Below are 453,867 nucleotides of genomic sequence, written 5' to 3'. Positions count from 1 at the left end.
CGCTTGGCCGCGACCCGTGCGCGGCGGATCATGTGGGGATGACTGACGACGTGATTCCCGCGGCGCCGATCGTCGAGCGGCTGGCGCGGTACGAGAGGGCCGATCAGGACGAGATCCTCGGCGACGGCGCCGACCCCTTCGGTGTCGCGGACGCCGGGTTGACATGGCTGCCCAAGGAAGAGCACTTCGGCATCAGGCTGGCCGGCCGCCTCGTGGCCCACACCGGACTGCTGAGGATCCCTCTGTCGATCGGGGGAACACGCCGGGACGTCATGGGCGTCGGGGGCGTGGCCGTGGCCCCCGACCTGCGGGGGCGGCGACTGGCCCGCCTCGTCGTGACGGCGGCGGTGGACCACGCGCGGACCCTGGGCCCCGATCATGGACTTCTCTTCTGCCGGCCGCCTCTGGTCCCGCTGTACGAGCGGCTCGGCTGGCACGCGTTGATGGAAGTGGTGCACGTCGAACAGCCCGCGGGGCCGGTGGTCATGCCCTTGCGGACCATGTGGACGCCTCTCAAGGAGGGAGCGTCCTGGCCGAGCGGCGAGGTCCGCCTGCTGTCGCTGCCGATGTGACGGAGCGCGCGGTCCGCCGGAGCGCGCGTCGGCGGCCCGGCCACTGTCAGAAGAATCCGAAGAACCGGTCCCACCAGCTGGGGCGTTGAACGTGCGAAGGCAGCCGCGTGGGCCCGTCGTAGTCGAGCGCGAGGACTTCTTCGGGCACCACCACGTACTCCAGGTCGTTCAACGCCCGGACCACCGTGGCGAGGTCCCCGGCGTCCAGGTCCCCTTCGTCCCGGGCGTCGTCCGTACCGAAGTAGGCGCCCGGGTTGTCGGCCGTCACCAGCGCCAGCGACCCGAACCTGCTCACGCAGACGACGATCCGCGTCCCGCACACGGTCGCTTCCCCCGGTACGGTCACGCGGCCGTACTCGCTGGAGTCCTGGGTGTCCTGCTCGGTCGTGCACCGGACGGCGAAGTCGTCCGACAACCGGGCCGCGAGGCGTTCGAAGAGCACCGACACCCGGGTGCGGTCGTAGTCGCGCGGCCACTCCGGCCACTGGGGATCATCGAGGGCGCGCAGCAGGGGCAGCAGGTGCGTGCCGTACGACGGCCCTTCGGCAGCTCCTCGCAGCCATTTCTCGAGCACGTCGTAGTCCGCGTCGACGAGGCCCCGACGGTGGTCGACGCGATGGAGCAGGGCGCGGCCCGGATGGTGGGCCGACACCCAGGCCCGATCGGTGTCACCGATTTCGTCGTCGACCCAGGCGAACGGGCGCCCCGCGGCCCAGTCGACGAGGACGCGGGTCTTCCAGTGCAGCCCGATCCGTGCGTCCCGCTCGTCGAGGTCGGACGGCTCCGGCCAGTCGACGACGGGCAGTGGGGGCAGTCCCAGCCGTGGTGCGAGGCACTCGTTCGCCTCGTCCCGCCAGGTCGTGGCCCAGACCAGATCACACGGCAGGGCGGCCAGCCGGTCACCGTGACGGGGGTCGAGCCTCGTCAGCAGTGGATGCGCCGCCGCGCCCTCGGGATCGCGGTCCACTGGGTACGTGGCGTACTCGTCCGACGCCCCGCCGAAGGGAATCAGTGGTCCGTCGACGTCGAGGAAGAGCAGTGCACGCTGCCCGGAACCGGTCACCGCCGCACGATAGCCGCTCCCGGCGTCCCGCCCGGAGGCCCCGGCACAGGGCGTCGGGACCTCCGGGCCGCGTACCCGGCGGGCGAGGCGGGTCAGGCCAGGTAGTCGGCGACGAGAACGGCGAAGTCCTCGGGGGAGGAGAGCCGTATGCCGAGCTGTTCGGCCTTCGCGCGCTTGGAGCCCGCGTTCTCCCCCGCGACGACGAGGCTGGTCTTCTTGGAGACGCTGGACGAGGACCGGCCACCGGCACGCTCGATGAGTTCGTTCATCTCGTTGCGGGTGAGCTTCTCCAGCGGACCGGTCATCGCGCCGGTGACCACCACGGCCATGCCGGCCAGCGGACCACCCTCCTCGGTGAATTCGGCGACGGCCTCGTCGCTCGGGTCCGTGGGGGCGGGCGCGGTGGCACCGGGCTCGGTCATGTTGACCCCGGCCGCGGCGAGCTTGTCGAGGAGAGGGGCGAGCCCGGCGAGCTCGGCGACGATCGACGGGGCCTTCTCGGCACCGATGCCCTCCACGCGCTGCATCGCCTCGGCGTCGGCGGCGCGGACCTGGTCCATGGTCGCGAAGTACCGGGCGATGCGCCGGGACATGGACCGTCCGGTGCCGCGGACACCCAGCGCGCAGAGCACCCTGGACAACGGCTGTCCCTTGGCCTTCTCGATCGCGGCGAGCAGATTGTCGGTGCTCGTCTCGCCCATCCGATCCAGGCCGAGCAGCTGCTCCCGGGTCAGGGCGAAGAGGTCGCCGAGGTCGGTGACCAGACCGGCCGCGACGAGCTGGACGACCCGGGTGCCGCCGAGCCCCTCGATGTCGAGCTGGTCGCGGCCCGCCGCGTACGAGAGGGAGGCCACCAGGTGGCAGTCGCGTCCGCGTTCGCAGCGCCAGCGCTCCTCGCTCGTGTCGATCGCCGACCCGCAGCGCGGGCACTCCTCGGGGAACTCGATGGGCTGTTCCTCCCCGGTGCGCAGATGCGCCACGGGGGCCTCGATGCGGGGGATGACGTCACCTGCGCGGTGGACCATCACATGGTCGCCCAGCCGCAGGTCGCGGCGGGTGATGTCGGCCGGGTTGTGGAGGGTCGCGTACGTGATCGTGGAGCCCTCGATCCGCACCGGCTCCAGTACGGCGCGCGGGGCGATGATGCCGGTCCGCCCGACGTTCCACTCCACCGCCAGCAGCCGGGTGATCTTCTCGACGGCCGGCAGCTTGTAGGCGACGGCCCAGCGCGGCGCCCGTGAACCCGCTCCGGCGGCCCGTCGGTCGGCCGCCAGGTCGGCCTTGACGACGATCCCGTCGATCCCGAAGGGCAGCTCGGCGCGCAGGCCGGCGATCTCCGTCACCCGCTCCAGGACCTGCTCCGCCGTGTCGACGGCCGTGCCCGGCACGGCCGTTCGCGCCGTGGTGTGCACGCCGAGTCCGGCGGCCAGGGTCATCAGGTCGCTGTGCGCGAGCTCGTCGAGCCGCCCGGAGAGCTCGGAGTCGGTGTCGGGCAGGGCCAGCAGGCCGTAGCCGAAGAAGGTCATCGGCACCGTGTAGGCGCGCTCCTTCGCCCGCAGGGTGCCGGCGGCCGCATTGCGCGGGTTGGCGAACGGCTGCCCGCCGTGCGCGGTGCGCACCTCGTTCGCGTGCTCGAACTGGGCGGTCGTCATGAGGACTTCGCCCCGCACCTCCACGCTGACCGGCTCTGCAAGCTCTCGCGGCAGGCCCTCGATGGTGCCGATCGCGTGCGAGACGTCCTCCCCGGCCGTCCCGTCGCCCCGGGTGATCAGCCGAGTGAGCCGGCCGCCGGTGTAGCGCGCGGCGATCGCGAGACCGTCCAGCTTCGCCTCGACGCTGAAGCGGGTGACGTCATGGCCGATGCGCCGGGCCAGGGACGCCGTCCACGCCGTGAACTCCTCGGCGGAGAACACGTTGTCCAGGCTGAGCATCGCCACGGTGTGCGGGACGTCGCCCTCGACCGATCCGCCGGCGACCTTTCCCGTCGGCGAGTCGGGCAGCACCTCGTCGGGGTGCTCGGACTCCCACTCGGCTATGGCGCGCACCAGGCGGTCGTAGGTGTCGTCGTCGATCGGCGAAGTGCCACCCTCGTAGTAGGCGTTCGCCGCCCGTACGGCGTCCTCGACCGCCTGGGCGTAGGCGACGGCGTCCACGATCACTGCTGCGGCTGTAGTCATGAGGGGCATCTTGCCGTCCACCACTGACAACGCCCCTCACGCACGTCGCGCGAAGGCCTTCGCCGGTCTCGTGGCCGGGCCCCGCGACCGGCCGGTGGGGCGGTGCAGCAGCACTTCACTGTCAGTGGCGCTCTGTACGTTTCGGTCATGACGGCAAGGCCCGGCACGAAGCGGACGCGTACTCACGGTCTCGCGGTCCGGCTGCTCTCCTCGTCCTTCGCCGCTTCCTTCGGCGCTTCCTTCCTGACGTCCTTCGCCGCTTCCTTCGGCGCTTCCTTCCTGACGTCCTGCTCCGCTTCCTTCGGCCCCTCCTTCCTGACGTCCTGCTCCACCTCCGTCACCTCGCACACGCCCGTGTTCTCTCCGTCGGAGAGAACCGGGCGGTGGCTGCTGGCCGCGATCTTGGCCACCATCTCGGCGAGCTGTCTGCAGGCTCGCGCGATCTCCACCTGGGTCTGGTTGCGCTCGCTGACGGCCGCGCTCAGCAGGAGTGCGGTCAGCGAGGCGGAACCGTTGAACGCCTGCAGCGTGATCATGCTGGTGAGCAGGTCGCGATCCGCGAACGGGCCCGTTCCCTGGACGGCGCCGACGATGGCGAACGTCGACACCGCCAGGGCGCAGGGCGCTGCGCCCGCCAACTGGAAGCGGAAGGCCGCCCAGATCAGCAGGGGGAAGCCGAGGAAGAGCAGTGGCGTGTCGGTCCTCTGGAGGGATCCGACCGCGACGGTGGCCGCCACCAGCAACAGCGCCTCCACCCAGCGCGCCGCCGAGATGCCCCTCGGCGGACGCACCGAGGGGAGCAGCAGAAGGAACGGAGTGACCAGCAGGACGCCCATCGCGTCCCCGGTCCACCACACCGACCACGTCGGCCAGAAGGCGCTGGGGCCGAGCCCACCGGCGGCGACCAGCGTGCCGCTACCGATCGTCGAGCTGATCAGCATGCCGAGGAACGCACCGAGGAAGATCAGGGCGAGTGCGTCCCGCAATCGGTCGATCTCGTTGTGGAACCCCGTCCGGCGGAGCAGCAGGTACGAGCAGACGGGTGCCAGCGTGTTCCCGGCGGTGATCGCGAGGACGGCCGGCATCGACGGGCCGAGCGAGAAGTTGGCCAGGAAGGCACCGAGCATGATTCCCGGCCAGACGAGAGGGCCGCGCAGGAGCAGGCTCGCCAGCGCGATACCGGTGGGCGGCCAGAGCGGTGTGACCTGGCTGCGTACGAGCTGCTGGGCCAGTCCGAGCCGGGCCGAGCCGTAGTACAGCGCGGCGACGACGCAGATTTCCAGGGCGAGCACCCCGCGTCGCCGGAGCCGTTCATGCGGCGCGACAGCCATCGGGCGACCTCCGCATCGACACCGCCCCGAGATCCATCATCCGTCGGATCTCGCGGATCCTCCACGGCACCGGCGGGCCGACGGCCGGGTCTTCCAGGGCGTCCACGGCACCGCCCGGCCGACGCCGGTCTGCGGGCGAAGGACCAGGTCAGACGTGCGGGGTGCGCAGCGCGAGGATGGCCATGTCGTCGTGGCCGTCACTGGGGTGGTGATCGGCCAGTGCCTGCACGAAGTCGTCCAGGGGAAGACCGCTGTACGTCGCCGCGAGACCGGCGAGCCTGTCGAGGCTCTCGTCGATCGGCCGTGCCGGATCTTCGATGAGTCCGTCGGTGAAGAACACCACGGTGGCGTCCGGGGGCACGTAGCGGGAGTGGTCGGGGCGCGGCTGGTCGGGATCGACGCCGAGCGGCAGTCCGGGCTCGGCGAACAGGTATTCCGCGCGGTGCCGGGGGCTGATCACCAGCGGTGGCACATGGCCCGCCGTGCTCCAGTGGAGGCGCCACCCCGGCCCCTCCGGTTCGAGCCGCGCCAGCGTGATGGTGGTGACGGGATTGCTGGTGACGGCCTGCAGGGTGCGGTCGAGCTGGGCGAGGACCGCGCCGGGCGGGTTCAGCCGGTCGAACAGGAGGGCGCGCAGCATGTTGCGGGTGGAGGCCATGGAGGCGGCGGCGTGCAGATCGTGGCCGATCACGTCACCGATGACGATCGCCACCACGTGGTCGGGCAGCAGTACCGCGTCGTACCAGTCACCGCCGAGCTGGCTCGGCTCCGTGGCGGGCCGGTAGATGGCGGCGGCCGAAAAGGGCCGCAGGTCGGGCAGCCTCGGCAGCAGGAGTCGCTGGAACTGCTCGGCCCCGACGCGCACCCGTTCGAACAGGCGGACGTTGTCGATCGCGATGCCCGCGGCGCTGGCCAGCGCGATGACGATGTTCTCGTCGTGCACGTCGAAGGGCCGGCCGTCCTTCCTCTCCGACAGGTAGAGGTCACCGTAGATCTCGCCGCGCACGCTGATGGCGACGCCGAGCAGGGTGCCCAGGTGCGGGTGGCCGGCCGGGAACCCCGAGGAGGACGGATGGGCCGAGATGTCGTCGACCCGCAGCGGCTCGGGGTGGTGGATCAGGTGGCCGAGGACACCCAGCCCGCGCGGCATGCCGGTGTCGGCCAGATCGCTTCGTTCCTTCTCGGACAGTCCGACCGAGATGAACTGCTCCAGGTGCTCCCCGGACTCGCTGAGGACGCCCAGGGCGCCGTAGCGGGCGCCCACCAGGTCCATGGCGGTGCTGACGATGCGGTGCAGCACGGCGGACAGCTCCACCTCCCTGCTGATGGCCACCACCGCGTCCAGCAGCCCCTGCAGCCGGTCCATGGCGTCCAGCAGGGCCCGCAACTGCTCGTCGATCTGGCTCACCTCGGCGCGCAGACGCACATTCAGATCGGGCAGGTGCGGCTGCCTCGGGCGGCGCCCCTCGTGTCCGGCCATCACGAGCGCCCGACGGCCTGATGCCGGTACCGCGGCATTCTCCAGGGGCAGCGGCCGGTCTCGGCCGAGCCGGACGGAGCGCCGTCGGCTGCCGGGCCGGCTCCACGCGGCCGACTGGGTGCATCGGCCGCGGACGGGTCGCCGGACAGGAGGGCTGTCCCGGTGCTCGTCCGCCGGTCCGGGCGGGGCGCGGGCGGTGTCCGCACCGACACGGCCGCGCCCGCGCGTCGGCCGCGACGGCGCCGCTCCCGCAGGCCCTCACCTGAGCGGTACACACCGGCCTCCTGACACGACCCTGATCAATCGGGACCACAGCCTGGCACGGCCCAACAGGGCACATGGTCATTGCTCCAACAGCAGCATGCCACTTCCGTCGTTGCCTGACTTCCCGGACCGATCCACCCTCGTCCCGTCGTCCCGTCGTCCCGTCGTCTCGGCGGCACGGACGTTCCCCCTCGGTCCGCCCGACGCCGTCAGGTCTCGTATTCGTCGGGGAGGCGCATCGCGGGGCCCCCGACGTGCAGGCCGAGCGGGGTCGCGCGCCCCTTCGGCTCCTCCCACGGCTCCTGGCGGCCGAGCACGGTGAGGTCCAGGTAGTTGTTGCCGTTGTGGAACTCCTCGATCCCGCGGCCGAACGCGGAGTACGTGTGGAAGACCTCGTCGCCGACACGGAGGAACGTGCTGATGCCCGGCCAGTCGCCGCGCATGTCCTCGTTCCACGGCTTGCCCGCTGCGGCGAGCTCGTCCTCGGTGCGGAAGCCGAGCAGCACCGGAGCGACCCGGTCGTCGACGGTGGCGTGGAAGTCGTAGTTGAACGCGCTGCCCTCCGAGGAGTACCAAGGGAACGTCCAGCCCATACGGTCGCGGAACGCGGTGATCGTGTCGTACGGCGCCCGGGACACCGCGGCCAGGCTGGTGTTCCGCACGTGCAGCTGCCGGAGGTCGGCGGGGATCTGGTCGGCGGCGGAGGAGCAGCTGGAGCACCCGTAGTCACGGGGGTGCTCGCGACCGTCGGCATCGATGTCGAACATCCACATGAAGTGGTGCACGACGAGCTGTGGCCGTCCTTCGAACAGGTCGAGCAGGTCGACCGTCCCGTCCGGGCCCTGGAACGTGTACGGCCCGTCGACCCGGACCATCGGAAGCCGCCGCCGGTCGGCGTTGACCCGGTCGCGTGCCCGGGTGAGCTCCTTCTCTTTCCTCAGCAGCTCTCTGCGGGCGGTCAGCCACTCCTCGCGCGACACCACCGGCGGCAGGTCTCCCATGCCCATGGTCGTCATCCCGGCTCTCCCAACTGCGGCCCTCACGGCTCTGCCGCTCTTCATGCTGGCCCGTCCCGCCCCTGCCCACCACCGGGTGCCGCACGGCCCGCGTCGCAGCGCCGTGTGCTCCTCGACCGCCGTATTCGTCCGCCGTATTCGTCCGCCCTCTCGCGCAGGTCCGTGGCGAACTGCTCGTGCGGGGCGAGAAGTTCCGCGGCCTGTCGGCCCCGGGGCGGGGCGAGGAGGGGTCCAGGGAGTGTCCGAGGCCCGTGCCGTCACCGTCGCGTCATTGCGGCGAGGCGAGTCGTTCGGCGTGCTCGGTCTCGTCCGGGCGGACGGGGCTGGGCCGTGTACCGCGCAGCCGCCACCGAGTGGTGACGCCGTCCGGGCCCCGGAAGGTGCTCTGCGACAGGGCGGACTCGATCCGGGTGCGGGCCTCGGCCTCGTCGGCCGGATCGGCCGCGAACAGCACGCGGAGCCTGACCTCGTCCCCGGAACGCTCCGCGGACGTGTGGTGCGGCGCCAGCGGGCACGGGGGCTCGTGCTCCCAGTCCCCGCACAGTGCGACCGTGACGGCGGCACCGGGCGCTCGCACGTCGCCGTCGGCCGCCATGACGAGGACCGCCTCTTGAGCGAAGGGTGTGCGCACGCATTCAGTATGGGCTCCGCTTCCCGCGGGCGTGGGCGCCGGGCAGACACACCGAGCAGGGTGCCGGTGCCGGAGTGGGGGTCGGAGCCGGTGTTCACGCCGCGTCGTGGAAGACGAGGCCGAGCGTGTGGCGAGAGCCCGTGCGCACCGTGCTCACACCGTGTCGCATCGGCGCGTTGGACCAGCCCCGCTTGCCGGCCACCGGCCGGTCCCGGGTGGTGAACACCAGGCCGTGGCCCTGCGGCAGGGTGGCGGAGTAGCCACGTGACTGCGCGCGGGCCCGCTGCTCGGTCATGAGGAACTCGCCGCCGGTGTAGTCGGTGTCGGGGGCGTTCAGGCCGATGACGACCTGGAGCGGGAAGAGCATGTCGCCGAAGACGTCGCGGTGCAGGGCGTTCCAGTCGCCGGGGCCGTAACGCAGCAGGATCTGCGCGGACTTGGCCTGCCCGGCCCCATGGCAGAGCGTGAGCCACTCCTCCAGGGTGTCGGGCCAGGGGGCGGGCTGTCCCAGTCTGGCGGCCCAGTCCCGGGCGACGGGAAGGAGCCGGGGGTAGAACGCCTCGCGCAGCTCGCCGACCAGGTGGGGCAGGTCGTGGGTGAAGTAGCGGTACTGGCCGGAGCCGAAGCGGTGGCGGGTCATGTCGACGGTCGTACGGAAACGGTCGGTCTCGTCGTACAGGGCCGCGATCTCGCGGCACTGGGCGGGGGTGAGGACCGGGCCGGTCGGTGCATGGCCGTGCGCGTCGAGTTCGTCGGCCAGGGCTGCCCAATCGGCCCGGGCGACCCGGTCGGAGACCGGGGTGGGGGTCCGGGCGGCGGTCTGGGTGGTCGTGCTCACGGTGTGGATTCCTTGGATCGGAGGTCGTGCCCCGGACGCACGCGGTGCGTGTGCACGTCCGGCGCCGTTCTGTCTCCACCCTCGTCGTCCCCGGGGCCGAGTGCCGGCGGGATCCGGACGTCATGCTGCGGGGCTGCTTCACGGGCCTGCCAGGGGACGGAACGCGAGCGGCCGTTCGCGGAGCGCCGGGAAAGCGAGCGCAGGGTGTCGCCACGACAAGCCGTGCCGTGGCGACACCTCCGCGTCACTTCCGCCGGAGCCCGCGGACGCCCTCGGCGGCACGTACCCGAGCCCGGCTCGTCCCGCTTCACGCTCCCGGCCGTGTGACACGCCGTGATCGCGCTACGGCTCAGTAGGCTGGTGCGCCGAGCAAAGGAGCATTGCGCATGAGTTATCGCCTGAAGGCGATCAGCCGTGACGAGCACTTGGGCTTCGTCTCGGCCCGTTCCTCGGTGAGTCATATGCAGGTTCCCTCGTGGGGGGACGTGAAGCCGGACTGGCGGGCCGAGAGCCTGGGCTGGTTCGACCAGCACGACCGGCTCGTCGGGGCCGGACTGGTGCTGATGCGGCCGTTTCCCAAGCTGAAGCGGTACCTCGCCTATCTGCCCGAGGGCCCGGTCCTCGACTGGGCGGCCCCGGATCTGGAGCGTCTGCTGGAGCCGATGCTCGCGTATCTGAAGGACCGGGGTGCGTTCTCGGTGAAGATGGGCCCGCCGGTCGTCGCCAGGCGCTGGAGCGCCGAGGCGGTCAAGGACGCGATCGCCGACCCGCAGGCCCGGTGGCTGCGGGAGGTGGAGCCCACCGCGCACGAGCCCGCAGCCTCGGACATCGCGGACCGGCTGCGGCGGATGGGCTGGCAGCAGACCGAACCGGGGGGCGAGGACGGCTTCGCCGCGGGCCAGCCGCGCTACGTGTTCCAGGTGCCCTTCGCCGGACGGTCACTCGAGGAGATCCGGCAGGGCCTCAACCAGCAGTGGCGCCGCAACATCAAGAAGGCGGAGAAGGCCGGCGTCAAGGTCGTCCAGGGAGGCCACGACGACCTGCCCGTCTTCTACGACCTCTACGTCGAGACGGCCGAACGGGACCGGTTCATCCCCCGCCCGCTGCCCTACTTCCAGCGGATGTGGACCGCCCTGACGTCCGAGGACCCCGACCGCATGCGCCTCTACCTCGCCCATCACGAGGGCGAGGTGCTCGCGGCCGCCACGATGCTCACCGTCGGCGATCACGTCTGGTACTCCTACGGCGCCTCGACCAGCCGCAGGCGCGAGGTCCAGCCGAACAACGCCGTCCAGTGGCGCATGATGTCCGACGCCCATGAACTCGGAGCCCGGATCTACGACTTCCGCGGCATCACCGACACTCTGGACGAGGGCAACCATCTGCTCGGCCTGCTCCGGTTCAAGGCCGGCACGGGCGGCGATGCGGTCGAGTACCTCGGCGAGTGGGACTACCCGCTCAACAAGGTCCTCCACAAGGCCCTGAACCTCTACATGTCCAGGCGCTGAGGGCACGTACGTATCCCGGCGCGGGGACGAGCGCCACACCAAGGACCGACCCGGCGGGACGCGCTCCTGCAGTGGGCGCGGCCCGCGCGCCGGGGTGACCCGCGGGGCCAAGTGGCCGCTCCCGCCTCGCTTTCGAGGGATCCCCCGGCCGGTCGGCGCGTGCCCGACGAGAGCGGCCCACAGGATCACAGGCGGCCTGGCATCATCGCAGACACCGTCGCCCGCCGGGGGAGTTCGCCGTGCACATCCTGCTCATCGCCAGCGGCTTCAACAGCCTCACCCAACGCGTCCACGCCGAACTGCGGGACCGCGGCCACACGGTCCCCGTGGAACTCGCCCTCCCGGGCTGCTCCTTGTCGGACGCCGTCCACCGGCACGCACCCCGGATCGTCATCGCCCCGATGCTCAGAACGGCCATCCCGCGCGAAGTGTGGGCCGCCTACCCCTGCTTCGTCGTCCACCCGGGTCCTCTCGGCGACAGGGGACCCTCCTCCCTCGACTGGGCCATCCAAGAGGGCGCCGAGGACTGGGGTGTGACGGTCCTTCAGGCCGTGGAGGAGATGGACGCCGGTGACGTCTGGGCGACCGCGGCCTGCACGCTGTCACCGCTGGCCAAGAGCGACCTGTACCGCAACGAGATCGCCGACGCCGCCCTCCGTGCCGTCCTGCTGGCCGTGGAACGCTTCGCCTCGGGCACCCACACCCCCCGACCGCAGAGCAGCGCCCGCACCCGCCCCTACCTCGACCAGAGCGCCCGGCGGATCGACTGGCACGAGGACGACACGCCGACCGTCCTGCGCAAGCTGCGTGCCGCCGACTCCCAACCCGGCGTCCTGGACGTGCTGTTCGGCGAGGAGTGGTACCTGCACGGCGGCCACCCCGAGGACACCCTGCGCGGCGTCCCCGGCGAGCCGCTCGCCACCAGGAACGGAGCGCTCTGCCGGGCGACGAAGGACGGCGCCGTGTGGATCCCCGAGCTGCGGCGGCGGCGCGTGCCCGGGCAGCCGCCCACCTTCAAGCTTCCGGCCGTGGCGGCACTCGGCTCCCGGCTGCCCCCGCTGCCCGAGCTCGGCGCACCGCTGTCCCCGGCGGACGGCCGGCGCACCTGGTCGGACATCGAGTACCGCGAGGAGGACGGCGTCGGCCATCTGTCCTTCTCCTTCCCGGGCGGAGCCATGAGCACCTCCCAGTGCCGTCGGCTCCTGGACGCGTACGAACAGGTACGCGCCCGCCCCACCGCCGTCCTGGTCCTCGGCGGACGGCGGGACTTCTTCTCCAACGGCATCCATCTCAACGTCATCGAGGCCGCCGACGACCCCGCCGCGGAGTCCTGGGCGAACATCAACGCCATCGACGACCTGGTCGAGGCGGTGATGACCACCGACGACAAGCTCGTCGTCGCCGCGGTCCCGGGCAACGCGGCGGCGGGCGGCGTGATGCTCGCCCTGGCCGCCGACGAGGTGTGGTGCCGCGACGGCGCCGTGCTGAACCCGCACTACCGTCTGATGGGCCTGTACGGCTCGGAGTACTGGACGTGCACACTGCCTCGCCGGGTGGGAGCCGCCACCGCGGCGCGGCTCATGCACGAAGCCTTCCCGGTCAGCGCCACCGGCGCCTTGCGCCTCGGCCTCGTCGACCGTGTCCTGGAGTGCGGCGCGAACGACTTCGCCGACGAGGTCCGTCTCCTGGCGGCCGGGCTGGCCGCGGCACCGGCCACGCGCGCACGGATCGAGAGGAAGAAGGCCGACCAGGCGAACACCGGACCGCTGGAGGTCTTCCGGGAAGGCGAGCTGGCCCGGATGCGCCGGACCTTCGACGACCCGGACAGCTCGTACCACGCGCTGCGGCGCGCCTTCGTCCACAAGGAGAAGCCGCCCCGGACGCCGCTCCATCTGACCGGCCTGGCGGCCGTCCCGGCGGCGGAAGACATCTCGTGAGGGTGCTTTGGCCGGGCCCGCGTCATGTAGGCGGGCCCGTGGTTCCAGTAGGCCCGAGCCGGTGCCCGGTGTCACGGCACTGGATCTCGTGACTTGACACGGCCGGGCCGGGCCGGACCGGGACACGGGACCGCCGCTCCGGCGGGACAGCCGTACCGGCGTGCCGACTGCCCTGGCCCCGGCGCGGTCCGAAGAGGACCATGGGAGGTGAGCGAGCAAGGGAGGCCACCATGAAGACCGGAGCCTCGGAGTACGACCGCTGGCTGTACTCCCACACGCCCTCCCAGGCCGAGGGCGAGCGAGACGAGCCCGCCGAGCGCGCGAGCGCGGCCATGGAGCGGCACCCGGACGTTCCCAGGACCGAACCGTCCCAGGCGGAGGGCGAGCGGTCGGACGACCTGGGAATCCAGTGATCGCAGGCCGGCGGGTCGCCGGGCGCGACCGGCCGGCGCTTCGACGAAGGTGATCGTCGACGAACGGATGAATGACCGGAGCAGTATGCGTGTGTGGACGGCTCGGGCCCGGCCCCCGCCGTCCACACGCGCGTCCAGCCGGTCGAAGGCGCGCGGCCGATGTCCGGAATCCGTGATCGGCGGGATCCGCGCGGGGGCGCACTCCGGCCCCGGTGCCGCCCGGATGCGACCGTGTCTCCCCGTCGGCATGATGAGGAAAGCGGTGTGCCCGCCCGCTCGCTCGTGACAAGCGATGGGAGCCGTTCCATGGGACAGATGACGGAGACGAAGGCACCGCCGAAGAGATCCGTCAGCGCCGGTGGCGTCTTCCTCGGGTTCGCTCCCTGGATCATCTTCACGATCGTGGCCGGCCCCAGCACCTGGGAGTACGCGGCGCTGGCCGCACTCGCCGCGTCCCTCGTGCTCTCCGGCCGGGACATCCTTCAGGGCCACCTGAACCTGCTCGACATGACCGGCATCGTGTTCTTCGCCGTGGTCTCCGTCCTCGCCCTGGCCCTGGACCACCACGAGCTGATCTGGCTGGAGACCTACGCGCAGGTGCTCGCCAACGCGGTCGTGGCCCTCGTGGCACTGGGCTCGCTGTTCTTCGATCCGTTCACCGCCCAGTACGCGCGGCGGTCGACACCGCCCGACGTCTGGGACTCGCCGGTCTTCAAGCACATCAACATGGTCCTGACCGCCGTATGGGGCGGGGTCTTCGTCGTCATCGCCGTGCTGGGCCTGCTCGCGATCCTGGTGCCGTCCCTGGACGACTGGTTCAACTGGGTCGTCCCGATCGTCCTGTTGGCGTGCGCGGTCAAGTTCACGGAGCGCTACCCGGAGTCCTACAAGGCCAAGGTCGTGGCCTAGCGGCGCCAGGTGGTTCAGCGCGCGGACTCCGCGTCGGCGGCGAGGAACTGCTCGGCCCAGACCGTCTTTCCGGTGGGCAGGTGGCGGGTGCCCCAGCGCTGTGCGAGCTGTCCGACCAGCAGCAGGCCCCGGCCGCCCTCGTCGAAGGTACGGGCCCGGCGCATGTGCGGTGCGGTGCTGCTCGAGTCGAAGACCTCGCAGATCAGGGTGCTGTTCTGGTGGATGAGGCGGAGCTGGGCGGGCGGGCGGCCGTACCGGATGGCGTTCGTGACCAGTTCGCTGACGACGAGTTCGGTGATGAAGGCGGCGTCGTCGAGTCCCCAGGCGGCGAGCTGCTCGGTGGCGTGCTGGCGGGCCCGCCCGACGACCGCCGGATCGAAGTCGAGCTCCCAGGCGGCGACATGGTCGGTCTGCAGGGCGCGGGTGCGGGCGATGAGCAGGGCGATGTCGTCGTCGGGGCGGTGCGACACCATCGAGGTCAGCACCCGGTCGCAGACCGTGTCGAGGCTCTGGGCCGGGCGGGCGAGGGCGGCGAACATGGTGTCGAGGGCTTCGTCGATGTCGTGCTCGCGCGTCTCGAGGAGCCCGTCGGTGTAGAGGACGAGGAGGCTGCCCTCGGGCAGCTCGGTCTCGAGGGCCTCGAAGGGCAGTCCGCCGAGGCCGAGCGGTGGGCCGGCGGGGACGTCGAGGAAGCGGACGGTGTGGTCGGGGGTGACCACGGCGGGCGGGGGATGGCCGGCACGGGCGAGGGTGCACCGGCGGGAGATGGGGTCGTAGACGGCGTAGAGGCAGGTGGTGCCGATGCCTCCGGCGGTCTCGGGCGTCGCGTCGTCGGCGCCGGTCTCCTCGGCGGACAGGTGGAGGACGAGGTCGTCGAGGTGGGTCAGGAGTTCGTCGGGCGGCAGGTCGACGTCGGCGAGGGTGCGCACGGCGGTGCGTACGCGGCCCATGGTGGCCGAGGCGCGGATGCCGTGCCCTACGACGTCGCCGACGACCAGGGCCACACGGGCGCCCGACAGGGGGATGACGTCGAACCAGTCGCCGCCGACGCCGGCCTTGGCGACGGCGGGCAGGTAGCGGGTGGCGATGTCGAGGGCGTGCTGGTCGGGCAGCGTCTGCGGGAGCAGGCTCCGCTGCAGGGTCATGGTGGTGGTGTGGTCGCGCGCCGGACGGCGGGAGTGGTGGATGCTCATGGCGGCCTGGGCGGTGAGCTCCTCGGCGAGCCACAGGTCGTCCTGTTCGAAAGGAGCGGGGTGCTGGTGACGGACGAAGAGGGCGACGCCGAGGGTGGAGCCGTTCGCGCGCAGCGGCACGATCATCAAGGAGTGGACGCCGGGCTCGTGGAGCCGGGCGGCCTCGGGGTCGTGTGCGACCCACTCGGCGAGCGCCGGGGACCCCGCCTCGAACAGGGCGCCGTGGCCCTGGGCCAGGCACTGCGCCACCGGTGACGCCTCCAGGTGCCGGACCTTCGGACCGGAGTCACCGGGAGGTGGGGGGCCGCTGTCCGGCGCCGGGCTCACGGCGGCACGGGACATGGTGAAGTCCCTGACCTGCGGCGCGTGGGAGGTGTCGGCGGGCTGGGGGGTCTCGAACAGGTCGACGACGGCACGGTCGGCGAGGCGCGGGACGACGGCGTCGGCGAGTTCCTGGGCCGTGCGCCGGCTGTCGGGGGTGGTGCCGATACGTCCGGCGGCGTCGTGCAGCAGCTGCATGCGCTGCCGGGCGGGTTCCTCGTGCGGCATGTCGTGGGCGGCCAGGCACACGGCACGTACTCGGCCCGAGGGATCCTTGAGCGGGGTGAGCGAGGCCGGCCAGCCGTGCTCGCTGCTGACGCCCGAGTGGTGCAGGAAGGCGTCCATGTGCTGCGGCTCGCCGCTGTCCAGGACCAGGCGCATCTTCGCGTCGGCCTCGTCGCTCGCGGCGTGCGGGGCGAGGTCGGACAGTCGCAGACCGCGCATGTCGTCCTCGCTCAGGAGCAGGGCGTGCTCCATGCCGACGTTGGCCCGTACGAGCCGCAGATCCGTGTCGAAGACGGCGAGGATGCACGGCGTCTGGCGGAAGGTCCACTCCCTCAGGACGTCGCCCTCCTGGGCGGGCTTGCCGACCGGGCGCGCCGGGGGGTGGGGGCGGTCCCGTACGGCGGAGACGACGAGCCACTCGGCTGCCCTCTCGGTCCGGTGGTGCGCGAGCAGCCGCTGGGTGACCTGGTGCCCGTCGCGGTGCCGCAGCGGCACGGCGCCGTTCCACCGCTCCCGCCCGGCTGTGTCCCGGCGGAGCGCCGCGGCGGTGTCGGCGGCGTCGACCAGGCCGCCCGTGCCGTCGACGTCCTCGGCGAGCAGGCGTACGGCGGGCTGTCCGACGATCTGCGAGGCCGTGTAGCCGAGCAGGCGCTCGGCGCCTTCGCTCCATCCGGTCACGATGCCCTGGTCGCTGATGGTCGCCGTGGCGGTGGTGGTCGTGACGGCCGGGTCGGGCAGGGCATTTGCCTGCGTCTGCTCACCGGGAGGGGTGGGAAGTCGCTCCATCGCCGCTCATCTCGCCCTTCGGGAACCTGGACGGCTGGGCCTGGGGCAGGGGCCCTCCTGTCCAGCATGATCCTGGGGAGCGCGGAGCACCAACCCGGCGCTGCCCTCCGGGGGCATACGCCCGGTCGGCGCGTCGCCGCCGTCCCCCGCGCCCTCGCGGCAGGCACCCGGGTGCGCCGTCCCGGCCGTGTCCGGTGGGGTGCGGCAGATGGAGCACGGCGGATGGCGGGTGCCGCTCTTGATCATGGCGCCTCGGGCCCTGCCGGTGGTCGTACGCGTCGGGATGTGGCCTGTGACACGCCCGTGACAGTCGGCGGACGTGGTGATGACGTCGCCGGGTCAGTCTTTTTGAACCAGGACAAAACGCCTCAATCGGGCATTTGCCTACTGCTTCCGAGGGTGTGGGCAGTGACGACCCGACCGACCCGTCGACAGAGAAGGAAGACCTCATGAGCCCCGCCCTCACCGCCCCGATCTCCACCCCGACCGCCCCGGCCGCCTCGGTCTCCAGCTCGTCCGCCCCGGTCTCTGCCCCGGTCTCCGCTCCGGCCGCCGAGACGTCCGCCCCTGGCGCCCAGGCCGACGCCGCGACCTCCGAGGCCGGCGCGCCCGCGCTGGCCCCGCGGGAACGCGAGACCCTGCGACATATCGCCGCCGGCTGCACCTACCTGCAGGCGGCACGCCAGATGGGACTGTCCAAGCACACGGTCGACGCCTACCTGCGCCGCATCCGTGCCAAGCTCAACATCACCACCACCGCCGAGATGACCCGACTGGCCGTCTCCCTCGGCCTGTGACGCAGCGCCGTTCGAGTGCCGGTCCGACCGGCGGGCGGGACGACTCCGGGCCTCTCGTCCGGCGCGTGCCGGAACCCGGCGGGTGAGTCGCCTCGGGTCCCCAACTACCTGTCAGGCGGCGGACTTTGGGTCAGTCGACGCTTTCTATACTTGCTGGATGATCACCGTACCGCTCAGTGCACTCGAAGTGGCCATGGTCCAGGCAGGTGCCCGAGCCGCAGACACGTTGAAGGACACCACCGAGTTCGCCAGGCGCCTCGACGACCTCGGATATCTGCGGCTCTGGTACGCCGAGCATCATCACTCCCCGGCCATCGGGGCCTTTCCGCCCGTCGTCCTGGCTGCCCACGCGGCCGCGCTGACCTCGTCCATCCGTCTCGGCTCCGGCGGTGTGCTCGCCCCGAACCACGCCCCGCTCATGCTGGCCGAGCAGTTCGGCACGCTGGCCGCACTGCACGACGGGCGGATCGACATGGGCATCGGCCGCGGCCCGGGCACCTTCGACGAGCCGACGGCGCGGGCGCTGCGGCGCGGAGCCGGGCCGGCGACGGACGACGAGTACCGCAGCGACGTGTCCGAGAGCCTGCGCCATCTGGTCGACGAGGTCGCCCTCGGCCCGCTCCCGGAGCCGTGGCTGCTGTCGTCCAGCACGGCCGGTGCCGCACTCGCGGCCGAGCTCGGACTTCCGATCGCCTTCGCCCACCACATTCGTCCCGACAACACCCTCGCCGCGCTCCGCCACTACCGCGAGCACTTCGCGCCCTCCCGCTGGTGCGAGCGCCCCCGCGTGCTGGTCTGCGTGGAGACGGTCTGCGCCGGGACGGCCGAGGAGGCGGCCCGCCTCGCGGGCCCGATGGACGTCGTCAAGGCCGGCCTCCTCAAGGGGCGCAGCGACTTCCCCTTCCCGACGCCCGACGAGGCGGCCGGCCACTCGTTCGCCGCGGACGAGCTGCCGGCGCTGGCGGGCTTCCGCGCCCAGCAGGCACACGGCACGCCCGAGACCGTCGCGAAGCACCTGGCGAACCTCGTGGACACGACCGGCGCGGACGAACTCATGCTGGTCACACCCGTCCACGCGCTGGCCGACCGCCTGAGGTCCTTCGAACTCGTCCGGGCTCTGAGCGAGGCGTGATGCGGGCCGGGCCGGCGGCGGTCCGCCGCGCCGGTCAGTGGTTCGTGTTCTTGGCGCGGCGATGGGAGACCTGTTCCCGTGCCGAGCGCCACCGGGACCGGGCCTGTTCGACCACGCTGTCCCACTGCCGCCGGACCTCGTGGTCCGACGGGCGGTGGCCGTCGCGGATGCGGACGAGCTCGTCCCGTACCTCTCGTCCCAGCGCGGACGAGGCGACGACGACGAGCATCACCGAGAAGAGGGACGAGATCATCGCGAAGACGGCGCCGACGACGCCGTAGCGCGTGGCGTACGTGTTGAACAGGTGCGGCAGGTAGAGCGTCGCGGCCACGGAGTAGGCCGCCGTCAGGACGGCCGCGGTGACGCCGAAGGGGATCAGGTCGCGCCAGGCGATCCGCTTGGCCGACAGGCTCCAGCCGCTCCAGACGAGGAAGACGGCGGTCAGCGGAGCGTGGCACACGGCGGTCACCAGTCCCAGACCGCCTCGGTAGAGCACGGCCGTGAGCCATCCGGTGAGAACCGCGTAGACACCGAGGGTGAGGATCCACCACAGGCCGTTGCGCGTGTTGCGCACGCTGAGGGGCTTCAGCTCCCAGGTCTGCTCGAAGAGCCGCTGAGCCGCTCGCGCGAAGCTGAGCACCGAGATGGTCAGGAAGAGCACTCCGAAGACGCCCACGCTCGCGTCCGTGTTCTCGGCGGGGGAGAACAGGGAGTCGACCGCCTCGGCGCCGGCGCCGGTGAGGCCGTAACGCTTGATGATCCGCTGTGCGGAGTCCTCCTGGACGACATTGCTCAGAACGGCGCTGCTGAGGATCGCGAGCGGAATCAGTGTGGTCAGAGCGCTGGAGGCCAGGGCCATCGAGCGGTCGAAGCCGACGATCTTCTGGAACCGGCCGACGACGCGCAACGCGAAGGCGGGGCGCAGCCAGAACGTCAGCGTTCTGACGAGACGCTCGCGATTGATCTTCGCCGTCCTGCCCTCCGTGAAGATCGAAACCTGTGTGGCGGCGCGAGCCTAACGGACATTTCCGGCGATCTCGGAGGGTGACACGCGAGGCCACAGGCTCAGCACGGCACAGGTTCCGACGGGCCACACGGTCGGACGGCCGCGCCGTGCGTCCTCGCAGCGACATCCGTCCGTCAGGCATCGGCCGCCCACGCGGTCGCCTGAGGCATGAATCCGTGCGCTGCCGCGTACGCCGCCATGCGGGCGTTCCGCGCCTCCGCCTCGGGTCCGTCCGGCAGGTGGAAGTCCTCGCCCGCCTGTGCGGACCTGGTCTGCATGCTCGTGGCGGTCGGCAGCCGCAGGCGCACATAGTGGCCGAGCGCCTCGGCCGCCTCGGACGGCGTCGCATCCGTGAGCGCGTCACCGAGCGCGGCGGCGTCCAGGATCGCCTGCGCCGCACCCTGCGCCTGGAAGGGCACCATCGCGTGGGCGCTGTCGCCCAGCAGAGCCACCCGCCCGACGTTCCATCGCGTGATCGGGGCACGGGTGTGGATGCCGTAGCGGAACACCCGCCCCGCACGCTCCAGGACCTTGAGCACCCGGGAGTCCCAACCGTCGAACTCGCGCATCTGCTCCCCGGGCTCCGCCCGTGCGGTCCACGACTCCTGAGCGGCCTTTGCCCGGAACACTCCCACCACGTTGAGCAGTTCCCCGCCACGCACCCAGTAGTGGACGAAGTGCCGGTCCGGTCCGAGCCAGATCCCCGTGGCCGGCAGGTCCAGATCCTTCACCTCGTCGGCCGGCAGCAGGGCACGGTAGGCAGCGGTCTTCGAGAAGACCGCGTCGTCCGCGCCGAAGAGCCACAGGCGGGCCGCGGACCGCACACCGTCCGCGGCCACGACCAGGTCCGCCGCCAGTCGTTCGCCGCCCGCCGTCGTCACGCGGGCGGTCTCGTCGTCCTGCTCGATGCCCACGACGACGGTGCCGAGGCGCAACGACCCGGGCGGCACCTGCGCGGCCAACACCCGGTGCAGGTCGGCCCGGTGGACCTGAAGGTACGGCGCGCCGAACGCGTCCTCGACCTCGCGTCCCAGCGCGTACCGGCAGATCTCGCTCCCGTCGGACCAGGTGCGAAAGCTCACGTGGGACGGACGCGCGGCCCGCGCGGCGACCGCGTCGAGCACGCCCAGCCGGCGGAGCACGCGCGTGGCGTTGGGCGCCAGCTGGAGCCCCGCACCGACCTCGGCGAACCGCGACGCCTGCTCGACCACGGTGACCTCGTGACCGGCGCGACGCAGGCTCAGCGCCGCCGCCAGTCCCCCGATGCCCGCGCCCACGACGATCGCCCTCATGCCACGCCCCCCACTCCAGCACTCCCAGACGGTGTCCCTCAGTGATGTGACCCCGCCGCGGCCGATGAGCGCCACCCCCGTGAGGAGTCGTTCCGGGACGGGTCCGCACGGCTCCCGAGTGGCCCTGCGGGCACCTCGGTGTGGTCCACTGGCCTGCGGCAACGGATCAAGGCGAGTGGAAGAGAACGTCGATGGCGACGACAGCGCAGGCGAGCGTGCAGTACGAGGACGACCAGGTCCGGGTCACCCGCTGGGACTTCCGGCCCGGAGAGCGCACCGGTCGGCACGTGCACGCGCACGACTACGTGGTCGTGCCGGTGACCGACGGGCGCACCGGTGCGGTCGCCCCCGACGGCTCGGTGACCGAGTCCGACCTGCGCGCGGGGCAGTCCTACGCCCGCCCGGCCGGCGGCGAGCACGACGTCGTGAACGTCGGCGAGGCGCACCTGGCCTTCGTCGAGATCGAGCTCAAGCACACCGACCCGGCCTCCTGACCGTCCTCCGCCGCGAGACGGTCGTGACATCCGCAGGCAGGCCCGGGGGGTCCCGTCCGGGCCCGTCGGCTGCCCTGCGGACCCGGCTCAGGCGGCGGCGGTACCGGTGACGTCGGCCTCGTGCAGCACGGCGACGAGCGTGCTCACCGCGTGGTAGATCTGCTCGGGGGTGTGGTCGCACGTGACGAAGAAGCGCAGCCGGGACTCCTGCTCGGGCACCGCCGGGTGGAGGATGGGATTGACACTTATCCCTCGCCGGAAGAGCAGATCGGCGACGCGCAGCGTCTTCGTCGAGTCCCCGACGATGCACGGGACGACCGGAGTGCCGCGGCTGCCGCCGGTGTCGACGCCCCCTTGGCGAGCCAGGCGGAGGAAGAGCCGGGCGTTGGACGCCAGGCGGGCGACGCGCTCCGGCTCGGCGCGCAGGACGCGCAGAGCGGCGAGGGCCGCGGCGGTGTTGGCGGGTGTCATCCCGGCGCTGAAGACGAAGCCGGGAACGGTGTAGCGCAGGTACTCCACGACCGTACGACTCGCGGCGACATAACCGCCGCAGCTCGCCAGCGCCTTGGACAGGGTGCCCGACCACAGGTCGACGGCGTCCGGGGCGGTGCCGAAGTGCTCCCCGATGCCGCGGCCGTGCTCGCCGAGCACCCCGATGCTGTGCGCCTCGTCGATCATCAGCAGCGCGCCGTGGCGGCGCTTGACCTCGATCAGCGCGGGCAGGTCGGCGATGTCGCCGTCCATGCTGTACACGCCCTCGACGACGACGAGGACCCGGCGGTGGTGCGGGCGCACCTCGGCGAGCAGGGCGTCGAGCGCGGCCGCGTCATTGTGCGGGAAGGGCCGCCGCGTGGCGCCGGAGAGCCGGCATCCCTGGAGGATGCTGTCGTGCGCGAGGGCGTCGTGGACGACGAGGTCTCCTTCGCCGACGAGGTGCCCGATCAGGGTGACGTTCGCGGCGTGTCCGCTGACCAGGGTGAGCGCGGCCTCGCACCCGAGCGCGGAGGCCAGTTCCGTCTCCAGGTCGAGGTGGAGCCGGCGGTTGCCGGACAGCAGCCGGCTGGCGGACACCGAGGTGCCGTGGCGTTCGATGGCCTGCGCGGCCGCCTCGCGGACGTGCGGGTGGGTGGCCAGGCCCAGGTAGTTGTAACTGGAGAACGACAGCAGTTCGCGGCCCTCGACGACGGTCGTGTCCGTCATGCCGCCGTCGTGGACGAGGAAGTACGGGTTCGGCAGGCCGGCTTGAGTGAAAGCGGCCACTCGCGCGCCGTGCGCGGCGACCTCCGGGAAGCGGTCGATCCGGCTCTGCCGCCCGCCCCGCCCGTCGGCGGCGGGATCCGTCGCGTCCGCGCGGGCGGGCGGCCGCTCCGGACCGGTGCCGTCGTGACTGCCGTCCGTACCCGGTTCGGTATCCGAGCCGTTGTGGCTGATGTGCGCCCTCCGTTCGGTATCCGAGCCGTTGTGGCTGATGTCCGTCCCCGGTTCGGCATCCGTGACGTTGTGGCTGATGTGCGCCCTCGGTTCGGCATCCGTGACGTTGTGGCCGTCGACTTCCGGTCGGGCACCCGTGTCGTGGCTGCCGTCGACTGTCGGTTCGGTCTCCGGGGCAGGTACGACGGTGAGCACACCGGGTGCCTCCTGGCCGGGGCTCGGTCGTGCGGGCCGAGCGGCGCCCGGTGCGTCGCCCGCGGGGATCGCGGCGGGCCCGGACGCGGGCGGTGTCGCGGCCGATGTGCACACCTCCGTGCCGCCCGCACTTTCCGTGATCATGGAGATGAGGGCGGCGACGGTCGGCAGGTCGTGCCGCTTCTCGTCGGCCGACAACCGCGGCCACTGCCGTGCGAGGGCTGTGAACAGGTCGGTCAGCATGAGCGAGTCGAACCCGAGATCCTCGACCAGCCGTTGATCCGCGCGCAGATGGCCGACCGGGAACGCGCTGATCCTGGCCACGTGCGCGAACACGGTCCCGGCGATCTCCGCGGCTGCCGCGGCCTCGACGGTGCCTGCGGCCGTGGCGCCTTCGACGGTGCCCGCGGCCGTGGCGCCTTCGACGGTGCCCGCGGCTGTCGTGGCTTCGACGGTCCCCGTGGCTGTCGTGGCTTCCACGGCTTCAGCGACCGCTGCGGCTTCGTCGGTCTCAGAGGCTCCCGCGCCCTCGGTGGCCTCAGCGGCTCCTTCGCCCTCGGTGGCCTCCGTGTCTCCCGCAGCCTCGACGGCTTCCGTGCTGTCCCGCGGTGCCGAGCAGGCGTCGTCCGTCCCGGCCGCGTCGGGCAGTTCGCACCGCGCCGCCGGGAGCGTCACAACCTCCGTCACGGCAGGGCTCGTCGAGCCGTCCGCACCGTCACTCGGCCCGGTGCCCCGCGGCACGGGCGGTTCTGCGGCCTGGGCGGGGCGGGTGGCGGCGTAGGCATCCAGCGCCGTTTCGAGGCGGGTCAGGGTGACGGCCTGTTCCCGCAGCAGGGCGAGCGCCTCGGTCAGCAAGTCCCGTACGTCGGTTTGCTGTTGCTCCCCGTCCGGCCTTGTCGCGTGGTCCGCCACACCGGCGTCGGCGGCGGCGCCCACGGGGACGGCGGAGTTCTCGGGGGCAGCGTCGCTCACAGAGGCAGCGTCGCTCGCGGTGACGGCCGACTCCTCGGGGATGTCCTCGGGGACGGCGGAGTCCTCGGGGACGGCGGAGTCCTCGGGGACGGCGGAGTCCACGGGGAAACCCGCCTCCGTGTGCGCCGACGGCCGCCGCGTCCCCCGTATCCAGTAGGACCGGGTGTCGAGCCGGGCCACCGGCAGGTCCAGGAGCCGGCGTTCGTCGTGGGGGACGAGGGCGCGGGGGTCGGTTCCGGCACCGAGGACCGCGAGGCGGGCGAGCGCGTCGAGGAAGGTGTGACCGTTGTCCGGTGCCGGCCCGTCGGCGGACACGAGGTGGACGTCGTCGTGGCCGGTGAGTGTGCGGCGGATGCACGACAGCAGTGAACGGTGTCCGGTCACCTGGACGAAGACGCGGGCACCGTGGGCATGGGCGCTGCGGACGGCGTCCTCGAAGCGGACCGGCGCGGAGGCGTGCCGGGCCCACAGCTCGCGGAGCTCGGTGGGCTCGGTGCACAGGGCGCCGTTCACGCAGGAGACGAACGCCACGGAGGGGCGGGCGAGGTCGCGGCGGGCGAGATCGCTGCGGATGGCCTTCTCGGCGCCGGCCACGCGCGGCGAGTGGAAGGCGCCCGACACCTCCAGCCGCCGGGTGGCGACCTTCGCGGCCGCGCAGGCGCGTTCCAGGGTGGCGAGACCTTCCAGGGTTCCGCTCACCACGACGTGCCGGGGGTGGTTGAAGCAGGCGAGCCACACGTCGTCGACGCCGTCGGCCAGCTGCCGGAAGGTCGCCTTGTCGGCGTGCAGGGCCAGCATCCCGCCGGCGGATCCGGCCTGCCCCCGCCGGCCGGACTCGGTGCGGGCGAGGACGGTGCCGCGGTTCGCGAGCAGCCGGACGGTGTCCTCACCGGTGAGCACGTCCGCCGCCGCGGCGGCGGCGAACTCCCCGGCGCTGTGCCCCAGTACGACGTCGGGGCGGATGCCGCAGGCGGCCAGCAGACGGGTCGCGGCGATCTGGACGGTGCCGAGCAGCGGCTGGCACACCTCGGTGGCGGCCAGCCTCCGACGCAGCTCCGCGTCGTCCGGTCGTGCCGTCGCCCGTGGCCCGTACAGCACCTCGGCCGGATCGAGGTGGGTGTGCTCGCGGGCGACGCGGGCGAGCTCGTCGAACGCCGACCGGAACGGGGCGAACCGCCGGTAGAGGTCGTGCATCAGGGCGAGCCGCTGGCTGCCCTGCCCGGGGAAGACGAACGCGACACGGCGGCGATCGGGCGGCAGGGGAGCGTCCGCGGCGAACGCGCCGTCGCCCAGATCACCCCGCGCACCCTCGGCGAGCCGCCGCCGGGCCAGGCGCAGCCGCCTCACGTACTCGTCGAGGCTGGTGGCCGTGACGGCCAGGCGGGAGGTGAGGGGCTCGCGGCAGCCCAGGGTGTGGGCCAGGGCCGCGAGCGGTGTCCCGGGCGCCCGGTCCAGGACGTCGAGCAGCTCGCCGATGTGGGCGTCCAGCAGACGGGGGCTGCCGGCCGAGACGAGGACGAGGTGCGGAGCGCGTTCCGGCCGCTGCGGGCGGCGGGGCACGTCCGGCCCGGCCGGCGCTGCGGCGTGCTGCGCATGAGCCCGTCCGACCGGAGCGGGCGACGGGGCGGGCGCGGGCGCTTCTTCGAGGATCGCGTGCACGTTGGTGCCGCCGAAGCCGAACGAGCTGACGGCGGCCCGCACCGGCGCCGCTCCCTGCGGCCAGGGCCGCACGGTGTCGGCGAACCGCAGACCGGCGGTGCCGACGGCGAGATCCGGGTGCGGGGTGACGTCCGGCTGCGGCGGGACGGTCCGTCGGTGGACGGCCAGAGCCGCTTTCACCAGCCCCGCGAGCCCCGAGGCGGCCAGGGCGTGCCCGATGAGGGCCTTCGTCGAGCCGAGGTAGCACAGGCCGGGATCGTCGTCGGGAAACTCCGTACGCAGCCGGCGCAGCGCTTCCACCTCGGCGCGGTCGCCGGCACGGGTGGCGGTGCCGTGCGCCTCGATGTAGCCCATCGAGGACGGGGCCACGCCGGCGTCGTGGTAGGCACGGCGCATGGCACGCAGCTGGCCTTCGGCCGTGGGAGCCAGCGGTCCGGGGCAGGCGCCGTCGTTGGCGGAGCCGATGCCCTTGATCACGGCGTAGATCCGGTCGCCGGCGGCGAGTGCGTCCGCGAGCGGTCGCAGGACGGCGCTCGCCGCGCCCTCACCGAGGACGAAACCGTCGGCGCGCCGGTCGAACGGGCGGCACACTCCGGTGGCGGACAGCGCGCCCAGCTGGGAGAAGCCGATCAGGCCGTCGGGGGTGAGGCTGATGTAGACACCGCCGACGACCGCGATGCGGCATGTGTTCCGGCGCAGGTGGGAGACGGCCGTCTCCAGCGCGATCAGGGAACCGGAGCAGGCGGCGTCCACGGCGAAGCTGGGACCGCCGAGGCCGTACTGCCGGCTGATGGTGGCCGGTGCCATGTTGAGCAGGCTGCCGGGCAGGGTGAAGGCGCGGATCTCGCACAGCTGCCGGGCCCACTGCCGCACGGCGTCGGCGGCACGGGCGTCGGACGCACGGGTGCGGGTCCTCCGGGCCTCCGCGGCGCATGCGTGACCGGCGGCTGCGGCGTCACCCGAGAGGGCCGCGACGGCGCGGGCGCCGGACCCGGGGCAGTCGGGAGGCAGGCCGGGTGGTCCCTCGGCGAGGGTGAGAGCCCTGATTTGGGCGGACAGGAGGTCCTTGTAGTCCGACACCGACATCCCGACGAAGACCCCGGTGTTGTCCTTGTCGAACCCGCCGCGGCCCCAGCCCGCGTCGTCGAGGGCTTCGCGGGTCACGTCGAGCATGAGCCGGTGCTGCGGGTCCATGGCCTCGACGCGGGCGGGCGGCAGCCCGTAGTGCAGGGCGGCGAAGCGGTCGACATCGTCGAGGAAGGCGACCTGGTCGGTGTAGGCGGCGGACGCGGTGCGCCGGCCCGGTGTGTGAAAGGGCGCGTGGTTCCAGCGCTCCGCGGGCACGGCGGCGAACTGCCGCTCGGCGGCGAGCAGGAGCTTCCAGTACGCCTGGAGGTCACGGGCGCCGGGGAAACGGCAGCCGAGGCCGATGACGGCGATGTCGGCGGGGGAGACGATGACGGTCATGACAGGTCTTCCTTCGTGGGGGAGGGCGGGGGCGTCGATGGACCGGGGAGCGGGCCGGGGGGTGGGGCGGTCGGGGGGAGCGCGGCGGGCGGCGCGGCCCCGGACGCCGGCGGCGACCGATGTTCCGGCACCGGTGGTGGTGGCGGAGGCGGCGGTGGCCGATGCCCCGGCGCCGGGGACGGTGGCGGGGGAGGAGGCCACCGGCGTACCGACACCGGTGGCGGGGGCGGAGCCGATCCGCGTCCCGGGCCCGGAGGCGGTGGGCACGCCGGGCCCGGCAGCGGTGTGCACGTCCGGTCGGGCGGATGCTCCGGGCCGTGCGCCGCCGAGGTGCGCGCGGCAAGCGGCTCACGCCGCAGTGGACGCGGCGTCCACCAGTTCCAGCGGCCCGCAAGCCGCATGAGCGCGGGCACCAGGACACCGCGTACGAGGGTGGCGTCGAGGAGGACGCCGAGGCCCGCGCCGATTCCGAAGAACTGGAGCAGCCCGACCCGCGAGGTGCCGAAGCTGAGCAGGGTGAACGCGAGCAGAGCACCCGCGGCCGTGACGATGGGGCCCGTGCGGGCGATGCCCGTGACGATCGCGTCGGCGGTGCCCTGCCCGGCGTCGTGGGCCTCCTTGATGCGGGCCAGGACGAAGACCTCGTAGTCGACCGACAGCCCGAAGACGATGCACAGCAGCAGGACCGGCATGGTGGTGGTGAGCGGTCCGGGTGTGAAGCCGAGCAGGTTCTGCAGGTGGCCGTTCTGGAAGACCCACACCATCGCGCCGAGGACGGCCGCGAGGCTCAGCGCGTTGAGCACGATGGCCTTGAACGGCAGGATCACGCTGCGGGTGAAGCCCAGCAGGAGCACGAACGTGGTGACGGTGATGATCGCCAGCGCGGCCGGGAGCCGGTGCGCGACCGTGTCCTTGGCGTCGACGAGCACCGCGCTCGGCCCGCCGACGTGAACCGAGGTGCCCGCGGGGACGGGCATGGCGCGAATGGCACGCACCAGCTGCTGAGCAGCCCCCGACCGGGGGTCGGCCGAGGGCACGACGACCAGGAACGCGGGACCGTCGGTGTCGGTCGCGGTACCGGCCGCCCGTGGGTCGATCCCGCCGACCTGCCGACCGTCACGGTAGACGCCCGACGGACCGACGACCTCGGCCACGTCGGGCAGCGCGGACAGCCGGGGACCGTAGTCCTGGGCGACCTGCGGTGTCGTGCTCGTGGTGAACACCGTCAGCGGCGTGGCGCCCTTCCCGCCGAACTCGTCGCGCAACGCGTCCCCGGCCTGGCGGCTGGTCGCGCTCACCGGCAGCGTCCGGTCGTCGGGGGTGGCGAACGACGCGTGCGCGAACGGCCAGGCGAGGACCGCCAGCAGGCCGATCACCGGCAGCGCGGCGAGTACCGGGCGGCGTACGACACGCCGCGCCAGCGACTCCCAGCCGCGCGACGCGCCGCCCGCTCGCGCCCGACGGCGCCACGGCACGGGCCACGCGTTCACCCGCCGGCCCAGCAGCGCCAGCAGAGCCGGCATGACGGTCAGGGCGCCCAGGGCCGCGATCGCCACCACGGCGATGCCCGCGTAGGCGAAGGACCGCAGGAAGTACGGCGGGAACACCAGCAGCGTCGCCAGCGCGGCGCAGACGGTCGCGGCGCTGAAGACGATCGTGTGGCCCGCGGTGCGCACGGTGGCCACGGCGGCTTCGCGCGATGGCCGTCCGGCGGCGATCTCCTCACGGAAGCGGGAGACGACCAGCAGGCCGTAGTCGATTCCCAGGCCCAGCCCGAGCGCCGTCGTCAGGTTCAGCGCGAACACCGACACGTCCGTGACCGCTCCCAGGACGTTCAGCACCAGGAGCGTCCCGGCGACGGCCAGCCCGCCGATCAGCAGGGGGAGCAGCGCGGCCATCACGCTGCCGAACACCAGGACCAGCAGGATCAGCGTGCCGGGCACGACGACGGCCTCCGCCCGTTTCAGGTCGGAGTCCGAGAGGTCCTGGATCTCGGCCTCGACGAGCGCGGGTCCGCCCACGCGTACGTGCAGGGCGGCCGTCCCGCCCGGCGCCGACGGGCCGGGGGCCTCACCGGAGGGAGCCGTGCGGGCGGACGCCCCGCGCGCGGAGGACTCGCCCGGGGATGTCCGGGCGCCGGATGATCCGTCGGCGGACGCCCCCGCGGCCACGGACGTACCGGGACCGGACCCACCGGCACCGGGTCCGGACCCGCCGGAACCGGGATCGGACCCGCCGGTACCGGGATCGGACCCGCCGGCACGGGCCGTGGCGGCACCAGAAGCGGACCCGGCCGTGACGACGGCGGACCCGGACCCGGCCGCGGCGGCACCGGAACCCGACCCGGACCCGGCCAGCACGGCGCGCAGCTCCCGTACCCGCTCCGCGAGCTGTTCTCCGTCCCCGTCCACGTGTGCGAGCACCAGGCCCGCCCGGCCGTCCTGGCCGCGCAGCCGGTCCGCATGAGTCGTCCAGTACGAGACGACGGCGCTCACGTGCGGTTGCGCCGCCAGTCGCCGGGTCAGCTCCTCACCGGCCCGACGGGCGGCGGGGTCGTCCACGGACCCCCGCGGCACCTGTGCGACGACGACCACGTTCGGAGATCCGCCGAATCGGTCGGCCGTCACCCGGGCCGCGAAACTGGAGTCGGAACGGGGATCGTCGTATCCCTGGGTCTTCAGACGGCCGCCGGCCCCGGCGCCGAACACCACGCACAGCACGAGGAAGACGAGCCCGGCGAACAGCACCAGCCGAGGACGACGGGTCGCCGCCTCACCGATCCAGCACAGCATCCGAGCCTCCAGGGGCGTTCCGCGCCCGCTCCGGGGTGTGCGGCAGGCGCGTCCTGCCACCGTGCCCGGGCGGGTCGGCGCGCCGTAGTCCCGGCTGTTCGTCACTTGACGCGACCGAGCGGAGGAGGTACCCGCACCCTGAACCGGGTGGATGCCAGAGGCGTTGCACGACCAGCGTGCCGCCGTGCGCGACGGGCTCTCGGCTGCCCGGCAGTTCGAGGCGCGCCCGCGCTCGAAACGTGCGGACGGCAGCGACTCGCTAGCCTGTATGTGCGGGGGAGCGGCTCGGGCAACGCCCAAGGAGGCCGACGTGGCAGACACGGCTGACATGGCTGACGCAACGACCGGCGCCGGGACACGGGGACGACCCCACGGCATGCCCGGCCCGTCCGCCGGCGCCGATTCCCCCCGCTACCTGCCGATCGCCGATCACGGTCTGATCGGCGACCTGCGCAGTGCCGCTCTCGTCGGCACCAACGGCACGATCGACTGGTACTGCTGTCCACGCTTCGACGCACCCAGCGTCTTCGCCTCGATCCTCGACGCCGATCGGGGCGGCTGCTTCGAACTCGCCGCCGACGTGCCCTGCCGCACGAAGCAGTTCTACTTCCCCGACACCAACGTGCTCATCACGCGGTTCTTCGCGGAGGACGGAGTCGGTGAGATCCAGGACTTCATGCCCGTGGTCGACGACTCGCGCGAGGCGGACCGGCACCGTCTCATCCGCCGCGTGATCTGTGTGCGCGGAACCCTTCCCTTCCGCGCCCGCATCGCCCCTCGCTTCGCCTACGGCACCCTGCCGCACACCGTGCACAAGCGGCCGGGCCAAGCCCTCTTCGAGTGCTCCACACTCAAGCTCGCCCTGACCTCCACGGTCCCCATGGAGGTCGACGGACAGGACGTGTGGTCGCTGTTCAAACTGCACGAGGGCGAGGCCGCCGTCTTCACCCTCGACCGGGTCGGCGGCGACGTCGCCCCGCGCTTCTGCGCCGTGGCCGAGGCCGAGGAGTCGTTCGACGCGACCGTGCGCTACTGGCGGCGCTGGCTGTCGCGTTCCCGCTACCGCGGCCGCTGGCGGGAGATGGTCCACCGCTCCGCCCTCACGCTGAAGCTGCTGACCTACGTACCGACCGGCGCGATCATCGCCGCCCCCACCACCAGCCTGCCCGAACAGATCGGCGGGGAGCGCAACTGGGACTATCGGTACGTGTGGATCCGCGACGCCGCGTTCTGCGTGTACGCGCTGCTCCGCCTCGGATTCACCGACGAGGCCGAGGCCTTCATGGGCTTCCTGACGGACCACGCGGGTCTCACCACGGAGCAGGAGCCCGGCCCCACCGGCCCGCTGCAGATCATGTACGGCATCGACGGCCGCCGTGAACTGCCCGAAGAGACGCTGCCCCACCTGGAGGGCTACCGCAACTCCGCACCCGTACGCGTCGGCAACGAAGCCGTCGGACAGCTCCAGCTCGACATCTACGGCGCGCTGATCGACTCCCTCTACCTCTACGACAAGTGGGGCAAGCCGATCTCCAGCGCGCACTGGGAGAGCATCGGCGAACTGGTGGACTGGGTCTGCGAGAACTGGGACCAGCCCGACGAAGGCGTGTGGGAGACCCGCGGCGGGCGCAAGCCGTTCCTGTACTCACGGCTCATGTGCTGGGTGGCGATCGAGCGCGGCATACGTCTCGCCCAGCACCGCGGCCTGCCCGCGGACATCGTCCGCTGGGCGAAGGTCCGCGACGACATCTACCGTCGCATCATGCGCCACGGCTGGTCCGACGAACGGCGGGCCTTCACCCAGTACGAGGACAGCAACATCCTCGACGCGTCCCTCCTGATGATGCCGCTGGCGAAGTTCATCGCCCCGACCGACCCCAAGTGGCTGACGACGCTCGACGCCCTGGGCGAGGACCTCGTGTCGGACTCCCTCGTGTACCGCTACGACCCGCAGGCGAGCCCCGACGGACTCCAGGGCGAGGAAGGGACCTTCTCCATCTGCTCGTTCTGGTACGTCGAGGCGCTCACCCGTGCGGGCCGGCTCGACGAGGCCCGCCTCGCCTTCGAGAAGATGCTCACCTACGCCAATCACCTCGGTCTCTACGCCGAGGAGATCGGCCACACCGGCGAACAGCACGGGAACTTCCCCCAGGCCTTCACCCATCTCGCCCTCATCAGCGCCGCGTTCAACCTGGACCGCAGACTCGGCTGACCCCCCCGTGCTCCCCCCGCGAGCGGCCGGAACGCGGCCCGGTCGCGGGGGAGTTGGCATCCGTGTGTCATCCCCTGCCTTCGTCAGCGGCCGGCAGGGGGCCGATCACCGGGTTGGTGAGGTGCTGGAAGATGATCGACGTCCGGAAGCTGACGATCTCGCGCCGGTCGGTGAACTGGTCCAGCAGGAAGGCGTGCAGGTGGTCGATGTCCTGCGCGGTGACATGGACGAGGAAGTCGTCGCTGCCGGCCATCGTGTAGACGGAGAGCACCTCCGGCAACCGGGTCACCGAGCGCTCGAAGGCGGCGACCACGTCGCGGCGCAGCGGCCGGACCTGTGTGAACACCATGGCCTGTACGGCGCGGTTGAGCGCCGGCAGGGACACCTGGGCGCGGTAGCCCTGGATGATGCCGCGTTGCCGCAGGAGCCGGGTGCGTTCGAGGCACGTCGAGGGGGCGATGCCGAGTTTCTCGGCGAGCGCCCGGTTGGACTGGCGTGCGTCCGACTGCAGCTGCCGCAGGATCTCTGTATCAAGTTCGTCCACGATCGCCCCCAGGCCTCGCGTGCCGAATTTCGTTCGGCAGAACGGTTTCGGTCCTGCACATCAGCCTAGCTTCGACGTCATGAGCGAATCATTTGCGCATGAGGAAGTCGTGGTCCGACAGGGCCGTCGTTCCCGTCTGCCGCTGATCGTGGCCGTGCACTCCCGGGCGCTGGGCCCGGCCGTCGGCGGCTGCCGGCTGCGCCGCTACGACAGCTGGCGCGACGGACTGACCGACGCGCTGCGCCTGTCCGAGGCGATGACCTACAAGGCGGCCGTGGCCGGCCTCGACTTCGGCGGCGGCAAGAGCGTCATCGCAGTCGACCGGCACACCGAACTGACGCCGGATCTGCGCGAGGCCGCGCTGTCGGACCTGGGCGAACTGATCGCGTCCTTCGAGGGTTCCTACCGGACGGGTCCCGACATCGGCACCGGCCCCGACGACATGGTGGTCCTGCGGCGATTCTCTCCGTACGCCTACTGCGCTCCCGAGGAGCAGGGAGGCACCGGCGACTCCAGCGGCCCCACCGCGGCGGGCGTCCTCGCCGCGCTGCACGCCGGTGCGCGGCACGTCTTCGGCGACGCGTCCTGTGCGGGCCGAGCGGTCGTCGTCAGCGGCTTCGGGGCCGTCGGCAGCGCCGTCGCAGCCGGTCTGGCGGCCGAAGGGGCGCACGTCGTCGTGTCGGACGTGGAGCAGTCCAGGAAGGACGCGGCGCTTGCGGCGGGCTTCGGATGGGTCGAGCCCGAACAGGCGCTCTCCGCACCGGCCGACATCCTGGTGCCCGCCGCGACGGGCGGGGTGCTGAGCGAGGAGACCGTCCCGGGGCTCGACGCCCGGCTGGTCGTCGGTCCGGCGAACAATCAGCTCACCGAGGAATCCGTCGCGGACGCCCTCGCCCACCGGGGGATCGTCTGGATTCCCGACTACGTCGCCGGCGCGGGCGGCATCGCCTACACGCTCAGCCGGGAGTCGGACCACCACAGCCACGACGCCGCGATGAAGCGGGTGGACGCCATCGGGGACACCGTGAGCCGCGTCCTCGACCTCGCTCACGAGAAGGGCTGCACTCCGCTGCGCGCGGCAGGGGAGCTCGCGGGGCGCCGACTTGCCTCCGCGGTGTCAGGAGCACCGGCCGGCTGACGCTCCTGCGCGCCGGTCCCGTGCCCCTTCGACGCTCCGCCGCGTCCGACGGCGGCGGAACGCGGAGCGCCGGGTCCACATGTTCGACGGGAGGCGTTCCAGACGCGGGGTGTCGCAGGTTAAGGTCTCGTCCGAGAGATCTTGTACGGAGGTGCCCGGAATGGACAACAGCGAGCCCGCCCGGCGGGGCCGCCCCCCGGGCATTCGGGCTGTCAAGGGTGAGCTGACCGCCCGCCAGCAGGCCATCGTCGACTTCATCACGACGACGGTCCAGCAGCAGGGCTACCCGCCGTCGATGCGGGAGATCGGCAAGGCCGTACGGCTCGCCAGCACCTCGTCCGTCGCTCACCAGCTGATGACGCTGGAGCGCAAGGGCCTCCTGTACCGCGACCCGCACCGTCCGCGCGCCTACCGGGTGCGTTCCCCGTGGTCGCCCGACCTCGGCGAACGGGGCGAACCGCCGGTGGAGGTGCCGCTCGTCGGACGGATCGCCGCCGGTGCGCCCCTGCTCGCCGAGGAATCCGTGGAGGACGTCTACTCACTGCCTCGCCAGATCGTCGGTGACGGCGACCTGTTCGCGCTGACGGTGTCCGGCGACAGCATGATCGAGGCGGCGATCTGCGACGGCGACATCGTGACCGTACGGCGGCAGGACAGCGCCGACCACGGTGACATCGTCGCCGCGCTCCTGGAGGACGAGGCGACGGTCAAGCAGCTGCGCCGCCAGGACGGCGAGGTCTGGCTGATGCCGCGCAACCCCGCCTACGCCCCGATCCCGGGCGACGGGGTGCAGATCCTGGGCAAGGTCGTCGGAGTCCTGCGCCTGCTCTGAGACGTCCGGCCCCGGTTCCGGAGCCGGACGTCGTTCCGTCCGGACCGCCTAGACGGCCCGGACGAGGAGGAGCGCGACGTCGTCGTGGTCGTCGGGGTGGCGCAGGCCGTACAGCAGACGGTCGCAGGTCTCCTCCAGAGGCCGGTCGGGGTCGTCGAGGAAGCTCAGCATGGTGTTGAGCCGGTCGTCGATGGAGTGGTGCCGGGTCTCCACGAGGCCGTCGGTGTACAGGACGAGCAGATCACCGGGTTTGAGTTCGGCCGTGGTCGTCTCGAAGGGGATGCCGCCGACGCCCAGCGGGGTCCCGGCGGGCAGGTCGAGCAACTCGGGCGGGTGGCCGGGGCGGGCTATCGCAGGCGGCATGTGTCCGGCGTTGGAGATGTGGCACTGGCCGCTCCGCGGGTCGTAGACCGCGTACAGGCACGTGACGATGTAGTGCTCCAGATCGCAGGTGATCTTGTCCATGTGCTGGAGCACCGTCTCGGGTGCCAGGTCGAGGTCCGCGTAGGCGCAGGTGGCGGTGCGCAGCCGGCCCATGGTGGCGGCGGCGTCGATGCCGTTGCCCATGACGTCGCCGACGACGAGCGCGGTCTTGTCGTCGGTCAGCGGGATGACGTCGTACCAGTCCCCGCCGACCTCGCTGGTGGCCTGGGCCGGGTGGTAACGGGAGGCGAGTTCCAGGCCGGTCCGGTTCGGCGGGTGGTCGGGCAGCAGGCTGCGCTGGAGTGTGAGAGCCGTGTTGCGCACGCTCTGGAACCAACGCGCGTTGTCGATGGCCACGGCGGCGCGGCTCGCGAGTTCACCGGCCAGGACGACGTCGTCCTGGTCGAACGGCACCGGGTTGCGCGTCCGTTTCAGGTCGAGAGCACCGAGTACTTCGCCGTGGGCGATCAACGGCACCGCGAGATACGAGTGGACGCCGGCGTGCGCCAGGATCGCGGTGGCCTCCGGGGAGCGGGCGATCCGCCGCAGGTCGTGTTCGCCCACATGGCGCACCAGGACGGGGCGGCCGGTGTGCACGCACAGGGTGACGAGACGGTCGCCGTCGTAGGCGGCGAGGTCGCCGGGCGGGTCGGCGGCGCGCAGGGCCGCCGTCGGGTGCGCCGCCTTGAGGGCCAGGGCCCGGAAGAGCTCCGGGCCGTTGTCCGGTGCGCGGGTACGACGGCAGGCGAGGGCGGAGTCGAGGATGTCCACGGCGACGACGTCGGCGAGTTCGGGCGTGACGACCTCGGCCAGTTCGTGGGCCGTCTGCTCGACGTCCAGTGTGGTGCCGACGCGCGTGGACGCGGCGGCGATGAGGGCCAGGCGTCTACGGGCCCGGTCGGCCTCGGTGGCCGCACGGTGCCGTTCGGTGACGTCGACGACCGAGGCGGCCGCGCCCAGGATCCGGCCTCCGGGGTCCTCCAGCCGGTAGAACGAGAGGGACCAGGCCCGGTCGTGCTCGGGATCGGAAGGCGGACGGCCCACGTGGTACTGGTCGAGCAGCGGTGTGCCGGTGGTCAGCACCTGCTGCAGGGCCGACTCGATGGTGTCGACATCGGGGAAGGGAAGCGTCTCCCTCAGATGCCGGCCGATGTGTTCCTCCGCGGGTATGCCGTCGATGCGCTCCAGCGCGGGGTTGACGAGGAGGTAGCGCAGCTCGGGATCCATGAGGGCCAGACCGATGGGGGACTGGTTGATCAGCCGCTCGCACAGCGCCAGGTCGGTCTCGACGCGCTGGAGCAGGGTGTGGTCGGCCGCGATGCCCAGCGCGTACACGTCCCCCAGATCGTCCAGGAGCCGCATGTTGCGGAACTCCATCACGCGGGTGCTGCCGTCCTTGTGCAGGATGGGGAAGGCTCCGGCCCAGCTCCGGCCGGTCTCCAGCACCTCCGCGAAGAGGCCGAGGACGGCGTCCAGATGCTCCGGGCCGATCATCAACCGGGCCGCGTACTCACCCAGGGCCTCCTCCGCGGTGTAGCCGAAGAGCTCCTCGGCCTGCGGGGTCCAGAACACGATGCGCCCGCTCGCGTCGAGCACCACGGCGGCCACGCTGAGCACGTCCAGCAAACCGGTCGGCCGGGGCGGCACGGGGCCGGCGCCGTCGCCGAGGATCGGTTGGCGGGATTCGGCTGTCATCGCAGATCCTCCTCCGCTGGCCAGGAGGACATGCCTCCCGAGCGGGTACCGCTCCACGCCTGGGGTCCGAGGACCCGCACTCCCATCATGACCGCCCTGCCTCGGCCTGCCCAACCCGGCGCATGCCCTGGGCCGGCCGGAACGGCTCCCTGCCGACCGGGTACCCCCGAATGCCGCGGCGACCCTCGGGCTCCGGTGGCGCCGCCCGTCCCGCGCGGCGGGCGGCGTGGCGTCCGGTCCCGGCGAGGCCGGTTCGCGGAGTATGGCTTCTGCGCCGGGCCATTCGTCGACAGCGCCGTCGCATCGCGTACAGCGGACCGCAGGCTACAGACAGTGGACTGGAGGCAGACGTGACGGTGAGCCGTATCGGCCTGGTCGTGCACGGAGGGCGCGAGGAAGCCGTACGGGCGGCGGACTCGGTCCGGACCTGGTGCGCCGCGCAGGCAGTGCAGTGCACGGACATCGACGTGTGGAACGACGGCGAACGGCACAGCGCGTGCGAGGAGGTCGAATCGGCGGGCGATCCCGACCTCATCGTGACCCTCGGCGGCGACGGGACGTTCCTGCGAGGTGCCCGGCTGGCCGCCGAGCACGACGCCCTGGTCCTCGGCGTCGACTTCGGCCGGGTCGGCTTCCTGACGGAGGTGCCCGTGACGATGATGCACTCGGCCCTGGACGCCGTGCGCGAGGACCGCATCACCGTCGAGCACCGCATGATGCTCACCATGCGGTCCTCGTGTCCCCTGAAAGTGCCCGAGGACATGGAGGCGCTGGTCCGCTACGGCCGCGGTCCGCTGCTGCCGCCGCCACGGGTGCGCGCCGACTGCATGTCCGGCGGCGAGTGGGGCATCGCGCTGCACGTCACCGCACTCAACGACGTGGTCCTGGAGAAGCTGTCCAGAGACCGGCAGGTGTCCGTGGGCGTGTACCTGGCCGGGCGGCTTCTGGCGGCCTACTCCGCCGACGCCCTGCTCGTCGCCACCCCGACGGGATCGACCGCGTACAGCTTCGCCGCCGGGGGGCCCGTCGTGTCGCCCCGGGCGGAGGGCCTCGTCTTCACACCGGTCGCCCCGCACATGGCCTTCAACAGGTCGGTGGTCGCCGCACCGGACGAGCCCATCGGCCTGCGGGTGCTCGAACGGTCGGGTCAGGCCGCCGTCAGCATCGACGGTCAACTGCGCGGAGTGCTCGATCCGGGCGACTGGATCGGCGTGTACGCGGCCCCCCGCCGCCTGCGGGCGGTCCGCCTCGGGCCCATGGACTTCTACGGCCGGCTGCGCGAACGCATGAGGCTCACCGACGCGCCGGCGGCGGTGGCCGACGGATGCGCGGTCCCTCTCTGGCCCGCCACGACCCCTCCGCCGCAAGATCTGGCCCACCTGGCGCTCCCGGCGACACCCGGCAGCGGAGCCGCGCCCAGTGATGCAGGCACGACTCGACCGGCCTGAGGGACGCGGCCCCCGTACCCGCTGTCGGATCCGGGGGCCGGGCAGGGGAGTTCGCGACGTCAGCTGTCGTGCAGTGCTTTGCGCAGCGCGTCGACGGCGAGGTGCCGGGCGACGTTGGTGGCACGCGTGTCCCGCAGGCTGTCCAGCAGCATGAAGTCGTGCACCATGCCCGCCACACGGACGGCGGTGACGTCGACGCCGGCCTCGCGGAGCTTGTTGGCGTACTGCTCGCCCTCGTCGCGCAGGACGTCCGCCTCGTCGGTGATGACGAGCGTCGTGGGCAGGCCCCTGAGCTGGTCCAGGCCGGCCTGCAGCGGCGAGGCGTACACCTCCGTCCGCTGCGAGGGCTCGGAGTACTGGTCCCAGAACCACTTCATGCCGTCGCGGGTCAGGTAGTAGCCCTCGGCGAACTGATGGTAGGACGGCGTGTCGAAGTCGGCGTTGGTGACGGGGTAGAGCAGGACCTGGGCCTTCAGGTCGAGTCCGCCGCGCTCCTTGTTCATGAGGGCGAAGACGGCCGACATGCAGCCGCCGACCGACTCGCCGGTCACGACCATGCGGCTGGTGTCCAGGCCGTGTTCGGCGCCGTGTTCGGCGACCCACTGGCCGACCGCGTAGTTCTGTTCGACCTGGGTCGGGTACTTCGCCTCGGGAGCGCGGTCGTAGACGGGGAAGACGCCCGCGGCCCCGGCTCCGACGGCCAGTTCGCGGAAGAGGCGGTCGTGCGTCTTGTCGTCACCGAAGACCCAGCCGGCGCCGTGGATGTAGAACATCACGGGAAGCGGGCCGGTGGCACCCTTCGGCCTGATGATCCGGGTGCGGACCTGCCCCCACTTCCCGGCGTCGACGGTCACCCACTCCTCGTCGACCTCCGGCCGTTCGACGCCCTCGCCGCTCTGCAGGCTCACCAGGATGTCGCGGCCCTTCTCCGGCGGCACCTCGTAGATGCGCGGATGCGGGTCGGTGGCCTCGGTCAGCTCCTTCGCCGCGGGTTCGAGGTAGGGCGTGATGGGAGGCGGAAAGTCGGACATGGATCCTCCGGTTCGGACGGGTACCGGCCTGTGCGTGTGCCTGCGCCTGTGGCCCCGAGCGCGCTGTGTCCGACTCAACGCGTAACCGTCGGGTGCGGCAACCGGGCGACCTGTCCCGGCCCGGCCTCGTGGGGGCACCCATCCGCCCTTCGGGTGAATCCTGTCCGTTCTTGATGCGTCGCCGTCCGATGTGGTGTCGTGCGATGCGCTGCGGTGCGATGCCCTGACCGACGGGCGCGGGATCCTCCGGTCAGGGACGCCGTCGAGTCGTCGGCGAGGGCCTCGCCACGCCACCGGAACCGCGTGGTGGCGGCGTCAGGGGAGGATCGAGTCGACGTAGCCGCCGTCGGCCCGCAACGCGCCGCCGGTGGTCGCGGAGGCCTGCGGAGAGCTGAGGTAGACCACCATGTTGGCGATCTCCTCGGGCTCGATGAGCCGCTGGACCAGCGACTGGGGACGGTGCTTGATCATGAACTCGTGCTGGGCCTCGTCCCACGGCAGGTCGGGTGACACCAGCTGGTACACGAATTTCTCGACACCCGCGGTGTGCGTGGGACCGGCGATGACGGTATTGACGGTGACACCCGTCCCGGCGGCGTCCTTCGCGAAGCCGCGGGTGAGCGCGAGCAGCGACGTCTTCGTCATCCCGTAGTGGATCATCTCCGCGGGGATCGCGATGGCGGAGTCGCTGGCGATGGACTGGATCCGCCCCCAGCCGCGCTCCTTCATGCCGGGCAGGTAGGAGCGGATGAGCCGGGCGGCGGAGAGCACGTTCACCTCGAAGTAGCGCCGCCACTCGGCGTCCTCGATCTCCAGGGGCGGGGTGGCACCGAAGATGCCCAGATTGTTGACCAGGATGTCCACCGCCGGCAGGACGTCCAGGACTGCCCTTGTCCCGTTCTCGCTCGCCAGGTCGCCCGGGGCGGCGACGAGCCCGTCGCTGCCGGTCTCCCCGCGCAGCCGCTCCACCGCCTCGTCGACCGACTCGCTGCGCCTGCCGTTCACGGCCACCCGGGCTCCGGCCCGGGCGAGGCCGGCGGCGATGGCGTAGCCGATGCCCTGCGTGGAACCGGTGACGAGCGCGGTGCGGCCCGAAAGATCGATGTGCACGGTGCGATGTCCTCCTCGGGGACGGGCGGTGGCGGCTGCCGATCCGACGGACCCGGCGCTACGTGACGCGACCTTGTCCTCGCGTCGCGCCCCGGGGGCCCGCAGGGATCATCCTGAGCGACGGCGCCGGGGTCCCGGACGATGCACGCGTCGGGGCGTGTCGCGCCGCGGCGGGCGATTGCGGCCGCCAGGCTCTGCCGTCTGCCGTCTGCCGTCTGCCGTCTGCCGTCTCCGGTCTGCGATCCGCGATCCGCGACTCGCGACTCGCGGCCTGCGGCACGACCGGGACTCGTCCATCACGATTGGGCTGCGGAGGGATCACAGGCTGGTGCCCGGCAGTGGTCTGTCGGCGTGGTCCGTCGTTGGCCCGGCGTGAGCGCTGTGAGGGACGACGGAGCAGGGGCGGTCTACGCCGAACTGACGGGTGCCTACTGGCTGGAGGACGCGGGCGACGACTGTCGCTGGTGCCGCGAACTGCTCCGGTTGCAGGGCGGGAAGCGGCAACCAGCGGCGGACGAGGGCCCTGATGCCGCCGACTGGCTGACGCGATTGCGTAGGGCGGTGCTGCCGGTCGCCGTGCTCACGGTCGCGGCGGCGCTGCTGGTGGGCACGCTCACCTGACGCCCTCCCCGCCTCCCGGCGCGCCTCTGCCGTACGGACGTGTCCCCGACCGTCGCGTTCCGTGGGTCGATCGGTCGAACGTGTGATGTTCGAGCGCGCGCCCGTTGGACACTATGAGACGCGTGGGCCGCGCTGGGATGCGGCGGGGCGGGACGACCCGGCAACGCGGGGTGCGCGCCTCCGACCGAAGTGATGGGGGCAGGGCAATGGGGGGTCCGGTGGGCGTGGGCACGACCGGTCAGGGGGACGAGGACAGACCGCCGGGCGATCCCGGTGCCCTCCTCGACGCGCTCGGCTCGGGTGCCTACGTGGTCGACGAGCAAGGACGCTTCGTGGCCGTCAACGCGCGCGCCGAGGAACTGCTGAGGCGCGCCGCCGCGGACCTGGTCGGCCGCGACGCGCACGACCTGCTGCACCGCACCGGCAAGGGTGAGGAACTGCCCCGGACCCGGTGCGGCATGCGCCAGGCGTTCCTGGCCGGCCGGACGGCCCAGGCGGACCTGGACTGGTTCGAGCGCGGAGACGGCTCCCTGCTGCCGGTGTCGTGGCTCATCACGCGGTACGACCTCGGCGGACCGGCACCGGCGACGCTGGTGCTCTTCCACCCCCCGGCGGAGCCCGGTGCGCCGGAGGCGGTGCCCCCCAAGCCGGCGCTCGAGCCCCTCACGGACCTGGACCGGCTGACCCTGCTGGCCAGGGCCACCACCGAACTGACGTCCACGTTGGACGTCGACGAGGGCCTGCGGCGGCTGGTGGCCCTGGTGGTGCCACGGCTGGCGGACTGGGCGGTCGTCGACCTGATCACCGACCGGAACGGGGTGTGGCGCACGGCGGTGGTGCACGCGGTGGACGGAGTCCTCGTGAACCGGCGAGACCTGGAGGGCGCCATGCCGCAGGTCTCCGAGGACTCCTCCATGCCCCTGTCGCGGGCGCTGCGGGGCGTCGCGTCCGCCCTGGTGGGCCCGCAGACCTATCACGGCCCGCCCGACTCCGGCATCGCCGTCGAGCAGCGCCGGCTGTTCGAGGCGACCGGCATGCACTCGGCGGTCATCGCCCCGATCCGGGGCCTGCGCGAGGTGCTGGGCGCCCTGACGCTGGGCCGTTCCCACCGTCCCGACCCGTTCACCGTGGCCGATCTGCCGCTGCTGGAGGACATCACACGCAGGGCGGGCCTGGCCCTGGACAACGCGCGCCTGTACGAGCAGCAGCGCAAGGTCGCCGAGACCATGCAGCGGCATCTGCTGCCCCAACTGCCGCGGGTGCCACAGTTGGAGATGGCCGCCAGATACCTGCCCTCCTCCGACGCGGCACAGGTCGGCGGGGACTGGTACGACGCCTTCGCGCTGACGGACGGGGTGCTGGCGCTGGCCATCGGGGACGTCGTGGGGCACGACCTGGAGGCCGCGGCGGGCATGGCGCAGCTGCGCAGCATGCTGCGTGCCTACGCGTGGTCCCAGCAGGAACCGCCGAGCAGAGTCGTCGAGCGGCTCGACCGGGCGGCCGTCCATGTCGCCGAGGTCCCGGTCGCCACCATGCTCTTCGGCCGGATGACGGTCGACGGCGACGGCGGCTGGCGGCTGACCTGGACCAACGCGGGGCATCCGCCCCCGCTGCTGGTCACGCCCGACGGCGTCGCGCGCTATCTCACCGACGGGCACGGCATCCTGCTGGGCACCGCCGCCGATCGGCCGCGCACCGACGCCACGGAGCCGCTCCCGCCGGGATCCACGCTCGTGCTGTACACCGACGGTCTGATCGAGTCTCCGGGCCGCTCGCTCGACGAGGGGCTGGACCGGCTGCACCGCCACGCGGCCGACCTGGTCCACCGCGACCTGGAGTCCTTCACGGACCAGCTGCTGGAGCGCGCCCGGCCGGCGGACAACGAGGACGACGTCGCGCTGCTCGCCCTGCGGACGCCTCCGCGCCGCTGATCCACCGCACCGCGCCCGTGGGGCGGAACGCGGTCGAGGACCACGACGCCGCCACCGGACGAGGGCACGTACGGGCCCGGGGTCCGTCACGTACGGGCGCGGAGTCCGTGCATGTCCCATCCAAGTGCCTGCGCCGGAGGAGTATGACGTGTCTCACGGGGTAAGCGCGCGCGTATGAACGGGGTATTGAAGACCATCAGCAGGGAACCTGTCCCGCCCGAGGAGGGGTCCCGGATGCCGGATGCACCTGCCGAGGTGACCGTGGCCCTCGACGGCGCGGACGGCTGCATCGCCATGGCGCGCCACCAGGTGTCCGAGTTCCTGACGCGGGCGCAGTCCGAGTACGGGCTGCCGGTGTCGGCCCGCGCCCTCGACTTCGCGCAGTTGGTGGTCAGTGAACTGGTCACCAACTCGCTGAAGTACGCGCCCGGACCGGTCCTGGTGCAGCTGCGCGTCGTCGGGAGCGCGGTGGAGATCTCGGTCTGGGACACCGACCCGGTGCTGCCGGTGGCGCGGGCGGCGGACGCCGGGCGGGTCGGGCAGCACGGCCTGGAGATCGTGATGGCGGTGGTGCAGGGGTTCGAGGCGCGGCGGGAGCCGGTCGGCAAGTGCATCACCGCCCGTGTCGCGCTGTTCGACGGGCTGCTGATCGAGGGCCTCGACGGGTGAGTCGCGCGAAGGCCGCACCGACCCGCTCGTACTGACCGGTCCCAGTACGGGGACGGACGTCCGAGCGCCGGCCGCCGTGACGGGGGGGAACCCGGGCGGCGGAATTCCGCTGCCCGGCGCCGGCACGCCGTGGGACCGCCGCGGGACCACCATCGGCCGCCCGGCGTAGCCGCGCGCGGCCGTCCTGCTCAGCCGTCGTACCCGGGGCATGGACGCGCCTGCCCGCCGTGCAGTGCCGCGGCAGCGGGGGAGCGTGTGTGCTCGTGGCCGCTCGGCCGTGACGGTACCGGGAGCGTGCACGCGCGGTCGCCCGGCCGTGCCGCGGTACCGGGAACGTCGTAGCGTCTGAGGCAGGCACCCATCAGGTACGACGGCGCAGATCGGGTACGACGGCGCAGAGGGGAGCGGGCCGATGTCAGGCGCGGTCGACACCCTCGTGCGGTTCGGGGCCGATGCAGACGCGGCGCGGAACGGACAGCGGCGGGGCGCCGATCTCTGCGACGGCGCCGGAACCTCACGTCGAGCCGGTGCGCCCGCCCTTCCGCGCCCGTGCTCGGGCTCGGTCGCCGGGACGGCCACGGCGCCGTGACCGACAAGCCCGACGCGGCGTACATGGTCTCCGTCGAGTTCTACGACCTGCTGCAGGCCGAGAGGGACCGCCGCCAGGCGAAACGGCGCTTCACCCAGGCCGCCCGCCGGGCCGGTCGCGGCATCCTGGACATCGGGGCCGGCACGGGCATCGTCACCGAAGTCCTGCTCGCCGAGTCCGCGGCCCCCGTCCACGTGGTCGAACCGGCGCCCGCGATGCGGGCGGCGCTGCTGACCCGGCTGGCGAACCTCGGCGCGGACCGGCGCGCTCGCGTCACCGTGTACACCGAACCTGTGCAGGAAGCGGGCCTGGACGACGTGGTGGACCTGGCGGTCGCGTCCAACGTCGTCGCCTGCCTCGATCCCGTCACCCGACGCAACGCCTGGAAGGCCGTCGCCTCGGCGCTCGTCCCCGGCGGCCTGCTGCTCTTCGACCCTCCTCCCGCCGCCATGCCCGCCGGACCCCGGACGGTCGGGCGGCTGGGTCCGGCACGTGTCGGGCCCGACACCTACAGTGCCGAACTCACGAGCACGCCCTGCCACGAGACCTTGCGCGTCACGTTCACCTACCGCGTGGAGCGGGACGGCCGCCTCCTGCGCGAGGAGCGCGAGGCGTTCGACACCTGGCCCGCCCCACCGTCGGTGATCGTCGCCGAACTCCGGGAAGCGGGACTGGATGTCGTGCGGGCCCCGTCCGCGGACCTCATGGCCGCCCGCCGGCCCGGCGCCTGAGCGCCTCTCGCTCGCGCCGACCGAGGGGACCCGGTCGTGATCCAACCTGCGGAGCCCCTGCACAGGGCGTTTAATGGTTGGCCTGAAGGGGACCCGACGGTCTCGCGACAGTGGAAGTGGAAGGAAGTTGTTTGCAGTGGCCGTCTACGGCACGGAGCGAAGTGTCCGCCGAGCCGAAACGGGCTGGTCGAAGGCCCGTCGGCTGAACGGGAAGCGCATACGTACCTGTGAGCCCGCCGTAGTGGAGCGCCAAGCCCCCGGCGGTACGCACTCGGGTACGGAATCGAACATTGTGCGGGGTGAGGACTGACCGGTCGGCCTGCCGATCGCGGGCGTGGACCGTCAGCGGAACGGGGAAGAGGCTCGGGGACCGTACAGCGGCTCGGATGGGAGTCGCCCTCGTCGGGGCCATGACGCCACCCATGAGTGGCTCGCCGGCGACGGCTCCGCCCCGGTGAGATCCACCTGTTGAGCCGTGAGGATGCGTGCGCCCACGCTGAGCCGCGTCGACTCAGGCGCGGCGTCGGCGAGTTCGAGCTGCACGGAAGCGATGGCATGCCCTTTGGCGGCGTACCCAGAGCCGTGGCCCGTCCGCGCTACGGTCCGTCCGTCCGCTCCTGGCTGATGACCGTCGTCAAATGCGTGACCAGGGGGTTCCGGTCGGCGCTCCGCCAGGCGACGGCGACGCGTGTACGGGCGGTACCCGGTTCCGTCCTGCGGAAGGCGACCCCCTTGAGGCGGATGCGCCGGATGCTCGCCGGGGCCAGGGAGACACCCAGGCCCGCTTCCACCAGTGCGCACACGGTCTGCCACTCCACGGCGTGCTGCGCGATCCTGGGTGTGAATCCCGCATCGGCGCAGAGTCCGGTGATCCGGTCGTAGAGCCGCGGCCCGACCGCACGGGGGAGCAGCACGAAGGGGTCGTCCGCCAACTGTGCGAGATCCACGGTCCGTTGGGCGGCCAGCGGATGAGCGGACGGCAGTACGGCCACGAAGGGTTCGCTGAGTACGGTCCGGAAGCTGAGCTCCGTCTCGTCGGCCGGGGGTTCGCGCAGCAGGCCGATGTCGAGGACCTTGTCGTGCAGGGCGGTGATCTGCGGCGCGGTGGTCATCTCCCGGATGTCCAGGTGTACGTCCGGGAACTGCTGCCGGAACGTGCGCAGCAGGCCCGGCAGCACGGTCAGGGCCAGCGACGCCGCGAACCCGATTCGCAGGCGGCCGGCCCGGCCGCTGCCGACGGCCCGCGCCGCGGCCAGTCCGTCGGAGAGTTCGGTGAGGGCTCCTCGTGCGGCCGGCAGCAGTTCCCGGCCTGCCGGTGTGAGGGCGACGCGTCCGGGAGTTCGGCTGAACAGCGCGTGGCCGACCTTGTCCTCCAGCCGGCGGATCTGCTGGCTCAGCGGCGGCTGGGCGATGCCGAGGCGGGCGGCCGCGTGGCCGAAGTGGAGCTCCTCCGCGAGCACGACGAACGCGTGCAGCTGCGGCAAGGGGATTTCGGGGCGATCCATACGCCTAGAGATATCAGCTCATCTCTCCAGCTGTATTGGACGTATCGGAGCCGGGTGCTTAGCGTTCGGCGCATGACACAGCGACACGCGATCCTCAGTGGCTCGACGTTCGAGGAGCAGATCGGCTATGCCCGCGCCGTGGTCGACGGCGACCGGGTTCATGTGTCCGGGACGACCGGGTTCGACTACGCCACCATGACGATCTCCGGCGACGTGGTGGAACAGGCCGAGCAGTGCCTGCGGAACATCGAAGCCGCACTGGCCGAGGCGACGTGCACGTTCGCCGACGTGGTGAGGGTGCGTTACCTGCTGCCCGACCGCGAGGACTTCGAGCCCTGCTGGCCGGTCCTGCGACGCCGCTTCGGTGCGGTCAGGCCGGCCGCGACGATGCTCGTGTGCGGCCTCGCCGACCCCCGTATGAAGATCGAGATCGAGGTGTACGCCCGACGGCCCTCCTAGCGGCCGCACGGTCCGCTTCGAGGTACGCGGCTCGCGCCCGACGGTCGGCGGAACGTGGTCACCGGACCTTCACATCCACCGGTAGTTGGCCGGTGGAGAAGGGGGCACCCGATGGATCCGCCGTCGGTCGGGAGGGGGCTGTGTGGTGATAGCCGTAGCGCTTCTGGTGCTTCCGGTGCTGGGACTTCTGCTGTACGGGATGGACCGCGTCGAGGACCGCATGCTCAGTGGTCCGCCGACGCCGCGGCATGCCAGGCGCCGTCACCTGCGGGTGGTCCCTGACGCGGACGATTCCGTATCGGTCCACGGTCGGCACCGGGGCCGCGAACAACACCGTGGAGCCGCCTGACCCTCCCGAACTGCCGTTCCCCCTGCGTGTCTTGTGAGTGGAGGGGCGGAACGGGCGGGCAGTCGGGGCCGGTTCGGCGCTCACGTGTGGCGCACCGGAGAGGGCGGCCTCAGGACTCCTCTTCTTCGTCCTCGTACTCGACCTCGTCCTCCGGGTATGCGTCCTCGCCCACCTCGTCCTCGTCCTCTTCCTCCTCTTCCTCGGGCTCCTCCTCGTACTCGCCTTCCGCTCCCTCCTGTTCCTCCTCGGGCTCTTCCTCGTCGTACTCCGCTTCTTCCTCCTCGACGGCCTCCTCGTGGCTGCGCACCACCTCGCCGTCGCGGATCTCGCCGCGCCAGCCGTCCGGCTCCTCGTCGGAGAGAGTGACGTAGCGCTGGAAGTGCTTGGCGTCCAGCCTCAGTCGACGGCCCTGGGCGCGCCAGATGTTGCCCGTCTTCTCGAAGAAGCCGGAGGGGTAGTACTCGACGACGATCACGATGTGGGTGAGCGTGGGCGTCACTTCGTGGAAGGTGACGCAGCCGCGCGTGCTGCCCTTCGCACCCTCGGAGGTCCACATGATCCGCTCGTCCGGGATCTGTTCCTGGACGGTGGCCTTCCAGGACCGGGTGGAGGGCCCGACCTTGACCTTCCAGTCGCTGCTCGTCTCGTCCCCCTTGGACGCGCTGCGCACGCCCTTGGTGAAGGAGCTGAACTTCTCGAACTGGGTCCAGTGGTCGTAGGCGACACGTATCGGGACGCCGACGTCCAAGTGCTCGATGATCGTGGTGACTTTGGTGGTGCCGGACTTCTTGCCCTTGCCCCCGCCGAACAGGCCGGAGACCTTCTCGGTCACGGATCCCTTGATGCTCTTCGCCTTCTCGCCGATCAGGGCCTTGATGGGCGAATCGCCCTGGAGGACCCGCATGCCGACCTTGGGAAGGGTCCCACCGCTGTCGGCCACGTCCATCAACTGGTCGGTGATGTCACCTACTTTGTCGCCCGCCACATCCGCGAGATGCTCCACCTGGGCGCCTAGGTAGTCCTTGAGCTCGTCGCGCAACCGGTCGAGGCCGGAAGGCTCGTCCCGCTCGGTGTCCTGCGCCGTTCTGGCCATGGCCTACCTCCGCCGTGATGGAGCCTTCTTGGCGGTCTTCTTCGCCGCGCTCTTCCTGGGGGCGGTCCTCTTCGCCGTCGTCTTCTTCGCCGCGGTCTTCTTGGCTGCCGTCTTCTTCGCCGCGGTCTTCTTCGCCGCGGTCTTCTTGGCCGGCTGCGCCTTCTTGGCGGGCTGCGCCTTCTTGGCCGCCGGCCGCTTCGTGGCGGTCTTGCGGGCCGGCGCCTTGCGTGGCGCGGGCCGCTTGGCGGTGCGGCGACGTGTGGGCCTCTCGGACTCCCGCTTCTCCTCTGCCGGTTCGGAACGGCGGGTGGGGCGCTTGCGCTTCGGCGCGGCCTTCTTGGCCGTCGGCGGTTCCTCCTCGGGCTCTTCTTCCTCCTCCTCTTCCTCCTCTTCCTCCTCTTCGTACTCGGGCTCCTCCGCTTCTTCCTCCGCTTCTTCTTCCTCTTCCTCTTCCTCCTCCGGCTCCTCCTCTTCCTCCTCTTCGTACTCCTCTTCCTCCGCTCGGCCGTCGTCGGTCCCGATGCGCGCGGTACGTTCGTGCAGGACGTCCGCCAGGTCCGCGAGTTTGCGGTCGGCCGCTGCGGCCAGCGCCTGACGTCCCGCGTCCTTGAGTTCGCCGCGCATCTGCTCGTTCAGGTCGGCGACTTGTGGCAGTTCCTGGAGCCTGCGCAGGCCTTCCGTGAGCAGTTGTTGCGGTTCGAGTCCGAAACGACGGCCTGCGATGAAGGTGGCCATCGCGAAGGCGAGTCGCCCCTTCTTGGCTCGGCCGAGGACGTAGCCGCCGGCGACGGCGGCAGCGAGAGCGATCTTCGTGGAATCGTTCATCGGTCATTCCCTCCGGAGAGCCGCCGCGTGGGCGCACGCCGACGCACGGCCTCAAGCGGCCCATCGCAGCTCACCTTTTTGGGGCTATATACTCAAATAGTACGTTTTGTATGCCGGGAAGTGCCGCCCCAGTGACGGAGTACCGAAGATGGCCGCGTCGGAGAAGGACGGCACCGGGAACGGGCGACGACCCTCCCGCGGTGGCGCCACGCGTCGCACGAGCGGCGGTGGCGCCCGGAAGCGTGGCAAGCGCACGGCGGCTTGGGCGATGCGATCCGCGGCGGGCCAACTGGCAGAACTGCTCGGGCGCGTTCCCGAATCGGTGTCGGCGATCAAACGGACCGAGGACGGGTGGGAGGCGGATGTCGAGGTACTCGAACTGGAGCGGGTCCCCGAGACCACCAGCGTGATCGGCACGTACCACGTGACACTCGATGACGAGGGAGACCTGGTGGCCTACGAGCGGACCCGCCGTTATACGCGTGGGCAGATCGACCGGCGCGGCTGATTCGCACGAAGGGGAGGCGAAGGGAGGCGCCATGACCGTGGTGCCGCAAGGCGGAGGCAGTGTCTCGCGGGGAAGTACCGGGACCCTGTACGACGTCCTGGAGCTGATTCTCGACCGCGGCCTCGTCATCGACGTCTTCGTACGCGTGTCCCTGGTCGGCATCGAGATTCTCAAGATCGATGCGCGCATCGTCGTCGCCAGCGTCGACACCTATCTGCGCTTCGCCGAGGCCTGCAACCGCCTGGACCTGGAGTCCGGCAACAAGCAGCCCTCCCAGCTCACGGACCTGGTCGGTGAGGTCACCGAGGGTGGGGCGAAAGGCAAGTCCAAGGGTGCGCTGACCGGTGCCGTCGAAGCCGTGCGGGAGTCCCTGACCGGCCGCGACGACGAAGGTGACGAAGAGGAGTACGAGGAGGACGGCGAAGGCGAGGAGGAGGAGGAAGCGGAGTACGAGGAGGAGCCCCGGCAGAAGCGGCGCCGGCCGGCTCGGCGCACCGCGCGGCGGGAGAGGGAGTGAGCATGGGCGTCTACGTCTACTCCATCACCTCGAAGGACCATCCCCTGCCTGTCGACGACGTCTCGGGCGTCGGCGATCCCCCGTGTCGGCTGCGCACGGTGATGGCGGGAGAGCTGTGCGCGGTCGTGAGCGACGCCCCCGAGGACCTGCGTCCCCGGCGGCGCGACGTCATGGCGCACCAGGGGGTCCAGGAGCGGCTGATGGCCGACGGGGCGATCCTGCCCCTGCGGTTCGGCTTCACGGCCGACGACGATCAGGTGGTGCGGGACGTCCTGGAGGAACGGGCGGGGGAGTACCGGGAACGGCTCAGCCGCCTGGACGGCGGAAGCGAGTACCACCTGAGGGCCTCCTGGGACGAAGACGCTCTGCTGCGCCGGATCCTCGCGGAGTCGGAGGAAGCCCGGACCTTGAACCAGCAGATCCGTGACGGTGCCGGCACCCCCGCCATGTCCATCGCGCTCGGTGAACTGATCGCGCAGGACGTCCAGACGCAGCAGGAGGCGCTCGCCGCGGGCATCGTCGAGGCGTTGCGCCCGTACGCGCGCGAAGAAAGTGTGTCACCCCCCGGTGGCCAGGACTTCCTGAACGTCTCCTTCCTGGTGGCCGAGGACAAGGAGGAGATGTTCCTGGCCACGGAGATCAGTCTGGCCAACCAATTGGGCGAGGAGTGTGAGTTCCGACTGCACGGACCGCTGCCGCCCTACAGCTTCGTCTGAACCGAAAGGTGCTGCTCATGGGCCTGCTGAGCCAGATCGTCACCCTCCCGTTGGCGCCTGTGCGGGGCGTGGGCTGGGTCGTCGACCGCGTCCTGGAGGCGGCCGAGCAGGAGTACTACGACCCGGAGCCCGTGCAGCGTGCACTCGCCGACCTGGAGAAGGACCTGCTCGAAGGCCGCATCGACCAGAAGACCTTCGAGGAGCGGGAGGACGAGCTCCTCGACCGGCTGGACGAGATCGCGGCCTACCGGCGGGGCGAGACAGCCCCCTGAACGGGAAACGAGGTGACCGCATGTCGGAGTCCCCTGCCGGCCGACTGAGCTCGTACCCGTCCCGGGCAGGGGCGCCGTACGGCTACGGCCAGGGCTCCTCCGCGAACCTGGCCGACATCCTCGAACGCGTCCTCGACAAGGGGATCGTCATCGCGGGCGACATACGGATCAATCTGCTCGACATCGAGCTGCTCACCATCAAGCTCCGGCTGATCGTCGCCTCCGTCGACAAAGCCCGGGAAATGGGCATCGACTGGTGGGAACACGATCCGTCCCTGTCCTCCCGTGCGCACGACGAAAGGTCGCTGGCGGAGGAGAACCGGCGACTGCGGGCGGAGATCGAGGCGCTCAAGGAGAAGCGGGAGCTGCCCCTCGACGAGGACACGACGACCGCTCCCGAGCGCCGTCGTTCCAAGCCGTCCACCGTACGGCGCGGGAGGGCGGACGATGGCTGAGCAGGTCACCTACGCCTACGCCGTGCTGCGCGACGCCACCGGGCTCGCGTCGGTTCTGACGGAGGTGGAGGGCGTCGCGCGGGCCCCGGTCCGCCTCGTGACCGCGGGCACCGGAGCGGAGGACCTCGCGGCCGCGGTGAGCCCGGTGCCGGCCCCCGACTTCCAGGAGAGCGCCCTCAGGCGCCACCTGGAGGACCTGGAGTGGCTCGAAGCGGTCGCGCGCGCCCACCACACCGTCATCGAGGTGCTGGCCGCGCACACCACCGTGCTGCCCCTCCGCCTGGCCACGGTGTACCTCGACGACGAACGCGTACGCGCGATGCTGCGGCAGGACGCGGTGGTGTTCTCCCAGGCCCTCGACCGGTTGTCGGGGCATCTGGAGTGGGGCGTCAAGATCTACGTCGAGGCGCCGTCCGACACCGCGGTACCCGACGCCGCGGGCGTGCCCGACGCGGCCGAGGGCCTCAGCCCGGGGCGGGCGTACCTGCGCGCCCGTCGTGCCCAGCGGCACTCGATGGACGAGCGCTACGAAGCCGCCCGGCAGGCTGCCGAGCGCGTCGAGGCGATCGGCCGCGCCGTGGCCGCCGGTCACGCCCGGCACCGCGTGCAGCAGGGCGAACTCGCCGCGAGCGCCGGGGAGAACGTCGTGAACGACGCCTATCTCGTCGCGCGTGGGACGGCGGAGGACTTCCGGAAGCAGATCCTCGATGCCGCGGAGGGACTGTCCGGCATACGCATCGAAGTCACCGGGCCCTGGGCCCCGTACTCCTTCGCCGCCCCTGAGCGCGAGGAGAACCCCGCACCGGACCGGGCGCCGTGAACCCGGTCGAGCGGGCTCCTTCGGACGAGCCCCTGGCGCAGCGCCAGGTGGCCCTCATCGACCTGCTCGACCGCCTGCTGAGCGGCGGCGTGGTGCTCACCGGTGACGTGGTGCTGTCCATCGCCGACATCGACCTCGTCCGCATCTCGTTGCGCGCGCTGATCGTCTCCGTGAGCGACCGGAACCCGTCGCCGTGGGACGTGGCAGCACGTCCCGAGGCCGGGCCGTGACGGGCGCGGAGGGCGGGCGTCCGCCCGACCGTCTCGGGGAGATCACCGACGCGGCCGAGCGGGCCTTCCGCCTGCTGCCCGCGGTACCGGACGACATCGCACGGACCCGTCGGCAGGGGCCTCCCCGCCCGGCCCGCCGGATCAGCGCCGATCCCGACACCGTCGAGCGCGATCTGGTCAGGCTCGTCCTCACCCTGGTCGAGCTGCTGCGCCAGCTCATGGAGCGGCAGGCGCTGCACCGGGTCGACCGCGGGGACCTCACCGAGGAGGAGGAGGAACGGCTGGGGGCCACCCTCATGATCCTCCACGACCGCATGAACGAGCTGTGCGCCAGTTACGGCTTGACCATGGACGATCTCAATCTGGACCTCGGCCCCCTCGGCACGCTCCTGCCGCCGGGCCCCTCCGACTGAGCCCCGGCAGGGCCGGGAGGGCCGTGGCGGCGTCGGTCGCGGCCGTCGCGCGCGCCGATGGTAAGAGTGCCTTCGGGTAAGGCGGTCTGCGCAGGGAAGGACCCAATTCATCCGTTGCCGCGAGCAGTTCGGATTGGCCCGGAGGAAACATTCATCCGATCGGGGAGTCCACCAATCCGCTTGCGGCCCCGGACCGGATTCCCCACGTGAGGGACGAGAAGAAGACACGCAGCCGACACCGGCGGACAAGGACGGCGCTGGGCGCACTGAGTGGCGCACTGGCCGGCTTCGCCTCGCTGGGTGTCGCCGAATTGGTCTCGGCCGCGGTGCGTCCCCAGGCGTCCCCCGTCGTCGCTGTCGGCGGTGCGGCCATCGACCGCACACCCGCTGCCGTCAAGGACTGGGCCGTCCGCCACTTCGGCACCGGCGACAAAGTCGTCCTCCAGGCCGGCATTCTCGCGATCCTGGCACTGTTCGCCCTGACACTGGGCGTTCTCGCCGTGCATCGCCGGCGCACCGGCGCCGCCGGCGTACTGGTCTTCGGCGGGGTCGGTGCGGTCGCGGCGACCGGCCGTCCGGACTCGACCGGTCTAGGCGACGCCCTTCCGTCACTCACCGGCGCGGCCGCCGGCGCCCTGCTCCTGTACCTGCTCGCCGGCCGTCTCGGGCGGGCGGACCGGGCCACCGACGACGTCGGCCGTACCGGTGCCGCCGGCTCACCGGCCGGAGGCGAGCCCTCGGGTGAGGACTGGGACCGCCGCGGCTTCGTCGTCGCCGCGACCGCTGCCGCCGCCGCGTCCACCGGCGCGGGTGTCCTCGGACGCACCCTGAACGGACGGCGTGGCCGCGATGCCGTGGCGTCCCGGCAGCGGGTGGTCCTTCCCGCCCCCGGATCCCCGGCCTCGGCGGTGCCCAAGGGCTCCCAGGTACGCGTGGCGGGCGTGAGCCCCTTCGTGACGCCGAACCGGGACTTCTACCGGGTGGACACCGCGCTGGTGGTGCCGAAGGTGGACGCGCGGGCCTGGCGGCTCCGCATCCACGGCCGCGGCGTACGACGGCCCGTCACGCTCTCCTTCGAGGACCTGCTGCGCCGTGAACTGGTTGAGCGGCACATCACGTTGACCTGTGTGTCCAACGAGGTCGGCGGACCGTACGTGGGCAACGCCCGCTGGACCGGGGTGCGTCTGGCCGGCCTGCTGGCGGAGTGCGGGGTGCGGGCACCGTCCGACGGCGGTCCCGCGGACCAGTTGGTGGCCCGTTCCGTGGACGGCATGACGATCGGCAGCCCCGTCGAGGACGTGATGGACGGCCGGGACGCCCTGCTCGCTCTCGGCATGAACGGCGAGCCACTGCCCTTCGAACACGGCTTCCCCGTCCGGATGGTGGTGCCCGGCCTGTACGGCTACGTGTCGGCGTGCAAGTGGATCGAGGACATCGAGCTCACCACGTTCGACGCGTACGACCCGTACTGGGTCCGGCGCGACTGGGCGCGGCAGGCGCCGGTCAAGACGCAGTCGCGCATCGACACACCGAAGCCGTTCGCCCGGCCCGAGGCGGGCACGGTGATGGTCGCCGGGGTCGCCTGGGCACAGCACCGCGGCATCGCCGAGGTCGAGGTCCGCGTCGACGACGGGCCCTGGCAGACCGCCACGCTAGCGGCCGAGGACTCCCGCGACACGTGGCGGCAGTGGTCGTTCGCCTGGACGGCCACCAAGGGCGGCCACACCCTCACGGTGCGCGCCACCGACCGCACCGGTGCGGTGCAGACCGACGAGCGCACCCGCACCGCTCCCGACGGCGCCAGTGGATGGCACTCCACGGTGGTGACCGTCGAATGACCCACCCATGACCCTTTTCCGCACGGTTCGAGCGGCAGTCGCCGCGTCCATCAACAGGAGAGATCTGATGAACACCCGTATCCGTCGTACCGTTGTCACCCTGGCCGCAGCCGCTGTGCTGCCTCTGGCCCTTTCCGCCTGTTCCGACAACGACAGCGACTCCGCCAAGTCGGACTCCGCCGCCAAGTCCTCCGCGCCCGCCTCGGACGACGGCATGTCCGACGCCGCGAGCAGCCCCGCGGCGATGAACGAGCCGTTCGGACCGGCGTGTTCGTCGGTGCCGAAGAGCGGTGCGGGATCCTTCGACGGAATGGCGAAGGATCCGGTGGCCACGGCGGCGTCCAACAACCCGGCACTGTCCACCCTCGTGTCCGCCGTGAAGAAGGCGGGTCTGGTCGACACGCTCAACAACGCGGAGAACATCACGGTGTTCGCACCGACGAACGACGCGTTCGCCAAGATCCCGAAGGCCACGCTCGACAAGGTCCTCGGCGACAAGGCTCAGTTGACGAAGATCCTCACCTACCACGTCGTCGGCCGGAAGCTGGCTCCGAAGGACCTGGAGAACGGCTCCTTCGACACGCTGGAGAAGTCCAAGCTCATGACGTCCGGCTCGGGAGAGTCCTACACGGTGAACGACTCCGCCAAGGTCGTCTGCGGCAACGTCAGGACGGCCAACGCCGATGTGTACATCATCGACACCGTCCTGATGCCCAAGAGCTGACGTGTGAGGGCCGACGCCGGCCCACAGCGGGGGACATGTGACGGGACGGGGCGGCCGGGACGAACCGGCCGCCCCACGACCGTCCTGAGCCGGGGCCTGCGACCGTCCTGCCGGCGCCGTGCTCACGACGTCGACGTCTGTCCGTATGGCCGGAGTCCGGGGCAGGGGCGCGGCGCGGGGCCGGGCGGGTTCCAGGAACGGAGCTTGTCCGGGTTGAGGGTGACCCACACCTGCACGACATGACGGCCGGTCACGTCGAGGCCGATGACCGCGGCCACCTGGTGGCCGTAGCGCACCACCAGTCCGCTCCTGCCGTTGACAGTGTGGTGGGCGCGTGTCCGGAGAGCAGTGTCAGCAGGGTGCGGGCGACCTGATCACTGCCGTGCACCGGCTCGACCAGGGCACGGATCTTGCCGCCGCCGTCGAAGAACGCCGTGACATCGCACGCCAGCAAGGACGCCAGACCGACCGCGTCCCGGGCCGCACACGCCTGCCGGACGGCACGGACGACGGCATCGTGCTGCTGCGGCGTCGTGGGCTCCAGGCGCCGCCTCCGAAGACTGCGGCGCGCGGGGCCGACCGGCTCGGCGGGCCCCGCCTCGGCCCGCCACACGATGCCCCTTCCGGCAGGGGCCTTCCCCGGGACGGGCAGTGCCAGCCGGGCCAGGCAGATGCCGCCGGCGACCTTGGTGAGCCAGGAGCCGGGCGCCGCGATCTGTGCCCGCACCGGACCGGACAGCTCGTACCACCGTCGATAGGTCTCGTCGACGACGCTGTCGAGCTCGCCGCCGCTGCCCAGCATCCCGCGGACGAGAGCCAGCAGGTCTCTCCGCTCGTCGAGCAGCTCCGTGATCGGCGTCGCCTCATCGGAATGCCGCATACGGCATCCCTCCCTTCGCGCAGCACCATGCGGCACAGCCGCGCGTCGATCGCCCCGGTGCGGTTCACGAGGGCCGGAGCGGGCCCGGCGCCTCGTCGGTGGGATGCGTCCTGGAGGACGGCCTCCCTGCTCCCTCAGTGCGTTCAACCATTCAGACCGGACAGCCACGCCGTTTGTGACATCGGCCGATCCCGAGTCGGGGCGCCCTCGGGCCGGTGACTGCCGGGCGAGGCGACAGTCCCGCTGCCGAGGCTCTTCCATCGAGATGTCACACATCGAGGAGGCGGCACGGGCGGCCCATCGACCGACCGACGAAGAGGGCGGGTGACTCCATGTCACCCGCCCTCTCGCATGGGTCATCGGACGGAGCCGACCCGCCGACTACTTCCGCTGCGCGAGCCAGTCGGTGAAGCGGGTCTCAGCGATGTGCGCGCCGGGGCCGGGGAGGAGGCTGTTCTCCTCGAGCTCGGAACCGAAGTACTCGGCGTGCGGATCCACGACCACGGTCCGGGGGTCGTTCCCGGCGGCGAGGCCCGTACGGATGAACTCGTCGAACGAGAACGCTTCGGGGCCGGCGATCTCCACCACACCGTCGAGGGGCGCGTCCATGGCCGCGCCGGCCACGGCGGCGGCCACGTCGTCGGAGTACATGGGCTGGATCTTCGCGTCGGGGACCCGCACCGTGTCGCCCTCGGTCGCCGAGTCGGCGATGCCCGTCACGAACTCGAAGAACTGCGTGGCGTGGACGATGGAGAACGGAATGCCCGACGCCTTGATGAGCTCCTCCTGCGCGACCTTGGCACGGAAGTAGCCGTTCTCCGGGAGCCGGTCGGTGCCGACGATGGAGAGCGCGACATGGTGGGTCACGCCGGCCTCCGCCTCCGCACGGAGGAGGTTGGTCGTCGAGGTGCGGAAGAACTCCATGACGGCGTCGTCCGCGAACGACGGGGAGTTCGACACGTCGACCACGGTCGAAGCATCCTTCAGGACTTCCGCCAGACCCTCACCCGTGAGGGTGTTGACGCCCGTGTTGGGAGCGGCGGGCACCGCCTCGTGTCCATGCTCCTTGAGCTTGGCGACCACCTTCGAGCCGATGAGTCCGGTTCCGCCGATGACTACGACCTTCATGACGAGGATCCTTTCGATGAGTCTTCATGTGTTGCGAGTGCGACATACGTGTCGCGTCACGCTCCGTGCGCGGGCGTGAGCAAGGGGGCAGGCCGGCGGCGCACTGCGCCGCATCCGGACCCGCGCGGGCTACTCGACGAGCTTTCCTCGGGTCGAGACCTCTTCCATCAGCGCGGAGATCTCGTCCGGGACGGCGGGGACGGGCTCGCGGGTGACGCCGGTCGCCGGGGACCACACGAGGTTGACCTGCATCGCCGGGTCCATGTCCGGGTAGTCGCTTCGATTGTGGCAGCCGCGGGTCTCACGACGCTCGACCGCTGCTTCCAGTGTGGCTCGCGCGGCCAGGGCCGCCGACTTGAGGTCGAAGGCATGGGCGAGGTCCTGATAGCCGGCGATGTCGGGATGGATTCCGACGTCCTGCATCCGCTTCTCGATCACCGCGAGCTCCGCCAGTCCGGCGCGCAGGCCTTCCTCGTCACGCACCACTCCGGCGTGCTCCGTCATGGTGTTGCGGATGGCGCGCTGCAGCGCACGCACGTTCTCCGGGCCGTCCGCGGCGAGCAGGTCGTCGATCTCCGCACGGGCCTCGGCCACCGCCGACGCCGACCGCGGCTGCGCGGTCAGCGACTCCGAGTAGGCGGCCGCCGCCTGTCCGGTGATCCGGCCGTAGACGAGCAGCTCGATGAGACTGTTGCCGCCGAGACGGTTGGCGCCGTGCAGCCCGCTCGCCGCCTCACCGATGGCGTACAGGCCGCGGACGTCGGTGCTGTGGTCCTCGGGCCGGACCCAGACGCCGCCCATCGAGTAGTGCGCCGTGGGGGCGATCTCGATCGGCTCCCGCGTGATGTCCAGCATCTGCAGGTCCAGGAGCGTCTGGTAGACGCGGGGGAGCCGCGTCATGATCGTCTGCCGCGGCAGGTGCGAGACGTCGAGCCACACTCCGCCGTTGGCCGTCCCCCGCCCTTCCTTGATCTCCGTGTAGGAGGCGAGGGCCACCCGGTCGCGGGTGGAGAGTTCCATGCGCTCGGGGTCGTAGCGGGTCATGTACCGCTCGCCGAGCGCGTTGCGCAGGATGCCGCCCTCACCGCGCGCCGCTTCGCTGACCAGGGTGCCCGCCGCGTTCTCCGGTTCGATGATGCCCGACGGGTGGAACTGCACCAGCTCGGGGTCGCGCAGCCGGGCCCCGGCCTCGACGGCCAGCCGGAACGAGTCGCCGGTGTTCTCGTCGCGTCGGGAGGAGGTGCGCCGCCAGATACGTGTGTGGCCTCCGGCCGCGAGGATGACGGCGTCCGCGTGGATGAGGTAGCGCGTCCCCTTGGCGAGGTCGAAGCCGTAGGCCCCGAACACGGCGCCGTCGTGGACCAGCAGCCGGGTGATGTAGACGCTGTCCAGCATCGGAATGTCGAGCTGGCTCGCGCGCCTGATGAGCGTCCGCTGGATCTCCAGTCCGGTGTAGTCACCGGCGAAAGCGGTGCGGCGGAACTTGTGCGCGCCGAAGAACCGCTGGGAGATACGGCCGTCCGTCTCCCGGGCGAACGCCATGCCGTAGCGCTCCAGGTCGTCGATGCCCAGGGCGGCGCCCCGGGTGACGATCTCGGCGGTACGGGGGTCGCCGAGCAGGTAGCTCTCCTTGAGGGTGTCCGCGGCGTGCTGCTGCCAGCTGTCCTCGGGGTCCATCGTGGCCAGCGCCGCGTTGATACCCCCGGCGGCGAGCGCCGTGTGGGCGTCCTCCTTGGGGCGCTTGCCGACGGCGAGGACGTCGACACCGGCCTCGGCCAGCTCGATCGCCGCCCGCAGGCCCGCTCCGCCGGTACCGATCACCAGCACCATGGTGGACATACGTTGTTCGGTGATAGCCACGATTACTCCGATCGACTTGGTCGTCATCGAGTACGACCGGGCGGCGGAGGTATTTGTGACAGCGGCGTCCGAGGTTTCCCGTTCCCGGGGCGAGGGGACGACCGGCGGTGTCGTCCCCTCGCCCCGGTACGGAAGGCCGGCCTCAGGGGAGAAGGCCGTCCAGGGGGACTCCGGGATCGGCGAGGCGGGCGTCGTCGACGTCGGCCCCGGACCGGATCAGGGAGCGGATCGGATCGATGACGTCCCACACATTGACGCTCATTCCCGCGAGCACACGGTTCCCGGACATCCAGAAGGCGATGAACTGCCGCTCGGCGGCCTCGCCGCGCAGGACGACACGGTCGTAGCCGCCGGGTGGCACGTAACCCGTGTACTCCATCCCGAGGTCGTACTGATCCGTGTAGAAGTACGGCAGCCGGTCGTAGACGGCGTCCTGGCCGAGCATGCCGAGCGCGGCCGTGCCGGGCTGGTTGAGGGCGTTGGCCCAGTGCTCGACGCGCAGGTGCAGTCCGAGCAGCGGGTGGTAGGCGTTGGCGACGTCGCCCGCGGCGTAGACGTCGGGCGCGGACGTCCGCAGATGCTCGTCGGTGACGATGCCGTTCCGCACCTCCAGGCCCGCCTCCTGGGCGAGCTGGACGTTGGGCGCGGCACCGATGCCGACGACCACGGCGTCCGCGGGCAGCCGGGTGCCGTCGGCGAGCAGTACGCCGTCCACTCGGCCGCCGCTCCCGGTGATGCTCTCGACCTGGGCGCGGGGGAGCAGGGTGACGCCGTGGTCCGTGTGCAGGCGGGCGAAGACCTCAGCCGCTTCACGCCCCAGCACCTTCAGCAGCGGCAGGTCCCCGTGTTCGAGCACCGTGACCTCCGCCCCCTCGGTCCGGGCGGCCGCGGCGGTCTCCAGGCCGATCCAGCCGCCGCCGATCACGACGATCCTGGCACCCGCGGTGAAGGCTTCCTTCAGCCGTTCGCTGTCTCCCACGCGCCGCAGATACAGGACGTTGTCGAGGTCCGCCCCGGGAACCGACAGCCGGCGCGGGGACGAACCGGTGGCCAGGAGCAGCTTGGCGTAGGGCACACGACGCCCGTCCCCCAGTTCCACCTCCTTCGCCCCGGCGTCGACGGCGCGCACGCTCGTACCCAGGAGCAGGTCGACCTCGTGCTGCGCGTACCAGTCCTCGGGGTGCACGAAGATCGAGTCGCGCTTCTCCTTGCCCAGCAGATAGCCCTTGGAAAGCGGCGGCCGGATGTACGGGCGCTCCTGCTCGTCGCCGATGACGAGGAGCGGGCCGTTGTGGCCGTGCTCCCGGAGTGCCTCCGCCGCCTTGCCCGCGGCCAGACCGCCTCCGACGATCACGAAGGTGTTCACAGGGGACGTCATGTTCCTCTTCTCGGATTCCGCATGCTGTGAGCCATGGTGGGAGGGGCACCCGCGTGACGGCGTGACGGCGCGCCCTGTGACAGGGGTCCGTTCATCCATTGGGGGACGGGCAGCGGTGCGAGACCGGTGGAACAGCGGTGACCGCGCCGAGCCCTGTGCCAGAGCGGCGCTCAGCCGTTCAGCGAGGCCATGTAGGGCGCGAGCTTGTCCGGGTTCAGCACCCACATGAGACGGTCGATCCCGTCCGCCGACACATCGATGGACAGCAGGGCCATGGGGTTCCCGCCGGACGTGACGAGAGCGGCCGGCCGGCCGTTGGCCTCGACCCACCGGACGTCCGCCTGGGGCCAGAAGCGCGGCGCGAAGGCAACGAGGTACTTGGAGACGTGCGGGCGTCCGACGACCGGAACCCTCGACGCGCCGCGCATTCCGTTGCCGTCGGCGTAACTGACGACATCGGCGGCGAGCACATCCTCCAGCTCCGTCAGATTGCCCGTCTGAGCCGCGGTGACGAACACCTCCAGCAGGCGTCGGTGGTCGGCCCGGCTGACCTGCTCCTTGCGCTCGGCGGCCAGGTGTTTGCGCGCACGGCTCACGAGCTGGCGGGTGTTCGCCTCGCTCGTGTCCAGCATGTCCGCGACCTGCTTGTAGGGATAGTCGAAGGCTTCCCGCAGGACGTAAGCGGCGCGTTCGACCGGGTTCAGCTTCTCGAGCAGCACGAGAACGGCCAGTTCGAGCGCCTCGGCCCGCTCCGCGCCCAGCTGCGGATCCTGACTGGTGTCGACCGGCTCGGGAAGCCACGGGCCGGTGTACGACTCGCGCCGCACCCGGGCGGACTGGGCATGGTTGATGGCCAGACGCGTGGTGACGGTCGTCAGGAAGGCCGCCGGTTCGTGGATGTCCGTGCGGTCGGCGTTCTGCCACCGCACCCACACTTCCTGAACGATGTCCTCGGCCTCCACGGAGCTGCCCAGCATGCGGTACGCGATACCGAAGAGCTGCGGGCGCGCCGCCAGGAAATCCTTCGTCGCCCGGTCGAGGGAGTCGGCGTCGTCCCCAGCGTGCATGGTCGTCCCTTCAGACCCCGAGATCACCATGCTACAAGTCGCCACAGCCGAGCGCCCACGGCACTGGATGGCCTGTGCAACGACCGCGAATGGCGGGCTGACGAGGTCACTCGTCGAGTGCCCGGGGTCCCTTGATTCCTCTGTTTCCTTGCGGCGGGCGCGTCCGGCCGCCGGCCCGCCGCATGGTCCGTGGGACCGGCCCACACCTGAAGTCCGCCTTCTCGTCGTGGGCCGGGGCGACGAGAAGACGGACCGTGGGTGTCCGGCCGGGCCGGAATCGCTCAGCCGAACTGTCCGGGACGGTAGCCGCCCGCCGGCTGCTGGTTGATCACGTTGATGCGGTTGTACGCGTTGATGACGGCGATCTGGGAGATGAGCGCGACGAGCTGGTCCTCGTCGTAGTACTTGGCGGCGTTGGCCCAGGCCTCGTCACTGACGCCGCCGGCCGCGTCCGCGACCCGGGTGCCCTGCTCGGCCAGCTCCAGCGCGGCGCGCTCGGCGTCGGTGAAGACCGTCGCCTCCCGCCAGGCGGCGATCAGGTTGAGCCGCACCGCGGTCTCCCCGGCGAGCGTGGCTTCCTTGGTGTGCATGTCGGTGCAGAAGCCACACCCGTTGATCTGGCTGGCGCGGATCTTCACCAGCTCCTGGGTGGCGGCCGGCAGCCCCGACTCCGACAGCACCTTGGCGGCCGAGTTGATGTGCTTCAGAACCTTCCCCGCGAGGGCATTGCCGAAGTAGTTGAGACGCGATTCCATGACGATCTCCTGGCTGAGTTGCAGTGACGCATTGCTGACCGGGCAACTCGGCTGAATGTGACAGGCAGACGGGTGTGACGTGCGTCTCCCACGTCGTGGCACCGTCGGCCCGCGCAGGGGAACGACCGATGCCGGGCCGGTCGTGGGTGATCCGGCGAGGTGCCTCGCCCCGCCCGGAGCCGGAAGCGGGTGTGCCCGCCTCCGGCTCCGCGGGTCGTGCCGGACGGCCCGGGCGGGGTCAGGAGTCCGCGCGGACCAGACGGATGACGTTCCAGGAGACCGGCGCGAGTTCGGCCTCCAGCACCCCGTCGGGGGTGACATGAGCACCGGTTGCCGGGCGCGGGACCACCCGGTTCGGCTCCGCCTCGGTGTTCACGGCGTCGTGGTCGTCGTCGGTGAGGACCAGATGCCGTTCCAGGCGGTAGGCGTCCGGGAGGCCCCGCAACGCCGCTTCCAGCCTCAACGGCCGGTCCTGCGCGCGGTTGACGGCGAGCACCGTGAGGGAACCGTCCGTCTCGTCGTGGGTGACGACGGCGTCCAGGGCGGTGACGTCCCCGTGCCGGTCCGTGTCGATCCGGGTGCCGTTGATCTCCGTACGCAGCACACGGCCCGTGGCGAAGCGGGCGGCCTGCGCGAACGGGTGGAAGATGGTCTGACGCCAGGAGGCCCCGCCCGGTTCGGTGCGGATCGGAGCGATGACGTTGACCAGTTGGGCCAGGCACGCGACGGCGACGCGGTCGGCGTGGCGGAGCAGCGTGATGAGCAACGAGCCCACGACCACGGCGTCCGTGACGCTGTAGGTGTCCTCGATCAGCCGCGGTGTCTCGGCGGTCTCCAGGTTCCGCTCCCCGGGGAAGCGGGCCGCGTACCAGACGTTCCACTCGTCGAAGGACAGGCGGATGCGCTTCTTGGCGTGACGCACCGCGCGTACGTGGTCCGCCGTGGACACGACGTCCGAGATGTAGCGGTCCATGTGCGCGCCCGACGCGAGGAAGCTGGCCCGGTCGCCGTCCAGTTCCTCGTAATAGGCGTGCAGGGAGAGGTAGTCGACCTCGTCGTACGTCTGCTCCAGGACCTCGCGCTCCCAGGTGCCGAAGGTGGGCATCGTCGAGTTCGAACTGCCGCAGGCGACCAGTTCGATGCTCGGATCCACCTGGCGCATGGCCTTGCCGGCCTCGGCGGCCAGGCGTCCGTACTCGGTCGCCGTCTTGTGCCCGGTCTGCCAGGGGCCGTCCATCTCGTTGCCCAGGCACCACAGCTTCACGCCGTGCGGATCGGCGACGCCGTGCTTGATCCGCAGGTCGGACCAGGCCGTCCCGCCGGGGTGGTTGCAGTACTCGACGAGGGCGCGGGCGGCGTCGATGCCACGGGTGCCGAGGTTGACGGCCATCATGGGCTCCAGGCCGAGGCCCTTGGCCCAGCCGAGGAACTCGTTCGTGCCGACCTGGTTCGTCTCGATCGAGCGCCAGGCGAGGTCCAGGCGTCGCGGCCGCTCGGCGAGCGGTCCGACACCGTCCTCCCAGTGGTACCCCGAGACGAAGTTGCCGCCGGGGTAGCGCACCAGACCGGTGCCGAGTTCCCGCACCAGGTCGGCCACGTCGCCGCGGAAGCCGGCCCCGTCCGCGGTGGGGTGCTCCGGGTCGTGGATGCCCGTGTACACACAGCGTCCCATGTGTTCCACGAACGACCCGTACAGACGCCGGTCGACATCGGCGATGGAGAACTCCGGGTCGATGATGAACCGGGCGGTGTGCATGGGGTGCCTTTCTTTCGGGTGTGCGGGGCGATGAACGGCTGGGGACCGGTGCGGTGCAGCGGTCACTTGAGTCCCGTGCCTTGGATGCCTTCGACGATGTGCCGCTGGAAGAGCGTGAACACGGCGATCAGCGGGATGGCGCCGAGCACGCAGGACGCCATGAGTTGTGCGTAGGGGACGCCGAACACGTCCTGGACGGAGGTGAGTCCGACGGGGAGCGTCATCATCTCCGGATCGGTCACGACCAGCAGGGGCCACAGGAAGTTGTTCCAGACACCGACGAAGACGAAGATCGACACCGCGGACACCACGGGCTTCGACACCGGCATCACGATCTGCCAGTAGGTGCGCAGGTATCCGGCACCGTCCGCGCGGGCGGCGTCGATGAGTTCGCGGGGAATGCCGTCGAAGAACTGCTTGAAGACGAACACGGCCACCACGTTGGGGACTTGGGGCAGGACCACGCCCCAGTAGGTGTTCAGGAGCCCCGCCTCCTGGAGCGTCAGGAACTGAGGGATCATCAGCACCTGTCCGGGGACCATGAGTCCGGCGAGGAGCAGCAGGTACATGGTGCGGCGTCCGCGGAACCTCGTCTGGGACAGGGCGAACGCGGCCAGTGAACCGGCGACGATGGTGAGGACGGTCGTCAGCGCGGACGTGATGAAGCTGTTGGCGTACCAGTAGGGCAGCTTGCCCTTGGCGAAGAGATCGCCGTACGCGCTCAGGGTGGGGTGGGCGGTGAACCAGCCCGTCGGGTCGGTGATGACCTCCTGGGCGGGCCGGACGGAGGTGGCCAGCGCCCAGAGCAGCGGGACGAGCCACAGCACGGCCAGGGCGATCACCACGCCCAGTTCGATGCGGTTGAAGAGCTTCTCGGAGTCACGGGTGCGGCCCGTGACGGCGGATGTGGCGGGCTGCTGTGTCGCCGCGGGCTGCTCGGTGAGTATCGCGGTCATATCACTGGTCCCTCTCGGCGCGGCGGACGAGGGCGAACCAGACCGCGGAGACGATCAGGATCACCACGAAGAGGAGCATGGACAGCGTGGACGCGTAGCCGACCCGGCCCTCGGTGAAGCCGGTGTCGTAGATGAGTTCCAGGGTCGGCTTCGTGGCACCGTCGGGCCCGCCGCCGGTCATCATGTAGATCTGGTCGAACACCTTCAGCGAGGCGATGACCTGAAGCACCGTCACCAGCACCGTGGTGCGGCCCAGCAGCGGGACGACGATGTGCCGGATGCGCTGCCAGGGTCCGGCACCGTCGATGGCCGAGGCCTCGTGCACCTCGCGCGGGATGTCCTGGAGGCCGGCGAGGTACAGCACGAAGTTGAAGCCGATCGTCCACCACACCGTCGCGGCTGCGATGGACACCATGGTCCAGTCCGGGTCGCCGAGCCAGGACGGGGGAGTGTCCACCCCGACGGCCTTGACCGCGTCCTGGGCGAGGCCGACCTGGTCCGCGTAGATGTACATGAACAGCAGGGACACCACGGCGGACGGGATCAGGAAGGGCGCGAAGAACGCGAACCGCAGGAACCACCGGCCGCGCACGAACCGGTCGACGAGGACCGCGAGGACGAGGCTGAGCAGCACCAGGGGAACCGTGGTCAGCACGGTGAACCAGAGGATGTGCTTGAGCGTGCGCCAGAACTCCGGATCGCTCAGCGCGTCCCCGTAGTTGGCGAACCCGACCCAGTGCCCCAGTCCGCCCTTGAGGAGGGAGGTGTCGAAGAAGCTCGCCACGAGCATGTAGAGGAGCGGGCCGACGAGGAAGAGGGCGTAGAGGACCGCGAAGGGGGCCATCATGGCGGGACCGGCCCAGCGGATCGTTCGTGTCGGTGGAGAGGCGGCGGAAGCTGACAGTGCGGTGGCAGCCACGGGCAGACCTTTCTTGCGAAGTCCAGGGGTGTCGGGGAGCGGTGCCGTGCGGTGCCGCTCAGACGGGGGACGCCGTGTCCGCCTGCTTGCGCAGCCGCGCACGCATCGCGGCGGCTGCCGCCCGGGGGCTCTTGGCGCCGGTGAACACGGAGGTGACGGCGTCGCCCACCACGATCTGCAGGGTGCTGCCCGCTCCGCCGTACCAGGCGACCGGGTCGTAGACGGCTCCGTCGGCGGCAGCGGCGTAGTGCGACTGCGGGACCAGCTTCTTGTAGGCGGCCGAGCGCTGCGTGGGCAGCCAGGCCGGCACATGGCCGCCCTCCGCCCAGAGCTGACTCGACCCGAGCATCGCGCGCACGAACTCCAAGGAAGTGTCGAGGCGTTGCGCCTTCGCGGACGGCGCCTTGGGCAGCACCAGGGCGTGCGAATCGGCGAAGCACGCGTAGGGGCGCTCGGTGAAGATGCGGGGGAAGGGCCGCATGTCGAAGGCGACCTTCGCGTCCTGCACGGCCACCACCTGCCACACGCCGTCCATGAGGAAGCCGGCCTTGCCGGTCGTCAGGAGCGTGATGGCGCCGGGGCCGTCGACGCCGGTGGGCAGGACCTTCTCCTCGACGGTCATGCGCCGGATGTAGGCGAGCGCCTCCTCGGCCGCGCCGGTGTCGATGCCGACGCGCCTGCCCTGGTCGGTGACCAGGGGAGAGCTGGTCAGCTGGTGGTACAGGGAGAGGAAGAGCCGGTACTGGGTGGAGGCGTCCTTGATGGCCGCCACCGAGCCGCCCCAGTTCTTGGTGACCTCCTTGGCCGCCTTCATCGCGTCGATGAACTGGTCGGGACCGTCGATGGCGGTCAACTGCCCGCTGCCGTCGAGCAGTCCAGCCTTCTTCGCGATGTCCGTGCGGAAGTACAGGACGAAGGGATGCGTGTCGAGCGGCACCGCGTAGAGCGAGCCGTCGAGATGCGCCTTGGCCCAGGGCTTGGCGTCGAACCGCTCGGCCGTCATGCCGTGCCGGGCCAGCGCCTCGGGGGCGAGCTCGGTGAGCAGGCCGGCCTCGGCGAGTGTCGGCACCTTGGACAGGTGGGCGACGGCGACCTGGGGAGGGCGGTCGCCGAGCGTGGCCAGCGTGAGCTTGGTGTAGTACGGGTTGCCCCACACGAAGGTGGAGGACTTCAGGGTCGTGCCGGGGTGCTCGGCACCGTAGGCCTTCTCCATGGCGACCATGCGTGCTCCGTCGCCACCGGTGAACGGATTCCAGAAGTTCAGCCGGGCCGACGCGGGCGCGCCGCCGGTGAATCCCTGGGCGAGCGTGTTGCCGCAGCCGGTCAGGGTGGCGCCGGCGGCGGTCGTCCCCAGCGCGAGCGCCGACCGCAGGAGGAGACGCCGTGACGGCGCCGAGGGTGGGACGTGCCCGGTTCGCTCCGGCATGAGTGTGCGTCCTTCCACAGCGGCTGGCCCGGGGGCATTGGGTTCTACGTTGTAATCGTTGATTTGAAGCGGCTCCGAATGGATCGGGCCGAGAAGTTTCCAACGTTGTACTTAGTTCAGCTGCGGTCGTCAATAGGTCGCGTCGACACTGGTGAATTGGTCGCCGCGGCTGGGTGGGTGCTCGGAGCGCCTCGATGGATGCTTCTGTTCCAACGTTGGAATCAGGGGGTAAGGTGACACCGGAACCATGCAGGCGGCACAAAGGGCGGGGACGTGGCCGGAGCACGCATGAAGGACGTCGCCGCGCGCGCGGGTGTGTCCATCAAGACGGTGTCGAACGTGGTGCGGGGCGCCGCGAAGGTCGCCGAACCGACCCGGCTGCGCGTCGAGCGGGCGATCGCGGAACTGGACTACCGTCCGCACGCCTCCGCGCGCCACCTGCGGACCGGCCGCAGCGGCATCATCGCCCTGGCGTTCCCCGAACTCGTCGCCCCCTACTTCGCGGAACTCGCCGCCGAAGTGGTCGTGGCGGCCAAGGAACACGGTTACACGGTGCTCATCGAGGACACCGGCGGCGACCCCGACGAGGAACTGCGCATCGCCAGCGGACTCACCGACTCGCTGATCGACGGCGTCCTGCTCAGCCCCCTCCGACTCGACCAGGCACGGCTGGCGGCTCTCGAACAGACGGTGCCCCTCGTCCTGCTGGGCGAGCGCTCGTACGACATCGCCGCCGATCACGTCCTGATCGACAATGCCGCCGCGGCCTGCGAGGCCACCGAGCACCTGCTGGCACTCGGCCGTCGGCGGATCGCCGTGATCGGGCATCAGACCGACCCGCCGTTCGCCACCTCCGCCCAGCGCATGCATGGCTACTTCACCGCCCTGCATGCCGCCGGCGTCCCTTACGACCCCCGCCTCGCGCCCCCGGTGCGCAGCTTCGGACGGGCCGAGGGGGCCGAGGCGATGAGCCGCCTGCTCGACCTGGACCACCCTCCGGACGCGGTCTTCTGCTTCTCCGACCTCCTCGCGTCGGGCGCACTGCGCGTGGCCCACGAGCGGCACGTCGACGTCCCGCACGACATGGCCGTCGTCGGCTTCGACGACCTGGAGGAGTCCCGCTACGCCGTGCCCTCACTCACCACCGTCTCGCCGGACAAGCGGGCGATCGCGCGCATGGCCGTGGCGGCGCTGCTCGACCGGATGTCGGACGCACCGGTCAACCGGCCGTCCACGCTGACGGCCGGTCACCGGCTGGTGGTCCGCGAGAGCAGCGCCGGACGTCCCTCCACGGCGACGGGGCCCGGCACCGGCGACGCGTGACGCCGTATCCGTCCGACCGGTCTCCGAGTCCGGTGCCGTCGCCCTGCGCCGATCGCGGCGCGGGCCGTGGAGCGGGTGTTAGCTTCGGGCGCATGGACGACAGCGTGTACGTGGGCAACGCCGGCAAGGACGCGGCACTGGACCGGGGCTGGCTGCTCGGGCATTTCAAGGAGCCCGGCGATCCCCGCCGGAGTGAGGCCGTGGAGATCAAGTGGGGCGTCCACCCACGCGGCGAGCGGCGCGAGCAGTGGGTGCGGGGAGAGACGCGCACGGCTCTCCAGGTCCTCGTCAGCGGCCGTTTCCGCGTCGAGCTGCCCGGTCGCAGCGTCGTGCTGGCGGAGCAGGGCGACTACGTCGTGTGGGGCCGGGGAGTGGACCATTCCTGGGTCGCCGAGGAGGAGTCGGTGGTGCTGACCGTGCGATGGCCCTCCGTCCCCGGATACGCCGTGCCGCAGGAGGACGACGGGCGGACGGGGCGGGCGGACGTAAGCACGTGACGGGGGAGTGGCCGGCCGTGGGGCGCGGCGCCTGCATGGCCCATCATCGTGCTTGCGCCCGACCGCGGCCGGGCCGACGGCCGATCCCGCACTACCGCGCCGCCCCGGCTGGTCACCGTGCTGGTACGTGATCGCGCCCTCGCTGGTCGGCCATCCCGCACGTGACCGCACCCTCGCTGGTCGGCGAGCCCGTAAGTGACCGCGCCCCGGCTGGTCGTCGCCCTCGCAAGGGACCGTGCACGTGCTGGTCGCCGTGCTCCTGTGCGCACGCGCCCGTGCCGGTCGCCGTCCTCGTACGAAATCGCGCCAGTACCGGTCGCCGCGCGGCTGCGGGACTTCGCGGGGCGTGTTAGTTTCCGGGCGGCGGCGCGCCGGTGCCTGCCCCGGACGAGAAGTGCGCCGTACCCGGTCCGCAAAGACGACGCACGAGGGGAGGCGTCGTGGACGCAGACAAGCGCTCGTTCGGCCCGGCACCCGCGGTGCACGGGTCCCGCCCGCTGGACGTCGCGTGGGACCACGGATCACCGTCGGCGAAGCACAACACGGATGCCGACATCCAGATCCACGCGTACGACGAGGACACCTTCATCCTCCGGCAGAACATGGCGATCAACTACGAGGCGCCGTTCATGTTCCTGCTCTTCGGACGCGAGCGGGCGGTGCTGCTGGACACCGGGGCCACCGCGTCCGCGGAGTACTTCCCGCTGCGCCGCGTCGTCGACGGTCTGATCGCCGATCGACTCCGCCGCGATCCGCACGACGGGTACGGGCTGCTCGTGCTGCACACCCATCCGCACGGCGACCACATCGCCGCGGACGCGCAGTTCACGGACCGCCCGGACACCCAGGTCGTGGGAGCCCGACTCGACACGGCATGGGACTACTTCGGGTTCCGCGGCGATCCCGACCGGGTGGCACGGATCGACCTCGGGGGCCGTGTCCTGGAATGCTTCTCCACGCCGGGGCACCACGAGGCGGCGGTCACCTACTACGACCCCTGGACGGGATTCCTGCTCACCGGCGACACGGTCTACCCCGGCCGGCTGTACGTGGCGGACTGGCCGGCGTTCACGCGATCCGTCGACCGCCTGATCGAGTTCGCGGACAGCCGTCCGGTGACCCACGTGCTCGGGTGCCACATCGAGATGACGCGCGAGCCCGGTGTGGACTACCCGATCCGGACCACCTACCAGCCCGACGAGCCACCCTTGGAGATGGCCCCGAGCCGGCTCCGCGACATCAGGGCGGCGATCGACGAGGTCGGCGACCGGCCCGGCAGGCACCCGTTCCCCGCCTTCGTCATCTGCCGCGACGCCTGAGAGCCTCGTCATGCCTCGCGACGCAGTCATCGGTGTGGACATCGGCACGTCGAGCAGCAAGGGCGTGCTCGTCGGCCTCGACGGTGCCCCGATCCGTTCCGCCGTCCGGGAACACACCCCCACGAGGCCCGGTCCCGGCCGTTTCGAGATGGACGCCTCGGTGTGGTGGCGCGAGTTCACCGAACTCGCCCAGGAGCTCATCGCGCCCGGAGACACCAGCGTGGTCGCCGTCGGGGTCAGCGGCATGGGGCCCTGCGTCCTGCTGACCGACGAGCACGACGCGCCGTTGCGCCCCGCCGTCCTCTACGGAGTGGACACGCGCTCCGTCCGCCAGATCCGGCACATCGAGGAACGGCTCGGCGCGGAGGAGATCATCCGCCGCGGCGGATCCGCCCTCTCGACCCAGGCCGCGGGGCCGAAGATCGCCTGGATCGCCGACGAGGAGCCCGAGCTCTACGCCCGGGCCCGACGCCTGTACATGCCGAGTTCCTGGCTGGTCAGGAACCTCACGGGGAGCTACGTCCTCGACCACCACTCGGCGAGCCAGTGCACCCCGCTCTACGACACGATCGCCTGCGAGTGGTACGCCCCCTGGGCCGCCGAAGTGGCACCCGGCATCGACCTGCCGCCGCTGCGCTGGTCCGGTGAGTCCGCCGGCACACTCACCGCCCGGGCCGCCCGGGACACCGGACTGCCCTCCGGCATCCCCGTCACCACCGGGACCATCGACGCCTGGGCTGAGGCGCTGAGTGTGGGCGCGCAGAACACCGGCGACCTGATGCTCATGTACGGCACCACCATGTTCCTCATCCACACAGTGCCCGAGCCGCTGACGAGTCCGTCCCTGTGGGGCACGGTCGGCGCGCTCCGGGGCACCCGCAACCTGGCCGGCGGCATGGCCACCTCCGGCGCCGTCACCAACTGGCTGCGCGACCTGTTCACCGGCACCGACCACGCCGAACTCACCCGTCTGGCAGCCGAGTCGGGCCCCGGCGCCAACGGCCTGCTGATGCTCCCGTACTTCTCCGGCGAGCGCACCCCGGTCATGGACCCGGACGCCCGCGGAGTGATCGCCGGACTCACCCTGTCCCACACCCGAGGCGACCTCTACCGGGCCGCTCTGGAGGCCACCGGGTTCGGTGTCCGCCACAACATCGAGGTCATCGAGGCGGCCGGCGGGGACATCCGACGTGTGGTCGCGGTCGGGGGCGGCACCCAGGGCTCCCTGTGGACGCAGATCGTCTCCGACATCACCGGCCGCCCGCAGGAACTGCGGACCACGACCATCGGCGCCGGCTACGGCAGCGCGCTGCTGGCCGCACAACTCGTCGCGGACGTCACCGTCGAGGACTGGAACCCGGTGCGCGAGGTGGTGACGCCCCGCGCGCAGAACACCGGGCGCTACGACGAGTTGTACGCCCTCTACCGGCGGCTGTACCCGCAGACCTCGTCGACCGTCCATGCCCTGGCGGCACTTCAGGAGCGCTGACCCCGTCCGCCCCCGTGCGCCAGGTCCGCGCACAGTATGAACACAACTGCCTCCTTGATGGTGTGCGGGCCGGTGCGCTCCTAGCATCGCCACGCTCGGCGCGACGGCGCGCCACCGAGTGGAGGAGCGTTGCCTTGCGCAGCTCACGTCGAAACCAGCCCTCGCCACCCCGGACACCGCGGACGCGGCACCGCATGGCACTGGCCATGGGCGTCGCGGGCCTGCTCGCCGGAGTGGTGAGCGGCACCGTCCCGGCGCAGGCCGCCCCGTCGGGACCCGGGATCACCACCTGCCCGGCAGGCGTCGGCGACAAGGCGACCTGCTACACGGGCCGGGACTCCGACGGCGCGTACTACGCGATCGCCGTCCCCAAGCAGTGGAACGGTTCGCTGGTCGTCCACGCGCACGGCGGGCCCGACCTCGGCGACGAGTCCGATCCCCAGCGCAGCGTCGGCGACCTGGACCGCTGGGCGGTGATGGTCGACGAAGGGTACGCCTGGGCGGGCTCGTCCTACCGCAGGGGCGGCTACGGAACCAGGATGGCGGCGGCCGACACGGAGCACCTGCGGCGCCTGTTCGTGGACGAGTTCGGCAGGCCGGAGCGGACCTACGTCCACGGACAGTCCTGGGGCGGCGACGTCGCGGCCAAGGTCGTCGAGGAGTACGGCAAGAAGGGCGGCCCCTACGACGGAGCCCTGCTCACCAGCGGCGTCCTGGCAGGCGGTTCCCGGGGATACGACTACCGCGTCGATCTGCGCGTGGTCTACCAGTACTACTGCCGGAACCTGCCGCGCCCCGACGAGCCGCAGTACCCGCTGTGGCAGGGCCTGCGCCCCTCCTCCACGCTCACGACGGCAGGGCTGCGTGCGCGTCTCCAGGAGTGCACGGGATACGCGTCCGCTCCCCAGGACCGCACCGCGCTCCAGCAGCGCAACCTCGACGACATCCTCGCGGTGACGCGCATCCCCGAGCGGACGCTGGAGTCGCATCTGCGCTTCTCCGTGTTCACCTTCCGCGACATCGTGCACAACCGGCTCGGCGACCGGAATCCCTTCGACAACGCGAGCGTGCGGTATTCCGGTTCGCACGACGACGCAGCGCTGAACAAGGGTCTCGAGCGTTTCTCCGCGGACCCCGCCGCCCGCCGCGATCTGTCCTACGACAGCGACCTGACCGGGCGGATCTCCCTCCCGGTGCTCACGATGCACGCCATCGACGACCCCACCGCGTTCGTCGAGCACGAGGCCGCCTACCGTGCGAGCGTCGAGGCCGCACACCGTGGGAAGCACCTCGTGCAGACCTTCACGGAGGAGAGCGAGCACAGCGAGCTCAGCGACTCGGAGTACGCCAACTCGATCGCCGCGCTCGACGCCTGGGTGCGGACGGGGAAGAAGCCGACACCGCGGTCCGTCGCGTCGTCGTGTGCCCGGTTCGACCGCGTCTACGGCACCGGGTGCTTCTACGACCCGGACTTCCGCCCCGCTCCCTACGCGTCCCGGGTCCGGCCGCGGCCGGGCGGGCTGTCGTGGCCGGCCATGACCGCCGCGCAGGAGAGGTCGTGGAGCCGTATCGACGGAGTGGGCATCGCCCCTTGATCCCGGCCCTGCCCGGGACTCTTTGTCGTGATCCTGCCTGGCACTGCGTGTCGTGACGCAGGGCCACCGTGTGCACACGTCGAGGCCGTCTGCCGGCTTTGTTGATCGTGTCCCGGTCAGGCCTGCGGCCCGGCCGCAGGCCTCCGGTTGCGGGTTGTCCGCGCAGTTGTTTGAGTGGAATTTGGTCTATGGACACCTCAACCGCGACAGCAGCTGCCGCCACGGGCGGCGCCGGCCGGATGACAGGCGGCCCCAGCAGAGCGGCGGCAGCGGGCAACACAGGTCGCGATGCCCGCGAGGGAGGGACTGACGGTGGCTCACCATCACAAGTCCAACAAACAAGTCGAAGGCGACCCGGACACGGGCCACGGGCGGGGCCTGCCGCTGCGCCCCGACGACGACGAGCTGGAGCGACGGACGGAAATGGACCGGGCGGAACTCCGCGCCCAGCAGGCTGAGGAAGTCTGACGAGCAGGCTGATGAGGTTCCGGCCGCGCGTGGGCGCCGTCGGATCTCGGATCCCCGGCCGAAGCGAAGGAGGTGTTCCCATGTCCTCGAAGCGACGCCGTAAGAAGAAGGGCAGGCGCAAGCACGCGGCGAACCATGGGCGTCGGCCTCAGTGCTGACGGGCGCGGCGCGGCGGTGCCGCGCCGAGCTCTTCCACGGTGAGCCCAGGTGCCGGGTCCCCCGGGGCAGGTCCATTCCCCCCGGGGGTGTGCCGTTTCTGCGCGATCAGGATGGCCGGGCGGTGGGCGATCTAGAACCCGAGGTCGCTCAGTCCCGGGTGGTCGTCGGGGCGGCGCCCGAGCGGCCAGTGGTACCTGCGCTCCTCCTCCGTGATGGGGAGGTCGTTGATGCATGCCAGACGGACCCGCATCAGGCCTTCGTCGTCGAACTCCCAGTTCTCGTTCCCGTAGGAGCGGAACCAGTTGCCCGAGTCGTCGTGGCACTCGTAGGCGAACCGCACCGCGATCCGGTTCTCGGTGAACGCCCACAGCTCCTTGATGAGCCGGTAGTCCAGCTCCCTGGTCCACTTGCGGGTGAGGAAGGCGACGATCTCCGCACGCCCGTCGACGAACTCGGCACGGTTGCGCCAGCGGCTGTCGACGGTGTAAGCGAGCGAGACCTGTTCAGGGTTCCGGGTGTTCCACGCGTCCTCGGCGAGGCGCACCTTGGTGATCGCGCTCTCCCGGGTGAACGGGGGCACCGGAGGCTTTGCGGCCATGATGTCTCCCAGAGCCGGTCCGGTGGGCGGACGGTTCCGTTGCTGCCAGGTGTGTTCCACCGTTCATTCGATACCTGGGCCATGGTGATCGCAACAGCGGCCGCCCCGCCGGAGCAGCACACCGGCCGGCCCGCGCGGGCGTCGTGTCCATGGCCTCGGTGCCGTCCGGCGTCCCCGTCCCGGCGGCCTCATGTCCGCGGCCGGGACGGGGAGATGGCCCCCGCGCGGGCCGGAGTCAGGAGGCCGGGACCTCGTCCACGAAGGCCGTCCCCGCGCCGCGGTACGCGGCCACCTTGGCGGCCACCTGTGCCGGGGTGAGGACCTGGTCCTTGACGTGCAGGACGTAGTCGACCTGCTCGTCGTAGGCGCGGGCCGTGGTGGAGGTCTGGCCGTTGAGGTCGATGAGCCACTGGTTGAAGTTGATCGACATCGGCCGCTCGGGCAGGTACTGGGCGTCGTGGGTGCCGAAGAGCTGCCCGTCGATGTAGTACTTGATGCTGCCGCTGTCGATGGTGACGATCAGGTCGTGCCAGCCGGCGTAGCTCTGGCGGGCCTCGGTGTGCTGGTTCACGGCCTGCCAGGGGTCCGGGTTGTAGGTCTCCCAGGACGTCGTGTAGAGGATGTTGCCGGTCTCGCCCCAGCCGCCGTTGGGCAGGTACTCGAAGTCGTACTCGGAGTAGTCGTCGGCCATCGGGGCCTTGAGGTCGTTGATGGTGAAGAAGGTCTGCACCAGGTGATCGCCGTCGGGTCCGGACGCCGGGGCGTCGGTGAACTTCACCCGGGCCGCGTACGTGCCGTTCTTGAACTTCGTGCTCTTGGAGACGACTTCGGTCTGCCTGGTGGACTCGGCGGTGCCCGCGGTCGACGTCTGGAGGTTCATCACCGAGTTGCCGGAGACGGTGGGGAAGGTGACCTTGGACGGGTCCCAGGTGGCGCCGGGCACGCCGGGGCCGCCGGAGTTGGAGCGTACGTTCCAGCCGTGGGCGGAGAGGGCCGGGTCGGTGTGCGACGTGTAGGCGAAGTCGTCGAACAGCGTCTGGCCGCCACCGGGCGGGTCGGTCGGATCCGTGGGGTCGGTCGGATCGGTCGGGTCGTTGCCCTCCGGCGCCGTGCCCCAGACCGTGCTGCCCGCGAGCTGCGCGGTGACCTTGTTCCAGTCCGCGTACGAGGTCAGGGACGAGTTGAAGGAGTAGTCGTCCGCCTGGTTCAGGGTCTGCCAGTTGGACTGGTAGAAGCGCAGTTGCATGTCCCCGGTGTCGGCGCCCGGCGCGAGCGTTCCGGCGCCCGAGGTGAAGGCGATCTCCAGGTAGCGGTCCGCGGTCGCGGTGGGGTGGCTCAGCGTGCCGAACGTGCCGGTGATGTTGGCGCACCCCTTGACCGCCCAGGAGCAGGCGAACCGGTAGGAGGCGTTCGCCGAGTCCGCCTTGAAGTAGTAGCGGATCTTCACCTGGCTCAACTGCACCGTGGAGGCTCCGGTGTTGCGCACCTTGAGCCAGGGTTCGCTCTGGTCGGCGGTGGCCCCGCCGGAGCTGGTGCGGTACTGGACGGCGAGGCCGTCGGCAGCGGCGGCGGTCGCGTTCATCGGGACGGCGGCCAGGGCGGTGCTGCCCAGGAGCGCCGACAGGGCCAGGGCCACCCGGCGGCGGCCGGTGGCGGGACGGGTTCTCATCCGGGTTCCTTTCGGGGAGTCTCCCGCATCCGGCGGGAGGATCGGGGGGTATCCGGAGCGTTTTCGGGCGCGCCGCGCCGCTGGGCGTGGAACACGTCGGCGGACGTGACGCGTGGGCCTCGGCCCAGGGAGGGGCGGGCCGATCGGGGGGCCTTCAAGGAGTGGCAGGGCCCAGGGGGATCCGTGTGAGGGCAGTGGAGCGCGGCGCGGCGGGCACGGCGCTCAGCACACGGCGGTCGGTGGCCACGGGCCGCCGAGCCCGCGGTCCCACGAGCCGGCCGAGTTCACCGGGACGTCGCCGCTCCCGGCCGTTCGGGCACACCATGGGCGGGCGAGCGGTATCGCATGGTTCACCTCTGGGGGGCTGGAGGGAAACTACACACCACACTTGACCAGTTGACCGGCCGACGGTTTACCAGTCGGCCTCGGACGAAGGTGGCATAGACCAATGTGACCGTCAAGTACCCCTCAGGCAAAGGAAATTGGCGCGTGCTCGACCGGCTGACGGGCTGGTTCGCGTGCGCCGAGCCCGACTAAAGTCGGTTTACCAGCAGACCAGTTATGGTCAGGGCCGCACCGGCACCCCGTCCCGACGACGAACGAGAGTCCTGCATGGAGATCGACCCCGCAGCCTCCCGCGCGGTACTCAAGCGCGAGAAGGTGCGCGACGCCGTCCTCGCACTCGTCGAGGAACGCAGGCCGGGCGACGCGATTCCCTCCGAGCGCGCCCTCTGTGCCGAGCTGGGGGTGTCGCGGCCCACGCTGCGGGCGGCGGTGGACCAACTCGTCGTCGCCGGGCTGCTGGTGCGCGAGCACGGCCGTGGCGTGTTCGTGGCCAGCGAGAAGATCACTCAGGAACTGGTGCAGGACAGCCGGACCTTCAGTCTGCCGCAGGCCGTGGGGGAGTGGACCAGCAGGCTCCTCGAAGTGAGCACGCAGTCCGCCGGCGCCAGGGTGGGCCGCAAACTGCGCGTCTCCCCGGCGGCCAGGATCCGGTACGTGGCACGTCTGCGCCTGGTCGACGGGTCTCCGATGGCGATCGAGTACCTGTACATCCCCGCGGATCTGGTCCCGGACCTGACCAGTGACGAACTGGAGAACGGCGACCTGTACGAGCACCTCGGCCGACGCCACGGCATCCAGGTCAGCGAGGCGGTGCAGGCGATCGAGCCCACCGTGGTGACCCGCGGCGAGGCGGACCTGCTCGACGTACCCGAACTCTCGCCGGCCCTCCTCTTCGAACGCCTCACCTCCGACGCTCGGGGCCGGCCGGTGGAGTACGTGCACTCGCTCTACCGCGGGGACCGCTATCGCATCGTCTCCCGGCTGACGCTGGGCCCGCGCACCGAGCACCCGTCACCGAGCGACGGCCACCACCCCGGAATACCGCCGGGCGACATCTTGCCGGGAGAACCCGTCACGTTCTCCACCCGTGGCGAAGTGCAGAACGCCCCTTGACCTGTACGTAGTTCACGCCGACGGCGCAGCGGGACGACCGGCCCCGCGGTGTCGCCCTGACGCGCGCGGGCCGCCGTCGCCGCACCGTCCGCCGTGCGTGCGGCCCGCACGCAGCCGTCCTCCCGGCATCCGGCCTGCCGATCGCCGCCACCGTGGCGTTCGGCCCGTCGGCATGCCCTCGACCCGAGCGGCTTCTATTAAATTAGTAATTAATCTTGACAGGGTTTCGGCTCCGGGCCACAGTCGTCGCCGTGATGCCGCCGGCCCCGCGCGGCCCGCATCGCGCCCCCCTCTGCTTCCCAACCTCCGGGAGAGGCACGTGGCTCCACGCGCACCCGCACTCAGACCGACCCGATCCCGCACCGCCCGCCTGGCCTCCGCGACGGCCGTCGTCACGGCCCTGGCCGCCTCCGGGGCGCCGGCGGCGGCAGTCCCCGACTCCGCAGCCCCCGTGGCCGCGGAGGACACCCAGTTCAAATAAATTAGTAATTAATCTTGACGTGGCGGGAGAGCCACGCGAACCTGGATCCGCCGCGAGCGGGGCACCGGCCGTCAGGAGGGCCGCCCCCGGCGCGGGGATCCGCAGGGAGACCTCATGACGAACCACCAGCCAAGCCGACGGCACGTGCTCGCCGGACTCGGCGCCACCGGGACGGCGGCGCTGCTCAGCGGCTGTGTCACCTCCAGCTCCTCCTCCAAGACCTCCTCGAAGGGTGCGGTCACCCTCCAGTCCAACCTGTCGGCACCGCAGGCCAAGGCCGCCATGCAGGACGTGGTCGCCGCCTACGGCAAGAAGGGTTCCGGACAGGTCACACTGAACACCGTCGCCGCCGAGACCTTTCGCACCCAGCTGCCGACCTACCTGACCTCCGCCAACCCGCCGGACGTGTACACCTGGTACCCCGGCTCGGTCGCCGACGCCTACGCCAAGAAGAACCTGCTCCTCGGCCTCGACGACGTCTGGAACTCCTCACCCGACCTCAAGCGCTACTCCAAGGCGCTGCACACGCTGTGCACCGCGACGTCGGGCAAGAAGGTCTTCGTGCCCACCACCTACTACTGGTGGGGCATGTTCTACCGGAAGTCGAACTTCGCCAAGTGGGGCGTCAGCGAACCCTCGACCTGGGACGAGTTCCTCGACCTGTGCGACAAGCTCAAGTCCAAGGGCGTGGACCCCATCGGGCTCGGCGCCGGCGGCAACACCGCGTGGGTCGCGTCCGCCTGGTTCGACTACCTCGACATACGGATCAACGGCGCCGAGTACCACCGCCGGCTGCTCGCCGGAGAGCACCGCTTCGACGACCCCGAGGTGCGCAAGGTCTTCGACCGCTGGCAGGAGGTGCTGCCCTTCTTCGACCCGAACGGCACCGCCGTCGCCTTCCAGGACGCCACGACCTCCCTGCTCAACGGCCGCAGCGGCATGATGCTGATCGGCACGTTCTTCGCCGACGCCGCCCCCAAGGACGCGCTCGACGACATCGACTTCTTCCGCTTCCCCGTCATCGACCCGAAGGTGCCGCTCGCCGAGGAGGCGCCCACCGACGGCTACTTCGCCAGCGCCCGCACCGGACGCCACGAGCAGGTCTCCGGCCTGCTCGAATTCCTCGCCACACCGCAGGCGCAGGAGCTCTACATCAAGGGCTCCTCCGGCACCGTCCTGCCGTGCCACCCCGACGCGAAGGACGCCGGCACCCCCCTGGTCAAGAAGGGCCGCAAGCACATCGAGGCGGCCGCGGAGATCACCCAGTTCTTCAACCGCGACTCCAGCGACGCCCTCCAGCCCACCGCCGACACCGCGCTGACCAAGTTCCTCGCCAAGCCCAAGGAGGTCGGGAGCATCCTCACCACCTGGCAGCGCGACGCCCAGAAGATCTGGAACGCCTGACATGGCCGTCCTGACCGCCACCCGACGCAAGACCCCGGCCCCGACCCCGCCCAGCGGCGGTCGGGGCCGGGGCCCCCGGCGCACACCCCCGCTCGTGCTCGCCTTCGTCCTCATCCCCCTCCTCGCCGAGGCCGTGTGGGTGTTCTGGCCCGCGCTTCAGGGCTTCTACCTCGCGCTGACCAGCTGGGACGGCGTATCACCGCCGAAGTTCGTCGGTCTCGACAACTTCCGCGAGATGGCCGGAGACGACATCTTCCGCAGTGCCGTCGGTCACACCGTCCTGTGGCTGGTGCTGTTCGGCGGACTGTCCGCACTCCTCGGCCTCGGCGCCGCGCTCCTGCTCCAGCAGGAACGCCGCGGCATCGGCTTCTACCGCGCGGCCCTGTTCCTGCCCGTCGTCTTCTCCCTCGTCGCCACCGCCCTCGTCTGGCAGGCCATCTACCAGCCCGACGGCGTGCTCAACCAACTCCTCGACGGGATCGGCCTCGGCAGCCTGCGCCACGCCTGGCTCGCCGACCAGGACACCGCCCTGTACGCGGTGATCGTGCCCGCGCTCTGGCGCCAGATCGGCTACGTGATGGTCCTCTACCTCGCCGGCCTCAAAGGCATCGACCCGGCACTCTACGAGGCGGCCAAGGTCGACGGCGCCGGACGTCTCCAGCGCTTCCGTCATGTGACGCTCCCTCAACTGCGCGGCGTCAACGCCGTCGTGCTGTCCGTGATCATCATCGACTCGCTGCGCTCCTTCGACGTGGTGTGGTCACTGACCCGGGGCGGCCCCTACCACTCGTCCGAACTGCTGAGCACCTACATGTACTCCACCGCGTTCCAGTCCCTGCGCCTCGGATACGGCTCCGCCCTGGCCGTCGTCATCTTCCTGCTGGCCTTCGGCGTCATCGCCTCCTACCTCGTCCGCGCCTTCCGGGAGGCCGACTGATGTCCGCCACCCAGCCCCGCACGTCCGCCACCGCACTGCGCCGCCGGAGGGCCGCCACGGCCGGCTTCCACCTCGGCGCCGGGACGCTGGCCGTGCTGTGGCTGCTGCCCATCGCCCTGGTCCTGGTGACCAGCCTGCGGTCCTTCGACGACATCGCCGCACACGGTCTGGGCAGCCGGCCCCACTCCTTCACCCTGGACAACTTCCACCAGGCCTGGTCCGACGGCGGCCAGCAGCGCGCCCTGATCAACAGTCTGGTCGTCACCGTCCCCTGCGTCGCGGTGACCCTCGCACTCGCCGCCATGGCGGCGTTCGCCCTCAGCCGCTACGAAATGCCCTTCCGCCGCTCCCTGTTGCTGCTGATGCTCGGCGGCAATCTGCTGCCCCCGCAGATCCTGCTCATCCCGGTGTCGAAGCTCAGCGAGCTGATGGGCGTGTACGACACCCTGCCCGCCCTGATCGGCGTGCAGATCGGATTCGGCGTCGGCTTCTACGTCTTCGTCCTGCACGGCTTCATGCGGGCGATCCCCGCCGAGATCCAGCAGGCCGCCGTCGTCGACGGCGCCGGACCCTGGCAGATCTTCTGGCGCATCATCCTCCCGCTCACCCGGCCCGCGCTCGCCGCGCTCAGCGCCCTGTCCTTCACCTGGATCTTCAACGACCTGCTGTGGGCCATCACGGTGCTGCGCAGCGACACCAAGATGCCGATCACCGCGGCCCTCATCGGACTTCAGGGACAGTACGTGTCCATGTGGAACGTGATCGCCGCCGGATCCGTCATCGCCGCCGCCCCCACCGTGGCCGTGTTCCTCCGTTTCCAGCGCCACTTCGTGGCCGGCCTCAACCTCGGAGCAGTGAAGTGACGACATCCCGGCGCTGGACGCTGCGCACCGAGCACACCGGCTACACCGTGCGGCTCTCCCCGGACGGCCCGTGGGCCGAACTGGAGGCATGGGGGCCGCACGGCGCCGAGCACGGGCCGTCGGCGCTGGACTGGTCGCACCGCACCCACTTCATCACCCCCGCCGACGCCGCCCCCGCCGAATACCTGCCGCAGGGACTGCGGCCCTTCACCGGCGCCGACCTCGTCGCCTCGCGACCGGGCGGGGAACGGGGCGTGTGGTGGACCTTCGACGGCGCCGTGGAGGAACCGGGCACACTGCGGCTGGCGTTCACCGACGACGTCCTGGGCCTGCGCACGACCCTGTGCTACGCCACCGTGCCGGGAACCGACGTCATCCACCGGTGGACCGAACTGACCTGCACGGGCGAGGAAGAACTGCGCCTGGAACGGCTGGACTCGGCCGCCGTGACCGTCCCCGTCACCGAAGGCGCCCGGCTGACGTACCTCACCGGCCAGTGGTCACAGGAATTCCAGCACACCCAACTCGACCTCACTCGCGGCACGTTCACCATGGGCAGCACCCAGGGCGTACCGGGACACGCGTACGCGCCCTGGCTCGCCGTCCAGGACGCGGCCGCACCGCACGACGCACCCGCCCCCACGTACGGCATCGCCCTGGAATGGGCGGGCAACTGGCACATCGCCGCGGAGGCGGAACCCGGCGGCACGGTACGGGTGCGGGCCGGCCGCGTACCGCACGAAGGCGCGGTACGGCTCGCCCCCGGGGACACCCTGACCACCCCCCGCCTCGCCTGCGCTTTCAGCCCGGACGGTCTCGACGGCCTGTCCCGTGTCTGGCACCGCTACGAACGACGGCTCGCGGGCGGACGACTGCGCCGCCCCCGCAAGGTCCTCTACAACTCCTGGGAGGCCACCGGCTTCGACGTGGACGCCGCCAGCCAGCTGGAACTGGCCAAGGTGGCCGCGGACATCGGGGCCGAGCTGTTCGTCGTGGACGACGGCTGGTTCACCGGCCGCGCCGACGACACCGGAGGACTGGGCGACTGGTCGCCCGACCCGGCGGCCTTTCCCGACGGATTCGACCGCTTCGTCGACGACGTGCGGGCCCTGGGCCTCGACTTCGGACTGTGGATCGAACCGGAAGCCGTCAGCCCGGCCAGCCGTCTGTACGCGGAGCACCCCGAGTGGGTCTACCGCATCGACGACCGCCCCGCCCGCCGGGTGCGCAATCAGCTCCTGCTCGACCTCGGCCGCACCGACGTCCAGGAGTTCGTCCTCGGGACCCTCGACGAGCTGCTGACCGGCCATCACATCAGCTATCTGAAGTGGGACATGAACCGCCCGCCGACCGAACGCGGCCGGCCGGGAGCCGGCCCCGCGGACCACCTGGACCTCGACGCCGAACACGTCCGCGGATACCTGCGCGTACTGGACCATCTGCGCACCGCCCACCCCGACGTCACCGTCGAGGGCTGCGCGGGCGGCGGCGGCCGCGTCGACCACACCACCCTCGCCCGCACCGACGTCGTCTGGCCCAGCGACAACACCGCACCGCTGGACCGCCTGGCCATCCAGTACGGCTTCCTGCACGCGCACGCACCGCACGTGATGAGCTCCTGGGTCACCGACGCCCGCGGCGTGTTCGACCCGCGCCCGCGCAGCCTCGCCTTCCGGTTCGTCACCGCCATGTGCGGAGTGCTCGGCATCGGCGCCGACCTGCGCCACTGGACTCCGGACCAACTCGCCGAGGCGGCCGGCTGGATCAGCCGGTACAAGGAGGTCCGCGACGTCGTGCACCACGGCGAGGCCCGCCTGCTCGGCACGGTACGGGACGCCACCTGCGGAGTGCAGTACGACGCCGAGGACGGCCACCGCGTCGTCGTCGCCGCCTTCAGCACCGGACGGCTGGACGGCGCCCCGCTCGTGCCCGGCCGCCCCGCCCGGCTGCGGCTGCGCGGGCTCGACCCCACCGCCACCTACACGGACGCCGCGTCCTCGACCGCGTACAGCGGCGCACACCTGCTGCACTACGGACTGCCCCTGGCGTGGAGCGCCGACCACGACGCCGAACTGGTGGTGCTGACCCGGCACTAGACCACCGGCACACGCCACCCGCCATCATTGCCACCACCTCCGACGAAGGAGCCGAACCACACCATGGACCCGTCACGACGGCACGGCGCCCGCTTCACCGGCCGAACGGCCGTGATCACCGGCGCCGCCTCCGGCATCGGTGCCGCCACCGCCGAACGCCTGGCACAGGAGGGCGCCGCCGTGGTCCTCGCCGACATCGCCGAGGAGCGCGGCCGGGCGGCGGCCGAGCGCATCACCAAGCACGGCGGCACGGCGACCTTCGTGACCGCCGACGTCTCGGCCGAGGAGGACTGGCAGCGGATCGCGGACGCCGCCCACACCCACGGACCCGTCGGCGTGCTGGTCAGCAACGCGTTCACCGTCGACGTCACCCCGGCCGACCGGATGTCCCTCGCTTCCTGGGAGCGGCAGCTCGCCGTCAATCTCACCGCGTCCTTCATCGGCTTCAAGACAGTCCTGCCCGACCTGCGCTCCGTCGGCGGATCGGTCGTCCTCACCTCGTCGGTCCACGCGCACAGAGGTCTGCCCGGACACCCCGCGTACGCGGCATCCAAGGGCGCCCTGCTCTCCCTGTGCGGCCAGCTCGCCGTCGAGTACGGGCCCGAGGTGCGGGTCAACGCCGTCCTGCCCGGCCCCGTGCTCACCGGCGCCTGGGACCGGGTGCCGCCCGAGGACCGGCAGCGCAGCGTCGCCGAGACGGCGGCCCGAAGATTCGGCACTCCCGAGGAGGTGGCCGCCGCCATCGCGTTCCTCGGTGCCGACGAGGCCTCCTTCATCACCGGAGCGCACCTCGTCGTCGACGGAGGGTGGAGCGTCGTCAAGGCATCCGCGTGATCATTGCAGCGTTCACATCCGAGGAGAAAGGCACTACGCCATGACGCCCTACGCCCGCCGCGGACTGCACGGCCAGACCGTGGAAGCGCTCGCCCGCCGCATCCTGGGAGGCGACATCCCGGAGGGGGCCACGCTCGACCTCGTCGCGCTGCAGAGCGAACTGGACGTCAGCCTCACCGCACTGCGCGAATCCCTGAAGGTGCTGGCCGCCAAGGGAATGGTCGACGCACGTCAGAAACGCGGCACGTTCGTGCGCGCCCGCGCCGACTGGAACCTGCTCGACGCCGACGTGCTGCGCTGGCAGTTCGAGGGCGGCGGCACCACCGGCGCCGACCACGCGCTGCTGCGCAACCTCGCCGAGGTCCGTTCCATCATCGAGCCGGCCGCCGTACGCCTGGCCGCCGAGCGCCGCACCGACGCCGACCTCGCCGCCCTGGACGAAGCCCTCGCGGCGATGGGGGAGCACGACGCCGACGCCGCGCACGCCGTCGACGCCGACCTCGCCTTCCATCGGGCGCTGCTCACCGCCACCCACAACGAACTCCTCGAACGCATGGAAATGGTCATCGAGTCCGGCCTCGCGCAGCGCGACCGGCTCGTGCACAGCTCTCCGCACAGTGAGGATCCGGTACCGGCCCACCGCGCGGTCCTGGACGCCGTACGCGACCAGGATCCCCGGGCCGCCGAGGCCGCCATGCACGCCCTCCTCGAACAGGCCGGACGCGATCTGGACCGGATCGACGGCTCCGATGACACGAAAGGCACCGGCGGCAAGTGAAGATCGCCCGCATAGAAACCTTCCTGGTCCCGCCGCGCTGGCTGTTCTGCCGGATCGAGACCGACGACGGAGTCGTCGGCTGGGGCGAACCCGTCGTCGAGGGACGCGCCGAGGTCGTCCGGGCCGCCGTCGACGTCCTCGCCGAGCATCTGATCGGCGAGGACCCGCTGCGCATCCAGGACCACTGGCAGGTCCTCACCAAGGGCGGCTTCTACCGGGGCGGCCCGGTGCTGTCCAGCGCGGTCGCCGGCCTCGACCAGGCCCTGTGGGACATCGCGGGCAAGACCTACGGCGCACCCGTGCACGCCCTGCTGGGCGGCCCCGTACGCGAACGCGTCCGGGTCTACGCGTGGGTCGGCGGCGACGAACCCACCGAACTGAGCGAGCAGATAGCGGCCCAGGTGGAAGCCGGCTTCACCGCGGTCAAGATGAACGGCGCCGGAGCCACGTCCCCGATCGCCACCGCGGCCGAGACGGCCGCCGTCGTCGCGCGGGTGGCAGCCGCCCGCGACGTGCTCGGCCCCGACCGGGACGTGGCCGTCGACTTCCACGGCCGCTTCACCGCCGCGAGCGCCCGCCGCGTGCTGACCGAGATCGAGCCCCTGCACCCGCTGTTCGTCGAGGAACCGGTCCTCCCCGAGCAGAGCCACCTGCTGGCCGGTCTCGTCGCCACGAGCTCCGTACCGCTGGCCACCGGCGAACGCCTCTACTCCCGCAGCGAGTTCCTGCCCGCTCTCACCGCCGGCGTCGCGGTCGTCCAACCCGATCTCTCCCACGCGGGTGGCATCTCCGAGGTCCACCGCATCGCCTCGCTCGCCGACACCTACGGCGCCCAACTGGCCCCGCACTGCCCCCTCGGGCCGATCGCACTGGCCGCGAGCCTCCAAGTCGCCTTCGCCACACCGAACTTCCTGATCCAGGAGCAGAGCCGCGGCATCCACTACAACAAGGACGCGGACCTGCTCTCCTACGTCGCCGACCCCGAACCCTTCCGCTTCGTCGACGGTCACGCCCACCGCGGTGACACACCGGGCCTCGGCATCACCGTCGACGAGGCCGCCGTGCGGGCCGCCGACCGCTCGGGACACGCCTGGCGCAATCCGGTCTGGCGGCACGCCGACGGCTCCTTCGCGGAGTGGTGACGACGCCGTGGACGTGCTCACCGACCTTGCGCACGGCGGCCGTTGGACCTCCTTGCGCGCACACGGCCGTGAATGGCTGTGGCGACGCGGCGCACCGGAACGCCACGAGGTCTCGCCCGGCGACGCGTTCGTCGACGCGGGCGGCCTGGAGGAATGCATCCCCACGGTCCGCGGCGACCCCGACCACGGAGACGCCTGGTCGCGCCCCTGGACCCAGGACGGAGACACACACCACGTGCGCTGCGCGGACTTCGCCCTCGGCCGCACCATCCGCTCCACACCCGAAGGTGTCACCGCCGACTACCACCTGACCGCGGAGCCGGGCTACCGCTTCGTCTGGGCGGCGCACGCCCTGCTCGACCTGTCCCCGGACGCGACACTCCACCTGAACTCCGGTGCGAACACCCGCCTGTTCCCCGAAGCCGGTCCGCTGCTGCACCGGCCCTGGCCCGACGGCGCGCCGTGGGTCGAGGGCCCGTGGCCGGCACCGCACGGACTGCCGCTCGACCGACTCGGCCCCGACGACGGCACCGCTGTCGGCGCCGTGGTGGACGCCCCGTGGTGCTGCGTCCACGACGGCCGTGACCGGCTGAGCTTCGCCGTGCGGGCCGAGGGGCACCCGGTGTCGATCGCGCTGTGGCGCAACCTCGGCGGCTTCCCCCGGCCGGGTCCCTATCGCAGTACGGGTGTCGAGCCGATGCTCGGCCGCACCTTCGACCTCGCCGACGCCGGGCCCACGGACGCCGTCCGCGTCCCGGCGACCGGTGAGGTGCGCTGGCGGCTCATCGTCGACTCCGCCTGCCACTGCCCCTGAACCACCGTACCGAGGAGCTTCGTCCGTGGAACTACCCGCTGCCCTGGCCGCTCAGCGCCTGGTCGCCATCGTGCGCGGCGGCGACGCCGACGCCGCACTGCACACCGTGCTCGCCCTGGCCGAGGAAGGCGTCGAGCTCGTCGAGGTGTCGCTGAGCGGAGCCGACGCCCTGAAGGTCATCGCCCGCGCCCGTGAAGTGCTGGGCCCCGAGCGGCCGTTGGGCGCCGGTACGGTCCTGACCGCCGACGACGCACGCGCTGCCCACCGCGCGGGCGCGAACTTCGTCGTCACCCCCGGCCTGGGGGACGGCGTTCGCGCGGCACAGGACCTCGGCCTGCCCGTCCTCGCGGGCGTGTTCACCCCGACCGAGATCATCGCCGCCCGGGCGATGGGCGCGGACGCACTGAAGGTCTTCCCGGTGGCCCAGGCCGGAGGAGCGGCCTATCTCAAGGCGCTGCGCGGTCCGTTCCCCGACACGCCGTTCGTCCCGGTGGGCGGAGTCGACGAGGCGGCCGCCCGCGCCTGTCTCGCGGCGGGCGCGACCGCGGTCGGCGTCGGGTCCCCCCTCGTCGGCGACGCCGCCGACGGCGGCAGCCTCACCGCGCTGAGGGACCGGGCCCGCGCCTTCCGCGCCGTCGTAGGGGAGGTGACACCGTGACCGGCGACGTCACCGAGGGCCTGCGTGCCACCCGGCCGGACCGGCTGGAGCTCGGCGAAGGCATCCGCTGGACCGGCACCGGCGTCGTGCTGGTGGACATCCTCGCCGGCCGTCTGCTCGCGGCGCCCGACGATCCGGCGGCCGGTCTGCGGACCTTGATCCAGCTCCCCGTGCCGCTGGGCGCGGTCGCCCCCGTCGCCAGCCGGCCGGGCACCTGGATCGCGGCCGCCGGCACCGGCATCTGCCTGATCGGTCCGGAGGGCACCGTCAGCTGGCTCGCCCGCCCTGAGGAGAACACCGTTCCGCGCATGCGCATGAACGACGCCGCGGCCGACCCCGCGGGCCGCTTCTGGGCGGGCAGCATGTCCCACGACGCCGACGAGGGCGCCGGCGCCCTGTACCGGGTCGGCCACGACGGCACGACCGTACGCGTCCTGGACGGCATCACCGTGCCCAACGGCCCGGCCTTCACCCCCGACGGCGGCGCCATGTATCTGGCCGACAGCGCCCGCGGCATCGTCCGGCGCTTCCCGGTCTCCCCGGAGACGGCCGACCTCGGAACACCGGAGACCTTCGTCACCGTCGACGAAGGCAGTCCGGACGGCATGGCGGTCGACGTCGAGGGCGGGGTGTGGATCGCGGTCTGGGGGACCGGCACGGTGCGCCGGTATCTGCCGGACGGCACACCCGACCGCGTCCTGAGGCTGCCCGCGAGCTGCCCCGCGGGTGTGTGCCTGGTCGGCGACGTCCTCCATGTCACCACCGCCCGCGTCGGCCTGACCGCACCCGGCTCTCACGACGGAGCGGTGTTCACCCTCCGCGTCGACGTGCCGGGAACGCCGGCGGCCGCCTATCGACCCCACGCACCGCGCACCCCCTCGGACCCGCAGGAGCCGTCATGACCCGCTGGCGCCCCGCCCCGGGGCCCGTCGTCTGCGTCGGCGAGACCATGGCGGCCCTGGTCCCCGACCCGGTCCGCCCCCTGCACGACGCCACCCACCTGAGTCTGTCGGTGGCCGGAGCCGAGTCCAACGTCGCCATGTACCTGGCCGACCACGGCATCCCCAGCATCTGGCTCTCGGCGCTCGGCGACGACCCGCTGGGCAGCCGGGTCCGCGCCACGGTCGCCGCGGCGGGCGTCGACGTGTCCCATGTGCGCACCGACGCCGACCGTCCCACCGGCCTCCTGCTGAAGGACCCCGGACACGACGGCACACGCGTGCGGTACTACCGGAACGGCTCCGCCGCGTCCGCCCTCGGACCCGACCTGCTGGACCGTCACCCCGTCAGCGGGGCCGCGCTGTTGCACCTCACCGGCATCACTCCGGCCCTGTCGCCGTCCTGCCGCGAACTCGTCACCCGGGCGCTCACCTGCCCGCCCGCGGCGCGGCCGTACGCCGTCAGCTTCGACGTCAACCATCGCGCCGCCCTGTGGCCCGACGGGTCGGCCCCCACCGTGCTCCGCGAACTCGCCGACCGTGCCGACATCGTCTTCGTCGGCCTCGACGAGGCACAGGACCTCTGGGGCGCACGCCTCACCGCGGCGGACGTACGGGCCCTGCTTCCGCAGCCACGCGTCGTCGTCGTCAAGGACGGCGCCCACGCCGCCAGTGCCTTCACCGACGCGGCGGAGCACACAGTGCCCGCGCTACGGACGACGGTCGTGGAGTCGGTCGGCGCCGGTGACGCCTTCGCGGCCGGTTTCCTCGCGGGCCTGCTCCACGGCGAACCCCTGTCGCGCGCGCTCCGGTTGGGCCACGTCACGGCGTCCTCCGCCCTCACGGTGACGGCGGACCGGGGGCCACTGCCAGAGCGCGCGGAGACGGAGCGACTGCTGGGACTGTCGAACGAGGAGTGGTCCGCGCACGTCGTCCAGCCGGCGCCTGCCGGTCCCGGCGACCGTCCGCTTCCCGCCCGGGGCGGTCAGCCCAGGTAGCCCTCGACCTCCGAGGAAGGGCGGACCTGCGCCTCGTCCGGGTTCTCACCGAACTCGGCCTTGGCGCGTCGTTGGCGCAGCAGGTCCCAGCACTGGTCGAGCTGGCGCTCCAGCTCACCGAGCCGTTCCTGTTCGGTGCGGCTGTCGATCCGACCGGCCTCGATGGCCTCCCGCAGCCGCCGCTCGTCGTCCACCATGGCCGTGATCCTGCTGAGGATCTGCTCTTGATCCATGTCGGTACGCCTCCTAGGACACTTCCTCACTGTACGGAGAAGTCGGCGGTCCGGCTCACCCGTGGACCGCGGGCCGGCACGACCGCCAGGAGCGCGGGGGCGTCCGGACACGGGTTGTCCCCGCCGGCACACGGAGCGGCGTCCCAGTCCGGGGCGCGTTGTCAGTGCCGGATGCGATGCTGCAGATCATGGACGAGCTGGAGTTCATGCGAGGACGGGTCTACGGGGCGGACCACGACGATCCCGGTCCCCGGAGCGGTCGGGCGTACGTCGAGCTGGTGGGCGGCCCGCTGGACGGTCTGCTGCTCGACGTCACCGACCGGGCGGACCACGAGGCCGGGCGCGCCGTCGTCCTGCCCACGGAGATAGGGCGGTACGGCCCCGGCGGTCACGCCACGTACGCGCCCAGGTCGTCGGGCAGCCGCACGTACGAGTGGCGGGGCGACGCCCCCTGACGCGGGCCCAGCCCGCGTCCGCCGCGTGACCCTGGGGCGCGGGCTCCCGCCCGAAGTGGCCGGCGCCGTCGGGAGGGCCACGGGGGCTCGGCGGGCGCATCGGGGGGCCGGTGTGCGAGCGCGCGGCGGACGGTGCCGACGTAGTCTGTCAATGAGCTGACGCCCGCCGCTGCCTGCCCGCGCGGCCGGTCCCGAGTCCGCCGTCCCGCCCGAATCTCCGCCCTGGAACCGCCACGGACTCCGGCCCCCTCACGTACGCCAGAGCCGGCGCCGGTACCAGAGCGAGAGCCGGAACCGGAGTCCGAGCCAGAGACGAGGCACAGACCATGACCACTGACGGCTACGACAGCTCCCGCACCGCTCTCCTGGTGGTCGACCCCTACAACGACTTCCTGTCCGAGGGCGGAAAACTGTGGCCGCGCGCGAAAGAGGTGGCCGAGAGCGTCCGGCTGCTCGACCACATGCGCCAGGTCCTCGCCGCCACCCGTACGGCCGGTATCCGCACCTTCTTCGTCCCGCACCGCCGCACCGCCCCGGGCGACTACGACGGCTGGGCCCACCTCTCCTTCTCGCAGGCCCGTGCCGCGGAGACGAAGATCTTCGAGAAGGGCTCATGGGGCGGGACGTTCCACCCCGACTTCGAGCCGCGGGAGGGCGAGGTCGTCGTGCACGAGCACTGGTCCTCCAGCGGCTTCGCCAACACCGATCTCGACCTCCGGCTGAAGCAGCACGGCATCTCGCACATCGCGCTGATCGGCATGCGGGCCAACACCTGCATCGACACCACCGCCCGCTTCGGTCAGGAACTCGGCTATCACGTCACCCTCGTCAAGGACGCCATCGCCGCCTTCCGCCCCGAGGAGATGCAGGCGACCTTCGAACTGAACGCCCCTGCCTACGCCCACGCCATCCTCACCACCGACACGTTCGTCGAGGCCGTACGGGACGCCTCCTGACGGCCCATCCGCTCGCGCCGGAACCCGGACGTGCCCGGGGCGCGGCCTACAGTCGCAGCGACGACATGAGCGAGGAACGGGAGGAACCACGATGGCCGAGCTGGACGAGCGTTTCGACGTGGTGGTACTCGGAGCCGGCCCCGGTGGTTACGTCGCCGCGATCCGCGCGGCCCAGTTGGGCAAACGCGTCGCCGTCGTGGAGGAGAAGTACTGGGGCGGCGTCTGTCTGAACGTGGGCTGCATCCCCACGAAGGCCCTGCTGCGCAACGCCGAGCTCGCCCACATCTTCACCCGTGAGGCAAAGACGTTCGGCATCCGGGTCGACGGGCAGGTGTCCTTCGACTACGGCGAGGCGTACCGCCGCAGCCGCAAGGTCGCCGACGGACGCGTCCGGGGCGTCCACTACCTGATGAAGAAGAACGAGATCACCGAGATCGACGGCCGCGGCACCTTCCTCGACCCGCACACCCTCCAGGTCGCGGGCTACGACGGCGAGACCCTCACCATCGGGTTCGACCACTGCGTCATCGCCACCGGCGCCACGCCGAAGCTGCTGCCCGGCACCCGCCGTACGTCCCGGGTGGTGACCTACGAGGAACAGATCCTCGCCGAGGACCTGCCGGAGTCGATCGTCATCGCGGGCGCGGGAGCGATCGGCATCGAGTTCGCGTACGTGCTGCACAACTACGGCGTGAAGGTCACCGTGGTCGAGTTCCTGGACCGTCTCGCCCCGCTGGAGGACGCCGAGGTCTCCGCCGAACTCGCCCGTCAGTACCGCAAGCTGGGCATCACCACGCTCACCTCGACACGCGTCGACGCCATCGACGAGTCCGGTCCCCAGGTCCGTGTGACGGTCACCGGCAAGGACGGCGCCCCACAGGTGCTGGAGGCGGACAAGGTCCTCCAGGCCATCGGCTTCGCACCGAACGTGACCGGATACGGCCTGGAGAACACCGGCGTGACGGTCACCGAACGGGGTGCGATCGACGTCGACGGCCGCTGCCGCACATCCGTCCCGCATCTGTACGCCATCGGCGACGTCACCGCGAAACTCATGCTCGCGCACGCCGCCGAAGCGATGGGCGTGATCGCCGCGGAGACGCTGGCCGAGGCGGAGACCATGGAACTCGACTACGTGATGATCCCGCGAGCCACGTACTGCCAGCCGCAGATCGCCAGCTTCGGATACACCGAGGCCCAGGCCCGCGACCTCGGCTACGACGTCAAAGTGGCGAAGTTCCCCTTCACGGCCAACGGCAAGGCCCACGGCCTCGGGGACACCACGGGCTTCGTGAAGCTGATCAGCGACACCACGCACGGCGAGCTCGTCGGCGGCCACCTCATCGGGCCGGACGTCACGGAACTGCTCCCGGAGCTGACCCTCGCTCAGCAGTGGGACCTCACCGTCCACGAGGTCGCCCGCAACGTCCACGCCCACCCGACCCTCGGCGAGGCGGTCAAGGAAGCGGTCCACGGGCTTGCCGGCCACATGATCAACATGTGAGCGGCCGCTGCTCACGCCCCCGTACGCCGTGCTCCGCCCCGCCCGGGAAGCCGGTGAGGGATGGGTGTCGCACGTGGTGGTGAATGGGTGTCGGCACGGATGGTGAGGGGGACCGGCGGCGTGCGAGGGTGGCGGTGACGTCGGGTTGCCGCCCGGCGTGAGGTCCCTGGCGCCCTTGCGCGTTCGGCCGTGGGGCGCTCGAAGAGCGGCTGAACCGGTGATCAGGTCCGGGTCGCCCGTGCCCGCGCGGTGGGGAGCGACCGTCCGTCGTCCTACGGCGTTCTCTTTGGTCCCGCCGCCGTGGAGGGTGGTGACCCGTGGGCCATGCCGACACCTTGCTCGCCATGGGGGGAGCCTTCCTGGCCGCGGCGTTCTTCGCCCGGCTCGGGGGACGGATCGGACTGCCGACCATCCCCCTGTTCATGCTCGCCGGCGTCCTGCTCGGCCCGCACACACCCGGTGTGGTCCTCGTCGAGGACGCCCGCGACTTCGAGATGCTGTCCGCGCTCGGGCTGGTCCTTCTTCTCTTCTACCTGGGGCTGGAGTTCCACCTCGACGACCTCAGGAGCGGAGGACGGCGGTTGCCGGCCGCCGGAGGGATCTATCTGCTGCTGAACGTGGGCGCGGGTCTGGGGTTCGGCTTCGCCCTCGGCTGGGGACTGCGCGAGGCGCTGGTGCTGGCCGGTGTCCTGGGCATCTCGTCGTCCGCCATCGTGACCAAGACCCTGATCGACCTGGGGCGCATCGGCCGCCCGGAAACACGTCTGATCCTCGGTGTGATCGTGGTGGAGGACGTCTTCCTCGCCCTGTACCTGGCCGTGCTGCAGCCGGTCATAGGCGGCGCCCAGGGGTTCGGGGACATGGTCTGGCAGGGGAGCAAGGCGTTCGGATTCCTGCTGGTGCTGGCCGCCACCGCCCGCTACGGCACCCGTCTGGTCGGCCGTCTGATGGCGATCCGGGACGGCGAACTGCTGGTCGTCAGTTTCCTCGGGGCCGCGGTGCTCGTGGCCGGAGTGTCGGAAGCCCTCGGAGTCGCGGACGCCATCGGCGCGTTCATGGTGGGACTGATTCTGGCCGGGACGCCTTCCGCGCCTCGGATCCGCCGGCTCGTGCACCCGCTGCGCGACGCCTTCGCGGCCATCTTCTTCTTCGCCTTCGGGCTCGCCATCGACCCCGGTGACGTCGCGTCCGTCGCCGCTCCGGTGGCGCTCGCGGCGGCGCTGACCGTCGTCGTGAACGTGGCCGCCGGGCTTCTGGTGGCCCGCCTGTACCGCTACGGTCTCCAGGCCGCCGCGGACCTCGCCACCATCCTCGTGGCCCGCGGGGAATTCGCGCTGATCCTGGCGGCGATGGCCGCGGCGGCCGGACTGGACGGCCGTCTCCCCGCGTTCATCGCCGGCTACGTCCTCGTCCTCGCGGTGCTCGGCCCCGTCGTCGCGGGGCATGCGGACCTGCTGGCCCGTGCTCTGCGTGCCGTCGACGCCGTGCGCGGCCGGGCGGCGTGCACGGTCGAACCGGACCCGGCGCCCCCTCACGGACCGGCCCGTGAAGGGGAGTCCCGGCAGACCGGCGAGGACGCCCCGGAGGCCCTGACCGCCGACGTCGAGCGGTAGGCCCGATGACGCCGGCCCGGCCTGTCCGTCGTCGTGGGTCAGGGCTCGATGAGGCCGACGCGGATGGCGTACCGGGTGAGTTCCAGGCGGTCCTTGAGGCCGAGTTTCTGCAGCAGGTTGGCGCGGTGCCGCTCCACGGTCTTGGCGCTGATGACGAGCAGGTCGGCGATCTGCTGCGAGGTGTGCCCCTCGGCCACGAGCTTGAGAATCTCCTCCTCGCGGTCGGTGATGGCCCTCGTGGGCAGCGCGCGGCCCTCCCGGGCCAGGTCCAGGTACTTGCGGACGAGCGCGTTCACCGCGCCGGGGTAGAGGAAGGGCTCACCGCGCATGGTGGCGCGGCAGGCTTCGACCAGGTCGCGGTCCGCCACGGATTTGAGGACGTAGCCCGAGGCGCCGGCCGCGAGGGCCTCGAAGAAGAACTGCTCGTTGTCGTACATCGTCAGGATCAGGATCCGCAGGTCCGGCTCGCTGCGGGACAGGTCACGGGCCGCCTGGAGGCCGGTGAGCCGGGGCATGGAGATGTCGAGGATCGCCAGATCGGGCTGGTGGGCGTGGGCCTGCTCGACCGCCTCGGCACCGTCCTCGGCCTCCGCGACGACGGTGAGGTCGGGTTCGCCGTCGAGGATGAGACGGACTCCGCGGCGGACCAGCGCGTGGTCGTCGGCGAGGAGGATGCGCACGGGGGAGGGGGCAGTCATGGTCGGCCGCTCCTGTCGGGGACGGGGACGGGGACGGTGAGGCGCAGTTCGGTGCCGCCGTCCGGACCGGCACCCAGCGCGAGATCGGCGCCGATGAGCACGGCTCGTTCACGCATGCCGCGGATGCCCGCCCCCTCGGGCGCGCCGCCGAGACCGCGGCCGTCGTCGCGCAGGAGCAACTCCACGCCGGTCGCGGTGGTCCGCAGGGTGAGTTCGGCGTGGTGGGCGTCCGCGTGGCGCGCGGTGTTGGTGAGTCCCTCCTGGGCGACGCGGTAGAGGACCAGTTCCGTCTCGTGGCCGAGGGCCGGGAGTTCGGTGTCGAGCCGGTGCCCGACGGTCAGTCCGGGACCGGCGAACTCGGTGGTGAGGGACCGGAGGGCGCTGGCCAGGCCGAGTTCGTCGAGGACCCCGGGGCGCAGCCGGCGCGCGATACGGCGGATCTCGTCCAGGCTGCCCCGCGTCGTCTCCTGCACCTGGCGCAGTTCCGCACGTACGTCGGACGGGGCGTGGTCGGCGACGCGCTTGAGTTCGAGGAGGACGGCGGTCAGGGTCTGCCCGACCTCGTCGTGCAGTTCCTGGGCGATGCGGCGGCGCTCGGCCTCCTGCGCGGACAGGGCACGGGCAGTGCTGGTGGCCCGCTCGTCCTCCAGGCGGTCGAGCATCGTGTTGAAGGTCGTGATCAGCTCGGCGATCTCCCCGTGCCCGCTCACCGCGGGACGGCGCCCCGGGCGCAGCAGATCGGTCGTGGTCATGGCCCGGGTGAGACGTCGTAGCGGAGCCAGGGCCAGGCGGAGCAGGAACGCGTTGGCGACGAGCATGGCCGCCAGGCCGCCGGTGAGGATCGCGGCCTCGACGAGCAGGATCGGAGTGGAGACGGTGACCGGGCCCAGCAGCAGAGCGGCCGCGGCGACGAGCACGACGGCGTTCCACAGGAAGATCCGCCAGAACAGGGGCACCGCGTCTCTCCTCCCGGCCGTGAGCCGCCGTGCCGCCGGTCCCTTCCGCACCGGAGAGACGCGGCGACGCCAAGCGTTGGGCTCCTGGCGCACTGCGACGGACGTCCAGGACCAGCGTGTGCCCTGCTCAGAACGACCGCCATCCGTGGCGGCACCCATTTCCGAGGCCGGGGGTCCCCATCGCCGAGCCGAAGTACTGGGGGTCAGAAGCCGGAAAAGATGGGGGCCGGGCCTACTGGCGGCGGCCCGAGAGGGGAAGAAATCCTGGATGTGGGTCGTGGCGCAGAGGCGGCAGGCCGAGCGGTGACCATCGGCCCGGCCGGCCCGCGGACTTGAGCCGTTCTGCGCTTCCAGGTGCTGTCGGTTCCGGGGAGGAAGAGCCGTGTCCCAGTACGACGAAGAAGGTCTGGCCGGTCTCGAGGCGCAGCTGGGGCGGGACGGTCCGCGGCCGGCACGAGTGCCGGGGAACGGGCGCACCGCGCGTTCCGGGGGAGGGCGGCGGGCCGGCGCCTGGTGGGTGCTGGCGACCGCCGTGGTCGCGTTGCCCACGGGGCTGGTCCTCCCGCACGGACTGCTCGTCGCCACAGGGCTGGTCCTCCTCGGGATCGCCGCGTCCCTGCTCGATCCGTACCGGGCACCCGGAGGACGAGGGCGGTCCCCGGGCCGTTGATGCCCGGGGCGCCCCGGTCCTCAGGGCCGGTCTGCCCGTCGGCGCGGGTGCCGCCCCCGCCGCGGGGGCGCGGGCGGCGCCGGTCAGGACCGGCCGATCGCGTCCTGTTCGTCGACCTCGCCGCGCGGGGCCGGGACGGACGTCTTCACCGGCGCCTCGGTGGTGGGCGCGGGCGTCCGCAGCCGGCTCGTCAGGCGCAGGGCGATGGGCTCCGTCCAGCGGGCGGTGAGCGGGCCGAGGATCACCAGGATCAGCACGTACGCGGTGGCCAGGGGGCCGATGCGGGGTTCGACGCCGACGGCGAGACCGGCGATGACGATGGAGAACTCGCCGCGGGCGACGAGGGTGCCGCCGGCCCGCCAGCGGCCCTTGGCCGAGATCCCGGCACGGCGGGCCGCCCAGTACCCGGTGGCGATCTTCGTCGCGGTGGTGACGGCGGCCAGCGCGAGTGCCGAGAGGAACACGGGCGGGATGTCGGCGGGGTCGGTGTGCAGTCCGAAGAAGACGAAGAAGACCGCGGCGAACAGATCCCGCAGGGGAGCGAGCAGATGGTGCGCCCCTTCGGCGACCTCGCCGGACAGCGCGATGCCGACCAGGAAGGCGCCCACGGCCGCCGAGACCTGCAACTGCTGGGCGAGACCGGCGACCAGCAGGGTCAGTCCCAGCACCACGAGCAGCAGCTTCTCGGGATCATCGCTGGAGACGAACCGCGAGATGTGCCGTCCGTAGCGCACCGCCACCAGCAGCACCAGGGCGGCCACTCCGAGCGCGATGGCGAGGGTGGCGCTTCCGGCGGCGAGACCGGTGCCGGCGAGCAGGGCGGTGATGATCGGCAGGTAGACCGCCATGGACAGGTCCTCGAGGACCAGGATGCTGAGGACGACCGGTGTTTCACGGTTGCCCAGCCGCCCCAGGTCACCGAGCACCTTGGCGATCACCCCGGAGGAGCTGACCCAGGTGACCCCGGCCAGGACGACCGCGGCCACGGGGCCCCAGCCGAGCAGCAGCGCCATCACCGCGCCGGGCAGCGCGTTGAGGGTGGCGTCCACGAGGCCGGCCGGGTACTGGGTCTTGAGGTTGGAGACCAGATCGCTGGCCGTGTACTCCAGGCCGAGCATCAGGAGCAGCAGGATGACGCCGATCTCGGCGCCGATGGCCACGAACTCCTCACTGGCACCGAGGGGAAGGATTCCGCCTTCCCCGAACGCCAGCCCGGCCAGCAGGTAGAGGGGGATGGGCGAGAACTGCAACCGTCCCGCGAACCGCCCCAGCAGCCCGAGACCGAGGATGATCGCGCCGAATTCGATCAGGAAAACCGCAGAGGAGTGCACAGGCGATCACTCCCGCCCGAGTATCGTCGCGGCTGCCTCCACGCCCTCGCGGGTGCCGATCACGATCAACGTGTCGCCGCCCGCCAGACGGAAGTCCGGGCCGGGTGACGGTGTCGCCTCGGCCCGGCGCAGCACGGCCACGATCGACACACCGGTCTCCGTCCGCATGCGGGTCTCGCCGAGCAGTCGGCCGTTCCAGTGCGAGGTCGCCGAGAGTTCGATCCGCTCCGCCACCAGCCCCAACTCTGTCGTCGACAGAAGACTCGGACTGTGGTGGGTGGGCATCAGCGCGTCGATGAGGCTCTCCGCCTCACCCGACGCCAGCCGCACGGAGAGTGCGCAGGCGTCAGGATCGTCCTCCTGGTACGCGCTGAGTGTCCGTGAACCGTCCCGGTGGGCCACCACCGACAGACGCCGCTGCTCACGCGTCGTCAGGTCGTAGCGAACTCCGATGCCCGGCAACGGCGTACTGCTCATTCGTGCAGCCGCCACGACTGCCCCCTGTCTGTTGGTGTCTTGACTATTTCTTTTACAACTATTGAAGACACCCTAACGAAGAGCTCGTCCTGATCCACAGGCCCCCAGGACACCGGGCCTGTGAAACAATCCGTGCCCAGGGCGTGCCGGACGCCCGGCCGCCGGGGGGTCGCGCAGCCCGTTCTGCCGACGCCGGACACGACGGGAAGGGAACGTCAGCATGACGGCGTGGGTGCGACTCGGGACAGAAGCCAGGCCCGTGCCCCAGCCCGTCGCCACCCCGCTGGTCTGGGCCGCGGCCTCCGGCGGAGCGCTGGTACTGGTCGCTCTCCTGAACGCGGCCGTGGGCACGGACCGTCCCGCATGGGCCCTGGCCGGCCTTTCCGTCCTGGCGGCCGTCCTCGGCGTCTGCGCGCGCTTCACCGCGGCTCCGGGCACGGCCCTGCTCTGCTGGCTCTTCCTCAACGGCTTCGCCATTCCGCCGGCGGGCACGCTGACCTGGGCCGCGCACCGCGACGCCTTCTGGCTCGCCTGCCTGCTGACGGCCGCCGTGCTGGGCACCACGCTCGCCCGCGTGATGAACGCCCATGCCGCCTACCGGCGCCTGACCACCGACAGCGCCTTCGCGCCGGCGACCCCGGAGGACGGCCCTCCGGAAGTCTGAGCACCTCCCCTCGGACGGGCGGATCTCCTGCGCCGCACTCATGCGTGGCGTCTTCCGTCGGTGCGCCCCCTGAGCCATCATGATCCGCCGTCAGCCGTTTGCCGTTGGTGGAGAGGTGAGGCGTATGGCCAGGCTCCGAATGGGCGAAGGCATTCTCCGGCGCAAACCCATTGAGCACATCGAGGACACCGAGATCGCCGAGGGCCCCGGGCTGGAGCGGTCGCTCGGCCTGGTGCAGCTGACCGCGATCGGCGTGGGCGGCATCATCGGCGCGGGCATCTTCACCCTCGCCGGCACGGTGGCCAACGGCACGGCCGGACCAGCGGTGCTGGTGTCGTTCCTCATCGCCGGTGTCGCGAGCGCCGCCGCGGCACTGTCGTACGCCGAGTTCGCGGGACTCATCCCGAAGGCGGGCTCGGCCTACACCTACGGCTACGCCGTGCTCGGCGAGTTCGCGGGCTGGTTCATCGGCTGGGACCTGCTGCTGGAGTACACGGCGATCGTGGCGGTGGTCGCGATCGGCATCTCCGGCTACTTCAGCTTCCTCGTCGAGGACATGGGGGCCGACCTGCCCAACTGGATGCTGGGCGCCCCCGGCACCGGCTCCGGACACCGCGTCGACCTGTTCGCCGCGATCCTGTGCCTGCTGATCGCCTGGTTGCTGACGCAGGGCATCCGCAGCGCGGCCCGCTTCGAGACCGTGGTCGTGGCGCTGAAGGTCATCGTGGTGCTGGTGGTGATCGTCGTGGGCTTCTTCCACATCGACACCGCCAACTACCACCCGTTCTTCCCCTACGGGATCAGCGGGGCGTTCACCGGCGCGGCGACGGTGTTCTTCGCGGTGTTCGGGTACGACGCCATGTCGACGGCCGCCGAGGAGTCCAAGGACGCGCAGCGGCACATGCCGAAGGCGATCATCTACTCGCTGGTCATCGCGATGGTGCTGTACGTGCTGGCCTGTCTGGTGCTGACCGGCATGCAGAACTACAAGGAGATCGACAAGGAGAGCGGCTTCTCCTCGGCGTTCCAGTCGGTGGGCCTGAACCGGCTGGCGGACGTCATCGCGGTCGGCGCGATCATCGGCATCCTCACGGTGATGTTCACCTTCATGCTGGGCGTGACCAGGGTCTGGTTCGCCATGTCCCGGGACGGCCTGCTGCCCAAGTGGTTCGCGAAGACCCATCCGACGCGGCACGTGCCGACCCGTGTGACCTGGATCGTCGGGGCGGCGTCTGCGGCCATCGCCGGGTTCCTGCCGATCAACGAGGCGGCCGAACTGACCAACATCGGCATCCTGCTGGCGTTCGTGGTGGTCTGCGCGGCGGTGATCGTGCTCCGCTACCGGCAGCCGGACCTCCCGCGCAGCTTCCGCACACCGTGGATGCCGTTCGTGCCGGCGCTGGGCATCGTCTTCTCGATCTGGCTGATCACGTTCCTGCAGTGGCAGACCTGGGTGCGGTTCGCCGTCTGGTTCGTCATCGGCGTCGCCGTCTACGCCGGCTACTCGTACAAGCGGTCGGCGCTGGCCGGTCGCTAGGGAAGGCGCCTGCGGGCCGGGGCGGAGGACGAACCGCGAACCTCCGCCCCGGGGCGGCAGGTTCAGGAGCCCTTGATCATCTTCTTGATCTCCGGCAGTTCCTTGCCGGAGGCGGTGTTGACGTAGACGATGCCGTCGGACTGCTCCAGCGCCACGGCGACCGCGGGGTCCACGCCCTCGATCGCGTAGGCCGTGGTCGGGGTCGGCGTCGCGTGGTCGAGATCGCCGGTGTCGGCGCACGGAGGAAGCGTGGCGGCACCGAGTGCGTCCCCGATCCTGAAGTGCGGGACCTCCGCGCCCGTGTACGTGCGGCCCCGGTACTCGACCAGAGCCGCGCACGACGCCGCTCCTTCGGCGTCGTCGTCCCCGCTCGACGACGTGCAGGCGACACACAGGGCGGTGAGAACCGCTGCGGGCAGCGTCCACACCGTTGCGGTCCGGGCGGTCGGGAGCAGGAATGTCATGATGCGCCTCCTTGTGGAGCGTCGGCTCCGGCTTCTCGGGCCTGCACGGAGGGCGACGGGATCACCCTCCTCATGGACTCCGACGCCGCGGGGGCCGTTTCTGTTCGACCGCACCGCCGCCTCCCGGCGGCGAAGCCCTGCCCGTGAGGCGGCCGTCACGGGTGCAGGCGACGGCCGCCGGAGCTGTCAGGAGGTCATCGTCCGCAGCAGCGAGGAGAGTCCGTCCGTGTAGATGCCGTGGAAGAGCTCCTCGGCCTCGGCGTCGCTGACGCCGGCCGGAGTGAACGAGCCCGACCATTCCACCCGTGAGGTGCCGGCCGTCGGCCCCTCGTGGACGGTCAGGGTGGAGAGGTATCCGGTGACGGGGAAGGGCGCCTGCTCGATCGCGTACGAGTAGCTGCGCGCCACCTGGTCGAAGGCCTGGAGCCGTTCGACGATGACACCGCCGTCCTCGTTGGTCAGGCTCCGGACACGACCGCCCTCGCCGAGATCGCTCTGGGGGATGTAGGGGAGCCAGTCGGGCAGCGAGCCGAAGCCTCCGATCAGGTCCCAGACACGGTCGGCGCTGCGGGGGATGTCGATGGATGCACGGGTGGTGGCCATGCTGATGCCTCCGGGGGAAGGGGCGGGTGGGATCAGAGTGCGGGGACGGGGGCGGTGGGCGCGATGAGCTTCTCCTCGCGCAGTGCCGCCCAGAAGGCGGCCGGCACGGTCTCGCGGAGAGCGGCGACGTCCTCGGCGATACGGCTCGGACGGGTGGCTCCCGGGACGGCGGCGGCGGTCGCCGCGTGGGCGAGGGCGAACTGGAGGGCGGCCGCCTTGATGCCGACACCGTGCTCGGCCGCCAGGGCCTTGAGACGCTCGACCTTCGCGACGATGGCCGCCGGGGCCTCCTGGTACTCGAAGTGGCGGCCGCCCGCGAGGATGCCGGAGCTGTACGGTCCGCCGACCACGATGTCGACGTCCTGCGCGGCCGCGGCGGGCAGCAGCCGCTCCAGCGCCCGGTCGTGGTCGAGGAGGGTGTAGCGGCCGGCGAGCAGGAACGCGTCGGGGCGCGGCTCGTCCAGGTCCAGCGTCAGTTCCAGCGGCTCGACGCGGTTGACGCCCAGGCCCCAGCCCCGGATCACGCCCTCGTCGCGGAGCCGCTGCAGGACGCGGAACGCGCCGGTGCGGGCCGTCTCGTACTGGGCGAGCCACTCGTCGCCGTAGAAGTCCTGGGCGACGTCGTGCACCCAGACGATGTCCAGCCGGTCCGTCCGCAGACGCCGCAGGCTGTCCTCGATGGAGCGCAGCGTCGCGTCCGCCGAGTAGTCGTTGATCATCTTGTTCGGGCGGCCGTGCTCGAACAGGCCGCCCTTCTCGCCCAGCTCGCGGGAGGCGGGGTCCTCCAGCTCGTCGAGGATGACGCGGCCCACCTTGGTGCTGAGCACGTACTCGTCGCGCGGCCGGTCCGCCAGTGCCTCGCCGAGCCGGATCTCCGACAGGCCCGCGCCGTAGAAGGGGGCGGTGTCGAAGTAGCGGATGCCGTGGTCCCAGGCGGCGTGGACGGTGGCCGAGGCCTCGTCGTCGGGGATGTCGCGGAACATGTTGCCCAGCGGCGCGGTACCGAAGCCGAGAGAGCCCGGAAGGAAGGACTTGATGCCCATGAGGTGGATCCATTTCTGTACGGCTTTTGCGCGGTTTCTGCTGGTCCGCGGCTCTTGCTCTGTCGAGGTTAGGATCGGAAATTGAGACTGTCCAAGACTTGCTTGGACACACTTGAGTCCTGAGAGGTCTTACATGCTTGACCTGCGGCAACTCCGCTATTTCGTGGCCGTCGCGGAGGCGGAGCACGTCGGCCGCGCCGCCGAGCGGCTGCACATGTCCCAGTCGCCACTGAGCCGGCAGATCGCCCAGCTGGAGAAGAACCTGGGCCTGACCCTGTTCGAGCGCAGCCAGCAGCGGATCCGGCTCACGTCTGACGGACGGGTCTTCCTGTCCGAGGCCGAGGCCCTGCTGCGGCACGCGGACCGCCTGGAGAACCTCGGCAGACGCCTCGGCCGGGGCGAGGAGGGAGGCCTCTGCGTCGGTTACGTGGGGGACGCCATGCACACCGGCGTCCTGCCGCGCGCGTTGCGCGATCTGCACGACGACCGCCCCGGCATCCATGTCGCGCTCTACGACCTGACCGCGGCGCAGCAGTTCGAGGGCCTCAGGCAGCGCAGCCTCGACATCGCCCTCGTCCCGGAGGCACCGGCCGACGACGATCCCGACCTGGAGTCCGCGCCCCTGCTGGTGGACCCCCTGCTGCTGGCCCTGCCGACCGGCCACCCCCTCACCGGGCAGGCGGAGATCCGGCCCGAGGATCTGGACGGGCAGCCCTGGATCGCGGTCGAGAACAGCCAGGACGTGACCTGGCGGGACGGCTTCATAGCCTCCTGCGCGGCGGCCGGCTTCACCCCCGACATCCGGCTCGCGGCCCCGGATCCCCTCACCGCGATCGGCCTGGTCGCCTCCGGACTGGGCGTCGCCCTGGTGCAGGAGAGCATGACGCGCGGCCAGACCCAGGGGGTGGTCGTGCGCGAACTCCCCTGGTTCGACGCCTCCGTCCGCCTGTGGGCCGCATGGCACCGTATCGACCTGCGCCCCGTGGTCGCCTCCTTCCGCACGACCGTCCTGCGGGCCCGCGAGGACGGGGAGGGGGACGCGGCCGAGGCGTGACGAGCCGCCGCGCGGTGCCACCGCGGTCTACGGCCCCGCATGCACCTGGCAGGCCCACAGGCTCGGGGTCCGGGGGTAGGCGCTGCGCAGCGCGCTCACCGCGGAGTGCAGGGCCTGCGCCGTCCGGGTGACGTCCAGCGTGCCGTCACCCGTGCTCAGGGCCTCGTACACGCTCTGGGCGACACCGGCTCCGATCGTGTCGTCGACGTGCCAGAGGGATCCGACGACATGGGGGAAGCCCGCGATCTGGAGGGCGCTGACGATGTGGACCGCCTCGTCGGCGAGTTCCGGGCTGGTGCGCAGCGTGTTGCACGCGGAGAGATACGCGAGCCGCACCGACGGCAGCCGCAGCCGGGCCAAGTCGCGTACGGTCAGCGGGCGTTCGGTGTCGTCGTGCAGGACGAGTCTGCTGCCGGACGGGCGTTGCAGATCGCCCAGGGCGTGACAGGCGAAGTGCGCGTACGCGTGCCGGGGCAGGGCGGAGAGCACGGCCGTACGCGTGGCGGACGCGCCGGTCAGCACCTCGGGGGCGGACAGCAGCCGGGCGAGGTGCTCGGCCTCACGGCGTGCGGCGGGCAGCGGTGTCAGCCCGGCGACCTCGTCGACGGCCACGACGAGCGCCCCGGTGCCGGCCGGGCGGGCCGTGCGTTGTCGGGCGTGGTGCAGCGCCCGCAGCGTCGGCGTGTACGAGGAGACGACCCGGTCCAGCGCACCCGGCGACGGCCCTTCGGGGGCGGCGGCGTGCAGCGGCAGGGTGCCCAGCACTCCACCGGGCGACCACCACATGCGGGGCAACGGTCCGGCGGGTGCGGCCGGGACGCCCAGGTGGTCGAGTACGGGGCCGGTGACCGCCCGCCACAGCCAGGCGAGCGTGTCGCGTACGACGTGCTGTGCGCGTCGGGACGCGGCGAGGGAGATTCCGGGCGTCTCCAGACGCACCAGCGCCTCCTGCAAGGTCTGCCTGCGGTTCGCCGCCTTCTCGGGGTTCAGCCCGGGGAGCGGCACGGCGTCCACCGCGTGCTCGCCGACGATCAGCGCGTCGCTGCCGTACGGGGAGACGTTGACCAGGACCACCGGGCCCGCCGCGGCCGTGGCGCGAAGCTCCCGCTCGTCCCATTCCCGCACCGGGCGCAGCAGCCCGAGCTCCGGATGCTCGACACGGATGCGCCGGGTCAGCTCCCGCCATTCGGCGGCCAGCCGCTGCCGCAGGTCCGCCTGTGCGTCGGCGTCCCGCGCGTGGTTCAGGGGGCCTTCCGCGAGGAACGCCTGGGCCCGGCTGTCGGTGGCCGTGTCCAAGGCCTCGCGGAGTCGCTCGAAACGGTCGGCGAGGCCCGGGGCCGTCTCCCGGAGCCGGGTCAGATCGCTGTCGGCGTCGAAGGCGTGGGAGAGCAGCACGCCTCTGGCCTGTTCGAGCAGACCGACCGCGAGTCCCGGCCGGCCGCAGCGCACCGCGCAGGCCGCCGCCGCGGCACCCAGCCCGACGGTGCGGCTCAGCAGGAACTCCTGGTCGTCGCGGGCCAGATGGCGTGGAGCGACCGAGTGCAGCAGGTCCACGGCCAGCGCATAGCCGTCCACGGCTCCGGCCCAGTCACCGAGCTCGGCCCGGACGTCGCCCCAGGCGCGCGCCGCGTCCAGGCGGAGGGACGGCGCGCACTGCTCTTCACGGGCCGCTTCCTGGAACACCGCGGCCGCCGCGGCCAGATCGGCTCGACGGCGACGCCGTCCGGGCCCCCGGTCGCGCAGGACGTTGCCGAGATTCATCAGACGCGGCGTGCGCTGGGTGTGGCCGGGCGGGGTGAGTTCGACCGCCCGGCGGAACAGGGCGACGGCCTCGTCGCGGGCGGCCGACGACCACAGGGCGCGAGGACTCAGCAGTTGCGAACTCGCGGCGACCGTCAGGGCACCCGGCAGGTCGGGCGAGGCCGGCGGCAGCGCCGCGATGACCGCGTCGGCCAGTTCGCGCGCCTCGCGGGCATCGCTGAGCAGCGGTCTCTGACCGCATCGGGACATGAGGGCCGCCGCGAGGTTGTGGCGCCGGCGCGGCAATCGCGGGTCGCCCTCCGGGGTGAGGGCGACCGCCTGCCTCAACCGGTCGATCGCCCGGTCGAGTTGGGCGACCGGATCGTCGGCGCGAGCGAAGCCCGTCATGAGGCTGATCCCCTGCGAACCCCGCAGCATCGCCTCGTGCGCGGGGCCCAGACCGGGCAGCGTGGCGGCCCGGTCGCGGAACTCACGGGCCTCCCGCAGGTCCTCACCGTCCTCGGTGAGCAGGTGCCGCACCCCCAGTGCCATGCCCAGGTTGAGCAGGCGGACGCCGAGCATCTCGTGGCCCCCGGGGGTGAGCGCCACCGCCTCCCGGTGCACCCGTACGGCCTCGTGCAACTCCTGCGGATCGCCCGTGCGCGCGTAGCTGCTGACCAGTACGAGACCGAGATCGTCGAGCGCGACGGGCCGGTCCGGGTGGTCCCGCGGCAGCACGGCCACGGCGGACCGCAGGAGCCGCAGCGCCTCGGTCAGGTCCGCCTCGTTCTCCTCCGGGTCGCGCTCGTAGCGGTTGTACAGGGCCATGGCGGGACCGAGCAGCCGCGGCGCGGTCTGCGGGGTCACCTCCCCGGCGGCGCCGGCCGTGTCGGAGAACTGCGCGATCGCTCCGTCCAGTTCCGCCGGATCGCCGCCGGCCATGGTGAAGCGGGCGCGCCGCGCGTTGCCCAGGGCCCGGCGCAGCGCGGCTCCCTGCTGCGGATCGCGGGACACCGCGAGCGCCTCGGTCAGCACCCGGACCGCTTCGTCCAGGTCGTCCACGTGGCCGCTGCGCTGGGCGCGCAGGACGAGCGCGAGCCCGAGGTTGAGGCCCGCGGCCGCCGGTCCTTTCGGGTCGTGGGGAGTGGCCCGCCGGAACAGGTCGACCACCTCGTCGTACTCCTCGCGCGTGCCACCCTCCCGCTGACGCAGCATCATCAGCGCGCTCCCCGCTGTGCTGAAGCAGTGCGGGAAATGCGGGCTCCCCGGCGGCAGTTGGGCCAGTACGTCGCGGGCGATCCCGGCCGCTTCGTACAGGTCCTCCGGGTCGTACGATCGGCGGTAGCGCTCCATCAGTGTGATGCCCAGGTTGCTCAGGGCGAGCAGCCGGTCGGGGGAGTCGGACGGGGTGCCCTTGAGGACACGGTGACCGGACCGGACCGGATCGACGCTCAAGTCCCCGAACGGCCAGGACATCCCGGCGAGGGCCAACACCTCCGACAGGCTCTCGACGCGGGACAGGTGCACGGGATCCTGTTCCGGCGTCGCGAGGACGGCGAGGGTGCCGCACCCGATCGCGGTGGCCACCTGCACTTCGCGCGAGGTCGTCATGGCACCGAACTGCGTGGCCAACTCGTAGAGCCTGCGGGTGTCATCGGAGGCGTCGGGCGGCGGATCGTGCGGCGTGCCCTCGGCGGCGATCGAGAACGCGGCGCAACTGGCCGCCCATTCGCCGGGTCCGTCGGCGTTCGCCGGATCCGGGCGCACAGCGGGATCGAGGGCTGCGTAGTTCGCGGCCAACTCGGGCGGCACGAGCCCGGGATCGGCCACCCACACCGGGAAGAGCAGCGTCCCGGCCATGCACCCGTGGACCCGGCCGTGTTCCCCGGGGTCGGCCGCGGCACGGGCGACGCAGAGCCAGCCGGCCGCGTGCCGGGCCTGCAGGTCCGTCCGCGGGTCGGCGGCTCTCAGCAGTGCGCGGAGTTCGGCATCCGCCTCGTCGCCGAACACGGTGTCCCGGTCCACCCGCCCGTCCGCGGTGCCGGACCGCAGGACACGGTCATGGACCGCCCGGACCAGCCGGTCCCGATCGTCCCGCACGTTGCCGAACACCCCCATGCCGACTCCGTCATCACCATGACCATCCTCAACTTCCCACATTCTGCGGCAGACTTGGCCCATGACCGAGCCGCCCGACCGCAGCCAACTCGCCCACCGGACCGCAGCGTTCTGCGCTCTGCTCGGCTCGTCCGGGACCGTGCGGAGACTGCCCGAGGTCCGGGCGGCGGCCGAGCGCGCACTCACCCTGCTGCGGTCGGGTGCCGACACCGCCGCGCTGGCGGCCGGCTACGACGACGTGGACCACGCGCTGCGCCGGGCCGGGCACGCCGGCGGACTCGCGGGCGATTCGAGGGGCGCCACGGCCCCGGGCGTCGCGGCGCACATCAAGGTGGCCGTGTGCCCGTCCTCCGCGCCCTGCCCCCGGCTCGAACGGGCGCGCGACCTGCTGCCCGCGCCGCCCTGCGCCGTCCATGGCGCGCGCATGCGCAAGGCCCGGCTGGAACCCGAGCGGTGACCGCCCGCGGTCTCCCGATCCCATGAATCCCCTCCTCGCCACCCTGGGCGGCAAGCTCACCGAGCGCTGGCTGAACCTGCTGGTGCTGCCGGGCGCCCTGTTCCTCGCAGCCACCGCCGTCGGCACCAGCCTGGGCCACCGCCACTGGCACGACCTCGACCGGCTGCGCTCCACGCTCGACGACCTCGCGGCCCGGCCCGCCCTGGAGCGGACCGGCACGGCCGCGCTCCTGGTGGCACTCGTCCTGCTCACCGCGACCGCGGCCTCGCTGGTCGCGCAGTTCCTCGGCGGCGCCGTCGAGCAGTACTGGCTGCGGTTCGGCCGGGACCCGCTCTCGCGTGCCCGCACCGCACGGCGCGAACGTCGGTGGAAGGCACGGGACGCCCAGGTCGAGGCGGCGGTCGCGCACGCGGGGCCTGCCGGTGCCGCGGCGCACGGCGCGGTGGCGGTCCCGCGGCGGACGTGGGAACGGATCCGGGCGCTCACCGAGGCCCGCGACCGCATCGCGCCGCGCGAGCCGACCCGGCCGACCTGGTACGGCGACCGCATGCAGGCGACGGCGGACCGTGTCGAGGCCGCCTACGGTGTGGATCTCGCCGCCCTGTGGCCTCGGCTGTGGCTGATCCTTCCCGAGCCCGCGGTACGGCAGATCCAGGCGGCCCGTGACTCCTTCAGCGCCGCGGCGCGCCTCGCGGCCTGGGCCGCGGGCTACGCCCTGCTCGCCTGCTGGTGGTGGCCGGCCGCACTGATCGCCGCCGGGTGCGCGGCGGTGGCCCGCTCGCGCGCCCGCACCGCGCTGGACGCGCTGGCGGGGCTGGTCGAGGCGGCGGTCGACGTGCACGGCCGGGAACTGGCGACACGCGTGGGCCTGATCGCGCCGGACGCGACGGGACTGCTCGACCGTGACACGGGGGACGGGATGTCGGAGGTGTTCAGGAAGGCCGAGTGACGCGCACGCACGTCGCCGTGGACCTGGCCCGGGGCGGACGAGCGGCGCGACGGCCGTGGAGCGCTGCGGCGGCGGCCGCCTCGGGCACCGGTCCGTCCTGCCTTTCGGCCCCGTGCCGGGCCGCCGCTGTTCGCCGGGGGACAACTCGTCTGGTGGCGAGGAGAGTTGAGTACCGCCATTCGGACCGCAGACCGGCCCCTTCCGGTGATTGCCGGACGATCCGCGGGCGCGGCCCCTGCTCCGCGGGTACGGCGTCTGGGCAGCAGACTGCCCGAACCGTGAGGAGACCAGCCGTGTACGCAGCCGTCAGACGCTACTCAGGAGTGACCGACCCCGTCGAGGCGGCGCGTCGGGTGAACGAGGGGTTCGTCCCCCTCCTCCGCGAGATCCCTGGGCTCCTGGCCTACTACTGGGTCGACGCCGGGAACGGGGTGATGGTCTCGACGAGCGTCTTCGAGAGCGAGGCGGGGGCCAGTGAGTCGATCAAGAAGGCGGCGGTCTTCGTGCGGGACAATCTCGCGCCGCTGCTTCCCAACCCTCCGGAGGTCATGTCCGGTGAGGTCGTGGCCTCCGTGTAGCGGAAGACTGCCGGTCGCCGAGCCGGTGCGGCGCCGTCCCGCGGGGCGTCCCGCCCGGCGGCGCACCCACCGGGCGGCGGCACAGAGGCAGGGCATGCGCCGCCGGATTCAGGTGCGCCCGCGCGTTTCCTCGTCGGCGGTGAGTCCGCCCGCGCGCAGGGCGACCGCCCTGCCCGCGTCCTGATCCGCCACCAGGCCGCGCAGGAAGGCGAGAACCGAGTCGAGATCGTGCCCCTGCGCCGCGGCACTGATGCCAGCGTGCAGTTCCGCTTCCACCGCGGCCACTGAGCGGGCCGTCTCGTGTCCCGAGGGCGTGAGCGTGAGCTCCACGTGCCGTCGGTCGCGACTGCCCTCCTCGCGGCGTACGAGTCCGGCGGTCACCAGCCGGTCCACCAGACGGCTGGGATTGCCGCCGCTCTCGCACACCAGGAGCGCCCCGAGCCCCGACATGCTGAGCGGCTGGCGCTCGGCCAGCAGGCGCAGTACTTCTGCCTGGGCGGGAGTGACCCCCAGCGGGCGCAGTCCGTGCGCGAGCCGGCGGTTGCCCTCGCGCTGCGCGGCCAGGATGAGGAAACGGGCTTCTTCGGCCGGCTCCATCGCGACGCTCCCCGGGATCGACGGACGAGACAACTACGTTACACGACATTCATCCTGTCTCGATCTCCCATGCGAGCTGGTCACCTCAATATGTGTCGTGTAACTTAATGACACGACACGGAAAGTGGTGAGGTTCATGAGCGAGATCGCGTACCGGAAGATCGTCGTGGAACGGTTCGGCGGCCCGGAGGCCCTGCGGACCGTCGAGGCCACGCTGCCGGAGCCGTCGGCGGGGCATGCCCGCCTCAAGGTGCTCGCCTCCGGAGTGGGCTTCACCGACCTGATGGCACGGTCGGGCGACTACCTGCTGCAGCGGCGGCCGCCGTTCAGTCCCGGATACGAACTCGTGGGCGAGATAGTGGACTTCGCGGCCGACGGGCCGCGGCCCGCCTGGCTCACCACCGGAACGCGCGTCGCGGCCTCCCTGACGAAGATGGGCGCGTACGCCGAGTACGTGACCCTGCCGCTGTGGCAGCTCGTCCCGCTGCCCGACGGCCTCGACCCGGTGACGGCCGCCGCGATTCCCCTGGACCACCTGACGGCGCTGAGCGTCCTGGAGACCCATGGCCGTGTCCGGGCCGGCGACACCGTCCTGATCCAGGGCGCGAGCGGGGGAGTCGGCCAGGCACTGAGCCGCCTCGGCGCCCTCCTCGGGCTGCGCATGTACGGCACCGCCTCGGCACCCGGCGCAAAAGCGCTGCTCGCCCGTCACGGCGTGACCCACATCGACTACCGCCGCCAGGACTTCGGCGAGGTGCTGCGGGAGCGGGAACCGGAGGGCGTCCAGGCGGTGTTCGACCACATCGGCGGACCGGGACTGCGCAAGGGGTACCGCGCGCTGGCGCCCGGGGGAGTACTGGTCAGCTACGCGTTCGCGGGCCGCCCCGGACACATGGTGGCGGACACGGTCCGCGGAGCCGTGCGGGTGAAGGCGATGAACCTGCGGCCGGGCCGCCGCACCGCGCTGAGCATGGTCCCCCACGAGATCAAGGCCGACCACGACTGGTACCGCACCGCTCTGGAGCGGCTCCTCGGCATGGCCCGCAGCGGTCGGACGGTGCCACGGATCGGAGCCGTCGAGCCGTTGCTGAAGGCCGCCGACGTCCACGCGGCGCTCGAGCGCCGCGAGATCGCGGGGAAGGTGGTCCTGACGACGGAAGGATGAGCGCGGACGGTTCACGTCGCGGGATGCGCGGCGCACGGCTTGCCCGCGTGAGCCCTGGATGCGCCCCCGCAGGAACGGCGAAAATGCGCCGTGCCGACGGAAAGGCAGCCGATGCGCGGCCTGCCCGTCGCTCAACTTCAAGGAAGGCAGGTCGGTTGCGGTGCTGGTGCGATTCCCCACGTCCCTCTCCGAAGCGCAGGAGTGCCTGGCCGAAGGAGCGGTCCCGATCGGCGGGGCGACGCTGATATGGGCCATGTGGCAGCGGGACGGCTTCCCCGCACAGGCCATGTCGCTGCGGGACCTGCCCACGGCCAATGCCATCGGCCGAGAGGAGCTGGGCAGTGCCGTGGTGCTGAACCGGATCGACGACCGGGTGCCGGACGCGCTGCGTCTGGCCGCCGGGACCGTCGGCACCGGGGCCGTGCGCAGGACGGCGACGGTCGGCGGCAACCTCGTCGGCAGCAGCCTGCGCTGTCTGCTGCCGGCGGCCCTGGTGCTCGACGCCCGGGCCACGGTGCTGGAATCCGACGGCGTGCACGAGACCGATCTGAACGAGGTGGTGGCCAAGCGTCCGCTGCTGCTCGGCCTCCGCTGGCGCGAGCCGGTCGCCAGCTCCAGTCACAAGGCGCAGGCAGCCGCGGGCGGTCCGCCGCCCCTCGTCGTCGCCGCGGCACTGCACGCCGACGGCGGCGCGGGCACCAGCCTCCATGTGGCCGTCCGCCACGGCTACGACGTGCTCAGCGGCAGCACGGCCTGTGACGGCGGCGCCGAGCGGGCTTTGAACGCGCTGCGCGGTACGGCCCTCGGCGAGCTCGACAGCGCCACGTGGGAGGTGGTCGGCCGGCAGGCCACGGCTCTCCTCGACCGGCTCTGAGCTCTCCTCGAGCGCGGCACATGTGCGAGGGGCGCCACCCGACTCCCGGGTGGCGCCCCTCGCACACGTGCCGTGGGGTCGCTCTCAGCCGACCACGATCACCACGACGCCGCTGCCGAAACCGTTGTTGTAGCCGTTGTACCAACCGTTGTTGTAGCCGTACCAGCCGTTGTTGTAGCCGTAGCCGGTGTTGTAGAAGTTGTTGTAGCCGCCGTAGCCGTAGCCGTTGTCGCAACGGTTCCACCAGCCGCCGTGTCCGCAGTAGTTGCTGACGTTGGTCGTGCTCTGGGCCGGGGTCGCGGCCGAGGCCGTACCGGCTGCGCCCACTGCGGCGCCTCCGGCCAGCAGAACTCCGACGGCGGACATCGCGGCCAGGCGCCTCGCGCGGTGTGCATTCATGGACTTACCTTCCTTCCCACCCAACGTGCGGATCCAGGCACGGGACGGATGGCAGCGGCAGCCGGGCGAGGGGTCCGGCGCCGCTGTGGATGGTGCCGCCCGAGTACGGGATGCAGGTCAGGCGGTCCCTGGCGACCAAGGACTACGTCGTTCGGCCTAACCCGCAGAGCGGCTCTCGTCCTTTGATGCTAGTCGCCCATCGACCACACAGCATCCTGGGTGGAATGCGGCAAGTCGGCGGGGGCGCCCCGTGTGCCGCGGCCCTACGAGGCGCTCTTCACGGGGCGCAATGCGGCGGCTCCGGCGCGGAGGAGCGCGGCGACGGGTGGTCTCACCCATCGGGTCAGGTCGCGCGGCAGGTCGGGATCGAGCTCGATGGTCACCCGGACGTACCGGGTGCGGAACTCGGTGACCTTCGTGTGCCGGGGCGGTGCGATGATCTCCGGCCCGCGCTGCAAGGCGGCTCGGTAGGTGTCCCTGCGCTGGTTCATGCCTTGTCCTGACGTTTGATGAGCTCGTCCGCGAGATCCATGTACGCCGAGCCCTTGACCTCGACGGGGCCGCCGAACGACTGGGCGTAGAGGTCGAGCCGTGGGATGTGGGTGGACAGCACGTCGAAGCCGCGCTCGGTGAGGGCCTCGCGCGCGTCGGCATCGGGGCCGGTGCGTGTGGCGTCGGGACGATTGGTGCGGTTCAGCAGGACGGCGGCGCGGGCCGGATGGGCGCGCAACGACTGCATGTCGCCCATCTCGCCGCCGATCGGTGCCATGCGGTCCAGTTCGATGGGGGCCGGTGTGACCGGCACGATCCATTCGCCCGCGTACCTCATGATGCTCCGGGTGATGTGGGCGTGATCCTCCATCTGCGGCGCGTCGAACACGACGGCCTGCCGGTTTCCGAGGAAGTCGTTCACACGCCGGTGCACGTCGCCCACGGGAAGGGCGACGACGGGGAAGGGGAAGCCGCCCGCCAGTTCGCTCCAGCGCAGGGCGGAGGAGGCGGGATCGCTGTCCACGAGCAACGGTGAGATGCCCGACTCGTGAAGCGCGTGAGCCAACCAGACCGCGCTGGTCGTCTTTCCCACTCCGGGTTTCAGGTTCACGAATGCATGACTCATCGACACGAGGAGTGACGCTAATGGTCGCGGACAGCCGCGCGGCAGTGTCGCGGGGTGCACGGCCCCACCGTTCATCCTGGCGCGCGGGCGAACCAGTCGTCTGGACTAAAGCGCAAGCCCGTACCGCGCGCCGGCGGCCACCGGAGGGGAGGACGGTCCGGGCCACGGGTCCCGGCGGGAACCCGGCGCGCGGCCCGGCCGTCGCACCGCTCGCGTGCGGCCCGGACCCCGGGTGTCACCCCGTGGCGGCCGGGTCGAGCAGCACCCCCGGGTTCAGGATCCCGGCCGGATCGAGTGCCTCCTTCGCGGCGCGCAGGGCCAGGGCGAACGGCTCCGGGCGCTGGCGGTCGTATCCCGGGCGGTGGTCGCGTCCGACCGCGTGGTGGTGGGTGACGGTCGCCCCGTGGTCGTGGAGGATCTGCATCGACGCGGCCTTGATCTCGTCCCACATGGCGACCTCGTCCCCGCGACGCCCGGGCGCGATGACCGTGAAGTACGGCGCGGCCCCGTCCGGATACACATGGGTGAACCGGCAGTTGACGGTGCCGGCGGTGCCCGTCACCTCCTTGACGACGTCGGCCAGCCGCTCCCGCACCGCCTCGTACAGCTCTCGCGTGCGGTCCCAGGTGCAGGACGTCTCGAAGGTCTCCGAGATCACGCTCATGCGGGCGAGCGCGTCGCGCAGGTACGGCATGGTGAGGAAGGCCGAGCGCCAGGTGTCTGCCGCGGTGTCGGCGGTGCCGGGCTCCGTGGCCGCCGCACTGCCGCCGTGGTCGCGGGCCAGGGTGACGAGTTCGGCGAGGCGGCCGTCGACGGGGGCATGGGCCGATTCCACGCCGAGGACGAGCACGCTCTCCCCGTCGTGCGCGACGCCCGCCAGGTCGGCCTCTCCGGGGTCGAGCAGCCGGCAGTTGGCCGGGTGCAGACCGGACTGCGCGACGGCCCGTACGGCGTCCATCGCGGCGTGGACGTCGTCGAACAGCACGGTGGCCGACGCCTTGTGGCGCGGTCGGTCCTGGAGCCGCATCCAGGCCTCGGTGATCACTCCGAGGGTCCCCTCGGAGCCCAGGAACAGACGGTCGGGGGAGGGGCCCGCGCCCGAACCGGGCAGTCGCAGCGACTCGTTGACCCCGACGGGCGTCACCACGCGGAGCGACTCCACGAGGTCGTCGATGTGGGTGTACAGCGTGGCGTAGTGGCCGCCGGCCCGGGTGGCGAGCCAGCCGCCCAGGGTGGAGAACTCGAAGCTCTGCGGGAAGTGGCGCAGGGCCAGCCCGTGCGGTCGCAGCTGCGCCTCCAGGGCCGGGCCGAGGGCGCCGGCCTGGATCCGGGCGGACCTGCTGACGCGGTCGATCTCCAGGACCCGATCCAGGCAGGAGAGGTCGAGGGACACCACTCCGCGGTGCGCACCGGCCCGGTATTCGACCCCGCCGACGACGGAACTGCCCGCGCCGTACGGCACCACGGCCACATCGGCGCCCGCCGCCCAGTCGAGGACGTCGACCACCTCCTGTTCCGTACGGGGACGCGCGACCTGGTCCGGGGCCGCCGCGAGGTCGCCGTGGAGGGCGCGCATCACGTCCCGGAACGCCTTGCCGTAGGTGTGCGAGGCCCGGTCGAGGGGTGCGGCCGACATCACGGGGGCGAGCGCGGGGGGAGGATCGACCCGGACCTTGGGCAGGGCGAGGGCGGAGATCGCGGGCACGGGCAGCGGTGTGTCCGCCGCGCCGGGGACCAGCGCCGCGAGTGCCGTGCAGTCGGCGTCGGACAGGGCCTGGTCGGCGTTCCCCCAGCCCCACCAGGAGCGCTGGGCCGGGGAGGACGTGCTGCGATCGGAGTCGTCGGACACGAGAATTGACCTTTCGGTAATTTACCTCTTGGTAAGTTACCGCAACGTATAGTCTGCGCATGACGACGACAAGGGCCTCGGACTCACGGGATCCGGCCAGAGGCGATTCCGGGGCCGGGCGAGACCGCCCGCGCGGCACCGGGACCAAGGGTGTCCCGCGCGCCCGCCGGGAGGAGCAGATCCTCGACGCGGCCCTGGAGGAGTTCGGCAGGCGCGGATACGCCGCGGCATCGATGGCCGAGATCGCCCGGCGCGTCGGTGTCACCAAGCCGATGCTCTACACGTACTTCGGCTCCAAGGACGGACTCCACACCGCCTGCGTCGACCACCTCGGCCCGCGCCTGCTCGCGGCGATCGACGCGGCCATGGCGTCGGACCCACCGGAGGAGCAGTTGCCCCACGTGGTGCTCACCGCTGTCTTCCGGACCATCGAGGAGCGGCGTCAGGCCTGGTTCGTGCTGTACGACCGGACCCTGCCGCACGGCTCCGAGCCGTGGCGCGCGGCGCAGCGGCATCGCGAGGCCATCGACGGGCTGGCGGCCTCCGGCACCGCCGCGCTCCTGCACGGAAAGGGCAACGACGACCCTCTCGACGCGGACGCCCTCAAACACGTGTGGACGGGCACCGTCGGCGCACTGGTCGGCTGGTGGGTCTCCCACCCCGAACTGTCGGCGCAGGACATGAGCGCACGCTGCGCCCGGCTGTTCGCGGCCGTCCGAGAGGGCGCTTGAGACGCCTGTCCGCGACCGGGCGAGGCCGGTCCGTGACGGCGATCGAGGCAAGGCGCCGGCCGGGTCACGGTGGCGTCCGCGGGCGGAAGCGGAAGGTTGGGGAACTCTTTGCCGGTGGCCGATATCCGCCGCGATCACCGGGCGCCGCACGGCCCGTTGGTTCTCGCGAGTGCAAAGGACGGCCGAAAGTGCGAGGCGCATCGGTCGTTCAGGTTACGGCCGCGTTGACTGCGCACGGTCCCGGGAACAGGCTGGAATGTAGATGCCTGATGCAACTGGTTTGGCGGCGTGATGCCACGGTCCCGAGGAATCCGCAGGTCGTGGCCTCTTCTGTCGTCACCGTGAGAAGGGACGACGCATATGTGCGGCATCACCGGCTGGGTGTCCTTCGACCGTGATCTGCGGACCCGGACCGCGGAATTGGATGCAATGACGGAAACGATGGCCTGCCGCGGCCCGGACGACCGCGGTGTCTGGGCCGAGGGACCCGCGGCGCTCGGACACCGCCGGCTCGCGATCATCGACCTGCCCGGTGGCCGCCAGCCGATGACCGCGACCACCCCTGAGGGCACGGTCGCGCTGGTCTACTCGGGGGAGACCTACAACTTCACGGAACTGCGCCGCGAGCTCGAAGCGCAGGGGCACCACTTCACCACCGATTCCGACACCGAGGTCGTCCTGCGCGGATATCTCGCCTGGGGCGAGGCCCTGGCCGAGCGGCTCAACGGCATGTACGCCTTCGCCGTCTGGGACGGCCGTCACGACAAGCTCGTGATGATCCGCGACCGCATGGGCATCAAGCCCTTCTACTACTACCCGACGTCGGACGGCGTCCTGTTCGGCTCCGAACCGAAGGCGATCCTCGCCAACCCCCTGGCCCCCGCCCGGGTGACGCTGGACGGCCTGCGCGAGCTGTTCACCATGATCAAGACGCCCGGGCACGCGGTCTGGGACGGCATGCGCGAGGTCGAGCCGGGGACCGTCGTCACCGTCGACCGCACCGGCACCCGCAGCCGCTCCTACTGGCGGCTGGAGACCCGCGAGCACACCGACGACCGGGACACCACCATCGCCACGGTCCGCTCGCTGCTCGACGACATCGTGCGTCGCCAGCTCGTCGCCGACGTGCCACGCTGCACCCTGCTCTCCGGAGGCCTCGACTCCTCCGCGATGACGGCCATCGCCGCACGGCAACTGCGTGCCGACGGCGAACGCGTACGCAGCTTCGCCGTCGACTTCGTGGGCCAGGCCGAGAACTTCGTCGCCGACGAACTGCGCGGCACCCCGGACACCCCGTACGTCCACGACGTGGCCCGTGCCGCGGGCACCGATCACCAGGACATCGTGCTCGACACGCAGGCACTCGCCGATCCCGCGGTCCGCGCCAAGGTGATCGGAGCGCGCGACCTGCCCGTCGGCTTCGGCGACATGGACGCCTCCCTCTACCTGCTGTTCCGGGCCATCCGCGCGCACTCCACGGTCGCCCTGTCCGGCGAGTCCGCCGACGAGGTCTTCGGCGGCTACCTCCAGTTCTTCGACGAGGAGGCGCGGAGCGCCGACGCCTTCCCCTGGCTGGTGAGCTTCGGCCGGCACTTCGGGGACGACGCCGACGTCCTGCGGCCCGACCTGACCAAGGCCCTGGACATCGAGACCTATGTCGCCGACGGATACCGCTCCGCCGTGTCCGGCATCCGGCGGCTGGAGGGCGAGAGCGACTTCGAATACCGGATGCGGCGCATCTGCCATCTCCACCTGACGCGTTTCGTGCGGATCCTCCTCGACCGCAAGGACCGCATGAGCATGGCCGTCGGCCTGGAGGTGCGGGTGCCGTTCTGCGACCACCGGCTCGTGGAGTACGTCTACAACACGCCCTGGGCGCTCAAGTCCTTCGACGGCCGGGAGAAGAGCCTGCTGAGGGAGGCGACCGCGGACGTCATCCCCACGTCGGTGTACGACCGCGTCAAGAGCCCCTACCCGTCCACACAGGACCCGGCCTACGCGACCGCGCTCCAGGAACAGGCCCGCGAGCTGCTGACCCGGCCGTCGCACCCGGTCTTCGACCTCGTCGACGAGGAACGGGTGAAGCTGGCGGCACACCGTGACACACCCGTCAGCCACCAGGCGGCCCGGCGCGGTCTGGAGCGGACCCTCGACCTCGCCGTGTGGCTGGACATGTACGCACCGGAGATCCTGCTCGACTGAGGCGCTGATGTGGGATTCGACCGCTTCGCGGACACGTCGGTCCTGCTCTCCCTGGCGAGCAAGGTCGAAGGGCTGCGGTCCGCCGGCTTCGACCGCAAGGTCGCGGACGACACGTACGCGACGTGGGCGGCGCGGGCGGTCGGCGACTTCGCCTCGTTCGGCGTGGTGGGAACCCCGGTCGTCTGGTGGGACGACCAGGTGATTCCCGTCGTGCCGAGCGAGGACGGACCAGCCGTCACCGCGCAGGAGTTCCTGGCCCGGCTGCCGAGGTGAGCAGCGGCCCGAGCGGCCCGTGTCAGGCCGTCATGTCGTCCCGCGGGACCGGCCCGGGTCCGGTGCCGCGGCGAGGAACCGCTCCCGGTCGACGACCGCCCGGTCGATCTCGCCCGACGCGATCAGCGTGCCCGAACCGTCGACCGCCCGGACCCGGAACGTGAGGCGACGGCCGGTGGCGGCGGGAGGATCGGCGAAGACGTCCACACACCCTCCGACCCGCGTCGCGCACAGGTGCTCGATACGGAGCGCCGTTCCGACCGTCGTCTGACCCGGCGCGGTGAACGGCGCGGCGGCCCGTATCGTCGCCGCTTCCATCCAGGCGACCAGCCGTGGCGTGGACAGCACGGGCACGTCCCCGCTGCCCACCGTCGCCGCCGTGTCGGCGTCGGTCACTTCATGGCGCATCGCATCACGCTAGCTCGTCGTGGAGCGGACGGCGGGCAGCCGCCGCCCCGATGGCGCGGCACACCGGCGCCTCAGTACCTATGGCGGTGGAACCGGGCGAGCAGTGAGTAGGCACGTTGCTCGGTGGCGGCGAGCTCGGCCGGGTCGATCCCGGCCGGCCACAGCTCGCCGGCCGCCGCGTCGTCGGCCTCACGCAGTTCCACGACCGCCATGGCCAGCCGGACCTGCACGAACGCGGGCGGTGGCCCCGCGAGGCGCGCCAGTGCGTGTTCGGCCCGGTCGGCGGCTTCCACGCAGCCCTCCAGTGCTCGCTCCACCCGGACCGCGGCCCGGTCGTGGACCACGAGCAGCGCGCACAGCAGCGCCACGACGATCCCCACCACGCTGCCCAGCACCCGGTCGAGGACCAGCTCCCCCGGCGGCGCGGGGGCCGCGAGGTCGCTCATCAGCAGGGCCAGCGGCGTGAGGAACACGACGCCCAAGGCGTAGTTGCGGGCCACGACGTACTCCAGCAGGAACTCCAGGAGCACGATCAGCAGCGTGAGCGCCACGGGTTCCAGGTGCGCCGCGAGGGCCCCGAACGCGAGCAGCAGCCCGACGACCGTGCCCAGGATCCGCTGGGCGGCCCGCTGCGCCGTGGTGCGGAGGTTGACCGAATGCAGCACCGCCGCCGCGGAGATCGCCGCCCAGTAGCCCCGCTCGAGACCGAGCACGGCGGCGACCCCGCCGGCCACACCCGTCCCGATCGCCACCCGCAGGGCGGGAACGGCCAGGACGGCGTAGTGGTCGATACCGCCGCGCGCCCCCATCAGCAGCTCGGTGGCCCGCCGCGCGGCCGGCCCCTCCTGCGCCGGGCCCGCGCGCTCCGCGTCCCCGGCCCGGTCGGGAACGGCCGCGGACACACAGGTGCGGGACGTCAGTTCCTCCAGCACGAAGGGATCCCGCAGCCGCCGGTCGGTCAGCACGCGCGCCTGCCCGCGCAGCAGTTCCGCCGTGGCGGCCGGGTCGGTGGTGCGATGCCGGGCCGAGTCGATCAGCAGCGACCAGGACAGATCCGTCAGCCGTACGAAGACGGTGTCGCGCCCGGCTGTGGCCCGCGGGACGCCGGCGGGCGGCGCGACTCCGAGGCACTGGTAGGCGTGGAGGACGGCGACGGTCGCTCCGTGCCGGGTCTGCCGGGGCGCGTCCCCGGCGTCCGAGGCCTCCAGCAGATCGGCGAGCTTGCGCAGCGCGGTGGCCACGGCCACGCGTTGCGGCCGGTCCGGATGCACGAAGCGGCCCAGCACGCCCAGCAGCCAGGCCAGCGCCGCCCCCGCAGCCGCGAGCGCGGTGTACGGGAGCACGTCGGCCCGTGTCGTCGCGTTGTTGGCCGCCACCGCGAACGAGAACAGCAGCAGTACGGCACCCAGCCCGCTGAGCCGCGCCGCGTCGCAGACGAACTTCGAGACGCCCGCGACCAGGGCCGTGGCCGCGACCACCACGGCGACGCCGGCTCCACCGGTCGCCCCTCGCGCCCACACGGCGAGGACCGCGCCGCAGCCCACCAGGCCCGTCATGGCCACGGCAGCGACGGCCAGGACGCGGGCGCGGCGCGCATAGGGCAGATTCCGGCCGAACGTCGTGGTGAGGGAGCCCAGCATGGCGTAGACCGCGAGGTCTGGACGGCCCGCCAGCGCCATCGGCACCGCCACCAGCCCCATGGCCAGAGCCGCCCGCAGGGCGAACAGAAACGCTCCGTCCACCTCGTGCACCTTCAGCGCACCGCGCGGCGAGAGCGCGTGCCGTGCTCCGGCGAGCGCGGGCCGCCGGCCCTGCCGAGACCCGGTGGGGACGAATCGGCGCGAAATCGGCATGTCTGGTGTATACCCCTGGTCTTGTCCCGTGAGCGATCGCGGAGCCGGGCCGTGCCGGACCCCGCACGCTCGCTCCGGGGCGTTCCTGCCCGTTGTCTTCTCGGGGCCGCCCCGCTTCCGCGTCCCCGTCGCCGGGACTCCGGCTCCGCCGGGCTGATCGGCGGCAACCCGATTACCGTGGTGGTGCATGAGGACCTGGTTGCCCCTGGACGCGGTGCCCCGACTCGCCGGCGCGGTGGTCCTCGGAGCCGTGGTCGGCCTGGTCGTCGCACTCTCGACCGATCCGGCACTCGGTGCCCTGGCCGGCATCGCCGCGACGCAGCTGTTCTTCGTTCTCGCGGGATGGCTCGTGCTCTGGCCGATGGACGCGACGGCCACCCACGGCAACGCCCGGCGCGAGGACTTCCAGCCCCTCACCGAGGAACTCGTGGTCGTCGCCGTCGCGCTCTGCGGACTGGCCGCCATCGTGCTGCTGCTCCTGCGGGGGCAGTCCGACACCGGCCATGCCGCGGCCGCGCTCGCGCTGTGCGGGGTCTTCATGGCCTGGGCCGCGCTGCACCTGATGTACGCCACCCGCTACGCCTACGTGTACTACGAGACCGGCGACGGGATCGACTTCAACTCGAAGCGGCCTCCGGCGTACCGCGACTTCTTCTACTTCAGCTACAACCTCGGCATGACGTACCAGGTGTCCGACACCAACGTCTCCAGTTCGACGATCCGTTCGATCGTGCTGCGGCACTGTCTGCTGTCCTACGTCTTCGGCACCGGCATCCTCGCCACCGCCATCAACCTCGTCGTGGGACTCGTCAGCGGCTGATCCGATCACGTCCGCTTCCCTGCGTGTGCGCTGGTCCGTTCGTCCCCGTGTCCCGGCGCGCGGAGGCGGGCGGTCACCGGCCCGGCAGCCCGAGGATCTCCACGGCGGTGCCGGCCGCGACGCCGCCCGGCGGGACGACGCCGAGACCGTCGGCGAGAGCCAGCCCGCGCAGCATCGCGGGCCCGCCGAACGGGAGCGGCGCCACCTCGTGCCCCGTGCGCAGCACCGGCAGCAGACGGGTGTCGTGCGGATGGCCCGGCAGGTCGGCCGTGGCGGGCAGCAGAAGCGGCTCCTGGTCGGTGTGCCCGCCGAGACGCCTCAGCAGGGGAAGGGCCAGGGTCACCCACCCGGCGGTCGCCGCCAAGGGATTGCCGGGCAGTCCGACGAGCCGGCGGCTGCGGCCGTCCGCGCTGTCCGGCAGTTCGGCGAGGAGCATCGGATGGCCGGGCCGGACGGCGACGGAGTCGACCGGCAGCGCGGCGCCGATCCGGTGCAGGACGTCGTGCAGGAAGTCCACCGGACCGGCGGCGGTGCTGCCGGTGGTGACGACGACGTCGGCGGGGGAGCGGTCGACGGCCTCCCGGAGCAGCCCGGGGTCGTCACCGACCATGCGGACCCCGATCGGCTCGGCGCCGCACGAGCTCAGCCAGGGTGTGAACAGAGGCCCCAGCGCGTCGCGGACCCGACCACCCCTCGGCACTCCGTGCGGCAGCAACTCGTCGCCGAGGAGCAGGAGTTCGACGCTGGGACGGCGGTGCACCGACAGCCGGTCGCAACCGGCCGCGGCGGCGAGTCCGAGGACGGCCGGGGTGACGGTGGTGCCGGCCGGGAGCAGCGGCTCCCCGGAACGGCACTCCTGACCGCGCGGCCGGATGTCGCGGCCCGCGGGCAGGTCGCCGGGTGCGGAGGAGCACCGGCGCAGCACGCCGTCACGGGCCTCCGCGTGCTCCCGGCGCAGTACGGCGGTGGCCCCGGAAGGCATTCGGGCACCCGTGGCGATGGGCACGGCCGTACCCGTCGCCATCGGCTCCGGCTCCTCGCCCGCGAGTACCAGGCCGCCGAACGGCTGCCAGGGACCCGGCCCCGCCACGGCCCAGCCGTCCATCGCGGAGGTGTCGAACGGGGGCAGGTCGCAGAGCGCGCGGAGCGGCACGGCGAGGGCGTGGCCGAGGGCGTCGTCGGGCGTCCGGGTGACGGCGGGCAGCGGGCCCCCGGCACTGCGGCGCGCGGTGGAACGGGCCTGCGCCCAGCTCGTGGTGGGTCCCGGGGCATGCCCGGGTGCCGTGGCCGCGGGCGGCTTCGTACCCCGGGCGGTGGGCGCGTGTGCCGAGGCCATGCGGTCCCCGCACCCTTCGTGCGCCCGGCCCGACGGCGCGTCCGCGCGGCCGGCCGGTGCCGTGGTCCCTTCATGCATGCGGTTCACCTTGTCTGCGAGGGGTCCGGTGCCGCGGGCGTCGCCCGGAGCGCGGAGGCCGGCCGTCATCCGCCGATGGCCGACATGGGGCGTTCCGGGCGGCGGAATCCGGCGCTGCCGACGGCGTGACCGGCCGCCTTGCCCGCGACACAGGTGCGCCAGGCCTTCTCCAGGGTGTCGTCGTCGGCGCCGTCGCGCATGGGGGTGCGCAGGTCGGACTCCTCGGTGGCGAAGAGGCAGTTGCGCAACTGGCCGTCCGCGGTGAGCCGCACCCGGTCGCAACCGCCGCAGAACGGACGGGTGACACTGGCGATGACGCCGACGACCGCGTCCGTCCCGGCGATCCGCCACTCCTCCGCGGGAGCGTTGTCTTCGCGGCCCACCGGCGTCAGTTCGAAGCGCTCGCCCAGCCGGCGCAGGATCTCCTCGGCCGTGACCATGCGGTCGCGCTGCCAGGCGCCCTGCGCGTCCAGCGGCATCGACTCGATGAACCGCATGCGGTAGCCGTGCTCGACGGCGAAGGCGGCCAGATCGGCGATCTCGTCGTCGTTGACGCCCCGGACCGGGACCGCGTTGACCTTCACGGGAGTCAGGCCCGCGGCCCGCGCGGCCCGCAGTCCGTCGAGCACGTCGGCGACCCGGTCGCGCCGGGTGATCTCGGCGTAGCGTTCGGGGCGCAGGGTGTCCAGGCTGACGTTGACCCGGTCCAGCCCCGCCTCGCGCAGGGCGGCGGCGCCGCGGGCCAGGCCGATGCCGTTGGTGGTGAGGGACAGCTCGGGAGCGGGGGCGAGAGCGGAGAGGCGGGCGACGAGACCCGGGAGGCCGCGGCGGAGCAACGGCTCACCGCCGGTCAGTCTGATCCTCGTGATGCCGAGGCGCCGGGTCGCCAGGCGCACCAGGCGCACGACCTCGTCGTCGGTGAGCACGTCGGCCCGGGGCAGCCAGTCCAGCCCCTCGGCCGGCATGCAGTAGCCGCAGCGCAGATTGCACCGGTCGGTGAGGGACAGGCGGAGGTCGGTGTGGACCCTGCCGAAACGGTCCCCCAGCGGGGCGCGGGTGCGGCCGTACGCCGCCGGTGCCGGAGTACGCCCGCCCGTCGACGGATCCGGGGAGCGACCGTCCGGCAGCGGTACCGGCGTCTGGCCTGGATGCGGTCGGGGCACGGATCTGCCTTCTTCCTCTGGTCGTCGGCGGTCGAAGGCTGTCGCTCCCCCGACGTCGCGTACGGATGTTTCCGTGACCGTCCGGTGAATGCCGAAACATCACCTCATTGCTTCCCGATCATCGTCTGCGTATTTTCCGAACAAGTCAAACAAGGATTTCCGATTGCTTGATAGGCGGCGGTTATTCCGGTGTTCATGCAGGTGAGGGGTGCGATACAAGAGATGAGGGGTCAAAGATAGGCGAGCCCTATTCACTCATCGGTGTCACCTCTTTGACAGATTCCCGGGAATTACCGGAGGCTGCATCCGCCGCGTGTGACGAGCCATTTCCCGGCTCCTCGGCGGGCCCGCGACCACCCCGCGCGGAACGTGCCGGCAGCGGCAGAGAAGAGGCAGACGATGAGCGGCATCGAGGACCCGAGCGACGACCTGTCGGTCACCCCGCCCAAGCAGTGGGCGACAGGCGTGCCCGCGGTGACGCACGCACTGGAGTACTCCCTGGAGCAGACGTCCGTACGGCGCACCGCCCTGACGCTGCTGAACATCAACCAGGTCAAGGGCTTCGACTGCCCGGGCTGCGCCTGGCCCGAGCCCGCGCCCGGCAAGCGGCACCGGAACGAGTACTGCGAGAACGGCGCCAAGCACATCAACGACGAGGCGACCTCGCGACGCGTCACCGCCGACTTCTTCCGCCGGTACTCGATCGACGAACTGGACACCAAGTCCGACTACTGGCTCAACCAGCAGGGCCGGCTGACCGAGCCCATGGTCAAGCGCCCCGGCGCGCAGTACTACGAGCCCATCGGCTGGGACGAGGCACTGGACCTCCTCGCCGGGGAACTGTGCCGCCTGGACTCGCCCGACGAGGCCCTCTTCTACACCTCGGGCCGGCTCAACAACGAGGCGGCCTTCCTCCTCCAGCTCTTCGCGCGCGCCTACGGCACCAACAACCTGCCCGACTGCTCCAACCTGTGCCACGAGTCCAGCGGATGCGCGCTGAACGAGACCCTGGGCATCGGCAAGGGCAGTGTCTCCCTGGACGACATCCACCACTCCGACCTGATCTTCGTGGTGGGGCAGAACCCCGGCACCAACCACCCGCGGATGCTCTCCGCACTGGAGGAGACCAAGCGCAACGGCGGGCGCGTCGTGGCGGTGAACCCGCTGCCCGAGGCCGGACTGATGCGCTTCAAGCACCCGCAGAAGGCACGTGGGGTGATCGGCCGCGGTACGCAGATCGCCGACGAGTTCCTCCAGATCCGCCCCGGCGGCGACCTCGCGCTCTTCCAGGCGCTCAACCGGCTGCTGCTGGAGGCCGAGGACGACGCACCGGGCTCCGTGCTCGACCACGACTTCATCGACGCCTCCACCACCGGCTTCACCGAGTTCGCCGAGCACGCCCGGAAGGCCTCCTGGGACGACGCGCTGGAGGCTACGGGGCTGACCCGTGAGGAGATCGAACGCGTCCACGCCATGGTCCTGGAGAGCAGGAGCGTCATCGTGTGCTGGGCCATGGGACTGACCCAGCACAAGCACGGCGTCCCCACGATCCGAGAGGTCGTCAACTTCCTGCTGCTGCGCGGCAACATCGGCAGGCCCGGCGCCGGCGTGTGCCCCGTCCGCGGGCACAGCAACGTCCAGGGCGACCGCACCATGGGCGTGTGGGAGCGGATGCCCCAGGCGTTCCTCGACGCGCTGGGCGGCGAGTTCGGCTTCACCCCGCCCACCCGGCACGGACTGGACTCGGTGAACGGGATCCGGGCCATGCGCGACGGCGACGCCAAGGTCTTCGTCGGCGTGGCCGGCAACTTCGTACGGGCCACCCCCGACAGCCGGGTCACCGAGGAGGCGATGCGGCGGTGTCGGCTCACGGCGCACATCTCCACCAAGCTCAACCGCTCCCACACGGTGTGCGGTGACACGGCCCTGATCCTGCCCACGCTCGGCCGCAGCGACCGGGACATCCAGGCCGCGGGCGAGCAGTTCATCACGGTCGAGGACTCCATGAGCGAGGTGCACGCCTCCCGCGGACGTCTGGCGCCCGCGTCCCCGCACCTGCTCAGCGAGGTCGCCATCATCAGCCGGCTGGCCAGCCGGACCCTGGGCGGTTCGCCGTCCGTGCCGTGGGAGGACTTCGAGGCCGACTACGACACCATCCGCGACCGGATCGCCCGAGTCGTGCCCGGATTCGAGGACTTCAACGCCCGGGTGGCGAAACCCGGCGGCTTCAAGCTGCCCAACCCCGTCAATGAGGGCGTGTTCCCCACCCCGAGCGGCAAGGCCGTCTTCACCTGCAACGACTTCACGATGCCGCATGTGCCCGAGGGGCATCTGCTGCTGCAGACGCTGCGCTCCCACGACCAGTGGAACACCGTCCCCTACGCGATGAACGACCGCTACCGGGGCATCCACAACGCCCGCCGGGTGGTGCTGGTCCACCCGTCCGACCTGGACGCGCTCGGACTCGCCGACCGGGACCGGGTGGACCTCGTGAGCACGTGGCACGACGGGATCGTGCGGCGCGCGGAGGACTTCCGGGTGGTCGCCTACCCCACCACGCCCGGTTCCGCAGCCTCGTACTACCCCGAGACCAACGTCCTGGTGCCGCTGGACAGCGTCGCCGACATCAGCAACACCCCGACGTCCAAGAGCGTCCTGGTCCGTCTGGAGCGCACCGGCTCGGCCGGCTAGCCGGACCGGAGAACGCATCGAGGCCGATCGAGGCCGGTCGAGGCCGGTCGAGGAGAGGAGAGGGACCATGGGACGAGTCACCGCGCGACGGCGCGTACTGCGCCTGCGGGACGGGGCCGAGTCGTACCGCCCGGACACACTGGCCGTCGAGGAGCCGATGGAGATCCGTGTCGGCGGGCGCCCGCTGACCGTCACGATGCGCACTCCGGGCGACGACTTCGACCTCGCGGCGGGATTCCTGGTGAGCGAGGGAGTGGTGCACGCCGCCGACCACGTGGCCGGCATCCGCTACTGCGCGGGCGCCACGGCGGACGGCGGCAACACGTACAACGTCGTCGATGTCGCCCTGGCCCCGGGCGTGCCCGCTCCGGACACGTCCCTGGAACGGAACTTCTACACCACCTCCTCGTGCGGGCTGTGCGGCAAGGCCAGCCTGGACGCGGTGCGCACGTCGGCGGCCTGGTCCGTGGCCGAGGACCCGCTGCGCATCTCCCCGGAGCGACTCACGACGCTCCCCGACCGGCTGCGCGCGGCCCAGAAGGTGTTCGACAGCACCGGGGGCCTGCACGCGGCCGGACTCTTCACCGCCGACGGGGAACCGCTGTGCCTGCGTGAGGACGTGGGCCGGCACAACGCCGTGGACAAGGTCGTCGGACACGCCCTGCGATCAGGGCTGCTGCCGCTGCGCGAGACGGTGCTGATGGTGAGCGGCCGGGCCTCATTCGAGCTGGTGCAGAAGGCGGTGACGGCCGGCATCCCGGTGCTGGCGGCCGTCTCCGCGCCGTCCTCGCTGGCCGTGGACCTGGCGACGGAGAGCGGACTGACCCTCGTCGGATTCCTGCGCGGAGCCTCGATGAACGTCTACGCGGGCGCCGAGCGTCTGCAGCCGCTGCCCGCGGGCCGGTCCTGAGACACCCTCACCGCACGCCGGGCACACGCTCCAGAGCGGAGGCGACGTCCGTCCGCCGGGCGAGGTCCGTCAGAGCGCGGGCCATGACGGAACCGGGCTCCCGGGCCGAGGTCACGAGCCCGACCGGCACCGTGCGTGAGGGCTCCACCAGCGGCACGGCCCGCATGCCGGGCGGCACGCCGAAGACGTGCAGCCACGCGTGCGGTACGACGCTCGCCCAGTGGCCGGTCCTGACATGGGCGAACAGCGTGCCGACCGAATCGGTCTCGACACGCGGGGACGGCTGGAGCCCCGCCTCCGCGAACAGGCCGTCCACCGTCCTGCGGCCCTGCATGGTCCCGGTCAGCAGGCACAGGGGCAACTGCGCGGCGTCCGCCCACGTGGCCGTGGGCCGGTGCCCGAGGCCGTTGCCCGCCGTCGTCAGCAGCACATACCGCTCCTCGTACAGCGGGACCGTCTGGAAGCCCTCAGGGAGGTCGTCGCGCAGATAGGTGATGCCGGCGTCGATCTCGAAGCGCTGCACCTGCCGGAGTATGTCCTCCGACTTCAGATCCGCCATGACCTCCACCGTGACCAGCGGGTGCGTCGCGCAGAACGGCCCCGTCAGCAGGGAGACGGCACCGGAGGCGGTGGGCACCGAGCCGATCCGCATCCGGCCGCTCAGTCCGGTGCGCAGGGCACCGACCTCGTCCTTGAGCGCGTCGCGGTCGGCCAGGATCCGCTGCGCCCACACCACGATGCGCTCGCCCTCCTGCGTGAGCCCCTCGTACTTGCGGCCCCGTCTGACCAGTGGCACGTCGAGTTCGTCCTCCAGTTTCCGGATCGCCTCGGACAGGGCGGGCTGGGAGACGTGGCAGGTCTGGGCGGCACGGGCGAAGTGGCGCTCCCGGGACAGGGCCACCAGATACTCAAGTTGGCGAAACAGCACGCCACGGGTGTACCCGACCGTCCCGCGGAATGCCAGTCGGCCCGGCCCCGCCGCTCGCCGGCCGCTGTCGTGCTCGCGCGGATTTCCCCGGCACGCAGCAGGATGGAAAGGGAGCGGCGCGGACCGAGGGACCGCCGTTCCGAACACGACAGACCGTCCCCGACTCGTGAGGAGGCCGGCTCGTGCCTGAGTCGCAGCCCGTTCTCGTGCCGCCGGCCCGGGCCACCGTCTTCCTCGTGGTCACCGTCCTCCCGGGCCGTGAGGAAACCGTCCGGGACCTGCTGGAGGACGTCTCGGGCCTGCGTCGCTCCGTCGCGTTCCGCGCACCGTACGAGGAACTCACCTGTGTCGTCGGCATCGGATCGGCGGCCTGGGACCGGCTGTTCGACGGACCGCGCCCGCAGGGACTCCATCCGTTCGTGGAGTTGGCGGGGGAACGCCACCGGGCGCCGTCCACGCCGGGAGACCTGCTGTTCCACGTGCGGGCCCGCCGCATGGACCTGTGCTTCGAACTCGCCCGGCTGCTCGGGGAACGCCTGCGCGGCGCGGCCACCGTCGTCGACGAGGTGCATGCCTTCAAGTACTTCGACGAGCGCGACCTGCTCGGCTTCGTCGACGGCAGCGAGAACCCCGAGGGCGGCATCGCGGCCGAAGCCGCCTTCGTCGGCGACGAGGACCCGGAGTTCGCCGGCGGCAGCTATGTGATCGTGCAGAAGTACCTGCACGATCTGACGGCGTGGAACGCCCTGCCCGTGGACGAGCAGGACAAGGTCATCGGGCGGACCAAGCTGGCCAACGTCGAACTCCCCGACGACGTCAAGCCCGCGGACTCCCACGTGGCGCTCAACACCATCACCGACGAGGACGGCAACGAGCGCAAGATCGTGCGCGAGAACATGCCCTTCGGCACCATCGGTGACGGTGAGTTCGGGACGTACTTCATCGGCTACGCCCGCACCCCCGACGTGACCGAGCAGATGCTCCGGAACATGTTCCTCGGCGACGGCCCGGCCCGGCACGACCGCATCCTCGACTTCTCGACCGCGGTGACCGGATGCCTGTTCCACGTGCCCACCGCCACCTTCCTCGACGACCTTCCCCCGGCTCCCGGCAGGAAGACCGCGGCAGACGGCTCACTGGGGATCGGCAGCCTCAAAGGAGTCCGAACATGACGACGCCCGACGGCATCACCAACCTGCATCGCGAACTCGCCCCCGTCACGCCCGCGGCCTGGGCCGAGATCGAGGACGAGGCCCGCCGCACCTTCCGCCGCAACCTCGCCGGCCGCCGGGTCGTGGACGTCACCGGCCCCGACGGACCCGAACTCGCGGCGGTGGGGACGGGACACCTCTGCGACATCGACGGCCCGGCGCCAGGCGTGGGCGCGCGGCTGCGCCAGGCACGGCCCCTCACCGAGCTGACCGTGCCCTTCACGGTGAGCCGGGCCGCCGTCGACGACGTCGACCGCGGCTCCCAGGACTCCGACTGGCAGCCCGTCAAGGACGCCGCGCGCACCATGGCGTTCGCCGAGGACCGGGCGGCCTTCGACGGATACCCGGCCGCGCGGATCGAGGGCCTGCGCGGGCGCACCTCACATCCCGTGCTGCGCCTGCCCGCAGAGCCCCGCGACTACCCGGACGCCGTCAGCCACGCCCTGAGCACGCTGCGCCTGGCCGGCGTCCAGGGCCCGTACTCCCTGCTGCTGGGCGCCGAGGCGTACACGGCGGTCAGCGAGACCTCGGACCACGGCTACCCGATCGCCGCCCATCTCGGCCGGATCCTCGACGGGAAGCTGATCTGGGCGCCCGCGATCGAGGGAGCCTTTCTCCTCACCACCCGGGGCGGCGACTACGAACTGAGGCTCGGTGAGGACCTCGCCATCGGCTACACGTCGCACGACGCCACCGACATCGAACTGTACTTCCGCCAGACCCTGACGTTCCTGGTCTACACCGACGAGGCCGTGGTGGCACTCGATCCCGCGACGGACGGGGGCTGATCCCGGGAGCCGGGGCACGGGGCGAGTGCGCGCGATCGCGCGCTCAGTTCGAGCGCAGCGTGATCGTGCGGCGGGTCTGGGCCTCCGTCTTCGGCAGCCGCACGGTCAGGACCCCGTCGGACAGATCCGCCTCGACCGCCTCGACATCGGCGTCTCCCGGAATACGGACACCGTAGGAGAACGAGCCCGACCGGCGGCGCAGCGCATTGCCGTGCGTCGTCTCGTCGAGCGTGCCGTGGATGTGCAGCTCCCGCCCGTCGACCTCGACGGTCACGCTGTCCCGCGGGACTCCGGGAAGCTCCGCCCGCACCACGTACGCGTCGCCCGAGTCCTCTTCCTCGGCCAGCGGCATCCAGTGGCGCGAGACCTCAGTGACCTGCGACGACCGTTCGAACAGACGGCTGAGTTCGCCCCACAGTTGCTGCAGCTCGGTGGCCGGGTCACGGCCGGGCCACCATGCCGCCCTCACCGACCGGGCGGCGTCCGCTCGTTCACTCATCACGATGTCTCCGATCTCGCGGGAACTCCGCGGCCTGGTGGCACAACGAACGCCGGGGGAGGGGGCGTTCGGGCGTCCGGCACGAACCGGTCACGCGCCGGCGCCGGGCGAGCGCCCCAGGGACACGACCACCGCGGTCGACCGGCCACCCGGTGCGTTGTAGGTCACCGTGTCGCCGGGGCGGTGCCCGAGGAGGGCGCGGCCGAGGGGGCTGTCGGCCGTGACCAGGGAGGGGTCCAGTTCCTCGGCCGTCTCGCCGACCTGGAAGGTCTCCTCCGTGCCGTCGGCGAAGCGCACCGTGACCGTGCTGCCCACGCCGACCTGGTCGGTGGGCGGCGGGCCTGCCGTGTCCGCACCGCGGAGCCGCGTGGTGATCTCCGAGATACGTGTGTCCAGGCGCTGGAGGTCGTCGGCGCGCTGCAACTCGTCGGCTTCGTCGGCGCGGTCGCCCACGGCCGAGTCGGAGTCCTGAAGCGTCGCGGCGACCGCCCGGCGTTCGGTGCGGAGGTCGGCGAGTTCCTGTTCGAGGGCGTGTCGGGCAGCGTCGCTGATCGGTGCGGGTTCGCTGGGCATGCCTGGTCCTCGGGGTGCAACGAGACGATGTGGGGCGGGACATTCCGGATCTTAGGTGCGATTCCTGGATGCGGCATCCGGCCGGTGGCCCTCCGTGCCCCCGCGGGTACGCCCCTTTCCGGCGGCGCGCGCCCCCGGGAAGGGCTCTGGCGGACGTACCGGTCGCATGGCATCGCCCGATCCAGCGGCATAGCCTGAACAGAAGTCCCGGGGGGATCGGGCCACGCCCGGACGGTGAAAGGGTGAGACTCTTGAACGCCTCCCATGACGACCAGGACGGGCTGGAGCCCCGGGTGGGGCCCGCCCCCAAGGACGACCCGGACTTCCACCCGTACCACCACCCCGCTGCGGGCTGGGGCGCGGCCAAGAGTGTGACCCGGGTGCTGGTGCGTGAGCGTGCCCTCGTGGACGGACCGCGGGCGATCATGCGGATGAACCACGAGAACGTCGGATTCGACTGCCCGGGATGCGCCTGGCCCGACGACACCAAGGGCCTGCACCTGGACATCTGCGAGAACGGCATCAAGCACGTCACCTGGGAGATGACCGGCAAGAGAGTCGGCCCGGAGTTCTTCGCCGCCCACTCGGTGACCGAGCTCTCCGGCTGGAGCGACTTCGACCTGGAGGACCAGGGCAGGCTCACCGAGCCGATGGTCTACGACCCCGAGTCCGACCACTACGTACCGATCAGCTGGCACGACGCCTTCGAGCTCGCCGGACGCGTCCTGCGCGAACTCGACAGCCCCCACCAGGCGTCGTACTACACCTCCGGCCGCCTGGGCAACGAGGCCACGTTCCTCTATCAGTTGATGGCCCGTGAGCTGGGCACGAACAACCTGCCCGACTGTTCCAACATGTGCCACGAGGCGAGCGGACGCGCACTCCAGGCGTCCCTGGGCACCGGCAAGGGGACCGTCGACCTCAAGGACTGGGAGACGACCGACGCCCTGTTCATCATGGGCGTCAACGCCGCTTCCAACGCGCCCAGAATGCTCACCGCGCTCGCCGAGGCCCACCGTCGTGGCGCGCAGATCGTGCACATCAATCCGCTGGTCGAGGCCGCCGCGACCCGCACGATCGTCCCGCACGACTTCCTGGACATGGCCACGTTCCACTCGACGCGGACCAGCACCCTGAACCTCCAGCCCCGCATCGGCGGAGACATGGCGCTCCTGCGCGGCATGGCCAAGGCCGTCCTGGAACAGGCCAAGACCGACCCCAGGGCACTGGACAAGATCTTCATCGACCGCCACACCGCGAACTTCGAGGAGTACAAGGCGCTCTGCGAGGCCACCTCCTGGGAGGAGATCGAGCGCCAGTCCGGGGTGGAACGCGACGACATCCTCAAGGTGGCCCGCGTCTACCGGGACGCCGACCGGAGCATCGTCAGCTGGTGCCTGGGCGTCAGCCAGCACGAGCACGGCGTCGACACCGTCCGGGAGATCGTCAACGTCCTTCTGCTGCGCGGCAATCTGGGCCGGGAGGGGGCGGGTCCCTCACCCGTGCGCGGGCACAGCAACGTCCAGGGCAACCGCACCTGCGGCATCGACCACCGGCCCACCGAGGAGTTCCTGGACCGTCTCGCCGCGGTCTGCAAGATCGACCCTCCCCGGGAGCACGGCCTCGACACCGTCGGCACCATCGAGGCGATGCACCGCGGCGACGTGAAGGTGTTCGTCGGCATGGGCGGCAACTTCGCCCTGGCCGCGCCCGACACGCCGTACACGTACGAGGCGCTGCGCTCCTGCGAGCTGACCGTCCAGGTGAGCACCAAGCTCAATCGCAGCCATCTGGTCCACGGCCGGCAGGCTCTCATCCTGCCGTGTCTGGGGCGTACCGAGAAGGACCACCAACGGCAGGGCATCCAGAGCACGTCCGTCGAGGACTCGATGAGCATGGTCCACCTGTCCGTCGGCATGAAGCGCCCGGCGTCGCGCCACCTGCTCTCCGAGCCGGCCATCATCGCCGGTATCGCCCGCGCCGCCCTGCCGGAGAGCCAGACGCCCTGGGAGTGGTACATCGAGGACTACGACCGCATCCGCGACACGATGGAAGAGGCACTCGACGGATTCGAGGACTTCAACCGCCGGGTCCGTCTTCCGCTCGGCTTCCGCATCAAGCAGCCGGCCCGCGAACTGGTCTTCCTCACCCCGTCCGGACGCGCCGAGTTCTCCACCGCTCCGCTGCCCGACGTCGTCCCCGCCCCCGGCACGCTGGCGCTCGGCACCATGCGGTCGCACGACCAGTGGAACACGACCATCTACTCCGACAACGACCGCTACCGCGGCATCAAGAACCTGCGCACCCTCGTGTTCATGAACAAGGACGACATGCGCGAGCGCGGCCTGTCGGAGTTCGATCCCGTCGACATCGTCAGTACCGCCAAGGACGGCAGCACCCGCTCCCTGAACGGCTACCTGGCGATCCCGTACGACATCCCCCGGGGCAGCGCCGCCGGTTACATGCCGGAGATGAACGTGCTGTGCGCGATCTGCGACTACAGCACGCAGAGCGACCAGCCGCTGATGAAGCACGTCAAGGTCACCATCACCGCGGCCGCCTGACCCCTCGGTGGGGTCGTACGAGCGACCGTCAGGCACGGGCGGTGCCTGACGGTCGCTCGTCGTGCTCGGGGAGATCCGGGCCGGTCGCGGCCGGGGTCAGAGCTCGGAGTCCGCCTCGCGGAGGTCCTTCACCATGTGTTCCATCACCGCGCCCATGTCGCCGACCGTGGCGTCGAGTTCCTCGGCACGCGGCGCGGCCTGCTCGACACATGTCGCCGTGGCGAGAGCGAGGTCGACGGATTTGGTCACCTCACCGTCGCCCAGGAGCTCCTCGATCCGGAAAGCCAGGCCGGCGAGCGTCGAGTCGTCGGTCTGCGGCACCAGATACCCCTGCAAGCCCGGGGGATAGGGCGTACGCTCCCGGAACTCCCGGAAGGCCTGCACGACCGCATGCTCCTCGCTGTACTGGTCCAGGAGCCCCATGAGGACGTACAGCCGGGCCGTCAGCCTGGGCAGACCGGGGAAGCGGTCGAGCCAGGCCATCAGTTCGCGGTGGCCGCCGAGATGGTCGACGATCTCGGTCATCGTGACGGCGAGCGTGTTGGACTGGGCCCAGTGGAACGGCAGCAGCTGGGCGACCTGCTTGGCGAGCGTGGCCTCGTCCTGCGGACTCAGGCTGTCGGCGACCAGCCCGCTGACCAGCGCGCGGTCGAGGCCGAAGCCCTCCGGTGCGGACCGGCGCGCGGTGGTGTGCGACACCTCGTGGCGCAGACGCGTCAGCTCCTCGCCGATCTTGCTCAGGGGTTTCTCCCGCATGGGGCCTCCAGCCGGCCTGCCGTGGTCTTCGGTCGCTCTGGGAGGTGCTCCTTGAGCGCCGCACACGGGGGCACGGGGGGCGGAACGGAGAGCAGCTGCCCGGAGCCTGCACGCAACACCCTGCCGCCGGGCGTGACGACGCGCGCGCCGTGTGGCCCATGCGGGCTATTCCGCGCACCGGATTGCCGCGAGTCCTCCACCCCGTCGACACGCTTCGGCGGAGGCGCCGCGGGCGGCCGGACACGCCGTCGGCCCAGAGGTCCGGCGTAGGTGCGGGGCTCCGCGGGCCACGGCGTACGGCGGAAAAGATCCGCCGTGACGGGGTGGGGAAGCCGGACGATGTGGCCGTTACGGGGTAGAACGGATATCGGGTGTTCCCGATGTGTGGGGGACCCGTTTTCACTGAGCCGGGCTCGTCCCGGCATGAACGAAGGACACAGAATGGCCAGCGGCACCGTGAAGTGGTTCAACGCCGAGAAGGGCTTCGGATTCATCGCCCAGGACGGCGGTGGGCCGGACGTCTTCGCGCACTACAGCAACATCTCCGGGAACGGCTTCCGGGAACTGGTGGAGGGGGAGACCGTCACCTTCGACGTGACCCAAGGTCAGAAGGGGCCCCAGGCGGAGAACATCGTCCGCGCCTGACGCCCGTACCCGTCCCCGCCCTTCCGTCCGAGGAGGGCGGGGACGCCCCTGTGCGGCGCCCTGAGGGACGGATGCCCGGGCGTCACCGGTCGTGGCCCGGTCGACGGTCGTGGTGACGTCACCGCGGCGGATGAGGGCCTTGCCGGCGCGGGTCTCGCGCTCCACGGGCCGGGAGCCGGGGGCCGGCGAGCAGCCGCGCTCTACCTGTCGGTCGTCGCGTGGCGCAGCGTGCGGTCGAAGACGGTCAGCAGCAGGTACAGGACGCCGGCCGCGAGCATGACCCAGGCCAGCGTGTGCAGACCGTGGGTGTCGGCCCGCTGCCCGTAGGAGGCCGCGGTCGTGGCGGTGGCGACCAACGAGCCCAGGTAGGAGAAGGTGCGCAGCAGGCCGGAGGAGGATCCGGTCCGCTCGGGGTCGGCCTGGTGGTAGACGGAGTTCTGCAGGCCCAGGCTGTTCGACCCCTGGGGCACGCCGAAGGCCAGCGCCACGACGAGCAGCATCCACAGCGGGCTGTCCGCGCCGAGGGTGAGCATCAGCAGGCAGGCGACGATCTGGCCGACGGCGCCGGTGAGCAGCTTGCCGCGCACACTGCTGCGCTTCCCGGTGGTCACGGAGACGGTGATGGCCATGAGGGCCGTGGGGATCTGGACCAGGCCCGCGTGAAAGGGCGTCAGTCCGTAGCCGTCCTCGGTCCACTGGGCGAAGCCGTAGAGGAAGCCGTACGCGACCACGTAGGCCACCAGCGCGCGTCCGTAGGTGGCCAGCAGGGGCACGTTGCCACCGAGCACCCGCAGGTCGATGAACGGTGTCGCGGCCCGCAACTCCCGTCGGGCGAACGCGACTCCCGCGACGAAGGTGACGCCCAGCAGGTACCAGTGGTCCGGGCGCAGGTCCATCAGGAACAGCAGCAGCGCGATCAGCATGGCCGCGAACAGGGCCATGCCGGGCAGGTCGAGCCGTCCGGCGATCCGCTCGTGCCGCGGGGCCGGACCGGGACCGGCCCGCTCGGGCAGGCGGAGCAGGCCCAGCAGCAGCGCGACCGCCGCCAGCGGCACGTTGAGCGCGAAGGTGGCGCGCCATCCGCCCACGCCGATCAGCAGGCCGCCCAGCAGGGGGCCGACGACCATGACGGTCTGCCCGGCCACGGCGAGAGCGGTGAGCACGGAGGCGGGGCTGTCGTGTCCGGTGCGGCGGGCCTCGCTGCGCACCAGTGCCATGGAGGCCGGGTACCCGGCGCAGGTGCCGAATCCGAGGATGATCCGGGCGACGATCAGTACGCCCAGATTCGGTGCGAGGGTGCCGACGAGGCCGCCGGTGCCGACGAGGCCGGTGCCGACGAGGAAGACCCGGCGAGGGCCGAAGAGGTCGATCAGGCGGCCCATGACGGGCTGTCCGAGCGCGGTGGCCAGGTAGAGCGCGGAGACCAGCCACGCCGTCTGTGCGGGCGGTGCGCCCAACGCCACGCCGATGGGCACGAGCGCGACCGAGACGATCGTGGAATTGATCGGGTTCAGGACCGAGCCCAGCAGCATCGGAGGCAGCAGCCGCCGGTCGAATCGTGACTGCGCCGACGGTATCGGCCCGGCCTTCGTCCCTTCAGTCACGTGTCAGGCGCTCCAGGACGATCATGGCCTCGATCACGATTCGCCGCTCTTCTTCCGTGCACTTCTCGTCGAGTTGGCCGGCGAGCCACTCCCGCCGGGCCTGCCGCCCCTCCTCGACCCTCCGCCGTCCGGCGGGCGTGAGCACGAGCAGCAGGCGTCGCCCGTCATGGGGGTCCCGGCGCCGCTCGACCAGCCCCGCGGCGAGCAGCGGAGCGACGGTCGCGGTCATCGACTGGTGCCGCATCCCCTCCGAGGCCGCCAGGTCGCTCACCGTCACACCGGCCCGGTCGGCCAGCCGCGTCAGGACCGAAACCTGTCCCAAGGTGATGTCGTCGGCCTCGGAGGCACCGAGAATGCGGCGCCGCAGCCGGCCGATGACGGCCCGCACCTGCCGCGACGCCTCCACTGCCGAAGGTGACGCGTGAGGGTTCTCGTTCATGTCGTCCACCTTAAACAGTACAGTTTGATCTGTACAGGTTATCTGTATGAATGGTGGGTCGGAGGCGTCGCGACTCCGAGCGGAACCGGTGCGGCCCGGCGCCGTGTCCCGCCGAGTGCGTGGGTGGCCCCGGCAGGGCGGCCGGTGCGGGGCGCAGGTGTCAGGACTCCCGCGACGCCTGCTCACCTCGGCGTGCGGCGGGCTCCAAGTACCCGGCCTGTTCCACCGCTTGGCGGAGTGCCGCGAGGAACGCGGCCGTGGCGGGCGGATCGGGCGGATCGCCGTAGGTCGCCACGTGGACCCGCCGACGGAAGCCGGGGACCTCGGCGGCCTCGATCCCCGGTGCGCGGTGGGCGCGCAGGGCCAGCCCGGGGATGGTGGTCACGCCCAGCCCGGCGGCGACGAGCGACTGCTCCACGATCACGTCGTCGCTGGTGTACGCGATGCGCGGGGTGAAGCCCGCTCGCTCGCAGGCGTCGACGAACTCGCGGCGGCAGTGCTCGCAGCCGGCGATCCAGGCCGCGTCCCGGCAGTCGCTCAGAGTCCTGGTCGTGGCGTCGAGGCTGAGCAGGTACATGGGGTCGTCGAAGAGGTGGGTGGCGCGGACGTCGCCGGGTGTCGCGTCGTCGTAGCGGAAGACGACGGCCACGTCGATGTCCCCGGCTCGGAGCATCCGCAAGGCGTTCTCCGGGTGCGCGTCGAGCAGACTCAGTTCGATGCCGGGATGGGAGGCGCGCACGGCGGCCGCGGCCCGGGGGACCAACGTGCTGAGCACGGACTGGAAACCGGCGACACGGACCCGGCCGCTGCGCAGGCCCACCATCGCGGACAGTTCGGCGGCGGCCGCGTCGACGCGGCCGACGATCTCGGCGGCCCGGCGGGCCAGTTGCTCGCCCTCGGGCGTGAGACGGATGCCGCGGCCCACCCGCTGGACCAGCCGGGCACCGGTCTCGGCCTCCAGACGTGCGAGGTGGTGGCTGACCGACGGCTGTGAATAGTGCAGGTGCTCCGCGGCCCTGGTGACGGAGCCGTGCGCGGCGATCGCCGCGATGACCCGAAGCCGCACGATGTCCAGCATTCATCAAGGCTATCTATGAGTGAGCGCGAATACTGGCATTGGACGAATTAATCCGGTCGGCAGCACGCTGAGGGGACAGGCCTCCGACCGCAAAGGAACGAACCATGACGGCCTCAGTTGTCTGGCACACCACGATGTCCCTGGACGGCTTCGTCGCCGGTCCCGACGACGCCATGGACTGGGTCTTCGACCTCACGGACCGTTCCCCGGCCGGCGACGAGACGATCCGTACGACCGGAGCCGTCCTCGCGGGCCGCCGCACCTACGAGACGGGCCGCAAGGCGAACCACCGGCCCTACGGCGGCGCCTGGTCCGGGCCGGTCTTCGTGCTCACTCACAGGACCGCCGACGACCCGGACGTCACCTTCCTGTCCACGGACCTCCCCGAAGCCGTCGACACGGCACGCGCGGCCGCCGACGGGAAGAACCTCGTGCTGCTCGGGGCCCGCCTCGGCAGCCAGTGCCTCCGGCAGGGACTGGTGGACGAGATCCTCGTCCACCTGGCACCCGTCCTGCTCGGCGACGGCATCCGGCTCTACCACGCCCCCGGCGGCGAACGGGTCCGGCTGCGGCGTACGGAATGCTCCGCGGCCGGACAGATCACCAACCTCCGCTTCCGCCCCGCCGACGTCGAGAGGCAGCCATGACCACGAGTCCGGCCATGCAGACCACGGCGACGCCCCTGCCGGCCGAACTCCTCGCCGGCATACGTGCGGTCGTCCGCACGCACGAAGACTGGGACCGCACCGCCGGTCTCGTCGCCGACCGGCTGCGCCGGCACCTGCCCGGCGCCGACGTCCTGACCGCCGCACAACGTCGCGGCGCGCCGGACCGGCCCGCGGGGCACGTCCTGCACGTCGAACCCGACGGCACGTTCTCCGTCGTCGCCCTGGTCTGGCGGCCCGGCCAGACCACCCGCATCCACGACCACATCACCTGGTGCGTCGTCGGCGTCCTCCAGGGCGTCGAACACGAAGAGCTGTACGACGAGCGGCTCGACCTGATCGGCGTCCGCGACAACCACGTCGGCGAGGTCAGCGGCTTCGCCCCACCCGGCGACATCCACCGCATCCGCAACACCCACGCCGAGACGGCCGTGAGCCTGCACGTCTACGGCACCGACATCACCCGCATCGGCTCCAGCGCCCGCCGCTCCTACGACTGACGGACACCTGCGCGGATGCGGCGCAGCCCTGTGCGGCGAAGTCCGACGCGCCGGGCGGAATGCACGTCACGGCTCCCGCGCCACCTCGCGGGCGAGGTCGGCGAGTTCGGTGACGGCCGGATGCGTGGGGGGCTCCGCCCAGGCGAGCAGGACCGGCACGTCGGGTGCGTCGGTGAGCGGGCGGTACACGACGCCGGGGTAGGCGTGGAGGGTCGCGGTCGCGGCGGTGGTCACACCCACGGCCTGCCCGGCGGCGATGGCGGCCAGCCAGTCGTCGGTGTTGCCCACTTCCAGGACCCGGGAGGGTCTGACGGCTGCGGGCCACAGGTCGAGCGTGGTCGTGCCGGAGACGGTGTTCAGGGTGATGGCCTGGTCGGTGAGGTCGGCCAGGGCCAGCCGGGGGCGCTCGGCCAGGTCGCTGGTGATGGGGACGGCCGCGACGCGCGGCTCGCTGAGGAGCGGCACGCTGCGCACACCGGGAGCGGTGAACGTGCCGCGCACCAGGGCGACATCGACCGCGCCTCGGGTGAGTCCGGCGGTGCGGTCGTCGATGCGCAGGAGTTCCAGCGGGGTGTCGGGGTGGGTCTCGTTCCAGCGGCGCAGCAGTGGCGCGGTGAGGTCGCCGAGGGCGGACCAGGCGTGGCCCAGGCGCAGCGGCCAGGTGCCCAGGCGGCGCGGGTCGAACGCGGCGTCGGCGGCCCGCAGCGCGGTGGCCGCCCGGATGCGGAACGCGGCTCCGGCGTCGGTCAGGTGCAGGTGGTGGGTGGAGCGGTCGACCAGCCGGACACCGAGGTGGGCCTCCAACTGGTGCAAGGTCCGTGACACAGCGGGCTGGCTCATGTGGAGCCGGGACGCGGCGCGCGTGATGGTGCCTTCCTCGGCGATGGCGAGGAAAGCGCGCAGATGGCGCAGCTCCATGGTCATGTCCGTCAAGCATAACCACGGACGAATGGGCATTTCACAGGCCGCGCGGCGGCTCCTAGCGTCGGAGACATGACCGACACGCGTCTTCGTACGTCCCCGTCCACGCCGCTCCGCACGCCCGGTGCCGCTCATGCATCGGGCCCTCGCGGGCAGGCGGGTGCGGCCGTCGGTCTGGTGATCGGCGGCATCTTCTCGCAACAGTTCGGCGCCGCCGTCGCGAGCCTGCTCTTTCCGCGGGTCGGCGCCCTGGGGGTGGTGTCGTTGCGGCTGACCCTGTCGGCGGTGATGCTGCTGGCCGTGTGCCGCCCCGCGACACGCGGGTACCGGCGGGCGGACTGGGCGGTCGTCGTGGCCTTCGGGACGGCGCTGGCCGGCATGAACACCTTGTTCTACCTGGCCATTGCCCGTATCCCGCTGGGGGCCGCGGTCACCCTGGAGGTACTGGGGCCGCTGGCACTGTCCGTCGTGGCCGCACGCCGGGCGAGCAGCTGGGTGTGGGCGGCCCTGGCGCTGACCGGCGTGACACTGCTGGGCCGCGGTGGTCTCCACGGGCTCGACCTCGCGGGCGCCGGATGCGCCCTGGGTGCGGGGGCCACATGGGCCGCGTACATCCTGCTGTCCGCGCGGACGGGCAGCCGGTTCCCGAAGGCCGACGGTCTCGCGCTGGCCATGGCCGTCGGCGCCCTGCTCAGCCTGCCGGCGGGGCTGGCCGAGCAGGGCGGCGCCCTCTTCCACCCGCTGACCCTGGCGCTGGGCGCGGTCGTGGCCCTGCTGTCGTCCGTCCTGCCCTACACCCTGGAGCTGTTGGCCCTGCGGCGGCTACGGCCTTCGACGTTCGCGGTGCTCATGAGCCTCGCCCCGGCGATCGCGGCGCTCGCGGGTTATCTCGTCCTGGACGAGAGCCTCGGCGCGACCGAGGTCCTGGCCGTCGCCCTCGTCGTCGCCGCCGGCGCCGGCGCCGTACGCGCGTCGGCCCACCGGCCGCACGCCCCGCTCGCCGACTGACGTCGGTGTGAAGCAGCCGCGAAGCGGACCCCGACCGCGCGCCGGGACAGGCGCGCGACCGCCGACTCCGTTGTCGGCCGGGCGAGTCGGCGGCGGCCTGCGCAACCGTCCGGACCGCTCGGCGGGCAGCGGGACGGTTCGTCTCTGCCCCCGCTGTGGGACACGGAAATACGGTCACCCCTGAGCGGAAGTCTGCTTCTCGTGCGGAGTATGACCGTGCGCGAGGTCCGGCGCGAACGAGTCCGCCGGCCCGGGTGACCGGGAGCCCACGACCCTCGTCACGCCGGCAGGCAGCCGGTGTCGGCCGAGCAGGCGGTCGAGACGGGCGCCGAGCGCCGCTCCCAGCACCGGCGCCACCAGGTAGATCCACAGATCCTCGGTCCGACCCGCAAGTACGGCGGGTCCGAGCTGACGGGCGGGGTTGACCGAGCCCCCGCTGCGGGTGCCGAGCAGGGCGATCACCAGCGCGACGGACAGCCCGATGGCGTACGGCAGCAGGCGGGTCCCGCGGGAACGGGCCAGGAGGAACCCGACGACGAGGACGATGGCCGCCATGCCTCCTGCCTCGGCGAGAAAGACGGACACCGGCTGCCAGCTCGGCGCGGGCCTGATCGCGGCGTAGCCGACCGACGGCAGGGCGACGGGACGTCCCCACACCAGACGTGCCAGGCCCGCCCCCGCCGCGGAACCCGCGAGTTGGGCCAGCACGTAGGGCAGTACCCTGCGCCTCGGGAAGGTGCCCATCAGCCACAGCGAGACCGTCACGGCGGGATTCATGTGCCCTCCGCTCCGCCTCCCCGGCGCGGTGAGGATCAGAGCGGTGAGGACGGCCCCGCTGAAGGCGCCGAGGACCGCGATGGCGACGTCGAGGTCGGCGACGTAGAGGGCGGAGCCCGGATCGCGCAGCCATCGGACGGCCGTCACCGCGATGAACAGCATGACGGTGGCGAGCACGAACTCATCGGCGGCACGGGCCAGGGACGGCCGGCGTGCAAGGGAAGGAACGGTACTCACCGTGATCTCCTGGAGGTGGCGTGCCGGACGAAGAGCCGGTGGGTCACGTCGTGGGCGTGTAGTGACCGGGGACGAGGCGGGTCGACACCCCGAAGCGGTTCCACGCGTTGATCGTCGTGATCGCCACGATCAGGCGGGCGAGCTCGGTCTCGTCGAACTCGGCCGCGGCCCGCGCGTACACCTCGTCCGGCACGAAGCCGTCCGTGAGCACGGTGATCGTCTCGGTCAGCTCGATCGCCGCGATCTCCTTGGCCGTGTAGAAGTGCTTCGACTCCCGCCAGGCGTCGAGCTGGAGGATCCGCTCCGCCGACTCGCCCGCGCCCAGCGCGTCCTTGCTGTGCATGTCGAGGCAGTAGGCGCAGTGATTGATCTGGGACGCGCGGATCTTGACCAGGTCCAGCAGGACGGGCTCCACGCCGTGCTTCGCCACCGTGTCCAGGCGGACCATGGCCTTGAAGGCCTCCGGGGCGAGCGTCGCCCAGTCCAGGCGGGGTGTGTGTGCGGAGAGGCGCTTCGGGCTTTCGTGTGCTTCGTTCGTGTTCATGACGGCAACGCTACGCAGGCAGTGGCACTGAAGTAGGGTCCATCTCCGTGACAAATTCCCAGACCAATTCGGAGGGCGGTCCGGCCGCTGAACCCGGCACCGACCTCCATCTGGATCTGCGCGGGCCCGGGCTGCGCGCCGGGCTCACCGACGCGCTGCGGGACGCCGTGCGCACGGGGCGGCTCGCGCCCGGCACGAGGCTGCCACCGTCCCGCACACTCGCCGCCGATCTCGGTGTCTCCCGCAACACCGTCACCGACGCCTACGGCGAACTCGTCGCCGAGGGCTGGCTCAGCGCCCAGCAGGGATCCGGGACCCGAGTGGCCGCACGGCCCGCGCGACACGGCGCCGCACCCGCCGTCCCTCGTGCGCAGACGACCCCGAAACGCCCTCTGTATGTCATGCAGCCGGGTGCGCCGGACCTCGCTAGGTTCCCCCGCGCCCAGTGGCTCACCGCCGCCCGTCGCGCCATGAATGCGGCACCCTACGATGCCTTCGGCTACGGGGACGGTCTCGGTCAGCTCCGCCTGCGCACCGCCCTCGCGGACTATCTGGCGAGGGCTCGCGGTGTGTACGCGGAGCCGGACCGCATCGCCGTATGCTCCGGCTTCCACCACGGGCTCGCGCTGATGGCACAGGTGCTGAGGGAGCGTGAAGTACAGGCGGTGGCCGTCGAGTCGTACGGACTCGACCTCTATCGCGACCTGCTGACCGGCGCGGGCCTGCGCACCCCGCCCGTCCAGGTCGACGAACACGGGGCCCGGACCCAGGACTTGGCGCGGACGGACGACATCGGCGCGGTGCTGATGACACCCGCCCACCAGTACCCCACGGGCGTCGCGCTGCGCCCGGACCGGCGTACGGCGGCTGTCGAGTGGGCGCGCAGCACCGGCGGATTCGTCCTGGAGGACGACTACGACGGGGAGTTCAGATACGACCGACAGCCGGTGGGCGCCCTGCAGGGCCTCGACCCCGACCGGGTGGTGTACTTCGGCTCCGCGAGCAAGTCACTGGCGCCCGGCATCCGGCTCGGCTGGATGGTCCTGCCGCAGGAACTGGTCCCGGACATCGTGGCGGCCAAAGGCTTCGGCGACTACATGTCGAGCGCGCTGGAACAGCTGACGCTCGCCGAGTTCCTGACGTCGGGCGCGTACGACCGTCATGTGCGCGCGATGCGGCTGCACTACCGCCGCCGCCGCGACCAACTGGTCACGGCCCTGGCTCTGAGAGCCCCGCACGTCCGTGTGGCCGGGATGGCCGCCGGACTGCAGGCCGTCCTCGAACTCCCGCAAGGAACGGAGCGATCGGTCGTCCAGGAGGCCGCGCGGCAGGGCCTCGCCGTCAGCGGGCTCGCCGAGTTCCGCCACGAAGCGTCCGACCCCGCCCGTCAACTGCCCGGACAGGACGCGCTCGTGGTGAACTACGCGGCTCCCTCGGACAGTGCGTGGACAGGTGCGCTGAACACCTTGTGCACGGTGATGCCCTAACTTGATCTTTAACCTGTGCGGCGGGGTCGTGGGGTGGTGGACGTCTTCGTCCGTGGCTTCGGCGCCGGTGTTTTGCGGGGTGTGTGCACGTCGTGGCGGGGTGTGGGCCGGGTGTTCTTTCTGCCTGGAGGTCGTCCGGGGCCGGGGCGGGAGGGTTTCGGTGCTTGGGCCGGGCAGCTGGCCTTGGGGCGGATGTGCCGAAAATCGCGGCGGACTCGGGCGGGGGTGAGCCTGTCCGGCGGGGTCGGCTGCTCCCACGGCCGACGCAGGTCGGCTGCCAGCGTTCGGGCGAGCCGCAGTTGGGTGTAGCCGGCGAGGATCAGCCAGGTCCATCGGTCGGCCGCCTCGGGGCTGCGGATCTTCGGGGAGGTCCAGCCGAGGGTCTGCTTGAACAGGCGGAAGGTGTGCTCGATGTCGAAGCGTCGCAGGTATGCCTGCCAGAGACGGTCGGCGTCCGCCGGGGTGGCGTCGGTGCCGGACCACCACAGCCAGACCGGCTTCGGGGTTGCTCCGCTGGGCAGGTGGCCGATGTCCAAGCGGATCACCGTCCCTTCGACGATGGGGAGGGTGCCGTCGGCGGCTGCCCAGGAAGAGCGGTGGGTCAGTCTGGGGTGCAGTCGGTCCCAGGAACGGGCCCTGGCGGTGCCGTAGAGACGTGTGTCGGTAACCGTTTCGGTGTCCGCGGTGCCCCAGGTGTCAGGCTGCCCGAAGACGAACTCGCCGCCGTGCCGCGGCGGTCGGCCCTGGGTGTGCGGGAGGCGCGGTGGGACAGCCCTGCGCAGGACGCGGTCGGAGCGCATCCTGGCCAGCACCTTCACCGGCAGGTCACTCAGGAGGAAGCCGAGGCGGGGTGCGTCGTATCCGGCGTCCGCGACGATGAGGATGTCCGGGTCGCCCGTCTGCCACTGCCCTGCGGTGATCAGTCGCTGAAGCAGATCGCGCAACTGCCGGGCGGTGACCGTGGCGGTGTCGTCCCCGGGCCTCAGACGCAGTGCGTCCAGCGGTGCGGTCCATGAGCTGCGGCCCGGCTCGAGCGCGCAGATGATCGAATAGGGCCAGCCGGGGACCGGGATGTGTTGGTCCTTGCCCCGACCGTAGGTGTGGCACAGGATCCGTTCCGGTGAGGTGTGGGCGTCGGGCCGCAGCCAGCAGGTGACATCGACAGCCAGGACCAGCCGGCCGTCGGCAGCCCGCGGCAGTGGCACTGCGGCCAGTGCCCGTCGCAGCCCGCCGGCATCGATGCGTCCACGGGCCACTGCCGCGTAGAGCCCTCCATGGCCGCGGCGGTGTTCACCCACCAGTGACAGCTCGGCCAGCGATCTCACCGGGCCGTCGTCGCGCAGAACGGCATCAGCCAGCTCGAACAACGTGTCCGAACGAGCGGTCAGACAGGCGTAGAACTCGCCCCGGAAGCATGACAGTTGTGCCAATGCCTCCGATCGGGCGTTGTGATGCAGCAGACTCATCCTCACGGCCTTCGTGCTGGACGTGTGTGTTCCTTGGTCGGAACACATGTTCAGCCGAAGGCCGCTTCTGCGTAGGGCGGATACCGAACCGAGTGATCAAGTTCGACGCACCATTCGACATCGAGCGTTAAAGATCAAGCTAAGGGCTGTCCCGTAATCCCTGGTGGATCAGCGCGCGGCGTCAGATGCGGTGCATCGCGGGGCGGAGGGTCGTCCTCATACTGGGTGTATTCGGGCGATCCGACAACGCGGCGAGGTGCCGTAGCTGTCGTCGTGCGCCCGCCAGGGATTACGGGACAGCCCTTAGACACACGGGCATGGCCGGATGCCCGCACGGGGGCCGATCACCGCGGCACGACGCACTCCTGCAGGTATGCGAAGGCGTCGGCAGCGGTGTCCGCCGGGAAGAACAGCTCGTTCAGACGCACAGGCAGGAAGCCCTCCTCCTCCATGCGGCGGAGCTGGAGCGTCAGCCCGTCGTAGAAACCGGCCGAGTTCAGCAGCACCACCGGCTTGTCGTGCAGGCCGTGCTTCCTGAGCTCCAGGACCTCGGTCACCTCGTCCAGGGTGCCCAGGCCGCCCGCCAGCACGACCACCGCGTCCGCACGGGCCAGCAGCAGGGCCTTCCGTTCGGCGAGGTCATCGGCGACCACCATCTCGTCGGCGTCCTGCCGGGCCCACTCCCGCAGGAAGGAGACCGACACCCCCTCCAGCCGCCCTCCGGTCTCCCGCACCCCATCGGCGACGACCTTCATCAGCCCGGTGTCGGATCCACCCCAGACCAAGGTATGGCCGCCCTTGCCGAGCAACTCCGCGAGTTCGCGGGCGGGCCGGGTGTAGCGCTCGTCGAGGTCGGCGGCGGAGAGAAAGACACAGATCCTCATCGTGAGGGGCGTTGCTACTGTCATGATCCCGACCGTACGTACGGGACCTCGCGGTCGCAGGGACCAATTCCCGGATGACGGAGGGGACCAATAGGCCGCCGCGTCGGGTGCCGGCACGCGAGCGGGCCGTGCGCGCACGGGAACGGGAACTCGAATCGGGCCATCGGCGAACAGCAGGTGACCATGCCCGCGTCTTCGAGGGAAAAACATGAGCCTAAGAGGCGACCGATGACCGTTTCACCGAGCGTCGGAGTCCATCGTGCCGAGGGCACGGACGAACGGCCGGACTCCGACGCCTCGGTGATCGAACGGTCCTGGGACGAGCCCGATGCCTTCGCCGTGCTGTTCGACCGCTACGCCGACGACATCCACCGGTACGCGGCCCGGCGGCTGGGTGCCGACGCGGCGGACGACCTGATGGCGGAGACCTTCGTGATCGCCTTCCAGCGACGGCGCCGCTACGACCTGGCGAGGGCCCAGGCGCGCCCGTGGCTGTACGGGATCGTCACCCATCTCGTCGGTGAGCACCGGAGGGCCGAGGCGCGCCATCTCCGGGCAATGGCGCGGGTCGCCGCCGGCGTCCCCGACGAGGGAGGCGGCGAGCCGATGGCCGAGCGGGTGGCCGACCGGGTCACCGCCGAGAGCGCCCGCGGTGCGCTGGCGGGCTGCATCGCCAAGCTGCCGGCCCGCTACCGGGACGTACTGCTGGTGATCGCCTGGGGTGATCTCGACTACGCGGAGGCCGCGGAGGCCCTGGGGGTACCGGTGGGCACCGTCCGCTCACGGCTGCACCGGGCTCGAAGGAGACTGCGCGACGCGTTGGGCGGGTCCGATCCCACAGCCCTGCAAGAGTTCCAGGAGGAGCCCGACCATGGATGACCTCACCTCCGTGAAGGAGTTGGAGGCGGACACGCCTCCCCTGACCGCCGAGGCGCGTGCCGCCGCCCGCACCCGGCTGATGACCGCCATCGGACGGGAGAGCCGCGGGGGAGTCGCTCTCGCTCTGCCCAGGCGGACGGTGTTCCGTGTCGCGGTGGCGGCGACGGTCGCCGCGGCAGCGGCGGGAACCGTGCTGGTGGCCTCGGCGGACGGCGGGGACCCCCGGTCCCCGAGGATGACCACGCTCAGCGCGGCGCAGGTGCTGCACAAGGCCGCGGACAGGACGCGGTCCACCGGCGCCGGCCTGCCGGTCCCGCGCAACGACCAGTACTTCTACACGAAGACCTACACCACGCGAACGCCCTTGAAGGGCGGCAGGACCAGGACGTGGACGGACGAGAGCTGGATGTCCGTGGACGGCTCCAAGCCTTCGCGCCGGCAGGAGTACGGCAAGATCCACAACGACCCGCCGCTGGGGGAGCACGAGGTGCAGTGGCCGCCCAATGAGTACGCGAAGCTGCAGAAGTGGCCGACCGACCCCGGCGAACTGCTCAAGTGGCTCGGCCGAGGGCGGATCCAGGTCGTCGAGCCGTCCAGCACGAAGGCCGGCGGGCCCGCGCCCGACCCCGACAGGATGGTGTTCACGGAGGCATGTCTGCTCATGCAGGGGCCGCGGGTCATGCCGCCCGGCCTGCAGGCCGCCGCTTTCGAGGCCCTGGCGAAACTGCCGCGCATCAAGGTGGACGAGGACGAGGTCGACGCGCTGGGCCGGCACGGGGTCGGGGTGTCGTACCCCCACCTGACCTTCACGTTCGTCTTCGACCGTGAGACCTACGACTACCTGGGCATTCGTCTCAAGGGCAGCACCGACAAGCGCGTCGACGGCGAGTGGCGACAGACGGACAGGTACGTCGAGATGCGCAGCCGTCAGGCGGTGGGTGTGGTCGATCGGATCGGCCGGCGTCCCTAGGCCCTCGAAGGGCCTGTGGCGACGGGAGCTGGGGCCGGGGCGTGTTGACGCGCGCCCCGGCGCGGCCGAGGCCGAGGAGGCAGCCGACGGCCGCCTGGGAGGGGCCTTGAGGGCCCGCCCAGGGGGCGCCCACCGGACCCGCCGAGGGGTGCAGGGGAATGGCGGACGGACGGCCACGTGTTGGTTGGGGCAGGACGACCAGTTCTGGAGCACCATGTGAGCCCTGCGAGCATCACCATCTCCGTGGCCGAGACCGTGCGGTCCTCGCTCCGCGCGGCGCCGCACTGGCTGTGGCTGGCAGGCCCCCTCCTGCTGATCGTCGCGATCCCCGTGGCGGACGCGTTCCTGCCGCCGGACATCCATCTCGCGCACCTGCTGGTCGTCGCCGTGGCGGTCACCGCCGTCGCCTTCGGCCCCTGGCTCACCGCGCTCGTCGGCGCGCTGGCCGTACTCGCGTTGGTCGCCGCCGGAACGGTACGGCACACCCTGACCACCGAGAGTGTCGTCGTCGAGATCGCCGCCCTCGTCGCCGTCTGCGCCTTCCTGGTCTTCTTCACCTACCTGCGGGGCCGGCGCGATCAGGAGCTGGTGCATGTGCGCTCGGTCTCCGACGCGACACAGCGTGTGGTGCTGCGCCCGCTCCCGGAGCACGCCGGGCCGATCTCCTTCGCCTCGGAGTACCACAGCGCCGAGGCCGACACGGGCATCGGCGGTGACCTCTACGCGGCGGCCCGCGTCCCGGGCTCCACACGCGTGCTCATCGGGGACGTCCGCGGCAAGGGCCTCGCCTCGATCAGCGACACGGCGATCGTGCTGGGCGCCTTCCGCGCCGCCGCCCACCGTCCGGTCCCGCTGCCGGAGCTGGTCGCGTACATCGAGGACGCCGTCGGCTGGGGGCTGGCGGAGTTCTCCGGGCTGGAGGAGGACGCCGCCGAGCGCTTCGTGACCGCGGCGGTGCTGGACATCCCGGACGACGAGCCGGTGGTCCACGTGGTCAGCTGCGGCCACCCGCCGCCCCTCCTGCTGCGCCACCTGAACGGGACGGCCACCGCGCTGACGGTGCCCGAGCCGTCACCGCCGCTCGGGCTCGGCGTGGCGATCGACACCACCTATGCGGCGGCCACCTTCCCGTTCGAGCACGGTGATCGCCTGGTGCTCTACACCGACGGCGTCAGCGAGGCCCGCAACGAGCGGGGCGTCTTCTATCCGCTCGCCGAACGTGTCGCGGCCTGGGCGGACCAGCCGCCCGTGCCGCTGGTCGAAAGCCTCACCGCGGACCTGCGGGACTACGTGGGGGGCCGACTGCACGACGACATGGCCGTGATCGTCATCCAGCGGGACGGGGCACCTTCGGAGCAGTCGCCGTCCGAGGCCGCCTGAGCACAGTCGCCGTCCGAGGCCGCCTGAGCGCGGTCCCCGGCGCTGCCGCGGCAGCCCGCGTCAGAGCAGATCCTCGATCGTGATCGGCATCTTGTGGATGCGACGGCCGGTCGCGTGCCAGACGGCGTTCGCGATCGCGGCGGCGGCACCGACCTGACCGACCTCGCCGACACCCTTCACACCGAGCGGGTTGACGACGCTGTCCTCGACCTCGATCAGCTCGACATCGACGTCGGGCGCGTCCGCGTTCACCGCGACCAGGTACTCACCCAGGCTCGTGTTGGCCCAGCGGCCCGTACGCGGGTCCGTGTGGTTGGCCTCCAGCAGCGCCTGGCCCAGGCCCCAGAGCATGCCGCCCATGAGCTGGCTGCGGGCCGTCTTCGGGTTGAGGATCCGGCCGGGGGCGAAAGCGCCGGTCATGCGTCGTACCCGGACCACACCGAGTTCGGGATCCACGGCCACCTCGGCGAACTGGGCACCGAACGTCATCATCGCGTACTCGGAGTCGCCGCCCGGCGGCTTCCACGCGCCGGACGCCTCGGCGTCCGGCTGGAAGTTGCGCTGCAACAGATCGACGTAGGAATCCGAGGCGGTTCCGGCCGTCATGACTCCGTCCTGGACGACCACGTCGACCGGGTTCGCGCCGTACAGCGGCCCGTTGGGGTCCGCCACGGCCTTCGCGATCAGTTGGTTGCGCAGGGCGGTCGCTGCACTGTGCACGGCGGCGCTGATCATCCCCGCGCCCGCCGAACCCACTGCGGCCGCGATGTTGGGGAGGTCGGTGTCGCCGCCCTCGAACCGGCAGCGGTCCACCGCCATGCCGAGCCCGTCGGCGGCGACCTGCGTCATCGCGGTGGCGACCCCCGTGCCGAAGTCGGGGGTGGCGGCCTGGACGACCGCGGTTCCGTCGGCGTAGAACCGGGCGCGGGCGCGCTGCGGATTGGCGGGCGGAGCGACCGGGTAACCCGCGCTGGCCATGCCCGTTCCGATCAGCCAGTTCCCGTCGCGGCGCATGCCGGGCCGCGGGTCGCGGCCCTCCCAGCCGAATCGCGCGGCACCCCGCTGATAGCACTCGCGCAGGCCGCTGCTGGACCAGGGATTGCCCGTCATGGGGCTCACGTCGGTGTAGTTGCGCAGCCGCAGCTCGATCGGCTCCACACCGAGTTCGTGCGCCAGCTCGTCCATGGCGCATTCCAGCGCGAACATGCCGCTGGCCTCGCCGGGCGCCCGCATGAACGTCGGGGTCATGGTGTTGGCGCGGAAGATCCGGTAGACGCCCTGGAAGTTCGGGCACGCGTAGATCTCCGACGAGACGCCGATCGAGGGCTCTGCCCAGTCGTCGAAGTGCGAGGTGGGGGAGAGCTTGAGATGCCGGATCGCGGTCAGCCGCCCCTCGCGCGTCGCGCCGAGGACGATCTGCTGTTCCTGCTCCTCGCGGTGTCCCACCGAGGTGAACATCTGCTCGCGGGTCAGCGCCAGTCTGACCGGCCTGCCGACCTCCCGGGCGGCCAGCGCCGCCAGCGCCACATGGTCGTGGATCATGGCCTTGGAGCCGAAGCTGCCCCCGACGAAGTGGCTGATGACGCGGATCTTCGACAGCGGGATGCCCAGCTGCCGGGCGACGGTGATCTGGGTGGCGTTGACGCCCTGGGTGGAGTCGTACAGCACCAGTTCGTCGCCCTGCCACTCGGCGGTCGTGCACGCGGGCTCGATGGGGTTGTGGTTGTTCGCGGCGTACGTGAACGTGGCCTCCACCCGCACGTCCGCCTGCGCGAGCCCCGCGTCGACGTCTCCACGCTCGACCCGTCCCGGCAGCCAGCCGCCGAAGATGCGCTCGGGCACATAGGCGTCGCCGCGGCCCTGGTTGAGGGTGGTGAGCGGGGCGGTCCCCTCGTACGAGACACGCAGCAGACTCGCGGCGTGCTGGGCCCGCTCCCAGGTGTCGGCGATGACGATCGCGATGTGCTGACCCACGTAGTGGACGGTGTCGTCCTGCATCGGGAAGAAGGTCTGCCCCGGTGCGGCGGTGCCCGCCAGTGACGGGATCAGCGGCGGCTGTTCGGCGATCCGCGGCAGGTTCCGGTGGGTGAGGACGGCGATGACGCCCTCCTCGGCCAGGGCGCGTTCCGTCTCGATCCCGGTCACCCGGCCACTGGCGATCCGGGATCCGACGAGGCAGGCGTAGGTCATGCCGGGGATCGGGATCTCGGCGGAGTAGCGGGCGGCGCCGGTGACCTTGGGGCGGCCGTCGACGCGGGACAGCGGCTGTCCGATTGCGGCTGCGGTGGTCATTCCGGGCTCTCGCTTCCGTTGCCGATGAGGGTGTCGAGGGCGCGCACGATCGCGCGCTGGGCGAGTTCGACCTTGAAGGCGTTCATGGTGGTCGGCTGCGCCTCGATCAGTTCCACCCGTGCCGCCTGGGCGAAGTTGTTCCGCTGTGCCGCCGCGCCGATCAGGAAGTCCTCGACCCGCCGGGCCCGCCACGGCTTGGTGGCCACGCCTCCGAGGGCCACGCGCACGTCCGCGATCGTGCCGTCCACGACGGACACCGCGGCCGCCACGGAGGCCAGCGCGAACTCGTAGCTCTCGCGGTCCCGGACCTTCAGGTAGAGCGAGTGGCGGGCCACGGGCGCCGCGGGCACCTCGATGGACGTGATGAGTTCGCCGTGCTCCATCGGGTGTTCACGGTGCGGGGAGTCACCGGGCAGCAGGAAGAAGTCGTCGAAGGCGTACGTGCGTTCGCGGTCGTCGGGGCCCAGCGTGTGCACCTGTGCGTCGAGGGCCATCAGCGCCACGGCCGCGTCGGAGGGGTGCGTGGCGATGCAGTGGGAACTCGTGCCGAGGACGGCGTGCCCGCGGCTGAACCCGTCGACGGCCGAGCACCCCGTGCCCGGTTCACGCTTGTTGCACGGTGACTCGGCATCCCGGTAGTACGAACACCGCACCTTTTGCAGGAGGTTGCCGCCCATGGAGGCCATGTGCCGCAGCTGCGCCGAGGCGCCGAGCTCCAGCGCCTGACTGAGCATGGGGAACCGCTCGCGCACCACGGGGGCCGCGGCGACCTCGCTCATCCGGGCCAGGGAGCCGATGCGCAGGCCCCCCTCGGGGGTGGTCTCGATCCGGTTCAGGGGAAGGCTGTTGATGTCGACGAGCCGCCGAGGATGCAGCACGTTCTGCCGCAGCAGATCGATCTCGGTGGTGCCGCCGGCGAGGAAGTCGCTGGTCGGGTCGGCGCTGACCGCGGCGATCGCCGCCGCGGTGTCGGTGGCGCGCGCGTAGGTGATGGGCCGCACGGCAAGGCTCCCTAGGCTCCGTCGCGGACTGCGCGGATCGCGGCCCGGATGTGGGGGTAGGCGGCGCAGCGGCAGATGTTGCCGCTCATCCACTCCTTGATCTCGGCGTCGTCGCCCGCGTGGCCCTCTTTGAGCAGCGCCGTCGCCGACATGATCTGGCCAGGAGTGCAGAAGCCGCATTGAAAGGCGTCCTCGGCGATGAACGCGTCCTGCATGGCGTGCAGTTCGTCGCCCTCCGCCAGCCCCTCGATGGTGGTCACCTCGCGTCCTTCGCAGGTCATGGCGAGCGTGAGGCAGGACAGTACGCGATTGCCATCGACCCAGACGGTGCAGGCGCCGCACGTGCCCTGGTCGCAGCCCTTCTTCGCACCGGTCAGGTCCAGGTGTTCGCGCAGCGCGTCGAGCAGGCTGACCCGCGGCTCGATCTCCACGGAGCGCTGCACGCCGTTGACCGTCAAGGTGACCGCGACCGGGCCCGGCCCTCGCTCTTCGAGGCCTTGCCCACGTTCGGTGAGGGGGGCCGGACTGTGTGCAGACATGGCAGACCTCCAGAAGGGGACGCATTCATCCTGATACAGGCGGATATGTGCTGCAACCGTACGATTTTGCCATGAGTGAGAGTGCGCACGAGGCCCGTGAGTCGGTGACCGTGGTCTTCACCTGGGAGGCGAAGCCCGGCATGGAGGCGGAGTTCGAGCGGTGGGCCCACGGGATCGAGACGGAGGCCGCCGCGTTCCTGGGCCATCAGGGGGTCACCTGGCTGCGCCCGGAGGAGGAGGACGGGCCCCGGCGGTACCACGCGGTGGTCAGGTTCGCCGGCACCGCGGACCTGGACCGCTGGATGGCCTCGCCGCAGCGGGCTGCCTGGCAGGACCGCGTCAGGCCCTACGCGCGGTCGGTACGGCCCAAGCTGACCACGACCGGCCTGGAGACCTGGTTCGACGTCCCCGGACTGCCGGTGCGGCCTCCGGCCCGCTGGAAGATGTCCTTGATGACGATCGTCGCCGTCTACCCGTTCGCCCTGCTGTACGACGGTCTGGTCGCCGAGTACTTCCGCGGCTGGCCGTTGCCCTGGCGGACGCTGGTCTTCCCGATCGTCCTCGCGCCCCTCCTCACCTATGCGGTGATGCCCTTCCTCAGCAGGGCGCTGCGGCGATGGCTCTATCCCGAGAGCTAGGGGGTTTCGTTTGGTTCAGCCCGGGTCCGCGACGCCCGGCACGGCACCTCGCCGCGTTGTCGGACCACCCGAGTACGCCCGGTACGCGGGTGATCCTCCGCCTTGCGATGCACCGCACCGGACGCCGCGGCCTGATCCGACCTGATCCAAACGAAACCCCCCAGGCCGCACGGGGTCCCGCGCCAGACGTTCGGCCGTCCTCCAGGGCCCGGACCCCGGGGCCGGCCGAGCGTGTCACCGTGGTCTGCGGGCCACGCTCCAGGCCGCGAGTACGGCGAGCAGCATGGTCAGCAGACCGGACAGGACCAGGCTGGTGCGCAGACCCGCGAGGGCGATCAGCGGACCGCCGGCCAGCAGGCCGAGCGGGGCGGCGACCGTCGAGCCCGTCGTCCACAGGGTGACGACCGGTTGCTGTTCGTCGTCACGGAGCCCGGACTGCAGGAAGCTGTAGGCGATCGGCGTGAAAGGCGCCCAGACCAGGCCGCCGAGACCGAAGACCACCATGGCCGCGGTCCGGTCTCCGATCCCGGCCAGCGCGATCGGGCAGAGTGCCCACAGTGCGATGACGGCTACGAGCAAAGGGCGTTGAGGGAGGCCGCGGAGACGGTCGACCAGAGCGGCACCCGCCAGTGCCCCGACGCCCAGCGCGGTCCAGAGCAGCCCGAGCCCGGACGCGCCGCTGTGCAGCGTGTCCCGCACGTACAGCGGCAGGGCGACCTCGATCGGCATGTAGAGGAAGTTGAAGAAGAAGACGACCACGAGCAGGTGTCCGGCCACCGGTCGGCGTCGCAGGACGCGCCACCCCGACTCGCGCCGCGGCTCACGTTCCGGTGTCTGCTCCCACGGTGCTTCGGGCGTCTGTTTCGACGGTGCGGGCGACGTCGACTCCGACGGTGCTTCCGGTGTCTGCTTCGATGGTGCTTCCGGTGTCTGCTCCGACGGCACTCGCGACGCCTTCTCCGACGGCGTTCTCTGCGGCTGCTGGGGCCCGTGTTCCGGCCCCTGCTCGGTCTCGTACGTCGGCCTGCCTTCCGGGGCGTGCTCCGGTTCCCGTCCGTCTGCCGCGCCGGCCACCGGTGCCCGCGGCACGCACCGCAGCACCGACACCAGCAGGATCAACGCCCCGCACGCGTCGGCGAACAGCGCCCGGCCCGCGCCGGCCCAGGCCACGAGCAGCCCGCCGGCCACCGGTCCGACGACCAGCAGCGCGAAGTTGCTGCCCAGTCCGAGCAGCCCGTTGACGGCGAACCGGTCCACGTCGTCCACCATCGAGGTGGCCAGGAGCCGGCGGCTGCTGGAGCCCGCCATCCGGCAGGTGCTGCCCAGCAGCAGCCCGCCGACCAGGACCGGCAGCGTGAGCCGGTCCGCCACCGCGAGCACGCCGAGTCCGGTGAACGCGACGGCGCGCAGGACACAGTCCGCGAGCAGCAGCCGACGCGGAGGTGCGGAGAACCGCCCCAGGCTGATGGCCAGGGCCAGCACCGTGGAGAGCAGGAACGGCGCCGCCTCCACCATCGCGATCGCGAGCGCCGCATCCAGTGACCCGTGAACGGCCAGTGTCTGCACGGGCATTGCGACGATCAGCATGCCCGTGCCGGCGTTCGCCAGCAGATCGCCCAGCAGCAGACCGGCCATCCGCCGGTTGCGCAGCAGGACGTCGCGGTACGAGCTGTTCGCCGGGACGAGCTCGGTGTCGGCTGCGGAGGGCACGGCGGGCTCCTTCGATGACCACCAGGCGTTCGGGCCGTTGGCGAGTCGGCTGAGTCGGGCTGTCGGTGACCGAGGCTGTCAGTGACCGACGCTGTCGGTGAAGATGCAGCCTGTCAGGGCGTGGCCCTGGAGGGACAGTGGTGGTGGAGTCCGGCTGTCCTGGTCGGGCGGTGGCGGTGAACCGGCAGACCCTGATGGGATCGTGGCGTGGAGGAAGCCGGTCCTGGCTGGACGGTGGCGGTGGCGGCCGGTCCGGGCCGGACAGCGGCCGTGATCCGGGCGTCCCGGGCGGCGGATGCGTGTCCGCCGCCCGGGTCCGGGCCGGTTCATCCCCAGGCGCCGGCGATCTGGCGGGTGGTGGCGTTGAGCCGGTTGAAGAGGTTGGTGACGCCGATCATCAGGATGATCGAGGCGAGTTGCTTCTCGTCGAAGTAGCTCGCCGCCGCGTCCCAGATCTCGTCGCCGACCGCGTCGGGGCGGTCCGCCAGCCGCGTCGCGGCCTCCGCCAGTGCGAGCGCCGCCCGCTCCTCCTCGCTGAAGTACGGGGTCTCGCGCCAGGCCACGACCGTGGCCAGCCGCTCGTCGCTCACCCCCGCCTTGCGGGCCGTCTTCGCACCGCCGTCCACACAGGCACTGCACCCGTTGATCTGGCTGACCCGCAGATGCACCAGCTCCAGCGTCTGCGCGTCCACCCCGCCGCTGTGCGCGGCCTTCAGGAGCGCCTGGATCGGCTGCATCGCGTCGGACAGGACGACGGCCGGGTTCTGCATACGAGACTGCATCTCAACTCTCCCTCTGGCGGTGGCGCCCCGTTCCCTCGGGGCGTGACTCCATGACAGCCGTTCGGGCTTGCCATGACGACGCCGGTGGGACACCGTGGGACAGCCGAAACGGCTTTCAACAGCGACGACTTGGCCCGGGAATTTCTGCCGGGCCGGGACAGTGAGGCGGGGGAACGGTGGTTGTGGAACAGCGGACGGCGAAGGCCGACGCGCCGGACGAGTTGGCGGCCAGACTGCGGCTGCTCCAGGAGCTGTCCGGGCGCGGCGTACGGGCTCTCGCGCGGGACACGGGCCTCAGCTCGTCGTCACTGTCGCGCTACCTCGGCGGGCAGACGGTGCCGCCGTGGCCCGCGGTGATCGCGCTCTGCCGGCTCGTCAAGCGCGACCCCCGCCCGCTGCGCCCGCTGTGGGAGCGGGCCTCGAACCCCCTGCCGGCGCCCCCGAAGTCCAGCCGTCAGGTCCAGCCCCCGTCCCCGCCCGCCGGCGCCCCGCGCCCGCCGCGCAACGATCTGCCGCGCGACATGCCGGACTTCACGGGGCGGGAGACCGAACTGACCGCCGTGCTCGCGGGTGTGCGCAGCAGTCGGGTGGTCGCCGTCGACGGCATGGCGGGCGTCGGCAAGACCTGTCTGGCGGTGCACGCCGCGCACCGGCTCGCCGACGACTACCCGGACGCCCAGCTCTATGTGGACCTGCACGGGTTCACCGACGGGCGCAGGCCGCTCGATCCGGACCCCGCGCTGCGCACACTGCTGGCCGCGCTCGACGTCCCCTCCGAGAAGGTCCCGCAGGAGGGCGGTGTCGAGCAGCTGGCCGCCTGCTGGCGCTCGGAACTGGCCCACCGCCGGGCCGTCGTGGTCCTCGACAACGCGGCCGACGCCGACCAGGTCCGCCCGCTGCTGCCCGGTGCCGGTCCCTCCGTCGCCCTGATCACCAGCCGCAACCGGCTGCTGGGCCTCGACGAGGTCCCCCCGGTGTCGCTGGACGTGCTGACCCCGGAGGAGAGCGCTGAGCTGCTGGCCCGTGCCAGCGGCGACCCCCAGGGGCCCGACGGGCGGCTGGCCCGCGACCCCGAGTCCGCGGCGGAGGTGCTCCGGCTGTGCGGTCATCTGCCGCTGGCCCTGCGGCTGGCCGCGGCCCGGCTGCGGCACCGGCCGGGCTGGACCGTGGGCATCCTCGTGGAGCGGATGGCGGAGGGAGTGGACGAGTTCGACACCGCGTTCGCCATGTCCGTACGGCAGTTGGACCGGAACCAGCGGCGCCTGTTCCGGCTGCTCGGTCTGCTGCCGGGGTCGTCCTTCGACGAGTACGTCGCGGCGGCCCTCGCGGACATTCCGCTGCGCAGCGCCCGCACCATGCTGGAGGACCTGCTCGACGCGCATCTCGTCCAGCAGCCGGCGGCCGGCCGTTACCGGCTGCACGACCTGGTCCATCAGCACGCGCGCCGTGCCTGCGTGGAGCAGGACTCACCCGCGGAACAGGAACGGGCACTCGGCCGGGTGCTCGACTACTACGTGCACGCGGCGGCCGCCGCGGACGCCGCGATGCCGTTCGTGTCGCCCGGCCGGGCGGCCTCCGCGGGCCGGCCTCCGGCGGAACTGCCGCGGTTCACCGACAAGAACGCCGCCCTCGGCTGGTTCGTCACGGAGTACACGAACCTGATGGCCGTCTTCGAGGCCGCGGTCGCCGCGGGGGCCGACGCGCACGTGTGCGAACTGCCGCGCTTCATGCGGGCCTTCTTTGCTCGGCGCTGCGGCACGACACATCTGAACGCCCTCTTCGAGAGGTCCCTCGCGGCGGCGGAGCGTCTGGGGGATCCGCTGCAATTGGCCGAGGCGCACAGCGACTTGGGCTTCGCGCGCTACAACGCGGGACGGATGCCGGAGGCAGGCGCGGCCTACGAGGCGGCGGCACCGCTGGTGTCCCGGGCGGGGGACACCCGGTCGGAGGCCGAACTGACCATGCGGCGCGGCTACCTGAGGTGGGACGAGGGATACGTCGAGGAGCCGCTGGAGTTCTTCCGGCTGGCCGGGAAGCTCTACGAGAAGGCCGACTGCCCGATGGGCGCGGCCCACGCGGTCGGCTACGAGGCCTGGGCGATGCTGCAACTGGGACACCGCGAGGAGGCGGCGCGACTGGCCCGTCAGGCGCTGGACGTCCCGCACGCCGACCCCGCGTGGCCGCCCACCCTGACGGCCCGGATCACGCTCGGTGTGGCCATCGCCGGGGAGGAACCCGACGAGGCCGCCGAGCATCTGCGGCAGGCGCTGGAGCTGGCCCGCGAGGACGGCCACAAGCACAACGAGGCGTGGTGCCTCAACTGCCTGGGGGTCGCGCTGCGGACGATGGGCCGGTACGAGGAGGCCCTGGACAGCCACCGGCAGGCCTTCGCTCTGCTGGACGAACTGTTCGAGGAGCACTGGAAGATCCATTTCCTCAACGGCTACGCGGAGACCTGCCGGCTGGCGGGTCTGCCCGAGGAGGCCCTGCGGCTGCACCGTGAGGCACTGGAGCTGGCGCCGCGGCTGGGGTACCGGTACGCGGAGGTGCTGGCCCACGAGGGCATCGCTGCCGTGCTCGACCAGACGGATCCGCCGGCGGCGGCCGAGCACCGCGCGGCGGGACAGGCCGTGCTGGAGGAACTCAGGCCGGGGGCCTGACCGGGCGGCACGTCCCGGCACGGCCCGCGCCGACGGCCCCACGCGTGGGACGGCGCTCGACCGAGGCACCCTCGGGTGTGCGGCCGGCAGGGGCATCCACGGGAGCGCTCCCGACAGCGAAAGCTGCGGGAGCGCCCCGACGGGCCCTGTCCCGCGCGGTGGTGACCGTACGTCAGGTGACCGTGCCGAGATTCACGTCGAGGTCCTCGGTCTCGTTCCAGAATCTGTCGTCCGCGTCCTGGAGACGGGACGCCGCGTGCTTCATGTGGCGGCGCGCGGCGGTGTGGGCCGCCTCGCCGTCGCCCGCCTCGATGGCCGCCAGGATGGCGTGGTGCTCCTGGCGCACCGCCTCGATGAAGTCGCCGCGACGGGCTTCGTTGGCCCGGGTGACGCGGATGCCGCTGCGTGCCACCTCGCCGAGATACCCGACGGTCGAGACCAGCACGGCGTTCCCGGTCGACTCGGCGATCGACCGGTGGAAGGCGAGATCCTCCTCCACACCGTCGCCGCCGGACGCGACCGCCGCGTCGATCGCGTCCAGGGCCTGACGCATCCGGGCGAGGGCGGCGGGCGTGGCGCGGGTGGCCGCGAGGGCGGCCGCCTCGCCCTCCAGGGCGGAGCGGACCTCCACGATCTGCAGCACCTTGGCCTTGGTGCGGGCGGACTCGGCCTCCAGGTCGAGCGGTCGCGTGCGCCTCGGGAGGACGAACACGCCGCGGCCCTGGCGTGGTTCGACCAGGCCCGCGTTGCGGAGGCGTGACACGGCCTCGCGCACGACGGTGCGGCTCACCCCGAGCTGCTTGACCAGCTCCACCTCGGTCGGAAGCTTGTCGCCCTCGGCCAGCCGCCCGGACTCGATCTCCTCCGCGAGAATCGCGGCGACCCGGTCCGCGAGCCGCACGGGACCGCTCACCTTGGAAAACATGTTCTTCAGTCTATCGGCCCGAGTCCGGCCGTCCCGCTGCGAGCGGGGTGCCGGCGGCGGCCCCTTCGGCATGATCGCCGAGGAAGTCGCGTACCACCGATGCGAAGGTCGGGTCGGGTTCCAGACCGAGGGCGGCGGCGCGCGCGTTGTCGAAGGTCGCGGGCCAGGAGCCCACGATGGCCTCGACGGCGGGATCCGGCGCGATCCTCACCAGGTCGGCGACGGCGTCCCCGGCCAGCTGCCGCAGGGTGTCCAGCATCTCGGCGACCGAGACCGTGAGGGCCGGGAGGTTGACCGGGATCAGGCCGTCGAGGCGGCCCGGTCCGGTGCCCCGGTCGAGCTCCGCGACGCGGAGGATGCCCTCGACCGTGCGCCGCGGCGAGGCCAGCGCCACCCGGAGGCCGGGGTCGACCGGGCAGACGGCCGGCAGGCCGGCCAGCGGCTCGCGGACGATGCCGGACAGGAAGCCGGACGCGGCGGCGTTCGGCTTGCCCGGCCGGACCGACACCGTCATCAGACGGGCCACGCGCCCGTCGACGAAGCCTCGGCGGGTGTACTCCGCGACGAGCTGTTCGCAGACGAACTTCTCGGCGCCGTAGCTCGACCGGGGCGTGGGCAGAGTCGCCTCGCTCACCACGGCCGGCAGCGGCAGCGCCGGGTCGGAGCCGTAGACCGCGACACTGCTGGAGAAGAGCAGCCGCGCCGTGGGACCGCCTGCGGCGGACTGGGCCCGGGCCGCTTCGAGCAGCGCGCGGGTGGTGTCCACGTTGGCGCTCATGCCGAGGTCGAAGTCGGCCTCGCACTCGGCCGAGACCGCCGAGGCGAGGTGGATCACCGCGTCCACCGGCTCCGCGAACAGCTCGTCGAGCCGTTCGGTCAGGTCACCGCGCACGATGTCCACGAGCGGGTCGCGCGCCACCTCCGGCTCGTCGGGCACGAACCGGTCGGCGAGCACCAGCCGGCCGATCGGCGCCCCACGGAACGTCCGCGTCGTCAGCAGCCGGTCGGCGACCTGCCGGCCCAGGAAGCCGAAGCCACCGGTGATGACGATCCTCATGCGTGTACTCCTCGATAGTCGTTCAGCCAGCCGAGACCTTCGCTCGTGCCGGCGCGCGGGTGGTATTCGCAGCCGATCCATCCGTCGAAGCCGAGTTCGTCGACGACGTCGAACAGGTGCCGGACGTGGAGCTCGCCCTCGTCCGGTTCGTGGCGGTCGGGCACGCCCGCGATCTGCAGATGACCGACCCGCCCGGTCGGCAGGTCGCGGCGCAGGGTGGTGGTGAGGTCGCCCTCGACGATCTGGCAGTGGTAGAGGTCGAGCTGGACCTTGAGGTTCGCGGCGCCCACCTCCTCGACGACCTCGTGCGCTTCGGCCTGCCGGCTCAGGAAGTAGCCCGGCATGTCGCGGTGGTTGATGGGTTCGACCAGGATGTCGACGCCCGCCGCGGCGGCCCGTTCGGCGGCCCAGGAGAGGTTGGCGAGGTAGGTGTCGCGGTACCGGGCCCGGTCGGCGGGCGTGGTGGCCGAAGGCGTCAGCCCGGCCATCACATGGACCCGTGGACAGCCCAGCGCCGCGGCGTACTCCAGCGCCCGGTCGACGCCCGTGCGGGTCTCCGTCTCGCGTCCGGGCAGCGCGGCGATCCCGCGCTCGCCCGAGTCCCACGCCCCGGGAGGCGCGTTGAACAGCACCTGTCGCAGGCCGTGGTCGTCGAGCCGGCGACGCAGCCCGGAGGCGTCGTGGTCGTAGGGGAAGAGGTACTCGACGGCTTCGAAGCCGTCCGCCGAGGCCGCGGCGAAGCGGTCGAGGAAGTCGTGTTCCGTGTACATCATGGACAGGTTCGCTGCGAACCTCGGCATGGTGGCTCCTGTGATTCCTGTGTTCGGGCCGGGCCGGGCCCGGATCCGGCGGATCCGGTCAGCGGTTGACGACGCTCTTCTTCGTGGTGAGCACCGCGGCGGCGCCGACGACGAGGCTGAGCGCGAGGACGTACATCGGTATGGCCGTCGAGCCCGTGGCGTCCTTGAGCGCGCCGATCATGTACGGGCTGACGAAGCCCGCGAGGTTGCCCACGGAGTTGATCGCGGCGAGGCCCGCCGCGGCTGCGGTGCCGCCGAGGAACGCGGTGGGCAGCGACCAGAACAGCGGTGCGCAGGTCAGCACGCCGGCCGCGGCGATGGACAGCGCGATCAGGGACAGGGCGGTCGAGCCGGACCAGGCGGCGGCCAGCGAGAAGCCGACGGCGCCCATGAGGCTCGGGACGACCAGGTGCCAGCGGCGCTCACGGCGCTTGTCCGCCGAGCGTCCGAACAGGTTCATCGCGACGAGGGCGGCGACGAACGGCACGGCGCTGAGCACCCCGATCGCGAGGTTGCCCTTGATGCCGGTGGACTCGACGAACGTGGGCATCCAGAAGGTCAGCGCGTACTGGCCCATCACGAAGCAGAAGTAGACGAGGCACATCAGCCACACCTTCGGGTCGCGGAAGGCGTCCCAGACCCGGCCGTGCACCGTCTGGTGCACGGTGTCCTCGGCGACGGCCCGCTCGACGACGGTCTTCTCCTCGTCGGTGAGCCACTTCGCGTCGCGCACGCCGTTGTCGAGGTAGAACAGGGTGGCCACGCCCACGGCGAGGGCGGGGATCGCCTCCAGCAGGAACATCCACTGCCAGCCCTGCCAGCCGCTCACTCCGTGGAACCGGTCCAGGATCCAGCCGGAGAGCGGGTTGCCGAAGATGCCGGCGACGGGGATGGCCGACATGAACAGGGCGATGACGCGGGCACGGCGGTGCGACGGGAACCAGTACGTGCAGTAGAGGATCACCCCGGGGTAGAAGCCGGCTTCCGCGGCGCCGAGGAGGAAGCGGAGCACGTAGAACGTCGTCTCGTTGGTGACGAAGACGAACGCGGCCGAGACCAGGCCCCAGCTGATCATGATCCGGGCGATCCAGGTGCGGGCTCCGACCCGCTGCAGCATCAGGTTCGAGGGGACCTCGAAGAGGAAGTAGCCGATGAAGAACAGACCGGCGCCGAGGCCGTACGCGGCCTCACTGAACCCGAGGTCCTCGGACATCTGCAGCTTGGCGAAGCCGACGTTGACCCGGTCGAGGTAGGAGACGATGTAGCACAGGACGAGGAAGGGCACGATGCGGCGTACGACCTTGCGGAAGACGGCGTTCTCGCGGGCGAGGCCGTGGACCTCGGGGGTGACTACAGGCGTGGGCATGACGAATCCTTTGAGCGGCTCAGGGGGATTCTCTGACAGGGACGAGCGGGGACGTGCAGGTCACCACGCCGCGCCGAACGCGGACCGCAGTTCGGCGAGGGCGGGAGCGGGAAGCGGCTCGGGACGACGGTCGGTCAGGAGCCAGAGACGTGCCGTCTCCTCGAGTTCTTCGAGGACGGCGAGGGCGGAGGCCGCGTCGGGCCCCCAGACCACGGGGCCGAGCCGGTCGAGCAGGACGGCCCTGATCGGTGTGCCGCCCGCCGCGCGGTCGGCGATGCGGGCGGTCACCAGGTCGGCCACGAGCGGGTCGCCGGGCCGGTGGTAGGGGATGAGCGGGACGTGCCCCACCTTCATCACGTAGTACGGCGTGATGGGCGGCAGCACGTCGTCAGGGCTCCACACGCCGGCCAGGGTCAGGCCGACCAGGTGTGTGGAGTGGGTGTGCACGACGAACCGGGCCGTGGGGTCGGCCTCGTAGATACGCCGGTGGAGGGTGAGGGTCTTGCTGGCGCGGTCGCCCGCGCGCTGCTCGCCGCGGGCGTCGACGAGCGCGAGCCGTTCGGGGTCGAGGAAGCCGAGGGCGGCGTCGGTGGGCGTGATCAGATGGCGGTCGCCGATCCGGGCGCTGATGTTGCCGGCGCTGGCGTGCACGTAGCCCCGGGCGAACAGACTCGTGCCCACCCGGACGATCTCCCGGCGTGCCGCGTCGACGGCCTCGTCGCGCTCCGCGCCGGGCGCGGCGTCCGTGTGGCCGGTCATGCGGTCTCATCGTCGAGCAGGGCGAACGAGGTGGCGAAGAAGTCGGGGCCGCCGAAGTTGCCGGACTTCAGCGTGATGTGCAGGGTCTCCCCGTCGGGGAGGACCGCCGCGCACCACGGCACACCGGGGTCGATCTGCGGTCCGATCCGCAGTCCGGTGATGCCGAGCGCCTGGACGACCGCGCCGGAGGTCTCGCCACCCGCGACGACGAGTTGCCGCACACCGCGTGCCACGAGTCCCCGCGCGACGCGGGCCAGGGTCCGCTCCACGAGTTCACCGGCCTCGGCGGCGCCGAGCCGGCCCTGGACGGTCCGGACGGTGTCGGACGATTCGGTGGAGTAGACGAGGACCGGCCCGTCGTCCAGGTGCGCCTCGGCGAAGGCCAGTGCCTCGGCGGCCACGTCCGTGCCGTCCGCGATGCGCAGCGGATCCACGCTGAACGCCGGCCGCCCGCTGCGCAGGAACTCCCGCACCTGGCCGTTCGTGGCGACGGACACCGACCCGGACACGACGGCCCGATGTCCGGCGGGCGACGGCAGCCGGGCGGCGGCCGGGGACGGCTCGAACCCCCAGTTCGCGGGCAGGCCGATCGCCAGACCGGATCCGGCGGTCACCAGCGGGAGCCCGCTGACCGCGTCGCCCAGGCGCACCAGATCGTCGTTCGAGACCGCGTCGGCGACGGCGGTCCCGAAGCCCTGCGCGCGCAACTCGTCGATACGGGCGCGGACGGCGTCGGCACCGGCGGCGACGACCCGGTGGTCGATGAGCCCGACCGGGCGCTTGCTCTGCGCGCCGAGGACGGAGACCAGGTCGGAATCGGTCATCGGCGTGAGCGGATGATGGCGCATGCCGCTCTCGCTCAGCAGTACGTCGCCGACGAAGAGGTGTCCCTTGAAGACCGTGCGTCCGTTGTCGGGGAAAGCCGGGGTCGCGATCGTGAAGTCGGTGCCCAGCGCGTCCATCAGGGCCTCGGCGACCGGGCCGATGTTGCCGGCGGGCGTGGAGTCGAAGGTCGAGCAGTACTTGAAGTAGATCTGCTCGGCGCCCATGGACCTCAGCCAGGCCAGCGCCCGCAGCGACACCTCGACGGCCTCGGCGGCCGGCACGGTACGCGACTTGAGCGCGATCACCACGGCGTCCGCGTCGGCGGCCTGCTCGGCCGCCTGCCGGTCGTCGTGCGCGGGGACGTCGATGAGCTGGACCACGCGCATGCCGGCGCGCACCAGGTTGTTCGCCAGGTCCGTGGCGCCGGTGAAGTCGTCGGCGATGCAGCCGAGTCGGATGCCCATGTCAGCCCTCCACCGGCTTCGGAAGGTCGATCCCCGGGAAGATCTTGATGACCGCGCTGTCGTCCTCGGCGCCCAGGCCGGACGCCGACGCCTGAAGGAACATCTGGTGCGCGGTCGCGGCGAGAGGCAGCGGGAACCTCTCCGGCCGGGCGGAGTCGAGCACGAGTCCCAGGTCCTTGACGAAGATGTCGACCGCGGACAGCGGGGTGTAGTCACCGGCCAGCACATGCGCCATACGGTTCTCGAACATCCACGAATTGCCCGCGCTGTGCGTGATCACCTCGTAGAGCGCCTCGGCCGGCACGCCGGCCCTGATGCCCAGGGCCATCGCCTCGGCCGCCGCGGCGATGTGCACGCCCGCGAGCAGCTGGTTGACGATCTTGACCTTGGAGCCCAGTCCGGCCTTCTCGCCCAGGCGGTAGACCGTGCTGCTCATGGCGTCGAGCACCGGGTCGGCGAGGGCGTACGCGGCGGCCGGGCCCGAGGTCATCATGGTGAGCTCGCCTGCCGCCGCACGTGCGGCGCCGCCGGAGATGGGGGCGTCGAGGTACAGCACACCCCGCTCGGCCAGCCGCTCCTCCAGCCGGGCCGACCAACTCGGGTCGACGGTGGAGCACATGACGAAGACGGCACCGGGGCGGAGCCCTTCGGCGGCGCCGTCGGCGTCGAACAGTACGGACTCGACCTGGGCCGCGTTGACCACCACGCACACCAGAACGTCCGCGTCGGCAGCCAGTTCGCCGGGGGAGGCGAAGGCGGTGCCGCCGTCACGGGCGAAGCCGGCGGCCACGTCCGGCCGCAGGTCGTGCACCCCCACGTCGTACCCCGCGGCCCGCAGACTGCGGGCCATGCCGAGACCCATGGCTCCAAGTCCCACCACGCCCACGCGGGGCAGGGCGGACCGGTCCTGGTCGTTCATGCGCAACATCCTTGTCTCGCTGTGCTGTTCGGGGGGCAAGCGCGGCTCGGGTCGCACGCCTTCCCGTCAGTGGTCAGGTCATATGATGACCTGAGGATCCCGCATCGTTCACTGTGATGTCGGTCACGTTGCGTCCGCGTGAATTCTCGTGCCGGGTCCGCGTCGGCGGACGGCCGCGATGCGAGTCGCCGGCCGTGGTGGCGCGGCCGAGGTTGCATGGACTCCAACACCCCCACGCCTGCGGCGACTTGGGGGTAGTCCCCGATGGGGGAAGTGCCGTGCGGCCCTGACCGCCCAGGAGGGCTGCGGCGTCGACGGCCGATGTGTGCGTGCGGGTCGGCAGGGGGTGGTCGGCGTGATCGGGCCGCCGGTGGGGCCCGCTTGCCCTCTGCGCACAGTCAGCACATAAGGTAAGGCTCACCTAATGGTTCAAAGGTAAAACACAGCTAGGAGCCGTCCTATGTCCATTCGGCGCCGCGGCACGGCCGCAGTCGCTCTCGCCGTCGCCGCTGCACTGTCCCTCGCGGCGTGCGGCAGCGACTCCTCCGGGAACGGCAAGGAGGGCACAGGAGTCTCCGCCGACAGCGGGTCGGGCGCGAAGGACTCCAAGTCGGTCGCGAAGGGCGGCGCGGGATTCGCGGACGCCGCGAAGAAGACGGCCGCGCTCGGCACGGACGCCGAGCCGGGCCAGTGGCCGCGCACGATCAAGCACGCGATGGGCAGCACCGAGATCACGTCCCAGCCCAAGCGCGTGGTCGTGCTCGACGTCGGCGAGCTCGATAACGTTGTCTCCCTCGGAGTGAAGCCGGTCGGCCTGGCCCCGACCGAGGGCTCGCCGGAGCTGCCGTCCTACCTGAAGAAGGACGCGGGCAAGCCGAAGAACGTCGGCACCATCAACAGCCTCAACCTGGAGGCGATCGCGGCCCTCAAGCCGGACCTGATCCTGGGCAGCCAGCTGCGCGCCGCCGCCTCGTACGACGAGCTGTCGCAGATCGCGCCGACCGTCTTCTCGATCCGCCCCGGCTTCACGTGGAAGGAGAACTACCTCCTCAACGCGGCCGCACTGGACAAGACCGCGCAGGCCAAGGCGAACCTCGCCGCGTACGAGAAGCGGGCGAAGGACCTCGGCGCGAAGCTCGGCGACCACAAGCCGACCGTGTCCATGGTCCGTTACCTGCCCGACGGCCTCATCCGGCTCTACGCCAACGACTCCTTCATCGGCACGATCCTCAAGGACGTCGGCATCCCGCGCCCGAAGAACCAGGACATCGCGGACCTGGCCGCCGAGATCAGCGCCGAGAACATCGACCAGGCGGACGCCGACTGGATCTTCACCGGCGTCTACGGCGACCCGAAGGCCACGGACAAGAGCAAGGCCCAGAGCAACCCGCTGTGGAAGAACCTCAAGGCGGTCAAGGACGGCCACGCCTACGACGTGCCGGACGAGACCTGGTACCTGGGGCTCGGGGTCACCGCCGCCGGCGCGGTGCTGGACGACCTCCAGAAGCACCTGACCGCCTGAGAAGAGGGAGTGAGTGCGGCACATGTCGCCACCCACCCGCCGACGGGCCGGCTGGTTGCTGGCCGGCGCGGCGATGCTGCTGATCGCCGTCCTGCTGAGCCTCGCCGTGGGCAGCCGCCAGATCGCGCCGGGCGAGGTGATCCAGGCGCTGGTGCACGGCGGCACCGGTGACGACGCCCAGGTGGTGCGGGCGTTGCGGGTCCCCCGCACCGTCATCGGTGTGCTGGCCGGCGCCGCCCTGGCACTCGCCGGGACCGTGATGCAGGGCATCACCCGCAACCCCATCGCGGAGCCGGGGATCCTCGGTGTCAGCCAGGGCGCGTCGGTGGGCGTGGTGTGCGCGATCGCGTTCTGCGGCGTGCACACGCTGAACGGCTACGTGTGGTTCGCGTTCGCGGGCGCGGCGCTGGCCGCGGTCGGCGTGTACGCCGTCGCCAGTGGCGGCCGCGGCGGGGCGTCGCCGGTCAAGCTCGCGCTCGCGGGCGCCGCCACCAACGCCTTCCTGGCCTCGCTCGTCTCCGGCATCACCACCGTCAACGCCCGTGCCCTGGACGAGTTCCGCTTCTGGCAGGTCGGCTCGATCAGCGGGCGCGACAGCGAGATCATCGGTGAGATCGCACCGTTCCTGCTGGCCGGCCTGGTGCTGGTCGCGGCGATGGCGCGAGGGCTGGACGCGCTCGCGCTCGGCGACGACGCGGCCAGGGGGCTCGGGCACAACGTCGGCCTGCTGCGGGTGATCGGCGCACTCGGCGCGACCGTGCTGACGGGTGCGGCGGTGGCCGCGGTCGGCCCGATCGCCTTCACCGGCCTCGCCGTCCCGCACATCGCCCGCGCCCTGGTCGGCACCGCGCACCGCTGGGTCCTGCCGCTGGCCGCGCTCCTCGGGCCGGTGATGATCCTCGGCTCCGACGTGCTCGGCCGCATCGTCTTCCCGCCCTCGGAGGTGCCGGTGGCCATCATGACCGCCCTGATCGGTGTGCCGTTCCTGATCGCACTCGTCCGGCGCCGGTCGGTGGTGGCCGCATGAGCCGCACCACGGCCGACGTCCCCCGGCGGGCCCTCCGCCCGGCCGGTCACACCGTCCTGCGCGGGGGCCGCGCCAGCGTCCTGGTGCACCGGAGAGCCGTCGTCGTGGCGGCGGTGCTCGCGGTGCTGCTGGCGTGCGCGGTGGTGGCGTACCTGTGTGTCGGCGAGTCCTTCGTCCCGCCGACGGAGGTCGTCCGCGTGCTGCTGGGCCGCCCCAGCGCCGACGAACTGGTGGTGGGCACGCTGCGCCTGCCCCGGCTGGTCGTCGGGCTCCTGGCAGGTGCCGCGTTCGGCGTCGCCGGCGCGCTGGTGCAGACCGTCGCCCGCAACCCGCTGGCCAGCCCCGACGTCATCGGCGTCACACATGGCGCGGGCGCGGCCACGGTCGCCGCGCTCAGCTTCAACGCCGTAGCCCAGGACACGCTGCCGTACGTGTCCGTCGCCGGAGGTCTCGCCGCGGCCCTGCTGGTCTACCTCTTCGCATGGCGGGGCAGGCTGCGGTCCTCCCGCTTCGTGCTGGTCGGCATCGGCGTGTCCGTCGCGCTCGGGTCGCTGACCCAGCTGCTCCTCACCAAGGGCGACTACCTGGTGGCCCAGCAGGCTAAGGTCTGGCTGACCGGCTCCCTCAACGGCCGCGGCTACGAGGAGGCCGGCCCCCTCGCGCTCGTACTGCTGCTCGGCGTCCCGGCGGCCCTGTGGGCAGCACGGGCCCAGCGCAGCGCCTCCTTCGACGACGACACCGCGACCGCTCTCGGCGTGCCCCTGGACCGGGTCCGGCTCGGTCTGACCGTACTGGGCGTGGTGCTGGCGTCGGTGGCGACCGGCGCCGCCGGCCCCGTCGACTTCGTGGCGCTGCTCGCGCCACAGATCGCGCGCCGGCTCACGCGCACCGCGCAGACCCCGCTGCTGTCCTCGGCGTTGACCGGCGCGCTGGTCGTCGTGGTCGCGGACCTGCTGGCCCGCCGCCTGTTCTCCCCGATCGAGCTGCCGGTCGGCGTCCTCACCGCCGCGGTGGGCGCCCCGTACCTGATGTGGCTCATCGTCCGCACCCGCAGCCGCTCCGGAGGAACCTCCTCATGAACCGTCCGCCCACCGGTCGCCTCTCGGCGCGGGACCTCACCCTGGCGTACGAGGACCGCACCATCGTCGAGGGCCTGGACCTGGAGATCCCCGACGGGCAGGTCACCGTCGTCGTCGGCCCCAACGCCTGTGGCAAGTCGACCCTCCTGCGGGCGCTGGGGCGCCTCCTCAAGCCGCGCCGTGGCGCGGTACTTCTGGACGGCACCGAACTCGCCCGCGTCCCGGGCCGGCAGATCGCCCGGACCATCGGCGTCCTGCCGCAGTCACCCACCCCGCCGGACGGGATCACCGTCGCCGACCTCGTCGCCCGTGGCCGTCAGCCGCACCAGAAGTGGTGGCAGCAGTGGTCCGAGGCCGACGAACGGGCCGTCACCGAGGCGCTGGAGCACACCGACACCGCCGATCTCGCCGACCGGCCGGTGGACGAGCTGTCCGGCGGCCAGCGCCAGCGCGTGTGGATCGCCATGGCGCTGGCCCAGGACACGGACCTGCTGCTTCTCGACGAACCCACGACCTACCTGGACATCGCCCACCAGGTGGAGGTCCTGGACCTGGTCCGCCGGCTCAACCACGAACGGGGCCGCACGGTCGTCGCCGTCCTCCACGACCTCAACCAGGCCGCCCGCTACGGCGATCACCTGGTCGCCATGAAGGCCGGCCGCATCGTCGCCCAGGGTCCGCCGCAGCGGATCGTCACCGCCGAACTGGTCCAGGACGTGTTCGGCCTCTCCGCCGTGGTCGTCCCCGACCCCGTCACCGGTGGCCCTCTCGTCGTCCCCGCGGGCGCCTGGCGGCCGGCTCCCGTGGAGGAGGACCGGCTCGGCCGGGCGCCCTCGCCCAGGCCGTGACGGGCGGGGCGATCCGCGCCCGGTTCAGCTCGCCGGTGTCCGACCCGACGTCCGGTCGACGGCGGTACCGGCAGGGGGTGTCCCGCCCTCGGCCTGCTCCAGCCAGTCGCGGTACCAGCGCCCGAAGGTCACCGGCTGCCCGTCGCCGTCGAGCAGCGGCGTCAGGTCCTGCTCATCGGCCCGGTCGTCGGACCAGATCCGTCCCCGCTCCGGTCCGCTGATGATCAGCCACTGCCGCAGCGCGCAGCCGAGGTGATTGATCACGACCGCGCCGACCGTGCGCTCGGGCGCCCACATCAGGGCCTCCCACCGTGTGTCCCAGGCCTCCATGGCGTCGTCGAAGTCGTCGATCTCCTCGAAGTCCTCCTCCTCCGGCTGTTCGGACAGGAGGGAGTCGACGTCCTCCGGGTCGGGGCCCCGCCGGGGGAACGGCTCGGCGAGCCGGGAGAGTTCGGCGAGGTCGGCCCCGTCCCCCTCCCAACGCCAGAGGCCCTCGACGCGCCGGACGGGAAAGACACCGTAGGCCGGGCCCGCGCCGCCCGCTCCCACCTGGAGCAGGAAGTCGCGGTACTCCTCCGGCAGTTCCACCCCTATCTGGGCCTGGAGTTCCGACAGGTCCTCCGGGGTGAGGGGCGCGTCGAGGAGGAAGCGATGTCCGAGCGCGCCGAACACCTGCGTGCTGTCCGGCCGCGCGGCAAGTGCCTCCACGCGCTGCCGAATCCCTGTCCACGTCTGATCGTTCATGCAGCGACACTACGTGGAGGGTCTGACAGCGCGGACCGTCGGCCGGTGAGGCGGACGGTCGGCCGGTGAGCGCGGACGGCCGGCGGTGGCGGTCCGGTCGGGCAGGCCCGCCGACCGCTTCCCGTACCCGGTTCGGTGACGTGTGACGCGTCAACGGATCGACGCGAAAATCCACGACGCGAAGATATTGAGAGTGACATCAAACCGTCCCGTCCCTGTCGTCGGCGCCGGGGTCAGGTCGCTTTCGCCGGGGGGCCGAGGTTGTTCGTGGGGTGGCCGATGTGCGAGTCAGCTCATGTTGCGGAAGTATCGTTATGGGTGGTATGTGCCTTGTGTCGAAGCGAGGCATCCTGACGCCCACTGGCCCCGGCCCTTCGCGGGCAGGGGTCGGTGCACCAACTGGTGCACCCTGCCGGACCGTTCGGATGGCGCAGCACACCATGCATTCCTCTCAGACCTCCACGCGACCGGAGACGAGACAGTCCCCCTGGACGGTGGTGACCGCCGGGGACGCGGGACTCCTGCTGGTCAGGCTGACCTTCGGGCTGTTCATGGCCGGGCACGGTGCACAGAAACTCTTCGGGCTGTTCGGCGGAGGGGGCCTGACGGCCACCAGCAGGGGCTTCGAGTCCCTGGGCTACCGCCCGGGAAAGGTCTTCGCCGTGATCGGCGGTCTCTCCGAGTTCCTCGGCGGCCTCGGACTCGCCGCCGGACTGCTCACGCCCCTCGCAGCCGCCGCCGTGATCGGCGTGATGATCAACGCCATGGCGACCGTCACCGGAGCCCACGGGCTGTGGGAGTCGGACGGCGGCGTGGAGTACAGCGTCGCCATCACCGTCGTCGCCATCGCCGTGGCCGCCCTCGGTCCGGGCCGGCTGGCCCTCGACCGGTTCTTCCCCTGGGGCAACGGCGGCTGGGCGGAAGCCGCCGTCGCCCTCGGCCTGGGCGGCATCGGCGCCGCGATCGCACTGACCTTGTGAGGGGCACTCCGCCCTGGCGCAGGGACCCTTGGTGACCGGGCCCTCACCTCCTGTGCGCGGGCGTACGCACCGTGGTTCCACGTGTCCGCCGGATGCCCCGTAGAGCCGGGCTGTCAGTGGCGCCTCCTACGCTGCCCCACATCGATCGGACAGCCGAGGGAGAGGCGTACACATGGGCGGCAACGGCTGGATGCACACGGGCCCTTACCAGCGGGATCTGGCGGCCGCGTTCCGCCGGGCCCAGGAGGAGCAACTGGCCGAGGACGACCACGGTTTCCCCGGCCGGACGATCGACGACCTGTGGGAGGACCCCGCCTGGCACGAGTACATCTTCACCGGCGGTACGGGGACGGTCCTGGACCAGCCCACGCTGATCGAGGCCACCGACCCCGACGACGGCCCCTACATGCGCCCGCTGACGGACGCGGAGGTCAAGGCGTGGGCCCCCGACGGCCGCCCCACCTACGACGACTGGGACACGGCCCTGCACTCGGAGCAACTGGACTTCCCCCACCGCGCACAGGGCAGATGCACCGTGCTCTACACCGACGGACGGCCGACACGGATCGGCTACTGGGGCGTCACCGCCGACTGACGACCGGACCGGCGCGTCAGTGACCAACAGGCAGGCGGCAGGCTCCGGATGAGCCGGCGGCAGGGACCGCACCGCGTCACCGGTGGCCCTCCGCCGTCGTCGCCCGGTCACCGACAGCACGAGAAGAGCGAACGAAGATCGCGAGCGGGCGCGGCGCGCTACATTGCCGGCATGACCGATCAGCTCCAGCCCATGCCCGGCGACTGGCAGCGAGCCCTCGCCGTCGTCGCCCATCCCGACGACCTGGAATACGGGTGCGCGGCCGCCGTCGCCGACTGGACCGACGGCGGCCGGGACGTGGCGTACCTTCTCGTGACCCGGGGCGAAGCGGGTATGGACACGCTCGACCCCGCCACCTGCGGTCCGTTGCGCGAACAGGAGCAGCGCGACGGCGCCGCTGTCGTCGGCGTCTCCACCGTGGACTTCCTCGACCACAAGGACGGCGTCATCGAGTACGGCGTCGCCCTGCGCCGAGACATCGCCGCGGCCATCCGCAGGCACCGGCCGGAACTGCTCATCACGCTCAACCACCGTGACACCTGGGGCAGCGGTGACGACAGGTACTGGAACACCCCGGACCATGTCGCGGTCGGCCGGGCGACGCTCGACGCCGCGGCCGACGCGGGCAATCGCTGGATCTTCCCCGAACTCGTCGAGCAGGGCCTTCAGCCGTGGGGAGGAGTCCGCTGGGTAGCGGTCGCCGGGTCACCCGAGCCCACGCACGCCGCCGACGCCTCGGCGGGCCTGGAACGCTCGGTGCGCTCGCTGCTCGCCCACCGCACTTACATCGAGGCGCTCACCGACGAGGACCCCGAGACGTACTGCCGAACCTTCCTCACCGGCGACGCCCAGGCGCTCGCACCACGTTTCGGCGGCAGGCCCGCGGTCGGATTCGAACTCTTCACCCGCTGAGACACGGCGGGCACCCCACTCACCCGGCGGTCGCGCCGCGACGGCGGAACATCGCCCGGTACTCCCTCGGCCGACGGCCGGTGTGTCTGGCGAAGATGCCGCTGAACGTCCCGGGATCGCGGTACCCGACCTCGGCGGCGATGCTCGCGACGGTCCTGTCGGTGGTCTCCAGCAGGTGTCCGGCGCGACGCACCCGGGCCGTCTGCAGATACGCGAGCGGCGTCTCGCCGGTCTCGTCTCCGAAACGGCGCAGCAGGGTGCGCGTGCTGACGTGGAACTCCCGGGCGAGGGCGGGCAGTTCGTAGCGCGACGTGAGGTTCTGGTCGAGCCATCGCTTGACGGCGAGCGAGAACTCCCGGCCCACGGTGGGGACGAGCCGTGAGTCCACATAGGGGGCCTGGGTGGAACGCGCGTCGTCGACGAGTGCGACCCGGGCCGTGCTCCGGGCGACCCGAGGGCCGTCGTGCTGCCGGATGAACTGCAGCGCGAAGTCGTACATGGCGCTGAAGGCCGCGGTGGTCGTGACCCCTCGGTCGGTCACGACCAGGCTGTCCGGGCGCAGGCGTACGTCGGCGTACCGGCGGGCGAACCGATCCGCGAACAACCAGGACGTGGTGGCCTCGCGTCCGGCGAGCAGCCCGGCCTCGGCGACCAGGAAGGCGCCCACGCAGATCGACACGACGGCGGTCCCATCCGCGGACTGCGACCGGATCGTCGCGACTTCCGGGCCGAGGCCCGTGAGGGTCGCGTCGAGATCGAGGGTGGGGGAGAGTTCGAAACCCGGCACGATCAGGACGTCCACCGGGCGCACGGCCGAGACGTCGAGGGCCGAGCCGCCGGACGCGATCACGCGCCGGCGGGGAGAGACGACCGAGGTCTCGTAGGCCGGCGGGCCGGACCCCTGCGCCGCGGCGACGTGCGTGGACATCGCCAGGAGGTCGGGGACTCCGTACACCTCCGACGCGAAGCACCCGGGATAGGCCAGCACACCGATGCGCAGCGCACTCATGCGGCCCCCTCCGGCGGCTCTCGACGGGTGGCGATATTACCGGGATTCATGGCGATGTCGCCGCTTCCCGGGAGGGCGGGCCACTCGGCATCATCCCGGTCATGACCATCGAGCGAGGACAGGGCGACCCCCTGGACGACTTCTCACGCAGAACCGTCGGCGTCGACGACGTCCACAAGACCGTCCATGTCACCGGGTCGGGACCCGCCGTCGTCCTGATGCCGGAGATGCCGGGCATCAGCCCCGACGTGGCGCGGTTCGCGCGGTGGGTGCGGGACGCCGGCTTCTCCGTGTACCTGCCTTCCCTCTTCGGCGTCGACGGCGCCTATCCGCTCGCCGAGGCACGGGAGACCGTCGTCCGACGCGCCTGCGTCAGCGCCGAGTTCAGGGCGTTCGCCGGGGGCGGCACCAGCCCCGTCGTCACCTGGCTGCGCGGCCTCGCCCGCCTGGCGCACGCCGAGTGCGGCGGACCCGGCGTCGGCGCCGTCGGCCTGTGTTTCACCGGCAACTTCGCCCTGACCATGGCGCTGGAACCCGCTGTCGTCGCACCCGTGGTCAACCATCCGTCACTTCCGCTGGACGACCCCGCAGGTCTGGAGATCAGCGACGAGGACGCCGCCGCCGTGGCCGAACGCGTGGCGCGCGACGGCCTGAAGGTGCTGGCCTACCGCTTCGAGAACGACACGTGGTGCACCGGCCGACGGTTCGCGGCCTACCGGGCCTTGCTCGGCGACGCGTTCGACGGCCGTGTCCTCGAAGCGGAGTCGGCGAACACGAACCCTCCGCCCTTCTTCCGTGACGTCGTCGGATGCGCGCACAGCGTCGTCACGGCGCACCTCGTCGACCAGGAAGGCCACCCCACCGTGCGGGCACGGGACGAGATCATCGCCTTCCTGAGCGAGCGGCTCGGGACGGGGTCCGTGTGAGCCGGGGATTCCCGTCGCGGCGGCAGCGGGGCGTGCGCCGAAGCCGGTGGACAAGGACCGCGCCGGCGGCAGACTGATCCCATGACCGAAGAGGATCTGAAGGCCGATCTCCACCGCTACCTGCAGTCCGCCCGCGACGCCGTGCTGTGGAAGCTCGAAGGCCTGTCCGAGTACGACGCCCGCCGCCCGATGACGCCGACCGGCACCAACCTCCTGGGCCTGGTCAAGCATCTGGCCGGAGTCGAACTGGGCTACCTCGGCGACACGTTCGGACGTCCGTCCGGCGAGGACCTGCCCTGGTTCGAAGAGGCCGCCGAGACCAACGGGGACATGTGGGCGACCGCGGAGGAGTCACGCGCGTACGTCACCGGGCTCTATCGCCGGGCGTGGGCGCACTCGGACGCGACGATCGACGCGCTGGCGCTGGGCACCGTCGGGAAGGTGCCGTGGTGGCCCGACGGCAAGGACGAGGTGACGTTGCATCACGCCGTCGTGCGCGTGACCGCGGACACGCAGCGCCATGCCGGGCAGGCCGACATCCTCCGGGAACTCATGGACGGTGCCGTCGGCATGACCAAGGACAACGACAGCATGATGCCCGGCGACGCGACCTGGTGGGAGGACTACCGCGGGCGGCTGGAGCGCGCGGCCCGGGAAGCCGACTCAGGCGTGTGACCTCGGCTCCCCGGGCACGGGTCACGGTGACGGGGGGATTCTGCGCGGCACGTCCTGCGAACCGGAGGAGCAGGACCTGCGGGCGCCGCGCCTGCCCGCTCGCGCGACCGGCTCCCGTCGGCACATCGAGGCGGTGCCAGGTGTGGCATTTCGTGACGGTCGGTGTGAGGCGGATCACTCTCCGGGCGCAGCGAGTCGGGCATGCGCCATCATGATCGGAATGGACGCTCGTTTTCTCGGCATCGCCGAGCTGGTCGAAACCCCGTCCGTGGCGGTCGTCGTCGACGTCATGCGCGCTTTCACCGTGGCCGCCCGGGCGTTCGCCCAGGGAGCGGAAAAGATCGTTCTCGCCGAGTCGCTGGACGAAGCCCGGGCGCTCAAGGCTCGTCACCCGGACTGGGTGGCGATCAAGGACGGTCCGCCCGCGCCCGGTTTCGACGCCGTCAACTCGCCGGGCCTGCTGAGGTCCGTCGACCTCGGCGGACGGACCGTCGTGCAGAAGACCACGGCAGGAACGGTCGGCGCCCTGGCGGTCAAGGAGGCGTCGCTGGTGCTGTGCGCCGGCTTCGTGGTGGCGGAGGCGACGGCTCGCGTCTTGCGGACATGCCGGAGCGACAGCGTCACCTTCGTGGTCACGGGCGAGGACGGGCAGGCCGATGAGGATCTGGCCTGTGCCCAGTACATCGCTCGGAGGGTCACCGAGGCCGGTGCGGATGCCGCCGAGTTCCTCCGCCGCGCCGCCGAGTCCCGCGCCGCTGCCGAGCTGACGGAGGGTGTGCGTCAAGGAGTCCATCCCGATGACGTCGCACTCTGTCTTGAGGTGGACCGGTTTCCCTTCGCCATGGTGGCGGCCTTGGAGGGTTCGCTCATGGTCCTCCGTCCGCGTGCCATGTCTTCGCTGACCGACGATGCCCCGATCTGATCGCCGGCGGGTCCCTCACTCGTCGCAAGCGCCGGGCGGGTGGACGGGGCCGGGCGCGGCAGCGCAGGCCGTGGCTCGCCGGTCGTGAGGGGTACTCGACGAGTTGTCCGGTCGACGAACCACTCGACGACCCGAAGGAAGGCGGCGCGCCATGCCCGCAGGATCGAACAGGAAGCGTGAGCGGCAGTACGAGCACATCAAGCAGAGCGCGGAGGAGCGCGGCGAGTCGACCGGCCGGGCCAAGGAGATCGCGGCTCGCACGGTGAACAAGGAGCGGGCCCGGGCCGGCGAGTCGAAGACGGCGAGCCGGACGTCCACCCACGACCCCAAGTCCGCACCGGAACGTGGTGGACAGCGGTCGCACTCCGGCGCGCAGGGGCCGACCAAGGACCAGCTGTACGAGGAGGCCAGGAAGCGCGACGTCCACGGCCGGTCGTCGATGAGCAAGCAGCAGCTGAAGAACGCACTGGGGCGCTGACGGGAGCCGTCCGCGGTGGGGGCCGAGCGGGCCGACGCGCCCTGTGACCTGGTGAGCGCGGATCTCGCTCGTCAACGCGCCGATGAGCCGGTCGAATTCGGGACAGTCCGCGTCGTGGCTCCAGCGTGCGGGCCCACCCGCGACGACGGTTCCGTGCGCCCCGGGCCACCTCAGCCCTCCGGTACGTCGCCTCGACCCCGCTCGCCCCGGCTGCGCTCCTCCCGGCCGGGCTCGTCCCGGCGGATGCGGCTGACGGCAGGGATGACGAACCACCACAGGACGTACAGCGCCGCGACGCCGGCCACGATCCACGGGACGTAGCTCTCGTCCTGCGTGGCGACGCGCAGCACGAGCAGAAGCGACGCGGCCATGGTGACCAGCAGGAGGAAGAGGCCCAGCACGGTCAGCCGGGAGGCCCACACGACGGCCCGGGGCTTGATGAAGCGGCCGGAGACGACGCGGTGGATCGACACCGGTGCCACCAGCGCGCCGGTGGCGGTGGCGCCCAGGACGATGATGACCACGTAGAGCGTCCGATCGGTATCCGAAAGCTGCCGGAACGTCGGCTGGAACACCACCGTGAGCAGGAATCCGAAGAGGATCTGAACTCCGGTCTGGGCAACCCGGATCTCCTGGAGGAGGTCGTTCCACATACGGTCGGCGCGCTCCGAGGGGGACTCGTCGCGTCCGGTCACGTCTGCCTGGGTGTCGCGCTCCATCGAAACGCTTTCCCTCCTGGGTGTGCGATCTCGAAAGCCGGTCGGCGCTTCGAAGGCCGATCCGTGACAGGACGTGTACCCGGTGGCGTCGTCCCCTCACGCAAGCGTGGTCCTCGTAGGTGATCCGGACGTATGCGGACCCGGCCCCTGACGGAAGGCGCGCTGCCGCGGCACGTCCGCCGTGCCCCGCAGGTCCGGGACGGGACCGGCGTGCGGGGCGTCGCACTCGTCGGCGCGCGGGACGGTGGGGCACGAACGGTCGCCGCCGAGCCTCGTACGGGCCACGACGAGAGGCCCGTACGAGGCTCTGACGCGAGGCGCACGCACCCCCGACGCGAGGCGCAACTCGGCGCGGAGCGACCGCTCGCAGCGCCCCGAAGACCCAGGAGCCGTCCGTGCCCGGCGCGGCGGCCGGCGCTGCGAATACTCCTGTCCGAACCCTGTACGGGCCGCGGGTGTTCGGGATAACTTCTCCTCGCCGTCGCGAGTTGAAACGATTCAATCCACTGTTGCCCAGGGAGGCACCATGACGTCGAGCGACACACCGGACAGCGGCACACCGCACAAGGGCATCGGCATTCCCAGGCGGACCGTCGTCACCACGGCAGGCGCTCTCGGACTCGCGGCGGTGTCTCTCTCCGCCGGACTCCCCGCGGCGGCGGCACCCGCGGCCCGGGAGACGGGCGCCGCCGCCCCGGCGCGTCGCGCCAACGGGTGGCAGCACTACGTCCAGGCGCCCTCCTCGCGCACGGTCCGCCCCGTGCGCGTCGTCGGGACGAGCGGGGACGTCCGGCGTCCCGACGCGCTGCTCGAGCCCGGCGGTGCCAGAACGCTCCTGCGGCGCCCGCGCCCCGAGGCGGCGCCCCGCTGGCCCGACGGCACGAAGGCCGAGGCCTCGTCGACGCATGCCGGCAACAACGGCAACGACGGGCGCCCGCGCACCTATGACGCCGCCAACGCCATCGACGGCGACCCGGACACCTTCTGGAACGACGACACCCAGGGGGCGTTCCCCGACGTCCTCACCGTCACCCTGCCGCAGGCCGCGCGACTGCCCGGCGTCACGGTGATCTCCAACAGCGACGGCGTACCGACCGATCTCACCGTCGACGTGTGGCGCGACGGTGCGTGGACCACGGCCGCCACGATCTCCGACAACGATGTCATCCAGAAGGCGGTCCCCTTCCCGGAAGACATCACCACCGATCGCGTACGCATCACCGTGACCGGCGTGCAGGACACCCCGCACGGTGCCTTCACGCGCGTCAACGAAGTGTGGCCCGCGCCGGTCGAACCCGTCCCCGCGCCGAGCGTCACCGTGGACTTCGGCAAGGTCGTCGTCGGATACCCGCAGATCCGGTTCACCTCCGCCTCGGACAACGCTCCGGGCGTCCGTCTCGCGTTCTCCGAGACCCGCCAATTCCTCACGAACCGCTCGGACTTCACCCGCTCGGACCAGGCGGGCGGTGCCGGGCAGGGCACGGACCAGTTCGCTGTGCCGGCGCGCGGTGCCGACTGGACCGACCGCAAGGGTTTCCAGTCGGGCGACAAGGTGTTCGCCGACGGACTGCACGGATTCCGCTACCTCACGATCACACTGGACGCGCTGTCCTCGGACGCGCCCGCCGCCCAGCCCTGGGGAGAGGTGGAAATCGACTCCGTCGCCCTGAGCTTCACCGGCTATCTCGGCACGCCGGGCACCTACCGGGGCTGGTTCCTGTGCTCCGACGACGAGTTGAACCGCTACTGGTACGGCGCCTCGTACACCAACGAGATCGTCACCGACACCTTCCGTCAGGAAGACGTGGATCCCCGCGGCGCGTGGTCCGCCTCCCTGGAAGGGAAGTTGGTCCTGCACGACGGAGCCAAGCGGGACCGGGACCCGTACGTGGGCGACCTGGCCGTCTCCGCGCGCACCTTGTACCTGACGCACGACGACACGGCCGAGGCGGCCCGCAACGTGCTGGCCGACCTGGCGGAGCACCAGCGCGCCGACGGCTGGATCCCGCCGGCCTCCATCTCGGGCTACACCCTGCCTCTCTTCGACTATCCGCTCTACTGGGTCACCTGCAGCTGGGACTACGTCCTGTACACCGGCGACCGCGCCTACGCCGCCCGGTACCACCCCCATCTGGTCAAGGTGCTCGACACCTGGTACCCCAGCGTCACCGACGACGCGGGGCTGCTCAGCAAGGGCCTCAACGGCACCGGCGGATACGGCGACTACGCGTTCCTGGGCCGTACGGGCCGGGTCACCTACTACAACGCCCTGTACGTCCAGGCGCTGCGCGACGGAGCCCGGCTCGCCCGCCTGCTGGGCCGTGACGCCGACGCCACACGCTGGCAGGCCAGGGCGGACGAGGTCGCCCAGGCCGTCAACTCGCTGCTGTGGGACGCCGATGCCGGCGCCTACCTGGATTCCGCGACCGGCCCCGTGCGTCACGCCCAGGACGGCAACGCCCTCGCCGTCGTCACCGGCATCGCCGACGCGGACCGCGCGGCATCGGCGCTCACCCATCTCGACACGACGACGAAGCGGGCGTACGGCAACGCCTTCATGGACAACGACACCCTCTTCGACCAGGCCTCCCAGCGGGTCTACGCCTTCACGTCCTACCCGGAGATCCAGGCCCGCTTCCTGACGGGCAGGGCCGCGTCGGCGCTCGACCAGATCCGGCGCACCTACGGTTGGATGGACCGGCACGACCCCGGCACCACCCACTGGGAGGGCATCGGCCCCGACGGGTCCCTGTACGAGGGCGCCTACACGAGCATGGCGCACGGCTGGTCCACCGGTGTGCTGCCGGCGCTGACCCACCACCTGCTGGGTGCCCGGCCGACCTCGCCCGGGTACGCCACCTGGGAGGTGGCTCCGCAACCCGGCGACGTCGACTGGGCGATGGGCCAACTGCCCACACCGCACGGGCCGTTGCGCGTCGAATGGGAGAACGGCGATCATGAATTCCGGGTCACCGTCCACGTCCCGGACGGCACCCGGGGCTCGGTCGCCGTCCCCGGTGACGCGCGGCGACTGCGCGTGCGCGCGGGCAGCCGGACGCTCTGGGACGGCAGGCGCGCGGCCACTCGTGACGTGACCGTGGCCGATGGGACCGTCACCGTGTCGAACCTGGGGCCCGGCGGCCACAGTCTCGTCTGCGAGCGACAGGCATGAGGCGCGCACCTGCGTGACCGGCAGGCCGGCACATGGTTCCGTGTGAAAGCGGGGTGCGGGCGGGCAGCGCAGGCGTACCCGCCCGCACCCTTCACCCCTCGGGCGTCCCCAGCCGGGCCAAGGCGGCCGTCACCAGGGCGGCCGTGCCGGTCTCCAGGGTGAGGCGGACACTGGGCAGGTAGCGGGACGAGTGGTTGGCGGGCAGGACGCGGAGCTTCTCGGCGGCCCCGCCGCCGGGCGCCGCCGCCCACTGGGCGGGACCGGTCGCGCCGAGCATCCAGTAACCCCCGCGAATGCCGGGCCGGCCGTGCAGAGCGGCGCCCGCACCGGTGAGGAGGGGGAAGTCCTCGGTGGCCGTGGCGCCCGGCCAGCCCGTGACACGAGCGGCACCGAACTGCCTCTGGTGGGCGGCACGGACGGTCGCGGTGACCTCCGGGTCGGCGAGAGTGACACCGGAACGGGACAGGGCCGCCACGGTCACACGGGGCGGACGCGCTGCGGCGGCGGCCTCGGCGCGGACGACGCGCTCCACGGCGGCGACGGCGCGATCGAGAGCGGGCTCGGAGAAGGCGCGGACGGTGACATGGAGCACCGCCGTCGAGGCGATCACGTTCCCGGTGCTCCCCGAGTCGCCGGCCCGCAGGGAGGACGCGGTGACGACGACCCGCTCGGCCGGATCGGACTCGCGGGCCGCGACCGCGGAGAGCCGCACGACGCAACCCGCGGCCGCCAACAGGGGGTCGGCGGTCAGATGAGGCGTGGCGGCATGACCCCCCTCGCCTTCGAAGCGCGCCTCCAGGAGGGCACTGCCGGCCATCACCGGCCCGTCCGCGTGCGCCACCATGCCCGCGGGGAACGGCGCTGTGTGCTGCGCGAGGACGTCGTCCGGCGGGGTGATCCGCTCGTACAGACCGTCCTCCAGCATGGCGCGAGCACCGCTGAGGGTCTCCTCGGCCGGCTGGCCCACGACGAGGAGCGTGCCGCGCCACTGTTCGCGACGGCCGGCGAGCCACCGTGCGGCCGCCGCCGCGCAGGCCAGATGGGCGTCGTGACCACAGGCGTGCATCACCGGCACGGGCCGTCCGTCCGGCCCCGGAGCGGTGGCCGTGCTGGCGTAGGGCGCGCCGGTGTCCTCGGCCACCGGCAGGGCGTCGAGTTCGGCGCGCAGGAGGACGGCGGGACCGTCGCCGTTGCGGAGTTCGGCGGCCACGCCGTGGCCGCCGATCCCGCGCAGCACACGGAAGCCGTCGGCGTCGAGCCAGTCGGCGAACCGGGCTGCGGTACGGCGTTCGTCGCCGGAGAGCTCGGGATGGCGGTGCAGGTCCAGATACAGCTCGGCGGTGGGCACCGACAGGGCGTCCAGACCGGGCAGGGCGGGAGCGGGCCGGTCGTGGCGCGTGGTGGTGCCCGGTCTGCGGCTACGGGTGCTCAAGGGCGGGACTCCTGGGGGCGGGTGTCAGTGAGGTGACAGCGGACGGCAAGGGCGGTGACAAAGGCACCGCGTAGAAAGGGAGGTGCCGAAGGCCCGGAACACTTCGGCAGGTTCAGCACACGCACCACCGGACGGGACTGTGCTGTCCCGGCCGGGTTCATGTCCTCGGACCAGAAGGAGTCGTCATGGCCGACAGCCCCCTTGCCTCTCTCGCCCAGGAGATCCTGGACCTGGAGTCGGAGACCTTCGAGATCACCGACTACTCGGACGCCAGCGAGGTCATGCTCGGCTCGTCCACGAGCTGTTCGTCGACCAGCACGTGTTCCAGCACCACCAGCACCACCTCCTGCACCGCCTGACGCCCGTCGTCGGTATCGAAGGCCTCCGGCACGCGAGCGCGCGCCGGGGGCCTTCGGCACGTACGGGCCGGACGCGCGGGGTCTGCGGGGTGCGCCCCGCGCGTTCGGGCGGGACCCGTCGCCGGTCACGGGAACGGATGGGGCACGCGTCGCAGGTCCTCCTCCCGCAGCGGCGCCGGGACCAGCCCCGCACGGTGCGGAGCGGTCCGCAACCGCCCCATGGTCAGGGCGCGTTGCCGAGACCAGCCGAAGTCGATCGGCAGCATCCCGGGCGCGAGCGTGGCCACCGTGCGCAGCCCCATCCGGCGCTGTTCCGGGGTGGTCTGGTCGACGGCGATGACATCGCATCCCGCGCCGGTGATCAGGTCGCGCAGCAGCGTCACGTCGTCGCGGAGGTCCCCGGTACGGGGCCGGAGTTCCTCCCATCCGGCGAACAGTTCGGCCGACGGGGCGACTCGGGAGGGGGTGAGATAGCCGTGCGCGTGGCGGCGCATCGCGGGCAGGCCGAACAGTGCCGCGTGGTCCGGCAGCCGCTTGACCAGTCCGAAGTCCTCGACCATGGCGGTGAGTTCGGCGGGACGTTCGGCGACCTGACGGGGCAGGTGCGGAATGTAGGTGAGGATCTCGGAGATCGCGGACTCCACCGCCGTCTCCGGGTCGAAGGACGCGCCCGCCGCGAACGCCAGCGTGCCGGGCCCGTCGTCGCGGCGCACGGCGAGACCGGTGACGATGGGCAGGGGCAGGTCCACCCGGTTGTCGAAGACATGGACGTCGTAGCCCTGGAGGGCGGCGCGGGCCACCATCGCCCGCACCTGTGGTGCGCGCACCGAGTCCAGGTCGATCTCCGGCAGGGTCAGACCGCCGTACCAGCCCAGCAGGAAGGCGTCCCGCTCGACGAGTTCCATCAGGCCGAACAGGACGGCCTCCTCCGGACTGCCCCCGGTGGCACAGCCGTTGGAGCATTCGAAGACGAAGTTGTCCTCCCGGGTGCCCGCGCTGTAGTACACGAGCCGGGCCGGGACGAGGACCGGGCGCTCGTCGCGCAGCGACCAGCCGGTGACCCACGGGATGGGCCTGGCCGGATCGAACGGCGCGACCATCGGGTCCTCCGCGTACGTACGTGGCGCGTAGAGCCCGCAGTCGCGCGGGTCCAGGGCCCGGTCGCCCAGTTCGTCGAAGGAGGCCGTGACGACGGGAGCGCGATGACGGCGGTGCGTGCCCGCATAGCGTTCCAGCCCCTCCAGGAACGCCAGATCGCGGCTCCGGGCGAAGGAGTTGGCCTGACCGCTCCACGTGACGTCGGTCAGCCCGGCGTATCCGCGCATGAAGACGCTGCCCGCGACCGGCGCGGTGGTGGGCGAGGTGACATCGATCCAGGTGCCGCCGCCCAGCACCCCGCACACCGGATTGGCGAGACCCTTGACCGGCAGCGGGTAGTCGGCGGGGCCGGACAGCCGGTAGGTGTCGGGACGCGGCTTGGGCCGGGACACCGGTGCCGTCAGGGCGGACTCCACGGCGGCCCGGCGCGTGGCCTCCTCCGTGAACGGCCGGCAGTGCGGGCACATCGGCTCCGGCACCAGCGGGAAGGTGCGCACCCGCAGCGATTCCAGGTCGAGTTCCGTGACCTGGGGCAGGGCGGCGTCGGCGCCCTGAGCCGCGTGTCGGGCGGCCCCCGAGGCGATGAGGCGGTGCAGGGACCACACGGCGTCCACCGCATGGTCGGGCAGCACCGGCCAGCGGCCCGCCGCGGTGGTCTCGACGCCCGTCTCCAGCGCCTCGCGCTCGGTGCGGGTACGCAGCCGCTGGCGTCGCATGGCCAGACAGGTGCCGCACACGGGCCCGGCACCGAGCGAGCCGCCCCACGGGCCCAACAGCACGGCCTGGGCGGTGAGATGGACGGTCGCCTCGTGCGGGGACACGGTCTGCGGGGGCGTCTCGCCGAGGACGTTGACGTCGCCGATCCGGGAGACGGCCGGTGCGCTGGAGCGGGTCGCGGCGGCCCGGACCGCCAAGCGGTCCTGGAGATCCGCGCGGGCCGCCTCCAGGGGCGACGTGGCCGGTGCGGGCGCGGTGACGGTGGTCATGGCCGGTTGCTCCAGCGGAAGTTCCGGATGGCGACGAGTCCGAAGACCAGGGCGAACACGACGAGCCCCACGCAGTCCACGGCGATGTCGCCGAGGTCCCCGCGGCCGCCCATGGCGTCGGTCAGCCCGTCGTTGAGGTAGTGCAGCGGCAGCACCTTGGCGACCGTGCGCAGCCAGCCCGGCATGAGGTCGTCGGGGAAGAACGAACCGGAGAGGAAGGCCATCGGCACCATGACGATGTTGGCGATGGCCGCGACCGCCTCCGGGGTGTCGGCGACACTGCCGACGACCAGGCCCATGGCGAGGAACGCGGTGACGCCCAGCGCCAGCAGCGGCAATGCCGCCCAGAACGGCCCGTCCAGGCGCAGGCCGAAGAACGGCAGCAGCGCGACGGCCGTGAACAGCACCGTCTGCACACCGGCGACGCCCACCGCCACGGTCCAGCGGGAGGCGAGCAAGGTGCGCAGCGGGGTCGGCGTACGCCAGATGAGACGCAGCAGGTCGTCCCGGCGCCACTGCATGAGGGCGAAGCCGACGGAGAACACAGCGGCGTTGCCGACACCCCACGAGAGCACACCCGGGGCGATGTAGTTGATGGACGACAGCCCGCCCACGACCTCCTGGTCGTGGAAGATGAGGCCGAAGAGGACGAGGAAGGCCAGCGGAAAGGCGAAGGTGAAGAACAGGGTCGTCTTGTCGCGCACGCTCGCGACGTAGGTGGCCCTGGTCAGTGCCGAGTAGGCGCTCAACGGAGGTGCTCCTTTCCGGTACCGGTCAGGGACAGGTAGGCGTCCTCCAGCGTCGCGGTGCGCACGGTGACCGACTCGATGTCGACGAGGTCGCCGAGCGCGGTGAGGACCCGGTTCGCGGCGGTCGTCTCGATGACGAGTTCGTCGCCCTCGACCGTGGCCCGGTCCACTCCCTCCAGGGCGAGGGCGGCCTTGGGGGAGAGCCCGGCGGCGGGGAGCAGCAGCCGGGCAGGGGCGGCGAGGGAGCGGATGAGATTGCGGGGCGTGTCGAGTGCGACGACGCGTCCGCGGGCGATGATCGCCACCCGGTCGCAGAGGGCTTCGGCCTCGTCCAGGTAGTGGGTGGTGCAGATGATGGTGCGGCCTTCGGAGCGCAAGGAGCGCAACAGCCCCCACAGTTCGCGCCGAGCCTCGGGATCGAGCGCGGCGGTCGGTTCGTCGAGGAAGATCAGTTCGGGCTCGTGGAGCAGGGCGGTGGCGACGGCGAGTCGCTGGCATTGGCCACCGGACAGGTGGTCGACGCGGGCGTTCTCCTTGTCCGTCAGGCCGACGCGTTCCAGGGCCGTGCGCGCCGTGGCCTCGTCCATGCCGTAGAGCGCGGCGACGGTGCGCAGGTGTTCGCCGGCGGTGAGGCGGGCGAAGAAGGCCGAGGCCTGAGTCTGTACGCCGATCCGTGCCAGCAGCGCGGTGTCGCGCGGCCACGGGCTCCTGCCGAGGACGGTGACCGTCCCGGAATCGGCCTCGCGCAGGCCCTCGACGATCTCCACGAGGGTGGTCTTGCCGGCGCCGTTGGGGCCGAGGATGCCGAAGAACTCGCCCCGGCGTACGTCGAGGCCGACGCCGTCGAGGGCCGTCACCTCCCCGTACCGTTTCGTCACGCCGGCCAGGGCGACGACCGTCTCGGAGGTGGTGTGGCCCCGGGCCACATCTGTCTCGCTGTCTGGTGCGCTCATCTCGCCTTTCCTTGCGTGAGCCGACGGGTCCGGGATCCGCCCGGGTCCCGTCCCCGCGCGGGAGAGGTGCCCCGCCGGGTCGATGGGGGGTGTGACCGGCGGGCGTTCCGGGGCGATGGCCGACGGCGTCGCGGGGGCCGGCTCCTGGCGTCGCGCGCGCAGGGAGCGGCCGAGCAGGCCGAGCGCCCACAGCAGCAGGACGGCGGCCAGGGCCGCGGGCGGCAGCCACCAGGACAGGGCCGCCAGGTCGTCCGGCAGCGCAGCGTGCAGCGCCGCGCCCGCCGCCACGAGCACGGCGACGCTCTGCACGGCGATCAGGAGGGCGAAACCGCCGTACACGAGTCGCAGCCGGGGCGGGTACGCGGCGAGGCCCGGGCCGCGGCGGAAGGCCGCCCGGGCGGCGAGCGCCACGAACGTACGGCTGCCGTCGGCGAGGCCCGTGACGCCGGCGGCGTGGCCGAGTGCCTTGTACCCGTCCAGGGGCGGCATCGGCAGGAGGTTGGCGATCGCGCAGACGGTGCCGAGGAACAGCAGCGCGCCGAGTGCGGGGCGGGCCTGGGCGTCGGATGGGAGCAGCGCCCACACCGGGTAGAAGGGCACCAGGAACAGGAGGTTGGCGAAGGCCCCGGCGCAGGCGGTGGCGACCTTGCGAGCCCGGCTGCCCAGGAACTGGACGTCCTCGACCCGGCAGTAGAGATAGGTGGCGCCGAGCAGCCAGCGCAGCCCGATCTCCGTGACCCGGCCGCCCCAGGCACGCGCGAACAGGCCGTGGGCCAGTTCGTGGAGCGCGAGACTGCACCACAGGACGCAGCCGACGGCGAGCAGCACCACGGGCCGCCCGGTGGTCTCCCCGGTCTGCCGCCACAGCGTGCCCGCCTGCACGGCGACGGCGGCGAGCAGCGCGACGGCCAGTGCGGTGAGGACCGTCAGCGCGGCGGGCCGGCGGACGGGGGCGGTCGCGCGGTGCAGCCGGTCCATCAGGGCCGGCGCGTCGGCGACCAGCCTGGTCCGGCCGGCGAGGATGCCGTTGGGCCGGTCCAGCGGCGCGGCAGCGGGCGGTGCGGCGGGTACGGGGCCGCCGTCGAGGAGGCTGCGACGGTGCAGCAGCCCGAGCATCTGCCCCCACTGGGCCTCTCCGAGGCGGGTGCCGAACTCACCCGTGTACTCCCTGCCGATCTCGGCGAGGGTGCGGGTGCCGTCCAGCCGCGTGATCAGGAAGTGCTCCTTGGGACCGACCTCCAGTCGGCTCCCGGTGCGCGGATCCTTGAGCAGGTGGATGCGGGCCGCGCCCCGTACGAGGCTCGGGCCGACGACGACGTCGGCCCGCACACGCGGCCGGGCGGCGAGGAAGGCGTCCACGGTCACTCCGCCTCCCGCGGTGCGCCGTCGCGGAGGGCGCGGGCGAGGACGTAGGAGAGGAAGGCCTCGTCGCGGATCGTCATGCTCAGCCGGTTGTTGGTCATGTGCATGTACGGGGAGAGCAGCATGGGCAGGGCGTGTGCGGGGTCGGTGGCGTGGATGTCGCGGGTGCCGTCCCAGGCACGGAAGGTGAGTTCGCCGCGGCGGGCCAGGTCCCGGGCCCGGTCGCGGAGTTCGGCGCAGTGGGCCGCCCAGCCGCGCAGGAAGGCGGGCAGCCGTTCCGGCTCGCCCTCGGCCACCGCGTCCCGGATGTGCCGGAAACGTGCGGGGAGACTGGCGCCCATGGCGTCGTAGGCGCGTTCGTAGCCCCTGTCGGCGGTGTAGTCGGTGCCGCTGAACGCCCTGTCCCAGAAGGTGTGGTAGCGGTCGAGGAAGGCGAGCAGTGCCTCGTCGTCGGAGAGGAAGGTGCCGGACATCACCATCATCAGCTGCGCGGACAGGCCGAGGAGCACCGTGCGCAGGTGCAGGTTCATGCTCCGGTTCGCCTCGACCACCAGGTCGCTGGAGTGCTGGAAGTGCCACTCGGCGAGTTCGATCCCGGCGGGCCCGCCGTACTTGCCGTACTCGGGTTCGTAAGGGCGGTCCTCGAAGGTGTTGTTGGGGCGCAGCCTCATGCGTCCGTCGGGGCCGAGGAGCCGGGCACGCTCCTCTTCCGAGTACTCCAGGGTGAAGAGGGTCTCGTAGAGGTCGGCGAGAAAGCCCTCCTTGACCTCGTAGAGCGCGGGGCGTTCGCGCAGGAACGCGGTGAGCGCCGCGTGCGTCCGCTCGCGGACGGCCGGTGCGTCCGCGGCCCGGGCGGGTTTGAGGCGCAGCCGCAGATGAGGGCCCTCCAGCCAGTAGTTGATGAAGAAGTACCCGGCGAGCAGGCCTTCTTCGGTCAGTGCGTCCACCAGCGGTTCGACGCACTGGAGGAGCAGTGGGCGGGGGCTGGCCGCGTAGAAGACGTGGACGGCCTGCCACGTGCCGGCGGCGTCGTCGGGCGGCTCTCCGGGGACCGCGGAGGGCGCGGTGGGTGCGGTCACTGTGTTCCGTCCTCTTCGGGCAGGCGGGCCTGGGGCAGCGCGGTCTCGGACAGGGGTGGATCGAGCAGGCCGGCCCCGGGCGTGCGGGCCTCGGCGCGGTCGGCATCGGGGTGCTCGGCTGCGGGCTCGCTCACCGGACCGGGCAGCATCTCGACGGCCAGTTCGGCGACGTGCCGGCCGCGCGGCGAGGTGACGTGGAGTTCCTCCTCGCCCGGGAGCATCTCCTCGAAGACCGTGCGGGCGCGGGCACCGGCGAGGAGTCCTTCGAGGGCCATGAGCGACAGGGGGCTGTCGAAGTCGACGTACTGAGGCTTGGAGCCGCCGAACAGGCCGCTGTCCTCGCCGTCCGCGGTCTGCTGATGGACGGTGGCGAAGACCCGTGCGGGCAGGCCGTGCCGGGTGCGCCAGCGCTGCCAGCCGAGGTACCAGTCGCCGTCGCCGGTGCCGGCGGCGCGCAGCGGGAGGCTGCCGTCGGCGGCCGTCCAGGAGCGCCGCTGCAGGACGAGGGCGTGATGGCGGACACGGGGCCGGGCGGTGACGCCCTGGTCCTCGGGCCCCGCGGGGACGCCACGCCACACGTCCAGCACGGAGCGGGCGGTGGGGGAGAACAGCAGGAGGGTCCGCGGGATCTCGGGCAGCACCATGGGGACGAGGTAGCCGAGGTAGAGCGGGACGATCTCGCGGTCGAGGCGGGTGGAACGCAGGACGAGCCGGTCCGTGTCGACGTCGTGCACGGCGTGCAGGTCGTCGAGGTGGATCCGGGCCTCCTCGGGGGCGGTGCTGTGCTCGCCGGGGCAGACGATCTCGTAGTCCGTGAGCCGGCCGTGGAGATTGAGGTTGGTGGTGGCGGCACCGGCGGTGATCTCGGCGAACACCGCGCCGGGCGGCAGCAGTTCGCGCAGGTCCTCGCGCAGCGCGGTGGTGAGGTCGGTCCCGTCCCCGCCGTCGAAACAGTGGGTGAAGCGGGTGAAGGGGAAGCAGAGGCCGCCGAAGGAGTTGTTGAGGACGACGAGGGGGTCGCCGTCGCGGCGGGCCAGTTGGAGGAAGTGGCTCTGCGGCTGGAAGGCGGGTGCGGCACCGGCGAGCGCGTCGGCCACCTCGTCGACGGTGGCGTCGTCGAGGACGAACTCGTCGGCGCCGGACGGCAGTACGGACCAGTCGGCGCGGACCCGGGCGGTGAGGGCGGCGCGGGCCCGGTCGACGGCGGAGATCTCCGGCATGCCGAGCCAGTTCTCCTCGGGGGCGTGGCTGCCGTCCGGGAGGAAGTCGTCCTTGGTGGCGGTGAACTGGACGTACTGCCGGAAGATGTCCTCGTGGAAGTCGTGGACAAGCCGCAGCACGTCCGCGCAGCGCCCGCCGTGTCCGAAGCGGGCGAGGAAGAAGCCCTTGAGCGTGAGCCGTTGGGGCAGGGCCACGTCGAAGGCGGGCAGGATGCGCCCGATGGAGCGGAGCGGACCGGCGGCGAGCGTGGTCCACTCCGTGAGGCCGGCCGTGGTGGTGCCGGCGGACACGTCCTCGTAGACCAGGGTCTGTGGCAGCGTGGGGTGTTCGGCACCCAGCTCGGCCTGGAGGGCGAGGAGATCGGTGCGCAGGCCGGCGAGCAGTGCGCGGCGGGCCGGCAGGTCGGCGTGCGGGTAACGCGCGAGGGCGTCGGCCGGGCCGTCCAGCCGGGCAGCCAGCGCAGCGGCCCAGGGACGCCGGAGGGCGCGCAGCGAACGCTGGAAGGCGGCCAGCGGGTCTCCGCCGTGCACGCCCGTGTCCAGACCGGGGAGTTGGAGCATCCCGAGGTCACGCAGGGCGGTGAGGTACCGCTCGGCCTCCTCGTCACCGGCTCCGGTGGTGGTGGCCAGCCAGCGCGCCAGATCGCCGTGGCGCAGGGTGCCGTCCTCGTCCCGCAACAGGGCGAGCATGCCGTCGAGGGCGCCTTGGCGGCGCAGGAAGAAGAGGCGGTCCTGGGCGGCGTCGAAGCTGATGGGCGCGCTGTCGTCGCCGGCCGTGACGGCCCGCTGGACATAGCGGACGCGGCCCTCGTCCAGCTTCCAGCCGGAGGCCAGGGTCACCGGGAGGTCGGCGCGGCGTCGCGGATCGGCGGTGACGAGTTCGGCGAGGCGGGTGAGGACGACGACGTTGAGCCGGGGATGGCCCGTCCAGTCGTCGTGGACACGGGTGGCGGCCGCGCCGTTCGCCGCGGCGGTGTCGAATGCTCCGAGGGCGACGCCGGTGAGGGTGCTGAAGGGACTCGTCTTGCAGGCGGTGCGGTACAGGTAGGAGAGCAGTGAACGCTCCATCTTGCGGGCCCGCTTGCCCGGTACGGGCGCGGGGTCCGCGGCGAAGCCGTCGAGCCGTTCCTCCAGGGTGGGGGAGGCGAGGAGCAGGCCGCGCCGCAGCCGCTCGTCGCGGGCCAGTTCGCGCAGCGCGGCGCGGGTGCGGACGAGCCCGGCGGCCAGGACGGTGTCGCCCTCACGGCGCAGTCGCTCCCAGCGGACGCGTGCGTCGAGCCAGGTCGCGAGGTCGGTTCCGGTGGTCCCGCCGAGGTCCGCGGCGAGAGCGCGGGCGGCGTCGGGATCGGCGGGCAGCCGGTTGTTGAAGACCTGCCTGCGCAGGGCGAGCAGGCGGCGGCGCAGCCCGGCGTCCTCGGTCCCGCCGACCGCTTCGGACAGCGGGTCGCTGAGGCGGGCGCCCAGCTCGGCGAGCCGGTCCTCCTCGGCGGCGGTCCGGCCGGCCCAGTCGGCTGCCTCGGGAGCGCGCAGCGCGAGGACGGTGTCGGCCGGCAGGCCCGCGACGCGGAGCATGAACCGGCTGTGCAGGCCCACTGGTTCGCCGGCGAGGGCGGTGTCCTGGGCCGGGGTGGTGGCGGTCGGGCTCACGCCCTCCCCCTTTCGTGTGGGGTGTGCTGCCGCTCGGGAACAGGCCGTCGGGCGCCCCGTCGGTCCGGGGCGGGGCTCGCGGTCACGGGGCGACGATGTCGTAGCGGTAGTCGGCGGGGTGCGGCCGCTCATGGCCGATCATCATGATCAGCAAGGGGATCTCCCCCCGTTCGGCCAGCCCGAGTTCCTCCCCGAACGAGACGCTGTCGAAGCCGAGCGCGACGCCGCAGGCGGTGCCCGCCGCGGAGGCGGCGGTGTAGACGGCCTGGGCGGTGGCGCCGACGGTGGCGTTGACGAGGCGGTAGCCGCGGTCGCCCACGGCGTCCAGCACGGCGTGGGTACGGGCGACGGGCACCAGGACGGCGGCGGCCTGCTCCATGTTGTAGTTGGCGAGGAAGTAGTTCTCCTGGAGGAAGGATCCGAAGTCCCCGGCCTTCATCAGCACCAGTCCGCCGGTGTCCCGGTCGTACTCGTAGAGCCCGGCGGGCACGTCGCGCACGTGGTTGACGAAGACGTACAGCCGGATCAGGGGTGCGCCGCCGGGCGTCTCGGTGTCGCTGTCCAGGGTGCCCGCGGCGACGGCGGCGGCGAGCGCGGCGGCGAGCCGGTCCGGGGCGAGCGGCTCGGCGGCGGCGAACCGGCCGAAGCTGCTGCGGCGTTCGCGCAGCGCACGGCGCACGGGTGTGTCCAGCGGCACGGGCGCGGGCAGCGCACTGCGCTCGCCGGGGCCGGCGGGCGCGGCGAGCGCGGTGTCCAGGGTGCCGGGGGCGGGCCGGTCGGCTGCGCCCTCCAGCGTGGCGGCGTGGACGCGCTGCACGGTCGGGAAGGACAGCACGCGGCGGGACTTCTCGTCGGGTGTGCGGCGCACGCGCGCCCCGGGCGCCGGCGGCGCGGGTGTCGCCGGGCCGGTGCCCGCCCACCGCAGCGGGACCACGGCGAACACGCCGTCCTCGTCGGCGTCGAGTCCGAGCAGCCCGCCCACCCTGGGTTCGTCGAACCAGAGGGCGCTGCCCAGCTGCAGGCCGTGGGCGCGGGCCCACATCCGCCAGGTCTGGAGGAGCGCTCCGACGTCCATCGTGACGGCGTGGTAGCAGAAGCTGTTGTACTTGAACGCGTTCTGCCAGAACGTCACCCCGAGGACGAGGAACTGGTCGGTTCCGGCGGCCTCCTCCCAGTCGCCGAGAGCCGCGCGGACCTCGCCGGCGACGTCGCCCGCGAGGAGCCGGGTGACGCGGTGGCGCGGAGTGTCGTAGTAGTACACGCCCGGTGTGAGTGGGCCGCTCGCGCCGGTGACCCAGTGGATGCCGACGGGGTAGAGGCCGCCCCCGGAGGCGGTGCCGCGCGACCAGTTGGCGTGGGAGTGGAAGGGCAGCGAGCCCAGATCGGTGTTGGCCTGGACGGCGAGCCGGCGCCCGGAAAGACCGTAGGAGTCGCGGAGCATCGCGCCGAGCAGGGGCAGGGTGAACTCCCCTGTGCCGCGCTGCCCGAACAGGCCCCGGTCGAGGGTGGCGTCGTCCGCGCAGCCGCCGTCGGGCAGCGGGAAGGACGAGGCGCCGGGGAAGAACTTGCCCTTGCGCGGGCGGTCGGACCAGTCGGGGACGAAGTCGGCCGGCTCCATGGGGATCCGGCCCCGCCGCATCACCGCGGTCGCGTACTCGTGGGCGTATCCCATGCTCACTCCCTGTTCTGCTCGTCTGTACGGGGCGTCGGCGGTGGCCGCCGCGGGCTCGTGCGGGTGCGCCGGACGGCGCTGCGCGGGCACTTCCTCGAACGGATGCCGGCGGCGGGCCGGAGACCGGGTGCCGCGGGCGGGTGGTGCGGGACGACCGGTCAAGGGAAGGGATGCGGAGCGGGGTTGAGGTCCTGCGGCGCCAGATCGGCGTCACGGAGACCGGCTTCCCGGAGCGCGGAACGGACCCGGGGCATCGTGGGCCCGCGCTGCCTGCGCCATCCGAAGTCGATCGGGACGAGACCGGGCACCAGGACCTTGACCGTGCGGAAGCCGAGGTCGCGCTGTTCGGCCGAGGTCTGGTCGACCACCACCACGTCGAAACCCCGCGCCGTCACGGCGGCGACGCAGGACTCCACGTCCTCCCGCAGGTCCGCCGACGGGCGCGGCGCAGCGGGCCCGGAGGCCAGCGAGTCGAGCGGCACCCGGTCGGCGTCCTTGCGCCCCTTCAGCAGGAAGTCGGTGTACGGGCCCATCTCGGGCAGCCCGTACAGCAGCGGGTGGTCGTGCAGGACGCGCACCTCGTCGAAGTCGTGCGTCATGCGCCGCAGCCGGTTCACCTCGCGGGCCACCCGGCGACGGAGGTTGACGGAGTCGGTGGCGATCTCGCAGAGTCCGGCGGCGAGCGCCGCCTCGGGGTCGAGGGAGGCCCCCGCGCCGAAGCAGAGCAACCCCGGTCCTCCGTCGAGGCGTTCGGCGACGGCGGTCACCACCGGCACCGGGAAGGTGATGCGGGTGTCGAAGAACCGGGCCCGGTAGCCGTACATTGCCAGCCGGTCGACCATGGCGCGGCTCGCGGCCCGGGTACTGGTCGACGGGTCGATCTCCGGCAGCCGCGCCCGGCCGAACCAGGCCAGCAGGAACGCGTCGCGTTCCAGTGTCTCCAGCAGCCCGTGGTGGACGGCCTCCGTGAGCGAGCCGCCCGACGCGCAGCCGTTGGAGCTCTCCTGCACGAAGCGCCGCCGGACGCCGCCGGGCGCGTGGTAGTACGCCACCACCTCCGGTACGAGGACGGGGCGGGCGTCGCGCAGCGACCAGCCCCACACCCAGTCCACCGGGCGGTCGGGCGCGAAGCGCGGTGCGTCCGGCTCCGCGGCGTGGAAGGCGTCGGAGTACAGGCCCGTGACGCGCGGGTCGACCGCGGTGTCGCCGAGCTCGTCGAGGGCGGCGGTGACGGCGGTCTTCCTCGCGCGGGCCCGCATCCCGGCGTAGCGTTCCAGGCCCTCCAGCAGGCCGACGCGGACACTCGTCGCGTAGGCGTCGGTGTGACCGCCCCAGTAGCAGTCGCGCAGGTAGGCACCCGAGCGGGTGGTGAACGCGCCGACCGCCGAGGAGGTCGAGGCGGACGTCAGGTCGGGGGCGACGGACGGGCCCAGCATCCCGGTGACGGGGTTGGCGAACGCCGCCGGCGCGAGGTCGTAGGCGTCCAGGGGGCGCAGCCGGAAGCGGTCCGGGGCGTGCTTCGGGGTGGGTCCGAGCGTGATCCGGGCGGCTTCGGCGGTGTCGTCGGGGCGTGTCGCGCAGGACGGGCACTCGCCGTCGGGCACCAGCGGGAACCGGGACACGTGCAGGGTTTCGAGGTCCAGCAGCCAGACCCAGGGGTGACGGTCCGAGGGCGTCCGCCGGGCCGCCGACGCGACGAGCGCGGCGAGGGCGTCCGCCACGAAGGCGGCCTGCCACGGCGGGGTCCCGGTGGCACGGGGATCCCCACCGCACTCCAGGGCGTCGCGGAGGAACCCGGCGCGCACCGCCTGCCAGCGGCGGGCCAGGCACTGCGGGCAGCCCGTGGCTCCGGCCGTGGCGAGGGGGCCGACCACGGCGTGATGCCCGTACAGGCCGACCGGTACGGTCCCGGGCGTGAACTCGCCCGGTCCGACGGCCAGTTCATCGCGCACACCGAGGGACGTCACGCGTGTCGGCGGCATGCCGGGGTGACACCCCGCGCGGTCCGCGAGGGCGGCCGTGAGCGCGTCGCACAGTGCGCTCCACGGCCCGGTGGCCCCGCCGGACCCGGGATGCGCCACCGCCTCGGGACACTGCGCGGGCGCGGTCTCAGTGGGCACGGTGCTCCCCGCGGGTCAGCAGGACGCGCACCGCGTGGACCTGGCCGGCGGCCAGGTCGGGTGCGGCCACGGGCACCGCGTAGGCGTCCCGTCCGGCGGCGGCGAGGCCGTCCAGCACGGCCGCCCAGGTGGTGGTCGTCCCGGGGAGCGGCACGGGGTCCTCGGCGACGAGGGTGGCGCCGTCCAGATCGGCCCAGAGCGGGTCTCCGGCGTCGGGCCGCCCCGCGGCGCCGGCCGTCTGTTCGGCCCCGAGCAGGTCGCGCAGCGCTTCCAGCACGGCGTCGCGCAGCCGCAGGCCGCAGCCGGTGGTCCAGCGCACCGCACCGGTATCCGCATCGGTGAGGCGGGCCATGGCGACGGGCAGTGTGTTCCCGCCGGCGGCGGTGAGGTCGAGGACCTCCGCGGTGATCCCGAGGTTCTCCGCCGAGCGGAGCAGGAACACCAGCTCCGGGTCGTCGGCGCGAGCGGCCGGGTCCACGGCACGCAGCGGCGCGATGCGGTGAACGGCGCCGCGCAGCGCGTCGTGGGCGAGCGCGGTGCCCAGCGCGCGGACGAGCGCGGCGCGCGGGCTGCCGGCGGCGCCGGTGCCGGCCGACGAGCGTTCGAAGAGGCCCTGGTCGTTCCAGCCACCGAAGGTGCGCGCCGCGCCGGCGGGCACCAGGACGGTCCGGCCGTCGAGCAGCGAAGTGGCCTCGGTCCAGTGGGCGATCGCGTCGGCGGGCACGTCGAGGCCGCTGGAGACGGTGAGTTCGGCGGGCGTCACGCGTGCCCACTTTCCGACCGCGGCCTCCAGAGCGGCGGCGTCCAGGACCCGGGGCGGGACGACGTGCTCGGCGTACACCTCGGCGGCGCGGAACAGAGCGGTGAGGCGGGCGCCGGCGACGTGGTGGACGTCGACCGCGGAGATCCGGCGCACGCGGCCGGGTGCGAGGCCCAGGCGGACGGTGCTGACCTTGAGCGGGGTCTGCTCCCAGTCGTCGTCGGCGTAACCGGTGAAGACACCGGCTCTCTCGTGGACGAGGACGTTCCGCTGCTCCAGGGCGGTGAGGGCGGCGCGGGCCGCGTCCTCGTCGGCGGCGCCGTCGGTGGGCAGGGCGGCCGGTTCGTCGTCCGCGTGCGGTGTGCGCAGTGCGTCGCCGGTGACGGGGAGCGGATCGTCCGCTCCGCCGCAGAACCGGCAGCGCGGGTGCGGCAACAGCGGTTCGGTCAGCACGTCGAGGGAGTCGAGGTCCTGCACGACGACCTGGTTGCGTGTCTCGGCCGGCAGCGCCTCGGTGACGAGCCGGAACACCTCGAAGGCGAGGAGGTTGCCGAGCATGCCGGCGAGCGGGCCGCCGAGGGCGGCCGGGGGAGTGCCGAGAGGTGCGGCGGGGCCGACCGAGGCCCACAGATCGGCACTGTCCGCGGGGTCGGCGCCCGCCCCGAGCCGCAGGGCGGCGCAGGACCAGCAGCCGGGAGCGTCGCCGGTCATCACCGGGCCGATGACGGCGCGGTCGCCGAAGGTCCAGGCACCGAGCAGCCGACGGCCCGCCGGTACGCCCTCGGTGAGCAGACGGATCAGCTGGCGAGGTCCGGCCGCGCCGGTGACCAGGACGGTGTCCCAGCCGTCGAGTTCGTCCCAGCCGTACGTCCGCGCGGTCGGGGCGGGCAGCACGGTGACGCGTGGGGCGCAGCCCGCGCCGTCCAGTTCGGCGGCCTCGGCGTCGAGGTCGGCGGTGCCCTCCACGCCGTGCAGTTCACGGCGCAGGACGCCGTGCGAGGAGTCCGGCTCGGTGACGGCGACGGCGGCGCAGCCGTTGCGCAGCAGACCGAGTGCGGCCCAGCGGGCCAGAGCGTCGTCACCGAGGACGGCGACGGGGGCCGAACGGAATCTCAGGAACCGTCCGGACGCGCCGTCGGCGTAGTGGTCGAGATAGTCGAGCTGGTGCGCGAAACGCGCCGCGACCTGCGGCGGAAGGACGTCCGACGGTGGTTCGGGCGCGGCGTCCCGGGCGAAACCACGCGCGTAGAGTGCGCGCACGAGTTGGACCACCATGTCGCGCTGCTTGTCCCCCAGGCCGTCGCACAGCTCCTCGACACGTCGTCTGCCGTCGAGGTGAGGCACGATCAGCGCGGCGAACCGGTAGGCGGACCGGGTGACGACGTTGAACCCGCCGTGGGCGTTGTGGAAGAGCACACCGGACGGGGTGCGGGTGAACAGCACGTCCCTGCGGATGCGGGGCCGCGACCGCGCGATCTCCTCGTACGAGGTGGGAGTGTGAGCCATGAGTTCCGGAACCTCCGATGGGGGCGGGGGCTGTCAGTCGGCCGGTGGCGGGGGCACGTCCGCCGGGCTGTGCGGGGCGGCGACCGGGGGAGCGGTGCTGGCCGCCTGGACGAACAGGCGTAACAGGTCGTGGACGCGGTACCGGCCGGGCGGACCCTCCTCCAGCAGTCCGGCGTCGACCAGGGAGCGCAGTACGGCGGTTCCGGGAGCCGCGGGGGAGGCCCGCCCGCGGGCCGCGGGCGCCTCGGCGAGCGCCGCTGCGGGCGGGGTGCCGGCCGGAGGCAGCGCGGGGTGTCCGTCGGGCGGTTCGCCGCGCAGTACGGCGAGTTGGAGGCGGCGCAGCGCCGGACCGGGTTCCACGCCGAGTTCCGTGTCGAGGTGGGTGCGGATCCTGCGGTACTCGGCGAGCGCCTCGGCGCGCATCCCGGAGCGGTACAACGCCTCGATCAGCAGGACGGAGAGACCTTCGTGCCCCGGATGGGCCTCGACGGCCCTGCGGGCCTCGCCGATCATCTCGCGGTGCCGTCCGAGGCGCAGTTCGCCGTCGAAGACCCGCTCGACGGCGAGCAGACGCTCCTCGGACAGACGCGCGACATGGTCGCGGTGCAGCTCGTCGGAGTGGACGTTGCCGAGGAGCGGGTCCTTCCAGAGGCTCAGCGCGGCCCGTGCCAGGCGCAGCGCGGTCTCCGGGTCCTCACAGGTCTGCGCCCGGGAGAGCAGGTCGCGGAAGTGGAGGAGGTCGAGGGTGTCGGCGTCGGCGTGTAATCGGTAGCCGCCGGCGACGGCCTCGATGGTCTGGTTCGCGACGCCGTACTTGGCGAACAGCCGGCGCAGCCGAAGCACGCAAGTGTGCAGAGCGGCCTTGCCTCCCGCCGGCGGTGCGCTGCCCCAGACCACGCGCTGGAGGAAGCCCGAGGAGACGACGGCGCCGGGGTGGAGCAGCAGCGCGGCGAGCAGCGACGCGGGGCGTGAGGGCTGCAGAACGACCGTCTCGCACCCGTCGGTTATGGCTAACAGACCCAGTACCAGGAACCGGGGGCGGCCTTGGGACGGCGCGGCGACGAGCCGCTCGGGGAGCGCGCCCTCGGGCACGCGGGCATCGGTCTTCTCCACAGCCCCTCACATCGCACGGTGGGTGATGTATCAACGGCCTTGCGTGGAAGGGCCGTTGCGCACGTTCGGGGTGCCGATCGTGGACATGACCGCTGCCGAGAGGCGAACTTAGATTGCGTATCGGACGCCCGTCCAGTGGTTGACGTCAAACATCTGGTAACACGTTAGGTAGGCAACGCCCCACCGGGCACGCCCCGTTGGCGAGCGGGCCGAGAGGGCATACCCTGCGACGGGCGTTCCACGACAGCCCCCGGAACACCGCACTCAGGGGAGGACCCATGCCGTGGTGGGCGCTGATCCCGGTCGTCTCGATGATCACCGGGCCCGTGGCGCTGTACGTCATGACCCGCAACAAACGCCGGGCCGACGACACCGACGAGCGGTACGACGAGCTCTCGCAGAAGTACACCGCGCTGCTGGAGGAGACCACGTCCGGCGAACTCCCGAACGGCCGGGGGCGCTCCCCGGACACCCACTGAACCCCGTCGGAGAACGGGAACCGAGGGAGCCGTCCGCCGGCCGACGACGGCCACGGACGGCGGGGCGGCGGCCATGAACGTCCGGCCCGATCACCCGCCCGTCGACCGGTCCTGGCTGGGCAGACCGATCGACGCCCGCCCACTGTTCGGCCCGGAACTGGCCGCCCTGCTCGACCTGCTCCGCTCCCTGCGCCCGGGCGACTGGCACGGTACTCCGGTCCCGGGCTGGACCGTGCACGACCTCGCCGCCCACATCCTGGGCGACTACCAAGGACGCCTCGGCCGGCGCACGGGCGAGAACCGGCCGACCTTCGCGCCCGGCGAGACGCTCGAAGCGTTCATCCACCGCACCAACCAGGAATGGGTCGACCTCCACACCGGCCACAGCCCAGCCGCGCTCATCGACGCCCTCGAACAGGCCGGGACCGAGGTCACGGACCGATTCGCGGCCGCCGACCTGGATGCCACGGGCCTGGGCGTGTCCTGGGCCGGGGCCGACCCGGCGCCCAACTGGCTCGATCTCGCACGGGAGTTCACCGAGTACTGGACCCACCGTCAGCAGATCCGCCACGCCACCGGCCGCGCGACGGACCCGGAACCCCGGTCCCTCGCCCTGGTCCTGGACACGTTCATGCGCGCCCTGCCGCACACCCTGCGCGACAGCCCCGCGCCCGTCGGGACGCAGGTCCAGGTGATCGTCGACGGGCGGGCCGGCGGCGCCTGGACGGTGACCGCCACCCCGGACCGCTGGTCACTGGCCGAATCGCCGCTCGGCCCGCCGGCCGCTTCGCTGGTCATGGACGCGGAGACCGCCTGGCGCCTGTGCACACGCGGCATCGATCCCGGCACCGCGCTCGACCGCTCCCGTACGCGAGGAGACCGGCGGCTCACCGAAGCCCTCTCCCGGATCGTGTCCATCGTCCGCTGAACGCGGCCTGCCGGTCGCCCTCGGCATCCCGCGTCGGGACGGACGCGTACGCGACGGAGACGTCACCGCCCCTTGCGCGGTCCGGACCGTCCCTTGCGCGCTCCAGACCGTCCCTTGCGCGCTCCGGACCGTCCTTTGCACAGTCCGGACCGCCCCTTAGGCCGGATGCCCGCGCCCGGATGCACCGTATGTCCCGGGCCCCACAAAATCCTGATCATGTGGAGATCATCGAGAACTCGATCCGCTCATCGTGCCATGCGCCGCGGCAGTGCCCGCCATGCCATAGCCTCGACCGCTGCCTGTGGCCTTCTCCTGACGATCGCCACGGCATGCGGTGACACGACCGCCGGGAGGAGCCCCGGTGGTGCGCCGGGCACCAACGGTCCGGCGTCCGCCTCGCCCCGCTCCGCGAAGCCCGACCGGGTTCCCGGCATCGGGGACCGGATGTGGCGGCAGGTCCCCGCAGACACCCGCCAGGTGGTGGCCGTCTACGGGGACGACAGGGACTCACCCGACGGCGTCGTCGCTCTTTACGAGAAGAAGGGCGAGACCTGGAAGCAGACCGGCAGCTGGCCCGCCCACAACGGCAAGCTGGGCTGGACGACCGACCATCAGATGGACGACGAGCGCAGCCCCGTGGGCGTGTTCACCCTGACCGACGCGGGCGGCGTGCTGGCCGACCCGGGCAGCCGGCTGAAGTACCGGCAGGACGACCACGCCTTCGCGTCCACGATCTACTGGGACGAAGCCCACGAGCACGACTTCGACTACGTCATAGCCATCGACTACAACCGGATCAAGGGCACCCCTCCCTACGACTGGTCCCGGCCCCTGGGTGTGGAGAAGGGCGGGGGTATCTGGCTGCATCTGGACCACGGTGACGGCACGTCGGGCTGTGTCACCGTCCCGGAGTCCGGGATGAGGTCCCTGCTGCGCACCCTCGACCCCGCACGTCACCCCGTCGTGGTGATGGGCGACAAGGAGCGCCTGAAGCGCTGAGGGCCCCTCGGACCGTCGGTGGGCCAGTGAACCTCGGGGGCTCGTTCCACCGCTTCGAGACCGGGCGGGACCGCACCGCGCCGGACCCCACCGCGCGGGACCGGACCGCACCGCGCCGGACCGCGCCGACCGTACGGCGACGACGGACCGGGGCCCGACCGGCGCCGACGCCATCGGTCCTGCGCAGATCGGCGCGTCGCGGGACCGGTCGCGCGCAGGCCGCCCCACACCAAGGGCGAACAGGCGTTCTGGTTAAGGTGCGGCCATGCACCGCAGTCACGTCGACGGCGTACTCGTCCTCCGGTACTCCGAGCCCGGGCCCCTCCACGCCACGCTGCGTTTCGGCGTCGGCACCCGCGACGAGACCTACCGCACGCTCGGTGTCAGCCGCCTGGTCGCCGCCCAGGCCGTGCGCACGACGCGACAGCACCGCCCGGAGCGGGACCGGCTCGTCGCGTCCGGCGGACCCGAAGAGACCCGGTTCACCGTCTCGGGTACCCCTGAGGAGGTCTCCGACTGCCTGGAGGCTCTTTGCCGGGCATTGTCCGACCCGCGGGTCGGCGAACCGGGCGACGTGGGGGACCTGTTCGACGGGGAGGACACCGGGTCGCTCGATCCCCGGGCCGCCGGTGCGCTGAACGGCCGGTTCGGCTCGCAGGCCGTCGGCCTGGAGGGTCACAAGGACAGCCGGAGTGGGCCGCCGACCGCGGACATGCTCCTCACGCACGCCTCGCGCTGGTTCACCCGTACCAACGCCGTCCTGACCCTGACCGGACCGGATCCCGTCGGCCTGCGGCTCCCGCTGCCTTCCGGCGAACGACCGCGTCGCACCGCACCGCAGGCCCGCTACCCGCGTGCGTCCTGGACCCACCGCGACATCGAAGGTGTGGCACTGTCCGTCGAAGCTCCGATCGGATCTGCCGCGGTGGAACTCGCCCACCTGATCCTGCGGGAACGGGTGACCGCCGCACTCGCCGCCCGGTCCACGCCCGCAGGGTCCGCCGCTCCGGCCGAGTCCGCCGAGGCGCTGCACGACTCGGTCACGGTCGTCCGGCTTCTCCTCGTGCCGGCTGCCGCCGACGCTGTCGAGTCAGTGGCCGCGACGGTGTGGTCGGAGGCGGTGCGCGTGTCGAAAGAAGACCCCACGCCGGACGAGGTCGCCCGGCACACCGCCTCGCGGGGCGGCGCCACCGGCCGTTCGCGCACCCTCGAAGACGCTGCTCGTGGCGAGTTGTTCGGGACCCCGTGCCTCGACGACGGCAGCCGGCGCCGCGCCCTGGAGTGCGTCACCCCGCAGGGCGTGCGCGAGTCCTGGCAACGGGTCATGGGGCACGCCCAGTTGGTCGTCCCGACCGGCACGCTCCTCCACTTGGCCGGCCAGGACGGCCGTCGGCTCTGGTGCACGTCGTGCTGGACCTGGGACGAAATCCCCCCGCACGGAGAGGTGTTCCGCGCATCCCTGCCGAAGCGCGCGTTCGGACGGTCCGCCGAGCGGCACTGGATGGTCCTGACCACCGACTCGTTGGTGTTGTGCACACCCGGCGCCTGTCACAGGCTCCGCCTGGACGACGTCATCGCCGTCGAACGGTGGGGCCCCGAAAGGAACTTGATCGGACGCTGCGGCTGCTCCATCGGCGTCGACCCCGCCTGGTACCGCGGAGGCCATCGGCTGGTCCGTGCGCTCGACGAGGCCGTCCCGGCGGAGCTCGCCTTCGACGGCGTCGAACATCCGGAGCGGGACGAGCCGTAGCCGAGGAGGACACCGGCCTCCCCGGTTCAGGCATCCGTCAGCTCCTTCAGAGGTCGAGGACCACTTCGGTCGTCGGTTCGCTGCAGCAGACGAGGACGGTGCCGGGTTCCGGCGGTTCGAGGGGCTGTGTGGTGTACCTGGTGTCGCCCGACACGACGTGGGTGACGCAGGTGTGGCAGACGCCGGTGCGGCACGACCAGCGGGTGGGGACCTCGCAGGCCTCCGCGAGGTCGAGGAGCGAGGCGTGGGCCGGTGACCACGGTGTGGTGACGCCACTGCGGGCGAAGGTGACGAGCGGGCCGGTGCCTTCGGGGCCGGGTGGTTGGTGCGGTCGGACCGTGGCGGTGGGCGTGACGCCCGGATTGATGGCGGGCAGGGCGCTGAACTGCTCCACGTGGATCCGCGCCGAGTCCAGGCCGAGTTCGCGCAGGAAGCCGCCGACGTCGTCCATGAAGGAGGTCGGTCCGCAGAGATAGGCGTCGGCGTCGGCGGGGATGCCCAGGGCCGCGAGCGAGCGTGCGCTGGGGCGGCCCTGGCCGATGTGGGCCTCGTCGGGACGGAGGGAGGCCTCGGCCGTGTAGGAGATGTGCTCGTGGGCCCGGGGGAGTTGGGCCAGGAGCGCGTGGACCTCGTCCGCGAACGCGTGGTGGGCGCGGTCGCGTGCGGTGTGGATCCACCAGACGGGACGTGGGTCGCGTACGGCGGCGAGCCTGTGGAGCATGGCGAGTACGGGGGTGACGCCGATGCCCGCCGACAGCAGGACGACGGGCCCGGTGCCGTCCTCGAGGACGAAGGTCCCGCGGGGACAGGCGATCTCCACGAGGTCGTCGGCGTGCAGACGCGTGTGGAGGTAGCCGCTGACCAGCCCGTGCGGCTCGTGCTTCACGCTGATGCGGTACGAGCGGGCCGTGGGCGTGGAGGACAGGGAGTAGCTGCGCACCGCGGGGGCGCCGTCGCCGGCGGGGACGCGGATCGAGAGGTACTGTCCCGGGCGGGAGTCCGGCAGTGGTGTGTCGTCGGTGGCGTCGAGGTGGATGGACGCCACGGCGGGGGTCTCGGGGACGATCCGGGCGACACGCATGGTCTTGAATCCCGGCCATCCCGGCATCTCTCTGGTCTGCTGCGGCTCGGCGCGCCCGCCGGGCCACCCCGGTTCCTGCTTGGGCTGTTGAGCGGCCGCCAGTTCACGGAAGGACTGCTGCCATCCGGGGCTCAGGGCGGGGATGCGGAGAGCTCTGCGCAGCTTGGCGGGGTCGCGGTCGGGGAGGTAGAGCAGTGCGTCGGTGTCGGCGACGCTGAGCTCTTCCGGGCCTCTGCGGGTGAGGGTGATCTCGTCGCCGGCCTGGACGTGGCCTTCGGAGATGACGCGCATGTAGAAGCCGGGGCGGTGGTGGGCGACCAGCAACGAGGCCATGGTCGGTTCGCCCAGGCGCATGCCGACCCGGTAGCAGGTGACGCGGGGCTGGCTGACCTCGAATTCGGCGTCGCCGATGCGGTACCGGTCGCCGATGCACACCTCGTCGTCGGGCAGGCCGGCGACGGTGAGGTTCTCGCCGAAGCTCCCGTACGACAGGTCGTCGCGGCCGAGATGTTTCTGCCAGTACTGGTAGGACTCCTGCTGGTAGACGAGGACGGCGCGCATCTCGCCGCCGTGTCCGGCGAGGTCGCCCTGTCCGTCTCCCGCGATGTTCAGCCGCCGCACCATCCGGGGCCCGCGGACAGGAGATTTCCAGGCGCCGGTGTGGACGGTCCTTCCCTGCCAGGAGACGTCCTTGGGCATTCCTACGTTGACGGACAGCAGCGTCGCCATCGCGGACCTCCTGCGGGGGCGGCAGGGCCGGCAGCCCCTCATGGCGTGGTGATCTGGGCGCTCGGGCCGATCCTAATTCTTGTGCGGGTGCCCCCGCGATTCCGCGCCGACGGCGCGCGCGGTCGTCTCGGGTGCCGGAGGCTGGGGCGATGGGAGAGGCTGCTCACGGAGCACGCGGGTCAGGAAGCGGCGGACCATGCGGGTCAGGTGCCGACGGACGGGACGGACCGCGTGAGCCCGGAGCCGGTGGACCGGGCGCGCCCGGAGGCGAGGGACCACACGGGTCACGTACCGACGGGCCGTACGAGCCGGGAGGCGACAGTCAGCACGGGCCGGGAGGCGACGGTCCGGACGGGCTGGGAGGGGACGGTCCGGACGGGCCGGGAGGGGACGGTCCGGACGGGCCGGGGGGAGGAGCCACGTCGTTCGGCGTGGAACGCGATCCCGCCCGCGTGGTCGCGTTCAGCGACGGCGTCATCGCCATCGCCATCACGCTGCTCGTCCTGGAGATCCATCCGCCGCGGGACACCGATCACCTGCTGCACGACCTCGTCGCGCTGTGGCCGTCCTACCTGGTGTACGTCGTCACCTTCATGCTGATCGGGCAGGTGTGGGTCAACCACCACATCATGTTCGACCACGTCCGCAGCGCCGACCGGGTGGTGCTGTTCTTCAACACCGTGTTGCTGATGGACGTGGCCTTCCTGCCCTTCGCCGCCTCCGTACTGGCCGAGGCCTTCCGCGACGGACACGGTCAGCGCACCGCCGTGGTCCTCCACGGCGTGGCCTTCGCATTCCTGGCCGTGCTGTTCAACGTCATCTGGTGGCACGTCCGCCGTCGACGCCTGCTTGCCGCCTCCCTCGAACCGGCCGGCGTGGCGGCGATCGGCCGACGCTTCCGGCTCGCCGTCGCGTGGCTGGCCACCGGAACCCTGATCGGCGGGGTGCTGCCCGTACTCGGCGTGGCCGTGATCGCCGCCTTCATCCCTTACTACTGGCTGCCCATCGCGGGCGAGATCGCCAGGGTGAAGCGCCGGTGCGGCCGCGGGAATCGGGCGTGACCCCCCGCCGGCCTCGCCCGCCGTCGTGGGGTCACTCGGCGGCGGCGTCGCGCGTGCGCCGGTAGTGGCGCCGAGCCTTCATCCGGTTGCCGCACAGGGCCATCGAGCACCATCGGGCCTTGTCGGTCTTGCTGCGGTCGAGGAGGAAGCGCCGGCACTCGGGGTTGGAGCAGGGCCGCAGCCGACCGGGCATCGTCTCCTGCAGCGCGCTCCACGTCATGACCGCTTCCACCGCCATCCGGCGCTCCGCGGGGGCGTCCAGCTCCCAGGTGACGCCCGCGGGCGTCAGGTGCGGGCGGGAGATCACGTCTTCGAGGAGCGGCGCGAGAGAGGTGGCGGGCCGGCTCCCGCGCACCACGTCCTGAAGGGCGTCGCGTGCTTGCAGAAGGCAGCGCTGCTCTCCAGGGCCGCCGGTGCCGCCGTGGGCCCGCTGCCAGGTCCTGGCCGCCTCCGGATCCGCCAGCTGGTCCTGGACCTCGTCGCGCACCACCGGAGTGCTGTTGAGGAGCTCAAGCAGGGCGTCCTGCCGTTCTCGGTCGGCCACTCCCGCACCTCCTAACCTGCTCGATCTAGTTGAGAGGTTACATGAATTCCTTCGTGCTAACCAGAGAAAATTATTTGGAGGGTTAGTCGCACCCGCGGGTCGCCGTGTCGGTGTCCGCGGGTGACGGGTGCTCGTCGGCCTGCGGGCCGAGAGGGCCCGCCTTGCCGCCCGGGCGGGCCCCGTATGGGTGCCCGCGATGGGCCGGCCTCCTGCTGCGGCCGGAGGCTTGTGGTGGGTCGACGTGGGGGTTCCCGGGTCAGGCGAAGTGCGTCGATCTAACCAGTAAAAAAGCATTGACAGGTTAGAGGCGGTGTGCTCGACTGGATATGTAACCACTGAAACTCGATGGAGAGGTTATGGACATGACTGCCGAAGTCCACCACCGCACCGCCACCGTCGACGGTCTCGACGTCTTCTACCGGGAGGCGGGGGACCCCGAGGCGCCCGCCGTCGTCCTCCTGCACGGCTTCCCGACCAGCTCGCACATGTTCCGCCACCTCATCCCCGCGCTCGCCGACCGGTACCACGTCATCGCGCCCGACCACATCGGGTTCGGCCAGTCGGCCATGCCGGGCCTGCGGGACTTCCCGTACACCTTCGAGGCCCTGACCGACATCACCTCCGGACTGCTCCGGCAGCTCGGCGTCGACCGGTTCGCCCTGTACGTGCAGGACTACGGCGCGCCCATCGGCTGGCGGCTCGCCCTCCAGGCGCCCGACCGCATCACCGCGATCATCAGCCAGAACGGCAACGCCTACGAGGAAGGCTTCGTGAAGGCCTTCTGGGACGGGCTCTTCGCCTACGCCCAGGCCCCCGGACCCGGCACCGAGGCGCCCGTGCGAGGCGCCCTCACCCCCGAGATCACCCGCTGGCAGTACGTGAATGGAGTCCCCGACCCCACCTTGGTCAGCCCGGACAACTGGGTCCACGACCAGGCACTGCTGGACCGGCCCGGCAACGACGAGATCCAGCTCAAGCTGTTCCGCGACTACCCGACCAACGTGGACCTCTACCCGCAGGTCCACCAGTACTTCCGCGATTCCCGGGTTCCGCTGCTGGCGGTCTGGGGCGCCAACGACGAGATCTTCGGTCCCGCAGGCGCGGAGGCGTTCGCCCAGGACCTGCCCGATGCCGAGATCCACCTGATCGACTCCGGGCACTTCGCCCTGGAAAGCCACCTCGGAACCATCACCGGCCACATCCGCGACTTCCTCGCCCGCGTCCTCGCCTGACGCGCACGGAGGCGGTTGCCGCGAAGCGGAGCCCTGTCCGCCGCGGCGGGCAAGGGGCCCTGACGGCGTGCCCCGTCCAGCCCGGCACACCTTCGGCGCCACCCCGCGGCCCGTGCGCACCGCCCGCGACGTCGGCGATGCGAGCCCTCGACACCTGAGGCGGCCTCCGACGCCGGGACGGCATCCGCCCCCGCTTCGGCAGGCCCGCGTCCCCCAAGTCTCGCTGCTCCTGCACTCCTTGCACCTCGCCGACATCCAACTCATCCCGGGGCGCGGCCATTCGCCCACCCCCCCTCCCCGGAAGGAACCGCCATGGGACTGTCCTGGCAACAAGGCCCCCTCGCCGAGCGAGCGATCGGCCACTTCCTGACCCCGCACCCCATGCCGGAGCGCCTGCTGTACGCCGAGCGACTGCGCCGCCGCATGCGCGTGAAGTTCAACGGCGCCTGGATCGCCGACAGCGAGAACGTCGTCCTGCTCCACGAGCCGGGCCGCTACCCCGTGGCCTACTTCCCCCGCGCGGACGTCGACGCGCAGGTCCTGGTCGCGAGCGGCAAGGTCACCCGGCACAAGGACCTCGGCGACACCTCCTGGTACGCGGTGCGCGCCGGCGACCGGACCACCGAGCGCGCCGCCTGGGAGTTCACCGCACTGCCCGGGCACGCCACCGAACTCCAGGACCGCATCGCCTTCGCCTGGCGCGCGATGGACGCCTTCTACGAGGAGGACGAACGCATTCTGGGGCACGCCGCGGACCCGTACCACCGCATCGACATCCGCAACACCTCCCGCACGCTGGAAGTCCGCCTCGGCGACACCGTGGTCGCCCGGTCCGAACACCCCGTCGTGCTCTTCGAGTCCGGGTTCGCGCCACGCTGGTACGTCCCGCGCGCCGACGTCGACGAGAGCCGCCTGCGGCCTGTCGAGGGGCAGACCTTCTGCCCCTACAAGGGCCTGTGCGACTACTACGACATCGGTGACGCGCGCCGCGCCGCCTGGTCGTACCGCAACGCCTACCGGGAGGTCGACCGGATCGACGACCTGGTGTCCTTCGAACCGGATCAGGTCGAGGTCCGCCTCGACGGCACACGCCTGCATCTCGAACCCGGGCAGAAGGTCGTCCCCCACGGCATCGACCGCGGCCTGGAGGTCGACGAGGCCGAGGGGCACTGACCCGACGGCCGGCCGGCCGCACATCCACTGCGCCGTCGTCCCTCGGCGCATCGGCAGAAGGAGGAGGGATCCCCATGACAACAGGCCTGAAGGAACGGACGGTTCTGGTGGTGGGCCGCGGCAGCGGCATCGCCCGGGCGGTCGGCGACGCTGCCCTCGAGGCAGGTGCCCGTGTCGTCGCGGCCGGGCGTGACCGGACCGCGCTCCAGGAGAGCTACCGGCGGACCGACGTCACCGTCGCCACGGTCGACCTGACCGACGAAGGGTCGATCGAGGCCCTGGTCTCGGAAGTCGGAAGCGTCGACCACGTGGTCTCGACAGCCTCCGCCCGGGCCCGGGGCACCGTGGCCGAGCTGGAACCGGACGCGATCCTGCGGTCGTTCCACACGAAGGTCGTCGGCCCGATCATGCTCGCCAAGCACTTCGCGCCCACCATGCCCCCGGACGGCTCCCTCGTCCTGCTCTCCGGTGTGGCCGCCCTCGAACCCGACCCCGGGTTCCTCGCGGTCGCCGCGACCAACGGCGCCGTCAACACCGTCGTGCGGTCCCTGGCCGTGGAACTGGCGCCGATCCGCGTCAACGCCGTCTCACCCGGCACGGTCGACACCGGCGCCTGGGACGCACTCGGCGAGCAGAGGAAAGCCGAACTGTTCGGCCGGCTGTCCGCCGCCAACCCGGCGCGCCGTATCGGCACCCCCGAGGACGTGGCCCACGCCGTCCTCTTCGCGCTGACCAACACCTTCATGACCGGTGTGTGCCTGCCCGTCGACGGCGGCCAGCCTCTCGTCTGACCCGTCCCTCATCGCGGGCTCATGGCGAGGGTCCGGTCGGCCCCGTACCACCCGGGCAGCAGGGCACCGCGCCGTCTCACGGTCGCTGCGCCCACACCTCCGGGCCCCCGCCGTGCCACTCGATGAACGGCGAGTCCGCCACGTCGATCTCGTCCAGCCCGGGCCACCCCGCCGATCGCAGGAACGTGGCGAGGTCACGCAGGCCGTAGGCAATGCCCAGGGACTCCCCGTCGACGACGACCTCACGGCCGCGGGGGTCAGCAGGAGGGCGGACGATCACGGAGCGCTCAACCATGAGCATCACCTTCACGTCGCGTCGCGGCCGCCGCAACAGGAGGGGGCCTCGCGAGCGACGCGCCGGGAGCCGCCCCGGGGCCCGCTCAGGGATGTGCCCCAGGATGCATTCCGGGGAAAGCGCTGCAGGGCGCGGCAGCTCAGGCAACAGAGCGAGCGGGTTGGCGACACCCCCGGCCGGGACGAGAATCCGACGGCGTAGTGAGGGCGGTGCGCCGTCGGAGTGTCCGTCACCCGTGAGTGGTGGACGGACGGACGAGATCGGCAGGGATGTGCTGACGGCAGGCTCCGCCGTGGTGTGCGGCGCCGCGCGAGCACCCTCGAAGATTCGCCGGAACCGATGGGTGACCTCCCTGGTCGGGGGAACTCGGCAGCTTGGAAGGCAGGACAACCGCAGGAGGCACGCCATGATCGCCCTCGGCATCATTCTGCTCATCATCGGTCTCATCACAGGGTTCTCGATCCTGTGGACCATCGGGCTCATCCTGGCCGTGGTGGGCGTCGTCCTGTGGATCGCGGGATCCATGGGGCACGCCGTCGCCGGCCGCCGCCACTATTGGTGAGCCGACGACCGTTCCCACTCCGTCGCCGGGGCCGGCCAGGACCCGGCCCGGACCGCGTCGCCGACGACGTCGCGGCGAACGGAGCGACGACGCTGCGGACGACGGAGTGGGACACGAGAGCAGTGCCGCGTGCGGCTGCGGCGCCGACCGGACCCGGAGTTCGCGCAGCGCGGGCAACAACGTCTTCTGCGCCCGGTCCAGGAACGGCAGCGGTGACGCACCGCCGACCCGGACGAGGGCGATCTCGGTGAACCCCGCCTCGACGTACGGCCGTACCGCCTCGACGAAGACCTCCGGGGGCCGGGTGGTCGCGCATCGTCGGACAGATCGCGTACGTCATCAGGGGAATCCGTGAGGTGGCCCGCGCCGCCGCGCCCAGCACGCTCCATGCGTAGGGGGCGTGGCCCTGCTCGTCCAGCCATGGAAAGCAGTGGTCCGACGGCACTGAGAAATCGAAGCCGGCCTCGTCGGCCCGGACGACATGCGCCACCAGGTCTTTGGGAGCGGCTTGCCCGGTCGTCATCGTGTATCCGAGAAGAGCCATACGCGCCGAGTACTCGGGCTGTCCCGAGGCACGGGTTGCCGCTCGGTGCGGGCAAGCGCAGGGTGAAAGCATGGTGCGGGAGTGTGTCGTCCTTCCCGCGCCGCACCGAAGTCCGAGAGGTCGCGATCGAAGTGAGCAAGGGGAACGCGAAGGCGAAGCAGGTCAAGGGCAAGATGAAGGAGACCATCGGCAAGGCCGTGGGGAACAGGTCCCTGAAACGGGAGGGCCGGGCCGAGATGCTGGGCGGCAAGGCGCAGGAAATGGCCGAGAAAGCAGCGCACCGGGCCCGCAGGGCGATGGGGCACTGACCCCGGCCGCCGATATCCACGCGCCACGGGACACTGCCGGCCGCTCACCGCGTGTGCGGCGGGCGCATGGCGTCGGGAACGCGCCTCGGCATCACTGCCGCTACCAGGCCCGAGCCACCTCGCGCAGGCGAGCGCGGACACGGGCGACGTCCGGGTTGGTGTCGGCGCCGGGGCGCTGGACCAGGAAGAGCGTGTTCAAGGGAGGCTCCTCCGGAGCGTGGAGCAGAACCAGGCGACCGGAGTCCAGGTATTCCTGGCACAGCGACCGGGGCAGCACGCTGCAGCCGGCGCCCGCGTTGACCGCCGACAGCACCGCGTACAGATTCGGCACCGTGACCGCGGCGCCGGCGGTGAGCTGTCTGCCGAGGACCGTGCGCCAGTAGCGGCGGACGATGGGCAGATCCTCGGCGTACGTCACCATCGGGACGTCGCGCAGCGCCGCGCACACGTCGTCGGCCTCGGAGCGGCCGGCAACGCGCTCGGCCCACGCCGGGTTCGCGACCAGCGCGTACTCCTCGTCCGCGAGCGGCACCGACTCCAGCGCACGGCCGCGCGGGCGCCGCGTGACGATGACCAGGTCGTGTCGTCCGGCGCGCATCTCCTCCAGCAGCGGCTCGGGAAGGCCTTGGGCGACCCGCAGTCGCACGCCATCGACCACGAGCGGGGCGAGGGCGGGCAGGACGCGTACGCAGAGCAGCTCGGACGGCCCGGCCAGGTGCACGGGCGCGGCCACCGCCCCGGTGTCCTCCAGCGAGGCCAGGGCGTCGAGCGGGTCCGCGACCCGCGCGGCGAGGTCGTGCGCGTGCGGCGTGGGGTCCACGCCGCGAGGCAGCCGGGTGAACAGTTCCCGCCCGGTCTGCTGCTCCAGGGTGCGGATCTGCGCGGTCACGGTCGGCTGGGACACTCCGAGGCGCGGCGCCGCCGCCGTGAAGGACCCCGAGCGGTAGACCGCGAGGAACGTGCGCAGCAGGTTCAGGTCCGCCTGCGGCGGCAGCCGCTGACCGGCGGCCCCTGAAGCCCCACCCCTGACGACCATCCGGTCCCGCGCGCTTTCCGGCTTGTCCATGCCTCCAGCGTAGCCACTGTTCCCATCGGAGTGCTGATATCGAGAATCGCATTGTCTATTGGAAAGCGGATCGATGTACGTCCTACGGTCGTCGTGGTCACCGACCGGAACCAGTCTCGTCGGGGCCCTCGCGCACGGGCTGCCCTCCCAGCCCGTCCGACACCGTGCTCGATGAAGGGACACACCGTGACCACGCAGAACGCGATCAACTGGCCCGAGAAGTACCTGCCGGGAACCGGCGACAACTTCGTCTCCAACGAGGTGATCGTCCAAGGCCTCACGGCCGCCCACGTGTGGCAGTACTTGACCGACACCTCGACCTGGGAGTCGTACTACGACAACGTCGCCGACATCTCCTTCCCGCAGGGGGGTGGACCGGTGCTGAAGGACGACCTCGCCTTCAGCTTCGGCACCTTCGGCTTCCCGCCGCTGGACGCCCACGTCGTGGAGTTCGAGGCACCTGCCGAGGGTGTGCCGGGCCGTCTGTCCTGGGTGGCCGGGCAGGACGGCCCGCCCGCGAGGCGGCTCGACGTGCTGCACGCCTGGCTGGTGGAGGACCTGCCCGACGGCCGGGTCCGCATTCTGACCCAGGAGACGCAGATCGGAGAGCCCGCCGCGGAGCTGGCGAAGCAGGTGCCGAATCCGATGCTCAACGGTCACCAGGCATGGCTCGACGGGCTGGTCCGCGCGAGCTCCGGCCGGGCCCGCGTCTGAGGGCAACCGACGTCGCGCGGAACTCCCGCTGTCCGGTGAGGCCGTGGGTGGGACGGGCCCGCGCCAGTTCGACCCAGCGCGCGACCTCCCCCTGGTGCGAGCCGTCCTTCGTCGCCGCGGCGACAGCGGCTGCCCCCGCTTCATCTGCCGAGCCCCCGCGCGTCAACAGTGCGAGCGGCCACCGTGGTTCATGAGGCTCGTCGCCGTCGAAGGGGTGCCAGTCCCACGGGCCGTCGAAGCGCCACGCACGTCCCGCGGCGTCGGCCACCTCGTCACCGGCGACGAGGCAGGCGTAAGGGCGGAACACCAGCTCGAAACCGATCGGGATGCCGTCGTCGGGACAGACGTCGTAACCCTGTTCCTCCGACTCGGGATCGAGTGACCGGCCTGCGCGGAGCACCACCACGCGACGCCCGGGCCGGGGCAGGCGTCCGGTCTCCAGCGGCGGATCGAAATGTTCGACGGCCACCACGTGGACGAGCGACGCAGGAATGCCGACGCGGCAGACGGCTCCGACCGTGAGCTGTTCGGCGGCAGGGTCGGTGCGGAACAACTCCTTGTCCCACGCGTACGATGCCGGATCGCCGACGAGCGCCACGTCCCCGTTCCACTCGACCCAGTCGCAGTCCGGATCGGCCGACCACCACGGCCACTTCAGCACCACATGTTCCAGGGTCTTCCGGATGACCCGCGCCGGGGTGTAGGGACAGGAGACGCTGACGACGTCACCCACCCGCAGATCCACTGTCACCTTCAGCCTCCACGAACGACACGACCCGTCGAGACGGTACGGCCGTCGGTGCGGCAGGATGCGGGCGGGTCCGGGCCGACAGGAATCGGGCGGGTGCGGTGCCGGCCACGCGGGAGAATGTGTCTCCCCGGCGGCTCCAGGCCGGGGGAGGGTCCCAACCCTCCGCTCGTCGTGGGAGGGTGAGGGCTGCTCAAGCAGGGGACGTCGAAGGGAGAGTGGGACGTGGCCGTCGGGAACGGTGCGCCATTGCGACTGACGCGGATGCACCGGGTTCTCATCGGCGTGGTCGTCGCGGGTGCGGTGATCATCGCCGGTATCGGCTTCGCCGGTTCGTACGCCGCCGTCCGCGAGCTCGCGATCAAGAAGGGCTTCGGGAACTTCTCCTACGTCTTCCCGATCGGCATCGACGCCGGCATCTGTGTCCTGCTCGCCCTGGACCTGCTGCTGACCTGGATCAGGATCCCCTTCCCGCTGCTGCGCCAGACGGCATGGCTGCTGACGGCCGCCACCATCGCCTTCAACGGCGCGGCGGCCTGGCCCGACCCGCTCGGCGTCGGCATGCACGCCGTCATCCCGATCCTCTTCGTCGTCGCCGTCGAAGCCGCCCGGCACGCGATCGGCCGGATCGCCGACATCACCGCCGACAAGCACATGGAAGGCGTTCGCCTCACCCGCTGGCTGCTGTCGCCGGTGCCCACCTTCCTGCTGTGGCGCCGCATGAAGCTGTGGGAACTGCGCTCCTACGAAGCGGTCATCAAGCTCGAACAGGAACGCCTCGTCTACCAGGCCCGGCTGCGCTCCCGCTTCGGCCGCGCCTGGCGCCGCAAGGCACCCGTCGAATCCCTGATGCCCCTGCGCCTCGCCCGCTACGGCGTCCCCCTCGCCGAGACCGCCCCGGCAGGACTGGCAGCCGCGGGCATCGATGAGCCGTCCGTCCAGATCACCGGCGAACGCACCCCGGTGCCGGCGCAGCGGCGCCACAGCCCCGCACTGGATCCAGCCCCGGTCCCCGTGGCCGCCGTTCTGCCGCCCGCCGCCGCGCAGCCGTCGTCTTCGGCACCCGCTGTCCCCGCGCCGTCGTACGCCCCGCTTCCGGACCCGGAGCCGGACCACGAGAGGCGGGCCGGTGCCCTCGCCGGCGCCTATGGAGCCTGGCTGTCCGCTTTCGGCACCGAGCCCACGCCCACGCAGTTCTCGATCTGGCTCCGCGACGAGTACGGCATCTCGACCGGGGCCGGAGACCCGCTCTCCGAGGAGCAGTTGGAGCCCCTCCTGCGTGTTCTGAAGGAGCGCCACACGTCACGCGACGCGGTGAGCGGCGTCGAGGAGTCGGAGAACGTGGACGGCGAACTCTCCTGGAGCGACTACTTCCACAACGCCTGGCTCAGCTTCGCGCGAGAGCACGGCACATATCCCGACGCCGACGCCCTCGCCGAGTACGTGTACCGGCTCGACGGCATCACCGGCGCCACGGGGCAGCCCGTGACCGGCGCCGATGTGCAGGCCTACGTCATGGAGTTCCAGGAGCGCGAGTACGACGCGAGCGGCCCCGCGCCGATCAGGGGCGAGCCGGGTGGCTCCGTCCGCTCGGATCATGCCACGGCACCCGAGGACAGCCCTGCCGGGGACAAGGCCGCCGTGGCCGCGCCACGCGGCGCGGAGGCCGACGGGGACATCGACGGACAGCGTCCACGTGAAGGTGCGGCGCAGGCCCCCGAACTCACCGCCGTCGACCGGTACTACCTCGCCTGGACGGAATACCAGGCCCGGCACGGAGCGGAACCCGACCCCGGCGAGCTGTCCGACTTCCTCGCCGCCAAGGGAATGCTCGGCCGCGGAGGAAAGGCGGTCAGCCCGTCCACGTTGCGCCGCTACCCGCTCTGGTTCCGGATCTACGGAGTGTGGGCCGAGCACCGCATGCGTCACGACCGGGCCCCCTCACCGGACGCCGTCGCCCAGGACTGCGCACGCCGCGGCATCACCGGCCAGCACAACAAGCCGATCACCGTCGTGCAGATAGCGGAGCAGTCGCAGGACTTCGAGCGCCGCTGGCAGACCCTGACGCACCTGCACGCCGACACTCCCTAGGCGAGGACGTCTTCCACGCCGGAACCTGGAGGACGAGGCATCGGGTTCCGCTTCCCGGCCGGAATCACGACGCCCATCCCATGTGGGTGTACGTGTCACCGCGGGCGATGCCGGTGAGTGCGGCGCGGGTGTACTCGACGAGTTGGCCGGGCAGCGCGTCGAGCGGCCACCAACGCCACTGCGTGCACCGGTCGGGTTCGAGGAGCTGGGGCTCACCCTGCCAGCGGGACGCGGCGAAGAACAGTTGCAGGCGCGGGACCGGGCTGCCGGGATCCCGCACATCGACGACGTGCACGAGGGTGAGGTCGCTCGCGTGCACGGTGATGCCGGTTTCCTCGGCCGTTTCCCGGATCAGGCCGGTCAGCGCCGACTCGCCCGCCTCGCGATGGCCGGCGGGCACGTGCCAGATCAAGGGGGCGAAGGCACTCTCGGGGGCGCGTTCGCCGAGCAGGACGGTTCCGTCGCGTTCGAGGTAGAGGTGCACGCCGACGATGCTGCGCTCACGTTGAGCGGCGGTCTCCTGGATGCGCAGCGTGGGCGGCCTTCCCGCGTCGTCGAGCCGGGGGTGAGGGTGCTTCCGGTGCTCCTGGACGACGGCCGTGGTGCCGGGATCCAGGACCATGTGCACGATGTCGGCGGCGTCGGTCCAGCGCAGTTGGATGCCTTCGTGGAGGGGGATCTCGTGGGCGGGCCGGTTGAGGGTGCCGAGGTACACGACGACGCGGTACTTCAGCCGGCCGTCCGTGTCGACCGTCTCCACGGTGACGAACGGGGTGAGGCCGGGGACGGTGAGGCCGGTCTCCTCGCGCAGTTCACGGACCATGGCCTCGGCGCAGGTTTCGCCGGGCTCGGTGTTCCCGCCGAGCAGGGCCCAGCGGCCGGGCTGCCAGATGGGTTTGTTCGCGTCGCGGAGGTGGAGAAGATACCGGCCGTCGTCGTCGACCAGGAGGGCGGCGGTGCCCGGGACCTCCGTGGTGAGGAGCGGCTGCGGCGCTGCGGATTCGATGCTGGTCACGTGGGGTGTCCTCTCGTGCGGTCGATGACGGTGAGAGGTGGGAAGCCGGCTTCGGCGTTCAGCGTTCCTGGGACAGGCGCAGCAGGTCGGCGAAGGTGCCGCCGGCGTGGACGAGGTCGTCGTAGGTTCCTTGCTCGGTGAGGCGGCCCTGCTCCATGACGACGATGTGGTCGGCGATCCTCGTGTTCTCCAGCCGGTGCGTGACGACGATGGTGATCCGGTCCGCGGCGATGGCCTTGATCTTCCCGAAGATGCCGTGCTCGCCGCGGGGGTCCATCTGCGAGGTGGGCTCGTCGAGGATCAGCAGCGGGGGCCGCCGGTACAGGGCTCGGGAGCAGGCGAGGCGCTGCCATTGGCCCCCGGACAGTTCCGAGCCGCCGAAGATCTCGCGGGCGAGCAGGGTGTCGAGGCCGGCGGGCAGTTCCTCGATCGCCTCGCGCATGCCCACCGCCTCGACCGCGTCCCACACCTGGCGGTCGTCGGTGCTCCTGGGCTGGCCCAAGGTGACGTTCTCCCGTGCCCGCAGGGGCCATTGGGCGAAGATCTGGGGGACGAGACCGGTGCAGTCCCAGACCGTCGCGGGGTCGGCGTCGGCCAGGTCGACGCCGTTCCACGTGACCTGTCCCTTGTCGGCGAGATAGATGCCCGTGATGAGCCGGGTCAGCGTGCTCTTGCCCGAGCCGTTCACGCCGACGACGGCGAGGATCTCGCCGCGCCGCAGTGTCAGGGAGACACCGTCGACGGCCGGCTTGCTCTTGCCGGGGTACTGGTAGGTGACCTCGTGCAGGCGGATCTCCTCCACCGGAGCGGTGACGCCTGTCGTGCCGCGCTTCGGCGCCCGCTCGGCGGCGTCGTCGAAGAACGCCTGCATGTCGCCGAGATACAGGCTGGTGTGGAACAAGGCGGCGCCGTTGATGACGACTTGGGAGAGCGCGGCCAGGGTGGTCTGCACGGCGACGACCGCCGTGGCGGCGATGGCGGGCGCGATCCGACCGGTGACGGCCAGCCAGGCGAGCACACCCCAGGTGGCGGCGAGGAACAGCCCGCCGGCGAGGGAGGAGAGCACCGCGATCCGCAGGGTCCGTGGCGCGGCGGCCAGGGTGCGCTCGTCGACGCGCTCGGAGAGGGCGCGGTACCAGTAGAGGAGGTACTCGACCATCCCATTGGCGCGGACCTCGTCGCCGTACTTGGGTGTCGTCGCCCACCAGCGGGTCATTCCCCGGACGTTGCGGTCCGCGACGTTGGCGTAGTGGATCTCGTAGTCGACGCGTGCGGTGAGGACCGCGCCGACGCCGGCCGGGGCGACGGCGAGGAGCAGCAGGGGAAGCATGACCGGGTTGAGCACGGACAGGACTCCACCCGCGGTGACCATCTTGATCAGGGCGGCCATGAAGCGCTGGGCGTCCATGAGCATGACGTGCGTGCGGATGACGCCCATCTCCGCGGCTTCTTGCCGGTCGGAGAATCCGTCCACCGCGTACGCCGACGCCTCGACCCGGCAGACCGCCTCGACCAGAGCCGAGTCCGTCATCGTCGTCAGCCGTGGGGTGATGCGCCGTTCCGCGTACGCGGCCAGTGCCACGGCGAGCCGCGCCACGGCGGTCGCGCCGGCGACGACGGCCAGCGCCGGAAGCGCCTCGCGCAGGCGGTCCGCCATCGCGCCACTGCCGAGGACGGGCGCCATGGCTTTCGCCGTGGCGGCCAGCAGCACGGCGGCGGCGATCCCGGTGGCGAGCTGGCAGGCAAGGACGAGGAGCACCGCGTTGCGGTCGATGCGCCAGGCCATGGCGGCGATACGCCCGAGGACACGGGGGAGTTGGGCGCACAGGGCGCGGAAGCCGACCTCGCCGAGCGGGTTCACGGAGTAGTGCCCGGAGTAGGTGATCTCGGCGGGAGGCGGGGGCGGGACGAGACGGGAAGAAGCGGTCAACTGCACATCTCCCTGCGGGATCGGACGGGGTGAACGCGGCGCCACGGGATTCAACGACAGGGGCGTCGGGTTCGAACACACGTATTTCGGCCGCAACGGATTCCGTGCGCGGCGCGGTCACGGCGTGGGCCGCTCATGGAGGCACGGGGCAGGGGTGAGTGCGCTCTTGGCCGAATCGCCGTGGTCGATACGCCTGTGGCGGTTGAGGTTCGATCGGGCCGCCGGGCGGGACTGAGTTGTACCGGTAAGCGCTTCACATTCGCTCTCGCCGTCCATGCGGGCGGCGCTGAGGGCCGAGCCCGCCGGATCGGCGCCGGCGGGCACAATCACCATGTAGTGCCGGGTCGGCGTCGGCCAGACCCTTGCCAGTATGTCGAGTGACCCTTATTGTCTGCCGACGGAAAGCGCTTTCTCGCTTCGTTCGGGGGCCTCACCCACGGAGCGATCGTCGCGAGGGCCGTCGCGACGTGTGCACGAGCCGCCAGTGATCAAGCACGGGACGTCCCGCGATGGCCGCGTGTCGTGGAACGAGGGCGCGGCGACCCGGTACTTCACGCCCTGACGGAAACCGGCAGCCGTCACCGGAAGCTCCGCGTCGGACCACGCCGATGCCCACCCGGCAGTCGCCGGGCGGAGGCCCGACGGTCGCGAGCGCGAGGCGGACGCACAGCAGCAGATGCAAGTGCTCGAACCCAACGACGAGTCAGGAGACGAGTATGAGAAGACCAGTGGCACTGCGACTCTTAGCGGCGTCGGCCGCGATGGCCTTCGCGGCCGCGGTCGGTGTGACCCTGTCGGTGCCCGAGGCGTCGGCGGCCACCGCCGGCGCCACCGGATACGCGACCCAGAACGGCGGGACCACCGGCGGGGCCGGCGGCCAGACCGTCCGGGCCACCACGGGAACCGCGATCCACGCGGCCCTGTGCGCACGGGCCGGCAGCAGCACCCCGATCACCATCCAGGTCGAGGGGACCATCAACCACGGCAACACCGCCAAGGTCTCGGGCGACAGTTGCAACACGGCTGCCGGCGTCATCGAGCTGAAGCAGATCAGCAACGTCACGATCGTCGGGGTCGGCAGCGGTGCCGTCTTCGACCAACTCGGCATCCACATCCGCGAGTCCAGCAACATCATCATCCAGAACGTGACCGTCCGGAACGTGAAGAAGTCGGGATCGCCCACGTCCAACGGCGGCGACGCCATCGGCATGGAGAGCGACGTCCGCAACGTCTGGGTCGATCACGCCACCCTGGAGGCGTCGGGCGGGGAGTCGGAGGGATTCGACGGCCTCTTCGACATGAAGGACAACACGCAGTACGTGACGCTGTCGTACAGCATCCTGCGCAACTCCGGCCGGGGCGGCCTCATCGGGTCCAGCGAGAGCGACCTGACGAACGGCTTCGTCACCTTCCACCACAACCTCTACGAGAACATCGACTCCCGTACGCCTCTGCTGCGCGGCGGCACGGCCCACATCTACGACAACCACTACGTGAGCCTCAACGAGTCGGGCATCAACTCCCGTGCGGGCGCCCGCGCCAAGGTGGAGAACAACTACTTCGAGGACTCCAAGGACGTCCTGGGCACCTTCTACACCGACGCCGCGGGCTACTGGCAGGTCAGCGGCAACGTCTTCGACAACGTGACCTGGTCCAGCCGCGGCAGTGAGAACAACCCCGCGGGCCCCGACCCCCAGTCCAACACCACGATCGGCATCCCCTACTCCTACGCGCTCGACGCCGCGAGCTGCGTGCCGGAGATCGTGAGCCGGACGGCCGGTGCCGGTACCGGGCTCCAGGTGTCGAACGGCGACTGCACCGCGCAGACCCCGACCCCGACCCCCACGCCGACCCCCACGCCGACTCCCACCCCGACCGAGGAGCCGACCCAGCCCGCCGGGACCAACCTCAGCATCGGGGCCGGCTCCGACGGCTCCAGCAAGGCCGACGGCACGAGTTACGGCAATGTCCGCGACGGTGACCTGAGCACGTACTGGTCGCCGGCCGGCTCGACGGGCTCCGTCTCGATCAAGTGGGGTTCCTCCACAGCGGTGTCCGGCATCACCATCCGGGAGGCGTCGGGATCCGCGGGCGCCATCACGTCCTGGAGGGTCCTCGACGCCGACACGGGTGCCGTCCTCACCTCCGGCAGCGGCGCGGGCGCCATCACCTTCGCGCAGACCTCGCTCAAGAAGATCACCTTCGAGATCACCGGGTCCACGGGCACCCCCAAGGTCGCCGAGTTCGAGACGTACCGGTAACACCTGTGCGGTCCAGGGCCCTTGGGTCCCGGAACACCGGCAGGCAGGCTCCGTGAGGACGCACCGGTGCCACGGCGCCGGGGACGCCCCGACGTCCGGAGGCGAGCGGTGCCCCACCGCCCGCCTCCGGACGTGTCACGAGATGGCCCGGAGCCGGCCGTGGGAGCGGTGGCGGAGGCCGTCGACGGCCCGGGCCGTCCGTTCGTCCGCGGGAAGGAAGACGACCAACTGCTGCGCGTCGGAGGAGAGGTCGAGCGTCTCGCGGTTCAGCCGCAGCTCGGGCCCGTCCGGGTGGTTGAGCCTGAGCACCCCACGCCGCGGAACGAGGTGACGGTTCAGACGGCGCGTGAACTCGGGTCCGGCGAGCGGGGCGAGCTCCGCGGTGAGCCACTCGGCGTTCTCGACGGAGGGCCCGAGCCACAGGTCGAAGGCCTGCTCGTCCGCGATGTCGCTCCAGTCGGCGAAGAACGACCGGGCGCGCGGATCGGTGAAGACATAGCGGGTGAGGTTGGGCGGGTCGGCGTCGAGCAGTCCGGTGCCGCTCGTCAGCGACTCGTAGCCACTGGTGTGGGCGAGGACGTCGCCCAGCCTGTTGGTCACCACGGCGATGGCCGGTTCGAGGAGACGGAGCGTCTCCAGCACGGACGGCCGCACGTCGCGGCGTGCCGGTGCGGGCCTGGTCCCGGCGGTGCACGCGCCGCCGGTGATCTTCGCCAGGTAGCGCAGGTGGTCGCGCTCCGAGGGGTCGAGCCCGAGCGCGTCGGCGAGCGCGTTCAGGACCGGCACCGAGGGATTGCGGTCGCGGCCCTGTTCCATACGGGTCAGGTACTCGACGCTGATGCCGGCCCGAGCGGCGAGATCCAGGCGCCGCAGCCCGGGTGAACGGCGGCGACCGCGGTCCGGCAGCCCCAGCGACTCCGGCTGGATGCTGTCGCGCTTGGCCCGGATGAAATCCCCCAGTGGCGTACCCATGCTGCGAGCTTAGGACGCTGCCCGCCGTGCGCGGAGTGCTCAGAGTGGCCCTGCGGGGGCCAGCCTGAGCACGGTCTGGCTGCGGCCGGGGCCCGGCGTGATCGTGGTGGTCATGGAGAACAGGCACAAGCTGCTGATCATCGTCGGAAGCGTCCGGGAAGGCCGGTTCGGGCCGGTGGTGGCCTCATGGGTCGCCGAACAGGCCGCGACGCACGGTGGTTTCGACGTGGACGTCATCGATCTGGCCACGATCGACATCCCGTTGGAGCTGCCCGCGGCATCGCCGAAGTACGCAGCGGACGACTACCCCCGTCCGGCCGGGATGGCGGCCCTGACGTCGGCACTCGAAGGCGCCGACGCGTTCATCGTGGTCACGCCGGAGTACAACCACAGCTATCCCGCTTCGTTGAAGGCGGCCATCGACTGGCACTTCACCCAGTGGACGGCCAAGCCTGTCGCGTTCGTCAGCTACGGCGGCGCGGCAGGTGGCCGGCACGCGGTGCTGCACCTGGAGAACGTGCTGACCGAGCTGCACGCCGTGACGGTGCGCGACGGTCTCGCCTTCCCGAACTACTTCACCGCGTGGCGGGACGGCCGTCCCCTCGACCCCGACGCCCCGGCGTACGCCAAGACGCTGCTCGACCAGCTGGCCTGGTGGACCGGCGCGCTCCGGTCGGCACGGGACGCCGCCCCTTACCCGGCATGACGAGGATCGAGCGGTTCCCCCCGACCGGCGAACCGCGCCGTCCCCTCCGCCCGGTGTCGCGCGGACGTGCGCGTCAGTAGCCGTATCCGCCGGAAGTCGACGCGCGGGGGCCGGACATGCTCGGTGCGGCCCCCGCCGCGCCGCTGTGCACCGCATGCCAGGTGAAGTCATGACCGGCGAAACCGTCCTTGAATCCGTCGCCCTTCGCGTCACCGGGCTTCTCGTCCTCGGCAAAGGTGTAGACGGGCTTGTGGTCGTACGTGATCTGGATCTTCCCGTCGTCCGGACGCGTGATCGTCCCGAAGTGCTCGTCGCCGCTGGGCGGTTGTGACACATGAGCGGAGTCGAGCATCACGGGGTGCCAGAACTGCAGGCACGCTCCGGTGCAGGTGACCTTGCCGTCCTCCTCGTCGGCGCTGTACACGGTGCGGCCCGAGGCGTCGGCGAAGACCTCACCGACGGCATCGGTGTCGTGCGTGGACAACACGGACCGTCCCCCGGTCCCGGGAGATTCGTTCGATGCGGCCGACGAGCCACCGTCGGAGCAGGCGGCTGCCGAGAGCATGGTCACCCCGGTCAGTGCGATGGCGGTGAGCAGTCGTGCGGCGTGGCGATCAGTCATGGTCTCTTCCCTCCGCGGGCGGTTCCTCGCACGCTCGCCGTGCACTCGGACTACGCCGCGGGGCCCGCGGGGGTTCACCCGCCTTCGTTGTGAACCTTTCCCGGCACGCGCGCGTAGGGAGGGGAGTGGAGCGTGTATCCGCTCAGCAGGACTGCTGGGGCAGTGAATTCCTGCGCGCACTGTATGCGCGGCAGGGACCACCGCTGTTCCGCCACGTGCTGCGGCTGCTCAACGGGGACCATCAACGCGCGGAGGACATTGTGCAGGAGACGTTCCTGCGCGCCTGGCAGCACCGTGAGGAACTGACCGCGGAGAGCGCCGCGCCGTGGCTGCACACGGTGGCTCACCATCTGGTGGTCTCGGCGTACCGACGCCGTGCGGCGCGCCCGCAGGAGTCCCTTCTCGGTGATGAACTGCCCACGGACGAAGGGCAGGACGACATCGAGCGGGCTCTGGAGAGCTGGCACATGATCGACGCCCTGCGCGCACTGAGCCCCGAGCACCGCGCGGTCCTGGTGCACGTCTACTACCTCAGACGCTCGGTGGCGGAGGCCGCCGAGCACCTGGGTGTGCCGCGGGGAACGGTCAAATCGCGTTGCTACTACGCGCTGCGCGCCTTGCGCGCGGTCCTGGAGGAACGAGGGGTGACGGCGCCATGACCTGCCGGGAGAACATGGACCTGGGCGCGTACGTGCTGGGCGCGCTCTCACCCGGCGAGCGTTCCGCGCTGGAGCGCCATCTCGCCGACTGCGCCGACTGCAAGGAGGAGTTGGTGCTGCTCGCGCCCCTTCCCGGTCTGCTGCGGCACACGTCGCTCGAGGAGATGCACGACGCGGACCGGTCGGGCGTCGGTGGCTCCGCTCCGCCCCCGCCCCGGACCCGGCCAGGGTCCGTGCGCCGGCGTGCCGTCCTGGTCGTGACGGCGCTGGTGGCTGCCGTCGTGTGCGTGCTGGTCGTCGTGCTGCTGCCGGGCAACGCGGCACACTCTGGCAACCCGCCCCACGCCGTCACCCTGTCGAACACCGACCCCGAGACCCACGTGCGGGCCAGCGTCGCCCTCGAGGCGGAGACCTGGGGAACGTCCATGGACGTCACCCTGTCCCATCTGCCGCCCGGACGAATCTGCCGACTGGTCGTCCACTCGAGCCAGGGCGTCACGGAGACCGGCGGTACGTGGTCCACGGACTACGGCGGCAGCAGCGGAAACATCCCGGCCGCGACGTCGATCAGCCCGCAGGACATCGACACGATGGAAGTCGTCACGGACACGAACCAGGTGCTGGTCCGCATCCCGTGACGGTTCACGACTCATGACGTTCTGCTGGAAGGGAGCCGCGTGCGGTGGAAAGCCCTGCGACCGGCCTGACCGGTGGGTGAGGATGACGGTCATGGGATTGTCGACGGCGTTCACGGAACTGTTCGGTGTGCAGCACCCGATCGCCCTGGCTCCGATGGGCGGTTCGGCCGGTGGCGCGCTGGCGGGAGCGGTCTCGCGCGGCGGTGGGCTCGGCCTGCTGGGCAGCGGGAACGGGGACCAGGACTGGCTGGCCCGCGAACTGCCCGTCCTGGCCGAGGAGAGCGCCGGGAAGCCGTGGGGCATCGGCTTCCAGACGTGGGCGATCGACGCCTCGGTGGTGGCGCGGGCACTGGAACACCGGCCGGCGGCCGTGATGTTGTCCTTCGGCGACCCGACTCCGTTCGCCGAGCGCGTCCGTGACGCGGGCACGGCGCTGATCCTCCAGGTCACCGACCTGGAGGAGGCCCGCAGAGCGGTGGATCTGGGCGCCGACGTGATCGTGGCGCAGGGCACCGAGGGCGGCGGGCACGGAGCCCGGCACGGGCGGTCCACGCTGCCGTTCGTGCCCGTGGTGGTGGACCTGGCGGCTCCGGTTCCGGTGCTGGCGGCCGGGGGGATCGCCGACGGGCGTGGCGTGGCGGCGGCACTGGCTCTGGGGGCGTCCGGGGCGCTGCTCGGAACGCGCTTCCAGGCCACGACCGAGTCCCTGGTCGACCCCGCGACGGCCGAAGCGATCGTCGAGGGCCGCGGCGAGGACACCGAGCGCAACAGAGTGCTGGACATCGCGCGCGGCTCGCGGTGGCCGGCGCGCTACACGGCGCGTACCCTTTCCCACCCTTTCCTCGACCGCTGGCGGGGCATGGAGGAGGAACTCGCCGCGGATCCCGGAGCCCGGCAGGCGTACGAGGACGCCGCGGCGCACGGTGAGATCCCGGCGCTGCCGCAGTGGGCGAGCGAGGCCGTCGACCTCATCGAGGACCTGCCGTCCGCGGCCGATCTGGTCGGCACCCTGGCCCGTCAGGCCGAGGACGCGCTGGCCCGCGCCGGCAGGCACTGACCGAGCCGGCAGCGAGCCGGCCCGGACGAGCCGGCCCGGACGAGCCGGGCTCACCGAGGCATCCTCAGGCCCACGACACGAGACTCACCTGATGCAGCATCAGCAAGCCACGCCGACCGGAGAGTTACCTGTCCTGCCCTGTCCGGGGCGGGGATCGGTGCTCCCCGTGGTCCGTCCGCACAGGTGGGGGGCCGTCCGCGCACTGGCGCGGCGGCCCCCCTTCTGTCGCTTCGTGACGTTCCCGACCTGTGCCGAGGAAGCGTCAGCTGACGATGATCACCACGGGTGTCGAGTTGAAGCCGTACCCGCCGAAGCCGGCGAAGCCGCCGAAGCCGCCGTACCCGAACGAGTTGCCGAAGCCGAAGCCGCCGCAGTTCGAGTTGAAGCCCCGGTTGAAGCCGACGCCGAATCCGCACCCGCTGCCTGTCGGGGTGTTGGGCGACAGTGAGACGGCGCCGTTCGTGGTCGCCGCCGAGGCCGGGCTTGCGGCCACTCCCATACCCGCGATCACGCCGCCTGTGAGGAGGGCAGCGGCGAGGGTTCGCATGACCGGTTTCCTGCGCATCATTCGGTCTCCTTTCCCCCGAATACCTGCCCCCCTCCGGTTTCTCCCCTCGCACTAGGTAACACCTGTTCGGCGGAACGTACCACCCGAGCGCCGCACGGCCCCGCAGTTCCGGGCCTGAGCGCCCGCGCGAACAGCGCTTGAGATCCGTGCTCCTGGCCGTACGGCGAGGGCCCGCCGACCGGGCGACGCACTCCCCGCCGGTCGTACCGCGCGGTTCACCGCAGCGAGGCGGCGGGCGGACGCTCACGCAGGGCGCCGTAGCCGATGAAGTACGCCGGTACGCGCTTGAACCATTGCGAGCCGGTGAGGAGGCCGCTCACCCGTTTGGCCCGCCTGGAGTTGCCGAAGGGCGGATCGCCCGCGAGCACGGGCGCGATGACCCGGGCGTGCGCGAGGCGTTGCAGGGCCTGCGTCAGCGCCGTGGTCGGCCACCGGCGCCGCTGGATGCCGCGTACGTCCCGCAGGCCGACGGCTCCCGTGCGCAGCGGCTCGACGAGGTGGCGGGCGGCGGCCACCGCGTCCTCGACCGCGAGGTTGATGCCGATGCCGAAGACCGGCGACATGGCGTGCGCGGCGTCGCCGATGCACAGCAGTCCGGGGCGGTGCCAGCGCCGCAGTCGGTCGAGCCGTACGTCGAGCATCTTCACCTCGTCCCACGACCGCAGTTCGTGCGTCCGGTCCGCGAGCCAGGGCACGGCGTCCGAGAAGTCGGCCATGAACCGTTCGAGACCGGCCGCTCGGCGCTCGGCGTCGGTGCCCTTGGGAATCAGCCCGGCGCACTGCCAGTACTGCCCACGGTCGATGAGCGCGGTCAGCAGGCGGTCGCCGGCGGCGCCCACGAGGCCGTGCGGGTCTCCGTCCCGCCGGGGCAGCCGGAACCACCAGGCGTCCATGGGGCAGCTGTACCTCCGCAGGCCCAGTTCGGGCCGTGACCGGGCCAGTGAGCCCCGGCCGTCGCAGGCGACCGTGAGGGTGGCCCGCAGTTCGCCGGTACGGCCGTCGGAGGTGCGGTAGCGGACCCCGGCGACCCGCCCGCGCTCCATCAGGAAGGACGTCGCCTCGGTGCTCATCCGCACCGAGAAGGACGGCTCTTTGCGGGCCTCGTCGGCGAGGAGGTCGAGCAGGTCCCACTGCGGCACCATCGCCACGTAGTTGTAGGGGCCCGGCAAGGTGCTGATGTCGGAGACGGTGACGAGTGAGCCGTCGGAGCTGAGCGGCAGCTGCACCCTGGTCACCCGGCGCTGCGGCAGCCGGGCGAAGCGCTCGGCAAGGCCGAGGTCGTCCAGCAGCGCCAGGGTCGAGGGATGGACGGTGTCACCGCGGAAGTCGCGCAGGAAGTCTCCGTGCTTCTCCAGCACCGTGACGTCCACGCCCGCACGGGCCAGCAGCAGGCCCAGGACCATTCCCGCGGGGCCGCCGCCCACCACGCAGCATGTCGTCCGCTCCATCGCAGGCCTTCCCTTCGGTGACAACCGCAACCTGAGCCAATGGAACATATACCCCTAAACATGGCCCCTCTGGTGCCACGACGCCTGGACCTCCCTGCCGGCCTCCGGCCTCGGTACGACACGTGCCGGGGCCGGAGGCCGTAGGGGCGGGACCACGTCGCCCTGGGGGCTTTCCCCGTCACCTCATGCGGCCGCGACGCCGTCCGGGTCCTCGGAGCGACGCGCGAGCAGCGTCGTGCCGGCTCCGGCGAGGGCGCACACCGCGCACAGCAGCCAGACGAGGACGTACGCGCCCTCGGCGGGTGTCTCCCGCGCAGCCCCGGGCCGGTGGGCCGACGCGGCCAGGATCGCGGCCATGACACCTCCCGCCACCGAACCGCCGAACGACTTCACGTTGTTGTACAGCGCGGTCGCCACACCACCGCGGTCCCGGTCCGCCGCCTCGACGACCACCGTGGGCATGGCGCTCAGGGCGATGCCCAGCCCGAGCCCCGCCACGACCTTGGTCGCCACGATCTCCCCCAGGGACACGTGCCGTACCGCGAGAACCGCGAAACCGGCCGCGACGAGAGCGAAAGACCAGGCCAGCACACGCCGGTAGCCGATCCGCCGGGCGAGCGGCACGGTGAGCGCCGAGCCCACGACGGCCGCCACGATCCCCGGCAGCAGCACCAGGGAGATGCGCGCGGAGGAGAGCGCGAACCCGTAACCGGCCGAGTCCGGATCGGCGGCCAGGAACGTGGTGTCCGGCGCCTGGGCGGCGAAGAACACCACACCGAAGCAGCAGGCCGCGGCATAGAACGGACCGGTCCGGCGGCCGGTCAGTGCCCGTACGTCGACCAGGGGATCGCGGCTGCGCAGCTCGGCCCGCACCCACCACACGAGCAACAGCACGCCCGACACCGCACCCAGCAGCACCCGTGGGCCGACGCCCCCGTCGTGTTCGAGAGCTGAGACGCCCAGCAGCAACGCCGTGGCGCCGAGGGCGAGCAGGGCGAAACCCGACCAGTCCATGGCACCGGCCCCGCGCGCCTCCGACTCGGGGACCGCCACGAAGGACAACGGCACGCACACCGCGGCGAGCAGCGCCGGTACGAGCAGCGCGGCCCGGACCCCGCCGAGCGCCCCGGCCGCCGCGCCCATCGAGGCCGCGCCGAGCAGGCCGCCCACCGTGAGGGCCCCGACCAGCCGGGCGATCGCGCGACGTGCGTCGGGGACCGACAGGCGGCTGCGCACCAGGGCGATCTCCAGCGGCAGCAGGGCCGCGAGGGGTCCCTGAAGCGCCCGTCCGCCCCACAGCAGCGCGGGTGTGGGCGCCACCGCGACCAGGAGCGACCCGGCCGCCACACACATCAGGGCGACACGCAGCATGCGGCGGTGGCCGTACAGGTCTCCGAGCCTGCCGAACAGCGGTACGCACACGGTCGCGGCGAGCAGCTGCACCGATCCCACCCAGTTCGCCGCGGAGTCGCCGAGACCGTAGGCGTCGGCGAGGTCGGGCAGCAGGGGTGTGATGCCCATCTGCGTGAAGCCGCTCATCATCTCGAACAGGACGAGCAGCCCCACCACCGCTGTGACGGAGGCGTCGCGGCGGACCGGGGCGACGCCCGGCGCGGCGGTTCCGGTCACGGCGTCACCGCCCCGGCCGCGGCCGGCAGGTCCCCGGCTGCCGCCGCCTGCTCCAGGCGTCGGGCGGCGAGGCCGGCGAGGAGCACCGCGGCGGCGGGCAGGACGCCGTCGTCGAACGCGGCGCTGGGAGAGTGGTTCATCGGCGCCGTACCGGGGTCGCGCCCGGCGGGACACGCGCCGATGCCCAGGAACACGCCGGGCACCTCCTGAAGGACGAAGGAGAAGTCCTCCGACCCGGAGATGGGTCGTGGCGCGACCAACACCCGTTCCGGACCGAGGAGTTCTCCGGCCACGGCCGTGGCGAACGACGTCTCCGCGCCGTCGTTGACCGTCACCGGGTAGCCGTCCTGGTAGTCGATCTCGGCCGTGACGCCGTGCGCGTCGGCGATGCCACGGACCGTGCGCGCGACGGCGCCACGCACGAGGGTCCGCGTGGGTTCGGACACGGTGCGCACGGTCGCCCGGAACGTCGCGGTCTCGGGGATCACGTTGCGCGCCTCACCGGCGTGCAGGAATCCGACGGTGAGGACGGCGGGGTCGAAGACGTCGACGGTGCGGGTCACCATGGTCTGCAGCGCGGTGACCATCTCGCAGACGACGGTGATCGGGTCCTGAGCGGTGTGCGGGGAGGAGCCGTGGCCGCCGCGGCCGGTGACGGTCACGTCGAAGCCGTCGGACGCAGCAAGCACGGTGCCCGGCCGGGTGGCGACGACGCCGACGGGCAGGGTGTTGGCGAGGACGTGCAGCCCGTAGGCGGCGACGACCCGTTCACCGGCCGCGTCGAGAACACCCTCGTCGATCATGAGACGGGCGCCGCCGTGCCCCTCCTCTCCCGGCTGGAACATGAAGACCACGTCTCCGGCGAGTTCCTCCCGCCGGGCCGCGAGCAGTCGCGCCGCACCGACCAGGGCGCTGGTGTGCAGATCGTGACCGCAGGCGTGCATGACACCGGTGCGGCGGGAGGCGTAGGGCAGTCCGGTGGTCTCCTGCACCGGCAGCGCGTCCATGTCGGCGCGCAGCAGGACGGCGGGTCCGGGCCGCCCACCGCGCAGGACGGCGGTCACGGAGCTGAGCGCCGTACCGGTGCTGATCTCCAGGGGGAGTCCGCCGAGCGCGGCGAGCACGGTCTGCTGCGTCTGCGGCAGATGCAGGCCGAGTTCGGGGTCGCGGTGCAGGGTGCGGCGCAGGTCCCGCAGGCCGTCGGCGAGGGCGGTGGCATCACTGAGCTGGAACATGGCCGGTATCCTGCGGCCGAGAAGCATTCCTGCCGCCGCGATGCCTGGATCCGCCGATGTTCGACGATCGTATGCCGGAAAACGCCACACTGGACGAGCTGGACTTGCGACTGGTCACGGTGCTGCAGGGCAGTCCACGCGCCGACTGGCAGCAGATCGGGGCGGCCCTCGGCGTGGATCCCTCCACGGCGGCACGCCGGTGGGCCCGGCTGTCGGCGGCGGGCCACGCATGGTTCAGCTGCTATCCGGTCAGCATCGAGGGCATGCCGCTCATCGTCGCGTTCGTCGAGGTGGACTGCGTTCCCGGGCGGCTGTACGAGGTGGCCGCCGAACTCGCCCGGGACCCGCACGTGTTCACCGTCGAGCATGTGACCGGCGGCCGCGACCTGATGCTGACCTGCGTCTTCGGCAGCCTGGCCGAGGTCGCCCGGTACACCGGGATGCGCATCGGCGCGCTGCCCGGCGTCGCCGCCAGCCGTACGCAGATCGCCACCGCACTGCACACCGAGGGCAGCCGCTGGCGCCTGGACAAGCCGGCCGGGGCCGCCCGGCGGAGCACGGTACGCGTCGCGGCCGGACCCGAGCCCGGCCGTTCGGCGGTGCGACGCGAGGACCAGGTACTGGTGCAGGCCCTGGCCGACGACGCGCGGCAAGGCGTGGCCGAACTGTCCCGCCGCACGGGCCTCAGCGCGACCACGGTCCGCCGGCGACTGCGCCGCCTGGAGGCGTCCCGCGCGCTGGTGTTCCGGTGCGAGGTGGCACGTGGCCTGTCCGGATGGCCGGTCAGTGTGAGCCTGTGGTGCGCGGCGCCACCGGGTGAGACGGCACGGATCACGGCCCACGTGTCGGCGATGCGGGAGATCCGCCTGTGCGCCTCGCTCTCCGGGCCGCACAACCTGCTCTTCGCCGCGTGGCTGCGCTCGCTCGACGACATCCACGCCTTCGAGTCCCGCCTGGTGGCAGGATTCCCCGAACTCACGGTCGCCGACCGCGCGGTGACCCTGTGGCCGGTGAAACTCGCCGGACACGTGCTCGACCCCTCGGGCCGCCGCCTGGGCTCCGTACCGCTCGGCCCCTGGGACCAGACCACGGTGGCGACGACGGAGTCCGCGTTGCTCGCGGGGTTGCCTGTTCGGGGCGGGTGACGGGCAGCGCGCGAGGACGCTCCCGCGCCCGCGGCTCGGGTGGCCCATTCGCTGTCGATGCGACCCGACCCGGCCCCTCGGCCGGCTCGTGCAAACGTGTCCCGGACGCCGCGCTCTGCCATGGCTGGGCCAGGAGAGTCCCTGGCTCTGGGACGACCCAGCCCCCGTCAGGATCCCTGGGACGATCCGGCAGGTGTCAGGATCCCTGGGACGATCCGGCAGGCGTCAGGGCGCGATCGGCAGCCGGCGCTTGTGGTCGGTGAGGCGGTAGCGGCGGACGATCGTGTCGAAGTCCCTCTCGTCCACCGGCTTCCCCTCCAGGAAGTCGTCGATGACGTCGTAGGTGACGCCGAGCGCGTCCTCGTCGGCCTTGCCCGGGTCGAGGGTCTCCAGGTCGGCCGTCGGCGTCTTCCACACCAGCTCGGCGGGCGCGCCCAGCGCGTCGGCGACGGCGCGGACCCGGCGCTTGGTCAGGCCGGTCAGCGGGACCAGGTCGGCGGCTCCGTCGCCGAACTTGGTGAAGAAGCCCGACACGGCCTCGGCGGCGTGGTCGGTACCGACGACCAGTCCGTTGTGCGCGCCGGCCACCGCGTACTGGGCGATCATCCGCTGCCGCGCCTTGACGTTGCCGTGCACGAAGTCCTGGTGGTGGGTGTCGCGGAAGCCGACGCCCGCCGCCAGCGCGGCCTCTAGCGCGGCGTCGCTCGCGGGCTTGATGTCCACGGTCAGCACGTGGTCGGCCTGGATGAAGGAGAGCGCGAGCTGGGCGTCGTGCTCGTCGGCCTGGACGCCGTAGGGCAGCCGCATGGCGTAGAACCGGGCCTCGTGCCCCGCGGCCCGCGCCCGCTCCACCGCGAGCTGGCACAGCCGGCCGGTGGTGGTGGAGTCGACGCCTCCGCTGATGCCGAGCACGAGGGAGCGCAGACCGGTGGAGGTGAGCCGCTCGGCGAGGAAGGCCACGCGGCGTTCGATCTCCCGCTCGGCATCGAAGGTCTCGGAGACCTCGAGTTCCCGGGCGATCTCCTGCTGCAGGGCGATGGACGCCGACTCGCTCACGTCTGCTCCTTGATCCGGTGCGCGAAGTTCTGTCGCGCCCACCCTATCCGGGGACCCGCACGGGGATCCGCCCACGTCGGACCGTGTGGAACCGGGCGAAGCCCGACAGTCGCGCGCCCTCGGCGGCATGCCCCGGGTGACGAGGGGGACGGGCAGGGGCGCCGAGCCGTCCTGCGCCCCGCCGGGCGGACGGCGGCCGGGAAAACACGCGCCGGCCGCCGTCCGACAGTCCTGCCCGGAGCGGGGTCAGGCGGCGTGCTCGATCCAGCGGCGCACCGCGATGTTGATGTCGGCGGGCAGGGCACTGAGCCGGTCGATGGCCTCCCTGTCCTCGGGCAGGGGCGGGATTCCGGCGGCCGTAAGGGCCGCGTGCAGGTCCAGACGCCTGCGGTCACGTGGGTCGATGGTGATGTCGAGCCGTTCGGAGGGGTTGGGCGGCGGCAACAAGTGGTCGCCCTGCTCCTCCTCATCGGGCTGTGCGGCCCGGTCCCACCACGAGAAGCCGGGCTCGTCGCAGGCGTAGGGGTCGAAGGAGGACTGCGCCGCACCGGACGCGAAAGCGGGGGTGGTCACGGGAATCTCCCTTGCAGCGGTATCGGTTCTGCATGCCAGGAGGTCCGGCGCCCCGGTGCCGGTTGCGGCATTCGCCACGCTTCATGCGAACGGCGCCTTTGGCGGCTCATCGGCCCGTCACACCACCATCCCGCGTCGGTTCGACTCCGCGTACGACTGCCGTGGACGTCGTGGGCCGCACCACTGGTCGTCATCCCTCGTCCGGTACCTCGTACTGATCATTCACCCACCCGGCCTCGGGGGCGGCGAGTGCCGCCGTCCCGGCCGGCGGCTCCTGTCCTGCTCTCGACCTGTGTCCGCAGGTCAGTGCAGGTCCACCTGGAACGCGTGCCGGTGGTCGGCGGGGCAGGTGAAGACGCGCAAGTCTCCCGATCGGCCGACGACCACCTCCGTCTCGGCGTCGCTGGCCACGGTGAACAGGAGTGTCATGGCCGTGCCGCAGTCATCGCAGGTGAAGACTTGAGGGTACGTAAGGTGCCAGGTGGGCCAGCCGCCGAGTTTCCAGCCGGCGAGGCGGGTGATGACGTCACTGCCGTCGCCGGTCTCGCGGACCAACTCCTGGAGCCGCGGACGGAGTTCTTCCGGCAGTTCCTCGCGGAACGGGAAGTCGGTCACGTGCTCGGCGGCGATGGTGCATGCCTGTGGCAGGTAGCCGTCCTCCTCATGCCGTGAGGGCGGCGGCGGAGTCGTCAACCGGTCGGTCACGTCGGCGGCCCGACGCCAACGCATCTCGACCACAGGGCTCACATCGGCCTGCTGGGCCGGAGGGTCCCAGTGCTCATTGGGACACCACAGGATCTGCAAGAGGTCCATGTCGGCGGGCCACCAGGGCCCCGGTGCGTCGCGACGGAAGATCTGCGCGACCGGCACCATGGCCGTGGCAGGCTCGCCGTCAGGGCTGATCACGTCGGGCAACGAGCATGCGGGCCACGGTTCGTCACTGGGCCACAGCAGCGGTCCGCCGAGAGAACTGACCTCGGAGTCGGGCTCGGCGCGCGTGGGATGGAACAGGACCGCGTCGCGCGCGTGGGGAGCGAGTTCGGGCAGCACGGCGAGTATCGCCTCGGGCGTCGGACGGGGGGCGTGGGTCATCGTGCCTTCCGATCAGCTGGTTCCAGATCGTGCGCAGCGTATAGGCCCGCTGTGACAGTCGGTCCCCCTGGCGGATCAAGCCGTTCCGCGGAGCTCGACCAGCTGCCGGGCCGTGCCGGCGGGATCGACGATCTGGTGCAGATGTGCGCCCGGCAGGTGTGCCACACGCCAGCCGCGTTCCCGCGCGTCGGCGGCGACGTCGTCGTACGGAGGACCGAACAGCAAGTAGGAGCAGGGGTGATCGTCCCAGCCGCCGGGGACCGGGATGCGCTGCTCGTAGTAGGACAGCGGCAGGGTCGGCTGCTCCTCGACGACGGTCTGCCGGACGGTCGGATCGGTGAACATGGGGGCGACGTCCGCCTCGTCCCACCAGTCGGTCCAGCGCGGAAGCCTGCCGTTCACAGCCAATGGACGGAGGAACTCCAGCAGTTCGGGCGGGGCGACGGGCGTGGGACCGGTCAGGGCCGGCAGCGCGGCGTCGACGAAGACCGAGCCGGTCACCGGATGGTCGAGCCCCGAGCGCATCACCGGGAGGAACAGGCCCGCGTTGCTGTGCGCCACCAGCGTGACGGGGCTGTCCACCGGCACCTGGCGCAGATCGTCACGTACGGCCTCCACGACCCGCGGCCAGAACGGCGGGGCTCCGGCGCCCACGTCCAGCAGGGACGGCACACGCACCTGATGTCCTGCCGCCCTCAGCCGGTCGGCCACGGGCTGCCAGGTCGAGGGACCCACGGACGGACTGTGCACGAGAACGAAGATCGGCTGCATGGGACGATGCTCGCGCCCCTGCCACCGGACGCGCGACCCGCTCGGCTGAGAGCAGAGCAGTCGGGCGGCACCCCCTCAAGCCGTGCCGCCCGGTGCCGTCGGTCCGGTGAGGGGCGTCCGCCGGTCCTCACCGCCGAGCAGCAGGCGACCGCTCGCACCGGCCGTCAGCAGCCCGGCGACCATGGCGATCAGGCTCAGGCCGGGCCCCGACGACCAGTTCACGTCGGGCGTACGGACGGCCAGGACCAGCGTCATCGTGGCCGCGGTGCCGGTCAGGGCGAGGAGCGCCGGGCGGGTGCGCTCGACGTCGTCCTCGGCGAGAGCGCCCAGCACCCCCGCGCCGAGCGAGAGGGCCCAGACCCCGAGCGCCTGCGCGTCGAGCCTTCCGGTGCGCCAGGGGACGAAGTCCGACCAGAAGGCGGGGCGGATCAGCAGTCCCGTACCGATGCCCAGCCAGGAGGACCCCAGCACGGCGAGCGCCGGTTTCGACCAGGCCGGGAGCGGAAGCCTGCGTGGTGCGGGCGGGCCGGCCGGCGTGAGGAACTGCCAGGCCAGGGCGATGACCGCCCACACGCACAGCAGACCGAGGACGAGGATCCAGCCGACGCTGAACAGGACCGGGACGATCGGGCCGCCCTCGGCGACGTACAGCCGGCCGGCGTTCAGGAGGGTCACGGCGAACAGCCCGACGAGCACCACGGCGGTGGGCAGTACCAGGGTCCGGGTCTGCTGCCAGGAGCGGGCGCGGCCCACGGAGAACAGGGCCGGCGCGGTCCCCAGCATGCCCGCGCCGATCAGTCCCGGACTCAGCGACCTGGGGGAGGGCCAGGCGCCGAGGACGTGACCGGTGAGCGCGACGGCCGTCAGGAGCCCACCCACCAGGAGGTTGATCACGGCCACGGCGATCGCGAGCATCGCCAGGCCGGCCGTCAGCGGACGTCCCTGCGCGGCACCGGCTTCGGGCGCGGGCACGGGCGGTGTGCTGCCGACGGGTTCGGACGGGTCGGTCGGGTTCGGCATGGCGGTTCGGCCTCCAGAGGGGTCGGCCGGACGACGGCCGGGGCGTGAACTGACAGGGGCGGCGCGGTGTCGGGGCGGGGCCCCGACGGCGCTGGGGACGACGCGACGATCGCCGACGCCCTAGGCGGCCGGCGCCGACACACGGGTCGTGGGCGCGGCGGCCGGGACGGCACGCTTGAGCACCTCGCGGGCGTGGACCACGCGCAGGCTCGTCACGAGGGTCGCGGTGAAGGCGAGCATGCCGCAGCCGATGGCCACGGCGGCGGTCAGCGCCGTCAACCGGTCCAGCCCGAGGCTGCGTTCGAACAGCACCACGGAGCCCACCGAGAGCACCGGCGCCAGGCAGAGCGCCGTCAGGTGGATCCGCCATTCCTCCCGCGCCCAGAGGCGTCCGTCCCGCCCGGCTCGGCGCGCGCCGACGGCCATGACCCCGTAGGCCACCGCGCCGGGCAGCAGGAAGCCGGCCAGCAGGCGCTGCCCGGCAACGCCGAAGTCGAGGAAGGAGCGCACGATCCACACCAGCGCGGCCGCCCCGGCGAGGTGTGCCGCGACGGTCACCGGCAGCGGCGCCCACGACCCGTGCATTCCGGCGACCGTGCGCCGCCGGTCCCGCGCCCGGGAGGCGAGCAGCGCGCCGAACACGACCACCGAGCCCAGGTGCATGATGGCCACGCGGTTGATCTCCGTCATCGGCAGGCCGGGCATCACCCACGGCAGGGCACCCCACTCCAGGCGCAGCAGCGGAGCGGTCAGCAGGAAGCCGTAACAGACCAGCATCCACCGCTGGTGCAGGTCGGGGAAGCCGGCGACGGCCGCGAGGATGCCGAAGGTCACGCTCAGCACCGTGCCCACGAGGATGGTGGCGAGGACGATCCAGAAGGCCGGGCCGCTGAAGGCGTCCTCGGGCGCTGTGCGGGCCAGGTACACCGCGGCGCCGGCCATCGACGCGTACACCGTGACCGCGAAGACGACTCCGAGGACACGGTGCGGCCGACGTCGACGGCGTGCGGCCGTGAGCAGCTGCGCGGGCCCGAGCAGCATGAGCAGACCACCCAGCACCGAGTGGACGATCATCGGTACGAGGCTGTGCCGGTAGGGGGCGATACGGGTGGCCAGCGCGTCGGCGACGTAGCGGGGCGAGACCGTGTGGCCCAGCAGCCATTCGCCGAACGCCGGGGCGCCGGGTCGCGCGTACGGCCACAGCTCGGTCATCGCGATCGGCGCGTAGGCCACGCACAGGACCGACACGGTGACCGCGGCGACACGGCGCCAAGTGGTGGTCGTTGGAGGACGCACGGCGACTCCCTGCTCACGGGCCTCGGTTCCACGGCATCGCGATAGTCTCTTCTGGACTATCGCGGGTTACCGACGGTAGAGGCGGCCGGGGCCGAGGTCAACGGTCCGTCGTACGTTCGTCCCTGTCGCGCACCCAGTGCCAGAAGTCGACCATCATCCGTTCGTAGCGGATGCCGAACTCCAACGCCTCGCGCTGACCCGGCGTCAGCAACTCGCCTACGTCTCCCGCGAGTTCCTCGTACTCGCTCAGCGTCTTCTCGTGCTCGGAGACCTGAGCCGGCGCGAGCACGTCGGGGCGACCGCCGAACCAGAGCTTGAGGATGCCGCGTTCGCGGGCCTCGACCGGCACGAACGCGGGATCGTCAAGCCAGGTCCGCAGGGCCGTACGCCCGTCCTCGGTCAGCGCCAGCACGCGCCGGTTGCGTCCGGCCTCCTGTCGCACCTGCGCCAACAGTCCCGCTTCCAGGAGCCGTTCGCACTGCGCGTAGACCTGCGCGTGCGGCACGGACCAGAACGGGGCGACGGTGCGGGCCGCCTCCCCCTTCACGTCGTAGGCGCTGGCCTCGCCCAGTTTGTCGATGATGCCGAGGACGAGGTACGAGGAGGTGGTCAACCGAGCGTCAGCCATGGGGCGACCGTATCCTCCCCGCGGGGCGCGGGGCGCGGGGCGCGGGGCGCGGGGCGCGGGGCGCGGGGCGTCGGCCGGGGCGAGAGGCCCGATGGCGGCTTCGCCCGGGGCACACCCGGCGCGCGTCGCCGCAGCCGTCCGGGCCGGGGAGGGGCTGTGCGGTGGGGGGAGGGGCTGTGCGAGCGGGGCCCGGGCGGCCCGGCGTTCTTTTCGGGGCGGTCCGTGGCGTCGAGCCGGGGCGGTCCGTGGCGTCGCGTCGAGGTGGTCCGTGGCGGTCGAGCGCCCGGACAGGCGAGGGGGCCCGCCCTGGACGGGCAGACCCCCTCTCCGCGCACGCTCAGGTGTGGTCGCGCTTGATCGCGCGCCCGGTCTCCTGGATCCGCTCGCCGGCCTTGGCCTTGGTCTTCTTGGCCTCGCCGCGCGCCTGGTCCAGCTCACCCTCGGCCTGCATCTCGCGGTCGCCGGTGACCTTGCCGGTCATCTCCTTGGCCTTGCCCTTTATCTTGTCCTGACGGCCCTTACCGGCCATGGCTCCTCCTTCAGAGGTGGTGTGGCTTGCCCGCCCAACGTAAGTGGGGTCCTGCGCGATCGCGCGTTGAAGCGTCACGTTGAGTAGCCAAGACCCCGCGGACCGCCAAGGCCACATCGAGCGGCAGGACGACTCGGCGTTCGAACTCCGCGCACTGGCACCGGCGTTGGAATCCGCAGGCCTTGGACCGCGATGGCCGCGCTCCGGGCCGGCCCTCTTCGCCACCTCCGTACGCTCACCCCTGACGGCGGCGGTACAGGAGCCACGCCGCGACGGCGGCGCCGACGCCGGCGAACAGCAGACCGCGGTTGTCGCGGGCGATCTGCGCGCCCTGGGCCGTCCTGGCCTGCAACGGTTCGGGCGCCTTCTCCTCCCACAGCCGGCCGGCCTGGACCGCCTTCGTGTGCGCCTGCTCGGTGGCCTGGGCGGCCTTGTCCTTGACGGGGTCGGGCAGCTTGTCCTGGACCCGGGACGCGGCCTCGGTCGCTTTGGCCTTCAGGGCACCCGCCTTGGCGGCGGCCTGGTCCTTGACCTCGGCGACCTTGTCCTGGGTGCGGGCCTTGACGTCCGCCTTCGCCGCGAGTGCCTCTACGGTCTCCCCGAGGTCGTGGCGGGTCTGCTCGACCTGTTCGCGCAGCTCCGCCGGGGTTTCGGCCGTCTTCTTGTCGTGGGACTGCTCGGTCATCGGTGCGCACTCTCCTTGATCTCGGCGATGTCCGCCTTCACGTTCTCGATCGACTGCGTCGGCGCCGGCGGTGCGGCCGAAGTGACCTGCCTCTTCCCGGACATCGCCATGACCGCGGCGATCACGCCGAGCACGGCGGTCACCGCGAGGGCGGCGGCCCACACCGGCAGTACGAGCGCCAGTGCGGCGATCACGGTGGCCGCCAGCGCCTGAAGCATCAGGATGCCGACGACACCGGCGCCGCCGAAGAGACCGCCACCCTTGCCGTACCGCTTGCCCTTCTCCTTCATCTCCGCCTGTGTCAGGCGGAGTTCGGTTCGCACGAGTTCCGTCAGCTGCTGTGTGGCGCGCTGCACCAGCTCGCCCACCGGTTCCGAACCGGGCGTCTGCTGCCCCGGTCCGTGGCGCGGCTGCGTACTCGACACGACACTCACCTCCCGTCACGTGACTTCCTTCGGACCCGAGGCGCCGCGGCGCGCCGGGTGTCCGGTGACCCCGCGAGTACCCACAAACACGCCGTCCACCTGTCCCTTCAACTCCGCCAACTCTGCGGGGAGATGAGCACGGTGACGGCAGTGGCGGGCCGGGCCGGCCGGGCCCGTGGGGCGGGACTCCCGGGACCGGGGTGGGCGAGTGTCGTCCGCGAGGTCGGTTCCGCCGGTCATGTCCCGACGGAGCGGCGGGTCATTCCTCCACGGGAGGGTGCGGATGATCCATGCGAGCGAGCCAGGTCCTGAGCAGCGTTTCGAGGGCCTCGCCCTCGTTCGGGGCGAGCTGGTCCAGTAGGCGGCGTTCGTTGCGCATGTGGTCGGTGAACGCCTGGTCGATCAGATGACGTCCGGGTTCGGTGAGGGCGACGATCCGGCCCCGCTGGTCGTCGTCGGAACGGCGGCGCGTGACGAGTCCGGCCCGCTCCAGGCGGTCGATCCGCTTCGTCATGGCGCCGGTGGTGACCATCGTGTGCGCGGCGAGTTCGCCGGGCGCCCGTTCGTAGGGCTCGCCGGCGCGGCGCAGGGCGCACAGGACGTCGAACTCTCCCTCGGTCAGGCCGTAGCGGCCGTACACGAGGCAGAGCTCTTCCGTGAGGCGGTCGGCGAGACGGTGGAGTCGGCCGATCACCCCCTGCGGGGAGATGTCGACGTCGGGCCGCTCGCGGCGCCAGTCGGCTTGGATGCGGTCCACGCGGTCCAGGGGTTGCCGGTCTTCCATGGAGACAGGATAGCTTCCCGGGAAGCTATATTATCTTCCATGGAAGCTAATCTGCGCTGGGTGGCCCTGACCGCGGTCGCCCCGGTGGCGTGGGGGACCAACTACTTCGTCACGCACGAGTTCCTCCCCGCGGACCGCCCGCTGTCGGGGGCCGCCCTGCGGGCGCTGCCCGCCGGTCTCGTCCTGCTGGCCGTGCGCAGGCAACGGCCACGGGGCGCCTGGTGGTGGCGGTCCGCCGTACTGGGTGTCCTCAACGTGAGCGTCTTCTTCGTCCTCGTCTACGCCGCCTCCCAGCTGCTTCCGGCGAGCGTCGCCTCGACCGTCATGGCGGTGTCCCCGCTGACGATGATGCTCATGGCCTGGCCCCTGGTGGCCGAGCGGCCGCGGCCCGCCCATCTGGCCGGAGCCGCCGTCGGGCTCCCCGGGGTGTGCCTGATGCTGCTGACGGGGGCGGGCGGAGTGGGCGTGCCGGGGATCCTCGCCTCGGCCGCGGCCGTGCTGGTGTCGTCCTTCGGCCACATCCTCACCAAGCGGTGGACCGCCGATGCCGACGTACTCGCTTCGACCGCATGGCAGCTCACCGCCGGAGGCCTGTTCCTGATCCCGGTCGCCGCCGCCGTGGAGGGCCCCCCTCGCGAACTGTCCGCGTCGGCGCTCCTCGCGTTCGGCTATGTGGCCCTGGTCGCCACCGCGCTGGCGTTCGTCGCCTGGTTCACCGGGCTGCGGCACCTGCCCTCGGGCACGGTCGGGCTGATCGGACTGCTCAATCCCGTGACGGGCGTGCTGCTCGGCACGGCGGTCGCGGGGGAGACCCTGGCGGTCCAGCAGGTCTGGGGGCTGGTACTGGTCCTGGCCGGGGTCGTGCTGGGCCGGCCCACGCGGGCGGGCCGGCGCGGCACCCGACGTGCGGTCCCCCGCCCCGCGGCCGGCGGATCCTTTGCGGGAGAGCCCGCCGACTGCTCTTCTGGAGGAGACGTCTCCGCACGGTGAAGGTGGTCTTCACCGTGAGCCGGCCGGTCCGGGGACCCGTCCGGCGGATCACTTTTCAGTGAAAGAGTTCGCGGGCCCGGCGGGCCACCTCGTCCGGCGTCAGGTCCTCCAGGCGTGTGAGGAAGACCCAGACGTGGCCGAAGGGGTCCCTCAGGATCGTCGTGCGATCGCCGTGGAACTGGTCGGCCGGCGGTTGTACGAGTTCCGCACCGGCCGCGGCGGCCCGGTGCGCGAGTGTGTCGACGTCGTCGACGAAGACGTGCAGGCCCACGGTGGTACCGCCGACGGCGGTCGGCGCGCGGAAGAGCGGCCCCTCGGCGTCGCCCAGCATGATGGTGGAGCCCTGGATCCTGACCTCGGCATGCACGATGCGCCCGTCCGGGCCGTCGAGGCGGAACAGCTCTTCGGCGCCGAACGCCCGGGTGTAGAAGTCGATCGCGGCGGCGGCGCCGTCGATCATGAGGTGGGAGATCACGGCGTTGCGGTAGGTCTCGGGAACGGCGCTCACGGACATGGGAACTGCCTCCTCCTGGCTGGCTGCTGCCGATGACCCCGAAGGTAGGAGCTGAACCGGAGTTGAGGTCAAGCGTGAGTCGGCGGGCCGCGGGCACGATGGAGGAGGAGATCCGCCGGACAGGCGGAAGCTAGCCCGCCGTCGGTGAGACGGACGGCTTCCGGCCGGCCGTGGTGACGGCCTTGAGCTCGTCCAGTGATTCCCGCATCAACTGCGCCAGATCGCCTTCCTTGGCCGCCGAGATCCAGCACTCGAAGGCGATCTTGAAGACGGCCATCCCCGCTTCGGCCGTCAGGCTCGCGGCCGGCTCCGTGACACCGCGGCCTCGCAGGGTGTCGGCGAGGGTGGCCGACATCGAAGCGAGCTTGATCAGCTCACGCTCCTGGAGTTCGGCGTTCGCCGTGATCACGGCGTGCCGCTTCCTCGCCTGCTCGTGCCGGTCCACGAACGCCTGCGAGGCGGCGTCAAGTCCCAGCGCCAGCGCGTCGATCGGTGCCGCGGACTCCGGAGCCTGGGCGACCGCCCGCACCAAAAGCTCCTGCAGCTCGCCGGATCCGGCGAAGAGCACCTCCCGCTTGTCGGCGTAGTGCCGGAAGAAGGTCCGCTCGGTGAGTCCGGCCCGTTTGGCGATCTCCGCCACGGTCGTCTGCTCGTATCCGCGCTCGCTGTAGAGCTCCAACGCCGCTTCCGCGAGGCGTCCACGCGCGTTCGGCTCCCATCTACCCATGGGCAGATCCTACGTGATGACAGTCCCTGACATCAGATGTTAGGGTCGATGACAGTCACTGACATCACTCGTCTGGAGTTCTTCCCATGCGCTTCTTCGTGACCGGCGCGTCCGGCTGGATCGGATCGGCCGTCGTGCCCGAACTCATCGATGCGGGCCACCAGGTCGTCGGGCTCGCCCGCTCCGACGCCTCCGCCGAGGCACTCACCGAGGCAGGGGCGGAGGTGGTCCGCGGCACGGTCGACGATCTCGACGTGCTGCGGGACGCTGCCGTCGCGTCGGACGGGGTGATCCATCTCGCCTTCAAGCACGACATCGCGTTCACCGGCGACTTCCAAGGGGCGGCCCAGGCCGATCGACGCGCCGTCGACGCCTTCGGTGAGGCGCTCGCCGGCACCGGCCGGCCCTTCGTCCTCGCCTCCGGCGTGGCCGGACTGGCACCCGGACGTGTGGCGACGGAGCGTTCGACGCCCGTGATCGACGGATCGCCGGTGTCGATGCGGCAGGCCACGGCGCAGAAGGTGCTCGACCTCGCCTCGCGTGGCGTGCGCTCGTCCGTGGTGCGGCTGTCGCCCACCTGCCACGGCGAGGGGGACCAGGGCTTCATGGCGACCTTGGTCGACATCGCCCGGGCCAAGGGCGTGTCCGGTTACATCGGTGACGGCGCCAACCGCTGGCCCGCCGTCCACCGCCTCGACGCGGCACGCCTGTTCCGCCTGGCCGCCGAGCAGGCCCCCGCGGGAACGGTGCTGCACGGCGTCGCCGAGGAGGGTGTCGCGATCCGCGACGTCGCCGAAGTGATCGGCCGTCACCTCGACGTGCCGATGGTCTCCGTGGCCCCGGACCGGGCGGCCGAGCACTTCACCTGGCTGGGCGCGTTCCTCGGCCTCGACTCTCCGGCGTCGAACACCCTGACCCGTGAGCAGCTCGGCTGGGAGCCGACCCGGCCCGGCCTCCTGGAGGACCTCGGCAAGGGCCACTACTTCCACATCGCCGACACCGTCGCCTGACCGTTCGCGCGGCGCGAGGGGACCCGGCGAGGCGCGCCACCTTGCGCTACGCGCTCCCGAGCGGGTGCGACTCCTAGCCTCGGTCCGTGGAGAGGCTCGCCTGCCACCCGGGTTGCAGGCGGTCCATGAGGAGGCGGAAGGTCGCGTCGGAGCGGTCCCAGTCGCCGTCCGCCAAGGGCGCCATGAGAAGGCCGAGAGTCGCGTCGACCACGAGGGCGGCCTCCGTCCTGGCTCGGCTCTCGGTCATGCCCATGTCGCGGAAGATCGAGACGAACAGGTCCGTCCACTCGGTGACCAGGTCACGCATGAAAGGCCCGTACCGCTCGGGGTGGATCAGACTGGCGGCCATGATCTCCAGGTAGAGGGGGAGCGCGCCGCGCAGGCCGGGGGTGTTGAACCGACGCCAGAGTTCTTCCAGGAGGCGGCGCAGCGAGGCCGGGTCCTTGGGTGAGGCATCGGTGCCGAACAGCGCCCGGGAGCGCAGGAGCGGTCGCTGCTTGTCGAGGGCGATCGCCTCGCTGACCATGCGTTCCTTGCTGCCGAAGTAGTACAGGAGCATGCGGTCGCTGGTCCCCAGGGCCTGGGCCAGCGGGCGCAGGGACAGATCGGCCAGGCCGTTGCGGATCAGGTACGCGCGGACCTGGTCCAGCAGGGCGCTCCGTTTGGCCGGGTCGGGCGGGCGCGGCATGAAAGCTCCCGGTGTGATCGCGCGGCGGCGAGAGCGCGTTCGCGCAGGTCAGGCGGTGACCTCAGCGCGATGCCGCGACCTGACCGTTAAGTCCGTTTCGTGTGGCTATTTACTGTAGCAACCGTTACGTGTATATTGTAAGTGTAGCGAGTGCTACGTGTATATGTCCGTCACTGAGAAGGGAGTGGTTCGCATGGCCCCCCAGGCCATCACACTTACCCCGACCGCGCGCCGGGGCCGTCTCGCCCGGTTGTGGCGGCGCTGCCTGGGAGGCCTGTGCCACGCGATCGCCCCGGTCCGTGGCCAGGGCGAGGTGAGCTCTCCAGGGGAGGTCACCGTGTCGCGGGCCGACAAGCGCCGCGCCATGTGGTCGCGCACCCTCGAACCCCTGCGCCCCCTCGACGCGCCCCGTGCCTGCCCCACCGCGTGGGACGCTTCCTGGCCCCTTCAGAGAGATCCGACGTCTGTCCGCCGGGCCCGGAAACTGGTGCTCGCGCAGCTGGAGGCCTGGAGTCTGACGGAGCCGGCCGACACCGCCGAACTCCTGGTGAGCGAAGTGGTCACCAACGCCCTGTGCCACACGCGCGGCCCACTGCGGCTCAACCTCCAGGTGCGCGGTTCCCGTCTGCGGTGCGAGGTCGAGGACACCGACCCGGCCGGCCCCGTACGCCGCTTCGTCGACGTCGACGACGAGGGCGGACGCGGGATCGAGCTGCTCGACCTGCTCACCGACGCCTGGGGGACGAGCGACACGGCCACCGGCAAGACCATGTGGTTCGAGCTGCGGACGCACGCCGAAGCCTCGACGAGTATGCCCTCGGAAGAAGGTCCCTCGGCATCCGGTTGAGTTCCGGGTGGCGCCGGGGATTTCGGTACGGAAGCGGACGGATCTCCGGTCCACACGGTCCGGAGGCTGCGCGGTCGGCGGTCGGCGGCCGAAGGCCCGCGGTCAGTCCGTGGCCGGCGGCCGGTCGGCCGGTCGGCCGGTCGGCCGGTCGGCGGTCGGGCGGTCGACGGCATGCGCGCGCCGTCCGTTCCACGCGCGGTCCGTTCCGCGCCGCCGCCCCTGAGCCGTCGTCAGGCTCAGGGGCGGCACGGCCGCGCGCCGCGTATCAGGCGTGCGGTGCGCTTCCGCGTGTCGTCAGACCGGTCGTACGCCCGTCAGCGCGCCGCTGGGGTTGAGCACGTACTTGCGTGCCGCGCCCTGGTCGAACTCGGCATAGCCGCGTGGTGCGTCCTCGAGGTCGATGACGGTGGCGTTGACCGCCTTGGCGATGTGCACCCGCTCGTGCAGGATCGCCATCATCAGGCCCCGGTGGTAGCGCATCACCGGGCACTGGCCCGTGGTGAAACTGAGGCTCTTGGCCCAGCCGAGACCGAGCCGCACCTTCAGGGTGCCGCTGCGGGCGTCGTCGTCGACCCCGCCGGGGTCGTCGGTGACGTACAGGCCCGGGATGCCCAGGGCCCCGCCCGCGCGCGTCAGGCCCATCACGGAGTTGAGCACGGTCGCCGGCGCCTCCCCGGCGTCCGGGCCGTGCGCCCGTGCCTCGAAGCCGACCGCGTCGACCGCGGCGTCCACCTCCGGCACTCCGAGGATCTCCGCGATCTGGTCCTCGACAAGACCGCGCGACACGTCGACGGTCTCGCAGCCGAAGGCGCGTGCCTGGGCGAGGCGTTCGGCGTTCAGGTCGCCGACGATCACCACGGCCGCGCCGAGCAGTTGCGCCGATGCCGCCGCGGCCAGACCCACCGGGCCGGCCCCGGCCACGTAGACGGTCGAGCCGACGCCCGCGCCCGCGGTGACCGCGCCGTGGAAACCGGTCGGGAAGATGTCCGACAGCATGGTCAGATCGAGCAGCTTCTCCCGCGCCTGATCCGCGTCCGGGAACCTCAGCAGGTTGAAGTCCGCGTAGGGGATCATGACGTACTCGGCCTGACCGCCGACCCAGCCGCCCATGTCGACATAGCCGTAGGCCGCCCCCGGACGGGCCGGGTTCACGTTCAGGCAGATGCCCGTGTTGCGCTGCTTGCAGTTGCGGCACCGCCCGCAGGCGATGTTGAACGGTACGGAGACGACGTCACCGACGTCGATGAACTCGACGTCCGGCCCCCGTTCGACGACCTCTCCGGTGATCTCGTGGCCGAGCACCAGCCCCTCCGGCGCGGTCGTCCGCCCGCGCACCATGTGCTGGTCGCTCCCACAGATGTTGGTGGCGAGCACCTTGAGGATCACCCCGTGCCGGCATGTGCGGCCGACGTTCTGCGGTGCGACCCCAGGCCCGTCCTGGAGTTCGAGCGTCGGGAAGTCGGTGTTCCTGACCTCCACCATGCCCGGTTTGATGTACGCGACTGCCCTGTTCGAGCTCATGCGTGATCGCCGTCCCTTCGGCTCCACGGTTGTGGATGCCAGTGGCTGTGCGCGGGGCAGAGTCTGCTCTCCGCACCGCCCTCTGGCCACCCTCCGCGCGATGAATCGACCCGCGACCCGGTGTGGGCGGGCGGTCACAGCGGCGCCCCGCGCATCCACGGCGGGGCACGTGGCTGCAGCGCACCCTTCACCCCTGTCCGTCAAGTCCCGAACACCCGTGTCACGCACATCAGGGGCATGACGGGATTCCGCGCGGCGGGCGTAATGGAGACGTGGTTCACGAACCCCGAAGGTCACGACATGAAGACCGGTAGGGGTGACGACAGAATTTCCGCCCTTTCTCCTTCCTCCTTTCTCGATGGACGTGATTTCAGTGACTCACCGTTCCGTATCGCAGCGCCTTCTGATGCTCACCGCCCCGACCGCCTTGGTGGCGGGTGCGGTACTGCTGCCCACCAGCGCTCTCGCGGCGCCGGCGACCCCGCACTCCGTGAGCGTCACCATGAACGATCAGGGGGCCGGTCACAACGGCCGCGATCTCGGCACCGCTGTTTCCCCCGCAAAATGGAAGGAGGCCACCGACGACCCCAGCGGCATCGCGATCAAGCTGCCCGGAAAGCCCAGGATCCAGAACCTGAAAACCTACGGAATTCAGGCACGTCACTATTCCGTGCGCACATCGGACGGTGTCATGTATTTCATGGTCGTCGATGTGAAGTCGACGGGGCCGGGGGACCTCAAGGAACTTGTCGAGGGCACCCGGCAGGGAATGGCCGAGAGGTTGGGCGGTGTCGCCATCACCAGCCAGAAGCCCGTCACGATGGATGGTCACACCGCCGTCGACGCGCACATGAACTCCCTGACGGGCAAGCGCATGGTCATCACCACGCGTGTCGTGGCCGTCGACGACCGCGTCGTCCAGGTCGTGACCGTCGGTCCCAAGGCGCACGAGAAAGCGGTCGACAAGGCGCAGGCGCAGGCCGTCGCCAGCCTCCGTTTCCCTTGATCCCACCCCGAACCGTCGACCTGGCTCGCGAGACGCGGCCAGGTCACGGTCGTCGTCACCCCGGCGGCCGGACCGTACGGGACGGGCCGCCAGGATGCCGAGTGCCGCTGATCGAAAAGCCGCTGGACTAGTCGAAGAGCTTCTTGACGACCCGCGCGGCCGCCTCGCTCTCGGCGGCCGCGGGTGACAACTCGCTCAGCGTGTCGAGGTCGGTGTCGGCCTTCAGTTCCTCTTCCCAGGCGGCGGCGAGCTTCTCCTGCTCCTCGCGTGGCTGCTTCTGGACGTATTCCCGGGCCTGTGGGGTCAGAGCGTCGAGGAATCGTTCGACGGTGTCGATGGCCATGCTGTCCTCCTTGATCACGGGATGTGCCGGTCCTGCTGACACTGTCCAAGAGTGATCGCCACGGACGCCGCGCGGTCGGCGCCCTGGCGCAGTTGGACCCGAACGGACGCAGCCCGGGCGGAGCTCGGCTGCTCGTCCGCCGTCGCCTTCAAGGGTGCGGCGCCTGGTGCGGCGCCTCGGATCACAGGCTGTAGCCGCCCGACACCTCGATGTTCTGGGCGGTCACCCAGCTGCTCTCCTCGGACAGCAGAGTGGCGATCATCTTGCCGATGTCGTCCGGTTCACCGACCCGGCCGAGTGCCGTCTTCGCCGCGAGAGCCGAGGCGACCTCGGGGAACCGGGCGAACGCGTCGTCGGCGATCCGGGTACGGGTCGAGCCCGGAGACACGGCGTTGACGCGGATTCCGCGCGTGCTGAACTCCTTGGCCATGTAGCGGGTCAGGACGTTCAGGCCGCCCTTCATCGAGGCGTAGGCCGAGTAGCCCGGCTCCGGACCCGACATCGTCGCCGAACTGCTGCTCGTGTTGACGATCGCTCCGCCGTTCTCCATGAGCGGGAGCAGCTTCTGCGTGAGGAAATACGGCCCCTTGAACAGAACCCGCATCAGCCGGTCGAACACGTCCTCCGTGGTGTCCTCGAACAGCGCCGTGTGGGCGATGCCGGCGTTGTTGACCAGAAAGTCGAATGTGGTGCGGTGCCAGGTGTCCTGGAGTACCTCGACCACGCGTTCGTGAAAGGCCGGGAAGGTGCCGGTGTCCCCGACGTCCAGCGGGAGCGCGACGGCCGTTCCGCCCTCCTTCTCGATCGCGGCCGCCGTCTCCAGCCCTCCTTGCGCGTTGTTTCCGTAGGTCAGAATCACTCCGGTTCCGCGCTCGGCGATCTGTATGGCCGCGCTCTGCCCGATACCCGAGCTGGCGCCGGTGACGATGGCCACCTTCATGATGTTCTCCTTTGCGGCAGGAAGCTCTTGGATGCCCGGAATTCCTTCCCGTGGATTCCGGTGATTCCATTCAAGCGGCCTGACCTGCGGAATCGGTAGAACAAAGCTCGCGACCCCTTGCACGATCCTCTCGCCCACAAGAGACCGCGCCGGGCCCTGTGCTGCAATGGGGGCATGCATCTCGACGAGCTCTGCACCCTGCTGGACCGGCATGCGCGGCCCGACTGGACCACCGCCATCGACGGTGTCCTCATCTCCAAGGTGGAGCGGCCCGATCCACCGTCGCCGTCGATGTCCGGCACGGTGCTGGCGGTCATCGCCCAGGGCGCCAAGCGCCTCGCGCTGGGCGAACGGGTCCACGAGTACGGCGCCGGGCAGTATCTCGTCGCCTCTGTCGACCTGCCCGTCACCGGACACTTCACCGAGGCCGGCCCAGGACATCCGGCGCTGGGGTTCGGGCTCACCCTCGACCCCTCCACCATCGCCGAACTGCTGCTCCAGGCCGGGCCGGGCGACGCCCCCCGCGCCGGCCAGGGCGCGCTGCCGGCCATCGCCGTCAGCGACGCTCCGCGAGAACTGCTCGACGCGGTCGTCCGACTGCTGCGCCTGCTCGATCGGCCCCGCGACAGAACGGTGCTCGCCCCACTGATCAAACGCGAGATCGTCTGGCGGCTGATCACCGGCGAACAGGGCGGCATCGTGCGCCAACTCGGCCTGGCCGACAGCAGTCTGAGCCATGTGGCGCGAGCGGTGCGATGGATCCGCGACCACTACGCGGAGGCGATCCGGGTCGAGGACGTGGCACGGCTGTCCGGGATGAGCGTCTCCGCGTTCTACCGCAACTTCCAGGCGGTGACCGCCATGAGCCCCATCCAGTTCCAGAAGCAGATCCGGCTCCAGGAGGCCCGCCTCCTGCTGGCCACCCACTCCGACGACATCACGGGAGTCGGGCACCGCGTCGGGTACGACAGCCCCTCACAGTTCAGCCGCGAGTACCGCCGCCAGTTCGGCGCGCCCCCCAGCCAGGACGCCGCCAACCTGCGCCACACCCCGCCGGTCGCCGCGGGCGCCCTTCCGTAGCGCATCGGGAGCTCCACTCCGTGCGCAGGGATGAGGAAAAAGAAAAGGCAAGGAGAACTCCGCTCCTTGCCACTCTCAACTTATAGCGCACCGGGGGGCTTGCGGCAAGGCCCCCGTCGTCCTGCAGAATCGCTGACCTCAGCGAGAACCTGCAGAAAATGGAGATTCACGAATTGCGTGAGCTTTTGTCAGTTGGTGAGGCATACGGCCGCGAAGAGCGGGCGGCGGAATTCACGCCGCGGCCGCGCGCACTCGACACCGTCGTCCCCGAGTGCGCCTCGGCGTACGCCGCGGGCGCCACCACGGAACGGGGCTGATGACGTGAACCCTCTGACCACCAGTGCGTTCGACCTCCCCGAACGTCTCTCCCCGAAGGCCGACCCGACGCTGATCGACGGCGACGAACAGCACTTCGCGGCCATCGCGGAGACCCTCGAGCAGACGATCGCCGAACTGTCCGACCGCCTCGACGCCGAGCTCAGGGCGCCCGGCGGCATGGGACGGCAGGCGATGGACCGGGACGCGGAGATCCACCGGCTGACCGGTCGGCTGCGCACCCTGCGCCGCTTCGGTCTGGACCTCTGCCTCGGACACGTGGTCCGCGCGGACGACCCCGAGCCCGTGTACATCGGACGGCTCGGTCTCACCGACAGCACCGGCCGCCGACTGCTGCTCGACTGGCGCTCACCTGCCGCAGCACCCTTCTTCGCGGCCACCCACGCCAACCCGGCCGGGCTGACGAGCCGCCGCAGGTACCGCTGGACCGACGGCCGGATCAGCGACTACTGGGACGAAGTGTTCACCGCCGAAGGGCTCGATGGGCATGCCGCCCTCGACGACCAGTCCGCCTTCATCGCCAGTCTGGGCGGCAACCGGTCGTCACGGATGCGGGACGTGCTCGCCACCATCCAGGCCGACCAGGACGCCATCATCCGGGCCGGATCCCGCGGCGCGCTCGTCGTCGACGGCGGTCCGGGCACCGGAAAGACCGTCGTCGCCCTGCACCGCACCGCCCACCTCCTCTACTCCGACCCGCGCCTCGGCCACCGTCGGGGCGGCGTGCTGTTCGTCGGCCCGCACCGGCCCTACCTGGCGTACGTCGCCGACGTACTCCCGAGCCTCGGCGAGGAGGGCGTGCAGACCTGCACCCTGCGCGATCTCGTCGCCGAAGGGGCGACAGCCACGGTGGAGACCGACCCGGAGGTGGCTCGCCTGAAGTCGTCCGCGGACATGGTGAAGGCGATCGAAGCCGCCGTCAGGTTCTACGAGGAGCCGCCCGCCGAGGGGATGACGGTCACGACCGACTGGGCCGACATCCCGCTCGGCGCCGACGACTGGGCCGAGGCGTTCCGGGCCGCAGGATCGGGCACGCCGCACAACGAAGCACGCGACCAGATCTGGGAGGAACTGGTCACCATCCTGCTGGACAAGTTCGACGGCGACGTCCCGCCCGACCGGTTCAGCAGATCGCTGCGGAACGACAAGGACCTGGTCGACACCCTCAACCGCGCCTGGCCACTGCTCGAAGCGGCCGACCTCGTCGGAGACCTGTGGTCGGTACCCGCCTACCTGCGGATGTGCGCTCCCTGGCTCGGCCCCGAGGACGTACGCGCACTGCGCCGCAAGGAAGCCCCCCAGGCCTGGACCGTGTCCGACCTGCCGCTCCTGGACGCGGCGCGGCAGCGGCTCGGCGACCCGCAGGCGGCACTGCGCAAGCGCCGGCACGAGGCCGCCATGGCCGCCCAGCGCGAACGCATGACACAGGTCGTCGACAACCTGATCGAGGCCGCGGCCTCCTCCGGCGCCGACGGTGACGACGGCGAAGGCCTGGTGAGGATGTTGCGCGGCCAGGACGCCGAGGTCAGCCTCGTCGACGAGTCCGAACTGCCCACCGCCGACCGGGATCTGCTCGCCGGCCCCTTCGCGCACATCGTCGTGGACGAGGCTCAGGAACTGACCGACGCGGAGTGGCAGATGCTGTTGCTGCGCTGCCCGTCCCGGAGCTTCACCATCGTCGGGGACCGCGCCCAGGCGAGGCACGGGTTCACGGAGTCGTGGCGGGAACGGCTGGAGCGGGCCGGGCTCGAACGGATCACCATGGCCTCCCTCGGCATCAACTACCGCACGCCGGAAGAGATCATGGCGGAAGCCGAACCGGTCATCCGTGCCGTGCTCCCGGACGCCAATGTGCCTACGTCCATCCGCAGCGGTGGCGTCCCCGTCGTCCACGGATCCGTTTCGGAGCTGGACGCGGTCCTCGACACCTGGCTCTCCGCGCACGCCGAAGGGATCGCCTGCGTCATCGGCGATCCCACGTTCCGTGCGACGCCCCGCGTCCAGTCGCTGACCCCCGAGCTGTCGAAGGGACTCGAGTTCGACCTGGTCGTCCTCATCGATCCGGAGGACTTCGGCGAGGGCATCGAAGGAGCGGTCGACCACTATGTCGCGATGACCCGAGCGACGCAGCAGCTCGTGATACTCACGAGCTCCTGACGCCGATCGCATCCCCATGATCGCGGTTCGGCGCTCATGGGGACGGGGGACCGCTCACGAGGAAGGAGGCGGTCCCCCGTCCCTCGGCCAGGCGTCTCCTGCCCCGAGCCGTCAAGCGCCCTCCGCGCTCTGCCGGCCGGGGCCCTTCCGCCCCTCGTGCCCCGCCGGTTGCTCCCAGGCGCCACCCGCCGCGCCGCTCTCCTCTCCTCCGGAGCCCGTCAAGCGCCGCTCCAGCGGCCGGACCGCCACGCTCGCCGTCAGCGCCAGACCGCCCACGACCACCCAGGGCAGTACCCGGTCGACGCCGTACAGGACACCGAACAGGCCGGGCGTCACCATGTCCGCCGTCGCGAACGAGTACTGGAACGCGGCGAGATACGTCCCTCGCGCCCCCTCGGGCGCCGCCTCCGCCGAGAGCGCGTTCGAAGCCGGTCCGTGCAGCATCTCGGCCGTCGCCCACAGCAGCATCACCAGCGCCAGACAGCCGACCAGCGGCGCGCCGCGCGGCAGCAGCACCGCCAGGGCGGCGGCCCCGCACCAGACCGCCCACAGCCGGCCGGCCCAGGCCATCGCCCCGCCCCGGGAGGTGCGCCGCCGGACACGGCGGGTGACCTCGGCCGTGCACGTCGCCACGACCGCCGTGGTGATCGTGAGGAAGACGCCGACGGTCCATCCGGGGGCGTGCAGCCCGCGGACCACGTACACCGGTGTCGCCACGGCGAGGAAGACCGTGCAGATGTTGAACAGGACGTTCACGCCGATCAGTTCCAGATACGGACGGTTGCGCAGCAACTGGCGCACCCCGTCCGGGGATTCAGCGACGACCTCGGGAGCCGGCCGCCGCGCACCGCGCACGAACAGCCCGACGGTGACCGCCGCGACGACGAAGGAGACCGCATCCGCGAGCACCATCCCCCGGTACACGTGCCGCGAGTCGGTCGCGAGCAGGACGCCCGCGAGCACCGTGCCGATTCCGGTGCCGGCCGCCCGGATCATGCCGGCCCGGGCGAACCACTGGTCCTTGGCCTCCCCGTCGGCCTGTTCGGCGATCAGGGCGAAGACCGACGACCAGTACACGCGCAGGCCTGCCGACTCGACCAGCGCGGCGAGGAACAGCGACACCGGACCGGTCACCCCGAGGTACAGGAAGAACCCGACGGCCTGCGACAACTGCCCCGCGATCACCACCGGGCGCGGCCCGATGCGGTCGACGATCCGCCCGACGAGCAGCGGCAACAGGAGCGAGCAGGCCGTGGCCGCGGTCAACAGCAGACCGACGTCGGCCTCCGACAGGTCCGTGACGGCGAGGAAGTAGACCATGGACAGCGGGAGAAAGAGCCCGGTGCCGACGGCGTCCACGGCCAACGCCATCGGTATCGCCCAGGCAGCTCCGTCGCGGACGGTGCTCGTGCGCACTGGGCGGGCCTCCTCGTGTCGAGTCACCGGGATCCGCCGGAAGCGGCGGCTCCCGCCCGGCGGGGCAGGGGACCGCATGGCCCCGCGCCGAGGTCCCCGCACCGTGCGATCCGCGAGTTCAACGTTGTAACCGCAGGCGCGCGCCGACGTCAACGGAGTTTCGCCCAGCCCTTGTCGGAGCCCGACGACAGCACGTCGCGGAGCGCGCCCGCCTGCGGAGCGCCGGCTTCCGAGCGGCAGGTGCCGAGCGGCGGTGTGGTCCGGGCGATCGGAGTCGCCCGGACCACCCTCACGACGCCGGAGCAGCCGGGGCTACCTGGCGAGTTCGGCCGGCTCGTCCAACCGCGTCAGCTTGCGGGGATTTCGCACCACGTAGATCCGGGTGATCCGACCGTCCTCCACCGCGAGGCTCACCGCGGACGGCTCGCCGTCGAACTCGATACGCCCCGCCGGAGCGCCGTTGAGCCATACGGCCGTCGTCGTGAGCGCGTCGACCACCTGGTTCGCGCGGGCCAGCAGCTCGGCGACCGCCGCGACCCCGTGGATCGGATCGAGGGCGGCGGCCACCACCCCACCTCCGTCGGCGATCATGACCACGTCCGGCGCCATGACCTCCATCAGCTCCTGCAACTGCCCGGTGCGCAAGGCCGCCAGGAACCGATCCACGACGGCCTGCTGCTCCGAACGGTCCACCTGGACCCGGGGCCGCCGGGCCGCCACGTGTTCGCGGGCCCGCCGGGCGATCTGCCGCACGGTGGCGGCGGACTTGCCGATGGCCTGCGCGATCTCGCCGTACGGCATGTCGAAGACCTCGCGGAGCACGAACACCGCACGCTCAGCCGGACCGAGCGTTTCGAGGACGGTCAGCAGCGCGATCGAGACGCTCTCCGCGAGTTCGACGTCCTCGGCGACATCAGGGCTGGTCAGCAGCGGTTCCGGCAGCCACTCGCCGACGTAGTCCTCGCGGCTGCGTGACAGCGCCCGGAGCCGGTTGAGCGCCTGCCGGGTGACGATCCGGACCAGGTAGGCCCGCGGGTCACGCACCTGCGCGCGGTCGATGTCCGCCCACCGCAGCCACGAGTCCTGCAGCACGTCCTCCGCGTCGGCAGCGGAGCCCAGCATCTCGTAGGCGACCGTGAACAGCAGGCTGCGATGGGTGACGTACGGGTCCTCGGTCATGCGGGCGACGCCACGCCGGACTTCGCCGGGCGTGCCGCCAGCGGGATCTCGCAGGCGGCGGAGAAGCCCTGCGACTGGACGCCGTTCGCCACATTGGCCCTCGTCGCCAGGTTGACGAAGGCGATGTGCGCGGTGAGCTCGACCATCGCCGCCGGTCCGAGCCGGTCGAGCAGGCTCGCGTACATCTCGTCGGTGACGGTCGGCGGCGTGTTCGTCATGGCCTCGGCGTACTCCATCACGTCCCGCTCCAGCGGGGCGAACACGTCGGACTCACGCCAGCGCGGCACCTGGCTCGCCTTGGTGAGGTCCAGGTCCTCGTTCCGTGCCTGGAAGTAGCCGACGTCGAGGCACCAACTGCAGCCGACCTGCGCCGCGACGGCCATGTGCGCGAACGACTTGAGGCTCGCGTCGGCCGAGTCCCAGGCGCCCACCTTGCCACCGAACTCCAAGTTGGCCTGGGCGACCTCGGGGGTGTGCCACAGCACCTCGACGTTCTCGGGCACGGCACCGAACTGCTTGATCATGTTCTCCTTGAGCTCGGCGGGGAGCTCGGCCTTCGGGACGCGCAGCGTCATGGTGTTCTCCTTGTCCGTGTGCCTGTACGCCTGTGTGGCGGTTCGGCATGAAGACACCGCCCGGCCCGCGAATGTGACATCGCACAGCCACGCGCGACCGTGTCCCGCGGGGAGGTGCTCGCCCCGCGGTCGGCCCGACGCACGCTCGTGCGGCGTGCGCCCGGCGGCGGTGGCGGTGGCGCACCTGGCGCACGCCCCGTGCGCGGGGCCTCCCTGGAATGCCGCCGACCAGCCGTTCAGGAGGGGGACTGATCAGGAACACGCGGCTCGCGGGAGTCCTGGCGGCGCTCGGTCTGGCGGTGGGCTGCGCCTGTCCATACTCCCGACCGACATGGACGCGCCCGCCCGACCGGTGCGCCGGAACGGCCAGTGGGCCGAGTTCGACTCCGCTGACAAGAGCCTTGAGAGCGAACGGTGTTGTCGAGCACCGCCCGCTCCCACGCTGCCGGTCGGTCGTGGAGCGCGTGAGGGAGCTATCCCCGTCGGCCCGACGAAGGAGGCTGCGACTCGTGGCGTGCGGTCAACTCGTAGCTCCCGTCCCGGGCGGTCGGCCGCCGACGGTCTCGCAGGCCTGATTCCTTGCGGTCCCTCCTGCCCGCTGCCTCGACTTCCCGCTGTTGTGCGGCCGTGGTGAGAAGCCGATCGGGATCGGGTACCCCCGGCACCGACACCCAGGCGCGTATCCCTTCGTCGGGTGGGCCGTCGACGGTTACTTGGGCGTAGTCGACGGCGGTGGCCGGCTGGAGGACGGATCGGAAGGTGGCGTCCGAGATCAGGAGGGCCAACGGGAACCCGGGCTCGGCACCGAGCGCGTCCCTGAGCACCGGCGCGTCGATCATTCTGGCGACCTGGTGCAGCGCGGCCCCGGTCCATCCCCGGTCGTCCCGCGCCACCGGGCCCGTGTGCACCGCTGCCCGGAGCCGCAACTGTCCCTGGGGCGAGGCCATTCGATTGTGGTGGCGCAGTTCCTCCTGCAAGGCGCGAGGCAGGGTGTCCAGCACTTTTGCCAGGGCGACGGACGGCGGGAAGAGCGCGATCAGGCCGTCGCCGCGGTCCTCGATGCCGACGTCGTCGGACGGAACGCCGTACGAGCGGACGGCGTTGTCGAAGATCTCGTGCAGCCTTCTCCGCAGGTAGTGCTGCACAGGTGTGCTGGAGCGGGCGAACTGCTCGATGTCCAGCGCCAGGAGCGTGCACCACGTCGGGGGTTCGAGGCCTGGCGCGAGGAGCAGCCCGGCGCGCGTCCGACCGCGCGACGGCGGGCGGAATTCACCTATGGCCCAGGAGTGCCGGCCCGGCGGGGCAGCGCTCTCGAACGCGAGGGCGGGGGTCGCGTCGCCGCCTTCGGCCGCCGCCTGGGCGTCGGCCTCGCGGGACTTGATGACCTGCGCCTGGTGCTGCTCGAAGCGCTGCTGCGCCTCGGCGTACTGGCGCTCCCACTCCTCGCGCTGCTTCTCGTAGCCCTCGAGCCAGTCGTTGGTCTCGGGGTCGAAGCCCTCGGGGTAGATGTAGTTGCCCTGGTCGTCGTAGGACGCGGCCATGCCGTACAGGGTCGGGTCGAACTCGACCGAGGCCGGGTCGGCACCGAAGGACTCGTTGGCCTGCTTCAGCGAGAGGCTGATGCGACGACGCTCGAGGTCGATGTCGATGACCTTGACGAAGATCTCGTCGTTGACCTGGACGACCTGCTCCGGGATCTCCACGTGGCGCTCGGCCAGCTCGGAGATGTGCACCAGACCCTCGATGCCCTCGTCCACGCGGACGAACGCACCGAACGGAACCAGCTTCGTGACCTTGCCGGGCACGACCTGGCCGATCTGGTGGGTGCGGGCGAACTGCTGCCACGGGTCTTCCTGCGTCGCCTTCAGCGACAGGGAGACACGCTCGCGGTCCATGTCGACGTCGAGGACCTCGACCGTGACCTCCTGGCCGACCTCGACGACCTCGGAGGGGTGGTCGATGTGCTTCCAGGACAGCTCGGAGACGTGGACCAGACCGTCGACGCCACCCAGGTCCACGAAGGCACCGAAGTTGACGATCGAGGACACGACGCCGGAACGGACCTGACCCTTCTGAAGGGTCGTGAGGAACGTCTGGCGGACCTCGGACTGGGTCTGCTCCAGCCAGGCACGGCGGGACAGGACCACGTTGTTGCGGTTCTTGTCCAGCTCGATGATCTTCGCCTCGAGCTCCTTGCCCACGTAGGGCTGGAGGTCGCGGACACGACGCATCTCGACGAGAGAAGCCGGCAGGAAGCCACGGAGGCCGATGTCGAGGATGAGACCACCCTTGACGACCTCGATGACGGTACCGGTGACGATGCCGTCCTCTTCCTTGATCTTCTCGATGGTGCCCCAGGCACGCTCGTACTGGGCGCGCTTCTTCGAGAGGATCAGGCGGCCTTCCTTGTCCTCCTTCTGGAGGACAAGGGCCTCGATCTCGTCGCCGACGGCCACGACCTCGTTCGGGTCGACGTCGTGCTTGATCGAGAGCTCACGGCTCGGGATGACACCTTCGGTCTTGTAACCGATGTCGAGCAGGACCTCGTCCCGGTCGACCTTCACGATGACGCCGTCGACGATGTCGCCGTCGTTGAAGTACTTGATCGTCTCGTCGATCGCGGCGAGGAAGGCTTCCTCGTCACCGACGTCGTTGACCGCGACGGCCGGCGCGGTGGCCTGCGTCGGCCGCACGGTCGCCGTCGTGGCGGGCCGCGCCGCCCCCGGACGGATGTGCGCGGCCGCCTGCCAGGATGCGGAAGCGTGTACGGACAGGGCGCCGGACGCGCCGTGCCGGCGGTGCGGCCGGTAGGACGACGGGACGCCGTGCCAGCTGTCACCGCCTCGGTCGAGGAGGTTTCTGCACACCGTGTAGGAGGCCGTGACCAGGCGGGCGACGGGATGGTCGGCGCCGACCAGGTCGGTGACGGTGCGGCATTGCCAACCCAGGTCCTGGAAGATCTGTGCCGACCGGGTGTGTTCGGTGGTCGTGCGCACGCATTCGAGGCGGGCCACCGCGAGGTTCCCGGTCGCGGCGAGGGACTGTGGGTGGCAGGCGCCGAGGCGGCGGGACAGGCGCGTGCTGATGAAGGCCAGCTGTGTGGTCGCCCGGTCCAGGCGTGCCGTCGAGCGCGCGGCCCGCGCGCATTCGACCTGCACGGCGGCCAGCTTGCCCTGCACCACCAGGGCGCGGGGATGGTCGGCACCGAGCATGGCGGACAGACGCTGGCTCGCCGCTTCGAGGACTCCCGCGGCATGTTCGAGCCGGTCGCTGGACTGCGCGTCACGGGCCGATTCGAAGTAGGCGAGGGCGAGTTGGGCCACGATCAGATAGCCCTGCGGGTCGCGGCTGTCGAGGGCCGCGAGGGCCGCCAGGGACGCGTCGCGCAGCTCGGTCATGGGTGCGTCGTAGACGTCCTGGGGCTTCTCACGGCGGGCGAGGCTGACCCGTACTCCCGCCAGGAGCTGGCGGATCTCGGCCGGTGGCGTGCCGGACGCGGCGTCGAGGTGGCCCTCGGCCTGGGTCAGCCAGTGGGCCGCCTGCGTCGGCTGGGTACGGGCGCTTATGGCGGCGAGGTTGACCAGAGCCCGGATCCGGGACCAGCCCGGCCGGCCGGCGCCGCCGGATCGCGGAGCCGGTGGCCTCGCGGGCCGGGCGCCGTCCTCCTCCGCCGTGGGAGGGCTTTCGGCGCCGGTCGTGCCGTCCTGCTCGATTCCGCGAGGGGGCAGGACCGCCTCCGTCTGATCGCCTGCCAGGAGTTGCTGCGCCTCGTCCGGGCGGCCGAGACAGGTGAGCAGCACCGCGCACCGGTTGGGGTCTCCGCCCGGTGGACGTCCCTGGGGCGGGTGGGACACGAGCTGCTTCACCAGGGCGTACGAGGCGTCGGTCACCCCCATCTGGTACAGCAGCCAGGCCAACCGCATCACGGACGCCAGGTCGTCGTCGCCGTAGGCGGGGAACTTCCCCTCGGCCCACCGGGCCGTGAACGTCCTCAGCGCGTCGGGCACCGTGACTCGGCGGGCATCACGCAGTGCCGCCTCAGCACACGCGACAGCCTCTTCATACGAGTCGATCATGCCTCCTCACCCCCCTTGTCGCCGCCGAGTGACCCGTGTGCGCCCAACGCCTCCGTGAGGTCGTCGAGCAACCGTAGACGGAACGCGTCCAGGTCCAGTGGGTCGACCAGCCCGCTGTCGCCCAGGTGGTCGAGAAATTTGAGTGAGTCCTCCGTCCGGGCACAGAGCTGGGCCACCACCGGGTCCCTGATGTCCTGAGGAGACCACGAGGCGACCTCTGCCTTGGGGGATATGTCCAAAGTGGCAGTACTGGAACCCCCATCGGTGCAAACTGGAGGGGATTGAGGGTGTGTTCCAGCGCGCGTCTGCGCGCCGTGCGCCTGCCCGGAGCCGGGGACCACGACCGCTTCCTCGGACGGGGCAGCCGTGGTCGGGTGGGCCGGCGGGAGACCGGTGCCGGTCAGCCATTGCGCCAGACTCAGGGCGGACAGACCGGGGAACGCCTCCATCGCGCTGTCGATCGCCGTGGCGATCATTCCGTCCGGCGCGCTGGGAGCGGCCGAGCGCGGGGAACTGGACCCCATGAGCACGCCGACCAGCGTCTGCTCGGTGTCCTCGGTCGCTCTCTCGACGGGCCCGCCGCCGAACGCGCTGTAGTCCTTGGCCGGTCCGTCCAGCACCAGTTGAAGAGTCGTACGGCACGGGGCGTCCTGCGCGTGGTCGTGCACGACGCCGTCCACCGTGCCGTGCAACGGCCGCCGCACGCGCGGGGGAGTGTAGGGAGCCAGCCAGTCGTCACCCTTGACGACATGATCCATACGCGGGGTGGGCAGAACCTGGCTCGGCGGGGCCACCACCAGGATCAGGGCGAGGCCGGCCTCCGGCTGGAGGTCGACGACGCGCCCCTCCAGCTCCACCGGTTCTTCGCCGGCCAGCTCCAGGACCAGCGTGGAGCCGCCGTCGAGCGACTGCACGCATTCGAGGAGTGTCATGACGAAGAAACGGGTGATGAAGAAGCCGCCGCCCAGCACGGCATCGTGCTGACACAGATCGACCCAGTACTCGTCTTCGTTCATGAGTCCCTCAGGTCCGTTCGCGTACGGTCGGCCGTGGGCCGGAAACCTCAACTGTTCGTGCACCCGCTTTCCGTAGGCGCCTTGGATGTATGCCACCCACAACGCTGCCTCGTGCCCCACTGGTTCCGCTCCGACCCGCGCAGAAGGAGTGAAGGCGCATGGTGGCGAGGCAGGCGCACAACGGGGCGTGAACGTCTTTCACGCACGCCTCCTGCCGCTCACACGCGCCCCAGGGCGCGGCTGGCGCCCGAGATCACGGCGGTCGCCAGCAGCCACCCGGACACGATCAGGAAGACGGCCACGGCCTTGTCCCAGCCCGCGGGGTCGAAGGCGGAGCGGTAGCCCAGCGAGACGACGGGTACCAGGAGATCCACGCAGTACAGCACCGGATCGAAGGCCCGCTGGCCCGATCCGCCCACCGGGGCGGGCGTGCGCACCGAGAACCAGGACGAGCCCGCCGCCACCAGGGCCAGCAGCCACAGCAGCGCCCGCCGCGGGGCGTATCCGTAGCCGAACAGGACGTCCTGCACGGTGCCCCAGATCCGGCCGGTGAGCCGGTCCCCGCGCCGCAGGTGCCGCTCCCGCGCATGCCGTACGGTCCGCGCCGCCCGCTCGTCCCCGGAGGACTGGTAGGAGAGCGCCAGCTGTTCGAAGACACTGACCCCCGCCTCCTGGTCGAGGGCGAGCCAGCCGAGCCGGCCCTTCACGTCCAAGGGCGAGGTGGACCCGAGGCGCTTGTACACCAGCCCCTCGATGTCGAGGTTGCCCGCGCGGGGCCAGGCGGACGGATCGTCGACGAGGGCGCCCACGTGGGCGTCGCGCAGGACGATCCGTCCCTCGGGGGCGCCGCGCAGATCGAGGCGCAGCCGCGGAGTCGTCAGCCGGCCGAGGACGAGCCCCGCGTGCGGACCGGCCAGGGTGGCGTCGTGGAAGGTGACCACCGACTCGACGGTCGCTCCGCGCAGCAGGACCTGACCGCTCGTGTGGAAGCCCCAGTCCGCGTAGAACCCCCGGCCGCAGGCCAGTCCGGTGGCGTCCAGGCCACCGACCCGCGCGCCGTTCAGGCCGAGCGCGTGACCGACCCTGGCGTCGCGCAGATACAGCGCTCCGGTGGCCGTCAGCGCCTGCCCCTGCACGGCACCGTCGACCCGCAGCCGCGGCGCGAAACAGGACCAGGGGCCGGTGGAGAACAGTGCCAGCTCCTCGGCCACCAGATTGCCGGCGATCCTCGCGTCCGCGAGCCGCAGCGGCGCCTCGGCGGACGCCTCCGCGACCCGGCGCGGTGCCCGCACGCCGTCGCGGACGGGGCGTGCCTCGGCACCCAGCGGGACGGGACTGCCGGGCTCCGCGCCGATGCGGCAGCCGGCCAGCCGTACGTCGCCCTCGACCGCGAGTCCGTCCGCGACCAGTGCCGGAAGGTGCGAGGCGCCGAGATCCAGTGACCCCGCCGAAAGACCACGCAGGTCAAGCGAGTCGGTGAAGCGACACTCCACGAACTCCAGTGCGAAGGCGAGCTGCCGGTGTGTCAGATCCACCGGTCCGACCACGCGCGCACCCCGCAGCCGGAACGGACCCGACGCCGGGTCGTGGCCGACCACCGCGGCCTCCAGCCTGCTTGCCCCGATGGGCCTTCCGCCCGCCGCCGCCCGCTGCAGCCGGGCCATGTCGTCACGCCGCGCCATTGCCAGTTCCCCCGATTTGTTCCGCAGGCATATCACCACAACCCGCGTCGGCGCGGGACCGGTTCGGACAGACTGGGCCGATGAGCGCATGCACCTGCTTCGGTGAGGACGCGGCGGCCGCACTGGAGCAGTGGCAGCGCGGCGGGCCCACGCTGGACTTCGTGGAAGCGCTGCCGGACGGCGGCAGCGGAGCCCGGCTGGCCGTCTTCCACCACGACGGGGACGCGGACCACCCGGAACACAAGCTGCTGATCAAACTCTGTGCTCCGGACGAAGGCGCCGTCACCGAACCGCGCGACCTGGACATCGCCTGGAAGTCGGGCCCGTCGTTCGACAAGGGAGCGCGTACGTTCGACTTCCCGGAACGTCGGCTCGTCCGGCAGGTCTACCCGCCGCTGGCGGTGGCGGACACCTGGCTGATGTTCCTCGGCATCGCCCTCGACGACCGCGGTGATCACGAACTGACCCCGCTCAGCCGGCTCACCTCCTCCACGGAGCGTGCCGGCGTGGCCGCCGCCGTCATCCGGTCGGTGCTCGGCGAATGGAACCCGGATCCCGGTGCCGACCACTCCATGACGGCCCTGGAGTTCCTGCGGCGGGCACTCGGCCACCGGGCGTCCCCCGACAGCCGACTGGAGCGCACGGTGACCGGCCTCCTGGGTGCCGACGCGCAGCGCCCGCGCATCATGCTGCCGGGCCGTTCCGCATCCCTGCCGAACCCCCTTTGGTTCGCGGGCTCGCCGCTGGCCGGGCTGAAGCCGCCCACCGTCGCCCTGGGGCGCGCCCACTACGACCTGCACCCCGGCAACGTCATGGTGGAGACGATCCCCGCACTCGTCCCCGACGCCCATCGCTTCGTCGACCTGTCACGCTTCCAGCAACAGGGCCTGCTGGCACGGGATCCCGCCCACCTGACGCTGTGCCTGGTCTGCGACTACCTCCCCGAGCTGGGCGACCGTGCCCTCGACGACCTGATCGAACTCCTCGTCGCGGACGTGCCACCCGACCCGAACGAGGACCTGCTGCCCGCAGGCCTGCACACGATGGTGCGGCAGACCCGCTCCGCCCCGGACGAGTGGCGCCTCCGCAGGCGCTACTCCCTGACCGACTGGCGCCCCCAGTACCTGCTGGCCCTTCAGGCCTGCGCCCTGATGTTCGTCACACGTCGCACCAGCGAGCGCGAACGACGCTGGTTCCTGGAACTGGCCGCCCGCGCCTGCGCCGCCTTCGAAGGTGTGGCCAAGCCGGTCCCCTCGCCGCCGCAGCCGTCTCCCGCGCCCCCGGCCGAAGACGCCACGCCATCCCGCCCCGCGACGGAAGTTCCGCGGCCGACCGCCGTACGGACCGAACTCGAACGCCTGCGACCACAGTTGACCCATGCCCTGGGCCGGCTCTCCGACGTGCGCTTCGACCGCGTCCTCGACGAGAACCTGCGGACGGTCGTCCACCGGTGCGAACAACTGGAACGACTCGCCGCCCCAAGCACCGCGGCACGTGCCGACGACGCGGACGACCCACCGTGGCGACCCGTGCTGGCGACGGCCCGCGCGCTGCAGGAGCTCCGAAACCGTGGCGACGCCCGCCAGGATGATGTCGAGCGCGCCAGGGAGCGGTTTCTCGTGGCTCTGAGCGCCCTGCTGGACGACGGGACCGAACATCGGAACGCCTCGACCGGGCCTTCGATAGGGTCCCGATCATGAGCGTTGAGGTGCAGGTCGTCCGTGAGGCGACCGACGAGGTGGTCGGGGCGGTCGCTCGCCTGTTGCCGCAGCTTTCGGGCACGGCGAAGGAACCCGACCGTGAGTCGGTGACAGGGCTGCTGCGCAGTGACGCCAGCACGCTGCTGACGGCCCGGATCCAGGGCCAGGTGGTCGGCATGCTCACCCTGATCACGTTTCCGTTGCCGTCCGGCCTGCGGTGCCGGATCGAGGATGTCGTGGTCGACGAGACGGCCCGAGGGCACGGCGTCGGAGCGGCCCTGACGGCGGAGGCACTGCGCCTGGCCGAGGAGGCCGGGGCGCGGACGGTCGACCTGACCTCGCGTCCGTCCCGCGAGGCGGCGAACCGACTGTACGAGCGTCTGGGATTTCGGGGGCGCGACTCCAAGGTCTATCGCTTCGTCGTGCCGTCGTAGGCGGCGCAGAGGACACGGTGCGAGGCGCGTTGGAACAGAGCCTCCGACAGCCCTGCTCCAACGGCGCGCGGGGGAGCGGCGGGTGAGGCTCCGAGGCCTGTAATGAGCGAGTAACGGCCTCCTCCTAGCGTCCGTGCTCCCCCGTACCGTCCCTGGAGGAGCACCCCCGATGCACCTGTCCCGATCGCCCCGGCGCACAGTCGCCGTGTGGGCGGCGGCCGCGCTCACCGCGGCGGCCCTCATGACGGGGCTGCCGAGCGCGGCAGCCGACTCGTCGCCACCGGCCGAGAGCCCGAAGGTCGACTCCGCGTTGCGCGACGCCGTCGCCCACGGGCGAGAAGCGTCCTTCTTCGTCGTCCTGAAGGCACAGGCCGATCTCTCCGCGGCCCGCGGCAAGCTCACGCACGAGGCCAAGGCGAGGGCCGCGTTCAAGGAACTGCGCGCCCAGGCCACGGACAGCCAACGCTCGCTCACCGCCTACCTGGACAAGAAGAAGGTGGGTCACAAGGACTTCTGGATAGCCGACGCAGTCCACGTCACCGGCGACGAGAAGCTCGTCGACGAGCTCGCGAAGAGGTCGGACGTCGCCCGCATCGTCAAGGAGCAGCACTACAAGCTCGACGACATCGAGACCGCCGACGACAAGGTCACCACGTCGCGCACGGAGTCGGCAGCCGGCGGCGACGACACCCCGGAGTGGGGCGTCGCCGACATCAACGCCGACGACGTCTGGAACCAGTACGACGACCGCGGCGAGGGCATCGTCATCGCCAGTGTCGACTCGGGCGTGCAGTACAACCACCCGGACCTCGTCGCCCAGTACCGCGGCAACAACGGCGACGGCACCTTCACCCACGACTACAACTTCTACGACCCGACCGGCCAGTGCGGCACCAGCGGCGTCCCGTGCGACAACAACGGCCACGGCACCCACACGATGGGCACGATGGTCGGCAAGCACGGCATCGGTGTCGCCCCGAACGCCACATGGATCGCCGCCAAGGGCTGCGAGTCGTCCTCCTGCTCGGACGAGTCCCTGCTCGCGGCCGGACAGTGGATCCTCGCGCCGACCGACCACAACGGTCAGAACCCACGCCCGGACCTCGCGCCGAACATCGTCAACAACTCCTGGGGCGGCGGCGACACGACGTTCTACCAGGACATCGTCGAGGCCTGGAACGCCGCCGGCATCTTCGAGGCGTTCGCGGCCGGCAACGACGGTGACGGCACGACCTGCTCCACCGCCCACGCCCCCGGCTCACAGGCCCCGTCCTACGGCGTCGGCGCCTACGACTCCACAGGCAAGATCGCGTCCTTCTCCGGCTTCGGCCCGTCCCTGGTCGACGGCTCGATGAAGCCGAACGTCTCGGCACCGGGCGTCGACGTCGAGTCCACATGGCCGGGTTCGACGTACAAAGCCGAGTCCGGTACGTCGATGGCCACGCCGCACGTCGCCGGTGCCGTGGCCCTGCTGTGGTCGGCAGCCCCTTCGCTCATCGGCGACATCGACGAGACCCGCAAGCTCCTCGACGAGGGTGCGCGCAACGTCGACGACACCCACTGCGGTGGTACCGCCGACATGAACAACGTGTGGGGCGAGGGCAAGCTTGACATCCTCGCCTCCGTCGACAAGGCGCCGCACACCGCCGCCACCGTCACCGGCAGGCTCACCGACAAGGCGACCGGCGCCGCGCTGCCGAACGTCACCGTGAAGGCCACCGGCGCCGGCACCACACGCACGGTCACCACCGGCACCGACGGCTCGTACCGTCTGCCGCTGCCCGCCGGCACGTACTCCTTCACGTTCAGCGGCTACGGCTACGCCGTCGGCTCGACGACGGGTGTCACCCTCGCCGACAGCCAGGCCCTCACCCAGGACATCGCGCTGACCGCGGTGCCCTCGCACAAGGTCTCCGGCACCGTCCTCGACGTCACCGGCAAGGCACTCGCGGGCGCCACGGTCGAGCTGAACGGCGCACCGCTGGACGCCGTCACCACGGACGCCAAGGGCCAGTACTCCTTCGCCAAGGTCGCCGAGGGGTCCTACAGCCTGGCCGTCAAGCCGGCCACCCCGGTCCTGTGCAACGGCGTGTACACCGGTACCGCCACTGTCGGCCCGGCCGACCTGAGCAAGAACGTCCAGGTCCCCGACCGCACCGACAACTCGGGCAACTCCTGCGCCCCGGCCACCTACTCGTGGATCTCGGGTTCCAAGAAGGTCGCCCTGTCCGGTGACGAGGACGCCGCGAACGTCACGCTGCCCTTCCCGGTGAGCCTGTACGGCGTCCCGTACTCCTCCGCCTCCGTCACCACCGACGGCCTGGTGAACTTCCTGTCCTCGCGCGTCGGCGACTACAGCAACACCACGCTGCCGACCACCGGCGCCAACGGCGTGAAGGGCATCGTCGCCCCGCTCTGGGACGACCTGACGCTGGACGGCAAGTCCTCCGTGCAGACGGCCACCACCGGCTCCACGGGCAGCCGCAGGTTCGCCATCGTCTGGAACAACGCCGCCTACGCGAACGGCGTTTCGGGCCGTGCCACCTTCGAGGCCGTCTTCGACGAGGCCACCGGCGCCGTGACGCTCCAGTACAAGTCCGTCGCCGACAAGGGCGCGGGTGCCACCGTCGGCATCGCGAACCAGTCCGGCACCGACGCCCTGCAGTACTCCTTCAACCAGTCCGTGCTCGCCGACGGCACCGCCGTCCGCTTCACGCAGGGAGCCAAGTGATGAGCGCCCACCACTCGCGGCGGGCCCTGCGGCTCGCCTCCGCCCTGGTCGCGGCGGGCCTGTGCCTGACCGCCGCCCCGCAGGCGCTGGCCGCCGACGACAGTGGCTCGGCAAGGAAGCTGACCAGCGCCGAGGCCAGGACGCTGGCCGACCACGTGGCCATCGACCCGTACGACAAGGCCGAGGACACCACCGACCCGAAGACGGACGACGGTTCCGCGGCGACGGAGGACGGCTCCGCCAGCGGCTCGAAGCCGGACGACTCGGCCACCGACGTCGACCCGGCCACCAAGGTCACGACGACCGCGAAGTCCACGCTGGAAGGCGTGCGCGGCATGGGCGCCACGGTCCCGGTCGGCAAGAACGGCGACTACTACTCCGTCAACAGCATGGGCTATGTGCAGCTCCACGCCGCCGACGGCAGCGAGAAGTGGGCCCGTACCAGCAGCTCGTTCTTCACGGACTGGCAGGTCAAGCCGCTCCAGGTGTGGCGGGTCGAGCCGTATCCGGCGCAGATCCTCATGGGCTACAACGCGGTCTCGCCGTTCGCGGCGAACTCGGACTCCGGTTACTCGAGCGGTGACCTGACCGGCGACGGCGTCCCGGACCTGGTGTTCTCGGCACAGGTCGGCACGAACCCGTACCCGCGGGCGTTCACCTCGCCCGGCTCGGACCTCACCACCGGCACCTTCGTGACGGTCCTCGACGGCAGGACCGGCACCACGGTGTGGTCGAAGTTGTACAACCACGCCTCCATGGTGAAGATCGTCGACGGCACCCTGCTGATCGCCGACGCTCCCCGCATGAGCAGCGACGCGAAGGTCCCGGCGGCCTCGACGGTCACCCTGACCGGCATCCGCTTCACGGCCGCGGACGGCAAGCTGACGCCGGCCACGACGTGGACGTACGACACCAAGGAAGCCCGCAAGGCGAACTGGGGCGACATCGAGGACCTCGGTGGTGGCACGATCGCCGCCTCCTGGAACCTGGGCAAGGCCACCGGCGTCGACTCGCACAGCCGCACCGTCGTGCTCGACGCCGCCGACGGCTCGGTCACCTGGGAGTCCGACAGCTCGCTGTACAACCGCAAGCTGCGCCTGGACGCCGGCCGCAAGCGGATCGTCGCCCTCGAGCAGGCGGACGCCACGGACGCGGTGCGCTACGAGGTCGCCGCGTACGACCTGAAGACCGGTGAGCGCACCACGCTGGACGCCCGTGACAACGTGGTGCCCACCGCCCTGACGGTCGGCGACCTCGGCGGCAGGTCCGGCGCCGAGTACGCGGTCGCGGAGTCGTCGCTCGACGAGAACCTGTTCGTGAACGCGAGCACCGTCCGTGTGGTCGACGGCAGCGAGGGGAACTCGCTGCTCTGGTCGGACACGGTCAAGCGGGACGCCGCCAACAGCCACGACGGGCCCAGCATCTGGGGCCTCGACGTCGCCGACGGCTCGCTGGTCACCTCCGCCCAGGACGACCGCAAGCTCAACGATCCGGACAACCGCGGCGGTACGCGCTACGCGTCCCTGACCGTGTTCTCCGGCAAGGGCTCGGTCAAGTGGCGGCAGAAGGGCGTCGCCGCCGCCCCGATGTACCAGGACCTCTACCACGACGCCCAGGGCACGCATGTGCGCGTCGTCGACCAGTCGGAGAACATCCGTACTTTCAAGCTGGGCAACGGCAAGGCGGAGAACGTCACACCGCTGCAGGGCGACATCGCCTACGCCAAGGGCGCCGACCTGAACAAGGACGGCAAGACCGACCTGATCATGGGCGGTTCGTCCAACGGGGTGTGGGCCTACTCGGGCCCGTCGCTGACCGACGGCGGCAAGCCACAGAAGCTGTGGCGGGCCACCGTGCCCGGTGGGGTCCACGACATCGAGACCGGTGACGTCAACGGCGACGGCAGGACCGAGATCGTGGTCGCGGCCGACACGGCGACGGTCGTCCTCGACGGGAGGACCGGCAGGACGCTCACCACGATCGAGGCCGGCGAGGGCCAGTACGTCCGCTCGGCGCAGCTGGCCGACCTCGACGGGGACGGCGGACTGGACATCCTCGTCCCGACCGACGCCGTGCGCGCGTACAACGGCTCCGGCCATGCGCTGTGGACGTACAGTGCTCCCGCGGACGCGGGCGACGTACGCTTCGCCGACACCTCGGTCGACGACGGCAAGGTGTACGCCTCGTACGCCAGCGTCGACGCGTACGACCTGGACACTCCGGTGACGAACGCGGTCGCGCTCGACGCCAAGAGCGGCAGGGTCGGCTGGTCCGTCGCGCCGAAGGCCCCGGACACCGCGGTCGGCGGCATCCGTACCGTCATCCCCAACGAGGGCGTCTTCGCCTCCAAGGAGATCCCCTACGCCGACGGGCACGCGGTGATCTACCTGTGGGCCGTCAACGCGCCCATCAAATGGGGCTCCGACGCGCTGAGTCCGCAGAACTACTTCGAGATCCGCGACGGCCGCACCGGCGAGGTGCTGCACTCCGGTCTCGCGGGTGGCCTGTGGACGCACAACAGCTACTTCGTCAAGGACGGAGCACTGTACGAGGGCGGCACGGCGTCGTTCCGGCGGTACCGGGCGAACGGTGACGACACGACGCAGTTCGTCACGCCGCAGTCGTACGGCGGCGGCTTCATGACCGGTCCCGGCGGGCGTGAGCTCCTGGTCGCCGGTGTCGAGGGCGGACTGTACCTCTGGGACCCGAGCATCCTCGACTCCGAGGACAGCTGGGCACCGTCCGTCGGCACCATCGGCGCCCTCAACGGCGCCCGCAACTACTTCGCGGGCGACCTCGACGGGGACGGTGTCGACGAGGTGCTGTCGCTCAACAGCGACGACTCCGGCCGGGACCGCACCGTCGGCGAGTTCGGCGGCGGCTACTACCTGACCGACAACGGCATCCACCAGGTGACCGCGTACAAGCTCTCCTGATCCGAGCCGCTCCCACGGACCCCCCGGGCCGCGCCCGGGGGGTCCTCAGCTCGCTCGGTTAGAGTTGCGCTCTCATGAACGCGCAGCATACGGACAGTACGAATTCGGCCACTCCGCTGCTCCGGCTGCACCTTTTCGGCGGTTTCACCGCGACTCGTGACAGCGGTCCGGCACCTGCCGAGCGCTGGCCTCGCCCCAGCGCCCAGACCCTGGTGAAGCTGCTCGCCGTCGCTCCCGAGCACCAGCTCCACCGTGAGCAGGCCATGGACGTCTGCTGGCCCGACGCCGACCGGCAGTCCGCGACCGGCAGTCTGCGCGTCGCCCTGCACGCCGCGCGCCGCGCCCTCGAACCCGAACTCCCGCCGCGCGCAGCCTCCTCGTACCTGATATCCGACGGCACCCTGCTGCGGCTGCACCCGGCGACCGTACGGATCGACGCGGACGACGCCGAGACGTCGGCGCGGACCGCGCTCGCCTCCCGGGACCCCGGCGCGCTCGCCGCCGCCCTGGGCCTGTTCGCCGGGGAACTGCTCCCCGAGGATCGCTACGCGAGCTGGGTGCAGTCCCGCCGCGACCACCTCGTCGCCCTCCGGGAGGAGGTGCTGCTCGCGCTCGCCGCCGCACACCTGGCACAAGGCTCCCTCAGCGAGGCGGTCGCCGTGGCCGAGCGGGTGCTCGCCGCCAGCCCGGCCGAGGAACTCGCCCACCGCGTCGTCATCGACGCCTCGCTGCGCCAGGGACTGCGCCGCCGAGCCGTGCACCAGTACCACGTCTGCCGGGCCGCCCTCGACGCCGAACTCGGCGTGCGTCCCGGCCCCGAGACCGAGCGACTGCACCAGGCGGCCCTGGACGCGGCCCCCGCCGCCGCGCCCGGCGCGCCGACGCTGCCCGCGCTGCTGCGGACCCCAGCGACGGCGCCGCTGCGCGGCCGGGACGAACTTCTGGCCCGGCTGCTGGCCGAGGGCGGGCCGCCGGTGACCTTGCTCACCGGCGAGGCAGGTGTCGGCAAGACCCGGCTGGCCGGTGAGACGGCGCGGCGGGCCGCCGGGGCGGGGGCCGCCGTGCTGTGGGGAGGCGGGCACGACGCGGAGGGACACACGCCGTACGGGGCGTTCGCCGAGGCGCTGGAGGGCTGGCTCGCCGACCGGGACGCCGGGGAGCGGGCCCGGGTCGGCGCCGAATACCCCGAACTGGCCGCGTTCCTGCCGTCGCTGGGCCGCGTGCGCGACGGCTACCGGCGCAGCCCCGAGGAGGAGCGCGACCGGCTGTTCCGGGCCGCGTCGGCGCTGCTCGGCGAACTCGCCGCGGCCCGGCCGGTGCTGGTGGTCCTGGACGATCTGCACGCCGCCGACGAGGGCTCGTACCAGCTGCTGAGCCATCTCGCGCGACGGGCCGCCGGCACGGGGACGGCACTGCGCTTCCTGGTGACGTACCGGGAGGAGGAAGTGCCCGAGGGCGATGGACGGCGCCTCGCACTCGCCCAGCTGATCCGTCAACGGCTGCTCGTACGGGAGGTGTTGGCACGGCTCGACCGGGATGCCTGCCTGGCCGTGGTGCGCGACGCCGCGCCGCAGCCGGGCCCGGAGGACCGGCTCGGCCGGGTGTGGGAGCTCTCTCTCGGCAACCCACTGTTCGCCCTGGAGCTGGCCCGCGGCCTGGCTGACGGTCCGCCGGGTGCCGAATCCCCCGACGGAGTACGGCAGTTGGTGGGGGAGCGGCTGGGCAGGCTCGGGCCGCGGACCCGCCGGGTCGTCGAGGCGCTGTCCGCCGCGGGCGGCGAGGCCGCGCTGACCGAGCTGCTGGACGTCGCCGCACACGGGCTGCGTCCCGCCGTCGACGCCGCGGCCGCCGCCGACGCGATCGAGGACGCCATCGGCGCCGCGATCATCGAGGAGCGCAAGGTCGTCGTGGCCGGACGGGCCGAGGCCGGGCTCGCGTTCCGGCACCCACTCGTCCGCCTCACCTGCTATGAACAGCTCTCCACGATCCGGCGCCGGCAGCTGCACGGCGCGTTTGCCCACGCGGTGCTCCGTCGCCGGCCCGACGCAGTCGACGCGCTCGCCTCGCACTTCGAACGTGCCGACGACCCGCGCGCGGCCGAGTACCTGCGCCGCGCCGCCGAGCGGGCGGCGGCCGTGTACGCCAACGACAGCGCCGACCGCTACTACCGTGATCTCGTGGCGCGCATCGACGTGGACGCCGCCCGCGCCCGGCTCGCGCACAGTGAAGTACTGCGCAGAATGGGCCACTTCAGCCGGGCGGCCGACGCGCTGGGGCTCGCGCTCGCCGAGTTCGTGCGGCGCGGTGACCACCACGACGCGGTGCTCGCGGCGGCGCGGCTCGCCGAGACACTCGTCAAGACGGGCGCCCTCGAAACCGGCCTCGAGGTCCTGGACGCCCATCCGGTGGCCGAGGCCACCGCGCCCGAGCCGGCCGCCACCCACTACCTCGCCCTGTCCGTCATCCGCTGCGTGCAAGGGCGGTACGAAGACGGGGACACGGCCGCGCGCCACGCCCTCGCGGCCGCACGGCGGGTGCCCGGAGCCTCGGGACAGGGGCTCACCGCCCGCGCCTACGCCCTGCGGGCCGGCAACCTGGGCCTGGCCGGCCGCTTCGACCAGGCCCGCGAGGAGGGCGATCGGGCGCTGGCGCCGGCCGAGGCGTACGGCGATCCGACGCTGCTCGGTTCGGTCCTGTCGACCCTGCGGGAGAACGCGCGACGCGCCGGCCGGCTGCGCGAAGCCGTCGGCACCGGAGAGCGCGCGCTCGACCTCGCCGAGCAGTCCGGAGATCCCACGGCCGCCGCGTTCGAGCGGGCGAACCTCGCCGAACTGCACCTGCTGCTGGAGGAGCCCGAGACGGCCCGCACCCTCGCCGAGGCGGCGGTGGCCGGTGCCGACCCGGACGGTGCCTGGTGTCTGCCGTACGCGCTGGCGACGCTGGCCCGGGTGCGGATGCGGGAGGGTGCGACGGCGGACGCCGACGCGCTCCTGGACCGTGCCGAGGCGTCCGCAGGCGAACGCGGCGACCGGCAGGCCGGTCACGAGGTGCGTACGGCACGTGCCGAACTCGCCCTGTGCACGCACCGCCCGCACGAGGCGCTGCGGACCCTCGACGGCTTCGCGGACGACGCGCCGGTCCTGGTGGCCTGGGGCGAACTCTTCTCGGGGCGGGCGGAGTCCGCACGACGGATCGCGCTCGCGGAGGTCCGGCGAGCGGGTCGGACGGGCGAGCGTCTGGCCGAGGCGGAGGCAAGGGTCGCCCTCGCCGTCTCCCTGGCCGGGCTCCGGCGGACGGAGGAGGCCGACGAGGCGCTCACGCGGGCCGAGTCGCTGGCATCGACGCTGCCGTATCCGGCCGGGAGCCGACGCGCGGCCGCCGCGCGCGGTCTGATGTATGACGGCGGTGCGGTGGACGGCGAAGGAGCGAGGGTCTTCCTGTAGTTCGGGCTCGTCGCAGCATGACCAGCCCGATTCGGGGGGGCGCGCTCGGCACGGTGCGGGTGCCCGGCGGACACCCGCACCGTGCCGAGAGCGGGGCGCGGCCGACGGCCCCCCACCGGATTCCGTCAGACGGGGAGCCGCTCCAGCAGTCCCGTGAAATCCGTGCCGGGCGGCAGCGTTCCGAAGGCGAGGCCCCGGTCCCCGGAGAGACGCGACGCGCAGAACGCGTCGGCGACCGCGGCCGGCGCGTGCCGGACCAGCAGCGAGCCCTGGAGCACCAGGGCCGCCCGCTCGATGACACGGCGGGCGCGCAGCGGAGCGTCCTCGGTCAGCACGAGTTCGCCCTGCAACTCCCGCCAGGCGGTGTCGAGTCGGTGATCGGCACCGGCCGCCGCCTCGATCTCGGCACGGAACGCCTCCAGCGACTCGGGCTCCCGCGCCAGGGCGCGCAGCATGTCGAGGGCGTTGACGTTGCCGGAGCCTTCCCAGATGCCGTTGAGCGGGGCCTCGCGGTAGAGGCGCGGCATGCCTGAGGCCTCGTCATATCCGTTGCCGCCGAGGCATTCCAGGGCCTCGGCGACGGCGGCGGGCTGACGCTTGCACACCCAGTACTTGCCGACCGCCGTGGCTAGACGCAGGAACGCACGCTCCTGGGCGTCGCCGCGCTGGGCCCGGTCGGTGGCCCCGGCCAGCCGCAGCGCGAGCGTGGTCGCGGCCTCCGACTCCAGGCCCAGGTCGGCCAGTACATTGCGCATCAGGGGCTGGTCCACGAGCCTGGCGCCGAACACCGTGCGGTGGCGTGCGTGGTGGGCGGCCTGGGCGAGTGCGGCGCGGGTCCCGGAGGCGGAGCCGAGCACGCAGTCGAGCCGGGTCATGGTGACCATGTCGATGATGGTGCGCACACCCTTGCCCTCGTCCCCGACGAGCCAGGCCACGGTGTCGTCGAACTCGGGCTCGCTGCTCGCGTTGGAGCGGTTGCCCAGCTTGTCCTTGAGCCGCTGGATGCGGAAGGTGTTGCGGCTGCCGTCGGGCAGGACACGCGGCACGAGGAAGCAGGACAGTCCGCCCGGTGCCTGCGCGAGGACGAGGAACAGATCGTTCATCGGCGCGCTGGTGAACCACTTGTGCCCGCGCAACCGCCAGGTCCCGTCGGGCTGTTCGGCGGCCGTGGTCGTGTTGGCGCGCACATCGGTGCCGCCCTGCTTCTCCGTCATGCCCATTCCCGCGAGCAGGCCGCGCTTGCCGGCGGGGGCACGCAGACCGGGGTCGTAGACACGGCTGGTGAGCAACGGCTCGTACGTCTTGGCGAGGTCGGGGGTGTGGCGCAGCGCCGGGACCACCGCGTACGTCATGGACACGGGGCAGCCGTGTCCGGCCTCGGCGCTGCTCCACACCATGAACCCGGCGGCGCGCGCCACGTGCGCGCCCTCGCGCGCGTCGGCCCAGGCGCTGCCGCCGAGGCCCTCGCCGATCGCCACGTCCATCAGCGCGTGGTACGAGGGGTGGAAGTCGACCTCGTCGACGCGGTGGCCGTAGCGGTCGTGGGTGCGCAGCACCGGCTCGTACCGGTTCGCCTCCTCCGCCCAGCGCTGCACCTGCTCGCTGCCCGTGCGGCGGCCGAGCCGGTGCAGGTCGTCCAGGTACCAGGCGGCACCCTCGCGGCGCACGCCCTCGATCAGCACCGGGTCCTCGGCGACGTCGTGCCCGGCCAACGGCGGCGGCTGGTTGGTCACTTCGTGCGTCACGGCGGCAGGGTGGCTGCGTGGTGCGGGCGTGGACATCGGGCCTCCTGGGAGCGGGGTCGGGTCAGACGGACGGGGCGCCCGCGCAGCGCAGGGCCATGGCCCTGAGCTCTGCGAGGAGCTCGTCGGTGGCGTCTTCGTCGGGTGCGCCGAGCGGGTCGACGAGCACCTCGCCGATCGCGCCGGTGAGCGCGGCGGCGGTGATCTCGCCGTTCTGGGCGGGCAGCAGTCCCGCCGTCATGCCTTCGTGGACCACTTCCGCGAACAGGGCGCGGTACCGGCGGCGGAAGTCGAGACGCTCGGCGCCGACCGCGGGTTCGGCCGGCGCGGCGAGCAGGGCGTAGGCAAGTCCGCGGTTCTCCAGCGCGCGACGGGCGAAGACCTCCACGCCATGGGCGAGCCGTTCCACGGCGGTGCCGGGTCCGTCGAGTACTTGCCCCAGCACCTCCACCTCGCGTCCGGCCGCGCGCCGGAACACCTCGACGGCGAGGGCCGACTTGGACGGGAAGTGCTGGTAGACCGAGCCTGCCGCGATCCCCGCCGAGTCGGCGACAGCGGTCACCGACGCCTGCGACCAGCCCACCTCGGCGACGACCGCGGTGGCGCAGGCCACGAGGTGGTCCCGGGCGGCTTCGAGCCGTCGGACTTCGGCGGGGGTCTTGCGATAGGGCATGCAAGAAGTGAACCATCATTCAGAGTTTCCCGCTACGGTCGTGAACCCGGCCCGACTCGTCCGGGGAGCTGACGCCGCCGGGCCGACGCGCGAGCACGTATCTGTCCGAGCCGCGGGGCAGTACGGCGGGAGGGGCGTCCACGGACGGGGATACGTCGTGGGCCCGGCCCGCACCGCCGATCAGGCGGTGCGGGCCGGGCCGACAAGTGGCGATGTCCCGTCAGGCTCGGGTCGACACCGGTGCCGGCGCGGCCACGGAGGCAGGTCCGGTTCCCGGAGCGGACTCGGCGGCGATGCGCCGCAGGTGGTACGTCCGCAGCCGCAGGGTGCACCAGATGCCGATGACGGAGACCGCCATGAGCGCGACCGCCGGGGGCCAGTAGGCGCCTCCGGCCAGGGACGACAGCCAGACCGCGGTGACCGGTGCGAAGCCGGCGAAGACCAGGTTGCAGATCTGGTAGGAGAGCGAGATACCGGTGTAGCGGACGTGCGGGGCGAACCCGTCGGCCAGGATGGCGGCGATCGGCCCGTACAGCGCGGACATCACCAGGCGCATGGCGAGCATCATCAGGTAGGTCAGTACGACGCTTCCGCCGTCCATGACCATGAACTGCGGGATCGCGAGCAGTACGACTCCCACGAGGCCCGCGACGACGACCTTGTGGGCGCCGATCCGGTCGCCCAGAAGCGACAGGAACGGGGTGACCACGAGTTCCAGGAACGCGGCCAGGGTGAGGCCGTTGAGGAGCATGGACTCGGACAGGTGCAGGTCGTCGGTGCCGTAGGAGAGCAGGTAGCTGGTCACGACGTAGTAGCCGCCGGTCGCGGTGGCCAGCGCGAACACGCCCGTGAGGACCGTCTTCCAGCTCTTGTGCAGCACCTCGGCGACGGGCAGCCTGCGATCGCCCTGCTCGGCCCGCTCGGCGTGGACGTCGTCCATCACCGGGGAGTCCTCCAGCTTGGTGCGCACCACCAGGCCGATGACGACGAGGACCGCGGAGGCGAGGAAGGGCACACGCCATCCCCAGCTGTCGAACGCCTGGTCCCCGAAGAGGTTCATCAGACTGAAGGCGCCGGTGGAGAGCAGGGCGCCGACGGAGGAGCCGAGCTGCGCGAAGGAGCCGAAGAACGTGGCTTTGCCCTCGGGCGCGTTCTCGACGGCGATGAGCACAGCGCCGCCCCATTCGCCACCGATCGCGATTCCCTGGACGAGGCGGAGCGTGATCAGCAGGACGGGGGACAGGACGCCGACCTGTTCGTAGGTGGGCAGCAGACCGATCGCGAACGACGCGATGCCCATCATCAGGAGCGTGATGACCAGGGTCTTCTTGCGGCCGACGCGGTCGCCGATGTGGCCGAAGACGATGCCGCCGAGCGGGCGCAGCAGGAAGCCGACGGCGAAGGTCGCGAAGGAGGAGATGGTCTTCAGGGCCGTCGGCATGTCGGCGGGGAAGAAGACGTCGTCGAACACGATCGCCGCTGCGGTGGCGAAGGCGTAGAAGTCGTACCACTCGATGGACGTGCCGGCCAGGGCGGCGAGGGCCGATCTGAACGGGCTCTGCGGTGTGCGTGGGGTGGTGCGGTCCGACATGGGGACCTCCGGCGGGAAGCGGACTGGGGACAGGAGAAGGGGCCGGACCCGGTGACGGGGCCGGGCACCCGAGGCGGAGCGACGGGGCGCCGGACCGGGAACCGAGGTCCGGAACACCCGTGGTGAAGCGACGGGACACGCGGGCGGGGGAGCGGACCACGGGTGGTGTCCACCCGCGCGTGTCCGGTCGGGCGGCGCCGACGCGCTCGCCGGCCGGATCGCGGACGGGAGCGTCGGGCGCCGCGCCGGAGGTCAGCGGCCCGGGGCGGTCCAGGCCAGGCTGCCGCCGACCCAGGTCTCGCGGACGCGGACACCGGTCAGTTCCTCGGCGGGAACGGTCAGCGGGTCGGTGTCGAGGACGGTGAAGTCGGCGAGCAGGCCCGGCGCGAGGGCCCCGACCGCCTTCTCGCGGTGCAGCGCGCTCGCCGCCGCAGCGGTGTGGGCGTGCAGTCCGGCGCCGACCGGCAGCCGCAGGGACTCCTCGCCCAGGACGGTGCCGAGCACGGTGCGGCGGGTCGCGGCGGCGGCGACCGCCTCCAGCGGGGCGGGCGGCGCGACGGGCGCGTCGGAGGAGAAGACGACCGGGACGCCCACCTCGGCGCAGCGGCCGGCCGGGTTGTAGCGGTGGCCCAGGTCGCCGACGGCGGTCAGCGTGCCGTCGCCGGTGCGCAGATGGTGCTGCGGCTGCATGACCGGGACGACACCGAGCGCTCCCATGCGGTCGATCTGCTCGTCGGTGGGCAGTCCGCAGTGCTCGATGCGGTGACGCATGCCGGGGCGCGGCCGGTCGGCCTGCGCCTTCTCGATCGCGTCGAGCACCATGCCGATGGCGTACGGGGACTGGGCGTGGGTGGCGGTCTGCAGGCCGGCCGCGTGGGCGCGGCGCACGATGTCCGCGTACTCCTCGACCGAGTGGTACAGCTGGCCGTGGTGACAGCAGTCGGCGGCGTACCCCTCCGGGAAGTAGGCGGTCCAGCCGCCGAGCGTGCCGTCGGCGTAGAACTTCACGCCCTGCACACGGAATCGGTCGTCGCCGAAGCCTCGTACGGCGCCCAGTTCCAGCGCGGTGTCGAGCAGCGCGGAGGTCAGATAGGCGGACACCCGCATGCGCAGGCTGCCGTCGGCGTGGGCGCGCAGGTACGTCTCCATCTCCCGGCGTGAGACCTGGGCGTCGCCGATCGTGGTGACGCCCGCGGCGAGGAAGACCTCCTGGGCGCGCAGCAGGTGGTCCGCCATGATCTCGTCGGGCTCGGAGAGATGGAAGTTCGGTCCGTGGTTGCCGATCTTCACCCCCGCCGGGCCGGTGAGGAGGTCGCAGGCCGCGTCCCACAGCTGGCCGTCGGGCTCGCCGCCGGGGAAGCGGCCGATGCTGCCGCCCTCGGGGGACGGGGTGCCCGCGGTGATGCCGCAGGTGCGCAGGGTACGGGAGTTGACGACGCCGCCGTGGCCGGAGGCGTTCATCACGTAGACCTCACGGTCGTCGGCCACGCGGTCCAGGTCGTGGCAGGTGGGATGGCGGCGTTCGGCGAGTCGGCGGTGTTCGTAACCGAAGCCGCGGACCGGAACACCGGCGGGCAGGGTGCGGGCGGCCTCACGCAGCACGTCGACCATCGTGTCGATGTTCGGTACGCGCTCGGGACGGAGGTCGACCCAGGCGAGAGCCTGCCCGTACATCACCGGGTGGCAGTGCGCGTCGACGAATCCGGGGTGCACGAGGCCGCCGTCCAGGGCGAGTTCCTCGTCGACCCGGCCGAGCGAGGCGCGGGCGTCCTCGACGGTGCCGACGTGGACGATGCGATCGCCGCGCACGGCCAGCGCCTCGGCACGTACCGGCGTGCCGGCGGCGGCGACGGCGGCACCGGTGACGAGCAGGGTGCGCTCGGAGGACTCGGGGGGACGGGGCATGGCAGGCCTGCTTTCGACCGGGGAGGTACAGGAGAGCGTCGACAGACGATTCGACTCGCTGAACCATAAAGAGCGAACGACTGATTGACCATAGGGTCAGTGGAAGAAGTTTCGTAAGGTCGAATCGCCTTTTGACTTACGTATCGACTGTCGATGCTCTGGCGCTGGTGCCGATCGGTCTCCTCGCGTTGTCGCGCTCGCCCTTCGTGCGCCGCCCCGGTGGCCCTCGTGCGCCGCCCCGGTCACCCTTCGTGCGTCGCCCCGCTCGCCCCTCAGGCGGTCCGCGGTCCGAGGTCGTACCGCTCCTTGACCAGCTCCAGGTGCAGCCAGCTCTCCAGCTCGCGCACCTCGGGCAGAGCGCGCATGTCCTCCAGCGTGGCGCGCACCGCGCCGAACGACTCCGCCGTGATGGTGCCGACCAGCTCCGCGCGGCCCAGGCAGGTCGACAGGAACGTGACCCGCTCGAACTTCGCCACCTGCTCGGCCACGGGTGCGGCCTGTCCGGCCACCCGCAGGCTGAACCCGCAGAGGTAGCCCATGCCCAGCACGTCGGGCCGGACCAGCGCGACCACCTTGGCCACGCCGCCGTCCAGCAGCCGCAGGGTCCGCGAACGGGTCGCGCCGGCGGACAGTCCGACGCGTCCCGCCAGTTCCGCGAAGGGCAGCCGCCCGTCCTCCTCCAGCTCGGCGAGGATGCGGTCGTCCAGCGCGTCCTGCAGGGCGACCGTGGGCTCCTCGGGCAACAGGTACGGATCCTTCACGTGCCGGGTCGCCACCAGTGGATCCACGCTGCGGACCCCGGGCAGGGCGCGGATGCGCTCGATGGTCCGCTCCAGTTCGGCGAAGCCGGCCGTGCGCAGTTCCGTCATGATCGACCGTCGTCCGCTGGTCAGCGTCACGAACGGGGCCTCGGGGAGTGTGGCGATCTCCCGTGCGACCGGGGCGGCTGGGCCGTCGGTGTCGATGGCCAGATGGGCCGAGGCGGTCAGTCGCCGCACGGCCGGATGCACGATGGCCACGACGCGCACGGCCCCCGACTCCTGGAGCCGCTGGACCCGCATGCGGGTCGCCGGACGGGACAGGCCGACCCGCTGGGCGAGCGTCTCGTATGTCAGACGGCCGTCCGTCTGCAGCTCCCGCACGATCGACAGATCGGTCTCGTCGAGATCCACGTGAAGGTCCCCTCCGTTGGCTCGTTCTCCGCCCGGCCCCGGGGGCCGGCGGTTGTTCGCTCATTGTCGGTCAGTCGGCAGGGCGCCCCGGCATCGCCGGACGAGGCCGTCGGGTTGCCGCCAGGACCACCATCTCATCCGGGCTGGACAATGCCTGCAGCCGAAACGTAGGTTCAGTGCGGCATTGACGATCGAATCATTGATGGAGGATGGTGTGACGCGACCCGTCGCCGTGATCACCGACACGGGGGAGCTCGATCCCGAACCCGGAGCCGGACTCCTGGACGAGGCCGGATTCGAGGTGCGCGTCGTGGGCAGCCCCGACGCGGACGCCATCGCCGCCGCCGCTCACGACGCCGACGCCGTCATCGTCGGCTACGCCCGGATCGACGGCGCTCTGCTGGACCGGATGCCCAAGGTGCGGATACTCGCCACCATGTCCGCCGGCCACGACATGATCGACATCGTCGAGGCCTCCAACCGGGGCGTGTGGGTGGCCAACCTGCCGCACTCGGCCACCGAGGACGTCGCCGTCCACGCCCTCGCCCAGGCCCTCTCGCTGACCCGGCGCCTGCCGCAGGCCGACCAGGTCGTCCGGGCGGGCGGCTGGAGCACCGACTTCGGCGAAGTGCCGCGCCGGGCGGGCGAGATGACGCTCGGGCTCCTCGGCATGGGCCGCATCGCCCGTACCCTGGCCCGTCTCGCCGCCCCGGTCTTCGGCCGGGTCGCCGCGCACGACCCGCACGCCGCGGACTGGCCCGACGCGGTCGAGCGGCTCGACCTGGACACCCTCATCGAGAACGCCGACGTCCTGTCGCTGCACATCCCCTCCACCCCGCGGACCCGCGGCATGGTGAACGCCGACCTGCTCGCACGGATGCCCCAGGGCAGCGTGCTCGTCAACGTGGCCCGCGGCGACCTCGTCGACCCCGAGGCCCTCCTCGCGGCCCTCGACACGGGGCATCTCGCGGGAGCGGCCCTCGACGTCTTCCCCGTCGAACCCCCCAACGCCACCGACCGCCTGCGCACCCACCCGCGACTGCTGCTCTCGCCGCACAGTGCCTTCCTCACCGACGCCTCACTGCGCGCCTACGCGACAGAGCCTGCCCGCAACGTCATCGCCTGGTGGACCACCGGGCGCCCCCACACGCCCGTGACCGTCCCGGCCGGCGTGGCCGCGCCCGCCTCCGACCTCACCGCCCGCACGCCCCGTACACAAGGAGCCCCCGCGTGACCGACACCCTCACGACCCCTGCCGCAGTCGACGCCACCGCGGAGGAAGAACTGCGGCTCCGACGCGAACTGGCCGCCGTCTACCGGCTCGTGGCCCACTTCCGCATGACCGACCTGATCTTCACCCACATCTCGCAGCGACTGCCGGGCCCCGACAACCACTTCCTCATCAACCCCTACGGACTCCTCTTCGAGGAGATCACCGCCTCCAACCTGGTGAAGATCGACCTGGACGGCAACCCCGTCGAACCCACCCCGCACCCGGTCAACCCGGCCGGATTCGTGATCCACAGCGCGATCCACAAGGCCCGCCCCGACGCGCACTGCGTACTGCACACCCACACCAGGGCCGGCTGCGCCGTGGCCGCCCAGCGCGACGGGCTCCTGCCCGTCAATCAGATGTCGATGGAGTTCCACAACCGCGTCGGCTACCACGACTACGAAGGCGTCGCCCTCAACCTCGACGAGCAGCAGCGCCTGATCGCCGACCTCGGCCACCACCCGGCGCTCATCCTGCGCAACCACGGACTGCTCACCGTCGGTGAGAGCGCCGCCCAGGCGTTCCTGCGCATGTACTACCTGGAGAAGGCCTGCGAGATCCAGGTCACCGCCCAGGCCGGCGGCGCGCCGCTGGTCCTGCCTCCCGCCCAGGTCTGCGAGTACACCGCCCAGCAGCTGGCCGGCGAGGCGGACGCCGACTTCCAGGACGACATCGCCTACGACCTGGCGTGGGCGGCACTGCTGCGCCTCGTGGAGCGGATCGCTCCCGACTACAAGGACTGATCGAGGCAGGAGTGGTGGTGAGCCGGCCGGCCGGGGTGACCGTGGAGCGTCGGCCCGGCCCACCGCCGGCCATCGGGCCGCCCGACCTGGGGATTCGAAAGCAGTTCGACGGAGTTGCCGCACCCTCTCTTGTCAGGGCCATGCCCTACTCCTACAGTCTCGTTCAAACCGGGATGATGGGAGCGCTCCCATACTCCGAATGGTGGGAGCGCTCCCGCGATCGTCCTCGACTCCCGGTACCCCCCATTAGAGAGGACCACCATGAGATCGCTCCGGCATCAAGCGCGCACGGCTCGCGCCCTGAGTGCGGCGCTCCTCATGACCCTGGGCGCCTTCGCGGGGCTCGCGATCGGCGCGGGTTCCGCGCAGGCCGACACCTCGATCTGCGAGGCGTTCGGCACGACCACGATCCAGGGCCGCTACGTCGTCCAGAACAACCGGTGGGGCACCAGCGCCCCGCAGTGCATCGACGTCACCGGCACCGGCTTCCGGATCAGCCGGGCGGACGGATCGGTTCCCACCAACGGCGCGCCGAAGTCCTACCCGTCGGTCTACAACGGCTGCCACTACACGAACTGTTCGCCCGGAACCAACCTCCCCGCCCGGCTGGACAGCATCTCCAGCGCCCCGACCTCCATCTCGTACACCTATGTGGGCGATGCGACCTACGACGCCGCCTACGACATCTGGCTCGACCCGACCCCGCGGAAGGACGGTGTGAACAAGACCGAGATCATGGTCTGGTTCAACCATGTGGGGCCGGTCCAGCCGGTGGGATCCCCGGTGGGCAGCGCGGCGGTCGCCGGACGCGACTGGCAGGTGTGGTCGGGCAACAACGGTTCGAACGACGTGCTGTCCTTCGTCGCTCCCTCGGCGATCGGCGGCTGGAGCTTCGACGTGATGGACTTCGTCCGCCAGGCGATGTCCCGCGGACTGGCCCAGCCCTCCTGGTATCTGACGAGTGTTCAGGCCGGCTTCGAGCCGTGGGAGAACGGGACGGGGCTCGCCGTCGACACCTTCTCCGCGAGCGTCGACACCGCCTCGGGACCGGCCGGCCCGGGTGACCCGCAGCCGTCCGGCGCCTGCACCGTCACGTACGGCACCAATGTCTGGCCCGGCGGCTTCACGGCGAACGTCACCGTGACCAACACCGGTTCGACCGCCGTCCAGGGATGGAACCTCGCGTTCGCCCTGCCGTCGGGTCAGCGGATCACCAACGCCTGGGACGCCACGCTCTCTTCGGCCGCGGGACCGGTCACGGCATCGGGCCTCGCGTACAACTCGGGCATCCCGGCGGGTGGCAGCCGGACCTTCGGGTTCCAGGGCACCTACGGCGGATCGTTCGCCAAGCCAGGGCAGTTCAGCCTGAACGGCTCCGCCTGCACCGCCGAGTAGCAAGCCCGACGGGCTGATCGCCCGTCCGGGTGTCCCGGTGCCGGGGTCCGTCCGACTTCCTCGCCCCGCGCGGGCGGGCCCCTCCCGGCACCGGCGTCTCAGGGTCAGGGGAGCGCCGCCGTCACCGGCGTGTCAGGCGCAGGGCGACGAAGTGCCAATGTGTCTCGACCGCCTCGGGGTCCGCCGCCACACGGTCCCGCAGTCCTGTGGCGAACGCCGCCGCCAGCGCGTCGGCCTCGGCGTCGCTGCGGCCGGGCGCCAGCGAGCTGAACAAGGAGGGCTGGAAGGCGGCTTGGAAGAACGCCGTCACCTCGTCCGCGAACTCCTGGGCGTCACCGCTTTGCTCGAACCGCTCCAGCAGGTCGTCGGGGAGCGCGACGAGGGTGTGCTCCTCGACCCGGAAGACGTCCGACACGGGCCCCGTGCGCAGCGGAGCGAGGAACTCCTCCTCGGTGCGGTTCCAGGTGGGGACGGTCATCCGCGCGTACTCGTCCGGCGTGATCTCCTTCTGCCGCACCAGGTCGCCGAGCACGGCGTCGGCTGCGTCCATCAGCCCCTCGGCGCCACTCGACCCGTCGTCCGCGGACGCGCCGCCGAGGACCACGAGCTGACCGCCGGCGCGCAGCTCCCGCGCCCGCAGTTCGAGGAAGGTCTCCCAGTCCCGCCGGGACTGCGCCCGCAGCGCCTCGCGCACGTCGCCGGTCGCCCGGGAGCTGAAGATGTGGTCGGGCACGGCCCGGGGGAGCCGGGACAGCCAGTGCACGGCGATCGCGCTCCAGACCACGTGCAGCTCGGCGGGCGGGAACAGCGGCTCGTAGAAGGAGCGGGCCTCGGCGCAGGCGAAGACCTCAGGCTCGTGCGCGTAGGACTGGGGGGAGCCGGTGACGGTGGAGAACATCGCGTTGAAGTCGTTCGCCGGGATGTCGGTGTGGACCACCATGACGGGCGTGACGGCACTGGTGCGTTTGCGGATGTCCTCGACGAGAGCGCGCATGGGTTCGAGCGAGTTGGTTCCGGCGGCGGCCCCGAGATCGGCGACGCGGAACACCTCGTCGCCCTCCGGGAGCGGAACCATTTCCAGCGCCCGGTGCAGCAGGGGCATCCCGTAGTCGGCGGCGTGGTGTTGGGCCCCGGAGTGCAACGCGTACCCCTGGCCCATGGCGCCCTCGGCGGGCCGGGGAGCGACTCGTCTGCTCATGACGACCTCGCCTCGCCGGCAGTCACATCCCCCACGTCATCGTATCCACGATGGGGAGGGCGGGCGACAGCACGGAGCGGGGGCCGGACGGTGCACGACGCTGCGAGTTCTTACGCAATGCTGACGGCTCGGGAGAGCGGGTCCGACGGGCCCGGTCCGTACGGCAGCCTGGGCTCGCCCGTCATCGGGCGGCATGCCGGCACCGGCCTCGGACACGCAAGGCGCAGGATGGCGCCGCGGAGGTGGGACGGCGTCGCCGCGGAGGTCGGCGGAGCAGGGCTGCCCACACGCCGGGTCGGGCGTGGCGGGCATCGTCGCGGTGTAAGGAAAGCGGCCGCCGCGGCGCCGGTGCCCCGGTCGCCGGACCGGGGCACCGGAGGGCCGCGCGAGCCCCGGACACCGGAGAGCCCTGCGCGACCCGCTCGCGCGGACCGGAACCCGTGGTCCCGACAGTGCGGGCCGGGGCGACCGGCCGCCGGCGGGCATGCTTGCGCGATCTTGACGTCTCCGAGGCAGTCGGCCTGGCCGTCCGGTCCTACAATCGTGCTCGCATGCGTGTGCGGGGGTGCGCGAGACAGCGGAGGAGACACGGTGGGAGCGGGGGACAACAGCCCGATACGGAACGTGATGTGGCTCTTGATCGCAGTGGTCGCTCTCGCCGGAGGGGTGGGGATGGCCCTGCAGATCCGCGGAGCGCTGGAGCGGGAACGGGAGTTCCGTGCCGCGCCTGCCTGCACCTCCGTGCCGGTACACGCGTCGGGATGCCTGTGGAAGCAGAAGTTCACCGTTCGGACGGCCGACATGCACCGTGGCAAACGTGTCGCACCGGAGGCGCAGTTGGTGCTGCCTTCCGGCAAGCCGTGGCACGTGACCTTCGGGCGGACCGAACCAGTGGTGTCGGAGATGAAACCGGGCGACAAGGTCGTCGGCCTCATCTGGCACGGTCAGGTAGTCGAGGTACGGGACGCGGCCGGACGGCGGCAGCAGACGTCCGAAGGGCCCGTGGGGTGGCCCGAAGACCGCCTCGGCGGTGCGCTCGCCTGTTTCGCGTTCGGCCTGACCGCCCTGGTCGGAGCGGTGTGGGGCCTCTTCGCGCGGGACGACAAGCGTCAGGCGACAGCGGCGAGGATCGTGCGGTGGCACGGTGTGGGCATGGGCGGCGCAGCCATCCTGACGCTCTGGGCCCAGGCGGCCAACGACTGGCCCATGTGGGCGATTCCGGTGATCTGGGGGTCGGTCGCCCTGCTCCTCTGCGTCTCCATGCTGGCCTTCGCGATCGGTGCGGTCCGCGGCGACCTGGACGACGAGACTCCGTCCTCCCCGGGACCGTCGTCACCGCCCCCGCCCCCACCACCGGCCTTGCCTGTGGGCGGACCGGGCGGGCCACGGGCGTCGCGCTGATCGGCTTCGGCCTCGCGGTCGCCACCGCCGTCCACTGACCGCGTACCGAGTCGGACGCCGTCACGGCGCGTTCCGGCCGCGGGGTCACGTGCCGGCGTTCGACTCGTGACCGTTCCTCGGCCTGGACGGGCGTTCGCGCACGGCCCGACAGGCACGTCCCCAGTTGGTGATCATGTACCAGCCCGAGCAGAGGCTCAGGAGCGCACAGCTGACGAAGGTCTTACGGTCGTCGCTGAGAGCCGTCCGGTAGACGGCGTAAGCGGTGAAGCAGGTGAGGAGGCCGGCGAGCAGGGTCCAGAAGGCGATTCTCATGGCGGCTCCCAGGATCACGCGGCGAGGAGCCAACGTAGCTTCGGCATTCGCTTTGCGGGCCCTTTGGTCTTTGTTGGCGAAATCCTGGCCTGGCGTGGCCACTTGAGACGTGGGAATGATCCGCGACCTGCCGCGCCAGGCGTCTTGACCGCACCCCTGTCCGACGACGTCACGGGACGACGGTGCGCCTCCTCGTCAGGACGCGGACCTCGTGGGCGAAGCGCTGGACGTGGCGTTCTTCGGCGGTGCGGAGCGCAGACCGAACTGGGCCGCTTCGAGAGTCCCTGTTCCCGTGCCCGCGGCGTGGAGGTCGGCGAGGGAGAGGGTGAGATCGTTGCGAGCGCCGTAGCGGGTGTACCAGATCTCGTCGATGCCGAGCTTCTTGAGGGCGGTCCTCTGCGCCTGGGTGGGATCGGTGACGTACTGCCGGGCGACGATGAGCTGATCGGTGTCGGTGAAGGTGAAGTCGGCCTGGTCCTTGCCGTTCCGGTAGGTCCAGTGGACCGTGCTGAAGTAGTCGTCGGGGTAGGCGGAGTCGGGGTGCGCCACGGGGTCGGACTCCTGGGCCGTGACCGTCTGCGGGTCGAAGGCGCCGACCAGGCGCTCGCCGGACTTGGTGTCGTCGACGAGGAAGACGGGGACGACGGCGGAACCGTACTCCTTGCGGAGATGGAGATCGGCGCCGATCACCGCGTACGGGCCGACGGTTCCACGGCCCCAGCGCCAGTGCTCGACGGAGTAGGGGAAGGGCCGGTTGCCCCAATTGTGGTCGTGGTAGCCGAGCCCGGTGAACGACCGCTTCTCTCCGTTGACGGTGACCGTGCCGGTGGCGGTCCCGGAGGGCACCACGCACAGCCAGCCGAAGTAGTCGTCCGTGTCGCCGAAGTAGATGATGCCCGTGCCGGGGCGGAAGGGGGCCACCGTACTGGTCAGGGTCAGGTCGACGCCCACGTCGCCCGACTTGCCCTTCATGTGGTACGTCTTCTGGTCGCCGGTGAAGGTGAACGGGCCCAGGTGCACGTTGCAGTGGTCCTTCGAGCTGCTGAACTCGTCCCACCCGTAGGTGTGGACTCCTCCGTGGCTGGTGCCGTCGGGGTCGGTGACGATGACGCTGGACTTGGGTTTGCGGCCGGCCTCGCCCGGCTCGGGTACGAAGCCGTCGTCGACGCGGGTGCTGAGGGTGAAGGACACGACGGTTCCGTCGTCTCCGGTGAAGTCGGAGTACCACCACTCGAAGACGTTCGGGTCGTCGTTGTCCGCGGAGGTGCGGAAACCGTCCTCCCAGTTCTGGACGCTGTCGCGCTTGAGTCCTGAACGTGCGAAGTCGGCATCGGTGTGTCCGTATCCGTTGGACGTCAGCACACCTTCCGGCCCGGTGCCGCTCGGTGTGGCCGCCGCGGCCTGCGTCTGCCGGTCACGGGTGCACGCCGACGCGGCCAGACCCGGCACGGCAGCGAGCGCCCCCGCGGTCGCCGCCCTCGCCAGGAAGGTGCGACGGGACGGACGGGCGGTCTCATGAGCCATGGGATCTTCCTCGCATTCCGGCGCACGCGGCGCTGTCGTACAGGCCGCTCCCCGGCACGCTCTCGACCGACGGCCTGCCTTCAGTCGACGCCGCCGGGGAGGCGCGGGCATCCAGGGGGGACCCGAACGGGTGAGGGCCGTCGCCGAACCCGCGGCATGCGAGGAAGCCGCTCTTCGCGCCGCGGGTGACGAGCGGCCTCAGGGCGACGGGAGCGCGTCGTGGTGGCCGACCGTGATGTGGCGTTCGCGACCCGGTGTCTCGAGTTCGTCGACCACGGCGACGGCGAGGTCCTCGGCGCTGATCCACGACCGGCCGTCGGCGCCGGTGAGCAGGGTGTCGATGCCCCGTCGGTAGCGGCCGGTCCTCTCACCGGGTTCGAGCAGGGCCGGCGGGCTCAAGTACACCCAGTCGCCCGTGTCATGGGCCTCGCAGACCCGCAGTTGAGCGATGCCGGCCACGGCGACGGCCCTGAACTCGGCCGGCACATGGGCGGTGTTGTCGGCGACCGGAAGCTCACGGTCGCCGGGGCTGCGCAACGCACCGGCCCCGCCGACCACGAGGACGCGAATCCCCAGCTCCGCGGCGATGTCCAGCACCATCCGGGTGGTGCCGACCAGGAACTCCTGGTCGACCGGGTCGGTCCGCACCGCCAGCACAAGGGCGTCCGGCGCACCCTTCGAGGAGGAGCCCGCAAGGACCTCGCGGACGGCGTGCGCGTCGCTCGCGTCGACCGCGATCGCCGTCACGTTCACGGACTGACGCGCCGGCCCACGCGCCGACTCACGCGCCTGCTCACGCGCCTGCTCACGCGCCGACTCACGCGCCGACTCAGGCACAGGCTTCCGGGACAGGGCGAGCACCTGGTGTCCTCGTGCGCCGGCCTCGGCGGTCACCCGGCTGCCGACCATTCCGGTGGCACCGAGCACCGCGATCGTCATCCGTGTCCCCGTCGGATCCGCCCGCACCGCACTCGTGGCCACCGAACCGTCCCTCACTGAACTCGCCGACACCGAACTCTCCTTCACCGAACCTGTCTTCACCGAACCTGTCTTCATCGAATCCGTCCTCCTCCGGTCCGGCCCTCATCGCGATTCCGGCTCTCATCGCGGTTCCGGTTGTCGTCCTGATTCCGGTTCTCGTCCCGAATCCGGCCTTGTGCTCGGATCCGCTGCTCTCCCTTGTGCGGGCCCGGGGATGCGTGGCGCGTGACGCGGCCGTACGGGACGTTCAGGCCCGGGGGATCGAGCTGTGCGGCGAGCATCGCGGCCAGGGCGAGGACGAAGCCGAAGGCCTGCGGCAGGCTGAGCGATTCACCGGACACGGTCCCTATGACGGTCGCGACCAGCGGTGACAGCAGCACCAGCGGTGCGGACGCACCGACCGGCAGCTTCCCGATCCCGCGGAACCACAGTGCGTACGCGATCAGCCCACCCATGCTGCCGAGCCACAGGTAGCCGCCGGCCGCCCCGGCGTCGATCCGCTCCGGTACGCCCTCGATCGCGAAGGTGAGGGGAAGGAGCAGCAGCCCGCCGGCCGTCAGTTGCCAGCCGGCCAGGGCCAGCGGACCGACCCCGGTGGGACGGCCCCACCGCTTGGTCAGGACGACCCCGCCGGCCATGGTGGCCGTACCGCTGAGCCCGGCGAGCACCCCGACGACGTCCAGCCCCGCCTCAGGGCCGAGCACGACGAGCCCGACGCCCACGACCCCGAGCACCCCCCAGGTCAGTCGCCAGACCGTCGGCCGGTCGTGCAGCACCGCGACGGCCAGCCCGGCGACCAGCAGCGGCTGGGTGGCGCTGAGCGTGGCGGCGACACCGCCGGGGAGCCGTTCGGCCGCCAGGAACAGGAGCGGGAACAGGGCACCGATGTTGAGCGCGCCGAGAACGGTGGCCTTCCACCACCAGTCCCCGCGCGGCAGCACGCGGGTGATCGCCAGCGCGACCAGTCCCGCGGGCAGGGCGCGCATCAGCCCGGCGAACAGCGGATGCCCGGGCGGCAGCAGTTCCGTGGTCACGACGTACGTGGTGCCCCAGGACGCGGGGGCGAGCGCGGTCAGTGCGACGGTGGCCGCCCGCCCCGCGTACGCGGTGTGCGGAGGGCCCACTGACGGCCGGGTGGATGGATGCATGGGGGGAAGTCTCGACGGCACTTGTCATGAGTCCAAAGCATGCTTGTCATCCCAGCCATGAACCACAACGATGGTTGCGTGGATCTCCAGCAGATGCGATACGTCGTCGCCGTGGCCGAAACCCGCAACTTCACGCGCGCCGCGGAGCGTTGCTCCGTGGTCCAGTCGTCCTTGAGTCACCGGATCGCCGGCCTGGAACGGGAGCTCGGGGTCAAGCTGTTCGCCCGCTCCAGCCGACGCGTCGAACCGACCAGCGCGGGCGCCGCGTTCGTCGTCCGCGCCCGTGAATGCCTGGCCGCCGCGGACCGCGCGGTCGCCGACGCGGCCGCCGCGACCGGCGTGGTACGGGGGCGGCTGGCGGTCGGCGTCATCGTGACCGCGGCCGCCGTCGACGTACCCGAACTGCTTCAGCGGTACCGCGCCCAGCACCCGGACGTCCACGTCGCCCTGCGCTCCGGACGCAGCGACGAACTGGTGGCGGCGATCCGCAAGGGCGAACTGGACATCGCCTTCCTCGGCCTGCCGGAGGACGAGCGGCCGTCAGGTGTGGAAGCCCTTGTCCTAGACCACGACGAACACGTACTCGTGGTCCCCGCCGGGCACCGGCTCGCGGGAGCCGCCCGGGTCACACTGCCGGAGATCGCCGGGGAGACGTTCGTGGACTTCGTGGCCGGGACACCCGCCCGCGCCCAGTCCGACCAGGCGTTCGCCGCGGCGGGCCTGGTCCGCGAAGTCGCCTACGAAGCGGGCGTCGTCGAACTGATCACCCGGCTGATAGCGCGCGGACTGGGCATGGCGCTGCTGCCGTCGGCCTTCATCCGGCCACTCGCCGCCGACAACCCCGAACTTGCGCTGGTCCCGGTGGTCGACGGACCGCACCGCATCGAGTATCTGGCGTGGAGCCGGTTCAACCCCAGCCCGGCCACCCGGGCGATGCTCGACGTCCTCGGCGTCGGAGCGCGGCCGGCGGCGTCCTGACCAGTGTCCGGACACACAACGGCACGCCTGTCGCGTACGGGTGGGGCGTTCGACGCCCAGTGTTCCGGGCCGCCGAACTCGCCGTCCAGGAAGGGCGGTTGGCCTAGGAGTTGTCGTCAAATGTCACGCCCACATCAGGAGCGATGCGAGGGTGACGGCTGCCTGGTATGACTCGGCGGTCTTGTCGTAGCGGGTCGCGATGCCGCGCCACTGTTTGAGTCGGTTGAAGCAGCGTTCCACGACGTTGCGACGCTTGTAGAGCTGCTTGTCGAAGGCCGGCGGGCGCCCGCCACGGCTGCCGCGCTTGAGCCTGTTGCGGACCTGGTCGGCCCGCTCGGGGATCGTGTGGGCGATGCCGTGCCGCCTGAGCCAGGTGCGGATGGCCCGGGAGCTGTAGCCCTTGTCGCCCAGGACATGGGCGGGTCGCACGCGGGGTCGTCCCGGGCCGATGCGGGGCACCCGGATCGCTTCCATCACGGCGGTGAACTGGGTGCAGTCGTTGGTGTTGCCGCCTGTGAGGGTGAAAGCGAGCGGGCGGCCGACGCTGTCGCAGGCGAGGTGGATTTTGCTGGTCAGGCCGCCGCGGGAGCGTCCGAGGGCGGGGCTGCGGAGCCCCCTTTTCGAGCTCCGGCGGCGTGCTGGTGGGCGCGGACGACGGTCGAGTCGACCGACACCAGCCAATCGATGTCCCCGGCCGCGTCGGCCCGCGCCTGGGCGCTACGGAGCATCCGCTCGAAGGTGCCGTCCGCCGCCCACCGCCGGAAACGGGTGTGCAGCGTGGCCCACGGCCCGTACCGCTCGGGCACATCACGCCAGGCCGTCCCGGTACGGAACTTCCACACGATCCCGTTGAGGACCCGTCGGTCGTCCAACCGCTTCCGCCCCCGCAAGGATGCAGGCAGCAGCGGCCGGACGAACTCCCACTCAGCATCGGACAGTTCATGGCGGCGTATCACCCAACCATGATCCACCATCCAAGATCATTTGAAGACACGTCCTAGGCGGCGCGGCGCGCTGCCGCGGACCTGTCCATCGTCAGCAGAGCCGTGTTCGCCAGGACCACCAGGGCGAACGTGACGGCCCAGACCTGCCCTCGGACCACCCAGAGCGCTGCGGTCGCCGAGCCGAACACCATGGCCTTGACCAACAGTACGGCGGTCGCAGGCACCTTGAAGCGTGCCCGAGGGGCGGCGAACATTCCCCAGAGCAGCGCAGCCGCGCCGGGAGCGGCGACAGCCGGCAGGATCCGCCAGATCTCGCCCGTGCTCCGCCATCCCCACCATGCGAGAGCCCCGAGCGCCAGAAGCTCAAGCAGGAAAGCAAGTCCTTCGTTCACCACGCGCAGGGAAACGGGAAGGGTCACCGACTGCCCACCTTCGTCAGGGAATGAGGGCGTCATTAGAACAGATATGCGCACGTTCCGTCCGGCCCTGTCCGAAGCCGACGGCGCCAGCCGGTGCGACCCGGATCGTGGCGACGGCACGGGGGCCGTCAACTGCCGGACAGCTTGCCCTCCAGCCAGTCGAAGACGACCTCGCAGTGCTGCTGCGGGGCCATCGGGGAGCAGTGCAACTGCGCACCGGTGGCGGCGGTCAGCTTCACGTAGTCCTTGGGTGCCGTCAGCTTCTCGAACATTCGGCGCGGCTGGCCGGGATAGAACTGCTCGTCCTCGTAGTCGAGGACCAGCGTGGGCGTCGTGATGCGGGCGACGACGTCGGTGATGTCGAGCGACTCGATGAGCTTGGCCGGGGTGTAGAAGTCCGTGAACATCCTGCCCGCGCGGGCGTCGAGCATCGCCGGTACGGAGAAGGGCTCCATGCGCTTCTTCAACGTCGCGGCATCCGACGGCGACAGCGCGGGGACGACGTCCTTGTTCCAGGTGTTGTTGGTCTTCGCCTTGTCAGGCGTGAGGATCTCCCGGATCTCGGAGGGAAAGCCCAGCCAGGGCGTGAGGACTCCGGGCATCGCGACCAGGGCGGCGATCCTCTTCTCGAAGGCGGCGGCCCGCGGCGCCAGATCACCGGCCATGCTCAGCCCGGTGAGGGCGATCTTGCTCGCCTCCACGTCCGGGCGGGCCGTCAGCCAGTCGACGAGCGGGGTCACCACCGTCTCCCAGCGCGGTGTGAACACCACGCGGTCCTCGAAGAGCAGCTGTCCCTGACCGGGCCCGTCGTACACCAGCGCGTTCCAGTCCCGCTCCAGCGCGGCGGCGACACCGTAGGTCCACATGTCGACGTTCTGCCCGTCGCTGCCGTTGGTGAGGATCACGGTTGGGCGCCGTTCGCCGGATGCGTCCGGCCGGAAGAACCACACCGGTAGCGGGGTCCTTCCGTACGGGACGTTCGCTGTCACCGGTGCCGGGTCGGACAGCCTGCAGAACGTGTCCCAGGCCTTGCGCCCGGCCCGGTACAGCTGTTCCTCGCTGCCGGGATCGTCGGAGCCGAGGATGAAGAACAGTGCCTGACCGTAGTACTGGGAGGCCCGCAGGGCGCGGAAGCGGGTGGTCTCCCTTCCCGGCTTGCCGCCCTGGGGTGCCTTCATCAGCTGATCGCCGAGTTTCCTGAAGGCCTGCGTGTAGGACTGCGCCGAGAGGACCGACTTGTTGATCGTGTTCACGGCCGTCAGCACCTCGCCCACCTCGGCGGCACCGTAGCCGGAGGCGCCGAGCGCGAGGAGCCCGTTGAAATTGAACGAGGGGTCCTTGAAGAGGGTCATCGCGCCGGGCGTGGGGCCGACCGTCAGGACGGCGGGGGCCGATCCGGTGCGGTCGGGAGTGGGTGCGGAGGCGAGCGACGTTCCCGACGAGGTGCAGCCGGCGGCCGTCAGCGCGGCCCCCGCCCCGCCGACGATCCCGGCCAGAGCGGTACGGCGGGTGGGGCCGGATGCGCGATCACTCGACAGGTAGGTCACGGCAGTCGAAGCTACGAGCCGATTCCGCCGACCTCGCTCCGCGACATGCGCCGTTCCCTCGAACGTCGCAGCGTAGGTGCGCCGCCTGCCGCGGGGGCGGACCTGCCGCCCCCGCGGTGTTGATCAGCAGTACAGGTTGGCGCCCGCGGAGGTGCCCAGGATCTGCACGAACCGCTGGTAGGCGTCCACCCGGCTCTGCACCTGCGCCGGGTTCTTGCCGTCGCACTCCAGGGAGCCGTTGATGCTGCGGATCGTCTGCCCGAAGCCGGCGCTGTTGACCATCGCGTTGTGCGGCGTCATCGTGCCGGGGCCCGACTGCGTGTTCCAGTACCAGAGCCCGGTCTTCCAGGCGACGGAGGCGTCCGTCTGCACGAGGTTGGGGTTGTGGAGAAGGTCGATGCCCAGGGCGTCGCCCGCGGCCTTGTAGTTGAAGTTCCAGCTGAGCTGGATGGGGCCGCGTCCGTAGTAGGCGGACTGGCCCGCGGGGCAGCCGTAGGGCTGGCTCCAGTCGCAGTAGTGCGGGTAGTTGGCGGTGTTCTGCTCCACCACGTACACCAACCCGCCGGTCTCGTGGCTGACGTTGGCGAGGAAGGCCGCGGCCTCCTGCTTCTTGACCGTGTCGCTGCCGGTGTTGGCGAAGCCGGGGTACGAACTCAGGGCGGCCTTGAGGCCGCTGTAGGTGTAGAACGAATTCCGGTTCGGGAACATCTGGTTGAACTGCGCTTCGCTGACGACGAAGCCGTCGGACGGGTTCGTGGGGCCGCTGTCGCAGGCGTAGGGCTCCCAGTACCAGGTGCTGATGGTGGGGTCGTATCCCGGGTTGTCGTGCTCGGCTATGTAGGCCTTGCCGTCGGTGTACCGGACGATGTTGCCGGTGACGTACGACTTGCCGGCCACCCAGTTCGGGTAGCTGGAACAGGACGCGGCGGAAGCGCCTGCGGCCGGCAGCAGCACCGGCGCGGCGGTTCCGACAACGAGGGCGGCCATGAGCGCGGAGAGGCGTCGCTTCGACACGGAATCAGATCCTTTGCGGCCAGGCCGCACCGGACGCAAGGCAGAGCCTTGTGCGCACGTGCCGAAGGACCGGTCACGGCGTCCGGGGCGGCCGCGGTGGGGGGTGTGGAGCCACACTCAACCGCTTTGGTCTGTACCAGTCAAGGGTGTAGACCAGTCAGATCTGACAACGTTGGCAGGGAACTGCCGTGAGCTGGGCGGGTGTTGACGAAGTCGCACATGTGCCGCGGACGTTGCCGTGGCGACACCGAAGGCCAAGGCGCGGTGGGACCGGCTTCGGCAGCTCCGCCGCCGACATACACGACAGTTCCCCGCCAGACGGTTGGACCGCTGAACTTCGGGGTCGATCGACATGAAAGCGGTCACGATCACGGCGGGGCACGGCTTTGCTGCCGAGGACTGCGAGAACGAGCGCTGGAACCCGCAGTGTGCTCAGTGGCGAGTCGAGTTCCGCAGAGGCGAGTCGGGCGAGCCTCGACCTGCCGTGAGTTGCTACTTCATCGAAGGCGTGGTCCGGCGCCAGGGGTAGTCCGCCCCTGGTACAGGTGTGCGCCGGGGCCGGGACGCAGTCGGAGGGGCGGGCGTCAAGCGGAGCGGGCGGGCGTCACGCTGCCCGGGACGTGGTCGTCGGCACCTGCGTGTCCAAGGCGTCCTCACCGTACAGGTGCCGGACCCAGTCGGTCCGGTAGACGGTCTCCAGGTACCGCTCACCCAGATCGGGGGCGATGGCCACCGCGGTCAGCTTCCGCCCCTCCTGCCGGGCGAGCCACTCCGTCGCGCCACTGACCACCGTGCCGGTGGAACCCCCGAACAGGAAACCGCGCCCGGCCAGTCGGTGACAGGCCCGGATGGTGTCGGGCTCCGACACGTGCACCACGTCGTCGACGAAGGACTCGTCGAGCAGTTCGGGGCGCCGGCTCGTGCCCAGGCCCGGGATCAGCCGCCGGGCCGGGGTGTCTCCGAAGGTCACCGAGCCGACGCTGTCGACGGCCACGATGCGCACGGGCCGGTGCCACTCGCGGAAGTAGCGCGCGCAGCCCATCAGCGTGCCGGTCGTTCCGGCCCCGACGAACAGCACGTCCAGGTCGGGGAACTGCCGGGCGATGGCGGGGGCGGTCCGGCGGTAGTGGGCCAGACCGTTGGCGGGATTGACGTACTGGTTGAGCCAGACGTGGCGTTCGTCGGAGGCGCACAGCGCGCGCACGTGGTCGATGCGGGCGCCGAGAAAGCCGGTGACGGGGTCGGGCTCGGTGATGACATGGACCTCTGCCCCCAGCGCCTCCATCGTCAGCCTGGTCGACAGGTTGCAGCGGGAGTCGGTCACGCAGAGGAACCGGTAGCCCTTGCTGGCCGCGATCATGCTCAGCGCCACGCCGAGATTGCCCGAGGAGGACTCGACCAGGACGGAGTCCGGCGTCAGCAGACCGTCGCGTTCGGCGGCCTCGACCATTTCGGTGGCGGCCTTGAGTTTGATCGAGCCGGCGAAGTTGAAGCCCTCGCACTTGAGGAACAGCGGGTGCCCGACCAGTCCCTCAAGATCGACGTAGAGGTCGTCCTCGTTGAAATCCTGGGGAACGGATATGACGGGCATGGTCATCTCCTCGGCTGTGGGGGGAGCCCCCTCCTGGCCATTGATTGCGCCTCGGCCGGCGAAGAATCCGGTGGCGAGTTTCGGCTCAGTGGGGCCCCTCCAGTACGCCTGAGCGCGGCCCTCCGGTCATGTCACAGAAATTCGGGGCTTGACGTCCGACTCGTCCAGGCGTAGGGAAACCGACTGGTCACCGGTGAAACGCGGAGGGGGACGCCGTTCGGGCGGCTGGAGCCCGTGCCCGAAGCCGCGTCGGCATCCATGCGGCGGGATTCACCTCATTCGACGACGGGCGCCTCTCGGTGGAGAAGCCCCTGCCTGTGGTGTGCGGCGGCGATTGGGCACCGCGTGCACGGAGAATCGCGCCGCGTGTACGGAGCGTAGGGCATGTGCAAAAAATGGCGGCCGAATACCTCGCAATATCAAGGTCAATATTTCCTGTCAAGATCCGACATTCAGGGGCGGGACAGAAATGGCCTGGCCGGGCCTACTGGAAAGGCGGGCGTGACGAATTCGCGCCAACCGATCGGCATTCGCCGAAACATCCCCAGGGAGCTCATGTGTCAGGGAAATCCGTCGAGGTCTTGACGGCCGATCCGGCCGGTGTCGCGACCGTCCAGGGCAGAGGGGACACCGGCCCGGTCGCCGCCACCGCGGGGCTGTTGGCCGAGGTGCTCGCGGGCGTCCTGCGCGTCGAGCAGGTGCCGGCCGACAGCCACTTCTTCCACGACCTGGGAGCCGACTCCCTGGTCATGGCCCAGTTCTGCGCACGGGTCCGGAAACGGGCGGACCTGCCGACGGTGTCGATGAAGGACATCTACCGGCACCCCACCCTCCGGAGCCTGGCCGGCGCGTCGGCCGACATCACGCCTGCGCCCGTCCCTGCCCCGGTCCCACCCGCACAGACGTCACCCGCGGATCCCGCGCAGACGTCACCCGCGGATCCGGCACACGCGTCGCCCGTGGATACGGTGACGTCGGCCACGGATACCGAGGCGCCGACACCGCCGCGGACGCCGACCGCCGCCCCCGCGCTGCCCGAGACGAGGGGAGCGGCCGCCACACGGCGCTATGTCCTCTGCGGAGCACTCCAGTTCCTGTTCTTCCTGGGCCACTCCTGCCTCGCCGCGCTCGTCGCCGCGGAGGGATACGAGTGGATCTCCGCGGGGTCGGGTCTGCCCGACATCTATCTGCGGTCGGTGCTCTTCGCCGTGCTGACCTTCCTGGGCCTGTGCGCCGTCCCGATCGCGGCCAAATGGACGCTCGTCGGCCGTTGGCGATCCGGCGCATTCCCCCTGTGGGGCACCGCCTATCTGCGCTTCTGGATCGTCAAGACCCTGATCCGCACCAGCCCCCTGCGCCTCTTCGTCGGCTCGCCGCTCTACGTGCTCTACCTCAGGGCCCTCGGCGCGCGCATCGGCAAGGGCGTCACGATCCTCACCCGGTCGACACCCGTCTGCACCGACCTGCTCACCGTCGGGGACGGCACCGTCGTCCGCAAGGACGTGCTCCTGTCCTGCTACCGCGCTCACGCCGGCGTGATCCAGACCGGCCCGGTCAGCCTCGGCAGCGACGTGCTCGTCAGCGAGCACACCGTGCTCGACATCGAGACCTCGATGGGCGACGGCACTCAGCTGGGCCACGCCTCCTCCCTGCACTCCGGCCAGGTCGTGCCCCCCGGTGAGCGTTGGCACGGTTCGCCCGCGCAGCCCACCGACGTGGACTACCGGACGGTCGATCCCGCCGACCGCCCCGCGACGAAGAGGACCACCTACGGAGTCGTGCAGCTCCTGACTCTGCTGACGGTGTACCTGCCCCTCGCGCTCGGCGGCCTGAGCCTCCTGTTCGCCGGCGCCCCGCAACTGCGTGAACTCCTCGCCGCTCAGCAAGTCGGCTTCACCAGCCCGGAGTTCTACACCTACGCCCTGGCCGTGTCCCTGATCGTGTTCTTCAGCTCCCTGCTGGCCGGCCTCGTCGCCGTGGGCATCGTGCCGCGCCTGCTCAACCGTGCCATCAGGCCGGGCACGGTCTATCCGTTGTACGGATTCCACTACGGCATCCAGCGGGCGATCGAGCTGATCACCAACAGGAAGCTCTTCACCACGCTCTTCGGCGACAGTTCCGCCATCGTCCACTACCTGCGCTACCTCGGATACGACCTCTCCCACGTGGAGCAGACCGGGTCGAACTTCGGCACCGAAGTGCGGCACGACAACCCCTATCTGAGCTCCGTCGGCACCGGCACCATGATCGCCGACGGGCTGTCGATCATGAACGTCGATCTGTCGAACACGTCCTTCCGCGTGTCCCGCACATCCATCGGACCCCGCAACTTCCTCGGAAACCGCATCACCTACCCGTCGCAGGGCAGGACCGGCGACAACTGTCTGCTCGCCACGAAGGTCATGGTCCCCATCGACGGACCGGTCCGCGAAGGCGTGGGCCTGCTGGGCTCGCCCAGCTTCGAGATCCCGCGCACGGTGGTGCGGGACAACCAGTTCGGCCACCTGCAGACCGGCGACGAGCTGCGCCGCCGCCTGGCCGCCAAGAACAGGCACAACGCCGCTACCGCCGGCCTGTATCTGCTGGCGCGTTTCCTGCACTTCTTCGTGATCACGCTCATCACCATGGGTGCGGCCGACCTCTACCCCGTGCTCGGTGCGCCGGTCGTCGGGCTGGCCGGCGTCGTCATCCTCGCGTTCACCGTCGTCCACTTCGCTCTGATCGAACGGGCTTCCACCGGATTCAAGGACCAGAAGCCGCTGTACTGCTCGATCTACGAGCCCTCCTTCTGGCGCCATGAACGCTTCTGGAAGATGGCCTCGGTCCACTACATCGAAGCCTTCAACGGCACCCCCTTCAAGAACGTGATCTGGCGGCTGCTGGGTGCCCGGATCGGCAAGCGGGTCTTCGACGACGGCTGTTTCTTCCCGGAGCGCACCCTCGTCACCGTCGGCGACGACAGCACGCTGAACGCCGGGACCGTGATCCAGTGCCACTCGCAGGAGGACGGCGCCTTCAAGTCCGATCGCAGCGCCCTCGGCAGCGGCTGCACCTTGGGGGTCGGAGCCTTCGTCCACTACGGCGTGAGCGTCGACGACGGCGCCGTACTCGCTCCCGACTCCTTCCTCATGAAGGGCGAGGAAGTCCCAGCCCACGCTCGGTGGGGAGGCAATCCGGCCCGGGAGATGCCAGACGGCCACCCCCGTCCCGAGGGCCGCCGACGAGCCGATACCCCCCATGCCATCCCGGGCCGCGGCGTCTGAACCCGCCCCCGCCGTAACCGAACTGACGGAGACTCCGATGACAACGCAGGTGAACCGCACCCAGGCCGACCGCGACTACTGGCGCAGGGTTCTGACGTCCGGCAACCTCACCCCCCTGCCTCGCGGGGCCCTCGAGCCGCGGACCGGAGTGGGGGAGTACGAGACACCGGTACCCGACGCCACCATGAGCGGACTGCGGAAGCTGGCGAGCGATTCGGCGGTGCCGCTCAGCGCGCTCCTGCTGGCAGCGCACGCCAAGGTGCTCACGGCACTGTCCGGTGAGCGGGAGATCACCACCGGCTATGTGGCCGCGGGAAGCGGTCCGGTGCCTTGCCGGCTCACCGCCGGTCTCGCGAGCTGGCGCGAACTGCTGCACCACGCCCAGGACATCGTCGCGGACGTGCTGTCCCACCAGCAGGACGCAGCCGAGTGCCTCGATGCTCTGCGGGACGAACTGGGCCTGACCGGAACGCTGTTCGAGACCATTCTCGATCCGACCGCGATCGACGGCGACCTCACCGAGGGCACCGTCCTGCGGGTGGGGGTCGGCCACCACGACGGTGGCCACGTCCTGCGTCTGCGCTACCGCACCGACGCGCTCGACGCCGCCTGCGCCGCCCGCATCGCCGGCTATCACCTGACCGCGCTCGCGCTTCTGGTCGCCGACCCCGACGCCCGACACGCACACCAGTGCCTGCTGTCCGGCCAGGAACTGCGCTACCAGCTCGACGGACTGGCAGGACCGGAGCGGGAGTTGCCCGATGCGGCGGTGCACGAGCTGTTCGAGCAGCGGGTGCGCGAGCATCCGGATGCCGTCGCAGCCGTGCACGGCGACCGTCAGTGGACCTACCTGGAGCTCAACACGCGCGCGAACCGGCTGGCACGCGCCCTGCTGGCCCGCGGACTGACCCGGGAAGGCGTCGTCGCGGTGGTGACCGAACGCAACCTGGACTGGCTCGCCGCGGTGATCGCCGTCTTCAAGGCCGGAGGCGTCTACCTTCCGGTCGAGCCGCACTTCCCCGCCGAACGCATCGCCGCCATGCTCTCCCGCGCCGAATGCCGCCTCGTGCTGACCGAACCCGGAAGCACCACCATGCTCGACCGGGCACTCGACACCTTGCCCGGGGCCGAGCGGGTCCTCGTTGCCACCGCTTACGAAGAGGACCACGGCGACAACGATCCAGGCCTCCCCGTACGGCCCGACCAACTCGCCTACATCTACTTCACCTCCGGCTCGACCGGCGAGCCGAAAGGCGCGATGTGCGAACACGCGGGCATGCTCAACCACCTCTACGCCAAGATCGACGACCTCGAGATCGGCGAAGGGCAGGTGGTGGCCCAGACCGCACCGCAGTGTTTCGACATCTCCCTGTGGCAGTTGATCTCGGCGCTGCTCGTCGGCGGCCGGACCCTGCTGGTCGAACAGGACGCCGTTCTCGACGTCCCCCGCTTCCTCGACACCGTCGCCGGCGGCGAGGTCACCGTCCTCCAGGTCGTACCGTCCTACCTCGAAGCGGTTCTGACCGAGCTCGAACAGCGCCCCCGTACGCTGCCCGGCCTTCGGTACGTGTCGGTCACCGGAGAGGCGTTGAAGCAGGATCTCGCCGCACGCTGGTTCACCGCCCAGCCCGGCATCGCACTGGTCAACGCGTACGGGCTCACCGAGACCTCGGACGACACGAACCACGAGGTCATGCGTGAGGCGCCGGACCGCATCCTGCTCGGTCCCCCGGTGAACAACGTACGCGTCCACATCGTCGACGAACACCTGATTCCGGTGCCGCTGGGCGCCCCGGGCCTGATCGCGTTCTCCGGGGTCTGTGTCGGCCGCGGCTACATCAACGACCCCGAACGCACCCGGGCGGCCTACCTCGCCGACCCGTATCGTGCGGACACCCGGCTCTACCTCGGCGGCGACCACGGCCGCTGGCACCCTTCGGGGAAGCTGGAGTTCCTCGGCCGCCGCGACGCCCAGGTCAAGATCCGCGGATTCCGGATCGAGATCGGCGAGATCGAGAACGCACTGCTCCGCGTCCCCGGCGTGCGCGACGGCGCGGTGGTGGTGACCGAACGCGCCGACCGGAGCACGCACTTGGTCGCCTTCTACTCCGGCCCGAAGCCCCTCGACACCAGGACCGTGGTCGACCGGATGGGCGACTCGCTGCCCGCCTACATGGTCCCCTCGGCCTTTCACTGGTGCCAGGCCCTTCCCCTGACACCCAACAGCAAGATCGACAAGAAGGCGCTCGTGGCGCTCGCCGCGGACCTCGCCGCCATCGACGAGGACCGGGAGTCACCTGCCACACCGACCGAGCGGCGGCTGGCGGCAGCCTGGGCCGAGGTCCTGCGCGTCCCGCGCGAGCGGATCGGACGCCGCGACCACTTCTTCGACCGCGGCGGCACCTCCCTCTCCGCGGTGAAGCTGGCCATCGCCCTGGACCGCGTGGTGTCCCACAAGGACGTCACCGCAGACCCCGTCCTCACGGACCTCGCCGCCGTGGTGGACGAGCGCAGCACACGCCGGGCATCCGAAGCCGTGGCCTCGGCCTGATCAGGCTGCGGTGCCCGGGAGTCCGTGACCGCGTCCGACTCGCCGCCGTCCGCTGGTGAACCTCTCCGGCGGCAACGCCCGACGGAACCGGAGCCGTGCGCGCGACGTCTGTCCGGCTACAAGATCGCCGGCAGGACGAGGAGCATTCGATGAGCGGCACGGCCACCCGGTACCTCTACCTCGTCCGTCACGGCGAGGCGGCCTCGGAGGAGAGCGGGCTGACGGAAGCGGGCCGCAAACAGGCCACCCTGCTCGGCCGGCGGCTGCGCGACGTTCCGCTCGCCGCGGTTCATCATGGCCCCCTGGCGCGGGCGGAGGAGACGGCACGGCTCATCGGCGACGAGCTGAGCGACGTCCCGCTCCATTCCTCCGAGATCGCCGGCGACTACGTCCCCTACATGCCCGGCAGGGACGAACTCCCGCCGGATCACGCCGACTTCTTCCTCCGTTTCCTCGAAGGTGCCACCGCCGAGGAGCGTGAGCGTGGGCCTGTTCTGGCTCGTCAGGCGCTCGACCGGTTCACCGGGCCGGTGGACGGCGACGAGCCCCGGCACGAACTGGTCGTGACCCACAACTTCCTCGTCGCCTGGCTCGTGAGGGAGGCCATGTATGCGCCCAAGTGGCGCTGGCTCGGCCTCAACCACGCCAACGCCGCCCTGACCGTCATCCGCTACGCGGCGGACCGGCCCGCCTCCCTGCTCGTCTCCAACGACATGCGTCATCTGCCCGCCGAGCTCAGGTGGACCGGTTTCCCCGCCGAGTCGCACGTCTGACGCGACGAGCCCGCGTGGCGCGTACGGGGTCGACGGCGACCGTGCGACCTCGGACGTGCGGTTCGTGTCGCTCGATCCGTCCCCGTAAGAGGGATCCGTGCCTCACACCCGTCCGTCCAGCGTGGCCAGCACCTCGGCGCAGACGGCCAGAGCCGTCTCGGCCGGGGTGCGGGCGCCCAGGTCGAGACCGATCGGCCCGTGGATGCGGTCGAGGTGCTCCGTGCCGAGACCGGCCTTGGTCAGCTCCGCTGCACGGCGGGCCTGGGTGCGGCGCGAGCCCAGCGCACCGACGTACGGGACGCCCGTGGTGAGCGCCGCGGACAGGACCGGGACATCGACATCCGGTTCATGGCTGAGGACGACCAGGCAGGCGGCGGCCGGGCGCTCGGCAAGCAGGACGACGGTCTCCCGCGCTCCGGCCTCCACCGTGACGTCCCAGCCCAGCAGGCGCGCCTGCGCGACCAGCAGGTCGGCGAGCTCGCCCCCTCCGACGATGACGAGATGGGGCACGGCAGGGAAGGTCTCGATGAGGACGAGCCCTTCCTCGGCGTCATGCGTGTCACGGCCGGCCCTGCGGCGGGCGAGGAGCTCCCGTGCGCGAACCACCGCCTGCGCGGGGCCGTCCGTGTCGGGCGTGCCCGGGGCCCCGGGTGTGGTCACCGTGCTGGCGGCCATGGTCCGGCTGTCGTCCACCCGGGTGATGAGCGCCGCGTCGGCACCCTCGGCCAGCAGGTCCCACCATCGGGCGGGAACGGAGTCGAGGGGTTGCAGCAGGATCTCGGCCTGTCCGCCGCACGTCAGACCGGCTCGCTTCACACCGTCGCCGTGGACGGACACCGCACGTACAGCCGCGGTGTGCCCCGTGGGAAGGGCAGCGGCTTCCGCCGCCAAGTACGCGTCGAACGCGCCGCGGTACAGCGTGCCGTGGCACCGGCCGTCCTCGTCGATCAGGAGCGCGTCCGCGGGGTGCCGGGGGCCGAAGCCCTGCTCGGCGAGGGGACGGGCAAGGACGCCTGTCCGGCCTTGGGTCGCCCACTGACGTGCAGTGTCGGCCAGTTCACGCATGGTCGCGGCCTTCCTCGTGCCGGGCGTCGGCGCCGCGGGATCGCCTGGTGGGTGTGGGCGCCATGCCCCGGATTCTAGTGAGGCCCCTGGCGTCGCAGCGAGCACTGGTGCCACGAGCCTCCGCTTCGGCCCGGCCTCGCGGCAGGTGGACGCCTGTGCCGCAGCGACGGCCGGCGGCACGACGGACGGGGAGTGAAGGCCGGGTGGCCGGGCCGCACCTGAAGCCGGTCACTCGCCGTGCAGCCAGATCCGCAGCGGACCGATCGGTTCGAAGCCGTGTCGCTCGGCGGACGCCAGGTCGTCGCCGTGCTCGTAGCCGACCACCGGCAGGGTGGGAAACAGGTGGTGCACCGCGTCCAGAACGCCCGGCCAGGCCCTGTCAGGGCCGCCGTCCAGCGCGAAGACGTTGGAGACGCCGACGACCTGGGCGCTGCGGCTCGCGACGGCTCCGGCGAGCACGTGGCCGTCGGCCGAGCGTCCGGCGAGTACGAACGTGGCCGGATCGGCGAGCAGTTCGGGCCGGAAGAGGTCGGCGTCGCCCTCGTCGCGGTCCCATGCCGACGCCCAGGCGCGCAGCGTGTCCGGGGCGTCCACCGCATCCCATACGAGATCCGACGCGACCACGGGTGCACCCGCCGGGCGGTGGATCCACTGCGCCTCGAACAGGACGTGGAATCCGGCCCCTGTCAGATCGAGGCAGGCGAAGCTGTCCTTGACGGAGGCGCCGGGCGCGTCGGTGTCGATCCGGCCCGTCAACGCGGCCTGATCGGCGTCCGGAAGCAGCGTCACCGCATCGGGGTGGTACAGCGGCGTGCGGGCCGGAGCGGTCCAGGCGCACTGCCCGAACTCGCTTGTCAGACCGTGCGATCGGCTCACCACCGCGCACCACTCGGCGTTGTTGCGGGCGGCCGCCCGGACCAGCAGCTGCTTCGCTGTCGTCTGCTTCGATGTCGTCACGAAGGGTGAATCATGGACCGCCTGGAGGTCCTGCTCAAGTGGTCTGCGCCCTCCGCCGGGCGCTCCGCCCCGTCACGACGCGGCGAGCGCGTCTCGCCAGGCAGGGCTGTCGACGTAGTGGTTGTCGTAACGCTCCGAGGACTCCGCGATCTCCTTCGGGTCGCTCTCGCCACGCATCACGCTGCCGAGCAGCCGCAGGTAGTCGAAGCGGGCCATGCCGGGCGTGAAGGTGAACAGCACGTCGGCGGTGCAGCCGGGAGCCGCGGCGAACGCGTGCGGGGTGTGCGGGGGCACGGCGAGGAAGTCGCCGGCGCCGAGGATCGTGATGTCGTCGCCCACCAGGACCTGAAGGGATCCACTGATCACGAAGAAGAGCTCCGTGGCCTTGGTGTGGAAGTGGGCGGGAGCGCCGACGGCTCCCTCGGTGAACGTGGAGCGGTACGTCGTGAAACCGCCGCCCGGCCCGTCGGCGTCGGCCAGCAGGGTCATCACGCTGCTGGGGTCGGCGGAGGTCTCGGCCTGTGCGGCGCGGGTGAGAAGGGCCGGGAATTCGACGTTCTTGCTGGTCATGGTGGTGTTCCCTTCGGCTGTGCAGCGGGTGCGCCGTCGTTGTGATCACCACTGTATGAAGCCGAAAGACCCGCCGGAGCGTGCAATTCGGCACGGGAAACGCCGGTCAATTTCCCGCCCTCGGGCAGCGACGTTCCACCCGTCGGGCCCACCGCCTGTCAGTCCGTATCCGGGCGCGGCCCGAAGGCCGTGCGGCGTCGCGTCGCGGAGCGGTTCGTGACGTGGACCGGCCCCGCCACCCGGTCAGGACCGGGTGGCGGGGCCGAGGCGGCTGTGTCCGTCGCGGCCCACGATGGGGCCGCGGACGCCGACGTCAGGAGGCACAGGGGCGCGACGGCCCCGCTGCCTGCCTCACCAGGGCAGCAGGTCCTCAGACGGTGCCGCAGTCGGAGATGACGATCTTCTTGGAGGTGTTGCCGGAACGGCTGCCGAGCGCCTCGATCGCCTTCACCACGTCCATGCCCTCGACGACCTCGCCGAACACGACGTGCTTGCCGTCCAGCCAGCTGGTGACGATGGTGGTGACGAAGAACTGCGAGCCGTTGGTGTTCGGGCCGGCGTTGGCCATGGACAGCAGGCCCGGCTTGGTGTGCTTGAGCTTGAAGTTCTCGTCGGCGAACTTCTCACCGTAGATGCTCTTGCCGCCGGTGCCGTTCTGGTTGGTGAAGTCACCGCCCTGCAGCATGAAGTCCGGGATGACCCGGTGGAACGGGGAGCCCTTGTAGCCGTAGCCGTGCTTGCCGGTGGCCAGCTCACGGAAGTTCTGCGCGGTCTTCGGGACGACGTCGTCGAAGAGCTTGAACTCGATGCGGCCGAGCGGCTCGCCGTCAGCGGTGACCTCGAAAAAGACGTTCTGGCTCATTGCTCTGCTCCTGTGGAATCGAATGGATGCCCCGAGCATATGAGGCCGGGGCGCCGGGTGCGTAAGCGGCACGATCGCGCGCCACTCAGGTCACCCGGGCTGAGACCCGGCCGGTCGGCACCGAGTGCCGGAATCGGCCGTGCCTCGGGTACCGTCGCTGCGGGCCCGCGGATCGCACTTCGCCTCGGGGAATGTCAGTCGACGGCCATCTCGCCGAGCAGCGACCAGTCGTCCTGCGGGATGTTCATGTTCACAATGCGCGGTGTCGCGGCCAGGTGGGGCGGCAGGGTCTGCTGCGCGGCCTTGAAATGGTCGGACTGGACGTGGGCCGCACCGGCCTCGTCGTCGCGGAACGCCTCGACCAGCACGTACTCCGTCGGATCCTCGACACTCCTGGACCAGTCGAAGAACTGGCAGCCGGGCTCGGCGCGGGTGGCTGCCGTGAAGTCCGCGACGATCTCCGGCCACCGGTCCGCGTCTTCGGGGCGGACACGGAATTTAGCGGTGATGAAGATCATAAGAGCTCCTTGTGTACGTGATGAGTCGTCCTCCGGCACCGGCCGCCGGTGAACGCCGGGGAAAACGTACGCCGAGTGCGGGGCACCGTGCAGTCGACCCGGCCGTGGAGTCGGCGACCGGGTTCCTCCTGCCGCGGGGAAAAGGCTCGTCTGCTGCTGTTCCTGAAGGGCAAGCGGATTTCCGTACTCTCTGTGCACGGGCCAGCCGGTGCAGGATGATGGCAGTCGTCAACTCCTCCCATGGACAGGAGATTTGGTCGCTCATGTCGCGCCAGCCCGACGACAGCCCGCCCATCGACCTGGTCTCCGCCGTGCGAGCGCTGCGCACCCAGATCACCGAAGCGGCCGGTGCCGACCCCGATTCCGACATCCGTTTCCGGATCGGGCCGATCGAGCTCGAATTCACCGTCGCATTGACCCGGGACCAGAGCGTCAAGGGCGGTGTCAAAGCGTGGGTCGTCACCGCGGACACCGAGGGCCGGTGGTCGACGGCACACACGCATCGGGTCACGCTCAACCTCGAACCCCTGTCCGCGTCCACCGGTACCAGCCCGGAGATCGGCACCGCCGACGCCGGCCATCGCATCGTGCGGTGACCGTGGCGCGGCATCCCCGGCGCGCGCATCTCGTGGCCGTCACCACGGCGGACGACAGGGTGCTCGGCAGCGGGTATCTCCTGAACAGCCGGGTCGTCCTGACAGCGGGGCATGTCGTCGAGGACGTCGCGGGCGACGACCTGCGCGTGTGCCGCATGGTCGGCCTGCGGACGGTCCGGGCGGAAGTGGTCCGTGTCGAACGCGACATCGCCCTGCTGCTGACCGCCGAGGAGATCGCCGAACCAGGAGATCTGTCCGAGGTCGAGATGAGCGAGCTGGCGGCGGACGCGCACTTCGACGACTGCTCGGCCCTCGGCCTGCCCACGGTGATGACGCGGCCGGCCGCCGGAGTGGCTCCGCTGGAGGCGGACTTCCGGATCGCCCCGAACAGCGCCGAAGGACACGGGTACCTCTCCTTGCAACTCGTCGGTCACCCGCCGCAGGGCGTACACCCCTGGGGCGGGATGTCGGGGGCTCCCGTCTTCCACGCCGGTCGCTGGCTGGTCGGCGTCATCGTGCGTGATGCCGCGGGCTGGGGGCACGCCAGGCTGGAAGCCGCTCCGATCGGAGGCTTCTTCGAGGCCGTGCCGTTCGCGGACCGGGTGTTCCGTGTCACACGAGCCATCACCGAGACGGACGCCCGTGACGCCGCCTACCTCGACGTCTACCGGCGCGAGGTGGTGCGCCGCTACGGGCACATCGAGCTGTTCGGCCTGGGCCTGCGCGGACTGGCGGACGACATCGGCATCGAGCACGCCTACGTCAGTCTGCACGCGGGGCTGCGCTCCCTCGGGCTGTCGTCGACCGATCAGTCCAGGCCGGTGGAACACCTCATACCCAAGAACGCCCGGATGCTGCTGCGGGGCGATCCGGGCGCGGGCAAGTCCACCCTCCTCGAATGGCTGGCCGTGTCGATGGCACGCCAGTCGTGCAGAGGCCCCCTCGAATCGTTCAACGCCCGGGTCCCGTTCCTCATCAGGCTGCGCGACATGTACGCGCCGCGCTGGAAGCAGGAGGAGGGCCTCGACGGGATTCCCCCGGAGCCCGACCGCTTCCTGGACTTCAACCGCATCGCCACCGGAACCCGGCCGCCGGACGGCTGGGTCCGCAGGCTCCTGGACGACGACCGTGCCCTGCTGCTCGTCGACGGTCTGGACGAGGTGCTGGAAGCCCACCGTGACGGCGTACTCCGCTGGATCGTGGGCCTGTTGAGGGAATTCCCCTCCGTACGCATCATCGTCACCGGCAGGCCCGAAGCCCTCGTCCAGTGGAGCCCGCCGAAGGAACTCGGATTCGTCGAGCTGAGGCTTCTCGAACTCAACGAGACCCAGCGTGCCGAGCTCATCCGCAAGTGGCACCAGGCGGCCAAGCTCGGCGCGAGGTCGTCCTGGCTGGGCGACGAGGAACGGGAGCGGCGCACCACGCGTCTGTCGGTCCTGGAGACGGGACTGAACAAACTCATCAACGCGTCACCCGACCTGGCCGCACTCGCCGCGACACCCCTGCTGTGCGCCGTGCTGTGCAAGCTGCACGAAGTCCACGGATCCCGACTTCCGCGATTCCGCCAGGAGTTGTACGCCCGCACCATCGACATGATGCTGGGCCTGCGTGACGCGGATCGCGAGGTGCCCGACCCGCTGCCGCACCTGGACGTGGACCAGCGACGTGCGATCCTCTCCTGGGTGGCCGGCTACCTCACGACGGAGGGGGAGCGGGAGATCACCCAGGACCGCTTCGACGAGAAGGTCGGGCAACGACTGGGCAGCCTCGGCCGCGAGGCCGGCGCGCACAGTCCCGAAGAGATCCGCAGGGCCCTGCAGCAACGCAGCGGACTCCTCGTCGCGCCGGCCGAGGAAAGCCTGCGCTTCAGCCACCGCACCTTCCAGGACTATCTCGCCGCGACCGACATGGTGGCGCAGCGCGCGTTCGGGCAATTGGCCGGGCATGCCGGGGAGGAGACCTGGGACGACGTCCTGCACTTCGCGATGAGTCAGTGCAACCTCGCGGACACCCGTGAATTCGTCGCGCAGTTCCGCCGAAAGCTCCGAGTGGTCGCCGGCGGGCGGCAGCGGGCCCGGATGCGCATGGCGGCAGCGGCCTGCATCCCCTACGCCGTGCAGATGGACGAGGACGACCGGCGATCCCTCATCAGCGGAGTGGCCAAGTCCTTTCGGACCGTGGCCAAGAAGTCCGGGACCAAGACCTTCGACTTCAGCCCGTACACGGCCGTGGGCCCCGATCTGCTGGCGGCTCTGCAACGCGACTTCGACTGGCAGGACGGCCTGCTGTGCCTGCACGCCGTCTACCTGGCCAGCGAGGTCGCGGGCCCGGAGTCGCTCCAGTTCCTGAAACACATTCCGCGGGACCAGCGGCAAGTGCTGTCCGCACAACTGGCCGCCGCCTGGGACCAGTTTCCCGGCGCGGAGTTCGCGGACGACGTACTCGCCGGCCTGGACGTCGAAGCCCTGGCGATCGACACGGCCGAACGGCTCACCCACGCACGGGTGGTGGGACAGGTCGACAGGCTTACCGTTTCGCGGGCCGACTCCGTGGAGGACATCGCCGGATTCGCCCTCGGCCACCGGGTCCAGCACCTCCGGGTCACGGGAAACGTGCTGGGCGACGACGTCTCCCTGGCGCCGCTGTCCCGCGCGACGGCGCTGTCCACGCTGAGCCTCGGTACGTCGCTGCCCACATTGCATCAGGTCTTCCGCACACCCGGCTTCTGGATCAGAACGGGCCGGAGCCGGGACAAGATGCGCTACGCCCTGCCCGCCATCCCGCACGTGACGGAACTGGCCCTCGCGGCCCTGCCCACCGACTGGGCGGAACACACGGCGGGCTGGACAGGACTGACCTGGCTGGGGCTCTTCGCCGGCGCGGTGGAGGCACTCACCGAACTGACGAGCCTGCCCGCCCTGACCCACCTCATCGTCCAGTCGGAACGCTCCTACACGATCCCGGCCACACTGGTGCACGACGGAGTGACTCACCTGGCGCTCCAACTGCCCGAGGGGCCGGAGTACTTCGACCTGCACACCCTGCCGAAGGCGTTCCCCGCCCTGACCGAACTCGTCCTCACCGCCCCCTCGGTGGCCTGTCCGGCGGTGGACCTCTCGAGCGTGGCACGCCTGCCGGGACTCGTCGTCCGCCTGGGAGGCTTCTCACGCAACGACGCACGGATACGGGGCATCGACGCCTTCGCGAAAGAGCGAGTCAGCTGGGAGTGAGCGGAAGCCGGGTACGACCGGCCGAGGGCACCGCTGATCTATGCTGCTTCCCTGAATGAGCGGGGGAGACGCGCAGTGAGTCAGTACTTCGAACTCGACGGCCGGACGCTGTGGAACCCTTCCAACGGTGCGGCCCGGCTGTTCCTGCGGCAGGTGGCCGTATTCGAAGCCGAACTGGAACTGCCGTCCGGCATCGGCCCGATGGAAGCCGACGAGTCCTTGATCGACCCCGTCGCCTTCCGGATGTTCGCCGCCGCCCTGCTGGCGCAGCATCGCAGGACCAGCCACGGCGTCATGATCGCACTGTCCGAAGGGTTCGTCGCCACAGTGGTGGTCCTCGCCGAGCGCGCACATCTCGAGATCGACTGGAAGAGCGTCGACCTGGCCATGGGCAACGGCCGGACCGACGTCCAAGTCCCGTCACCGTCCACGCCGGTCTCCGACGAGGTGTGGGCCGCCGCTCTTCAGGACCGGTCGCGCGAGCTGAGCCGATTCATGGCGTACTGATCACCGGCAGGCGCGATGGGGCCCGCTCGGTGTCCTGGGCCTGGTCGCGTTCTCTAATCGACCGGCGTCGTCGACAGATGCTGGTCGGCGGCCCACGAGGCGAGGATGCGCAGCCCGTCGTGCGTGGGCGTGCCGACTTCGGCGGTCCAGATGATCAGTTGCTGGTCGGGGTCGGTGCTGGCCGTCAACGTGTCCCAGTCCAGCGCGAGTTCCCCGGCGACCGGGTGGTGGAGGATCTTCGTGCCGACGCCGAGGGTGGCGACGTGGTGGGCGGCCCACCACGTGCGGAAGTCAGGATCCCGTACGGACAGTTCACCGACGAGTGCGGTCAGCCGGGGATCGTCCGGGTATTTCACGGCCTCCATGCGCAATTGGGCGACGCAGGTACGGGCCACGGTCTCCCAGTCCGCGTAGAGCGACCGCATCGCCGGGTCCACGAAAAGCAGCCGCAGGTAATTCCGGTGCTTTTCCGGGATCCTTCCGAAGTCCGTGACGAGTGCCGCGGCCAGCGAATTCCACGCGATGACGTCCATACGGCGGCCCATGACGATGGCAGGCGTCGCACTGAGGTCGTCCAGGAGGCGCCGCAGTTGCGGCTGGACCTTCTGGCGAGCCCTGCGCCGAGGACGGGCGCTCGCTCTTCCGGCCAGTCCGAAGAGGTAGTCCCGCTGGTCGTCGTCGAGGCGCAGGGCCTGGGCCAGAGCGTCCAGGACGCCGCCGGGCGCGGAGAGACGGCCCTGTTCCAGGCGGGTGTAGTAGTCGGTGGAGATCGATGCGAGCTGTGCCACCTCCTCCCGGCGCAGGCCCGGCACTCGGCGCGTCCCGGCGCCGTCGGGCAGTCCGACGGCGCGAGGGCTGAGCTCGGCGCGCCGGGTCTTCAGGAAGTCGCCCAGCTCGGTGAGGCGTGCGTCGGAGCTCATACCTCCAGTGTGTCACCGCTCGTGCCGCCTCTGAGGGGGAGAGTTTCTTCCCAGGATGTTTCCTGCCCAGGAAGGAACTCTCCTCTTTGCGGCACCCATGCGGTGGTGCGAGCCTGAAGATCGCGGCGCCGAGATTCCTTCGCATCAAATGCGGATCGATCACCGGAGCCGAGAGAAAAGGAAGGGAAGTGGGTTGTGCCGGACAATGAATCGGCAGCGCAGAAGGCCCTCGGCGGCCTCGCGCCGAAAATGGTGGAGCTCACCGACGACGTCCTGTTCGGCGACGTGTGGGAGCGGCCGGAGCTGTCGCCCCGGGACCGCAGCCTCATCACGGTGACGACCCTGGCGGCGCTGTATCGCACCGAGCAGATCGGCTTCCACCTGAAGCTGGCGCTGGACAACGGTCTGAGCCGCGAGGAACTCGCCGAGGCGCTGACCCACCTCGCGTTCTACGCCGGATGGCCCAGCGCCATGAGCGCGCTCGGCCGGCTGAAGGACATCACCGGCAGCTCGGACGGGCCGACCGCCTGACTCCTGCTGCGCCGCCCCGGCAGGTGCGTGAGGCGCCCGTGACCGCGCCCGGCACCACTTCGGAGCCGCCCGACCGCGCCCGGCACCACGCGGCAGCCGCCCGCGATCGCACGCGAGCGCCCCATGCCAGGCACCAAGTACCAAGTACCAAGTACCAAGAAGGACAAGGAAACCGATGGAGTTCGTCAAGCCCAAGCCGACCACGAAGGCTCCGGGGGAGTGGTTCACCGGAGACGTGTGGTTCGACGTGATCCACGCCGGTCAGGAGCCGTCGAGGCTGCGCGCCAACATGGTGCGGTTCTCCCCGGGAGCGCGCACGGCGTGGCACCACCACGCCGTGGGGCAGACCCTGCACGTCGTCGAGGGCGTCGCCCTGATCGGCACGCGCGACGGAACCGTGTTCGAAGCGCACCCCGGCGAGACGGTGACCTGCCCGCCCGGTGAGGAGCACTGGCACGGCGCGACACCGGACCGCTTCATGCAGCACCTGGCCATGTGGGAGGGACCGGGCGACGACCGGCCTGAGACCACATGGCTGGAGATGGTCACCGGCGAGCAGTACAGCAGGCCGCGCACCCGCAGCCACTGAACCCCGGGTGGTCCGGCGGGCCCACTTCTTGATCACCATCCCCACCACGAAAGCGAGACGTCCCCATGAGGGCAACGTTCATGCACAAGGCCGGCGACGTCCGCGTCGAGGACGCGCCGGACCCGGTCGTCGAGCACCCCACCGACGCGGTGGTGCGCATCGTCCGCTCCTGCGTGTGCGGCAGCGACCTGCACCCGTACCACTCCCTGTCGGCCGCCGACGGGCCCGCGCCGATGGGCCACGAGTTCCTCGGCGTCGTCGAGGAACTCGGCTCGGAGGTGTCCGGCCTCAGCCGCGGCGATCTGGTGCTCTCCCCGTTCGCCTTCGCGGACAACACCTGCGTGTACTGCCGTGAGGGCCTGCACACCTCCTGCCCGAAGGGCGGCTTCTACGGCGTGGGCGGTGTCGGCGGCGCCCAGGCCGAGGCCATTCGTGTGCCGCAGGCGCAGGGCACGCTGGTGAAGCTGCCCGCGGGCGTCGACGCGTCGCTGCTGCCGTCGCTGCTGACGCTGGCCGACGTCTACGGAACCGGCTACCACGCCGCCCACCAGGCCCGCGTCGAGCCGGGTGACTCGGTCACCGTCATCGGTGACGGCGCGGTCGGTCTGCTCGCGGTCCTCTCCGCCAGGCAGCGGGGCGCGGAGCGGATCATCCTGATGGGCCGCCACCAGGCCCGTACCGATCTGGGCCGCGCGTTCGGCGCCACCGACGTGATCGCCGAACGCGGAGAGGAAGGCATCGCCAAGGTCCGCGACCTCACCGGCGGGCACGGCACACGTGCCGTGCTGGAGGCGGTGGGGCACATGCCGGCCTACGAAATGGCCGTCGGCGTGGTGCGCCCCGGTGGTGTGATCAGCCGGGTCGGAGTCCCGCAGTACGAGGACGCCCCCGTCGGGTTCGGCAGCCTCTTCGGCCCGAACGTCACCCTGAACGGTGGCCCGGCACCCGTGCGCGCCTACATGGACGCACTGCTGCCGGCCGTCCTGGACGGCACCGTCGATCCAGGCCGGGTCTTCGACCGCGCCGTCTCCCTGGAGCAGACGCCGGAGGGCTACCGGGCGATGGACCAGCGCGAGGCACTGAAGGTCATGATCACGTTCTGAGGCGCCGTCAGGTCCGAGGGGTGGACAGGGACGCAGCGGCCTGTCCGCCCCTCAGCGGGCGATGCGGTGCTTTCGTCCGCCGCGCCGGATGCGCAGGGCGGCGTAGACGAGGTCGGCGAGCAGGACGACGGCGCCGATGATCAGCAGGTAGAAGAGGCCGTGCACGGCGAATCCGATGATGCCGAGGACGAGGGCCACGAGAATCAGGAAAAGAAACCAGCTCATCAGCTCTCCTGGCGGGTTCCGGCGGCTCAGCGGCGGGCGAGACGGCGTTCGCCGCCGGTGCCCGATGCGTAGTCGAGTTCGTAGTGCGCGAAGACCTTCGGCTCGTCGGGTGCGGGCAACTCGCCGTCGGTGTCGATCGCGGGGGCTTTCCTGACCAGGTCCTTGGCGTAGATGACTGTCAGATAGCCCGGACCGACGGTCGCGCCGGGGAGCGGCACGAACACCAGCCGGCGGCGTGTGGGCAGGCCGACGGTCACCGTGGCGAAGAACGGCTTGTCCGTCGCGGTGTCGACGTACACCGATTCCAGGACCCCGATCTTGTGACCGTCGGGATCCCTCACGTCATGACCGCGCCACTCGCGGATGTCGGCTGCCTCGAACATCGTGAACCTCCGCAGACTGGAGTACCCCTGAACGCTTTTCTGAAGCGCTCCGTGGCTATGGTTGCTCAAAAACGATCAAATGCCGCCAACAACTCACCGGGGCGCCGGATCGAGCGGCGTTGGTGTCGGCATGTCGGCGGAGGCGTACATCACCCGCAGGGTCATCGAACGTGCCGGGCCGCGGCACACCGGGTTTCCGGCCGGGCCCCGCATCGAGGAGCCTCAAGCGCGGACGTACGAGGCTCTGTTCGGCCTGATCGATCCGCCGCGCGACTGCAGCGTGCACGACACGTCCCGGGTGGGTCCGGCGGCCGCGCTCGTGTCGGCCGTGGCTGATCTCAACCATTTCTACGGGCAGTTGCTCGGTGGCGCGATGGTCAGCAGGTCGTCGCCGGCGCATCGGGAGACACCGGACGCGGGGCCCCTGGCCCGGTAGCCGGAGCCCGGAGCAGCCCGGCCGTTCGGCTCGGGCGCGGCCGGGACAGCGCGAGACGGCCGGCGGTCACTCGCCGCCCGCGTCCCCCTTGGCCGGCACGCACCGCCAGGCGAGAGCGGCGGCCGTCAGGTAGGCGAGGGCTCCGATGCTCATGCTGACGCGCAGTCCGGTCCCGTAGTCGCTGCTGGTGGCCAGCAGGCTGCCTCCGAGTGCCACGCCGGTGGCGCTGCCGATCTGGCGGGTGGTGTTGAACAGCCCGGAGGCGGCTCCCGCGTACGCGGCGGGCGCCGACCCCATCACGGTGGCGGTGGATCCGGTGAGTGCGAAGGACGTGCCGAACCCGGCGGCCATCATCGGGGCCACCAGCAGCGCGTAGGCGGGATCGACCCCGGCCGCGGCCCAGCCGGCCAGGCCCAGGGCGCCCAGGAGCATGCCGGTGATCACCAGCGGGCGATCGCCGGTACGGCGGGACAGGTGGCCGGACAGGACGGAGGCGAACATGGTCATCGCCACCGCCGGGAACAGCGCCAGTCCGGTTTCCAGTGCGCTGAAGCCGCGCTGGTGCTGGAAGTACAGGCTGGCGGTGAACACCATGCCGTAGAAGCCGAAGTTGAACAGCAGACCGATGGCGGCGGCACCGCTCATGGTGCGTGAGCGCAGCAGGCGCAGGGGAAGGGCGGGGCGTCGTGCGAGCCACTCGCGCGCCACGAACGTGGCCCCGGCTGCCACGGACAGTCCGAGCGCGGTGAGGACGGCGGGATCCGACCAGCCGCGCCGCCCGGCCTCGTTCAGTGCGGTGGTCAGCAGGGCCACCGCAGCCACCACGGCACACTGGGCCGGCCAGTCCAGGGCCCGGTCGGCGCGCCGGGGGGACGGCGCGACGTGACGCAGCGTCAGGATCAGGCAGATCACGCCGACGGGCAGGTTGATGAGGAAGACCCACCGCCAGCCCACGGTGGACACCAGCAGACCGCCCAGCAGTGGTCCGGCGGAGGCTGCGACACCTGCCATCGATCCCCACAGCCCGAAGGCGCGCGAGCGTGTCGCCGGTGCCGGGTAGGACTGCTGGAGCAGGGCGAGGGAGCCGGGGACGATCAGTGCCGCGCCGAGGCCCTCCACGAGACGCGCCACGACGAGGAAGGCGGTGCCCGGCGCGAAGGCGCACGCGGCCGAGGCCAGCGTGAAGACCACCACGCCCGCACAGAAGACGCGCCGGTTGCCCAGCCGGTCGCCGAGCGCGCCGCCGGTCATCAGGAACCCGGCGAAGACCAGGGTGTACCCGTCCGTGATCCACTGGATGCCGGTGAGCGAGGCCGACAGTTCCCGGCCCACCACGGGCACCGCCACATTGATGATGGTGACGTCCAGGATGACCATGAAGTACCCGGCGCACACCGCCAGCAGCGGTGCCGTGGAGCGCTGTGCGGCCGTGGCGTCGGGTCCAGGGGGTCCGGGCTCGCCGCTGCTGACCGATGCCGCGAAGGGCACGTCGCCGACTCCGTCCTGTCCGCGGGCATCTGACCAGGTCAGCATGCTAGGGCGAGCATGACAGCGAGTCGACGACCTACGGCTCTTCCGTCACCTCGGTGTCGGAGGTGCTCTCGGCGGGCGCCGCCCGTCGACCGCTGTCGCGGCGGGCTCCGCCCTGTCTCGACGTTCCGCCGGTTGTCCGGACGACGTTCTGCCGGCCGTCCGGACAAGGGGACAGCACCGCCTGCGGACCGGCGACGGCGATGAACAGCCGGACCACGGCCGCTCCCCTTCGGTACCGTGGCCGGGCTACGGCTCGACGAACGTGACGGTCTCGTCGAGCGGTGCCCGGCCGGTACGGGTGGAGCCCACCGTGCCGTCCTCGTACCCGATGGACATGCCGCAGAAGAGCATGAGGTCGTCGGGGGGTGACAGGACCTCCGCGACGGTCTTGCGGTACACCGACCACGCCATCTGCGGGCAGCTGTGCAGCCCCTCGGCGCGGAGCAGCAGCATGACGGTCTGCAGATACATGCCGACGTCGGACCACTGGGGCCGCCCCAGGTCACGGTCGATGTAGCAGAACAGAGCGGCGGGCGCGCCGAAGCACTCCCAGTTCGCGGAAGCGGCCCGCTGACGCGCCTCCCAGTCCTCGTGCGCGATTCCGAGTGCGCTGTAGCGCTCATGGCCGAAGGCGGATCGCCGCTCGCGGTAGGGGGACTTCAGCGCGGCCGGGTACATCTCGTACTCCCGCTCGTCCCATGGGTCGCCCGCGGCCACGCGCTCGCTCGCACGCCGCTTCAGCTCGGCCAGCGGCTCGCCGGTCAGCACGTATGCGTGCCAGGGCTGGAGGTTCGATCCGGACGGCGCCCAGGCCGCGGCGGACAGCACGCGCTCCAGCACGTCCCTCGGGACATGCCGGTCGGTGAATCCGCGTACCGCCCGTCGGCTCGTGACCGCCTCATAGACGTCCAAGGCCGTCTGCCTCCCGTCCGCTCGCCGTGTCCGCGGGCCTGTGTGGGAGCCGGCCGTTCAGGAAAGCCAGTCGGTGTAGCGGGTGGGGGCAATGTGGGCGTCCTTGTCGGTGAGGACGTCGCCCTCGACGGCAGCGAACATGCCGGCGGTGGGGTCGGTGACGACGGTGCGCTTGTCGCCCTTGTGGGACAGGGTGATCCGGCCCAGTTCGTCGAGGTGGAAGATCTCGGGGCCACCGATGTTGCGGATGCCGTTCAGCGGGGCGCCTGCGGCGACCTCCGCCACCGCCTCGGCCACATCCTTGGCGGCGATGGGCTGGATGGGTGTGGCGGGCAGCCGGACGGTGTCGTCGTCGGAGGTCCAGGACAGGACGGCGTCCATGAACTCCATGAACTGGGTCGCGCGGACGATCGAGTAGGGGACCGGTCCGGCCGCGAGGATCTGCTCCTGGAGCGTCTTGGCCCGGTAGTAGTCCAGCGCCGGCACCTGGTCCACGCCGACGATCGAGAGGATGACGAAGTGGCCGACGCCGGCCTTGCGGGCCGCGGCCAGGAGGTTGTCCATCGAGGTCTGGAAGAAGGCCGGGGAGGCTTCGTCGAACGTCGGGGAGTTCGTCAGGTTGACGACGACGTCGGCTCCGGCGACCGCCTCGTCCAGCCCCTGGCCGGTGAGGACGTCGATTCCGGTGGACTTCGAGTGCGGTACCGCCTCGTGTCCGGCGGCGTTCAGATCCTTGACGACCTGCGACCCGATGAGCCCCGTACCGCCGATGACCGCGACCTTCATGACACACCTTTCGTCGGAGGATATGCCTGCAATATGGCATATGGGGTGACGTGTGGGCGCGGCAAGAAGCGGCGTCCTGATCGGTGAGGGGTGCGCCGTCTCCGACGCCTTGCTTCAGGTGGGGCTGTTGCGGCGGCGTTCACGCTCCGACTGTGCTGCGCGGCGGGGTGGGTGCCGATTTAAGCAAAACGAATGTTCGTCTTGACGTTCGATGATCGATGTCGCAGGATGGGCAGCGCAAAAACGAATGAGCGTTCTCGGAAAGGGAGGAGGCGACATGGGTCCGGGACAGACCGGGGGGTCGGCGATGACCGCGTACCGGGTTCCACGGGACGCCGAGGCGCCGGCCGTGCCCGGCCCGGTGCCGTCCGGCACCGTGGCGTTCGTGCTCCAGGGCGGAGGCAGCCTGTGCGCAGCGCAGATCGGTATGTTGCGGGCGCTCACGCGGGCGGGGATCAGGCCCGATCTCGTGGTCGGCTCCTCGGCCGGCGCACTCAACGGCGTCGCCTTCGCCACCGATCCGAGCGTCGAGGGCATCGACCGGCTGGAAGCGCTGTGGCTGGGCCTCCGGCGACGGCATGTCGCACCGATATCGCTTCGGACCCTTGTGAGGGCCGTGGCGGGCCGGGGAGAGGCGGCGGTCTCCAGTACGTCTCTGCGGCAGATGTTGCTGGCCGTCATCGGCGTCCGCCGGCTCGAGGAGGCCGCCGTGCCGGTGCACGTCGTGGCGACGGACTTCGAGACCGGCGCCCCGGTCGTGCTGTCCCGGGGCGACGCCGTTCCGGCGCTGCTCGCCTCGGCCGCCTTCCCGGGCCTGTACCCGCCGGTGCGCGTGGGGGAGCGCCGGCTCATCGACGGCGGCGTGTCGGCGGACCTGCCCGTGCTGCAGGCCGAAGCGCTCGGCGCGACCACCATCTACGTACTGCCGGCGGCGGTGACGCGACAGGCCGGTGGCCGTGGGCCCGGGGCGCTGTGCGCCGCCTTCCGGGCGCTGGAGCAGATCCTGGTCGAGCGGGAGCGGCGGGACCTCGCCGCCGTCAGCGGGTCGGTTCTTCGGCTGCCCGCGGCCACCACCCGCGTGGGGAGCGTCATCGACTTCCGCGACACCCCGCGGCTGGTCGAGGCCGGCTGCCGGCTGACCGAGGGCTGGCTCACCCGGCGGCCCGCGGCCGCGGTGTGAGGACCCCTGATGGTCGAACTGGCCTCCCCCGCGCCCTCGGTGGCCCCGAACCCCTCACGAACACCGGACGGGCGTGCGCTGCCCCGGTGGTGGGCGGAGTTGCTGCTCCTGGGACTGCTGTACGCGGTCTACGAGATCACGCGGGGGCTGCAGCGGAGCTGGACCGCCACCGCGGACCGCAACGGCCGGAGCATCCAGCGCTGGGAAGACGCCGTGCATCTGGCGCCGGAGCAGTCACTCAACGAGGTACTGCACCACCTTCCCGTCCTTGCCGTGCTCGCCGCGTACTTCTACGCCACCCTGCACTACATCGTCACGCCCGCCGTTCTGATCTGGCTCTACCGCAGGCATCCCGGGCACTACCGCAGCGCCCGCACCTGGCTCGCCGCGGTCACCTTGAGCGCGCTCGTCGGATTCTGGCGCTTCCCGGCCACACCGCCCCGGCTGCTTCCCCAGGCGGGGATCCACGACACCGTGGCCGACGTCGAGCAGTGGGGGTGGTGGAGCGGGCAGACCAGCGCGCCGGACGGGCTGGGCGGCCTCGTCAACCAATACGCGGCCATGCCGTCCCTCCATGTCGGCTGGGCCGTGTGGTCGGGCTGGCTCCTCTTCCGGCACGCCCGCCGCAGGACTCTGAGGCAGTTCGGCCTCGCCTACCCCTTCCTCACGACGCTGGTCGTCGTCGCGACGGGCAACCACTACCTCGCGGACGCCGTCGCGGGAGCCCTCCTCATCGTCCTCTTCGGTGCGCTCGCAGGCCGCATCCGCCCCTTCTCCGGACACGCCGTCGGCCGGGCTTCCCAGGCCCGCCCGGCCGCGAGTGTCCCGCGCGACACCGACGCCCTTTCCAGAGCACACCGCCCAAGTCCCCACGCGAAGCGTCCCCCAGGTGACTCACCATGACCCATTTCGTTCCACCCCAGTCGCCACCGCCGGACGACGGGGACACCCCGAGCATCGGGTCGCGGCCGCCCGGCATGCGACCCGGCAACGGCAACCGGGTGCCCGGCAGTTGGCTGCGCAGTCAGCGCCGCGGCCAGGGCCCCACGCATCTGCCCCTGCAACTGGTGGAGGCCTTCCTCATCGGTCATGACTCCGGAGGGCCGACCGGAGGGCTCCTGCGCTTTCGGACGGCCGACGCCGACGGGCCCGGCCGCGCGCGGCCGTCCTGGTGGCGCCGCCCGGACCTGGGGCACCAACTCGCCGGATCCAGAGGGGAATTGCGGCTCTTCCGCAACGACCGCTCCGACGCGACCGGTACCCGACCCGCACCGATCGCCATCCTCACCCTCAACGGCATCACCGACGCCGCCACCCTGGTCCGGCTGAACATCGGTGGCACGTTCCTCTCCATCACGGGGAAGGGAGCCGGACGAGTCGCGGACGTCGACGTCGACGTACGGTTCTCGGCCGGCCTGTGGGGGCTGCTCCTCCCGGAGCACACGCGATGCCGTGTGCACCTGGAAGGTCCGGCCCGCCTGATACCCGACTGGCCGATGCAGCGATGAGCGACTCGCGACAGGCCGAGATGGAGGGCCAACAGGATTCAGGCGGGGAAACGGGCGTCCTGGACGGACATGCCTGCCGGACGGACGAGTTCATCCCTCCGGTGCGCTTGCGCCGACGGACCGTCCTGACCGCGGGCGTCATGGTGATCGTGCTCGGTACGGAATCGGTGCTGGTGGCGCCCTACGCGCGCCGTGCGGCGGGCCAGTTGGCCCATGTCCGGCCGATGTGGCTCCTGTTGGCCCTCGGCGCCGAGATGGCTTCCATGATGGCGTTCGCCCGCCTGCAACGACTGGCACTGGGAACCGGCGGTCTGCGCGTCGAGCTCGGCTCCGCCGTCGCCACGGTGTTCGGCGGGAACGCCCTCGGCGCCACCCTGCCCGGCGGAAGCCTGGTGTCGATCACCTACCGGACGCGCCGCATGCGCTCCTGGGGCGCCAGCGTGCCGCAGATCGGCTTCACTCATGCGGCCACCGGCGTTCTGAGCACGATCGCACTCGTCGTGCTCGCCGGGGCGGGCAAGACCCTCGCGGGGGACGGCTCGCAACTCGCCCGGGTCGCCGTCCACATCGGGGTCATCTGCGCGCTCACGAGCGCCGCACTGATTCTGATCCACCACGCGGCGGTGCTGCGCCGACCCGCCAACGCCCTTCTCCGGCTGTGGCGAAGACTGCGGCGCGGCTCGGCGGGCAAGGCGACGGCCGACCGTCTGCTCGACGAACTGGCCGCGATGCACCCGCCGGCCCGATTCTGGCTGCGGGGTTTCGGTTTCGCCCTGCTCAACTGGACCGCCGACTGCCTGTGTCTGCTCGCCGTGTGTCACGCGGTGGGCGCGCGCCCCGCGTTGGGGACGGTCCTGCTGGCGTACACCGCCGGGGTCGCCGCCGCGTCGGCCATGCCGCTGCTGCCCGCAGGGATCGGTGCCCTCGACGCGGCCCTGGTCCTCGCTCTGCACCACGGCGGGGTGGCCAGCAGTACCGCCACGGCCGCCGATCTCCTCTACCGGACGATCACTCCCGGGCTGGTCGCCGTCGCGGGATGGGTGCTTCTGCTGCGGCAGCGCCGACGGACGGCCCGCGGCCAGGGGCCGTGCGACGGCGCCTGCGCCGTGCCGACGGCCCCGTCCACGAGCCCGGCAGCGAGCCTGGCCGGCTGGAGGAGATAGCCGGGCCGGAATCCGCCCAGGTCGGCATGAGTGGGCATGGGTGGGCATATAGAAAAACGAACATTCGTCTTGACGTTCCCTCGATCGCCGAGCCATGCTGGCTCCGCAAAAAAAGAATGACTATTCCCCTTTGGAGGCGTGACCGTGAAGAACCCGTTGGTGCGATTGCTGTCCTTGCGGCGAGCCGTGATGGTGATCGTGGCGCTGCCGCTGGTGGTCTCGTTGGCCGTGATGGCGTACGCGTGGCCCGCGTCGCGCATCGAGCCACGTGATCTGCCGGTAGGGATCGTGGGTACGAGCGCGGCCAGCCAGAACGTGGTCGAAGGCCTCGCCCGCAGCAAGCCGGGCGCATTCGACTTCCATCTCTACGCCGACGAGGCGTCTGCGCGCTCCGCGATCAAGAGCCGGGAGGTCTACGGCGCATTCGTCATCACCCCGGGCAGTCTCACCGTGCTGGAGGCCTCCGCCGCGAGCACTTCCGTGGCCCAGCTGATCCACACGTCCGGCCAGCAACTTGCCGCGCAGGCAGCCAAGTCGGCCGCGAAGGAAGCGCCGGCGGCCGACGAGACGTCCGTCAGGTCCAAAGCCGGAAGGTCCAAGGTCGGGAGGTCCAAAGCCGACAGGACTGCTGCCGAATCGTCGGCCAAGATCGTCGTGACGGAGGTGGACGTCGTCCCGAGTTCCGCGGACGACCCCCGGGGAGTGGTGTTCAACTCGGCGGTTCTGCCGCTCACCATATGCAGCATTCTCATCGCGTCGTTCCTCACGATGTCCGGCCTCCGGATGCCCCGTTGGCGCCGCGTCCTCGAACTGGTCCTCGCGTGCGCCGCGGCCGGTTTCACCGCCTACTTGGTCGCCCAGGGCATGCTCGGGGCGCTGCCGCACGAGCAGGTGGCCACCTGGGCGGCCGTCTCTCTCACCATGCTCGCCGTCAGCGCGACCAGCGCGGGCCTGATCACGCTGGTCGGTCCCGCGGGGCTCGGGCTCACCGCGGTGCTCATGGTCTTCGTCGGGAACCCGTTCTCCGGTGTCACGTCCGCACCCGAAATGCTGCCCAAGGCGGTGAACACCATCGGCCAATGGCTGCCTCCGGGTGCCGGCGCGAATCTTCTGCGCAGCACGGCGTACTTCGACGGCAACGGCTCCGAGGGCCACATCACCGTGCTCGCCCTGTGGTGCGTCCTCGGCCTGACGGCCGTCGCCCTCGGCCGTCGGACTCGCGCCGTCGCGGACGGATCGCCGGTGCAACACCCCGACGGGGTCGACGGCGCGGGGACTGAAGCCCCGGTCGCGAGCGACACCACGACGCCCGACTCGCGGCCGACCCCCGAAGGGCACTCCGAGTCGCCCGCACTGATGCTGGAAGCGAGCCCCGCACGCTCGCACGCCCGGCACGCGGCCGACCACTGAGACGGGCCGCCACGGGAGCCGCCTGATGCCGGGCCGCGCCGGCAGCGGACAGGCGTCGGCGCTGCCTGCGGAAGGAGCCTCGCCCAGTCGCACAACGCGGCATCGGGCTTCTGGTGCACCACGACACACTCGGGTTGTCGTGGTGCACCAGAAGCCCGTATCCGCGTGCCGCCGTCACGGGCGCGACGGTGCCGTCAAGACAGCGGAGGCGCGTCGAACAGCTGCCCCGAACAGCTTGGTCTGACGGGGCAGCTTCCTGCTAGAACCTGCGGCCGATCAGCGGCGACCGCCCGGTGTCAGGACGCGGCCGTGTCGGGCCACAGTGCCCGCAAGGCGTCGGGCACTCCCTCCACGTCCTTGGACCCGCCGATGGCCAACTGGAGAAGGTAGCCGGGCAGAGCGCACATGAGAGTGGCCGCGATCGCTTCGGCAGTCGCCTCGCGCGGGAAGGCTCCGTCGTCCTGGTGCTCTCGGACGACCTCGGCGAGATCGGAACGCATCCGGGCCAGCAGATCGTTGAACTGCCTGGCCAGCGCGGGGTTCCGCAGGGACTCGGACCAGGCCAGCACGGCCAGTCCGGCGACGTTCTGCTCGACCGTCTTGGTCTTCACCATCTCGAAGACATCGGCCATCATCGCGCCGACGGAACTGCTGGACCGATCCGTGGCGACGCCGTGGACCATGGCCACGACCTCACGCATGTTCTCCTCGGCGATCGCCGTGATCATCTCTTCCTTGCTGGCGAAGTGCCGGTACACCGCGCCCGCCGAGAGACCGGACTCCGCGAACAGGTCCTGCATGGACGTCGAGTGGAACCCGTCCCGCAGGAAGCAACGGCGAGCCGCGGCCAGGATCTGCGCGCGGCGGGCCTCCATGTACTGCGGGGTCACCTTTGGCATGGATCCATCCTAAGTGATAAAAAACGAATGGTCGTGTTAGCTTAGCGTGCCTGGGTCCGGCGCGGGACGATCGAAGCACCCTGATCCCTGAGGGAAGGGATGCGTACGGGTTTGAGCTTCGCGAATACGCCAACGCGATCCATATGGCCCATTCGACACGAGAAACCGAACGCAAATACGTGGCGCCGGCGGCCGACGACCTCGGATGGCTGTCCGACCTGACCCGTGTGGCCGGGGTCGCCTCCCTCGCGGAGCGCGGCGTGCAGGAGCTGGACGCCGTCTACTACGACACCGACGATCTGCGAATCGTCCGCTCCCGAGCGTCCCTGCGGCGCCGGACGGGCGGTACGGATGCCGGGTGGCACCTGAAACTTCCCCTCCCGGGCGACAGCCGCGAGGAGATCCGGGCCCCACTGTCGTCGCCGGAGGTCCCCGACGAACTGCGGCAGCTCACTCTCTCCCGCACCCGTGGCGCGGCCCTGCGGCCGGTGGTGCGCATCCGATCCACCCGCTCCCTGAGCCACCTCCTCGATGCCGAGGGCGACGTCCTGGCGGAACTGAGCATGGACACGGTCAATGCCGACTCGCTGCTCGACGAGGACAGGCATGCGACGTGGAACGAGATGGAGATCGAACTCGCCGAGGACGGCGACCCCGCATTCCTGGACGACGTAGAGAAGGTGCTGCGCGAGAACGGCGTCGACCGTGCCCCGAGCCCGTCCAAGGTGCTCCGGGCGATCGAGGAGACCACACCCCTCCTGCGACGCAAGCCGGACCCACGCGCCCGCATCACCCCGGGGTCCGCCGGCGACCACGTGCTCACCTACGTGGACGGACTGGTCCGCGCCTTCACGGACCTGGACCCCGCGGTCCGCCGCGAAGCACCCGACGCGGTGCACCAGATGCGCACCACGGCCCGTCGCCTGCGCGGATGCCTGCGTACCTACCGGTCCGTGCTCGACCGCCAGGTCACCGACCCGATCCGGAAGGATCTGCGATGGCTCGCGCGCGAGCTCGGCGCGGAACGCGACCAGGAGGTACTCCGCGAGCGGCTGACCTCCGGGATCCAGGAGCTGCCGGTGGAACTGGTCCTCGGCCCCGTCGGCGCGCGCCTGCAGGCCTGGGATGCCGCACGGCGTGCCGAGGGCCGTCGACGCACCCTCGACGTGCTCGGTTCGGCCCGCTACCTGAAGTTGCTGGAGCGGCTGATGCTCCTGGCCGACGCCCCGCCGCTGCGCGCCAGGGCGGCAGGCAAGCCCGAGAAGGTCCTGGTCAAGGCGCTCCTGAAGGAGTACGACCGGCTCACCCGGCGCATGGAGCGTGCGCTCGACATGTCCGCCGGGTCGGAGCGTGACGCATCGATCCATCACGCCCGCAAGGCCGCCAAGAGGCTCCGCTACGCCGCGGAGGCGGCACACCCGGCCCTGGGGAAGCCGGTGCGGCGCCTCGGCAAGCGCGCCAAGGCCGTACAGCAGGTGAGCGGCGCTCAGCACGACGGCGTCGTGGCCTGTGGCACCCTGCGCGCTCTGGCCATCTCGGCGCACGCGGCGGGCGAGGCCGGCTTCACCTGGGGCCTGCTGTACGGCCAGGAGAGGGCCGCGGCCGGCGCCCGGGAGCGTGAGCTTCCCGAGGTGTGGGCTCGTGTCCCTGCGGCGGCCCGGCACAAGAGCCTGCGCGGCTGAGTCGCAAAGGCATCGCGTGCGGCTGGGGCGCAAGAACATCCCTGGGGCCAGGGGATGTTGGGCTCGCCCGCCGTCCGCTGGTCGCAGCGGCGGGCTGCCCGGTCGTCGACGGCGCTTCCATGATGCGAACCGATGACCGTGGCGCCCGCGCGCTCCGGTCCGGGCCTGTAGTTGCTCGGACAGGCAAACACCGGCGGGCGTGGCGCGGACCGCCCACATGGAGGGACCCTTGTCGGTGGGGTGGGTGCGGGAGCAGGCGGCACTCGCACCCACCTCTGGGTCAGGCGAGCGTCGGGTAGTCGGTGTAGCCGCGGTGGTCGCCGCCGAAGGACGTGGCGCGGTCGGGGGTGTTGAAGGGGCCGCCGACGGCGAGTCGGGCGGGCAGGTCGGGGTTGGCCAAGAAGAGGGCGCCGTAGGCGATCAGGTCCGCGGTGCCGTCCTCGATGAGGTTCAGCGCGTCGGCGCCCGTGGGCTCCGTCCCGGTGAAGGGGTTGAGCACGAAGGCGCCCGGCCAGGCCTTGCGCAGCCGTACGAGCAGGTCGCGGGTGCCGGCGATCTCCAGCTGGTGGAGGTAGGCGAGGCCGAGGGGAGCGAGGGCGTCGACGAGGGCGGTGTAGGTGGCGTCGAGGTCCGTACGGTCGCTCTCGTCGATGTCGTTGTGCGGGTTGCCGGGGGAGATGCGGAAGCCGACACGGTCCGCGCCGATGGCCTCGGCGACCGCCTTCGCGGTCTCGACGGCGAACCGGATCCGTCGTTCGGGGCTGCCGCCCCAGGCGTCGGTGCGCCGGTTCGTGTTCGGGGCGAGGAACTGGTGGATCAGGTAGCCGTTGGCGCCGTGCAGTTCCACGCCGTCGAAGCCCGCCTCGATCGCGTTCCGCGCCGCGGAGGCGAAGTCGGCGATGGTCTCCTGTGTCTCTGTATCGGTCAGCTCGCGCGGGGTGACGAAGTCCTGCGGTCCGTCGTGCGTGTAGACCTGCCCCTTCGCGGTGACTGCGGAGGGGCCGACGGGGGTGAGGCCCATCAGGCTCGGGTGGCCGACCCGGCCGGTGTGCATGAGCTGGAGGAAGATCACACCGCCCTCGGCGTGCACGGCGTCGGTGACCTTGCGCCAGCCCGCGATCTGCTCGGCGGAGTGGATCCCGGGGGTGTCCGGATAGCCCTGCCCGACCACCGACGGCTGCGTGCCCTCGGTGACGATCAGGCCGGCGCTCGCGCGCTGTGCGTAGTAGGTCGCCATCAGGTCGGTCGGGCTCTGCGCGGCGCCGTAGGCGCGGCTGCGCGTCATCGGTGCCATCACGATGCGGTTCGGTAGGCGGGTGCGCCCGAGATCGTAGGGAGCGAAGGCTGTCGTCATGAAGTTTTCCCGTTCGGGTCGGTGGGTCGGCATCTCGATGATGTCAATGCCTGTCCGAACAAGTAAATGCGTCCCCTCATTCCGAAAGTCATGTGATCTGCGTCACTAGATGGGCTGGATGGGCCGGTAGACGCCACCCGAGGTGCAGAGGTCGGGCGCGCTAGGCTGTTCTTGCTCGATCAAGGTTCTCGTGAAGGGCAGGAGCGACGTGCCGAAGGAAGCGGACACCGAGCCGACCGGGTCGCCATCCGCTGACGTGGTGCGTCCTCAGCTGCCGCCGTCGGTTCGAGCGGGAGCCATGACGCACGCGATCTTCCGCGTGGCCCGTCTGCATCGCATGCTCGCCGGACAACTCCTGCGCCGCGTCGGCCTGCACACCGGGCAGGAGCTCGTCATGATGCAGCTGTGGGACCTCGGTCCCCAGCGCCAGACCGACCTCGTGCGGCTGCTCGGCTCCGACGCGGCCACCATGACCCGCACGGTCAAGCGGCTGGAGCACGCCGGCTTCGTCCGCCGCCGACCCTGCGAGACGGACAGACGCGCCACCATCATCGAACCCACCGCGGCCAGTCTCGCGCTGCGCAAGCAGGTCGAGGAGGTCTGGGCGGAGCTCGAAGACAGCGTCGCCGGGGATCTGAGTGCGGACGAACAGGACGCCATGCTCCATGTGTTGGCCCGCATCGAGGACAGCCTCAGCCGGGCCGCCGAACAGCACAGCCCCCTCGCCTAGGTGCTGTCCGGGTGGCCCTCCGCGCGGCGGACAGCCACTCGGCCTTCGGCGGCGACACGCACGGACTGTGACGACTCGCCACAGCAAGCGCGGATACGTCCTCGTCGCCAACGCGACCGCGGCGGCCGTCGTCAGCCGGCCTCGAAGCCGACCCACTCCGGTCGAAGCACTACCGCACTTGAGGTCCGCCTGCATCCGGCGGCACGTGCGAGGGGCGTGACAGGGACCACACGTAGGCCTCGGAACTCGGCTCGCGGCCGATCCGACTCCTGAAGCGGTACGGCTCGAACAGACCGACGCCGTACGACGTGATCTGGAGAACCGGTGATGAACGAGTCCCGACCTTCCCGGACCGGGAGGAGCGCGGTGCCGCGCACAGTGGTGCCGCCTCCGGCGCTCTGCGGCCTACTCCTGCTGCTGGCCCTGATGTTCGCGCTGTCGTACGCCGTCGGGGCTTCCGCCGGTCCCGTCGCGCCCGGTATGCACGGCGCCGGCACACGCGCTCCCGATGGCGGCGGGGGCACCGACGACACCGACGACATGGGCGACATGCACGGTGGGGGCCATTGATGGGCGCCGAAACGGCGTCGGCCCAGGTGACGACCGATCTGACCGTCGGCGGCATGACCTGCGCCGCCTGCGTCCGGCGTGTCGAGAAGAGGCTCGGCCGGCTGGACGGGGTCTCGGCGACCGTCAATCTTGCCACCGGACGGGCCCGGGTGAGCCATCCACCGCAGACGAGCCCTGAAGTACTCGTCGCCACGATCGAGAAGGCCGGGTACACGGCGGCCCTCCCCGAACCACCGAGGAAGCAACAGCCCGCGGACGAAGGGCAGTCCGAGAGATCCCGGCAGGAGCGTGACCGTCTCCTGGTCACCGCGCTGCTGGCGGTACCCGTTCTCGTGCTGTCGATGGTGCCGGCGTTCCAGTTCCGCAACTGGCAGTGGCTCTGCTTCGTGCTCGCCGCGCCGGTCGCCGTGTGGGGCGCGTGGCCGTTCCACGCGCGGGCGGTCCGGGGACTGCGGCACTCCGCGGCCACCATGGACACCCTGGTCTCCCTCAGTGTCGTGGCGTCCTTCTCCTGGTCGGCGTACGCGCTCTTCCTCGGCGGCGCCGGCGGCGCGGGCATGCGGACGCCCCTCAGCCTCGTACCCTCGTCCTCGGACGGCGTGACGCACACCTACCTCGAAGTGGTCGTCGGCGTACCGCTGTTCGTGCTCGCGGGACGCTTACTGGAGGCGCGGGCCCAGCGGTCGGCCGACGCGGTCGCCGGTGTCTTCGTCCCCGTGGTGCTGGCGCAGGCCGTCGCCGCGCTCGGGTTCTGGCTCGGTGCCGGGGCCGACCCTCAGGCCGCCGTCGCGGCGTGCGTGGCCGTGCTGGTCGTGGCCTGCCCCTGTGCGCTGGGGCTGGCGACGCCGACCGCGCTGATGGCCGCGACGGGGCGCGGTGCCCGGCTCGGCGTCCTGGTCAGCAGGCCGCAGGCGCTGGAGGGGCAGCGGCATCTGGATGTCGCCGTACTCGACAAGACCGGCACCCTCACCTCAGGGCACATGAGCGTCGCCCGGATCACGGCTGTGCCGGGCGGGCCGGCGAAGGACGCGGTGCTGCGGCTGGCCGGTGCGGTCGAGCAGGGCTCGGAACATCCGCTGGGGCGGGTGATCGCCACACATGCGCGACAGGCACCGGAGGCACTGCCGGACGTCGTCGAGTTCAGCGACCTGCCCGGGCGCGGGGTCCGGGGCCGGGTCGAAGGGCGCCGGATCGAAGTACTCGCGCCCGACGGCGAGTTGCCCACCGTCCTGGCGGACGCGCTGCGAGTCGCGGAGGCCGCCGCGCACACCTCGGCCGTGGTGCGCGTGGACGGCGTCCCCGAAGCGCTGATCGAGATCGGGGACCTCGTACGGCCGGGAAGCCACCGGGCCGTGGACCGGTTGCGCCGCCTCGGCGTACGGCCCGTGCTCGCCACCAGTGACCGTGAGGAGCCTGCCCGGGCCGTCGCGGCGGACCTGGGGATCGACGAGGTGCACGCCCGCTGCACACCCGAGGACAAGGCGGACCTGGTACGGGAGTTGCGGGCGCAGGGGCACCGGGTCGCCGTCGTCGGGGACGGCGTCGACGACGCCGCGGCCCTGGCCGCCGCCGACCTCGGCATCGCCATGGGCGGCAGCACCGACGTGGCCGTCGCCGCCGCCGACGTGACCCTCGTCCGCGGGGACATCGAGGCCCTGGCAGATGCCGTACGGCTGGCCCGGCGCACCCGGGGCACGATCCGCGCCAATCTCGTAGGGGCGTTCGGCTGCAACGTCGTCATCGTGCAGGCCGCCATGGTCGGCCTGCTCACCCCCGGGCTCGCCGCCGTCGCGATGTCGGCCGGCTCCCTGTTGGTGGTCGGCAACAGCCTCCGGCTGCGCGGTCGGCAGCCCTCGCCCGCCGCCCGGAGGCACCGATGACTCAGCCGTCCGCCTGGCGGCCGACCCGTCGCCGGCTCACCGACACCCTGCTCGCCGCCCTCGCGCCCGTCGTCGTGTGCGGCCTCGCCCTCGCCGGGCTGACCTCCTGGGTCGGCACGGGCAACGCGGGCAGCCCGGCGAGGATCGCCGTTCCGAAGGGGCGGGTCTACCTTCCGTACGGGGACAGCACGGAGACCGCCGCGTTCTTCGACGTCGCCAACACGGGTGGCGCGGAGGACCGGTTGGTCGAGGTGACCTCCTCCGCCGCGGGTGGGCAGATCACGCTCGGCCGCCACCGCATGACCGGCGGCGGGGCCGCCACCAGGGCCGGGGTGGCCTCGGCCGCCGTCCCCGCGGGCCGTGGGCTGTCCATGTCACCGGGCGGCCTGGCCGTCACGCTTGCCGCAGAGGGGGACTGGAGGGAGGGCGACCTCATGCCGTTCACGCTGTACTTCGAGCGCGCAGGCGCGGTCAGGACCAGCGCGGTGGTGGTCCGCCCGACGTCGTGACCGACTGCCTTTCACGTCATGGCCGTACGGCGACCAACCGCTTCCGGGAGCGCCGTTGGTGTCACATGCGCCGACCCGCACGGGTGGTGGCCGCGGGCGGCGGGACGACTCGCGGTGCCCATGGCCGAAGCTCCCTTCTCCCACAGAAGTCGGGCCGAAGCGCCGCCCGGTTCCGGGCCGTCGGTGTGGACTGGATCACGTCTCCGGTGTTGAGTACGACACCGGGGCGCATGCCGTACCCCCGCATGACGACCGACGCCCGGATGCGAGGATGTGGCGCGATGACCGCAGGGTGGTGTTCTCGCACGGTACGGGCCGCGATGTTCGCGGCCGTCTGTGTGCTGCTCGCCGCCCTCGGCCACGTGATGATGTCGGGCAGCGACGTCCCAGCGTGGGCGCTGGGCGCCGGCGCGCTCGTGACCGGCGGCGCGGGCTGGTGCCTGACGGGCCGTGAGCGTGGGCTGCCGTCGATCGTGGCCGCCGTGGTGGCCGCGCAGACAGGACTGCACTCGGCCTTCTCGTTCGCCCAGTCGGCGACCGGGAGCGCGGGTTCCCCGGGGCACGACATGCGGGCCATGGATATGGGCCCCATGGACATGGGGTCGATGCATATGCACCCCATGGACAGCGTGGACATGGGGCACATGGAGTCCTCCATGACCGGCTCGGCGTCGTTCGGCATGCTCGCCGCCCACCTGCTGGCCGCGCTGCTGTGCGGCCTCTGGCTGGCGTACGGAGAGCGCGCCGCGTTCCGCATCCTGCGCGCCCTGGCCGGATGGCTGGCGGCGCCACTGGGGCTGCTGCTCGCCCTGCCCCTCACCCCGGAGCGTCCGCGTATCCGGGCACGCCGCCGCTCCTCGGACCGGGCACGGCGTCTCCTCCTCGTCCACGCGATCACTTCCCGGGGTCCGCCCGTGGGGACCGCTGTCGCCTGACGACAGCAGGTAGCCCGAGGCCGCTCATGAAGCGCCTCGGGCCTCGGCCGTACGCCCACGCAGGTGCCGTACGGCCATCTCCCCTTTTCACCGGACCGCTCGCGCACTCGCGTGCCCTGGTCCGGATCACGGATGACCGAGAAGGACACCAGGTGATTGCTTCCGCCCTGCCCGCGTGCGAGAAACACGACGCGGCGATGTCGCTGGACGAGTCGACGACCGCGTGGGCGCTCGCCGCCCGGAACGGTGACCCGGCTGCCGTCGACCGCTTCGTGCGCGCCCTCCACCGCGACGTCCGGCGCTATGTGGCCCACCTTTGCGGCGATCCCCAAGCGGTCGACGACCTCGCGCAGGACACGTTCCTGCGCGCGCTCGGCAGCCTGCACCGCTTCGAGGGCCGGTCCTCGGCCCGTGCCTGGCTGCTGTCCATCGCCCGTCGCGCGGTGATCGACAGCTACCGGTACGCCGCCTCGCGCCCCCGCCTGTCCGACGTACCGGACTGGCAACTGGCCGTCGAGCACGCGCAGCCCCAGGACCTGCCCGGCTTCGACGACGGCATCGCCCTGCTCGACCTGCTGGCGGCGCTGCCGCGGGAGCGCCGGGAGGCGTTCGTCCTCACCCAGTTGGTCGGCCTGCCCTACGCGGAGGCGGCACAGGTCAGCGACTGCCCCGTCGGCACGGTCCGATCCCGCGTGGCCCGGGCCCGGGCGTCGCTGATGGACCTGCTGGACGAGGCCGAGGAATCCGTCCCGAAGGCCGCTTAGAGGGTTTCGTTTGGATCAGCGCGGGTCCGCGACGCCCGGCACGGCACCTCGCCGCGTTGTCGCCTCACCCGAGTGCGCCCAGTACGCAGGTGAGGCTCCGCCTTGCGATGCACCGCACCGGACGCCGCGGCCTGATCCGACCTGATCCAAACGAAACCCCCCAGGCCGGCCGGAGGGTGTCGGTGCCGTCCGCACGGCATCGGCGCCGCCCCCCCTCCCGGTGCCTCGGATCTCGCCGAGCGCGACTCGCGAGTGCCGGGAACCGCACGTCCGCGTCGCACGCGCCGCACGGCCAACTCGGCGGGAACCCACGGCGTGTTCGCTCCGACTTCTGGACCGGGCGACAAGGACTTCGCCCGTGTACCGAGTGGAAACTGGAGACTTTCGATGCGTTCTCGCGTGTGGGGCGGTACGGCGGCCGTCGTTCTCGGCGGCCTGCTGATGGCGGGCTGCGGCGACGGGGAGAAGGACACGACCGGCGAGCGCGCCCCCGGAAAGGCCGTGTCCGGCGGCTATCCGGTGTCCGTCACCGACTGCATGGGGGCCAGGACCACGTTCTCCGCCGCCCCCAGCAGGATCGTCACGAGCAACGCCTCCAGCCTGGAGCTCCTGCTCCGCCTGGGTGTCGGCGACAAGGTGATCGGCACCGGATTCCCGCCCGGAAAAGGCACGTTGCCCGCCACCCTCGACGCCGAGGCGCGGAAGGTGAAGGTGCTCAGCCGGAGCGTCATCCCGAAGGAGAAGCTGCTCGGCTCCGGCGCCGACCTGTACATCGACACGTTCGCCTCGATGAACATGGGCGGCGGGGCGGGCGACGCGCCCACGGCGGAGGAGTTCAAGGCAGCCGGGATCGACCACATCTACCTGAAGTCCACCGCCTGTTCGGCGCAGGACAAGGGCCCTGTGACCGATCTGTCCGGCGTCGAGGCCGACATCATCGTCCTCGGCCAGGTCACCGGCGCCGGCGCCACGGCGAGGGAACTCGTCGCCGGAATGAGGGAGAAGGTGGCCGCCGTCCGCAAGGCGGTGGGCAGTACGGCCGAGAGCGAGCGGCCGACGTACTTCTTCTTCGACTACGACGCCGGTACGAAGCAACCGACCGTCGTCTGCAACCGTCAGGTCGCCCATGGGGTGATCACCTCGGCCGGGGCCCGCAACGTCTTCGCGGACTGCGACGGCGACTACCAGCAGGTCGGCTGGGAGGACGTGATCGCCAAGAACCCGGACTGGATCCAGCTCGGGATCCGCCACCGGGGCAGCGCAGCGGCGAACGAGAAGGCGTTCGACGAGGCGGAGAAATGGCTCAGGTCCGACCCGGGCACCAAGGGTCTGAAAGCGGTCGAGGAGGGCCACTTCCTGCGCATCGGATCCGAGCGGACCACCATCGCGGGAGTGGAGAACGCCGACACCGTCGAGGAGATCGCCAAGACCCTCTACCCGGGCAAGGTCGGCGGCTGACCATGACCTCGTTGCTGATGCGGCGTCGCGTGGCGGACGATCGGACACGTACGGCGCGGGCCGGAACGGTCGCCCTGGCACTGGGCGTCGCGCTCCTCGCCGTCCTGACGGCAGCCGTGGCCCGGGGCTCGACGTCCATCCAGCCGGGGGAGGTGTGGAGCGTCGTGTGGCGGCGCCTGTCCGGCGAGGCGCCACGGCCGGGTACCGACGACCTGATCGTCTGGCAACTCCGGCTGCCGCGCGCCTTGTTGGCGGCGCTCGTCGGTGCCGGTCTCGGTCTGGTCGGTACGGCGGTACAGGCGCTGGTGCGCAATCCGCTGGCCGATCCGTACCTGCTGGGCATCTCCAACGGTGCCTCGCTGGGCGCGGTCGCGGCGATCGTGCTCGGCCTCGGAGCCGGCGGAACGCTGGGACTCGGGCTGTCCGGAGCGGCCTTCGCCGGAGCCCTGGCCACCTTCGCCCTGGTGTGGGCGGTGGCCCGCCGCGGCGGGGGATTCGCGCCGCTCAGACTGGTCCTGGCGGGCGTGGCGATCGGACAGTTCCTGTCCGGCTTCACCAGCTACCTCGTCCTGCGGGCCGGGGACGAGCAACAGACGCACAGTGTGCTGTTCTGGCTCATGGGCAGCCTCGGCGGGGCGAACTGGGAGCTGCTGGCCGTGCCGGCGATCACCGTACCGACCGCCTGGCTGTGGCTCCAGGCGCGCGCCCGCGGCCTGAACGCCCTGCTGATGGGCGACGAGACAGCGGCCGGGCTCGGCATCGACGTCACACGGCTGCGCCGTGAACTGTTCACGGTGACGAGTGTGCTGACCGGTGTGCTGGTCGCGGTGTCCGGCGCGATCGCCTTCGTCGCGCTGATGGTGCCGCACGTCTGCCGCCTCGTCGTGGGCGGCGACCACCGGCGCCTGCTGCCGGTCTCCGCCCTGTTCGGTGCGCTGCTGCTGGTCGTCGTGGACCTCGTCTGCCGTACCGCCATGGACACGCAGGAGCTGCCGGTCGGCGTGGTCACCTCGCTCATCGGGGCCCCGGCCCTGCTGTACCTGCTCGACCGGCGCCTGGGGAGCGGCAGTTGAGGATCGACGTCGAGGACCTGCACATCGCGTACGCCGGCCGCACGGTCGTCGCGGGCGCCCGTCTGATGGCGGCCGAGGGGGAGATCACCGGGCTGGTCGGCCCGAACGGGAGCGGCAAGTCCACGCTCCTGCGTACGGTCTACCGGCATCTGAGGCCCATCGCCGGACGGGTGCTGCTCGACGGCACCGACATCCGGGAGATGGCACCCGCGCAGTCGGCGCGACATGTTGCCGCGCTCCCGCAGGAACGGGGCGGCGACTTCGAGCTGACCGTACGGGAGATCGTCGCGATGGGCCGTACCCCGTACAAGCGGGCTTTCGCGGGCGAGGACGCCACCGACCGGGACATCGTCGCGTGTGCCCTCGCCGACGTCGGCATGGGCGGCCACGCCGCACGCCGTTTCACCGACCTGTCCGGAGGCGAGCGCCAACGGGTCCTGCTGGCACGGGCGTTCGCCCAGAACCCGGACGTCCTGGTCCTGGACGAGCCGACCAACCACCTGGACGTCCGCCACCAGGTGGAGCTGCTGTCCCTGCTCAGGCACCAGCGACGTACGACGCTGGTGTCACTGCACGACCTGAACGCAGCCGCATCGGTCTGCGACCGTCTGCATGTCCTGCACGACGGGGCCGTGGTCGCTTCCGGGCCGCCGCGCGAGGTGCTCACCCCGGCCCTGATGGCCGAGGTCTTCGGGGTGCGTGCGGCCGTCGTCGACCATCCCCTCACCGGCGATCCGCTGATCGCGTTCGACCACCGGGCAGCGGCCGACCCTGGGCCGGCCGACGCGGTGGAGACCCGCACCCGTGCGTGACACACGGCCGGGCCCGGCGACGAACCGCAGCCGTCCAGCCCGCACCCGCGTGTGCTCGTCGGGTCACGGAATCGCCGACAGCCGGGAACTCACGCCGGTTTCGCGCCGACCTGTGGGACGAGGCTGCTGTCCGGCAGCCCGGCCCGAGACGGGGAGGGGCGCAACGGTGACACACCACAGTTCCGGCGCGGAGCAGTCAGGCGGCATACCCGTCGGCTCCGACGAGGGGAACCGCTGGCTGCTGGTGGCCGTGGCGGGCGCGCTGGCGTTCGTGGCGATGCTCGACATGAACATCGTCAACGTGGCTCTCGCGGACATCGCCGACGGTCTCCACGTCTCCGCCGCCACCGCCCAGTGGGTCGTGCTGGCCTACCAACTCCCCGTAGTCGCCCTGCTGTTGCCCGTCGGCCGATGGCTGGACGGCGTCGGCACGCGCCCCGCCGTACTCACCGCTACCGCCGGCTTCGCCCTGTGCAGCGCCCTGACCGCCGTGGCTCCGTGGACGGCCTGGCTCGTCGCCGCCCGTTTCGCGCAAGGAGCCTGCGGCGCGGTGCTGTTCGTGCTCATGCCGGTCCTCGCGCTCCGCTCCGTACGCCCGGAGCTGCGAGGGCGGGCGATGGGCGTGCCCGCGACCCTGGGACCGCTGGGTGCGGTGACCGGGCCGGCGGTGGGCGGCCTGCTGCTGGACCATCTGGGCTGGCGTTCCGTCTTCTTCGTCAAGATCCCCTTCTGCGTGCTGGCCCTGGTCGTCGCCCGGAGAGCGATGCCGAAGGACGGGAGACTGCGTGCGCCCGATCGCCGGTCGGTGGCCGACGCACTGCTGGTGGCCACCGGAGTCGCGGCGCTGCTGCTGGCGTCGACCCTGGCGGTGGACGCCACGCCGTGGCTGCTCCTCGCGCTCACGGCCGTACCGCCCCTGTGGTGGTGGCTCCGGGGCCCCGGCGGCCGCCCGGTGACCGATGTGCTTCGGTCGGCGGGCCTGCTGTGGACGCACGGCGCGGTGCTGACCTCCGCGATCGGCTTCGCCGCCATGCACTACGTCGTCGCCCTGCACCTGCAGCGCGATGACGGGGTGAGCGCCACCACGACCGGACTGACCGTCCTCGCCTTCCCCCTCGCCATGGGTCTGGCAGGCCCGCTGGGCGGACGCCTCGCCGACCGGTACGGCGCCCGTCCGGTCGCGGTCGCCGGCGCCGCGCTCACCGCCGCCGCACTCCTCCTGCTCCTCCCGCTCCACGACGGCTGGACCCCGGTCGACGTGGCCTGGCGGATGGCGCTCGGCGGGATCGGCATGGGGCTGAACGGCGGCCCCACCCAGGCCCTCGTGATGAGTGCCGCTCCACCGGACCGCACGGCGACGGTCGGGTCCACCGTCCAGCTCGCCCGCAGCCTCGGCTTCACCGTCGGCCCGGCCCTGGCCACCGCCGCCTGGGCTCTGACCGACGCGGCACGAGCGGGGCTGGCCCTGGCCGCCACCGCCGCCTGTCTCGCCGTACCTCTGCTCGCCCTGTCCGGCAGACGTCCCGCGCCGCGTCCCGAGCAGACCGCCACCGCCCACCACTGACCCAGGAGCCACCCGAATGTGCGGAATCACCGGCTGGGCGTCCTTCCACCACGACGCCCGCACCCAGGCACCGGCCATCGAAGCCATGACCGCCACCCTCACCCCGCGCGGCCCCGACGCCGGCGGCGTCTGGCTCGGCGAACGCGCCGCCATCGGTCATCGCCGGCTGGCCGTCATCGACCTGCCCGGCGGTGTCCAGCCGATGACCGACCGACCGGACGAACCCGACCTCGTCCTCAGCTACAGCGGCGAGGTCTACAACCACCACGAACTCCGGTCCCGACTGGCGAACTTGGGACACCGCTTCCGTACCCGCAGCGACACCGAGGTGGTCCTGCGCGCCTGTGCCGAATGGGGTGAGGACGTCGCCCGACACCTGGACGGCATGTTCGCCTTCGCCGTCTGGGACGAGCGCGCCCAGCGGCTGCTGCTGGTGCGCGACCGGCTCGGCGTCAAGCCTCTCTACTGGGCACCCGTCGACGGCGGTCTCGCCTTCGCCTCCGAGCCCAAGGCGCTCTTCGCCCATCCGGAGATCAGGCCCCGCGTGGACGCCGACGGCCTGCGAGAGGCCTACAGCCTGCTGTTCAACACCGGGCCGACCGTGTGGTCGGGCGTCCGTGAGGTCGAACCCGGCGGCGTACTCGTCCTCGACCGGGACGGCATCCGCGAACGCCGCTACTGGCAACTGGAAGCGGGTCTCCACACCGACGACCGCGACACGACCGTCCAGCGGATCCGCGACCTGGTCGGCACGGCCGCCCGCAGCCGGCTGGAAGCGGACGTCCCGCTCTGTTCGCTGCTCTCCGGCGGCATCGACTCCACCGTCCTGACCGCGCTGCTCGCCGACGAACTCCGCCTGCGCGAAGGCCCGGAGGCCCGTATCCGCTCCTACGCCGTCGACTACAGCGACCAGGCCTCGCGGTTCACGGCGGACGTCCTGCGCACCGGGCACGACGCCCCCTACGCCACCGAGGCCGGTGCCTTCATCGGCACCGACCACAGCACCGTCGTACTCGACCCGCGCGCCCTGCTCGACCCCGAGCACCGCAGGGCGGTCGTCGTGGCCCGCGACTCACCCATCGGCGTCGGAGACATGGACACCTCGCTGTACCTGCTGTTCGGGCGGATACGGCGGCACTCGACCGTCGCCCTGTCGGGTGAGGCGGCGGACGAGGTGTTCGGCGGCTACCCGTGGTTCCACAGCCCCAAAGCGCTGGCCGCGCACACTTTCCCGTGGCTGCTGGTGACGGGCGACGAGGCTGCCATGCCACTGAACCCCGAACTCGACCTGCGCATCGCCGAGTTCCGGGACGACACCTATGCGAGCGCCCTGGCCGCCGTGCCCCACGTGGACGGCGAAACCCCCACCGAACACCGGCAGCGCGAGATGCAGCACCTCTCCCTGACCCGCTGGCTGCGTCAACTCCTGCACCGCAAGGACCGCTTGAGCATGGCTCAGGGCATCGAAGTCCGCGTGCCCTACTGCGACCACCGTCTCGCCGAGTACGCCTTCGACACTCCCTGGGCCCTCAAGAGCTTCGACGGCCGCGAGAAGAGCCTGCTGCGCGCGGCCGGCACGGGTCTCGCACCGGACTCCGTCCTGTGGCGCCCCAAGAATCACTACCCGGCCACCCATCACCCCGACTACAACCGCGGCCTCCAGGACATGGCCCGCGACGCCCTCTCCCGCGACCAGGTCCGCGCGATCGCCGATGAGGCCCGCATCAAGCCCTGCCTCGACACCCCGCCCGACCGACTGGAGTGGGGCCACCGGCTACGCCTGGAACGCGTCGTCGACCTCGCCCTGTGGCTGGACCATCACCAGCCCGAACTCGCTCTCTGAGGAGCCTCGTTCATGACCATCCAGGACCCCGGGACGACCGCGGAACCGGTCCCGCTCATGGGCTGTCCGTACAAGGCCGACCCCTACCCGCTCTACGAGCGGCTGCGCGAGGCGGGCCCGGTGCACCCGGTGCTGTTCCCCAGCGGCGTACAGGCATGGCTCGTCACCGGCTACGACGCCGCCCACGCGGCCCTGAACGACGACCGCCTCGGCAAGAACCACGACCGCGGCAACGACCGCTGGCGCGCCCGCGCCTCGATCATGCCGGAGCCCCAGCACTCCCGGCTCCAGGCCCACCTTCTTCACCAGGACCCGCCGCGGCACACCCGCATGCGCCGTCTCATGACGGACGCCTTCACGCCCCGCCGGATCGAAGGGCTCCGCCCCCGCATCCAGGAGCTCGCCGACGCTCTCGTCGACGCGCTCCCCGAGACCGGACCCGTCGACCTCGTGCCGGGCTTCGCCGCCCGCTTCCCCTTCCAGGTCCTCGCCGAAGTCATCGGTCTCCCACAGCATGTGGCGGACCGCTTCGACCGCGACTGGGGCAAGGTCGTCCAGCCGGTCGGCCCCACCGACCCCGGACGCCCGCTGTACGAGGCCCGTCTGCACGGCCTGCAGAGCTACATAGCCGAGGTGGTCGCCCACAAGCGCGAGCACGAGGAGGACGACCTGCTCGGCCGCCTGGTCGTGGCCCGTGACCACAGCGACCTGTCCCAGGAGGAGCTGGACTCGATGATCTTCCAGCTCCTGGTCGCCGGCCAGGAGCCCGTCACCAACCAGATCACCACGGCACTCGTCGCCCTCTTCCGCCACCCTGACCAGCTCGCCCGCCTGCGCGAGAACCCTTCTCTCCTGCCGGGCGCGGTCGAGGAACTCCTCCGCTACGACAGTGCCTTCGAACTGACCACCTGGCGCTTCTTCGACAAGGACGACGACCTGTACGGCACCGCGGTCCCCGCCGGCGACTCGGTGATCGTCTCCCTCTGCGCGGCCAACCGCGATCCCCGCCGCTTCGCCGGCCCCGACACCCTCGACCTCGACCGGTCACCGAATGCTCACCTCGCCTTCGGTCACGGCATCCACTTCTGCCCGGGCGCCGCGCTCGCCCGAGCCGAACTCCGCATCGCGCTCGGCACCCTGCTCAGCCGCCTGCCCGGCCTGCACCTCGCCATCGACGACGAGGACATCGAGTGGACACCGGCCGTCCTCGGCCGCGGCACCGACCACCTGCCCGTCGGCTACGACCGACGCCTCTGACCCCGGCGTCCGGGTGAGCGGGTCAGGTCGTCGCACCGCCCGACCCGACGCCCCGGGCCGACCCCACCCAGCGGACGGCGCCCGGCACTTGTGCCGGCGCGCCGTACCGCCATGCCCGCACGCCTCCTGGAGGAACGACATGCCGCTGACGACCACGCCGGACGCCCTCACCGTCGCCACGGGCACCGCGATCCTGAACCTGCTCCTGCCCCACCACCGCACGGCCGGCGAAGGCCGCGCCGTCGCCGAGGCGTTCCCTCATCAGCTGCGCAGAATCACCGGCTTCGTACGTGAAGGCGCTCCCGTCGTGTTCACCCTGCCCGCCTTCCCCTGCAAGTCCCCCAACCCCGCCAAGGTCCTCGGCCACCTCCCCGACATGGGCGAACGCCTCTCGCTCACCTTCCTCGACGCCCTGTGCGGGGACATCGAGCGCATCCACCCGCCCGGCGCCCGCATCGTCATCTGCTCCGACGGCCACGTCTTCGGCGACCTCATCGGCGTCGCCGACGAGCACATCGACGCCTACGCCGACGAACTGCGCCTGCTGATAAGCCGGCTGGGCCTCACGAGACTGTCGGTCTTCGACCTGCGGGACGTACTGGGCCATCTCCCGCCCGCGGCGCGGCGCGACCACGTCGACGAGCACCACGCCCCCACCCCGGAGGCCCTGCGGGCCGAGATCGGCGCCGACGACCAGGCGCTGGCGCTCTATCGCGGGATCACCCGCTTCCTCGTCGAGGACTCCGCCGACCACCCGGGAACCCGCTCGGCGCTGCAACGCGCCTGCCGACGGCGGGCGTACGGCGTCATCCGGCGCAGCCGTGCCTGGGGAGACCTCGTCGCCGACCACCACCCTTACTCGGTACGCCTGTCCATCCACCCGCAGCCGGTCGGCGCCGCCAAGTTCGGCATCCGCCTCCTCGACGCCCCCGACGCCTGGACCACCCCGTGGCACTCGGCGGCCCTGCGTCGCACCGACGGCACCTGGACCCTCCTGCCCAGTGCCACCGGAGTCCGACAGGGGCGGCTGATCCATCGCGAAGGCAGGCCCAGCCACTTCGAACAGGCCCTGCACGTGTGATCGCGCCGCCGCCGAGAGGGCACGGCCGGGGAGACCGGGGGAGTGCGTGCACGGGCAACGGAGCGCGCCCCGGGGCCCGGTCCGTCCTGGACCGGTCACCCGGGGCGCGTGCGCGTGTGACGGCGGTGGGTCAGCCGTGGAAGGTGACGTAGCCGTTGCGGTCGGGGTCGGAGCCCGACTTGGTGTACGAGTGGATGTCCGCCTTGCTGCCGGAGGACTTGACCAGGTTGATGGTGTCCTTGTCGTTGTTCCAGATGAAGTTGCAGTTCTGGCGGTAGACGACGTTCTTGGTGTCCGAGTCGGTGCCGCGGCCGCCGCGCAGCTTCACGTAGTCGCCCGGCTGGAGGTAGTGATTGGCCGGGAAGGTGAAGTGGTTCCCGACGGCGTCTTTGACGACGTAACCCTTGAGGTTGACGGTCGTGCTGGACGAGTAGTTCTTGATGGTCAGGTACTCGTCCTTGGTGTTGCCGCTGGAGCAGCTGTTGGAGTCGCTGCCCGGCGCGTCGTACTGGACGCCCTTGATCTTCAGCGCCGACGAGTACTCGGTGGCCTGGGCCGGAACGGCGGCAGCGGCGACGACGAGCGTGCCCGCAGCGGCGGCGGCAGCCACGGCATGACGTATGTACATGAGGATTCCCCCCTCGGTGGTGCGAATGGAGCGTCAGGAGCATATCCGACCGGTGATCGATGGGTGACGGGATGGTGAGGGAAGTGTGAAGGCCGGACTTCGTGAGGCGCCTCGTCGAGCTCTTGGGCGGGCGGCGGGGGCTCCTCTCGGCGTCGGCGTCGACGGAGACGGCACCGCCGCCTGGGACGGCGGGTCCACAGTCTTTGAGGCGTCGTCACTGATCCCGTCCGGGCAGGAGCAGGATCGCCCGTCAGTGCCCGTCAGTGCCCGTCAGTGCCCGTCAGTGCCCGTCAGCGCCCGTCAGTGCCCGTCGCCCGGGGGCAGGCTGGGCACATCGGCACGGAAGAGGCTGACCAGCGGCCCGTACGGCTCGCCGTGCGTGGGAAGGACGCCGGTGCCGAGGATCGGCCGCTCGTCAGCCGGTCGCGGTGTCGTATCCGCAGAGCCAGGCGAAGCCGTGGTGGAGCCCGCGGACGTAGTCCATGCTGCCGGGCAGGTAGCCGGTGTCCTCCAACCGGACGGTGACCGCGTCGAGTTCGGCGGTCAGCACCCTGAGGTCGGGGACGCCCTCGACCGCCCGGGCGGTGACCGGGGAGGCGGTCGACCGCCCCAACGCCCATTCGTACGCGGCCGCTTCCCCGGCACGGAACTGGGGCGACCCGGCTCCCTGCCCGCCCGTGAGCTTGTTGAGGGCGGCCTCGACCTCGGAACAGGGGCGCACTCCGACCCTCTCCGATGCGCTGCCGCTCTCGTTCTCTCCGGTGGTCATGGACCATGAGTACCACCGTGGGTGCACAGCAACCGGGCAGGCCGTGCGGCGAGTTCGGGGGCTGTGCGGACGGGTCAGGTGCAGGCGCCGAGGAAGTCGACGAGCGCCGCGTTCACCTCGTCCGGCCGTTCCTGCTGCGTCCAGTGGCCGCAGCCTGCCAGTTCGATGGGCCTGCGGTGCAGGTTGGGCATCCGTGCGGGGAGGCTCTCGATGAATTCGGGCGTACCCGGGAACGACGGCACGGGGTCGCGGTCGCCGTAGATGTACAGGGCGGGAGGGGTGACGACGGCGCCGTCCCACGGTGCGGTCAGTTCCCAGTTGCGGTCGAGGTTGCGGTACCAGTTGAGGGCGCCGGTGAAGCCCTCGGAGAAGCTCTCCGTGAGTGCGTCGAGATCGTCCTCGGTGAACCAGTCGGGCAGTACCTCGGGGAACGGCATGGCCGCGAGCCACCCCTCGTCGGCGTCGACCAGCGGCTGCTTGGTGTCGCCGGGAGCGTCACCGGAGGCCGAGTGGAAGAGCTTGCGCAATGCGGTGCGCGGGTCCTTCGCGAACTCCGCGTCGGCGACACCGGGGCGGTTGAAGTAGTTCCAGTAGAAGCGACCGCCGAACTTCTTGTCCATGGTCACCAGCGGCGGCTCCGCTCCCCGGGAAGGCGGCGGCACGCTCAGCCCGGCCACCCCGCGGACGATGTCCGGCCGCAGCAGTGCGGTGTGCCAGGCGACCGGCGCGCCCCAGTCGTGCCCGACGACGAACGCCTTCTCCTCGCCCAGGGCGTGGATCAGACCGACGACGTCGCCGACCAGGTGGAGGATGGTGTACGCGTCGACGTCGTCGGGATGGTCGGTGCGTCCGTAGCCCCGCTGGTCGGGCGCGACGACACGAAAGCCCGCGTCGGCGAGCGGGCCGAACTGGTGCCGCCAGGAATGCCATGACTCGGGGAAGCCGTGCAGAAGCACCACCAGAGGGCCATCGCCCTGCTCGGCGATGTGCATGCGGATCCCGTTCACGTCGAGCGTTCGATGCTGGATCATGTGCAAGAGCGTACGGGTTGCGCTGTGCCGGCGGCGGTCTTGGTCCCGGCCCTGAGGCCGGGGGAGTGACGGTGCGGGACGTCGCGGTCTGTCCGGGCCTTCGCGGCCGCACAGGATCGGAACTCACCCGGACCGCACGGAAGGACGAGACCGGCGGACCGAGGCGGAGGCCGAGGGGGCCGGGCTCGGACGCGGCGCAGGACGGGCACCGTTGTCCCCGGGCCCGTTCGATTGTCTGGGCTTTCGCCCCACCGGTGCCTCCGCACATGGGCACCATGGGGCGGGAAAGGGAGGAACAGCGATGACCGAGCGCATGGTCGAGGTGGACGGCATCGAACTGTGCACCGAGTCCTTCGGCGACCCGTCGGATCCACCCGTCCTGCTCATCATGGGCACCGGGGCTTCGATGCTCTGGTGGGACGAGGATTTCTGCCGGACGCTCGCCGCGGGCGGGCGCTACGTGATCCGTTACGACCACCGCGACACCGGCCGGTCGGCCACCTACGAGCCGGGCCGCCCCGGATACACCGGCGCGGACCTCGTGAAGGACGCCGCCCGAGTGCTCGACGCCCATGAACTCCAGGCCGCGCACGTCGTGGGCGTCTCGGCGGGAGGGGCGCTCGCGCAACTGCTCGCGCTCGATCACGCGGACCGCGTGCTCTCGCTCGTCCTGATCAGCACGTCCTCCGCCGTGCCCGGCGAGCGCGATCTTCCCCCACCGACCGAGGAGTTCATGCGGTTCGTCTCGGCCGCACACGTCGACTGGTCGGACGGCGAATCGGTGATCGGGCATCAGGTGGCGTACGCGCGCGTACTTGCCGGCGGTCGGCGCCCCTTCGACGAGGCCGCCGCCCGTGCCCTTGTCCGTCATGACATCGAGCGCGCGCACGATTTCGCGGCGGTCCGCCATCACGACGCCCTTCCGGACGGCGACCTGTCGCATGCGTCCTTGTCCTCGATCGCCGTGCCCACACTGGTGATTCACGGCGCCGCCGATCCGATGTTCCCTCTTCGGCACGGTCAGGCGCTGGCCGAACAGATCTCCGGGGCTACGCTGTTGGCGCTTGAGGACGCCGGACACGGGGTCGAGCGTGCCGATTGGTCGACGATCGCCGCGGCCATCCTCGAACACACCTCCGCGGACACCTCCGGCTAGTACCGCGTCAGGCATCGTTCCCACGGTCGGCCGACGGTGCCGGATCGCGTCGAGCGGTGTCCTGCTCGGCGTCGAGCTGGTGGTCGGCCCAGACGTAGCTCTCGGGGAGCAGGTCGGTGATGGCGACGGTTCGGACGCGGTCCTCCCCGCCCACGATGACCTTGAGGGCGGGGAAGTAGTCGAGAAGGACCTGACGGCACCGGCCGCACGGGGGCACGACACCGCGGTCGCGATCGCCCACGGCGACGATCGTTTCCAGCTCGTAGGCGCCCTGGGAGGCCGCCGCGCCGATGAGGACCAGTTCGGCGCAGGGCCCTCCGGTGAAGTGGTAGGCGTTCACCGCCGTGACGATCCGGCCGTCCCGGGCGCGGGCCGCGGCCGCCATGGTGTGGTTGTCGCCCCGGCAGCGGGTGCGAGCGACGTGGGCCGCTGCCTGGATGAGTTCGTGGTCGACGAGGTCGGTCTGCATGGTCGTCTTCTCCGCCTTCTCACGGTGTCGGGGACGGCGATCCGAGCGACAAAGGAGCGCACGAGGTTGTCGGTTCCCTCAGGTGCACGTCGCGGCGGATCGAGCTGCTTCGTTGCTTGCGGTCGGCATGGCCGGTGCCGTTCGGGGCCGACTTCCGAGGGTGGTGAGCCGGGCGGATGATGCGCGCCGGCTCAGGCCGAGGGGCGGGGGAGTGCGTTCCAGCCGTACTCCAGGATGTCGAAGGCGCGGGTGATGGCCTGACGGGGATCGTCGTGGCCGGCCGCTGCCCGGGGGGCTTCGAGGGCGAAGTGGGCCAGGGCGGTGCAGGCGGGGTCGCCCGTGGCGAGGCCGCTCTCCTCGGCGATGACCTGGGCGAGCGCCGCGGTGTGGCGCAGCCACATGTTCTGGGAGTAGTCGCGCAGCGCGGGGGTGCCGGCCACCAGGTCGGTGAAGGCGGTGAAGCGGGGGTCGTTGTCGGCGGTGGCCAGCCGCATGGTCAGGGCGTGTTCCCGCAGCGCGGCGGGGATGGACCGGCCCTCGGGCCGCTCGCGGACGGCGGCGAGCAGACGCGCCTCCTGGTCGGCGTCCTCGTCGAAGACGAGGGCTTCCTTGACCGGGAAGTGCTTGAACAGCGTGGTGGTGGACACGTCGGCGGCGTCCGCGATCTCACGGATGCCGACCTCGTCGTATCCCCGCTCCAGGAACAGGCGCAGAGCGGCGTCGGCGATGGCCTTGCGGGTGGCGGCCTTCTTGCGCTCACGGCGCCCCATCGGCGGGGGAGGAGTGCCTGCCGCGGTGTCGGTCGTGCTTCTGGGCATGAGGGCACTCTACCTCTTGGGTTGTCCAAGTTCAAAAGGTGAGTCGTTGCACTTATTGAGTTGTTGTGCTTTTCTGAAGCGGCGGCCGCGAGGCGCTGCCCGGCCCCGCCGTCCCTCCTCCGGTCGGTCCGTACGCCGAGACCCCGTCCGGCCAAGTCGCCACCGCGGCCCGCTGATCCACCCACCCCACCAGCGCGGCAGTCACCGCACTGCCGCACTGCCGCGCTGCCGCACTGCCTCACGGAACGAACGGAGCACCCTCATGAACACCGATCCAGCACCCCGCATCGCCATCATCGGCGGCGGTCCCGGCGGCCTGACCTGCGCCCGCATCCTCCAGCGGCACGGCATCGCCGCGACCGTCCACGACCGCGATCCCGGCCCCGACTCCCGCGATCAGGGCGGCACCCTCGACCTGCACGCCGACAACGGCCAGATCGCCCTGCGTGAAGCCGGACTCCTGGAGGACTTCTTTCAACTGGCCCGCCCCGAAGGGCAGGAGATGCGCCAGTTGGACCCGGCCGGGACGGTCCTCTTCCACCATGTCCCCGAGGACGGCGAGCGGTTCAAGCCCGAGATCGACCGCGGACGGCTGCGCGACCTGCTGCTCCACTCGCTTCAGCCCGGCACCGTGCACTGGGGCCACACCCTGCGGGACGTCAGTGGCCCCGCCGATGGCCCCCGGCAACTGCATTTCACCGACGGCACCACCGTCGAAGCCGACCTCGTCGTCGGCGCGGACGGCGCCTGGTCCAAGGTCCGCCGCGCCCTCTCGCCGGCCACGCCCCGGTGCAGCGGCGTGAGCTTCCTGGAAGCCTGGTTCCATGACGTCGACAAGCAGCACCCCCACATCGCCGAACTGGTCGGCCGGGGCAGCGCCGCCGCAGCCGACGGCGACCGCGGTCTGTTCGCCCAGCGCAACAGCGGCGACCACATCCGCGTCTACCTCATCCAGCGTGTCCCGGCCGACTGGATCAGTGCCGCCGGTCTCGCTCCCCTCGACACCGACGGCATCCGTGCCCTCCTCCTGCAGCGCTACCGCGACTGGTCGCCCCACCTGCGCCGGCTGATCACCGACAACGACGGCCCCTACGTCGACCGCCCGATCCGCGCCCTGCCCGTCCCGCACACCTGGGAGCACAACCCCACCGTGACCCTGCTCGGCGACGCCGCCCACCTCATGCCCCCGCTCGGCGTCGGCGTCAACCTCGCCATGCTGGACGCCTGTGAACTCGCCCTCGCTCTCGCGCACCACGACACCGTCGGCGACGCGGTCCACGCCTACGAGAAGACGATGCTTCCCCGCTCCGTGAAGACGGCAGAGCTCCTCGACGGCGCGGCCGAAGACCTGTTGTCCACCGAGCTGCCCGACTTCGCCTCCGAAGGCAGTCGCTGACTCTCCATCAGCCGCTGTCGGTGACCCACCACGCGCCGACACAAACTCCAATGGTGTCGGCGCACATGCTGCCCCCTTTGGCTATTCCGCCAAGCATCCGCGACCTTTCTATGAGATTCTGCGTGGCAGATGCAAGATGAGAAATGTTCCCGGGTGCGGAGGTCACCGCCCCGACCGGCCAAGAGGCGAGGTCAGCATGGTCATGCGTACTTTCGACGGTGGCGCCGGCGACGTCGACCACAACGCCATCGGCTCCACGTACGCCGCCCACCGCCGCCCCGACGAACGCATCGCCCAGGTGATCGCCGAAGCCCTGGGCGGCGCGCGTACCGTCCTCAACGTCGGCGCGGGCACCGGCTCGTACGAGACCGCCGCGCACACGATCACCGCCGTCGAACCCTCGCCGGCCATGCGGGTCCGGCGTCCCGCCGGACTCGCCACCGCCATCGACGCCGTCGCCGAGGACCTGCCCTTCTCCGACGGGCAGTTCGACGCGGCCATGACCCTCTTCAGCGTCCACCAGTGGTCCGACGCCGAAGCCGGGCTGCGCGAGATGCGCCGTGTCACCCGCGGCCCCGTCGTCGTCCTGACCTGCGACCCGGCGCGCGTCCGCGACTTCTGGCTCTACGAGTACGCCCCCGACGTGCTGGAGACCGAAGCCCGCCGCTACCCGCCGCTGGACCGGCTCGCCGCAGCGCTCGGCGGCACGACCACCGTCCGGCCGGTGCCCGTCCCGCTGGACTGCACCGACGGGTTCAACGAGGCGTACTACGGCCGTCCCGAACTCCTCCTGAACCCCGAGGCCCGCCAGGCCTGCTCGGCCTGGAGCTTCGTCGACGACCGGGCCCGCCAGGACTTCGACACCTCCCTGCGCCGTGCCCTGGGCTCGGGCGCCTGGGACGAGGCCTTCGGCCACCTCCGCGGCCGGCCGACCTACGACGGCTCGCTCGTGCTCCTGCGCGCCACCCCGTGACCACGGCACAGACGCATCCCGCGGAGAGGGGCACAGGGTGGACCCGTTCGCACGCCGCAAGATGATCGCCCAGGTGCAGGTCGAACAGCAGCGGCTGCTGCCGGAGCACGAGGAAGCCACGCGGACGACCATCGAGATGCTCCGCACCAGCACCGGTCACGACGACGACGCCCGACTGGTCCCGTGCCTGAATCTCGCCTACCTGCTCGGCGTCAAGAACACCTACGGCGACGACAGGTTGATGGCCCTGGCGCTGTCGGTGGCGAACTGGGCGACCACGGCCGTCAACGACCTCGCACGCCACACCGGCCGCAGCCCGCAACAGATCATCGACCAGTACGAGACCGACATCATCGCCGACCGTGAAGACCTCGGCTGACGGCACGGGGGAGGGGCGCGACCGGGAGGCGGGTCAGGGGGAGAGTCGGCGGATCGCGACCACGGCCGCGTCGTCGTCGAGGTGGCCGTGGACGTGGGCGAGCAGGTCGTCCTGGAGGAGGCGCAGAAGATCTTCGGGTTCCTCCTCGGACCACTTGGGCAGTCGCTCGGCGAACGGATAGAAGGCACCGTCGGCATCGCGTGCCTCGATGACTCCGTCGGTGTAGAGGAGCAGCAGGTCGCCGACCTCGAACGGAAAGGTCTCGACGTCGTAGTCGTCGGGGTCGCAGAGCCCGCCGAAACCGATCGGCAGGTGGCTCGTCCGGGCCGCGACCGTGGTGACGCTCCGACCGCGGAGCAGGAGCGGCGGCGGATGGCCGCAGGAGATGAGGTGCACGAGCGCCTCGTGGTCGGGGATGTCCAGCAGGGTCGCGGTGGCGAAGTCCTCGTCGGTGTCCTGCTCGGTCTCGCCGCGCCACTGGCCGGCGTCCCAGCGGAAGGCCGCGTCCAGGTGGACGGCGAGGCGGGGGAGGGTGGCCTGCCGATGAGCGGCCGCGCGAAAGGCCCCCAGCAGCAGGGCGGCGTTGTCGATCGCGCCCAGACCGCTGCCGCGGACGTCACCGATGAGGAGCCGGGTGCTGCGGTGGGCGGTCCGGGCGGCCGCGTACAGGTCCCCGCCGAGATCGGCTTCTTCCTCGGCCGGGAGATACCGGGCGGCGATCCGTAGCGGGCCACTGCGTGCCGGCAGCGGCTGCAGCAGGACGCTCTGGGCGACTTCGGCGACCGACCGCACGCGGTGCAATTGCCGCTCGCGCCCCCGGCGCACCAGGGAGAAGGCGACGCAGAGGACGGAGATCACGACCAGGGCGGCGATCTGGGCCATGAGGTTCGCGGTGGACAGGACCCCTCTGAGGGCACCGATCAGGACTTGTGCTCCGACGGCGAGGGCCCCCATGAGTGCCGTCACGCGAGCGCCGGCGAAGGCCACCGTGATCGCCGGGGCCGCCACGAGCAGCGGGCCGAGGTGGATGTGTGCCGGCGCCAGGATGTCGATCACACAGACCGCGACGATCAGAACCAGCGGGATGACCACCAGCGCGGGGGCGTGTCCCGGCCGCCAGGACTGCCGGAGCTCCGTCCACGGTCGAAGAGCCATGCATCAAGCCTTGCACTTGCCTCCGAGTGCGGCCTTCCGCCACTCCGGCGCCGCGGGCTCCGGCAGAGCGGTGCGCAAGCGCCCCGCTCTGCCGGAGCAACCCCGGATCCCTGAGTGGATGCAGCGTTATGAACCGTACTTAGAGGTGATGGGGTCACATATGGTGCGCCTGTGCTCACGGTCCGCGGCGCGCGCTCCGTCCACTTCCACCCCTCACAGGTCCTGGGCATCAGGAGCGGCTCTCTCCAGATCGGCGACGCTGCCCGACATGATCGTCCGCACGTGTTCGGTGATGTGCTCGGCCGGCCAGTCCCACCAGGCCACCGCCAGGAGCCGGGCGATGTCGCGGTCGTCGTAGCGGGTGCGGACGAGGCGGGCCGGGTTGCCGCCGACGATGCCGTAGTCGGGTACGTCGCCGGTCACGACGGCACCCGAGGCGATGATCGCCCCGTGCCCGATCCGCACGCCGGGCATGACCGTCGTCCCGTGGCCGAACCAGACGTCGTTGCCGACGACGGTGTCCCCACGGTTCGGCAGGTCCGTGAGCAGGTCGAAGTGGTCGGCCCAGGAACCGCCCATGGTGGGGAACGGGAAGGTCGACGGGCCGTCCATGCGGTGGTTGGCGCCGTTCATGAGGAACCGTACGCCCGTGCCCAGCGCGCAGAACTTGCCGATGATCAGCTTCTCCGGCCCGTAGTGGTACAGCACATTGCGCGTCTCGAACGCCGTCGGGTCGTCCGGGTCGTCGTAATAGGAGTACTCCCCGACCTCGATCAGCGGAGACGTCACCAACGGTTTGAGGAGCACCACCCGCGGCTGCTCGGGCATCGGATGGAGCACTGTCGGGTCGGCGGGGACGGGCATGACGAGGGACTCCTCCTGGGCAACCGGGCAGTGACCGCTCCATGATCGCGACACTGACGCGTGAAGGGCATCGATTTACGGCAGTGCGTGGGTGTGCGACGCCAGGAGATCGCCCGGCGGAGTGCAGTCGGCCGTCGGCCGTCGGCCGTGGGCGCCCGGACGCTGGACCCTCACGTCGGCGTCAAAGGCAAGGCCGTCGAGGTGCGAGCAGCCAACTCCACGCCGCCAGAGGTACGTTCACCCCGTCCCATGTCACGGTGTGCCTGCGTGGACGTCCCGTTGACACCCTCCGCCCCACGTGTTTGCATCCCGCCATGCCGTTGTCGGAGCCTTTGACCCGCCGTCGTGCCGTGGACCTCGTCCGCGTGGCCGCCGCGCTGTGTCGCACGACCGGCTGATCGCGCGCTTCCTGACGTCTTCGCCGTTCGCCCTGCCGGGCAGGCCAGTTGTGCAGCGGGTTCTGTCGACAGATGCCCGTGCCCTGGCCCCGCGCAGGCCCCTGTCGTGCTCTGTCACCCCTCATGCCGAGGACCCACCATGCCTTCTCCCACCCCCGCAGGCCACCGCTACGAATCCGACTACGACCGCCGCCGGCTGCGTCAGTGGCTCGCCGGTGAGGCCAGAGCCGACGGTGTCACCCGCCGTCGGCTGCTCACCCTGCTGGCCGCCACGGCCGCCGGGACCGCATTGGCCGGCACGCGCCCCGCCCACTCCGCCGACGGGCCGATCGTCAAGCCCCTGCCGCCCGAGTGGTTCATCCCGCGCGGCACCAATGCCGAGACCCGCTGGGAGGCGCTGCGCGGAACCGGCCACCACACCCCCAACGAACTGTTCTTCGTGCGCAACCACACCGCCACACCCGTCCTGGAGGCCGACGACTGGCGGCTGCGGCTGTGGGGGAGCGGACTGCGGGGCTCCCCCGGCGAGGACCGGCCGGTCGAGTTCGGGTACGACGATCTGCGGGCCCTGCCGGCCGTCACCCGCACCGCCTTCGTCGAGTGCGCCGGGAACGGCCGCTCCTACTACACGTCACAGCAGGGCGAGACGGTCACCGGCACCGCCTGGACGCTGGGAGCGATCGGTGTCGCACGCTGGCGCGGTGCGCGCCTGTCCGACGTCCTGCGCAGGGCCGGGCTGTCCCCGTACGCCGTGGACGTGCAGCCGCGCGGCCTGGACGCCGAGTACGTCAGCGGAGGCGAGAGCCTGGGCCGGGTGCGCCGGCCGCTGCCGCTGGCCAAGGCGCTGGACGACGTACTGCTCGCGTACGAGATGAACGACGAGCCGCTGCCGTACGACCACGGATATCCGGTGCGGGTGCTGGTGCCCTCGTGGGTGGGCATCGCGTCCATCAAGTGGGTCGGCGACATCGAGGTGTCCGCGCAGCCGCTGTACTCGCCCTGGAACACCACCTTCTACCGGCTGTACGGCTCCTCCTACCCGGAGGGCGGCAGCGCACCGCTCACCCGGCAGACGACGAAGAGCGCCTTCGAGCTGGCGAGCGGGGCCACGTTCGCGGCGCGGCGCAGGCACGTGGTGCACGGGCGGTCGTGGTCGGGTGCGGGCGGTGTCGCCCGGGTCGACGTCAGCACCGACGGCGGGGCCGACTGGCGGCCGGCCCGTCTGCACGACCGGCCCCGGGCCGGCACCTGGACCCGCTGGTCGGTCAGTTGGCGGCCCGACGCACCGGGCCCCACCCAACTGCTGGCCCGAGCCACGGACACGGCCGGCCGTACTCAACCCGATGCCGCCGTGCCCAACACACAGGGCTACCTGTTCGACGCGGTGGTGCGGCATCCGGTCAGTGTGGTGTGACCGACGGAAGTCCGGCGTGACCGAATCCAGGGCGTTCCCTCCGGTCCGGTCGCCGGCCCGGAGCGGGGGTGGTCTGGCGTCCGGGTCCGGGGGCCTGCGGCCGAGGCCACCGGGCTGCCGGCGGCCGGGCGATCCAGGGCACGGGCCTCCTCACCGCCACCACAACCGTGGGCCAAGGAAAAGCGGCAGTAAAGGGACATCGGCCAATAAAACCCCTTCTCGGTGATGTCGGGTACGCGCGACGTCTTCGATGTCCACCGGGTGCGGAGGGGTGCTTCGTCATTTCCGTCACGCTTCTTGAAGCGCGGGATTCGCCGGGATTCAATCTCTCCGTCACCGGCGGAAGTCGCTTGCGCGGCTCCGCTAACATGATCGAACTCACGACGAGTGCCCTGATCGCCCACCCTTTACGGAAAACTGTGCTATCTGGCGCGAGGAGTGACTTATTAACCAATACCTACCAAATCGGCCAGACAATTGATACCTAGAGCGTCGCGTGCACTTTCGCGAATAGATAGCAGAACTGCGTTCGCCGCGTGGCGCCGACCGCGGGCGATGTTGTGGACCGCGACGGGCGTGGCGGTCCTCGGATTCCTCGTCGCCCTGGAGATCGCCGCGCGCCACTACGGCCTGCCCGGGCCGATCACGAACCAAGCGCAAGAGGTGATCTTCGGCCCGCGCTCGGGCCCGCTGCTGTACGGCGGTCTGGCCCTCATGATGGTGGTCCTCACCTGGCGGGAGCGGCTCATCGCGCTCGGTACCGCGATCGGCATCGACGCCGTCTTCAGCCTCGTGAGACTGGTCGTCGACGCGCGGCCGAACTTCGGCAACGGCGCGCTGTGGGTGATCCTGGGCTGCGCCGTCATCGCTGTCACGCGGCGCACCGGCCGGGAACGCGTCCTGCTGCTGAAGGGCGTCGGACTGGGCCTGCTCCTGGTGGCCGGCCACAAGACCGGCGACACCTGGCTGCTCATCACGTCGAAGACCCGCCCGGCGGTGCTCGACCCGTACGTGGCAACCGCCGATCACGCTCTCGGCAACCCGTCATGGGTGGTGGGCCGCATGGTCGAGGCCACCGGCCCGGTCGGCGCCCACACCCTCCACCTCGTCTATGGCCAGCTCCCGCTCGCCGCGGCCATCTTCGGGCTGTACCAGCTGCGCAACGTCGCGATCGAGCGTCGCTTCCCCAGCCACCATCTGGTGCGCACGTTTCTGGTGATCGGCCTGCTCGGACCGGCGATCTACATGCTCTTCCCCGTGGTCGGTCCCGTCTTCGCCTACGGCACCGGCGCGTTCGGCACCGGCGGCCAGCAGTGGGCGATCGCCGACCTGTGGCCCCACACCCCGCCGCCGATCGGCCTGCACTCGATCGCGTTCGACGAGATCACCCCACGCAACTGCATGCCCAGCCTGCACACCGCCTGGGCCACCTCGCTGTTCATCCATTCCCGCAAGGGCCCAAAGGTGCTGCGATACGCCGGCACGTTCTGGCTGGTCGCCACGCTCACCGCGACCCTGGGATTCGGCTACCACTACGGCGCTGACCTCATCGCCGGTGTGGTGTTCGCTCTCACCATCGAGACAGCGATGCGCGCGATCGCCCGGGGCTGGGACCGCCAGGCGACCCAGCTCGTCGCCTACGGCACGGCCGTCTTCGCCGCGCTCCTGGTCTCCTATCGCTATCTGCCGTTGGAGATGGCCAAGCACCCGGGGGTGTTCGGGCCCGTCCTCCTTCTGGCGATGGCATCCGTCATCTACGGCTACGTGCGGACCACCAAGCTGTGGGAGCCGAAGGTCGCACCGGCGCAGCAGCCGGAGCTCCAGCCCGAACCGGCGTGAGCGCGACACCGGTCCGGACAGCAGGCGCTCCCGCCTGATCCACGCGGCCGCGACCCGACACATCGGGTCGCGGCCGTTGCCGATCCGGGAGAAGACGATGTGAGGCGTCCTGCACATGCCGGCAGGCCGGCCCCTCGTGCCTGCGACAGACGCGCCCGAAGACCGGATCCTCACGGTCCGGTCATGTGTGAGCCGGATCGTGGTGAGCCTCATCGGTGTCGTCCTTCGGCACGTGGTTCGAGTCGGGCAGGAGCAGGCGGAAGGTGCAGCCGGCGCCCGGTCGGTTGTCCAGTTCGAGACGACCGCCGTGTGCCGCGGCGATGGCGGAGGCGATGGCGAGTCCGAGACCGGAACCGGGTTCGAGTCCAGCCCGGGACGCGGGTTCGGCGGGGTCGCCGAACGGTGTCGCCCGGTAGAAGCGGTCGAAGACGTGGGGGGCCTCGTCGGGCTTGATACCGGGCCCGTTGTCTGCGATCTCGATGACGGAGACCGATGTGCCCGGCGGCAGCGGGGGTCCGCTGCCGAGGCTCTGGTCCTCGCGCGCACGGGTGCGGGCGGCGCCGACACGGACGTGGACGTGACTGTCGGCGGGAGTGTGGGCGCAGGCATTGGACAGCAGATTGCCCAGCACCTGGGCGAGCTGGTGCGGGTCGCCGGGTGCCTCGATGATGTCGAGATCGCGTTCGGGGCCCGCTGGATGTGCCGCGAGCGGCTCCAGGGTGATGCCGCGCGCGGGATGCCGTACGGCCGTCGTGGCGATGGCGTCGGCCGCCAGCGACAGGAGGTCGACGGGCTCGCGGTGTGCGGTCGGTGCGTCACCGAGCTTGGCGAGGAGGAACAGGTCGTCGACCAGACGGCTCATGCGGTCGGCGTTGTGGGCGATCAGCGTGTGCGCCTCCTGGCGCCGCTCGCCGGTCATGTCGGGTTCGTCGATGAGGAGTTCGGCGAAGCCCTGGATGGCGGTGAGCGGAGTGCGCAGCTCGTGCCCGGCGTCCGCGAGGAAGCGGCGCAGTTGGGCTTCGGACGTCTCCGTGCGGTGCAGAGCGGTGCGCAGGCGGTCGAGCATGGTGTTGAGAGCCAGTCCGAGCCGGCCGACCTCCGTGTTCGGGTCCGCCACGGGCACGTTGAGCTCCAGTGCTCCCTCGGTGATGTGCTGGGCGGTGTGCTCGACACGGGTGAGCGGGCGCAGCCCCAGGCGGACGGCGCCGTTGCCCAGGACGACGACTCCGACGGCGACCGCGATGCCGAGGCCGAGGCTGAGCCACAGGAGTTTGGTGGTGGCGCCGTCGACGGTGTCCAGCGGCAGGGCGACGACGGTGCGCATGTGGTCGGGTCCGGAGTAGGCGATGACACGCCAGCCGGACCCGGTGGCGCCGCCCGCCGCCGGGACGGTGCTCGGCCGTCCGGAGGCCATGTGCAAGTCGGCCACGTCTTGTGGAAGCTGCGGCCCGGGACCGTCGCTGCTTCCCAGGAAGGCGCGGAGCAGGCGCCCGTCCTCGTCGTAGAAGAAGACGCGGTAGTCCGAGGGGAGCGCGTTGTCCGAGCTCGGCAGCCGGAGTGTTCCGTCGGCGATGTCCTCGTAGACGCGGCTCGGGGGACGGAAGTGGGAGAGCCGGTCGTCGACCTGGTCGGTGAGCCAGCCGCGCAGAACGGTCAGACCGGCGAGCTGGCAGACGAGGACGGCGCTGGTGGCGAGCAGCCCGGCGATCAGGACGAGGCGTCCGCGCAGGGAGTGCGGACGCGGTCGTCGCGGCCACCTCATCGCGTCACCGTGCGCGCCTCGTCGCGCGGCAGCCGCAGGCAGTAGCCGACTCCGCGCACGGTGTGGATCAGCGACGGCGGATCGCGGTCGATCTTGCGGCGCAGATTCTTGATGTAGGTGTCGACGATGCGGGTGTCGCCGGAGAAGTCGTACTGCCAGACCTGCTGAAGGATGTCGGCTTTGTCGAGGACGCGTTCGGGGTGGGCCATCAGACAGGCCAGGAGCCGGAACTCCGTAGGCGACAGCTTCAGCGCCTGGTCCGCGCGGCGTACTTCGTGGGTGCTCTCGTTCAGGGTGAGATCGGCGTAGCACAGGGGTGGGTGGACACCCGCGGTGGAGGCGGGTGAGTTGCTGCGGCGCAGGATGGCTCGGATCCGCAGCAGCACCTCCTGGACGTGGAAGGGCTTGGTGACGTAATCGTCGCCCCCGGAGCTCAACCCGATGATGCGGTCCTCCACACCCGTGCGCGCGGTGAGGAAGAGCACCGGCGTGTAGGCACCCTGCGCGCGCAGGTCACGGGTGAGCCGGAACCCGTCGGTGTCCGGGAGCATGACGTCCAGGACGATCAGGTCGGGCCGCCGGCTGCCGGCCTGGAACATGGCCTCCTGTCCGCTGGACGCGCTCGCCACGGCGTAGCCGGCCGCGCTGAGCGCCGAGGTGAGCAGCGTGCGGATGCTGGCGTCGTCCTCCACGACGAGCACGGTGTGCCCGGCGGCGGGCGTACGCGTGTGGGTGTGCTGGTCGATCACGTTCTGGCACCTCGGGATACGGGCAGGTGGAGCCGCCAACACAGCGGATCCTGGTCGTGCGGCGTGATGGTAGGCAGCGATCCTGTACGCGAAAGGCCCAAATCTGTCGGAGTCGTACCTATTCCGGCATCTCGGGGCGCCTTCGGTGGCGGCACGGCCCGGGATGCCGGAGGGCTCAGCCGGTGACCTTCTTGTTCTTGGCCAGGGCCTCGGTGCGGTCGGTGACGGTCTTCTCGAGCTTGGCCACGGCGGTGTCCAGTTCCTTGGAGCCCGCGCCGGCGGAGCGTGCCTGCTCCGCGATGGCGGTCAGCTCCTTTGCCGCCGTGCCCGAGCCGTAGAACGTCCGGTACAGCTCCTGGTAGGCCTTCTGGTAGACGCCGTCGAAGGCGTCCGACCCGAGGAACTTGGTCTTCAGGACGTGCTGCATGAAGCCGCCGTTTCCTCCCGGCGCGTCCGCGCCGCCGTCCTGGCCGGGCAGAGCCGCGCCGGGCCCGCCTCCCTGTCCGCCGTCGGCCGTCCCGCCCGGCGCACCGTCCGGCAGGCCTGAAGGCACTCCCTCGGGCATGCCGCTCGGCATCTCGGTAGGCATACCGCTCGGCATCGCGCCGGGCCGGCCCCGTGGCGTGCCGGAGGGAGCGCCGGACGGGGCGCCGGAGGGCGCCGCGCCTGCGGGCGGCTGTTTGGTGCCGCTCTGCTTCCCGTCTCCGGTGTCCTCGCCGGTCCGGCCCGCGGTCCCGCCCGGCATACCGCCACCCATACTGATCGAGTCGTCCGGTCCGGCCGTAGCGTCCCCGCTGAAGGTCAGGTTGTAGTCCCAGCCGAGGACGGAGAACTTCTTGGTGTCCAGGTCGTACCACAGCAGGTAGTTCTTGCCGGGCCCCGCCATGTCGTCGAAGTTCAGCAGCAGGTTCTGTGCGGCGAGGTAGGCGGCCAGCGAGTCGACGTCGACGTACTTGTGGAGATCCCGGGCGAACTCCTTGTCCGACGCGCTGTTCGCCCACCTGATGAGCTTCATCACCGGTTCGAGGTCCTGGCTGCCCTTCTTGTTCAACTGCTTGAAGGAACTCTCGTACTCGGTGGGGTCGTCACCGTGGTAGGTGAAGCTGCCGCTCGCCTTGGCCTTGTACAGCACGCCGTTCCCGTCGGCGATGTCGTCGGCGTAGTCGGTGTCGGGTGCCTCGACCATCAAGCGGGTGGCTGCGGGCCGGTTGTTCACCTTGAGCTCGGTGAAGGCGTACCGCTCGGCCTTCTGTCCGCTCTTGGCGGTCAGGGACAGCGACAGCGCCTCATTGACGGGCACCTGACCATTGCTGCCGGGCCGCAATGAGATCTCCCGCTCACCCTCGTAGGCGCGCCCTTCGACGTACTCGTCGATCTTGACGAGCCAGGGCAGTTCCTCGGGCTTCTTCGCGGACAGGTCGTACTGCACCATCCCGCCCATGCCGCCTGCCCCGCCCATTCCGCCGGGACCGCCGCCCGCATTCCGGCCCTGGCCGCGGTCCCGGCCTCCGGCCCCGCCCGGGGCGCCGGCCGGAGCGCCCTGCGCGGCATCGGGCAGGTCCCGGCCGCCACCGGGCATGCCCTTGCCGCCGCGCAGGGACGACAACGTGGAGTTCCCTTTGAGGCGGATCCCGACGTCATTGAGGTAGACCCCGTCGATGACGAGATCGGCTTCGATGTAGTCCTTGGTCCCGTCCTCGCGGAACTCCTTCATCATCTTGTCGAAGTCGGTCTGCTGGTAGGTGAGCTGGATGGAGTGCGACACCGAGGTGTCGTACAGGTCCACCGTCCCCTCGACGTCGTCGGTGATGGCGTCCGCCTCGGCGCGCGAGGACGACGTGACGTACGGGGAGATCCGCGCGTCGCCGAGAAAGGCGACCAGCGCGGCGAGCCCGACGCCCAGTGCCGCGGCCGGCTTCCAGTGGTGACGCAGTCGTACGGGCAGCCGGTCCCGCAGCAGCCGCCTGCGCTGCACCGTGCTCTCGCCGCTCATCACAGGTCCGTCGTGTCGTATCCGGTCAGAACCGTGACCCGCTGGCCGGATGTCCGCTCCTGCAGCGCGCTCACCAGGTCGCCGGGTTCGGCGCCCTTCTTCAGGCGGACCGTGTAGAAGACCTCGCTCAGCGCGCCGCCGCGGATCGTCTCGGTGCTCACCAGCTCGAACTCGCTCGTGTACTTGATCAGCACGTCACGGATCTGCGGTGTGTAGTCGTCCCCGGCCGGGACCTGGACCTTGACGACCTGGCGCTGCACGTTCAGCGCGAACCAGTTGAACTTGAACATCACCAGGACGACCGCGCAGATCACCACGGCACCCACCGCGGCCAGCGTGTAGAACCGGGCACCACAGGCCATACCGATCGCCATGGCCAGGAAGATGAATCCGACGTCCCTTGTCTCCTTGACCGCGTTGCGGAAACGGACCACGGACAAGGCGCCGACCAGCGAGAACGCGCGAGCCAGGTTCGAACCGACGACCAGCATGATCAAGGCGACGATCATGCCGACGATCACCAGGGTCTGCACATAGGACTGGCTGTAGGAGACATTGCGGTGCGTGTACCGGTACACGTAACCGATCAGCGTGGACAGGATGAACGACAGCGCCATCGCCGCCACGACGTCGGCCACGCTGAACGTGCCGCTGAGTTCCTGCAGATCGAAGTTCACTTTGCTCCTACCTTCAACGGCGCGTCCTGCGCCGGCCGCTGCTCCAGCGGCTGCTCTTCTGTGGGGGTGGGTGGCGGGCAGTCCGCCTCGTCGACGTGGAAGACCGAGCGGGGAGCCAGACCGAATCCCTCGATGGACTGCACGTACTTCGAGATCCGAACGAGGTTGAGGTTGCGCCGCGCGGCCAGGTCGGTGATCCAGTGCGGCGTACGCTCGTTGACCTTGATCTCCATGACCGACAGGTGCGGCGGGATCGTGAACCGGTTCTCGGGCGACGCGGTGGCGAAGTGGAAGTCCCGGTCCCGGCCGCGGATGCGACGATCGAAGGTGACCCGCAGCCCGGTGTCCGAGGCCCGCCCGACCAGCGCTTCGCGCTGGTAACCGGTGATCGCGGTGGGCTGGAGGTTCAGCCGCACGATCAGTTCGAGGACCTCCTGGATGAAGGCGCTCTCCTTCGGCGAGTGGTCCACCATCTCCCGGCCGTCGCACAACTGCCGTGCCACGCCGTAGGGAAGGGTGATCCGCCGCTTCTGCGTGACCCTGTTGACGCGCTGCTTGATCTCCACGCACACCGGGGACTCGTCGGAGACCCCGTCGAGGTCGCCGTAGTGGCGGATGCGCAGTTTGCGGCGGAACTTCAGACCCTCGATCTTCTCCCAGTAGAAGCGGAGTTGAGGGGTGTCGTAGTACAGGCTCCACACGCCGTAGCCGCCGATCGGGCTGTGCAGGTCCCGGTCCATCCGCTCGGCCAGCTCGTCCCGGATCTCCGCGGCCTGCTCCACCGGGACCAGATACTTCAGCTCGAACCGGTTGAACGCGTGCAACCGACTTGCCACATGCAACGGTTCTTCGCTCGGCCGACCCCCGCTGTCGGCTGCCCGGGCCTCATCTGCCCGGCCCTCACGCGCCGCGGCTGCCTTCGACAGGAACACCATGCGCCTCCTTGCTCATACGTTGCGGACCGACCGGCCTTGCACACGCAACCAATGGCGCATGAGGAGCTCATGAGAATCACGGGTTGATTTCAGGAGTCTTGGAAGAGACGTAAAAGTGAACGCCGGGTGACGCGAGTTGCGGTGTGGGGCAGTGGGCCGGCCACGGTGCACTCGCTCCCCCCGGAGAGTGACTCGCACCGGATCCCGCGGGGCGGAGCGGCGGCGACTGAGTGTTCGGCCTCCGTGGTCATTCGTTCCCGACCTCGTCGCCTGCGACAATGCCGTGGTGTGACACTGGTGGTGGGGCCGGTGCCGGGGCTGCGGAGGCAGCGGTGTTGATCTTCTGCGGAGTGCTCGCACTACTCGCCGGCAGCGTCTTCACGACGGTGGCCTGCGGCTACCGCGGTGTCGACGTGTGGGTCTGGGACTGGGCGTGCGTGGTGGTCAGACGGCAGACCCGGTACGGAACGCCCTGGCGGAGCCTCACCACGATGCGGATCTACTTCGGCACCGTGGGCGCCCTGTTCCTGGTTCTCGGACTGCACACCCTGGTGCGGTGACCGGATCCGCAGCCGACAGCGCGGTCACGGACGGCGCCGGACAGGTGTCCCGCAGTCTCGCCGCTCTTCTCACAACGGTGGGTGTGGGACGCTCCCTCGTCCGGCTCCACCTGGCCGACGCGGGTGGGAGACGTCGCCCTCAGCTCCGGCGCGCTGGGAAGCGGAACTATGAACGCCCCACGGCGTGCGTCCGGTTGGCCGGCGGTTCCGCGATGCCGACGAAGTGTCCCGCGACCGGACGGACACGAGCCGACCACCCCAGAGAGGTGAGATCCTCCGTGAGGGTCCGCGGATCGTGGAACACCTTCACGATGCGGTACTGGCTGCCGTCGTCGAGCCGTCGCACCGCCGCAGGGACGGGGTGTTCGGCGAGGACCTCCTCCTCCGCGGCCACGGCGGGGCCGTCGTCGACGAAGATGGCCCGGCCACCCGGAGCGAGTGCGGAGGCGACGGTCTTCCAGAAGTCGGGCAACCGCGCCGGCGGGACATGGGAGAGCCAGAACGCGAAGAACACGGTGTCGTAGCGCCCCGGCGGCTCCCACGCGAACAGATCGGCCCGGACGAACCGGACCTTGGGCGATGCGGCACGTGCCCGAGCGATGGCCACCATCTCGGCGGACGCGTCGACAGCCGTGACCGAACGCGCCCGCGCGGCCAGCAGCGGGGTCCACTGGCCCGTTCCACAGGCCAACTCCAGTACATCCCCGGTGATCGGGAGGTCGTCGACGACAGTCAGCAACTTCCGCAGCGGTTCGTACTCCGTGTAAGGCCGGTCGTACTCGGCCGCACCATCGTCGTAGTAGGCCATCTGCTCCGCCAGGAGAGCGTCGTCCTCCATGAGCAGGCTCCTCTCATCCGGTTCGGACAGAGCCGCGCGCCCGACGCGCCGGCCCGACTGCCACGCACACTGTCGGCCTTCACCTTTGGGCAAGGTCAAGAACATGGCGGGCCGGCGACGGCCAGGGCGCAGCCCGCTCGGTGAGTCGACTGGCGCGGACCCGTGATGCCCGGACCATGGCACTGTGGACGAATACCAGGACTTCGGTGGGGCGGCCCCGGTGGACACACTGGAGGTGGCGCAGACGGCCAGGACGGCGGTGGCGTGGCTCCCGCCGCAGGGGCTGTGGCCGCCGATCCAGGACATCCGCTGGGAGCACGATCCACAGGTGCGCCGGTGGCCGCCGCACGTGAATCTGGTGTTCGGCTTCGTGCCGGAGGAGGAGTTCGAGCGGGCTGTGCCGTTTCTCCGCGCCGCCGCGGCGGAGAACTCGGCGTTCACCGCGCGTCTGGCCGGCGTGCGGTACTTCCGGCACCGGCACGACGCGACGGTGTGGCTCGATCCGGCCGCCGCGGACCTGGCTCCCTGGGCTCGGCTGCAGACGACGCTGGCCATGCGGTTCCCGCTGTGCCGCGGCCGTGGCGCCCGCTTCACCCCGCATCTGTCCCTCGGCCGGACCCCCGACCCGAAGCGTCTGGCCCCCGAGTTGTCCGCCCGGCTCGGCGTGATGTCGGCCGTGGTGGAGGACGTGGTGCTGCTCAGCCGGCGCGGAACGGAACCCATGCGAGCCCGATTCGTGGTCAGGCTGGGCACGGGGGAGGCCCTTCGCGTGCCGGAGGATTGAGGTGGGCCTGAGCGAACCCGACCCCGACTCCGACCTCGACGTGTAGCGCGGCCAGGCCGTGCGGTCAGATGCCGCCCACGGACTCTGTCGCGTGCACGACGACCAGTCGGCGTCCCAGCGTCCGGCTACTCCACGGCCGGGTCCTCCTGTGCCCGCCGCACCGCGGCCTTGACCGCCCGCTCCACCTCGTGCGGGTCCGCCTGGGTCGCCTCGGCGTGGGCCGATACCGCCGCCTGCACCGCGTCGGCGGCCGACCGCCACACGTGCCACTGCGTGTCGTACGCCTCGCCCGTGAGGCCGGCGAGCTTGGCCCGCTCGGCTTCCGCCGTGCATTCCAGGCTGATCAGGTGGTCGGGGATGTCAGTCACGGTCGGATCCTAAGCGGGCGGCAGAGGGCTCCGGTGGCGACCTGCGGGCGGAATCGGTTTTCGGGCGGGGAAAGCAGTGGTCGGCCGGCTTGTTCGCCGACGCCGCGCGGGTTCGACTGGGCTGCGACGGGCCCATGGGCGCGGTCGCGCTCGGCCGCGGAGGCGGCAGTTCCCTCGCCGGCCACCCCCTGTCGACCACGACTTGACCGTCGGCCAACGATTGGTTCATCCGGGCTCCGCCCGCGCTCCGCGGAATGGACCGATGGGATGCCCTTGGCGTGTCACGTCCCGTGAGCAGTGACTCGCCCAGGCGTTCTCCTGCGACAGTGCCCTCGCGCCCGTCCGGCCCGATCCAGGGAGATGTCACCATGATCCGCTCATCACGGATTGTCGCATCCACGATTCTTGCTGCTCTGCTCACGGCGTCTGCAGGCGCGGGTCCTGCCGCGGCTGACGGCGACGGCGACGGCGCCCAGGAGGGTGGACCGACCATCATCTTCACCCAGGGGGACAACAACCACATCGGCATCTCGGGCGGGGACAGTCACGTCGGGGCGGGCCAGATCTCCGGCAACGGGCACACGGTCGGCAGCACACCGGCGCCTCTGGACACCGTCAGCTTCTTCGTGCGGAACGACAGCCGGTACACGCTCCATCTTGTGAGCGTCAGCGGCATCGCCGGGGGTGTCACGGGCCCGACGGATCTGGCACCGCAGAGTTCTCCGACGGCCTATCAGGGGTTCGCGGTGCCCTCCACGTTCGGCCCCAGCACTGCCCTGGCGACGTACGACATTCTTCAGAACGGGGCCAGTATGGGGACTTTGAAGATCGTCATGGGAGCGGCTCTCTACGGTCAGGACGCGCTCATCGGCTGCAACTCGAACGGTGCCCCGGCCACTTGCCCGCTGCCGTCGAGCGGGACGAGTGTCAATGTCGTGAACGCGCAATGAGACGGTACCGAGGCGGTCCGCAATCTCCTCGATGACAGCCACGCTTGATCGACGGCACACGCACGGCAGCAGCGAACGAGAGTGAATACTGGCTCCCCATACAGAACACGCACGAGGAGCCTGCCAGTGACCGGCGACACCCGCATAGGACCGCCCAACTTCGGAAGCGAACGCGACATGCTCCGGGCGTTCCTCGACTACCACCGCGCGACCCTCGCCATGAAGTGCGAAGGGCTCACCGACGAGGAACTGCGCCGGCAGTCGATGCCACCGTCCACGTTGTCGCTGCTCGGTCTCGTACGGCACATGGCCGAGGTGGAGCGTGCCTGGTTCCGCCGCGTGTTCGAGGACCACGACGTTCCCATGGTGTGGTCCGACAAGATCGACTTCCAGGCTGCGTACGACGCGAGCACGTCGACCCGGGCCGAGGCGTTCCAGGCCTGGGAGGCAGAGGTGGAGCACTCGCGCCGCATCGAGCGGGAGGCGGAGTCCCTGGACCAGGCCGGTTACCAGCCGAGATGGGAAGAGGAGGTGTCGCTGCGGATGGTGATGGTGCACGTGCTCCTGGAGTACGGACGCCACAACGGACACGCGGACTTTCTGCGTGAGGGGGTCGACGGGACCGTGGGCGCCTGAGTTCGTGCGAACCGCCGCGCACACGGCGCGTCGTGTGCGCGGCCCCGCGGGCGGCCGATCGCTGCACGGGGGTTGTCAGTGGCCGGCACTAACGTGACGCAAAGTCCCGTCGATCTTCGTACGTTCGAGGAGCCATGATGACCGGTGCCACACCCGAGTTGCCCGCGAAGGATCTGCTCACACTGATACCGGAGTACGCGGGCTTGGTCCGGAACACCACCCTCCTCAACCCGGAGCCCGGCGACCCTGGCGTGCGGGAGAGCTCGTTGGGCGGTCCGGTGCTGTGGCCCGCGGACGAGCCGTGGCCGTACTGCGCGGAGGAGGACCACTGGACGTTCGGCTCCGACTGGCGCAACCGCACCGAGATCGTCCCGGGCGCGGTGCCGATGGTGCCGATCCTCCAGCTGTTCGCCCGGGACGTGCCGGGGCTGGAGTTCCCGGAGGGGAAGGATCTGCTCCAGCTGGTGTGGTGCGCGCTGATCCATGAGCAGGACGACGGGCTCGTCGTCCCGAAGCTGTACTGGCGCAACGAGGCGGAGGTCGTGGCCGGAGGGCTGCTGTCCGAGATCCCCGCGGCGGGCGAGGGGGAGTTCGACCCGGACAACATGCCGGTGCCGTCCACGTTGTCCCCGGCGACGGCGGAGGACTATCCGAGCCGGGGCGATCTGCCCAAGGCCATCTCGGACACTTGGGAGCCGCGTCTCAGGGTGCCGTCCGGCGGCTCCATGTGGCCCCCGGACTCCAATGTCATCGGGACGAAGGTCGGCGGCTGGCCCGCCTGGACGCAGCCTGCCGACTGGCCGGACTGCGCGAGCGGACACCGTATGGAGCACCTGCTGACCATCACGGGCGACATTCAGCTGGGCGACTGCGGTGGCGTCTACTTCTTCCATTGCGCCCAGTGCCCCGACCACCCTTGGGACTGGCGCTTCGACTGCCACTGACAGCTGAGGTCGGATCAGTCATCAGGCAGTGGGCGACAAGATCACGGACCTCTGTCGTGACCTGATGGCTGACGACGGCGAACCGAGGGTCTTTGTGAACCGGTGGGGCGACATATCGGCTCCGGTATCCGAGGGGCACGGTGCCCACCGTGATGTCTGCAGGTGCTTCGATCAGACGAAGTCACACCCGCGGGCGCGTGTCGGTTTCCACGCCGAGCGCCAGGACACGTCTGCCGCCGGATGGCGTCGCCTCTTGGAGCTGATCGAGGAGGCGGCGGAGGACGGGCGGGAGGAGTTCCGTCCCTTGGTCGAACTCAGCCCCGAGGAACGGCGGCAGGTCGTCACGCTGCCGCCGACCGTCGCCAAGCTGACGGCGGTGAAGCGGTTCGTGCTGTACGGCAGCAACCTGGTCCGCATACCGGCGGAGATCGGTGCCATGACCAGCCTGGAGGAGTTCACCCCGTACACCTCGTACCGGCTGCACTGGTTCCCCTTCGAGATCACCCGATGCTCCAACCTGGCCCGGAGCACGGTGAGTACGCGCGCGCTGTTCGGCGACTACACGTTCCGTCCGCCCTTTCCCCGGCTCCAGCCTCCGCGGGACAGCACCGCCGGTCTGGACCTGACGGTGCTCGATGCCCGGCGTTGGGGAGCGACAGCCGTCCGGGGCTGCAGTGTCTGCGACCGGCCGATCGGCCAGGGCGGGCTTCACCAAGTGTGGATCTCCCTGCGGGTGGCCACCGATGTCCTGCCCCTGCTGGTCAACGCCTGCTCAGCAGCGTGCGTTTGCGCTCTTCCCGCGGGCGCCGAGGACTACGTACGGACGCCGCACACCGGCGGCAGGGTCGAACAGCCGCCGCCCGATTGAGACTTGCCCCTCTCGTGGTGCACGCCGGGGGTGGGTGCGTGCGTCGCCGGAGCGGCGTAGGGCGGCGGCACGCGCGCGTGCCGCCGCCCTGGGCATCACATGAAGTGCGTTCAGGCCGCGCTGTCGTGCAGCTCCGTCAACGTGGCGGCGGACAGGCGGCGGGGTGCGTGATCGGTGTCGACGAGGACGACCGTGCACGCGGCGGCGTGGGTGAGGGCGCTGGTGAGGCTGCCGTCGGCGAACTGGGTGAGGGGACCGCGCGGGGAGCGCCCGACGGCGACGGTGTGCGCGTGGACGTCCGCGGCGTGCCGGGCGAGGGCACGTCCGGCGGCGGCGTGGTCGCCCACGCTGGTGAGGACCTGGCCGGTCGCGGTGACGCCCTGCGCGGCGAGCCGGTCGAGGTGGGCGGTGACGGCTGCCCGTGCCTGGTCGTCGGTCTCGGTGTCGACCGCCTGCTCCTCGACCACGGCGGTCTGCTGGACGTGGACGACCTCCAGGGGACTTCCGGTCTCGCGGGCGAGGCGGGCCGCGGCGTCGACGATCGCGGCGGCCTTGTCATGCGCGCCGACCGCGACGATCACCGGTGGCGCGTCGTCCGCCGCCGGAGCGCCGACAGCGGTGAGCGAGGGCGTCAGGGACCGGCTCTCGCCGGTGTCGGTCTCGGCCTGGCGCAGCAGACGATGGCCGCTGGCGAGCACGGGGATCGCGAGGAGGAAGGTGCCGGCGCCGAGGTAGAAGGGGACGCTCAGGTCGGTGGCGTCGGCGAGCTTGCCCGCGACATAGGGGGCGAGGCCGCCGCCGATGAAGCGCAGGAAGCCGTAGGCGGAGGACGCGACGGGGCGCTCGACGGGGGAGACGAGCATGACGGCCTGGGTGGTGAGGGTGTTGTTGATGCCGATGAAGGCGCCGCTGACGATGACCGCCACGATCACCACCGTGGGGCTGTCGACACCGGCCGCGATGAGGGCCATCACGACACTCAGGCCGAGCAGGTTGGCGTAGAGGACCGGCGCCGTGCCGTATCGAGCCTGGAGGCGCGGGGCGAAGAAGACGCTGAAGGCGGCCACCAGCAGACCCCAGCCCGTGAACACCAGACCGAGCTCATGGGCGTCCAGCTTCATGGGGTACGGGGCGTAGCCCAGCATGGTGAAGAAGCCCCAGTTGTAGAGCAGGGCCATGATGCCCATCGTCAGCAGGCCGCGGTGACGCAGGGCCTTGAGCGGTGCGATCGGCGACGTGGGCCGCTCCGGCCTGGGCGACGAGGGCACGAACGCGAGGGTCGCCACGAGGGCTGTCGCCATGAGGACGGCGACACCGAAGAACGGGCCGCGCCAGCTGATGGCGCCCAACTCGCCCCCGAGCAGCGGCCCTACGGCGATTCCGAGGCCGAGTGCCGTCTCGTACAGGATGATCGCGCCGCTGAATCCGCCGCTGGCGGAGGCGACGATGACGGCGAGGGAGGTGGCGATGAACAGGGCGTTGCCCAGGCCCCAGCCGGCGCGGAAGCCGACGATGCCGTCGACGGAGCCGGAGGTGCCGGCCAGGGCGGAGAAGACGACGATGACGGCCAGGCCTATGACCAGAGTGCGTTTGGCGCCGAACCGGCTGGAGAACCAGCCGACGATCAGCATGGCGACGGCGGTGACGATCAGGTAGCTGCTGAACAGCAGGGAGACCTGGCTTGGTGTGGCGTGCAGGCTCTCGGCCAGGGCGGGCAGGATCGGGTCGACGAGACCGATGCCCATGAACGAGATCACGCAGGCGAATGCCACGGCCCAGACGGCCTTGGGCTGCCGGAACGGACTGGCAGCCTTCCCATGTGGTGCGCTCATTGCCGCTTGTCTCCAATGGTTGTCGGAACGGGATACGGAGATGTCGACGCGTGGGTCAGGCGCGCAGGTGGTCGTCCTCGATCGCGTGGGCCAGGGCGGGGAGTGCGATCTTCACCGCCTGCTGCTCCGGCGCGGTCAGCTTCGTGATGAGCTCGTGCAGCGCCTGGGCGCGCTCGGTCCGCCGCTGCTGGAACACATCGAGGCCGGTGTCGGTGGCCTCGACCAGCACTCCTCGGCCGTCGGTGCGGTCGGCCGTGCGCCGGACCAGCCCCGCGCGTTCCATACGGGTGACGAGCTGGGTCATGTTGGGCTGGGAGACGTTCTCGGCCCGTGCCAGTTCGGTCAGGCGCTGAGGACCTTCCCGGCCCAGTCGGCCCAGTGCGGAGGAGGCGGCGGTGCTCAGACCTCCGGTCGTGGCGCTGCGGCGTACGTACCGGACCATCCGCTCCACGGCGATCATGAGGTCTTCGGCCCAAGCGTCCGGAGTGTTCGGAGCGTCCGAAGCACCCGAAGCGTCTGAGGCGTTCGGGGAGTCGGGATCCATAACGCGCTTATGCATAAGGTCATTATGCATCTACGTGTACTGTGAAGCAATATCCTTGGAGGGGTGCGGTTCGCGGTGTGCGGGGGAGGCGTCGGTCTCCGTGCGGGGTGGCCCGAACGGAGACCGATGGCGTGCGGGACCGCCTCTCAGCGGTCGCCCAGTCCGCTCGCCGTCCGGCTCACCGCTCGACCATCGTCTCGAAGCCGGAGTCGTCGCAGTAGGACACCGCACGACTCTCGGCTGCCGGATCGCCGCCGACCGCCAGCACGGTGTCGTCGAGGATGTGGCTGCCGGTGCGATCCAGCTTCTCCCGGTTCAGCACTCTCGATGCGGCGACGGCCAGGTCGCCCGCGATCGACGCGTCGTCGGTGCCGGGGGCATCACTGCCCTGTGCGTCACTCTCGTCGACGCCCGTGGCGTTGCCTGCCGCAGCGTCCCGGGCGTCCTGCCAGGCCCCCAACCGGCTGCAGTAGGTGCGCTGCCGCTCCTTGTCCTTCGCGGGGTCGTCGGAGGAGCAACTCGTCAGCAGGCACAGCACGACAGCGGCGGTCACCGCCTGTGCGGCGTTTCGCGTCGTCCGCCTGCTGCGCTCCCGATCGCGCGACATGGTGTCCCCTCCCTGAAGTGCCCCCGCACTGAATATGGACCATGAAACGCCACCGGGCGACGATCTTGCACAAGTCACGGCCGTTCCTTTGACCAGGCGATCCTGGGGAGTGCGCGCAAACGGGACAGTGATCGGCAGGTGGCCGCGCGCGTGCGACTCCGCCGGGCCCCCGAACGCCGTGGCGTACGTCCTGCTCTCTCGAATGAGACAAGTCCGCGTGCGTTGCGTATCGCATCACGACGCAACAGCAGGGCGCGGTCAGCTCCGCGTGACTCAACTCCGCTCCATGGAAGTGACGTTGGGGACGCCCGCCATCGCCGCGGACGTACGTGCTCAAGGAGGACCGCCGGTGGGACCCAACGACCCCGAACCACAGCAAGCTCCCGGCTACGGACCCGACATCGCGCAGGAGATACAGCACTCCTTTCAAGCCGTGTTCGACGCCCTGGACGCGGCGCGCGCCGACCTCTACGCGGGCGACGAGCGGTTGGAGCATGCCGGGGTGCCGTCACCGCCCGGCGCCCTGCACGGCGGACCGGTCACGGACGCCGGCCTGGCCGTGTCGGCTCCGGTCCCGGTCGCCGTGCCGACCCCGGTCCCGGTCGCCGTGCCGGCTCCGGTCCCGACCCCGCCTCCGGCACTGCCCCCGCGCCCACGGATGCGACCGCTGCGGAATGTCCCCGCCCCGGATGAGGGACGGTCGCACGGCGCCCCGCCGCGCCCCGAGGAGCCACCGCGGACCGCCGCACCAGGTCAACACCGTGCTCGGCGCGACGGCGTGGTCGAACAGCTGTGGCTGCGCGGTCCACGTCCGGAGGCTGCTCCGGTCCCGCCGGAGGGCAGACCGACGGAGCCGCGTCACGCAGGCCCCGCGCACGCGGCGAAGAGAGGTCTTGGATGGCGGGGCCTCGTCCATCGGCGTGAAGCCCGTGCCGCCGGTGTCTTCGGTGTGGGTGCCGTGAGCGGGTTGGTTCTCGCATCCTCGTTCCTGGTCGGCAATCACCCTGTGCCGCAGGAGGGTTCGCCGCCCGCCGAACGGCTGCACCAGCCGGTGCCGGACACGCCGGATCCCTCGCTTCCCGAGATCCCGGGGACGGGCGTGCTGCGCCAGGGGGACAGCGGCCACGGCGTGTACGAGTTGCAGGTACGTCTGCTGCAGATCCCGAACGTGTACGACGGTGGTGCGATCGACGGCCGCTACGGCACGGAGGTCCGGGAGGCGGTGGCCAGATTCCAGGAGTGGTACGGCATTCGCGGGGACGAGACCGGCGTGTACGGCGACGAGACGCGTCACGCTCTCATGCTGCGGACCACCTAGGGGGTTGCGTTTGGTTCAGCCCGGGTCCGCGACGCCCGGCACGGCACCTCGCCGCGTTGTCGGACCACCCGAGTACGGCCAGTACGCGGGTGATCCTCCGCCGTGCGATGCACCGCACCGGACGCCGCGGCCTGATCCGACCTGATCCAAACGAAACCCCCTAGCCCACGGAGCCATACGCGACGGTGCGTGAGACGGGTCGGCGGGGCCGTCGACGAGGCGGCCCATACCTCGCTCGGGCTGTGGCCTGACCGCCTGTCACCGTCAGATGTCGCCCTTGACCATCGCGTGCAGATGCTGGTCGTGCCATCCGTCCTCGTGCAGCAGCGCGCTGCGCATTGTGCCTTCGACGCAGAAGCCGGCCTTCGCCGCGACGCGGCACGAGGCGGGGTTGGCCACCGAGTGGCACAGCAGCAGCCGGTGCAGGCCGAGTTCGTCGAACGCCCACTGGCTGAGGCGCCTCGTGGCTTCGACCGCGACGCCCCGACCGCGTCCGGCCGGCAGGATCCAGTACACGATCTCGGCGCTGCCGTCGGCGAGGTCGATGTCGCCCCAGCCGATCAAGCCCACGGCCCGGCCGCCGTCGTGCGGGGCGATGGCCCAGATCGCGCCCCGTTCGTTCCGCCAGCGCTCGTGCATGCGCTCGACGCGCGTGCGTGCTTCCGCCGGTGAGGGCACGATCAGCCGGTTCCAGCGGCGGATGGCCGGATCCTGGCCGGCGGCGACCAGGGCGTCGGCGTCGTCGGCGCGCCAGGGACGCAGTTCCAGGCCGCAGTCGAGGGCCAGCACGGGTTGGTCCATGGCGGCCATGCGGCCCGCGGGAACGACGGGTGGTACGGCTGAAGTGATCACCGCGGCATCGTGCCACAGCCCGATTTCGGACAGACCGAAGGTGGACCGGGTACCGCGTTCGTGCTCCGCGTAAGGGCTTACTACGACGTCCCGTTGCCCAACTCTGGCCTGATGAGGGCGATTTTGGGCGCGCCGACTTGCCGACCCTTTGACGATCCGTTCCAGCGGCGTTAAGCCAGAGGTCTGTGAGCGTGTTGTGTGCAGTCTTTAGGGTCCCTGAAGATTTCTAAGGAAGGGACGCATGGACGCACTCCTAGCGGTCCGGGCTCGCGGGATCACCAAGTGTTTCGGCGATGTCGTCGCGCTCGACGATGTCGATCTCGACGTGACGCAGGGTCAGATCCATGGCCTGGTGGGACCGAACGGCGCGGGCAAGACGACTCTGCTCGGCCTTCTCCTCGGGCTGGCCGTCGCCGACAGTGGGCAACTGGAGATCCTGGGCTCGCCGGTCGGGCGGGCGCTCGCCGCCGGCGACGGCGTCGCCGGCTTCGTCGACGGCCCCGGTCTCTACCCCTCGCTCACCGCCCGGCAGAACCTCGCCGCGCTCGCGGCTCTGCGCGGACGTGACGCGCGGACGGCCGGGGTCGACGACGTGCTCGACCAGGTCGGACTCACCGACGTCGCCGACGACCGGGCCCGCGGCTTCTCCTTGGGCATGCGTCAGCGACTCGGACTCGCCGCCGCCCTGCTCACCAGGCCCCGGCTGCTCGTGCTCGACGAGCCGTCCAACGGCCTGGACCCGGCCGGCAAGAAGCACGTGCACGGTGTCCTCAACCGGCTCGCGGCGGACGGCACATGTGTCGTCCTCTCCAGCCACCGCATGGACGACCTCGAGGCGCTGTGCTCCGACGTCACCATTCTCGCCACGGGACGGGTCGTGTTCTCCGGCCCGCTGGGAAAGCTGGCGGCCGAGAACCGCGAACTCGACTACCGGTTGCTCACCTCCGACCCGCACGCCGCCCGCTTGCTGGCCGCCGAGACCGCCGGTATCCACCTCGTCGACGACGCCGGGGCACGGCGCGACGGCGAGCGCCTCGTCGTGCGCGCCCTCGTGCCCGCTCTCGACGAACTCGTGGTCCGACTCGTGCGCGCGGGCATCGCGCTGCGCGAGCTCGCCCCGGTGGTGTCGCCGCTCGAAGCCGCGTTCCTCGCCCTCACCGAGCAGCAGGAGGCCGTCCGATGACGACCGCGACCGTCGCCGTCGAACACGACGCCGGTGCCCGCCGTGTCACCGTCGCCCGCAGCTACCGCTTCGAGCTGCTCAAACTCGTGTCGCAATGGCGGATCCGCCTGCTGCTCCTGGCCTGCTGGATCGCACCGGCGCTCTTCGTCGCCGCGGTCAGCCGGCAGAGCACGCTGCCCAGCGACACCCTCTTCGGCCGCTGGATGCACGCCACCGGATGGGCCGGACCGCTGGTGGTGCTCGGCTTCGCGGGCACCTGGGCGCTCCCGCTGCTGACCTCGGTGATCGCCGGCGACGCGTTCGCCTCGGAGGACCGGCTCGGCACCTGGCGCCACCTCCTCGTCGCGGTCCGCTCACCCCGCCGGATCTTCGCGGCGAAGGCACTGTCCAGCCTCACCGTCATCCTGCTGCTCGTGGCCGGACTCGCCTGCTCCGGCGCGGTCGGAGGCGTCCTGGCGGTCGGCAACCAGCCGCTGGTCGGCCTCGACGGCCATCTGCTGGCACCGGGGGACGCCGCGGGGAAGGTGTTCCTCGCCTGGGCGTGCGTGCTGGCCCCGACCCTGGCCCTCGCGGGGATCGGACTGCTCGGGTCGGTCACGCTGGGGCGCTCCCCGATGGGGCTGTTGCTGCCCGCGCTCGTCGCGCTCGCGATGCAGCTCGCCCAGATGATGCCGCTGCCCGTCACCGTCCGCCTCGCCCTGCCCGGCTACGCCTTCATCGCCTGGAACGGCCTGTTCGCGGATCCGGCGCAGCTCGACCAGCTCCTGATCGGCATCGTCGTCGCTCTGGTGTGGGCCGTGGCCACCACCGCGCTGGCCTGGCTGCTCTTCCTGCGGCGCGACTTCACCAACCCGAGCTACGACGGCTCGGGACGCCGCGCGGTCACCGGCGGGGTCCTCCCGCTCGCCGGGCTGCTAGCCGTGACGGTCGCGGTCCTCGCCACGACGACCGGGGCCACGGGCTCCGGCATCGAGCAGGACAAGGTGCAGGCCTCGCTCGCCACGGCGTTCGCCCACCTCTATCGCGTGCAGACCGACGAGCTCAACCGTCCGGCCGTCACCGAAGACCGCCTGAAGGCCACCGCGTCCTGCGACAAGGGCAGCGTCAAGGTCAGCGCCGAAGGCCCCGGCAACGACTGGCGTTGCGTCGTCACCTGGCATCTGCCCGGCGTCGAAGCCGCGGGCACGGCCATCTACCAGCTCGATGTCGCCCCGGACGGCCGCTTCATGGCCGACGGCGACGGACCGAAGGAGGTCAACGGCTACTTCCTCGTCCGCACTCCGACCGGAGACGCACCGAACCCGCTCTGGCAGTTCGACGGCAATGTCGAACTGCTCGCCACCTCGAAGGGATGACTCCATGCAGGTAACACGCCGTCGCAGGCGTGCGGAGAAGGGCCCGTCCGGCCTTCTCGGCAGACGTCTCAGCCGCCGGATCCCCCTGCTGACGACAGGTACCACCGCTCTCGCCCTCGTCGCCACCGGCGCCGCCTTCGCGCAGACGCACCAGTTCGGCACCGACCAGGTCGGCCAGACGACCCGTCAGGGGCAGGTCGTCTCCAGCGACCAGTACATCGCCCCGTACGGCGAGCGCCTCGTCGTCGACAACGGCAAGATCATGTCGTCGTCGGTCAGCCCGGACGGCACCCACGTCGCGGCCTCGCTCACCGACGGCGGCAGCGCGCTGTCGATCGTGGACCTGAAGAGCTGGAAGGTGCAGCAGCTCGTCGGTACCGCGGCGACGTCGAACCCGCGCCTGACGAGCAACTCCGTGGGCCAGGAAGGCCCCACGTACTCGCCCGACGGCTCGCAGCTGTGGCTCGGCCAGACGGACGGCTACACCCGCTTCGCGGTGAACCCGGACGGCAGCGTCACCAGCCCGACGTCCGTTCCCATCGCGGCGGACGGAGCCAAGCACGCGCTGGTGGGCGAGCCGGTGTTCTCGCCCGACAGCTCCACCGTGTACTCCGCGGTCAACGGCCAGAACCGAGTGGTCGCCATCGACGCCGCGACCGGCGCCGTACGGCAGAGCTGGGCCGTCGGCAACGCTCCGCGCGACATGGTCCGTGTCGGTGACAAGCTGTACGTCAGCAACGAGGGCGGCCGCCCGGCGCAGCCCGGCGACACCACGATCAACTCGTACAACACCCAGGTGCCCGCCGACCCGGTGACCGCCGCGACCACCACCGGCACGGTCAGCGTCATCGACCTGGCGAAGCCCGACACCGCCGTCACGAGCATCAAGGTCGGCCTGCACCCGACCGCCCTGTACGCCAAGAACGGGGCGCTGTTCGTCACCAACACCGCCACCAACGACGTGTCGGTCGTCAACACGGCCACCGACAAGGTCGTACAGACCATCGCCACCCGGCCGTGGCCGGAGGCGTCGGTGGGCTACGAACCCGACGCGGTGACGCTCACCGACGACGGCCACCTGCTGGTGACGCTCGGCCGCGCCAACGCGGTCGCCGTCTACCGGTACAAGAGCCCGCAGGAGCCCGTCAGTTACATTGGTCTGCTCCCGACGGACTACTTCCCCGCGGAGATCGCCGCCGACGGCGACCAGGTGCTCGTCTCCAACACCCGTGGTATCGACGCCCGCCGGCCCACCACCAGCGCCGGGCACGGTACCCACGACACCACGTCGAGCCTGCAGCGGTTCACGCTGCCGGGTGACAACGTCGTCAGGGCCCAGACGGCCAAGGTCTTCCAGCAGAACGGCTGGACCCACGGCTCGGTAGAGCTGACCAAGGGCAGGAGCAAGGCGAAGCCGGTTCCGGTCCCGCAACGGCTCGGCGACCCGTCGACGATCAAGCACGTCTTCCTGCTCGTCAAGGAGAACCGGACCTACGACCAGGTCCTGGGCGACGTCCCGCAGGGCAACGGCGACCCGTCGCTGACCCAGTTCGGCGAGAACGTGACGCCGAACCAGCACGCGCTGGCCAAGCAGTTCGGGCTGTACGACAACACGTACGACATCGGCACGAACTCCGCCGAGGGCCACAACTGGCTGATGCAGGCCGACGACCCGGAGTACACCGAGTCCTCGGCCGGTGAGTACGCGCGCAGCTACGACACCGAGGACGACGCCCTGGGCCATCAGCGCACCGGCTTCATCTGGACCGGTGCGCAGGCGGCGGGGAAGTCCGTGCGCGACTTCGGTGAGTTCCAGCAGTTCCTGACCAAGCCGTCGGGCGCGAGCTGGCAGAACCTGTACTGCGACGCGAAGAACATGGACGCGACCGGGCAGGACACCGCCTACGCCCTCGACTCGTCCTCGCCGATCCCGTCGCTCAACGACGTGTCGGTGCACGGTTTCCCGAAGTTCGACACCAGCGTCCCGGACGTCTACCGGTACCAGATCTGGAAGCGTGACTTCGAGAAGAACGGCCCGGCGAACCTGAACATGTTCTGGCTCTCCAGCGACCACACCGGCGGACCGGCGAACGCCGCCGCCCAGGTCGCGGACAACGACCTCGCGACCGGGAAGATCGTCGACGAGATCTCGCACAGCAAGTACTGGAAGGACTCCGCGATCTTCGTGGTCGAGGACGACTCCCAGGCCGGCCTCGACCACGTCGACGGCCACCGTGCCCCGATCCAGATCATCAGCCCCTGGGCCCGGCACGGCACCGTCGACAGCCGCTACTACACACAGATCACGATGATCCGGACCATCGAGCAGATCCTCGGGATCCACCCGATGAACCAGAAGGACAGCGCGGCCAGCCCGATGAGCACGGTGTTCACCCGGCACCCGGACTACAGCCCCTTCACCGCGCTGCCCAACCGGACCTCGCTGACCGACGGCCTGAAGACCCCGCCGTCGTGCGGCCTGGACACCCCGGCGCCGCAGAACCCGAACGCCGCGGCCGTGCCGTCGGCGAAGGTGCCGGCCGAGAAGCAGGCGCTCGCGGACGAGTGGGACAAGTGGAAGTCCAAGCAGCGGCTGACCGGACCGCACGCCGTGCCCGACTTCGCGAACCCCGCGCAGATGAACCACTTCACCTGGTACGAGACGCACGGATGGACGAAGCCCTACCCCGGTGAGAAGAAGATCTTCGCGCCGGACGACGTGCCGGGTGCCTACATCCCGTCGTCGGAGTCCGACGGCTGACACGGGCTCTTTTCACGACAGGGCTCCTGACCGACTGAGAGGGCTCCTGACCGACGAGGCCGTCGCCGGTCAGGAGCCCTCGTGCCGGTTCCGGAGCCGCCGGTGGCAGGAGCCTCAGCGGCTCCCGCCCTGCCTGTTCGCCGCCGGCAGCCCCGGGGATCAGGCGATCGTCAGGACGATCTTGCCGGTGGTGCGACCCTGCTCGCCGATCTCGTGGGCCTTCGCGGCCTCCTCCAGCGGCAGGACCGTCTCGACCACCGGCTTCAGCGCGCCCCGCTCCACCAGGGCGGCGATCTCGCGCAGCCCCAGGTGGTCCGGCTCGACCAGGACCCATGCCGCACGCACCCCGTCCTGGGCGGCGGGCACGTCGTCCGGGCCGGGCAGCGTGATCAACCGCCCGCCGGGGCGGAGCACCTTCAGCGAACGCTCGGCCGTCTCGCCGCCGAGTCCGTCCAGGACCACGTCGACGTCGCGCACGGCGTCCTCGAACCGCACCGCGCGATAGTCGATCACCTCGTCCGCGCCCAGCCGCCGCACCAGGTCGTGCTTGCCGGCGCTGGCCGTACCGATGACGTACGCGCCGCGGGCCTTCGCGATCTGCACCGCGAAGTGTCCGACCCCGCCGGCCGCCGCGTGCACCAGCACCCGCTCACCGGGACGCACATCCGCCGCGTCCACCAGGGCCTGCCAGGCGGTCAGCGCGGCCAGCGGCAGGGCCGCCGCCTCCACGTGCGTGAGGCCCGCCGGCTTCGGGGCGAGATGCCGGGCCGGTGCCACCACGTACTCGGCGTACGCGCCCGCCTGGCGAGGGAACAACGGCATCCCGAAGACCTCGTCACCGGGACGGAAGACGCCCACACCGGGCCCGACGGCCTCGACCGTGCCGGACACGTCCCAGCCCACCGCCGGTACGGTGCCCCACTCGATCAGGGCCCCGCCGGCGCGGGTCTTCCAGTCCACCGGGTTCACTCCGGCCGCGTGGACCCGCACCAGGACCTCGTTCAGTCCCGGCTCCGGGCGCTCGAGCTCACGCTCGACCAGGTTCTCGGGTCCGCCCCACTGCTCCACGACCACCGCACGCATGCTGTCTGCCTCAATTCCCGCATCGATCGGCTCGCCGCCGGGAGGTCCCCGGCGCGACGCAGTCCACGATCCGGCAGCCCGGCCCGCCGTGGTGTTGGCCGTTTGGCCATGATGTGACAGGATCTGGCCATGAGCGTCACGCAGTGGATGACCAGGGAAAACGAGCCGGACCCGGCGGCGCAGGCCCTTCGTAGGCACCGGATCGCCGTGCTCGCCCTGCCCGGCGTCCCGCCCTTCGAGCTCGGCATCCCCTCCCGTGTCTTCGGCAGCGTGGAGGACGCCGAGGGGCGCCCGCTCTACGAGGTCACCGTCTGCACCGCCGACGGCGCCCCCGTGCTCAGCGACGCCGGCTTCTTCGTGCAGCCAGCGGCGGGCCCCGAAGCGCTGGCCGCCGCGGACACCGTGATCATCCCGCCCACACATGCGATGCCTGAACTGGGCGAAGGCGGCCCGCTGCCCCCGGAGGTCACCGCGGCCATCGCCGGCATCCGGCCCGGCACCCGGCTGGTGTCCATCTGCTCCGGGTCCTACGTGCTCGCCGCGGCCGGGCTGCTCGACGGCCGCCCGGCCACCACTCACTGGAACCTCGCCCCGGAGTTCCGCCGCGCCTACCCCAAGGTCAAGGTCGACGAGGAGGTCCTCTTCGTCGACGACGGCGACGTACTGACCTCCGCGGGCGTGGCGGCGGGCGTCGACCTGTGCCTGCACATGATCCGCCGCGACCACGGCGCGGCCGCCGCCAACCGGGCCGCCCGCATGTGTGTCGTGCCGCCCTGGCGGGACGGCGGGCAGGCGCAGTACATCGACCGCCCGGTGCCCGAACCCACGGTCGCCAGCACCACCGCCACCCGGGCCTGGGCCCTGGAACACCTCGGCGAGCCGCTGACCCTCGCGCGGCTCGCCGAGCACGCCCGGATGAGTCTGCGTTCCTTCACCCGGCGGTTCCGCGACGAGGTCGGCATGACCCCGGTGCAGTGGCTCACCGCTCAACGCCTCGAGCTGGCCAAGCAGTTGCTGGAGACCACCGACCTGTCGATCGACCTGGTCGCGCACCGGGCCGGATTCGGCTCCGCGAACTCCCTGCGCGCCCACATGCGCACGGCCTTCGGCGTCTCACCCGCCGCCTACCGCCGTACCTTCAGCCCCAATGACCTGGTGGGGACCAGTAGTTGATCCCTACCGCGTCGGACCTGGGGAGGCCATCGGGACAGTGGCGATGGCGGCGTGGCGTTCGTTTGCCGGGTGCTCAGGGCTGAACGGGCATCGTGGCGCAGTTCGACACGGCGGACTTGCCCGACAGCCGGTCCTTCAACCAGGACAGGGCGTCTCCCTGATCGGTGAGCAGCGGGACCAAGTGGTTGGTGAGCAGCCCGTCGCCGAGGTCGGGCAGAACGACAGGCTTGTACGTGACCTTGGCCCCCTTGGCGCACCAGTCGACGGCGAGTTGGCGTGCCTGTGCGTGGGGGACGATGTCGTCCTGGGTTCCGGTGGCCACGCGCACCGGGCTGGTCGGGGTGAGGGTGCCGATGCGCTGGGCGTCGATCACGGCCTGGATCCGTGGCTCGGCGCGGACGATGTCGGAGAGGGACGCACCGTTGGTGGTCCATGACTTGCTCTTGGCGAAGCCGTATCCGAAGAGGGCGTCCCCGGTGCACATCGTGGAGAGGTCCTTGAGGGCGGCCTTTCCGGCAGGGTTGAGGTAGCTGTCGGCCAGGGGCTTCAGTTCCGGGTCGGACTGGAGGAAGCCGTTGAGCGACCAGCCCAGCGCACCGGCGAGGGCGCTGCCGTCGATGCCCTTGATGACTTCGGTCAGGTCGGCGGGCGGAGCGCCCGCGTAGGTGCCGGAGAGCGTCAACTCCGGAGCGTACGACGGCTGGAGTTCGGCGGCAGCCGCGCTCGCCCCGCCGCCCTGGCTGTAGCCGTACAGGCCCACCCGGGACCGGTCGGTGATCGACGCGGTCGGCAGCGCGCGTGCGGCGCGGACGGCGTCGAGCAGGGCGTGGCCGCCGTCGAGGCGATTGACATAGGTGTGCAGGCGGTCGGTCGCGCCGAGCCCGACGTAGTCGGTGACGACCACGGCGACGCCGGACGTCAGCAGCCGGTAGACCGCCAGGTCCTCGTAACCGACCGACACCGTCTGGCTGTTGATGGTGAGGGGGTGCTCCAGTGCCATGGAGGCCGCGCACTGGTCGCCCTGCCCCATGGTGCCCGGAGCCAGCGCGACCAGCGGGCGTGGACCGCCGCCCTGCCATGCCGACGTTGGTTCCAGGTAGGCGCCGGTGACAGCGACCGGCTGCCCGTTCGAGTCCGTCGACTTGTACATGATGCGGGTCGCGGTGCCCGGGAAGACTCCGCCCGGTATCGGCAGGCTGAGGGCCAGGGGCAGTGTCTCGGTCCTGATCAGCGTTCCGTCGGCGGCCGGAAGCGTCGACGGTGCCTCGTAGAACGCGGGGATGGTCACCCCGCGGGAGACGACGGGCTCCTGGCCCGTGTCGGCGGCCGCGGACGTCGCCTGGGAGCCGAGGATGCCGAGGGCCATGACGGCAGCGGCCATCAGGCGGCCGGACCGCGGAGCGGAACTGTCCCGCGGTTCTGGGGCTGCGGCATCGTCCGGCAGGGCCATGGGCCGCTGACGCGCTGTGCCGGATCGGGGAGTTCGGTTCATGCGGCTCACTCCATGCTTCGGTGGGGAGGCGGCTCGTGACACGACGAAGTCCTCGCGGCGGCGTCGTGCAGGAGCGAGGGAGGGGAGAAGCTGGTGGGGCGTTGACAGAGGAACTCGGCGGGCTCAGGCGCCCTGGGCTGCATCGCGGGGGTCTGGGGCAGGGCTGCGCCGAGTACTCGGTCGGCGACTCGTGCGCGCGCCCGGCCCGCCCGGGCGGCGTGCAGCGAGTCGACACGGTGGCGTGCGGAGGCGGTCGACCTGACCCGACGGTAAGTCTCGTGTTGTACACGCTAGTTACCGGCGGGTACACAGGAGAGTAGAGGCGGGTGTCACTCAGTGACAAGATGTCTGCGTGCGTCATTTCGACTCTCGATATGCTGCCCGTGACGCGACGCGAGAGACGGTGGGGGATCGGTGCAGCACTCAGGGCCCGTACGCGGAGCGGCCACGGACAGTCGGGCCGCCGGCCCGTCCCTCGGCGAACGGCGCAGGGAGTCCCTGCGCCTGGAGATCGCCCGTGAGGCCGTGCGGCTGTTCGCCGCACAGGGAGTCTCCGCGACCACCGGGGAGCAGATCGCCCAGGAAGTGGGTGTCTCCGCCCGCACGCTGTGGCGCCACTTCCCGACCAAGGAGAGCTGCGTCCGCCCGCTGCTGACCGCCGGACTCGACATCGCCACCGCCCAGTTGGGCCACTGGCCGCCGGGCATGACCCTGGTGGACTTCCTCACCGCGGCCTTCCGCGGCGGGGGACTCCCGGCCGCCGACCCGGCGGTCCTCGGACTGGTCAGGATGACCCACACGGAGCCGGCACTGCGTGCCGTCTGGCTCCAGGCCCACGACGACGCACTCCCCGTCCTGCAGACACTCCTCGCCCGTCGATCCGGCGGGGACCCGGACGACCTCCGCGTCAAGGTGCACGCGGCAACCCTCAACGGTGCCCTGCGGGCGGCAGCCGAGGACTTCGCCCGCTGCTGTGCCGACGACCCCGACGTTCCGGGCGATGAACTCGCCGCACGCCTGCTCGCCGCAGTCGGCGCCGCGTCGGAGGGACTCCCGTACTGACCGGAGAGACTCCCGTACCGAGGGGCGTCTCAGTGCATCGGGGGTGGCACGGCTGCCCTCGGATGCGGATGTGTGCTCAACGATGAGGGAGAACGGTATGGAGCCATCGGAACTTCGCCGCGCAGTCGAGGCAGGACGGGCGACCGCTTCGGAGCTGGGCCTTCAGGTCGACGATGTGATCGTCATCCACAACTCGGACCGCGTCGCGCTGCGCCTGGTCCCGTGCGATGTTCTGGCTCGGGTCGCGCCTTTGGAACATCTGGCTGATTCCGAGTTCGAAGTGGAGGTTGCTCACCGCCTGACCGACGTCGACGCTCCGGTGGCCGAACTCGACCCTCGGGGAGGCCTGCGAGTCCACGTGCGTGACGCCTTCGCCATCTCGCTCTGGACCTACTACGAACCTGTGCGTTCAGAGATCGTGCCGGCCGACTACGCGGACGTGTTCATGCGGCACCACGCGGCCCTGCGCCGGATCGAGCTGGACGCACCGCACTTCACCGACCGAGTCGCCGTGGCACTGTGCGTGGTGAACGACCGGGAACAGTCACCCGAGCTGCCCGACTCCGACCGCGAACTCCTCAGCAACACACTCGGTGGACTGAGCGCCGCGATCCGTGTCGACAAAGCCGACGACCAACTGCTGCATGGCGAGCCGCATCCGGGCAACCTCCTGAACACAAGGAGAGGGCTGCTTTTCGTGGACCTCGCCACCTGCTGCCGTGGGCCGATCGAGTTCGACCTCGCACACGCGCCCGAAGAAGTGGGAAAGCACTATGCGGGGGCTGACCACGACCTGATTCACCGGTGCCGCGCCCTGAACTGGGCGATGTTCTCGGCCTGGCGCTGGCGCCGAGACGACCAGATGCCGGACCGGAACCACCGGAGAGCGGAGGGGCTCGACCGGGTTCGTACGGCACTCGATCGCTGCGGACTGGGCTGAACTCGGGACAGAGGGGGCTCCCCGGTGCAGGAGCGGTCCAGCACCTCGTACGGCGCGCAGGACCCGGCGAGGCCGAGCAGGTGATGAAGCGGAGGCAGGCGTGCCACCGGCCGTCGATTGGCTCTCGCGCCGGAACGACGCACCGGCGGAGACTGGACAGCCGATGCCGTCCTCGGAGGAGTTCTCATGCAGGTAGCCGTAGTCACCTTCGACGGGTTCAACGAGCTCGACAGCTTCATCGCCTCCGCCCTGATCAACCGGTGTCGTGGGGACGGACTGGAAGCCTTCATCACGACACCGACACCCGTGATCACCTCCATGAACGGTGTCGAAGTGTCGGGACAGCGCCCGATGGAGTTCGTGGCCGAGGCCGACGCGGTGCTGATCGGCAGCGGCGTCAAGACACGTGACGTGGTCGCCGACGACCGGCTGATCTCCACACTCCGGCTCGATCCCTCGCGCCAGCTGATCGGCGCCCAGTGCTCCGGCGCCCTGGTGCTCGCCCGGCTCGGGCTGCTCGACGGCATGCCGGCATGCACCGACATGAAGAGCCGGCCCTTCGTCGAAGCCTGCGACATCACCGTGCTCGACACGCCCTTCCACGCGGAGGGGAACATCGCCACGGCAGGCGGCTGCCTGGCGTCGCAGTACCTCGCCACATGGGTCATGACCCGACTGGTCGGAGAGGACTCCGCACGCGGCGTCCTCGACTACGTGGCCCCGGTCGGAGAGAACGAGGAAACCGTCGAGCGCGCCCTGCGTGCCGTCCGCTCGGGCCAGGCCGCCCTCCACTGACGTCCGGAGCATCGAGGCCGCCGGGCACGGTGTTGCAAATGCAACATCTCCACCTTTTCGTCAACCCCGATCCACCCCCATGACCCCGGGCTGTCGCCCTTCAGGACCGGCACCGGCACGGCCGGGCAGGGTGCGTCCGCCGTCGCGCGAGTCGCCCCGGCCCGCGGTTACGGGGTGCAATGGAGGACCGGCTGCCGCCGGGCATAACCCGGGGCCCGCCTCGGTTGTGACTGTTGCAGCAGACGGCGATCATGGAACGGCACCGCCCGGAGGGATCGGAACGTATGAGCGACACGACGGACACCCCGTACGACGCCAAGGCCGCGGTCGGCCGGTACGGCCTCTGGAGCGTCGGCCTCCGCTCGGAGGATCCGGCCCGGCGCGCCGACATCGCCGAGGCGGCCGCCGAGATCGAGCAACTCGGTTACGGAGCGGTCTGGTTGGGTGGCAGCAGCCACGCCAGACACGCCCTGCCCCTGCTCGAAGCGACGTCGCGCCTGACCGTCGGCACCAGCATCCAGAGCATCTGGCAGTACGACACCGACGAGAGCGCCGCCGGTTTCGACGAGGTCGAGTCGGCACACCCCGGCCGCTTCCTGCTGGGCCTCGGGGTGAGCCACGCCAAGCTCGCGGACCAGTACCGCCGCCCGTACTCGTCGCTCGTCGACTATCTGGACGCGCTGGACGCCCTCGGGGTGCCCGAAGACCGGCGGGTCCTGGCCGCGCTCGGGCCGAAGACGCTCACCCTCTCCGCCGACCGGGCGGCGGGCGCGATCCCTTACCTGGTCACGCCCGAGCACACCGCCCAGGCGCGCGAGATCCTGGGCGAAGCCCCGCTGCTCGCACCGGAGTTCGCGGTGGTGCCGGAGACCGACCCGACCCGCGCCCGCACCCTGGCCCGCGCGCATCTCGCCCTGTACCTCACCCTGCCCAACTACACGAACAGCTTCCTGCGCCTCGGCTTCACCGAGGAGGACCTGGCCTCCGACGGCAGCGACCGCCTCGTGGACGCCCTGTACGCGTGGGGCGACGAGGCCCGGATCCGCGACCGGGTCAACGCCTTCCTGGAGGCGGGCGCCGACCATGTCGCGCTCCAGATGGTGGACGGAAGTCCTGGGGACGGCCTCCCCCGCGAGGCATGGCGCAGGCTCGCGGCCACCTTGGAATTGGGCTAGTTCCGAGCCGCACAGCGAAAAGAGGTGCGCGATGGTGCCGGAAGCACACAGGGCGGTGGAAGGCGGCACCGCACTCGGAAAGATCGTCGTCGACATCCTGGGCTGACGGCTGAGGGCTGGCGGCTGAGGGCTGAGGGCTGAGGGCTGAGGGCTGTGCGGCGGCGCACAAGTGCGGCGGGGGACAGGACGCGGCCGGCTGAGGCGCGTGTGGATAATGCCTTGTGTGACTTCAGACTTGGTCCGCCCGCGATGGCGGCCGGCGCTGCGAGGCTTCCTGCTCTTCCTCGTGGGCGGCGGCGTCGGCTCGTTCGTCTACGAAAAGCTGAGGCATCACTCCGTGGACGCGTCGGTCTGGGGCGGGTTGCTGTTCGGGGCGATGGTGTGCGCGACGCTCACCGCGCTGTTCCCGGGACGACGGCGCCGCTGAGCCGCTCTCGTGCGAGCGTGCGCGTCGGGCTCTGATCGGGCAGTCGGCGTCAGCCTCGGCGGACGCCCTTCTCACCGCGGATGCGGGCGAGTTCGCCGCTCGGCTGCGAGCCGTCGCGGCGGCGGGCCGCTGGGGCTGCGGTGACACAGGTGGGGGTGCGGCGCATTCTCATGACTGCCGACCGGACGTCATCGCCCGTCGAACCGCTGCGGTCGCCCACCACCAGCGAACCTGTGCCGTCCCGGCACCCTGGTGCCGGGACGGCAGAGCTCGACGCGGTGTAAGCCCAAGTCATCAGACGAACAGAATCACGCAAGAATTTGCGTTCCTTGCGTCCACTTGCGCCTGGTGCAACAAAGCTCAGATCCGCACCCGCACGGAGCCGTGCGCCAGGAACCGTGGGCCCGTGCGGAGCTGCCGCCTGGAATGCGCGGGAGGTGCTCCACGCGCAGAAAGCCTGAATCGGTACGGGACTTGATGTGACCGTGGCGGCCCGGCCGCATCTCTCCCCGGCGCCTGTTCATCGGCCTGCGCAGTGGCGAGGGTGTCGCGGACGCGTGCCCTCCGCCGTTGAGGCGCGGGTGCGGCCGGTGAAACTTGTGTCGCTCGAGCCGTAGACGGACTCGCATGTCTCTGCAATATTGCGATGAAACAATGCAAGAAGCTGCGCACGGTCTTCTGGTGAAGACCGTGTCGCTCCGTACGGCCGGCTCCTGCCGTCCTGTCGTACCGCGCCACCGCTCCGCCCAGGAACGAGCCGCCCTCGCCGCCCCCTCGGCGCGCGAACCTCCTCAGGGAGTAACCCCACATGAATCGACACAAGCCGAGATCCTGGAGACCACGCGCGGCAACCGCCGCGCTCGCCTCCGCCGTCATGGTTCTGGGCCTGCCCGCCGTCGGCGCGCGCGCGGCCGGCGGTCCCGACGCCGCCGCGACTGCCGCCACCAAGGCCGGCAGCGCCCTCGGCGCCCACACCGCCGCCCACATCACCGACGGCGACGCCGACACCTACTGGCAGGCCGGAAAGAAGTCGGCCCAGTGGGTGCAGACCGACCTCGGACGGACCAAGCGCGTCCGCCAGGTCGTGCTGCGTCTGCCCGAACAATGGAAGTCACGCAAGCAGACGCTGGCGCTCCAGGGCAGCGCTGACGGAAAGAGCTTCGCCACGCTCAAGTCGTCGGCGCAGTACGTCTTCAGCCCCGGCAACGGCAATACGGTGAAGGTGTCCTTCCCCGCGACCCTCGCCCGGTACGTGCGGGCCGACTTCAGCAACAACTCGGTCGCCTCCACTGCCCAGCTCGCCGAGATGCAGGTCCTCACATCCGCCGCCTCGACCCCCAACCTCGCCCTGGGCAAGCCTTTCAGCGAGAGCGGCCACGCCGATGTCTACGGCGCGGCCAACGCCGGTGACGGCAACCGGGCCACCTACTGGGAGAGCAAGAACAACGCCTTCCCGCAGTGGCTCCAGGTCGACCTCGGATCCTCGGTCAAGGTCAACGAGGTGGCGCTGCGACTGCCCGGCGGATGGCCGAGCCGCAGTCAGACCCTCAAGATCCAGGGCTCCACCGACAACCAGAACTTCACTGACCTGACGGCCTCGAAGGCGTACGCCTTCGACAGCGGCAACGACCAGTCGGCGACCATCAGCTTCGACACCACCACGACCCGGTACGTGCGCGCGTACTTCACCGCCAACACCGGCTGGCCCGCAGGGCAGTTGTCCGAGCTCGAGGTCTACGGACCGGCGACCGGCGACACCCAGGCGCCCACCGCGCCGTCGAACCTGAGCTACACCGAACCGGCCACCGGGCAGATCAAGCTCGCCTGGAGCGCCGCCACCGACGACACGGGCGTCACCGGCTACGACATCTACGCCAACGGCCAGCTGCGGGCGAGCGTCGCAGGCAACGTCCTGACATACACCGACACCCAGCCCGCCGGCAGCGACATCACGTACTACGTCCGGGCCAAGGACGCCGCGGGCAACGTCTCGTCCAACAGCAACAGCGTCACGCGCAAGGGATCGGGCGGCGACACCCAGGCGCCCACGGCGCCCGGCAACCTCGCCTACACGCAGTCCGGCAGCGACGTGAAGCTGACCTGGCAGGCGTCGAGCGACAACGTCAAGGTCACCGGCTACGACGTCTACGCCGACGACCAGCTCGTCAAGTCCGTGGCGGGCGACGTCACGACGTACACCGACACACCGTCGGCGACGGCCACCATCACCTACTACGTGAAGGCGAAGGACGCCGCCGGGAACGTGTCGGCGGCGAGCAACAGCGTCACCCGGACCGGCTCGACCGGTTCCGGCTCCAACCTCGCCGAGGGCAAGCCCATCGAGGCGTCCTCGTACACCTTCACGTACGTTGCCACCAACGCCAACGACGGCCAGACCAGCACCTACTGGGAGAGTGCGGGCGGCGCCTACCCGGCCACCCTCACCACCAAGCTGGGGGCCAACGCCGACCTCAGCCAGGTCGTCGTCAAGCTCAACCCGGACGCCGCCTGGTCGACACGCACACAGAACATCCAGGTGCTCGGCCGCGACCAGGACGCGACAGCCTTCACCAGCCTCGTCGCGGCGAAGGACTGCACGTTCAACCCGGCCGGCGGCAACACCGTGACCATCCCGGTCTCCGGCTCCGCCGCCGACATCCAGCTCAAGTTCACCGCCAACTCGGGCGCTCCCGGCGCGCAGGTCGCCGAGTTCCAGGTGATCGGCACCCCGGCCGCCAACCCGGACCTCAAGGTCACCGGCATCACGAACACGCCCGCGGCCCCCGTCGAGTCGGACGCCATCAGCCTCACGGCGACCGTCACCAACAGCGGCAGCAAGGCGGCCAAGGCCACCGACCTCAACTTCACACTCGGCGGCACCAAGGCCGCCACGGCCGACGTCCCGGCCCTCGCCGCCGGCGAGTCGAAGACCGTCACCGCGAGCATCGGCACCCGGGACGCGGGCAGCTACCCGGTCGGCGCCGAGGTGGACCCGTCGAACAAGGTCATCGAGCAGAACGAGGCGAACAACACCTTCAGCCGCTCCGACGCCCTCGTCGTCAAGCCGGTCTCCAGCTCCGACCTGCTCGCCGCACCGGTGTCCTGGACGCCCTCCAGCGCCTCGTCCGGTGACGAGGTGAAGTTCACCGTCGCGATCAAGAACCAGGGTTCGGTTGCCTCTGCCGCCGGCGCCCACGACGTCACGCTGACGATTCAGGACTCCAAGGGCGCCACCGTCAAGACGCTCAGCGGCACCTACAACGGCGCCGTCGCGGCGGGCCAGACGACCGCACCGGTCAGCCTCGGATCGTGGACGGCCGCCAACGGCAAGTACACCGTGAAGACGGTCATCGCCGACGACGCCAACGAACTGCCGGTCAAGCGGGCCAACAACACCACCACGCAGCCCCTGTTCGTCGGCCGCGGCGCGGACATGCCGTACGACATGTACGAGGCCGAGGACGGCACGGTCGGAGGCGGCGCCAAGGTCGTCGGCCCGAACCGGACCATCGGCGACATCGCGGGCGAGGCGAGCGGCCGCAAGGCGGTGACCCTCACCGGGAACGGCCAGTACGTCGAGTGGACCACCCGGGCTGCGGCCAACACCCTCGTCACCCGCTTCTCGATCCCGGACGGCACGAACACGACGCTCGACGTCTACGTCGACGGCCAGTTCCTCAAGGCGATCGACCTCACCTCGAAGTACGCCTGGCTCTACGGCAACGAGACCTCGCCCGGCAACTCGCCCGGCTCCGGGGCGCCCCGCCACATCTACGACGAGGCGAACCTGCTGCTCGGCAGGACCGTCCCGGCCGGTTCCAAGATCCGGCTCCAGAAGGACGCGGCCAACACCTCCACCTACGCGATCGACTTCATCAACACCGAACAGGCGACGGCGAACCCCAACCCGGACCCGGCCGCCTACGCCGTACCGACCGGATTCACCCACCAGGACGTGCAGAACGCGCTCGACAAGGTCCGTATGGACACGACGGGCAAGCTCGTCGGCGTCTACCTGCCCGCCGGTGACTACGAGACCTCCAGCAAGTTCCAGGTCTACGGCAAGGCCGTCAAGGTCGTCGGCGCCGGGCCGTGGTTCACCCGCTTCCACGCCCCCGCCTCGCAGGAGAACACCGACGTCGGCTTCCGCGCCGAGGCCAGCGCCAAGGGCTCGACGTTCGCCGGCTTCGCCTACTTCGGCAACTACACGTCACGGATCGACGGCCCGGGCAAGGTGTTCGACTTCTCCAACGTCTCCGACATCACCATCGACGACATCTGGGTCGAGCACATGGTGTGCCTCTACTGGGGCGCCAACACCGACAACATGACCATCAAGAACTCCCGCATCCGTGACATGTTCGCCGACGGCATCAACATGACGAACGGCTCCACGGACAACCATGTGGTCAACAACGACGCCCGGGCCACGGGCGACGACAGCTTCGCCCTCTTCTCGGCGATCGACGCGGGCGGCGCCGACGAGAAGAACAACCTCTACGAGAACCTGACGTCGACACTCACCTGGCGGGCGGCCGGCATCGCCGTCTACGGCGGCTACAACAACACCTTCCGCAACATCCGCGTCGCCGATACCCTGGTGTACTCCGGCATCACGATCTCCTCGCTGGACTTCGGCTACCCGATGAACGGCTTCGGGACCGAACCCACGACGATCGAGAACGTCTCCCTGGAGAGAACGGGCGGCCACTTCTGGGGCTCCCAGGTCTTCCCCGCCATCTGGGCGTTCTCCGCCTCGAAGGTCTTCCAGGGCATCCGGGTCAACGACGTCGACATCGACGACTCCACCTACGGAGGCGTGATGTTCCAGACCAACTACGTCGGCGGCCAGCCGCAGTTCCCGGTCAAGGACACCGTCTTCACCGACATCTCCATCACCAACTCCAAGAAGAGCGGAGACGCGTTCGACGCCAAGTCCGGATTCGGCATCTGGGCCAACGAGCTCCCGGAACCCGGCCAGGGCCCCGCGGTCGGCGAAGCCACCTTCCGTAACCTGCGGATGAGCGGCAACGCCCAGGACGTCCGCAACACGACCAGCACATTCAAGATCAACATCGAGTAGGTCCAGAACGGAACCGAACGGTACGGGGTCGCCTTCGAGGAGGGCGGCCCCGTCATCGCTCCCGTCAGCCTCTGAGCACTTGTACCGCTGCCTGTCCGGCTTTGATGTCGAAGGACAGCAGTTCCAGGGCTTCGGCCACGCCGCGCGCGAGGGCCGTACTGACCCCGTTGTGCTCTTCTGTCTGCCAGTCACCGTTGGTGCGTTCCTGGCCGAAGTAGCGGCACAGGATGGAAGCCAGATCGAGATAGACCGCTGTCGCCTGGCTCAGGTGATGGTCGGTGAAGGCTGCCAACTCCGCCGCTGATTTCTCGAGCGACTCCGCGAGCTCGGCGGTGGCGCCACTGTTGGCGCGGATCTCTTTGAGGGCGGCGAGGGCAGATCCCACCAGGTCGGCGGCATCGGCCTTGGCGTGGGAGACAAGTGCTTCGCATATCAGGGTGCTGTGGCGTGTGAGCACGCTGCGGACCGCGACGGCGACGGAGACGGGAACGTCGCCCGCGGACCGCCTGCAGTCGACACAGTGACGAGCGGCGCGGATCAGGTCCCGCGGTACACCCCCGCTCAGTGCGTGGCAGAAGAGGATGAGTGGGTCGGGGAAGTCGAAGACGCGCCGGTTGAGCAGCTGCTGTGATTCGTCCGTCGACAGCCGCTCGACCGGAACGATGGAATCGAACGAAGAGTCAAATGCGTCGCGCAGCGGGATTCCCCGGAGGGAGAAGCTGTGCAGGGCGTCCTCGCTCACGGAGACGATGACATGGACACCGGGCACGTGGAGGATGTCTTTGATGCTGTTGACGAACTTGAGGGCGTCCTTGACCTTGTCGACCTTGTCCAGTTCGTCAAGGGCAATGACGATGCATCGGTCCGTTTCCTGCACGGTGAGGGCCGCGAACTCCTTGAACTTCGTCACCAGTTCAGGATGTGTCAGCTCACGCTCGGTCTGCTCGAACTGGTCCTGGTCCTCCGCTGAGACAGGCTTCAGCAAGAAGGTGTTCTTGGAGGTGCGCTTTTGCATGTGAGAGAAGTCCAGGCCCCGTTCGGCTTCCTGCGCGGCGAGCAGGAGTGCCGGCGCCCGCAGCTGGGCACTGCGCGACATGCGTGCGGGGGAGGAGACGAGTGTCGCCAGCGCGCCGCCCACTCCCAGCAGCATCAGGACGAGACCCGGGATGTCCTGCGCCGCCACCACCGTGGTGCCGTACCGGCTCAAGGTGAAGAGGATGATGCCGATGAGGAAGAGGATCGAGCAGGTGAAGTACCGTGCCTGGTTGATCCGTTGTCGCTCGGACCGTTGGCGCACCCGCTCGTCGCCGTAGTCCTTGTGCAGCGCCCGCACGGTCCGGGTGAGTTCTCGGAAGACGACGCGAATGAAGTCCTCCGCCGCGTACCTGACCGGGATGGACAAGTAGACGTTGAGCGAAGCCGCTTCGTCGGCCAGCCGGTGCTGGACGTCGCGCATCAGCGTGGTCTTGCCGACACCTCGGGGTCCGCTGATGCCGATCGCTGACGTCTTGTGCTCCCGGATGAAGCTCAACAGGCTGTCGGCCGAAGCCGATGGGACCACGTCGCCGGAATCGATCTCCACCAGGATTGGGGCATCTGTGCTGGTCAGCATGGCGATGTCGTTCTTGGCGCGCTCCTTGTTCTCGTTCACGACGCTGGTGGCGAGTGCCTGCACTTCTACGACCAGGGCGGCCAGAAGGAACGCCCTTGCGGAACGGTAGTGACCTACCGCTGCTTCGCGGTCCTGGAGCCAGGGACGGAGCTGGCGTGGGACCAACGGGCCCACGACGACTGCCACGAGGGCACAGAGGACGATCATTGCCACCCAGGCGGGGCGATACCCGGTCGCCCCTCCGGTTGCGACGTCGATGGTGCCACCGACAGCTCCGACAGCACCGGCCGCGGCGAAAAGGGCCAGCCCGAGGAAACGCTGGATGACGACTGAGGGGGGACGTCTCCATCCCAGCCGGCGGTGTGCATCGACAAGTCCCGAGTACGCGGCCAGACCTGTCAGGTTGAGACGCGCCTCTACTGCTTCTTTGACCGTGTCGTCGACGGGCAGAGTGCGCTGCTTGACGAATTCGCCCCATGCCTCGGTGAAGAGCTGCTGCCCCTCGTCCGTGAGGGAGATGCGAGGGAGTCGTCGCCATGGCATCGGCGTCTCCTAATGCTGAGTATCAGTGGCGAGGTGCGTACGACTTGACGTGGCGATGCCGCTGTCGATGGCGAGACTCGGTGCCCTAACCCATCGGCTGTCAGTAGAGCCTAGGGTGCAGAACGGTCGGAACGGCCGCTCTTCCCACCAACTCCTCTGCAGGATCCTCTCCTTGAGGCACGTCCGCACTGGGTTCTGAAACAAGTCGGTGAGGACGACGGCGATTCCTGGAGAACCCCCATGAAGGCCGGTACGTGGGCGCAGGCTAGGTTGGCGAAGACGGCCCCGTCGAAGAGGCAGGAAGGAAAGCATGGACGAGGAAGCCGAGCGCTACCGGGTCGAGTTCGCCAGCGGTACCGCAGCCTCGGTGGCGAAGCGGCGCTCCTTCCGCGACCACGAGCGGAACGACATCGAGCCCGAGCTGCCTGGTTGGCCACCTCGGCAGCGCTTCGCGGTGCGGGGGTTCTTCGGCCGGCTCGGCTTGCACGCTCGTACCGCCCTCGGCGGGCTGCTGATGTTGCCGCTGTACGTCATTGCCGGCGCCCTGGGCAGTCCCTCGTCGCCGGACAAGCGGGGCAAGCTGGAGGAGCGGGAGAACGAAGTGGACGACTTCCCCGTCATGTGGGCGGGTGACGGAGAGACGGCCCGTACGCTTCCCTGGCAGCTCGACCCCTCGCGGCGCTCCTGGCGAACGGTGACTGAGATCGAACTCGGCGGGCCTGACGGCCTCGTGCGTATGACGTCCCATGAGGACACGGCGCGGGGCAACTGGTTCGTATCCTGGGGCGGTGGCGGGAAGGTGCCGGGATCCGAGACCGTTCTGTGGGAACTGCCTCGCAATGAGATCATCGGCGCGGAGATCAAGTCCTTCAGCATGGCCGAAGCCGACTTCAGGATCTCGTTCCGAGACGGTTCCTGGACGCGGCTGACGGCGACTTCGCCGGACGGAGCGCGCAGGATCGTGGCTCTACTCGGCTAGTGTCTACCCGCGGACCGTGTGCCGTACGTCGACCGCTGGGTGACGCTTTGACCGGCTGCTCCGCAGCCTCGTCATGCGCCTTCGCGGCGAGCGCCATCGGCTACTGCGAGCCTTCACCGACTGCAGGGGGACGAGCTCGCCGGCCGACGGAGGCCCTACGACGTCCCCGGCCGGACCTGTGACGGAATCTCCACGTCCCGCGCCTTGTCTCCCGCCGGGAGCTGATCGGCGTAGCCGGCCTCGGTCCACACCAGCTTCTTGAACTGCTCCGGGGTGAGTGTTCCCTGCCAAGGGACGCCACCCGGGCAGAACACGGAGGTGCAGCCGTAGCAGTAGTGCGCCGGCTGCCACACGAGCTCCGCACGCGGGGACCCGGCCTCCGCGGCCGCCTTCTCTCGCCCATCACCCCGCACGACGACGAAAGTCCCGATGAAACACAGCAGGGCGAGCGCCACACCGCCGATCACATACAGCGGCTTGTTCTGCTGAACCCCGGTGTAGGCGACGGCGATTCCGATGCCGGTCATCACCATGCCCTCCACGAAGTGCATGCATCCGTCGCCGGTCTTGTCCGGTCCCGGTGCCAGACGTCCGTACAGGTCGTCACGCATCGCACCCTTGCCACCGCGGGCCTGCTCGACCGTCCGCACTTCGGTACCGCCGCACCCCGGACACCTGACCTCAACCGGCTCTCCGGTCCCCTCGTACCCCATGGCGATCAGCGTATCGACCCCCGAAACGCGAGCGGCAACCGGTCGCCGTTCGTTCTGGGGCCCAGTGCGCGTGCGCGCGGTTGGGAACAGGAGGGCCTGTCAGCGCCCGGATGCCGCAATGAAGGCAGCGACGGCCAGCAGCAGTAGCCCGAGGATCAGGAGGTCGACGGCGAGCCGCAGTTGTCGGAACTTGCGGTGGACTATCCGAGAGAGAAAGACAACACGCTCTGGTTTGCGGTCCGCCCCCACGTGGATCAACAGCGCGTCACGGTCCAGACTCGACCACAACTCCCAGCCTTCTCCGGCACGTCCGCCCAAGGCCGGCCTGATCGAGATGAGCAGGATCAGTATCGATGCGGCCAGAGCAGCCAGCCCGAGTGCCCCAGGCAGGCGCGCGTACCGGCCGAGGTCTGCGTTATGAGCGATTGTCGCGACCAGCGCCAAGATGCCTCCGGCGACTGCTATGAGCAGACTTGCCTTCGTGTCGTGCCGCACGAGTTCCCTGCCCAGCATGCTGTCGGCCATGCTGAGATTTTGCTCAGTGTGGTCAGGTGGCTGCTGCGACATGTGGCCCCTCCATGGCTGCGTGCAGTCGAGGTGCTCTCTACGACGCCTGCACTTTCAGTGCGGTTCTCCCAACTTGCTTGTTGAGCAAGTGAGTTACGCATGGTGAGGCTCATCGGTCGAGCCTTCAGCACGATGACACTGCAGCAGTCCCCAGGAGCGGAACGGTCCGCTGCCGTGAGGAAAAGAGAAGGACGAATCTCGTTCCACAGATACCTAGGGTTTGCCCCACAGCGGGCGATCGTCCTCCGGGCGGCTCGTCTGCCTGAGGGTGGGACCTGGCTGTTCCCAGTGGCTGAGGCGCCGGACGGCCGGTCCGGCGCCGGGGCCGTGCGCCGGTCAGCGGCGGATGAGGCCCAGGCTCGTGGCGGTGGCGACCGCGGCGGTGCGTGAGTCGACGTCGAGCTTGGCGTAGACGCGGGCGAGGTGGGATTTGACGGTGCCCTCGGTGAGGTGGAGGCGCTCGCCGACGGCCTGGTTGGACAGGCCCTGGGCGACGAGGGTGAGGACTTCGGTCTCACGAGGGGTGAGGGTGGTACCGGGTGCACGGAGCCGGTTCATGAGTCGCTCGGCGACCGTGGGGGACAGGGTGGTGCGACCGGTGGCGGCGGTGCGGACGGCGGCGGCCAGTTCCTCGGGCGGTGCGTCCTTGAGGAGGTAGCCGGTGGCGCCCGCTTCGATGGCGGGCAGCGTGTCGGCGTCGGAGTCGTAGGTGGTGACGATCAGTACGCGGGGTGCACCGGGCCGGGCGGTGATGGCGGCGGTCGCCTCGGCGCCGCCCATGCCCTTGCCGAACTGCAGGTCCATGAGGACGACGTCGATGTCGCCTTCGGCGGCGCGTACGACGGCATCCTCGGCGGTGGCGGCTTCGGCCATCACGGTGAGGCCGGGTTCGGTCTCCAGTACGGCGCGAAGCCCGGCCCGTACGACGGGGTGGTCGTCGGCCAGGAGGAGGCGGATGGTGCTGTCGGTCACGGGCGGGCCTCGGGCTCGGTCTCGTCGGGAGGGGGCAGGGGCAGTCGGGCGGTCAGTGTGGTGCCGTGGCCGGGGGTGGATGCGACGGCCAGGGTGCCGCCGAGGTCGTGGGCGCGTGAGCGCATGGCGGCCAGGCCGAAGCCGCCGTTGCCGGCGTCGCGGTCGGGCAGCCGGCCGGTGTCGAAGCCCGCGCCGTCGTCGGCGACGGTGAGGGCGACGCGGCCGTCGGCGTAGTCGAGGGTGATGTCCGCGGTGGCGGCCTGCGCGTGGCGGACGGTGTTGGCGAGGGCGGACTGGGCGATGCGCAGCAGGGCGACCTCGTGTCCGGTCGGCAGCGGTACGGGGTCGCCGGTGAGGTGGAATCGGGTGGTGAGCGGGTGGCGGGCGCTGGTGGTGGAGCACAGGCGTTCCAGGGCGTCGGCCACGGTGGTGTCTTCGAGGGCGGGCGGGGTCAGGGCGGCGACGAAACGGCGGGCCTCGGCAAGGTTGTCCATGGCCGCCTGGCGGGCTTGCTCCACGTGGCGGGCGGCGGCTTCGGGCCGGTCGGGCAGGGCGCGCCCGGCGGCACGCAGCAGCAGCTGGATGCTGGTCAGCCCCTGGGCGAGGGTGTCGTGGATCTCGCGGGCCAGGCGCTCGCGTTCGGCCAGTACGCCGGCGGTGTGCTGGACGGCGGCGAGGTCGGCGCGGGTCGCGGTCAGCTCTTGGATCAACCGGCGGCGCTGCTCACTCTCGCGGTAGAGCGCCTGATAGCCCCACACCACGGCGACGGCCACGGCGGCACCCAGAGCAGGGCCGATGGCCATGGCCGGGCTGAAGGCCTCCTGATGGGCGGCGAAACCGGCGATGGCGGCGACCGCGGTGGCCACCACGGCGACGAGGCCGGCGCGGCGGGGCAGCAGGTGGAGCTGGAGGAAGTAGAGGGGGAAGGCGACCCAGACGGCGTCGGCGGACAGGGCCAGCAGCACCAGCCAGACGGCGCCGACAGCAGCCAGCCACAGTGCGGCGGCGCGCCGCGAGCGGCGGACACGGGGCAGGAGCGGCCCGGCCGCGTAGACCCCCGCGCAGAGCGCCGATACGGCGACGACGGCCCCGGAGTGCGGCAGGTGCCCGGTGACGGCGCGGCCCGCGGCGAGGGCGAGCAGAGCGACGACCAGCAGGTGCAGGCACCAGCTCAGGGCCCGGGTGGTCGGGGTCAGGGTGGGGGCGGAGGTGTTCACGGTCCTTCCAGGCTAAGGAAAAGGACCGGACCGGGCCTCTGCCGAAAGTTACAACTGGCGGCCCCTCTCCTGATCCGCGAAGTGCGGTCCTGGGCCAGATGCCTGTGCGGGGTGCCGACGGCGACGGTGGGGGAGTACCGCATCCACCACCGCAAAGGACAGGTCCGTGTTCGTCGCCTGGAGAGACCTGAGGTTCGCCAAGGGGCGCTTCGCCCTGATGGGGACCGTCATCGTGCTGATCACCCTGCTGGTCGGGCTGCTTTCCGGGCTGACCGCCGGGCTGGGGCAGCAGAACGTCTCCGCGATCACCTCCCTGCCCGCCGACAGAATCGCCTTCGCCGCGCGCGACGGCGGGCAGGACCTGTCGTACGCCGACTCGACGGTCACCGAGAAACAGTGGCGGTACTGGGCCCGCACGCCCGGCGTCACCCGCGCCGAACCGCTGGGCATCACCACCACCCGGGCCGCAGCGGGAGACAGGAGCGCCGGGGTGTCCGTCTTCGGAGTGCGGCCCGGCTCCTCGCTCGCACCGGAGGGCGGCGAGCTCGACGGGCACAACGCGGTGCTGTCCGTCACCGCCGCCGCCGACCTCGGCCTGAAGCCCGGTGACACCGTCACCGTCGCCGGGCGGCGACTGACGGTCGCGGCCGTGCGGGGCGACGCCCACTTCAGTCACACCCCCGTCGTCTGGACCTCCCTCGACGTCTGGCGCAGGACCGCACCGCCCGCCGACAACAGGGAAGGGCCGTCCGCGACGGTGATCGCTCTGAACACCACCTCCGACGCCGACGTCGATGCCACGGACCACGCGGCGGGCACCAAGACGCTCTCCCGGGACGACTCCCTGTCCGCGATCGGCTCCTACACCTCGGAGAACGGCTCCCTGCAACTGATGCGCGGTTTCCTGTTCGCCATCTCCGCCCTGGTCATCGGCGCGTTCTTCACCGTGTGGACCATCCAGCGCAGCGGCGACGTCGCCGTGCTGAAGGCGCTGGGCGCCTCAACGGCCGGCCTGCTCAAGGACGCCCTCGGCCAGGCCGTCGTCCTGCTCGCCGGCGGCACCCTGCTCGGTACGGGCATCGCGGGCGCTCTCGGCGCCGCCGTCTCCGGTTCCGCCGTGCCCTTCGTCCTCGAACCCGCCACGATCCTCGTCCCGGCGGCGGTGATGATCCTGCTCGGCGCGCTCGGGGCCGCGCTGTCCGTCCGCCGCATCACCTCCGTCGACCCGCTGACCGCCCTGGGGAGCGCCCGATGAGTCTGCACCTGACCGACATCACCCTCACCTATCCCGACGGCGATGCCCGGCTGACGGCCCTGGACCGGATCTGCCTGGACGTCCCCAGGGGCAGCCTGACCGCCGTGGTCGGCCCCTCCGGCTCGGGCAAGTCCAGCCTCCTCGCGGTCGCCGCCACCCTCGTCGCCCCCGATGCCGGCACCGTCACCATCGACGGCACCTCCACGACGGGCATGACCCGCCGTGAGCTGACCGAGCTGCGCCGCCACAAGATCGGCATCGTCTTCCAGCAGCCCAATCTGCTGCCCTCGCTCACCGCCGCCGAACAACTCCAGGTCATGGCGCAGATCGACGGCCGGTCACCGAAGAAGTCGTACGGACGGGCCGTGGAACTCCTGGACTCCGTCGGGCTCGCCGATCACGCACACCGCCGTCCCCGCCAGCTCTCCGGCGGCCAGCGCCAGCGCGTCAACATCGCCCGCGCCCTGATGAACGACCCCACCGTCCTCCTGGTCGACGAACCCACGAGCGCCCTCGACCACGAACGCGGCGCCGCCGTCATCGACCTGATCACCCGCCTCACCCACGAGCGCGCCACCGCCACCGTCCTGGTCACCCACGACCGCACCCACCTCACCGCCGCCGACCGCGTCGCCGAGGTGCGCGACGGGAGACTCAGCTGCCCGATCATCCGGTCCGAGCCACTTGCCGACGCGGACGCGGGGGCGTAGTCCAGGGCGTATCCGATCTGGACCGAGGTGTGTCCAACTGGTCGCAGCGTGCGATGAGTTCAGTGCTCTGTAGCGACGGGGTGGTTGCGGCGCTCGGGGGCGACGGACGTGGGCTTGTCGCGTGGCGCCTCCAGGCCTGACGCTACCGCGCCCGGGCTCTGCGCCCGCCCCTCCGGGCGACGGCATCGATCGAGAAGGGCCCCGCCCTGCGGTCGCCGCTCCAACGTCCGCAGGGACGGGGCCGCCCGCCCATCGCTCAGTCGGGCGGGCCGTGGGCGGTTGTCCCCGGACGCCCACTCCTGCAAGTAAAACGAATGATTGTTTTTTTCGCAACCTGGTCCGGCCACACAGCCGGCGTCGGGGCGCCGGTCCGCGTCAGCCGGGGGTCTGCCGGCTTCCGGCTGGGGTTGTGCCGACGAACGCCCCCCCCGGAAGTGGACGGCGGTGGCGCGGCGGGCGGCACCCTGGACTCATCATCGAACCGATCGGTACCATCTCGCCCATGCCCGTACCCAAAGGAAGCTCCCTGGATCCGGAACGAACCCGCGCGACGCTCCTCGCCTCCGCGACCGGAATCCTCTACGAGCGCGGCCTCGACGGCGTCGGCGTGACCGAGCTGTGCCGCGCGGTCGGCGCCTCCAAGGAGACCCTGTACCGCCACTTCGGCTCCAAGGACGGCCTCGTCCAGGCAGTGCTCGAGGAGCGCAGCGATCGTGTCGTGCGGTGGCTGACGGACGCGGTCGAGGCGGCGGGACCCGACCCGCGTGCCCAACTCGCGGCCCTCTTCGACGAGCTGAACGGCTGGTATCGGCAGCCCGGCTTCCGTGGCTGTGCCATCGTCAACGCCGCGACCCAACGGCACGTCCCACCCGCCCGCACCGTCGCCGACCGCCACCTGGGGCGCTACCGGCAGCTGCTGACGGACATCGCGCAGCGGTCCGGAGCCCGGGATCCACACCGCCTGGGACGCCAGCTGCTGATCCTCCTGGAAGGCGCCACCGTGGTCGCCGACCATCACGACCCCGATGGTTCGGCCGCCGAGGACGCCAAGCAGGCGGCCCTCGCACTTCTTTCGGCCGCGGGGGCGTGACGACATGGACGTTCAGGGATTCACCGCACCCGGCTTCGAGGCCGTGGCCGAGGTCTTCGCCCGCAACTTCGAGCGGTACGACGAGGTGGGCGCAGCCTTCGCCGCATACCGCCACGGCGAACCCATCGTGGACCTCTGGGGCGGCACCGCGGATCCGTCGAGCGGACGCCCCTGGCACAAAGACACACTCCAACTGGTCTTCTCCGGAGCCAAAGGCCTGACGGCCGCGTGCGTCCTCCTGCTCACGGAACGCGGACTGCTGGACCTCGACGCGCCGGCCGCGCGCTACTGGCCGGAGTTCGCGGCCGCCGGCAAGGGCCGGATCACAGTCGGCGAGATCCTTTCCCATCAGGCACGACTGCCTGGCGTACAAGCACCCTTCAGCACCGAGGAGTTGCTGTCGGTGCCGACCGGATCATCGAGTGCCTCACGGTGGTCGTCTCGGTGAAACTCGACCGGCCTGAATTCGAAGGCGCCACGCGCGGCCTGCTCGGCGGTGCCGCAGTGCGCGCCTGCGTCCAGGAGGCCGTCCAGGAGCACATGGGCACATGGCTGGAAGAACGCCCGAAGCTGGCCGCGGCCGTCATCGGCAGGACCACCTGAGGGACGCAGCTCGGCTGACAGGCGGATCCAGCCGGTGGGCACGGGATGAGTGCCCTTCCCTGACATCGGCGCCCGTGAGGTCACCACCGCTCAGGCGCCGCTTCGTCGTCAGAGCATGAGCTGGTCGATCGTGATGGGCAGCGAGCGGACGCGGCGTCCGGTGGCGTGGAAGACGGCGTTGCCGATGGCCGCGGCGAGGCCGACCAGGCCGACTTCGCCGATTCCCTTGGTTCCCGTGCGAGTTGCCCGGTCAGGACCGCCGACGAAGAGGACCTCGATGTCGGGGACGTCGGCGTTCACCGGCATCAGGTAGTCCCCGAAGGTCGCGTTGGCGATGCGCCCGGTGACGGCGTCGGTGGCCGTCTCCTCGAACATGGCCTGACTGATGCCGCCCACGGTGCCGCCGATGATCTGGCTGGTCGCCGTCTTCTCGTTCAGGATGCGTCCGCCGTCGATGGCGGAGACCACCCGTGTCACCCGCAGCAGCCCCAGCGTGGGGTCGATGCGTACTTCGACGAACTTGGCGCCGAAGGCGCCTGCGGGGGCCATCCCCAGGTCCTCGGCGCGAGGCGGGGTGCTCCTGCCGTCGGCACTGAGTTCCTCCAGACCGTGACGGGCCAGGATGCCCACGTAGGACTCGCCCTGCGCGGAATCCTCGATGAGGTGAATGCGTCCGTCGGAGACCGCCACGTCTTCGGCGGTGGCCCCTTGCAGAGGAGATCGGGTGTCGTCGCGCACGACGTCGAGGAATTCCCGCGTCAGCCGTCGGCAGGCGGCGTGCACGGCGTTGGAGAGGGCCCCGGTGAGACCGGATCCGCCGGCCTGCGGCGCGTACGGCATGTCGGAGTCGCCGAGGTCGAAACGCACCCGGGTGACGTCCAGGCCCAGGAGTTCGGCGGTCAGTTGGGTCATGACCGTGTAGGTGCCCGTTCCGATGTCGGTGGCGGCGCTGCGCGCATACGCCGAGCCGTCGTGACGTACGGACACCCGGGCCTGGCACGGTACTTGGTAGAACGGGTACGAGACCCCGGCCAGACCGTAGCCGACGAGCAGGCTTCCTTCGCGCATGGAGCCCGGTTCCCGGCCGCGTCGCGACCAGCCGAACCGCTCGGCGCCTTCGAGGTAGCACTCGCGCAGGGCGTTGCTCGACCACGGGAGGCCATGAAGCGGGTGCTCGTCCGCGAAGTTGCGCAGGCGGAACTCGAGGGGATCCATGCCGACGGCGTGGGCGACGTCGTCGATCGCCGACTCCAGGGCGAAGTTGCCCTGTCCCTCGGCCGGCGCGCGCATGGAGCCCGGGCAGGGGATGTTCAGGCGCGCCTGGCGGTCGCGGGTCAGCACGTTGGGACAGGCGTAGGCGACGGCCGAACCGGCGGAGACCGGTTCGTAGTCGTCGTCCTCCATCGCCACGGAGGAGATGCCGTGGTGCTCGATGGCGACGAGGTCCCCGTCGCGGGTCGCGCCGATCTTGATCTGCTGGACACTGTTGGGCCGGTGCCCGACGGAGGTGAACATCTCGGGTCGGGTCAGCACCAACTTGACCGGGCGTTTGAGCTCACGGGCCGCGAGTACGGCGAGGATCACGTGGGACCACACCCGCAGTCCGGCGCCGAAGCCGCCACCGACGAAGGGGGCCAGGACCCTGATGCCGCTCTCGGGGATCCGGAAGACCGCGGCGAGTGTCGTACGGACGTTGTGGGGCCACTGCGTGGAGTCGTGCACGGTCAGCGAATCGCCGTGCCAGGACGCGACGGTGGTCATCAGACCGAGCGGGTTGTTGGTGTTGTCGGGGGTGGTGTACGTCCCCTCGACGACCACGTCCGCCTGGGCGAATCCCGCGCCCACGTCACCGCGTTCGGTGTCCATGCCCCAGGGGTTCACGACGATCTCGGCCCGGGGGTCGCCCACGTCGAGCAGGGCCTCGGTCGCTTCGTACTGGATGCGGATCAACCGCGCGGCGTGCCGGGCCTGTTCGGCGCTCTCGGCCACCACGATCGCGACGTGCTGTCCGTAGTGCAGGATGCGGTCGTCCTGCAGGGGAACGGGAGGCGATCCGCCCAGCAGGGTCATCGGACCGTGTTCCAGGCTCGGCGCGGTCAGATGGGTGATGACGGTCAGCACACCAGGAGCCGCCAGGGCCTCGGACGCATCGATGCCGGTGATGCGTCCCGCGGCGACGGTGCTGCCCACCAGGGCGGCGTGTGTCATGCCGGGCAGGGTGAAGTCGTTGGGGTACTGGGCCGCTCCGGTCACCTTGAGCGGGGCGTCGACGCGGTCGAGGCCCGCACCGACGATCCTGCCGGCTTCGAGAGTCGTCATGACGGTGCTCCTGCAACGGTCTCGAGCGTGCGTACGAGAGTGCGCTTGGCCAGCTCCACCTTGAAGGCGGTGCCGGGCAGCGGCCTGGCGCCCACGAGGGCCGCCTCCGCCGCGGCGTGGAAGAGGTCGGTGTCCGCGGCGTTGCCGCGCAGGACGTCCTCCGCGTCCCAGGCCCGCCAGGGGATCGTGCCGACCCCGCCCAGTGCCACGCGCGCCTCCTGGACGACGCCGTCCTCGATCACGAGGGCCACCGCGGCCGAGGTCAGCGCGAACTCGTAGGAGACGCGGTCGCGGACCTTGACGTAGTGGGACCGGATCCCGGCGTCGAGCAGCGGGATGTCGACCGCGGTGATCAACTCACCGTGCCGCAACACGTTCTCGATGTGGGGTGTGTCGCCCGGCGGCAGATAGAACTGGGTCATGGGGATCGACCGCGCCCCGTCCATGCCCTGCGTGTGGACGATCGCGTCGAGTGCCGTCAGCGGCACCGCGACGTCCGAGGCGTGCAGGGCGATGCAGTGGTCGCTGGTGCCGAGGATGGCGTGCATCCGCTGGATTCCGGCGATCGCGGCGCATCCCGAGCCGGGATCGCGCTTGTTGCAGGCGGCGACGGTGGGGTCTCTGAAGTAACGGCACCGGGCCCGTTGCAGCAGGTTGCCGCCGATCGTGGCCATGTTCCGCAGTTGGGTCGAGGCACCCAGCAGAAGCGCCTCGCGGACGAAGGGGAGTCGCTCGCCGATGACCGGGTCGGCGGCGAGTTCCTCCATCGTCGTCAACGCTCCGACCTGGACGGCCGAGTCGGTGTGCGTGATGCCTCCGAGGGGGAGACGGGTGATGTCGACGAGCCGGTCGGGGTGGAGAACGCCGTCCTTCATCAGGTCCAGCTGTGTGGTGCCGCCGGCGAGGAACGTCGCGTCCGGGTCGGCACTGACGGTGGCCACGGCCTGGTCGGCGTCGATGGCGCGGGCATACTCGAAGGGATGCATCGTCACCCCTCCGCGGCCACATCGCGAATTGCGGCGCGAATGTTCGGATAGGCGCCGCAGCGGCAGAGGTTGCCGCTCATGAACTCGCGGATGTCCTCTTCCGAGTTCGCACGTCCCTCGGCGATGAGGCACACCGCGGACATGATCTGCCCCGGCGTGCAGTAACCGCACTGAAACGCGTCGTGACGGGCGAACGCCGCCTGCATGGGGTGCGGCTCACCGTCCACGGACAGCGACTCCACGGTGGTGATCCCGCGCCCCTCGCACTGGGCGGCCAGCGCGAGACACGACACCACGCGCTTCCCGTCGACCATGACCGTGCAGGCCCCGCACGCACCCTGGTCGCAGCCCTTCTTCGCCCCGGTCAGGCCCAGATGGTCACGCAGCGCGTCGAGCAGTGTGACCCGCGTGTCCAGGCGGAGCCGGTGCGGTGTGCCGTTCACGTTCAAGGTCACGTCGACCTGGGGTACTTCCGGCGGCGCTTGTCCTGCCGTCCGCGCCTCGGCTTCCACATGCTTCATGGCGCCTCGATTCCGATCTCTCGGGCGGAGCATCTGCCGGGCCAGGGGTTCCACACACGCCCGTGCGTCGATGCGCAGCGCTGTGTCTCACAGCATGGCCGTCCCGGCCGGGACACTACGGATGTGAGCGCCTACAGGGAGCGAGGGCCCTGTCTTGGAGACGTCCACCGGAGAACATGACCAACCCGTCATTGCTGTTGCCCAAGCCTAACGACGTTGCGTCCGGCCCGCAGAAGTTGAAGTGTGCTCCTGACCGGGGCACATGATGCCGTCGGGGCTCACACGTGTCGCAGGAAAGTCGGGGCTCACACGTGTCGCAGGAAGGTGGTGGGCGTCGTGCCGTACGCCTCTTTGAACTGCCGTGTGAAGTGGCTGGCATCCGAGAACTTCCAGTGAGCGGCCACGTCGGCGATCCTCGCCGCTGCGCCGGCCCGCGCCAGTTCGTCGCGTGCCGCGCCCAGGCGGCGTCGCCGCAGGTACGCCATCGGGGTCTCGCCCTCGGCGGCGAAGGAACGGTGGAGCGTGCGGACGGACACTCCGAGTGCCGCGGCGATCGCAGCGGGAGACAGGGAAGGATCATCGAGATGTCGGTCGATGGTCCGCTTCGCCACGGCGACGATCGCGGTGCCGAGCTGCTGCGAGTCGGTCGTGCCCCGCTCGCTGACGACTCCGCCGAGCAGGCACAGGGCTGCTTCCTGGGCAGCCTGGCGCCCGGCGGGGCAGAGCGCGTGCACCGCGTCGCCGTTCCGGAGCGTCTCCAGGTACGAGATCAGGACATGGGCCTGCGGATCGGCGAGGTCGCACAGCACGTACGGGCGGAGGACGTGCGATCCGCCGAGGTGGTGGGCGAGCAGAGGTCTGGGGACCGTCATCCAACGGGAGACGGTGGCGTGACCGACCAGGAAGCGCCACGGCGTGGCCGTGTCGCGGATCAACAGCTTGCCGGGTTCGAGGGTGAAGGCGCTGATCCTGTTCTCGAAGCGGATCCATCCGGTGAGGACGTACTGAAGGACGACCGGGTCGATCGTGGAACCGCCCCCCGACACTCCGGTGATCTCGTCGGTGTGCTGGTGGGCGTAGGACAGGTCTCTGAGCACGAATCCGTGGGCCTCGAAACGGAATCCCCTGATGCCCGAGTACGCCGGGAGACAGAGCCCTGTGCAGTGCCGCCAGATCCGGGGCTTCCACTCGTGCAGCAGACGACGCGCTCCCTCCAGTGGCTGTGGTGCGATGTTCAGTGACGCCAGCGGGAGTGGGCTGCTCTTGGGCGATGGGGTGGGTGTTCCGGCTTCCATGACGGTCCTCGCGGCGCCCGGACGTCCTGACGTGTCCGGCCGCGGCGGCATGGGGGGCATCGAGAGTCACCAATCTACGGATGTGTGAAGCTCAGCGCACTTGCGCGCGTGTCGGCGCGCGGCGTGACGGCGGTCGGGACGTGCGGATTCGGGTGCCACCCTGTCGCTGATGTGAGCGTGCGACCTGTCGCCGTCTCGGAGGACACTGGGGGCGTACCGAGTTCTGAAGCGAATGTGAGCTGACGACCATGGGTGCATCTCAGGCCACCCGGCGCGATGGCGATCACACGGTGGTCCGGGCGGAAGAACCGGCCCACATCCTCATTGATCACGCGGGCGTGGTCGTCGGATGGAGTCCCGCGGCTGAACGATTGCTCGGCCGTCCCGCTCGCGCGGTGCTGGGGCGCTCGGTGGGCGATCTGCTCGCCGACGTCGTGCCCGCGGAGCGCGCCCTCGGCATCGGTGACGGCCTCACGGTTCGGCCGCACGGCACGGACGGAGCGTGCTTGTCCTGCCGGTTGGACGTGCGTCGTGATCGCGTGGGCGGCGGCGAGACGCGATGGGAGGTCACGGTCACACCGGTGGATGGGGAGGATGCGACGTCGGAACTGCACCAAGCCCTCCTGGAGACCCTCTTCACGGTCTCGCCCGTGGGCCTGTATCTCTTCGACCCTGATCTGCGGGTCATCCGGTTCAACCCCACGGCGGAGGGCATGGAGCACACCTCCCTCGCGGACGCCGTCGGCAAGCGCCCCGCCGAGGCATGGCCCGGCGTCGCCGTGGAGGCGATGGAGCGCGTGATGGAGGAGGTGCTCGACACCGGTCGGCCGGCGATCGGCGTCGAGAAGCGGATGTGCCCACCGGGAGACCCCGATCACGAACACGTCTATTCGGCCTCCGTCTTCCCGCTGGTGAGCGATCAGGGCCGCCTCCTGGGCCTCGCCGACGCCACCGTCGATGTGACCGACCGCCACCTCGCACAGCGGCGGCTGCAGGTGCTCGCGCAGGCCGGCACCCGGATCGGGGCGACGCTGGACGTGCTGGACAACGCTCGTGGCCTGGCCGAAGTGTCCGTACCCGGACTGGCCGACACCATGGCGGTGGACGTACTGGAACCGGTCCTGGCAGGAGAGGAACTCGAAGCCGGCCCGGTGCGGCCCGACACCGTACTGCGTCGTGCGGCTTCGCGGTTCCGTGACGAGAGAGCGCCGACGGCGACCCACCCCGACCGTGCGGTCCCACCGGTGACTGTGGCCGCCGAGGTACTCGCCGACCTCGAACCGCGCATCCTCGACCCGCTCGACACTGTCGGACGGCAGGCGCTGAACGCCTTGCCGGGACGCGGCGAAGAGGTCCACTCCCTGATGCTCGTCCCCCTGGTCGCCCAGAACAGGGCACTCGGGCTCGCCGTGTTCGGCCGCGACCGGCACCGCAGGCCCTTCGAACCGGACGATCTGGTCCTGGCCGGAGAACTCGCCCTGCGCACCGCCGCATGCCTCGACAACACCCGCCGATACCTGCGTGAGCGCAACGCGCTGGCCGCCTTGCAGTGCGACCTCCGCTCGGAAGACCTTCCACCGGCGGACACCCTTGATGTGGCGCACACCTATGTGCGAGCCGGCTCCGGCGGCGACTGGGTCGATGCCGTACCGCTCTCGGGAGCACGCGTAGCCCTTGTCGCGGGCCGTGTGCCGGGCCGCGGCCTGCAGGCCGCGGCAGCCGCCGGCCGGCTGCGCGCAGCGGTGCACACCTTGTCGGACCTGGACCTGGAACCGGACGAACTCCTCGCCCGGCTCGACGACCTCGCACGTCGGCTCACCATGGGCGAGCACCCCGGAACGGAGACAGAACGACCGGAGCATCACACTGTGCGGTCCGAGGAAGGGGACGAGGCCGGCGCCACATGCCTCTACCTGATCTACGACCCCGTGTCGGGACGTTGCTCGGCCTCCAGTGCCGGCCACCCCTGGCCCGTCGTCGTACACGCCGACGGAACGGACACCGTCCTGAAGCAGCCGACCGGAGCTGCCCTGTGCTGTTCCGACGGGCCTTTCGAGACGATCGACCTCGCCCTGGCCGAGGGCTCGACACTGGCCCTGTACACCCAGGGTCTCTTCCAGGAGTGGCCCGTGGAGCCGGCGCGCGAGCGTGCGGCCGCCCTCCTCGACCGATTCGCAGGACCTGTGCGCCAGGCGTGCACCCTGCTGACCGACGCCTTCCTCCCGGAACGGCCGAGCGAGGACGCCGTCGTGCAGGTCGCCCGTACGCACACGCTCGGTCCGGCACGGGTCGCGTCGTGGGACCTGCCGAGCGAGCCCTCCGTCGTCCCCACGGCCCGCTCGCTCGTGACCCGGCAGCTCACCGCGTGGGGCATGAGCGACCTGACGTTCACGACGGAACTGATCGCCAGCGAACTCGTCACCAACGCCATCCGGTACGCCAGACCTCCCGTGACCCTGCGCTTGATCCGCACCCACGCTCTGACCTGCGAGGTCTCCGACGGCAGCAGCACCTCGCCGCGGCTGCGGCACGCCCGCACCACCGAAGAAGGAGGGAGGGGACTCCTCCTCGCCGCCGGGTTCTCCGACCGGTGGGGCACCAGGTATTCCGAGGAGGGCAAGACCGTCTGGGCCGAGCAGGGCCTTCCCGAACCCGTGGGGTGAGGCCGGCGGCAACGGTTCGAGCCTCCGTCACTCCGACCGCCCCCGAGAAGGTGCCATGCACTACCTTGAGAACGAAGGCAACCTGGATGCACCGGCCGACGACGACAGTGTCTTCCCCCGCCTTTCGGACGAACACGTGGACTGCTTCCGCCGATATGGGTTTCGGGACCGGCTGAAGGCAGGTCAGGTGCTGTACTCCCGCGGTGCCCAGAACTTCGACTTCTACCTCGTTCTGGACGGGACGATCAATGTCTACCAGGAGGGCAGCCCGGGGGAGTCGGACGAGGAGCGGATCATCACCGTGTACGGCGCCGGCCAGTTCACGGGCGAGCTGTCGCTCCTGAACCGGCAGAAGTCCCTGGTCGAGGCGGTGGCCGGCGAGGACTGCGAGGTGATCCACCTGCGCCCCGCACAGCTGCGCCGGATGATATCCAACGAGCCGGACATCGCTCGCATCGTACTGAAGGCCTTCATTCTGAGGCGTCTGAGATACATTCGGCTGGGGCTCGGAACCGTCGTGCTCGCCGGACCGCCCAGTTCCAGGGATGTCGTCCGCATCCGAAGTTTCCTGGAACGCAACGACTATCCGGTTCACCATGTCGATCCGGAAGTGTCCGAAGCAGGTGCCCTTCTGGGCAGTTACGGCGTGGGAACGTCGGTCCGGTGGCCGGTCGTCGTCTGCCGCTCCGGGGGCTACCTGGAGAACCCGACGATCGCTGAAGTCGCCAGCTGCGTAGGCATCGTCGAGGTTCTCAACGATCTCGAAACCGTCGATGTCGCCGTGGTCGGCGCCGGCCCGTCCGGTCTGGCCGCCGCCGTCTACGCCGCGTCCGAGGGGCTCAGCACGGTCGTGATCGAATCCACCGCACCCGGCGGACAGGCGGGTACGTCCTCGATGATCGAGAACTATCTGGGCTTCCCGCTCGGCATCAGCGGCCATGAACTCGCCGCACGAGCCCAGGTGCAGGCACGGAAGTTCGGCGCTCGCATCGCGATACCCCGGTCCGTGGAGGGCGTCGACTGCGCGAGCTGCCCGTTCACCCTGCGTCTCAGTGACGGCCAAGCGGTCGCAGCCCGCACCGTCGTGGTGGCGACGGGCGCTCACTACCGGCGTCTGGACCTGCCGGAACTCGGCCAGTTCGAGGGAAACGGCGTCCACTACGCCGCCACGGCTCTCGAAGGGCCGTTCTGTGCGGACGAAGAGGCCTTCGTCGTCGGCGGAGCGAACTCCGCGGGCCAGGCAGCGGTGTTCCTCTCGCGGTTCGCCCGTCATGTCCGCGTCCTCGTGCGTGGACGAGGGCTCGCCGACTCCATGTCCCAGTACCTGCTCACCCGGATCGAGGCATCCGAGAAGATCTCGGTGCACCCGCGATCCGAGATCACCGCGTTGCGGGGCAACGGCCATGTGGAGGCCGTGCGCTGGAGCAACAGCGCGACAGGGGAGTCACGCGTGGATCCCACGTCCAATGTCTTCCTGATGCTGGGCGCCGTGCCCAACACGGACTGGCTCAACGGCTGTCTGGAGACCGACCCGAAGGGATTCGTTCGCGTGGGCAGCGATGTGATGGACACGTCCGCGTTCCCTTCGGACCGCCGCCCGATGGCGATGGAGGCCAGCGTGCCGGGCATCTTCGCGGTCGGCGATGTCCGAGCGGGTTCGGTGAAGCGCGTGGCGTCCGCCGTGGGAGAAGGGTCGGTGGTGATCTCCCAGATACACCGCGCCCTGGCAGCGGCCGGCTCGCGCGTCTGACGGCGGCAAGAAGCAGGACGATCGGCCTCGGCCTGCGGGTACAGGCGGCCACCCGCCCGGGGCAGGCGGGCGGCGGGCACGGCCCTCGGCTGCCGGCGGGCGACGAGTTCACGGCGCGGCCGGCGGCGCGGACCTCATTCGAAGACGATCACCCGGCGCCCGACGACGTCGCCGCGCCCCAGGGCTTCCAGATTCTCGTTGACGTCATCGAGCTTGACGCTGGTGACGTTGTGCTTGACGAGGCCGGCCTCGGCTAGGGAGAGCACCTCGACCAGGTCCAGGTGGTTGCCCCAGAAGGAACCGACGTAGGACAGCTCCGTTCCCACGAAGGGGAACTGGTTGTGCTCCACGCGGTGGCTCATCAGACCGACGGCCGCCAACGCGCCCTCAGGACCCAGCAGGTCGAACCCCATGGAGACGGACGCGTCGCTGCCGACGCAGTCCAGGATCGCGTCGATCGTTCTCCGGCCGGTCAGCCGCTCCAGTTCGTCCTGGATGGCCTCGGTGGACTTGTCCTTGACGTTGATGCCGTGGTCGGCGCCGTTCTCCTTCGCCACGTCCAGCTTGTTGTCCGAACGGGCGAGCGCCACCACCGTCGCTCCGCTTCCGAGGAGCTTCGCGTACTGGACCGCGTAGCTGCCCAGACCGCCGATGCCCGTGACCGCGACGGTGCGGCCCGCACCGAGCTTGCCCGCGTCCCGCAGCTTCTTCATCCCTCGGTACGGTGTCATCCCCGCGTCGGTCATGGGCGCGAGGAGCTCGGGTGTCTTCGCGGCCTCCTCGGAGACCGGGATCGCATGACGGTGTTCCACGGCCATGTACTCGGCGAAACCGCCCGGAGGACCGAAGCCCACCCACCGACCGGTGCCGCTGCACAACTGCTCGTTGCCTTCACGGCACTGGCGACATGTGCCGTCGCCCCAACTGGGGTTGACCACCACCGTGTCGCCCTCGGAGTAGCCGATCGACTGCGGTACGCCACTGCCCAGTCCCGCCACTCGGCCGGTGACCTCATGGCCGGGGATGTAGGGGAAGTCCACGGGGAACGGGCCTTTGAAATAGCCATCGACGAGCTGGTAGTCGCTTCGGCACATGCCGGTCGCGGCGACCTTCAACAGGATCTCGTCCGGTGCGGGTTCGGGCACGGGAACCTCTTCGATCCGAAGAGGCTCGTTGTAACCGTGCATCCGAGCTGCTCGCATCTGCATGGGGGGTGCCTCGCTTTCGCCGTCGAGCCGCGGCGCGCGCCGTTCGGCGTGACGGTGTCCGAGTGCCGTCCCCGGTCGCGGCCGCCGCGTGCGATATCACCAGGTTGCTGTGTCCGGGGTGGCCGCGCATCCGGGCTTGGCGCGTAGATTCCACTACCGGCAGGTGCTCACACGTGACACTCCGCAGTTCGTCGCCTTCATGAACCCGGTGAGGCCGTGGTGGCGCTCATCGGGTACTTCGGCCGCCGCGCCGGCACCGTACGCGATGGAATCTCGGCGCCAGTCGAGCGGGACCGATCCGGATTGCCGGCCTGACATGCCGGTCCTAGCGTTGAAGTCGGCCTCTCAGCGCGACGGATCCCGTCGACGGCGAGGGCGCAGGCACGGACGATCCCCTCACCCGAGCAGGCCCTCGCAAAGGACAGCCATGATCAAACCGTATGGTCCCTACGACTTCATGCCGCCGATCAGGACCTTCTCGCTGACCTCGGATTCCGTGGCCGACGGCGGACGACTGGCCCGCGAGCAGGTGAGCGGCATCCTCGGAGCGGGCGGACAGGACATCTCACCGCAGCTGAGCTGGTCCGGCTTTCCCGAGGAGACGCGGAGCTTCACGGTCGCGATGTTCGACCCCGACGTGCCCACCGCGTCGGGCTTCTGGCACTGGGCTCTGGCCAATCTGCCCGCCTCCGTGACCGACCTGCCGGCCGGGGCAGGGGACGGTGGCAGCCTGCCCGGCAGCGCGGTGACACTGGCCAACGACGCCGGCCACAGAAGGTACCTCGGTCCGGCGACACCACCGGGCAACGGGCCGGACCGGTACTTCCTCGTGGTCCATGCCGTCGACGCGGACGAACTGCCGGTGAACGAGACGACCACGCCCGCCTACATGGATTTCCTGCTGTTCACTCACGCCCTCGCGCGGGCGACCATGTACGGCACCTACGAGCGATGAACGGGTCCGGCCGACCACGCCTCCACCGGCGTGAGCGGCAGTGCTGAGCAGGATGTTCGGCACCGCGGCCGCTGGGTCACTGCCTCGGGCAGTGACCCAGCCGGACCCGTGCGCACGCGGAGCTGCGGGAACCGGCCCCGCGTCACGTCGGCTGACGGTCGTCCTGGCCTGCGGTCAGGGCGTTCCGGGCCGCCAGGGGGCGAAGGCCTCGTCCGGGCTGCCGAGCAGTGCAGCCGCCTGGTGCCGCGTGTGCTCCGCAGCCAGCTTGGCCTCCGCGACGACGTCGCCGCGCTCGCGGACCAAGTCGTCGTAGATCGTGAGATGAATGTTCTCGGTAGGGCTGAGCGTCACTACCGGTCCTTCCGCTGTCGTGTCTCTTCCGTGACCGTTCCTGATCCCCGGTAAAAGCTCGCCCGGCCGTCAGGCCCGGTTCAGCCGGGAAGCGATTCCGTGACCGATCAGCAAATAAAGAACCGCCGGAAGTCCATAATTGAGAACGACGCGTAGGCCTTCTGTGTCCATCGTGAAAATGTCCTGCGACCACCAGGCCAGCCAGTCCGCCGTGCCCCGCACGAATTCGACGAACACATTCGCCTGGTTCGCATCGAGCAGGTACAGCAGGACCCACAGAACCAGCAGGCCGGCCGCGGTGTCCGCGACCGTGCAGACCGCCAGCGCCGCCCGTCGTCCGCCGTCGCGGTGGCGCACGGCGCGCTCCGGGCCCGCAGGCTGGTTGTACGTGGAGTACCCGGAATACGGGTCTGGGTTGCTCACGAGAAATTCCCATCTGACGCGTTGTCGTGTCGGCAGGACGGCCCAGGTACTGAAATTCGGACCGAGGCGCTTGCCGACTCCTCTCCCTTTCTGCGCCTTACCGGCATGGTCGCGTTACACCGCCGTCCACAACTCGCGAAATATGGCCGCCTATAAGGGCACTTACCGCGTTGTCGGTCATCGAAATATGAGGACCGGAATCTGCGCACCGCATCCCCGGAACTCCGGCACGACCACGTGACATCACCGGAAGGCAGCAGGCAGCAGGCAGCAGGCAGCAGGCGGCAGGCAGCCGGGCGCAGGGCCGGGCTCCGGCCCTGCGCGCCGACGGCCGTCACCGCTCAGATAGTGATGACGAGCTTGCCTCGGGGGTGTCCCGTCTCCAAGTGACGTACGGCGTCCACGGCTTCGGACAGCGGATAGGTGCGGTCGACGACCGGTTCGACGGCGCCGGCCTCGGCGAGACCGGTGAGCGTCAGCAGGTCCTGTCGCCGGGTGATCGCGATCACCGGGCGCAGCTTCTGCCGGACGAAGACGGACAGCACCAGACCCCGCACCCATCGGTCGGTGCCGCCGAACACGGGGCCGGCGTTCTCACCGCCGACGAAGACCACGGTGCCGCGCGGCGCCAGCACACGGCGCAGCCGGGAGAGCGAGCGGTTGCCGGCGGCGTCCAGGACGAAGTCGTAGCGGGTGGGCCGGTCGGTGATGTCCTCCTGCGTGTAGTCGATGACGTCGTCGGCCCCGAGGGAGCGGACAAGACCCACTCCGGCGGTCCCGCAGACGCCGGTGACCCGCGCCCCGTAATGAACGGCGAGTTGCACGGCGTACGTGCCGACGCCGCCCGAGGCGCCGATCACCAGGACTTCCCTGCCGGGACCCGGACGCGCCATCTCCAGCCCCTGGAGGGCGGTCACGGCGGAGACCGGGAAGGCGGCGGCCTGCTCGAACGAGAGGCTCGTCGGCTTCGGGGCGAGCTGCTCGGCTTTTCCGCACGCGTACTCGGCGAAGGAGCCGTCGCACTGGCCGAAGACCTCGTCGCCCGGCTTCAGCGAGGTCACGCCCGCTCCGACCGCCTCGACGACCCCCGCGGCGTCCCAGCCGCGCACACGACGGGCGGGCCGCCGCAGACCGATCTGCGGATTCAGACGGGCGAAGTAGGGCCGTCCGGTCATCAGGTGCCACACGCTCGGGTCGACGCCCGCGGCGTGCACACGCACGAGCACCTCGTCCTCGCGGGGGACCGGCGGATCGATGTCCCGCAGCTGCAACTGGTCGACGGAACCGTAGGCGTCCTGGACGATGGCCTTCATCTGGGCTCCCTCACCGAGGCCGTGTCGGGGGTGCTCTCCTCCGGATGGTCTCCACGGATCGCTCCGTACGCCAGAGTCCGGCGCGTGACCGGTCGGGAACCAGTCAGAGTGTCCAGCAGGACGGCCACCAACTGGCCCTCCAGAAAATGCTGTTCCGTCGGTCCGGTCGTTCGCGCGGTCCGAGGCGGTCTCGGCGTCGCGGCCGGAGACGCGGACGAGGCGCCGATGGCTGGAGCCTCCGGCAGGGTGCCTCCCCGCGAGGGACTCCCGGCTTCGTGCCCTTGCCGAACGGCACGTACGCCGGTGATCCCAAAACCCTTGCATCACCCACAGAACAAGGCAGACTTGGGCCTCGTGACGGGCCGGGACGAACTTCAGCAGGGACGCCGGTACAACGCGTCGGCAGACGAGGACGACGACCGGCCACGGCGCGGCCCGGTACTGCTCATGACCCTCCTGGTCCCGGCCGTGGGAGCCGCAGGCGGACAGGTGGGTGCACTGATCCGGGCGGCGGAGCCCGCCGGCGGCGCGATCCTCCTGGCCTCGGCCGCCGCGGCATTCCTGATCGCCTTCGCCGGTCTGTCGCTCGGAACCATCTGGACCATCAACACGGTCGGCAACCTGATCGACAACTACCGCGACCGTCGCGAGCGGCACTCCGGCGACACCTGGTAGCCGATCTCCGTCGGCACGGGCGGTGCACGAAGCCGGTGTCGAGCCGGTGTCCACCGGTTCCGCCGCCGCGCGCCGCGGCGGACGTGGGTCCTGGCACTACCCCCCAGGGTTTACCGTCTACCGCGTCAGTTGCACCGGCATGTCAATCAGCCACGGGACGACAGCCACCGCATCGCAGCCATGACTTCTCTCTCGGAGATCGCGTCCGCGCCGTGCCCGACCACCGGTGCTCTTCGAGTGCCGTACCTGCCCGGGTCGGCCGTACCGCGAGCGTTACGACTGTTCCTGAACGAGCGGCCTGACCACGGCAGTCCTGAGCCCGCGACGACCGAGTGTGACGAGCGCCACTTTCGCGACGTACAACCAAAACGCTGATCTCTGATCGTTACGCCAAGGGACCCTAACGAGCTGGCAAAGCCTGCTGGACATGGGCTTTGATGTCGGCGCGGCGCGACCGGCATCTGGACGCGCCCATGGACACATGAGGTGGGAACGAACGTGAAGTCAGCTCTGGGACGCGTCCTGGTCGGTATCGGTGTGACGGCGGCGCTCGGCGCGACGGCCGCATGCGGTGGGCAGGGCTCCGACGAGAAGGACAGTGGCTCCAAGAAGCCTGCGGCGAAGGCCACGCCCGCCGCGCAGGAGGGTCTGAAGCCGCTCACCGAGGCGCAGTTGACGAAGGCTGCGATCACGAAGGCGGACGTGAAGGGCTACCGCGTCGGCAACACCCCCGACGACGAGATCCCGGAGGTGAGCGTGCCCGCGAAGCCCGCCACCTGCCAGGCCATCGCGGACATGTTCCTGCTCGGCACCGAGCCCGACGCCACGGCTCGTGTGTCCCGTTCGCTGACCAGCCTGACGCAGACCGACGGCACGCTGCTGCGCATGGGCTTGCTCGCGCAGAAGGAGGCCGACGCCAAGAAGGTGGTGGCCGACCTGCGAACGCAGAGCAAGGAGTGCAACTCCTACGAGCACACCGACTACCAGTACACCGGCGTCAAGCCTCTCAAGGACCCCGGCCTCGGCGACGAGTCGGTGTCGTACACGATGACCAGTGACATCGAGGGCGAGAAGTTCCCGGTCACCTACTCCGTCGTCCGCAGCGGCTCGACCCTGGTCGTCTTCTACGCGATGAACGCCTTGGGCGGAAAGGCGCCCGAGGTGCCTGCCGCTGTCATGCAGGCGCAGGTCACCAAGCTGGAGAAGACCGTCTGACACGACGGTCCGGCGTGAACGAAGGGCCCCGCAGGAAGAGTCGGCGGGGCCCTTCGCCGTGGTTCTCGTCGGCGACGCCTACGAGACTGCCCGCTGCCCGCCGGCCGGCACCCCATCGCGCCCGGCTCGGAGCAGTCGTCACCGAGACGTACGGCGTGACGAGTCACGGCCGTGACCTCTGTGCCGGGACCGTCGAGCTGTCCTCCTCGTCTCAAGGGGTTCTGGCCTCAAGACACCGCCTGCGCAGCGGATGTGACGGCATGTGAGACAGCGCACCCGGCCACCGCTAGAAGCGCCCGTCGGCGAACACCCCGTCCGGGTCGAGGGCCTCGCCGAGGCGCCGGTGCAGGGCGCTGCGCTGGGCCTGGAGGGGATGGTCGACGTCCGGACGGTACGGGTGGTACCCCTCGGCGCCGAAATCCGTGTGCAGTCGGTCGAGGGTGCGATGGGCGTCACGGACCGCGTCGGGTTGCTCGGGCTCGAAGCCCAGTGTGACGACGTGGTCGACGGTGTCGCCGTCGAGGATGTTCATGGTGACGCCCGGTGCCTCGGTGCGGCCTTGGAGGGAGTCCCGGATCAGTTCCGCGGCGCGTTGCACGGCCCGTCCGTCGAACGGGACGATCGGCAGGAACATCAGCAGGCCGCGGGCGGAGTCCAGGCAGCGGGCGCAGTGACCGGTCTTGCGGAGGAAGAGGGTGTCGTCCGGATCCGGCAGTCCCGCGTAAGCGCGGTGCACGTGCTCGTCGGCGGCCTCGTCCGGGGCCTGTGCGAAGGGCGAACCGGGCACACCGGCTCGTTCAAGGACGAGCCGGCTTCGGAGGCCGACCACTTCGGCGTCCCCCGTGAGACAGATGTGCGCGAGACAGCGGTTCTGGACCCCGTAGGCCCGGGCCGCGCGAGGGTTGTAGATCTTGGTGGTGGCAGGGATCAGGCCCTGGGAGGTCCAGGCGCGCAACGTGTCCACGGCAGCGGCGAGTTCCCCCTCCGGAAACACCAGGGGCAGCACGCGGACGGTCTCCGGCCGCGGGAGCAGGCGTACGACGGCCGCGGTGACGACGGCCAGAGTGGACTGCGTGAAGACGTGGTTGAGGGAAGGGCCGCGGCCGTGTGGCTGGACCACGGCGCAGCCGCCGTCCTGTGGCCACCAGCCGGTGCGTACGAACGTGCCGTCCGCGAGGACGAGTTCCAGTCCCGCGAGATCGTCCGCACGGATGCGGTGCAGGCCGACGCCGCGTTCCAGGATGTTGCCGATGACGCTGGTGTGCTGGGAGGCTCCGGTGAGGTTCAGCATGCGGGCCGAGCCGGCGACGGATTGTGCCAATCGCCCCTGGGTGACACCGGGTTCGACGACGGCGTAGCCCCGAGCGGTGTCCAGGGCCCGGACCCGGTCGAGCCCGGAGAGGTCCAGGACGGTGGCGCCGTCCTGGACCGGACTTCCCGAGCCCAGACCCCAGTTGCGTCCCGTGCTCACGGTGTGGAGAGGCGTGCGCGAACCCGCCGCGGCATGTGCCGCGGCGTCCCGCACCAGGCCGGCCACCTCGTCGGGTGTACGCGGGCGGAGTACTGAGGCCACCTGGCGCCTTCGGAAGCGCCCCGACTCAAGCCACCGGCCGTTCCCGTCGCCGGTCGCGCCGGTCGCGCCGGTCGCGCCGGTCGCGCCGGTCGCGCCGGTGTCGCCGGTCCGCCGCTCCGGCGCCCCCTCGCGTCCGGTACCCCCGCACCGTCCGCAGCCCTCCCGTCTCGCACCGGATGTGCCGGTGGGCGACAGGGGCAAGGCCGTTTCCACGGCGGCATGGGACGACCGTGAGGTGTTCAACGTGTTCTCTCCTGGATGACATGCACGATGGAGGACGCAAGGTGGTGGCGCCTTGGGCGCCGGAGCCCGGGGTGCCGGGACCCGCGGGCCCGAGCCCGGGTCGCCGGAACCTGCGGGCCCGAGCCCGGGTCGCCGGAACCTGCGGGCCCGAGCCCGGGCCGCCGGAGCGATTCTGCGGTCAGTCCCTTCCGGCGGGGCTGAGGTAGCCGAGCCGCTGCCGGGCCAGACGGCCGGCGGCCTCGACGCCGCTCTCCGGCGGCACCGCACCTGACGCCTGGCCGGTCTGGGCCATCAGCAGACTCGGTTCGTGAGACCCGCCGAACCGGTCGCACACCCAGATGTGCGCGTCGTACAGATGCTGCATCGCGGCGTGCACGGCGGCGACGGAGGCCGGGGCCAGCCGGTCGAAGACGCCGTCGCGTTTCGACTGCCTCATGCAGCTGACGAGCGCGTGGTGGTCGCGGGTCTGGAGCCCGCTGAATCCGGCGTTGACCGTCGGCGGGGTCATGGTGTCGCGGACGGGCCCGTACAGCTCGGGCGGGAAGTCCGCGGCGTAGCGCATGGACACCGCGGTGCTGCGACAGAGCCAGCCGAAGCCGCGGACCGCTTCCTGCTCGCGGGGTGTCTCGGCGGCCTGGCCGAGTTCCTGCAAGCCGGTGATCAGCAGTTGCAGCATGACGAAGAAGCGCTGGTGTCCGACGAGCCACCGCTCCTGGGCCGCGGCATCCGGGTCGGCGGGCTGCCACACCACATGCTTGGTGGCCGGGGGGAGCGTGCGCGTGAGGTACGGAGTGACACCCAGCAGCAGGTTGTCGGGGTCCTCGTCGAGCGTGCTGCCGTTGCGGGCGAGGTCGGCTCGGACCAGGAGGTCGCTCACGAGCAGTGCGTCGGCGAGGAGCCCGGCGCTGTCGCCATGGGCCCGTTCGACGGCGAAGAACCGGTCATGTACGCAGCTGCCGGCAGGCGGCTCGGCCTCGACCGGCCGGCCTCTCTCCGCATGGATGTCGGTCCAGGCCAGCAGCTCGGTCCGGGCGGCTGCGGCAGAAGAGTCGGCTCCCATGGCCAGGGCGTAGCGAGCGCCTAGGTCATCCTGCCGACGGGCCAGTCGGTCGCCGACACACCCGACTGCCGAGGGCAGTTCAGTGGGCAGCGGCAGGACCAGCGCGGTGCGGCTACTGAAGCCCGCAACGTTTGTCACACGAATCTCCTCAACGAACAAACAGGTTACTCTTTGTGCTTGCATCATTACTTTAAGTCCTAAACGGGAGTGCTCCGGACACCCGTTGACGATGTACAGGAGTTGCACGATGTCTCGAACGATCGCGACGCCGATGGAGCCTTCGCTTCAAGAACCGAACACGACAGGTCCCGCTGCCGCACCGACCGATCCCACACCGACACCTGTCGCGCTGATGGAACTCACCACCGGTTTCTGGCGCTTCAAGGTGCTGGCCGCCGCTGTCGACCTGGATCTGTTCTCGGTCCTGTCCCGCCTCGGTACGGCCGACGCGAAACACCTCACCGCCGAACTGGGCCTGCACCCGCGGCCGGCCCGGATGCTGCTGGCCTGCTGCACGGCGCTCGGCCTGCTGGTCCGCGAGGACGGCGAGTACCGCAACGCACCGATCGCGGAGGCGTTCCTGGTCGCGAGCCGTCCGCACTACTTCGGCGGCTTCGTGCAGTACTCGGACCGGCACGGCTATCCGGGCTGGGGCCGGCTCCAGGAAGCGCTGCACACCAACCGGCCGACCACATGGGACCCCGACCGCCAGGAGTCGGCCTTCGTCACCACCGACCCGGAGATCCTGGCGAGCTTCTGGGAGGCGATGTTCACCCTGTCGTCGTTCACCGCCGAAGCTCTGGCGGGAGCCTACGACTTCACCGGGCACCGTCGCGTGCTGGACGTGGGCGGCGGCACCGGCGCGTTCCCCGTAGGATTCTGCCGCCGGCACCCGCATCTGCGCGCGACCGTCCTGGACCTGCCGCACATCACGGCCATGGCGCGGGAGAAGGTCGCCGGCCTCGGGATGGCCGGGACCATCGACACCTGCGACGGCGACTTCCTGCTCGAAGAGCCGCTGCCGGAGGGCCACGACGTGATCGTCCTCAGCATGATCCTGCACGACTGGGACGAGACCACCGGGCGCCGACTGCTGGAAAAGTGCTGGACGGCACTGCCCGACGGTGGTGCGGTGATCATCTGCGAACTCGTCCTCGACGACGACGAGACGGGCCCTGTCCCCGCGGCCCTCATGGGCCTCAACATGCTCATCGAGACCCGCTCCGGTCACAACTACACCTACGGCGAATACGGCCGGTGGCTCGCCGACGCGGGGTTCGCCGACACCTCGGTCCTCCCACTGAACGCGGCGGGCGCGAACGCGGCCGTCGTCGCGTACAAGCGGGGCTGAGGGCCGCGAGCCGGGGCGGGCGCTGGGGCCTGCCCCGCCCTGCTCGCGCCGCATGTCGGCCTTCTGCGAGGTGACTTACCCAGGGATCAGAAGGCGCTGGAGGCCTCTTGTGGCCTTGGTGAACAGAACGAGCAGATCGCGCCGCTGCGTGCCCCCTTCGGAAGTGCGCTTGGCGCTCTTCTGTGGTGTGCCGGACCGCGAAGTCCGGAGGGGGCTTGGATGGGTCAGCTCAGTACGAGGTCTGTGGTGACGGATTCCCATAGCGAGTCGAACCATTGCCGGGACTGCGCGACGAAGGCGGTGTCGTCGCTGGTGCTGTCAGTGCCGAACAGGCGGACCAAGCCCATCGGGTTGGCGTCGAAGAGGTCGATCTGTCGGCCTTCGAAGTCCTGGGTGCGGCGGTGGATCGTGTAGTAGGAGAAGAGCGCTTCGGTGTGGTTTACGAGGTAGAGCTTGGCCATGGGTGTGAACGGTAGTGCTCGGAAGGTGATGCGGGTCTCGATGTCGTGGGTGTCCCGGAGTGACATCAGCGCGCCGCGCAGGGTCTGACCGTAGGCGTTGCGTTGCGCGAGCCACCGTTGATGCAGGGTGTCGTCCCCGTCGTAGGTGACGGGACTGGGGAATGCCAGGTCGATGTCGCGGCTGGGCAGCAGAACGCGGACTGTCACGCTCACTGGTCTCACGGTGCCGGTGTGGACGGCGTGGATGGGCCGGGCCATGGCGATCGACAGGGCCTGACCGCTGAGGCATACGGCATCGATGGCCACGTCGTCTTCAGCGAACGCGGCGGTCAGCAGCTCGCCCAGCGCGGCGATGGCCGAGCCGTGCGCCGCCGGCGGCACCGTCGGCGCGGCGCGGGCCGGGTTGTGGCCGGCAGCATCCAGCAAGCGCCGCCAGTGGGCGGGCGAGGGTGGGGCTTGTGCGGCCCACGTGCACAGTTGGGTGACGACCTTCAGCAGGTCTGTCGCGTCTCGGGGGAGATGGTTGCCGCGCAGCCAGTCGCTGAGAGTGGCGACCGGAACCCCTGTTGCGCGGCTGGTCCGAGCGAGGGTGAGACGGGAGCCTGCTTGCGCCAGCCGTGTCTGTGCCTGCTGCCAGAGGCTGTTCAGCTCGACCAGTAATTCCGGGGGCGGGCTGCGGAACTCGGATGCGGGCACGGGCCTCAACTGCCCTCCTCACGACGCCTGTCGGAAATTCCGACCCGGAAGGCATTGTAGGTCCGTATCTGACGACTTTTCCGATGTCCTTCGACATCCATACCGTTGCCCGGCTTCCCTGCGCATCAATGTCTGGTACGGGCCGTGCGAGTCAGGCGGCCGACCTACAGGGATCGGAGGGTTGGATGGCTCGGCGTTCGACCACACGACGGCTCGCCCGGGCCGCACTGTTCGCCACCGTGCGCGGTGCGGCGGCGGCTCTGGGATCCGGGGCGGTCGCTGCCGCAGCGTGGTGGGTCCAGTCCCGGTGACCCGCGTGGGTGCACCGCGCCCCCAGTGCGCACGGCCGACTGATGCGCAGACGGCCCGTTCACTGAAGAGGGAAGGAGGACGGTGCTGAGTGAGAGCCGCCGTCTTCTCCCTAGATGATCATTTCCAAGGGATGCCTGCAGAGGGTGTGGGGCGGGCAGCGGCCGAAGCCACCGCGCCACGGCAGGCGCGGGCTGCCGACCCTGGTTGTCGAGGTGGCAGCGGGCGGTCAGGCGTCAGGGTCGACTTCGGGGTGCGTGAACCGCACGGGCTTGCCCAGCGACCGGGCGTAGACGATTTCGGCGCGGGTGCTGTCTCCGATGTAGTCGCCGACCACGAGCACCTCATCAGCGAGCCGGATCTTCGCCCGGTGCAGATCGTCGAGTCGAACCTTCAGCGCCTCGGCCTCGACAGGATCGGACCAGAGTTCGTGCGGCGACTTCATGTCACAGCCCGGTTTGACGACGATCCTTCCGGCTTTGGTCTCCCGCAGATCGGCCTCGTTCATCTCGGTCATGAAGCGGGTGGAGCCGCAGATCACGACGATACGCGGGAGGCTCAACAGCTTCTTCGCGTCGGCGAGCTTCTCCTCGGGAGTGAGCAGTTGCGGGTCTGACACTGGTTCCTCCTGGTGGTGTCGTCCAAGGGGTGCCTGCGGAGACGAGAACGAGGGTGTCTGAGATCGTTTTGTGACGAACGACGTGGACACCCTCGCGACAGCACTCTATGTGACGACCGACGACATGTTGAAGGAGCATCCCGACCCGGCGCCGTGGCGCTCGTCGGTCGGCATTACGCCCCGCCTGAGCGATGGTTTCCAACCCGAACTGTCCCAGCATGGAGTCCAGTTGCTGCGGGCTGCCCGAAAAGGTGAACGGGAATGGCCTGGCGCAGCCCTGTTCAAGCCGCTGCGACAGGTCATCGAATCGATCAACGAGACCTTCAAGTGACAGCTTGACCTCGAACGGCACCGAGGGCGCACACCCGGAGGTGTCACAGCCCGCGTCATGCAACGCATCCTCGCGCTGACCGTCGCGATCTGGCACAACGCCGCCGCCGGACAAGCCGTCCTACGCTCACTGATCGCCTACGATCACTGACCCCTTGGACCAGATCATCTGGCGAACTGCCCCTGATGCCGGACACGGACGACAAGTTTGCCGGTGGCGCGGTCGTGTTCCATGTCGTCGTGGGCCTGCGGGACCTGCTCCAGGCCGTCGTAGACACGGTCGACGGGGAAGGCCAGTCGACCGGCTGCGACCGCGTCGAGAATCTCCTGGAAGGTCTTGCGGGGCAGGTCGGTGGCGTCGCCGAAGTAGCCCGAGAGGCGCACCCCCTTGGGCAGGTATTCGTTGGGGGAGAAGTCCCGTACCGTCCACTGGTTGGAGAGGCTCCCGCCGAAGCACCCGGTGCCGTGCACGCGCACCGCGTGCAGGGTGTCGGGCAGGGTGGGTGTGCCGACGAGATCGAGGGCGGCGTCGACGCCGTGCGGGTACAGCTCGCGCACGGCGGGTGCGACTTCTCCGGTGTCGAGCAGGGGATGGTCGACACCGTGCTCCTTCAGCAGGGCGAGGCGGTCGGCGCGGCGGGTGGTGGAGAGCACCGTGGCGCCGCGCCATGCGGCCAGCGCGGCGGCGGCCAGACCGACCGACGAGGTGCCGCCTCGTATCAGCACGGACTGCCCGGGCTGCAGGTCCAGGCCGATGGCCAGCGAGCCGTAGGCGGTCTGCACCATCTCCGGCAGCGCGCCGAGCGCCTCCCAGGGCAGGTCGGTGTCGACAGGGATGACCTGGGACAGCGGCACCGACGTGTACTCGGCATACCCGCCGTCGTAGGTGCGCCCCATGTCCCCCATCATCGCGACGACCTTCTGCCCGCGGGCCAGCCCGCTGCCGGCCGGGGCCGCGTCGACCGTACCGGCGGCCTCGATACCCGGCACCCGGGGAAAGCTGACACCGACGCTCACCCCCAGTCGGAGCTTCAGTTCGGAGCGGTTGAGGCCGAACGCCTCGACGCGGATGCGTACCCAGCCCTCCCTCTCCGGTGGAAGCGGGAGGGTGGTCAGCCGCAGGTTCTCGATGGGGCCCGGGGCAGTGAGCCGTACTGCGCGCATCGTGGTCGGTGAGGACGTCATGGGTCTGCCTGCTTCCCGAGGGGAGGAGAGCGGTCGGCGGTGGTCAACAAGCGGACGGCACGGCTTCATTCCCGACTCGCCCCGGTCTTCTGCCTGTTGGGGGACAAGCCGGTCCGTCTGTGCCGATCGCGCCTGGTGCTCTCCCTGGAGGCGACGGGCCCAGCGCAGCCGTCGCGATACATGAGCAGGGTCGGCAAGGCCTCGCGACGGGGACCGGGGGAGAGGAGGGAGAAGGGGGCGACGGTGTGGTGACGGTCCGCCCGACGAGCGTCCTGGCAAGATGGCGGCATGGAACGTGTGCTTGGAATCGGTGGGTACTTCCTGCGGGCCGCAGATCCGGCGGCGCTGAGTGCGTGGTATCGCGAATGCCTCGGTCTGGACGCCGACGAGAACGGCCTGTGGCGTCAGGAAGCCGGCATGACGGTGTTCGCGACGTTCGAGTCCGACACCGACTACTTCGGATCCCGCGCCCAGCGAACCATGCTCAACTTCCGGGTCCGCGACCTGGACGCGATGCTCGCGCAACTGCGCGCCAAGGGAGCGGACGTGGACGAGGAAACGCAGGACATGGAAGGAGTCGGCCGATTCGGCTGGGTCAATGACCCGGACGGCAATCGCATCGAGCTGTGGCAACCCGTGTAGTCGTCGGTCTTTCCGGCGCACGCCGGTGCACGCCACCGGGGCACCGTCGTCCTCGGTGAGGGAGGGCATGAAGACCCGTACCCCATCCGTGGCTGTGAGCTGTCCGGGACCTCATCCGCCGGCAGACGCCTGACCCGACCTGATAAGTTACCCACACACGCGAGCCTTCTCGGTGCGGACTGCGATCCGCCGAGGAGGCTCTTTTTCATGCCCGGGCACGCGAGTCCCGGCTGTGGTGCAAGCGCTTCAAGACTGCCGGCCCCACGAGGGGCTCGAAGTCACGTGCCCCACCACTGGTTCCCCGTCCCAGCCCGCAAGAGGAGTCCCTTTCGCATGACCCGACCAACGAACGCTGCAGCAACCGCCGGTACGTGGCGGCTCGGTGACCTGATCGTCAACCGCCTCGGGTTCGGCGCGATGCGTCTGACCGGGACCGCGCCCTTCGACAGAGGCGCGCCGCGTGACCGACAGCGGTCGATCGGCCTTCTGCGGCGGGCTGTTGAGCTGGGTGTGAACCACATCGACACCGCCGCGTTCTACTTCTCGGCGACGCGTTCCGCGAACGAGCTGATCAACCGCGCACTGGCACCGTACCCGGAGGATCTTGTCATCACGACCAAGGTCTGGCCGGGCCGCGACTCCTCGGGCGGATGGTGGTGGGCGACACCCGCACAGTTGCGTGGCCAGGTGGAGGAGAACCTACGGCAACTCGGCCGGGACCACCTAGACGTGGTCAACCTCCGCGTGCCACCGAGTCGGCGGACGGGCTCGATCAGCGATCACTTCGGTGCGCTGGCCGCACTGTGCGACGCGGGACTGATCCGGCACCTGGGCATTTCGAACGTCACGTGCGAGCAATTGGCCGAGGCCGTCACCATCGCCCCCGTCGTCTGCGTGCAGAACCCGTACGGAATCGGCGCGTCGAACGAGGATCAGGCTCTGCTGCGCCTCTGCGGCGAACTCGGGATCGCCTTCGTCCCCTTTTTCGCGATTGCCGGTTCCGGGCGCGAGGCCGGGCCGGCGGCCCAGGACAGCGACGAGGTACGCGCCGTCGCCCGCGCACACGGGGCCTCCGCCGCACAGGTCCGACTGGCCTGGACCTTGAACCAGGGACCACATGTCCTGGCCATCCCCGGGACCGGCGATCGAGACCACCTTGAGCAGAACATCGCGGCCGGCGCGCTACGGCTCTCGGAGGAGGAAATGACACTCCTCTCCCAGGTGCAGCCGAAGGCGTCTCGTAGTCCGGGGGCCGACCACGCGACACCGTCCGCCGGCTAGAGCCAGGGGGCCGGCCCGCCGGTCCGGCACGTGACCACTTCCGTGGCCATCAGGAGACGCTCGCGAGGATCTTCTCCGCGACCTTGGACGCTGCCAGCCCGCCGCCGTCTCCGTCGGCACCCGCGGTCGAGGGCAGGCCCTCGACGCGGACGGCCACGGCAACGCGACGTCCGCCGGATGTCTCCGCGTGGCCGATGAACCACGACACGGCGGAGTCACTGCCCGTGCCGGTGACCCACCCCGTCCGCCCGCTGCCTCCGAGTGCCGCGCTCAGCGCGTCGGCGGTGCCGCGGGAGATCACCTGCTCGGCGGCCGGGCCACCTGCGGCCTCGGGCCGTTGCGTGACACCCGCCTTCGTCACGTGGTCCACCAGCTGCGGGCGCACCAGCCGTCCGCCGTTGACGACCGCTGCCGCAACTCGTGCCATCGCGAGGGGAGTTGCTCGGACCTCACCGGCCCCGACCCCCGTCAGGGCAGCCTCGGCGGCCGACGTGCCGGCACCGGGGTAGCTGCTTTCGGCGACCGACAGTGGCATCTTGAGTGTGTCGTCGTCGAAGCCGAACTTCTCTGCCACGGAACGCAGTTGCGCCTGGCCGAGGTCGGCGGCCATCTTGGTGAACACGTTCGCGCAGGAGTGGCGCAGCGCCACTTTGATCGATGCGTTCACGCACTGCGGCGACGCGCCGGTCACCCGCGTCGTCGAGAGAGGGAGCACATACGTGAGAGGGCTGGTGGTGGCTTCGTCCACCGTCGAGTAGAGCCCCTCGTCCAAGGCGGCGGCCGCGACGACGATGCTGAACGTCGCTCCCGGCGCATCGGCCTGCCTGATGGCCCGGTCGAGCATCGGCGAACGGCTGTCAGCGGTGGCCGACTTCCACGCCTGCTCGTCCTTCGACCCTCGGCCACTGAACTGCGCCGGGTCGTAGGAAGGCGTACTGACGACGGCGAGAAGTTTCCCGGACTTCGCGTCGAGCGCCACCGCGGCACCCTGCTGGTCGCCCAGCGCGTCGAACGCGGCTTTCTGGACGGCGGGTTCGATGGTTGTCGCGACGTCGCCCGGGGCGGTGCCGGACGCCCCGGCGCGCAGGACGTCGTCGTAGACGGCCTCGAGCCCGGCATTGCCGTACGCCATCGACCGGTAGCCCGTGACCGACGCGTAGAGAGGGCCGTCGGTGTAGGTGCGCTGGTACGGGATCTTGGCGAGATCTGTGGGCTTCGATCCGGTGACGGCCTTTCCGCCCACGAGGATGTCGCCGAGTCCGTGTTTCGACGGTGGAGTCGGCCCCGCCGAGGACTTGCCCGCGTTGTCGGTGTGCGTGTCCTGGCTGCAGCCGCTCGTCAATGCGGCGAGTACGACGAGAGCCCCCGAGACGCGGAGCGCCCCTCTCATGGTCGAGTGCATGGCGGCATCTTAGGGAAAGCACTGACGTGATCGGCTAGTTGCGCACAATCGGTACCTTCCTGTCGCTTTTGGGTCAGGGTCTATGGAGTCCACCCTGTGTCGTGGGGACGGGGCACTGCTCGGTGGGGGCCGGCGACACGGGCAGGGTCCCCGGCGGCGTTGTCCGTGTGGTCAGCGGCCACTTTGCTGATGCCGCTCACCGACCTTGGTAACATCTGTTACCATGCGCCTATGGCGAAGACGCAACTGGGCGCGAGAGTGGACGAGGACGTCGCGGAGCTCGCGAGGAAGCGTGCCGCGGACCTGGGGTTGAGCATCGGGGACTACCTCGCCCGGCTCGTGCAGGACGACGCCAGTGGTCTGCGCACGCGTGCGGTGGACGCGGCCGCCCGCTTCCTCGCCGACCACCAGGCGGTCTTCGACGATGCCGAGGAAGCCCAGCAGGCGCCCCGTGGAGGGCGCGCGGCCTGATGGATCTGCACATCGACGTCCCCTGGATCCTCCAGGTCGCTGAGGCCGCCGGGGCAAACGACCCGGCCCCCGACGACTACGGTGTTCCCATTTCGGCGGTCGCCCGCCACCGGGCCGAGCTGTTCGAGCACTCCGTCTATGACGGTCCCTACGCGAAAGCCGCGGCCTTGGTGCACACCCTCGGCCGGTGCCGCTGGCTCGAGCGCTCCAACCTGGCCGTCGCGGCCGCGACCGGCGTCATGTACCTCGAAGCGGCCGGTATTACCGTCAAGCCCGCCCGCGAGGATGCCGTCGCCCTGAAGGACCTGCTCCTCGACCCGGCCTGCACCGCAGGGAGCATCGCCGCCCTGCTGCGGACCTGGCCCACCCCCACCTGACGCGCTGAGGGCACCTGACATCCTGAGGGTCGGCGCCGAGGCGTGATCAGTTCGGAAGCCGGCTCGATCTTGCGGCTCCGCGTCGACCCCATGGGCTGACAGGACGACCTCCGTCTGCGCCCCGTCGCGGTCGTCACCTCGCCGGATCGGCCGCCTCGTCGTCGAGGGGAATACCGAGCCGGCCGGCCACGGAGGTGAGCGCCGCGCCCAGGGGGAGCGCGACTCGGGTGACGGCGTGAGGGTCACCCCGGGTCGGGTCCCGGTTGACGATCAGCACCGGCTTTCCGGCCTGGGCAGCCTGGCGGACGAAACGGAGTCCGGACATTACCGTCAGGGAGGAGCCCAGGACCAGGACCGAGGCCGCCTCGCGGACCAGCTCGCGGCAGTGCTCGACCCGTGACGGGGGCACGGCTTCGCCGAAGAACACCACGTCCGGTTTGAGGGTGCCGCCGCAGAGCGTGCAGGGCACCACGCGGAAGTCCCCGACCTGTTCGTCGGTGAGGTCGGCGTCACCGTCCGGGTTGATCCCGGCGGCCACAGGCTCGAAGCCCGCGTTGGCTTCCTCCAGCCGCCGGGCGAGTTCGCGACGCGGGCTGAACGCGCCGCAGGAAAGGCAGACGACCCGGTCCAGACTGCCGTGGAGCTCCACGACGTGCTCGCTGCCGGCGGCCTGGTGCAGGCCGTCGACGTTCTGGGTGATCACACCCGAGAGCAGCCCGTGCCGCCCGAAAGCGGCGACGGCTCGGTGCCCGGCGTTGGGACGGGCGCGATGGAAGGTGCGCCAGCCGAGGTGGCTCCGCGCCCAGTACCGGCGCCGGGCGTGGGCGCTGGTGGTGAAGTCCTGGTAGGTCATCGGGGTGTGCCGGCTCAGGCTCCCTCCCTCGCCTCGGTAGTCGGGGATGCCCGATTCCGTGGAGAGGCCGGCACCGCTGAGCACCAGCACGCCGCCGGTGCCCAACGCCGCGGCCACCGGCTCCGGATCTGTGGTGCCCGGCGGCAGGTCCTCGGCGGGGGACCAGCTCAGGGTGGGGCGCATGCGCATGCCCTCCAGGCTACGGAACAGGCCACCGTACGCGTCGTCGGCGGTGCTCCGATCAGTGGGGGCTCGTGACGGCGGCGGGGGAACGGGCGGTCTGGCCCTCTGGTTCATGCGAAGAAACGTTCAGCGGATGTGATGCACATCACTTGTTCGAGGCCCGGACGGCACTTCGTGGCACTTCACGCGCACCGCTTGCGCCTGCCCCTGGAGCATGTTCGCCCTGCTCACGCCATGTGACTGAACGATAACCACAAGGTATGACTCTGCCTCTGCGTGTGCGAGCGATCACCTGGTGTCAAAAATTGATCGGCTGAGCGCTGCGCGTTTCGGCCCTCTGATCCGAAATGCTGCCGCCGAGGAAGCCACCGATGGCGTCCTCCAGCGCGACCAGCCCTGCTCTCAGGGCGAGTTGGTGCTGTGTAGGCAGGAAGGACATGAGGTCACGTGACCCAGAACGATCTGCTCGCGCTCCTGGCGTTGATGACTGCGCTGCGCGTCTTCCTCCCCGACCTTCGGACGGGGGTACGCCGTCTGCTGCGCGCCGGCGCACGGGTCGGCGTCAACGAGCTCCTGCAGACCCACCCGGACCGCACCACCGGCGACCCCACCGCGATCGTTCCCCGGGACACGGAGGCCTAGCAGATGACCAGCACCGAGGACAGCGACGCGCACACCCTGCCCATCTCCTGCGAGGAACTCAACGCCTTGAACGGCATCCACTTCGAGATGCCCGCGAGCCTGGACGCCTTCTACCGCCGATACAGCAGGCCCCAGGTGCGGTACGCCTCCACCATCCTGGGGAGCACGGAGGCGGCCAAAGCGGTCGTGCGCAGCCTCTACACGCACCTCGCCCTGAACTGGGCCGCGGTCCTGCTGCAGGAGGGCGGGCCCGAGGCCTACGCCTGGCGGGCACTCAAGATGCGCGTGGAGACCCACGCCCGTATGACGTACACGCCGACCGCTGACGGCCGTTCCACGACCGCGTCGACGAACGACCGGACCACCGCCGTCCACGAGGCCGTGCGCGCCACACTGTCAGCCGTACGCACGCAGATGGCTTCCCTGGACTCACCGATCGGCCTCTACACCGCCATCGCGGCCCTGCCGGAGCGCCAGTTCGACGTGATCATCCTGCAGTACGCCCTCGGCTACCCCTCCAGACACGCGGCCGAGATCATGGGTATCCACGAGGGAACGGTACGCACCCACCGACGTCTGGCCCGCCAGCGCATCGCCGCCAAGCTCGACATCGACCTGGGCGACGACGAGGAGAAGGAGTAGCCGTGCCCCGTAGCATCGACAGGATCCTCGATCAGGCGGCCGTCCCGGACACGGTCACCGACGACGAACTGGACGACCTGAAACAGGAGATCGTCCGCGACGTCACCGCCGTCCTCATGTTCGGCGCCAAGACCGCGCCCCAAGGCCACTACCCGACCCGCATGGACCGCGCCGACGCTCACCTGGAAGCCCTGTCCTGCGAACTCATACGCAGTGACGAGGCCGGCGAGCATCTCTCCCGGATCGCCGGCGACCCCATCGACACCGATGGCGCCCTGCACTTCGGCTGCCTGCTCAACCTCGCCAAGAAGCCCCAAGGAGCCCTCTGGTGGTGGCAGTACGCCGCCGGTGCGGGCAACGCCACCGCCGCCTATTGTCTGCACCTGTTCCACCTGCGCTGCGGCGAACTGCGCGACGCCGACCACTGGATGCTCCAGACCCTCAACCTCAACCTCGACGCAGGCGTCGACTTCACCCCCAGCGCCGCCTGGACGGACCACCCGTGCACGCCGCACACCAAGATCCTTCGTGAAGCGGTCGAACGCCTCAAGGTCGAGGAGGCCGAGGAGATCGGCGGCGAGTTCCATCACCCGGACCAGCGCCTGGCCGACCAGATCGAGGAACTCGCCGACGCCTGCTAGCCCTTGACGGACCGTGCATACCCCAACCGTCGAAGACCCTTCTCTGAGGCAGAAGGGGCCGGACAGTGTCCCATCCGGTGCATCCGCCGCCCGCCCGGCTGAGTCCGCGCTTCGCCGGCCGGGCAGTCGGCCAGTGCGCCGCAGCTAGTTGTCGGACCGATATTCCAGCCGGACGACGTGCGAGCCCCGTACGAGGCGTGACGGGTGGTCGGCGGGTGGCAGCGGGGCGTGGGCGGTCTCCGGGAAGGCGGTGCGGATCTCGGCGAAGAGATCACGCCAGCCGGTCCCGTGGGCCGCCGCGGCGGCGTAGAGCGCGTCGAGCGCGGCCTGGAGCGGGTCGGCGTGCGCGGCGTCGGTCAGGGCGGGCAGGGCCATGGCCTGCTGGGAGGCGTTGGGGGTGCCGTCGGGCAGCGTGACGACGGTCTCCGGGACCTGCGGGTCGGAGAAGAGGCGATTCCACATACGTTCCGCGTCGTCCAGCGGAGGGGAGAAGGTTATGCCCTGGTCCAGCTCCGCAAGCCCGCGGGCGATCCAGTCCACGCTGCTGAGACCTGCGACGTCGCAGGCACGGTGTGCGGCCCAACGGGCCATCGAGCGCTGGATGTCCGGCCCGGCCTCGTCGATCGCATGCACGAGAGCGACGTCGAGGTCCACCATCCCTGCCACATTGCCGCCGACGTTGCGCAGCCGGTCACTGGGCAGACGTCCGCCCCAGGCCTCCGTCTCGAGACGCTCCCGCAGCTGCCGGGCTTCCTGTTCCTCCTGCTCGCGAGCGAGTCGTCTGGCTGCGGCCAGCTCCTCGGGAGTGGGCGCCGGAGGAAGCCGGCTCGCGAACCGGTGCCAGTACCCGGCGGAGTCGCTGGTCTCCTTCACGATCAGGTCGCGTTCCCGCGGGCCGGGCCAGAACTGGAGCAGATACTCGTCCAGTACGGGCTCGTCCTCACTGCGTACGCCGTCGTGGGCCTCGTCCATGCCGCGGCAGTGATAGCGGACGCGATAGGTGCCTGCCGGCAGACCGAGGTCCCAGCCCTCACCACCCCACTCGATCAGCAGCGTGTCGTCCGAGGCCGTACGGAAGGACGCCTCCACGATGTCCTCCCAGCTGTCTTCGTCCGACGGCGGCTCCGCCTCGTGCAGTTCCACGGTGAGAGGAACGGATCCGGTGTGCATGCCGGTCAGCAGGAACAGGTGCCCGGGGACGGCCGCACCGCACAGTCCCGCCCGCTGCCCCATGAAGCACTCGTGGAGACCGGCTTCCGGTCCCTCGTCGGGTTCGGTACGACCGTCGACGTACATCTGGCCGTACGCGACGGAGAATTCGCCGCTGAAGAGTGTCCGCATACTCACCAGCCTGCCCGCAGGGTCTGACAGTGAGGATCTTGAGGGGCCCGGGTCTGACTCAGATGCGTGGATGCGCCGGTGCTGCGCGACCTCGTCAACTGCCGTCGCCATCGGTCAGTTCAAGAGAATCAGCGGCAGTCAGGTGCTCGATGAACGTCCGGAAGTCCGAAGTCAGCGCGGGGCTCGCGGCGGCCGGTAGGTGCTGTCGCACGGCGAAGGCGGCACTGGGCGTACAACTGTTGGGGGTCGGCAGGAGTCTAGCGACCGAAGGGCTGTTCTCCTGGAAAACACCGTCCGTTTGCCCGCGTTCCAACCGAGGTTCTCTCCATGCCGATGCCCCCGCACAACCGTCGCGCCTACCGTGCCGCTGTCGCCGCCCTCGGCGCTGCGGGTCTGATCACGCTGGCCGCGGCTCCTGCCGCCTTCGGCGATGAGGCCGCACCCGAATTGGTCATCGGAGGTGTCGAGCCGATCGACGGGGTGAAACCGGGGGGCACCTTCGACGTGCCGGTCACCGTGGCGAACAAGGGCAACGGGGCAGCCGAGAAGGTGTGGGTCTCCTACGGCGTCACCCGGGGACTCGACTTCGCGGAGGTTCCCTCCAACTGCCGAGTACAGCATGTCCGGTCCTACGACGAGATGCCCGAGAGGTGGATCGCGGCGTGCGCGTTCGACCAGGCGGTGGAGCCGGGCGTCGTCTACACGCCCGAGAAGCCAATTCGTGTCAAGGTACTGGACCGCGCGCTCAACGAAGAGCTGCTCGTGCGTGTCGGGGACGTCGATCCAGGGGTGGACGAGAACGGCTTTCCGCCAGTGGCGGGAACCGCGCCGGCGGTGAAACTGGTCGAGGGGCAGGCAGGAGGCGGGGCGACCGCGCGAGTCGTCAATGTGCCCGTCACCGCCGTCAACACGGCCGACTACCAGGTGGCGGGTGCCGCGTTGAAGGGGAGCGTCGGTGACACGGTGACGATGAAGGCGACGTTCACCAATGCCGGACCAGCCTGGGTTCAGCCCAGGCCGGGCGACCGGTCCGTCAGTGTCGTGATCACCCTTCCCGCCGGAACGTCGGTCGTCAAGCGCGGCCAGTTCTGCCGGGCCGAGGGCAAGAGGTATGTCTGCGGCATGCGGTCGCTGAATGAGGGCAGCGGAGAGACCTACACCTTCGAGTTGAAGATCGACAAACGGGTGGCGGGCGCCAAGGGCTCGGTGGCACTGAGCACCGAGCCGCGGCCGTTCGACCCCGACAAAGCCAACGACAAGGCCGACATCACGCTGGACATCACGGGTGGGGGGTCGACTGGCGGGTCGACGGGCAGCTCGTCCAATGGCTCGACCGGCTCGACCGGCTCGACCGGCGGCTCGACGGGCAGCTCGACCAATGGCTCGACCGGCGGGGCGACCAATGGCTCTGGCGGATCGGCCGGCGGGTCGTCGTCGACCGGCGGCGCCGGGACGACGACCGGCGGCGACCTGGCGGAGACCGGCTCCTCGGCGCTGGCGATCACGGGCGTCGCTGCCGCCGCGGTGGTCACGGGTGCGGGCGCGCTCCTCATCGTGCGCCGCCGCCGGGCCCAGAGCCCGAGCTGACGACCGTCCGACGCGAACGGTGGTACCCGCCCCGGGCCTCTGCTCCGAGACCTCGGCGCCGCCTTGATGGGTGGCGCCGCAGGCGGTTCCAGGGCCAATAGTCGATGGCGGACGGACCGCGGTGGCTGTTGAATGCCGGGGTGACTGACCACTGGTCCCCCGCCCACCACGCGGTCGAGCAGGAGGACGCGGAGACCCTTGCCCGGCTGCTGGCCGACGGCAGCGATCCAGATGAGGCCTTCAGCAACACGACGTTGCTGACGCATGCGATCGACATCGAGGGAGACGGTGCCCTGCAGAGCGGCCTGCCGCTGACCGTGCACACCACGGCTGTGCTCCTGGCGTTCGGAGCTGATCCGGAGCTCGCAGACCCGGACGGGCGCACTCCGATGGAAATGGCCGAACACTACGGCCACGACCTGGCGGTGAACCTGCTGCGCGCTCACATCGGCTCGCGCGCCGGATGCAACAGGCAAGGCTGCAGGAGGTGTTCGTGAATGCGACGAACCGATCGGACGTGCGCTCGCCGCAGATGGTATTCGCATCAGTCAGCTATCCCGCGCTCTGCCAGGACTGCGGTGCGGAGTCGGAGTGCCATGGTGTCCAGGCACTCGTGGACGGCCGCTTGCGGTGGGATGTCGAGGTAGCGTGCGCACTCTGCGGGTTCGCGGCCGCCATATGCGGTGGAGACCTGCCGAGCGAACTGCGGGAGCGGATACTTGCCGAGCACGGACCGGCGACCCTGCAGACAATCGGTGCCCCGACGAAGCGTGTCGTGCTCCTGCGAGTGCTCCGATCTGAGCTCGGCCTCGACCTCGTCGGCGTCAAGGCGGTGCTGGGCCGCGTGCTGAGCGACGACTACACAGGAACGCTTCCGGAGGTGGAACGTCTGGCCCGGAAGCTGCGGGCAGCCGGCATCGCGGCCGTAGCCGTGCGCCCGGGTCATGAGGCTCAGGTGTCCCGGTCTTCGCGGACCGGTGACGGCCCCGAAGGGCGGGGTGGACGGCTCGGTGATCAGGCGGACGACCCCGGCCCGAGCCACTGGTAACGGCCGCCGCACTCATGGGCGAGCCAGCGGTTGAGGCTGCTCAGGCCCCGCTCGTTGACCTGCCCGTCGTGGATGCCGTGGGCGCGTTCCGGATCGACGGAGCGGACGAAGTCGATGGCCTCGTCCGTCTTCATCCATGAACCTTGGAGGGGGACCAGCAGGATCTGGACCGGTCGGTCGGGGCGGTGGAGGGAGTCTCCAGGGTGGTAGAGGCGGTCCTCCACCAGGTAACCCAGATTCGCGCAGTCCGGGAGGTCTCCGTACACGGGCGCGTGTCTCCCGCCCTGCGCGGTCACCCGGAAGCCGGCCGCCGTGAACTCCTCGCCGGCGCCGACTCCGGTGAAGTCCAGTGACTGGATCCGGGCCGACTCGGGGGCGTAGACGGGCACGCCCAGTCCCTTCAGCCGCAACACGTCTACGTGATCGGCGTGTTCGTGGGTCACCAGGACCGCGTCGGCGCCGGCGAGTGCCTGGGGTTCGCTCCAGATGCCGGGATCGATGACCAGCGTGCCGCCGTCATGCTCCAACCGGACACAGGAGTGGGCGTACTTGGTGATCCGCACTCGCGTGAGGATAGCCCGGGACCTGGCGGGCGCCATCAGAGAATGGCCGGACACGCCAGTCGGCCTCCAGGCGGCCCGGCAGTCGGGTACCGCAGGGCCGCTCGCGAGGCCCGCGCACTGAGCACCGGCGCGCAGCCTCAGACCCTCTTGCGTGAACCTGCGCCCATCGCAGAGCCTGCGAGCGTCGCAGCGACCCCGGCCGCTCGGTTCCAGGCGGCCGCGGTGTGCGCAAGGTCAGGACATGATCGGGCGATCAGAGCTTGAAGGCGTCCTCGGTCCCTTCCTTGGCGCTCCGCATCTTCCCCCGTGCTTCGAGAGCGGCACCCTTTGCCGCGAGGGTCTCGTTGTGCACCGCGTGGGCCGCCTTCCGTACGGTCTTGCCGACGACCTGTTCGGCCTTGGCCTTGGCTTTCTGTCCGGCACTCATGTCAGCACCTCCAGGCAGGCTCACTGTGCCGCGTCCCCTTGATGCGGGAGATGAAACCGAGATGCGCCTGTCGAGGAGGACGAGGTCCCTGCCGTGCTCCCGGCAATCCTGCCGACCGGGCGCCTCGAACTGCTGAAACGCGCCCCGGTGGGTTCGCTGGAGCCACGAAGGCGACGACTCGTTCCATCCGTACCGATCAGGAGGCGTCCTCGTTCATCTTCTCCACCACGCGCTCGGAGATCTGGGCCAGCACCCGCAGTTCCGCCGGCGTGACATGGTCGAGGAACAGGGTGCGCACCGCCTCGACATGCAGTGGGGCAGCGGCCTCGATCAGGGCGCGCCCGGCGTCCGTGATCACCGCGAAGGCACCCCGCCCGTCCTCGACGCACTCTTCCCGCGTCACCAGCCCACGTGTGGCCATGCGGGTGATCTGGTGGGAGATCCGACTCTTCTCCCACTCCAACGCACGGGCAAGATCCAGAACCCGCTGCCGCCCGTCGGGTGCGTCCGTCAGCTCGACCAGCACCGCGAAGTCCGCCTCGGAGATGTTGGACTCCGTCTGCAACAAGCGCGACAGCCGGCCACGGAGCGTCGCTTGAAGGCGGACGAAGCAGCGCCACGCGTGTTGCTCCTCAGGCGTCAACCACCGCACCGTTTCTGTCATGGTCGAAGTCTAAACTAGTTGATACGTCACCTGAATGTTGCGCGGCTTCGGCGGGTGATCGTTTCGCCTCTGGGTCCTGCCCGAGCCGTCGCGACTGTGGAGGGGTGCCATGCCCCTGCCTGTTCCGGGATGGCGTCCTGCCGGATCCGTAGGTCCAGGTCTTCCCTAGTGGGGCACATCCCGCGTCGCCCCGCATGGCGCCACGGCCTTTGGTTGACACATCAACCAGGCTGCCCGATGATTGACGCGTCAAGCAATTGGTCGCCCGTGCATCGTATGCGCCTGGTGCCAGGTAGGAGGAGTGCCATGACGGCCACAGCGTTCGAATTGGGGCTGAACTCGTTCGGAGAGGTCGCCACCGACGGCGGTCGGCCGATGAGCGATGCCGAGACCGTTCGCCTGTTGATCGAGGAGGCCCAGCTCGCGGAAGCCGTGGGGATCGACGTGTTCAGCGTCGGGGAGCACTACCGCGCGGGCCACAACGACAGCGCCACCCCCGTCCTGCTCGCTGCGATCGCCACCGCGACGGAACGGATCCGGCTCGGCACCTCGGTGACCGTACTGAGCACCAATGACCCCGTGCGGCTCTACCACGAGTTCTCCACGCTGGACGCCGCGTCGAACGGCCGTGCCCAGCTCGTACTGGGGCGGGCGTCGGCCACCGAGTCGTTCCCGCTGTTCGGCTACGACCTCGCCGACTACGAGGAACTGTTCGAGGAGAAGCTCGACCTGTTCATGCGCCTCCAGCGCGAGGAGACGGTGACCTGGTCCGGGCGCTTCCGGCCACCGCTCGTCGAGCAGCAACTGCGTCCCCGGATGCCTCCCGGTGGCATTCCCACCTGGATCGGCGTGGGCGGCAGCCCGAACTCCGTGGTTCGCGCGGCCAGCTACGGCCTGCCGCTCATGCTGGCCATCATCGGTGGACGCCCCCAGCGCTTCGCCGGCCATGTCGAGCTCTACCACCGGTCGCTCGAACAGTTCGGGCACGCCGGGCAGCCCGTCGCCCAGCACTCGCTGGGGCTCATCGCCGAAAGCGACGAGGAAGCGATCGAGACCTGGTGGCGCTACTGGCAACCGGTCGTCGCCGCGCTCGCGGAGGAGCGCGGGTTCTACAAGCCGACCCGCGAGCGCTACCTCGCGGAAGTGGACCAGGGCGCGCTCTTCGTCGGTTCCCCCGACACCGTCGCACGCAAGATCGCGACGATGGCCCGCGATCTGCACCTCACTCGCTTCGACCTCAAGTACGACGTCATGTACCTCCCCCGCGAAGCCCGGGCCCGCACGATCGAGCTGCTGGGCCGCGAAGTCGCGCCGCGGGTGAGGGAACTGCTCGCGAAGGAGCCGGCCCATGTCTGATCTCGTCTTCGGCCTCGACACGTTCGGCGATGTGCCGCAGGACGACGCGGGCATCCCGGTGTCCGACGCGCGGGCCGTCCGGCAGGTCCTCGACGAGGCCGTTCTCGCGGAACAGATCGGCGTCGACGCCGTCGCACTCGGTGAACACCACCGTCCGGAGTTCGCGATCTCCAGTCCGGAGACCGTCCTCGCCGGCATCGCCACACGCACCAGCCGTATCCGGCTCTCGTCCGGGGTGACCGTGCTGAGCTCGGACGATCCGGTCCGTGTGTTCCAGCGGTTCTCGACCGTGGACGCACTCTCGAACGGCCGGGCCGAGGTCATCCTCGGACGCGGCTCCTTCACCGAGTCGTTCCCGCTCTTCGGATACGACCTGGCCGACTACGACGTGCTGTTCGAGGAGAAGATCGAGCTCTTCGCCAAGCTGCTGGAGGAGAAGCCCGTCACCTGGAGCGGCAGCAAGCGGGCGCCGCTCGAGAACGCCGACGTGTTCCCCAAGACCGAGTCCGGGCACCTGAGCACCTGGGTCGGTGTGGGCGGCACACCCCAGTCGGTCATCCGCACCGCGCGCTACGGATTCCCTCTCATGATCGCCATCATCGGCGGCAATCCTGAACGCTTCGCGCCCTACATCGACCTCTACCAGCGAGCCGCCGACAAGTTCGGCACGACCGCTCACCCGGTCGGAATGCACTCGCCCGGCTTCATCGCCGCCACGGACGAGGAGGCCAGGGAACTGCACTGGCCGCACTACAAGGTCATCCGTGACCGCATCGGCGCGCTGCGGGGCTGGCCGCCGGTCCGCAAGGACGAGTACGACGCCGAGATCGAGCACGGCTCGCTCTACATCGGCTCGCCCGAGACGGTCGCCCGCAAGATGGCCCGCGCCATCAAGGCGCTCGGCGTCGGCCGTTTCGACCTCATCTACACCACGGGGGCACAGTCGATCAGCGCCCGCCTGCGCGCCGTCGAGCTGTACGGCACCAAGGTGCTTCCGATGGTCCGCGACATCCTCGCAGGCTGACGCCATGAACGGAGCAGAAATGGAGATCACCGGCGCCGCTGACGTGCGCACGGTCGGCATCCTGGGTGCGGGGAAGGTCGGCACCGTGCTGGCACGTCTGGCCCTCGCGGCCGGCTACCGCGTGCTGATCGCCGGATCGGGCGACGCCGCCAAGATCGCACTCACCGTCGAAGTCCTCACCCCCGGTGCCGTCCCGGTCACCGCGGTGGCCGCCGCGGCGGCCGATGTCGTCATTCTGGCGCTCCCGCTCGGCAAGTACCGCACGACTCCCGCCGAGGCGCTGCGCGGCAAGCTCGTCATCGACGCCATGAACTACTGGTGGGAGGTCGACGGCATCCGCGACGACCTCACCGACCCGCTGACCTCTTCGAGCGAGATCGTGCAGGCTTACCTGTCCGGGGCGCGGGTGATCAAGGCCTTCAACCACATGGGCTACCACGATCTCGAGGACGGAGCCGCGCCCGCGAGCACGCCGGGACGCAAGGCGATCGCGATCGCCGGTGACGATCCGGACGACCTCGCCAGCGTTGAGCGCCTTGTGAACGCGTTCGGCTTCGACCCCGTGGTGGCAGGTCCCCTCGCCGAAGGAGTTCGGCTCGAACCGGGCACCGAGCCTTTCGGCGCCAACGTCAGCGCCGAGGAGCTGCGCGCGATGGTGCTCCGCTTCCCGGAATCGGAGCGCGGACGGGCCGTGAGCAGGGCGAGGATCGCCGCCATGGCATCCAACGACCGAGCAGCCTGACGGCGCCGTCTGCGCCGGGTCGGCGATGGCTCCGACCGCCCACACTCTTTTCCTCCAGGGTGAGCGGGGCGGAGCCATGTCCGCGGAAGCCCGCCATGCGCAGGCGGACTCGTGCTGCTGCCGACAGCGGCTGATTCCAAACGGATTCTCCACCGAAGCGGGCTGCCGGCTCGTTGCTCGCATCAAAGTGCATGCCTAGATCGCCTAATTGATTTCCGCCAGTTCCGCACCCGCCCCCGCGGGCCGCATGAAAGGGACCCACCCCTATGTACCCCACAGCCGCCATTTTCAGCGTCCTCCTCGCTCTTGTGACACTGGCCGCAGGCGCTCCCAAGATCTTGCTGAAGGGCGCCGAGTCCGCAGCTCTGCAGTCACGCATGGGGCTGAGCACAGACCTGATCCGCTTCATCGGGCTGGCCGAAGTGGCAGCGGCCGGCGGCCTGTTGATCGGCCTCTCCTGGCAGCCACTGGGTATCGCGGCCGCCATCGGCTTCGCCTTCACGATGATCGGAGCCGTGGGCTTCCATGCCCAGACCGGCGACTACGCCACACCCGACACCCGTAAGAAGGCCATGGCGCCCATTGCTCTTGCGCTGCTGTCCGCCGGCACCGCCGTGGCCCTCAGTCTGGCCATGTGAGTCCACCAACGGCTGGAGTCGCATGTCGGTGACGGTCCCAGCTGCAGCGCCGTCCGGAAAGCCCCGGCCACGTGCCCGGCTGTCGCACGAGCGCCCCGTGGAGAGCCGGGTGACGCGTCGTCAGCCGTGGGAGACGTTCAGGCCGTAGAAGGCGACCCGGGCGCCCTTCGTGGTGCTGTCCGAGGACGACTGGTTGTAGGAACCCGCCTTGAAGTACTGCTTGTACGGGAAGAACGACGACGGAATCGGGTAGTGCGTGGTGCTGCCGTTGACGGTCAGGTCGATGGTGTTTCCGCCGGACACGGCGATGGTGTACGTCCATGTCTTGCCCACGGACACATGTCCCACCGTGTGGGTCGTCTGGCCTCCCGAGGGCGAGTTCTCGGTGCCGACGACGATGTCACCGTTGGAGCGGTAGTAGAGCTCCACCAGCGGTTTCGTCGAGGACCCGCCGGAGCCGAGGTGGATCTGACCGACGCACACGTTGGACGTCACCGACACGACCCGAAGTGTCGCGCTCAGCCGGTGGCTGCCGCTCAGCGACCAGTCCGCGGCGCTGCCGCTGCGGTTCATCTCACGCAACTCGGAGCGGGCGTAGTGGGAGTTCGGGGTCGTGACACCCTTCTCCGGCGCCCAGAACGTCATCGCACCGTCGCGGGTGTCGGTGTAGAAGTACGAGTCCTGGTAGCCGTTGGCCCCCTGGAGACGGGACGAGGGAATGGTCGTCGGCGAGCCCGGGGAACCCACCGGCTCCTGCAACTGCCAGACGGACAGGTCGAAATTGCCGCCGGGCGCGACCTTCGGATCCGCGGCACCCGCGCCGGAGGTACCGAGGACGGTCACCACGGTGACGACGCCCGCGACGGTGGCCGTCGCCAGAAGCCTGGAACGAGTCATGTCGAGCTCCTTCGTTGATCGTGGGGAGGGAAGAGCGGTGCGGTGGGTCAGCCCGCATCGGCGGCGAAGGTGCGCCCGGCAGGGCGCCCTGCCGCCGTTCCGGTCGGCGAAAGGAGGAGTCCGGCACCCGACGGCCGTGTCGTCACGGCGAGTCCGCGACGTACTGCGGACGTTCGGGTATGTGGTGGCATCTTCAGGATGACGGTCACAGCCTTTCGTCTGGTCGTGCGGAGCAGACGGTGGGGAAAGGCGAGGTTCATGTAGGTGAACATTGAGTTCACCTGTGAACTGTGTGTCGTGACGCTAAAGGTCTGAACCACGGCCGTCAAGAGGTCGCGCGGGAGGGGGCACTGGGAAGGCCGCCCAGTGACTCGTTCTCGCCAGGCTCCCAACAGTCCCCAGAAGAAGGGCTGTTACGGAGAGCCGCCGATGGAGGTACGGAGATCGAGCGGCGGATGCGTGGCAGACCGTGTCCGCACGGCTCCCACGTCCGTGACGGCTCTGTGTAGCCTGGACCGCGTGTACACGACGCGAGTGTCGGGGCGGGTGAACGCCTCGCGAGCTGCCGTCTACCGGGCGCTTCTGGACGCGGACGCGGTCGCGCGGTGGCGGGTGCCGACGGGGATGCGGAGTGAGGTGCACGCGTTCGACGCCCGCGAGGGTGGCCTGTTCCGTGTCTCGCTCACATACGACGTGCCGGGCGCGACCGGCAAGTCGGAGGCGCACACGGACACGTACCACGGCCATTTCGCGGAGCTCGTCCCCGACGAGCGAGTGGTCGAGGTGCTCGAGTTCGAGGCGGCCGATCCCGCACTCCGCGGAGAGATGGTCATGACCACGGAGCTGACGGAGGTGGATGGCGGCACCGAGGTCGTCATCGTGCACGAGGGGGTGCCGGACGCGATTCCGGCCGCGGACAACGAGACCGGAACACGCATGGCGTTGGAGAACCTGGCGCGGCTGGTCGAGTCCGCCTGCTCCTAGGCGTGTCGCTGGGGCCCAGGAGCGACAGCACGTGGCCTTGCATGGAGGAAAGCCTCCTGCAATCGGTGCGGATGGCGACGTCGCCTGCCGACGGCAGGGCCCCTCAGGTGCCACGCCCCGCTCCGGGGGATATCCCCCTCTCCGATACGGGGGCGCTCCGGATCGCACCTCAGTGAGGGTCTGCCTAGCGTTCGGTCATGACTTCGACTCTGCGGAAGCACCTCGCCACGGCATTCGGTGTCGCCACGCTGCTCACCGCGGAGGTGGCCACCGCCGCCGCCCAGCCCTCCGGTCCCTCTCCGGTGGAGCAGCTGCGCCGGGACACCCGCGCGATCCACGTGCTCGGCGTCAGTGGAGTGCAGGCCCGCGCGATCGGGCCTGACGGTCGGCAGTCCGTCGCCACCAGCGGCACCGCCGACCTGATCACCGGCCGCCCGGTCCATTCCGACGGCTACTTCCGGATGCCGAGCACGTCCAAGACACTGGTCGCCGTCGTGGTCCTCCAACTGGAGGCCGAGGGCACACTGTCCCTCGACGACACGGTCGACCACTGGCTGCCAGGAGTGGTGCAGGGCAACGGCAACGACGGCCGCCGGATCACCATCCGCCAACTCCTCCAGCACACCAGCGGTATCCACGACGACCTGCCCGGGTACACCACGCCGGACGAGTACTACGAGCAGCGCCACGACGTCCACCGCCCCGAGCGGCTGATCGCCCGCGCCATGGCCCACGCGCCGGACTTCAGGCCCGGCAAGGGTTGGGCGTACTCCAACACCGGCTACATCCTGCTCGACTCGATCATCGAGAAGGCCACCGGCCGCCCGGCGCATCGGGAGATCGAAGACCGTGTTCTGCGCCCGCTCGGCCTCAACGAGGCGCGCTGGATGGGCACTTCGCCCGTCCTGCCCCGACCGCACGCCAAGGCCTACCAGCTCTTCGGTCCCGGTTCCGTGGTGGACGTCACCCAGCAGATACCGGTGGACCACGAGACCCTTTCGTGGGTCACGACCACGCGGGACGAGAACGGCTTCCTCCGTGCCCTGCTCGCCGGCCGCCTGCTCCCACCCCGACAGCTGGCCGCGATGAAGAAGACCGTCCCCGTGAGCGCGGAGGTCCAACAGCTGTGGCCTGGCGGCCGCTACGGACTCGGCCTGGTCGAGCGTCCTCTGAGCTGCGGAGGAACCTACTGGAGCCACGAGGGCGGGGACGGCGGCTACATCACCCTCAACGGCGTCACCGGCGACGGAAGGCGAAGCGCCGTCGTCTCCATGTCCGAGGCCCGCGGCGACACCCCGGAGCACATCCTGGAACAGGAGAACGCGGCCGGCGCCCTGATCGACCATGCACTGTGCGCCGGCGGCGGGCGTGCTTGATCGCGGGGGCGACTGTCCACCGGCGGTGTGACCTCTTCAGTGAGGGCTCCCCGCATTCCGTCACCGCCGACCGGCTTGCGAAGGGGTACAGAGGCGTGGACCACCGAATCCCGTGCTCCTGCGGTGCCGCAACAGATGCAGCAACGGCCTCGGCGTGTGTGCGTACCACTCGGCGCTACTCGCCACGGCGGGCCGAGCGGAAGCGGCGCTGGTATGCGGCGGGACTGATGGACAACTCCCTTGCGAAGACGCGCCGGAGGCTCTCGTAGCTCGGGAACCCGGCCAGCGAAGCCGCCTGTGTCGCGGTGTGCCCTTGGTCGAGCAGAGCCTTGGCGATGTCGAACCGGATCGACTCGACGTAGCGGGCCGGCGTCGTCGACAACTCCTCTCGGAACAGACGTGTGAGATGGCGGGGACTGAGGTGGAGGTGTCCGGCGAGTTCGCCGAGGGAGTGGTTGCCCGCGGGGTCGGCCTTCACGAGGTCGACGACGGTGCGCAGGGCGGGGGAGCGGGGCGGCGGGCCCTGCAAGGGCGCGGAGAACTGTGACTGGCCGCCCGCGCGTTGAAGGTAGACCACCAGGGCGCGGGCAACGTCCCGGCTCATGTCGGGACCGTGGTCTTCCTCGACGAGAGCCAGCGCCAGGTCGATGCCGGCGGTGACGCCGGCCGAGGAGTACGTGGTGCCGTCGCGCACGTAGATGGCATCGGGTTCCACGCGAATCTTCGGGTGCCGGGCGGCGAGTTCGCCCGTGATCTTCCAGTGGGTGGTCGCACGCTTGCCGTCCAGGAGGCCGGTGGCCGCGAGGACGAATGCTCCGGAGCAGACGGACGCGACCCGGCCGGAGCGGACCGCCAGCTCCCGTGAGGCCTCGATCAGATCCCGCGTGACCGGAGTTCTGGGATAGACGACGCCGCCCGGCATCACGAACGTGTCAGGGTCCGGCTCGGACGCGGGGCTGCCGTCGACCGCGACGCGTACGCCGATCGACGAGGCGACGTCGGTACCGGTCGCCGACAGCAGGACGATCCGGTAGTCGGCGCCCAGCCGGTTCGCCTCGCCGAACACCTCTGCCGGGCCGGCGACGTCCAGCAGGTTGACCCCGTCGTAGACGAGGATCGCGACCCGATGCGTTGTGGAGCCCACAGTCCCCTTCCTCAGGTGTCTGGATTCGAGTGGTTCATGGCCACACCGAGGCGGCAAAGAAGCGTCGCACTCGGCATCGTAGAGAACAGGAGCACCGCTTACTCCTCACCAGCACATCGAAAGAGCGAACATCATGAACGACATCATCGCAGAAGTGGAAATACCCGAGACCGCAGCGGTGGCGGAGGCCACCGGTTTTCTTCGGGAGACGAACAGTCCTCTCATCTTCCACCACTCCCGGCGAGTCTTCCTCTTCGGTTCTCTGCATGCGCGTCAACTCGGTCTCCAGCCCGATCCTGAGCTGCTCTACATATCCGCGATGTTCCACGACACGGGGCTTTCGACCCCGTTCTCCGACACGGAGCAGCGCTTCGAGCTCGACGGTGCCGATCACGCCCGCAAGTTCCTGCTCGACCGCGGGTTCTCGAAGAGTGCCGCCGAGGTCGTCTGGACGGCGATCGCGCTGCACACCACGCCGGGAATTCCCGGCCGGATGGGCCCGGAGACGGCTGCCACGAACTACGGCGTCCTGACCGACGTGGTCGGCTGGGGGCTCGACAGACTGGAGGGCGGTGAGGTGGACGAGATCATCGCCGCGCATCCGCGCGGAGAATTCAAGAAGGAATTCCTTCAGGCATTCGTCGACGGGCTCAGGAATCGACCCGACACCACCTACGGGACGGTGAATTCGGACGTTCTCGAACACTTTGTTCCTGGTTTCCGCCGCAAGACCATGGTCGAGCGTGTCATCGAAGCACCCTGGCCGAATTGACTTCGAGGAAGCCGAAGGAAAACCGATGGCACCAGTGGCTGCCGACCGCAACCGTCGTCGTCTTGGACGACCTTCTGCTTTCACCGTGCCGGCGCTCGCCACCGTGGCGATGACGGCGGCCGCGAGCGCACCGTCGCCGATCTGTCCGCTGTACCGGGAGCGCTGGGACTTCTCGGTCACCATGGTGACGGGCGTCTTCGCCGTGTACGTCGTAGGACTGCTCGGTGCCCTGCTGACCGTCGGGTCAGTGAGTGAACACCTCGGCCGCCGTCCGGTGCTGCTGACCGCACTTCTGCCGGCGGCGGCCAGTACGAGCATCTTCTGGACCGCGGACGGTGTTCTGTCCCTGGTGATCGCCCGGGTGGTCCTACGTCTACATCGGGTTCGTCGGGGTGCTGTCACTGACGGCCCTCATCCATGCCGCCCTGCCAGGTGCGGACGTACCCCGCGGACGCGGCGGCCCGGTGGCCGGCAGCCGCCCGGCCGGACACAGCAGGCCCGGCAGCCGCCCGGCCGGACACAGCAGGCCCGGCAGCCGCCCGGCCGGACACAGGCCCGGCAGTCGCCAGGTCGGACACCGCGGAGAGAACTTCACAAGGCGGTAAGAATCACCTGGTGTGATCCATTCACACACTTTTCGGGAAAACCGATCCATGCACCCTTCGGAAATCCACACAGAGGAACAGTCATGCAAGCCATCACCGCCCCGGGCCGCGACGCAGGCGTCAGCGGGCTGACCCTGTCCGACCTGCCGTATCCCCATGCGGCCGAGAACGACGTCGTCGTGCGGGTGCACGCCGCCGGATTCACCCGCGGAGAGCTCGACTGGCCAGGGACGTGGTCCGACCGCTCCGGCCGCGACCGCACACCCACCGTGCCCGGGCACGAGGTCTCGGGAGTCGTGGCAACGCTCGGATACGGAACCACCGGCCTCACCGTCGGCCAGCGGGTCTTCGGGTTGACCGACTGGGCCCGCAACGGCTCGCTGGCCGAGTACGTCGCCGTGGAGGCCCGCAATCTCGCCCCGTTGCCAGCGGACGTCGACCACACGGTGGCGGCCGCGCTGCCGATCTCGGGACTGACCGCCTGGCAGGGCCTTTTCGACCACGCGCGGATCCTGACCGGCCAGACCGTCCTGATCCACGGCGCCGCGGGTGCCGTCGGCTCGCTCGCGGTGCAGCTCGCCGTCGAGGCGGGAACCCGTGTGATCGGTACCGGCCGGTCCGCCGACCGCGACACGGTCCTGGCTCTGGGCGCGCACATGTTCTTGGACCTCGAGGCCGACCGGCTGGAGGAGGCCGGTGAGGTCGACGTGGTCTTCGACGTCATCGGCGGTGACGTCCTCGACCGCTCGGCCGCGCTCGTACGTGCCGGCGGCACGCTCGTCACCATCGCCCAGCCGCCCACCGTCCGGCCCGAGGACGGGCGGGCGCTGTTCTTCGTCGTGGAACCCGATCGCGCGCGCCTGGCGGACCTGGCGCAGCGGCTCAGGGACGGACGGCTGGACGTGCGGGTCGGCGCGGTCGTCCCGCTGAAGGAGGCAGTCGCCGCCTTCGCCCCGAAGCTGCGCGTCACCGGTAGGACGATCATCCGGGTCGTCGAGGACTGACGGCGAGGGCGCCGCACCGTCATGAGAGCACCGCAGGACGGGGCCGTCCGCGGCAGCTGCGTACTGATCGTGGTCGTGGTGCGACTCGCAGCGCAGGCTCCTGGTGGGTGGGTGCCACGGTGACCACACCCACTGTGGTCGGCACCGACCCGGCAACCACCACAGCCGAGACCCGCCGCCTCACACCCCCGTCTCCTGACGTGAAGCGCCCGGCCGCCAGGAGCGGGGGATGGGGGGCGGTGTGGGTGCAGGTGCGCGCCGGAAGCCTGCCCTGACCTGCTGCCGCCCGGCCCGAGGGCGTCCCGGGCACACCCCCGTCCCACCGTGAACGGTGCTGCGGACCGGGTGAAGCGCGCTCGAAGGTCCTGACTCATGTCGGCTCGACTTCCGTCCGGCCCCGAGGCGCGAGATCGTGGAAGTCCGACCGTGGATCAGCGAGCAGATGCGGACCGGTACGCCCCTCACACGCTGTGCCGACCACATGCTCGTACGGCCCTCAGCGCGACAGGCACCGTCGCCGTCGCGCCCTGTCGAAGGAGGCCTGCGATGAATCTCCTGGAGTACCGCGACCGCGGAAGCGTGACACCATCCCCGCGACTCCCCGGCCGCGCCAGAAGCGCACGCAGGCTGAGCACGGCCGCGGCCGTGGCGGCGATGCTCCTGGCGGGCTGCGCCGCGGGCACCCCCACGTCGGCCCCGCACTCCACCGGTCGCGGCGTGTCCCTGGCCCCGCCCGCCGCACCTTCTCACCCCGGTTCGACGTTCACTCCGGCCCTCACGCCCGCTGCCGGCGCGTGCACCAACAGCACGAAGCTGGCCGCGTGGTCGAACAAGCGGCTGGCCATGCTGACCATCGCGGTCCCGGTGTCGGAGACCTCGGTGTCCGACGCCACTGCCGAGGTGAGCGCGGGTGCGGGCGGTGTGCTGCTGTTCGGCAGCAAGGCGCCCTCCGACCTCGGCGCCCGACTGACCAGCCTGAAGTCCCATGTACCCGGCCACCTGGGCCTGTTGGTGATGACCGACGAGGAGGGCG

Annotated in this window: 400 protein-coding genes, 6 pseudogenes and 1 riboswitch (1 of these 407 only partly in view); of the genes and pseudogenes, 208 read left to right on the top strand and 198 right to left on the bottom strand. The window is 71.0% G+C overall.

Features of this window, described 5'->3' with window-relative positions; all coding sequences use genetic code 11:
- Nucleotides 1-38: 38 nt before the first annotated feature.
- Entirely contained in the window at nucleotides 39-572 is a 534-nt protein-coding gene (locus tag ACSYGO_RS03635) for a GNAT family N-acetyltransferase (protein ID WP_460385736.1), read from the top strand.
- Nucleotides 573-1,125: 553 nt separating this feature from the next.
- Here ACSYGO_RS03635 and ACSYGO_RS03630 read toward each other — a convergent pair.
- From ACSYGO_RS03630 to ACSYGO_RS03600, 7 genes and pseudogenes are all read right to left on the bottom strand, one after another.
- Nucleotides 1,126-1,635, bottom strand: a pseudogene (locus ACSYGO_RS03630) (HAD domain-containing protein); the annotation flags it as partial.
- Between the two features lie 92 nt (nucleotides 1,636-1,727).
- Nucleotides 1,728-3,812 carry an NAD-dependent DNA ligase LigA gene (gene ligA, locus ACSYGO_RS03625; protein ID WP_460385735.1) on the bottom strand — a complete coding sequence of 695 codons (2,085 nt, stop codon included), beginning with the start codon at nucleotides 3,810-3,812 and terminating at the stop codon, nucleotides 1,728-1,730.
- Nucleotides 3,813-3,994: 182 nt separating this feature from the next.
- On the bottom strand, nucleotides 3,995-5,143 hold the full coding sequence (locus tag ACSYGO_RS03620; RefSeq protein WP_460385734.1) for an MASE1 domain-containing protein: 1,149 nt from the start codon (nucleotides 5,141-5,143) through the stop codon (nucleotides 3,995-3,997).
- 148 nt (nucleotides 5,144-5,291) lie between these two features.
- Nucleotides 5,292-6,623, bottom strand: coding sequence for a PP2C family protein-serine/threonine phosphatase (locus ACSYGO_RS03615; RefSeq protein ID WP_426680447.1), 1,332 nt, complete (start codon nucleotides 6,621-6,623; stop codon nucleotides 5,292-5,294).
- Nucleotides 6,624-7,096: 473 nt separating this feature from the next.
- Nucleotides 7,097-7,903: a DUF899 domain-containing protein gene (locus tag ACSYGO_RS03610; protein ID WP_460385733.1), complete on the bottom strand. Its 807-nt coding sequence runs from the start codon at nucleotides 7,901-7,903 to the stop codon at nucleotides 7,097-7,099.
- Between the two features lie 268 nt (nucleotides 7,904-8,171).
- Complete coding sequence (locus tag ACSYGO_RS03605; protein WP_460385732.1) at nucleotides 8,172-8,534, bottom strand: hypothetical protein; 363 nt, start codon at nucleotides 8,532-8,534, stop codon at nucleotides 8,172-8,174.
- A gap of 94 nt (nucleotides 8,535-8,628) precedes the next feature.
- Nucleotides 8,629-9,372, bottom strand: coding sequence for a 2OG-Fe(II) oxygenase (locus ACSYGO_RS03600; RefSeq protein WP_460385731.1), 744 nt, complete (start codon nucleotides 9,370-9,372; stop codon nucleotides 8,629-8,631).
- A 386-nt stretch (nucleotides 9,373-9,758) separates the two neighbouring features.
- Between ACSYGO_RS03600 and ACSYGO_RS03595 the strand changes: the two genes are divergently transcribed.
- The 4 genes from ACSYGO_RS03595 (at nucleotide 9,759) to ACSYGO_RS03580 (ending at nucleotide 14,139) form a co-directional block, all read left to right on the top strand.
- Nucleotides 9,759-10,880: a lipid II:glycine glycyltransferase FemX gene (locus ACSYGO_RS03595; RefSeq protein ID WP_460385730.1), complete on the top strand. Its 1,122-nt coding sequence runs from the start codon at nucleotides 9,759-9,761 to the stop codon at nucleotides 10,878-10,880.
- A gap of 239 nt (nucleotides 10,881-11,119) precedes the next feature.
- Nucleotides 11,120-12,817 carry a hydrogenase maturation protein gene (locus tag ACSYGO_RS03590; RefSeq protein WP_460385729.1) on the top strand — a complete coding sequence of 566 codons (1,698 nt, stop codon included), beginning with the start codon at nucleotides 11,120-11,122 and terminating at the stop codon, nucleotides 12,815-12,817.
- Nucleotides 12,818-13,047: 230 nt separating this feature from the next.
- The gene (locus tag ACSYGO_RS03585) at nucleotides 13,048-13,230 is read left to right on the top strand and encodes a hypothetical protein (protein ID WP_426680441.1); all 183 of its coding nucleotides are present in this window, start codon (nucleotides 13,048-13,050) and stop codon (nucleotides 13,228-13,230) included.
- A gap of 315 nt (nucleotides 13,231-13,545) precedes the next feature.
- Nucleotides 13,546-14,139, top strand: a complete 594-nt coding sequence (locus ACSYGO_RS03580) for a hypothetical protein (RefSeq protein ID WP_432174308.1) — start codon at nucleotides 13,546-13,548, stop codon at nucleotides 14,137-14,139.
- A 14-nt stretch (nucleotides 14,140-14,153) separates the two neighbouring features.
- Here the strand turns inward: ACSYGO_RS03580 and ACSYGO_RS03575 are convergent, their stop codons facing one another.
- The gene (locus ACSYGO_RS03575; protein ID WP_435223408.1) at nucleotides 14,154-16,664 is read right to left on the bottom strand and encodes a SpoIIE family protein phosphatase; all 2,511 of its coding nucleotides are present in this window, start codon (nucleotides 16,662-16,664) and stop codon (nucleotides 14,154-14,156) included.
- A gap of 449 nt (nucleotides 16,665-17,113) precedes the next feature.
- Here ACSYGO_RS03575 and ACSYGO_RS03570 point away from each other — a divergent pair, with 449 nt between their 5' ends.
- Together ACSYGO_RS03570 and ACSYGO_RS03565 are read left to right on the top strand one after the other, a co-directional pair.
- Nucleotides 17,114-17,461, top strand: coding sequence for a response regulator transcription factor (locus ACSYGO_RS03570; protein WP_460385728.1), 348 nt, complete (start codon nucleotides 17,114-17,116; stop codon nucleotides 17,459-17,461).
- A 157-nt stretch (nucleotides 17,462-17,618) separates the two neighbouring features.
- Nucleotides 17,619-18,593 carry an MsnO8 family LLM class oxidoreductase gene (locus tag ACSYGO_RS03565; RefSeq protein WP_460385727.1) on the top strand — a complete coding sequence of 325 codons (975 nt, stop codon included), beginning with the start codon at nucleotides 17,619-17,621 and terminating at the stop codon, nucleotides 18,591-18,593.
- A 34-nt stretch (nucleotides 18,594-18,627) separates the two neighbouring features.
- On the opposite strand, the gene ACSYGO_RS03560 is transcribed toward ACSYGO_RS03565, so the two are convergent.
- Entirely contained in the window at nucleotides 18,628-19,500 is an 873-nt protein-coding gene (locus tag ACSYGO_RS03560) for a hypothetical protein (protein ID WP_426680436.1), read from the bottom strand.
- Between the two features lie 233 nt (nucleotides 19,501-19,733).
- A complete protein-coding gene (locus ACSYGO_RS03555) occupies nucleotides 19,734-20,891 on the bottom strand; it encodes an FAD-dependent monooxygenase (RefSeq protein ID WP_460385726.1) in 1,158 nt (385 codons plus the stop codon).
- Between the two features lie 191 nt (nucleotides 20,892-21,082).
- Here ACSYGO_RS03555 and ACSYGO_RS03550 point away from each other — a divergent pair, with 191 nt between their 5' ends.
- Nucleotides 21,083-21,385 (top strand): cupin domain-containing protein, encoded by a 303-nt coding sequence (locus tag ACSYGO_RS03550; RefSeq protein WP_426680434.1) that lies wholly within the window; start codon nucleotides 21,083-21,085, stop codon nucleotides 21,383-21,385.
- An 87-nt stretch (nucleotides 21,386-21,472) separates the two neighbouring features.
- Here ACSYGO_RS03550 and ACSYGO_RS03545 read toward each other — a convergent pair whose 3' ends face one another.
- Together ACSYGO_RS03545 and ACSYGO_RS03540 are read right to left on the bottom strand one after the other, a co-directional pair.
- Nucleotides 21,473-27,109 (bottom strand): aminotransferase class I/II-fold pyridoxal phosphate-dependent enzyme, encoded by a 5,637-nt coding sequence (locus ACSYGO_RS03545; RefSeq protein WP_460385725.1) that lies wholly within the window; start codon nucleotides 27,107-27,109, stop codon nucleotides 21,473-21,475.
- The gene (locus ACSYGO_RS03540) at nucleotides 27,106-29,901 is read right to left on the bottom strand and encodes an MMPL family transporter (RefSeq protein WP_460385723.1); all 2,796 of its coding nucleotides are present in this window, start codon (nucleotides 29,899-29,901) and stop codon (nucleotides 27,106-27,108) included. Before ACSYGO_RS03540 ends, ACSYGO_RS03545 begins: the two co-directional genes overlap by 4 nt.
- Nucleotides 29,902-30,277: 376 nt before the next feature.
- Here ACSYGO_RS03540 and ACSYGO_RS03535 point away from each other — a divergent pair, with 376 nt between their 5' ends.
- The gene (locus ACSYGO_RS03535) at nucleotides 30,278-32,113 is read left to right on the top strand and encodes a glycoside hydrolase family 15 protein (protein WP_426680516.1); all 1,836 of its coding nucleotides are present in this window, start codon (nucleotides 30,278-30,280) and stop codon (nucleotides 32,111-32,113) included.
- Between the two features lie 67 nt (nucleotides 32,114-32,180).
- Here the strand turns inward: ACSYGO_RS03535 and ACSYGO_RS03530 are convergent, their stop codons facing one another.
- Nucleotides 32,181-32,657 carry an Lrp/AsnC family transcriptional regulator gene (locus ACSYGO_RS03530; RefSeq protein WP_426680431.1) on the bottom strand — a complete coding sequence of 159 codons (477 nt, stop codon included), beginning with the start codon at nucleotides 32,655-32,657 and terminating at the stop codon, nucleotides 32,181-32,183.
- 79 nt (nucleotides 32,658-32,736) lie between these two features.
- On the opposite strand from ACSYGO_RS03530, the gene ACSYGO_RS03525 reads away from it, so the two are divergent.
- Nucleotides 32,737-33,795 (top strand): Glu/Leu/Phe/Val dehydrogenase dimerization domain-containing protein, encoded by a 1,059-nt coding sequence (locus ACSYGO_RS03525; RefSeq protein WP_460385722.1) that lies wholly within the window; start codon nucleotides 32,737-32,739, stop codon nucleotides 33,793-33,795.
- A gap of 160 nt (nucleotides 33,796-33,955) precedes the next feature.
- Nucleotides 33,956-34,627, top strand: a complete 672-nt coding sequence (lexA, locus tag ACSYGO_RS03520; RefSeq protein ID WP_432174316.1) for a transcriptional repressor LexA — start codon at nucleotides 33,956-33,958, stop codon at nucleotides 34,625-34,627.
- A gap of 48 nt (nucleotides 34,628-34,675) precedes the next feature.
- On the opposite strand, the gene ACSYGO_RS03515 is transcribed toward lexA, so the two are convergent.
- Nucleotides 34,676-36,745 carry a SpoIIE family protein phosphatase gene (locus ACSYGO_RS03515; protein WP_426680428.1) on the bottom strand — a complete coding sequence of 690 codons (2,070 nt, stop codon included), beginning with the start codon at nucleotides 36,743-36,745 and terminating at the stop codon, nucleotides 34,676-34,678.
- 350 nt (nucleotides 36,746-37,095) lie between these two features.
- On the opposite strand from ACSYGO_RS03515, the gene ACSYGO_RS03510 reads away from it, so the two are divergent.
- Nucleotides 37,096-38,193 (top strand): NAD(+)/NADH kinase, encoded by a 1,098-nt coding sequence (locus ACSYGO_RS03510; protein WP_426680427.1) that lies wholly within the window; start codon nucleotides 37,096-37,098, stop codon nucleotides 38,191-38,193.
- Nucleotides 38,194-38,252: 59 nt separating this feature from the next.
- Here the strand turns inward: ACSYGO_RS03510 and ACSYGO_RS03505 are convergent, their stop codons facing one another.
- A complete protein-coding gene (locus ACSYGO_RS03505) occupies nucleotides 38,253-39,224 on the bottom strand; it encodes an alpha/beta hydrolase (protein WP_426680426.1) in 972 nt (323 codons plus the stop codon).
- A gap of 315 nt (nucleotides 39,225-39,539) precedes the next feature.
- On the bottom strand, nucleotides 39,540-40,334 hold the full coding sequence (locus tag ACSYGO_RS03500) for an SDR family NAD(P)-dependent oxidoreductase (RefSeq protein ID WP_432187966.1): 795 nt from the start codon (nucleotides 40,332-40,334) through the stop codon (nucleotides 39,540-39,542).
- A gap of 372 nt (nucleotides 40,335-40,706) precedes the next feature.
- On the opposite strand from ACSYGO_RS03500, the gene ACSYGO_RS03495 reads away from it, so the two are divergent.
- The 4 genes from ACSYGO_RS03495 (at nucleotide 40,707) to ACSYGO_RS03480 (ending at nucleotide 44,875) form a co-directional block, all read left to right on the top strand.
- A complete protein-coding gene (locus ACSYGO_RS03495; protein WP_435223430.1) occupies nucleotides 40,707-40,955 on the top strand; it encodes a hypothetical protein in 249 nt (82 codons plus the stop codon).
- Between the two features lie 206 nt (nucleotides 40,956-41,161).
- Nucleotides 41,162-42,886: a PP2C family protein-serine/threonine phosphatase gene (locus tag ACSYGO_RS03490; protein WP_460385721.1), complete on the top strand. Its 1,725-nt coding sequence runs from the start codon at nucleotides 41,162-41,164 to the stop codon at nucleotides 42,884-42,886.
- 234 nt (nucleotides 42,887-43,120) lie between these two features.
- Nucleotides 43,121-43,555, top strand: coding sequence for an ATP-binding protein (locus ACSYGO_RS03485; RefSeq protein ID WP_426680422.1), 435 nt, complete (start codon nucleotides 43,121-43,123; stop codon nucleotides 43,553-43,555).
- A gap of 585 nt (nucleotides 43,556-44,140) precedes the next feature.
- A complete protein-coding gene (locus ACSYGO_RS03480; protein WP_460385720.1) occupies nucleotides 44,141-44,875 on the top strand; it encodes a class I SAM-dependent methyltransferase in 735 nt (244 codons plus the stop codon).
- A gap of 596 nt (nucleotides 44,876-45,471) precedes the next feature.
- On the opposite strand, the gene ACSYGO_RS03475 is transcribed toward ACSYGO_RS03480, so the two are convergent.
- The gene (locus ACSYGO_RS03475) at nucleotides 45,472-46,380 is read right to left on the bottom strand and encodes a LysR family transcriptional regulator (protein ID WP_460385719.1); all 909 of its coding nucleotides are present in this window, start codon (nucleotides 46,378-46,380) and stop codon (nucleotides 45,472-45,474) included.
- Nucleotides 46,381-46,452: 72 nt separating this feature from the next.
- On the opposite strand from ACSYGO_RS03475, the gene ACSYGO_RS03470 reads away from it, so the two are divergent.
- Nucleotides 46,453-46,839, top strand: coding sequence for a RidA family protein (locus tag ACSYGO_RS03470; protein ID WP_426680419.1), 387 nt, complete (start codon nucleotides 46,453-46,455; stop codon nucleotides 46,837-46,839).
- Between the two features lie 458 nt (nucleotides 46,840-47,297).
- Here ACSYGO_RS03470 and ACSYGO_RS03465 read toward each other — a convergent pair whose 3' ends face one another.
- Both ACSYGO_RS03465 and ACSYGO_RS03460 read right to left on the bottom strand, forming a co-directional pair.
- On the bottom strand, nucleotides 47,298-48,281 hold the full coding sequence (locus ACSYGO_RS03465) for an SRPBCC family protein (RefSeq protein ID WP_460385718.1): 984 nt from the start codon (nucleotides 48,279-48,281) through the stop codon (nucleotides 47,298-47,300).
- A 3-nt stretch (nucleotides 48,282-48,284) separates the two neighbouring features.
- Nucleotides 48,285-49,106, bottom strand: coding sequence for a histone protein (locus ACSYGO_RS03460; protein ID WP_460385717.1), 822 nt, complete (start codon nucleotides 49,104-49,106; stop codon nucleotides 48,285-48,287).
- Between the two features lie 148 nt (nucleotides 49,107-49,254).
- Here ACSYGO_RS03460 and ACSYGO_RS03455 point away from each other — a divergent pair, with 148 nt between their 5' ends.
- The 10 genes from ACSYGO_RS03455 to ACSYGO_RS03410 all read left to right on the top strand — a co-directional run bounded on the left by ACSYGO_RS03455 (nucleotide 49,255) and on the right by ACSYGO_RS03410 (nucleotide 55,599).
- Nucleotides 49,255-49,614, top strand: coding sequence for a gas vesicle protein GvpO (locus ACSYGO_RS03455; protein ID WP_460385716.1), 360 nt, complete (start codon nucleotides 49,255-49,257; stop codon nucleotides 49,612-49,614).
- A 31-nt stretch (nucleotides 49,615-49,645) separates the two neighbouring features.
- Nucleotides 49,646-50,131, top strand: coding sequence for a gas vesicle structural protein GvpA (locus tag ACSYGO_RS03450; RefSeq protein ID WP_460385715.1), 486 nt, complete (start codon nucleotides 49,646-49,648; stop codon nucleotides 50,129-50,131).
- Nucleotides 50,132-50,133: 2 nt separating this feature from the next.
- Nucleotides 50,134-50,847, top strand: coding sequence for a GvpL/GvpF family gas vesicle protein (locus ACSYGO_RS03445; protein ID WP_435223444.1), 714 nt, complete (start codon nucleotides 50,134-50,136; stop codon nucleotides 50,845-50,847).
- Between the two features lie 17 nt (nucleotides 50,848-50,864).
- Complete coding sequence (locus tag ACSYGO_RS03440) at nucleotides 50,865-51,119, top strand: gas vesicle protein GvpG (protein ID WP_426680413.1); 255 nt, start codon at nucleotides 50,865-50,867, stop codon at nucleotides 51,117-51,119.
- A 20-nt stretch (nucleotides 51,120-51,139) separates the two neighbouring features.
- Nucleotides 51,140-51,574, top strand: a complete 435-nt coding sequence (locus tag ACSYGO_RS03435) for a gas vesicle protein (protein ID WP_426680412.1) — start codon at nucleotides 51,140-51,142, stop codon at nucleotides 51,572-51,574.
- Nucleotides 51,567-52,394 carry a GvpL/GvpF family gas vesicle protein gene (locus ACSYGO_RS03430; protein ID WP_435223447.1) on the top strand — a complete coding sequence of 276 codons (828 nt, stop codon included), beginning with the start codon at nucleotides 51,567-51,569 and terminating at the stop codon, nucleotides 52,392-52,394. The genes ACSYGO_RS03435 and ACSYGO_RS03430 overlap by 8 nt, the downstream gene beginning before the upstream one ends.
- A complete protein-coding gene (locus ACSYGO_RS03425; RefSeq protein WP_426680410.1) occupies nucleotides 52,391-52,624 on the top strand; it encodes a gas vesicle protein in 234 nt (77 codons plus the stop codon). Before ACSYGO_RS03430 ends, ACSYGO_RS03425 begins: the two co-directional genes overlap by 4 nt.
- Nucleotides 52,621-53,037, top strand: coding sequence for a gas vesicle protein K (locus ACSYGO_RS03420; protein ID WP_426680409.1), 417 nt, complete (start codon nucleotides 52,621-52,623; stop codon nucleotides 53,035-53,037). The genes ACSYGO_RS03425 and ACSYGO_RS03420 overlap by 4 nt, the downstream gene beginning before the upstream one ends.
- Before the next feature lie 206 nt (nucleotides 53,038-53,243).
- Nucleotides 53,244-54,875, top strand: a complete 1,632-nt coding sequence (locus ACSYGO_RS03415) for a molybdopterin-dependent oxidoreductase (protein WP_426680408.1) — start codon at nucleotides 53,244-53,246, stop codon at nucleotides 54,873-54,875.
- 67 nt (nucleotides 54,876-54,942) lie between these two features.
- Nucleotides 54,943-55,599: a fasciclin domain-containing protein gene (locus ACSYGO_RS03410; RefSeq protein WP_460385714.1), complete on the top strand. Its 657-nt coding sequence runs from the start codon at nucleotides 54,943-54,945 to the stop codon at nucleotides 55,597-55,599.
- A 250-nt stretch (nucleotides 55,600-55,849) separates the two neighbouring features.
- On the opposite strand, the gene ACSYGO_RS03405 is transcribed toward ACSYGO_RS03410, so the two are convergent.
- From ACSYGO_RS03405 to ACSYGO_RS03360, 10 genes are all read right to left on the bottom strand, one after another.
- Nucleotides 55,850-56,479 (bottom strand): sigma-70 family RNA polymerase sigma factor family protein, encoded by a 630-nt coding sequence (locus tag ACSYGO_RS03405; protein WP_460385713.1) that lies wholly within the window; start codon nucleotides 56,477-56,479, stop codon nucleotides 55,850-55,852.
- Between the two features lie 381 nt (nucleotides 56,480-56,860).
- Nucleotides 56,861-57,607, bottom strand: coding sequence for an SDR family oxidoreductase (locus ACSYGO_RS03400; protein ID WP_426680405.1), 747 nt, complete (start codon nucleotides 57,605-57,607; stop codon nucleotides 56,861-56,863).
- Between the two features lie 129 nt (nucleotides 57,608-57,736).
- Nucleotides 57,737-59,437 (bottom strand): FAD-binding protein, encoded by a 1,701-nt coding sequence (locus tag ACSYGO_RS03395; RefSeq protein ID WP_426680515.1) that lies wholly within the window; start codon nucleotides 59,435-59,437, stop codon nucleotides 57,737-57,739.
- Between the two features lie 172 nt (nucleotides 59,438-59,609).
- The gene (locus ACSYGO_RS03390; RefSeq protein ID WP_460385712.1) at nucleotides 59,610-60,845 is read right to left on the bottom strand and encodes an NAD(P)/FAD-dependent oxidoreductase; all 1,236 of its coding nucleotides are present in this window, start codon (nucleotides 60,843-60,845) and stop codon (nucleotides 59,610-59,612) included.
- A gap of 170 nt (nucleotides 60,846-61,015) precedes the next feature.
- Entirely contained in the window at nucleotides 61,016-61,912 is an 897-nt protein-coding gene (locus ACSYGO_RS03385) for an RNA polymerase sigma-70 factor (RefSeq protein WP_426680403.1), read from the bottom strand.
- 281 nt (nucleotides 61,913-62,193) lie between these two features.
- Nucleotides 62,194-62,667 carry a carboxymuconolactone decarboxylase family protein gene (locus tag ACSYGO_RS03380; protein WP_432174331.1) on the bottom strand — a complete coding sequence of 158 codons (474 nt, stop codon included), beginning with the start codon at nucleotides 62,665-62,667 and terminating at the stop codon, nucleotides 62,194-62,196.
- 238 nt (nucleotides 62,668-62,905) lie between these two features.
- Entirely contained in the window at nucleotides 62,906-64,423 is a 1,518-nt protein-coding gene (arfA, locus tag ACSYGO_RS03375; protein ID WP_432187983.1) for an arabinosylfuranosidase ArfA, read from the bottom strand.
- A 62-nt stretch (nucleotides 64,424-64,485) separates the two neighbouring features.
- Nucleotides 64,486-65,379 (bottom strand): carbohydrate ABC transporter permease, encoded by an 894-nt coding sequence (locus tag ACSYGO_RS03370; RefSeq protein ID WP_460385711.1) that lies wholly within the window; start codon nucleotides 65,377-65,379, stop codon nucleotides 64,486-64,488.
- Nucleotide 65,380: 1 nt separating this feature from the next.
- Nucleotides 65,381-66,298 carry a carbohydrate ABC transporter permease gene (locus ACSYGO_RS03365; RefSeq protein WP_426680399.1) on the bottom strand — a complete coding sequence of 306 codons (918 nt, stop codon included), beginning with the start codon at nucleotides 66,296-66,298 and terminating at the stop codon, nucleotides 65,381-65,383.
- A 58-nt stretch (nucleotides 66,299-66,356) separates the two neighbouring features.
- A complete protein-coding gene (locus ACSYGO_RS03360) occupies nucleotides 66,357-67,724 on the bottom strand; it encodes an extracellular solute-binding protein (RefSeq protein WP_460385710.1) in 1,368 nt (455 codons plus the stop codon).
- Nucleotides 67,725-67,997: 273 nt separating this feature from the next.
- On the opposite strand from ACSYGO_RS03360, the gene ACSYGO_RS03355 reads away from it, so the two are divergent.
- The 6 genes from ACSYGO_RS03355 to ACSYGO_RS03330 all read left to right on the top strand — a co-directional run bounded on the left by ACSYGO_RS03355 (nucleotide 67,998) and on the right by ACSYGO_RS03330 (nucleotide 74,415).
- Complete coding sequence (locus ACSYGO_RS03355) at nucleotides 67,998-69,047, top strand: LacI family DNA-binding transcriptional regulator (RefSeq protein WP_460385708.1); 1,050 nt, start codon at nucleotides 67,998-68,000, stop codon at nucleotides 69,045-69,047.
- 92 nt (nucleotides 69,048-69,139) lie between these two features.
- Nucleotides 69,140-69,544 (top strand): cupin domain-containing protein, encoded by a 405-nt coding sequence (locus tag ACSYGO_RS03350; protein ID WP_426680396.1) that lies wholly within the window; start codon nucleotides 69,140-69,142, stop codon nucleotides 69,542-69,544.
- Nucleotides 69,545-69,904: 360 nt separating this feature from the next.
- Nucleotides 69,905-69,972: riboswitch (guanidine-III (ykkC-III) riboswitch) on the top strand.
- A gap of 12 nt (nucleotides 69,973-69,984) precedes the next feature.
- Nucleotides 69,985-70,863 carry an MBL fold metallo-hydrolase gene (locus ACSYGO_RS03345; protein WP_432187987.1) on the top strand — a complete coding sequence of 293 codons (879 nt, stop codon included), beginning with the start codon at nucleotides 69,985-69,987 and terminating at the stop codon, nucleotides 70,861-70,863.
- 10 nt (nucleotides 70,864-70,873) lie between these two features.
- A complete protein-coding gene (locus tag ACSYGO_RS03340) occupies nucleotides 70,874-72,352 on the top strand; it encodes an FGGY-family carbohydrate kinase (protein ID WP_432174336.1) in 1,479 nt (492 codons plus the stop codon).
- 194 nt (nucleotides 72,353-72,546) lie between these two features.
- On the top strand, nucleotides 72,547-73,947 hold the full coding sequence (locus ACSYGO_RS03335) for a hypothetical protein (protein WP_460385707.1): 1,401 nt from the start codon (nucleotides 72,547-72,549) through the stop codon (nucleotides 73,945-73,947).
- 312 nt (nucleotides 73,948-74,259) lie between these two features.
- A complete protein-coding gene (locus ACSYGO_RS03330; protein ID WP_234020883.1) occupies nucleotides 74,260-74,415 on the top strand; it encodes a hypothetical protein in 156 nt (51 codons plus the stop codon).
- Nucleotides 74,416-74,704: 289 nt separating this feature from the next.
- On the opposite strand, the gene ACSYGO_RS03325 is transcribed toward ACSYGO_RS03330, so the two are convergent.
- Nucleotides 74,705-75,172 carry a nuclear transport factor 2 family protein gene (locus ACSYGO_RS03325; protein WP_426680392.1) on the bottom strand — a complete coding sequence of 156 codons (468 nt, stop codon included), beginning with the start codon at nucleotides 75,170-75,172 and terminating at the stop codon, nucleotides 74,705-74,707.
- Nucleotides 75,173-75,407: 235 nt separating this feature from the next.
- The gene (locus ACSYGO_RS03320) at nucleotides 75,408-76,841 is read right to left on the bottom strand and encodes a cellulose binding domain-containing protein (protein WP_432174338.1); all 1,434 of its coding nucleotides are present in this window, start codon (nucleotides 76,839-76,841) and stop codon (nucleotides 75,408-75,410) included.
- Between the two features lie 612 nt (nucleotides 76,842-77,453).
- Here ACSYGO_RS03320 and ACSYGO_RS03315 point away from each other — a divergent pair.
- The 12 genes from ACSYGO_RS03315 (at nucleotide 77,454) to ACSYGO_RS03260 (ending at nucleotide 90,242) form a co-directional block, all read left to right on the top strand.
- A complete protein-coding gene (locus ACSYGO_RS03315; RefSeq protein WP_432174339.1) occupies nucleotides 77,454-78,299 on the top strand; it encodes a GntR family transcriptional regulator in 846 nt (281 codons plus the stop codon).
- A gap of 595 nt (nucleotides 78,300-78,894) precedes the next feature.
- A complete protein-coding gene (locus ACSYGO_RS03310) occupies nucleotides 78,895-80,184 on the top strand; it encodes an ABC transporter substrate-binding protein (protein WP_426680389.1) in 1,290 nt (429 codons plus the stop codon).
- 1 nt (nucleotide 80,185) lies between these two features.
- Entirely contained in the window at nucleotides 80,186-81,121 is a 936-nt protein-coding gene (locus tag ACSYGO_RS03305; RefSeq protein WP_426680388.1) for a carbohydrate ABC transporter permease, read from the top strand.
- Nucleotides 81,121-81,984, top strand: a complete 864-nt coding sequence (locus ACSYGO_RS03300) for a carbohydrate ABC transporter permease (protein ID WP_432174340.1) — start codon at nucleotides 81,121-81,123, stop codon at nucleotides 81,982-81,984. The genes ACSYGO_RS03305 and ACSYGO_RS03300 overlap by 1 nt, the downstream gene beginning before the upstream one ends.
- Nucleotides 81,981-84,080: an alpha-galactosidase gene (locus ACSYGO_RS03295; RefSeq protein WP_460385706.1), complete on the top strand. Its 2,100-nt coding sequence runs from the start codon at nucleotides 81,981-81,983 to the stop codon at nucleotides 84,078-84,080. The genes ACSYGO_RS03300 and ACSYGO_RS03295 overlap by 4 nt, the downstream gene beginning before the upstream one ends.
- Nucleotides 84,081-84,143: 63 nt before the next feature.
- Nucleotides 84,144-84,914, top strand: a complete 771-nt coding sequence (locus ACSYGO_RS03290) for an SDR family NAD(P)-dependent oxidoreductase (RefSeq protein WP_460385705.1) — start codon at nucleotides 84,144-84,146, stop codon at nucleotides 84,912-84,914.
- Nucleotides 84,915-84,954: 40 nt separating this feature from the next.
- A complete protein-coding gene (locus ACSYGO_RS03285; RefSeq protein ID WP_359493341.1) occupies nucleotides 84,955-85,692 on the top strand; it encodes a FadR/GntR family transcriptional regulator in 738 nt (245 codons plus the stop codon).
- A complete protein-coding gene (gene dgoD, locus ACSYGO_RS03280; protein WP_426680384.1) occupies nucleotides 85,689-86,834 on the top strand; it encodes a galactonate dehydratase in 1,146 nt (381 codons plus the stop codon). The genes ACSYGO_RS03285 and dgoD overlap by 4 nt, the downstream gene beginning before the upstream one ends.
- A gap of 7 nt (nucleotides 86,835-86,841) precedes the next feature.
- Nucleotides 86,842-87,648 carry a hypothetical protein gene (locus tag ACSYGO_RS03275; protein WP_432174344.1) on the top strand — a complete coding sequence of 269 codons (807 nt, stop codon included), beginning with the start codon at nucleotides 86,842-86,844 and terminating at the stop codon, nucleotides 87,646-87,648.
- 25 nt (nucleotides 87,649-87,673) lie between these two features.
- On the top strand, nucleotides 87,674-88,306 hold the full coding sequence (locus ACSYGO_RS03270) for a bifunctional 4-hydroxy-2-oxoglutarate aldolase/2-dehydro-3-deoxy-phosphogluconate aldolase (protein ID WP_426680382.1): 633 nt from the start codon (nucleotides 87,674-87,676) through the stop codon (nucleotides 88,304-88,306).
- The gene (locus ACSYGO_RS03265) at nucleotides 88,303-89,208 is read left to right on the top strand and encodes an SMP-30/gluconolactonase/LRE family protein (protein ID WP_460385704.1); all 906 of its coding nucleotides are present in this window, start codon (nucleotides 88,303-88,305) and stop codon (nucleotides 89,206-89,208) included. The genes ACSYGO_RS03270 and ACSYGO_RS03265 overlap by 4 nt, the downstream gene beginning before the upstream one ends.
- A complete protein-coding gene (locus ACSYGO_RS03260; RefSeq protein ID WP_460385703.1) occupies nucleotides 89,205-90,242 on the top strand; it encodes a sugar kinase in 1,038 nt (345 codons plus the stop codon). The genes ACSYGO_RS03265 and ACSYGO_RS03260 overlap by 4 nt, the downstream gene beginning before the upstream one ends.
- Here ACSYGO_RS03260 and ACSYGO_RS03255 read toward each other — a convergent pair.
- Nucleotides 90,230-90,475, bottom strand: a complete 246-nt coding sequence (locus tag ACSYGO_RS03255) for a DUF2630 family protein (RefSeq protein WP_028801293.1) — start codon at nucleotides 90,473-90,475, stop codon at nucleotides 90,230-90,232. The two genes, ACSYGO_RS03260 and ACSYGO_RS03255, sit on opposite strands and share 13 nt — an antisense overlap.
- Nucleotides 90,476-90,663: 188 nt before the next feature.
- On the opposite strand from ACSYGO_RS03255, the gene ACSYGO_RS03250 reads away from it, so the two are divergent.
- From ACSYGO_RS03250 to ACSYGO_RS03235, 4 genes are all read left to right on the top strand, one after another.
- A complete protein-coding gene (locus tag ACSYGO_RS03250; protein ID WP_359493328.1) occupies nucleotides 90,664-90,930 on the top strand; it encodes a hypothetical protein in 267 nt (88 codons plus the stop codon).
- Between the two features lie 326 nt (nucleotides 90,931-91,256).
- Complete coding sequence (locus ACSYGO_RS03245; protein WP_426680379.1) at nucleotides 91,257-91,886, top strand: cysteine hydrolase family protein; 630 nt, start codon at nucleotides 91,257-91,259, stop codon at nucleotides 91,884-91,886.
- A 91-nt stretch (nucleotides 91,887-91,977) separates the two neighbouring features.
- Nucleotides 91,978-93,390 (top strand): dihydrolipoyl dehydrogenase, encoded by a 1,413-nt coding sequence (gene lpdA, locus ACSYGO_RS03240; protein ID WP_426680378.1) that lies wholly within the window; start codon nucleotides 91,978-91,980, stop codon nucleotides 93,388-93,390.
- Between the two features lie 317 nt (nucleotides 93,391-93,707).
- Nucleotides 93,708-95,003 carry a cation:proton antiporter gene (locus ACSYGO_RS03235; RefSeq protein ID WP_460385702.1) on the top strand — a complete coding sequence of 432 codons (1,296 nt, stop codon included), beginning with the start codon at nucleotides 93,708-93,710 and terminating at the stop codon, nucleotides 95,001-95,003.
- A gap of 38 nt (nucleotides 95,004-95,041) precedes the next feature.
- Here ACSYGO_RS03235 and ACSYGO_RS03230 read toward each other — a convergent pair whose 3' ends face one another.
- Together ACSYGO_RS03230 and ACSYGO_RS03225 are read right to left on the bottom strand one after the other, a co-directional pair.
- Nucleotides 95,042-95,701, bottom strand: coding sequence for a response regulator (locus ACSYGO_RS03230; protein WP_426680376.1), 660 nt, complete (start codon nucleotides 95,699-95,701; stop codon nucleotides 95,042-95,044).
- Nucleotides 95,698-96,657 carry a sensor histidine kinase gene (locus tag ACSYGO_RS03225; protein WP_426680375.1) on the bottom strand — a complete coding sequence of 320 codons (960 nt, stop codon included), beginning with the start codon at nucleotides 96,655-96,657 and terminating at the stop codon, nucleotides 95,698-95,700. Before ACSYGO_RS03225 ends, ACSYGO_RS03230 begins: the two co-directional genes overlap by 4 nt.
- Nucleotides 96,658-97,039: 382 nt before the next feature.
- Here ACSYGO_RS03225 and ACSYGO_RS03220 point away from each other — a divergent pair, with 382 nt between their 5' ends.
- Nucleotides 97,040-97,327, top strand: coding sequence for a DUF3040 domain-containing protein (locus tag ACSYGO_RS03220; protein WP_426680374.1), 288 nt, complete (start codon nucleotides 97,040-97,042; stop codon nucleotides 97,325-97,327).
- Nucleotides 97,328-97,410: 83 nt separating this feature from the next.
- Here the strand turns inward: ACSYGO_RS03220 and ACSYGO_RS03215 are convergent, their stop codons facing one another.
- Together ACSYGO_RS03215 and ACSYGO_RS03210 are read right to left on the bottom strand one after the other, a co-directional pair.
- On the bottom strand, nucleotides 97,411-98,658 hold the full coding sequence (locus ACSYGO_RS03215; protein WP_460385701.1) for a cation:proton antiporter: 1,248 nt from the start codon (nucleotides 98,656-98,658) through the stop codon (nucleotides 97,411-97,413).
- Between the two features lie 6 nt (nucleotides 98,659-98,664).
- Nucleotides 98,665-99,135, bottom strand: a complete 471-nt coding sequence (locus ACSYGO_RS03210) for a cation:proton antiporter regulatory subunit (RefSeq protein WP_426680514.1) — start codon at nucleotides 99,133-99,135, stop codon at nucleotides 98,665-98,667.
- A gap of 220 nt (nucleotides 99,136-99,355) precedes the next feature.
- Here ACSYGO_RS03210 and ACSYGO_RS03205 point away from each other — a divergent pair, with 220 nt between their 5' ends.
- Nucleotides 99,356-99,799: a hypothetical protein gene (locus ACSYGO_RS03205; protein ID WP_432174351.1), complete on the top strand. Its 444-nt coding sequence runs from the start codon at nucleotides 99,356-99,358 to the stop codon at nucleotides 99,797-99,799.
- A 124-nt stretch (nucleotides 99,800-99,923) separates the two neighbouring features.
- Entirely contained in the window at nucleotides 99,924-101,336 is a 1,413-nt protein-coding gene (locus tag ACSYGO_RS03200; RefSeq protein WP_426680371.1) for an amino acid permease, read from the top strand.
- Nucleotides 101,337-101,398: 62 nt separating this feature from the next.
- Here the strand turns inward: ACSYGO_RS03200 and ACSYGO_RS03195 are convergent, their stop codons facing one another.
- From ACSYGO_RS03195 to ACSYGO_RS03185, 3 genes are all read right to left on the bottom strand, one after another.
- Nucleotides 101,399-101,800, bottom strand: a complete 402-nt coding sequence (locus ACSYGO_RS03195; RefSeq protein WP_432188001.1) for a DUF6281 family protein — start codon at nucleotides 101,798-101,800, stop codon at nucleotides 101,399-101,401.
- A gap of 186 nt (nucleotides 101,801-101,986) precedes the next feature.
- Complete coding sequence (locus ACSYGO_RS03190) at nucleotides 101,987-102,403, bottom strand: SRPBCC family protein (RefSeq protein ID WP_460385700.1); 417 nt, start codon at nucleotides 102,401-102,403, stop codon at nucleotides 101,987-101,989.
- 32 nt (nucleotides 102,404-102,435) lie between these two features.
- Nucleotides 102,436-103,446: an aldo/keto reductase gene (locus ACSYGO_RS03185; protein ID WP_460385699.1), complete on the bottom strand. Its 1,011-nt coding sequence runs from the start codon at nucleotides 103,444-103,446 to the stop codon at nucleotides 102,436-102,438.
- Between the two features lie 133 nt (nucleotides 103,447-103,579).
- On the opposite strand from ACSYGO_RS03185, the gene ACSYGO_RS03180 reads away from it, so the two are divergent.
- Complete coding sequence (locus tag ACSYGO_RS03180) at nucleotides 103,580-104,500, top strand: LysR substrate-binding domain-containing protein (RefSeq protein ID WP_426680367.1); 921 nt, start codon at nucleotides 103,580-103,582, stop codon at nucleotides 104,498-104,500.
- 27 nt (nucleotides 104,501-104,527) lie between these two features.
- Here ACSYGO_RS03180 and ACSYGO_RS03175 read toward each other — a convergent pair whose 3' ends face one another.
- Nucleotides 104,528-108,358: a CHAT domain-containing protein gene (locus ACSYGO_RS03175; RefSeq protein WP_460385698.1), complete on the bottom strand. Its 3,831-nt coding sequence runs from the start codon at nucleotides 108,356-108,358 to the stop codon at nucleotides 104,528-104,530.
- A 61-nt stretch (nucleotides 108,359-108,419) separates the two neighbouring features.
- Between ACSYGO_RS03175 and ACSYGO_RS03170 the strand changes: the two genes are divergently transcribed.
- The 3 genes from ACSYGO_RS03170 to ACSYGO_RS03160 all read left to right on the top strand — a co-directional run bounded on the left by ACSYGO_RS03170 (nucleotide 108,420) and on the right by ACSYGO_RS03160 (nucleotide 110,342).
- On the top strand, nucleotides 108,420-108,815 hold the full coding sequence (locus tag ACSYGO_RS03170; RefSeq protein ID WP_432174356.1) for a hypothetical protein: 396 nt from the start codon (nucleotides 108,420-108,422) through the stop codon (nucleotides 108,813-108,815).
- Between the two features lie 22 nt (nucleotides 108,816-108,837).
- Nucleotides 108,838-109,764: a hypothetical protein gene (locus tag ACSYGO_RS03165; protein ID WP_460385697.1), complete on the top strand. Its 927-nt coding sequence runs from the start codon at nucleotides 108,838-108,840 to the stop codon at nucleotides 109,762-109,764.
- A 293-nt stretch (nucleotides 109,765-110,057) separates the two neighbouring features.
- Nucleotides 110,058-110,342, top strand: coding sequence for a hypothetical protein (locus ACSYGO_RS03160; RefSeq protein WP_426680363.1), 285 nt, complete (start codon nucleotides 110,058-110,060; stop codon nucleotides 110,340-110,342).
- 108 nt (nucleotides 110,343-110,450) lie between these two features.
- Here ACSYGO_RS03160 and ACSYGO_RS03155 read toward each other — a convergent pair whose 3' ends face one another.
- Nucleotides 110,451-110,939, bottom strand: coding sequence for a MarR family winged helix-turn-helix transcriptional regulator (locus ACSYGO_RS03155; protein WP_426680362.1), 489 nt, complete (start codon nucleotides 110,937-110,939; stop codon nucleotides 110,451-110,453).
- Between the two features lie 136 nt (nucleotides 110,940-111,075).
- On the opposite strand from ACSYGO_RS03155, the gene ACSYGO_RS03150 reads away from it, so the two are divergent.
- Both ACSYGO_RS03150 and ACSYGO_RS03145 read left to right on the top strand, forming a co-directional pair.
- Entirely contained in the window at nucleotides 111,076-112,104 is a 1,029-nt protein-coding gene (locus ACSYGO_RS03150) for a zinc-binding dehydrogenase (RefSeq protein ID WP_460385696.1), read from the top strand.
- A 160-nt stretch (nucleotides 112,105-112,264) separates the two neighbouring features.
- Entirely contained in the window at nucleotides 112,265-112,978 is a 714-nt protein-coding gene (locus ACSYGO_RS03145) for an FAD binding domain-containing protein (RefSeq protein ID WP_460385695.1), read from the top strand.
- Between the two features lie 84 nt (nucleotides 112,979-113,062).
- Here the strand turns inward: ACSYGO_RS03145 and ACSYGO_RS03140 are convergent, their stop codons facing one another.
- The 4 genes from ACSYGO_RS03140 to ACSYGO_RS03125 all read right to left on the bottom strand — a co-directional run bounded on the left by ACSYGO_RS03140 (nucleotide 113,063) and on the right by ACSYGO_RS03125 (nucleotide 116,343).
- Nucleotides 113,063-113,377 (bottom strand): hypothetical protein, encoded by a 315-nt coding sequence (locus tag ACSYGO_RS03140; protein WP_426680359.1) that lies wholly within the window; start codon nucleotides 113,375-113,377, stop codon nucleotides 113,063-113,065.
- A gap of 263 nt (nucleotides 113,378-113,640) precedes the next feature.
- Complete coding sequence (locus ACSYGO_RS03135; protein WP_426680358.1) at nucleotides 113,641-113,868, bottom strand: hypothetical protein; 228 nt, start codon at nucleotides 113,866-113,868, stop codon at nucleotides 113,641-113,643.
- Nucleotides 113,865-114,494 (bottom strand): ParA family protein, encoded by a 630-nt coding sequence (locus ACSYGO_RS03130; protein WP_359493267.1) that lies wholly within the window; start codon nucleotides 114,492-114,494, stop codon nucleotides 113,865-113,867. The genes ACSYGO_RS03135 and ACSYGO_RS03130 overlap by 4 nt, the downstream gene beginning before the upstream one ends.
- Before the next feature lie 235 nt (nucleotides 114,495-114,729).
- Nucleotides 114,730-116,343, bottom strand: coding sequence for an FAD-binding oxidoreductase (locus ACSYGO_RS03125; protein ID WP_460385694.1), 1,614 nt, complete (start codon nucleotides 116,341-116,343; stop codon nucleotides 114,730-114,732).
- A 59-nt stretch (nucleotides 116,344-116,402) separates the two neighbouring features.
- On the opposite strand from ACSYGO_RS03125, the gene ACSYGO_RS03120 reads away from it, so the two are divergent.
- The 3 genes from ACSYGO_RS03120 (at nucleotide 116,403) to ACSYGO_RS03110 (ending at nucleotide 119,549) form a co-directional block, all read left to right on the top strand.
- A complete protein-coding gene (locus tag ACSYGO_RS03120) occupies nucleotides 116,403-117,074 on the top strand; it encodes a TetR/AcrR family transcriptional regulator (protein ID WP_432188008.1) in 672 nt (223 codons plus the stop codon).
- A gap of 360 nt (nucleotides 117,075-117,434) precedes the next feature.
- Nucleotides 117,435-119,276, top strand: coding sequence for an asparagine synthase (glutamine-hydrolyzing) (gene asnB / locus ACSYGO_RS03115; protein WP_426680355.1), 1,842 nt, complete (start codon nucleotides 117,435-117,437; stop codon nucleotides 119,274-119,276).
- 9 nt (nucleotides 119,277-119,285) lie between these two features.
- Nucleotides 119,286-119,549: a DsbA family protein gene (locus ACSYGO_RS03110; RefSeq protein ID WP_426680354.1), complete on the top strand. Its 264-nt coding sequence runs from the start codon at nucleotides 119,286-119,288 to the stop codon at nucleotides 119,547-119,549.
- Nucleotides 119,550-119,579: 30 nt separating this feature from the next.
- Here the strand turns inward: ACSYGO_RS03110 and ACSYGO_RS03105 are convergent, their stop codons facing one another.
- Nucleotides 119,580-119,957, bottom strand: a complete 378-nt coding sequence (locus tag ACSYGO_RS03105) for a thioesterase family protein (RefSeq protein WP_432188010.1) — start codon at nucleotides 119,955-119,957, stop codon at nucleotides 119,580-119,582.
- Between the two features lie 71 nt (nucleotides 119,958-120,028).
- On the bottom strand, nucleotides 120,029-121,810 hold the full coding sequence (locus ACSYGO_RS03100) for an FUSC family protein (RefSeq protein WP_460385692.1): 1,782 nt from the start codon (nucleotides 121,808-121,810) through the stop codon (nucleotides 120,029-120,031).
- Nucleotides 121,811-121,997: 187 nt separating this feature from the next.
- On the opposite strand from ACSYGO_RS03100, the gene ACSYGO_RS03095 reads away from it, so the two are divergent.
- Nucleotides 121,998-122,630: a DUF1345 domain-containing protein gene (locus ACSYGO_RS03095; protein ID WP_426680351.1), complete on the top strand. Its 633-nt coding sequence runs from the start codon at nucleotides 121,998-122,000 to the stop codon at nucleotides 122,628-122,630.
- Nucleotides 122,631-122,703: 73 nt separating this feature from the next.
- On the opposite strand, the gene ACSYGO_RS03090 is transcribed toward ACSYGO_RS03095, so the two are convergent.
- Together ACSYGO_RS03090 and moaA are read right to left on the bottom strand one after the other, a co-directional pair.
- Nucleotides 122,704-123,966: a molybdopterin molybdotransferase MoeA gene (locus ACSYGO_RS03090; RefSeq protein ID WP_460389668.1), complete on the bottom strand. Its 1,263-nt coding sequence runs from the start codon at nucleotides 123,964-123,966 to the stop codon at nucleotides 122,704-122,706.
- A gap of 143 nt (nucleotides 123,967-124,109) precedes the next feature.
- Nucleotides 124,110-125,090 (bottom strand): GTP 3',8-cyclase MoaA, encoded by a 981-nt coding sequence (gene moaA / locus ACSYGO_RS03085; protein WP_460389667.1) that lies wholly within the window; start codon nucleotides 125,088-125,090, stop codon nucleotides 124,110-124,112.
- Between the two features lie 516 nt (nucleotides 125,091-125,606).
- On the opposite strand from moaA, the gene ACSYGO_RS03080 reads away from it, so the two are divergent.
- Both ACSYGO_RS03080 and fdhD read left to right on the top strand, forming a co-directional pair.
- A complete protein-coding gene (locus ACSYGO_RS03080; protein ID WP_435224521.1) occupies nucleotides 125,607-127,898 on the top strand; it encodes an FdhF/YdeP family oxidoreductase in 2,292 nt (763 codons plus the stop codon).
- A gap of 67 nt (nucleotides 127,899-127,965) precedes the next feature.
- The gene (fdhD, locus tag ACSYGO_RS03075) at nucleotides 127,966-128,808 is read left to right on the top strand and encodes a formate dehydrogenase accessory sulfurtransferase FdhD (RefSeq protein ID WP_435224519.1); all 843 of its coding nucleotides are present in this window, start codon (nucleotides 127,966-127,968) and stop codon (nucleotides 128,806-128,808) included.
- 7 nt (nucleotides 128,809-128,815) lie between these two features.
- On the opposite strand, the gene ACSYGO_RS03070 is transcribed toward fdhD, so the two are convergent.
- The gene (locus ACSYGO_RS03070; protein ID WP_432174366.1) at nucleotides 128,816-129,736 is read right to left on the bottom strand and encodes a LysR family transcriptional regulator; all 921 of its coding nucleotides are present in this window, start codon (nucleotides 129,734-129,736) and stop codon (nucleotides 128,816-128,818) included.
- 182 nt (nucleotides 129,737-129,918) lie between these two features.
- On the opposite strand from ACSYGO_RS03070, the gene ACSYGO_RS03065 reads away from it, so the two are divergent.
- Entirely contained in the window at nucleotides 129,919-130,908 is a 990-nt protein-coding gene (locus ACSYGO_RS03065) for a Dyp-type peroxidase (protein WP_426680347.1), read from the top strand.
- On the top strand, nucleotides 130,905-131,735 hold the full coding sequence (locus tag ACSYGO_RS03060) for a family 1 encapsulin nanocompartment shell protein (protein ID WP_426680346.1): 831 nt from the start codon (nucleotides 130,905-130,907) through the stop codon (nucleotides 131,733-131,735). Before ACSYGO_RS03065 ends, ACSYGO_RS03060 begins: the two co-directional genes overlap by 4 nt.
- A 43-nt stretch (nucleotides 131,736-131,778) precedes the next feature.
- Here ACSYGO_RS03060 and ACSYGO_RS03055 read toward each other — a convergent pair whose 3' ends face one another.
- Both ACSYGO_RS03055 and ACSYGO_RS03050 read right to left on the bottom strand, forming a co-directional pair.
- Nucleotides 131,779-132,234 carry an Hsp20/alpha crystallin family protein gene (locus ACSYGO_RS03055; protein ID WP_426680345.1) on the bottom strand — a complete coding sequence of 152 codons (456 nt, stop codon included), beginning with the start codon at nucleotides 132,232-132,234 and terminating at the stop codon, nucleotides 131,779-131,781.
- Nucleotides 132,235-132,324: 90 nt separating this feature from the next.
- Nucleotides 132,325-132,807, bottom strand: coding sequence for a GreA/GreB family elongation factor (locus ACSYGO_RS03050; protein WP_426680344.1), 483 nt, complete (start codon nucleotides 132,805-132,807; stop codon nucleotides 132,325-132,327).
- 251 nt (nucleotides 132,808-133,058) lie between these two features.
- Here ACSYGO_RS03050 and ACSYGO_RS03045 point away from each other — a divergent pair, with 251 nt between their 5' ends.
- Nucleotides 133,059-135,371, top strand: a complete 2,313-nt coding sequence (locus ACSYGO_RS03045; protein WP_432188015.1) for an FdhF/YdeP family oxidoreductase — start codon at nucleotides 133,059-133,061, stop codon at nucleotides 135,369-135,371.
- Between the two features lie 96 nt (nucleotides 135,372-135,467).
- Here the strand turns inward: ACSYGO_RS03045 and ACSYGO_RS03040 are convergent, their stop codons facing one another.
- Complete coding sequence (locus ACSYGO_RS03040) at nucleotides 135,468-136,127, bottom strand: hypothetical protein (RefSeq protein WP_426680342.1); 660 nt, start codon at nucleotides 136,125-136,127, stop codon at nucleotides 135,468-135,470.
- A 441-nt stretch (nucleotides 136,128-136,568) separates the two neighbouring features.
- Here ACSYGO_RS03040 and ACSYGO_RS03035 point away from each other — a divergent pair, with 441 nt between their 5' ends.
- Entirely contained in the window at nucleotides 136,569-136,772 is a 204-nt protein-coding gene (locus ACSYGO_RS03035) for a cold-shock protein (protein ID WP_028801265.1), read from the top strand.
- A 200-nt stretch (nucleotides 136,773-136,972) separates the two neighbouring features.
- On the opposite strand, the gene ACSYGO_RS03030 is transcribed toward ACSYGO_RS03035, so the two are convergent.
- The 3 genes from ACSYGO_RS03030 to ACSYGO_RS03020 form a co-directional block, all read right to left on the bottom strand.
- The gene (locus ACSYGO_RS03030; protein ID WP_460389666.1) at nucleotides 136,973-138,304 is read right to left on the bottom strand and encodes an MFS transporter; all 1,332 of its coding nucleotides are present in this window, start codon (nucleotides 138,302-138,304) and stop codon (nucleotides 136,973-136,975) included.
- Between the two features lie 64 nt (nucleotides 138,305-138,368).
- Nucleotides 138,369-138,815 (bottom strand): MarR family winged helix-turn-helix transcriptional regulator, encoded by a 447-nt coding sequence (locus ACSYGO_RS03025; RefSeq protein WP_435224513.1) that lies wholly within the window; start codon nucleotides 138,813-138,815, stop codon nucleotides 138,369-138,371.
- 160 nt (nucleotides 138,816-138,975) lie between these two features.
- A complete protein-coding gene (locus ACSYGO_RS03020; RefSeq protein ID WP_460385689.1) occupies nucleotides 138,976-139,893 on the bottom strand; it encodes a LysR family transcriptional regulator in 918 nt (305 codons plus the stop codon).
- Nucleotides 139,894-139,997: 104 nt separating this feature from the next.
- Here ACSYGO_RS03020 and ACSYGO_RS03015 point away from each other — a divergent pair, with 104 nt between their 5' ends.
- Both ACSYGO_RS03015 and ACSYGO_RS03010 read left to right on the top strand, forming a co-directional pair.
- The gene (locus ACSYGO_RS03015) at nucleotides 139,998-140,540 is read left to right on the top strand and encodes a dihydrofolate reductase family protein (protein ID WP_460385688.1); all 543 of its coding nucleotides are present in this window, start codon (nucleotides 139,998-140,000) and stop codon (nucleotides 140,538-140,540) included.
- The gene (locus ACSYGO_RS03010; RefSeq protein WP_460385687.1) at nucleotides 140,537-141,058 is read left to right on the top strand and encodes a cysteine dioxygenase family protein; all 522 of its coding nucleotides are present in this window, start codon (nucleotides 140,537-140,539) and stop codon (nucleotides 141,056-141,058) included. The genes ACSYGO_RS03015 and ACSYGO_RS03010 overlap by 4 nt, the downstream gene beginning before the upstream one ends.
- 66 nt (nucleotides 141,059-141,124) lie before the next feature.
- Here the strand turns inward: ACSYGO_RS03010 and ACSYGO_RS03005 are convergent, their stop codons facing one another.
- Complete coding sequence (locus ACSYGO_RS03005) at nucleotides 141,125-141,982, bottom strand: LysR family transcriptional regulator (protein WP_460385686.1); 858 nt, start codon at nucleotides 141,980-141,982, stop codon at nucleotides 141,125-141,127.
- 69 nt (nucleotides 141,983-142,051) lie between these two features.
- Between ACSYGO_RS03005 and ACSYGO_RS03000 the strand changes: the two genes are divergently transcribed.
- Nucleotides 142,052-142,987 (top strand): EamA family transporter, encoded by a 936-nt coding sequence (locus tag ACSYGO_RS03000; protein ID WP_460385685.1) that lies wholly within the window; start codon nucleotides 142,052-142,054, stop codon nucleotides 142,985-142,987.
- Nucleotides 142,988-143,161: 174 nt separating this feature from the next.
- Here ACSYGO_RS03000 and ACSYGO_RS02995 read toward each other — a convergent pair whose 3' ends face one another.
- Both ACSYGO_RS02995 and ACSYGO_RS02990 read right to left on the bottom strand, forming a co-directional pair.
- A complete protein-coding gene (locus ACSYGO_RS02995) occupies nucleotides 143,162-144,001 on the bottom strand; it encodes an aquaporin (RefSeq protein WP_460385684.1) in 840 nt (279 codons plus the stop codon).
- Nucleotides 144,002-144,044: 43 nt separating this feature from the next.
- Complete coding sequence (locus ACSYGO_RS02990) at nucleotides 144,045-144,545, bottom strand: carboxymuconolactone decarboxylase family protein (RefSeq protein WP_460385683.1); 501 nt, start codon at nucleotides 144,543-144,545, stop codon at nucleotides 144,045-144,047.
- Nucleotides 144,546-144,592: 47 nt separating this feature from the next.
- Here ACSYGO_RS02990 and pdxR point away from each other — a divergent pair, with 47 nt between their 5' ends.
- Nucleotides 144,593-146,032, top strand: coding sequence for a MocR-like pyridoxine biosynthesis transcription factor PdxR (gene pdxR / locus ACSYGO_RS02985; RefSeq protein WP_460385682.1), 1,440 nt, complete (start codon nucleotides 144,593-144,595; stop codon nucleotides 146,030-146,032).
- Nucleotides 146,033-146,040: 8 nt separating this feature from the next.
- On the opposite strand, the gene ACSYGO_RS02980 is transcribed toward pdxR, so the two are convergent.
- Nucleotides 146,041-147,498, bottom strand: a complete 1,458-nt coding sequence (locus ACSYGO_RS02980) for an NF041680 family putative transposase (RefSeq protein WP_460385681.1) — start codon at nucleotides 147,496-147,498, stop codon at nucleotides 146,041-146,043.
- 344 nt (nucleotides 147,499-147,842) lie between these two features.
- On the bottom strand, nucleotides 147,843-148,382 hold the full coding sequence (locus ACSYGO_RS02975; RefSeq protein WP_432190527.1) for an LOG family protein: 540 nt from the start codon (nucleotides 148,380-148,382) through the stop codon (nucleotides 147,843-147,845).
- Nucleotides 148,383-148,610: 228 nt separating this feature from the next.
- On the opposite strand from ACSYGO_RS02975, the gene ACSYGO_RS02970 reads away from it, so the two are divergent.
- The 3 genes from ACSYGO_RS02970 (at nucleotide 148,611) to ACSYGO_RS02960 (ending at nucleotide 151,611) form a co-directional block, all read left to right on the top strand.
- Nucleotides 148,611-149,261, top strand: coding sequence for an RNA polymerase sigma factor (locus ACSYGO_RS02970; protein ID WP_432177163.1), 651 nt, complete (start codon nucleotides 148,611-148,613; stop codon nucleotides 149,259-149,261).
- A complete protein-coding gene (locus tag ACSYGO_RS02965; RefSeq protein WP_460385680.1) occupies nucleotides 149,254-150,231 on the top strand; it encodes a CU044_5270 family protein in 978 nt (325 codons plus the stop codon). The genes ACSYGO_RS02970 and ACSYGO_RS02965 overlap by 8 nt, the downstream gene beginning before the upstream one ends.
- 216 nt (nucleotides 150,232-150,447) lie before the next feature.
- On the top strand, nucleotides 150,448-151,611 hold the full coding sequence (locus ACSYGO_RS02960; protein ID WP_460385679.1) for a PP2C family protein-serine/threonine phosphatase: 1,164 nt from the start codon (nucleotides 150,448-150,450) through the stop codon (nucleotides 151,609-151,611).
- A gap of 60 nt (nucleotides 151,612-151,671) precedes the next feature.
- Here ACSYGO_RS02960 and ACSYGO_RS02955 read toward each other — a convergent pair whose 3' ends face one another.
- From ACSYGO_RS02955 to ACSYGO_RS02945, 3 genes are read right to left on the bottom strand one after another with little or no spacing between them, the layout of a single operon-like run.
- The gene (locus tag ACSYGO_RS02955) at nucleotides 151,672-153,903 is read right to left on the bottom strand and encodes a xanthine dehydrogenase family protein molybdopterin-binding subunit (RefSeq protein ID WP_432177166.1); all 2,232 of its coding nucleotides are present in this window, start codon (nucleotides 153,901-153,903) and stop codon (nucleotides 151,672-151,674) included.
- Nucleotides 153,900-154,904, bottom strand: a complete 1,005-nt coding sequence (locus ACSYGO_RS02950) for an FAD binding domain-containing protein (protein WP_432177167.1) — start codon at nucleotides 154,902-154,904, stop codon at nucleotides 153,900-153,902. The genes ACSYGO_RS02955 and ACSYGO_RS02950 overlap by 4 nt, the downstream gene beginning before the upstream one ends.
- 11 nt (nucleotides 154,905-154,915) lie before the next feature.
- Complete coding sequence (locus ACSYGO_RS02945) at nucleotides 154,916-155,443, bottom strand: (2Fe-2S)-binding protein (protein ID WP_432177168.1); 528 nt, start codon at nucleotides 155,441-155,443, stop codon at nucleotides 154,916-154,918.
- Nucleotides 155,444-155,514: 71 nt separating this feature from the next.
- Here ACSYGO_RS02945 and ACSYGO_RS02940 point away from each other — a divergent pair, with 71 nt between their 5' ends.
- On the top strand, nucleotides 155,515-156,081 hold the full coding sequence (locus ACSYGO_RS02940) for an antibiotic biosynthesis monooxygenase (RefSeq protein ID WP_460385678.1): 567 nt from the start codon (nucleotides 155,515-155,517) through the stop codon (nucleotides 156,079-156,081).
- 234 nt (nucleotides 156,082-156,315) lie between these two features.
- Here the strand turns inward: ACSYGO_RS02940 and ACSYGO_RS02935 are convergent, their stop codons facing one another.
- Entirely contained in the window at nucleotides 156,316-157,791 is a 1,476-nt protein-coding gene (locus ACSYGO_RS02935; protein ID WP_460385677.1) for an MFS transporter, read from the bottom strand.
- A gap of 326 nt (nucleotides 157,792-158,117) precedes the next feature.
- A complete protein-coding gene (locus tag ACSYGO_RS02930) occupies nucleotides 158,118-158,573 on the bottom strand; it encodes a carboxymuconolactone decarboxylase family protein (RefSeq protein ID WP_435228941.1) in 456 nt (151 codons plus the stop codon).
- A 182-nt stretch (nucleotides 158,574-158,755) separates the two neighbouring features.
- On the opposite strand from ACSYGO_RS02930, the gene ACSYGO_RS02925 reads away from it, so the two are divergent.
- Nucleotides 158,756-161,233, top strand: coding sequence for a tetratricopeptide repeat protein (locus ACSYGO_RS02925; protein WP_460385676.1), 2,478 nt, complete (start codon nucleotides 158,756-158,758; stop codon nucleotides 161,231-161,233).
- Between the two features lie 172 nt (nucleotides 161,234-161,405).
- Here ACSYGO_RS02925 and ACSYGO_RS02920 read toward each other — a convergent pair whose 3' ends face one another.
- From ACSYGO_RS02920 to ltnD, 7 genes are read right to left on the bottom strand one after another with little or no spacing between them, the layout of a single operon-like run.
- Nucleotides 161,406-162,158, bottom strand: coding sequence for a FadR/GntR family transcriptional regulator (locus ACSYGO_RS02920; RefSeq protein ID WP_426680835.1), 753 nt, complete (start codon nucleotides 162,156-162,158; stop codon nucleotides 161,406-161,408).
- Between the two features lie 10 nt (nucleotides 162,159-162,168).
- A complete protein-coding gene (gene denD, locus ACSYGO_RS02915) occupies nucleotides 162,169-163,215 on the bottom strand; it encodes a D-erythronate dehydrogenase (protein WP_460385675.1) in 1,047 nt (348 codons plus the stop codon).
- Complete coding sequence (otnI, locus tag ACSYGO_RS02910) at nucleotides 163,212-164,015, bottom strand: 2-oxo-tetronate isomerase (RefSeq protein ID WP_432189592.1); 804 nt, start codon at nucleotides 164,013-164,015, stop codon at nucleotides 163,212-163,214. The genes denD and otnI overlap by 4 nt, the downstream gene beginning before the upstream one ends.
- A 58-nt stretch (nucleotides 164,016-164,073) precedes the next feature.
- Nucleotides 164,074-165,381: an MFS transporter gene (locus tag ACSYGO_RS02905; RefSeq protein ID WP_432189593.1), complete on the bottom strand. Its 1,308-nt coding sequence runs from the start codon at nucleotides 165,379-165,381 to the stop codon at nucleotides 164,074-164,076.
- Between the two features lie 60 nt (nucleotides 165,382-165,441).
- Nucleotides 165,442-166,140, bottom strand: coding sequence for a class II aldolase/adducin family protein (locus tag ACSYGO_RS02900; protein ID WP_426680831.1), 699 nt, complete (start codon nucleotides 166,138-166,140; stop codon nucleotides 165,442-165,444).
- The gene (gene otnK / locus ACSYGO_RS02895; protein WP_460385674.1) at nucleotides 166,137-167,429 is read right to left on the bottom strand and encodes a 3-oxo-tetronate kinase; all 1,293 of its coding nucleotides are present in this window, start codon (nucleotides 167,427-167,429) and stop codon (nucleotides 166,137-166,139) included. The genes ACSYGO_RS02900 and otnK overlap by 4 nt, the downstream gene beginning before the upstream one ends.
- 1 nt (nucleotide 167,430) lies before the next feature.
- Nucleotides 167,431-168,348 (bottom strand): L-threonate dehydrogenase, encoded by a 918-nt coding sequence (ltnD, locus tag ACSYGO_RS02890; RefSeq protein ID WP_460385673.1) that lies wholly within the window; start codon nucleotides 168,346-168,348, stop codon nucleotides 167,431-167,433.
- Nucleotides 168,349-168,808: 460 nt separating this feature from the next.
- Here ltnD and ACSYGO_RS02885 point away from each other — a divergent pair, with 460 nt between their 5' ends.
- From ACSYGO_RS02885 to ACSYGO_RS02870, 4 genes are read left to right on the top strand one after another with little or no spacing between them, the layout of a single operon-like run.
- A complete protein-coding gene (locus tag ACSYGO_RS02885) occupies nucleotides 168,809-169,870 on the top strand; it encodes an ABC transporter substrate-binding protein (RefSeq protein WP_432176337.1) in 1,062 nt (353 codons plus the stop codon).
- Nucleotides 169,871-169,892: 22 nt separating this feature from the next.
- The gene (locus ACSYGO_RS02880; protein WP_460385672.1) at nucleotides 169,893-170,897 is read left to right on the top strand and encodes a FecCD family ABC transporter permease; all 1,005 of its coding nucleotides are present in this window, start codon (nucleotides 169,893-169,895) and stop codon (nucleotides 170,895-170,897) included.
- Nucleotides 170,894-171,976 (top strand): FecCD family ABC transporter permease, encoded by a 1,083-nt coding sequence (locus ACSYGO_RS02875; RefSeq protein WP_426680826.1) that lies wholly within the window; start codon nucleotides 170,894-170,896, stop codon nucleotides 171,974-171,976. Before ACSYGO_RS02880 ends, ACSYGO_RS02875 begins: the two co-directional genes overlap by 4 nt.
- Nucleotides 171,973-172,824 (top strand): ABC transporter ATP-binding protein, encoded by an 852-nt coding sequence (locus ACSYGO_RS02870; RefSeq protein ID WP_432176335.1) that lies wholly within the window; start codon nucleotides 171,973-171,975, stop codon nucleotides 172,822-172,824. The genes ACSYGO_RS02875 and ACSYGO_RS02870 overlap by 4 nt, the downstream gene beginning before the upstream one ends.
- 24 nt (nucleotides 172,825-172,848) lie before the next feature.
- On the opposite strand, the gene ACSYGO_RS02865 is transcribed toward ACSYGO_RS02870, so the two are convergent.
- Complete coding sequence (locus ACSYGO_RS02865; RefSeq protein ID WP_426680824.1) at nucleotides 172,849-173,568, bottom strand: SMI1/KNR4 family protein; 720 nt, start codon at nucleotides 173,566-173,568, stop codon at nucleotides 172,849-172,851.
- Nucleotides 173,569-174,008: 440 nt separating this feature from the next.
- Between ACSYGO_RS02865 and ACSYGO_RS02860 the strand changes: the two genes are divergently transcribed.
- The 3 genes from ACSYGO_RS02860 to ACSYGO_RS02850 all read left to right on the top strand — a co-directional run bounded on the left by ACSYGO_RS02860 (nucleotide 174,009) and on the right by ACSYGO_RS02850 (nucleotide 176,055).
- A complete protein-coding gene (locus ACSYGO_RS02860; protein ID WP_426680823.1) occupies nucleotides 174,009-174,548 on the top strand; it encodes a DoxX family protein in 540 nt (179 codons plus the stop codon).
- A gap of 172 nt (nucleotides 174,549-174,720) precedes the next feature.
- Entirely contained in the window at nucleotides 174,721-175,143 is a 423-nt protein-coding gene (locus ACSYGO_RS02855) for a hypothetical protein (RefSeq protein WP_426680822.1), read from the top strand.
- A 171-nt stretch (nucleotides 175,144-175,314) separates the two neighbouring features.
- Nucleotides 175,315-176,055 (top strand): PIG-L deacetylase family protein, encoded by a 741-nt coding sequence (locus ACSYGO_RS02850; RefSeq protein WP_426680821.1) that lies wholly within the window; start codon nucleotides 175,315-175,317, stop codon nucleotides 176,053-176,055.
- 19 nt (nucleotides 176,056-176,074) lie between these two features.
- Here ACSYGO_RS02850 and ACSYGO_RS02845 read toward each other — a convergent pair whose 3' ends face one another.
- A complete protein-coding gene (locus tag ACSYGO_RS02845; RefSeq protein WP_460385671.1) occupies nucleotides 176,075-177,064 on the bottom strand; it encodes a GlxA family transcriptional regulator in 990 nt (329 codons plus the stop codon).
- Nucleotides 177,065-177,165: 101 nt separating this feature from the next.
- Here ACSYGO_RS02845 and ACSYGO_RS02840 point away from each other — a divergent pair, with 101 nt between their 5' ends.
- From ACSYGO_RS02840 to ACSYGO_RS02825, 4 genes are all read left to right on the top strand, one after another.
- Nucleotides 177,166-177,990, top strand: a complete 825-nt coding sequence (locus ACSYGO_RS02840; RefSeq protein ID WP_460385670.1) for a dienelactone hydrolase family protein — start codon at nucleotides 177,166-177,168, stop codon at nucleotides 177,988-177,990.
- A gap of 81 nt (nucleotides 177,991-178,071) precedes the next feature.
- Entirely contained in the window at nucleotides 178,072-178,665 is a 594-nt protein-coding gene (locus ACSYGO_RS02835) for a DinB family protein (RefSeq protein ID WP_426680818.1), read from the top strand.
- Nucleotides 178,666-178,885: 220 nt separating this feature from the next.
- Nucleotides 178,886-179,587: a 2-phosphosulfolactate phosphatase gene (locus ACSYGO_RS02830; RefSeq protein WP_432189601.1), complete on the top strand. Its 702-nt coding sequence runs from the start codon at nucleotides 178,886-178,888 to the stop codon at nucleotides 179,585-179,587.
- A 151-nt stretch (nucleotides 179,588-179,738) separates the two neighbouring features.
- Entirely contained in the window at nucleotides 179,739-180,065 is a 327-nt protein-coding gene (locus ACSYGO_RS02825) for a plasmid stabilization protein (RefSeq protein WP_426680817.1), read from the top strand.
- A 170-nt stretch (nucleotides 180,066-180,235) separates the two neighbouring features.
- On the opposite strand, the gene ACSYGO_RS02820 is transcribed toward ACSYGO_RS02825, so the two are convergent.
- Nucleotides 180,236-180,784, bottom strand: a complete 549-nt coding sequence (locus tag ACSYGO_RS02820; protein ID WP_426680816.1) for a DUF6328 family protein — start codon at nucleotides 180,782-180,784, stop codon at nucleotides 180,236-180,238.
- Nucleotides 180,785-181,310: 526 nt separating this feature from the next.
- Here ACSYGO_RS02820 and ACSYGO_RS02815 point away from each other — a divergent pair.
- On the top strand, nucleotides 181,311-183,956 hold the full coding sequence (locus tag ACSYGO_RS02815) for an alpha-L-rhamnosidase-related protein (RefSeq protein ID WP_460385669.1): 2,646 nt from the start codon (nucleotides 181,311-181,313) through the stop codon (nucleotides 183,954-183,956).
- A 91-nt stretch (nucleotides 183,957-184,047) separates the two neighbouring features.
- On the opposite strand, the gene ACSYGO_RS02810 is transcribed toward ACSYGO_RS02815, so the two are convergent.
- Nucleotides 184,048-185,388, bottom strand: coding sequence for an amidohydrolase (locus tag ACSYGO_RS02810; RefSeq protein ID WP_460385668.1), 1,341 nt, complete (start codon nucleotides 185,386-185,388; stop codon nucleotides 184,048-184,050).
- A 185-nt stretch (nucleotides 185,389-185,573) separates the two neighbouring features.
- On the opposite strand from ACSYGO_RS02810, the gene ACSYGO_RS02805 reads away from it, so the two are divergent.
- Nucleotides 185,574-185,747, top strand: coding sequence for a thiazolylpeptide-type bacteriocin (locus ACSYGO_RS02805; RefSeq protein WP_028801243.1), 174 nt, complete (start codon nucleotides 185,574-185,576; stop codon nucleotides 185,745-185,747).
- A gap of 125 nt (nucleotides 185,748-185,872) precedes the next feature.
- On the opposite strand, the gene ACSYGO_RS02800 is transcribed toward ACSYGO_RS02805, so the two are convergent.
- The 9 genes from ACSYGO_RS02800 to ACSYGO_RS02760 all read right to left on the bottom strand — a co-directional run bounded on the left by ACSYGO_RS02800 (nucleotide 185,873) and on the right by ACSYGO_RS02760 (nucleotide 202,012).
- Nucleotides 185,873-187,831, bottom strand: coding sequence for a TOMM precursor leader peptide-binding protein (locus tag ACSYGO_RS02800; RefSeq protein ID WP_460385667.1), 1,959 nt, complete (start codon nucleotides 187,829-187,831; stop codon nucleotides 185,873-185,875).
- Nucleotides 187,828-188,580: an ABC transporter permease gene (locus ACSYGO_RS02795; RefSeq protein WP_426680812.1), complete on the bottom strand. Its 753-nt coding sequence runs from the start codon at nucleotides 188,578-188,580 to the stop codon at nucleotides 187,828-187,830. The genes ACSYGO_RS02800 and ACSYGO_RS02795 overlap by 4 nt, the downstream gene beginning before the upstream one ends.
- Complete coding sequence (locus ACSYGO_RS02790; RefSeq protein ID WP_426680840.1) at nucleotides 188,577-189,533, bottom strand: ABC transporter ATP-binding protein; 957 nt, start codon at nucleotides 189,531-189,533, stop codon at nucleotides 188,577-188,579. The genes ACSYGO_RS02795 and ACSYGO_RS02790 overlap by 4 nt, the downstream gene beginning before the upstream one ends.
- A 1,361-nt stretch (nucleotides 189,534-190,894) precedes the next feature.
- Nucleotides 190,895-191,974: a lantibiotic dehydratase C-terminal domain-containing protein gene (locus ACSYGO_RS02785; RefSeq protein WP_426680811.1), complete on the bottom strand. Its 1,080-nt coding sequence runs from the start codon at nucleotides 191,972-191,974 to the stop codon at nucleotides 190,895-190,897.
- A complete protein-coding gene (locus tag ACSYGO_RS02780; RefSeq protein ID WP_460385666.1) occupies nucleotides 191,971-194,841 on the bottom strand; it encodes a lantibiotic dehydratase in 2,871 nt (956 codons plus the stop codon). Before ACSYGO_RS02780 ends, ACSYGO_RS02785 begins: the two co-directional genes overlap by 4 nt.
- An 82-nt stretch (nucleotides 194,842-194,923) precedes the next feature.
- Nucleotides 194,924-196,513 (bottom strand): SagB/ThcOx family dehydrogenase, encoded by a 1,590-nt coding sequence (locus ACSYGO_RS02775; protein WP_460385665.1) that lies wholly within the window; start codon nucleotides 196,511-196,513, stop codon nucleotides 194,924-194,926.
- 158 nt (nucleotides 196,514-196,671) lie between these two features.
- A complete protein-coding gene (locus ACSYGO_RS02770; RefSeq protein ID WP_460385664.1) occupies nucleotides 196,672-198,633 on the bottom strand; it encodes a TOMM precursor leader peptide-binding protein in 1,962 nt (653 codons plus the stop codon).
- A complete protein-coding gene (locus ACSYGO_RS02765; RefSeq protein ID WP_460385663.1) occupies nucleotides 198,623-200,899 on the bottom strand; it encodes a TOMM precursor leader peptide-binding protein in 2,277 nt (758 codons plus the stop codon). Before ACSYGO_RS02765 ends, ACSYGO_RS02770 begins: the two co-directional genes overlap by 11 nt.
- 33 nt (nucleotides 200,900-200,932) lie before the next feature.
- A complete protein-coding gene (locus ACSYGO_RS02760) occupies nucleotides 200,933-202,012 on the bottom strand; it encodes an AfsR/SARP family transcriptional regulator (protein ID WP_460385662.1) in 1,080 nt (359 codons plus the stop codon).
- A gap of 278 nt (nucleotides 202,013-202,290) precedes the next feature.
- Between ACSYGO_RS02760 and ACSYGO_RS02755 the strand changes: the two genes are divergently transcribed.
- The 4 genes from ACSYGO_RS02755 (at nucleotide 202,291) to ACSYGO_RS02740 (ending at nucleotide 206,168) form a co-directional block, all read left to right on the top strand.
- Complete coding sequence (locus ACSYGO_RS02755; protein ID WP_426680805.1) at nucleotides 202,291-202,491, top strand: hypothetical protein; 201 nt, start codon at nucleotides 202,291-202,293, stop codon at nucleotides 202,489-202,491.
- A gap of 73 nt (nucleotides 202,492-202,564) precedes the next feature.
- Nucleotides 202,565-203,419: a maleylpyruvate isomerase family mycothiol-dependent enzyme gene (locus tag ACSYGO_RS02750; RefSeq protein WP_432176316.1), complete on the top strand. Its 855-nt coding sequence runs from the start codon at nucleotides 202,565-202,567 to the stop codon at nucleotides 203,417-203,419.
- A 255-nt stretch (nucleotides 203,420-203,674) separates the two neighbouring features.
- Entirely contained in the window at nucleotides 203,675-204,418 is a 744-nt protein-coding gene (locus ACSYGO_RS02745) for a L,D-transpeptidase family protein (protein ID WP_460385661.1), read from the top strand.
- A gap of 265 nt (nucleotides 204,419-204,683) precedes the next feature.
- Nucleotides 204,684-206,168, top strand: a complete 1,485-nt coding sequence (locus tag ACSYGO_RS02740; RefSeq protein ID WP_460385660.1) for a hypothetical protein — start codon at nucleotides 204,684-204,686, stop codon at nucleotides 206,166-206,168.
- A gap of 46 nt (nucleotides 206,169-206,214) precedes the next feature.
- On the opposite strand, the gene ACSYGO_RS02735 is transcribed toward ACSYGO_RS02740, so the two are convergent.
- Nucleotides 206,215-207,978 carry an MOSC domain-containing protein gene (locus ACSYGO_RS02735; protein ID WP_460385659.1) on the bottom strand — a complete coding sequence of 588 codons (1,764 nt, stop codon included), beginning with the start codon at nucleotides 207,976-207,978 and terminating at the stop codon, nucleotides 206,215-206,217.
- Nucleotides 207,979-208,409: 431 nt separating this feature from the next.
- Here ACSYGO_RS02735 and ACSYGO_RS02730 point away from each other — a divergent pair, with 431 nt between their 5' ends.
- Complete coding sequence (locus ACSYGO_RS02730) at nucleotides 208,410-209,039, top strand: TMEM175 family protein (RefSeq protein ID WP_460385658.1); 630 nt, start codon at nucleotides 208,410-208,412, stop codon at nucleotides 209,037-209,039.
- 31 nt (nucleotides 209,040-209,070) lie between these two features.
- Here the strand turns inward: ACSYGO_RS02730 and ACSYGO_RS02725 are convergent, their stop codons facing one another.
- Entirely contained in the window at nucleotides 209,071-209,583 is a 513-nt protein-coding gene (locus tag ACSYGO_RS02725) for a CGNR zinc finger domain-containing protein (RefSeq protein WP_426680799.1), read from the bottom strand.
- A gap of 362 nt (nucleotides 209,584-209,945) precedes the next feature.
- On the opposite strand from ACSYGO_RS02725, the gene ACSYGO_RS02720 reads away from it, so the two are divergent.
- The 3 genes from ACSYGO_RS02720 (at nucleotide 209,946) to ACSYGO_RS02710 (ending at nucleotide 212,779) form a co-directional block, all read left to right on the top strand.
- A complete protein-coding gene (locus ACSYGO_RS02720) occupies nucleotides 209,946-210,815 on the top strand; it encodes an alpha/beta fold hydrolase (RefSeq protein WP_426680798.1) in 870 nt (289 codons plus the stop codon).
- A 312-nt stretch (nucleotides 210,816-211,127) separates the two neighbouring features.
- Nucleotides 211,128-211,988, top strand: a complete 861-nt coding sequence (locus ACSYGO_RS02715) for a DUF427 domain-containing protein (RefSeq protein WP_432176311.1) — start codon at nucleotides 211,128-211,130, stop codon at nucleotides 211,986-211,988.
- Nucleotides 211,989-212,062: 74 nt separating this feature from the next.
- Nucleotides 212,063-212,779 carry an SDR family oxidoreductase gene (locus ACSYGO_RS02710; RefSeq protein ID WP_460385657.1) on the top strand — a complete coding sequence of 239 codons (717 nt, stop codon included), beginning with the start codon at nucleotides 212,063-212,065 and terminating at the stop codon, nucleotides 212,777-212,779.
- Between the two features lie 76 nt (nucleotides 212,780-212,855).
- Here the strand turns inward: ACSYGO_RS02710 and ACSYGO_RS02705 are convergent, their stop codons facing one another.
- Complete coding sequence (locus tag ACSYGO_RS02705) at nucleotides 212,856-213,074, bottom strand: hypothetical protein (protein ID WP_432176310.1); 219 nt, start codon at nucleotides 213,072-213,074, stop codon at nucleotides 212,856-212,858.
- 406 nt (nucleotides 213,075-213,480) lie between these two features.
- On the opposite strand from ACSYGO_RS02705, the gene ACSYGO_RS02700 reads away from it, so the two are divergent.
- Nucleotides 213,481-213,636: a DUF6131 family protein gene (locus tag ACSYGO_RS02700; protein ID WP_426680839.1), complete on the top strand. Its 156-nt coding sequence runs from the start codon at nucleotides 213,481-213,483 to the stop codon at nucleotides 213,634-213,636.
- 298 nt (nucleotides 213,637-213,934) lie between these two features.
- On the opposite strand, the pseudogene ACSYGO_RS02695 reads toward ACSYGO_RS02700, so the two are convergent.
- Nucleotides 213,935-214,180, bottom strand: a pseudogene (locus ACSYGO_RS02695) (LLM class flavin-dependent oxidoreductase); the annotation flags it as partial.
- Between the two features lie 83 nt (nucleotides 214,181-214,263).
- Between ACSYGO_RS02695 and ACSYGO_RS02690 the strand changes: the two are divergent.
- Nucleotides 214,264-214,488 (top strand): CsbD family protein, encoded by a 225-nt coding sequence (locus ACSYGO_RS02690; protein ID WP_460385656.1) that lies wholly within the window; start codon nucleotides 214,264-214,266, stop codon nucleotides 214,486-214,488.
- Between the two features lie 100 nt (nucleotides 214,489-214,588).
- Here the strand turns inward: ACSYGO_RS02690 and ACSYGO_RS02685 are convergent, their stop codons facing one another.
- The gene (locus ACSYGO_RS02685; RefSeq protein ID WP_460389665.1) at nucleotides 214,589-215,524 is read right to left on the bottom strand and encodes a LysR family transcriptional regulator; all 936 of its coding nucleotides are present in this window, start codon (nucleotides 215,522-215,524) and stop codon (nucleotides 214,589-214,591) included.
- Between the two features lie 216 nt (nucleotides 215,525-215,740).
- On the opposite strand from ACSYGO_RS02685, the gene ACSYGO_RS02680 reads away from it, so the two are divergent.
- Entirely contained in the window at nucleotides 215,741-216,268 is a 528-nt protein-coding gene (locus ACSYGO_RS02680) for an SRPBCC family protein (RefSeq protein ID WP_460385655.1), read from the top strand.
- On the opposite strand, the gene ACSYGO_RS02675 is transcribed toward ACSYGO_RS02680, so the two are convergent.
- Nucleotides 216,204-217,019, bottom strand: coding sequence for a hypothetical protein (locus tag ACSYGO_RS02675; protein ID WP_460385654.1), 816 nt, complete (start codon nucleotides 217,017-217,019; stop codon nucleotides 216,204-216,206). The genes ACSYGO_RS02680 and ACSYGO_RS02675 overlap by 65 nt on opposite strands.
- A gap of 261 nt (nucleotides 217,020-217,280) precedes the next feature.
- On the opposite strand from ACSYGO_RS02675, the pseudogene ACSYGO_RS02670 reads away from it, so the two are divergent.
- Nucleotides 217,281-217,944: pseudogene (locus ACSYGO_RS02670) on the top strand (DUF2637 domain-containing protein); the annotation flags it as partial.
- Nucleotides 217,945-219,171: 1,227 nt separating this feature from the next.
- On the opposite strand, the gene ACSYGO_RS02665 reads toward ACSYGO_RS02670, so the two are convergent.
- Both ACSYGO_RS02665 and ACSYGO_RS02660 read right to left on the bottom strand, forming a co-directional pair.
- The gene (locus ACSYGO_RS02665) at nucleotides 219,172-220,122 is read right to left on the bottom strand and encodes an NUDIX hydrolase (protein WP_460385653.1); all 951 of its coding nucleotides are present in this window, start codon (nucleotides 220,120-220,122) and stop codon (nucleotides 219,172-219,174) included.
- A 58-nt stretch (nucleotides 220,123-220,180) separates the two neighbouring features.
- Entirely contained in the window at nucleotides 220,181-221,908 is a 1,728-nt protein-coding gene (locus ACSYGO_RS02660) for an ATP-binding cassette domain-containing protein (protein WP_460389664.1), read from the bottom strand.
- An 860-nt stretch (nucleotides 221,909-222,768) separates the two neighbouring features.
- On the opposite strand from ACSYGO_RS02660, the gene ACSYGO_RS02655 reads away from it, so the two are divergent.
- On the top strand, nucleotides 222,769-224,313 hold the full coding sequence (locus ACSYGO_RS02655) for a pectate lyase family protein (RefSeq protein ID WP_460385652.1): 1,545 nt from the start codon (nucleotides 222,769-222,771) through the stop codon (nucleotides 224,311-224,313).
- A gap of 135 nt (nucleotides 224,314-224,448) precedes the next feature.
- Here ACSYGO_RS02655 and ACSYGO_RS02650 read toward each other — a convergent pair whose 3' ends face one another.
- Nucleotides 224,449-225,285, bottom strand: a complete 837-nt coding sequence (locus ACSYGO_RS02650; protein WP_460385651.1) for a helix-turn-helix domain-containing protein — start codon at nucleotides 225,283-225,285, stop codon at nucleotides 224,449-224,451.
- A 112-nt stretch (nucleotides 225,286-225,397) separates the two neighbouring features.
- Here ACSYGO_RS02650 and ACSYGO_RS02645 point away from each other — a divergent pair, with 112 nt between their 5' ends.
- The gene (locus ACSYGO_RS02645) at nucleotides 225,398-225,991 is read left to right on the top strand and encodes an NADPH-dependent FMN reductase (protein ID WP_460385650.1); all 594 of its coding nucleotides are present in this window, start codon (nucleotides 225,398-225,400) and stop codon (nucleotides 225,989-225,991) included.
- A 73-nt stretch (nucleotides 225,992-226,064) separates the two neighbouring features.
- Here the strand turns inward: ACSYGO_RS02645 and ACSYGO_RS02640 are convergent, their stop codons facing one another.
- Nucleotides 226,065-226,613, bottom strand: coding sequence for a COG4315 family predicted lipoprotein (locus tag ACSYGO_RS02640; protein ID WP_426680787.1), 549 nt, complete (start codon nucleotides 226,611-226,613; stop codon nucleotides 226,065-226,067).
- 125 nt (nucleotides 226,614-226,738) lie between these two features.
- On the opposite strand from ACSYGO_RS02640, the gene ACSYGO_RS02635 reads away from it, so the two are divergent.
- The 3 genes from ACSYGO_RS02635 (at nucleotide 226,739) to ACSYGO_RS02625 (ending at nucleotide 228,967) form a co-directional block, all read left to right on the top strand.
- Nucleotides 226,739-227,272 carry a sigma-70 family RNA polymerase sigma factor gene (locus ACSYGO_RS02635; RefSeq protein WP_426680786.1) on the top strand — a complete coding sequence of 178 codons (534 nt, stop codon included), beginning with the start codon at nucleotides 226,739-226,741 and terminating at the stop codon, nucleotides 227,270-227,272.
- Entirely contained in the window at nucleotides 227,269-227,910 is a 642-nt protein-coding gene (locus ACSYGO_RS02630; protein WP_435228346.1) for an anti-sigma factor family protein, read from the top strand. Before ACSYGO_RS02635 ends, ACSYGO_RS02630 begins: the two co-directional genes overlap by 4 nt.
- Before the next feature lie 91 nt (nucleotides 227,911-228,001).
- Nucleotides 228,002-228,967 (top strand): NAD(P)H-dependent flavin oxidoreductase, encoded by a 966-nt coding sequence (locus ACSYGO_RS02625; protein WP_460385649.1) that lies wholly within the window; start codon nucleotides 228,002-228,004, stop codon nucleotides 228,965-228,967.
- 262 nt (nucleotides 228,968-229,229) lie between these two features.
- Here the strand turns inward: ACSYGO_RS02625 and ACSYGO_RS02620 are convergent, their stop codons facing one another.
- From ACSYGO_RS02620 to ACSYGO_RS02605, 4 genes are all read right to left on the bottom strand, one after another.
- Entirely contained in the window at nucleotides 229,230-229,514 is a 285-nt protein-coding gene (locus ACSYGO_RS02620) for a hypothetical protein (protein ID WP_426680783.1), read from the bottom strand.
- 236 nt (nucleotides 229,515-229,750) lie between these two features.
- Complete coding sequence (locus ACSYGO_RS02615; protein ID WP_460385647.1) at nucleotides 229,751-230,983, bottom strand: FAD-dependent oxidoreductase; 1,233 nt, start codon at nucleotides 230,981-230,983, stop codon at nucleotides 229,751-229,753.
- A 183-nt stretch (nucleotides 230,984-231,166) separates the two neighbouring features.
- Nucleotides 231,167-232,612 carry an MFS transporter gene (locus tag ACSYGO_RS02610; protein WP_435228341.1) on the bottom strand — a complete coding sequence of 482 codons (1,446 nt, stop codon included), beginning with the start codon at nucleotides 232,610-232,612 and terminating at the stop codon, nucleotides 231,167-231,169.
- Nucleotides 232,609-233,847 (bottom strand): M20 metallopeptidase family protein, encoded by a 1,239-nt coding sequence (locus ACSYGO_RS02605; protein WP_460385646.1) that lies wholly within the window; start codon nucleotides 233,845-233,847, stop codon nucleotides 232,609-232,611. The genes ACSYGO_RS02610 and ACSYGO_RS02605 overlap by 4 nt, the downstream gene beginning before the upstream one ends.
- A gap of 56 nt (nucleotides 233,848-233,903) precedes the next feature.
- Here ACSYGO_RS02605 and ACSYGO_RS02600 point away from each other — a divergent pair, with 56 nt between their 5' ends.
- Nucleotides 233,904-234,992: an Lrp/AsnC family transcriptional regulator gene (locus tag ACSYGO_RS02600; protein WP_432176649.1), complete on the top strand. Its 1,089-nt coding sequence runs from the start codon at nucleotides 233,904-233,906 to the stop codon at nucleotides 234,990-234,992.
- A gap of 225 nt (nucleotides 234,993-235,217) precedes the next feature.
- Here ACSYGO_RS02600 and nadE read toward each other — a convergent pair whose 3' ends face one another.
- The 11 genes from nadE to ACSYGO_RS02545 form a co-directional block, all read right to left on the bottom strand.
- A complete protein-coding gene (gene nadE / locus ACSYGO_RS02595; protein ID WP_460385645.1) occupies nucleotides 235,218-236,048 on the bottom strand; it encodes an ammonia-dependent NAD(+) synthetase in 831 nt (276 codons plus the stop codon).
- 246 nt (nucleotides 236,049-236,294) lie between these two features.
- Nucleotides 236,295-236,621: a hypothetical protein gene (locus tag ACSYGO_RS02590; protein ID WP_426680777.1), complete on the bottom strand. Its 327-nt coding sequence runs from the start codon at nucleotides 236,619-236,621 to the stop codon at nucleotides 236,295-236,297.
- Between the two features lie 303 nt (nucleotides 236,622-236,924).
- Nucleotides 236,925-237,713, bottom strand: a complete 789-nt coding sequence (locus ACSYGO_RS02585; RefSeq protein ID WP_460385644.1) for a hypothetical protein — start codon at nucleotides 237,711-237,713, stop codon at nucleotides 236,925-236,927.
- Nucleotides 237,714-237,788: 75 nt separating this feature from the next.
- Nucleotides 237,789-238,484 (bottom strand): lipase family protein, encoded by a 696-nt coding sequence (locus ACSYGO_RS02580; protein ID WP_432189903.1) that lies wholly within the window; start codon nucleotides 238,482-238,484, stop codon nucleotides 237,789-237,791.
- Between the two features lie 75 nt (nucleotides 238,485-238,559).
- Nucleotides 238,560-239,504 carry a hypothetical protein gene (locus tag ACSYGO_RS02575; RefSeq protein ID WP_460385643.1) on the bottom strand — a complete coding sequence of 315 codons (945 nt, stop codon included), beginning with the start codon at nucleotides 239,502-239,504 and terminating at the stop codon, nucleotides 238,560-238,562.
- A gap of 120 nt (nucleotides 239,505-239,624) precedes the next feature.
- Nucleotides 239,625-240,800 carry a DUF2306 domain-containing protein gene (locus ACSYGO_RS02570; RefSeq protein WP_460385641.1) on the bottom strand — a complete coding sequence of 392 codons (1,176 nt, stop codon included), beginning with the start codon at nucleotides 240,798-240,800 and terminating at the stop codon, nucleotides 239,625-239,627.
- 97 nt (nucleotides 240,801-240,897) lie between these two features.
- Complete coding sequence (locus tag ACSYGO_RS02565) at nucleotides 240,898-241,428, bottom strand: PadR family transcriptional regulator (RefSeq protein ID WP_432176655.1); 531 nt, start codon at nucleotides 241,426-241,428, stop codon at nucleotides 240,898-240,900.
- A 337-nt stretch (nucleotides 241,429-241,765) separates the two neighbouring features.
- Nucleotides 241,766-241,957, bottom strand: coding sequence for a CsbD family protein (locus tag ACSYGO_RS02560; protein WP_426680771.1), 192 nt, complete (start codon nucleotides 241,955-241,957; stop codon nucleotides 241,766-241,768).
- A gap of 235 nt (nucleotides 241,958-242,192) precedes the next feature.
- Entirely contained in the window at nucleotides 242,193-242,642 is a 450-nt protein-coding gene (locus ACSYGO_RS02555) for a DUF3618 domain-containing protein (RefSeq protein ID WP_460385640.1), read from the bottom strand.
- A complete protein-coding gene (locus ACSYGO_RS02550) occupies nucleotides 242,639-243,067 on the bottom strand; it encodes a phage holin family protein (protein ID WP_426680769.1) in 429 nt (142 codons plus the stop codon). Before ACSYGO_RS02550 ends, ACSYGO_RS02555 begins: the two co-directional genes overlap by 4 nt.
- A 259-nt stretch (nucleotides 243,068-243,326) precedes the next feature.
- The gene (locus tag ACSYGO_RS02545) at nucleotides 243,327-243,851 is read right to left on the bottom strand and encodes a MarR family winged helix-turn-helix transcriptional regulator (RefSeq protein ID WP_432189899.1); all 525 of its coding nucleotides are present in this window, start codon (nucleotides 243,849-243,851) and stop codon (nucleotides 243,327-243,329) included.
- Nucleotides 243,852-243,890: 39 nt separating this feature from the next.
- Between ACSYGO_RS02545 and ACSYGO_RS02540 the strand changes: the two genes are divergently transcribed.
- The gene (locus ACSYGO_RS02540; protein WP_460385638.1) at nucleotides 243,891-244,841 is read left to right on the top strand and encodes a DMT family transporter; all 951 of its coding nucleotides are present in this window, start codon (nucleotides 243,891-243,893) and stop codon (nucleotides 244,839-244,841) included.
- A gap of 55 nt (nucleotides 244,842-244,896) precedes the next feature.
- Here ACSYGO_RS02540 and ACSYGO_RS02535 read toward each other — a convergent pair whose 3' ends face one another.
- Complete coding sequence (locus tag ACSYGO_RS02535) at nucleotides 244,897-245,355, bottom strand: VOC family protein (RefSeq protein WP_460385637.1); 459 nt, start codon at nucleotides 245,353-245,355, stop codon at nucleotides 244,897-244,899.
- A gap of 130 nt (nucleotides 245,356-245,485) precedes the next feature.
- Nucleotides 245,486-246,082: a TetR/AcrR family transcriptional regulator gene (locus tag ACSYGO_RS02530; RefSeq protein WP_426680765.1), complete on the bottom strand. Its 597-nt coding sequence runs from the start codon at nucleotides 246,080-246,082 to the stop codon at nucleotides 245,486-245,488.
- Nucleotides 246,083-246,168: 86 nt separating this feature from the next.
- On the opposite strand from ACSYGO_RS02530, the gene ACSYGO_RS02525 reads away from it, so the two are divergent.
- A complete protein-coding gene (locus ACSYGO_RS02525; protein ID WP_426680764.1) occupies nucleotides 246,169-247,092 on the top strand; it encodes an SDR family oxidoreductase in 924 nt (307 codons plus the stop codon).
- Between the two features lie 73 nt (nucleotides 247,093-247,165).
- On the opposite strand, the gene ACSYGO_RS02520 is transcribed toward ACSYGO_RS02525, so the two are convergent.
- A complete protein-coding gene (locus tag ACSYGO_RS02520; protein WP_426680763.1) occupies nucleotides 247,166-247,780 on the bottom strand; it encodes a TetR/AcrR family transcriptional regulator in 615 nt (204 codons plus the stop codon).
- A 193-nt stretch (nucleotides 247,781-247,973) separates the two neighbouring features.
- On the opposite strand from ACSYGO_RS02520, the gene ACSYGO_RS02515 reads away from it, so the two are divergent.
- Complete coding sequence (locus ACSYGO_RS02515; protein ID WP_426680762.1) at nucleotides 247,974-248,627, top strand: ATP-binding protein; 654 nt, start codon at nucleotides 247,974-247,976, stop codon at nucleotides 248,625-248,627.
- A gap of 294 nt (nucleotides 248,628-248,921) precedes the next feature.
- Here the strand turns inward: ACSYGO_RS02515 and fdhA are convergent, their stop codons facing one another.
- Complete coding sequence (gene fdhA, locus ACSYGO_RS02510; RefSeq protein ID WP_426680761.1) at nucleotides 248,922-250,148, bottom strand: formaldehyde dehydrogenase, glutathione-independent; 1,227 nt, start codon at nucleotides 250,146-250,148, stop codon at nucleotides 248,922-248,924.
- A 316-nt stretch (nucleotides 250,149-250,464) separates the two neighbouring features.
- Between fdhA and ACSYGO_RS02505 the strand changes: the two genes are divergently transcribed.
- A complete protein-coding gene (locus ACSYGO_RS02505) occupies nucleotides 250,465-251,154 on the top strand; it encodes a hypothetical protein (protein WP_426680760.1) in 690 nt (229 codons plus the stop codon).
- A 127-nt stretch (nucleotides 251,155-251,281) separates the two neighbouring features.
- Here the strand turns inward: ACSYGO_RS02505 and ACSYGO_RS02500 are convergent, their stop codons facing one another.
- Together ACSYGO_RS02500 and ACSYGO_RS02495 are read right to left on the bottom strand one after the other, a co-directional pair.
- Nucleotides 251,282-251,497 (bottom strand): hypothetical protein, encoded by a 216-nt coding sequence (locus ACSYGO_RS02500; RefSeq protein ID WP_028805659.1) that lies wholly within the window; start codon nucleotides 251,495-251,497, stop codon nucleotides 251,282-251,284.
- Nucleotides 251,498-251,678: 181 nt separating this feature from the next.
- Nucleotides 251,679-252,437: an SDR family NAD(P)-dependent oxidoreductase gene (locus ACSYGO_RS02495; RefSeq protein ID WP_426680759.1), complete on the bottom strand. Its 759-nt coding sequence runs from the start codon at nucleotides 252,435-252,437 to the stop codon at nucleotides 251,679-251,681.
- 174 nt (nucleotides 252,438-252,611) lie between these two features.
- On the opposite strand from ACSYGO_RS02495, the gene ACSYGO_RS02490 reads away from it, so the two are divergent.
- The 3 genes from ACSYGO_RS02490 to helR all read left to right on the top strand — a co-directional run bounded on the left by ACSYGO_RS02490 (nucleotide 252,612) and on the right by helR (nucleotide 256,010).
- Entirely contained in the window at nucleotides 252,612-253,517 is a 906-nt protein-coding gene (locus ACSYGO_RS02490) for an AraC family transcriptional regulator (protein ID WP_460385635.1), read from the top strand.
- A 158-nt stretch (nucleotides 253,518-253,675) separates the two neighbouring features.
- Nucleotides 253,676-253,834, top strand: coding sequence for a hypothetical protein (locus ACSYGO_RS02485; RefSeq protein WP_426680757.1), 159 nt, complete (start codon nucleotides 253,676-253,678; stop codon nucleotides 253,832-253,834).
- 4 nt (nucleotides 253,835-253,838) lie between these two features.
- Complete coding sequence (gene helR / locus ACSYGO_RS02480) at nucleotides 253,839-256,010, top strand: RNA polymerase recycling motor ATPase HelR (protein ID WP_426680756.1); 2,172 nt, start codon at nucleotides 253,839-253,841, stop codon at nucleotides 256,008-256,010.
- 111 nt (nucleotides 256,011-256,121) lie between these two features.
- Here the strand turns inward: helR and ACSYGO_RS02475 are convergent, their stop codons facing one another.
- The 6 genes and pseudogenes from ACSYGO_RS02475 to ACSYGO_RS02450 all read right to left on the bottom strand — a co-directional run bounded on the left by ACSYGO_RS02475 (nucleotide 256,122) and on the right by ACSYGO_RS02450 (nucleotide 265,954).
- Nucleotides 256,122-257,426, bottom strand: a complete 1,305-nt coding sequence (locus ACSYGO_RS02475; protein WP_460385634.1) for an MFS transporter — start codon at nucleotides 257,424-257,426, stop codon at nucleotides 256,122-256,124.
- Between the two features lie 312 nt (nucleotides 257,427-257,738).
- Entirely contained in the window at nucleotides 257,739-258,605 is an 867-nt protein-coding gene (locus ACSYGO_RS02470) for an RNA polymerase sigma-70 factor (protein WP_460385633.1), read from the bottom strand.
- Nucleotides 258,602-259,180: a carboxymuconolactone decarboxylase family protein gene (locus ACSYGO_RS02465; protein WP_426680753.1), complete on the bottom strand. Its 579-nt coding sequence runs from the start codon at nucleotides 259,178-259,180 to the stop codon at nucleotides 258,602-258,604. The genes ACSYGO_RS02470 and ACSYGO_RS02465 overlap by 4 nt, the downstream gene beginning before the upstream one ends.
- Nucleotides 259,181-260,502: 1,322 nt before the next feature.
- Nucleotides 260,503-261,873 (bottom strand): annotated as a pseudogene (gene rpsA, locus ACSYGO_RS02460) (30S ribosomal protein S1); the annotation flags it as partial.
- A 1,379-nt stretch (nucleotides 261,874-263,252) separates the two neighbouring features.
- Complete coding sequence (locus ACSYGO_RS02455) at nucleotides 263,253-264,272, bottom strand: hypothetical protein (RefSeq protein ID WP_432177111.1); 1,020 nt, start codon at nucleotides 264,270-264,272, stop codon at nucleotides 263,253-263,255.
- A 218-nt stretch (nucleotides 264,273-264,490) separates the two neighbouring features.
- On the bottom strand, nucleotides 264,491-265,954 hold the full coding sequence (locus ACSYGO_RS02450; RefSeq protein ID WP_460385632.1) for a hypothetical protein: 1,464 nt from the start codon (nucleotides 265,952-265,954) through the stop codon (nucleotides 264,491-264,493).
- 80 nt (nucleotides 265,955-266,034) lie between these two features.
- Here ACSYGO_RS02450 and ACSYGO_RS02445 point away from each other — a divergent pair, with 80 nt between their 5' ends.
- The 5 genes from ACSYGO_RS02445 (at nucleotide 266,035) to ACSYGO_RS02425 (ending at nucleotide 277,198) form a co-directional block, all read left to right on the top strand.
- On the top strand, nucleotides 266,035-267,654 hold the full coding sequence (locus ACSYGO_RS02445; RefSeq protein ID WP_460385631.1) for a hypothetical protein: 1,620 nt from the start codon (nucleotides 266,035-266,037) through the stop codon (nucleotides 267,652-267,654).
- On the top strand, nucleotides 267,651-268,088 hold the full coding sequence (locus tag ACSYGO_RS02440) for a GNAT family N-acetyltransferase (RefSeq protein WP_460385630.1): 438 nt from the start codon (nucleotides 267,651-267,653) through the stop codon (nucleotides 268,086-268,088). The genes ACSYGO_RS02445 and ACSYGO_RS02440 overlap by 4 nt, the downstream gene beginning before the upstream one ends.
- Before the next feature lie 169 nt (nucleotides 268,089-268,257).
- Complete coding sequence (locus ACSYGO_RS02435) at nucleotides 268,258-270,819, top strand: S8 family serine peptidase (protein WP_460385629.1); 2,562 nt, start codon at nucleotides 268,258-268,260, stop codon at nucleotides 270,817-270,819.
- On the top strand, nucleotides 270,819-273,755 hold the full coding sequence (locus ACSYGO_RS02430) for an FG-GAP-like repeat-containing protein (RefSeq protein ID WP_460385628.1): 2,937 nt from the start codon (nucleotides 270,819-270,821) through the stop codon (nucleotides 273,753-273,755). Before ACSYGO_RS02435 ends, ACSYGO_RS02430 begins: the two co-directional genes overlap by 1 nt.
- Nucleotides 273,756-273,829: 74 nt before the next feature.
- A complete protein-coding gene (locus ACSYGO_RS02425; protein ID WP_460385627.1) occupies nucleotides 273,830-277,198 on the top strand; it encodes an ATP-binding protein in 3,369 nt (1,122 codons plus the stop codon).
- Nucleotides 277,199-277,323: 125 nt separating this feature from the next.
- Here ACSYGO_RS02425 and ACSYGO_RS02420 read toward each other — a convergent pair whose 3' ends face one another.
- The 5 genes from ACSYGO_RS02420 to ACSYGO_RS02400 all read right to left on the bottom strand — a co-directional run bounded on the left by ACSYGO_RS02420 (nucleotide 277,324) and on the right by ACSYGO_RS02400 (nucleotide 284,281).
- On the bottom strand, nucleotides 277,324-278,979 hold the full coding sequence (locus ACSYGO_RS02420; RefSeq protein WP_426681384.1) for an acyl-CoA dehydrogenase family protein: 1,656 nt from the start codon (nucleotides 278,977-278,979) through the stop codon (nucleotides 277,324-277,326).
- A 25-nt stretch (nucleotides 278,980-279,004) separates the two neighbouring features.
- Nucleotides 279,005-279,613, bottom strand: a complete 609-nt coding sequence (locus tag ACSYGO_RS02415; protein WP_426681383.1) for a TetR/AcrR family transcriptional regulator — start codon at nucleotides 279,611-279,613, stop codon at nucleotides 279,005-279,007.
- Nucleotides 279,614-279,833: 220 nt separating this feature from the next.
- Nucleotides 279,834-281,204, bottom strand: a complete 1,371-nt coding sequence (locus ACSYGO_RS02410) for an MFS transporter (RefSeq protein WP_460385626.1) — start codon at nucleotides 281,202-281,204, stop codon at nucleotides 279,834-279,836.
- A gap of 252 nt (nucleotides 281,205-281,456) precedes the next feature.
- Nucleotides 281,457-283,109: an amidohydrolase gene (locus tag ACSYGO_RS02405; protein WP_460385625.1), complete on the bottom strand. Its 1,653-nt coding sequence runs from the start codon at nucleotides 283,107-283,109 to the stop codon at nucleotides 281,457-281,459.
- Nucleotides 283,110-283,381: 272 nt separating this feature from the next.
- The gene (locus ACSYGO_RS02400) at nucleotides 283,382-284,281 is read right to left on the bottom strand and encodes an Lrp/AsnC family transcriptional regulator (RefSeq protein ID WP_460385624.1); all 900 of its coding nucleotides are present in this window, start codon (nucleotides 284,279-284,281) and stop codon (nucleotides 283,382-283,384) included.
- Between the two features lie 214 nt (nucleotides 284,282-284,495).
- Between ACSYGO_RS02400 and ACSYGO_RS02395 the strand changes: the two genes are divergently transcribed.
- The 3 genes from ACSYGO_RS02395 to ACSYGO_RS02385 all read left to right on the top strand — a co-directional run bounded on the left by ACSYGO_RS02395 (nucleotide 284,496) and on the right by ACSYGO_RS02385 (nucleotide 287,692).
- A complete protein-coding gene (locus ACSYGO_RS02395) occupies nucleotides 284,496-285,515 on the top strand; it encodes a C-terminal binding protein (RefSeq protein ID WP_460385623.1) in 1,020 nt (339 codons plus the stop codon).
- Nucleotides 285,512-286,297: a class II aldolase/adducin family protein gene (locus tag ACSYGO_RS02390; protein ID WP_460385622.1), complete on the top strand. Its 786-nt coding sequence runs from the start codon at nucleotides 285,512-285,514 to the stop codon at nucleotides 286,295-286,297. Before ACSYGO_RS02395 ends, ACSYGO_RS02390 begins: the two co-directional genes overlap by 4 nt.
- Nucleotides 286,298-286,558: 261 nt before the next feature.
- The gene (locus ACSYGO_RS02385; protein WP_460385621.1) at nucleotides 286,559-287,692 is read left to right on the top strand and encodes a GH12 family glycosyl hydrolase domain-containing protein; all 1,134 of its coding nucleotides are present in this window, start codon (nucleotides 286,559-286,561) and stop codon (nucleotides 287,690-287,692) included.
- Nucleotides 287,693-287,813: 121 nt separating this feature from the next.
- Here ACSYGO_RS02385 and ACSYGO_RS02380 read toward each other — a convergent pair whose 3' ends face one another.
- The gene (locus ACSYGO_RS02380; protein WP_426681376.1) at nucleotides 287,814-288,890 is read right to left on the bottom strand and encodes a class I SAM-dependent methyltransferase; all 1,077 of its coding nucleotides are present in this window, start codon (nucleotides 288,888-288,890) and stop codon (nucleotides 287,814-287,816) included.
- A gap of 672 nt (nucleotides 288,891-289,562) precedes the next feature.
- Here ACSYGO_RS02380 and ACSYGO_RS02375 point away from each other — a divergent pair.
- A complete protein-coding gene (locus ACSYGO_RS02375) occupies nucleotides 289,563-290,291 on the top strand; it encodes a hypothetical protein (protein ID WP_426681375.1) in 729 nt (242 codons plus the stop codon).
- Nucleotides 290,292-290,375: 84 nt separating this feature from the next.
- Here ACSYGO_RS02375 and ACSYGO_RS02370 read toward each other — a convergent pair whose 3' ends face one another.
- The 4 genes from ACSYGO_RS02370 to ACSYGO_RS02355 form a co-directional block, all read right to left on the bottom strand.
- Nucleotides 290,376-290,603 (bottom strand): hypothetical protein, encoded by a 228-nt coding sequence (locus ACSYGO_RS02370; RefSeq protein ID WP_426681374.1) that lies wholly within the window; start codon nucleotides 290,601-290,603, stop codon nucleotides 290,376-290,378.
- Nucleotides 290,604-290,798: 195 nt separating this feature from the next.
- A complete protein-coding gene (locus tag ACSYGO_RS02365; RefSeq protein ID WP_460385620.1) occupies nucleotides 290,799-292,127 on the bottom strand; it encodes a hypothetical protein in 1,329 nt (442 codons plus the stop codon).
- A 198-nt stretch (nucleotides 292,128-292,325) separates the two neighbouring features.
- Nucleotides 292,326-293,066: an NAD(P)-dependent oxidoreductase gene (locus ACSYGO_RS02360; RefSeq protein WP_460389663.1), complete on the bottom strand. Its 741-nt coding sequence runs from the start codon at nucleotides 293,064-293,066 to the stop codon at nucleotides 292,326-292,328.
- Nucleotides 293,067-293,179: 113 nt separating this feature from the next.
- Nucleotides 293,180-294,256, bottom strand: a complete 1,077-nt coding sequence (locus ACSYGO_RS02355) for an EamA family transporter (RefSeq protein ID WP_460385619.1) — start codon at nucleotides 294,254-294,256, stop codon at nucleotides 293,180-293,182.
- A gap of 78 nt (nucleotides 294,257-294,334) precedes the next feature.
- On the opposite strand from ACSYGO_RS02355, the gene ACSYGO_RS02350 reads away from it, so the two are divergent.
- Nucleotides 294,335-295,234: a LysR family transcriptional regulator gene (locus tag ACSYGO_RS02350; protein WP_426681396.1), complete on the top strand. Its 900-nt coding sequence runs from the start codon at nucleotides 294,335-294,337 to the stop codon at nucleotides 295,232-295,234.
- A gap of 123 nt (nucleotides 295,235-295,357) precedes the next feature.
- Here ACSYGO_RS02350 and ACSYGO_RS02345 read toward each other — a convergent pair.
- The 5 genes and pseudogenes from ACSYGO_RS02345 to sbnA form a co-directional block, all read right to left on the bottom strand.
- Nucleotides 295,358-296,208 (bottom strand): annotated as a pseudogene (locus ACSYGO_RS02345) (IS5 family transposase).
- A 23-nt stretch (nucleotides 296,209-296,231) separates the two neighbouring features.
- On the bottom strand, nucleotides 296,232-296,597 hold the full coding sequence (locus ACSYGO_RS02340) for a YrdB family protein (RefSeq protein WP_432176838.1): 366 nt from the start codon (nucleotides 296,595-296,597) through the stop codon (nucleotides 296,232-296,234).
- A gap of 128 nt (nucleotides 296,598-296,725) precedes the next feature.
- Entirely contained in the window at nucleotides 296,726-298,144 is a 1,419-nt protein-coding gene (locus ACSYGO_RS02335) for an alpha/beta hydrolase family protein (RefSeq protein WP_460385618.1), read from the bottom strand.
- A gap of 123 nt (nucleotides 298,145-298,267) precedes the next feature.
- Nucleotides 298,268-299,158: a glycoside hydrolase family 19 protein gene (locus ACSYGO_RS02330; protein ID WP_426681368.1), complete on the bottom strand. Its 891-nt coding sequence runs from the start codon at nucleotides 299,156-299,158 to the stop codon at nucleotides 298,268-298,270.
- A 604-nt stretch (nucleotides 299,159-299,762) separates the two neighbouring features.
- Nucleotides 299,763-300,749, bottom strand: a complete 987-nt coding sequence (gene sbnA, locus ACSYGO_RS02325) for a 2,3-diaminopropionate biosynthesis protein SbnA (RefSeq protein ID WP_426681367.1) — start codon at nucleotides 300,747-300,749, stop codon at nucleotides 299,763-299,765.
- A gap of 557 nt (nucleotides 300,750-301,306) precedes the next feature.
- On the opposite strand from sbnA, the gene ACSYGO_RS02320 reads away from it, so the two are divergent.
- From ACSYGO_RS02320 to ACSYGO_RS02310, 3 genes are all read left to right on the top strand, one after another.
- Nucleotides 301,307-304,012 carry a Pls/PosA family non-ribosomal peptide synthetase gene (locus tag ACSYGO_RS02320; protein ID WP_460385616.1) on the top strand — a complete coding sequence of 902 codons (2,706 nt, stop codon included), beginning with the start codon at nucleotides 301,307-301,309 and terminating at the stop codon, nucleotides 304,010-304,012.
- A gap of 37 nt (nucleotides 304,013-304,049) precedes the next feature.
- Nucleotides 304,050-306,563, top strand: coding sequence for a non-ribosomal peptide synthetase (locus ACSYGO_RS02315; RefSeq protein WP_460385615.1), 2,514 nt, complete (start codon nucleotides 304,050-304,052; stop codon nucleotides 306,561-306,563).
- 149 nt (nucleotides 306,564-306,712) lie between these two features.
- Nucleotides 306,713-307,336, top strand: coding sequence for a histidine phosphatase family protein (locus ACSYGO_RS02310; protein ID WP_426681364.1), 624 nt, complete (start codon nucleotides 306,713-306,715; stop codon nucleotides 307,334-307,336).
- A gap of 102 nt (nucleotides 307,337-307,438) precedes the next feature.
- On the opposite strand, the gene ACSYGO_RS02305 is transcribed toward ACSYGO_RS02310, so the two are convergent.
- From ACSYGO_RS02305 to ACSYGO_RS02285, 5 genes are all read right to left on the bottom strand, one after another.
- Entirely contained in the window at nucleotides 307,439-308,401 is a 963-nt protein-coding gene (locus ACSYGO_RS02305) for an XdhC family protein (RefSeq protein WP_460385614.1), read from the bottom strand.
- A gap of 228 nt (nucleotides 308,402-308,629) precedes the next feature.
- Entirely contained in the window at nucleotides 308,630-309,358 is a 729-nt protein-coding gene (locus ACSYGO_RS02300) for a hypothetical protein (RefSeq protein WP_460385613.1), read from the bottom strand.
- A gap of 72 nt (nucleotides 309,359-309,430) precedes the next feature.
- Complete coding sequence (locus ACSYGO_RS02295) at nucleotides 309,431-309,928, bottom strand: cupin domain-containing protein (RefSeq protein WP_432176846.1); 498 nt, start codon at nucleotides 309,926-309,928, stop codon at nucleotides 309,431-309,433.
- Nucleotides 309,929-310,298: 370 nt separating this feature from the next.
- Entirely contained in the window at nucleotides 310,299-310,790 is a 492-nt protein-coding gene (locus ACSYGO_RS02290) for a peptidylprolyl isomerase (RefSeq protein WP_426681360.1), read from the bottom strand.
- A gap of 194 nt (nucleotides 310,791-310,984) precedes the next feature.
- Nucleotides 310,985-311,308: a putative quinol monooxygenase gene (locus ACSYGO_RS02285; RefSeq protein ID WP_028801019.1), complete on the bottom strand. Its 324-nt coding sequence runs from the start codon at nucleotides 311,306-311,308 to the stop codon at nucleotides 310,985-310,987.
- A gap of 263 nt (nucleotides 311,309-311,571) precedes the next feature.
- Between ACSYGO_RS02285 and ACSYGO_RS02280 the strand changes: the two genes are divergently transcribed.
- The 3 genes from ACSYGO_RS02280 (at nucleotide 311,572) to ACSYGO_RS02270 (ending at nucleotide 315,641) form a co-directional block, all read left to right on the top strand.
- Nucleotides 311,572-311,904 carry a trypco2 family protein gene (locus ACSYGO_RS02280; RefSeq protein WP_359500170.1) on the top strand — a complete coding sequence of 111 codons (333 nt, stop codon included), beginning with the start codon at nucleotides 311,572-311,574 and terminating at the stop codon, nucleotides 311,902-311,904.
- Nucleotides 311,901-315,134: an NACHT domain-containing protein gene (locus ACSYGO_RS02275; protein WP_460385611.1), complete on the top strand. Its 3,234-nt coding sequence runs from the start codon at nucleotides 311,901-311,903 to the stop codon at nucleotides 315,132-315,134. Before ACSYGO_RS02280 ends, ACSYGO_RS02275 begins: the two co-directional genes overlap by 4 nt.
- Before the next feature lie 75 nt (nucleotides 315,135-315,209).
- Nucleotides 315,210-315,641 (top strand): DUF6086 family protein, encoded by a 432-nt coding sequence (locus tag ACSYGO_RS02270; RefSeq protein WP_460385610.1) that lies wholly within the window; start codon nucleotides 315,210-315,212, stop codon nucleotides 315,639-315,641.
- Between the two features lie 53 nt (nucleotides 315,642-315,694).
- On the opposite strand, the gene ACSYGO_RS02265 is transcribed toward ACSYGO_RS02270, so the two are convergent.
- On the bottom strand, nucleotides 315,695-316,561 hold the full coding sequence (locus tag ACSYGO_RS02265; RefSeq protein ID WP_435225212.1) for a helix-turn-helix transcriptional regulator: 867 nt from the start codon (nucleotides 316,559-316,561) through the stop codon (nucleotides 315,695-315,697).
- Nucleotides 316,562-316,810: 249 nt separating this feature from the next.
- Between ACSYGO_RS02265 and ACSYGO_RS02260 the strand changes: the two genes are divergently transcribed.
- The 3 genes from ACSYGO_RS02260 to ACSYGO_RS02250 all read left to right on the top strand — a co-directional run bounded on the left by ACSYGO_RS02260 (nucleotide 316,811) and on the right by ACSYGO_RS02250 (nucleotide 318,784).
- Nucleotides 316,811-317,092 (top strand): carboxymuconolactone decarboxylase family protein, encoded by a 282-nt coding sequence (locus ACSYGO_RS02260; protein ID WP_460389662.1) that lies wholly within the window; start codon nucleotides 316,811-316,813, stop codon nucleotides 317,090-317,092.
- A 175-nt stretch (nucleotides 317,093-317,267) separates the two neighbouring features.
- A complete protein-coding gene (locus ACSYGO_RS02255) occupies nucleotides 317,268-317,681 on the top strand; it encodes a (R)-mandelonitrile lyase (RefSeq protein WP_460385609.1) in 414 nt (137 codons plus the stop codon).
- Between the two features lie 65 nt (nucleotides 317,682-317,746).
- Nucleotides 317,747-318,784 carry an alcohol dehydrogenase catalytic domain-containing protein gene (locus ACSYGO_RS02250; RefSeq protein ID WP_435225208.1) on the top strand — a complete coding sequence of 346 codons (1,038 nt, stop codon included), beginning with the start codon at nucleotides 317,747-317,749 and terminating at the stop codon, nucleotides 318,782-318,784.
- A 51-nt stretch (nucleotides 318,785-318,835) separates the two neighbouring features.
- Here the strand turns inward: ACSYGO_RS02250 and ACSYGO_RS02245 are convergent, their stop codons facing one another.
- A complete protein-coding gene (locus tag ACSYGO_RS02245) occupies nucleotides 318,836-319,009 on the bottom strand; it encodes a hypothetical protein (RefSeq protein WP_345651132.1) in 174 nt (57 codons plus the stop codon).
- Between the two features lie 26 nt (nucleotides 319,010-319,035).
- Nucleotides 319,036-319,392 carry a PRC-barrel domain-containing protein gene (locus tag ACSYGO_RS02240; protein WP_460385607.1) on the bottom strand — a complete coding sequence of 119 codons (357 nt, stop codon included), beginning with the start codon at nucleotides 319,390-319,392 and terminating at the stop codon, nucleotides 319,036-319,038.
- A 130-nt stretch (nucleotides 319,393-319,522) separates the two neighbouring features.
- On the opposite strand from ACSYGO_RS02240, the gene ACSYGO_RS02235 reads away from it, so the two are divergent.
- Entirely contained in the window at nucleotides 319,523-319,828 is a 306-nt protein-coding gene (locus ACSYGO_RS02235; RefSeq protein WP_460385606.1) for a hypothetical protein, read from the top strand.
- A 66-nt stretch (nucleotides 319,829-319,894) separates the two neighbouring features.
- Here ACSYGO_RS02235 and ACSYGO_RS02230 read toward each other — a convergent pair whose 3' ends face one another.
- The 3 genes from ACSYGO_RS02230 to ACSYGO_RS02220 form a co-directional block, all read right to left on the bottom strand.
- A complete protein-coding gene (locus tag ACSYGO_RS02230; RefSeq protein ID WP_460385605.1) occupies nucleotides 319,895-321,361 on the bottom strand; it encodes an MFS transporter in 1,467 nt (488 codons plus the stop codon).
- A gap of 246 nt (nucleotides 321,362-321,607) precedes the next feature.
- On the bottom strand, nucleotides 321,608-322,273 hold the full coding sequence (locus tag ACSYGO_RS02225) for a nitroreductase (RefSeq protein ID WP_460385603.1): 666 nt from the start codon (nucleotides 322,271-322,273) through the stop codon (nucleotides 321,608-321,610).
- A 57-nt stretch (nucleotides 322,274-322,330) separates the two neighbouring features.
- On the bottom strand, nucleotides 322,331-323,059 hold the full coding sequence (locus ACSYGO_RS02220) for an SDR family oxidoreductase (protein WP_460385602.1): 729 nt from the start codon (nucleotides 323,057-323,059) through the stop codon (nucleotides 322,331-322,333).
- A gap of 277 nt (nucleotides 323,060-323,336) precedes the next feature.
- Between ACSYGO_RS02220 and ACSYGO_RS02215 the strand changes: the two genes are divergently transcribed.
- The 5 genes from ACSYGO_RS02215 (at nucleotide 323,337) to ACSYGO_RS02195 (ending at nucleotide 328,320) form a co-directional block, all read left to right on the top strand.
- Complete coding sequence (locus ACSYGO_RS02215) at nucleotides 323,337-324,239, top strand: patatin-like phospholipase family protein (protein ID WP_460385601.1); 903 nt, start codon at nucleotides 323,337-323,339, stop codon at nucleotides 324,237-324,239.
- Between the two features lie 9 nt (nucleotides 324,240-324,248).
- Complete coding sequence (locus ACSYGO_RS02210; protein WP_460385600.1) at nucleotides 324,249-325,142, top strand: phosphatase PAP2 family protein; 894 nt, start codon at nucleotides 324,249-324,251, stop codon at nucleotides 325,140-325,142.
- Entirely contained in the window at nucleotides 325,139-325,747 is a 609-nt protein-coding gene (locus tag ACSYGO_RS02205) for a hypothetical protein (RefSeq protein ID WP_432173597.1), read from the top strand. The genes ACSYGO_RS02210 and ACSYGO_RS02205 overlap by 4 nt, the downstream gene beginning before the upstream one ends.
- On the top strand, nucleotides 325,744-326,910 hold the full coding sequence (locus ACSYGO_RS02200) for a lysylphosphatidylglycerol synthase transmembrane domain-containing protein (protein WP_460385597.1): 1,167 nt from the start codon (nucleotides 325,744-325,746) through the stop codon (nucleotides 326,908-326,910). Before ACSYGO_RS02205 ends, ACSYGO_RS02200 begins: the two co-directional genes overlap by 4 nt.
- A gap of 144 nt (nucleotides 326,911-327,054) precedes the next feature.
- Nucleotides 327,055-328,320 (top strand): ABC transporter permease, encoded by a 1,266-nt coding sequence (locus ACSYGO_RS02195; protein WP_426681345.1) that lies wholly within the window; start codon nucleotides 327,055-327,057, stop codon nucleotides 328,318-328,320.
- Between the two features lie 296 nt (nucleotides 328,321-328,616).
- Here ACSYGO_RS02195 and ACSYGO_RS02190 read toward each other — a convergent pair whose 3' ends face one another.
- Complete coding sequence (locus ACSYGO_RS02190; protein WP_426681344.1) at nucleotides 328,617-329,219, bottom strand: TetR/AcrR family transcriptional regulator; 603 nt, start codon at nucleotides 329,217-329,219, stop codon at nucleotides 328,617-328,619.
- A 143-nt stretch (nucleotides 329,220-329,362) separates the two neighbouring features.
- On the opposite strand from ACSYGO_RS02190, the gene ACSYGO_RS02185 reads away from it, so the two are divergent.
- On the top strand, nucleotides 329,363-330,901 hold the full coding sequence (locus ACSYGO_RS02185; protein ID WP_460385596.1) for a CYTH and CHAD domain-containing protein: 1,539 nt from the start codon (nucleotides 329,363-329,365) through the stop codon (nucleotides 330,899-330,901).
- A 280-nt stretch (nucleotides 330,902-331,181) separates the two neighbouring features.
- On the opposite strand, the gene ACSYGO_RS02180 is transcribed toward ACSYGO_RS02185, so the two are convergent.
- A complete protein-coding gene (locus ACSYGO_RS02180; RefSeq protein WP_432187307.1) occupies nucleotides 331,182-332,255 on the bottom strand; it encodes an alkene reductase in 1,074 nt (357 codons plus the stop codon).
- 298 nt (nucleotides 332,256-332,553) lie between these two features.
- On the opposite strand from ACSYGO_RS02180, the gene ACSYGO_RS02175 reads away from it, so the two are divergent.
- The 13 genes from ACSYGO_RS02175 (at nucleotide 332,554) to ACSYGO_RS02115 (ending at nucleotide 346,731) form a co-directional block, all read left to right on the top strand.
- Entirely contained in the window at nucleotides 332,554-332,985 is a 432-nt protein-coding gene (locus ACSYGO_RS02175) for a MarR family winged helix-turn-helix transcriptional regulator (RefSeq protein WP_426681341.1), read from the top strand.
- Between the two features lie 327 nt (nucleotides 332,986-333,312).
- Complete coding sequence (locus tag ACSYGO_RS02170; protein ID WP_426681340.1) at nucleotides 333,313-333,555, top strand: hypothetical protein; 243 nt, start codon at nucleotides 333,313-333,315, stop codon at nucleotides 333,553-333,555.
- Nucleotides 333,555-335,435: a heavy metal translocating P-type ATPase gene (locus ACSYGO_RS02165; protein ID WP_460385595.1), complete on the top strand. Its 1,881-nt coding sequence runs from the start codon at nucleotides 333,555-333,557 to the stop codon at nucleotides 335,433-335,435. Before ACSYGO_RS02170 ends, ACSYGO_RS02165 begins: the two co-directional genes overlap by 1 nt.
- On the top strand, nucleotides 335,432-335,944 hold the full coding sequence (locus ACSYGO_RS02160; RefSeq protein ID WP_460385594.1) for a copper chaperone PCu(A)C: 513 nt from the start codon (nucleotides 335,432-335,434) through the stop codon (nucleotides 335,942-335,944). The genes ACSYGO_RS02165 and ACSYGO_RS02160 overlap by 4 nt, the downstream gene beginning before the upstream one ends.
- A 281-nt stretch (nucleotides 335,945-336,225) precedes the next feature.
- Entirely contained in the window at nucleotides 336,226-336,879 is a 654-nt protein-coding gene (locus ACSYGO_RS02155; RefSeq protein ID WP_460385593.1) for a hypothetical protein, read from the top strand.
- 152 nt (nucleotides 336,880-337,031) lie between these two features.
- Nucleotides 337,032-337,643 (top strand): sigma-70 family RNA polymerase sigma factor, encoded by a 612-nt coding sequence (locus ACSYGO_RS02150; RefSeq protein ID WP_426681336.1) that lies wholly within the window; start codon nucleotides 337,032-337,034, stop codon nucleotides 337,641-337,643.
- Nucleotides 337,644-338,030: 387 nt separating this feature from the next.
- Nucleotides 338,031-339,101, top strand: a complete 1,071-nt coding sequence (locus tag ACSYGO_RS02145) for an ABC transporter substrate-binding protein (RefSeq protein WP_460385592.1) — start codon at nucleotides 338,031-338,033, stop codon at nucleotides 339,099-339,101.
- A gap of 2 nt (nucleotides 339,102-339,103) precedes the next feature.
- Complete coding sequence (locus ACSYGO_RS02140; RefSeq protein WP_460385591.1) at nucleotides 339,104-340,174, top strand: FecCD family ABC transporter permease; 1,071 nt, start codon at nucleotides 339,104-339,106, stop codon at nucleotides 340,172-340,174.
- Nucleotides 340,171-340,986: an ABC transporter ATP-binding protein gene (locus ACSYGO_RS02135; protein ID WP_460385590.1), complete on the top strand. Its 816-nt coding sequence runs from the start codon at nucleotides 340,171-340,173 to the stop codon at nucleotides 340,984-340,986. Before ACSYGO_RS02140 ends, ACSYGO_RS02135 begins: the two co-directional genes overlap by 4 nt.
- Before the next feature lie 166 nt (nucleotides 340,987-341,152).
- Nucleotides 341,153-342,550 (top strand): MFS transporter, encoded by a 1,398-nt coding sequence (locus ACSYGO_RS02130; RefSeq protein ID WP_460385589.1) that lies wholly within the window; start codon nucleotides 341,153-341,155, stop codon nucleotides 342,548-342,550.
- A 16-nt stretch (nucleotides 342,551-342,566) separates the two neighbouring features.
- Nucleotides 342,567-344,393 carry an asparagine synthase (glutamine-hydrolyzing) gene (gene asnB, locus ACSYGO_RS02125; protein WP_460385588.1) on the top strand — a complete coding sequence of 609 codons (1,827 nt, stop codon included), beginning with the start codon at nucleotides 342,567-342,569 and terminating at the stop codon, nucleotides 344,391-344,393.
- A 12-nt stretch (nucleotides 344,394-344,405) separates the two neighbouring features.
- Nucleotides 344,406-345,650, top strand: a complete 1,245-nt coding sequence (locus ACSYGO_RS02120) for a cytochrome P450 family protein (protein ID WP_460385587.1) — start codon at nucleotides 344,406-344,408, stop codon at nucleotides 345,648-345,650.
- Between the two features lie 139 nt (nucleotides 345,651-345,789).
- Nucleotides 345,790-346,731: an L-tyrosine/L-tryptophan isonitrile synthase family protein gene (locus ACSYGO_RS02115; RefSeq protein WP_460385586.1), complete on the top strand. Its 942-nt coding sequence runs from the start codon at nucleotides 345,790-345,792 to the stop codon at nucleotides 346,729-346,731.
- Nucleotides 346,732-346,861: 130 nt separating this feature from the next.
- Here the strand turns inward: ACSYGO_RS02115 and ACSYGO_RS02110 are convergent, their stop codons facing one another.
- The 3 genes from ACSYGO_RS02110 to ACSYGO_RS02100 form a co-directional block, all read right to left on the bottom strand.
- A complete protein-coding gene (locus tag ACSYGO_RS02110) occupies nucleotides 346,862-347,359 on the bottom strand; it encodes a lamin tail domain-containing protein (RefSeq protein ID WP_460385585.1) in 498 nt (165 codons plus the stop codon).
- Nucleotides 347,360-347,774: 415 nt separating this feature from the next.
- Nucleotides 347,775-348,128 (bottom strand): hypothetical protein, encoded by a 354-nt coding sequence (locus ACSYGO_RS02105; RefSeq protein WP_426681327.1) that lies wholly within the window; start codon nucleotides 348,126-348,128, stop codon nucleotides 347,775-347,777.
- 74 nt (nucleotides 348,129-348,202) lie between these two features.
- Nucleotides 348,203-349,159 (bottom strand): alpha/beta fold hydrolase, encoded by a 957-nt coding sequence (locus tag ACSYGO_RS02100; protein ID WP_426681326.1) that lies wholly within the window; start codon nucleotides 349,157-349,159, stop codon nucleotides 348,203-348,205.
- Nucleotides 349,160-349,460: 301 nt separating this feature from the next.
- Between ACSYGO_RS02100 and ACSYGO_RS02095 the strand changes: the two genes are divergently transcribed.
- Nucleotides 349,461-350,315, top strand: a complete 855-nt coding sequence (locus ACSYGO_RS02095) for an alpha/beta fold hydrolase (protein ID WP_460385584.1) — start codon at nucleotides 349,461-349,463, stop codon at nucleotides 350,313-350,315.
- Nucleotides 350,316-350,322: 7 nt separating this feature from the next.
- Here the strand turns inward: ACSYGO_RS02095 and ACSYGO_RS02090 are convergent, their stop codons facing one another.
- A complete protein-coding gene (locus ACSYGO_RS02090) occupies nucleotides 350,323-350,784 on the bottom strand; it encodes a cytidine/deoxycytidylate deaminase family protein (protein WP_426681324.1) in 462 nt (153 codons plus the stop codon).
- A 191-nt stretch (nucleotides 350,785-350,975) separates the two neighbouring features.
- Nucleotides 350,976-351,602: a TetR/AcrR family transcriptional regulator gene (locus ACSYGO_RS02085; RefSeq protein WP_426681323.1), complete on the bottom strand. Its 627-nt coding sequence runs from the start codon at nucleotides 351,600-351,602 to the stop codon at nucleotides 350,976-350,978.
- 262 nt (nucleotides 351,603-351,864) lie between these two features.
- Between ACSYGO_RS02085 and ACSYGO_RS02080 the strand changes: the two genes are divergently transcribed.
- From ACSYGO_RS02080 to ACSYGO_RS02070, 3 genes are all read left to right on the top strand, one after another.
- Nucleotides 351,865-352,998, top strand: coding sequence for an FAD-dependent oxidoreductase (locus tag ACSYGO_RS02080; protein WP_460385583.1), 1,134 nt, complete (start codon nucleotides 351,865-351,867; stop codon nucleotides 352,996-352,998).
- A gap of 202 nt (nucleotides 352,999-353,200) precedes the next feature.
- On the top strand, nucleotides 353,201-353,971 hold the full coding sequence (locus tag ACSYGO_RS02075; RefSeq protein ID WP_460385582.1) for a class I SAM-dependent methyltransferase: 771 nt from the start codon (nucleotides 353,201-353,203) through the stop codon (nucleotides 353,969-353,971).
- Nucleotides 353,972-354,008: 37 nt separating this feature from the next.
- Complete coding sequence (locus ACSYGO_RS02070) at nucleotides 354,009-354,350, top strand: hypothetical protein (RefSeq protein WP_460385581.1); 342 nt, start codon at nucleotides 354,009-354,011, stop codon at nucleotides 354,348-354,350.
- Between the two features lie 33 nt (nucleotides 354,351-354,383).
- Here the strand turns inward: ACSYGO_RS02070 and ACSYGO_RS02065 are convergent, their stop codons facing one another.
- Nucleotides 354,384-355,505 carry a PP2C family protein-serine/threonine phosphatase gene (locus tag ACSYGO_RS02065; RefSeq protein WP_460385580.1) on the bottom strand — a complete coding sequence of 374 codons (1,122 nt, stop codon included), beginning with the start codon at nucleotides 355,503-355,505 and terminating at the stop codon, nucleotides 354,384-354,386.
- Nucleotides 355,506-355,718: 213 nt separating this feature from the next.
- Nucleotides 355,719-356,369 carry a CatB-related O-acetyltransferase gene (locus ACSYGO_RS02060; protein WP_460385579.1) on the bottom strand — a complete coding sequence of 217 codons (651 nt, stop codon included), beginning with the start codon at nucleotides 356,367-356,369 and terminating at the stop codon, nucleotides 355,719-355,721.
- A gap of 537 nt (nucleotides 356,370-356,906) precedes the next feature.
- Here ACSYGO_RS02060 and ACSYGO_RS02055 point away from each other — a divergent pair.
- Together ACSYGO_RS02055 and ACSYGO_RS02050 are read left to right on the top strand one after the other, a co-directional pair.
- Entirely contained in the window at nucleotides 356,907-358,181 is a 1,275-nt protein-coding gene (locus ACSYGO_RS02055; RefSeq protein WP_460385578.1) for a sulfite oxidase, read from the top strand.
- 555 nt (nucleotides 358,182-358,736) lie between these two features.
- Nucleotides 358,737-360,020 (top strand): phosphatase PAP2 family protein, encoded by a 1,284-nt coding sequence (locus ACSYGO_RS02050; RefSeq protein ID WP_460385577.1) that lies wholly within the window; start codon nucleotides 358,737-358,739, stop codon nucleotides 360,018-360,020.
- A gap of 181 nt (nucleotides 360,021-360,201) precedes the next feature.
- Here ACSYGO_RS02050 and ACSYGO_RS02045 read toward each other — a convergent pair whose 3' ends face one another.
- The 5 genes from ACSYGO_RS02045 to ACSYGO_RS02025 form a co-directional block, all read right to left on the bottom strand.
- Nucleotides 360,202-361,782, bottom strand: coding sequence for a sensor histidine kinase (locus tag ACSYGO_RS02045; RefSeq protein ID WP_426681315.1), 1,581 nt, complete (start codon nucleotides 361,780-361,782; stop codon nucleotides 360,202-360,204).
- The gene (locus ACSYGO_RS02040; protein ID WP_426681314.1) at nucleotides 361,779-362,531 is read right to left on the bottom strand and encodes a response regulator transcription factor; all 753 of its coding nucleotides are present in this window, start codon (nucleotides 362,529-362,531) and stop codon (nucleotides 361,779-361,781) included. Before ACSYGO_RS02040 ends, ACSYGO_RS02045 begins: the two co-directional genes overlap by 4 nt.
- A 175-nt stretch (nucleotides 362,532-362,706) precedes the next feature.
- Nucleotides 362,707-364,524: a CotH kinase family protein gene (locus tag ACSYGO_RS02035; protein WP_460385576.1), complete on the bottom strand. Its 1,818-nt coding sequence runs from the start codon at nucleotides 364,522-364,524 to the stop codon at nucleotides 362,707-362,709.
- Nucleotides 364,524-365,201, bottom strand: a complete 678-nt coding sequence (locus ACSYGO_RS02030; RefSeq protein WP_426681312.1) for a DUF4956 domain-containing protein — start codon at nucleotides 365,199-365,201, stop codon at nucleotides 364,524-364,526. The genes ACSYGO_RS02035 and ACSYGO_RS02030 overlap by 1 nt, the downstream gene beginning before the upstream one ends.
- Entirely contained in the window at nucleotides 365,198-366,037 is an 840-nt protein-coding gene (locus ACSYGO_RS02025; protein ID WP_426681311.1) for a polyphosphate polymerase domain-containing protein, read from the bottom strand. Before ACSYGO_RS02025 ends, ACSYGO_RS02030 begins: the two co-directional genes overlap by 4 nt.
- Before the next feature lie 449 nt (nucleotides 366,038-366,486).
- Here ACSYGO_RS02025 and ACSYGO_RS02020 point away from each other — a divergent pair, with 449 nt between their 5' ends.
- The gene (locus ACSYGO_RS02020) at nucleotides 366,487-366,696 is read left to right on the top strand and encodes a hypothetical protein (RefSeq protein WP_426681310.1); all 210 of its coding nucleotides are present in this window, start codon (nucleotides 366,487-366,489) and stop codon (nucleotides 366,694-366,696) included.
- Nucleotides 366,697-366,862: 166 nt separating this feature from the next.
- Here ACSYGO_RS02020 and ACSYGO_RS02015 read toward each other — a convergent pair whose 3' ends face one another.
- Nucleotides 366,863-367,534: a class I SAM-dependent methyltransferase gene (locus ACSYGO_RS02015; RefSeq protein ID WP_426681309.1), complete on the bottom strand. Its 672-nt coding sequence runs from the start codon at nucleotides 367,532-367,534 to the stop codon at nucleotides 366,863-366,865.
- Nucleotides 367,535-367,718: 184 nt separating this feature from the next.
- On the opposite strand from ACSYGO_RS02015, the gene ACSYGO_RS02010 reads away from it, so the two are divergent.
- The gene (locus ACSYGO_RS02010; protein ID WP_460385575.1) at nucleotides 367,719-368,318 is read left to right on the top strand and encodes a 2'-5' RNA ligase family protein; all 600 of its coding nucleotides are present in this window, start codon (nucleotides 367,719-367,721) and stop codon (nucleotides 368,316-368,318) included.
- Between the two features lie 125 nt (nucleotides 368,319-368,443).
- Here ACSYGO_RS02010 and ACSYGO_RS02005 read toward each other — a convergent pair whose 3' ends face one another.
- Nucleotides 368,444-368,686 carry a hypothetical protein gene (locus ACSYGO_RS02005; RefSeq protein ID WP_432173566.1) on the bottom strand — a complete coding sequence of 81 codons (243 nt, stop codon included), beginning with the start codon at nucleotides 368,684-368,686 and terminating at the stop codon, nucleotides 368,444-368,446.
- A gap of 326 nt (nucleotides 368,687-369,012) precedes the next feature.
- On the opposite strand from ACSYGO_RS02005, the gene ACSYGO_RS02000 reads away from it, so the two are divergent.
- From ACSYGO_RS02000 to ACSYGO_RS01985, 4 genes are all read left to right on the top strand, one after another.
- Nucleotides 369,013-369,636, top strand: coding sequence for a hypothetical protein (locus ACSYGO_RS02000; RefSeq protein WP_435225136.1), 624 nt, complete (start codon nucleotides 369,013-369,015; stop codon nucleotides 369,634-369,636).
- A gap of 126 nt (nucleotides 369,637-369,762) precedes the next feature.
- Nucleotides 369,763-370,272: a DinB family protein gene (locus ACSYGO_RS01995; protein WP_426681305.1), complete on the top strand. Its 510-nt coding sequence runs from the start codon at nucleotides 369,763-369,765 to the stop codon at nucleotides 370,270-370,272.
- 137 nt (nucleotides 370,273-370,409) lie between these two features.
- Entirely contained in the window at nucleotides 370,410-371,216 is an 807-nt protein-coding gene (locus tag ACSYGO_RS01990) for a DUF1963 domain-containing protein (RefSeq protein ID WP_460385574.1), read from the top strand.
- 253 nt (nucleotides 371,217-371,469) lie between these two features.
- Nucleotides 371,470-372,084, top strand: coding sequence for a leucine-rich repeat domain-containing protein (locus ACSYGO_RS01985; protein WP_460385573.1), 615 nt, complete (start codon nucleotides 371,470-371,472; stop codon nucleotides 372,082-372,084).
- Nucleotides 372,085-372,194: 110 nt separating this feature from the next.
- Here ACSYGO_RS01985 and ACSYGO_RS01980 read toward each other — a convergent pair whose 3' ends face one another.
- From ACSYGO_RS01980 to ACSYGO_RS01970, 3 genes are all read right to left on the bottom strand, one after another.
- Entirely contained in the window at nucleotides 372,195-373,916 is a 1,722-nt protein-coding gene (locus ACSYGO_RS01980; protein ID WP_432187279.1) for an MFS transporter, read from the bottom strand.
- Between the two features lie 55 nt (nucleotides 373,917-373,971).
- Nucleotides 373,972-374,376, bottom strand: a complete 405-nt coding sequence (locus ACSYGO_RS01975; RefSeq protein ID WP_426681301.1) for a MarR family winged helix-turn-helix transcriptional regulator — start codon at nucleotides 374,374-374,376, stop codon at nucleotides 373,972-373,974.
- A gap of 262 nt (nucleotides 374,377-374,638) precedes the next feature.
- Entirely contained in the window at nucleotides 374,639-375,067 is a 429-nt protein-coding gene (locus ACSYGO_RS01970) for a hypothetical protein (RefSeq protein ID WP_460385572.1), read from the bottom strand.
- A gap of 349 nt (nucleotides 375,068-375,416) precedes the next feature.
- Here ACSYGO_RS01970 and ACSYGO_RS01965 point away from each other — a divergent pair, with 349 nt between their 5' ends.
- Nucleotides 375,417-376,385 carry a peptidoglycan-binding domain-containing protein gene (locus tag ACSYGO_RS01965; protein WP_460385570.1) on the top strand — a complete coding sequence of 323 codons (969 nt, stop codon included), beginning with the start codon at nucleotides 375,417-375,419 and terminating at the stop codon, nucleotides 376,383-376,385.
- Nucleotides 376,386-376,649: 264 nt separating this feature from the next.
- Here ACSYGO_RS01965 and ACSYGO_RS01960 read toward each other — a convergent pair whose 3' ends face one another.
- Complete coding sequence (locus ACSYGO_RS01960; protein WP_432173609.1) at nucleotides 376,650-377,195, bottom strand: GNAT family N-acetyltransferase; 546 nt, start codon at nucleotides 377,193-377,195, stop codon at nucleotides 376,650-376,652.
- 283 nt (nucleotides 377,196-377,478) lie between these two features.
- On the opposite strand from ACSYGO_RS01960, the gene ACSYGO_RS01955 reads away from it, so the two are divergent.
- The 3 genes from ACSYGO_RS01955 to ACSYGO_RS01945 are packed head-to-tail and all read left to right on the top strand — an operon-like array spanning nucleotide 377,479 to nucleotide 382,536.
- Nucleotides 377,479-378,420, top strand: a complete 942-nt coding sequence (locus tag ACSYGO_RS01955) for an ABC transporter ATP-binding protein (protein ID WP_426681297.1) — start codon at nucleotides 377,479-377,481, stop codon at nucleotides 378,418-378,420.
- Nucleotides 378,417-379,775 carry an ABC transporter permease gene (locus tag ACSYGO_RS01950; RefSeq protein WP_460385569.1) on the top strand — a complete coding sequence of 453 codons (1,359 nt, stop codon included), beginning with the start codon at nucleotides 378,417-378,419 and terminating at the stop codon, nucleotides 379,773-379,775. Before ACSYGO_RS01955 ends, ACSYGO_RS01950 begins: the two co-directional genes overlap by 4 nt.
- Before the next feature lie 4 nt (nucleotides 379,776-379,779).
- Nucleotides 379,780-382,536 (top strand): bifunctional YncE family protein/alkaline phosphatase family protein, encoded by a 2,757-nt coding sequence (locus ACSYGO_RS01945; protein ID WP_460385568.1) that lies wholly within the window; start codon nucleotides 379,780-379,782, stop codon nucleotides 382,534-382,536.
- A 159-nt stretch (nucleotides 382,537-382,695) separates the two neighbouring features.
- Here ACSYGO_RS01945 and ACSYGO_RS01940 read toward each other — a convergent pair whose 3' ends face one another.
- Nucleotides 382,696-383,619, bottom strand: a complete 924-nt coding sequence (locus tag ACSYGO_RS01940) for an NADP-dependent oxidoreductase (RefSeq protein ID WP_426681294.1) — start codon at nucleotides 383,617-383,619, stop codon at nucleotides 382,696-382,698.
- Nucleotides 383,620-383,766: 147 nt separating this feature from the next.
- Between ACSYGO_RS01940 and ACSYGO_RS01935 the strand changes: the two genes are divergently transcribed.
- Nucleotides 383,767-384,792 (top strand): GlxA family transcriptional regulator, encoded by a 1,026-nt coding sequence (locus ACSYGO_RS01935; RefSeq protein WP_426681394.1) that lies wholly within the window; start codon nucleotides 383,767-383,769, stop codon nucleotides 384,790-384,792.
- A 73-nt stretch (nucleotides 384,793-384,865) separates the two neighbouring features.
- On the opposite strand, the gene ACSYGO_RS01930 is transcribed toward ACSYGO_RS01935, so the two are convergent.
- Nucleotides 384,866-386,173 (bottom strand): alpha/beta fold hydrolase, encoded by a 1,308-nt coding sequence (locus ACSYGO_RS01930; RefSeq protein ID WP_460385566.1) that lies wholly within the window; start codon nucleotides 386,171-386,173, stop codon nucleotides 384,866-384,868.
- 525 nt (nucleotides 386,174-386,698) lie between these two features.
- On the opposite strand from ACSYGO_RS01930, the gene ACSYGO_RS01925 reads away from it, so the two are divergent.
- The 6 genes from ACSYGO_RS01925 (at nucleotide 386,699) to ACSYGO_RS01900 (ending at nucleotide 395,766) form a co-directional block, all read left to right on the top strand.
- Nucleotides 386,699-387,346, top strand: coding sequence for a TetR/AcrR family transcriptional regulator (locus ACSYGO_RS01925; RefSeq protein WP_460385565.1), 648 nt, complete (start codon nucleotides 386,699-386,701; stop codon nucleotides 387,344-387,346).
- A 97-nt stretch (nucleotides 387,347-387,443) separates the two neighbouring features.
- Nucleotides 387,444-388,286, top strand: coding sequence for a phosphotransferase family protein (locus ACSYGO_RS01920; protein ID WP_460385564.1), 843 nt, complete (start codon nucleotides 387,444-387,446; stop codon nucleotides 388,284-388,286).
- A gap of 186 nt (nucleotides 388,287-388,472) precedes the next feature.
- On the top strand, nucleotides 388,473-389,081 hold the full coding sequence (locus tag ACSYGO_RS01915) for a DJ-1/PfpI family protein (protein ID WP_426681291.1): 609 nt from the start codon (nucleotides 388,473-388,475) through the stop codon (nucleotides 389,079-389,081).
- A gap of 284 nt (nucleotides 389,082-389,365) precedes the next feature.
- On the top strand, nucleotides 389,366-390,256 hold the full coding sequence (locus tag ACSYGO_RS01910; protein WP_460385563.1) for an LLM class F420-dependent oxidoreductase: 891 nt from the start codon (nucleotides 389,366-389,368) through the stop codon (nucleotides 390,254-390,256).
- Between the two features lie 223 nt (nucleotides 390,257-390,479).
- Nucleotides 390,480-390,683 carry a hypothetical protein gene (locus tag ACSYGO_RS01905; RefSeq protein ID WP_426681289.1) on the top strand — a complete coding sequence of 68 codons (204 nt, stop codon included), beginning with the start codon at nucleotides 390,480-390,482 and terminating at the stop codon, nucleotides 390,681-390,683.
- Between the two features lie 808 nt (nucleotides 390,684-391,491).
- Nucleotides 391,492-395,766 (top strand): discoidin domain-containing protein, encoded by a 4,275-nt coding sequence (locus tag ACSYGO_RS01900; RefSeq protein ID WP_460385562.1) that lies wholly within the window; start codon nucleotides 391,492-391,494, stop codon nucleotides 395,764-395,766.
- A gap of 64 nt (nucleotides 395,767-395,830) precedes the next feature.
- On the opposite strand, the gene ACSYGO_RS01895 is transcribed toward ACSYGO_RS01900, so the two are convergent.
- On the bottom strand, nucleotides 395,831-397,921 hold the full coding sequence (locus tag ACSYGO_RS01895) for a P-loop NTPase fold protein (protein WP_460385561.1): 2,091 nt from the start codon (nucleotides 397,919-397,921) through the stop codon (nucleotides 395,831-395,833).
- A 310-nt stretch (nucleotides 397,922-398,231) separates the two neighbouring features.
- On the opposite strand from ACSYGO_RS01895, the gene ACSYGO_RS01890 reads away from it, so the two are divergent.
- The gene (locus ACSYGO_RS01890; protein WP_460385560.1) at nucleotides 398,232-398,900 is read left to right on the top strand and encodes a hypothetical protein; all 669 of its coding nucleotides are present in this window, start codon (nucleotides 398,232-398,234) and stop codon (nucleotides 398,898-398,900) included.
- Between the two features lie 155 nt (nucleotides 398,901-399,055).
- Here the strand turns inward: ACSYGO_RS01890 and ACSYGO_RS01885 are convergent, their stop codons facing one another.
- The 4 genes from ACSYGO_RS01885 to ACSYGO_RS01870 all read right to left on the bottom strand — a co-directional run bounded on the left by ACSYGO_RS01885 (nucleotide 399,056) and on the right by ACSYGO_RS01870 (nucleotide 402,369).
- Entirely contained in the window at nucleotides 399,056-399,511 is a 456-nt protein-coding gene (locus ACSYGO_RS01885; RefSeq protein ID WP_432173548.1) for a hypothetical protein, read from the bottom strand.
- Between the two features lie 201 nt (nucleotides 399,512-399,712).
- The gene (locus tag ACSYGO_RS01880; RefSeq protein WP_460385559.1) at nucleotides 399,713-400,138 is read right to left on the bottom strand and encodes a Pycsar system effector family protein; all 426 of its coding nucleotides are present in this window, start codon (nucleotides 400,136-400,138) and stop codon (nucleotides 399,713-399,715) included.
- Between the two features lie 378 nt (nucleotides 400,139-400,516).
- Nucleotides 400,517-401,152 carry a response regulator gene (locus ACSYGO_RS01875; protein WP_426681283.1) on the bottom strand — a complete coding sequence of 212 codons (636 nt, stop codon included), beginning with the start codon at nucleotides 401,150-401,152 and terminating at the stop codon, nucleotides 400,517-400,519.
- Entirely contained in the window at nucleotides 401,149-402,369 is a 1,221-nt protein-coding gene (locus ACSYGO_RS01870) for a sensor histidine kinase (RefSeq protein ID WP_460385558.1), read from the bottom strand. The genes ACSYGO_RS01875 and ACSYGO_RS01870 overlap by 4 nt, the downstream gene beginning before the upstream one ends.
- 166 nt (nucleotides 402,370-402,535) lie before the next feature.
- On the opposite strand from ACSYGO_RS01870, the gene ACSYGO_RS01865 reads away from it, so the two are divergent.
- From ACSYGO_RS01865 to ACSYGO_RS01845, 5 genes are all read left to right on the top strand, one after another.
- The gene (locus ACSYGO_RS01865) at nucleotides 402,536-403,624 is read left to right on the top strand and encodes an ABC transporter permease (RefSeq protein WP_460385557.1); all 1,089 of its coding nucleotides are present in this window, start codon (nucleotides 402,536-402,538) and stop codon (nucleotides 403,622-403,624) included.
- Entirely contained in the window at nucleotides 403,621-404,334 is a 714-nt protein-coding gene (locus tag ACSYGO_RS01860; protein ID WP_432173544.1) for an ABC transporter ATP-binding protein, read from the top strand. Before ACSYGO_RS01865 ends, ACSYGO_RS01860 begins: the two co-directional genes overlap by 4 nt.
- 502 nt (nucleotides 404,335-404,836) lie before the next feature.
- The gene (locus ACSYGO_RS01855; protein WP_460385556.1) at nucleotides 404,837-405,424 is read left to right on the top strand and encodes a TetR/AcrR family transcriptional regulator; all 588 of its coding nucleotides are present in this window, start codon (nucleotides 404,837-404,839) and stop codon (nucleotides 405,422-405,424) included.
- Nucleotides 405,425-405,428: 4 nt separating this feature from the next.
- Nucleotides 405,429-405,872, top strand: a complete 444-nt coding sequence (locus tag ACSYGO_RS01850) for a serine hydrolase domain-containing protein (protein ID WP_460385555.1) — start codon at nucleotides 405,429-405,431, stop codon at nucleotides 405,870-405,872.
- Nucleotides 405,857-406,027 carry a hypothetical protein gene (locus ACSYGO_RS01845; RefSeq protein WP_460385554.1) on the top strand — a complete coding sequence of 57 codons (171 nt, stop codon included), beginning with the start codon at nucleotides 405,857-405,859 and terminating at the stop codon, nucleotides 406,025-406,027. Before ACSYGO_RS01850 ends, ACSYGO_RS01845 begins: the two co-directional genes overlap by 16 nt.
- A 108-nt stretch (nucleotides 406,028-406,135) precedes the next feature.
- On the opposite strand, the gene ACSYGO_RS01840 is transcribed toward ACSYGO_RS01845, so the two are convergent.
- The 4 genes from ACSYGO_RS01840 to ACSYGO_RS01825 form a co-directional block, all read right to left on the bottom strand.
- The gene (locus ACSYGO_RS01840; protein ID WP_460385553.1) at nucleotides 406,136-408,346 is read right to left on the bottom strand and encodes a xanthine dehydrogenase family protein molybdopterin-binding subunit; all 2,211 of its coding nucleotides are present in this window, start codon (nucleotides 408,344-408,346) and stop codon (nucleotides 406,136-406,138) included.
- On the bottom strand, nucleotides 408,343-409,332 hold the full coding sequence (locus ACSYGO_RS01835; RefSeq protein ID WP_460385552.1) for an FAD binding domain-containing protein: 990 nt from the start codon (nucleotides 409,330-409,332) through the stop codon (nucleotides 408,343-408,345). Before ACSYGO_RS01835 ends, ACSYGO_RS01840 begins: the two co-directional genes overlap by 4 nt.
- Before the next feature lie 2 nt (nucleotides 409,333-409,334).
- Entirely contained in the window at nucleotides 409,335-409,853 is a 519-nt protein-coding gene (locus tag ACSYGO_RS01830; RefSeq protein ID WP_460385550.1) for a (2Fe-2S)-binding protein, read from the bottom strand.
- 305 nt (nucleotides 409,854-410,158) lie between these two features.
- On the bottom strand, nucleotides 410,159-411,148 hold the full coding sequence (locus tag ACSYGO_RS01825) for a helix-turn-helix domain-containing protein (protein WP_460385548.1): 990 nt from the start codon (nucleotides 411,146-411,148) through the stop codon (nucleotides 410,159-410,161).
- Between the two features lie 248 nt (nucleotides 411,149-411,396).
- Between ACSYGO_RS01825 and ACSYGO_RS01820 the strand changes: the two genes are divergently transcribed.
- Nucleotides 411,397-413,811: a SpoIIE family protein phosphatase gene (locus ACSYGO_RS01820; protein ID WP_460385547.1), complete on the top strand. Its 2,415-nt coding sequence runs from the start codon at nucleotides 411,397-411,399 to the stop codon at nucleotides 413,809-413,811.
- 55 nt (nucleotides 413,812-413,866) lie between these two features.
- On the top strand, nucleotides 413,867-415,561 hold the full coding sequence (locus ACSYGO_RS01815; protein WP_460385546.1) for an FAD-dependent oxidoreductase: 1,695 nt from the start codon (nucleotides 413,867-413,869) through the stop codon (nucleotides 415,559-415,561).
- Nucleotides 415,562-415,695: 134 nt separating this feature from the next.
- Here ACSYGO_RS01815 and ACSYGO_RS01810 read toward each other — a convergent pair whose 3' ends face one another.
- Nucleotides 415,696-416,706: an NAD(P)-dependent alcohol dehydrogenase gene (locus tag ACSYGO_RS01810; RefSeq protein ID WP_460385545.1), complete on the bottom strand. Its 1,011-nt coding sequence runs from the start codon at nucleotides 416,704-416,706 to the stop codon at nucleotides 415,696-415,698.
- A gap of 490 nt (nucleotides 416,707-417,196) precedes the next feature.
- Here ACSYGO_RS01810 and ACSYGO_RS01805 point away from each other — a divergent pair, with 490 nt between their 5' ends.
- Entirely contained in the window at nucleotides 417,197-417,724 is a 528-nt protein-coding gene (locus ACSYGO_RS01805; RefSeq protein ID WP_460385544.1) for a YbhB/YbcL family Raf kinase inhibitor-like protein, read from the top strand.
- Nucleotides 417,725-417,898: 174 nt separating this feature from the next.
- Here ACSYGO_RS01805 and ACSYGO_RS01800 read toward each other — a convergent pair whose 3' ends face one another.
- The 3 genes from ACSYGO_RS01800 to ACSYGO_RS01790 form a co-directional block, all read right to left on the bottom strand.
- A complete protein-coding gene (locus ACSYGO_RS01800; protein WP_426681269.1) occupies nucleotides 417,899-418,075 on the bottom strand; it encodes a hypothetical protein in 177 nt (58 codons plus the stop codon).
- 69 nt (nucleotides 418,076-418,144) lie between these two features.
- A complete protein-coding gene (locus ACSYGO_RS01795; RefSeq protein ID WP_432173532.1) occupies nucleotides 418,145-418,498 on the bottom strand; it encodes a hypothetical protein in 354 nt (117 codons plus the stop codon).
- Nucleotides 418,499-418,839: 341 nt separating this feature from the next.
- Nucleotides 418,840-419,811, bottom strand: coding sequence for an NAD(P)-dependent alcohol dehydrogenase (locus ACSYGO_RS01790; protein WP_426681267.1), 972 nt, complete (start codon nucleotides 419,809-419,811; stop codon nucleotides 418,840-418,842).
- Between the two features lie 354 nt (nucleotides 419,812-420,165).
- Between ACSYGO_RS01790 and ACSYGO_RS01785 the strand changes: the two genes are divergently transcribed.
- Together ACSYGO_RS01785 and ACSYGO_RS01780 are read left to right on the top strand one after the other, a co-directional pair.
- Nucleotides 420,166-420,486 carry a hypothetical protein gene (locus ACSYGO_RS01785; RefSeq protein WP_460385543.1) on the top strand — a complete coding sequence of 107 codons (321 nt, stop codon included), beginning with the start codon at nucleotides 420,166-420,168 and terminating at the stop codon, nucleotides 420,484-420,486.
- A 498-nt stretch (nucleotides 420,487-420,984) separates the two neighbouring features.
- Nucleotides 420,985-421,701: a hypothetical protein gene (locus ACSYGO_RS01780; RefSeq protein ID WP_426681265.1), complete on the top strand. Its 717-nt coding sequence runs from the start codon at nucleotides 420,985-420,987 to the stop codon at nucleotides 421,699-421,701.
- Between the two features lie 286 nt (nucleotides 421,702-421,987).
- Here ACSYGO_RS01780 and ACSYGO_RS01775 read toward each other — a convergent pair whose 3' ends face one another.
- Nucleotides 421,988-423,274, bottom strand: coding sequence for an FAD-binding oxidoreductase (locus ACSYGO_RS01775; RefSeq protein WP_460385542.1), 1,287 nt, complete (start codon nucleotides 423,272-423,274; stop codon nucleotides 421,988-421,990).
- Nucleotides 423,275-423,695: 421 nt separating this feature from the next.
- A complete protein-coding gene (locus tag ACSYGO_RS01770) occupies nucleotides 423,696-424,715 on the bottom strand; it encodes a hypothetical protein (RefSeq protein ID WP_460385541.1) in 1,020 nt (339 codons plus the stop codon).
- A gap of 109 nt (nucleotides 424,716-424,824) precedes the next feature.
- On the opposite strand from ACSYGO_RS01770, the gene ACSYGO_RS01765 reads away from it, so the two are divergent.
- Complete coding sequence (locus tag ACSYGO_RS01765) at nucleotides 424,825-425,928, top strand: methyltransferase (protein WP_460385540.1); 1,104 nt, start codon at nucleotides 424,825-424,827, stop codon at nucleotides 425,926-425,928.
- 224 nt (nucleotides 425,929-426,152) lie between these two features.
- Here ACSYGO_RS01765 and ACSYGO_RS01760 read toward each other — a convergent pair whose 3' ends face one another.
- Nucleotides 426,153-427,085: a GntR family transcriptional regulator gene (locus ACSYGO_RS01760; protein WP_460385539.1), complete on the bottom strand. Its 933-nt coding sequence runs from the start codon at nucleotides 427,083-427,085 to the stop codon at nucleotides 426,153-426,155.
- Between the two features lie 538 nt (nucleotides 427,086-427,623).
- Entirely contained in the window at nucleotides 427,624-428,013 is a 390-nt protein-coding gene (locus tag ACSYGO_RS01755; protein ID WP_426679442.1) for a hypothetical protein, read from the bottom strand.
- A 226-nt stretch (nucleotides 428,014-428,239) separates the two neighbouring features.
- Between ACSYGO_RS01755 and ACSYGO_RS01750 the strand changes: the two are divergent.
- Nucleotides 428,240-428,494 (top strand): annotated as a pseudogene (locus ACSYGO_RS01750) (IS982 family transposase); the annotation flags it as partial.
- A 14-nt stretch (nucleotides 428,495-428,508) separates the two neighbouring features.
- Here the strand turns inward: ACSYGO_RS01750 and ACSYGO_RS01745 are convergent.
- Complete coding sequence (locus ACSYGO_RS01745; protein ID WP_460385538.1) at nucleotides 428,509-429,528, bottom strand: zinc-binding dehydrogenase; 1,020 nt, start codon at nucleotides 429,526-429,528, stop codon at nucleotides 428,509-428,511.
- A gap of 288 nt (nucleotides 429,529-429,816) precedes the next feature.
- On the opposite strand from ACSYGO_RS01745, the gene ACSYGO_RS01740 reads away from it, so the two are divergent.
- Together ACSYGO_RS01740 and ACSYGO_RS01735 are read left to right on the top strand one after the other, a co-directional pair.
- The gene (locus tag ACSYGO_RS01740; protein ID WP_460385537.1) at nucleotides 429,817-430,170 is read left to right on the top strand and encodes a VOC family protein; all 354 of its coding nucleotides are present in this window, start codon (nucleotides 429,817-429,819) and stop codon (nucleotides 430,168-430,170) included.
- A 333-nt stretch (nucleotides 430,171-430,503) separates the two neighbouring features.
- Nucleotides 430,504-431,451 carry an aldo/keto reductase gene (locus ACSYGO_RS01735; protein ID WP_460389661.1) on the top strand — a complete coding sequence of 316 codons (948 nt, stop codon included), beginning with the start codon at nucleotides 430,504-430,506 and terminating at the stop codon, nucleotides 431,449-431,451.
- Between the two features lie 49 nt (nucleotides 431,452-431,500).
- Here ACSYGO_RS01735 and ACSYGO_RS01730 read toward each other — a convergent pair whose 3' ends face one another.
- Entirely contained in the window at nucleotides 431,501-432,853 is a 1,353-nt protein-coding gene (locus tag ACSYGO_RS01730) for a penicillin-binding transpeptidase domain-containing protein (protein ID WP_460385536.1), read from the bottom strand.
- Between the two features lie 231 nt (nucleotides 432,854-433,084).
- Between ACSYGO_RS01730 and ACSYGO_RS01725 the strand changes: the two genes are divergently transcribed.
- Nucleotides 433,085-433,324: a hypothetical protein gene (locus tag ACSYGO_RS01725; protein WP_345651437.1), complete on the top strand. Its 240-nt coding sequence runs from the start codon at nucleotides 433,085-433,087 to the stop codon at nucleotides 433,322-433,324.
- Complete coding sequence (locus ACSYGO_RS01720; protein WP_359498519.1) at nucleotides 433,324-433,701, top strand: fic family toxin-antitoxin system, toxin component; 378 nt, start codon at nucleotides 433,324-433,326, stop codon at nucleotides 433,699-433,701. The genes ACSYGO_RS01725 and ACSYGO_RS01720 overlap by 1 nt, the downstream gene beginning before the upstream one ends.
- Nucleotides 433,702-433,834: 133 nt before the next feature.
- Here ACSYGO_RS01720 and ACSYGO_RS01715 read toward each other — a convergent pair whose 3' ends face one another.
- Both ACSYGO_RS01715 and ACSYGO_RS01710 read right to left on the bottom strand, forming a co-directional pair.
- Nucleotides 433,835-434,743, bottom strand: coding sequence for an NAD-dependent protein deacetylase (locus ACSYGO_RS01715; protein ID WP_432187241.1), 909 nt, complete (start codon nucleotides 434,741-434,743; stop codon nucleotides 433,835-433,837).
- 292 nt (nucleotides 434,744-435,035) lie between these two features.
- The gene (locus ACSYGO_RS01710; protein ID WP_460385535.1) at nucleotides 435,036-435,176 is read right to left on the bottom strand and encodes a hypothetical protein; all 141 of its coding nucleotides are present in this window, start codon (nucleotides 435,174-435,176) and stop codon (nucleotides 435,036-435,038) included.
- 8 nt (nucleotides 435,177-435,184) lie between these two features.
- On the opposite strand from ACSYGO_RS01710, the gene ACSYGO_RS01705 reads away from it, so the two are divergent.
- The 3 genes from ACSYGO_RS01705 to ACSYGO_RS01695 are packed head-to-tail and all read left to right on the top strand — an operon-like array spanning nucleotide 435,185 to nucleotide 436,662.
- A complete protein-coding gene (locus tag ACSYGO_RS01705) occupies nucleotides 435,185-435,379 on the top strand; it encodes a hypothetical protein (RefSeq protein WP_426679449.1) in 195 nt (64 codons plus the stop codon).
- 3 nt (nucleotides 435,380-435,382) lie between these two features.
- Nucleotides 435,383-436,021, top strand: coding sequence for an RNA polymerase sigma factor (locus ACSYGO_RS01700; RefSeq protein WP_426679450.1), 639 nt, complete (start codon nucleotides 435,383-435,385; stop codon nucleotides 436,019-436,021).
- Nucleotides 436,022-436,023: 2 nt separating this feature from the next.
- Nucleotides 436,024-436,662 (top strand): hypothetical protein, encoded by a 639-nt coding sequence (locus ACSYGO_RS01695; protein WP_426679451.1) that lies wholly within the window; start codon nucleotides 436,024-436,026, stop codon nucleotides 436,660-436,662.
- 144 nt (nucleotides 436,663-436,806) lie between these two features.
- Here ACSYGO_RS01695 and ACSYGO_RS01690 read toward each other — a convergent pair whose 3' ends face one another.
- On the bottom strand, nucleotides 436,807-438,003 hold the full coding sequence (locus ACSYGO_RS01690) for a hypothetical protein (RefSeq protein WP_460385534.1): 1,197 nt from the start codon (nucleotides 438,001-438,003) through the stop codon (nucleotides 436,807-436,809).
- 327 nt (nucleotides 438,004-438,330) lie between these two features.
- Here ACSYGO_RS01690 and ACSYGO_RS01685 point away from each other — a divergent pair, with 327 nt between their 5' ends.
- A complete protein-coding gene (locus ACSYGO_RS01685) occupies nucleotides 438,331-439,590 on the top strand; it encodes a hypothetical protein (RefSeq protein WP_460385533.1) in 1,260 nt (419 codons plus the stop codon).
- Nucleotides 439,591-439,694: 104 nt separating this feature from the next.
- Entirely contained in the window at nucleotides 439,695-440,087 is a 393-nt protein-coding gene (locus tag ACSYGO_RS01680; RefSeq protein WP_460385532.1) for an ankyrin repeat domain-containing protein, read from the top strand.
- 517 nt (nucleotides 440,088-440,604) lie between these two features.
- Here the strand turns inward: ACSYGO_RS01680 and ACSYGO_RS01675 are convergent.
- The 3 genes from ACSYGO_RS01675 to ACSYGO_RS01665 all read right to left on the bottom strand — a co-directional run bounded on the left by ACSYGO_RS01675 (nucleotide 440,605) and on the right by ACSYGO_RS01665 (nucleotide 442,292).
- On the bottom strand, nucleotides 440,605-441,201 hold the full coding sequence (locus ACSYGO_RS01675; protein ID WP_432173514.1) for an MBL fold metallo-hydrolase: 597 nt from the start codon (nucleotides 441,199-441,201) through the stop codon (nucleotides 440,605-440,607).
- A gap of 253 nt (nucleotides 441,202-441,454) precedes the next feature.
- Nucleotides 441,455-441,628: a hypothetical protein gene (locus tag ACSYGO_RS01670; RefSeq protein WP_432173513.1), complete on the bottom strand. Its 174-nt coding sequence runs from the start codon at nucleotides 441,626-441,628 to the stop codon at nucleotides 441,455-441,457.
- A gap of 196 nt (nucleotides 441,629-441,824) precedes the next feature.
- Nucleotides 441,825-442,292 (bottom strand): MarR family winged helix-turn-helix transcriptional regulator, encoded by a 468-nt coding sequence (locus ACSYGO_RS01665; RefSeq protein ID WP_460385531.1) that lies wholly within the window; start codon nucleotides 442,290-442,292, stop codon nucleotides 441,825-441,827.
- A 306-nt stretch (nucleotides 442,293-442,598) separates the two neighbouring features.
- Here ACSYGO_RS01665 and ACSYGO_RS01660 point away from each other — a divergent pair, with 306 nt between their 5' ends.
- The 4 genes from ACSYGO_RS01660 to ACSYGO_RS01645 all read left to right on the top strand — a co-directional run bounded on the left by ACSYGO_RS01660 (nucleotide 442,599) and on the right by ACSYGO_RS01645 (nucleotide 446,052).
- Complete coding sequence (locus tag ACSYGO_RS01660) at nucleotides 442,599-443,648, top strand: LLM class flavin-dependent oxidoreductase (protein WP_460385530.1); 1,050 nt, start codon at nucleotides 442,599-442,601, stop codon at nucleotides 443,646-443,648.
- A complete protein-coding gene (locus tag ACSYGO_RS01655) occupies nucleotides 443,641-444,672 on the top strand; it encodes an LLM class flavin-dependent oxidoreductase (RefSeq protein WP_426679460.1) in 1,032 nt (343 codons plus the stop codon). The genes ACSYGO_RS01660 and ACSYGO_RS01655 overlap by 8 nt, the downstream gene beginning before the upstream one ends.
- A 4-nt stretch (nucleotides 444,673-444,676) precedes the next feature.
- On the top strand, nucleotides 444,677-445,414 hold the full coding sequence (locus ACSYGO_RS01650) for an NADPH-dependent F420 reductase (RefSeq protein WP_460385529.1): 738 nt from the start codon (nucleotides 444,677-444,679) through the stop codon (nucleotides 445,412-445,414).
- Nucleotides 445,415-445,680: 266 nt separating this feature from the next.
- Nucleotides 445,681-446,052 (top strand): DoxX family protein, encoded by a 372-nt coding sequence (locus tag ACSYGO_RS01645; RefSeq protein WP_426679462.1) that lies wholly within the window; start codon nucleotides 445,681-445,683, stop codon nucleotides 446,050-446,052.
- A gap of 120 nt (nucleotides 446,053-446,172) precedes the next feature.
- Here ACSYGO_RS01645 and ACSYGO_RS01640 read toward each other — a convergent pair whose 3' ends face one another.
- A complete protein-coding gene (locus ACSYGO_RS01640) occupies nucleotides 446,173-446,949 on the bottom strand; it encodes a polysaccharide lyase family 7 protein (RefSeq protein WP_426679463.1) in 777 nt (258 codons plus the stop codon).
- Between the two features lie 519 nt (nucleotides 446,950-447,468).
- Here ACSYGO_RS01640 and ACSYGO_RS01635 point away from each other — a divergent pair.
- Entirely contained in the window at nucleotides 447,469-447,933 is a 465-nt protein-coding gene (locus ACSYGO_RS01635; RefSeq protein ID WP_426679464.1) for an SRPBCC family protein, read from the top strand.
- A 197-nt stretch (nucleotides 447,934-448,130) separates the two neighbouring features.
- Entirely contained in the window at nucleotides 448,131-449,309 is a 1,179-nt protein-coding gene (locus tag ACSYGO_RS01630) for a serine hydrolase domain-containing protein (RefSeq protein WP_460385528.1), read from the top strand.
- Nucleotides 449,310-449,484: 175 nt separating this feature from the next.
- On the opposite strand, the gene ACSYGO_RS01625 is transcribed toward ACSYGO_RS01630, so the two are convergent.
- Nucleotides 449,485-450,453 carry a GlxA family transcriptional regulator gene (locus tag ACSYGO_RS01625; protein WP_460385527.1) on the bottom strand — a complete coding sequence of 323 codons (969 nt, stop codon included), beginning with the start codon at nucleotides 450,451-450,453 and terminating at the stop codon, nucleotides 449,485-449,487.
- 133 nt (nucleotides 450,454-450,586) lie between these two features.
- On the opposite strand from ACSYGO_RS01625, the gene ACSYGO_RS01620 reads away from it, so the two are divergent.
- The 3 genes from ACSYGO_RS01620 to ACSYGO_RS01610 all read left to right on the top strand — a co-directional run.
- The gene (locus ACSYGO_RS01620; protein WP_426679467.1) at nucleotides 450,587-451,225 is read left to right on the top strand and encodes an HD domain-containing protein; all 639 of its coding nucleotides are present in this window, start codon (nucleotides 450,587-450,589) and stop codon (nucleotides 451,223-451,225) included.
- Nucleotides 451,226-451,913: 688 nt separating this feature from the next.
- Nucleotides 451,914-452,834, top strand: a complete 921-nt coding sequence (locus tag ACSYGO_RS01615) for an NADP-dependent oxidoreductase (protein WP_426679468.1) — start codon at nucleotides 451,914-451,916, stop codon at nucleotides 452,832-452,834.
- 546 nt (nucleotides 452,835-453,380) lie between these two features.
- Nucleotides 453,381-453,867, top strand: the 5' end (the start) of a protein-coding gene (locus ACSYGO_RS01610) for a glycoside hydrolase family 3 N-terminal domain-containing protein (protein WP_426679469.1). The gene runs 788 nt beyond the window's last position; only the first 487 of its 1,275 coding nucleotides appear in the window; it begins with the start codon at nucleotides 453,381-453,383; the stop codon falls past the right edge of the window.

The organism is Streptomyces krungchingensis, from assembly GCF_054729265.1.
The sequence above is the reverse complement of the archived record's forward strand: the minus strand, read 5'-3'. Positions and strand labels throughout refer to the sequence as shown.

Bases quoted from the DNA above. Each gene is read 5' to 3' on its own strand.
- ACSYGO_RS03635 (WP_460385736.1), top strand. From the start codon at position 39: ATGACTGACGACGTGATTCCCGCGGCGCCGATCGTCGAGCGGCTGGCG.
- ligA (WP_460385735.1), bottom strand. From the start codon at position 3,812: ATGACTACAGCCGCAGCAGTGATCGTGGACGCCGTCGCCTACGCCCAG.
- ACSYGO_RS03620 (WP_460385734.1), bottom strand. From the start codon at position 5,143: ATGGCTGTCGCGCCGCATGAACGGCTCCGGCGACGCGGGGTGCTCGCC.
- ACSYGO_RS03615 (WP_426680447.1), bottom strand. From the start codon at position 6,623: ATGGCCGGACACGAGGGGCGCCGCCCGAGGCAGCCGCACCTGCCCGAT.
- ACSYGO_RS03610 (WP_460385733.1), bottom strand. From the start codon at position 7,903: ATGACGACCATGGGCATGGGAGACCTGCCGCCGGTGGTGTCGCGCGAG.
- ACSYGO_RS03595 (WP_460385730.1), top strand. From the start codon at position 9,759: ATGAGTTATCGCCTGAAGGCGATCAGCCGTGACGAGCACTTGGGCTTC.
- ACSYGO_RS03585 (WP_426680441.1), top strand. From the start codon at position 13,048: ATGAAGACCGGAGCCTCGGAGTACGACCGCTGGCTGTACTCCCACACG.
- ACSYGO_RS03580 (WP_432174308.1), top strand. From the start codon at position 13,546: ATGACGGAGACGAAGGCACCGCCGAAGAGATCCGTCAGCGCCGGTGGC.
- ACSYGO_RS03575 (WP_435223408.1), bottom strand. From the start codon at position 16,664: ATGGAGCGACTTCCCACCCCTCCCGGTGAGCAGACGCAGGCAAATGCC.
- ACSYGO_RS03570 (WP_460385728.1), top strand. From the start codon at position 17,114: ATGAGCCCCGCCCTCACCGCCCCGATCTCCACCCCGACCGCCCCGGCC.
- ACSYGO_RS03565 (WP_460385727.1), top strand. From the start codon at position 17,619: ATGATCACCGTACCGCTCAGTGCACTCGAAGTGGCCATGGTCCAGGCA.
- ACSYGO_RS03555 (WP_460385726.1), bottom strand. From the start codon at position 20,891: ATGAGGGCGATCGTCGTGGGCGCGGGCATCGGGGGACTGGCGGCGGCG.
- ACSYGO_RS03550 (WP_426680434.1), top strand. From the start codon at position 21,083: ATGGCGACGACAGCGCAGGCGAGCGTGCAGTACGAGGACGACCAGGTC.
- ACSYGO_RS03545 (WP_460385725.1), bottom strand. From the start codon at position 27,109: ATGACCGTCATCGTCTCCCCCGCCGACATCGCCGTCATCGGCCTCGGC.
- ACSYGO_RS03540 (WP_460385723.1), bottom strand. From the start codon at position 29,901: ATGCTGTGCTGGATCGGTGAGGCGGCGACCCGTCGTCCTCGGCTGGTG.
- ACSYGO_RS03535 (WP_426680516.1), top strand. From the start codon at position 30,278: ATGCCCGGCCCGTCCGCCGGCGCCGATTCCCCCCGCTACCTGCCGATC.
- ACSYGO_RS03525 (WP_460385722.1), top strand. From the start codon at position 32,737: ATGAGCGAATCATTTGCGCATGAGGAAGTCGTGGTCCGACAGGGCCGT.
- lexA (WP_432174316.1), top strand. From the start codon at position 33,956: ATGGACAACAGCGAGCCCGCCCGGCGGGGCCGCCCCCCGGGCATTCGG.
- ACSYGO_RS03515 (WP_426680428.1), bottom strand. From the start codon at position 36,745: ATGACAGCCGAATCCCGCCAACCGATCCTCGGCGACGGCGCCGGCCCC.
- ACSYGO_RS03505 (WP_426680426.1), bottom strand. From the start codon at position 39,224: ATGTCCGACTTTCCGCCTCCCATCACGCCCTACCTCGAACCCGCGGCG.
- ACSYGO_RS03490 (WP_460385721.1), top strand. From the start codon at position 41,162: ATGGGGGGTCCGGTGGGCGTGGGCACGACCGGTCAGGGGGACGAGGAC.
- ACSYGO_RS03485 (WP_426680422.1), top strand. From the start codon at position 43,121: ATGCCGGATGCACCTGCCGAGGTGACCGTGGCCCTCGACGGCGCGGAC.
- ACSYGO_RS03475 (WP_460385719.1), bottom strand. From the start codon at position 46,380: ATGGATCGCCCCGAAATCCCCTTGCCGCAGCTGCACGCGTTCGTCGTG.
- ACSYGO_RS03470 (WP_426680419.1), top strand. From the start codon at position 46,453: ATGACACAGCGACACGCGATCCTCAGTGGCTCGACGTTCGAGGAGCAG.
- ACSYGO_RS03465 (WP_460385718.1), bottom strand. From the start codon at position 48,281: ATGGCCAGAACGGCGCAGGACACCGAGCGGGACGAGCCTTCCGGCCTC.
- ACSYGO_RS03460 (WP_460385717.1), bottom strand. From the start codon at position 49,106: ATGAACGATTCCACGAAGATCGCTCTCGCTGCCGCCGTCGCCGGCGGC.
- ACSYGO_RS03455 (WP_460385716.1), top strand. From the start codon at position 49,255: ATGGCCGCGTCGGAGAAGGACGGCACCGGGAACGGGCGACGACCCTCC.
- ACSYGO_RS03450 (WP_460385715.1), top strand. From the start codon at position 49,646: ATGACCGTGGTGCCGCAAGGCGGAGGCAGTGTCTCGCGGGGAAGTACC.
- ACSYGO_RS03445 (WP_435223444.1), top strand. From the start codon at position 50,134: ATGGGCGTCTACGTCTACTCCATCACCTCGAAGGACCATCCCCTGCCT.
- ACSYGO_RS03440 (WP_426680413.1), top strand. From the start codon at position 50,865: ATGGGCCTGCTGAGCCAGATCGTCACCCTCCCGTTGGCGCCTGTGCGG.
- ACSYGO_RS03435 (WP_426680412.1), top strand. From the start codon at position 51,140: ATGTCGGAGTCCCCTGCCGGCCGACTGAGCTCGTACCCGTCCCGGGCA.
- ACSYGO_RS03430 (WP_435223447.1), top strand. From the start codon at position 51,567: ATGGCTGAGCAGGTCACCTACGCCTACGCCGTGCTGCGCGACGCCACC.
- ACSYGO_RS03410 (WP_460385714.1), top strand. From the start codon at position 54,943: ATGAACACCCGTATCCGTCGTACCGTTGTCACCCTGGCCGCAGCCGCT.
- ACSYGO_RS03405 (WP_460385713.1), bottom strand. From the start codon at position 56,479: ATGCGGCATTCCGATGAGGCGACGCCGATCACGGAGCTGCTCGACGAG.
- ACSYGO_RS03400 (WP_426680405.1), bottom strand. From the start codon at position 57,607: ATGAAGGTCGTAGTCATCGGCGGAACCGGACTCATCGGCTCGAAGGTG.
- ACSYGO_RS03395 (WP_426680515.1), bottom strand. From the start codon at position 59,437: ATGGTGCTGGTGATCGGTACCGGCGGAGCGGGCCTGCGGGCGGCGATC.
- ACSYGO_RS03390 (WP_460385712.1), bottom strand. From the start codon at position 60,845: ATGACGTCCCCTGTGAACACCTTCGTGATCGTCGGAGGCGGTCTGGCC.
- ACSYGO_RS03385 (WP_426680403.1), bottom strand. From the start codon at position 61,912: ATGCACGCTGGGGACGACGCCGACTCCCTCGACCGGGCGACGAAGGAT.
- ACSYGO_RS03380 (WP_432174331.1), bottom strand. From the start codon at position 62,667: ATGGAATCGCGTCTCAACTACTTCGGCAATGCCCTCGCGGGGAAGGTT.
- arfA (WP_432187983.1), bottom strand. From the start codon at position 64,423: ATGCACACCGCCCGGTTCATCATCGACCCGGAGTTCTCCATCGCCGAT.
- ACSYGO_RS03370 (WP_460385711.1), bottom strand. From the start codon at position 65,379: ATGACCGCGATACTCACCGAGCAGCCCGCGGCGACACAGCAGCCCGCC.
- ACSYGO_RS03360 (WP_460385710.1), bottom strand. From the start codon at position 67,724: ATGCCGGAGCGAACCGGGCACGTCCCACCCTCGGCGCCGTCACGGCGT.
- ACSYGO_RS03350 (WP_426680396.1), top strand. From the start codon at position 69,140: ATGGACGACAGCGTGTACGTGGGCAACGCCGGCAAGGACGCGGCACTG.
- ACSYGO_RS03340 (WP_432174336.1), top strand. From the start codon at position 70,874: ATGCCTCGCGACGCAGTCATCGGTGTGGACATCGGCACGTCGAGCAGC.
- ACSYGO_RS03335 (WP_460385707.1), top strand. From the start codon at position 72,547: ATGGCACTGGCCATGGGCGTCGCGGGCCTGCTCGCCGGAGTGGTGAGC.
- ACSYGO_RS03325 (WP_426680392.1), bottom strand. From the start codon at position 75,172: ATGGCCGCAAAGCCTCCGGTGCCCCCGTTCACCCGGGAGAGCGCGATC.
- ACSYGO_RS03320 (WP_432174338.1), bottom strand. From the start codon at position 76,841: ATGAGAACCCGTCCCGCCACCGGCCGCCGCCGGGTGGCCCTGGCCCTG.
- ACSYGO_RS03315 (WP_432174339.1), top strand. From the start codon at position 77,454: ATGGAGATCGACCCCGCAGCCTCCCGCGCGGTACTCAAGCGCGAGAAG.
- ACSYGO_RS03310 (WP_426680389.1), top strand. From the start codon at position 78,895: ATGACGAACCACCAGCCAAGCCGACGGCACGTGCTCGCCGGACTCGGC.
- ACSYGO_RS03305 (WP_426680388.1), top strand. From the start codon at position 80,186: ATGGCCGTCCTGACCGCCACCCGACGCAAGACCCCGGCCCCGACCCCG.
- ACSYGO_RS03300 (WP_432174340.1), top strand. From the start codon at position 81,121: ATGTCCGCCACCCAGCCCCGCACGTCCGCCACCGCACTGCGCCGCCGG.
- ACSYGO_RS03290 (WP_460385705.1), top strand. From the start codon at position 84,144: ATGGACCCGTCACGACGGCACGGCGCCCGCTTCACCGGCCGAACGGCC.
- ACSYGO_RS03285 (WP_359493341.1), top strand. From the start codon at position 84,955: ATGACGCCCTACGCCCGCCGCGGACTGCACGGCCAGACCGTGGAAGCG.
- ACSYGO_RS03260 (WP_460385703.1), top strand. From the start codon at position 89,205: ATGACCCGCTGGCGCCCCGCCCCGGGGCCCGTCGTCTGCGTCGGCGAG.
- ACSYGO_RS03255 (WP_028801293.1), bottom strand. From the start codon at position 90,475: ATGGATCAAGAGCAGATCCTCAGCAGGATCACGGCCATGGTGGACGAC.
- ACSYGO_RS03250 (WP_359493328.1), top strand. From the start codon at position 90,664: ATGGACGAGCTGGAGTTCATGCGAGGACGGGTCTACGGGGCGGACCAC.
- ACSYGO_RS03245 (WP_426680379.1), top strand. From the start codon at position 91,257: ATGACCACTGACGGCTACGACAGCTCCCGCACCGCTCTCCTGGTGGTC.
- lpdA (WP_426680378.1), top strand. From the start codon at position 91,978: ATGGCCGAGCTGGACGAGCGTTTCGACGTGGTGGTACTCGGAGCCGGC.
- ACSYGO_RS03230 (WP_426680376.1), bottom strand. From the start codon at position 95,701: ATGACTGCCCCCTCCCCCGTGCGCATCCTCCTCGCCGACGACCACGCG.
- ACSYGO_RS03210 (WP_426680514.1), bottom strand. From the start codon at position 99,135: ATGAGCAGTACGCCGTTGCCGGGCATCGGAGTTCGCTACGACCTGACG.
- ACSYGO_RS03205 (WP_432174351.1), top strand. From the start codon at position 99,356: ATGACGGCGTGGGTGCGACTCGGGACAGAAGCCAGGCCCGTGCCCCAG.
- ACSYGO_RS03200 (WP_426680371.1), top strand. From the start codon at position 99,924: ATGGCCAGGCTCCGAATGGGCGAAGGCATTCTCCGGCGCAAACCCATT.
- ACSYGO_RS03195 (WP_432188001.1), bottom strand. From the start codon at position 101,800: ATGACATTCCTGCTCCCGACCGCCCGGACCGCAACGGTGTGGACGCTG.
- ACSYGO_RS03190 (WP_460385700.1), bottom strand. From the start codon at position 102,403: ATGGCCACCACCCGTGCATCCATCGACATCCCCCGCAGCGCCGACCGT.
- ACSYGO_RS03185 (WP_460385699.1), bottom strand. From the start codon at position 103,446: ATGGGCATCAAGTCCTTCCTTCCGGGCTCTCTCGGCTTCGGTACCGCG.
- ACSYGO_RS03180 (WP_426680367.1), top strand. From the start codon at position 103,580: ATGCTTGACCTGCGGCAACTCCGCTATTTCGTGGCCGTCGCGGAGGCG.
- ACSYGO_RS03175 (WP_460385698.1), bottom strand. From the start codon at position 108,358: ATGGGGGTGTTCGGCAACGTGCGGGACGATCGGGACCGGCTGGTCCGG.
- ACSYGO_RS03170 (WP_432174356.1), top strand. From the start codon at position 108,420: ATGACCGAGCCGCCCGACCGCAGCCAACTCGCCCACCGGACCGCAGCG.
- ACSYGO_RS03165 (WP_460385697.1), top strand. From the start codon at position 108,838: ATGAATCCCCTCCTCGCCACCCTGGGCGGCAAGCTCACCGAGCGCTGG.
- ACSYGO_RS03155 (WP_426680362.1), bottom strand. From the start codon at position 110,939: ATGGAGCCGGCCGAAGAAGCCCGTTTCCTCATCCTGGCCGCGCAGCGC.
- ACSYGO_RS03150 (WP_460385696.1), top strand. From the start codon at position 111,076: ATGAGCGAGATCGCGTACCGGAAGATCGTCGTGGAACGGTTCGGCGGC.
- ACSYGO_RS03140 (WP_426680359.1), bottom strand. From the start codon at position 113,377: ATGAATGCACACCGCGCGAGGCGCCTGGCCGCGATGTCCGCCGTCGGA.
- ACSYGO_RS03135 (WP_426680358.1), bottom strand. From the start codon at position 113,868: ATGAACCAGCGCAGGGACACCTACCGAGCCGCCTTGCAGCGCGGGCCG.
- ACSYGO_RS03130 (WP_359493267.1), bottom strand. From the start codon at position 114,494: ATGAGTCATGCATTCGTGAACCTGAAACCCGGAGTGGGAAAGACGACC.
- ACSYGO_RS03120 (WP_432188008.1), top strand. From the start codon at position 116,403: ATGACGACGACAAGGGCCTCGGACTCACGGGATCCGGCCAGAGGCGAT.
- asnB (WP_426680355.1), top strand. From the start codon at position 117,435: ATGTGCGGCATCACCGGCTGGGTGTCCTTCGACCGTGATCTGCGGACC.
- ACSYGO_RS03105 (WP_432188010.1), bottom strand. From the start codon at position 119,957: ATGCGCCATGAAGTGACCGACGCCGACACGGCGGCGACGGTGGGCAGC.
- ACSYGO_RS03100 (WP_460385692.1), bottom strand. From the start codon at position 121,810: ATGCCGATTTCGCGCCGATTCGTCCCCACCGGGTCTCGGCAGGGCCGG.
- ACSYGO_RS03095 (WP_426680351.1), top strand. From the start codon at position 121,998: ATGAGGACCTGGTTGCCCCTGGACGCGGTGCCCCGACTCGCCGGCGCG.
- ACSYGO_RS03090 (WP_460389668.1), bottom strand. From the start codon at position 123,966: ATGGCCTCGGCACACGCGCCCACCGCCCGGGGTACGAAGCCGCCCGCG.
- ACSYGO_RS03080 (WP_435224521.1), top strand. From the start codon at position 125,607: ATGAGCGGCATCGAGGACCCGAGCGACGACCTGTCGGTCACCCCGCCC.
- fdhD (WP_435224519.1), top strand. From the start codon at position 127,966: ATGGGACGAGTCACCGCGCGACGGCGCGTACTGCGCCTGCGGGACGGG.
- ACSYGO_RS03060 (WP_426680346.1), top strand. From the start codon at position 130,905: ATGACGACGCCCGACGGCATCACCAACCTGCATCGCGAACTCGCCCCC.
- ACSYGO_RS03055 (WP_426680345.1), bottom strand. From the start codon at position 132,234: ATGAGTGAACGAGCGGACGCCGCCCGGTCGGTGAGGGCGGCATGGTGG.
- ACSYGO_RS03050 (WP_426680344.1), bottom strand. From the start codon at position 132,807: ATGCCCAGCGAACCCGCACCGATCAGCGACGCTGCCCGACACGCCCTC.
- ACSYGO_RS03040 (WP_426680342.1), bottom strand. From the start codon at position 136,127: ATGCGGGAGAAACCCCTGAGCAAGATCGGCGAGGAGCTGACGCGTCTG.
- ACSYGO_RS03035 (WP_028801265.1), top strand. From the start codon at position 136,569: ATGGCCAGCGGCACCGTGAAGTGGTTCAACGCCGAGAAGGGCTTCGGA.
- ACSYGO_RS03030 (WP_460389666.1), bottom strand. From the start codon at position 138,304: ATGCTGCTGGGCTCGGTCCTGAACCCGATCAATTCCACGATCGTCTCG.
- ACSYGO_RS03025 (WP_435224513.1), bottom strand. From the start codon at position 138,815: ATGAACGAGAACCCTCACGCGTCACCTTCGGCAGTGGAGGCGTCGCGG.
- ACSYGO_RS03020 (WP_460385689.1), bottom strand. From the start codon at position 139,893: ATGCTGGACATCGTGCGGCTTCGGGTCATCGCGGCGATCGCCGCGCAC.
- ACSYGO_RS03015 (WP_460385688.1), top strand. From the start codon at position 139,998: ATGACGGCCTCAGTTGTCTGGCACACCACGATGTCCCTGGACGGCTTC.
- ACSYGO_RS03010 (WP_460385687.1), top strand. From the start codon at position 140,537: ATGACCACGAGTCCGGCCATGCAGACCACGGCGACGCCCCTGCCGGCC.
- ACSYGO_RS03005 (WP_460385686.1), bottom strand. From the start codon at position 141,982: ATGACCATGGAGCTGCGCCATCTGCGCGCTTTCCTCGCCATCGCCGAG.
- ACSYGO_RS03000 (WP_460385685.1), top strand. From the start codon at position 142,052: ATGACCGACACGCGTCTTCGTACGTCCCCGTCCACGCCGCTCCGCACG.
- ACSYGO_RS02990 (WP_460385683.1), bottom strand. From the start codon at position 144,545: ATGAACACGAACGAAGCACACGAAAGCCCGAAGCGCCTCTCCGCACAC.
- ACSYGO_RS02980 (WP_460385681.1), bottom strand. From the start codon at position 147,498: ATGAGTCTGCTGCATCACAACGCCCGATCGGAGGCATTGGCACAACTG.
- ACSYGO_RS02975 (WP_432190527.1), bottom strand. From the start codon at position 148,382: ATGAGGATCTGTGTCTTTCTCTCCGCCGCCGACCTCGACGAGCGCTAC.
- ACSYGO_RS02970 (WP_432177163.1), top strand. From the start codon at position 148,611: ATGACCGTTTCACCGAGCGTCGGAGTCCATCGTGCCGAGGGCACGGAC.
- ACSYGO_RS02965 (WP_460385680.1), top strand. From the start codon at position 149,254: ATGGATGACCTCACCTCCGTGAAGGAGTTGGAGGCGGACACGCCTCCC.
- ACSYGO_RS02955 (WP_432177166.1), bottom strand. From the start codon at position 153,903: ATGACCACCGCAGCCGCAATCGGACAGCCGCTGTCCCGCGTCGACGGC.
- ACSYGO_RS02945 (WP_432177168.1), bottom strand. From the start codon at position 155,443: ATGTCTGCACACAGTCCGGCCCCCCTCACCGAACGTGGGCAAGGCCTC.
- ACSYGO_RS02940 (WP_460385678.1), top strand. From the start codon at position 155,515: ATGAGTGAGAGTGCGCACGAGGCCCGTGAGTCGGTGACCGTGGTCTTC.
- ACSYGO_RS02930 (WP_435228941.1), bottom strand. From the start codon at position 158,573: ATGCAGTCTCGTATGCAGAACCCGGCCGTCGTCCTGTCCGACGCGATG.
- ACSYGO_RS02920 (WP_426680835.1), bottom strand. From the start codon at position 162,158: ATGTTTTCCAAGGTGAGCGGTCCCGTGCGGCTCGCGGACCGGGTCGCC.
- denD (WP_460385675.1), bottom strand. From the start codon at position 163,215: ATGAGGATCGTCATCACCGGTGGCTTCGGCTTCCTGGGCCGGCAGGTC.
- otnI (WP_432189592.1), bottom strand. From the start codon at position 164,015: ATGCCGAGGTTCGCAGCGAACCTGTCCATGATGTACACGGAACACGAC.
- ACSYGO_RS02905 (WP_432189593.1), bottom strand. From the start codon at position 165,381: ATGCCCACGCCTGTAGTCACCCCCGAGGTCCACGGCCTCGCCCGCGAG.
- ACSYGO_RS02900 (WP_426680831.1), bottom strand. From the start codon at position 166,140: ATGACCGGCCACACGGACGCCGCGCCCGGCGCGGAGCGCGACGAGGCC.
- otnK (WP_460385674.1), bottom strand. From the start codon at position 167,429: ATGGGCATCCGACTCGGCTGCATCGCCGACGACTTCACCGGCGCCACG.
- ltnD (WP_460385673.1), bottom strand. From the start codon at position 168,348: ATGAACGACCAGGACCGGTCCGCCCTGCCCCGCGTGGGCGTGGTGGGA.
- ACSYGO_RS02885 (WP_432176337.1), top strand. From the start codon at position 168,809: ATGTCCATTCGGCGCCGCGGCACGGCCGCAGTCGCTCTCGCCGTCGCC.
- ACSYGO_RS02880 (WP_460385672.1), top strand. From the start codon at position 169,893: ATGTCGCCACCCACCCGCCGACGGGCCGGCTGGTTGCTGGCCGGCGCG.
- ACSYGO_RS02875 (WP_426680826.1), top strand. From the start codon at position 170,894: ATGAGCCGCACCACGGCCGACGTCCCCCGGCGGGCCCTCCGCCCGGCC.
- ACSYGO_RS02870 (WP_432176335.1), top strand. From the start codon at position 171,973: ATGAACCGTCCGCCCACCGGTCGCCTCTCGGCGCGGGACCTCACCCTG.
- ACSYGO_RS02865 (WP_426680824.1), bottom strand. From the start codon at position 173,568: ATGAACGATCAGACGTGGACAGGGATTCGGCAGCGCGTGGAGGCACTT.
- ACSYGO_RS02860 (WP_426680823.1), top strand. From the start codon at position 174,009: ATGCATTCCTCTCAGACCTCCACGCGACCGGAGACGAGACAGTCCCCC.
- ACSYGO_RS02855 (WP_426680822.1), top strand. From the start codon at position 174,721: ATGGGCGGCAACGGCTGGATGCACACGGGCCCTTACCAGCGGGATCTG.
- ACSYGO_RS02850 (WP_426680821.1), top strand. From the start codon at position 175,315: ATGACCGATCAGCTCCAGCCCATGCCCGGCGACTGGCAGCGAGCCCTC.
- ACSYGO_RS02845 (WP_460385671.1), bottom strand. From the start codon at position 177,064: ATGAGTGCGCTGCGCATCGGTGTGCTGGCCTATCCCGGGTGCTTCGCG.
- ACSYGO_RS02840 (WP_460385670.1), top strand. From the start codon at position 177,166: ATGACCATCGAGCGAGGACAGGGCGACCCCCTGGACGACTTCTCACGC.
- ACSYGO_RS02835 (WP_426680818.1), top strand. From the start codon at position 178,072: ATGACCGAAGAGGATCTGAAGGCCGATCTCCACCGCTACCTGCAGTCC.
- ACSYGO_RS02830 (WP_432189601.1), top strand. From the start codon at position 178,886: ATGGACGCTCGTTTTCTCGGCATCGCCGAGCTGGTCGAAACCCCGTCC.
- ACSYGO_RS02825 (WP_426680817.1), top strand. From the start codon at position 179,739: ATGCCCGCAGGATCGAACAGGAAGCGTGAGCGGCAGTACGAGCACATC.
- ACSYGO_RS02820 (WP_426680816.1), bottom strand. From the start codon at position 180,784: ATGGAGCGCGACACCCAGGCAGACGTGACCGGACGCGACGAGTCCCCC.
- ACSYGO_RS02815 (WP_460385669.1), top strand. From the start codon at position 181,311: ATGACGTCGAGCGACACACCGGACAGCGGCACACCGCACAAGGGCATC.
- ACSYGO_RS02805 (WP_028801243.1), top strand. From the start codon at position 185,574: ATGGCCGACAGCCCCCTTGCCTCTCTCGCCCAGGAGATCCTGGACCTG.
- ACSYGO_RS02800 (WP_460385667.1), bottom strand. From the start codon at position 187,831: ATGACCACCGTCACCGCGCCCGCACCGGCCACGTCGCCCCTGGAGGCG.
- ACSYGO_RS02790 (WP_426680840.1), bottom strand. From the start codon at position 189,533: ATGAGCGCACCAGACAGCGAGACAGATGTGGCCCGGGGCCACACCACC.
- ACSYGO_RS02775 (WP_460385665.1), bottom strand. From the start codon at position 196,513: ATGGGATACGCCCACGAGTACGCGACCGCGGTGATGCGGCGGGGCCGG.
- ACSYGO_RS02765 (WP_460385663.1), bottom strand. From the start codon at position 200,899: ATGGCTCACACTCCCACCTCGTACGAGGAGATCGCGCGGTCGCGGCCC.
- ACSYGO_RS02755 (WP_426680805.1), top strand. From the start codon at position 202,291: ATGCCGTGGTGGGCGCTGATCCCGGTCGTCTCGATGATCACCGGGCCC.
- ACSYGO_RS02750 (WP_432176316.1), top strand. From the start codon at position 202,565: ATGAACGTCCGGCCCGATCACCCGCCCGTCGACCGGTCCTGGCTGGGC.
- ACSYGO_RS02745 (WP_460385661.1), top strand. From the start codon at position 203,675: ATGCGCCGCGGCAGTGCCCGCCATGCCATAGCCTCGACCGCTGCCTGT.
- ACSYGO_RS02740 (WP_460385660.1), top strand. From the start codon at position 204,684: ATGCACCGCAGTCACGTCGACGGCGTACTCGTCCTCCGGTACTCCGAG.
- ACSYGO_RS02735 (WP_460385659.1), bottom strand. From the start codon at position 207,978: ATGGCGACGCTGCTGTCCGTCAACGTAGGAATGCCCAAGGACGTCTCC.
- ACSYGO_RS02720 (WP_426680798.1), top strand. From the start codon at position 209,946: ATGACTGCCGAAGTCCACCACCGCACCGCCACCGTCGACGGTCTCGAC.
- ACSYGO_RS02715 (WP_432176311.1), top strand. From the start codon at position 211,128: ATGGGACTGTCCTGGCAACAAGGCCCCCTCGCCGAGCGAGCGATCGGC.
- ACSYGO_RS02710 (WP_460385657.1), top strand. From the start codon at position 212,063: ATGACAACAGGCCTGAAGGAACGGACGGTTCTGGTGGTGGGCCGCGGC.
- ACSYGO_RS02705 (WP_432176310.1), bottom strand. From the start codon at position 213,074: ATGGTTGAGCGCTCCGTGATCGTCCGCCCTCCTGCTGACCCCCGCGGC.
- ACSYGO_RS02700 (WP_426680839.1), top strand. From the start codon at position 213,481: ATGATCGCCCTCGGCATCATTCTGCTCATCATCGGTCTCATCACAGGG.
- ACSYGO_RS02685 (WP_460389665.1), bottom strand. From the start codon at position 215,524: ATGGTCGTCAGGGGTGGGGCTTCAGGGGCCGCCGGTCAGCGGCTGCCG.
- ACSYGO_RS02660 (WP_460389664.1), bottom strand. From the start codon at position 221,908: ATGGCCTGGCGCATCGACCGCAACGCGGTGCTCCTCGTCCTTGCCTGC.
- ACSYGO_RS02655 (WP_460385652.1), top strand. From the start codon at position 222,769: ATGAGAAGACCAGTGGCACTGCGACTCTTAGCGGCGTCGGCCGCGATG.
- ACSYGO_RS02650 (WP_460385651.1), bottom strand. From the start codon at position 225,285: ATGGGTACGCCACTGGGGGATTTCATCCGGGCCAAGCGCGACAGCATC.
- ACSYGO_RS02645 (WP_460385650.1), top strand. From the start codon at position 225,398: ATGGAGAACAGGCACAAGCTGCTGATCATCGTCGGAAGCGTCCGGGAA.
- ACSYGO_RS02640 (WP_426680787.1), bottom strand. From the start codon at position 226,613: ATGACTGATCGCCACGCCGCACGACTGCTCACCGCCATCGCACTGACC.
- ACSYGO_RS02630 (WP_435228346.1), top strand. From the start codon at position 227,269: ATGACCTGCCGGGAGAACATGGACCTGGGCGCGTACGTGCTGGGCGCG.
- ACSYGO_RS02625 (WP_460385649.1), top strand. From the start codon at position 228,002: ATGGGATTGTCGACGGCGTTCACGGAACTGTTCGGTGTGCAGCACCCG.
- ACSYGO_RS02620 (WP_426680783.1), bottom strand. From the start codon at position 229,514: ATGCGAACCCTCGCCGCTGCCCTCCTCACAGGCGGCGTGATCGCGGGT.
- ACSYGO_RS02615 (WP_460385647.1), bottom strand. From the start codon at position 230,983: ATGGAGCGGACGACATGCTGCGTGGTGGGCGGCGGCCCCGCGGGAATG.
- ACSYGO_RS02605 (WP_460385646.1), bottom strand. From the start codon at position 233,847: ATGTTCCAGCTCAGTGATGCCACCGCCCTCGCCGACGGCCTGCGGGAC.
- ACSYGO_RS02600 (WP_432176649.1), top strand. From the start codon at position 233,904: ATGTTCGACGATCGTATGCCGGAAAACGCCACACTGGACGAGCTGGAC.
- ACSYGO_RS02585 (WP_460385644.1), bottom strand. From the start codon at position 237,713: ATGACCCACGCCCCCCGTCCGACGCCCGAGGCGATACTCGCCGTGCTG.
- ACSYGO_RS02580 (WP_432189903.1), bottom strand. From the start codon at position 238,484: ATGCAGCCGATCTTCGTTCTCGTGCACAGTCCGTCCGTGGGTCCCTCG.
- ACSYGO_RS02575 (WP_460385643.1), bottom strand. From the start codon at position 239,504: ATGCCGAACCCGACCGACCCGTCCGAACCCGTCGGCAGCACACCGCCC.
- ACSYGO_RS02565 (WP_432176655.1), bottom strand. From the start codon at position 241,428: ATGGCTGACGCTCGGTTGACCACCTCCTCGTACCTCGTCCTCGGCATC.
- ACSYGO_RS02560 (WP_426680771.1), bottom strand. From the start codon at position 241,957: ATGGCCGGTAAGGGCCGTCAGGACAAGATAAAGGGCAAGGCCAAGGAG.
- ACSYGO_RS02555 (WP_460385640.1), bottom strand. From the start codon at position 242,642: ATGACCGAGCAGTCCCACGACAAGAAGACGGCCGAAACCCCGGCGGAG.
- ACSYGO_RS02545 (WP_432189899.1), bottom strand. From the start codon at position 243,851: ATGGAAGACCGGCAACCCCTGGACCGCGTGGACCGCATCCAAGCCGAC.
- ACSYGO_RS02540 (WP_460385638.1), top strand. From the start codon at position 243,891: ATGGAAGCTAATCTGCGCTGGGTGGCCCTGACCGCGGTCGCCCCGGTG.
- ACSYGO_RS02535 (WP_460385637.1), bottom strand. From the start codon at position 245,355: ATGTCCGTGAGCGCCGTTCCCGAGACCTACCGCAACGCCGTGATCTCC.
- ACSYGO_RS02530 (WP_426680765.1), bottom strand. From the start codon at position 246,082: ATGGGTAGATGGGAGCCGAACGCGCGTGGACGCCTCGCGGAAGCGGCG.
- ACSYGO_RS02525 (WP_426680764.1), top strand. From the start codon at position 246,169: ATGCGCTTCTTCGTGACCGGCGCGTCCGGCTGGATCGGATCGGCCGTC.
- ACSYGO_RS02520 (WP_426680763.1), bottom strand. From the start codon at position 247,780: ATGCCGCGCCCGCCCGACCCGGCCAAACGGAGCGCCCTGCTGGACCAG.
- ACSYGO_RS02515 (WP_426680762.1), top strand. From the start codon at position 247,974: ATGGCCCCCCAGGCCATCACACTTACCCCGACCGCGCGCCGGGGCCGT.
- fdhA (WP_426680761.1), bottom strand. From the start codon at position 250,148: ATGAGCTCGAACAGGGCAGTCGCGTACATCAAACCGGGCATGGTGGAG.
- ACSYGO_RS02500 (WP_028805659.1), bottom strand. From the start codon at position 251,497: ATGGCCATCGACACCGTCGAACGATTCCTCGACGCTCTGACCCCACAG.
- ACSYGO_RS02495 (WP_426680759.1), bottom strand. From the start codon at position 252,437: ATGAAGGTGGCCATCGTCACCGGCGCCAGCTCGGGTATCGGGCAGAGC.
- ACSYGO_RS02490 (WP_460385635.1), top strand. From the start codon at position 252,612: ATGCATCTCGACGAGCTCTGCACCCTGCTGGACCGGCATGCGCGGCCC.
- ACSYGO_RS02485 (WP_426680757.1), top strand. From the start codon at position 253,676: ATGGAGATTCACGAATTGCGTGAGCTTTTGTCAGTTGGTGAGGCATAC.
- ACSYGO_RS02470 (WP_460385633.1), bottom strand. From the start codon at position 258,605: ATGACCGAGGACCCGTACGTCACCCATCGCAGCCTGCTGTTCACGGTC.
- ACSYGO_RS02465 (WP_426680753.1), bottom strand. From the start codon at position 259,180: ATGACGCTGCGCGTCCCGAAGGCCGAGCTCCCCGCCGAGCTCAAGGAG.
- ACSYGO_RS02455 (WP_432177111.1), bottom strand. From the start codon at position 264,272: ATGAACGAAGACGAGTACTGGGTCGATCTGTGTCAGCACGATGCCGTG.
- ACSYGO_RS02450 (WP_460385632.1), bottom strand. From the start codon at position 265,954: ATGGCGCGGCGTGACGACATGGCCCGGCTGCAGCGGGCGGCGGCGGGC.
- ACSYGO_RS02445 (WP_460385631.1), top strand. From the start codon at position 266,035: ATGAGCGCATGCACCTGCTTCGGTGAGGACGCGGCGGCCGCACTGGAG.
- ACSYGO_RS02440 (WP_460385630.1), top strand. From the start codon at position 267,651: ATGAGCGTTGAGGTGCAGGTCGTCCGTGAGGCGACCGACGAGGTGGTC.
- ACSYGO_RS02435 (WP_460385629.1), top strand. From the start codon at position 268,258: ATGCACCTGTCCCGATCGCCCCGGCGCACAGTCGCCGTGTGGGCGGCG.
- ACSYGO_RS02430 (WP_460385628.1), top strand. From the start codon at position 270,819: ATGAGCGCCCACCACTCGCGGCGGGCCCTGCGGCTCGCCTCCGCCCTG.
- ACSYGO_RS02425 (WP_460385627.1), top strand. From the start codon at position 273,830: ATGAACGCGCAGCATACGGACAGTACGAATTCGGCCACTCCGCTGCTC.
- ACSYGO_RS02420 (WP_426681384.1), bottom strand. From the start codon at position 278,979: ATGTCCACGCCCGCACCACGCAGCCACCCTGCCGCCGTGACGCACGAA.
- ACSYGO_RS02415 (WP_426681383.1), bottom strand. From the start codon at position 279,613: ATGCCCTATCGCAAGACCCCCGCCGAAGTCCGACGGCTCGAAGCCGCC.
- ACSYGO_RS02410 (WP_460385626.1), bottom strand. From the start codon at position 281,204: ATGTCGGACCGCACCACCCCACGCACACCGCAGAGCCCGTTCAGATCG.
- ACSYGO_RS02405 (WP_460385625.1), bottom strand. From the start codon at position 283,109: ATGCCCCGTCCCCCCGAGTCCTCCGAGCGCACCCTGCTCGTCACCGGT.
- ACSYGO_RS02385 (WP_460385621.1), top strand. From the start codon at position 286,559: ATGAGATCGCTCCGGCATCAAGCGCGCACGGCTCGCGCCCTGAGTGCG.
- ACSYGO_RS02380 (WP_426681376.1), bottom strand. From the start codon at position 288,890: ATGAGCAGACGAGTCGCTCCCCGGCCCGCCGAGGGCGCCATGGGCCAG.
- ACSYGO_RS02375 (WP_426681375.1), top strand. From the start codon at position 289,563: ATGGCCCTGCAGATCCGCGGAGCGCTGGAGCGGGAACGGGAGTTCCGT.
- ACSYGO_RS02370 (WP_426681374.1), bottom strand. From the start codon at position 290,603: ATGAGAATCGCCTTCTGGACCCTGCTCGCCGGCCTCCTCACCTGCTTC.
- ACSYGO_RS02365 (WP_460385620.1), bottom strand. From the start codon at position 292,127: ATGGCTCATGAGACCGCCCGTCCGTCCCGTCGCACCTTCCTGGCGAGG.
- ACSYGO_RS02360 (WP_460389663.1), bottom strand. From the start codon at position 293,066: ATGACGATCGCGGTGCTCGGTGCCACCGGAATGGTCGGCAGCCGGGTG.
- ACSYGO_RS02355 (WP_460385619.1), bottom strand. From the start codon at position 294,256: ATGCATCCATCCACCCGGCCGTCAGTGGGCCCTCCGCACACCGCGTAC.
- sbnA (WP_426681367.1), bottom strand. From the start codon at position 300,749: ATGCCCGTCATATCCGTTCCCCAGGATTTCAACGAGGACGACCTCTAC.
- ACSYGO_RS02315 (WP_460385615.1), top strand. From the start codon at position 304,050: ATGACAACGCAGGTGAACCGCACCCAGGCCGACCGCGACTACTGGCGC.
- ACSYGO_RS02310 (WP_426681364.1), top strand. From the start codon at position 306,713: ATGAGCGGCACGGCCACCCGGTACCTCTACCTCGTCCGTCACGGCGAG.
- ACSYGO_RS02305 (WP_460385614.1), bottom strand. From the start codon at position 308,401: ATGCGTGAACTGGCCGACACTGCACGTCAGTGGGCGACCCAAGGCCGG.
- ACSYGO_RS02295 (WP_432176846.1), bottom strand. From the start codon at position 309,928: ATGACCAGCAAGAACGTCGAATTCCCGGCCCTTCTCACCCGCGCCGCA.
- ACSYGO_RS02290 (WP_426681360.1), bottom strand. From the start codon at position 310,790: ATGAGCCAGAACGTCTTTTTCGAGGTCACCGCTGACGGCGAGCCGCTC.
- ACSYGO_RS02285 (WP_028801019.1), bottom strand. From the start codon at position 311,308: ATGATCTTCATCACCGCTAAATTCCGTGTCCGCCCCGAAGACGCGGAC.
- ACSYGO_RS02280 (WP_359500170.1), top strand. From the start codon at position 311,572: ATGTCGCGCCAGCCCGACGACAGCCCGCCCATCGACCTGGTCTCCGCC.
- ACSYGO_RS02265 (WP_435225212.1), bottom strand. From the start codon at position 316,561: ATGAGCTCCGACGCACGCCTCACCGAGCTGGGCGACTTCCTGAAGACC.
- ACSYGO_RS02260 (WP_460389662.1), top strand. From the start codon at position 316,811: ATGGTGGAGCTCACCGACGACGTCCTGTTCGGCGACGTGTGGGAGCGG.
- ACSYGO_RS02255 (WP_460385609.1), top strand. From the start codon at position 317,268: ATGGAGTTCGTCAAGCCCAAGCCGACCACGAAGGCTCCGGGGGAGTGG.
- ACSYGO_RS02250 (WP_435225208.1), top strand. From the start codon at position 317,747: ATGAGGGCAACGTTCATGCACAAGGCCGGCGACGTCCGCGTCGAGGAC.
- ACSYGO_RS02245 (WP_345651132.1), bottom strand. From the start codon at position 319,009: ATGAGCTGGTTTCTTTTCCTGATTCTCGTGGCCCTCGTCCTCGGCATC.
- ACSYGO_RS02240 (WP_460385607.1), bottom strand. From the start codon at position 319,392: ATGTTCGAGGCAGCCGACATCCGCGAGTGGCGCGGTCATGACGTGAGG.
- ACSYGO_RS02235 (WP_460385606.1), top strand. From the start codon at position 319,523: ATGTCGGCGGAGGCGTACATCACCCGCAGGGTCATCGAACGTGCCGGG.
- ACSYGO_RS02230 (WP_460385605.1), bottom strand. From the start codon at position 321,361: ATGCTGACCTGGTCAGATGCCCGCGGACAGGACGGAGTCGGCGACGTG.
- ACSYGO_RS02220 (WP_460385602.1), bottom strand. From the start codon at position 323,059: ATGAAGGTCGCGGTCATCGGCGGTACGGGGCTCATCGGGTCGCAGGTC.
- ACSYGO_RS02215 (WP_460385601.1), top strand. From the start codon at position 323,337: ATGGGTCCGGGACAGACCGGGGGGTCGGCGATGACCGCGTACCGGGTT.
- ACSYGO_RS02210 (WP_460385600.1), top strand. From the start codon at position 324,249: ATGGTCGAACTGGCCTCCCCCGCGCCCTCGGTGGCCCCGAACCCCTCA.
- ACSYGO_RS02205 (WP_432173597.1), top strand. From the start codon at position 325,139: ATGACCCATTTCGTTCCACCCCAGTCGCCACCGCCGGACGACGGGGAC.
- ACSYGO_RS02200 (WP_460385597.1), top strand. From the start codon at position 325,744: ATGAGCGACTCGCGACAGGCCGAGATGGAGGGCCAACAGGATTCAGGC.
- ACSYGO_RS02190 (WP_426681344.1), bottom strand. From the start codon at position 329,219: ATGCCAAAGGTGACCCCGCAGTACATGGAGGCCCGCCGCGCGCAGATC.
- ACSYGO_RS02185 (WP_460385596.1), top strand. From the start codon at position 329,363: ATGGCCCATTCGACACGAGAAACCGAACGCAAATACGTGGCGCCGGCG.
- ACSYGO_RS02180 (WP_432187307.1), bottom strand. From the start codon at position 332,255: ATGACGACAGCCTTCGCTCCCTACGATCTCGGGCGCACCCGCCTACCG.
- ACSYGO_RS02175 (WP_426681341.1), top strand. From the start codon at position 332,554: ATGACGCACGCGATCTTCCGCGTGGCCCGTCTGCATCGCATGCTCGCC.
- ACSYGO_RS02170 (WP_426681340.1), top strand. From the start codon at position 333,313: ATGAACGAGTCCCGACCTTCCCGGACCGGGAGGAGCGCGGTGCCGCGC.
- ACSYGO_RS02165 (WP_460385595.1), top strand. From the start codon at position 333,555: ATGGGCGCCGAAACGGCGTCGGCCCAGGTGACGACCGATCTGACCGTC.
- ACSYGO_RS02160 (WP_460385594.1), top strand. From the start codon at position 335,432: ATGACTCAGCCGTCCGCCTGGCGGCCGACCCGTCGCCGGCTCACCGAC.
- ACSYGO_RS02155 (WP_460385593.1), top strand. From the start codon at position 336,226: ATGACCGCAGGGTGGTGTTCTCGCACGGTACGGGCCGCGATGTTCGCG.
- ACSYGO_RS02145 (WP_460385592.1), top strand. From the start codon at position 338,031: ATGCGTTCTCGCGTGTGGGGCGGTACGGCGGCCGTCGTTCTCGGCGGC.
- ACSYGO_RS02140 (WP_460385591.1), top strand. From the start codon at position 339,104: ATGACCTCGTTGCTGATGCGGCGTCGCGTGGCGGACGATCGGACACGT.
- asnB (WP_460385588.1), top strand. From the start codon at position 342,567: ATGTGCGGAATCACCGGCTGGGCGTCCTTCCACCACGACGCCCGCACC.
- ACSYGO_RS02120 (WP_460385587.1), top strand. From the start codon at position 344,406: ATGACCATCCAGGACCCCGGGACGACCGCGGAACCGGTCCCGCTCATG.
- ACSYGO_RS02115 (WP_460385586.1), top strand. From the start codon at position 345,790: ATGCCGCTGACGACCACGCCGGACGCCCTCACCGTCGCCACGGGCACC.
- ACSYGO_RS02110 (WP_460385585.1), bottom strand. From the start codon at position 347,359: ATGTACATACGTCATGCCGTGGCTGCCGCCGCCGCTGCGGGCACGCTC.
- ACSYGO_RS02105 (WP_426681327.1), bottom strand. From the start codon at position 348,128: ATGACCACCGGAGAGAACGAGAGCGGCAGCGCATCGGAGAGGGTCGGA.
- ACSYGO_RS02100 (WP_426681326.1), bottom strand. From the start codon at position 349,159: ATGATCCAGCATCGAACGCTCGACGTGAACGGGATCCGCATGCACATC.
- ACSYGO_RS02095 (WP_460385584.1), top strand. From the start codon at position 349,461: ATGACCGAGCGCATGGTCGAGGTGGACGGCATCGAACTGTGCACCGAG.
- ACSYGO_RS02090 (WP_426681324.1), bottom strand. From the start codon at position 350,784: ATGCAGACCGACCTCGTCGACCACGAACTCATCCAGGCAGCGGCCCAC.
- ACSYGO_RS02085 (WP_426681323.1), bottom strand. From the start codon at position 351,602: ATGCCCAGAAGCACGACCGACACCGCGGCAGGCACTCCTCCCCCGCCG.
- ACSYGO_RS02080 (WP_460385583.1), top strand. From the start codon at position 351,865: ATGAACACCGATCCAGCACCCCGCATCGCCATCATCGGCGGCGGTCCC.
- ACSYGO_RS02075 (WP_460385582.1), top strand. From the start codon at position 353,201: ATGCGTACTTTCGACGGTGGCGCCGGCGACGTCGACCACAACGCCATC.
- ACSYGO_RS02065 (WP_460385580.1), bottom strand. From the start codon at position 355,505: ATGGCTCTTCGACCGTGGACGGAGCTCCGGCAGTCCTGGCGGCCGGGA.
- ACSYGO_RS02060 (WP_460385579.1), bottom strand. From the start codon at position 356,369: ATGCCCGTCCCCGCCGACCCGACAGTGCTCCATCCGATGCCCGAGCAG.
- ACSYGO_RS02055 (WP_460385578.1), top strand. From the start codon at position 356,907: ATGCCTTCTCCCACCCCCGCAGGCCACCGCTACGAATCCGACTACGAC.
- ACSYGO_RS02050 (WP_460385577.1), top strand. From the start codon at position 358,737: ATGTTGTGGACCGCGACGGGCGTGGCGGTCCTCGGATTCCTCGTCGCC.
- ACSYGO_RS02045 (WP_426681315.1), bottom strand. From the start codon at position 361,782: ATGAGGTGGCCGCGACGACCGCGTCCGCACTCCCTGCGCGGACGCCTC.
- ACSYGO_RS02035 (WP_460385576.1), bottom strand. From the start codon at position 364,524: ATGAGCGGCGAGAGCACGGTGCAGCGCAGGCGGCTGCTGCGGGACCGG.
- ACSYGO_RS02015 (WP_426681309.1), bottom strand. From the start codon at position 367,534: ATGGAGGACGACGCTCTCCTGGCGGAGCAGATGGCCTACTACGACGAT.
- ACSYGO_RS01990 (WP_460385574.1), top strand. From the start codon at position 370,410: ATGACCGGTGCCACACCCGAGTTGCCCGCGAAGGATCTGCTCACACTG.
- ACSYGO_RS01980 (WP_432187279.1), bottom strand. From the start codon at position 373,916: ATGAGCGCACCACATGGGAAGGCTGCCAGTCCGTTCCGGCAGCCCAAG.
- ACSYGO_RS01975 (WP_426681301.1), bottom strand. From the start codon at position 374,376: ATGATCGCCGTGGAGCGGATGGTCCGGTACGTACGCCGCAGCGCCACG.
- ACSYGO_RS01970 (WP_460385572.1), bottom strand. From the start codon at position 375,067: ATGTCGCGCGATCGGGAGCGCAGCAGGCGGACGACGCGAAACGCCGCA.
- ACSYGO_RS01960 (WP_432173609.1), bottom strand. From the start codon at position 377,195: ATGGCCGCCATGGACCAACCCGTGCTGGCCCTCGACTGCGGCCTGGAA.
- ACSYGO_RS01955 (WP_426681297.1), top strand. From the start codon at position 377,479: ATGGACGCACTCCTAGCGGTCCGGGCTCGCGGGATCACCAAGTGTTTC.
- ACSYGO_RS01950 (WP_460385569.1), top strand. From the start codon at position 378,417: ATGACGACCGCGACCGTCGCCGTCGAACACGACGCCGGTGCCCGCCGT.
- ACSYGO_RS01945 (WP_460385568.1), top strand. From the start codon at position 379,780: ATGCAGGTAACACGCCGTCGCAGGCGTGCGGAGAAGGGCCCGTCCGGC.
- ACSYGO_RS01940 (WP_426681294.1), bottom strand. From the start codon at position 383,619: ATGCGTGCGGTGGTCGTGGAGCAGTGGGGCGGACCCGAGAACCTGGTC.
- ACSYGO_RS01935 (WP_426681394.1), top strand. From the start codon at position 383,767: ATGACCAGGGAAAACGAGCCGGACCCGGCGGCGCAGGCCCTTCGTAGG.
- ACSYGO_RS01930 (WP_460385566.1), bottom strand. From the start codon at position 386,173: ATGGCCGCTGCCGTCATGGCCCTCGGCATCCTCGGCTCCCAGGCGACG.
- ACSYGO_RS01920 (WP_460385564.1), top strand. From the start codon at position 387,444: ATGGAGCCATCGGAACTTCGCCGCGCAGTCGAGGCAGGACGGGCGACC.
- ACSYGO_RS01915 (WP_426681291.1), top strand. From the start codon at position 388,473: ATGCAGGTAGCCGTAGTCACCTTCGACGGGTTCAACGAGCTCGACAGC.
- ACSYGO_RS01910 (WP_460385563.1), top strand. From the start codon at position 389,366: ATGAGCGACACGACGGACACCCCGTACGACGCCAAGGCCGCGGTCGGC.
- ACSYGO_RS01900 (WP_460385562.1), top strand. From the start codon at position 391,492: ATGAATCGACACAAGCCGAGATCCTGGAGACCACGCGCGGCAACCGCC.
- ACSYGO_RS01895 (WP_460385561.1), bottom strand. From the start codon at position 397,921: ATGCCATGGCGACGACTCCCTCGCATCTCCCTCACGGACGAGGGGCAG.
- ACSYGO_RS01890 (WP_460385560.1), top strand. From the start codon at position 398,232: ATGGACGAGGAAGCCGAGCGCTACCGGGTCGAGTTCGCCAGCGGTACC.
- ACSYGO_RS01885 (WP_432173548.1), bottom strand. From the start codon at position 399,511: ATGCGTGACGACCTGTACGGACGTCTGGCACCGGGACCGGACAAGACC.
- ACSYGO_RS01880 (WP_460385559.1), bottom strand. From the start codon at position 400,138: ATGGCCGACAGCATGCTGGGCAGGGAACTCGTGCGGCACGACACGAAG.
- ACSYGO_RS01860 (WP_432173544.1), top strand. From the start codon at position 403,621: ATGAGTCTGCACCTGACCGACATCACCCTCACCTATCCCGACGGCGAT.
- ACSYGO_RS01855 (WP_460385556.1), top strand. From the start codon at position 404,837: ATGCCCGTACCCAAAGGAAGCTCCCTGGATCCGGAACGAACCCGCGCG.
- ACSYGO_RS01850 (WP_460385555.1), top strand. From the start codon at position 405,429: ATGGACGTTCAGGGATTCACCGCACCCGGCTTCGAGGCCGTGGCCGAG.
- ACSYGO_RS01840 (WP_460385553.1), bottom strand. From the start codon at position 408,346: ATGACGACTCTCGAAGCCGGCAGGATCGTCGGTGCGGGCCTCGACCGC.
- ACSYGO_RS01835 (WP_460385552.1), bottom strand. From the start codon at position 409,332: ATGCATCCCTTCGAGTATGCCCGCGCCATCGACGCCGACCAGGCCGTG.
- ACSYGO_RS01830 (WP_460385550.1), bottom strand. From the start codon at position 409,853: ATGAAGCATGTGGAAGCCGAGGCGCGGACGGCAGGACAAGCGCCGCCG.
- ACSYGO_RS01825 (WP_460385548.1), bottom strand. From the start codon at position 411,148: ATGGAAGCCGGAACACCCACCCCATCGCCCAAGAGCAGCCCACTCCCG.
- ACSYGO_RS01820 (WP_460385547.1), top strand. From the start codon at position 411,397: ATGGGTGCATCTCAGGCCACCCGGCGCGATGGCGATCACACGGTGGTC.
- ACSYGO_RS01815 (WP_460385546.1), top strand. From the start codon at position 413,867: ATGCACTACCTTGAGAACGAAGGCAACCTGGATGCACCGGCCGACGAC.
- ACSYGO_RS01805 (WP_460385544.1), top strand. From the start codon at position 417,197: ATGATCAAACCGTATGGTCCCTACGACTTCATGCCGCCGATCAGGACC.
- ACSYGO_RS01790 (WP_426681267.1), bottom strand. From the start codon at position 419,811: ATGAAGGCCATCGTCCAGGACGCCTACGGTTCCGTCGACCAGTTGCAG.
- ACSYGO_RS01765 (WP_460385540.1), top strand. From the start codon at position 424,825: ATGTCTCGAACGATCGCGACGCCGATGGAGCCTTCGCTTCAAGAACCG.
- ACSYGO_RS01745 (WP_460385538.1), bottom strand. From the start codon at position 429,528: ATGACGTCCTCACCGACCACGATGCGCGCAGTACGGCTCACTGCCCCG.
- ACSYGO_RS01740 (WP_460385537.1), top strand. From the start codon at position 429,817: ATGGAACGTGTGCTTGGAATCGGTGGGTACTTCCTGCGGGCCGCAGAT.
- ACSYGO_RS01735 (WP_460389661.1), top strand. From the start codon at position 430,504: ATGACCCGACCAACGAACGCTGCAGCAACCGCCGGTACGTGGCGGCTC.
- ACSYGO_RS01730 (WP_460385536.1), bottom strand. From the start codon at position 432,853: ATGCACTCGACCATGAGAGGGGCGCTCCGCGTCTCGGGGGCTCTCGTC.
- ACSYGO_RS01725 (WP_345651437.1), top strand. From the start codon at position 433,085: ATGGCGAAGACGCAACTGGGCGCGAGAGTGGACGAGGACGTCGCGGAG.
- ACSYGO_RS01720 (WP_359498519.1), top strand. From the start codon at position 433,324: ATGGATCTGCACATCGACGTCCCCTGGATCCTCCAGGTCGCTGAGGCC.
- ACSYGO_RS01715 (WP_432187241.1), bottom strand. From the start codon at position 434,743: ATGCGCATGCGCCCCACCCTGAGCTGGTCCCCCGCCGAGGACCTGCCG.
- ACSYGO_RS01710 (WP_460385535.1), bottom strand. From the start codon at position 435,176: ATGTCCTTCCTGCCTACACAGCACCAACTCGCCCTGAGAGCAGGGCTG.
- ACSYGO_RS01700 (WP_426679450.1), top strand. From the start codon at position 435,383: ATGACCAGCACCGAGGACAGCGACGCGCACACCCTGCCCATCTCCTGC.
- ACSYGO_RS01690 (WP_460385534.1), bottom strand. From the start codon at position 438,003: ATGCGGACACTCTTCAGCGGCGAATTCTCCGTCGCGTACGGCCAGATG.
- ACSYGO_RS01685 (WP_460385533.1), top strand. From the start codon at position 438,331: ATGCCGATGCCCCCGCACAACCGTCGCGCCTACCGTGCCGCTGTCGCC.
- ACSYGO_RS01680 (WP_460385532.1), top strand. From the start codon at position 439,695: ATGGCGGACGGACCGCGGTGGCTGTTGAATGCCGGGGTGACTGACCAC.
- ACSYGO_RS01670 (WP_432173513.1), bottom strand. From the start codon at position 441,628: ATGAGTGCCGGACAGAAAGCCAAGGCCAAGGCCGAACAGGTCGTCGGC.
- ACSYGO_RS01665 (WP_460385531.1), bottom strand. From the start codon at position 442,292: ATGACAGAAACGGTGCGGTGGTTGACGCCTGAGGAGCAACACGCGTGG.
- ACSYGO_RS01660 (WP_460385530.1), top strand. From the start codon at position 442,599: ATGACGGCCACAGCGTTCGAATTGGGGCTGAACTCGTTCGGAGAGGTC.
- ACSYGO_RS01655 (WP_426679460.1), top strand. From the start codon at position 443,641: ATGTCTGATCTCGTCTTCGGCCTCGACACGTTCGGCGATGTGCCGCAG.
- ACSYGO_RS01650 (WP_460385529.1), top strand. From the start codon at position 444,677: ATGAACGGAGCAGAAATGGAGATCACCGGCGCCGCTGACGTGCGCACG.
- ACSYGO_RS01645 (WP_426679462.1), top strand. From the start codon at position 445,681: ATGTACCCCACAGCCGCCATTTTCAGCGTCCTCCTCGCTCTTGTGACA.
- ACSYGO_RS01640 (WP_426679463.1), bottom strand. From the start codon at position 446,949: ATGACTCGTTCCAGGCTTCTGGCGACGGCCACCGTCGCGGGCGTCGTC.
- ACSYGO_RS01630 (WP_460385528.1), top strand. From the start codon at position 448,131: ATGACTTCGACTCTGCGGAAGCACCTCGCCACGGCATTCGGTGTCGCC.
- ACSYGO_RS01620 (WP_426679467.1), top strand. From the start codon at position 450,587: ATGAACGACATCATCGCAGAAGTGGAAATACCCGAGACCGCAGCGGTG.
- ACSYGO_RS01615 (WP_426679468.1), top strand. From the start codon at position 451,914: ATGCAAGCCATCACCGCCCCGGGCCGCGACGCAGGCGTCAGCGGGCTG.